This is a genomic window from Dickeya ananatis, assembly GCF_019464615.1.
In the GTDB taxonomy this organism is placed as follows: domain Bacteria; phylum Pseudomonadota; class Gammaproteobacteria; order Enterobacterales; family Enterobacteriaceae; genus Dickeya; species Dickeya oryzae.
The window spans coordinates 3,858,839-4,320,211 of the sequence record NZ_CP040816.1 but is presented as its reverse complement, the minus strand read 5'-3'; the positions used below and the strand labels follow the sequence as shown (position 1 = coordinate 4,320,211).

Sequence of the window (461,373 nt, the reverse complement as noted above, 5' to 3'; positions counted from 1 at the left end):
CCTGGTACATAGTGGTGTGAATGTCCGTCAAGGTCGGTAAAATGGCATGATTCACCGTAAAAACTGGCTACTGAAGCCCGATCATACTGTTCGATAAACTGGTGGTAGTACGCCTGCAACTGCGGCCAGTCGACGCATTTACGAATAAACGCGGAAGCCGCCCCGTAGGGCGGTTTCGCAATCAGCGGGTAGCCCACCCGCTCGGCTTCGCGCTGTAATTGCGCTTCATCGTGGCACAGCGCGTACGCCACCGACCGGACACCGGCCCGCTCCAGCGCCTGTCGCATCAGGAACTTGTTATTACACTGCTCCACCGCTTGTGCCGTGCTGTAAACCAGGCCATGACGCTGGCACAGCTCCGCCACCAGACACCCCATCTGCCCAAGCGGCGAGGCGTGCCCGGCATGGCACAAGACTGCCCGCACCTGATAACGCTCCGCCAGTTGTTGCAGCAGCGCATCCAGCGAAGCCACCGACAGCGTCGGCAGCCAGAACACGTCATCGCTGTCTGCTTCCAGCCGCTGTCGCTGCCGGTGACCGGTCCATGCCGCCGTCAGGCACAACAGCCCCCGACGGCGCGCTGCCGCAAAGTGCGGCTCACGGTAGGTATAGACCGGCACCGCGGTATCATTCACATCCACAAATAAGATGGCTTCGGGTTTCATACCTTTTTCTCCTTGTGTCACCACGTGATACCGTTTAACTGTCCTGCCAGCGACAAACATCGCCCTGCCAGTTGGTGAAACGGTAAAAGCGCTCGCCATTGATGTCTTCAAACTGCGGCATGTCTTGCGCACTGCTCAGCAATGGGACGGTGAACTTCCCTTTCGCATGGGGCAGCACATATTCCGGCAACGCAATATTGGATACCCGACGTTTCAACCGGTTCATGATGGCAATCGCATCGCGGATCGATGCTTTATATTCCGAGGCACCCGGAGAAAAAGGCATGAAATGATATAAATAATAGGGCTTCACCCCCATACGATATAATTCAATAAACAACTGCCTGAGCGTGTCTTCATTGTCATTGACACCACGCAGTAGCGGCATATTGGAAAACACAATCGGCACGACTTGCTGAATACGTTTTACCGCATCACGAAAGGTATCGCTTAATTCCAGCGGATGGCACACATGCACCCCAAAGGCATTGACGCGATGACGACGCAGAATATCCAGTAACGTGTCGGTAATACGATAAGGATTAAAGGTCAACGAGCGGGAATGAATACGGATCAACAGGGAATCACGGATATTACGGATTGCCCCCAGACATTCATCCAGTTTCGCGTCCGTCAGCATCATCGGATCGCCGCCACTGAGAATAACCTCCTCTACGCCTGGGGTATTACGGATATAATTCAACGAATCCTGAAAGGCTTTTCTTCCGGCATTTTCTTTTTCCGAATCGACCTTTAACGTCCGCAGTGCTTCAAAGCAGAACTGGCAGTAGGAATTACAGGTATTCACCATCCGCAGAATGACCCGATTGTCATATTTATGCTGACAAATCGGTGTTTTCATTTCATGCGACAGCTCCCAGTTTTCTGATTCACCGTCGTAACCGGTCGCGCCATCATCGAGCCAGAACGGCACCACCTGGCGCCACAACGGGTTGTCGACAATATTCTTATACCCGGCTTCTTTTATCAGGTTGGCATAATACGGCGTGATCTGCATCTTACGACTGGCAAGATTATGGATAATTCGCTGTGCGATTTCATCACTCCAGCCGCCACAGGCTGCCCGTAATGCCGGTTCATCACGAATGGCATTTTTCTGCTGCCAACGCCAGTCTGCCCACCCGGAACGCCCTTCTGCCGGGAATAACGCCAGTTCGGTTACCGATATATCCATATTGCCTCCGTGTTTACCGTATTTATAGAGATACAACACCACATCAGGCTGCGAACCATTATTTCCATCACAGAGAAAACCAACTTATAAATAACCGCATCATGTCAGTCTGCAATAAGCAAACGACTAACGTGAAACGATAAAAAGATCTTCTCTAAAAAGAAATAATGATATCAGACAGATGACACATCACCTTGATATCCTGGCTCCCTGTTGTACTCGTTACCGAAAAAACACCTGACGTTACAGGCAGTAAGAAATAAAACACCTTTCCAGAGATAAATGCTCAAACAGAAGCGTCACCGCCTCACGAAAATCATCATCTGGAATTAATTCAGTTTGAAATAATTTATTCTTTTGGGAAATTTATTTAAAAAAAACCATGCCATGACGGGTGATAAACACCATCATCGCGACACTTTCTCTGAAATAATCCTATTGTTATTATTCTTATAACAAAATGCGTTTTTTGCAAACCGCTAATTAACATTTTAATATCATTTTTCCCTATCGCCACAGTTTTCACCGCTGGCGTTGCAGCGGGACAACAGCACCATCGGGCTAAAATAGTCATACCGCTTTTCTCCCCATCCCGCGTATTCTGATGAAAACAGCATCATGAGAACCTGATAAAACCTGAGGAGAAACGCGTGGCGATAACCCTTCCTGAAGCACTGATTCCGGTGGATCCCCGTTTTGGCTGCGGCCCATCACTGATCCAGCTTGATGACCTGACGCGCCTGAAAGATAAAGGGCCACATTTGCTGGGCACCAGCCATCGCAAAGAACCGGTGCGCGCACTGTGCCGCGACATTCAGCAAGGCCTGCGGGATTACCTGTCGGTACCGGACGACTACAGCATCGTACTGGGTAACGGTGGGGCCACTGTACTATTCGATATGGTGGGCCTCGGGCTGGTCAGAAAGCGCATCGTCCACCACACCTGCGGTGAATTCTCGGAGAAGTGGTTTAAAGCCTCGCGCCGAATCCCGTGGATTGAGGCGGATAACGTCGCGGTGGAATACGGTCAGGCGAATTCCACCTTCGTGACACAAGGCGCTGACGTAGTAGCCTGTACGCTGAATGAAACCTCCACCGGGGTGATGAATACCCTGTTACCCGAGGTAGGGGAAGACTGTCTGTTGGCGATAGACGCGACCAGTGGTGCCGGGCAAATCGCCTGTGATCTCTCCCGTGTGGATGTCTTTTTCTTCTCGCCGCAAAAAGTATTCGCCAGCGAAGGCGGGCTGTTCGTGGCAATTCTGTCGCCGAAAGCCAAAGCGCGGATCGCCGAGGTAGCCGCTGATCCCAGCCGTTATATCCCGGCGTTCGCCGACTGGCGGCTGGCGCTGAGCAACAGCGAGCAGCAGCAGACTTACAACACGCCTGCGGTGGTGACCTTGTTCCTGTTCGCTGAACAGGTGAAGCGCATGAATACGCTGGGTTTCGCCGACGTGGAGCGTCAGGCGGCGGAGAAAGCCGAGCTGCTGTATCAGTGGGCCGCCGAACGGGATTATCTGTCCGCCTACGTGGCCGACCCGGCAGCCCGCTCCACCACCGTTGCGACCATCGACCTGGCCGATACGATTTCAGCTGACAAGCTGACCCGTTATCTGGACGAGCAAGGGCTGGCGCACGGTATCGAAGGTTATCGGGCGCTGGGGCGCAACCAGTTACGCATCGCGTTATTCCACAACATCGCCTTTGACGACCTGAAAACGCTGACCGCGCTGATCGATTTTCTGGTCGCCAGCGGCGAATTCGCCGCCTGATATCATACCGTCGCTTTAACCGGCAACGCGGTTTTGTGAATCAACCGCCGCAACGAAAACGAGGACTGCACATCACGCAGTCCTTCGATTTTAATCAGTTTCTTTTGCAGGAATTTCTCAAAATCTGACAAGCTGGCGGCCACTACCCGCAGCATAAAATCATGGCTGCCGGACATCAAATGGCACTCCATCACCTCGTCAAAGGTGGCGATCTGCTGCTCAAACTTGCGAAAGGTCGCTTCCGCTTTGGGCTCCAACGTCAATGAAATGTACGCATTCACCGGAAATCCGGCTTTTTCCTGATCCAACAGCGTGACATACCGGTCGATCATCCCGGCCTCTTCCAACTGTTTGAGCCGCCGGGTGCAGGGTGTGGCCGACAGGCACACCCGTTCGGCCAACTCTGTGGTTTTTAGCCGTGCGTCCTGTTGTAGCTCATTCAATATCTGCGCATCGATACGGTCGATCTTCATGAGTGATAATCTCTATTCATGTCATGCATATGAGTGATAATCCCTAATCTAATCGATAAATGGCTTTTCTTTTAGTTAAAAGTCACTCCACGATCAATGTTAATTTTAACGCCAATACTGAATTTTCAGTCATAAAATACGCAGATATATGCATTTCTTATGGCTAAATCGGACGACCAGATGTTGATAAGGGTGATACCGTGCTGAAAGACTCTGTTGCGCTACCCAAGACAGCGGATACCGGACAGGTGTCGGGGCTGGCCCATACCCTGAAAGACGATGTGTACGGCCTGATTCTGGGGGTGATGTTTATTGCGTTCGGTCTGAATCTGCTGAAACTGTCAGGCATGATCACCGGTGGGATTGCCGGTATCGCCCTGCTGCTCTCCTACGTTGTCCCGCTGTCGATCGGCGTGCTGTTTATCCTGACTAATATCCCGTTCATGATTTTCTGCTACTTCAGTATGGGGCGCGCGTTTACGCTGAAAACACTGATCGTCAACATTGCCTTGAGTCTCGCCACCCAGGCGGTCCCCGGGCTGTTGACCATCAACTATGTGCATCCGCTGTTTTCCGCGCTGGTAGGTGGTACCTTCCTCGGTATGGGGATTCTTTCGCTGGCTCGCCACAACGCCTCGGTCGGTGGTACCGGTGTGGTCACGCTCTGGCTCTATAAACGCTTCAATATCAATGCCGGCAAAAGCCAGATGTTGCTGGACATGCTAGTATTCGCCATCTCCCTATTCACCATGCCCGTTTCTTTGCTGTTGTGGTCGGCGCTCAGCGCACTGGCAATGAACGCCATGCTGATGAACTGGCATAAACCGGGGCGTTATCAGGGTGGGTAAACACAACATCCCCAGCCTGCTCCCCGCGTATTTCACGGCAGGCGCAAAGAGTAGTGCACCAATTAGTTGATTGTTTATATAACGCTCGCTTTTAAGGTTTTCTCATGGTCAGCGTTAATGTTCATTGCCCGATTGTCAGTCTGCTCAGGTTTATCGCCATGGTCAGAACCTAAAGATCGTGACAAATTTCGCTGCCGTGACTACCACCGCGTGTTTCTGCTCACTTATACCTACGAAGCACGCAAGCTCGGTGTCAAAGAGCAGATCACCGAAATGGCTTTCAACGGCGCAGGCTACTTTTTCTTCCAGCACTTTCAGGCGTTTTTTTGAAATTCAATTCTCAAGGTTATGACGCAACCAGATTGAACGGACGCCGCTTCCTGAGATAAAAACGCCTTGTTTACGTAACTCGTTACTGGTCTGGTGTTGACCGTGAAACGAAAATACCGCAGCATAAACAACAGCCTGCCTGGTAGCAGGCATCGGTACGGTTCTTAAGATTAGGTGCGCGGCGACTACGATTTATCAGCGCATCCACACCGCCCTCATCAGCCAGTTCACGATAGCGATAAAACGTATCCCGTGGAACGCCCATGATTTTGCAAGCTTTCGACACGTTACTGAGTTTTTTAGCCAGATTGAGTAAACTGACTTTGTGTTTAATGACAGGATTGTTAGCATGAAGCATGCGAGTTACCTATTGTTTTGTATAAGTATTAGGCCCCCATATCAAAACCGGTAACTATCAACCTTTCAAGGCCATGTGTCAGCTCTGGTCGCGACTCATACAATTTAGGCGTGCTCGTAGGTAATAGCAGAAAAGATTCTATATAGGTAGGTGTAGTCCTGTATTACGCCATACACATTTGCTTCTATCCAGTCCGATGGGGATATATTGCCCCACTCGATGTAATATCCATTAATAGCAGCAAGATAATCGAATAGTACCCGTTGAGTTCGACCATTGCCTTCCCGAAACGGGTGCAACATATTGAACTCTGCGTAGTGCTTAGCCATGCCATTGCAAAAACAATCCTTATCCAACCCCCTCAACCAATTGTCTGACTCAAGATCTGCGAATAACTGGCTAGCGTTACTATCGATCATGCTCGGATAACAAAAAGGAGTCTTTCCCTTTATAATCATAATTGTCCGTATTTGCCCTGCCCAATCATAAAGATCATCAAACAGGTGCTTATGGATTCCCTGCATAGTTGCCAACGAGTATGGAGGGTGTACTAACCGCAGTGTTCTTGAATTGGCTTCAGTAACAGCAGCTTCTAGCATCTCGAGTTCAAGAGGATCGCGTATGTTATGCTTGTTGATCAGTACGTTTGTTTCTGGATAGCAGTAGGGATCGCCACTTTCGGTTAGGTATTTATCCATGCTTTTTTATTCCATATTTTAACAGCATCTTAAGATGCTGTTCTTTTCGTTCTTGTGTTTCAGAAAGGTCGATGCCTTCGAGAGAAGACGAGCCTATAAAGCTGTTTATTTTGGCTTGATTGAAGCGTTTCTCTGCAAGATCAACGTCCACACTACACAATGTAACCAATAGAGAAACCCGCTGCTGAAGTTCCGCCCATGATCTTGCTCGTAGAGGCACGCCAAGCACTGATCTCAACTTGTATTTTGTTGCGATAAATCCGCCCTGACGTTGGTTCAAGATGCTCGGTAACTTGTCATGGCCGCCTATAAGTTTCACCAGAGTTTGCTTTAGCTCCAGCAATGATGAAGATTTAACATCCAAACCTGTGACTTTACGCATCGCTGAGGTAAATTTCTTCGGCGATATTGAGGGAAGAGCTTTGTCAACAGGGCGGTTCTCAAGCAGGATCATGAACGAATCCTTGACGTATTGTTCCAACCCCTCTTTTGATGTCGGTTGCGAATTCTGTTTGAGCTTCATTATGACCTCTTTTAGCGGTCGTACCCGCTGCGTAATGTGCTCATCTTAGTACGGCCGTGCGGCTTACTGTATTCGCCGTCGATGATCTCAACTTCCAAATTATCAATACAAGGTGCGATGCGATTCTCAATGAAATCAGTAATCGAACTGTTTCCCGCTGCTTTACGTTCGAAGGCATAATCTTCCACCAGGGTACCACGAGGGGCACGAACCTTAACCACTACTTCTTCTTTTTCCAATACTTTAGCCTCAAACTCTGCAACAGAAATCTTCCCCATAATAATCTCCCTTAAAATATATCGATATTAATTCGAACTTAATATGAACTTAATATCGACTTATTTCAAGTGCGGTTGTTTAAAATGTTTTGGGCATAAACGTTGTAGAAAAGGCAGTGTATCGATTAGTCAACAGAGTCAGTTCAAAGAAGGCGGCTTTGATGTAGCCCCCTGAAAGAGGGCACAACATCTTTATTCGCCACTCTTTAGCCTTCTTTTCGAATGCATTACGAGGAAAAAAACCTCACAATCTATCTGAATCATCCAAGTGTAAGGTGAAACATTTACGCATGGGCTTTCTTCAGGCTAGAGCCTCACAGGAACAATCACCACCTCCCGAGGAGGTGGTTTAAAGCTGACAATAAATAAAGGCCAGACGATGCTCTGGCCTTTCGGTTTTCTACAGTAGATGGGTTTTCGGCATTAACGCATGGTCACAAACTCTTCCGCCGCCGTTGGGTGAATCGCCACGGTGTTGTCGAAGTCTTGTTTGGTCGCGCCCATCTTCACCGCCACCGCGAAGCCTTGCAGGATTTCATCCATCCCGAAGCCAATACCGTGCACGCCGACGATTTTCTCTTCCGGCCCCACGCACACCAGTTTCATGCGGCATGGCTGGCGATGCTGCGTCACCGCAGTGTACATGGCGGTAAAAGCCGATTTGTAGACTTTCACCTGTTCATCGCCGTACTGCTCGCGCGCCTGCGGCTCGGTCAGCCCGACAGTGCCGATAGGCGGGTGGCTGAATACCACGGTCGGGATATTGCTGTAATCCAGATGCTCGTCCGGCTTGTTGTTAAACAAGCGCTCAGACAAACGACGCCCTGCCGCCACCGCCACTGGCGTCAGCTCAACGGCACCGGTGTTGTCGCCCACCGCGTAAATGCCCGGCACGTTGGTGTTCTGGAATTTATCCACCACGATGTAGCCTTTGCTGTTGAGTGCGACACCTGCCGCTTCCAGGTTTACCTTATCGTTCGCCGGTTCACGACCAATCGCCCAAATCAGGCAATCCACGGTTTGCTCGTACCCGCTTTCCAGTTGCAGCGTCAGGCTACCGTCGGCGTTTTTCACCACCGCTTTCGGGATGGACTCAGTGTGCAGCGCCGGGCCTTCGGTGTTCATCACTTCGACCAGTGTTTCCACTATCAGCGGGTCAAACTGGCGCAGCGGCGCGTGCTTGCGCACAAACAAGTGCACGTCAGAACCAAGCGCGTTCAGCACGCCAGCGATTTCCACCGCGATGTACCCGGCCCCCACCACCGCCACCCGCTGTGGCAGCGCGTTTAACTCAAAGAAACCATCGGAATCAATGCCGTATTCCGCCCCGGGGATGTTCGGGCGCGTCGGGCGACCGCCAGTGGCGATCAGGATATGATCAGCGGTGATACGCTCGCCGTTCACTTCCACCGTTTTCGCATCCACAAAACGGGCAAACCCCTGAATCACGTCGACCTGGTTTTTCCCCAGTACATTGTTGTAGGACTGGTGGATACGGTCGATGTAGGCGCTGCGATTTTTCAGCAACGTATCCCAGTTGAACCGATTGACGGTGACATCAAAGCCATAGTCCGGCCCATAGTGGTGAATGGCTTCGGCAATCTGCGCCGCATGCCACATGACTTTCTTCGGCACGCACCCGACGTTGACGCAGGTGCCGCCCAGATGTTTGGCTTCAATCAGCGCACATTTCTTTCCGTACATAGCCGCACGGTTGATGGAGGCAATACCACCGCTGCCGCCACCAATGGCGAGATAGTCATAATGTCTGGTCATCAGGGCTCCACGCTTGCTTTCGATAAACGTTCGATAAAAGTAAATAGACCGTATCCCGCCGCCACGTCTGTTCTGGCACCCATGGCGCGATACTACTCACAATGTCATGCTGGCACCAACAAGGCCACGCCAGCGAAAGAGGTAACACCAACGGGAAGTGTAACGCCAGCAATCGTTATCCGGCAAAGACAGAAAGCGGGATTGTATGAAGAAATGCACAACGGTTCGCAACGGTTTTGGAAATCGGTGCAATAGGTAAAATGACACAATATGAAAAAATAGTTTAATTTTCGGAGTGTTGCATGAAACTGATTTTTCTCGGTACCAGCGCGGGTGTGCCGACTAAAGAGCGCAACGTCACCAGTATCGCGCTCGACTTGCACGGTATTCGCCCGGCGTTCTGGCTATTTGACTGCGGTGAAGGTACTCAGCACCAGATTTTGCACACCCCAATCAAACCCGGCAAGCTGGAGAAAATTTTTATCACCCATCTGCACGGCGACCACCTGTTCGGGTTGCCCGGTTTGCTGTGTTCTCGCTCCATGGCGGGTATCGATACACCGCTGACGCTCTACGGCCCGGCTGGGTTGAAAACCTTCATTGAAACGGCGCTGACGCAAAGCGGTTCCTGGCTGACGTATCCGTTGGAGGTGGTGGAAGTGGTTCCCGGTACGGTATTCGAGGACGCTCAGTTACGCGTGACGGCGCATGAACTGTCGCACACGCTGTATTGCCTCGGATACCGCATTGAGGAGCGCCCCAAACCGGGCGTGCTGGATGTGGAAAAACTGGCGGCACAGGGCATCAAACCCGGTGCTTATTTCCAGCAGTTAAAACGCGGGGAAACAGTCACTCTCGATAACGGGCAGGTACTGAACGGCTGGGATTACCTCAGCCCCAGTTTGCCGGGTAAATCGCTGGCGATTCTCGGCGATACCCGCCCAACGCAGGAAGCACTCAAGCTGGCTGCGGGGGTCGATGTCATGGTGCACGAAGCCACAGTGGAAGGATCAATGGCGGAGCGCGCTAACGCACGCGGTCACTCCACCACCCTGCAAACCGCCGCCACGGCGCGAGACGCTGGCGCGAAGCGGTTGATCATCACCCATTTCAGCGCCCGCTATGGTCTGGCAGATCTGGAACGGTTACGTCAGGAATGCCAGACGCTGTTTGCAGCCACCGAGGTCGCCACTGACCTGGCGACGTTTGAGGTGTAACCTGGTACAACAGGGGGTAACCGCGGCAGGGAGTAGCAGCGGGTAGATTGGACGCTTACTCCGGCACCACCCACTCAACAAGCGTGTGGCCGGTACCGGCAGGCACCAACGCCTGATGCAGCCACGGCAGCACGCTTTTCATCTGGGATTCCAGTTTCCACGGCGGATTAATGACAATCATGCCGGAGGCGGTCATACCGTGGCGATCGCTATCTGGCAACACCGCCAGTTCGATTTGCAGAATACGGCGAATACCGGTGTCTTCCAGATCTTTGAGCAAACGTTTGATGTGCTGACGCAGCACTACCGGATACCACAGCGCATACACGCCAGTGGCAAAGCGGCGATAGCCTTCCTGAATCCCTTTCACCACCGCCTGATAATCGGTTTTCAGTTCGTAAGGCGGGTCGATCAAAATCAACCCTCGACGCGACAGCGGCGGTAACTGGGCTTTCAGTTGCTGGTAGCCGTCTTCACGCACCACTCGCGCCCGGTCGTCACGCAGAAACTCCTGACGCAGCAATGGAAAGTCGGTCGGATGCAGTTCAGTAAGATGAATTTTATCCTGCTCGCGCAGCAACTGGCGGGCAATCAGTGGCGAACCGGGGTAGTAACGCAGCTTGTCACCGGAATTATAAGAACGGACCACCTGCATGTACGGCTCCAATTCCGCCGGAATATCATTCCGCTGCCAGATACGGCCAATGCCGTCGAGGTACTCGCCAGTGCGCTCGGCATGTTCGCTCTGTAACTGATAACGGCCCGCGCCGGAATGCGTATCCAGATACAGGAACGGTTTGTCCTTCTCTTTCAGCGCATTAATGATCAGGCTCTGGACAGTGTGCTTCAGCACATCGGCATGATTGCCGGCATGAAAACTGTGGCGATAACTCAGCATAACGTATGGATTTCCGGTCAATGAGGGCGCGTTTGCCGCTAATCGCCATAGTATACCCTAAATAATTCGAGTTGCAGGCAGGCGGCGACGCAGCGAATCCCCTGGAGCTTACACAAGTAAGTGACTGGGGTGAGCGAGGAAAGCCAACACACCTGCAACTTGAAGTATGACGGGTATATAAACGGTTAGCGCCACAAAATACCCCCACAATCACCGCTATCCACCTCGGGGGAGTACAATAACTCACCTTTTTCAACGCACCTTTTACGTTATATAATATTTTATATATCGCATGTTCTGGAAACCACGCTTATGAAAAACCACTTTGGCGACGGTATTCTGGCGGGGCTACACGCCAGTACACCGCAATCGATGAATGATATCCGCCACCATTGCGATGATTATCGCCGTGGCTACGTCTGCGGTTATGCACACCAGCGTGCGTCATTGCGAGGCCGACAACAAGCCGCGTTTGAAGCCGGGCAACTGTGCCGCCGTTACGGGCTGATACGCGATATCGTGGCGGAGTTTTTTACCGATGTCAGTAACCCGTCGCTGATAGCCTGGTTTTACGCCGGTTACGATCACCCCTCCTGAGCGTCGGCATCACCGCTAACCATCGCTTTTTACCGTCGGCCTTGGCCTGTTGTGCGCCCTGCCATTGATTTTCCCCTCATTACCCCTCATGTTAAGTCATCATCAATAGATTTCAGGACTGTGCCATGACCAATCCATTACTTTCCTCCTTTATCCTGCCGCCGTTCTCCCAGATCCAGATTGAACACATCCTCCCCGCCGTACAAGCCGCACTGAACGATTGTCGCCAGACAGTCGAGCGCGTGGTGGCGCAGCCGGGGCCGTTCACCTGGGATAACCTGTGTCAGCCGCTGGCGGAAAGTGATGACAGACTGGGGCGCATTTTCTCCCCGGTCAGCCACCTGAATTCGGTGAAAAACAGCCCGGAATTGCGTAGCGCCTATGAACAATGCCTGCCGCTGCTGTCTGAATACGGCACCTGGGTGGGCCAGCATGCCGGGTTGTACCGCGCCTACCGCGAGCTGCGTGACGGCGAACATTACGCCAGCCTGAGCATCGCGCAGAAAAAAGCGGTGGATAACGCCCTGCGTGACTTCGAATTGTCCGGGATTGCCCTGCCGCCGGAACAGCAAAAACGCTACGGCGACATCGCCTCCCGCTTGTCCGAACTGGGGTCGCAGTTCAGCAACAACGTACTAGACGCCACCATGGGCTGGACCAAGCTGATAACGGATGTCAGCGAGCTGGAAGGTCTGCCGGAAAGCGCGCTGGCCGCAGCCAAAGCGCTGGCACAAGCGAAAGAACAACAGGGCTGGCTGCTGACGCTGGATATCCCAAGCTACCTGCCGGTCATGACGTACTGCGCTAATCAGGCGCTGCGTGAAGAGATGTACCGCGCCTATGTGACCCGTGCGTCAGAACAAGGCCCGAACGCCGGTAAGTGGGATAACAGCGAGGTGATGGCCGAAACGCTGGCGCTGCGTCATGAACTGGCGCAACTGCTAGGCTTTGCCAGCTTTGCTGACAAATCACTGGCCACCAAAATGGCAGAAAATCCACAGCAGGTGCTGGATTTCCTGACCGATTTGGCTAAACGCGCCCGCCCGCAAGGGGAACAGGAGCTGGCACAGCTGCGCGCGTTCGCCAAAGCACAGTTTGGCGTTGATGAGCTGAACCCGTGGGACATCAGCTATTATGCCGAACAGCAAAAACAACACCTGTATTCCATCAGCGACGAACAGCTACGCCCGTACTTCCCTGAACCGCGCGTATTGGAAGGGTTGTTCGAAGTTGTGAAACGTATTTATGGCATCACCGCCAAAGAGCGCCAGGACGTCGATGTTTGGCATCCGGAAGTGCGCTTCTTCGACCTGTTTGCCGAAGACGGTGAATTGCTGGGGAGCTTCTACCTCGATCTGTACGCCCGCGAACACAAACGCGGCGGTGCCTGGATGGACGATTGCGTCGGCCGTCTGCGCAAAGCCAACGGCGAGCTGCAAAAGCCGGTGGCGTACCTGACCTGTAACTTTAACCGTCCGATCGACGGCAAACCCGCGCTGTTTACCCACGACGAAGTCACCACGTTGTTCCACGAATTCGGCCATGGGCTGCACCATATGCTGACCCGTATCGATACCGCTGGCGTCTCCGGCATCAACGGTGTGCCGTGGGATGCCGTCGAACTGCCGAGCCAGTTTATGGAAAACTGGTGCTGGGAGCCGGATGCGCTGGCGTTTATCTCCGGTCATTACGAGACGGGCGAACCGCTGCCGCAGGACATGCTGGACAAAATGCTGGCAGCGAAAAACTATCAGGCAGCGCTGTTCATCCTGCGTCAGTTGGAGTTCGGCCTGTTCGACTTCCGTCTGCACGCCGGTTACAACCCAGCCACCGGTGCTCGCGTGCTGGAAACGCTGGCAGAGGTGAAAGCGCAGGTTTCCGTGGTGAAAAGCCCGGAATGGAATCGCTTCCCGCACTCATTCAGCCACATCTTCGCCGGTGGCTACGCCGCCGGGTACTACAGCTACCTGTGGGCCGATGTGCTGGCGGCAGACGCGTTCTCCCGTTTTGAAGAAGAGGGCATCTTCAACCGCGACACCGGCCTGTCATTCCTGGAAAACATCTTGTCTCGCGGCGGCTCCGAAGCGCCGATGGAACTGTTCAAACGCTTCCGTGGCCGTGAACCGCAACTGGATGCGATGCTGAAACACTACGGCATTCAGGGATGAAAATTGCGTTACTGACCGAAGCCGGTGCCAACCCCGAGGCACTGGCTACCCTGGCACAACGCTGGGGTCTGGAAAATGACACCGACGCCATGCTGGCGTTGGTGCTCACCCCCGAGCGACTGGAACTGCGCAAATGCGATGAACCGAAGCTCGGTGCCATCTGTGTGGATTTCGTTTCCGGCGCGATGGCGCATCGCCGCCGCTTTGGCGGCGGGCGTGGAGAGGCCGTCGCCAAAGCTGTCGGCATCAAAAAAGACTATTTGCCCGATGTGGTGGACGCGACCGCGGGCCTGGGGCGTGATGCCTTTGTGCTGGCGGCTCTCGGTTGCCGGGTGCGCATGGTGGAGCGCCACCCGGTGGTGGCAGCGTTGCTCGATGATGGCCTGCAACGCGGTTATCAGGACCCGGAGATCGGTGGCTGGCTGCAACAGCGCCTGACGCTGCTACACGCCTCCAGCATTGACGCGTTGTCTGCTATTACCCCACCACCGGACGTGGTCTATCTTGACCCGATGTTTCCCCACCGCCAGAAAAGCGCGCTGGTGAAAAAGGAGATGCGGGTGTTTCAGTCGCTGGTGGGTGCTGACAACGACGCCGACGCCTTGCTGGAACCGGCACGCCGCCTGGCAAAAAAGCGGGTCGTGGTCAAACGCCCGGATTACGCGCCACCGCTGGCAGCAGTACCGGCCCAGTCAGCGCTGGAAACCAAAAGCCACCGGTTCGATTTTTACCTGCCCATCACCCAGTAAATCTTGCGTACTGACTGCGGATGCGAGCAGATGCAGTCAGCGACCTTTTTCTGTCTTTCTGTGGCTTTTGACTGGCTTTTTCCCCTTCTCAGCACTGTCACCTCGGTCACGTTGTCGGTATAAAGATAGACGACTAACTGTTGTGGCGATATGTTAACCTTATTGCTGAATCTGCCTTGCGCACCTGCGTAACCAATCGATAAAAATAATCATGACAATAAAAAAGCTACCACTACTGGCACAAGTCTCCGCCGCTCACTGGGTAAGTCATTTCCACATGATGGTGTTACCGGCGCTGATGCCGCTGATTTCCGCACAGCGTGGCATCAGTTACGTGGAAATTGGGGTGGCGCTCGGCGTATTCAACGTTGTCTCCGCACTGGTGCAAACGCCGATTGGCTTTGCGGTTGACCGTATCGGCCCGCGTCGCACGCTGATAGCCGGGCTGACGTTGGGCAGTCTGTGTTTCTTGTCGCTCGGCGTCTTTACCAGCTACAGCTGGATGCTCATCGCCATGGCGCTGGCTGGGCTTGCCAACGCGGTATATCACCCCTCGGATTACGCCCTGCTATCACGTGGCATTGCCGAAAACCGCATGGGTCGCGCCTTCTCGGTGCATACTTTTTCCGGTTTTCTCGGCACAGCCGTCGCGCCAGCCATTTTGCTGACTGTTGCCGCCCTCACCCGTATCGAGTTCGCGCTGATCTTATCCGGCTTGCTCGGGCTGCTGACCGTACCGATGTTGCTCGGCGAACAAGAGGCATTGCCTGCCGCCAGCGCGCACGACAAAAAGACCTCTGCGCCAAAGGTCGCGGTATTTACCCTGCCCATCCTGTCGCTGCTGGTGCTGTTTATGCTGCTCAACCTGAGCACCAACTCGATTCAAAACTTCTCGGTGACCGCACTGGTGAACGGCTACGGCATGCCGCTGACCGAAGCCAACCTGGCGCTGACGGCGTTTTTGTTTACCAGCGCGTTTGGCGTATTGGCAGGCGGCTCACTGGCGGATAAAACCCGGCATCACGGGCTAGTCGCCACCGGTTCGCTGGTGGTCACGGCGGTGCTGGTCGCCATCGTCGCGGCGTCTACCCTGCCGTCGCTGGCGACCACGCTGATTCTGGGTGTGGCAGGCTTTCTCTCCGGCATGATCGCCCCATCGCGGGATATGCTGGTTCGCGCGGCATCACCGGCCGGTGCTGAAGGCCGGGTCTTCGGCGTAGTCACCACCGGCTTTAATATCGGCGGTGCCGGTGGCCCGGTGGTCTTCGGCTGGTTTCTGGACCAAGGTCATCCGTCCGCCATTTTCTGGTCGGCCGTTATCTTTATGGTGATGACCGCCGTGATGGCGTTGGCACAGGAGTGGTACAGTACAAGGCGACGGGCGCTGGCCGCATAAAGTATGTACAGCGTTAAAAAGCAGAAACCCGCGTCAAACGCGGGTTTCTGTGAGACTTACGCCAGAAGAATGGCTATCTATCAAATATCAATATTCGCTGCTTTCAGGGCGTTTTCTTCGATAAAGGCGCGGCGCGGTTCAACGGCGTCACCCATCAGGGTGGTGAACAGCTCGTCGGCGGCGATGGCGTCTTTTACCGTCACACGCAGCATACGGCGGCTTTCCGGGTCCATGGTGGTTTCCCACAACTGTTCCGGGTTCATCTCACCCAGACCTTTATAACGCTGAATAGCCAGGCCACGGCGCGACTCTTTCACCAGCCAGTCCAACGCCTGCTCGAAGCTGGCGACCGGCTGTTTACGCTCGCCACGCTCAACAAACGCGTCTTCTTCGATGAGACCACGCAGTTTCTCACCCAGTCCATTGATTTTGCGATACTCATTGCCCTGAACAAACGCCAGGTCCAGCGCGTAATCAGAATCCACGCCGTGGGTACGCACACGCAACACCGGTTCGTGGCGTTCGTTGGCATGACGCAGAATGAAGCTGTACGTGCTGCCGTGCTGCTCTTTTTCATTGAGGAACTGGATCAGCGCTTCCATCCATGACTGAGCGTCGGCCTGCGAACTCAACATGGCTTCCGTCAGCGACGGTTGATAAATCAACGCATTAAGCAGCGCACGAGGGTAACGACGCTCCATGCGATCGATCAACTTCTGCACGCTGTAGTGCTCCGCCACCAGTTTTTCCAGCGGCTCACCCGCCATTGCCGGGGCATGGGCGTTGGTGTGCAACGCGGCACCGTCCAGCGCCAGCATAATCTGGTACTGGTCCATCGCGTCGTCATCTTTGATGTACTGTTCCTGCTTGCCTTTCTTCACCTTGTACAGCGGTGGCTGGGCGATAAACACATGGCCACGCTCGATGATTTCCGGCATCTGACGATAGAAGAAGGTCAGCAGCAGCGTACGAATATGAGAACCGTCGACATCCGCATCGGTCATGATGATGATGTTGTGGTAGCGCAGTTTGTCCGGATTGTACTCGTCGCGACCAATACCACAACCCAGTGCGGTGATAAGCGTCGCCACCTCCTGCGAAGACAGCATCTTATCGAAACGCGCTTTTTCCACGTTCAGAATCTTACCTTTCAACGGCAGAATGGCCTGATTCTTACGGTTACGACCCTGCTTGGCGGAACCGCCTGCGGAGTCACCCTCCACCAGGTACAGTTCAGACAACGCCGGGTCACGCTCCTGACAGTCCGCCAGTTTGCCCGGCAGACCAGCCAGATCCAGCGCACCTTTACGACGGGTCATCTCACGGGCTTTACGTGCGGCTTCACGGGCGCGGGCGGCGTCGATGATTTTGCCAACCACGATTTTGGCGTCGCTGGGGTTTTCCATCAGGTAGTCCACCAGACGGTCGTTCATCAGCGATTCCACCGCTGATTTCACCTCTGAAGACACCAGCTTATCTTTGGTCTGGGAAGAGAATTTCGGATCCGGCACCTTCACCGATACCACTGCAATCAGCCCTTCGCGCGCGTCATCGCCGGTGGCGCTGACTTTGGCTTTCTTGCTGTAGCCTTCCTTGTCCATGTAGTTATTCAGCGTACGGGTCATGGCAGCACGGAAGCCTGCCAGATGGGTACCGCCGTCACGCTGCGGAATGTTGTTGGTAAAACAGTAAATATTTTCCTGGAAACCGTCGTTCCACTGCATGGCGATTTCCACGCCGATACCGTCTTTTTCAGCGCTGAAATAGAACACCTGCGGGTGAATGGGCGTCTTGTTACGGTTCAGGTACTCCACAAACGCCTTGATGCCGCCTTCGTAGTGGAAATGGTCGGCTTTGTTCGCTTCGCGCTCATCGCGCAGGCGGATAGACACGCCAGAGTTGAGGAACGACAATTCACGCAGGCGCTTAGCCAGAATGTCGTATTCAAACTCGACCACATTGGTGAAGGTTTCCAGACTCGGCCAGAAACGCACCGTGGTGCCGGTGGTGTCAGCATCACCGGTTACGCTCAGCGGTGCCTGCGGTTCACCATGACGGTATTCCTGACGATGAATTTTGCCTTCACGGCGGATAACCAGCTCCAGCTTCTCGGACAGGGCATTCACCACCGATACCCCTACCCCGTGCAAACCGCCGGATACTTTATAGGAGTTATCGTCGAACTTGCCGCCCGCATGCAGCACGGTCATGATGACTTCAGCAGCGGACACACCCTCTTCTTCGTGGATGCCCGTCGGAATACCACGGCCGTCATCCTGCACCGATACCGAGTTATCCGCATGAATAGTAACGACAATATCTTTACAATAGCCTGCGAGCGCTTCGTCGATAGCGTTGTCCACCACCTCGAATACCATGTGATGCAGACCGGTTCCGTCATCCGTATCACCGATATACATCCCCGGGCGTTTACGGACCGCATCCAGCCCTTTTAATACCTTGATACTTGAGGAGTCATAAGAATTCGACATCAACGTTTCTCGCTCATTTAGTCCTGTGATTGAACGGTTATTTTACCCTGTTCCACGCGGAACATCTTGCCATTTTCGCCCACCATGTCGCTAATCTGCTCAGCGGTGATGGCGCTGACGAACACCTGCGCCTGTGTTGCCTTCAACCGTTCGGCCAACAGGCGACGGCGGGTGCTGTCCAGCTCGGAGGCGAAGTCGTCGATCAGGTACAGACATTTCAGTCCGTTTTGCCGGGTCAGGAACTCGCCCTGAGCCAGCCGAAGTGCGCACATCAGCAGCTTGAGCTGACCGCGCGATAGCATATCCTCCACCGCCACGCCGCCTGCGCGGATACGAAAATCGGCCTTGTGCGGCCCCAGCGCGGTGTAGCCTAGCTGCCTGTCGCGCTCGAAATGGCGCTCCAGCAGTTCAGCGTAGTCGCTCTCTTTATCCCAGCCACGCTGGAAAGAAAAACTTAAGGAAAACTCAGGCAGAAACTGAGCGCAGGTGGACGCGATATCCGCAGCGATAGCGGCGCTATACTCAGCACGCCACTGGCTGATGCCTTCGGCCAGCGGCACCAGCTCGCGGTCCCAGGCGCGCAGTTGCCCGTAGTGACTGACCTGGCGCAACGCCGCGTTACGCTGACGCAACAGCCTTTTCAGATTACTCCAGGCGCTGAAAAAACCGGGTTCGTTGTGAAAACAGCCCCAGTCCAGAAAAGCACGGCGGTATTTAGGGCCGCCGTTCAGTAGGGTGAAACCTTCCGGGGTGATAAGCTGGATAGGCAGCAGTTGCGCCAGCTCAGCCACTTTGTGGCCGTCACTGCCGTCGATACGCACCGTGCTATCGCCGTCGCGGTTTTTACTCAACCCGACAGCGCGCTCACGCTCCTGCCCTTCGATACGGCCATGCAGAATGAATTCTGCCTGCTCATGACGAATGACCCTCGCCGCCTGAATACTGCGAAACGCCCGGCCATGCCCTAGCGTGTAAATGGCTTCCAGCACACTGGTCTTGCCGCTGCCATTCGCACCCACCAGAAAATTAAAGCCGGGAATCAGTGCCAGATCGGCCGATTCGATATTGCGGAAATCGCGGATAAGAAGACGGGTCAGCGCCATATCACAACCATTTTGCCAGATTTGTTGCCCATATCAGACCGTGTCGCGCCCTTACCGATAACAAAACCCACCACAACGCCGATAACAACACGCCGCACCCAATGGCGCGGCGTGTGACGGCAGGCAGGCGCACAGAGGATTCACAGACGCATCGGCATGACCACGTAAGCCGCCGCTTGGCTGGCTGCATCCTCAAGCTGGACACTGGATACCGAATCCGTCAGCAGCATGCGCACCTCTTCGCACTTCAGTGCATTGAGCACATCCAGCACGTAGCTGACGTTAAAGCCGATTTCCATCTCCGTACCACCGTATTCCACATCCAGAATTTCTTCCGCCTCTTCCTGTTCCGGGTTATTGGCGGTAATACGCAACTGGTTCTGGTTGAGGTACAAGCGTACGCCGCGGAATTTCTCGTTCGACAAAATGGCCGCACGGGAAAACGCCTGACGCAGTAGATCGCAACTGGCCTCCAGCGTTTTGTCCGGGTTTTTCGGTAACACGCGGCGATAATCTGGGAAACGGCCATCCACCAGCTTGGAGGTAAAGATAAAATCGCCGACATGGGCGCGAATATTATTGCTGCCAATCTGTAGCTGTAACGGTGTGTCGCCGCCATCCAGCAGACGCACCAGTTCCATCACACCTTTACGCGGCACGATAACCGAATGCGACGGCAGAGACTGACCAACCGGCATGGCGCAAACCGCCAGACGGTGACCATCGGTTGCAACAGTACGCAACTCCTCGCCACCGGTTTCAAACAACATACCGTTGAGGTAGTAACGGACATCCTGATGCGCCATCGAGAACTGGGTGGCTTCAATCAGGCGTTTTAGCGTCGCCTGCGGCAAGGTAAATTCCACCTCGCTCTGCCAGTCGTCCAGGTTGGGGAAATCCGCCGCTGGCAGTGTGGACAGGGAGAAACGGCTACGCCCGGAACGCACCAGCATCCGATCGCCTTCCAGCGTGACGGAAATCTCCGCCCCATCCGGCAGGCCACGGCAAATATCGAATAACTTGCGCGCCGGTACGGTGGTAGCGCCCGGTTCATGGGGCTGCGTCAGCGCCAGATGCGCCACCATCTCCATTTCCAGATCGGTACCGGTCAACGATAACCGGCCTTCGCTGACCTGCAACAACAGGTTGCCCAGAATCGGCAACGTCGGTCGCCCGCCCAGCGGGCTGCTGACCTGTTGCAACGGTTTTAACAGATGCTCACGCTCAACGATAAATTTCATGATGTTATGACGATAAGGTTCGGATTAAATTGGAAAAATCTTCTTTGATGTCGTGACTTTCTTCGCGCAGCTGCTCTATTTTGCGGCAGGCATGCAGCACAGTGGTATGGTCACGGCCACCGAACGCGTCGCCGATCTCCGGCAGGCTATGGTTGGTCAGTTCCTTGGCCAGCGCCATCGCCATCTGACGCGGACGGGCCACCGAACGTGAACGCCGCTTAGACAACAGGTCGGCCACTTTAATCTTATAGTACTCCGCCACCGTCTTCTGAATATTGTCGATGGTGACCAGTTTTTCCTGTAACGCCAGCAGGTCGCGCAGCGCCTCACGTACAAAATCGATAGTGATCGAACGGCCGGTAAAATTGGCGTTAGCGATGACACGATTCAGTGCACCTTCCAGCTCACGCACATTAGAACGCAGGCGTTTAGCGATAAAAAACGCCACTTCGCCGGGCAGACGGATATCATTCTCGTCCGCTTTCTTCATCAGGATCGCCACACGTGTTTCCAGCTCCGGCGGTTCGATAGCTACGGTCAACCCCCAGCCAAAGCGGGACTTGAGGCGATCTTCCACCCCATTGATCTCTTTGGGGTAACGATCCGACGTCAGGATGATCTGTTGATTGCCTTCCAGCAACGCATTAAATGTGTGGAAAAACTCTTCCTGCGAGCGCTCTTTATTGGCAAAAAATTGAATGTCATCGATCAGCAGTGCGTCCACAGAACGGTAGTAGCGTTTGAACTCTTCAATCGCGTTGTTCTGCAGTGCCTTCACCATATCCTGCACAAAACGCTCGGAATGCATATACACCACCTTGGCATTCGGCTTACGCGCCATGATGCCATTACCCACCGCGTGCAGTAGATGGGTTTTACCCAGACCAGTACCGCCATACAGAAACAGTGGGTTATACGCGCCACCAGGATTATCCGCCACCTGGCGCGCCGCCGCGCGGGCCAACTGGTTGGATTTACCTTCCACGAAATTATCGAAGGTATGCTTGGGGTTCACGTTGGAACGATAGGTGTGTTCAGCCGGTGCCGATGGGGTTTCCCAACTCGGGCGCACTGGTGACGCCGCACGCGTCTGGGGAACCGCTACGGTAGCATTATGGTTGCCGACGGGGACGGCAACCGGCGCGGCAGGCTTACTGCCGACTTCGAAACGTAGCAACGGCGCATCCATGCCGCAGAAATCATTCAACAATCCATTGATATTATTGATGTATTTATCGCGCACCCAATCCAACACAAAGCGGTTCGGGGCGTAAAGCGCCAGAGTGTTGTCACTCAGTTCCGCCTGCAACGGGCGTATCCACATACTGAATTCTGTGGCAGGTAACTCATCCTGCAAACGGGCAAGACACTGCTGCCAAAGCGAAAGTGACACGGCGGACTCCACTCGAACAAGGTCAATCAAGAAAAGGAACAGACGTTAGTTATGTAACTCATGATTTTTCAGGCACCCGGCTGCGCATGGACACGACTACGCCGGGGTGCGCCGCGCATAAGGCGGCTTTACCGTGACGATCCCGATCCAGAGATCGCTAGCGGGACGGCGGATCATAACCTAAACCACGAAAGAGATCTCCCCTTTCTACACAGTTTCGATCCTTTTTATCCACAGGCTCTTCTTATAGTCTGTGTCAAATTCCGCTTTTATTACGGGATACCCATAAGGTTACCCACAACCTGCCCCGGATCCCTTGCGGGTAGTAAGCATAGACGTAATCGACTCGATCAGCGGTGACGCGGATCATGATCCCGCAGACAGGATCGCTGAGGGATCCTTGCGCTTTATCGCAGAGTCCGTATAATTCGCGGCCTGCGCGTAGCGCCTGTTTTCTGTGCTGAGCAGCTCATTTTATGTGCTGAACAAACAGAAAATCCGGGACCACCGGGAAGTTTCAGGCGGGTAAAACGCGGATGTTAATTGACTCGGGGCTGTACAATTATTACAATCCCGCCTCTTTATTATGCGATAGAGGCGTCGGTCACTTTTCACGCCGAGTAGCCAAACGCGTTTACTGTGAAGTCTTAAATCAAGTTTAGGTAGAAATCGCCATGAAACGCACTTTCCAACCGTCCGTATTGAAGCGTAACCGTAGCCACGGTTTCCGTGCTCGTATGGCCACTAAAAATGGTCGTCAGGTTCTGGCCCGCCGTCGTGCGAAAGGCCGTGCTCGTCTGACTGTTTCCAAGTAATAAAAGCTAACCCTTCGAGTGGTTACGCTCGCTTTTCCCAGGGAGTTACGTCTGTTAACTCCCAGCCATTTCTCTTTCGTCTTCCAGCAGCCTCAACGGGCCGGCACGCCGCAGATTACCATCCTCGGTCGCCCGAATACGCTGGGACACCCTCGTATTGGCCTCACCGTCGCAAAAAAGCACGTCAGACGGGCTCATGAACGTAATCGTATCAAGCGCCTGACACGTGAAAGTTTTCGTTTGCGTCAACACGAGCTGCCCGCGATGGATTTTGTCGTCATCGCTAAAAAAGGGGTGTCTGAACTGGATAACCGTACGCTAACGGAAGCGTTGGAAAAATTATGGCGCCGTCACTGTCGTTTGGCTCACGCCTGCTGATCGGCCTGATACGCGGGTATCAACGCTTTATCAGTCCGCTACTTGGACCGCACTGCCGCTTTCAGCCGTCGTGCTCCCAATATGGCATTGAAGCAATACGCCGGTTCGGCATGATAAAAGGCTGTTGGTTGACGCTCAAACGCGTATTAAAATGCCACCCTTTGAACCCTGGTGGTGATGATCCCGTACCGCCAAAACCCGACAATAACAGAGAACATTAACGATGGATTCGCAACGCAATCTTCTTGTCATCGCTCTGCTATTCGTGACGTTCATGATCTGGCAGCAGTGGGAAACGGACAAAAATCCACCCGCGGCCACCCAGACCACGCAACAGGCGAATGGCGCTGTAGGCGATGCAGCCAACCAGGGCGTACCAGCCAGCGGTCAGGGTAAACTGATCACCGTGAAAACCGACGTGTTGTCGCTGAACATCAACACTCGCGGCGGTGACATTGAAGAAGCCGACCTGCTGGCTTACCCGGCAGAACTGGGCTCCAACCAGCCGTTCAAACTGCTGGAAACCACCCCGGCCTTCACTTACCAAGCACAAAGCGGCCTGACTGGTAAAAACGGCCCGGACAACCCGGCTAACGGTTCACGTCCGCTGTATACCGCCTCGGCGGATCGCTTTGAGCTGGCCGCAGGCCAGAACGAACTGCGTATTCCGTTGACCTATACCGATGCTAACGGTGTCAGCTTCACCAAAACCTTCGTGTTAAAACGTGGTGAGTACGCGCTGAACGTGGAATACAGTGTCAACAACACCAGTGCACAGCCGCTGGAACTGACGCTGTTCGGCCAGTTGAAGCAATCTATCGATTTGCCGTCACACCGCGACACCGGCAGCAATAACTTTGCTCTGCACACTTACCGTGGCGCAGCGTTCTCTTCCAGCGACGATAAATATCGCAAATACAGCTTTAGCGATATGAAAGAGAACCTGAACATCAACACACAGGGTGGCTGGGTTGCGATGCTGCAACAGTATTTCGCTACCGCCTGGGTGCCAAACGCTGCCGCGAGCAATACGTTTTACAGCGCCAACCTTGGCAATGGCTTAGCCGCTATCGGCTTTAAGTCGCCTTCTGTTGTTGTACAGCCGGGTAGCCAGCAGAACCTGAACGCCACCTTGTGGGTTGGCCCGGAAATTCAGGACAAAATGGCCGCCGTTGCACCGCATCTGGACCTGACCGTAGATTACGGTTGGTTGTGGTTCATCTCCCAACCGCTGTTTAAGCTGCTGAAATTCCTGCACGGCTTCATCGGCAACTGGGGCTTCTCCATCATTGCCATCACCTTTATCGTGCGCGGCATCATGTACCCGCTGACCAAAGCGCAGTACACCTCGATGGCGAAAATGCGCATGCTGCAACCAAAATTGCAGGCAATGCGTGAGCGTATCGGTGACGATAAACAGCGTATGAGTCAGGAAATGATGGCGCTGTACAAGGCAGAGAAAGTGAACCCGCTGGGTGGTTGCTTCCCGCTGGTCATCCAGATGCCTATCTTCCTGGCGTTGTACTACATGCTGATGGGCTCGGTGGAACTGCGTCACGCGCCGTTCGCACTGTGGATTCATGACCTCTCGGCGCAGGACCCGTACTACGTGCTGCCGATCCTGATGGGTCTGACCATGTTCTTCATTCAGAAGATGTCGCCGACCACGGTCACCGATCCGATGCAGCAGAAGATCATGACCTACATGCCGGTTATCTTCACTGTGTTCTTCCTGTGGTTCCCGTCAGGTCTGGTACTGTACTATATCGTCAGCAACCTGGTGACCATCGCCCAGCAGCAGTTGATTTACCGAGGGCTGGAAAAACGCGGGCTGCACAGCCGCGAGAAAAAGTAACCGGTTGATTGCCCAATCAATCTCATTATGAGGCGGTCACTGACCGCCTCATTTTTTTACCGTAAGACAACCCCGTAACCGTGCCTGAAAACAGGCGAAAAGGCAGAGAGAACACCATGAGCCATACCGACACCATCGTTGCCCAAGCCACCCCGCCGGGACGCGGCGGCGTAGGTATTCTGCGCATCTCCGGCCGCCAAGCCTCAGCGGTAGCACAAGCCGTACTGGGTAAGCTGCCTAAACCACGTTACGCCGATTACCTGCCTTTCCATGACGTCGATGGCAGCGTGCTCGATCAAGGCATTGCCCTGTGGTTCCCCGGCCCGAACTCCTTTACAGGTGAAGACGTGCTGGAATTACAAGGTCACGGTGGCCCGGTGATCCTCGACCTGCTGCTCAAGCGCGTCGTGGCACTGCCGGATGTGCGCATCGCCCGCCCCGGCGAATTCTCCGAACGGGCGTTTTTAAACGACAAACTGGATCTGGCGCAAGCCGAAGCGATTGCCGACCTGATCGACGCCAGTTCTGAGCAGGCGGCCCGTTCCGCCGTCAACTCGCTGCAAGGTGTCTTCTCCTCCCGCGTTCATCAACTGGTGGAAGCACTCACTCACCTTCGAATCTATGTGGAAGCAGCGATTGATTTCCCCGATGAGGAGATCGATTTTCTCTCCGACGGCAAAATCGAGGCCATGCTCAATGCAGTAATAAGCGATCTGGAAGGTGTTCGTGGCGAAGCGCGGCAGGGCAGCCTGTTACGTGAAGGGATGAAAGTGGTGATTGCTGGCCGACCCAACGCCGGTAAATCCAGCCTGCTGAATGCGCTGGCCGGGCGTGATGCCGCTATCGTCACCGATATCGCCGGTACCACGCGCGATGTGCTGCGTGAGCATATTCACATCGATGGTATGCCGCTGCATATCATTGATACAGCCGGGCTGCGCGAAGCCAGCGACGAAGTAGAACGTATCGGTATTGAACGAGCGTGGCAGGAAATCGAACAGGCCGACCGGGTACTGTTTATGGTGGATGGCACCACCACCGACGCGGTAGAACCAGCGGCTATCTGGCCAGAATTTATGGCAAGACTACCAAGCCGATTGCCGATCACCGTCGTGCGTAACAAAGCAGATGTCACCGGCGAGCCGCTAGGTATTGAAGAGGTAAATACTTACTCACTTATCCGCCTTTCCGCCCGAACGGGTGACGGTGTAGACCTGCTGCGTGACCACCTCAAACAAAGCATGGGATTTACCAGCAACACCGAAGGGGGCTTCCTGGCCCGCCGTCGTCACTTGCAGGCGCTGGAACAAGCAGCGCAGCATCTGCAGCAAGGCCACGAACAACTGGTCAGTGCCTACGCCGGTGAACTGCTGGCCGAAGAACTTCGACTGGCACAGCAGGCGTTAAGTGAAATCACCGGTGAATTCACCTCCGACGATCTGCTGGGGCGAATTTTTTCCAGTTTTTGTATTGGGAAGTGACATAGACGTACTCCCACCCAAAAACGTCCGGCGCCACTCGCCGGGCGTGACGTTAAACTGGCGGCGGAAGTGCTGACGCAGTGACGCTGCGGTGCCGAAGCCAACCTGTTCGGCGATAGCCTCGATCGACAACGTGGTGGATTCCAGCAATGTCTGGCTTTGTTGCAGACGCTCGGCCATCAGCCATTCACCGACCGACATCCCGGTAGCCTTGTGAAACTGTCGGGTGAACGTGCGACGGCTCATTAGCGTCCGGCGCGCCAGGTCGTCGAGATGATAAGAATGGTCGAGGCGGCTTCTCAGGTAATCCAGTAGCGCGTTGATTCTGGCGTCCTGCGTCGATGTCGGCATCGGCCGCTCGATGAACTGTGCCTGACCGCCTTCACGATGCGGGGGGATCACCATTCTTCTGGCGATTTTATTGGCGATGACACTACCGTGGTACTTTCTGACCACATGCAGGCAACAATCCAGACCAGCGGCCGTCCCTGCCGAAGTGATAAGCCGCTCGTCTTCCACGTATAACGCCTGTGTATCCAGCCGTACATCCGGAAAGCGCTGCTGAAAATCCTGCGCGAACTCCCAGTGTGTCGCGGCGTTACGCTGCGTAAGCAGCCCGGCCCAGGCCAGTACATAGGTGCCCAGACACAGCCCAACCAACAGACTGCCACGCGCATAGGCCTCGGCTAACGCCTCCAGCAACGCCGGATTCGGTGTTTCCTGTGGGTTACGCCAGTAAGGCACCACCACGATATCAGCTTGCGCCAACGTATCCAGCCCGAACGGGGTATCAATCTGCAACCCTTGTGCGGAACGCAACACCCCCTCTTCACCGGCGCAAAGACGCAACCTGAATAACGGTTGTCCCGGCAGTACATCGCCGAAAATCATACAGGGCACCGATAAATGAAACGGGCTGAACTGATCACTGGCGACCACTGCGACCGACGGAATAGGCTTACTCATATTACGTTCCTCCTGCGTTGTCACTGCCCGTTTTGTATACCGGCTACAGCATACAGGACTCGCCATCGGCCGGAATCAATACCCGATGCGACACGCCATGTTGCTGCACAAAATCCGCCAGAGCCGCACGACTCAACGCCGAATGGTTAACCGCCTCCATATGGCTGGCGATGAGGGTCGCATTCGGTGCGTGCTGCGCTACGCTCAGTACATCCTGCTGGTTCATGATGATTGACCCCAGGCCGACAATTTGTGCATCGCCGCAGTTGAGCACAATCACTTCCGGCACATAGTGATGCAAATTTTCCGCCACGTCCGCATTCCAGACGGTATCGCCCGCCAGATACAGCGTTTTTTCCTGTGGATGACGCAGCACGACGCCACACACCTGACCCAGCCTCTCGCCCAGTTTTTCCATAATGGCATCACTGCCATGCTGACCCGGTGTTTTACTCAGCGTGATATCGCCAAAAGTACTCTGCTCGCTCAGCAGCCGGACATCGCCAAATCCAGTGGCCCGAATCAGGCTTTGATCGTGCTCATGCTGGGTAAATATCGGTAATGATTTCGGCAGCCGAGCGGCGGCGACATCATCCCAGTGATCAAGATGCGTGTGGGTAACAATCACCGCATCCACACCGGCAAATAGCACCTCCAGCGTGACTGGCAAGTCTACCAGGGGGTTACGCAACTGACTGTTCAGCGTCCCCTCGAAACCGGGATAAGCGCCTTTGTCAGCCAGCATCGGATCGATGAGAAACGTTTTACCGGCGAAGCCAATTTTGAGCGTCGCATTTCTGATCTGGGTAATGTTCATAGCGGTATTCCTCTTTTTAAGACATACATGGCGGACTACCGTCATTCTGCTTAAAAAACCACATCACCAGTAGTGGCCCAAAGGTCATTTATCGCTACATTTGGGCCAATTCATTATTTTTCATTACACCGGAGCGCATTCACTCACTATCGATGCGATAATTAATAATTATTAATAAATGAAACTACTTCGAATTTATTTACTGTGCTTTTAATAAGAAAAAATTGTTATCCTTGAATGAATAAGGGCGCTATTATCCACTCTGACAAGCACGTCGCCGATTTATGTTAACCGTCTCCTTTATGGACAAAGGAAATAGTATGACTAATTTATTAGCCAACCCGCTCAATTTAAATGGATTTGCTTTTATCGAATTTGTCACCGATGACCCGGAAGCACTGTCGACATTATTCGTTTCTCTCGGGTTTACCTGTGTTGCACACCATCGTCACCGCGCTATTTCGCTGTTTCGACAAAATAATATCAACTTCCTTGTTAATAATACCGCTACCGGTTTTCCGCGAACCTTTTTGCAGGAACACGGTGCAGGGGCCTGCGGTATGGGGTTCTACGTCAAAGATGCACACCAGGCGTATGAACAAGCGCTGTTGTCCGGTGCCAGACCCGCAGAACAGGCCGCCAACCCAGGCGAAATTCAGGTACCGGCTATTGAGGGAATTGGTGGTTCAAAAATCTACTTCATCGAGAAATATCATTCGGATATCGATATCTTCGATATCGAATTTTCATTTATTCCCGGTGTGGAAAAAAATCCGAAAGGATTCGGGCTACACACCATTGACCACCTGACTAACAATGTCTATCAGGGAAGAATGAATTACTGGTCTGAATTCTATAGCCGGATATTTAATTTCCAACAAATTCGTTATTTTGATATTGCAGGCGAATACACCGGTTTGCACTCAAAAGCCATGGTCGCACCAGACGGAAAAATTCGTATTCCGCTGAATGAAGAAGCCGAAGGCAGCAATGGGCAAATCCAGGAATTCCTGCGTCGGTTTAATGGCGAAGGTATCCAGCATATCGCCATGCAAACCGATGATATTCTGACGACACTCGATCAGTTGCGTCAGGCGGGATTACCGCTGATGACCGCGCCGTCCGAAACCTATTACCAGATGCTGGAAGAGCGCCTGCCTGGCCATGACCGGGATACCGCTGCCCTGCAAAAACGCGGTATTTTGCTTGATGGCAACACCCATAATGGGCAGAAGAAACTACTGTTGCAGATTTTCTCGGAAACCCTCATCGGCCCTCTGTTTTTTGAATTCATAGAGCGGGATGGTGACGAGGGCTTTGGCGAAGGTAACTTCAAAGCGCTGTTTGAATCCATGGAGCGCGACCAACTGGCGCGCGGTGAAATCAAAGTGACGACAGAAGCAGTCTAATCCCTGCTTTTATCAGGCGCGGCCTTGCATGAGCAACACAAGGCCGCCACAGTCTGAATATCGATCGTCTGCCAGCGGCATTAGCGATTAGCGCAACGGATACTCCAGGCTATTCCTGTGCCACCTGTTTCAGACTGTCACCTTCCAGCCGGTAGCGGATCCACTCGTTTTGTGGGGCAGCGCCCAGACTGTCGTAGAAATCGATGGCGGGCTGATTCCAGTCCAGCACACTCCATTCCAGCCGCCCGCAGCCGCGTTCAACCGCCAGACGCGCAATGTATTTCAACAACGCTTTACCCGCGCCGTAGCCACGATAATGTGGCGAGACATACAAATCTTCCAGATAAATACCGTTGCGCCCAAGCCAGGTGGAGTAACTACTGAAGAACACCGCAAACCCTATTGGCTCGCCGTTCCATTCGCAGATCAGTGCCTCGGTAGACGTGCCTTCACCAAACAGCGTTTGCTCTATTTCCTGCTGATTGGTCTTCACCTCATGCAGCGCTTTCTCGTACTCTGCCAGTTCACGAATAAAATTCAGGATGGTGGCGGAATCCTGCTGCACCGCCCAACGGATATGTAAGGTCATAAGAAGATCCCAGTGAATCAAAGTGGAAACGATAACCGGGAAGTGAGAAACGGGAAAGAGAAAACGCCACCTTCCCGCATCGTCATATCAGTAAGACATCAGGACTCATCGTCCAGACGCGAGGCTTGTCGGCTGCACACCAGCCATACACCGACAATAATTAGCGCAATAGCCAGCAGCTTGCCGGTACTAAACGTATCAGGGAAGATGGGCATCGCCACCGCCAGTCCCCATACCAGCACATAGCTGAGGCTCAGCAGCGGGTAAGCCCGGCTTAGCGGCAAAAAACGTAAGGCGTTAAACCAGCTCAGCATTGAGAATGCATACGCCGCCAACCCCAACAGCACCGCCGTAGCCGCGATCGGTAATACCAGCATGGCGAACATAAACGGCAACGGTTCCGTCAATGAGGGAAGCTGAGACATTCCCCATTTCATCGACAGCTGTGCCGCACTCACCAGCAACACGCTCAACAACGCCCATCCATAGCCTTTCACGCGCTCCCTCCCATCAAGATGACACCGATAACAATCAGCGCGATGCCTGCCCACTGCCGCAGGCTGATGGCTTCCCGCCATAGCCAACGCGCGGCCAGTGCAACCAGAATGAAATTCAGGCTCAGCATCGGATACGCCACGCTCACCGCCACACGTTGCAGCACTGCCAGCCACAGCAGCATTGCCAGCCCCAGCAACAGCAGGCTTACTCCCATCCATAACAGAATATGGGCACGACGTGAACGGCCACCGCTCTGCCAGCTGGCGGCCTGTTTTTGGCTAAGCTGACCGGCGCAGGTCAACAAACTAACCAGCAAAATCAGCAGATAATTGATCATTGCTGGCGATACCACAATAAGGCAATACGCCCTTTACGGTCAGTGTAATCCGCAGGTGGTAAGCCGGTGATCGGATCAGTTGCCGAAGAGAATATCAACACCAACGAGACATTACCTTCATGGCGATGCGCCGCCAGCCAGTCGGCAAATTCGCTGGCAGACACCATGCGATCCGCGCTGTCTGGATACGACAAGCCATATTCCAGCTCACCTTGATTATCGTACATCAGAATATCGCTGCGCTTTTGTTCCCAGGCCGCCGCCGACGCGATGCCCACACTGTTGGCCAGAATGTAACGACTCTCTGCCAGGTGAGAGGCCACCTCCGGTGCACGCAGGAACCACTGCGGATGTTTACTCTCTACCACTCGCTGCGGGATCGCCATGCCAACCAGCAACGCAATACCCAGCGGGCAGACCGCCGCCCAATGCCAGCGCGTCGCCGCCTGACGCGACGTCCACCAACCAATCAAACCCCAGAACAAAAACGCTACAACGCCCAACGCCACCTTGGCGCCTTCCTGAGGTTGATAGAGCGGACGATGCGACAGCCCCCACGGGGCCAGTACCAGTACAACAATCAACGCACACAGCACACCAAACGCCAGATTGATCCAGCCGTTGACGGTGAGCATCTTCGGGCTAAGCAGCGTGGTGGCACGTCGGGCCATCAGAATCGCCAGTGGTGCGAAACAAGGCAGAATGTAAGTCGGCAGTTTTCCTTTGGCGATGCTGAAAAACAGGAATGGCATCACCACCCAGCCTAACAGGTAAAACGCACCACTCTGCTGACGCCGCTCGCGCCACCCCTGTAGCAATGACGACGGCAGCAAAGCCAGCCACGGCAATACCCCCGCAACCAACACTGGCAGGTAGTACCAGAACGGCGCTTTATGCTGGGCATTCTTAGAATCGGCGAAGCGCTGAATGTGCTCAATCCAGAAGAAGTAGTGCCAGAAATCCGGCTCCTGGCGCGCGATAGCCAGCGCCCACGGTAGCGACACCACTACCGCACTGATAATCGCCAGCGGGCCATACAGCAGCACCTCTTTCCAGCGCCGCTCCAGCGTCACCCACGGCAGCACGGCAATCACCGGCACCGCCAACGCCAGAAAGCCCTTGGTCATGAAGCCCATGCCGCACACTACGCCCAGTAGCAGGTAACCACCGATTTTACTGCTGCGAGTAGTGGCCTGCGCGGCTCCCCAGAAACTGCACATCGCCGCCGCCAGCCACAAGGTGACGATAGGGTCGAGCACCGCATAGGTACCGATGCCATACACCAAAAAACAGCTCAGGTAGATAGCCATCGCCAACAGCGAGGTACGCCGCTGCTGCCACAACCGCTGCGTCAGCCAGTAAATCAGTCCTGCCGTCAGCAAGATGGAAAACACCGAACCGGCACGCACACCGGCGTTATTATCTCCCAGCAGCCACTGGCCGATGTTATTCACCCAGTAACCGGCGATCGGTTTTTCAAAATAGCGAATACCCAGAAAATGTGGGGCAATCCAGTTGCCGCCCGCCAGCATTTCCCGGCTGATCTCCGCATAACGGGTTTCATCCGGTTGCCATAACAGACGGCCATTGAGGGGAATAAAGTAGTAGAGCAGTAACAACGCCAGCCATAGCGTTGTTTGACGTGCGTATTTCATCAGGCCGCCTCCACGGTCTGCTGACATCCCAACCAGCCATCGCGTCCGGCGAGAGAACCCCGCACCACGCGTCCGACCGGCAACGTAGTGGTATCATCCGGCAGCAATTCACTGAGCGGACAAAAGCGAATGCCCTCCTGCTCCGCCAGAGCCAGCAACTCGCTGAACTGATCGCTCATCACAATACCCTCCACTTCGGCATGGATGGTATAGACCGGTGTACCCTGATCCTGATGGATTTTATCCAGAATATAGCGGTTGAAATCAGCGGCATTGGTTTCCCGGCCAACCGCTTCATCCCAGGTCGGCAACGTGACCGGAATCTGTACCGTACCGGTGCTGCCGTCGTTAAGTAACGGGCGGAACGGCGCGGTACCGCGACAATCGCTATTGTAGCGAAAGCCAAACCGCTGTTTGGCTTCGACGGCGGTTTGATCCGCACGCCAGCCTGCCACCGCGGAGCAGATGACCGGTTCGCCGGTAATCGACTGCAACGCGTCGTAGGCAAGCTTGATCTGTTGTTCCATTTTGGCCTGATCCCACACCCCGGCCCAGGTTTGCCAGGCGAAGTGATCCCAGGCGTGCAACCCAACTTCATGTTGCCGGGACGCGGCAACAATCGGGTCCGGCAGACCACGGCCGATCACCCGACCCGGCCAGGCGGTGCCCGCCAGCAGGATATCCCAGCCATACAGCGATGCTGCGCGCGAGCGCAGCATCTTCCACAAAAATACCGGGCGGATCAGGCGCCAGAGATGGCGCCCCATGTTGTCGGGACCGACACTGAAGAAAAAGCTGGCCCGAACGCCATAGACGTCCAGCAACTCCAGCAAGCGGGGGACCCCCACCCGCGTGCCGCGCCAGGTATCAACGTCGATCCGTAACCCTACTTTTCTCATTCGCCGTCCTGACTGAATTGACCGGTTTCAACAGTCTGGAGGAAGAAGTCCAGCGTTTCAGCCACGGTTTTTTCCATCTCGATAGTCGGCTGCCAATGCAACAGGCGCTTGGCGTTGCGGATGCTGGGCTTACGATGCTCCACATCCTGATAGCCTTTACCGTAGTAGCTGCTGCTTTCTACTTCGCGGAAACCGGCGAACGGCGGGAACTGGTTACGCAGCGGATGCTTCTCGAAGCTCTCCAGCAGCATTTCCGCCAGCTGGCGAATGCTCGCTTCGTTTTCCGGGTTACCGATGTTGATGATCTGACCATCACACACGCCGTCTTTATTCTCGATGATGCGGAACAGTGCTTCGATACCGTCTTTGATGTCGGTAAAGCAGCGTTTCTGACGACCACCATCAACCAGCTTGATAGGCGAGCCTTCCACCAGGTTCAGGATCAACTGGGTGATAGCACGGGAACTGCCGATACGCGCAGCATTCAGGTTATCCAGACGCGGCCCCATCCAGTTAAACGGACGGAACAGGGTGAAACGCAGCCCTTCTTTTTCGCCGTAAGCCCAGATAACGCGGTCCAACAGCTGTTTAGATACAGAGTAAATCCAACGCTGTTTGTTGATAGGCCCGACGATCAGGTTAGAGTTGTCTTCGTCGAATACCGGATCGGTACACATGCCGTACACTTCAGAAGTGGACGGGAAAATGATGCGTTTTTTGTACTTCACGCAATCACGAATGGTTTTCAGGTTTTCTTCGAAATCCAGCTCGAACACACGCAGCGGGTTGCGGGTATATTCGATAGGCGTGGCAATCGCCACCAGCGGCAGCACCACGTCGCATTTCTTGATGTGGTATTCGATCCACTCTGAGTGGATGCTGATGTCCCCTTCCACGAAGTGGAAGCGCGGGTTATCGAGGAAACGCTCGATAGCATCGGAGCTGATGTCCAGACCGAACACTTCGTAGTTATCTTCCTGCAACAGACGCTCGGTCAGGTGGTTACCGATAAAGCCATTCACCCCGAGGATCAGCACACGGGTACGACGCTTCACACTCACCACCGGCGAGTTGTTGAGGATAGCGCCGGTCACCAGACCCAGGCTTTGGGCCAGTTGCGCGCCTTGCAGATAAATACCGTTATCCCCCTGACCGGTCACGATCTCCAACGCGTCGTTACCGCAAGCAACCACCAGCGGTGACGTGCTCAGCACGGTGCCCGGTTTGGCAGCGGCAAAGTCAGTACGCACTTTCGCCTGCCAGATAATGAACTTGGTAGTACCGACAAAGCTAAATGCGCCCGGCCACGGCTCGGTCACCGCACGTACCAGGTTGTACAGCGCACGTGCCGGTTTCTGCCATTCAATGCGGCCATCTTCCGGAGTACGGCGGCCCACATAGGTAGCCTGGCTTTCATCCTGTGGAATATCATTCGCTTTACCTGCCGCTATAGCTGGCAGGTGGTCTTTCAGCAACTGGCTGGCGACGTCACGCAGCTTATGATGCAGACTCAGCGCGGTATCGCTCTCGTCGATAGCCACACGCTGTTGCGCCACGATATTACCGGCATCGGCACGCGCGACCATACGGTGCAGGGTGACGCCGGTTTCAGTTTCACCGTTAACCAGCGCCCAGTTCAGCGGTGCCCGGCCACGATAACGCGGCAGCAGCGAACCATGCAGGTTGTACGCACCATGGGCTGCGCTTTGCAAAATAGCGTCGCTCAGCAGGTGGCGATAGTAGAAGGAGAAAATCACGTCCGGCGACATCGCAGCGATGCGCTCCACCCACAGCGGGTGGTTGACGTCTTCCGGTGCGAATACCGGGATACCCAGTTCCGCTGCGGTACGGGCTACCGATCCAAAAAACTGATTTTCTGCGGGATTATCCGCATGAGTAAATACCGCTTCTACGGTATAACCCGCTGCCACCAACGCGCGGAGTCCCACGCAGCCAAAATCATGATAGGCAAAAACAACTGCTTTCATTCTTCATTGTCCTGTTCAGAAAATCGTGGATCATTGCCAACAATACGTTGAATAAAATAGCGGGGACGCGCGCGAACATCGTTGTAGATTCGTCCGATATATTCCCCAAGTAGCCCCATGCCGACGAACTGGGCGCCGATAAAGGAAAACAGGACGGCAAACAGTGTGAACACACCGTCCGCTGCCCAGGCTGCGCCGAAAAACAGACGCATCAGAATCAACAACAGCGCCAGCGTGAAACCGGAAATCGCAATGACGCTGCCCACAACGCTCAACAAGCGCAGCGGCGTCGTTGTCAGGCAGGTCACCAGGTCGTACATCAGGTTAATCAGTTTCATGAAGCTGTATTTGGAATCACCAAATTCACGCTCAGAATGGCGCACCAGAATTTCAGTCGTGCGACGGGCGAAAGTATTAGCGAGAATTGGGATAAACGTACTGCGCTCATGGCAGTGCAGCATCGCGTCGATGATATGGCGGCGATAGGCACGCAACATACAGCCATAGTCGTTCATCGCCTTGCCGGTAGTACGCTGAATCAGGTGGTTGATCATGCGTGACGCGGTTTTGCGAAACCAACTGTCCTGACGATTCTCACGGATGGTGCCCACCACGTCATACCCTTGCTCCGCCGTGCTCACCAGTCGGGGAATTTCCTCCGGCGGGTTTTGCAAGTCAGCATCCAGCGTGATGATAAGATCGCCCGATACATGGCTGAACCCCGCCATGATCGCCGAATGTTGGCCGTAGTTACGATTGAGTATCACCGCCACCACATGGCTGCCCGGTGCCTGCGCGGCTTCGGTCAGCATTGCGGCAGAATTGTCACTACTGCCGTCGTCTACCAGCAGGATTTCATAATCCTGACTCAATTGCTCACAGGCGGTGGTAGTACGACGAATCAGTTCCGGTAAGCTTTCCTGCTCGTTGAAAACCGGGATCACCACCGAGACTTTATTAATTGCTTCCATGTCTGACATCAGTGTTTCCCCGCCAGTTCAGTTAACGCCTCTACCACCCTGTCCACATCCTCGTCATGCATATCCGGGAACAACGGCAGGGAGCAGATACGCGCTGAGTTCCAGTCGGTATTCGGCAGATGCAGGTTGGTGAAACGCTCACGGTAATATTTCTGAGTATGTGCGGCGCGGAAATGCAGGCCGGTGCCGATATTACGCTCTTTTAACGCCTGCATCAGGCCGTCGCGATCGATACCGCAACGCGCTTCATCTACCCGAATAATAAACAGGTGCCAGGCGTGCTGATGCGGCCATGACGGCAGTGACAGCGGCTGGAATGGCAATGACGCCAATTTTTGCAGATAACGCTGGGCCAGCGCTTCGCGGCGGGCATTATTAGCAGCCAGTTTGTTCAGTTGTACCAGCGCAATCGCCGCACTGATATCCGGCAGGTTGTATTTGAAGCCCGGCGACACCACTTCCGCCTGCGGCGCACGCCCCTGCACCATGCGATCAAAGGCGTCGACCGCCAGACCGTGGAACTTGAGGCTACGAATACGGTTGGCCAGTTCGTCGTCGTCCGTTACCACCAAACCGCCTTCAGCGCAGGTCATATTTTTGATGGCATGGAAAGAGAAAATCGCCGTACCTTCGCCGCCAACGTGATGACCACGGTAGTAAGTGCCAGCCGCATGGGCCGCATCTTCAATTACCGGAATACCGTGGCGACGGCCGATGTCTCGAATCGCGTCGATATCGGCCGGCGCACCAGCATAGTGAACCGGGATAATGGCTTTGGTTCGGGGAGTAATGGCCGCTTCAATCGCTTGTGGTGTCACCATCAGATTGTCGCGATCCACATCCACCATGACCGGTTCAGCACCGAGCAGTACGATCATATTCAGGGTGGAAACCCAGGTCAGCGACGGTGTAATAACCTCATCGCCCGCGCCGATCCCCAGCGCCATCAGGGTGACATGCATGCCCCCCGTCGCAGAACTCACGGAAATGGCGTGTTTCGCGCCGGTCAGTGCAGCAAACTGTTGTTCCAGTTCCTGATTTTTAGGGCCAGTGGTAATCCATCCGGAACGAAGAACCTGCTCGACTGCGGCAAGCTCTTCCTCACCTAACGCGGGGCGTGAGAAAGGTAGAAAATCAGCCATGTAAAAATTCACTCTCAGGTTAAATCGATGATTGTTGGTATGGCGAGATAATATTTTAAACGCTCTGGTAACACCGCCGTCCCGCCATCAGAATCGGAGCTGGGGATAAATACGTCAGGGGAAACCACTCCTTAGGTCCTTGCGCAGCATAAGTAGAAAAGCAATTAGTGACAGACATATGACTATCAACAATATCACCTGTCTGACAATTAGCAGACGAGCATAACGCAGATTTCTTAGTTGAGTATTAAGACGCTTTTTTTCAGGCGATGTTCAACCCGCAAACCACAATTCACGGTGCAAACGCTATTCGCAAAACAAATCCACTCTATGGGAGGATAACAAGCCATGCTTAAACCCATCGTCAATAAAAATAGAGTTCAATGATGATAGCCACGCATATAAGCACACGAAATATAATATTTTTTCGTGATAAACATCACGCAGACATCAAAACAAGACAATAATTACGCTTTCTTGCAATATTATTAATGCCCATCGAAATAGAAATAAATCTTATTTATACCGATTGCTTATCTTGCTATGAAATTTACTGTACTGCGCAATGCATTGCGGAATAGTAAACAGATATAGCACGTTACTTTCACTTCAGCCGCGACCACTCTCTCGCTTTTTCCTCATATCCTTTAATTATCATAAACAAAGCATAGCCAGATTTTATGATATGACAACCGTTCAGGAAGAAACGTCATCGCAACAGACAGGATAAACGCTATCGGTACGATACCGACGCGTCTGCTACTCTTTTTCTTCTTACGCTTCTTCTGTTACTGGCAGCGCTTCTGTTACTACACTGTTGCTGCAAAGCCCGCCGGTTTTACATCCTCTTATCTTGTCAGGAGATATTTCCATCTTTTTTGATAACTGCATGAAAGTTTTTGGTTATTTTTACCTCACTTTATCTGTTCTATATCAAGATTTACGCCGATCCGAGCCGTTAGGATAAACGTCATTAACTGAGGGGATCGTTATTTTTTCTCCTGACGAGACAGGTACCAGGCCCCTTCCAGAATCACTTTTTCAGTGACCCGCTCAGACTGGTTTCGTCTCTTTTCTTCTGCCCCGGCAGACAATGCCGACGTCATACAGCCTGTCATCACAACAGACATCCCGCATCGATTAAGTTAGTAAATGCTTACTTAATTCGATAAGAGTTCGCCTGAAAATGTGAGCGGGTCATACGCACACCCATGCTGTACATGTCGGGAGAGGATATGAATCAGTTTGTTATCGCAAATGCGAAGGATTGTATCGGCTGCAATGCCTGCGAGATTGCCTGCGTGATTTCCCACAATCACGGGCGTTATCCGGAAAACAGGGAAGATTTCCACCCCCGAATCAGGGTTTATCATCAGGGTGATCAACACACAGCGGTAACCTGCCGCCACTGTGAGGACTCACCTTGTGCCAGGGTATGCCCTACACAAGCGCTGGTCAGAAAACAAGACGGTATTCAACTGATCGCCGAAAAGTGCATTGGTTGCAAAACCTGTGTACTGGCGTGTCCGTTTGGTGCCATCACCGTCGAAAATCAGGCGGGGGGTGCCAGCGCGCATAAATGCGATCTCTGCATCGGTCGCCCGGAAGGGCAAGCATGTGTAGAAGCCTGTCCCACACAAGCGCTTCATCTTGTAAGTGAACACTCACTTAAAGAGCAGCGTCGGGAAAAGCAATTGCGTATGGCGCAAACCGGTATCCCCGGCTCACCGCGGGCTATTCCCACCTTTGCCGCCACGGCGTGCCGTCCGCTGGACAAACGGAAGCACTGGCCACGCCGGGATGCGGTCAAAAAACCGCTGGAAGAACGGGTCGCCACGTTTAACGAAATCTATCATGGCTTCAACGCAGAACACGCTCACGATCAAGCCAGCCGCTGCCTGCATTGTGGTCAGCACGCCATCTGCGAATGGACTTGCCCACTGCACAATAACATTCCCGCACTACTGCAACTGGTGCAGGAAGGACGCATTCTCGATGCCGCCGAGTTGTCACACCGTACCAGCAGCTTGCCGGAAATCTGCGGTCGGGTCTGCCCACAGGACAGGTTATGCGAAGGTGCCTGTACATTGGGCCGGGGTTATGGCGCTGTCACTGTTGGTAATATCGAGCGTTATATCACTGATACCGCGATGAGCATGGGCTGGCAGCCAGACCTAAGCCAGGTTCCCCCCACCGGCAAACGCGCGGCCATTATCGGTGCCGGACCGGCCGGACTGGCTTGCGCCGACGTACTGGCACGCCACGGCGTACAAGCGGTGGTTTTTGACAGGCATCCTGAAATTGGCGGGTTACTCACCTTCGGTATTCCGGCTTTCAAACTGGATAAATCGGTGTTGGCACGGCGTCGGGAAATATTCAGCGCAATGGGGATCGAATTCCGCCTGAATACCGAAGTCGGCACCGATATCAGTATGACGCAGTTACTGGCGGAATTTGACACGCTGTTCCTTGGCGTCGGCACCTACCGCTCCATGAAAGCGGGTCTGGAAAATGAGGAAGCCCCCGGCGTCTATGACGCACTACCGTTCCTGATAGCCAATACCAAGCATGTGATGGAATTACCGGCATTACCCAATGAGCCTTATGTATCAATGCAAGGTAAGCGGGTGTTGGTACTGGGCGGCGGCGACACCGCGATGGACTGCCTGCGCACGTCGATTCGTCAGGGAGCGACCTCCGTTACCTGCGCCTATCGGCGTGATGAAGCCAACATGCCGGGCTCACGTAAAGAGGTGAAAAACGCCCGTGAAGAAGGCGTGGAATTTATCTTCAATGTTCAGCCACTCAAGATTTACCTGAACGATGATGGGGCAGTTTGCGGTGTCGGCCTGATTCGTACCGAAATGGGCGAACCGGACGCCAGTGGTCGCCGTCGGCCCAAACCCGTGCCAGGCTCTGAATTCGTGCAACCTGCGGATGCGGTGATCACTGCATTTGGGTTCCAGACACATAGCATGCCGTGGCTACAACATGCCCATATCTCGCTGGACCGCTGGGGCCATATCACGACAACGCCTGTTGATGACAGATACCCCCGCCAGACCAGCCATCGGCAGGTATTCGCTGGCGGTGACGCGGTACGGGGGGCTGATTTGGTGGTCACCGCTATCGCGGATGGCCGTAAGGCTGCACAAGGTATGCTGCGAGTGATGGGGCTGGAGAGTCAGGACATGTCACTGCCGGTCAGTACGATGGCGCAACAGGAGAATCGGTTATGAATCAGTTTGTGATCGCAGACGCCGCCAAATGTATTGGTTGTCGTACCTGCGAGATTGCCTGTGCCGTCGCCCACGCCGGTGGCAACCAACAAAAATTGAATAAATCGCATTTTTTTCCGCGCCTTAAAGTAATAAAAAATGCTAACGTGAGTACACCAGTACTGTGCCATCAGTGTGAAAACGCCCCCTGCGCCAGCGTTTGTCCGCACGATGCGCTGGTGCGGCATCAAGACAGTATTCAGGTAATTTCATCGCGGTGTATTGGCTGTAAAAGTTGCGTAATCGCCTGTCCGTTCGGCGCCATCGATGTGGTGACGCCCGCATTCGACGGCGAGACATCTGCCCCCTCGCTATCAGGCAGTGAAGTTCATAAATGCGACCTGTGTATCGGCGTTGCCGATAGCCCGTCCTGTGTGCGTGTGTGCCCAACATCGGCATTAACACTGGTAACACCGCAGGCACTGGCCGAGCGGGTTTATGAAAAGCAGCAATGCTCCGCATGGAATCACGCAGATATCCGTCTGCGCTGAAGTCTTTATTTGCCCGTGATGCCAGGATGCGTTCACGGGCATGCCGCACTGTATTGACATGATGTGATGTCAGTCCGATTTTGTTTCAAGCAAAATAAAATCAGTTTTAATAAAAAGTGCTTTTTGACGTATTCTGCTCAAACAAGGATAATTATCGCCGATTTCTCCGTCAGTTTTTCTTTGGCACGGATATTTGTCTGACCATTTGCGTCGGAAATAAACTTCACTGAGCAGTTATTCTACTAAAAATTATCAGGTTTTTTTCGTTGGCATCATGGAGTGAATATGACCTGTCATTTCGTCAGGTGGGCAAGCACGGAAGCGTTACCCGATCTGCAACGGTTATCGGATGACCTGATTTCATCCACGCATAGCTTTTCAGTGAAGCGCCGCGAGCGTTATCTGAAGAGCCGCGCGCTGTTGGCAGAAATGATGTTTTATTTTTTCGGTTATCCAGTACTTCCACCTTTAATGGTCTCGCCTAATGGCAGACCCTGTTTTGTCGATCCGCATCTCCCCGACTTCAGCCTTGGCTACGCAGGAAATACCATCGCAATCCTGCTTAGCGAAGAAGGTAAAGTGGGAATGGATGTGGAAATTGTCCGCGTCTGGAGTCGTGAAACGCCACCCCACCTGCAAACACAAACCCATGCAGAAAAAGCCTGGATTGACGCTCAGATAGATCCGTTGGAAGCCGCTACCCAGCTGTGCACCATCCGTCAGTCGGTACTGAAAATTCCCTGCTTCAATATCGGAGGGCCAGAATCGCTCAAATTGCATCCCGCCTCGGGTCGCCTGCGCTCCCGGCATATTCCGGATGTGGAAGTGATAAGCGACATCGATGATTATCTGGCCTGGGCTTGCGCCCATACCCCGCGTCTTGATCGGTTGGTGATGTGGAATTACACCTCGGCTTATGGCATGCGCAAATCCGGTGAAATCATCCAGCAACAGCGTCAGTCGCGGCGCTATATCAAACTCAGCAGCCACGCGACGGAAAACGCGTCCGCGCAGTATGTGATGTAACAGGCAAGGCAAGCGCAGGAAAACATTCCAGTAACGACATCATCAATAGCGAGCCGGGTTACCCCGGCTCACCGATGATTAGTGGGCGTCGATAAACACGATCTTCAGCAGGAACAACACCGCAACCACAATCACACACGGGCTGATGTCGCGCCAGCGACCCGTTGCCGCTTTCATCACCGCGTAGGAAATAAAGCCCAACGCGATACCTTCTGTGATCGAGAAGGAGAACGGCATCATCACGGCGGTCACAAACGCGGGTACGGCTTCGGTCAAATCGTCCCAGTTAACGCGGGCCAGGCTGGACGTCATCAGCACACCAACATAAATCAGCGCACCCGCAGCCGCATAGGCCGGTACCATCCCTGCCAGCGGCGACAGGAACATCACCAACAGGAACAATATCCCCACCACGATGGCCGTCAGGCCGGTACGGCCACCGATGGAAACACCGGAAGAGCTTTCGATGTAGGCAGTCACGGACGACGTACCGATAAATGACCCTACCACCGAACTGATACTGTCGACATACAGCGCCTGTTTCATCTGCGGGAATTTACCGCGAGCATCCACCAGGCCTGCTTTGTCGGTCACGCCAATCAGCGTGCCGGAAGAGTCAAACAGGTTCACCAGCATGAAAGAGAAAATCACCCCGGACAGACCGATATTCAGCGACCCGGCCAAATCAACCTGCCCGACGACATTGCTGACGCTCGGCGGCATGGAAAATACGCCGGTGAATTTCACATCTCCCAACAACGCGCCCAGCAGCGTGGTGACCGCGATGGAGATCAACACCGCCGCATGAATATTACGCGACGCCAGCACCACGATAATGAAAAAGCCCAGCACACCCAACAGCACGCTATGCGAAGTCAGCTTGCCGACCGACACCAGCGTTTCCGGGTTCGGCACAATAATCCCGGCGTTTTTCAGGCCAATCATGGCGATAAACAGACCAATACCGCTGGCAATACCCAAGCGCAAACTGAGCGGAATATTGGCGATCATCCAATAGCGAACCTGGAATACCGTCAACAACAGGAACCCTACCGAGCCCCAGAAGATAGCGCCCATCGCAACCTGCCACGGCAGGCCCATGGTGCCGACCACAACGAACGCGAAAAAGGCGTTCAGGCCCATGGCAGGTGCCAGCGCAACCGGCAGATTGGCCAGCAATCCCATGAAAATACTACCAAAAGCAGCGATAAGACAGGTGGTAACAAACACCGCTTTGGTGTCCATCCCTGCCGCGCCCAGAATCTGCGGGTTAACGAAAACGATATACACCATCGTCAGGAAAGTCGTGAACCCGGCAATGGTTTCAGTACGAACGGTGGTGCCGTGTTGCTTCAATTTGAACACGCGCTCCAGCAGCCCTTGCTCAGCAACGGAACCAGACTGAGATTTATCCATGATAAATGACCCAAAGAGAAGAAAGGAAAGATAATCGCCCGGTATCCTATACCAAAATACGGAGCAGTTAATGCACCCGTCAGCTTTTTTTTCCCAACGATAACTATTTTCTATATCTCCTGCCTGTTCGCTGCGTTTTCCCTTTACTTCCTGACGGGAAAACGTTTGTCCGCTACAGAAGTCACACCCCGTAACCGGCTTATTTTCGCAACCATCGCATTATCCAGTCAGTCAGGTAAAGTGGGGGTTTTGGTCCCCTGATAAGGAACGCCCATGTCCCAGATTGAATGCGTATTTTTCGACTGTGACGGTACGTTGGTCGACAGCGAAGTCATCTGCTGCCAGGCCTACGTCAATATCTTTATTCCCCATGGCGTACAGCTACCGCTGGATGAGGTCATCAAAACCTTTAAAGGAATGAAGCTCTACGACATTATCGACTGCATCAGTGAACGTTTTGGTCTGACGGTTTGTGTGGAAGACATGGAGCGTCATTTCCGTCAGGAGGTCGCGCGGCTTTTCGATCTTTCGCTACAACCGATCCCTGGCGTGAAAGAGGTGCTGACAGCGCTTCGGACGCCGAAAGCGATCGTCTCCAATGGTCCGGTCAGCAAAATGCAGCATTCCCTCGGGTTAACCGGCTTGTTGCCGTTTTTTGGCGAGCATCTGTACAGTGGCTACGATATCGGTAAATGGAAGCCGGACCCGGCGTTATTGCATCACGCCGCACAACAGATGGGGGTAACGGTGGAAAACTGCATTCTGGTGGAGGATTCCGTCTCCGGCACACAGGCTGGCATCGCCGCCGGTATACCGGTGTTCTACTACTGTGCTGACGAGCATAACGCGCCTATCCATCACCCGTTGGTGACGATGTTTCACGACATGGCCCAGCTACCCACGCTGTGGCAGGACAAGGGATGGGCGTTGACGACGACTCCCTAACGCTACCACGCCCTGCCTGATGCGTCAGGCCACTTCACGCAATGGGGATTCAGGTATGCCAGTTGCCCGCCGTCGCCACACTCGCCAGCGACGGGCAGGTTTCGGCCCGGCATGAAAACGCCGGCTGACCCCCTGCGCCAACAAATCCAATGACAGACAAAAAATAAAATAGACCAGCGCGATAAACAGAAACACTTCTGTCGGGTAAACCATACTGCGGTTATTCACTTGCGTTGCCAGAAACGTCAGCTCACCGACACCGACAATGTAAGCCAGCGATGTGTCTTTAATCAGGGAAATCCACTGATTGATGAACGACGGCACCATCATGCGCAGTGCCTGCGGCAATACGATATGCCACAGTGTTTGCCAGCGCCCTAACCCGAGCGACATCCCCGCCTGCCACTGACCCAGGCCTATCGCCATGATGCCCGCTTTCACGCCATGTGCCAGATAAGCCGACGCGATCAGCGCCAGCGCGCACACCACCGTTGTGATTTCGGGAATATCGACGCCAAACACGATAGGCAACAGAAAGTAAGTCCAAAAAATCAGCATGATCACCGGAATCGCCCGGAAAAAACCCAACACCACAGCCAATAGCCCGCCAGCCCAGCCGCGCAACATCGCCAGCGCGACCCCCAGCACCGTTCCCAGTATTGCCGAGGTCAGTCCGGCCATCAGGCTAAGCACCAACGTCAACGCCGCTCCCCCCAACGGGCCATCGGGATAGGTGCCCCACATTAGGTAACTAAAATTGTCGCGAATGATTGAAAAATCCATCTCAATGCCCCCTGACTGGCTGCCGATGTTGACGCCACTGTCCCCAACCTTCCATCAGGGCAATCACCGCGATATAAAGCACCGTGGCAACGCCAAACGCCTGAAAGGTGCGCAGCGTTTCCGTTTCCACCTGCCGGGAGGCGTAAGACAGCTCGGCCACACCGATGGCCATCGCTAGCGATGAGTTTTTGACAACGTTCATATACTGACCGAGTAACGGTGGCAGAGCGATACGCAGCGCCTGTGGCAACACCACATAGCGCATCGCCTGCCAGCCGGTTAGCCCTAACGCGCAGGCGGCATACTTCTGACCGCGCGCCACACCAGCGATACCGGCACGCACCTCTTCAGCGATAAACGCCGCAGAATACAGCGTCAGGCCAAACAACCCGGCCAGGAACTCAAACGACGGCATATTCAGCCCAACCAGAGCAAGCACATGCGGGCGGTTAAGCCATTGCATTACTCCCTCTGGCAGCAACTGGGCCGCACCGAAATACCAGAAAAACAATTGCACCAGCAGCGGGGTATTACGAAACAACGCGCAATACGCTATCACCGGCCAGCGTAGCCACCGCGTACGGCTGTCACGCGCGGCGGCCAGTATCAGCCCTGACAGTGTTGCCAGCACCACAGTCGCCGCCGCAATACCCAGCGTGACCTGAAACCCCTGCCACAGCCATTGCAGATACTGAGGTGCCAGCAGCGTGTCAGCCAGCCATTGTTGGAAAGATTGAGCAGTTATCATCAGCAAGAAGGCCTCTGGGAGAAGACCAGAGGCGAGCCATCATCAGGTAAGAAATCCGTAATATCACCGCCGGACAGCGAAGGCTGTCACCACGCACTGAATGTCGCAACGAACTTAAGCCTTGGGCTGTTGTTCCAGCGGTGCAATCTTGAAGTCACCGCGCGGCTGGGCAGACGGCGTTTGCGGCCCAAACCAACGGTTATAAATCTTCACAGCGTCGCCCTGTTTTTCCAGATTCAGCAGGATATCGTTAACTTTCTGCGTCAGACGATCTTCACCCTTCGGCAAGCCGATACCTTGATACTCTTTGGTGATGCTAAACGGAGAAATTTCAAAATCGGCTTTCTGCACCGGTGCCAGGTTGCCCAGCAGACCAACCAGTTTGGCGTCATCCTGCGTGATAGCCTGCACGTTGCCGTTACGCAGTGCGGCGAACGCCAGCGGGGTATCGTCGTAAGAAATCACTTTTGCCGTCGGGTAATGTTCACGCAGGGTGATTTCCTGCACGGTGCCTTTATCCGCGCCAATGCGCAGGTTTTTAAGGTCATCCGGCGTTTTCAGCACGCCTTTGCGGGCGATGAATTTCTGCCCGGTCGCAAAGTAGGGCACACTGAAATTGACTTGTTTAGCGCGCTCATCAGTGATGGTGAAGTTGGCGGCAATCAGGTCGACTTTTTTCGAGGTCAGCAGCGGAATGCGGTTAGCCGGGTTGGTGGCGCGCAGTTCCACCTTGACGCCGAGCGCGTTACCGATGGCTTGTGCGACGTCGACATCGTAACCCACCAGTTTTTTACTCTGCGGGTCGACATAACCAAACGGTGGATTGCTGTCGAATACCGCGACTTTCACGACACCGGCTTTCTGAATGTCATCCAGCTTGTCAGCCTGCGCGTTACCCGCCAGAGAAACCAAACCCGCCAGAAGAGAAAATGCCAAAAGAGATTTTTTCATTTTTTATCCGCCTGTAGCCGTTATTTATAAAGAATGATGAGTGGATAACCACTTGTTAATTCAATAAATGCAGGCTAACAGCGGCTAGAGTGCGCCGGAAATAATATAAACACCCATAATATGAACTTATGTTATATCCGCTCAGTGGCAACCCCCGCTGACAGCAACGGCGACATGGCGTTACTCATGACAACGCCCCGAAAACGGGGCGTTGTGTATGCATCAGAAACCAACCGGGCTTATTCCGATTGGTGATTTTCCGGTTTGTCGGCATCGTTCTGTGCCAGCATTTTTTCCAGTGCGTCGCCACCCAGATGACGAAAATCCTGGCCTTTGACGAAGTAGAAAATGAACTCGCAAATGTTCTGGCAACGGTCACCGATACGCTCGATGGAACGGGCGCAGAACAAGGCGGTCAGTACGCTGGGAATGGTACGGGAGTCTTCCATCATGTGGGTCATTAGCTGACGCACAATGCCTTCGTACTCTTTATCCACCTTCTTGTCTTCCATATAGATGCGTTTGGCTTCATCCAGATCCATACGAGCAAACGCGTCCAGCACATCGTGCAGCATCTGCACAGTGTGGTTCCCCAGCGACTCCAGGCTCACCAGCAGCGGTTGATGCTGATGAGAGAACTTCTCCAGCGCGGTGCGGCAGATTTTATCCGCCACATCGCCGATGCGTTCCAGCTCGGAGATCGTCTTGATGATCGCCATGACCAGACGCAAGTCACTGGCCGTCGGCTGGCGCTTGGCGATGATACGCACGCACGCCTCGTCGATAGCCACTTCCATCATGTTCACTTTGGCGTCACCTTCAATGACGCGCTGCGCCAGTTCCGCGTCCCGGTTATGCATCGCGGTAATGGCGTCGGTCAGTTGCTGTTCCACCAGCCCGCCCATGGTCATCACCTGGGTGCGAATGCTTTCCAGCTCGGCATTAAACTGACCGGAAATATGTTTATTTAGATTGAGATTGTCCATGATACTCCCGTAATCAACCGTAACGACCGGTGATGTAATCTTCGGTCTGTTTCTGCCGTGGCGCGGTAAACAGAGTATCGGTATCACTGAACTCAATCAGCTCGCCCAGATACATAAACGCCGTATGGTCGGAACAACGCGCTGCCTGTTGCATGTTATGCGTCACGATCACCACGGTATAGTCTTTCTTTAATTCAGAAATCAGCTCTTCGATGCGGCCGGTAGAGATCGGATCCAGCGCCGAACAGGGTTCATCCAGCAGCAGAACGTCTGGACGAATGGCAATGCCGCGGGCGATACACAAACGCTGCTGTTGACCGCCGGACAAGCTGTAACCGCTCTGGTGCAACTTATCCTTGGTTTCCTGCCACAGTGCCGCTTTGGTCAGCGCCCACTGAACACGCTCGTCCATCTCTGCACGCGACAGCTTTTCAAACAGCTTCACCCCAAAGGCAATATTGTCGTAAATAGACATCGGAAACGGCGTCGGCTTCTGGAACACCATCCCCACCTTGGCGCGAAGCAACGCGATATCCTGGCTATCGGTCAGAATATTGTTGCCATCCAGCAGAATATCGCCTTCGGCACGCTGCTCAGGATAGAGCTGATACATTTTATTCAGGGTACGCAGCAAGGTAGATTTACCGCACCCCGACGGCCCGATAAAAGCCGTCACCTGATTTTTGGCAATATCCAGCGTGATGTTTTTCAGCGCATGAAATTTTCCATAATAGAAGTTCAGATTGCGCACCTGGATTTTGCTGGCGGATGTCTCTGTGACCATACTCATCAAGACTTCTCTCTTCTGGCGAACGCCGCCTGTGCGACGCCCGGATATTCATTTAATGTTGCGTTATTAAGGTGTCTTTTTAGCGCGCTGTTAATGTGATTTTTTGGCGAACAGTACACGCGCCAGAATGTTCAGCAGCAGCACACACAGGGTAATCAGCAATACCCCGGCCCACGCCAGCCCTTGCCACTCTTTAAACGGACTCATCGCAAATTTAAAGATGGTGACCGGTAGGTTGGCGATCGGCTGCATCAGATCCGTACTCCAGAACTGGTTCGACAACGAGGTAAACAGCAGCGGTGCGGTTTCCCCGGCGATACGCGCTACCGCCAGCAACACCCCGGTGATGATGCCGGATACCGACGCTTTCAGGGTAATGGCCGAGATCATCTTCCATTTCGGCGTCCCCAGTGCGTAAGCCGCTTCACGCAGACTATCCGGCACCAGTTTCAGCATGTTTTCAGTGGTACGGATAACGATAGGCACCTGCAACAGCGCCAGCGCAATCACCCCGGCCCAGCCGGAGAAGTGTTCCATTTTGGCCACCACCAGCGTGTAGACGAACAGCCCCACCACAATCGACGGTGCTGACAGCAGGATGTCGTTAATAAAGCGAATCACTTCCGCGATCAGCGACTTGCGGCCGTACTCCGCCAGGTAGACGCCCGCCAGAATCCCCAGCGGCGTGCCAAACAATGTTGACCACAGAATTAACAGCCCACTGCCGACAATCGCGTTGGCCAAACCACCACCCGCCGTATTCGGCGGCGGCGTCATTTCGGTAAACAGCGACAGCGACATGCCGTCAATGCCTTTAGTCACGGTGGACATCAGGATCCACACCAGCCAGAACAAGCCAAACGCCATGGTCAGCATCGACAAAAACAGCGCGACGCGGTTTTTCTGGCGGCGCCAGGCCTGCATCTTGCGGCGGGTTTCCATCGTGTCAGAACGGTTTTCAATACCAATGCTTGCCATTAGCGTGCTCCTTCGTTTTTAGCCAGACGCATAATCATCAGCTTCGAACAGGCCAGCACGATAAACGTAATCACAAACAGGATCAGGCCCAGCTCCATCAACGCGGCGGTATGCAACCCGGTATCCGCTTCGGCAAATTCGTTAGCCAGCGCAGAGGTGATACTGTTGCCCGGCATATAAAGCGAGAAACTATCAAACTGGTACGTGTTGCCGATGATAAACGTCACCGCCATGGTTTCGCCCAACGCACGGCCCAGCCCCAGCATCACGCCGCCAATCACGCCGTTTTTGGTAAACGGCAGCACGATGTGCCAGATAACTTCCCAGGTGGTACAACCGATGCCATACGCCGACTCTTTCATCATCACCGGCGTTTGCTCGAACACATCGCGCATCACCGCGGCAATGTAGGGGATTATCATGATAGCCAGAATCACCCCGGCGGCCAGAATACCGATACCGAATGCCGGACCGGAAAACAGCGTGCCGACCAGCGGAATACTGGAGAGCACATTGCCCACCGGTTGTTGGAAATATTTAGCAAACAGCGGGGCGAACACGAACAACCCCCACATGCCGTAAACGATACTGGGGATAGCGGCCAGCAATTCGATTGCCACGCCCAGCGGACGTTTCAGCCAACCTGGCGCCAGTTCTGTCAGGAACAACGCGATACCGAAACTGATGGGGATGGCGATAATCAGCGCGATCAGCGAGGTCACGATGGTGCCGTAAATCGGTACCAGCGCGCCAAATTGTCCGGCGGGCGCATCCCACTCTTTGGTCCACAGAAAGGAGAAACCAAACGTTTTGATGCTTGGCCATGAGGCAAAAATCAGGGAAACGATAATTCCGCCCAGCAGCAGCAACGTCAACAGGGCCGCCAGTCTGACCAGCGCCCCGAACAGTATGTCGCCCTGTTTTCCCGGAGGTGTAATAGTTGGCTTTTGCTCAGCCATACGTCTCTCTTCTTTCAGATAACTACGTCTTTGCGATAATTGGGGGAGCCCCCAACCAATGTCAGAGGTGGATACCCCGCTTCCGGTTTATCCACCTCTCGATACTCACACAACCAATCCTGCTAAGCGCAATCAGTACAGCGCTTTATCACTGCTGTCTTTCACCTGGCTTTTCCAGGCAGCGCGAATTTGAGCAACCACTTCATTCGGCAGGGTAGCGTAGTCCAGTGCTTTCGCCTGTGCGCCACCTTTGTTGTAAGCCCAGTCAAAGAACTTCAGCACTTCTTTGCCCTGCTCAGGCTTATCCTGCTTCTTGTACATCAGGATGAACGTGGTGGTGGTAATAGGCCACACGTTGTCGCCTTTCTGGTTGGTCAGGTCCTGAGCAAAAGACTTGCTCCAGTCAGCGCCTTTAGCCGCGTTGCTGAAAGACACTTCCGTCGGGGTGACCGCTTTGCCATCAGCAGAAATCAGTTTGGTGTAGGTCAGGTTATTCTGTTTGGCGTAAGCGTACTCAACGTAGCCGATAGACCCCGGCAGACGCTGAACAAACGCAGCGATACCGTCGTTACCTTTACCACCCAGACCGGTCGGCCAGTTAACGGTATTGCCCGCACCCACCTTCTCTTTCCACTCGCTGTTCACTTTCGCCAGATAGCTGGTGAACACATAAGACGTACCAGAACCGTCGGCACGACGTACCACAGCGATATCCTGATCCGGCAGTTTCACGCCCGGGTTCAGTTTGGCGATGGCTTCGTCATTCCATTTTTTGATCTTGCCCAGGTAGATGTCGCCCAGCGTTTTGCCATCCAGCGTCAGTTCACCGGATTTCACGCCCGGCAGATTCACCGCCAGTACCACACCGCCGATAACGGTCGGGAACTGAATCAAACCTTCCTGGGTCAGTTTGGCATCTTCCAGCGGGGCATCTGACGCACCGAAATCAACGGTTTTAGCCAGAATCTGCTTCACGCCACCGGAAGAACCGATACCCTGATAGTTAACCTTGTTACCGGTTTCTTTTTCGTAAGAGTCAGCCCACTTTGTGTAAACCGGGGCAGGGAAAGTGCCACCAGCACCGGTAATATTTGCTGCGGCAAACGCAGAAACCGCGGTCAGAGAAAAACTTGCTGCAACAATACTGGCAATAGTGGTACGCATGAGTTTCATAATCCCTCCTGTGGGATGCCTAAACGTGTAGACCCGGAGCTATTGTTTAATCAGAGTGTAGTTTGCTGGTGGAGAAAATAGGTCAATTCAGTGACAGTAAAATGTACGCAATATGACAGTTATGTGACAGGCGAGTCGGATTCAGCGAATCATACGGGGGTAGCTCTCAATAAAAGCAGGTCGACGCAACATTAATACACATTGATAATTAAAGAAAAATTACACATTAACCCGTTTATCGCCCTCTCCGTCCACGCTCTTTTTACAGCATTCCCCGAAACCAGAAAATGACGCCGTGTCATAAACAAGAACAGCACACCACACGTAATCGTTGTGTTATCTGCCTTCAGTTTACGCCGCCTGTATCACCGATTTATGTCATCGACTGATTTTTGTTTCTTCCAGGTCACGATCTCACTAGCGATAAAAAAACCTGTTCTATACTCAGGTATGTAACTGAAAAAACACGCTCTCACGTCAGGACTCCACTCACCGACAGGATGTTTTCACGCTTTTATCACCGAACCTAATAGTCGCGTTTTTCTGTTCTGGCACCAGGAAACAATGCACTGATTTTATTTATATTTACAGGAACAGTGACAATGAAAAAATATAACGCCGACGAGCAGCGCGTCGCGAAAATCAATGAGTATCATTTGCTTGACTTAGGCTTACAGCAATCGTTTCAAAACCAGGTCATTTTATTTACACGAATACTGAATTTTCCCGCTGCCTTTATTTCGATTATCGACCAGGATAAGCAGTGGCTGATTTTCAGCGAAGGTATCAATATTGAATGTACCGATCGGGATCTGGCGTTTTGCAACACGGTGATTAGCAGCGCTACCACCGTGTTTGTGCCAGATACCCTGACGAATAACCTGTTTTGCCAACATCCATTCGTTACCGGAGCCCCGCATATCCGCAGCTACTTTGGTATTCCTCTGGTGCTCGACGAGGTTGTAGTCGGCTCGCTGGCCGCTATTGACTATCAGCCGCGCATCGTTGATGAGACGACGCGCGAGACCGCCGCTTTCGTTGCCAGCACGACCGAATTCCTGTTTAAGTTGCAGAATGCACGGTTACACCAGGAGCAGGAAATCCAACTGCTGAATAACTCATCCGTGGTACTCGTCAACTGGCAGCAGGACAATATGCTGCACATTTCCTATATCTCGCCCAACGCGCCGCATGTGCTGGGTGTCAGCAAAGAAGAAATCCGCCACCACTGCGCGATGATGGAAAGCTATGTCCACCCTGATGATTACGAGAATCTGTTGTTTACACTGGATAACCATAAAAAAGGGGTGGCCAATCTGGAATGTGAATACCGCTTTTTGTCGCCAGGGGGAAAAACTTTGTGGATTCGACAGCTTTCCACCGCCAATTACCACCACAACGGCAAACTAAGCCATGTTCAGGCATTGCTGATCGATAACTCTCACCAGAAATACCTGCAAAAACTGCTGGTGGATACCAATAACCAGATGCGACTGGTGCTGGAGTCATCCAGCCTTGGCACCTGGGACTGGGATTTAGGACGGCGCACCATTCACGTTAATAAACAATGGTGTGAAATAATGGGGATAACACAAGACCAGTTCGACTCCTCACTGGACTACTGGCAGCAACTAATGCATCCACTGGACCGGGAGAAAATGGTACTCGCGGCAGAAGCCTGCGCCACCGGCCAGGCTACGCTAATCAATGAACAATACCGGATGCGCCATAGTAAAGGCGATTGGGTATGGATTGAAACCTACGGCAAAGTGGTGGAATACAACGAAAAAGGCAAACCGATTCGGGTTGCCGGTACCCATCGTGATATCACGGAAAAGAAAAACAAAGAATTGCAGGAAGAGGCGGATAAACGCCTGCTGGAATTGATTAACCGCGCGCAAAAGATCTTTCTGGAAAAAACGGATATTCAGGAGGCCTGCATGTCCATCTTTGACGACCTGCTCTCTATTTCGGCGTCAGAGTTTGGTTTCATCGGCCAGGTCAGAGAGCATGAAAATAAGAAAGTGCTGCACATCGTCGCCATTTCCAACGTCAGTTGGAACGGCGACAGCAAAAATTCTTACGACACGTTCCTGCAAAACAAATTGCAGTTCACCAGCCTGGATAACCTGTTCGGGCATGTGGTAACCACCGGCAAACCGCTGATTACCAATACGCCGCGCGCGCACTCCGCCTCACGCGGCGTGCCGAAAGGCCATCCCATCCTGCGTCAATTTATGGGATTACCCATCTATTTTCGTAATGAAGTGGTCGGCATGATCGGATTGGGTAACCGCTTTGATGGCTACAATGAACAGCAATTACGCTTTCTCAGCCCGTTCGTGGATACACTGGGCTCACTGTTCTACGCGCTTGAAACCCAGCGCGCAAGAGAAGAGCTGGAAGCCAAACTGCTGGAAATGGCGAATACAGACCCGCTGACCGGTATCCACAACCGACGTGCTTACATTCTGGAAGCGGAAAAGTGCTACCGTAACCACGAGAAAAACACCGCGCTGGCGATTATCGATATCGACTTCTTCAAAAAGGTTAATGATCAGTACGGTCACCACGTCGGTGACGTGGCGATCTGTCGCCTGGCAGAAATCATTACCAGTAAACTACGTACTGATGACTTTGTTGCGCGGTTGGGTGGCGAAGAATTCGGCCTGATTATGCATCACGCCAATCCCGATAATGTGGATGCCATTATGAACGGCATTCGTATCGAGGTGGAAAATACCCTGTTCACCGTCGACGGTTATTCTTTCCATTTTACTATCAGTATCGGTGCCACCTTTATCAAGCACCGCCATGTTCAAAACCTGAAAGACAACTTTGAAAGCGATATGAAACGGGCCGATGATGCCCTGTACGAAGCGAAGAACGCAGGCCGCAATCGGGTGGTGTGGAAATAAAACGCACACCTTACCGATGCATGATGTCAATAAGGCTCCCGATGGGAGCCTTATTCTTCGTGATTTTCTTGTAATAGCGGGTTATGACGGCCAGCGCCGGAAAATCAACGACGTATTGATACCGCCAAAGGCAAAGTTATTGGATTGAATGTATTCCACGTCAAGTTGCCGGGGTTCACCGATAATGTAATCCAGCACGCCGCAGTCCTCAGCAGGTTGACGTAGATTCAAGGTCGGAGCGAACCATCCGGCGCGCATCATCTCAATCGACATCCAGGCTTCCAGCGATCCGCACGCACCTAGCGTGTGTCCGAAATAGCTCTTTAGCGAGGAAATCGGCGTCGTATCGCCAAAAATCGCCGCTGTTGCCTGACTTTCCGCGACATCACCGCGATCGGTCGCGGTGCCATGGGCGTTGATATACCCGATATCGGCAGGTGTTAATCCCGCCACCCGCAACGCCCCCTCAATACAAACCTGCATCGTTTCTCGTTGCGGTTGAGTAATATGCGCCGCATCACAGTTGGTGTAAAAACCGACCAGCTCGGCGTAGATGGTGGCGCCACGTGCCTGTGCATGTTCCAGTTCTTCCAGAATCAGCGTTCCAGCACCTTCACCGATGACCAAACCATCGCGAGCGGTATCAAAAGGCGCAGGCGTCGTTTCTGGTGCATCATTACGCTGGCTGGTAGCAAACAACGTATCGAAAACCGCCGCCTCTGATGGACACAGCTCCTCGGCACCCCCAGCCACCATCACAGTCTGATAACCATGTCGGATTGCCTCCCAGGCATAACCTATCGCCTGACTGCCCGATGTACAGGCACTGGAGGTGGGGATAACCCGGCCACGCAAACCAAAAAACAGACCGGCATTAACGGCCGTCGTATGTGGCATCATCTGCACATACGTGGTGCCGGTAATATTGTTGGTATGCTTTTCCGTCAGCATGGTGGCGAACTCGCTGACCGGACCGGTACTACCGGTAGATGAACCATAGGCAATGCCGGTTTCGCCATTGGTGAGTACCGGATGACCCAGCAAGCCTGCCTGCTCCAGCGCCAGCTCCGTCGCACGGGTCGCCATCAGCGAAACCCGCCCCATCGAGCGGATCCGCTTGCGGGTATAGTGCTCCGGCAGTCGAAAGTCTTCCACTGGCGCACCCAGCAAGGTATTAAGGCCGTCATAAACCTGCCACTCCGGCATCTTGCGCACGGCATTGCGACCAGCAAGCAATCCACTGGCAACCTGCTCCCAGTTGTCGCCAAACGCGGTGATCCCGCCCATCCCTGTCACAACCACACGACGCATCACAGCATGCCTCCATTGATTGAAATCACCTGACGGGTCACATACCCAGCAATGTCAGACATCAAATAACTCGCCAGCCCGGCCACTTCTTCAACCTGCCCCATTCGCTTCATCGGGATGATTTTCAGCGCTTCATCAATCACGATGGGTTCCAGTTGCGTCATGCCGGTTTCAATTAACCCTGGCGCGATGCAGTTCACGGTGATCTTCCGTTTCGCCAGCTCTATCGCCAACGCTTTAGTCGCGCCGATGATCCCGGCTTTGGCGGCACTGTAATTAACCTGACCACGGTTACCCATCATGCCGGAAACCGAAGACAACGTAATAATTCGTCCCCCCTGGCGCAGACCAATCATCGGCATAACGCAGGGGTGGATCACGTTGTAAAAACTGTCCAGATTGGTATGAATCACGCTGTCCCACGCCTGTCCATCCAGCGCAGGAAACGCGCCATCACGAGTAATACCGGCATTACTGACCACGCCATAGTAGGCACCATGTTGCTCAATATCGGATTCGATCACCACACGACACTGTTCCCGATCGGCGATATCAAACTGCATGCAGCGGCCTTGTCCCCCCAACCGGGTCAGCTGTTCCACTGTCTCTTCGGCGCCGTTTCGGTCGCTGTGATAATGCACGACAACCAGAAAACCATCCTGCGCCAGTCGCAATGCAATAGCGCGGCCAATCCCCTTACTGGCCCCCGTGACTAATACCGAACGCGTCATCAATCGTTTCCCTGCTCTAATAATCTTTGTAATTCAGTCTCATCCGGCTGATAGGTGTTTACCCTGCCGGATGCGAAGACGTCACCTGCAATGAGAATGTCGCCATCAAAACTGCCGATCTTATCATCACGCATTAGCAGCGTGACGTTGACTTCCAGCAGGGCTCCCGCTGGAAAAGCATCCTGCTGGCTACGGTAACCGCGCCCCCCCAGCAACATACCTGGCCGGGGTTTTTCATCCTGGTGCTGGCGATGATGCCAGCCCGCCCACACACCCACCGTCTGGGCAATAATTTCAATGCCAAACCAGGCAGGCAAATTGCCCTCGGCATTAAGAAACGGCCCCAGTATGCCGTCACGGCTAACCCGAACCCGGCAGCAGGCACTGTTCTGATCAACCCGTACCACTTCATCCACCATGACCATAGGAGAGTGATGGGGCAAATAGTGGTGGGGCGAATAATAGTCGGCGCTATGATAGCCACTCTGATAGTCACTCATTCGAGAGTCATTCCTCGGTTTTCCCCAGAATCAGGCAGGCGTTATTGCCCCCGAACGCAAAAGAATTAGACAGGATCACCGGCCGTATCAATGGTGCCGGTACCGTGAGCAAACCACAGGCTGGCAGTGTGTCATCCGGCTCACAGTCTGAAAAATCCTGTGGTGGCAACGGCAAATCACGCGTCAGTAATAGCCAGCATAACGCGGCTTCACCAATCCCTGCCGCCCCCAGCATGTGCCCGGTCAGATGCTTCGTTGAACTGCACGGCACCGTTTCGCCGAAAATCTGGTGGATCACCGCAGACTCTATTTGATCGTTAAGCCGCGTCGCCGTTCCATGCAGGTTGATGTACCCCAGTTCGTGCGGTGCCAATCCCGCCTGCTCCAATGCCATGATAATGGCACGTTTCGCTCCGGCACCTTCCGGGTGCGGCGCAGACATGTGATGGGCATCGGACGATTCACCGATCCCCAACACCGCAACCGCCGCCGGTTCCCGACCGATGACCATCAACGCCGCCCCTTCACCAATCGAGATGCCGTCACGCTGACGGCTAAAAGGGGTGCAACGACGGGCCGACAGCGACTCCAGGCTATCAAAACCATTAACCGGCATGCGGCTAAGCGTATCCGCGCCACCCACTATCGCCACATCCGCCAGACCAGCTTCAATCAGCCGTTTTCCACTGATAATCGCCCGCACACTCGATGAGCAGGCGGTAGAAAGGGTATATGCCGGACCGGTTGTTCCCAGATAAGCCGCCAGAAAACGTGAAGGGTCACCCAGCTCCTGCTGCGCATAGTGGTAGGTGGACAATCCATCGCTGACAAAACGATCGGCCTCATCCAGCCCAGAGGTACTGGTACCCATGATAATCGCCACGCGATCGGCACCAAATCGCGCAATAGCCTCATCGACCTGTGGGCGAATCTGCTCCAGCGCTGCCAGCAGTAGCTGATTGTTGCGGCTGTTATGTACGGCAAGAGATGGCGGTATCGTCGGGAGCGTCGCCAATACATTCCCCGTCCAACAGGTTTTCCCCTGCAACAACCAGCGATCGTCAGGCCGCATTCCCGGTGCACGCCCCGCCATCAGATTACCGACGATATCATCGGCATCATCACCCAGTGCATTGAGCAAACCCACAGAATGGATATAAATCATACTAACTATCCAAATATTGAATAACGATGTGGTAGCCGAAGGCGAGGTGTTTCACACTGATGGGCTCCCGCTGGTTATTACGCTGCTGATAACGAATCTCGACAACCAAATCACCGTGGTTATCACGCAGCTGGCGCGTATCGCCGTCATCTTTTAACGTCCAGCCGGTCGGCAACTGTTTCTGCCAGGCCGATAATGGCCAGTGACTGAGCATGATATCTGCCAGCACCTGACTGGCGGGCGGTAATTCGGGCAGCACCAGCGACTGTTCGGTATGAACGCCAGTGGCGTCATAGGTGATGCGGAACAAACGAATCCCCAGCGATGACAGGCCCGCCAGTGACAACTGACGTTGATCCGCATGCAACAGCACCAGTAAAGACTGTTGTTTTCCTTTATACGTGCCCGTCAACAGTTGCTGTTGTTCCACCGTCGGCGAGATGCCCGGTGCGGGAAGCGTGACTTTAACGCCGGGTTTAAGCCACGCCTGAGGTCGAGGATCGGACGGCTTACCTGCACAGGCACTCAGTAACATCATCACCACCGCCATCAGGATCAGATTGGCAGATACTCTCATTTTCGTTTCCCTTTTGAATCCGGCAACGCCAGCGGCGCCAGTAAAAAAGCAATAAAAATACCGGCACACAACACAATGCCAAAACTACTGATGGCCTGAGTGCTGCTGAACACCAGCATACCCAGCGTCAATAAGGTGGTGCACATCGCCAGCGTGACTGCCAGCAACGATGTCATGGGTGTAGCGCGCGGATTACCAAAGAACAGCGTGTAATTGATGCCGATACCCAATACCAGCACCAACGCCAGCAGTGAAAACAGATTGAAGGGATGCCCGCTGAACGACAGCACCGCCACGCTCCCCAGCAACGACAACACCGACGGCACCACACTCAACAAACCGCGACGTATTCCCAGTCGCAGCACATAGCTCAACGCGATCACACCAACAGCAACCGCCAGCAATGCGCCAAGGATCATACGATACAGGCCAAATAACTGATCAAATGTGCCTTTACGATCGATCCACACCACCCCCGGTATCTCCTGCGACAAGGCTTCCAGTCTGCTACTGTCTTTTACGCCGTTCACCGGCACCAATACGCCGCTCACGCCATTTGGCAACGTCAGCCACAACAACCGCCAGCCTTCACTGAGCGGACTGTTAAGCCAGTCTTGCGGCGTTACCGTCATCGGGCGGATATCCGGTTCACCCAGACTAACGCCAGCCTCACGCAGGCGGGCCATCACCACGGGCGCGGCAGCGGCGATCAGTTGCGTATCCTGTTGCTGGCGCTGCAGTGCATTGAGCGGCAACAGACGATAAGACGCGAAATCATGGTGTTGCTGTGCCGCATCCAGAGCAGGTGCCAGTTGTGCCAGCCGCTGTAACGTCTGTTCCGGCGAGTCGCCATACACCATAAACCAGGTCTGGTCGGCCTGTTGCCCGGTCAGCGCGCTGATTTGGCGCTCCTGTTGTACCAGCGACGGCGGCAGCGATTGCAGCTGTGTGATGTCGTCATTCACATCAATACGCCACACACCAATCACACCAACGACCACAACCAAGAGCGGAATCCCTCGACGCACCCACGCATTACGACGCCAGGCCGCCAGCCATCGTCCCATCAGCACCATCGCTGGTATCGGGCGCACCGGTAAGCCGCGCACCAAAAAGGGATACCAGACCATCACCGTCAGGCATGATGCGGTTAATCCAGATGCGGCAAACACCGATAACTGCCGCAAGCCAGGAAACGGTGCCAGTACAATAATCAGATAAGCCACGACCGTGGTCCCCAACGCCAGCAGCAAGGCCGGCAAGACCTTTCTCAGGCTATCGAGCGGCGATACCGCACCGCCATGTACCATACGCTCGGTCAGGTAATACAGGGTGTAATCGGCAGAAATACCTACGATGCTGAGGCTCATCACCAGCGTCATCACATGGATTTCGCCAAACAGCAGCAACGTGCAGACGGTTCCAGCCAGCGCGCCTATCGATACCGACAACGCACATAACACTAACGGCCTGACTGAGCGGAACGCGAAAAACACCAGCAGCAACACCCCTGCGACAGTGGCGCTACCCAGTGTGGAGACATCGTGTCGGGCCTGCTGGCTGGCGTAATCGCTAAACAATAATGTACTGCGGGTCAACACCTGTGACTGTGGAAACGCCGCACGCAGCTCGCCCTGCAACCGGTCCAGTTTCTCCACCAGTTGGTGCCCGGCCGTCATATCAAACGCACTGCCGCCCGCCAGTTCGCCATGCAGGAAATACCAGGTACGCCCGTCCTTATCTTTGACCGTCAGCCACCCCTGCGCCAACACCATCTGACTGGCCTGCTGTTGCAACGCCAGTTGCGATCCTCTCACCAGCAACAAGGGGTCGTGCGTCAGCTCCAGGCTGCTAACACCGGCAAAAGCGGAATACAGCTGCGATAACACCCAGTCAGCCTGAGCATCACCGCCCCGCTGCAAACGCTGGCGGGTAGCGTTATCTATCAACCCGTTACGATGTTCAAACGCAAAGCGTCCCCACGCCTGTTGCTGCTGTGCGTCAACCGGCCCATTGACCTGTTTTAATTCAGGCAACGAACGTAATTGCTGTAACCAACGTTCGGCTACCGCCGGATTCGCCTGATCACCCGCTGTTACCAGCCATACCATTTGCTGATCAAGACGTTGCATAAACCCTTGCTGAAGCGCAGGCGGTGCCTTACCCATCGACTGCCCCGGCAGCAGGGCCAGTACGCTGCTGTTAATTCTTGCCTGCGGCCATAGCAACGTCAGCGCCAGCAACAACGCGATGATAATAACGCCCCAGGTTATCGCCGCACGGCGATGCCAGTCAGAAAACGAATCGCTTTTGCTCGTCATCACTTAACGCCTGAGGGGTGATACGCTGATTGCTCAGCACAATGCGGGTCATATCCCCTTGACGATCGTTGATCACAATCTCATCGAGAAAGGCTTGTCCGTTCAGGGTAATAGCATTAAACAGCTTATCGAGCGGGGACACTTTCGGGGTCAAAACCAGACGCCAGCGCTGTTGACCAAGATCGCTAAAATCGATCTTGAAGTTTTGCTCCAGCACCTGGCGATCAGCCTGAAACAGCGCCCGTAACAGGTGGTTGAACTGGAACATCTGCGGCTGACTTTCTGCGGTGATAATTTGAGGCGGCTGACCATTCATTACCTGCACCATGCGTTGGTCATCTAACACCAGCGTCATCGCAAAAGGTGTGGCCTGATGCCACCACAACCCTTTCTGGCGGGCAATCAGCATCGCGCCGCTTGATTTAAGCGGCTGCGCCATGCCGCTGATTTGCCGTAGCTGGGTAAAGTCGGCACGCACTACCGGCTGGCTACTAAAGCGTTGCTGCAACTCATCGAGTGTCACGGCCCGCGCCGTCAGGCTCAGGAGCATCATCATTGCCAGCAAGACGACGGGTTGTATTATTTTTACGCAGAAAGTCTTCTCGACGTTCGTTTTCATATCGTCACTCCCAGACGATCCAACAAAATTTTCGGCGAAACAAAACTCAGGGTTTTGCTGCCCTCTTCCACCGCCACCTGAATGGTGTAGCCAGTGGTAGTACGCTGCCCGCTTTGCACATCGAAAATCTGGTAGGCGATACGCAGGCGATTCTCCACTTCTTCAATCGTCGCTCGTACACGAATTCGCTGCTCATAGGTCAGCACCGAACGGTATTTCACCCGCGTATCCACCACCGGCCAGACGAAACCGGACGCTTTCATTTCCCGATAGCCGTAATTGAATTTCCCCAGTAACGCTTCCCGCGCCACTTCGAAAAAGCGGAAGTAATTGCCGTGCCAGACCACGCCCATCGGGTCACAGTCATGAAAAGAGACGACCAGCTCGACCTCATGGCTAAGATTGAGATCCGTTAACGCACTCATGTGTTTTCCCCATCAGTCGGCGTGTCATCCGACAACTGCCAGAAATCAAAAAAATTAAACCAGTCCAGCGGCGCTTTTAGTGCGTGGTGTTCCAGCCGTTCGGCGTAGCGATCCACCACGTGCTGCAAAGCGCTCTGACGCTGAGCTCGCGGCAACAAAATAGGGTCGGCGAACGGTTCGCAATAAACACGTAATTGGCCATGCTCACGGATAGCGAACATCAGTAGTACCGGGCAACGCAACGCTGCCGCCAGTACAAACGGCCCTTGTGGAAACGGCGCGGGTCGCCCCAAAAACGAACTCCAGATCACCCGCCGTCCGCCGCCACGCTGCCGATTTACCGCCGTACGGTCACCAACTATCGCCACCCACTCACCGGCATCCAGCTTCTGTTGCAACAACATCGCGGTATCCGGGCCGATATCGCTGACCGGAATCAGGTTAACACCGGCTTCAGGCGTTACGGCTTCCTGAATCTGCCGAAAACGCTGGGCATTGTCGGTAAACACCAACGCATTGATGACCAGACCGCTGACCTGACGGGCCAGACCACGGCACACCTCGATATCACCGAGATGAGAAGCCAGAATCAACTGTCCGCGCGCACGTCCCTGATTGATAGTCTCACGCGCACCGGGAGCGAAATCGATATCCCGCCCCCACTGCAAATCGCCGCGCCAGCTGGCGATTTTATCGATCATGGCATGACCAAAACGCAGAAAATGGTGATAGCTGGTTAACGGACGCGGCAAGCTAACCTGTTGCTGGCGGGCATACAAACGCACCGCCCGTAGCCAATCCTGCGAGGCTTTGCGCTGCGGGCCGCCAGTCAACCAATAAAATGCGATCACCGGCCACAACAGCAGGGTAAATGCCCGGCGGCCAAACCCTCGGTAAACCTGCAACATGAAACGCATTCCGAGCATACCTTTGCGTTCATTGATAGCGGCCCAGTGCGGTTCACGACGACGTTTGAGTAATGAGGGAATGCGCGGCAACATGCCGAAAAACAAACGGGTATGCATCCAGGAAATACGCAGGTTGTCACGCAATGCATCGAAATGGGAAATCCCGTTTTCGGGGTAAACCACCCGAGTCGGGACAAAGCGGCTGAAGGTGCCGTTCCAGTACAGACGCACCATCACTTCGGTATCGAAATCCATACGACGACCGATCGCCTGCGTTGTAGATAACGCCAGTGTCGGCGCGATAGGGTAAACCCGGAACCCGCACATACTGTCTTTGAGCGACAACGAGAGCGTTTCGATCCAGACCCAGACATGGGTGACATAGCGGCCGTACAGCCGTGAACGTGGTACCGACGCATCGTACAGCGGCCGCCCGGAGATCAGGCAATCCGGCCAGGCGCGCGCTTGGGCCAGCATACGCGGCGTATCTTCGATGTGATGCTGACCATCCGCGTCAACCTGCAATGCATGGCTGTAACCGGCGTGCGCCGCCATCGCCAATCCGTGCATGACGGCCGCGCCTTTACCGCTGTTCTGTGCTAATCGAAACAGCCTGACATTGGCGAATTCATCCGTCAGGCGTGACAGTACCTGCTGTGTTGCGTCATCACTGCCATCATCGACAATCAGTACCGGTAACTCAAACGGTGCCAGCCGCGTCAAAACGCTACGCATCGTCGCGCCATGGTTATAGCAAGGGATCACCACGCAGGGCGAAAAGGCCTGGGTCATCGACATAATCGAATTTTCCCGCTGCTGGCGGCCTGGCTGGTTTCAGTCGCCGCCTGCCCAGTCGCTATAATGTGGTAGCTGAAGGTCAGTTGCTGTTTTTCTTCCAGCCAGTTCAGCGTCAGACGCAGGGTTTTACCCGGCAGAACCGGATGTTGGAACTTGATGTTTTCCACCGAGAGAAACCGCCAGCCAGGTGCCAGTGTCTCCCGGCCGTAATGCAACGCCCAGTCAAGCTGCGCCACACCCGGCAACAATGGTTGCTGTGGGAAATGACCATCGAACCAGAATAGGTTCGCGTCAATATACAGCAGCAATTCCGCCTGTGATGCAGAGCAGACGCGTGAAAGCTCAACCGGCAGCATGGAACAGCTCCTGAATCTGTGGCCAGGCGCGTTTGCTCTGACTGTTAACAGGGATAGCGTCGACAATACGCCAGAAACGCGGCATCGCTACCGGCTCCAGCCATTTGTGCAACTCATGACGCCACTGGCGTTTTAAGGCTGGCAATACACTTGAGGTCGTCGGCGATTTCAGCACCAGCACCACCCCAATACCGCTTCGGTCTTGTCGGGTCACCTGCAAGGCCACCGCATCGTCAATTTCCGGTAGCGATAGCAGTCGGCGTTCAATCTCACTGAGCGAAATACGTTTGTCTTCAATCTTCACGATACGATCGTGGCGTCCGCACAGTTGGAAACAGCCTTGCTCGTCAAAAGCGAGCTTATCATCCAACACCACGCCTTCCGGCTGTGGGATCAGCGCGGAATGAATCCGCCAGCTACCGTCGCGGCCCTTCTTAAGCGACACGCCAGAAAACGGTTGCCAGACGCTCTGTTCATCTTGCCGGGAGCGCCAGCCCACGACCCCCGTTTCCGTACTGCCGTAAATTTCATCCACCGCGTTTCCCAGCCACTGCTGTGCAGATTGCGCACACGGCCACGGCAGAACGCCACCGGCCGACACAATCAATTCGCAGTGAGGCGCCTGAAGGGAATGGTCAATACGGCGCAAAAACGCCGGACTGCTGATAAAAGCGTAACGCCGCGCCGATGAGTGTGCCGACAGTTGCTCGCTATACAGTACCTGACGGCTATCAAAACTCAGCCCCAGCGACATCGGCAACCAGATACGGAATGTCAGCCCGTACATATGCTGGTGGGTCACCGACGCCATGATATGGCAGTCACGCAAACGCTCACCCCATAGTCGGGCCAGCCAGCGCGCTTCTTCATCCATACAGCGTATCGGTTTATGTATCTGCCGGGGTTTACCGGTGGAGCCGGAAGTAAACAATATCAGGCAGGCGTCGTCAGAAATGGGCGGCAGCATAATGTCATGGTGACAGGCATCATCATGCAACACATCATCGGTTGAAAGATAAAAGCAATGGCAGGACAGCGCCATGCGACAGTCTGTCAGTAATCCGTCAAATTCATCACACTGTTCACGCAGTACGGATTCCCGGCAATGGCCATAAATGACCGGCGTTTTCCCCGCATGCAGCGCGGCTAACAGCGCCACCGTGAACAGGTAGCTGTCTTCAAAACATAACGCCCAGCGTGATTCATCGCATGACATCAGTTGCCGACACAGCGATACCACCTGCTGACGCATCATCGTCAGCGTAAAGTTCTGCTTACCGTTTGTCGCAACAATGCGCGCGATAGACGTGATAGACATGCCGTCGCTGATTAACCAGTCACTCAGTGACCGGGTTGTCACATTATTCATTCCGTCACACTATTTTCTTTCATCATCCTGTTTGTCGGCCATCGCGTTCAAACAGACTTCCTCAACCGCTGACGTACCAGCCATTCGCCACCCATTAATAACCCCATCAATAAGTAGCTGATCATGCCGTTCCAGGCGGTCCACCACACCATGTTTCCCGACAGACAGGTCAGTAACGCTATCATGCCGTTGCAAACAAAAAACAGGCACCAGACTTGTGTCACACGCCGCGTATAAGCAATGGCCCGGGCAGGCAACTCCGGCTCCCGTAAACGGGCAATACGCTCAATAAACGGCATGCGGCTAAATAACGAACCGAAAAACAGCGTCAGCATGACAACATTCACCGCCACCGGATACCACATCAGCCATTGCCGATCGCGCAACCACAGGCTGGCAAGACACAACGCCGCACCTGCCGCTGCCAGTAATAGCCCGGTTTGGCGGTATAACCCTTGGCTGCTCTTGAGCATCAACAAGCGAGCCAGAAAAACCAGCGCCAGCAGCGGTAATAACCAACGATGATCGGGATGCGTAATACTGAACCACACCAAAAACGGCCAGCTCAGCGTCATTACGCTGACCAATACGCCGGTTATGCGATATAACAGGCGTCCTCTGGTCTCACTTGTCTTCATGGCCCATCAATTGTTCGATAGCGTTAACAACATCCTGCACGGTACGAACCGATTTAAAGGTTTCTGGTGAAATCTTGCGGCCAATCCGTTTTTGCAGGTGTACCACCATATCCACAGCATCAATGCTGTCTAATTCCAGGTCTTCATACAGCCGTGATTCCAGCGTGATGTCGTCTTCGTCGAGCTCAAACAGCTTTACCAGCAGTGTTTTGATTTCGTTATAAATTTCATTTTTGTCCATGATAAACCCACCATTTTTTCAATCAGGCGCCAGCCTGACGCTGAGACATAATGAATGACGCCAGCGTCGCGACGGAAAAGAAGTGCTGCCGCATTTCTTCGCTTTCGGCTGAAAGCACTACGCCATAGCGGTTTTTCACTGCCAGACCGAGCTCAAGTGCATCGATCGAATCCAGACCCAGCCCTTCACCAAACAAAGGCGCTTCGGTTTCAATTTCATCGACACTGACCTCTTCAAGGTTCAGGGCATCGATAATCATCTGTTTGATTTCAAGGAAAAGATCTTCCATAACTCATACCTGTTTTCTGATTTATTTTGCTTATCAAAGCGTTAGAGACTGCTGCAAAAAACGATTCAGACGGCGTGCCGCCAGCGGCAGCTCATCTTCCCCGGTAATAAAAGTCTGACTACTGATGCGCTCACGCACCCGAATGGTGAAACAGGGTTTTTCCGGCGGGATGTGATACCAGCGGCTCTGTTTTCCCAATGTCTGCTGGCTACAGAAAATGTGTACAATCCGTAAATCGCAGCCGCAACGAACAGCGATATTGGCGGCACCACGTTGCAGTACGACGGGTTGCTGATAACGGGTACGGGTTCCCTCGGGAAAAATCATGATCACATCTCCCCGATTAATCCGCTGGTGACAATGGGGTAATAACGTTTCGGACTGGCTGTTAACCAGATAATCCGCCGCCCGGATAACACCGCGGAAAAACATGTTCTGACGTAATTCCGCTTTCACCAGGCAATCAACATCCGGCATCACAGAGGCCAGCAGGACGTAGTCAATCAACGTCGGGTGGTTGGCCACCACCAGACAGCCGCGATCACGGCGCAGTGTTTCAATATCGTCAATGTGATAATCCAGCACACCGAGCGCACGAGCACTACGCAGGAAGCAACGGAAACTAAAGGCAATACTGTGACGCGCCCATGTCCGGCGTTTGGCTTCATCACGCTGAATCAGCAGCAGTAAATTGAACCAGACTGTCGACAGCAACAAACCACCCAGGCTAAATAACCCAAAGCAACACCCGGTCATCACCAGCCGCCAGCACCAGTTCAGGCGCGACGAACGATTCATGGACAATGAAGATTCAGACATGATGCGCTACCGTCCATTGCCAACGGTGGCGTTCGCCATCCACCGAAAATGCGGGAATGTCTGACAACAAACCGTGCAGGAATTGCAAACTTTGTGGTAACTCAGACTCCGAAGCGACGTCAGATCTCGGCCGTGCCTCGCACATCAGATCAGCACCGGGTGCCAGCAACAACGCAACGGCATAGGGATAGCGCGGCATCCGACTGGAAACCTGAGTGTGGTAAAACTCGGGGATAACACCATCAAAATCTACCAGCAACACACGGGAATACCCTGCCGACTGCAAGGCCGCCACTTCCACCAACCCTTGCTGGAAAGAGTCCATCCCCGCAGAAACCGACGTTGATACCAGCGGCATCTGGGCCGCAATGGTCAGGCTACCCACGGCCGCATTATGAACCGACATGGCAAAATCCGTAGGGGACAGGCTTTCCTGCCGGGATAACGCCAGCAAAATACGCAGGTTACGTTCCAGTTCACCGTGACGACTGGTAAAGACAATCGCCTCAATGTCACTCTGACGCCGCAGCAATGCCAGCCCGTTGTTAACCGCCATCCGACTGCCGCTGTTAAGCCGACGCGCCGTCATCATCGGTAACTGGTCACATTTCGCCAGTGGCTGAGCGGCGTCAATCAGCGCAGGTTGCGCGGCCCATTGTCGCCATGCCGACAGATCGCCAAACCCTGGTGCGCTGGCTTGCCAGTCGAGGAGTGTAAAAGCCAATCTCATACCCGTGTATTCCGAATCATTGTGTTAAAACACGCGGACTATTCCCTGCACCCTGCGAATGACCACATAACGCCTTATTTTTTCTTACAAACCAGCAAGGTATGGCCAATACCCAATCCATCAACCTGCTGTTCGATATCAAGCCCCGCTTCCTGTAATAACGGCAAAAACCGGCTTGCCGCATAAAACCGACTATAACCATTAGCCAGACAGGTAAAATACAGCGACGCCATATTCAGACTGAATGCTCCCGCTTCCCACGGCTGGCGATCCCAAAATATTTCCAGGATGCAAATTCGAGCATCTGCCTTCATCGCTCGCACGATTCGCGTCAGAATCTGAACGATCTGCTCCTCACTAAAGCAATCCAGAAACTGGCTCATCCACCAGATATCCGCGTCTGTGGGCAACGGGTCATCAGAAAGCATATCAACGGCAAGGCCGGAAATTCTGTCCGCTTTCCCCGCCAGCTCAACAGAACGGGTGGATAAGGCAATTTGCTCAGGTAAATCCAGGATGGTAATGCGTACATCCTGATCGTAATCGTGGCAACACATTGCCCATTTTCCCGTATTTCCACCAACGTCATAAAGCTGTACGGGCTTGTGCTGAAATACATGGGGTAATACCGCAGTAAATGCGGCATCGGAATAAAAATGGTCGAAGGCAAACCAGCTTTCTTTCACTTTTTGAGGTAATTGGCTAAGTGCTGGATAAATTGTCGACCAGTGACCAAAAACCTGTAAGCCAACCGGTTTTTTCTGCCTCAAAGATTCATCAAGATGAAACATGGCCTGATAGCAGACGTCCTGCGTAAAGTCCATGTTGATGCGTGTCATTCTGTCGTGGATAAGATAATGACCGGTTTTGGCGATAAAATAGCGAGCGTCTTTCCTAACCAGCATCCGCCCACTCAGACCGGCATCTAACAGAATTTCTACCGCGTAACGGTCTAAATCCGTCACGGCAACAATATCATCAAGCTCTGCGCCGTTATTGCCGCACTCATCCAGAAATCCTAAAATACCGTGATCCCGAAGATTAACCGCAGCCTGAAACAAAATAGGTGCAAATGCGATGCGTTGCGCTTCTGTTATTGCCTCCAGCGCACTGGCATTATCCTGATCATATCCGTGAAACACGATGAATTCCCTGAGAAAAATAAATTCTAATGTAGAAAAAAATCAGAGCCGAATAATCAAAGGTATTCGGCTCTTATAATTATTTGATTTGCTGTGAAGCCAGTTTTAATTGAATTTCGTGGTCCAGATTATTTACCCAACGGTTATACGTTTTATGAATTTTCCCGTCGTCAGCTTTCAGGTTATAGCTGTTAACATAATTGATGGTATAGCTGGTCGGTGTGTAATTAATACGAATATCCGCCGAATGACCGCGGTCATCAATGCGACCGTTAATGACGCCAGGAGCAACCGGTGTCATCACCCATTTGCGCTGCAAACCAGCCTGCAGAATAGCAACTCTTACCTGATCAGACGTGTAATTCCCGGCAATTGGCGTCGTGGTATTCATCACCGGTGCAGTACGCGCACAGCCCGCTAATGCCAGAACACAAACCATACTTGCTAAAAAATGCTGCTTTTTCATAGAGTCCCTGTCAATAAAATCAACAATTACGCTGCCTTAAAAGCTCAAGGATCAGCTTCCGATACGACCTAAAAGGTGCGCATCATTGAAGCTATCTTACACAAAACAGGCACAAATTGACAAAATTTATCAGAAAACTAACTGATTAATGTCTCAAAAATAAGCTTCCAAAAATGAGAAAAGGTGGCCTGTTGCCAGACCACCTTTTGTTGGTTTCACATCCTGAAAATGACGGCTTCCGCCATCAAGCCAGAGGTGAAAAAGCTCAGATACGGGGAAAAACTGACGCTATCGTCACTCCACCGTCACCGATTTCGCCAGGTTGCGCGGCTGGTCTACGTCGGTGCCTTTAATTAAGGCAACATGGTAAGACAGCAATTGCAACGGCACGGTGTAGAAGATCGGCGCAATCACTTCTTCTACATGCGGCAACTGGATAATCTTCATCATGTCGCTATCGGAGGTGAACCCAGCCTGTTCGTCAGCAAACACGTAAAGTTCTCCACCACGTGCACGCACTTCTTCGATGTTGGATTTCAGTTTTTCCAACAGGTCGTTGTTGGGTGCGACCACGACGACCGGCATATCGGCATCGATCAACGCCAGCGGCCCGTGTTTCAGTTCACCTGCGGCATAAGCTTCCGCATGGATGTAGGAAATTTCCTTGAGTTTGAGCGCCCCTTCCATCGCAATCGGGTACTGGTCGCCGCGGCCCAGGAACAACGCATGATGCTTATCGGAGAAACCTTCCGCCAGCGATTCGATCAGCTTGTCTTGCGACAGCATCTGTTCGATGCGCGCCGGTAATGCCTGCAACGCATGCACGATATCCTGCTCTATACGGGCTTCCATACCACGCAGGCGACCGATGCGCGCCACCAGCATCAGCAACACCGTCAATTGTGTCGTGAATGCCTTGGTGGATGCCACGCCAATTTCGGTACCAGCACGGGTCATCAGCGCCAGATCCGATTCACGCACCAGCGACGAACCCGCTACGTTACAAATCGCCAACGACCCCAGATACCCCAGTTCTTTCGACAAACGCAATGCCGCCAGCGTATCGGCAGTTTCACCGGATTGGGACAGGGTAATCATCAGGCTATTGGGGCGGACCGCCGGTTTGCGATAGCGGAATTCTGAAGCAATTTCCACATCACACGGAATCCCCGCCAGCGACTCAAACCAGTAACGCGACACCATACCGGAGTTATAAGACGTACCGCAGGCAATAATCTGAATATGTTGAACCTGTGCCAGCAGCGCATCCGCTTGCGGGCCTAATTCAGATAGGTTGATCTCGCCGTGACTAAAACGCCCTTCCAGGGTGTTTTTGATAGCCATCGGCTGCTCGTAGATCTCTTTTTGCATGTAGTGACGGTACGCGCCTTTATCGCCAGCATCGTACTGTACCTTTGATTCAATTTCTTCGCGCTGAACGTCCTGCCCCTGGCGATTGACAATGCGCACGGTACGACGCGTGACTTCGGCGATGTCACCTTCTTCCAGGAAGATGAAGCGACGAGTTACCGGCAACAATGCCAACTGATCGGAAGCAATAAAGTTTTCACCGACACCTCGGCCAATCACCAGCGGGCTACCAGAGCGTGCAGCAACCAGCACGCTGGGGTCACGGCTATCCATCAGGACCATGCCATACGCACCGCGCAGTTGTGGGATCACGCGCTGTACGATATCCAGCAACGAACCACCGTTCTGCTGCTGTTCCCAGTGCACCAGATGTGCCACCACTTCCGTATCCGTTTCGGAAACAAAATGATAGCCACGGGATACCAGTAACTCGCGCAGCGGCTCATGGTTTTCAATGATACCGTTGTGCACCACAATAATGTCGCCAGACACATGCGGGTGAGCATTCTGCTCAGACGGTTCACCGTGGGTCGCCCAACGGGTGTGGGCAATGCCGGTTCCGCCCAACAGCGGATGCTCTTCCGCCGCCTGAGCCAGCACCTGCACTTTACCCAGACGGCGCAGGCGGGACACCGTTCCTTCACTATTCACCACCGCCAGACCGGCAGAGTCATAACCACGGTACTCGAGGCGGCGTAGCCCCTCCAGCAGGATCTCAGCAATATCTCGTTGCGCAACAGCGCCTACAATTCCACACATCGGTTGTATTCCTGTAAACGTGACATATTGTGTCACCACGATGTCTTTAGACCTGATTGTTCCGGTTTTTTCCGGGTTCCCCGAGCCTTGTAGAGAGTGGGGATTTTTATGTTTTGCCCTGAACTCCCCTAGGGAACACAGGGCAAAACCGTCTTATTTCAAGACGTATTTCCCCCTCGAATCGGCACGCCTTCATGTGCCTGCGCAAAAAACCGAATCCGAGGGAGTAAGACTCTTATTTTTTCTTCACCGGGCGTTTCCAGCCGCTGATATGGGTTTGCTTAACACGGCCAATAACCAGCTCATTTTCCCCCACCTCACGGGTGACGGTAGTTCCAGCCCCAATAGTCGCGCCGTTAGCCACCTTAACAGGCGCTATCAGTTGACTATCCGAGCCGACAAACACATCATCGCCAATCACCGTCTGGTGCTTGTTAGCGCCATCGTAGTTACAGGTAATCACACCCGCGCCAATATTCACGCCAGAGCCAATTTCCGCGTCGCCGAGATACGTCAGATGACCGGCTTTCGACCCTTTGCCAAGACGCGCTTTTTTCAATTCGACGAAATTACCGACATGCGCTTCTTCTTCCAGCACCGCACCGGGACGCAGACGGGCGAACGGTCCAACAGTACAACGCGCTTGCAACACCGCATTTTCCACCACGGTGTACGGGCTGAGTTCGCAATCATCACCGATTTCACTGTTTTTGATTACACAGCCCGCGCCAATTTTCACCCGATTACCCAGCGTCACCCGGCCTTCCAGAATGACATTGGTGTCGATAGTCACATCACGCCCGTGTACCAGTTCGCCACGTAAATCAAAACGAGCCGGATCCAGCAGCATGACCCCCGCCAGCAACAACTGCTCCGCCTGTTCGCGCTGGTAAGTGCGCTCCAGCGTTGCCAGTTGCAGACGGTTATTGATGCCTTCCACTTCACTCAGACGCGACGGCTGTACCGCCACCACCCGCTGCCCTTCCTGCGACGCCATGGCGATGATATCGGTAAGATAATATTCACCCTGTACATTGTGATTATTGAGCTGGCTTAACCAACGCTTCAAATCACGGCCGCCCGCCACCAAAATACCGGTGTTGATTTCCGTAATGGTACGTTGCTGCTCGGTGGCATCTTTATGTTCCACAATCCCCACCACTTCGCCGTTCTCGCGCACAATACGGCCATAACCGGTAGGGTCAGCCAGATTAACGGTCAGCAAGCCAATCCCGCCTTGCGGTTTGGCGGCGGCCAGGCGCTGCAACGTTGCAGGAGAAATTAGCGGCACATCGCCGTACAGAATCAGAATGTCTTCGTTATCGTCAAACCCATCAGCCGCTTGCTGCACCGCATGGCCCGTTCCCAACTGCTCGGCTTGCAATACCCAATTCAGCGACGTTTCCGTCAGCGTTTCTCGAATCAGGTCAGCACCGTGTCCGTAAACCAGATGAATACACCGGGCACCAACACCCTTCGCCGCATCGATCACATGCTGAACAATCGGTTTACCCGCCAGAGGGTGAAGCACTTTGGGAAGATCGGAATACATGCGGGTTCCCTTGCCGGCGGCAAGGATAACCACGCTCATTGCACTGTTTGACATAGGCATCCTGACTAAAAACTGAATGGTGTCCGATTGAGTACGGACGAACGAAAGTAAACCCGTTATTACGCCGGATTACTACATATTTTTCAGCGAAAAATACGTCCCCACGCCTACTCCAGGCTGAAAAAACGTATTAACGTGAGTTTACTCAACCCGGCAGGATTTAGGTAATGCGAAACGTACCCACCCTCAACGTCTCCTGCAATAACCAGAGTCTGTACATGGAATAACAACGAGCGACCGTTTCACCGAACCGGGACACACACGACAAAATGAAACCAATTGTTTCATTAAGTGAATTTCATCGTTCAGTTTGTGAAGCAACAAAAGAAACAGCGTTTCATTTTTTGAGATAATGTGTCGCTCAAAACAAATAATGATGGGGAAAATATGAAATACGCTACTTCGGGGCTACTCTCTGTCGCCCTTAATTCGCTTTTGCTTCTGGGTTCCCACACCGCCTTTGCCACCACTCAGGATGCCGCACCGGTGTGGCACAGCATCGCGTTTGGTCAGTCTACCGATGTAAACTTCGCCACCAACGTATTGCCGGGAAAAGTAGGCGTTAACGACGTTATCATCAACGGTAAAAAGCTGACCATTAATGATAAAGCCAGTCTGGCTTCTCCGATTACTATCGAAAGTCGGGGAGGGAAAATCGCCAACACCCATGACGGCCTGACCTTTTTCTATACGCAATTGCCTGCCAACGTGAATTTCACATTGCAATCTGACGTCACCGTCGACCAGTTCGGCCCGGAAAACGACGCCAAACCCAATGCCCAGGAAGGGGCCGGTCTGTTAGTTCGCGATATTCTTGGCGTCCCCCGGCAGGAACCATTGAAAGAAGGGTATGAAGAGTTTCCGGCGGCATCGAACATGGTGATGAACGCCATCATGACGCAGGACAAAAAATCGAAAACCGATGTAAAAATGCAGCTCATTAGCCGCGATGGCGTGACACAACCCTGGGGTAATACCAACGCAGAAATTACCCGTACCAGTTATCAGGAAAAAATTAACCTGGAGCAGACCCCGACATTTCGTTTGAAACTGGAACGCACCAACGATGGCTTCATCACCTCTTATGCGCCCAAGGGCAGCGACCAGTGGGTCAGTAAAACCATAAAAGGGGCGGATCTCGTTACCCAACAAGATAAAAACCACTACTACGTGGGATTCTTCGCCTCCCGTAATGCGAAAATAACCATCAGTAACGCCAGTCTGACCACCAGTCCAGCCAACACGATACCTTCCGCGCCATTCAAAGCTGAAACCACGGCCCCGTTGTTGCAAGTCACCTCCTCATCGCTTGCTATCGGTGATACCTATCCGGTACAGGCGCGGGTGAATTACAACGGAACGATTGAAGTATTCCAAAATGGCAAATCGCTGAGTAAACCGCAGCATGTTCGCGCCGGGGATTATTTCTCTCTGACAACCAGGCTGACGCAGCCAAAATCAGACTTCAAACTGGTCTACATTCCTGAAGAAGGTGAAGACAAAACCGCAAAAGACACGTCGTTCAGCGTAGAAAAAATCACGCTGGCCGACGCCAAAAATCTGTATGTCTCCCCGGAAGGTAAAGCTGGCAACAACGGCAGCAAAAACGCACCATTGGATATAAAAACAGCCATTAATGCATTACCTGCTGGTGGCACAGTATGGCTGATGGATGGCGATTACAGCGCGACCGTTATCCCGGTCAGTGCCAGCGGTAATGCCAGAGGCATTAAAACGCTGATGCCAGCAGACAAAAAAGTGGTTTTCCACGGCCTGCAACTCAACGCCAGCTACTGGAAAATCAAAGGGATCGAAATCACCGAGAAGAGTTTCCGCATTGAAGGCAGCCACAACCAGATTGAACGGGTACTGGCACACCACTGCGATAATACCGGTATTCAGGTTTCATCCAGCGATAACGTAGGTCGTCCGTTATGGGCCAGTTATAACCTGATCCTGAATTCAGAATCCCACAGTAATCAGGACCCGAGTAAAAAAGACGCTGATGGTTTCGCAATAAAAATGCGGGTTGGCGAGGGTAACGTCATTCGCGGTGCCTTCTCCCATGACAACGTTGATGATGGCTTCGATCTGTTCAACAAAATTGAGGATGGCCCGAATGGCGCGGTATTGATCGAGAACTCCGTCTCGCTCAACAACACCAGCAATGGCTTCAAGCTGGGTGGTGAAGGCCAGCCTGTCGCGCATCAGGTGAAAAATAGCATAGCTATCGGTAACCACATGGACGGTTTTAGCGACAACTTTAACCCCGGCGCACTGCAGGTCACCAACAATATCGCGCTGGATAACGTGCGCTTTAACTTTATCTTCCGGCCAAGTCCTTACTATGGCCCGGAAAAACAAGGTATTTTCAAAAACAATATCTCACTGCGCACCCACCCTGGCAAATATGATGACGCCGTTGTCGGCAGGGTAGATGCCAGCAACTATTTCATCAAGAATAACCATTCGCTCAACAGCGAAGGAAAAGAGATCACGACGGCGAATTACAAATCCGTCGCGATACCGGCGGTATTCAGCCGTGATGAAAAAGGCAATTTGCAGTTGGGTGATTTCCTGAAAAAGAAATAACCACCTAACTGGTGAAAGCAGAGAGGCGGAACCGTCCAACATCCCTCTCTCTGTTCCCCGACATAAAAAAAGCCAGCTGGAATCAGCTGGCTTTTTTACATCTGCATGATAGTTACATCAGCATCTGTTACATCGCTTTTTTGGTCAGCTCAATGACGCGCAGTTTGGCGATGGCTTTTGCCAAATCAGCAGAGGCCTGAGCATAATCCACATCACCGTGTGAATTGCGAATATGCTCTTCCGCTCTACGCTTCGCTTCCAGCGCACGCGCTTCATCAAGATCCTGCCCACGAATGGCGGTATCGGACAGCACGGTCACCATGTTCGGTTGTACCTCAAGGATACCGCCGGACAGGTAGATATACTCTTCTTCGCCGTGCTGTTTAACAATGCGCACCATACCAGGCTTAATGGCCGTGAGCAGGGGGGCGTGGCCAGGATAGATTCCCAGTTCGCCTTCGCTACCGGTCACCTGGATTTTCTGCACCAGACCGGAAAACATTGCCTGTTCCGCACTAACGACATCCAGATGGTAAGTCATAGCAGCCATATCACCCTCCTATCAAGGCGTTACAGTTTCTTGGCTTTTTCCACTACTTCATCAATGGAACCAACCATGTAGAACGCCTGTTCCGGCAGGTGGTCGTATTCGCCTTCCATAATGCCTTTGAAGCCACGGATGGTGTCTTTCAGAGACACGTATTTACCCGGAGAACCGGTAAATACTTCAGCTACGAAGAACGGCTGAGACAGGAAGCGCTGGATCTTACGTGCACGGGATACCACCAGCTTGTCTTCTTCAGACAGCTCGTCCATACCCAGAATCGCGATGATATCCTTCAGTTCCTGATAACGCTGCAGAATAGACTGCACGCCACGCGCCACATCGTAGTGCTCCTGACCCACGATCAGCGGATCCAGCTGACGGCTGGTGGAATCCAGCGGGTCAACGGCCGGGTAGATACCCAGAGAGGCGATCTGGCGGCTCAGTGTTACTGTCGAGTCCAGGTGCGCAAAGGTGGTTGCCGGTGACGGGTCAGTCAAGTCATCCGCAGGCACGTAAACAGCCTGAATAGAGGTGATTGAACCGGTCTTGGTGGAGGTAATACGCTCCTGCAACACACCCATTTCTTCTGCCAGCGTCGGCTGGTAGCCCACCGCGGACGGCATACGACCCAGCAGTGCGGATACTTCCGTCCCCGCCAGGGTATAACGGTAGATGTTATCCACGAACAGCAGAACGTCACGACCTTCGTCACGGAATTTTTCCGCCATGGTCAGACCGGTCAGCGCCACACGCAGACGGCTACCCGGCGGCTCGTTCATCTGTCCATACACCAGCGATACTTTGTCGATAACGTTGGAGTCGGTCATTTCGTGGTAGAAGTCGTTACCTTCACGGGTACGTTCGCCCACGCCCGCAAACACAGAGTAACCGGAGTGCTCAATCGCGATATTACGAATCAGCTCCATCATGTTTACGGTTTTACCTACACCCGCACCACCGAACAGACCGACTTTACCGCCTTTAGCGAACGGACAAATCAGGTCGATAACCTTGATACCGGTTTCCAGCAGTTCCTGGGAGTTGGACAGTTCTTCGTACGTCGGAGCTGCACGGTGAATTGCCCAGCGCTCTTCTTCGCCAATCGGTCCTTTCATGTCGACCGGCTGACCCAGTACGTTCATGATACGACCCAGCGTCGCTTTACCAACCGGTACTTCGATCGGGTGCGCCAGGTTGGTGACTTTCAAACCACGGCGCAGGCCGTCGGAAGAACCCATTGCAATACAACGAACCAGGCCGCCACCTAACTGCTGCTGCACTTCCAGCACCAGTTTCTCAGCCCCGTTCTCTACCTCAATCGCGTCGTACACATTCGGTACGGCGTCCTGAGGGAACTCGACGTCCACCACGGCGCCGATTACCTGGATAATCTTTCCAGTAGCCATCTTGAATCCTCTACGTAATTCGACAATACGTAATTCGTAAAACCTGATTTAAACCGCGGAGGCTCCCGATACGATTTCGGTGAGTTCCTGAGTGATGCTTGCCTGACGAGCCTTGTTGTAAACCAACTGCAGCTCTTTGATCAGGTTGCCGCCGTTATCTGTTGCGGCTTTCATCGCTACCATTCGCGCGGCCTGTTCACTGGCCAGGTTTTCTACGACGCCCTGATAAACCTGAGACTCCACATAGCGGCGCAACAGGGTATCCAGTAGCGACTTAGGATCGGGTTCATACAGGTAATCCCAGGATTTCTTCGTCAGCTCGCCTTCTTCTGCCGGGGGCAATGGCAACAGCTGAACAACTTGTGGAACCTGAGACATGGTATTGATGAACTTGTTGCTCACCACGTACAGTTTGTCCAGACGACCTTCGTCGTAGGCCTGCAGCATGACTTTCACCGGCCCGATCAGTTCGGACAGCGAAGGGTTATCCCCCATGCCGGTAACCTGAGCAACAATGTTTGCGCCTACAGAACCGAAGAAAGAAACACCTTTGGAACCAATCATCGCCAGATCAACCTCGGCGCCTTTTTCGTTCCAGGCTTTCATATCACCCAGCAGCTTCTTGAACAGGTTAATGTTCAGGCCGCCGCACAGGCCACGGTCGGTAGACACCACCAGATACCCGACACGCTTAACGTCACGCTCTTCCAGGTACGGGTGTTTATATTCCAGATTCCCTAACGCAAGGTGACCAATCACTTTGCGTATGGTTTCCGCATAAGGACGGCTGGCCGCCATACGATCCTGCGATTTACGCATTTTGGAAGCGGCGACCATTTCCATCGCTTTGGTGATCTTCTGCGTGTTCTGGACGCTTCCGATCTTACTACGTATCTCTTTTGCGCCGGCCATCTTAGCTTCTCCTCAATGCCTAGCGGCCTGCCGTTAAGGCAGGCCACGGGGCGTTACCAGGACTGGGTTGCCTTAAAGGTATCGAGGATGCCTTTGAATTTACCCTCGATCTCATCGTTATAAGCACCAGTCTGGTCGATCTGCTGCAGAAGCTCGCCGTGCTCACGGCTGGCATAAGCCAGCAGTGCGGCTTCGAAGCTGCCGACTTTCGCCAGTTCAACGTCTTCCAGATAACCACGTTCTGCCGCGAACAGCACCAGAGACTGCTGCGCAACTGACATCGGCGCATACTGTTTCTGCTTCAGCAATTCGGTCACTTTCTGACCATGGCTCAGCTGTTTACGGGTTGCATCGTCCAGATCAGAGGCAAACTGGGAGAACGCTGCCAGCTCGCGGTACTGTGCCAGCGCGGTACGAATACCACCGGACAGTTTCTTCATGATCTTGGTCTGTGCAGCACCACCCACACGGGATACGGAAATCCCTGGGTTAACCGCCGGACGAATACCAGAGTTGAACAGGTTGGATTCCAGGAAGATCTGACCATCGGTAATCGAGATAACGTTGGTCGGAACGAACGCGGACACGTCGCCAGCCTGTGTTTCGATGATCGGCAGAGCAGTCAAAGAACCGGTTTGTCCTTTCACTTCACCTTTAGTGAAGGCTTCCACGTACTCGGCGTTAACACGCGCAGCACGCTCCAGCAGACGGGAGTGCAGATAGAATACGTCACCCGGATACGCTTCACGACCTGGCGGACGACGAAGCAACAGGGAAATCTGACGATAAGCGACAGCCTGTTTAGACAGGTCATCATAAATGATCAGCGCATCTTCACCGCGGTCACGGAAGTATTCGCCCATGGCGCAACCGGCATACGGTGCCAGGTATTGCAACGCAGCAGATTCAGACGCTGTTGCCACCACAACAATAGTGTTGGCCAATGCACCGTGCTCTTCCAGTTTACGCACCACGTTAGCAATGGTGGACGCTTTCTGGCCGATAGCGACATAAATACATTTGATGCCGGAATCACGCTGGTTGATGATGGCATCAATCGCCAGCGCGGTTTTACCGGTCTGACGGTCGCCGATGATAAGCTCACGCTGACCACGACCGATTGGAATCATGGCGTCCACAGACTTGTAACCGGTCTGAACCGGCTGATCAACGGACTGGCGATCGATAACACCCGGCGCAATGGTTTCTACGGCAGAGAAACCATCATGTTCCAGCGGGCCTTTACCGTCGATGGGTGCCCCCAGCGTGTTGACCACACGGCCTAACAGGCCACGGCCAACCGGCACTTCCAGAATACGGCCGGTGCATTTAACCTTCATGCCTTCAGCCAGATCCGCGTACGGACCCATGACTACCGCACCAACGGAGTCACGCTCCAGGTTCAGTGCGATCGCGTAACGGTTGCCCGGCAGGGAAATCATTTCACCCTGCATCACATCAGCCAGACCGTGTATGCGAATGATCCCGTCACTGACGGAAACAATCGTACCTTCGTTATGAGCTTCGCTCACAACGTTGAACTGAGCAATCCGCTGCTTGATCAGTTCACTGATTTCGGTGGAATTCAGTTGCATGCTCCAGTCCCCTTAAGACTGCAAGACGTCTGCCAGACGTTCCAGACGACCGCGAATACTGCCGTCTATCACCATATCGCCCGCGCGAATTACCACGCCGGCCATAACAGACTTATCAATTTTGCAATTCAGCTTCACTTTACGTGACAGACGTTGTTCCATTGCAGCAGTTATCCCTGATAACTGCTGCTCGCTCAACGTGGCGGCGGAAATGACCTCGACATCCACGGTCGATTCCAGCTCCGCACGCAATTGAACAAACTGTTCCAGTACCTCAGGCAGCACTGGCAAACGTCCGTTTTCAGCCATCACCCTGATCAGGTTCTGGCCTGCTTCATCCAGTTGTTCACCACACACGGTAATGAATGTCTGCGCCATGGTCTGGGGAGCGATAGCTCCGGCCAGCATGCCGGCAATATGTTCATTACGCGCAACTTCGGCAGCGAACGCCAGCATCTGCTGCCAGCGATCAAGCGCCTGGTGTTCAACGGCAAAGTCAAAAGCTGCTTTGGCGTAGGGGCGAGCTACCGTGACAAATTCAGACATCAGCCCCTCCCTCCTTACAGTTCAGCGACCAGTTTATCAACGATGTCGCTGTTGGCAGCTTCATCCACGGAACGTTCAATAATTTTCTCGGCACCAGCAATAGCCAGAATGGCAACCTGCTTACGCAACTCTTCACGGGCACGTTTGCGTTCGGCTTCGATTTCAGCCTGCGCCTGCGCCACGATTTTGTTGCGTTCCGCTTCCGCTTCCACTTTAGCTTCGTCCAGAATCAAAGCACGCTGTTTGTTTGCCTGCTCGATGATCACCTGAGCTTCCGCTTTGGCTTTCTTCAGTTGGTCGGTCGCATTGGCCTGCGCTAAGTTCAGATCTTTTTTGGCACGTTCAGCAGAAGCAAGACCGTCAGCAATTTCTTTCTGACGCTTTTCGATGGCTGCCATAATCGGCGGCCATACATACTTCATGCAGAACCAGACAAACAGGACGAACGCAATGGCCTGGCCGAGGATTGTTGCGTTAAGATTCACAGCACAATGCCTCTTTCATGAGTTAAATGAGTCGATGTCTTTAACCTGACAAGCTTACGCCTGCTTAGGCCACCGCAAACATCACGTACAGACCCAGACCTACCGCGATCATCGGGATAGCATCCACCAGACCCATAACGATAAAGAACTGTGTACGCAGCAGAGGGATCAGGTCAGGCTGGCGGGCAGCACCTTCCAAGAACTTACCACCCAGAATGCCGATACCGATTGCAGCACCGATTGCCGCCAGGCCCATCATCACAGCGGCAGCCATGTACAGCAGATCCATACTCAGGTTTTCCATGACAGTCTCCAGTTTGTTTCAGTTAAAACGTTGTAGTGTTGTGAAAAATTAATGCTCTTCAGATGCCATCGAAAGATAAACAACCGTCAGAACCATAAAGATAAAAGCCTGCAGCGTAATAATCAGAATGTGGAAAATGGCCCAAGGCACATTCAGAATCCACTGTGACCACCACGGCAACAAGCCTGCAATAAGGATGAAAATCAACTCACCCGCATACATGTTTCCAAACAGTCGCAAACCAAGAGATACCGGTTTGGACAGCAGGCTCACCCCTTCAAGAATCAGGTTGATGGGAATAAACACAGGGTGATTGAACGGCTGCATGGTCAGTTCTTTAACGAAACCGCCCACACCTTTCATCTTGATGCTGTAGAACAGAATCAGAATGAATACGCCCAGCGCCATGGACAGCGTAACGTTTACGTCAGCGGAAGGTACCACACGCAGATAAGCATGGGCAGGGTCATGACCGAGAGCGCTATAGATATGCGCCCAGATTTGCGGTAACAAATCGATAGGCAACAGATCCATCAGGTTCATCAGGAAGACCCAAACGAAAACGGTCAACGCCAATGGTGCGATAAGTTTGCTCTTCCCGTGGAACATGTCGCGAACACTGCCATCGACAAATCCCACAACCAGTTCGACCGCCGTTTGAAGTTTACCCGGTACGCCACTGGTCGCGGTCCTGGCAACCTTATGGAAGATAGCCAGAAAGAGTACGCCGAGGACCACGGAGAAAAACATCGAGTCGACGTTAATCGACCAGAATCCCGAGCCCACCTGCAAATGGGTCAGGTGGTGACCGATATACTCTTGCGGAGTAGATGCAGACATGATGTCTCTTACCCTTTTGTTGTTAACTACGGTAACGGTTAATTACAGCCGGTGCCACGATCTGCGTGATCAGCACCACTAAGTACGTCAGGCCAAGCGGAAAAAAAACCGCATGAAACACACCTAACGCCACCACCAATAGCACGATGGTGAAGAGCATTTTCAGCGCTTCTCCAACGGCAAACGACCAGGCTACCCGACCTTCCGGTGGCTTGTCTGCCTGATGCCGTACGGCAAACAGTATAAACACCATGCTCGGCAGCCAGGCTGCCAGCCCTCCAGCCAGTGCGGAAGCACCCGCTCTAAAGCCACCTGCGCAAAACGCAGCACCGGCAACAAAAATCACCGCCAACTGCAATAACAGCGATAACCGGGCGAGTTTCCCACTGTAAAGGGATACAGACATGATGATTCTCCGTACCTTTTCAGAGGTATGCTGAATGACCGTATAAAACTGCCTTTGCAGTACCGAGTCAAGCAGCGAAAAACGAGCAAATTATACGGGTCATCCATGCGAATTCAATCGATAAGTAGCAAAAAGGTGAACGATTATTTAAATTTATTTCCGAAGCCTTATTTTCACTAACTATCCCCAAAGATGATTAGAGAAACCCAATACATCTGACGTCAGCAATATGTGATATTTCTCACATAAAATTAAACTAAGGCTTTTACATCTGAATTGATTTTTTTTTGTCCTCAGTAAAAAAAGCCAGATATATTTTTTAATTTCAATACGTTAAAAACCAAGCACTCACAAAATCACCCGAATACTGCTACAAAACCATCTATTGACAAGCTGGATATTTTTTTCTCATGTTTTTAACACAATGGGACCGTCAATCCCCTTACCGAATCATACAAATAGTTTGCTGATATGCCTCTTTCATCCCCTCAACCGGAGAAGTTATACCACCGAGTTGTAAAATTACGGTGAACGAAAAAGTGATAAAGGTCATTATTTCACTTTGAGCTATCAGTATGAAAAGTTTACAACTATTCATGATTTCTTTGATAAATGACAAAATTAATTGGGCTTTAGCACCACCAGATGCCGCTCCCCGTCAAGCTCAGGAACCGACAGAGGAACGACCTTATCAACCGTGACACCTTGCGGCAATAATCCCATTTCTTCATGCGGAACAGTGCCTTTGAGAGCATAAAATCGGCCCTGTGGACGGGACGGCAGGTGATGACACCAGTTGACCATGTCTTGCAATGACGCAAAGGCACGACTAATCACACCATCAAACGCGGGTTCGGCAGGAAAATCCTCAACCCGACTCTGTACCGGTTCAATATTGTTCAGACCCAGCTCATGTTGCACCTGACGCAAAAAACGCACTCGTTTTCCCAGACTATCCAGCAGGACAAAATGCGCATCAGGGCGAGCAATAGCCAGCGGCACGCCTGGCAACCCCGGGCCGGTACCCACATCGATAAAACGATTTCCGCACAGGTGTGGTTCCACCACCAGACTGTCCATGATATGCCGGACCAGCATCTGTTCCGGCTCACGAACCGATGTCAGGTTATAGGCTTTGTTCCATTTGTGGAGTAACGCTATATACTGAAGCAACTGGTTTTTTTGCTGATCGGTCAGCGCCATTCCAGCACGCTGCAGCAGGCTGTTGAGTTTCTCTAGCACGAATAAATCCTGTTGTCGGTTAAGGCAACATGGCCGCGATAAGCGGCCATGCGTCAACGTAAGCGAACAGCGGTCTTTGTCAGGCGCTGCGGCGCAGCATACCTTGTTTTTTCAGCCAGACCAGTAGAATTGAGATAGCGGCAGGGGTGATGCCGGAAATACGCGATGCCTGACCAATCGACCCCGGTTTGTGATCGTTGAGTTTAGCGATCACTTCGTTCGACAAGCCACTGACCTGACGATAGTCCAGATCCGCAGGCAGCAATGTGTTCTCGTTGCGCAGTTGCTTTTCGATCTCATCCTGCTGGCGAGCAATATACCCTTCGTATTTGACCTGAATTTCCACCTGCTCAGTCGCCTGAACATCAGGCAAAGCTGGGGCAAACATCGGCAGCGCTGTCAGCTGTGCATAATCCATTTCAGGGCGTCGTAGCAGCTCTTCACCGTTGGCTTCACGCGATAAGGGCGATTTTAACAGGAGGTTGATCTGCTCTACGCCTTCGGTGTTCGGGTGAACCAGAATATCGCGCAGACGCTGGCGTTCTTTCTCTATATTTTCCAGTTTCTCATTAAAACGCGCCCAACGTTCATCATCGACCATCCCCAATTCGCGGCCAATGGCAGTCAAACGCAGGTCAGCATTATCTTCACGCAGCATCAGGCGGTATTCAGCGCGAGAGGTAAACATACGGTAAGGCTCTTTCGTTCCCAACGTGCACAGATCATCCACCAGTACGCCGATGTAAGCTTGATCACGGCGCGGCGTCCAGCCTTCCTGATCAAACGCCAGACGAGCCGCGTTTAGCCCTGCCAGCATCCCCTGAGCCGCCGCCTCTTCATAGCCGGTGGTACCGTTGATCTGACCTGCGAAAAACAGATTGTGGATAAACTTACTTTCCAGCGTGGGTTTTAAATCACGCGGGTCGAAATAGTCATACTCAATGGCATAACCGGGGCGGACGATACGTGCATTTTGCATACCGTCCATCGAACGGACGATCTGCCACTGTACGTCGAACGGCAAACTGGTTGAGATACCGTTCGGGTAAATTTCGTTACTGGTTAGCCCTTCCGGTTCCAGGAAAATCTGGTGTGCATTGCGATCGGCAAACCGCATCACTTTGTCTTCAATCGAGGGGCAATAACGAGGACCGATCCCTTCAATGACCCCTGCGTACATCGGGCTGCGATCCAGATTGTTACGGATCACGTCATGAGTACTCTCATTGGTATGGGTGATGTAACACGGCATCTGTGCCGGATGCTCACTGGCGTTCCCCAGGAAGGAAAACACCGGCATGGGGTCATCACCATGTTGTGGCGTCAGTACACTAAAATCGATAGTTCGGGCGTCAATACGCGGCGGTGTACCGGTTTTCAGACGACCGACACGCAGGGGAAGTTCGCGTAAACGGTGGGACAGTGCGATCGAAGGCGGATCGCCTGCTCGCCCGCCGCTGTAGTTATCCAGCCCGATGTGGATCTTGCCGTCCAGGAAAGTCCCCACCGTTAGTACCACCGCTTTAGCACGGAATTTCAGCCCCATTTGGGTTACCGCACCAACGACCTGATCATTTTCGACAATCAGATCCTCAACCGCCTGTTGGAACAGGGTTAGATTCGGCTGATTCTCCAGCGCGGTACGCACGGCCTGACGATACAGTACTCGGTCAGCCTGAGCACGTGTGGCGCGCACAGCCGGGCCTTTACTGGAGTTTAGTATCCTAAACTGAATACCACCACGATCGATCGCACGTGCCATCAGGCCACCCATCGCATCGATCTCTTTTACCAGATGCCCTTTCCCAATACCGCCGATCGCCGGGTTACAGGACATTTGCCCTAGCGTATCAATGTTGTGTGTCAGTAAAAGGGTTTGACGTCCCATTCGGGCAGAAGCCATCGCGGCTTCAGTACCCGCATGACCGCCACCGATCACGATGACGTCAAAAGGATCCGGATAAAACATGGTGCTACACCTCGCGTGGTTGCGAATGATCGTTACTTGCCCTGGGGTGGGGGATTCTACTTAAGTTTGTGCCGCCGACCAAGTCTGTTGGATCGGCGGGTAATTAAAGAAAGATCTTTTTTATTTAAAGATCTCTTTATTAGATCTCTTATTAGGATCCCCATGTGCTGTGGATAAGCCTGGATCCCAAAAGAAGATCAATAGGTTATTGCCGATCATTAGCTGTGAATGATCGGTGATCCCAGTCTGTATTAGCTGGGATCTGAAAGGGTAATTATGCACAGCTCAAAAAAGCATCTGTAGTTGTTATCTGGATAACTACGGGTTTTACCCGGCATTTCAAGCTATTTATCCACAGCAGCTAATGAAAAAAATAATTTTATTTGAGTAATTTTATCCATGATCTCAACCAGACCTCAGCCGGATCTTCCGGAATGTCATGCTGGGTAATGTCGATCTTCAGCATATCGCCGATCCTATGCGCTCCCAGATCCTGTAATAGCTGATCCAGTTTTACGATCGCGCCACAGAAGGTATCGTACTCGCTGCTACCGATGCCGATTGCCCCGTAACGGACAGCGGATAAATCAGGGCGTTTTTCCTGCAGGTCTTCATAAAAAGGCTGCAGGTTATCGGGTAGATCGCCAGCGCCGTGGGTGGAGGTGACCACCAGCCACACATTTTCAGGCGTAACCTCATCCCATTCCGGGCCATGCAGTAGCGTGGTGGTGAAATTATCCTGTTGCAGCAATGATTCCAGGTGCTCGGTAACGTACTCTGCGCTACCCAGTGTGCTGCCGCTAATGAGGGTAATGTCTGACATGCGTGATCCCGCCTGATTGAATGACGGCACATTGTACGCTGTGATCTTGGTGGGATCTACCTGTGGATAATAGGGGGATAGTAAAAAAGCATCAGGGCACGATGGTACGCATAATGGGGTTCTGCAACGAGATCAGCGTTTCGGTGGATTGGATTTCATCAATTGTCTGAATCTTGTTGATAAGTACATGTTGCAAGGCGTCGATAGAGCGGCACATGACCTTAATGAAGATGCTGTAATGCCCGGTGGTGTAATACGCCTCGACCACTTCTTCCAGATTGTTGAGTTTCTCCAGCGCGGACGGATAGTCCTTGGCACTTTTCAGGATGATACCGATAAAACAGCAGACGTCGTAACCCAGTTGCTTAGGGTTCACGTCCAGCCGTGTTCCCATGATGATGCCAGCCTGTTTCATCTTTTCCACCCTGACATGGATAGTGCCGGGGCTAACCGAAAACTGTTTCGCCAGTTCGGCATAGGGCGTGCGGGCATTATCCATCAGGGCGTTGAGGATGCCGCGATCGAGTTCGTCTATCGAGTATGTGTCTGCTGCCATAATGCTGCTCCGTAAAGGGCTGTCTGAAGCGTTTTACTGATTATTGCTGAATGAATCAACGACCAAAACGGCTGCTCGTTCAGGGAAGATACGCTACAAGAGGGATATCAGGATGAGGTATCAGACTTTTTCGTGCTGAAAGCGGCGTAACAGGCGGCTTTTCAGCCCGGTATCAAAGCGCCAGATATGATCAAAGATACGCAGAATGCCAGGTTTGCCATGTGCAGACATGGCGACAGCGTGAAAGCGGTGCTGCAGCCGATGCTGGCGGCGTTTGACTTCGTTGACCAGTTCGTCTGGCAGACGCTGGGCAATAAAGTCTGAAATGATGACGGCGTCGGCATCCTGCCAGGAGGCGGTGTCCATTTTTTCCAGCAGCGACGATAGGCAGCTTGCCAGATCAGTACCGCCCCGGAAGGTCTGGCTGAGAAAACGTATCGCTTCTTCCAGTCCGTTTTCTGAGGTCAGGTCATAACTGACGATGCCGGTTGAAAACAGCATAATGTAACAGCGGCGGTTTTCCGCCAGAGCAATCCGCATCAGCGCCAGACAGAAGGCTTTAGCGCAACGTTCGTTAAATCCGCCCATCGAACCGGAAGTATCCACACAAACGATAAACGGCCCTCGCGGTTGTTGCTCGTTGTGCTGATGAACGACCGGCCGCTCAAGCGTTTTTTCCCGCCAGCTCTCACCTTGTAGCCGGTACGTCAGTAAACGGTGTTCGGCCAGACGGCGGTAAAATTCAAACTCCAGCTCATGGGTCCCGAGGGTGGAAAGTTCGGTGGGCAGTAGCCGCAGAATGTCATCGCTCTGGTGGATGCCGCTAACTTGTTCCGGTGCAAACGCCGGTTCACGCACCATCACCTGAAAGGATTCTTTCGGTGCCTGATGGCTAAGAACCGATTTTGTCTCCCGGCTACGGCCCAGGCGCTCCGCCAGACGCTGCAGTTCCGGCTGTTTTTGCAAAAATGCCCCGGTCTCCAGTAACGCATTGAAGGGTTGTTTCATGCGTTTACTGGCGCTGAGATCCCACAGCCTGCCTGCGGCCGTGTCGTTTTCAGCCAGAATGGGTTCCAGCGCCCCACTTATCGTCAGGCGCTTTTGGATCTCGTCCAGTAACTGATCCCGCTCCTGTTCCATGATCTGATGGTGCAGATTCATCGTTTGCAGCGTCAGGCTAAGGCGCCAGCGCTGCATAAACAGGCTGTGCTGACTGGCGCTGATGCGGCGTTCTGAGGAGGGTGAGGCGGAACTGATCAGCTTTTCTGCCTGATTAAGGAAAGGAGAATCCACATGATGCAAGGTAGACATGATGTCTGGCAGAGTAGATTGAAAGGCATGCTCGCTGACTAACTGGGTCTGCTGATAACAGGTGAATTCTTTTTCCAGTTCGGGAGGCGCCTGGGTACTGCGTAGCCGTTGCCGGAGGTTCTCTTTCCACTCCGGTAAGTCACGCATGATGGCATTTTTCAGACGCGGATACTTGTCGAAGAACATCACCAGCTGAGGCGTTGCCATCAGGGCTACAATCACGTCATCCAGCAGATCGTTTTCATCGATGGATAACAGCATCTCCAGGGATTCCAGCGTCAGCATGATCGTTACTCCCGTTGTGACTGTACTATTTGTTCATCGACCTGTTGAAGGCTTTCTTCAATCCTGGCAAGCCATTCTTTCGGGACAAACAAGCAAGGCTGGTGACGCTCGAACAATCGGCGTTGTTCACGTAACTGGATTTTCAACGCTTCATATTCTTTAACTATCTCTTCCGGCAGATCGCCTTTTATCACGCCGGGCAGCGATAACACCGTGCTTTGTAAACTGATATCGCGAATGATCAGATGCTGGCGTTCATCCACTTCCATATCGAGATGCTGGCTAAAGCCGACGCCGTTGAGCTTCCCACGTATTTCGCCTCCCTTTTGCAGCCAGCTCGCCAGCACTTCCCGGTCGATAACCACATGGGTGACGGTATAGTCGTGCAGCAGCAGTGGTTTTTGTAGCATCAGCGTTATTTCGGCGGCGGTCAGGCTTTCAGGTAACGAGTGATGGGGTTTCCGGCCGAAAAAGTTGACCTGGCGTTCAACCTTGAATGCCTGCTGTTCACTTTGTTCCTGCTGATATTGCTGGCGTTTCACATTCAATTGCTGCAATCGGAACAGTAATGTCCGCTGTTGGTAGGCCTGTTCGCCCATCAATTGCTGTAATTGCTGTTCCACCAAGTTGTGGGTATCCAGGTCGTGCCATAGGCAGTCTTTGAGAAGGATCAGATCAACCGGGGTAATCGCTTCCCGTCCGCTAAAGAAGGCACAGGCCTGAAGCAGTCGTATGGCCTTCTTCCAGCGACGATCGGAAACATACGGCGAACCTTCCTGAGTATCCAGACGCTGGCGCAGTTGATAAATCAGTTCGAAGCAATTTTCTGGTAACGGTATATGCTCGATATGAGATTGCCACTGTTGGTACTCTTCATCGCTGACGCTCAGTGCCGGGCTGATAAGGTTATCCTGCTCTGCGGGTGACGCGGTGAGCATGGCGCGGAAGTTGTGTTTATCCTGCACCCGGTCAAGCCAGAGGCGAATCAGCATACGGTCATACAAGGCTTCCAGGCTGCTGTCGGCTTCAGGCAGTTCGTTGGAGGCCGTGACCAGTAGCCGCATCGGGATGGGTTCTTCGCTATTGCCGTTGCGAAAGCGCCGCTCGTTGATGGCGGTCAGCAGGGTATTCAGGATTGCAGGACCGGCTTTCCAGATTTCATCCAGAAAGACAATTTCAGCTTCTGGCAGGTAACCGGTTGTCAGGCGCTGATAGCGCCCTTCGTCTTTCAGTGCCTGAATGGAGAGTGGGCCGAAGACCTCTTCTGGCGTTGAAAAACGCGTCATCAGGTATTCAAAGGCGCGCGCGTGTCTGAATGCGTATTTCAGGCGACGTGCAATCAGGCTCTTGGCAATCCCTGGCGGCCCCAACAGGAAGACGCTCTCGCCGCTGAGCGCTGCCAGCAGGCAAAGTCGGATGGCGTGTTGCCGTTCGTAAAGACCGTGTTCGAGAGCATGGCTCAGGCGAGAGATACGGTCGGCCAGCGCTGTGGGTTGCATCATAATAGATCCGTCATTGCGGTAAATGCCGTCAAGAGCGTGTAATAAACGTCAGAAAGACTACGTTTTCTTCATTAGCTATACATTAATTATTGTCACCATTGCTGGTGTTAAGCAACAGAGGTGCCAGCCCCGAACAGAACCAAGGTAGTATTAAAGAATGGGCTTTTAACGTGATTTGTGCATACTGTGCGTTTTCGGGCTACTCCAACCAGAATAAGGCCCGATTTGTTAATGAATTGATAACAGAAGACAAGGTTTATGAATTCAGAACATAAACGTTCACTTCCAGCGGTTACGCTGGCTGCCATCGGTGTAGTGTATGGCGACATCGGCACCAGCCCGCTCTATACGCTCAGGGAGTGTCTTTCCGGGCAGTTTGGTTTCGGGGTTGAACCTGATTCCGTCTTTGGCTTTCTCTCACTGATATTCTGGCTGCTGGTGCTAGTGGTATCCCTTAAGTACCTCAGCTATGTCATGCGTGCGGATAACGCCGGTGAAGGTGGGATCCTGACGCTGATGTCGCTGGCCGGACGCAATACGTCTGACAAGATGACCGCCGTCGTGGTGATCATGGGGTTGATCGGCGGCAGCTTCTTCTATGGTGAGGTGGTGATTACCCCCGCGATTTCCGTGATGTCGGCGATCGAAGGGCTGGATATCGTTGCGCCGTCGCTGGATACCTATATCGTGCCTATTTCGATAGTGGTACTGACACTATTGTTTATGATTCAAAAGCACGGTACGGGTCGGGTCGGTAGCCTGTTTGCGCCGATCATGATGCTGTGGTTTTTGTCGCTCGGTGTGTTGGGGGCTCGCAGCATTATCGCCAATCCAGAGGTATTGCAGGCACTCAATCCCCAATGGGCAATTAACTTTTTCATTCAATATAAATCGGTGTCCTTCTTTGCGCTGGGGGCGGTAGTACTGGCGATCACTGGGGTTGAGGCGCTGTATGCCGATATGGGCCACTTCGGCAAGCTGCCGATTCGTATCGCCTGGTTTTCAGCGGTTTTGCCGTCGCTGGTGCTCAACTACTTTGGCCAGGGCGCGCTGTTGCTGAAAAATCCAGAGGCTATCAAAAACCCGTTCTTCCTGCTGGCGCCGGATTGGGCGCTGATTCCGCTGTTGGTGCTGGCTACGCTCGCCACCATCATCGCTTCTCAGGCGGTCATTTCTGGGGTGTTCTCGCTGACCCGTCAGGCGGTTCGTCTGGGGTATCTGCCACCGATGCGCATCGTGCATACGTCAGATATGGAGTCTGGACAGATTTATATCCCGTTTATCAATTGGTTGCTGTATGTGGCGGTGGTAATCGTTATTATCAGCTTTGAACATTCCAGCAATCTGGCCGCCGCCTATGGGATTGCGGTGACCGGCACGATGGTGCTGACCAGCATCCTGTCCTGTACGGTGGCGCTGAAAAATTGGCACTGGTATCGCTATTTGGTCTGGTTGCTGCTGGTGGCTCTGCTGGCTATCGACTTGCCGATGTTCCTGGCCAACGTGGTGAAGATTATTTCTGGTGGCTGGTTGCCGCTGGCGCTGGGGATGGTGATGTTTATCATCATGACGACCTGGAAAAGCGAGCGTTTTCGGCTATTACGCCGTATCCATGAGCATGGTAATTCGCTGGATGCGATGATCGCGTCGCTGGAGAAGAACCCGCCAGTGCGTGTAACAGGAACGGCTGTCTATCTGTCGCGTGCTACCCATGTTATTCCGTTTGCTTTGCTGCACAATCTTAAACACAACAAGGTATTGCACGAGCGCGTGGTGCTGCTGACCATGAGAACGGAAGACGCGCCTTATGTGCACAACGCCCGGCGTGTTTCGGTGGAGCAACTTTCCCCCACCTTCTGGCGTGTGGTCGCCAGCTATGGCTGGCGTGAAACGCCGAATGTAGAAGAGGTATTCCATCGTTGCTGGCAGGATGGATTGACCTGCCAGATGATGGAAACTACGTTCTTTTTGTCGAATGAATCGCTGATGATGGGGGCTCGACCCTGGTATCTGCGTGTTCGCGGTAAGTTGTTCATGATGCTGAGCCGCAATGCGCTGCGCGCAGCGGATCAATTCGAAATACCACCGAACCGGTTGATTGAATTGGGAATTCAGGTAGAAATCTGATTCCGGGCGAGCGGATAAATAAGCGGGTGAGGTTTAACAGGATCTCACCCGCTGTGGTATTGGGGGCGTCTTCTTCCCGCCTACTGTTATCTTGTCGCCATCTCCTCTAAAACCCTCCGGCTTTGTCTGGCAATGCTCTGCTGCGTCTTTTTTATTGGTTTTAATAACTTAAAATCTTCCTTTTATTACGCCAACGAAACGTTTCGATAACGATCACATTTTCATAAGATAATCGTTGCCTTCTCCGGTTCTTTTTCTACACTTGCTCTATAAGCGAAACGTTTCGCTCCCAGGATAAACAACATGAAAAAAGGTGTGTTACTTCATTCCGATATCTCGTCGGTGATTTCCCAACTGGGACATACCGATCAGATTGTCATTGCTGACGCCGGTTTACCGATTCCAGCGACGACGGCCCGCATCGACCTGGCTTTGACCCATAACGTTCCTGGCTTCTTGCAGGTGCTGGACGTGGTGACGGCGGAAATGCAGGTGGAAGCGGCGATTTTGGCTCAGGAAATCATTGAGAAAAACACCACACTCCATGAAGCGTTATTAAAACAGTTAGCACAACTTGAACAACACCAGGGAAATACCATTTCACTGCATTACGTCAGCCACGAAGAGTTTAAAAAACAAAGTGGTCAGAGCCGGGCCATTATTCGTACAGGGGAATGTTCTCCTTATGCGAATGTGATCCTTTGTGCTGGCGTCACCTTCTGAGGTAGCGATGCAACCTTTACTGCAATTGCAAGGCATCACCAAAACGTTCCCCGGCGTTAAGGCGCTGTCCGGCGCGGCATTGAATGTCTATCCGGGCAAAGTCATGGCGCTGGTGGGAGAAAACGGTGCCGGCAAGTCCACCATGATGAAAGTGCTGACGGGCATTTATCGTCGGGATGCCGGTAGTATCCAGTTTTTGGGCAAGGATGTGGATTTCAGTGGTCCCAAAGCCTCTCAGGAAGCAGGGATCGGCATTATCCATCAGGAACTGAACCTGATTCCCCAATTAACCATTGCGGAAAATATTTTCCTCGGCCGTGAATTTACCAACCGTCTGGGGCGTATTGACTGGAAGCGCATGTATGACGAGGCGGATAAACTGCTCAAGCGTTTGAACCTGCGTTATGACAGCCGCCGCCTGGTGGGGGAATTGTCGATTGGCGATCAACAGATGGTTGAAATCGCCAAGGTGCTGAGCTTTGAGTCTCGGGTCATCATTATGGATGAACCTACCGATGCGCTGACGGATACTGAAACCGCCTCGCTGTTTAGTGTTATCCGGGAATTGCAGGCCCAGGGCTGCGGCATTGTCTATATCTCCCATCGACTCAAAGAGATTTTCGAAATCTGCGACGATGTGACCGTGTTCCGTGATGGCCAGTTTATCGGCGAGCGTGCAGTGAGTGAATTACAGGAAGATTCGCTGATTGAAATGATGGTGGGACGTAAGCTGGAAGATCAGTACCCCCGTTTGAATCAGGCGCCTGGTGACGTGCGTTTGCAAGTCAGCGAATTGTCCGGGCCGGGGGTGAATAACGTGAGCTTCACCCTGCGCAAAGGCGAGATTCTCGGGGTGGCCGGGCTAATGGGGGCCGGTCGCACCGAACTGATGAAAGTGTTGTATGGTGCGTTGCCACGTACCCACGGCAGCGTCTCCTTAGACGGGGAGAACATCGTGGTGCGCAGTCCACAGGACGGCCTGGCCAGCGGCATTGTGTATATTTCCGAAGACCGTAAGCGAGACGGGCTGGTGCTCGGCATGTCGGTAAAAGAAAACATGTCCCTGACGGCACTGCGTTATTTCAGTAACGCAGCGGGTTCGCTGCGGCATGGCGATGAGCAGCAGGCGGTGGGCGATTTCATCCGCATGTTCAATATTCGCACTCCGTCCATGTCCCAGCCGATCGGGTTATTGTCCGGCGGTAATCAGCAGAAAGTGGCGATCGCCCGCGGGTTGATGACCCGTCCCAAAGTGCTGATTCTGGATGAGCCGACCCGTGGCGTCGATGTGGGGGCAAAAAAAGAAATCTATCAGTTAATCAACCAGTTCAAGCAAGAAGGGTTAAGCATCATTCTGGTATCGTCGGAAATGCCCGAAGTGCTCGGGATGAGCGATCGCATTATTGTCATGCACGAAGGGCACCTGAGCGGTGAGTTCCCGATTGAACAGGCTACACAGGAAGCGCTGATGGCTGCGGCCGTTGGTAAGCAATACGGCGTAAAGCAGGAGTAAATCAGATATGAGTTCTCAAACTATCACAGCAAAGCGCTGGCTCAGCAAAGAGTGGCTGATGGAGCAAAAATCATTGATCGCCCTGCTGATTCTTATCGCTGTGGTGTCTTCAATGAGTCCCAACTTTTTTACCCTGAACAACCTGTTCAACATCCTGCAGCAAACCTCGGTAAACGCCATTATGGCGGTGGGAATGACACTGGTTATCCTCACCTCCGGTATCGATTTGTCGGTAGGGTCGTTGCTGGCGCTGACAGGGGCGGTTGCTGCGTCTATCGTCGGGCTTGAGATCAATGCGTTGGTGGCGGTATTCGCGGCGCTGGCGCTGGGTGCGGTCATCGGTGCGGGAACGGGGATTATCATTGCCAAAGGGCGAGTACAGGCCTTTATTGCTACGCTAGTGATGATGTTGCTGCTACGTGGCGTCACGATGGTCTACACCAACGGCAGTCCTGTCAATACTGGTTTTTCTGATGCGGCGGATGCGTTGGGGTGGTTCGGCATCGGACGTCCTCTGGGAGTACCTACGCCAATCTGGATTATGGCAGTGGTATTTCTGGCAACCTGGTACATGCTGCACCATACCCGCATTGGTCGCTATATCTATGCGTTGGGCGGTAATGAAGCGGCAACCCGTCTTTCCGGGATCAGCGTTGATAGAGTCAAAATCGTTGTTTATTCGTTGTGCGGTTTGTTGTCGGCATTGGCGGGCATTATTGAAGTTGCCCGTCTGTCTTCAGCACAGCCAACGGCAGGGACGGGGTATGAACTGGATGCCATTGCGGCGGTAGTGCTGGGTGGTACAAGTTTGTCAGGTGGTAAAGGACGCGTGGTGGGAACGTTAATCGGTGCCTTGATTCTGGGGTTCCTGAATAACGGGCTTAACCTGTTAGGGGTTTCTTCTTACTACCAGATGATCGTCAAGGCGGTGGTTATTCTGCTGGCGGTTTTGGTAGATAACAAAGGCAGTAAATAACTTTTCATTCACACAGGAATTGAAATATGAACTTGAAGAAGATTGCTACTCTGGTTTCCGCTGTCGCGCTGAGTGCAACGGTCAGTGCCAATGCACTGGCAAAGGATACCATTGCTCTTGTTGTTTCCACGCTGAATAACCCGTTCTTTGTGTCGTTGAAAGATGGCGCCCAAAAAGAAGCGGACAAACTGGGCTACAACCTGGTCGTGCTTGATTCCCAGAACAACCCAGCCAAAGAACTTTCCAACGTGCAGGATTTGACTGTCCGCGGCACCAAGCTGTTGCTGATCAACCCGACGGATTCCAACGCGGTGGGTAATGCGGTGAAACTGGCTAATCAGGCCAAAATTCCGGTTATCACGCTGGACCGTGTCGCTGCCAGCGGTGAAGTCGTTAGCCACGTTGCTTCCGATAACGCCTTCGGCGGTAAAGTTGCCGGCGATTTCATCGCTAAAAAACTGGGTGAAGGTGCCAAAGTTATTCAACTGGAAGGTCTGGCGGGTACGTCTGCTGCTCGCGAACGTGGCGCTGGTTTCATGAAGTCTGCCGAGAAAAACAAATTTAATATGCTGGCAAGCCAGCCTGCGGATTTCGACCGTACCAAAGGTCTGAATGTGATGCAAAACCTGCTGACCGCTCACCCGGATGTTCAGGCTGTCTTCGCCCAGAATGACGAAATGGCACTGGGTGCTCTGCGCGCTCTGCAGACCGCGGGTCGTGACAATGTACTAGTCGTTGGTTTCGATGGTACCGCTGATGGCTTGAAAGCGGTAGAAAGCGGCAAGATGGCGGCTACCGTGGCTCAGCGTCCTGATCAGATCGGTGTCATCGGCGTGGAAACGGCTGACAAGGTGCTGAAAGGCGAAAAAGTACAGCAGATCATCCCTGTCGACCTGAAACTGGTTACTAAGTAATAACATCATCAAAACGTAATACCGCACGTGCAGTACGGCGCCACCCCTGGTGGGTGGCGCGTAATCAACATCGGGGTTCATGTTAATGAAATCAGGCAAGCTGGTAGTCTTGGGAAGTATCAATGCGGATCATATTTTGAATCTGGCTCAGTTTCCCCGCCCAGGTGAGACGGTGATCGGTAAACAATATGGTGTGGCATTTGGCGGTAAAGGCGCGAACCAGGCGGTGGCTGCCGGGCGTAGTGGCGCAGATATCGAATTTATCGCTTGTGTCGGCGCTGACGATATCGGCGAACGTATTCGCCAGCAACTCATCAAGGACCGAATTGATGTTTCCGCCGTTGAAGCGATTCCCGGCCAGACTACCGGGGTGGCATTGATTTTCGTTAACGGTGAAGCTGAAAACATGATTGGTATTCATGCGGGGGCTAATGCAGCCGTAACGCCTGATTACCTGCATCGCTATCAGCAGAAAATTACTGATGCCTCCGCGCTGTTGATGCAACTGGAGTCGCCGCTGGAAACAGTGATAGCAGCTGCTCGCCTGGCGCATGACAGTGGCACTAAAGTTATCCTCAACCCGGCTCCAGCTTGTTCTCTGCCTGACGAGTTATTGTCATTGGTGGATATGATCACGCCGAATGAGACGGAAGCGCAGATCCTGACCGGGGTGAGCGTAGAAACCGAAGAAGATGCACAACGTGCCGCACAGGTACTGCATGATAAAGGGATCTCAACAGTATTGATTACCCTTGGCAGCCGTGGAGTCTGGTTAAGCGAACAAGGGCAAGGTCAGCGTATTCCCGGTTTCCGGGTCAACGCGGTTGATACCATTGCGGCGGGCGATACCTTCAATGGCGCGTTGGTGACGGCTTTGCTGGAGTCACGTCCTATGGATGCGGCGGTTAAGTTTGCTCATGCGGCGGCGGCTATCGCGGTAACTCGCCATGGCGCTCAGCCTTCTGTTCCCTGGCGTGAAGAGATTGATGCCTTCCTGAATGCACAGGAGTAATCCTTGGCGACAATGAAAGACGTGGCCCGTCTGGCTGGGGTATCCACATCAACGGTTTCTCATGTCATCAACGATAACCGCTATGTCAGCGATGCCATTCGCGAGCGGGTAATGAAAGCGGTGGAACAACTGAACTACGCGCCGTCTGCGCTGGCGCGTAGTCTCAAAATCAACCAGACTCGTACCATTGGTATGTTGCTGACGGCAAGTAGCAACCCGTTTTATGCAGAAGTCGTACGTGGTGTGGAACGTTGTTGCTACGAACGAGGCTACAGCCTGATTCTTTGCAACACCGAAGGTGATCACCACCGTCTGAGCCGCAGTCTGGAGACGTTGCTGCAAAAGCGGGTGGATGGGCTGTTGCTGATGTGCACTGAGAGCTATCTGCCTTCACCGGATATTATTCGTCGCTATCCTTCTATTCCTGTGGTGATGATGGACTGGGCACCGTTTGAAGGCAGCAGCGATATCATCAAAGATAATTCGCTGCAAGGCGGCGAAATGGCGACTCACTACCTGATTTCTCAGGGCTATCGCAAAATTGCCTGTATTGCAGGTCCGCAAGATAAAACCACCGCCCACAATCGTCTGGAAGGTTATCGTAAAGCGATGCACCAGTCGGGCTTGTCGATTCCTGTGGGTTACGAGGTGATCGGGGACTTTGAGTTTGAAGCTGGTTTTCGCGCCATGCAGCAGTTACTGGCGCTACCGGAGCGCCCTGATGCTGTCTTTACCAGTAATGATGCGATGGCGGTAGGCGTTTATCGTGCCTTATATGAGGCGGGGTTATCCATTCCTGATGATATGGCTGTGGTGGGTTACGACGATATTGAACTGGCTCGTTATCTATCGCCGCCCTTGACGACGATACATCAGCCTAAAGGTGAGCTCGGTGAACTTGCCATTGATACGCTTCTCCACCGGTTGGAGCACCCGGATGCAGAACATAATGTATTGGTGCTGACACCCGAGTTAATCGTGCGTAGCTCTGTCGGTAAAATCCACGCTTAACTAACCTTTCTCCTTTCTTTCTGGCGTTTATGCCGCAGAAAAGCGGCATATTGGCCAATTCCCACTCGCTTTGCCTGAAAACCATCCAGTTGATAATTATTTTGTATTTATCGCTTGTCAGGCCGGAATAACTCCCTATAATGCGCCTCCACTGACACGGCAACAGCGGCAACGCAGCGCGGTGTCAGGAAGCGGAAACGAAAATAATCGTTGACACTTCATGAGGAAAGCGTAGTATACGCCACCTCGCGACAGCAGGCTCAGGCCGGTCGCACTGCTCTTTAACAATCAATCAGACAATCTGTGTGGGCACTCGCAGGACACTTCACTAAAAATATTTAGTGAAAGTCTTGAAGAGTGACAACAGTTAATTCATTACGAATAAACAGTAAATTCTTTGAGCACCGTTTTCTTCGGAAAACACATCAAACTTTAAATTGAAGAGTTTGATCATGGCTCAGATTGAACGCTGGCGGCAGGCCTAACACATGCAAGTCGAGCGGCAGCGGGGGGAAGCTTGCTTCCCCGCCGGCGAGCGGCGGACGGGTGAGTAATGTCTGGGAAACTGCCTGATGGAGGGGGATAACTACTGGAAACGGTAGCTAATACCGCATAACGTCGCAAGACCAAAGAGGGGGACCTTCGGGCCTCTTGCCATCGGATGTGCCCAGATGGGATTAGCTAGTAGGTGGGGTAAAGGCTCACCTAGGCGACGATCCCTAGCTGGTCTGAGAGGATGACCAGCCACACTGGAACTGAGACACGGTCCAGACTCCTACGGGAGGCAGCAGTGGGGAATATTGCACAATGGGGGAAACCCTGATGCAGCCATGCCGCGTGTGTGAAGAAGGCCTTCGGGTTGTAAAGCACTTTCAGCGGGGAGGAAGGGGGTAAGGTTAATACCTTTACCCATTGACGTTACCCGCAGAAGAAGCACCGGCTAACTCCGTGCCAGCAGCCGCGGTAATACGGAGGGTGCAAGCGTTAATCGGAATGACTGGGCGTAAAGCGCACGCAGGCGGTCTGTTAAGTTGGATGTGAAATCCCCGGGCTTAACCTGGGAACTGCATTCAAAACTGACAGGCTAGAGTCTCGTAGAGGGGGGTAGAATTCCAGGTGTAGCGGTGAAATGCGTAGAGATCTGGAGGAATACCGGTGGCGAAGGCGGCCCCCTGGACGAAGACTGACGCTCAGGTGCGAAAGCGTGGGGAGCAAACAGGATTAGATACCCTGGTAGTCCACGCTGTAAACGATGTCGATTTGGAGGTTGTGGTCTTGAACCGTGGCTTCCGGAGCTAACGCGTTAAATCGACCGCCTGGGGAGTACGGCCGCAAGGTTAAAACTCAAATGAATTGACGGGGGCCCGCACAAGCGGTGGAGCATGTGGTTTAATTCGATGCAACGCGAAGAACCTTACCTACTCTTGACATCCAGCGAACCTTGTAGAGATACGAGGGTGCCTTCGGGAGCGCTGAGACAGGTGCTGCATGGCTGTCGTCAGCTCGTGTTGTGAAATGTTGGGTTAAGTCCCGCAACGAGCGCAACCCTTATCCTTTGTTGCCAGCACTTCGGGTGGGAACTCAAGGGAGACTGCCGGTGATAAACCGGAGGAAGGTGGGGATGACGTCAAGTCATCATGGCCCTTACGAGTAGGGCTACACACGTGCTACAATGGCGTATACAAAGAGAAGCGACCTCGCGAGAGCAAGCGGACCTCATAAAGTACGTCGTAGTCCGGATTGGAGTCTGCAACTCGACTCCATGAAGTCGGAATCGCTAGTAATCGTAGATCAGAATGCTACGGTGAATACGTTCCCGGGCCTTGTACACACCGCCCGTCACACCATGGGAGTGGGTTGCAAAAGAAGTAGGTAGCTTAACCTTCGGGAGGGCGCTTACCACTTTGTGATTCATGACTGGGGTGAAGTCGTAACAAGGTAACCGTAGGGGAACCTGCGGTTGGATCACCTCCTTACCGAGTAGAAGTGCCTGCGTGGTGTCCACACAGATTGTCTGATGATAAGAAAGAGTCAAAAGCGTCTTGCGAAGCTGACAAGTGATGTCCCCTTCGTCTAGAGGCCCAGGACACCGCCCTTTCACGGCGGTAACAGGGGTTCGAATCCCCTAGGGGACGCCAGTATGACTGACAGTGGGTGAAAGGCACGGTCAACGCTAACCTAAAACTGATTAGAGATAGTCAGGTTTATGTTATCTGCTCTTTAACAATCCGGAACAAGCTGAAAAATTGAAACGACAGCATGTGAATGAGAATTCATGTGTTGTTCGAGTCTCTCAAAATACTCGCATCCCGAGACACTTTCGGGTTGTGAGGTTAAGCGACTAAGCGTACACGGTGGATGCCTAGGCAGTCAGAGGCGATGAAGGGCGTGCTAATCTGCGAAAAGCGTCGGCAAGGTGATATGAACCGTTATACCCGACGATACCCGAATGGGGAAACCCAGTGTGACTTGTCACACTATCATTAACTGAATCCATAGGTTAATGAGGCGAACCGGGGGAACTGAAACATCTCAGTACCCCGAGGAAAAGAAATCAACCGAGATTCCCCCAGTAGCGGCGAGCGAACGGGGAGGAGCCCAGAACCTGAATCGGCTTGTGTGTCAGTGGAAGCGTCTGGAAAGGCGCACGGTACAGGGTGACAGTCCCGTACACGAAGATGCACAGGTCGTGAGTTCGATGAGTAGGGCGGGACACGTGGTATCCTGTCTGAACATGGGGGGACCATCCTCCAAGGCTAAATACTCCTGACTGACCGATAGTGAACCAGTACCGTGAGGGAAAGGCGAAAAGAACCCCGGCGAGGGGAGTGAAATAGAACCTGAAACCGTGTACGTACAAGCAGTGGGAGCACCTTTTAGGTGTGACTGCGTACCTTTTGTATAATGGGTCAGCGACTTATATTCTGTAGCAAGGTTAACCGAATAGGGGAGCCGCAGGGAAACCGAGTCTTAACTGGGCGTCTAGTTGCAGGGTATAGACCCGAAACCCGGTGATCTAGCCATGGGCAGGTTGAAGGTTGGGTAACACTAACTGGAGGACCGAACCGACTAATGTTGAAAAATTAGCGGATGACTTGTGGCTGGGGGTGAAAGGCCAATCAAACCGGGAGATAGCTGGTTCTCCCCGAAAGCTATTTAGGTAGCGCCTCGTGAACTCATCTTCGGGGGTAGAGCACTGTTTCGGCTAGGGGGCCATCCCGGCTTACCAACCCGATGCAAACTGCGAATACCGAAGAATGTTATCACGGGAGACACACGGCGGGTGCTAACGTCCGTCGTGAAGAGGGAAACAACCCAGACCGCCAGCTAAGGTCCCAAAGTCATGGTTAAGTGGGAAACGATGTGGGAAGGCCCAGACAGCCAGGATGTTGGCTTAGAAGCAGCCATCATTTAAAGAAAGCGTAATAGCTCACTGGTCGAGTCGGCCTGCGCGGAAGATGTAACGGGGCTAAAACCATGCACCGAAGCTGCGGCAGCGACACTATGTGTTGTTGGGTAGGGGAGCGTTCTGTAAGCCGGTGAAGGTGGCCTGTGAGGGCTGCTGGAGGTATCAGAAGTGCGAATGCTGACATAAGTAACGATAATGCGGGTGAAAAACCCGCACGCCGGAAGACCAAGGGTTCCTGTCCAACGTTAATCGGGGCAGGGTGAGTCGACCCCTAAGGCGAGGCTGAAAAGCGTAGTCGATGGGAAACAGGTTAATATTCCTGTACTTGGTGTTACTGCGAAGGGGGGACGGAGAAGGCTATGTCATCCGGGCGACGGTTGTCCCGGTTTAAGCGTGCAGGTGGGTGGACCAGGCAAATCCGGTCTGCTGTCAACACTGAGGCGTGATGACGAGGCACTACGGTGCTGAAGTGACAGATGCCCTGCTTCCAGGAAAAGCCTCTAAGCATCAGGTAACATTGAATCGTACCCCAAACCGACACAGGTGGTCAGGTAGAGAATACTCAGGCGCTTGAGAGAACTCGGGTGAAGGAACTAGGCAAAATGGTGCCGTAACTTCGGGAGAAGGCACGCTCCTGTTGGTGAAGTCCCTTGCGGATGGAGCTGACGGGAGTCGCAGATACCAGCTGGCTGCAACTGTTTAATAAAAACACAGCACTGTGCAAACACGAAAGTGGACGTATACGGTGTGACGCCTGCCCGGTGCCGGAAGGTTAATTGATGGGGTTATCCGTAAGGAGAAGCTCTTGATCGAAGCCCCGGTAAACGGCGGCCGTAACTATAACGGTCCTAAGGTAGCGAAATTCCTTGTCGGGTAAGTTCCGACCTGCACGAATGGCGTAATGATGGCCAGGCTGTCTCCACCCGAGACTCAGTGAAATTGAACTCGCTGTGAAGATGCAGTGTACCCGCGGCAAGACGGAAAGACCCCGTGAACCTTTACTATAGCTTGACACTGAACCTTGAGCCTTGATGTGTAGGATAGGTGGGAGGCTTTGAAGTGTGGACGCCAGTCTGCATGGAGCCAACCTTGAAATACCACCCTTTAATGTTTGATGTTCTAACCTGGGCCCGTCATCCGGGCCGGGGACAGTGTCTGGTGGGTAGTTTGACTGGGGCGGTCTCCTCCCAAAGAGTAACGGAGGAGCACGAAGGTTAGCTAATCCTGGTCGGACATCAGGAGGTTAGTGCAAAGGCATAAGCTAGCTTGACTGCGAGAGTGACGGCTCGAGCAGGTGCGAAAGCAGGTCTTAGTGATCCGGTGGTTCTGAATGGAAGGGCCATCGCTCAACGGATAAAAGGTACTCCGGGGATAACAGGCTGATACCGCCCAAGAGTTCATATCGACGGCGGTGTTTGGCACCTCGATGTCGGCTCATCACATCCTGGGGCTGAAGTAGGTCCCAAGGGTATGGCTGTTCGCCATTTAAAGTGGTACGCGAGCTGGGTTTAGAACGTCGTGAGACAGTTCGGTCCCTATCTGCCGTGGGCGTTGGAAGATTGAGGGGGGTTGCTCCTAGTACGAGAGGACCGGAGTGAACGCACCGCTGGTGTTCGGGTTGTCATGCCAATGGCACTGCCCGGTAGCTACGTGCGGAAGAGATAACCGCTGAAAGCATCTAAGCGGGAAACTTGCCCCGAGATGAGTCTTCCCTGGGAACTTGATTCCCCGGAAGGGACGTTCGAGACGAGGACGTTGATAGGCTGGGTGTGTAAGCGTAGTGATACGTTGAGCTAACCAGTACTAATGACCCGAGAGGCTTAACCTTACAACACCGAAGGTGTTTTGGTGAGAGAGACGGAATTTTTAGCTTGTTCGAGGATTGGATGGCGTGGTGTAGCGATGCACGGCGACATGAAAGGTTAGGACGTTGAAAGACGTCAAAAGAATTTGCCTGGCGGCGAGAGCGCGGTGGTCCCACCTGACCCCATGCCGAACTCAGAAGTGAAACGCCGTAGCGCCGATGGTAGTGTGGGGTCTCCCCATGCGAGAGTAGGGAACTGCCAGGCATCAAACAGAGAACCCCCGGTTAGCGCCGGGGTTTTTTTATGTGCGCAACCCGGGCGGCTGCGTTAATCTTCCGGGTAATCATCTCTGCTACCCTACCTCAATTAGTCAGATACCTTTCTTTTGGCGCAGCCAATCCCGGATAAATACTGCTACCTGTGGTGGCTGGTTCAGATCCAGACAAGGCCTGAAAAGCGTTAATGGTACATCGCTGGCGATAGCCAGTGTGTGGTCATCAATCTCCATCACTTCATTATTTCCAGACTTATGGCGGTAAAGCAGGATTTTATCGACAGACTCATGCTTGAAGCCTTCTACCAGAATCAAATCCAGCGTTGAACTATCCATTCTGCTGGCCAGAAAAAACAAGTCAGGTTCTTGTTGTTCTGGTGTCTCCGTCATCAATGCCCAGCGGGTATGACTGGCAACCAGTGTTTGGTCGGCACCGGCTTTGCGCAGTTCATAGCTGTCTTTACCGGGTTTATCGATGTCCATATCGTGATGAGTGTGTTTGATGATACCCACCCGGATCCCCATGGCGTTCAATAGGGGGATAAGTTGTTTTAGTAGTGTGGTTTTACCCGTACCACTGTGAGCGGCAATAGCCAAAAGCGGGATATCAGTCATGCGTATTCCTCTGCCAGTGAGCGAGATCCTCTGGTGTATTGAGATTACGGAATGATAAAGGCTGATCGGCAAAAGAAACGGCTTTTGCCGCAACTTGTTCCAGAAATAACATCAGTTTTCGGTCACCGTGATTCAGATAACGTTCCAGCTTTTCGGTCAGGGATGTGTGGATCAACAAGAGTGTCGGGTGCTCGCGTTCTCCATCGGTAGCATAGGCGGCATAATGATTGTCATTGGATTGATGGTCACAGGATTGCCGCAATCGTGAGACTAAATCGCAGGGTAATGCCGGTACATCACAAGGGGCGAATACCACCCATTCTGTGTTGGCGATACTTAGGCCGGTAAAAATACCTGCCAAAGGGCCGGAAAAATCACGATTAATATCGCCGATCACCGGATAACCGCTTTGCTGATAACAAGCCTGATGCCGATTGGCGTTAATGAGCAGGGTATCAACCTGTGGTTTCAGACGAGCCAGAACATGTTGATAGAGTGGCTTACCTTCCAGCTTAATCAATCCCTTGTCATTTCCGCCCATGCGGGATGACTGACCCCCAGCCAGAATCACACCTGTTATCATCGTATTGGTATCCGTAATGATTTAATGCGTTATTGTCGGAAAACTATGGCGTAAGGCCAAGACCTTTCCCCATACTAGATAAACAATCATCAATATTTGAGGTCATGATAATGAAGTGCCATCGTGTAAATGAATTGATTGAGTTACTGCATCCAGCCTGGCAAAAAGAGCCTGATTTGAATTTGGTGCAATTTTTACAAAAACTTGCACAGGAAGCCGGGTTTGAGGGGGCGCTTAGTGATTTGACTGATGATATCCTTATTTATCATCTTAAGTTACGTGACGCAGATAGCACACAGCCTATCCCCGGCTTGCAGAAGGATTATGAAGAAGATTTCAAAACCGCATTACTGCGTGCCCGCGGCGTTATTAAGGATTAACGGCCAGAATTTGATGCCATGGAGCTATGCTTACCATGCATGATGCCGTATTCAATTTTCATACACTGTCGCCGGATGTCATCATGGACGCACTCTGGTCTGTGGGTATCCGCGTTGACTCCGGCCTGACAGCGCTTAACAGCTATGAAAATCGGGTTTACCAGTTTAGCGATGAAGATCGTAAGCGTTATGTGGTGAAGTTTTATCGGCCACAACGTTGGGATGCTGCCCAGATTAATGAAGAGCATCGCTTTGCGGCCGAGTTGTCTGATGATGAAGTGCCGGTGGTTGCCCCGCTGGCCTTACAGGGCAATACGTTGCATGCGCATGATGGTTTCTGGTTTGCTGTGTTCCCAAGCGTTGGTGGGCGTCAGTATGAAATGGACAATGATAACCAGTTGGAGGAGGTCGGGCGCTATCTGGGCCGAATCCATCAGACTGGTAGTCGAAATCTGTTCTCAACGCGCCCTACTATCGGGTTGCAGGAATACCTTGATGACCCACTGCTCACATTAACGGATAGCGCTCTGATAGCTGATGCGCAGAAAGCGCCCTTTCTGGCCGCGACAACCCGGCTTATCGAGGAAGTGAAATTACACTGGCATACCCACTGGCAAGCCAGGCGCCTGCATGGTGACTGCCATCCCGGGAATATTCTTTGGCGCGACGGTCCATTGTTTGTCGATCTGGATGATGCGCGTAATGGCCCGGCTGTTCAGGATCTGTGGATGTTGCTGCATGGTGAGCGTCAGGAGCAGCGTATTCAATTGGATATTTTGCTGGATGCCTACAGCGAATTTGCTTCTTTTGATGAGTCAGAATTGGCGCTAATTGAGCCGCTACGCGCCATGCGTATGGTCTATTATCTGGCCTGGGTGACCCGTCGCTGGCATGACCCGGCTTTTCCCCGCAGTTTTCCGTGGATGCAAGATGCTGATTTTTGGGCAAAGCAGACCGCTATTTTTACTGAACAGGTCAGGCTGTTGCAGGAACCACCGTTGCAGCTGGCACCGATGTATTGACAATTATGGAGATAACCTTGATATGAAGAAAATATGGCTTGCGCTGGTTGGTGTGGTGTTGGCGTTCAGTGCGTCAGCTGCTGATTTTTCCGATGGTAAACAGTTCACTACCCTGGATAAACCGGTTCCCCAATCCCCTCAGGTGCTGGAATTCTTCTCGTTCTACTGCCCACACTGCTACCAGTTTGCTCAGGTTTACCACATTCCTGAGGCTATCCAGAAAGCCTTACCGGCCGACGCTAAGTTGACCAAATATCATGTCGATTTCCTGGGCCCATTGGGTAAAGAGTTGACCCAGGCCTGGGCGGTTGCGATTGCGCTGGGTGTGGAAGACAAAGTCAGCCCGTTGATGTTTGATGCTGTTCAGAAAACTCAGACGGTAAAAACGACAGAAGATATTCGTCAGGTCTTTGTGGCCGCGGGTGTAAAAGCTGAAGACTATGACAGTGCGTTGAATAGCTTCGTGGTGAAATCATTGGTCGCACAACAGGAAAAAGCGGCTGCCGATTTGCAACTGCGTGGCGTACCGGCGGTATTTGTTAACGGTAAATACATGGTGAAAAGCGACGGGCTTGATACCAGTTCTATGGACAGCTATGTCAAACAGTATGCTGATGTAGTGAAATTCCTGCTCTCTCAGAAATAAGCTTTCCGCTTTATCCATACGCCATATGCCTTAGCGCATATGGCGTTTTTATTTCCGTCTACTGCTAACGTCTGGACATTTCTGCTTACTGCCGGACATGGTGGTTTCATATCTATCCACATTAATAACAACGCTTTGATATAACTATAATGTCAATGATTTTTTATTAACGTATTGATTGATAATGAAATACATATAACAAACAATTCTGGTGATATCACTGTTAATTATCTTTCAATTTCTATGCACAAAGTTATCCACAGAATTTTTGCGAGACGTTGTGCAAAAAGCGTAATGAACGATCGTTAATATTCGTCTCTGACTGCCAGCTATGGCATCCTTACCCCATGGCAGAAAACAACGATCACGAAATATCATGGTTCAAATAGCAGAAAACCCCCTCATTCTGGTTGACGGTTCATCGTACCTTTACCGCGCTTACCACGCCTTTCCTCCCTTGACCAACGCTGCTGGCGAGCCGACCGGGGCGATGTACGGGGTGCTCAATATGCTGCGTAGTTTGTTGCAGCAGTATCATCCCAGCCATGTGGCGGTGGTGTTTGATGCGAAGGGAAAGACATTTCGTGATGATTTGTTTGAACACTACAAATCTCATCGCCCGCCGATGCCGGATGATCTGCGTGCGCAGATTGAACCATTGCATCGTATGGTGAAAGCGATGGGGTTGCCGCTACTTTCTGTTTCCGGTGTTGAGGCTGACGATGTGATTGGGACACTGGCACAGCAGGCGGAACGTGCCGGTAAACCAGTGTTGATCAGCACTGGCGATAAAGATATGGCCCAACTGGTGACGCCGCAGATCACCCTGATCAACACCATGAATAACACTATTCTGGGGCCGGATGAGGTGTGTGCCAAATATGGTATCCCTCCCTCTCTGATTATCGATTTTCTGGCGCTGATGGGGGATTCCTCCGACAACATTCCCGGTGTGCCTGGTGTGGGTGAAAAAACTGCGCAGGCATTACTGCAAGGTGTGGGTGGGCTGGATGCGCTCTATGGCAATCTGGATAGGATTGCGGGCCTGACCTTCCGTGGTGCTAAAACCATGGCAGCGAAACTCGAGCAGCATAAAGACGTGGCTTATCTTTCTTACCAACTGGCGACGATTAAAACCGATGTTAAGCTGGAGCTCGGTTGCGAACAACTGACGGTGAATGAGCCGGATGTAACGGAACTGCGAGAGTTATTCGCCCGTTATGAATTCAAACGCTGGCTGGCAGATGTGGAAGATGGCAAATGGTTGCAGGGTGGCAAAAAGAGTCCGGCTGCGGTGCCGTTTGTGAAACCAGACGCTGAAGATGCACCTAAAGAGGCGTCCAGCGTATTGTCTCAGGATGGTTATGTGACCATTCTGGATGAGTCATCCTTGCAGGACTGGATTGCCAGAATCAACGCTGCTGGTCTGTTTTCGTTTGATACCGAAACCGATGGCCTCGATACGCTAACGGCTAATCTGGTAGGTATCTCCCTGGCTATTAAACCCGGTGAAGCCGCTTACCTGCCATTAGGCCATGATTATCTCGATGCGCCGACACAGTTGGATAGAGATACCGTGTTAGCGCGATTAAAACCACTGCTGGAAAATGAAGCTATAGGTAAGATCGGGCAAAACCTGAAGTTCGATAAAGGCGTGATGGCTCGTTACGGTATTGATCTGCGCGGTATTGTATTTGATACCATGCTGGAGTCCTACGTGCTTGATAGTGTGGCGGGTCGGCATGATATGGATAGCCTGTCAGAGCGCTATCTACAGCATAAGACCATCACCTTTGAAGAGATCGCTGGTAAGGGAAAGAACCAGTTAACTTTCAATCAGATCCCACTGGAGCAGGCGGCGGTTTATGCCGCGGAAGATGCTGACGTGACGTTGCGTTTGCATGAAACGTTATGGGCGAAGCTGGAGCCGCAACAGGATCTGTGCAAGGTATTCAAGAATATCGATATGCCGCTGGTCCCAGTGTTGTCTCGTATGGAACGCACCGGGGTACTGATCGATACTACGATTCTGGCTGAGCACTCGCAGGAGCTGACGCAACGTCTGGCGGGACTGGAAGTTCAGGCCCATGAGCTGGCGGGTGAGGCTTTCAATTTGGCTTCGCCTAAACAATTAGGTGCCATTCTGTACGATAAGATGCAGTTGCCGGTTATTAAGAAAACGCCGAAAGGCGCGCCTTCGACCAATGAAGAAGTGCTGGCTGAGCTAGCGCTGGATCATCCGCTACCGAAGTTGATTTTAGAACATCGAGAGTTGGCTAAACTGAAATCGACTTACACGGATAAGTTGCCGCAGATGATTAACCCGTTGACTAAACGGGTTCATACCTCCTATCACCAGGCGGTAACGGCTACGGGGCGTCTGTCCTCCAGTGATCCTAACTTGCAAAACATTCCTGTGCGTAATGAAGAAGGGCGCCGTATTCGTCAGGCGTTCATTGCTCCGCAAGGATACCAAATTCTGGCGGCTGACTACTCGCAGATAGAGCTACGCATTATGGCGCATCTGTCACGGGATGCCGGATTACTGAAGGCGTTTTCCGATGGTCTGGATATTCACCGTGCTACGGCTGCCGAAGTATTCGGTTTGCCGCTTGATAAAGTGACGACGGAACAGCGCCGCAGTGCCAAAGCTATCAACTTTGGCCTGATTTACGGTATGAGTGCTTTTGGCTTGTCCCGCCAGTTGGGCATTGCGCGTAATGAAGCGCAGAAATACATGAATCTCTATTTTGAGCGCTATCCAGGGGTACAGGAATACATGGAGCGCACTCGCCAGCAGGCGGCAGAGCAAGGGTATGTCTCCACGCTGGATGGTCGGCGTCTCTACCTGCCGGATATTCACTCCCGTAATGCCATGAGCCGTAAAGCCGCAGAGCGGGCTGCCATCAACGCACCGATGCAGGGCACCGCCGCAGACATCATTAAAAAAGCGATGATTGCCATTGATGACTGGTTGCAGCAGGAAAAACCATTGGCAACGATGCTGATGCAGGTACACGATGAATTGGTGTTTGAAGTGCACCACTCTGTACTGGATGAGGTCAGTGCGAAGATTCGTAACCTGATGGAAGGCTGCATGCAGTTGGATGTGCCATTACAGGTGGATATCGGTACCGGCAGTAACTGGGATCAGGCCCATTAATGTCTTCGGTGAAAAAACGGGGCTGACGCATTCGTGATTTATCGGGCGTTTAGCTGTAAATGCCGACAGAAATAGCGCCTTCCTTTCTCTGTTGGTTTTTTCGACTGGGGTATGGGTGATTCTGTAATTAAGCTACATGATTGTGTGACCTGGTTTGGGTTTGTTTAATTCATCGCCATTTTTTATGAAATTAAACAACAAAAAATGCTTTTTTCCAGAAAAGAAATGGAGTAGAGTTAAACACGTAGGGTACAGAGGTAAGATGTTCTATCTTTCAGACCTTTTACTTCACGTAATCGGATTTGGCTGAATGTTAGCCGCCCCGGTCAGGTTTCTGACCGGGGCGTTTTTTATTGTTCTGATAATAAATTTTCGGGATAACCAACGCTTATGCTACCGGCAAAAAAATTTGCCGGTAGTGGTGTGGACAAGGATGGCATTTCAGAAAGCTCACCCGTTCTTGATGGAGACGTTACTGCTCAGACTCGGCAAGAGAGGATTCATCGGCGGGGGGTAATGTGCTGAACCAGTTATCTAATTTCTGACGTAATTTATCTACACCGGTTTTTTTCAGCGAAGAAAACGCCTCAACCTGAATATCTCCCATAAAGGGCAACACGGCTTCCCGCACTATGTTTAACTGGGATTTCCGGGCTCCCTGCGCCAGTTTGTCCGCTTTAGTCAGTAACACCAGTACTGGTAACCCGGCATCAACGGCCCATTCCAACATCTGCTGGTCCAGATCTTTGAGCGGATGACGGATATCCATTAATACCACCAGCCCTTTCAGACAGTTACGCTTTTGCAGATACTCGCCAAGCGCTCTCTGCCATTTGCGTTTCATTTCTTCTGGTACTTCAGCATAGCCATAACCAGGCAAGTCGACCAGACGTACTCCCTCAGCGACTTCAAACAGGTTGATGAGCTGAGTACGACCAGGCGTTTTACTGATACGGGCCAGGCTCTTTTGGTTGGTCAGCGTGTTGAGGGCGCTGGATTTTCCCGCATTGGAGCGGCCGGCAAACGCGACTTCAATACCGCTGTCGGCAGGAAGATGACGAATGTCCGGCGCGCTGGTGACAAAATGGGTCACATGATAGTTGTATTGCTGGGTCACAGTGTGCGTCTCTGTCTGGATCACGGTTTTATATAGCTGATTATACCTGTAACGGATGAGAAAGGCGGCGTTTATCTGTTTTGTACGGGGTGTTAGCGCGGTAACAGACTGAAAAAATAAAACCGGTACAGAGCGCCTGGAGCACTTTTTTATTGGTATGCTTTCTGCTAGATTCCGCCGCAATTCTCCCTATATTTGCTCATCCGAATCTGAGATTGACGCTATGAAACAACCATCACAAGGGGCGGGACGCAAAGCTCCTGCTCCAAAGGCCAAAAGAAAAAGTCGCGAGCAGTTGGATCTTGAAGCTCGCGAGCGCAAACGTCAGAAAAAACACCGTGGTCATGCTGCAGGCAGCCGTGCGCAGCCGTCCGGCGGACAGCAGCACAATGCCTCCTCTGGTCAAGGCAAAGACCCGCGTATTGGCAGTAAAAAACCGGTATCGCTACTGCCGGAAAGCGCTGTTGCGCCGACAAAACCGGTAGCTACGCCGAAAGAGAAACCGGTTCGCCTGTCGCCACAGGAAGAACTGGACATGCTGGAAAATGATCCGCGTCTTGATGACCTGCTGGACAGACTCGAGAAAGGTGAAACGCTGCCAGCTAAAGAACAGTCCTGGCTGGATGAAACGCTGGATCGCATTGATATTCTGATGGAACAGCTGGGAATTAGCCTGGATGATGATGACGAAGATGAACAGCAGGAAGAAGATATGCTGCAACTGCTTCGTCGTGGTAATCCGAAAGACGGTTATTAATGTTAAAAGCGCTGTTTCTGCTCATAACCCTATTGGTTCTGTGTTTTTTGGGTGGCCTGTTGGTTAAACTGTGGTGTCTGTCGAAACGGAAAGGCAGATTACAGCGTGCCGTATTGGCCGGGCAGCATCGGTTGCCCCGGCGTCGTACGGCGAGGACCGGTTACAGGAAGGAGTGAGCTCTATGCCCGAACAGACTATCGACTGGGATTTATCCCTGATCCAGAAATATAACTATTCGGGGCCACGCTACACTTCCTACCCTACCGCGCTGGAATTCAGCGACAGCTATGACGACGTGGCGTTTGCCGAGGCGGTGGCCCGTTATCCCCACCGCCCGTTATCGCTGTATCTGCATATCCCGTTTTGTCACCGCCTGTGCTACTTCTGTGGTTGCAATAAACTGGTAACCCGGCAACTGCATAAAGCTGATGAATATCTCGATCGGCTGGCGCTGGAAATTCATCAACGCGCACCGTTATTTGCCAACCGCACGGTCACCCAAATGCATTGGGGCGGCGGAACGCCCACGTTCCTGAATAAAGCACAGATTAGTCGGCTGATGGCGCTGCTTCGCCAGCATTTCCATTTTTCTGAGCACGCCGAAATGTCGCTGGAAGTGGATCCGCGTGAAATTGAACTGGATGTGCTCGATCATTTGCGCGCCGAAGGATTCAACCGCCTTAGCATGGGCGTGCAGGATTTCAATAAAGAGGTGCAACGGCTGGTTAACCGCGAGCAGGATGAAGCGTTCATTTTTGCGCTGATTGAGCGGGCTAAGACGTTAGGATTTACCTCGACCAATATCGACCTGATTTATGGTCTGCCGAAACAAACGCCGGACAGTTTTGCTTTTACTTTACAGCGGGTAGCCGAGTTACGTCCGGATCGTCTGAGCGTATTTAATTATGCCCATTTACCCAGTTTGTTTGCCGCACAGCGAAAAATTAAAGAGGCGGATCTGCCGGATGCGGAACAAAAACTGGCCATTTTGCAGCAGACCATTCAAAGCCTGACGGCAGCGGGTTATCAGTTCATCGGTATGGATCATTTCGCCCGGCCAGATGATGAGCTGGCGGTAGCGCAGCGCGAAGGCAAATTGCACCGTAATTTCCAGGGGTATACCACACAAGGCGATACCGATTTGCTGGGGTTGGGCGTGTCTGCCATCAGTATGATTGGCGACAGTTATGCGCAGAACCAAAAAGAATTGAAGCTGTACTACGCAGATGTTGAACAACGTGGTCATGCATTGTGGCGCGGATTATCCCTGACTCGCGATGATTGTATTCGCCGTGATGTCATTAAAGCGTTGATTTGTCATTTTCAACTGGAGTTTGTGGCGATTGAGCAGGCCTATGGCCTGTCATTTGGCGATTACTTCCGTGAGGACCTGGCATTGCTGGCACCGATGGTCCAGGATGGTCTGGTGGAGATTCAGGCCGACGGTATTCGGGTGACGGCGAAAGGACGGCTGCTTATTCGTAATATTTGTATGTGCTTTGATGTGTATTTCCGCAATAAAATGCGTGAGCGCCAATTTTCCCGAGTCATTTAATTCCACCGGGTAATTCCTGCGGGAATCGAAATGTGTTGGCCACCGAATCTGGCATGACCTCGTTATGGCTCGTTATGGCAGATGGGCAGTGGTTAGGGATAAAAGAAAAGAGCCAGTCGTATGACTGGCTCTTTTCTTATTATGTCAGCGTGTGTTAGCTGAAGAAATTGATCAGTGCTGCGCACAACACGGCTGCAATCGCAGTTTGCGATGATGGACCCATCGCACTACTGATCTCAGCGCCGTGCGTTACGGCAGAAAAAATGGATTCCAGCATGGTTACCCTCTCCAGTCAGCGACATGATCATACTGCTGGCGCGGCGCAAGTAAAGTACAAAATATATCCATGATGACGTAAATTGCAGATGTGTGGATTTCATAACGCAACCCATCCGTGGGCGCTGTTCCTTGTGATGAACGGTAACAGGAAAACGGCAGAGTGCCGTTATTCCATGCCCAGTTCCTTGAGCTTACGCGTCAGCGTGTTTCGCCCCCAGCCCAGCAGTCTTGCTGCTTCCTGTTTATGCCCTTGCGTATGGCGTAACGCGGTTGTCAGTAGTGTGCGTTCCATTTCCGGTTGCGCTTCGGCCAACAGGTTTTGATGACCGGAACGCAGCGCACGGTCGGCCCACTGTGCCAGCAGCGTCGCCCAGCTATCGGGCATGACATGTACGGTGGCGTCTGGCGCTGTTGTTTCAAACAGCTCCGGCGGCAGATCCTGAATCAGCACTTCCTGTCCCGCGGCCATCACTGTCAGCCACCGGCAGGTATTTTCAAGCTGGCGCACGTTACCCGGCCAGGGTAAACGGGTGAGCGCCGCTTCAGTTTCCGGATGCAGGTTTTTCGGTTCGACACCCAGTTCTTTAGCTGTTGCCTGCAGGAAGTAGCGCGCCAGACGTGGAATATCTTCCCGACGTTCACGCAGCGGCGGTAAATGAACACGAATCACGTTCAAACGATGGAACAAGTCTTCGCGAAATTTGCCTTCCTGAACCCGCAATTCCAGATTTTGATGCGTGGCGGCGATAATGCGCACATCCACTTTCACGGCTGCATAGCCGCCGACACGATAAAACTGACCGTCGGCCAATACGCGCAGCAGGCGGGTTTGCACATCCAGCGGCATGTCGCCGATTTCATCAAGGAACAGTGTTCCGCCATCTGCCTGCTCAAAACGCCCTTGCCGAATTTGGTTCGCGCCGGTAAACGCGCCTTTTTCATGGCCGAACAGTTCTGATTCGATCAAATCCTTAGGGATTGCCGCCATATTCAGCGCAATAAAAGGTGCTTTGGCGCGTGGGCTGTGGCGGTGTAATGCATGGGCGACCAGCTCTTTACCGGTGCCTGACTCACCGTTGATCAGTACGCTTATTGAGGAGCGTGAGAGGCGGCCGATAATTCGAAACACATCCTGCATAGCCGGTGCTTCACCGATAATATCGGTGGTCGGCCCACTGATGGGCTGACTGCGTACCGGTTGCTGCTGTTCCAGGTAATGGCTGATGGCGCGTTCAACCAGCGCTACCGCTTCATCAATGTCGAACGGTTTGGGCAGATAATCGAAAGCCCCTTGCTGGTAAGCGCTAACCGCTGCGTCCAAATCGGAATGCGCGGTCATGATGATAACGGGCAGCATTGGGTGGCGCTGTTTGATTTGTTGCAGCAATGCCAGCCCGTCCATACCGGGCATACGGATATCGGATAGCAGGACATCCGGTGTTTGCGTGGTCAGCGCGTTTAACGCCTGGGTACCGTTATCAAAGGTTGCGCAGGTTAATCCCGCCCCGGTAAGCGCACGTTCAAGCACCCAACGGATGGAGCTATCGTCATCGACAATCCAGACTATCCCTCGTTGCATCGTGAACCTCACTGGCGAATGGGCAGATACACCGAGAATTCGGTATGACCTGGCCAACTGTTAAATTCAATTTTTCCGGAATGTTGATCGATAAGGTTACGGGCAATCGACAAACCCAACCCGGTGCCACCTTCACGACCACTCACCATGGGATAGAACAGCGTGTCTTGCAGATGGGCTGGCACGCCGGGGCCGTCGTCTTCGATATCAATACGGGCCACCAGACGGTAGCGCACGCCATGTAACGTCAACTGAAACGCGGTACGGGTGCGGATAGTGATGGTGCCGCCTTCCTCTCCCAGCGCCTGCATGGCGTTACGAGTAATGTTCAGCAATACCTGTTCAATCTGATCCGGGTCGTGCATCAATTCCGGCAGGCTGGGGTCGTAGTCGCGCACCAGCGTCACATTGTCGGCTTTTTCCATCGAGACTAACTGGAATACCCGTTCGGCGACCTGATGGATGCTTTGAGTGACATGCAACCCAGGCTGTTGCGGGCCGAGCAAGCGGTCTACCAGATTACGCAGGCGGTCTGCCTGTTCGATAATGACTTTGGTGTATTCCATCAGCGCCGGGTCCGGCAGGGCTTTGGACAGCAACTGTGCCGCGCCACGCAGGCCGCCAAGTGGGTTCTTGATTTCATGCGCCAGACCGCGTACCAGATCGCGTGCCGCCTGTTGCTGGGCATGTTGTAGCTGTTCCTGACTGAGACGGCGTTGGTTATCCATCGGCGCCATTTCCAACAGGATAAAATCGTGCTGAATGCGCTGAGCTGTCAGCGACATAATATGTGCCCGACCATCTACCACGATGGTGACTTCGTTATCAGTAAAACCTTGCCCAGAGTCGAGGCTTTCTCGCATCAGGTCGAGATTTAACGAAAAGTAACCGAGCAGCTCCGGCAGGGGCGTTCCAGACAGTTTACGTGAACTTTGAGCCAGAAGTTGTTGCGCCGCTGGGTTGGAGTAGTGAATAGCCAGATCTTTATCCAGCAACAAGATGCTGTTTATTAAAGAATTAAGGATCTGCCCAGCATCGGGCAGCGTGCCTGTTGCCATAACGCAGACTCCCGCACTATTTTAGTGCACACTATTCTCGATTGTAGTTTAAGTCGCAACGGTAATATGTCTTGTGGAGAAAAAAGCCCATCCGAAGATGGGCTGAAAAGTTTCCACGGCAACAAAAATAAACATAAATAAAAAAACAGCTATCTGACGGCAGTATGAACATCATTTTCTTCGTCCTGCCGTCAAGCGCGTAGGAGGTTACACGCTGTAGTACAGTTCGAACTCAACCGGGTGCGGCGTCATGCGAACGCGGTCGTTTTCAGCAGTACGCAGTTCGATGTAAGCATCGATAGCGTCGTCAGTGAATACGCCGCCACGGGTCAGGAACTCGCGGTCTGCGCTCAGCGCGTTCAACGCTTCTTCCAGAGAGCCTGCTACGGTTGGGATCTCTTTCGCTTCTTCCGGCGGCAGATCGTACAGGTTCTTGTCCATGGCATCGCCAGGGTGGATCTTGTTGATGATGCCGTCCAGACCTGCCATCAGCAGTGCAGCGAAGCACAGGTACGGGTTAGCAGCCGGGTCCGGGAAGCGCACTTCGATACGACGTGCTTTCGGGCTCGATACCACCGGAATACGGATGGAGGCAGAACGGTTACGGGCAGAGTAAGCCAGCATAACCGGCGCTTCGTAACCCGGGACCAGACGTTTGTAGGAGTTGGTGGTCGGGTTGGACAGCGCGTTGATTGCTTTAGCGTGTTTGATAACACCGCCGATGTAGTACAGCGCGGTTTCAGACAGGCCGCCGTATTTGTCGCCGGAGAACAGGTTAGTACCGTCTTTAGCCAGAGACATGTGGCAGTGCATACCGGAACCGTTATCGCCGAACATCGGTTTCGGCATGAAGGTTGCGGTTTTGCCGAAAGCGTGTGCCACGTTGTGTACGACGTATTTGTAGATCTGGATTTCGTCGGCTTTCTTGGTCATGGTGTTGAAGCGGGTAGCCACTTCGTTCTGACCAGCGGTCGCTACTTCGTGGTGATGTGCTTCAACTACCAGGCCCATCTGCTCCATGGTCAGACACATGGCGGAACGCAGGTCCTGCGCAGAGTCTACCGGCGGAACCGGGAAGTAACCGCCTTTCACAGCCGGACGGTGGCCTTTGTTGCCTTCTTCGTATTTTGTGCTGGAGTTCCAGGCACCTTCGATGTCGTCGATAGCAACGTGAGAACCGGAGATGCTGCTGCCGAAACGTACGTCGTCAAACAAGAAGAATTCCGGCTCTGGCCCGAACAGTACGGTATCAGCGATACCGGAAGAGCGCAGGAAGTCTTCAGCGCGTTTAGCGATGGAGCGCGGGTCGCGGTCATAACCCTGCATGGTGCCCGGTTCCAGAATGTCACAACGGATGATCAGAGTCGGTTCTTCGAAGAACGGATCCATAACCGCAGTAGTCGCGTCCGGCATTAACACCATGTCGGATTCGTTGATGCCTTTCCAGCCGCCAATCGAGGAACCATCAAACATTTTACCGTCTTCGAAGAAGTCAGCGTTAACCTGGTGGGCCGGAATAGTGACGTGCTGTTCTTTGCCTTTGGTATCCGTGAAGCGAAGGTCAACAAACTTCACTTCATGCTCATTCAGCATCGTCAAAACGTGTTCTACTGACATACTTGGTTCTCCCGATTGTGTCATTTATCGTCGTGGAACGAATATCGTTGTGGAATGATGTTGTTACCGTACAAAACATATAGCTAAAACTGTGCCAACTATTAAAGAATAGTTTGAAACAGCATTCCTGCTGGTTTTTTGTCTCCTCCTGAGCTGCACCAAGATAGTTAACTGCACCAAAACTGTGCACCATTTTGGTGTTATTGCACTTAATTGGTGCTCTGAGTTTGTGGGGTGCTGCTTTATTGCACCGTGAAAGGGATCACAGACCCGTAATTCGCAGGTTGTTTGTGGAAGATGATTGTGATCTTGTTCAGTCGCTCGATTAATACGTGTACAATAGCGCGCTATTTCTAAAATGCCTGAGGCAAAGCTGTGATCGAAAATTTGCGTAACATCGCTATTATTGCGCACGTTGACCATGGAAAAACAACCCTGGTTGATAAGTTGCTGCAACAGTCCGGTACGTTGGGTGAGCGTAATGACGCCACTGAACGTGTTATGGACTCCAATGATTTGGAAAAAGAGCGCGGAATTACCATCCTCGCTAAAAATACCGCCATCAACTGGAATGACTACCGCATCAATATCGTGGATACCCCAGGGCACGCCGACTTCGGCGGCGAGGTAGAACGCGTGATGTCCATGGTGGACTCTGTACTGCTGCTGGTAGACGCGATGGACGGCCCGATGCCGCAGACGCGTTTCGTGACCCAGAAAGCTTTTGCCTATGGCCTGAAGCCGATTGTTGTCATTAATAAGGTTGACCGTCCTGGCGCTCGTCCTGACTGGGTGGTTGATCAGGTGTTCGACCTGTTTGTTAATCTGGGGGCTACCGACGAGCAGTTGGACTTCCCGATTGTTTATGCGTCCGCGCTGAACGGCATCGCCGGTCTGGACCATAACGATATGGCCGAAGACATGACCCCGCTGTTTGAAGCCATCGTGAAACACGTTGAAGCGCCTAATGTCGACCTCGACGGTCCGTTCCAGATGCAGATCTCCCAGCTGGACTACAACAACTATGTTGGCGTTATCGGCATCGGCCGTATTAAACGCGGCGTGGTGAAACCGAACCAGCAGGTCAGCATCATCGACAGCGAAGGCAAAGTACGCAACGGTAAAGTGAGCCAGGTGCTGGGCCACCTGGGTTTGCAGCGTATTGAAAGTTCACTGGCAGAAGCGGGCGATATCATTGCTATCACCGGTCTGGGTGAACTGAACATTTCCGACACTATCTGCGATACGTCCTGCGTGGAAGCGCTGCCGGCGCTGTCGGTGGACGAACCGACCGTGACCATGTATTTCTGCGTTAACACCTCGCCGTTCTGCGGCAAGGAAGGCAAATACGTCACGTCACGTCAGATTCTGGATCGTCTGCGTAAAGAGCTGGTGCACAACGTGGCGCTGCGTGTGGAAGAAACCGAAGATCCGGATGCGTTCCGTGTATCTGGCCGTGGTGAACTGCACCTGTCCGTGTTGATCGAAAACATGCGTCGTGAAGGTTTCGAACTGGCGGTATCCCGTCCGAAAGTTATCTTCCGTACCATCGATGGCCGCCGTCAGGAGCCGTTCGAGCAGGTGACCGTGGATATCGAAGAGCAGCATCAGGGCTCGGTGATGGAAGCGCTGGGTCTGCGTAAAGGCGAAATGCGTGACATGATCCCGGACGGCAAAGGTCGCGTACGTCTGGATTACGTGATCCCAAGCCGTGGCTTGATCGGCTTTCGTACCGAGTTCATGACCATGACCTCCGGTACCGGTCTGCTGTACTCCACCTTCAGTCACTATGACGACATCCGTCCGGGTGAAATCGGCCAGCGTCAGAACGGTGTGTTGATCTCCAACGGCCAGGGTAAAGCAGTTGCTTATGCGCTGTTTAGCTTGCAGGAGCGCGGTAAGCTGTTCCTGGGTCACGGCGCTGAAGTGTACGAAGGCCAGATCATCGGTATTCATACTCGTTCTAACGACCTGACTGTTAACTGTCTGACCGGTAAGAAGCTGACCAACATGCGTGCTTCCGGTACTGACGAAGCTACCGTACTGGTACCGCCGGTGAAAATGTCGCTGGAGCAGGCGCTGGAGTTCATTGATGACGATGAACTGGTTGAAGTGACGCCGACCTCGATTCGTCTGCGTAAACGTCACCTGACGGAAAACGATCGTCGTCGTGCTAACCGCTCTGCCAAAGAAGAATAATTCACTATTTTAGTGATACATCAGGCGGAATGCGGTACCTGACCGCGCTGCCTTGCGATAAGGCCCCTTTATGGGGCCTTTGTTTTTTCAGACCGTTGTCCCCTGCGCTTGCGTCTGGCCTGCCTCCTTCATAACCTTATTATGATCCTGCTTATCCTCCCTATTCAGCACGGATTTTTCTCGCTACAGTGAAAACCCTACTGGCCTGTCTGGAGGACTCATGCTGTATATCTTTGATTTAGGTAACGTCGTAATCGATATCGACTTCAATCGTGTTCTGGGGGTGTGGAGCAATCTGAGCGGTGCACCGCTGGCGACCCTGCGTAAGCGTTTTGAGTTGGGACACACCGTTGAGCTGCACGAACGTGGTGAAATCAGCGATGAAGAATTTGCGTCGCGGCTGTGCCATGAGTTGGGGATGTCACTCAGTTTTGAGCAGTTTTCGACCGGTTGGCAGGCAATTTTCATCGGTGTGCGCAAAGATGTGATCGACATCATGCATCGGTTGCGGCAGGAAGGCCATCGCGTGGTAATACTCTCCAATACCAATCGCTTGCACTGTCAATTCTGGCCGGGCGAATACCCCGAAGTACAGCAAGCCGCCGACAGGATTTATTTGTCTCAGGATATCGGTATGCGAAAACCAGAAGCGGCGATTTACCATCATGTGTTGCGCGAAGAGGGATTTGCAGCCAGTGACGCACTCTTTTTTGATGACAATGCTGCCAATGTAGACGCGGCAAATGCACTGGGTATCCGTTCTATTCTGGTCAGTGATCGGCAGGTGGTGCCGGATTTTTTTGCCAGCCAGGTTTTTAAGCGGGAGTCGTAAGGCCGTTATGATCGCATTAATTCAGCGAGTCTCCGCCGCCAGTGTGGCGGTAGAAGGAGCGATAGTCGGGGAGATAAACCACGGGCTGTTGGTTTTACTGGGTGTAGAGCAGGGCGATGATGAACAAAAGGCAACCCGTTTATGTGAAAAGGTGATCGGCTATCGGATTTTCAGTGATGATAACGGCAAGATGAATGTGAATGTTCAGCAAGCTGGTGGCAGTGTGCTGGTGGTGTCGCAGTTTACGCTGGCGGCGGATACGCAAAAAGGAATGCGCCCCAGTTTTTCCCGTGGTGCCGCACCGGCAGAGGCTGATCGCCTGTATCAGTATTTTGTCGGTCAATGCCGTGAGCATGGCCTGACGACGGAAACCGGTCGTTTTGCCGCAGACATGCAGGTTTCTCTGGTGAACGACGGGCCTGTGACGTTTTGGCTGCAGGTATAGTTTAGCGACAGGTCTGGCCTGGTTGCCGGGTTAAGCAGCGATATTACGCTGCGAGCTGCAATATGAGTATGCGTTGAGAAGGGGCGGTTATGTACTACCTGAGAGTACCGGAAAGCGCTGAAGAGCTGGACGCTTATTACCAGTTTCGCTGGGAAATGTTGCGTAAACCGCTACATCAGCCACTTGGCTCCGAACGGGATGCCTATGATGCGCTGGCGCACCATCAAACCATTGTCGATGGGCAAGGTCATTTGGTGGCGGTTGGTCGTCTCTCGATCAATGCTGAAAATGAAGCATCGATACGATTCCTGGCGGTTCATCCGGATGTTCAGCGTAAAGGGCTTGGAACCCTGATGGCGATGGCGCTGGAGTCGGTGGCGCGTCAGGAAGGCGTAAAGCGGGTGGTATGTAGCGCCCGTGAGGATGCAATGGCGTTTTTTTCCCGCCTTGGCTTTGTGAATCAGGGGGAAATTACCACGCCGATGACCACACCGGTGCGTCATTTTCTGATGATTAAGCCGGTGGCAACGCTGGATGACATTCTGCATCGCCCAGACTGGTGTGGTCAGCTACAGCAGGCATGGTACAACCATATCCCGTTGAGTGAAAAAATGGGTGTACGCATCAGCCAGTACACCGGTCAGAAATTTATTACCACGATGCCGGAAACGGGGAACCAGAATCCGCACCATACGCTGTTTGCCGGTAGCATGTTCTCACTGGCGACCCTGACCGGGTGGGGGCTTATTTGGTTGCTGCTGCGCGAACGGCAACTTGGCGGCACCATTATTCTGGCGGATGCGCATATTCGCTACAGCACACCGGTAACCGGGCGTCCCAGCGCAGTGGCGGATTTAGGATCGCTGAGTGGTGATTTGGACAGGCTGGCTCGTGGCCGTAAAGCACGGGTTCAGTTACAGGTAGAACTGTTCGGCAATGATAAAAAAGGTGCCGTATTTGATGGTACCTACATTGTGTTGCCGCCAGATCAGAATGAATCGCTGGAGCAAGGCGGCTCCGCCATTCGTTAATGTAACGTCGGCGATAAGCGATGACGACGAATATGAAACAGCCACCATGACGGTGGCTGTTTGTGTTTATGCGCCTTGGTGTTTACTGTGTGACAGGCGCTGTTGGTGTCGAGGCCGGTTCGGAGGCGACCGGGGCGGCGGCAGGCGCACTGTCTGCCACTGTGCCCTGATGCATTGCCTGATTGATGGGGTGTCCGGCGCTGTCTATACCTTGCAGCGTACCGCTGAGTGTTGGTTTAAGCGGGCTTGCCGCTTCCAGTCGACCATTCAGATGTAACTGCAGATTGGTGTTGCCGGTGGGGGCGTTGGTGGGTGTTGGCCAGCCCCAGCGCGTCAGAATATCAAATGCGACGGCTTTGCCGTTCAGGTCCAGCGTAAATGTTCGGGCTGGCTGCTGCGCGATCACTGCTTTGGCTTCCAGTAAGCCGGTTTGGGTAAACGCGCTCAGGTCCGTTAACGTGATTTGGTTGTCGTTAGCGTTTAACGCCAGTGAGGGACGACGAACATCCACCTTGTTGAAGGTGGCGTCACTGGCATTCAGGCTCAACGTGCCTTGCCACACGCCCCACTGATGGTTACGTGCCAGTAGCAGATTATTGCCGAAGCCATCCAGGGCGGTGAGCTGGAACGGGAACGCGGGGTTAATATCAATCAGCAGGTTGTGGTTCGCGCTGAATTTCCGTAGTTCCACTTCTGACAGCCAGTCAGGTAGTGTTTGTTGCCAGCGTTGGCGCCAGTCCTCCGGTAGTGTGTATTCCATGCCTGCCACCACCAGCTCATCCAGCGTCAGTCGTTGATTGTTGCGCTGCCAGTTGCCGCTGGTGCGTAGCAGGCCGCCTTCCCAACGGGTGGAAAACTGTTTGATGTTTACACCCTGTTTTGACAAATCCAGACTGACGATCGGGTCAACCAGATGCATGTTGCCATTGACGATATCGGTGGCGTTGAATGACAACGAGCCGTCGTCACTCTGCCAGCTGTTTTGCCGGAATGTCACATTCTGCAGAGTGACGTCCAGATCGGTAAATGCCCAGTTTTGCCCTTCGATGCGGGCATCAATCAGGTCAAAACGATTAACGGTGACGGCAGGCAGACGAGTGACGGGCTGCCAGAAATCCGCCATCGACTGTCGGGTTTGCAACCGGACATTGCTCAGTCGCAGATTATTGACCAGCCAACTGCCGTCCGCAGCTCGGGAAGCATTTCCCGTCAGTTCCCCTCGCGCCACGTCGGCACCGAAATTCTCTAGCGTCAGTTGCTGGTTGGCAAACTGCCCTTGTACCAAGACCTTGCTGGCTGGCAGATCATTGAGCAGCAAAGAGTGGGCGCTAAGCTGGAAAGCGGCTTTCTTACCCAAAAGGTAGCCGGGCTCCGGCTGCCACGGGGTTATCCCTCCGGTGACCTGCTCACCTTTCAGACGCCAGTCGCCATCTTGCGCATGCAGCGCCATGGTTTTCAATTGCAGAACGTCGGCTTCAATCGGCAAAGTGACATCGGTCTGTCCCAGATTGAGGGTTCCGCCTTCCAGCACCAGACTAGAAAAATGACGTGGGTCGGTAATCTGGCGTACGCTGAACCCCACAGTGACACGTTGCGCGACCAGTGTTACCGGTTGGTTTTTGTGGCCGAAACTGACGTCCAGCAATTGAATACTGCCGGGCGAAGACCACTCATGCGCCATCTTTCTGAATGACACGTGGTATTCGGTACGTTGATTAACCCACTGACTGATATGCCTGGCTCCCCATTCAGTCTGGGCCAGGACATACAGCACCACCACAGCCAGTAGCGCCAGTAACAGCAGTGTGAGAAGAAGTTTCCCGATAAATTTCATTGCTTAAGTCCGCGCCATTCGCAAGGGATGATCGTGTTATGCCGTAATTATCCAGTCATCTCAATAGGTAACTTATTACAGACAATAAATAAGGGCCGATGTTATACCCGTCATACTTCAAGTTACAGGTGCGTTGGCTGCGTTCAGTCACCCGAATCACTTACCTGAGTAAGCTCATCGGGATTCCTTCCCTTGCCGCGTTACAAGGCTCAATGAGCCTTGCCCTGAAGGGCCAACGCGTTGCGTTGTTCAAAACGCAACACGTTTTGTCCTGAAACTCGAATTATTTAGGGTATACCGCCATCGGCCCTTATTATCACGTAAGAGGAAAAATTTCTGGAAGCGCGCGTTACTCTTTTTCGTGAGGGAACACCAGATTCAACACGATTGCTGTGATACCGCCCGCAGCAATGCCTGATGACAGCAGGGTTTTCAACCAGTCTGGTGCGAACTGCAAAATCAATGGCTGCTGGGAGACACCCAAGCCAACAGCCAGCGACAGCGCGATAATCATAATAGCGCGACGATTAAGCGGCTCGCGGGAGACAATTCGTACCCCAGACGCGGCGATAGTACCGAACATGACGATAGTTGCGCCGCCCAGTACCGGCTCGGGAATATGCTGCACAAAACCGCTCACCGCCGGGAACAGGCCTAGTACGATCAGCATCAATGCCACAACGAAACCGACATAGCGACTGGCAACCCCGGTCAGTTGAATCACGCCATTGTTCTGCCCAAAGCAGGAGTTGGGGAAGGTATTGAACACGGCAGACAGGCAAGAGTTCAGGCCGTTAGCCAGTACGCCGCCCTTCAGGCGCTTCATGTAGAGCGGGCCGCTGACCGGCTGCTCGGAGACGTCGGAAGTGGCGGTGATATCACCGATGGTTTCCAGCGAGGTCACCATGAATACCAGCATCAGCGGGATCAACAGATTCCAGTCAAAACCAAGGCCATAGTACAACGGGGTGGGGACGTTAATCAGCGAGTGGCTGGATGTGCCAGTGCTTTCCGGCAGCATACCCATTAGCCAGGCTGCCAGATAGCCGACAGCCATTGCGATAACCAGTGATGCCACGCGCAAATAAGGGTTACGCTGGCGGTTCAGGATGATAATCACCACCAGAACGATGGCTGCCAGCAGCAGGTTCTTCGGTGCCCCAAACGTGTGGTTACTCATGGCAGCAAAACCACCGCCGATTGATGTCAGGCCAACCTGAATCAGCGACAGGCCGATGATCATCACGACGATACCGGAAACCAGCGGTGTAATAATGCGGCGAGCCAGGTGCAAAACGCGTGACAGCAGAATTTCGGTGCAAGAGGCTACCATCAGCGTGCCGAAGAGCGCCGCCATCATCGTCGGTACATCCGCGCCACCGTTTTTCAGCGCCATACCGCCCATAATCAGCGGGGTAACAAAGTTGAAGCTGGTCCCCTGAATGGACAACAAGCCGGAGCCGACCGGTCCCCAGGTTTTGATTTGCAAAATAGAAGCCAGACCGGAAGCGAACAGCGACATGCTGATGATGTGCTGCGTATCTTGCGCTGGCAGGCCCAACGCCTGACAAATCAGTAACGCCGGGGTGATGACCGCAACAAACATCGCCAACAGGTGCTGGCAGGCGGCGAATAACGTCTGCGGTAAAGGAGGCCGGTCCTCCAGACGGTAAATCAGCTCGCTGTTTGCCGGGGTAACGGCGTCAGTCTGGGGTAGCTCGGTGGTGGAAAGACTCATGATAGCGGGGCGCTCCTGAACGGCAAAAAACGCATTTTAATCATCTGCCCTGTAAAAGCAATCGATTGCGGGATGGGATTTACTTATCGCCGGGAATCATCGCCGCAAACAGATAAACTCAACTGGGGCACAATCCTTTTATTAAGGATAGGGGTAACAACAACGGGATGAGGGCAACGCAATAAAAACGCTTTCTACGTTATCAGGCGTTGGTATAACGGGTGCGTTCTGGCAGCCAGCGCTCGATCAGTGCTCTGGCATGTTCCGGGTAGTGCTCATGGATATGGCGCGAGACTCGTTGGACTTGCGGAATCAGTGCCTGATCGCGCAGTAAATCTGCCACTTTGAAAGCGGCGTTACCGGTCTGACGGGTGCCGAGCAGTTCGCCGGGCCCGCGAATTTCCAGATCGCGCTGGGCGATGACGAAGCCATCGTTGCTGTCGCGCAGAACCTGAAGCCGCATTTGCGCGGTTTTACTCAGTGGTGATTTGTACAGTAACACGCAGTGGGAGGCGATGGCCCCACGGCCGACGCGGCCACGTAATTGATGCAATTGCGCCAGCCCCAGTCGCTCCGGGTTTTCGATAATCATCAGGCTGGCGTTCGGCACATCTACACCCACCTCAATCACGGTCGTAGCAACCAACAAATGCAGTTGATTGGCTTTGAATGCCTCCATGACGGCCTGTTTTTCTTTTGCTTTCATCCGGCCATGCACCAGACCAACCGTGAGGTCAGGTAACGCGGCTTTTAGCTCCTGGCAGGTCGCTTCAGCCGCTTGCGCTTCCAATAGTTCGGATTCTTCAATCAGGGTACAAACCCAGTATGCCTGCCGCCCCTCTTGCAGACAGGCATGGCGTACCCGCTCAATGATGTCGGCGCGGCGAGTGTCGGGAATGGCGACGGTGGTTACCGGTGTGCGGCCCGGTGGCAGCTCATCGATGACCGAGGTATCCAGGTCGGCATAAGCGGTCATCGCCAGTGTGCGGGGAATCGGTGTGGCAGTCATGATCAACTGGTGAGGGTGGAAGCCCTGCTCTTCGCCTTTTTCCCACAACGCCAGCCGCTGATGCACACCAAATCGGTGCTGTTCGTCGATAATCACCAACGCCAGACCGCTGAACTGAACCTGTTGCTGAAAAATAGCATGGGTGCCGATCACCATGGAAACCTGTCCGCTGGCGATAGCCTCCTGCTGGGCCTGCCGCGCTTTACCCTTTTGCTTGCCTGCGAGCCAGCCCACTTCAATACCCAGTGGCTCAAACCAGCGACGGAAGTTGGTGGCATGTTGCTCAGCCAGCAATTCCGTTGGGGCCATCAACGCCACCTGTTTGCCGTGAGCGATGGCCCGCAACGCCGCCAACGCCGCGACCAGTGTTTTACCGGAGCCGACATCGCCCTGCACCAGACGCATCATCGGAAATGGCTGATTCATATCCTGTTCGATTTCTGCCACGACCCGTTGTTGCGCGCCGGTAGGGCTGAACGGCAGCGCGGCCAGCAGTTGTTGCTTCAGGTCGTCTTTGGTATCCAGCGCCAGCGCCCGGTGGCGTTGTGCACCCGCGCGCACCGCCAGCATACTCAGGTGGTGCGCCAACAGCTCTTCCATGACCAGACGTTGTTGTGCCGGGTGTTTCCCTTGCTCCAATTCCGCCAGCTTTACATCCGGTGGTGGGCGGTGCAGGGTGCGTAACGCATCTGGCAGGCTGATCAATCCGTGGCGCATTTCCTGGGGCAGAAGTTCGTCAATCGGATGGGTATCCAGCAATTTCAGCGCCTGGTCGGTCAGCTTACGCAGCGTCGCCTGCCGCACACCCTCGGTCGTGGGGTAAACCGGCGTCAGCGTTTCCTGCAGCTCGACCGTCGTGCTTTCGCCCTGCACCCGGTATTCAGGATGGATCATCTCGCCGCCCAGTTTGCCGCGTCGTACTTCCCCATAGGCCAGCACGCGTTGGCCCGGCGACAGGCTGTTTTTCATGGCTGCGTTGAAATTAAAGAAGCGTAGCGTGAGCATGCCGCTGCCATCGCTGATTTGGCAGGTCAGCATTCGGCGTCGGCCGAAGGTGATATCGCTGCGTAGCACATCGCCTTCTACCGTAGCGTACATGCCGGGCAACAGATCGTTAATGTGGTAAAGGTGGGTGCGGTCTTCGTAGCGAAGTGGCAGATGCAGCAGTAGATCCTGCACCGTTTCCAGACCAAGACGGGCCAGTTTTTCCGCCTGGCTGGCCCCGACGCCGGCAAGGGTGCTCAACGGCTGGGTATGCAGCAGGCGGCTATCCATTATTGCTCCGTAGATTGCATCGCCGCCCACCAGGGCGCATCGGCAATCACCTGGCCGGTCTGGTCAATATGTGGGCGCGGCAGCCCTTTGCGTTTGGCGACGCGGGCCAGTACCGGGTAACCCCCTTCAAACAGCAGGCGTTGTTGCTCTTCCTCATCCAAAGGGCTGTCTTCGCGCTGGTACATCCCTGCCAACTGACGCTGGCGTTGCGCTTCATACAGAATCAGGGCGGAAGCCACCGACACGTTCAGCGACTGCACCATACCGATCATCGGAATAATGATGTCCTGATCAGCGAGAGCCAACGCCTCGCCAGAGATACCGGTCTTTTCCTGTCCGAGCAGGATGCAGGTCGGGCGGGTGTAATCCACATCGCGGAAGTCGACCGCGTCGGCGGACAGGTTGGTCGCCAGAATTTGCATCCCCTGCGTTTTCAAATGGCGGGCAGCGTCCTGAATCGTACGGTGGGTTTTGACTTGAACCCAACTGTTGCTGCCTGCCGCGGTAGACACCAGGGTTTTCATGCGACTGGTGGGCCACACGGCATGCACCTGATGTACGCCAACGGCATCGGCGGTACGGATAACGGCGGATACGTTGTGAGGCTTGTGCACCTGCTCCATGCACACGGTCAGATCAGGCTGACGGTTGTTAAGCATCTCGCGGATACGCGTATAACGTTCTGGGGTCATAACTGGCTAATTTCGGTTACGGTTGACTTTAATCACGTCCGGCATCACGCGGATCTTGCGCATAATATTCGCAAGATGGATACGGTCGCGTGTGGTGAGGCGGATAAAGGCGCTGTACACCCGGCCATCTCGTTCTTCGGTGTTGATACTCTGAATATTGGAGTTCGATGCGCTGATCGCCGCCGTCAGGTTAGCCAATGCCCCCTGATGGTTGAACATGTCGACCTTGATTTCGGTCATGAAATCTTGCTCGGTTACTTCATCCCACTCTACCGCCATGAATTTCTCAGGCTCTTTCTGGTAGCCACGGATGTTGCGGCAGGATTCATGATGAATCACCAGCCCTTTGCCGGGGCTGACATGCGCGATAATGGGGTCGCCAGGGATGGGACGACAGCACTTAGCGAAGGTGATCAAGACGCCGTCGGCGCCCTTGATAGGCAGTTTGCGAATGCCGGTCGTACCGTTTTCAGCACGCTCTTCCAGTAGATTACGCGCTACCACCACGCTCATGGCGTTACCCAGACCGATTTCCGCCAGCAGATCATCCAGAGAAGCGAGCTTCATACGCTCCAGCTCTCGCTGAATGTTTTGCTCCGGAATGTCGGACAGTTTACGGCCGCTGCCCAATGCATGGTTAATCAGACGGCGCCCCAGGCTGACAGAGTCGTCACGCTTGAGGTTTTTCAGCATCTGACGAATCTTGGCACGCGCTTTGGAACTGACGACAAAGTTGAGCCAGGCAGCGTTTGGACGAGCGCCCGGCGCGGTGATGATTTCGATGGTTTGCCCGCTGGACAACGCCTGAGACAGCGGATAAGGCTGGCGGTCGACGCGAGCGCCGACGCAGGCGTGGCCGATATCGGTGTGTACCGCGTAAGCGAAGTCCACCGGTGTCGCGCCGGCAGGCAGCTCGACAATGCGGCCTTCTGGCGTGAACACGTAAATTTCGTCTGGGAACAGGTCAGATTTAACGCTTTCGATGAATTCGAAAGAGCTCCCGGCGCTTTGCTGTAGTTCCAGCAGGCTTTGCATCCAGCGTTGAGCGCGCACCTGTGCCGTGGTACTGCTGCTTTCGCCTTCTTTGTATGCCCAATGCGCGGCAACCCCCATTTCCGCCATCTGGTCCATGTCCTCGGTACGGATCTGGACTTCAACCGGTACGCCATGTGGCCCGATAAGGGAGGTATGGAGCGACTGATAGCCGTTCGCTTTAGGGATGGCGATATAATCTTTCACCCGGCCCGGGCGCGGTTTATATAAGCTGTGTACTTGCCCCAGCACGCGATAACAGGTATCGACTTCTCGCACGATCACCCGAAAGGCATATATATCCATAATGGAATGGAAGCGCTGTTCTTTCAGGTGCATCTTGCAATAAATGGAGTACAGATGCTTTTCGCGGCCGCTGACGCGACAACTGATACCCGCTTCTTTCAAACGCCCTTCAATTTCGGAGAGGATCTTTTGAATCATCTCCTTACGGTTGCCGCGGGCGGCTTTCACCACCTCTTTAATGACCCGATAGCGGTTGGGGTAGAGCGCTTCAAAACCCAGCTCTTCGAGTTCGGTTTTCAGATGATGAATACCGAGACGGTGCGCGAGCGGACTATAGATTTCCAGCGTTTCCCGGGCGATGCGTCGGCGTTTGTCCGGACGCAACGATCCCAGCGTTCGCATATTGTGGGTGCGGTCGGCCAGTTTGATCAGAATGACGCGGATATCCTGCACCATCGCCATGATCATTTTGCGGAAGTTTTCCGCCTGCGCCTCTTTCTTATCGCGGAATTTCAGCTTATCCAGCTTGGAGACGCCTTCCACCAGTTCAGCTACGCTTTTGCCGAACAGCTGTTCCATATCCTGGTAGGTGGCGGGCGTATCTTCGATGACATCATGCAACAAGGCGGCCATCAGCGTTTCATAGTCGAGACGCATTTCAGCCAAAATACAGGCTACTGCCACCGGATGCGTGATATAGGGCTCACCGCTGGAGCGTGTCTGGCCCTCGTGAGCGTCACGTGCAACGAGATAAGCCTGCTTGAGACGTTTTATCTGGTCTTCCGGCAGATAACGCTGAATCAGCAGATTGAGGCTTTCAAACAGATACAAGGGCGACTCACGACCGAATGCGAATTAACGACGACCTTCAGCGATAGCGGTAACCGCCTGAATTTCCGCTGCTTCCTGTTCCTGTTGTTCCTGGCGCTCACGGGTGTCCAGAATCTGACCGTTGATCAGGCCTTCTTCAATTTCGCGCAGGGCAATCACGGTGTACTTGTCGTTCTCTTCCGGAACCAGCGGCTCTTTGCCACCCACCTGGATCTGACGGGCGCGACGAGCGGCGACCAGCACCAGGTCAAAACGGTTACCAATTTTTTCTACAGCGTCCTGAACAGTTACGCGTGCCATAGTGTGTACTCCAGTGGGGAAATAAAATGACTGGGCATCATACTGAAAGTGCCGTCAGTCTGCCAATAGTTTGGTGATTAAAGCGTCATGTCGAACTTTCTGACGGCTCAGGCGCAGACGCTCAGCGCGAATAATGGTTTTCAGATCCAGTAATGCCAGATCGAAATCGTCATTCACAATAAGATAATCGTATTCGGCGTAGTGACTCATTTCTGCCACCGCCTGTTTCATCCGGCGGGCAATCACCTCTTCGCTGTCCTGGCCGCGCCCGCGCAGGCGACGTTCCAGTTCATCTTGCGAAGGCGGCAGAATGAAGATACTGCGGGCTTGCGGCATGCGTTCGCGAATCTGGCGTGCGCCCTGCCAGTCAATGTCCAGAAAAACGTCAACGCCGGTGGAGAGCACCTGCTCGATAGCGGCGCGAGACGTACCGTAATAATTGCCGAAAACCTCAGCGTATTCCAGAAAGTCATCCGCTGCGATCATCTGCTTGAATTCATCAGTCGGCACGAAGAAATAGTGTTCACCGTGAACTTCACCTGGGCGCATAGTGCGTGTGGTGTGCGAAATGGAAACCTGGGTGTCATAGAGCGGCTGTGTTTTCAACAGCGCCTGGATCAAACTGGATTTCCCTGCACCACTGGGGGCGGAAACAATATACAACGTGCCTTGAGCCATAGTGAATTCTGCGTCTGATAAAGATGGAAGAAGAGATGCAACCAGTTGCGCGTTTTTCCGCATTATACACGCCGCTGTGTAGGCCGTCGCGTGGTGAAACACAGCCTGATACTCCACCTGTTATCTGTCACCCCACCTTTTTTTACTTTGCGGGCGGCTTTCCTGTTTTTCTGCCGCTTGCTGCAACGTGCCCGATACTGTGCGGCTTGCTTCGCATCGACTGATTTTTACGCTCGTATTTTCTGATTGTTTGCGGATTAATGCCTGGGTTTTCGCTCAGGGAGGAAAAGCGATGCGATATCGATACGCGCTGGCGGTCATGTTGTGGCTTGCGACCAGTGGATTGGTCAAGGCAGAGCCTTGTCCGGCATGGTCTGCCGCACGGGCTGAACAGGAGGTAGCCCGGTTGGGGCAACAGCTGGCGCAGTGGGACAAAGCCTATTATGAACGAGGTCAGAGCCCGGTTGACGATCAGGTCTATGATCAACTGCGCCAAACGCTGGCGACCTGGCAGGTTTGCTTTCAGGCGGATGCCGACGGTTTTGCGGTTAGCCTGCCATCAAGTGGTAAACAACCACACCCGGTGGCGCATACCGGTCTGAAAAAACTGACTGAACCGGCGGAGCTGAAACAGTGGATAACTCAGCATCGTGACTTGTGGATACAACCTAAAATCGACGGTGTAGCAGTGACGCTGGTGTATGAACAAGGAAAATTGGTGAGCGCTATCAGTCGCGGCAATGGTCGTCAGGGGGAGGACTGGACGGATAAAGTGCGCCAGATGAATGCCGTGCCGCAGCAACTTTCCGGCATGTCTGGGCGTCTGGTATTGCAAGGGGAGCTGTATTTGTCAGTGACGGCGCACCGACAGCAGCAGACTGGCGGCATCAATGCGCGGGCTCAGGTCGCGGGTGAAATGCGACGAAAACAGCCGTCACCGTTGCTGTCTCGCATTCGCGTGTTCATCTGGGCCTGGCCTGACGGCCCGGCAGACATGCCGACGAGGCTTGTAGCATTACGGGAACTGGGATTTGGGCTAACAGCAGACTACACCCAGCCCATAGCTTCATTTGAAGAGGCGGCGCGATGGCGTGAACGCTGGTATCAAGCGCCGCTGCCGTTTGTAACCGATGGCGTGGTATTGCATCAGTCGCAGGAACCCGCCGGGCGTTACTGGCAGGATACGCCAGCTGAGTGGGCCGTAGCCTGGAAATACCCGTTGGTGAATCGGGTAACGGAAGTGACCGGTGTTGATATCGAGATCGGGCGTACTGGCAGAATGACGGTCGTGCTGCAGGTACAACCCATGATGCTGGATGACAAGAACGTGAGTCGGGTCAATCTCGGTTCGGTATCCCGCTGGCGGCAGTGGGATGTATTACCGGGTGATCGGGTCAGCATCAGTCTGGCAGGATTGGGGATTCCCCGGTTGGACGCGGTGGTGTGGCGCGGTGCGGTACGCGAGCCGATTAGCATCCCGGCGGCGTCATCTTTTGATGTATTCAGTTGCTTGCAATGGAGTAAAGCGTGCCAGCCACAATTTCTGGCCCGACTGGTGTGGATGAGCGGACGTAATGGGCTGTCGCTCAGCGGTATCAGTGAGGGCACCTGGCGACGGCTGATACAGCAGGGTAAGGTTGTCGATGTCGTTTCCTGGCTGGCGCTTGAGCCTGCGCAACTGGCGGCTGGCGGTGATGTTGATAAACAACATGTAGAGCGGATTTATCGTCAGTTCCAGCGGGCGCGTCGCCAGCCGTTGCGGCAGTGGTTGCTGGCGTTAGGGTTGCCGTTGCCATCCAGTGCCAGACAGGCGCTGGATGGCGTTTCGTTCGAACAATTACAGCAACGATCTGTCGCACAATGGCAGCAATTTTCGGGGATTGGCGTGCGGCGAGCGCAACGTATTCGGGATTTTCTGCACCACCCCGAGATAGTCCGTCAACTGACGTGGCTTAATGAGCAAGGCGTGAAATCATGACAGGAATAAGCGTGTTTAGGCGCGTAATACGGCGTTTGGCTGCCGGGTCGGACACTTTGTCATCAACCTGTCGGCTTTTATAAAAAAGCCTATGAAAAAGGATTGACGCTATAGTAGGGGAGCAGTAATATGCGCCCCGCATTCGGTGAGTGGCGCAGCCTGGTAGCGCACTTCGTTCGGGACGAAGGGGTCGGAGGTTCGAATCCTCTCTCACCGACCATTTTTAAAACGATAAAACCCGGTTATCGTTGACATGAAACTCGCATCTTACCGATAGCGAGTTTTTTTGTTTTTATCGTTTTCTAGTGGTGTTTTTTTCGCCGGTTCCTTCGCTTTTCAGACTGCACCATCCTGAATCTTATTGTAGACGCTATTTCTCTGTTGCTTTTGTGTGAAGGACGCCGTTTTTACCGCAGATGTCCTGTCTGTTATTTTCTTTAATTTTTTGTTTTTATTCTATTTATTATCGGTGGCAATGTATTTTTTCCGACTTTCACCTTTATTTACATTAAGGTGGCCAGCTCCCCCATTTCCTCGTGAAAATGTGAGCTGTTTTAATCTGGATGTATCAATAAAAGGTGAAAAAAACGACACGGGAGAACGCCAGCCGGTTCGGCAATGGCAAAAGTGGCTCGAAACCACCGTGTAGGGAGAACCTGAAGGGCGCGTTGTTGCTATCTCAACTGCGCCAGCGCCTTTTCGGCCTCTGCGCGACGCCCCTGGTCGGCAATTTCACGCCCCGGACGCGGCGCGACGGTCAGTGCGGTGGACAGGTATTGTCTGGCTTCGCTTTTGCGTCCGGCTTTCAGCAGAAAGTCGCCGTAAAAGAAGTTAGCGTCAATGCTGGTGGGGTTCATTTTCAAGGCGGTTTTGAGATATCGCTCCGCTTTTTTATCGTCACCAAACCCTAGCGGCCAGCCCGGCACCTGATAGTAAAGTACCCCGAGGATGGTGTAAGCCGCGCCATTGAGTGCCTGTGGATCGATAACAATGGCTTGTTCCAGCAGGCTTTTGGCTTGCCCGGCCAGATTGAGCGCTTCCATACCGTCTTTGATTCCCGCCCTGCTACTCTCCACCATTGCTGATGAGATCAGGTAATCCGCGCGGTTGGGGTAATTTTCCGCTAGCTCCTGCGCCTGCTGGCTGAGTGTGGCGAAACAGGCTTCTTTCATGCTCGCTGGTGTTCTGTACTGGCAGACTGACCATTGCCGGTGGATATCCATCGGCATATCGCCGGCATAGGTCATGCCGGTTGCCAGTAATCCGCTGAACAGTAGCACCATCGAACGCAGAGTCATGTACGATTTCCCTATTTTTTTGGCAATGTTATATAACGCTGGATAACGGCTAACTGGCGCCGGATGGCTTTATCCACCACGTTGGGCAACAGTGCATTTAGCGCCACAAACACTTTTTCAGGCCACCCCAGCCATTGGCGTAACGTTTCCCGCTCCAGCGCGTTAACCACGCGATCCGCTACCCAGTCAGGACGGTCGCTGCGATAGCCCAGTTCCTGAATTAGCCTGCTGGCGGTGGATGTATTGCCTTTGGTATCGACGGCCCTGGGAGCAAGGTGCAATACTTTAACGCCTTTTGATGACAGTTCGCGGTGCAGTGCCTCACTAAATCCGCGTAAAGCGAATTTGCTGGCGCAATAGACGCTGTATCCAGGGTAGCCGATACCATCCAGCGTGGAACCAATATTCATGATAATGCCGGGCGTGTTGATACAGCCGAGCAACGCATGGGTGAGCAGGATCGGTGCCTCGGTATTTAGCATGAGCTGTTGGCGAATCGTGTCGTGGCTTTGATCGTTAAACGAGCTAAACGTGGAGGTGTCGGTGTTGTTAATCAACACATCCAGCCTGGCGTTTTCCGGAAAACACTCCGCCAGCGCGTCGAGATCCTGTTCGTTACAAAGGTCTGCCAGCAAAATATTGTGATGACCGGCATCAGGCAGTCTGCGCTGTAATGACAGCAATGCCTGCTCGTTACGGCCCACCAAATATAACCTGGCACCTTTGGCGGCCAGCGCCAGCGCCAGTTCCTGACCCAGGTTGCTGCTGGCGCCAGTTAATAGAATGCGTTTATTGTCGAGTTTCATAGCTTAGTGCTCCGTGAGGCTGCGCAGCATATCGCCGTACAGCCGATAAACCACGTGAGCGGCGTGGATGATGGCGGCCTGATCGGCTGAGTCGTTAATGTTATCCATCAGTGTGGCAAAGCAAGGAAACGGCGTCTGATTCGTCGGAGCCCGTGATGGCGATTGACCGGTGGTGCTGGTCGTAATGTTGAGATTGAGACCTTCCAGTACGTGCATCAGACCGAAGATGCTCATGGGGTTGCCGCGCTGGATCTGATCGTAAAAGTAAGCGGCCATCAACTCGATCCACTCAGCGACCGCACGCTGACGCCAGGTATCCATTTCAACACCGCAGGCACGAATTTTACGGCGAAGCGACGCCTTGTAGCCATATTCGGCGTTGAGGTACGCCGTCAGTGCCTGACGGGCCCACTCCTGATGTTGGGGGACACGCCCGCTCGCGGCCATCAACAGTGGCACGGTATAACTGACGTGATGATAAATCTGCGTTAGAAAAGCAACGTACATCTCCCCGGTAATGGTCCCCTGACGGCAGGCGTGAATAACCGGCGCGGACATCATAAGTTGCTGCGAGGTAGAGGTAGCGGACTGTAGTTGTTGGTAAAAGCTCATGTCTTACTCCTGAATGGCGCGTTGACAGTCGTAAAGCGGCCGCTAAGGATGCGATGGTGTCATGCTAGCGGGGGAGCATTAAGAGAGACTTAAGACGATTAAAAAATCGTTTTACTCTCGGATTTGACGTCAAAATCTGCAGGCGATGCGGATATCCCAAAGAGAAGGCTGACATCCGCTATACTGAGCGGCCGATACGCAATGACAGAAATGACACAACGGAGAAAAAGCATGTCGACATCGCGCCGTGCGCATCAACTGGCGATTCTGGTGGTGATGACCAGCGCCTCGTTGGTGGGGCTGGTTCAGGGGTATTCCATCCCGCTGGTGACGTTGAAACTCACAGCGCTGGGATACGGTTCTGCACTGACCGGCATGATGTCCGCACTACCGGCGATAGGTGTGTTTGTCTCTTCGTGGGTAGCTGCACCGGTAGCGATGCGCCTGCCGGTTGGCCGGTTGCTGGCATTGTCGACGTGGGGTATGGGGATAAGCCTGACGTTGTCGTTTTATCTCGATAATGTCGCGCTGCTGGCGGTTCCCCGTTTTATGATGGGGTTTTGCTGCGGCCTGATTATCGTCATTGGCGAATCTTGGGTCAGTGGTCATACCGCCGAGCATCGCCGTGGGGTACTGGTCGGGCTGTACGCCACCGCGTTTACCGGTCTGCAACTGTTGGGGCCGTTGTTGATCTCCCTGACGGGGCTGGATGATCCGACCGGGTTGTTGCTGATTCTGGCACTGCATGGCGTATGCCTGCTGATGGTGCCCGGTGCGTCATTTTCCAGGCTGGCGCTGAGTGCGCATCGGCAACATAACCTGTTTTCTTTGTTGCTGGCCGCGCCTGCACTGGCGATGGCGGTGTTTGCCTTCGCTTTTTTTGACGGCGCAGTCCTGTCAATGCTGCCACTGTACGGCATGGCGCACGGTTACGAGGAGTCGCTGGCCGTGCTGCTGGTCACCGTGCTGTTTATCGGCGATGCCTTATTGCAGGTGCCACTGGGCTGGATATCCGACAAGCTGGGTACGGTACGGGTACACCTGGTCTGTGGCGGGATGTTCGTGCTGATGTTGGCGGGTTTGCCGTTTAGCTACGGTACCGGCTGGGTGTGGGCGAACGTTTTTTCGCTGGGTGCCGTAGCGGGCAGCATTTATACCTTGTCGCTGGTGCGGGCGGGTAAGTGGTTCAGCGGCGTCGATTTGGTGGCGATCAACGCGCTGTTCGGTGTGCTGTGGGGCGTTGGCAGCTTCAGTGGGCCGCTGGTGAGCGGTTCGCTGATGCAGTGGTACGGCCGTGATGGGCTTATCGCGATTCTGGTGTTACTGGGATTACTGTTTCTGGCGGCTAATGCCTTGCCGACTATCACGACGCGCTACGCCGACAGAACAGCGAATCAGGAAGTGGCGGAGTAGTGCTGGGGTAGTGAATCACCGGAGGAGAAAATGGATCGTCTGGTAACGCTGGAAACCTTTGTCTGTGTGTACGAGTGCGGGTCTTTTTCTGCGGCGTCGTGCCGTCTGGGTATCGGCCAGCCAGCCATCTCTAAAGCTATCATGCAGCTTGAGCAGCAACTGGCTGTCAAATTGTTGTTGCGTTCCACCCGTGGCCTGACGCCCACGGAAGCCGGGCAGCAGTTTTATCGCCAGGTCGCTCCGGCACTGCGGCAATTGCAGGAGGCGAAGGATGCCGTGCGTGGTGGCAACGGTGAACTGAGCGGCTATTTGCGGGTGTCGGCTCCGGTGACTTTTGCCCGCTTGCATGTCCTGCCTCATCTGCATGTGTTTTTGTCGCAGCATCCGAACCTGAAGGCTGACATCATTCTGGATGATCGTCCGGTGGATTTGATTGCTGAAGGTATTGATGTAGCGTTGCGAGTCGGTGACCTGAAAGACTCCGGATTGACCGCCCGAAAGATAGGGTCGGCACCGATGCGGTTGCTGGCAACACCGGCCTATTTCGCTGCTCACGGTACACCAACATCACCCGACGCATTGGAACACCATGATGCGGTTATCTACCTGCAAGCTGAAGAGCCGGGTTGTGTTTGCTTCCAGAAGGGTGACCGGCAGCATAGGGTGACGCTATCCGGACGTATCCGTACCACGGCGGCGGAAGGTGTGCGCGAAGCGGTGCTGGCGGGCAATGGGCTGACGGTAGCTTCGGCGTGGATGTTTGCGCCAGAGCTGGCGAACGGTACGGTAGTTACCGCGCTGACCGACTGGCATATCGGTGTGAGGGATGTGTGGGCGGTTTACCCCGGCGGCCGGTTAACCTCAGCCCGTGCTCAGGCATTTACCGAGTTTGTGGCCCGCCATTTATCCACGCCTGCCTGAGTTTTCCTTCAGTCATTCCATTCTGGAATAACTATTATGGCAGATGGCTGTCTTCTGCGGTGAAGTCGCTTTCCCTATTCTGAGCCTGCCCCCATGCCGTACCGCGTGATGTTGCCTGCGGCCTGAGGGGAAAATGACCGTCAGACAGGCAACCACGGAGATAACCATGAGCACATTATCGTACAGCGATGACACCGTAAGAACGGGGAAACCGCTGATTTTTGCGATGGCCGCCGCCGGCGGCGCGGCAGTCGCCAATATTTATTACAACCAGCCGATGCTTGGCCTTATCACCGCCAGTTTTCCTGGCAGCAGTGCGACATCCATGATCCCCACCGCCACTCAACTGGGTTACGCGTTGGGATTGCTGATGCTGGTACCGTTGGGGGATAAATTTGAGCGTCGGCGGCTGATCGTCTGGCAATTTTTACTGCTGGCATTGGCCTCGGTGCTGGCGGCGCTGGCACCATCGGCACCGGTGTTGCTGGCCGCGTCGGTATTGATTGGTGTGGGTGCGACGGTTGCTCAGCAGATTGTGCCGGTTGCCGCGACGATAGCGGGCGAAGGCCAGCGTGGGGCTGTGGTCGGTACGGTGATGAGCGGATTATTGAGCGGTATTTTGCTCAGCCGGACGCTGGCCGGGTTAGTGGCGGATGCCGCTGGCTGGCGCGCCATGTTCTGGCTGAGTGTACCGCTGGCGTTGGCCGGTGCGGTGCTAATGGGGCGCATGTTACCCGTGCTGCCGTCATCATCCGTATTGTCCTGGCGTGCATTGATGCGTTCGCTGCTGACGTTGTGGCGTGCAGAACCGATGTTGCGCCGTGCGACCTGGATTCAGGGCGCGCTGTTCGCATCGTTTAGCGCGTTCTGGAGCATTCTGGCGTTGTATCTTGCCAGCGGCAGCCATCCGCTGGGTGCGGCGGCGGCAGGTTTGTTTGGTGTCATCGGTGTGGCGGGTATTACGGCCGCCCCTGTGGCAGGGCGGCTGGCGGACAGTATCGGCAGTTGGCCGGTGATTCTGCTGGGGGCGTTGCTGACGTTGCTGGCATGGGGCGTTATCGGTTTGTGGGGAACGGTGGCGGGTCTGATTGTCGGCGTGGTGCTGCTGGACCTTGGGGTACAGAGCGCGTTGATTGCTCATCAACATGTGATTTATGGGCTTCAGCCTGCTGCGCGCGGTCGTATCAATACCTTGTTTATGGGCGGTATGTTTCTTGGCGGGGCGTTGGGGTCCAGTGGGGCGATGGCGGCCTGGCAGGCAGGCGGATGGTTACCGGTGACGTTGTTTGCTGGCGGGGTCGCGTTGTTGGCGCTGGTAGCCGCCAGCCGGCGTTAATCACGGGCGGGACCCGCCCGTGACGGCCATACAAGTACGACAATTTACCGGTACGACAGACAACTCGATACCGGTACGGCAACGCGACGTGTGGCGGGCTATTACGGTGTGTAGCGCACTGGCAGCAGCGCGGTACGGTCCACCGCGTCGTTAAGGCGCTTCATCACCGCGTCATACGGGCACAAGGTGCCGATATCGGTTTTCTGACAGTCAGGCATCGAGAACTCGCTGCGTAACGGCGGGTGGCTGTCATCCAGCGCAGTCAGCCCACGAATCTGATCCAGCGATTGTGCCTGGAAATAGATACGCACAACACGCTGACCAGACTGCTGATTGCGCCAGCGTTCGAAGATAAGGCTACCTGCGGGCGGGATATTGCCGCGCGGATAGTCGCCCATCTGCCAGGTAAAGCCCAGCATAGTACGCAGTTTGGCGATGTTGGTATCATGCGCCACGTACAGCAGCCATTTGGCATCCGGTGGGGCATCAGCCTGATGCTCGGTGTTGAGCGCCAGCGCTATCTGGTTCATCAGTACCGACGCACCTCGGCGTGCCACGTAGGGCAGATCGTTGGTGAAATCATAATTGGCGGTCAGAAGCGGCATCAGCGCTGCCACCTCTGCGGCGGTTTTAGCATGACCGAAGGCCACCTCACTGAGCGGATTATTGTTGCTGTAGGACAGCCGGATAGTCTCCGCGATGTTGGCCAGCACCTCTGGGCCGTGCAGAGAAATCCTCCCTTTTTTACTCTCTTTCACTTCCCAGGGCGTGCTGAACGCCGGGCAGGGTTTATCCGGCAGACAGACTGCCTGTTTCAGACGATCGATAGCCGGTTGCCATTGCGCCTGAATTTGTGCGGCGCTTTTGTCCTGCATCGCGTTTTGCAGGTCGGCTTTCACCTGTTGCTGATCGAGCTTCACGCCTGCCGCCTCGGCATGAAACAGCGGGTCGTTGTCTTCATCCTCAGGGCCTTGAACCGCCACACCGCAACCGGGGAACACGCCATCCATCAGCGCCATCGCGGTTTCTCGCGTGCGTTGTAGCGGACTGGCCCAGACGAACACATCGCCGGGAGCCGGACAAGCCTGACTCAGTAACCCATGCTGGCGCAGGTACTGCCCCTCGTAGTGCCCTTTTAACACCGCTGCCGCGTAGCCGTGGCCGGTCAGTTCGCCGTAATGGGTCAGCCAGCTTGGCCACTGGCGATCAGTGCCTTCCTGAATGGTTTTAACATTGCCTTGCGTCGGTGGACGGACACCGTGGCGACTGACCTCCACCACTTTTTCCAGCGTCCAGCCTGACGACGTGGTCTCTGCCTGCGCCCCCAGCCAGGGAAGTGCCGAGAGCAGCAGCCCGGCGATGATCTTGCGTGTGAATACCATAATGAGTCCTCAGGTACATGTCTTTTAGTCGCCACCAGAGTGACATGACGGCGGCAGTGGGAAACCTATTTTTCTATCTAATAAACAAGGATTTTCTTTCAATCTGTAAACAAAATTATTGCAGGAAAAATATCGCTGCCACTTTCGGGTAGGTCACGGTAATGAAAGAAAAAAAGAAAACGCCGATATGTGTCGAAAAACGTGGCATCACAGCGTCAGGCACATCGTGGTCAATGCCAGTCCCTGGCTGCCATACGGGGTCGTGGCCGTGGCATGAAAGCCGAGCGACTGATAACAGCGCAGCGCACTGTGATTATGGCTAAACACAGAGAGCGACACCGTGTGGGCCTGATAATGCTGTGCTGCCCGGTGGATAGCCGCCCGCAGCATTTCTTGTGCCAGCCCACGGCCGCGGCAGGCCGGGTCGATAAATACCCGGCACAGGCGGCTGTGGCCCGGTTCCACCTGATTGAGCTCGACGAACCCTACAATATCGCCCTGATGTTCGAACAGGTATGGCGCAAACTGGGGATGCGCCAGATGATCGGCAATCTGTGTAGCGGTAAGCGGAAATGAGTAGCTGGGGCCGCCCCACAGTAGATTCAGCTCGGCGCTGTCTATCCAGTGAATCAGCCGTGGGTAATCCGCCGGTGTAAAATCAATAAGAGGCATGAACGGAGTGTCCTTTGTGCTTGCTTACGGCATGATCGACTGTCGGCAGGCGGCGCCGGCCCGCAGGTAGTGTGCCATTTCGTCTTCCGGCACCATGCCGCCGCCAGTGGCCCAGATAACATGCGTGCCTTGCTGACAACGCTGTGGTGTGAGCGGGGTACGCTGGCGGTAGCCCTGATTTTCCTGCAACAGACGCAGAAAGCCTGGCGCGCCTGCCAGTGCCGATGGCTCCAGCAGAATCTGTTGCGTGTCGTGCATGGTATGCAGCAATGCCAGCATCTCGTCATCCGTCAGCGTGTAGTAACCATCGATGAGTCGTTGCATGGCTTTGCCGACAAAACCGGAAGGACGACCGACCGCCAGTCCGTCGGCGGCGGTATGGTTACTGATGCCGAAATCCTGCACCGCCAGCTTATCGTGCAAACCAGTGTAAACGCCCATTAGCATGCAGGGCGATTCGGTGGGCTCGGCAAAAATACAGTGTACGTGATCGCCAAACGCCAGCTTCAACCCAAAGCTGATACCGCCGGGTGCACCGCCGACGCCGCACGGCAGGTAAACGAAGAGCGGATGATCGATGTCCACTACCTGGCCTTGTGCGGCAAACTGTGCTTTTAGCCGCTCGCCAGCTACGGCATAGCCAAGAAACAGCGAGGTGGAGTTTTCATCGTCGATAAAGTGACACAGCGGGTCGGACTGGGCTTCCCGGCGGCCTTGCGCCACCGCCTGGCCGTAATCGCCATCGTATTCCACCACCCGCACACCGTGTGCGCGTAGCCGGTCTTTTTTCCACTGCCGGGCGTCGGCGGACATATGTACTGTGGTATCAAAACCCAGACGGGCGCTGGTGATGCCGATAGACATGCCCAGATTGCCGGTGGAACCGACAGCGACTTTATGGCGGCGGAAATACTGTTGGCAGTCGTCGTCCAGTAAGCGACGATAGTCATCGTCTTCGCGCAACAAACCGTGGCCCAACGCCAGTTGTTCCGCATGGAACAGAACCTCGTAAATACCGCCGCGGGCTTTAACAGACCCTGCGACCGGCAAATGACTGTCCAGCTTCAGCAATACCGACGGCGGCGTATCCAAACCAGCCTGTCGGGCGACCGCCGCCGCGAATGTCGGCACCGCCACCAGCTCGGACTCGATGATGCCGCCACTGGCTTGCAGTGCCGAAAAGGCGTGTTGCAGGAAGGGCGCGAACCGCTGTAACCGCTGACTGGCATCGGTCACGTCGGCGTGGGTGAGTGGCACATCACCCAACGCCTCATGTACGGATGCTGCTGCCGGGTTGAACCAACATACCGGCTGGCGACTCACCAGGGGGGCCAGTAGTGGAAAGTCATGGAACCATTGCTGCAACGTTTTACCGTGCAAGGCATCACCTGTCATCGTGGTCTCCTGTCTGCATCGTTTTTCCTACCCTGTTATTTATCATGCCTGCATTGACAGGGTTTTACCCGTCGGCATGGCGACTGAGAGGCTGTTTTTATTATTTCTTTTATAATCATATAGATAGATTTTCTGGCTCTCTATACAGAATTTTTATACCCGCACAAACGGCTTTTACGACAAATTTACCGTCTGGCTCGTAATCTGATGACGTGTCCCCGGGCGGGGCGGCGTCAACCAAAGGCGGGCTGAACGTCGTATCGGGGGCGAAATCATGGGCTTTGATACAGCTCAGATGCGCTGTGCGGCAGGTTCATTTCAGGGGGAGTGAGCCTGCCATAGCGTGTCTCCTAACGCAGAGGACGTCACCATGAACGTCAACAGACTGGTGGCAGGCACACTACTCATGCTGCTGCCATTATACGGGCTGGCTATCGCACCTTATCCGGCTGATGACAGCCACGCATTCACCGAGGCCCAGCGGGCGGAGATTCGTCGAATTGTGATGGAGTCTCTACTGGCGCACCCGGCCAATGGGACGGCAAACACGTCGGAGACGATGAGCGGCGGCTGTGTGCCATCACATCCGATAGCGGATAACGGCAAGCATAGTCCGTGCATCGACATGCGGTGGGTATGCCCGCCGCAGTAAGTCTGGCGGAAGAAATAGCGATCAGATAATGCTGAATTTGATTCAATAAAATTGATTGATATGCGCAAATAAACCCGATTTTAACGCTACGATAACAGGTCTATTATCACTTCTATCGAAAGCGAAGACGCTTTCAACAAGAAAGTTAACCGAATTCAACGTGAAGGATATAGACCATGAACGCTATCAAAAATATTGTTGCAGTTATCGCACTGGCTACCGTTTCTTTCGGCACCTTCGCCGCGACAGAAGTACAGCACGCTGCCAGCCAGTCCATCGCTACAGTCAGCGCCACCGCCAATACGCTGGATGGCCTGCAGACTCGACTGTCTCAAAAAGCCGATGCTGCCGGTGCCAAATCGTTCCGTATCATCACGGCTACTGGCAATAACAACCAGATGCGCGGTGTGGCTGAACTCTATAACTGATAACCGGTTTATCGTTATCACGCGCAACAATGGCCGCCCTCGGGCGGCTTTGTTGTTTTCAGTACTGGCTCAATGCCAGCGCAGCAGCACCGAATGCGGCGCTATGTTGTGTCGGTAACATGGAGAGGCGCACCGGCGGCAGCATGAGCGGTGCGTCATCGTCCGGCGCAGGTGTCTGCGCCATGACGGCGGCTTGCAAACCCACCATGAACGGGGTGGGCAAAGTCCCGCCCAGATAAAGGCTGGGTGGGTCGAGCAACGCGGTGACGGCATAGAGTAGCTGATACAGTTCGCCCGCCGCACGTTGGACCCAGCGCACTCCGGCAGGCGAGTCTGCCAGCGTCTGCCAGTTGGCATCGGTCGTCGTGGCGGGCAACGACTCGCCTGCCGCTTGCAGGTAATCATGCAGATCGTCAAACGACGGGCGTGATTGCGCGCGCGTACGCAGTGCGCCTATCTCACCGGCGTTACCCTGTCGGCCGCGGTGGAGTTCGCCATTGAAGATCAAAGCGCCGCCAATCCCTTTACCGATATACAGGTAAAAAAAACTGTCATCCGGGGCGGCGGAACCAAAATGCAGTTCGCCGATGGCAGCACAGTTGGCGTCGTTTTCCACCAACACCGGGCAGCCCAGCCGTTCACTCAATTGCCGGGCGATATCGACCCCGCGCCATGCTGCCAGACCGGGGGCTATCCACACAGGCATGGCTCCGCCGTCAAACCGGGCGGGTAGTGCCAGGCTGACAGCCAGCAGCCGTTCGCGTGCCTGTGGCATGGCATCAAGCTGGGTGTTAATCGCATTGGCCAGCGTATCCGCGACTGACGTCACCCGCCGAAAATCACCAAGCAGGGTGGTGTGTGCCACGGCTTGCCCGGCGTAATCCATCAGAATCAGGCAAATCAGGTCGTATTCCGCGTACACCCCCAGCACATAGCCCGCCTGAGCCGCTGGTCGCAGGTTGATTTGTGGCGGGCCACGCCGCCCCTGCGCCCGGTCGCTCTCTTCCAGCAGGCCAAGGTTGAGCATGTCTCTGGTCATCATACTGACAGCGGCGGTCGTCAGGCCGCTGGCGGCGGCCAGGGCGCTGCGTGACAGGCTGCCAGAGCGGCGCAGCAACCCCAGCAGTTTGCGGTGGGTGGTGGTGAGTTCTCGCTTTTCCATGGGTATCCGTTGTCCCGGTTCTGTCCGGTTTCCTTCATACGTCTGCAATATAATTAAGCTACTTAATTAATTCGTCAACCCCAATAACAGGATGGTACCCGTGCGTAAACTTGTCTCGTTATCCCTGACAGCGTTACTGGTGAGCGGGCTAATGGCCCACACGGCGGTAGCGGATGTTATCAAACTCAAGCTCTGGACCCTGAATGACAGAAACGCGCCGATGCGCACCGTCAATATCGAAGAGGCGGCGGCGGTGCTCAACCAGCAATTCGCCGATGCGGGTGTGGATCGCAAAATTGTTATCGATACCCATGCCAGCGCGGTACAAGGCTGGGACGATCTGGCGCTGGATACGCTGAAAGCCTTCGGTGTGAATCAGGGGCCGGATATTGTGCTGTTGCCGCACGAGTGGATTGGCGAGTTCGCCCGCAATGGTTACGCCATGCCGATGGAGGCGCAAATCAAAGCCAACCCGTGGGTGTACGCCGATATTCTGCCGGTATTGTGGGAGGCGATGAAGTATCAGGGCAAGGTGTACGGCATACCGCAGGATGCGGAAATCCGCATGTTTTTCTATAACAAGGATATGCTGCGCAAGATTGGCAAAGACGAGACGTTTATCGATAGCCTGCCCGCCCGTGTCGACAGCGGTGAATTCACGCTGGATGACCTGACGGCGCTGGCCAAAGAGGTGGTCGACCGTCAGGTAGCGCCAATCGGCATGTTGCATCGCCCGAATGTCGGTATCGACTACCTGATGGTGTTTGCCGCGTGCGGTGCCAGATTTATGGATGAGAAGACCGGCAAACTGCTATTTGCGAAAAAAGAAACGCAGGCAGCCCTCAGCTGGTATGCCCGCAATGTCGCAGCGGGTGTCACGCCGACCGATAACACCGCCATGAGCTGGGACGCTATCCAGACGGCGTTCAAGCAGGAAAAAGCCTTCCTGTTCCATCAAGGGATTTGGGCGATGGCCTGGCAAGTGAACGATAGCTTTGGCCCGGCGTGGCCTGCCGATAAAGCGGGATACACCCACAAGATTGGCTGGATTGCGGCTCCGGCGTTGGTGAAAGGCGGTAAACCCGCCAACCTGTCGCACCCTATCGCTTACGTGGTCAGCAACAAGAGCCAGTATAAGGATCTGGCGGCGCAGTTGGTGGCTATCGCCAGCCTGCCCTACTACAACAATCGCCATGACATCAGCTCCTATCACACCGCCATTAGCCACGCTCAGACCGCCATGCCGCAGTACACCGATAACTGGGCGCTGAGTGAAGCCGGCAAAATGATGAAAAACATTACCTTCGTGCCGAATCACGCCCGGTTTGGCGACTACAACCGCGTGCTGTTTAAAGGGTTGCAGGCGGTGGAAACCAAACGGATGACGCCAGCGCAGGCGGTGGACTTTATTGCCGACGAACTGGAAACCCAGTTGGGCAAGGATGTGGAAATCGTCGATAGCCTGCATTGATGGCAGGCGTCGTGGGCGCGTGTGTTATCCGCGTTGATGAACGAGGTGGTGTATGTCTGTGACGTTGTCGAACCGCACGGCTGGGGTACATCCGGCGCGCTGGCTAGCCCCGGCTATCTCGGTGCTGGCGGTGTTTTTTGTCGCGCCGATGCTGCTCAATGTGGTGATTGCGTTTAGCGATATGGGCAGCAATGTGCAGATAAGCGCCTTTGGTACCGACAACCTGATGCGGTTGCTGGTGTCGGACAAGCGCCTGCCCGCTATCTTGCTGACTACGCTGGTGTATGTGGTCAGTACGCTGCTGTTGTTCAACCTGGGGCTGGGGATTGTGCTGGCGATTGCCACCACGGCGGTGCCGCCTGCGCTGGGGGCATTGTTTCGCGGTATCTGGTTTTTGCCGCGTATTTCCCCCTCGGTGTTGTACGCGCTGTTGTGGATCTGGGCGGCAGACCCGTCGCCCCACAGCCTGATCAATCAGGTGGTGGTGGGGGTGTTCGGGTTGCCGCCACTCAACCTGCGTAATGACCATCCGATGGTGTTGATTGTGGTGGCTAACGGTCTGGTGGGCGCGTCTTTTGCCATGGTGATCCTCGCCTCCACTATTCGCGCTATTCCGGCTCACCTGTGGCATGCCGCACGTGTTGATGGTGCTGGCGAGTGGTCGGTGATTCGTCATGTGGTGCTGCCTGCGTTAAAAAGCCCGGTGTGCTTTATTGCGCTGTATCAGGCGCTGTCGCTGATGGTGACCTACGAGTACATCCTGCTGATTACCGGCGGCGGCCCGGTGTACGACACCACTACCTATGCACTTTATATCTACCGGCGGGCGTTCGAGTCCGGCGCTTATGGCTATGGCGCTATGCTGGCGCTGGGGTTGATGGTCTTCGGCGGGCTGCTGACGCTGTTGCAGTGGCGGATGATGAACATGCGTGCGCAGTTTTCTCCGCCACGTATTGAGGTGATGCGATGACGACGATGAACGCGGTTGACTGGGCGCGTCAGGCGGCGCGTTCGCGCTGGAATCGGGTGGGATTTCTGGCGAGCGTGGTGCTGTTTCTGACGCTGGTATCGATACCGATTGTGACGCCGTATCTGTGGTTGTTGGCTATCTCGTTTACCCATCGGGATGGTGGTAGTGAGTATCAGGTGCTGTGGCGATTACTGACGATTGCCGCGCTGGCCTACGCCTTGCTGCTAGCGATTGCCTGGCGGGCACGTACCGAACAGCATGCCCGCCGTTTGCGCTGGCTGGTTGGACTGGCGGCATTACTGGTGTGCGGCTTGTGGGTCGCCCCCGAACTGACGTTCCACAATTACCGTTTTTTATGGAACCCGGATGTGCAGGCCACCGGCGTACAGAGTGGTACGTTGCCGTCTGTCTGGACGGCGTTGGGCAACTCGCTGCTGTTTGCGACCGGCCATACGGTGTTGGTGACCTTACTGGCGGTACCTGCCGCCTATGCCTTATCCCGGCTTGGCTTTCGACGGCGCGAAGGGGTGCTGAAAGCCTTGTTATTGCTGCACGCTTTTCCGGTGATGGCGCTGACGGTGGCGATTTTTATTCAGCTCTACTGGATGGGGCTGCTCAACAGCCTGTGGGGGGTGATGCTGGTGATGTGCGCCCTTGAGCTGCCGTTCGCCATTTTCGTGATGAAGAATTTTTTCGACGGCGTGTCGTGGGATATCGAAATGAGCGCCATTACCGACGGTGCCAGTCGTTTTCAGGCATTCCGGCTGGTGGTGTTGCCACAGGTGACCGGCGGCATCATCGCTATCGCCACCTTTGCCTTTTTGCGCGGCTGGGAGGAGTACATTTTTGTGCGCACCCTGCTGATTGACAGTAGCAGGATGACCATGAGCCTGTACCTGTTCTGGGCATCGCAAGACAGTATGGGCGCAGATTCCGGGCTGATTGCCGCCGTTGGCGTCGTCTATATCCTGCCGGTACTGGCGTTGTACCTGTTAACCCAACAATACCTGACGCAGATGAGCGTCGGCGGAATTAAAGGCTGAATGATGGCAGAGATTGTGCTTGATGGTGTAACCAAAGCCTGGGGAGATACGCCGGTGTTACACCCGGTTAATCTGACGCTGGCTGATGGCGAGTTTGTGGCGATCCTCGGGCCGTCGGGGTGTGGTAAATCCACCACCTTATTTTTGCTGGCCGGGCTGTATGCGCCGACACAAGGACAGATTCTGTTCGACGGTCAGCGGGTAAATGGCGTCGATGCGCGTGATCGCAACGTTGGCGTGGTGTTCCAGTCTTACGCGCTCTACCCACATCTGAATGTATACGACAACATCGCGTTCCCGCTGCGTTTTAAACCCGACGAACGTGCCGGGCGTGACCAGCGGGTGCGGGAAGCGGCCGCGCTGGTGCAGGTATCGGAACTGCTGGATCGCAAACCGTCGGCACTGTCCGGTGGTCAGCAACAGCGGGTGGCGCTGGCACGGGCGCTGGTAAAACGGCCGTCGCTGCTATTACTGGATGAACCGCTATCCAACCTTGATGCCACCTTGCGTATGACAATGCGTACCGAATTGAAAGCGATTCATGCCCGTTCGCGCGCCACCACACTGATGGTCACCCATGACCAACTGGAGGCGATGACGCTCGCCAGCCGCATTATCTGTATGAATCAGGGGCGGGTGGAGCAAATCGGTACCCCGCAACAGCTCTATCGCCAGCCCGCTAATACCTTTGTCGCCAGCTTTATCGGCTCGCCGCCGATTTGTCTGCTGCCAGGGTACGCCAGTGGACATCAGTTGACGGTGGGTGAGGTCGGTTGGGAACTGTCATCGGCGTATCAGGGGGCATTGACGCTCGGTATCCGACCGGAAGACGTCACGCTGAAGCCTGCGGCTCCCGGGCTGTTGATGGGGCGTATCGAACACGTTGAACCGATGGGGCGGGAAATCCTCTACCGCCTGCACACGTCGCTTGGCCCCTTGCAGGCGTTGATAGCCGGTTCAATAGCGCAGTATGACGCGGGGATGTGCGTCGGGGTATCGCTGTCGGCAGACACGCTGCTGCTGTTTGGTGCCGACGGCAATCGTCTTGCTGATGTCGGCGTGGTGCTGCCCGCCGATGAATTTCCCGCCTGCCGGACGGCAGGTTAATCTCCCTCTCTTACCAACAGGTTGCCTCATGCTCATTGTCAGCTACAACATTCAATACGGTCTTGGCCGCGATGGCCGTTACGATCTGGCTCGCATTGCCGATGAAGTGCGCGGTGCGGATATCATCTGTATGCAGGAAGTGGAACGCTTCTGGCAACGCTCCGGTATGACGGACCAACCGGCGGAACTGGCCGCGTTGCTGGGCGAGTATCACTGGGTGTATGGCGCCAATCTGGATATGGATGCGAGTACTGTGGTCGCGGACGGCCGGGTCCTCAATCGCCGTCGCCAGTTTGGTATCCTGACGTTGTCGCGCAGGCCGATCCTTTCCAGCCGCAACTTTCCGTTGCCGAAATTCGGTACGCTCACCCAGCACTCGATTCAGCAAGGTGTGCTGGAAACGGTTGTCGACGCCGATGGCGGGGCGATCCGCGTTTATAACACCCATCTCAGTCACCTGTGTACCGAGACGCGCCTACCACAGGTAGACGCGATGTTGGGGATTTTTGCCCGCGCCCCGGATGAAGGCGGTGCCTGGTGCGGCGGCCATCCTGACCCGACTGCTGGCTGGACCGAAGGCCGCATGCCGGTGATGCCACAGGAGATGATCCTGATGGGCGATTTGAACTGCCTGCCGGACAGCGACGAATACCGCCATTTGGTAGGACCGGTGTCACCGCATCACGGTCGGTTGGTCCGTCATCGCGGGCTGATGGATGCCTGGGTTGCGGCAGGCCAGTTGGAGAGTAGCGGTTCTACCCACCCGAATGTCGGCGGCCGGATCGATCATTGCCTGCTGACGCCTTCACTGGGGCTGACGGTTCGCCGTTGCTGGGTCGATACGGAGAATCAGGGTTCCGATCACCACCCACTGTGGGTTGAACTGCAATAACCGCTAAGCCGGCCATCTGCCTGCTTTCCGCGCAGATGGCCGGCTGTGAAGGTGATTTTTTAATTCATAAAATTTGAATGGTATCTGCAAATAAACCCGATTTTAACGCCGGGATAACAGGTCTATTATCACTTCCATCGAAAGCGAAGATGCTTTCAAAAAGAAAGTTAACTGAATTCAACGTGAAGGATATTGACCATGAACGCTATCAAAAATATTGTTGCAGTTATCACTCTGGCTACCGTTTCTTTCGGCACCTTCGCCGCAACAGAAGTACAGTACTCTGCCAGCCAGTCAGTCGGTACCGTCAGTGCCAGCGCTAATACCCTGGACGGCCTGCAGGCTAACCTGGCTGAAAAAGCGAGCGCTGCCGGTGCCAAATCGTTCCGCATTATCTCCGCTACTGGCAGCGATAGCCAACTGCGCGGTGTGGCCGAACTATACAACTAATTCTATCGATATAAGCAACACCGATATTCGCTAACACCAGTATCACGCAACGCAATGGCCGCCTTCGGGCGGCTTTGTTGTTGGTGGAATACGCTGGGTTTTACCTCATTGATGTCGCTGATGCTAAGACAGGCGGTCATCAAAGCGAAGAACACGATTTCCCCGCAATACTATGGCAGAAATACCACGACAGAACACACCCGGTACCGTGCACCTGACACGTGACGCGTGACATATCACGGGTATCAAACCGGCATGAATACCCAGCCTATTACCAGCCTTTCCCCTGCTTTCTGAAAATACAGATTGAATATTTTGTCTTCCCGGTAGGACCAGAAAAAATCGGCCATCGTTGTGGCCTCAATGTACCGACCACACTTTGTGACGGCGGTTAAATTCGTTATTTCAAAATGAAATCCTCGGTTTTCACATTTAAATACGATGCGTTTTCCGTGTAATGAGAAACGTGATTTATATCACCCAGATAATCAACAACAAGAAAATAACATTTTTCAAATGACATTAAATATCAATGCATTGTGTGTGAAAACGCAGTCAGAGATATTTTTGGCATACGACGTGCATTTATAGGGGAGTAATTAATACTGGAGAGCGTTAAATGGCCTATAAGATTTTACTTCCTCAAGAAATCATGCAGGAAGGCAGAGAATATCTGGAGAGTCGTGGTTATGAGTTAATCACCGGTTCAGGTATGGAAGAAGACGATATTATTCGTGATATCCCGGATTGTGACGGCATTATTGTTCGTTTATCCAAGATGTCTGATCGCGTATTTGAGGCGGCGAAGAAATTAAAAGTGGTGGTACGTCATGGTGCGGGTTATGACACCGTGGATTTAGAATCTGCGAAACGCCATGGTGTTGTGGTATTAAATGCCCCACTTGCGAATAGTATGTCTGTGGCGGAACTGGCGATATTTTATATGCTGCACTGCTCGCGTAATTTCAAGCTGGTTGAAGAAAAAATGCTTGAAGATTATTACTGGGCAAAGCTTCGTACGCCGAAAATAGAACTGGATGGAAAAACGCTGGGTTTAATTGGCGTTGGCAATATTGGATCACGCGTAGCAATTAAAGCATTACATGGCTTTAATATGAAAGTCATTGCCTATGATCCGTATAAAAACCAAGATCAAGTCCCTGAAGGCGTTGAACTGACTGACGATTTCGACCGTATTTTTAAAGAAAGCGATTTTGTTTCTCTGCACTGTCCGACAACCGCAGAAACCATCGACTTTATTGGTGAAAAACAATTCTCAATGATGAAGCCGACAGCGTATTTCATCAATACGGCACGGGGCAAACTCGTGGATGAAAAGGCGTTGTATCACGCATTAAGCAGCAAGGTGATTGCTGGCGCGGGTGTTGATGTATTGAAGAAAGAACCCTTCGACCCGAACGACCCTATTTTCCAATTAAGCAATATTGTCATCGGCCCACATATTGGTGCAGCAACCAAAGAAGCGACGGATCGCGCGTCGCTGCATTCCGCCATCGGCATTGATGAAGTGCTGTCAGGTAAAAAACCATCCTGGCCGGTGCCGGGTTTTTAAGGAGAACGTCATGTCTATTGGTAATCGTGTTTTTACTCAACGTCCGGCGTTTGATGTTGAATTACTGAAACAGTATGAACAACTTCCGGCTGCAAATATCGCGGATACGATGAACCGAATTGCGGTACTGGGGAATGGCATTAAGCGCATATCCTCTCCTAAAAAGCCGATTATGGCGGGTTATGCCATTACGGTAAAAGCACGCGCTGGCGATAATTTAATGTTGCACGCCGCGCTGGATATGGCGACCGAAAATGATGTGATTGTGGTGTCAAATGAAGGCGACCGTTCGCGTGCTTTAATGGGCGAAATTATGGTGGCTTATGCCCATTACACCAAAAAAATCGCCGGTATTGTGCTGGATGGCCCAATCCGGGATATCGATTCCCTTTCAGCAATGGACTTTCCGCTCTATGCCACTGGCTCCAACCCGGCAGGCCCCTTTAAAGAAGGCCCCGGTGAAGTCAATACGCCGATTGCGGTCGGCGGCGTTGCAGTCTGTCCTGGCGACCTGATTGTTGGTGATGCAGATGGCGTTATTGTCGTCCCTTTGGGTGACGCCGCCGCATTACTGGAAAAAGCAAAGGAATATGCAAAATTTGATGCCAGCAAAGTCGAGGCCGCTAAGAGCGGCACAGCAAATCGCGCATGGGTGAAAAAATCATTAGACGAAAAAGGCGTTGAATTTATCGACGATGTTTACCGCTGATCTGATTAAATAATTACCAGCCACGTATATCAAAAATATACGTGGCCCTAAAGCAAAGGTAATATAAAATGCTTTATTTGAAACTCTTACCCATTATATTTTTCCCCGTTTTATTTTGGCTAATCCCACATCCGGTCGGTATCTCGGCCCAAACTTGGGAAATAGTTGGTATTTATCTGGCGATGTTGTGCGGGTTAGTACTGCGCCCGTTCACCGATTCCGTCGTCATGCTGATTATTCTGGGGATAGCCTCGCTATTTGTCGAACCCGGTCCGCTGTTTGCCGGTTTCGGTAGTCCAATGGTGTGGTTTATTATCGGCGCCTTTATTATTTGTAAGGCGTTTGTGATTACCGGTTTGGGCAAACGTATTGCTTATATGCTGCTTAAGCGTTATGGCAAAAATACCCTGACTCTCGGCTACCTGATGATGGTGACGGATACATTACTTGCACCAGCCACCGGGTCGAATATGTCCCGTTCAGGGGGGATTACCTACCCCATTTTCCGGAATATCGCAGAAGCACTCGGCTCAAGACCAGAAGAGGGCAGTCGCAAAATAGGCGCTTACCTCACGATCCTGATGTATGTGGTTTCCATGGGGACATCCATTCTGTTCCTGACCGGGATGGCGACGAACTCAATTACCGTTTCTCTCGCAAACGAAATAATGAAAGTGAATCTTGAGTGGATGCTGTGGTTCAAAGCGGCCATTGTACCCGCCGGACTGGTGCTGCTGCTTGCTCCCTGGATTCTCTATAAGCTTTATGCACCAGAATTAAAAACTATCGATAACGTTAATGAGATTGCTGAGCAGGGGCTTCGGGAACTCGGCCCGGTGAAGCGGGAAGAAAAATTGCTGATTGTTTTCTTCTTGCTGGGCATTGTGGGCTGGATGACCGGTTCCATCACGGGTATTGATTTTATTCCCGTGGGGTTGGCATTCCTGGCGTGTTTACTGTTGTTCCGTGTACTGAGCTGGGATGATGTAGTCAGCGAAAAGTCCGCCTGGCAAACCTTCGTCTGGTATGGTGCGTTTTATGGCTGTGCGGTTGCACTGTCAAAAGGCGGCTTTTATGTCTACCTGGTCGGCGTGATTAAAAGTTACCTTGATCTGTCCCAACTGAGTGAAATTAGCGCCCTTGGCGTGCTGGTATTTATTAGCCTCGCAGTGCGGTATTTCTTTGTATCGAATAGCGCCTTCGTCGTTTCCTTCTATCCGGTACTGTTTACTCTGGGGATGACCACGCAAGCACATCCCATGTATGTTGCGCTTTCTCTTGCTTTCTCGGCGGGGTATGGTGCGTTGCTGACGCATTATGGCAACGGTGCTGGTGTCTTCACATTCTCAAGCGGTTACGTACCACAAAAAACATTCTGGTTGCTGGGAACCATTATGGTACTGGTCAATGTTCTGGTCTTTTTCCTGATTGGAATTCCTTACTGGAAGCTCATCGGTATTTAATGCGGAGGATGGAAAGATGAAACTGGATATTCTGATTAAAAACGGACTGGTTGCTGATACCGATAATGATGATTACGTGAATCGCAATATTGGTATTATTGGTAACCGGATAGTCGATCTCAATCAAGCCGATATTTCTCAGGCGGAAACGGTGATTGATGCGGCGGGTTGTATTGTGGTACCGGGGCTGACGGATTTCCATTTGCATGTTTTCCATGGCGGGACAGCCATCGGTGTCAACCCTGATGTTATCTGCTTACCCAACGGTGTAACCAGTGTGGTGGATGCGGGAAGCAGTGGCTGGGTTAATTACCCGGTCTTTCGAAATAGCGTTATTAACACATCCATGGTGAAAATAAAAAGTTACCTGAATGTGGTTAATGTCGGTCTTTCAACACTGGGCGGTGGGGCTACCGGGTATCTTGAAAACACCAACCCCGCTAACTATAACGTAGAAAAAATTGCGCAAACGCTGGCAGAGAATAAAGAAAATATTCTGGGGCTGAAATTACGCTACAGTCAGGATATCGCTAAAGGAAAACATTACGCTAGCGACCCTTTCTTTGCGTCAGTTGCGTTAGCTCGGGAGCTGGATACCTCGATTTGTGTACATGTCACGGATTCGTTGTTGTCGGCAGACGAGCTGATTAATCATTTTCAAACCAACGACATCTATGCCCACTGTTTCCACGGAACGGGGAACGCCATTCTCGATGAAAACGGAGAGCTCTATCAAGGCATTAAAGCCGCGAAAGACCGAGGTGTGATTTTCGACTGCTCAAACGGCGTGGCGCATTTTGATTTTGATGTCGCTGGCAAAGCGATGGAGCAAGGTTTCTATCCCGATATCATCAGTACGGATTTAACACAGAGAAACAGTCTGCGTACCGACAAGGTATATAGCCTGCTTTTTGTCATGTCGAAATATCTCAACATGGGGATGTCGTTCTTTGATGTTATTCGTGCTGTCACGGTGACGCCAGCACGTCTGATGAACATGCAAGGCCGTATCGGGACATTACAACCTGGTGCATTTGCGGATATTGCTATCGTTAAGCTGTGCAAGCAGAAGGTCATATTTGAAGATACAAAAGGGAAGAAAATAGAGGGCGATCGTTATATTGATAACTGCGCAACCATATGTAATGGTCAGATTGTTTATCGTCGTTATAGATTCTAGCCCTCATTGATGTGTAGTATTTGCTGATGATGTAAATAGGCTCGGTGTACAGGGTGCACAGAGCCTTCATTTTATCCCACATCCAGATAAACAGTATGCAGAATAGCATGTGTGATATCTATCATTGATAAAAAATAGTTTAGCGATATAATTATTATTTATACCAATTGAATCAAGATGTGGTGGCGTATGAAAAGTAATGAGGTCGTTATTTTTTCAGTCTCAAAAACGATTACTCAACGAATTTCTAACGTGTTGCTCGAAAGAGAGTTAGATATTCCGTTATACGAATTAAATTATCTTGATGTGGTGGAAAAGGCGCTTGAACTTATTCAGTGGGGAACGAAGATAATTATTAGTCGTGGCGGGACTGCGGCATTGCTAAGAAGTAATGTGAATGTTCCCATTGTTGAGATAGCTCATGATTTTTATGGTATTTATCGCATCATTCAGGAAGCCAAAAATAAATCTCAGAAAATTGCTGCTGTAGGCTTTCCGCAATTCTGTAATGTTCTCAGACATTATCAGAATATGACTAATGAAGAATTCAAAATATGTCAGGTTTACAACCATTATGATATTGAAAGTGTGGTAAAAAGCCTTGCGGATAATGATTATCAGTTGGTCCTGGGTGGTCTTGCCGTTGCCGAGATGGCTAAAAAGTACAACCTGAATGTTGTGATGGGGGATACCGATAATGTCTCTATTGAGCAGGCGCTTAATGAGGCATTTAGCCTTTTAAAGTATATAAGTAAAGAAAATGAGAAGCTCTCTATGAGCTATTCAGCCCTGAACCAGTCTCGCGAAGCTATTATGTGTATCGATCAGACTGGAGAGGTGATTAGTATAAATGGCAAAGGGGTTGAGTTGTTTCAGTGCAATCCCGGTGATAAGATTTTTAAAAAAGACGCGTTTAAAGATATTTTTGGTAGCATAATCAATGAGGTTGATGTTAAAGATTTGGTGGTGGAAATTGATGGCGATATTATACATCTCACGATTAAACACTTCTCAAATAAACAAAATTTCTATAGTGTGATAACCGGATTCAAACAAGATAACTCGCTATGGGTTAATTTGCGGAACAATAAGCGGAGTAATCTTAAAGGGTTTGTGGCCACTTATTTTTTCTCCGATATCATAGGTAATTCAGAGGTTATTTCCAGGGTAATAGAAAAAGCAAAACTTTATGCACATCATGATTTACCTGTTAGCATTTTAGGTGACACGGGAACAGGTAAAGAATTATTTGCCCAGAGCATTCATAATGCCAGTGCCCGATGTGCGGAACCTTTTATTGCCATCAATTGCGCAGCAATTCCTGAAGGCATTCTTGAGAGTGAGCTGTTTGGTTATGCAGAGGGTGCATTTACCAATGCCAGGAAAGGGGGGAAGCCCGGTATATTTGAGATGGCGATGAATGGTACTGTTTTTATCGACGAAATTAGTGAGGCACCGCTATCCGTACAGGTAAAATTATTAAGGGTTTTGCAGGAAAAGAAATTTTCGCGCCTTGGCGGAGACTCGTTGATCGCCGCTGATTTTCGTTTGATCACTGCGAGTAATAAAGATCTGGGTGAGTTGGTGAAATCAGGGGGATTCAGGCAGGATTTATATTATAGAATTAATATACTTGAATTAAAATTGCCTGCATTACATGAAAGATCTGATGATGTCATGCTGATTATTCATGATATGTTATCCCGACAAGGGCGGAATGTTGTATTTACGGACGATGCCATAGATTTTATGCGTCACTATTCGTGGCCGGGAAATATTCGGGAGTTACAGGCGGTAATATATAGATTAATTGTTTTGATTAATGTCGATGTTGTTGATAAAAATAGTCTGATGAATATAAGTAAAATGACGTTTCCTGATGCTGATGGCTTGGCTGAAAGTATAGATAATGATGAGCGGTTTTTATTGAAAAAACAAGAAAAGACGCTTATTTCCCGTATCATAAAGAAAACCAATGGTGATCGGGTGGCAGCGTCCATGATTCTTGGTATTAGTCCAACGACCCTATGGCGGAAGATGAAAGAATATAAAATTAACGATTGAGGCTCAGGCTACTGCCCAGATGCTCAAATCAGGAGGGGCGAATTAACCCTAACCCATGACTCAATTACCCAATGCCTGCGCGCAGGCCCAGGCGGAGCTCCAGGCCCACTGGAAGTTATAGCCGCCAAGCCAGCCGGTGACGTCCACGACCTCGCCGATAAAATACAACCCCGGACATTTGCTGGCTTCCATCGTTTTTGACGACAACTCGCGGGTATCGACCCCGCCGAGCGTGACTTCCGCCGTGCGATAACCTTCGGTGCCGTTAGGCTGTACCCGCCATTGTTGTAGCGTCGCTTCCACCTCGGCCTGTTGCGACTTATTGAGCTGCTTTAAGGTGACATCCGGTAGCTGCCCCAATGCTTGCAGACATTCCACCAGTCGTTTCGGCAGCCATTGCGACAACGTATTTTTCAGGCTTTGGTTCGGGTGTGCCTGACGCTCGGCGTTCAGGCATTGCGCCAGATCATGCGTGGGCAACAGATTGATGGTGACGAATTCTCCCGGCTGCCAGTAGCTGGACAGTTGCAGAATGGCCGGGCCGGACAAGCCGCGGTGGGTAAACAGGATATTTTCGCGGAAGGTGGTACCGTTTGCGGCGCAGACCACCGCCGGTACCGACACGCCGGAGAGCGTTTGTAATTGCTCCAGGAGCGGCTTGTGCAGGGTAAACGGCACCAGTGCGGCGCGCGTCGGTAACACGTTGAGGCCAAATTGTGCCGCCAGTTGATAACCGAATGGTGTGGCCCCCAGACCGGGCATCGACAGCCCGCCGGTGGCGATAACCAGCGCACGCGCTTGTACCACACCGGTATTGAGCTTCACCTGGAACAGCGCGTTTTTTTCTACCGACAGCACCTCGCTGCGCAGGCGCAGCGTCACGTTACCGGCATCGCACTCTTTCATTAGCATATCGACGATGTGCTGCGCGGAATCGTCGCAGAACAACTGGCCGAGCGTTTTTTCGTGATACGCGATGCCGTGGCGGCTAACCAGACTGATGAAATCCCACTGGGTATAGCGGGCGAGGGCAGATTTACAGAAGTGCGGGTTGTGCGACAGGTAAGCCGCTGGTTCGGCGTACAGATTGGTAAAGTTGCAGCGTCCACCGCCGGACATCAGAATTTTGCGGCCCGGTTTTTTACCATTATCCACCAGCAGCACACGTAACCCTCTCTGGCCTGCCTGTGCCGCGCAAAATAGCCCGGCTGCTCCCGCGCCAATGATGATGACGTCAAACTGTTCCACATTGCTCTCCCGCTCTTGCGCCGGTGATATCCGGGGGGCCGATTATAGGGGATGTCTCTTCGTCGGTCATCTGCCTGCAGGCACCTGACGCCATGTGGTGACAGTGGGATGGTGTCGTTACCCGTAACAGAGTATGTGGAGGGGTGAAATCAATAATGCATTGATTTTAATTAGCTAAATCAAAGTCACCGGCAGAAGTGGCGTAATTTAAGTCAAAATAATGTCATATTTTGCTTTTCCCGTTTCAGCTTGTCACCGATAATGCGCCGCGTTCATGACCACTACATGGCCTAACACTTATGTTACATTTATTTGCCGGGCTTGATTTCCACACCGGTCTGATGCTGGTTCTCGCCTTGCTGTTTGTTCTGTTCTACGAAGCTATTAACGGCTTTCACGATACCGCCAACGCGGTAGCCACTGTTATCTATACCCGTGCGATGCGTGCCCAACTGGCGGTTGTCATGGCCGGTATTTTCAATTTCCTCGGGGTATTGCTGGGAGGGCTGAGTGTGGCGTATGCCATCGTCCACCTGCTGCCAACCGATTTGCTGCTGAACGTCAGTTCCACCCACGGGCTGGCGATGGTGTTTTCCATGCTGCTGGCGGCGATCATTTGGAACCTGGGGACCTGGTACTTTGGTTTACCGGCTTCCAGTTCCCACACCCTGATCGGTGCCATCATCGGTATTGGTTTAACCAATGCGCTGGTGAGCCACACCTCGGTGGTGGATGCACTCAATATTCCCAAAATGGTCAGTATTTTCCTGTCGCTGCTGGTATCACCGGTGGTTGGTATGATCATCGCCGGGTTGATGGTGTATCTGCTGCGTCGTTACTGGAGCGGTAATAAGAAGCGCCAGCGGATTCACCTGACGCCGGCTGAGCGTGAAAAACAAGATGGCAAACGTAAGCCACCGTTTTGGACCCGGACTGCGCTGATCCTGTCTGCGGTAGGGGTGAGTTTTTCTCACGGCGCTAACGACGGTCAAAAAGGCATTGGTCTTATCATGTTGGTGCTGATTGGCGTGGCACCCGCCGGGTTTGTGCTGAATATGAGTGCCTCCGGTTATGACATTAGCCGTACCCGCGACGCGGTGGCGAATCTGCAAACCTACTATCAGTCTCATCAGGCGACATTGGCTCATGTGATTGATTTGTCTCAGCCGGTCATTCCGGCACCGGAAAATGTGATCCCTTCTACCGGCAACAAACCGGATTTTCACTGCGATACCTCGCGTGCGTTGATCGCCGTCGACCGCGCACTGACGCTGCTGAATAATGTGAAGAGTTATGATGATCTGGCCGCAGACGATCGCGCCCGTGCTCGTCGCCTGCTGATGTGCATTTCCGATACCCTCGATCGCGTCGTCAAACTGCCGGAAACCTCGGCTGATGACAAACGTCTGCTCAACAACCTGCGCGGCGACCTGCTCTACACGGTCGAGTACGCACCCGTGTGGATTATTGTTGCGGTAGCGCTGGCGTTGTCGCTCGGTACCATGGTGGGCTGGAAGCGCGTGGCGGTCACTATCGGTGAGAAGATCGGTAAAAAAGGCATGACCTATGCGCAGGGTGTCTCGGCGCAGGTAACGGCCGCGGTGTCCATCGGTATCGCCAGTTATACCGGCATGCCGGTTTCCACCACACACGTGCTCTCGTCCGCGGTGGCGGGAACCATGATTGTTGATGGCGGCGGTGTGCAGGGGAAAACGGTGAAAAACATTATGCTGGCCTGGGTGTTTACCCTGCCGGTATCGATGTTGCTGTCCGGGGTTCTGTACTGGCTGGCATTGAAGGTTGTCTGACTGGTGGCGATATGCCACCACGGTATAACATCGTTATCGTTAAATCACATCGTTATCACCACCAAATAAGAAAGGCGGCCACCCGGTCGCCTTTCTGCTTTCAGTGTTGCGTTATTTAAGGGTTGATAGGGGTACACGACCGGTTGAGGCGTCCGCCACCGCTGTCGTAGTTCACCTCAGTGCCACATGATAAGGCCGATAAGGCTGACTACCACCAGCCCGCATAAGGCCGAGGTCAGCAGGAACTGACCGCGCACTCGTGCGCAGCGACGGATGAATTCCGGATCGTGATGGTCAAGATAACGTTGTGCGTAGATATAGCGAACCAGCCGTAATTGCTTGCTGGGCTGCCCGTGGGAGGTGAAAAAACCGCCTCCGTCCACATACTGGTACAGTAGCGGATCACAGTCTCTCAGAATCAGCAGCAGCACTCGCAACGAAGAATAATATCGCGCCATATTGATGACACAGACGACACATAAAGCCCAGAAAAGCGCAAATGTACTAATCATCATGCTTCCCTCCCGGATTATGACCCTCCAGATGCGGGTAGGCGTCGGGTCCTGCTGACGTCACATCTGTGGGTATTTATGCCACACGTTATTCACGCGATGTTATGGGGCTGCCAGACCATGGCGAGTTGCCCAGGTATTCTTCTTCACCTCGATATCCCTGTCTGGAAAAGAACCCGAAAAGTCCCCCTCCAATTTCATTGTAGAAGAGCCTGACGCTTTTTTTCCATACCTGATGCAAGGTTCCTGATAGCTAAAAACATCATGACTTCTTTTGATCTGGCGCTGTTTTCTCTGCCATAGACCTTGTTCTTTTCAGCTACACTTTACGCACGGGCGAGAGGCTTTCCCCTGCATACCTCAATTATTCGTGTTACAGGAACCACTACACCTGCAACGTGAAACATGACGGGTATAGCGTGAAGTATGACGGGTATAAAGAGTTATCGGCGCAAATGGGTGGTCACTTCAGGGGAAGTGGTTATCCGCCGTCGTAGAACCGTTACAAAATGTGTGGCGTTGTGATCCGTTGAACATAACCCGAAATTGAGGGGGTGTTATGCTCATGACTGCCATAGGTTGTCAGACTGGCAGGAGAAATATCTGCTGACCCATCAGTTAGTCATTAGGAAGGAGCTTAATCATGGCTTACAAACACATCCTTATTGCGGTTGACTTGTCACCGGAAAGTAAGGTGTTAGTGGAAAAAGCGGTCTCCATGGCGCGGCCGTATGATGCCAAAGTCTCTTTGATCCATGTTGACGTGAATTACTCCGATCTCTACACCGGGCTTATTGATGTCAATCTGGGCGACATGCAGCAACGCATTTCCGAAGAAACCCAGAATGCCCTGAAAGACCTGGCGGACGGTGCCGGTTATCCTATTTCGGAAACCCTGAGCGGCAGCGGTGATCTGGGTCAGGTGCTGGTCGACGCGATTCGCAAATATGATGTTGATCTGGTGTTGTGTGGTCATCATCAGGATTTCTGGAGCAAATTGATGTCGTCCGCGCGTCAGTTGATCAATACGGTACATATCGACATGCTGATTGTGCCGCTGCGTGATGAAGAGGTGTAAGCAGCACAAACGGTGCTGATGCGTGCAGATAGACGACGATAGACCAAACCAACGATAAGGGCATAGCGATGACTATGCCCTTATTTGTTATTGAGGAATGGCTACTATGTAAGCGTTATCCTGAGCCTAATGGATACGGAACACCTGCACCAGTTGCGCCAGTTGCCGAGCCTGATCTTCCAGAGAGGCCGCGGCCGCCGTCGCCTGTTGTACCAGTGCGGCGTTCTGTTGGGTGACGCCGTCCATTTCATGCACCGCCTGCGTTACCTGACTGATGCCGCGTGATTGTTCATCGGAGGCGGCGACAATCTCGCTCATGATATCGTTGACCGAGGTGACGGCGGCCAGCATGTCCCGCATGGTTTTCCCGGCATTTTCCACCATACTGACCCCATGACCGACCCGTTCGGCAGATTCACCGATCAGCGCCGTGATATCCTTGACGGCATCTGCGCTGCGTTGGGCCAGGCTGCGTACCTCGCCCGCCACTACCGCGAAACCACGACCCTGTTCGCCAGCGCGGGCGGCTTCTACCGCCGCATTGAGCGCCAGAATATTGGTCTGAAAGGCAATGCTGCTGATGATGGTGGTGATTTCGCTGATTTTCTTCGAACTGTCGTCAATGCTACCCATCACGCTCACCACCTGACCGACAATCTCATCACCGCGCTGGGCAATGTGCGCCGCGTTTTGTGTCAGCCGGGTAGCGCTGTGCGCGTTATCGGCGTTTTGCTTCACGGTGGCGGTGATTTGCTCCATGCTGGCGGCGGTTTCTTCCAGCGCCGCGGCCTGCTGTTCGGTGCGGGATGCCAGGTCGACGTTACCGGCTGAAATTTCTGCGGCACCGTGGCTGACCGATTCGCTGGTGGACATCAGTTGCTCCACAATATTGCGTAACTGCTGCTGCATTTCCGACATCGCATAGAAGATACTGCTGGTGTCTTTGGGCTGCACTGGAATGTGGAATGTCAGGTCACCTTGTGCCACCGCCAGGGCGATTCGCGCGGCCTCCGTCGGCTCACCGCCTATTGGGCGCAGCACCTTACGGGTGAAGATAACGCTAATCACCCCGGAGACAACCAGAATACTCAGTAGCGTCATGAACGCGCCGATGTAGCGTAACCGTACGGATTCCGCCATGACCACCTGTTCGGGTACCGTGACGCCCAACATCCATGGCGTGCCGGTATTGCCGATAGTAATCGGCAGGTAGGCATTCATCATCTCTTTCTGGGTGAAGGAGCTCACGCGGTTGGAAACAAACGGGGTTCCTGACTGGATGCTCTCCAGCAGTTTCGGGTCATCATCGAGCTTTTTGGTAATACGGCTGGCGTCCGGGTGGGCGATGTAGTTTCCACTGGAGGAAAACATCATGGCGTAACCAGCACCGCCAAACGGCTTAATGTCGTTGACCATGTTTTGCAGTGTGGCCAGCGAGAAGTCCGCGGTGACCGAACCGTAAAACTTACCGTTAATCATGATAGGCACCGCAATAGACGTGAGCAGAACATCAACCCCGTTATAGGGGTAGCTGTAAGGCTCCAGGATCACTTCCTTTTGTAACTTTCGCGGTAACAGGTAGTAATCGCCGCTGCCGGGGGTTTCGTAGTCGGTCAGGTTGTGCAACGCCACCTGACCGGCGTTATCGCGGTCCACATAGCGAACAAACCGGCCTTTCGGGTCTTGTTCCGGCTGGCTGGCGTACTGCTGATCCTTGCCATCAAATGCATTCGGCTCCCATGCCAGCGACATCGACAGTAAATCCGGATGGCTTTTGAGCGCATTTTCCAGCAGCCGTTCAGCAACCGCGCGGTCTGGCGCACCGGCTTCCCGCAGGCTAATGACACTCTGCACCAAATTCCGGGCGGCAAACAGGGCGACATCAAGCCGGTTTTGTACTGAGTAGGTGCTGGTATACGCCGTCTGCTCCAGTAGTTGTTGGGCGGTGGCTTTTTGCTGCTGGCCGGATTGCCACAGCAGGAAACCGATAGTCAGGATAAAACCGCAGATGATGATGAATACCGTGGCCATTAGGACCAGCGCTCGGGTAGATAACTTTCCCTTGCTGGCGGCAGGGAGCGAAGACAGAGGTGTCTGGGTATAGGAAGGATGGGAAAGCAGTTCAATGGACATGATAAAACTCCCCTGTGTGAAGCCATTCAAATGGATGAAAGAAAAATCAACAGCAGGTGAATGCGTGCGGTCTGAACGATGTCCGTATTGTGAACCACATCACGTTTATAGTATCGGCGTGCCCAAGCAGTCCTTTAATTCTCACACCATGCTTTGCCGCTGTTTTTCTGGCTTCGTCCGGTTAAATCGCGTTAGCATGCGGGCAATGAGGTTGATTATTGGGGATTATTCATGGCGATAAAACTGATTGCGATTGATATGGACGGCACGTTGCTGACGCCGGAAAACCATATTTCGCCTGCGGTAAAACAAGCGATTACGGCTGCCCGTGAAAAGGGTGTGTATGTAGCACTGGCGACCGGACGTCCGTTCATTGGTATCGAGCGCTATTTGCAACAACTGGCGTTGCAGCAGGACGGACATTACTGCATCACTAACAATGGCGCGTTAGTGCAGAGCACATTGACGGGTGAGTGCGTGGCACAAACGACGTTGAGCTTTGAGGATTATCTCTATTTTGAAGCGCTGTCACGCGAGCTGGGGGTGCATTTCCACGCGCTTGATTTCAATTATGTCTATACCGCCAACAAAGACATTAGCGCCTACACCGTGCATGAGTCTCACCTGACCAGCATGCCACTGAAATACCGTGCGGTAGAGGAAATGGACCGCAACCTGCGTTTTCCAAAAGTGATGATGATCGATGAGCCCGAGGTGCTGGATGCCGCTATTGCCCGTATTCCACCGCAGGATTTCGCACGTTATACCATCATGAAAAGCGCGGCGTTTTATCTGGAGATTCTGGATAAGCGCGTGAATAAAGGCGAAGGGGTCAAAATGCTGGCGCAGCACCTCGGCCTGGAGCGTGATGAAGTGATGGCGTTGGGCGATCAGGAAAACGATTTGGCGATGATCGAGTTTGCTGGTCTGGGTGTAGCGATGGGCAATGCGATTGATAGCGTCAAAGCGGTGAGCCAATTCGTTACCCGCTCTAATCGTGAAGATGGCGTGGCTTACGCGATTGAGAAGTTTGTGTTGAACGTTTGACCCCCGGCGCAGGCGGGCCAAACGAATATACCCGTCATACTTCAAGCTGCAGATGCGTTGGCTTTCTTACTCGGCCCATCAATGGGCCTCGCCCTACGGGCCGCAGCAAGCAGCGTTCAAATCGGCGAGTGCCGATTTGTCACTCACCCCAGTCACTTACTTGAGTAAGCTCCTGGGGATTCGCTGCGTCGCCGCGTTACAAGGCTCTTGGCGAGCCTTGCCCTGTCGGGCCAACGTACTACGTTGTTCAACACGCGAGCGTGTTGTCCTGCAACTCGAATTATTTAGGGTATAAGATGTGGAGTGTGCGGATCAGTCGTTAAAGAACGTCTGTTTGATAGCCAGCTCGACGCCGCGCACTTCCGCCAGCCCTTTCAGCCGCCCGATGGCAGAGTAACCGGGGTTGGTTTTCTTCTTCAGGTCATCCAGCATCTGGTGACCGTGGTCGGGGCGCATCGGGATGGAGCGGGTGTTGCCCTGCTGACGGCGACGGTATTCTTCCGCCAGAATGGCTTTCACGACCTTCACCATGTCCACGTCGCCATTCAGGTGGGCTGCTTCGTGGAAACTTTTCGGGTTGTCTTCACGGCAGGTAGCACGTAAATGGGTGAAATGGATGCGATCAGCGAAGGTTTCGATCATTTTCACCAGATCGTTGTCTGCCCGCACGCCGTAAGACCCGGTACACATGGTAAAGCCATTATGGATGCTGTCCACGGTCTCTTTCAGCCACTGCATGTCCTCAATGGTGGAGACGATGCGTGGCAGGCCGAGAATCGGACGCGGTGGATCGTCCGGGTGTACCGCGAGCACGATACCGGCTTCTTCCGCCACTGGCACGATTGCCCGCAGGAATTCCGCCATGTGCTCACGCAGTTTCGCTTTATCGATACCGTCGTACTGCGCCAGTTGGGCGCGGAACTGCTCTAGCGTATAACCTTCTTCAGCACCCGGCAGACCGGCGATAATATTGCGGGTCAGCTTGTCTTTGTCAGCGTCGGTCATGGCGGCGAAATACGCAGCAGCCTGACGTTGCTCTTCATCGGTATAGTCAGCAGCGGCACCGTCACGTTTTAGCAGGTGCAGCTCAAACGCCGCGAAAGCGGTGTGATCAAAACGCAGCGCCCGGGAGCCGTCCGGCAGCGGGTATTCCAGATCGGTACGGGTCCAGTCCAGCACTGGCATGAAGTTGTAGCACACGGTATCGATACCGCAGGCACCCAGATTGCGCAGCGACTGCTGGTAATTGGCGATATAACGCCGGTAGTCGCCGGCCTGGGTTTTGATGGATTCGTGCACCGGCACGCTTTCCACCACTGACCAGGTTAGCCCTTTTTCCGCCAGCAGCGCCTGACGTTGTTTAATCTCTTCAATGCTCCACACTTCCCCATTGGGGATGTGGTGCAGGGCGGTGACGATACCGGTCGCGCCCGCCTGGCGGGCATCATCCAGCGACACCGGATCGTTGGGGCCGTACCAGCGCCAGGTGTGTTCCATAATGTAGCTCCTTAAGCTATATACCCGGCATACTTCAAGTTGCAGATGCGTTGGCTTTCTTACTCGGCCCATCAATGGGCCTCGCCCTACGGGCCGCAGCAAGCAGCGTTCAAATCGGCGAGTGCCGATTTGTCACTCACCCCAGTCACTTACTGATGTAAGCTCCTGGGGATTCGCTGCGTCGCCGCGTTACAAGGCTCTTGGCGAGCCTTGCCCTGTCGGGCCAACGTACTACGTTGTTCAACACGCGAGCGTGTTGTCCTGCAACTCGAATTATTTTGGGTATAGATTGGGAAATAATGAATATTAGATGGTCGGTCTGGTGGCCTGACCGCCTGACCAGCTCACTATTCACCACCTGTAGTGAGATTTCTGTGATTTAGATCACGTAAACATCAGGCAGAGGGCTCGATGACACGCAAGCGTCAGACTGGGGCATTTAATTTTCTGACGTTTTGACGGCTATGGTAAGCTGCGGGCTATTGTTGGCATCACATCGGTTTACAGGACACGACTGACGGGGGATCCGGAGGGGATATGGTATTACCCACACTGAAAGTTGAGCGGTTGTATCGGCAGATTTCCACGCTGCTGATTAACTGCATCAGAAATGGTCAGTTTGCGGCCGGGCAATTGCTGCCTTCGGAGCGTGAGCTGGCGAAGCAACTGGGGGTGAGCCGATCGTCCATCCGTGAGGCGTTGATTGCGCTGGAGATTACCGGCTGGGTAGAAATCCGTACCGGCAATGGCGTTTACGTTAACGATCCGCTGCCGGAAGCGCCGTCCGCTGTGTTGCCAGAAGACGAGTTCAGCCTGCGGGCGTTTATTCAGGCCCGCCAGGTCTACGAGGCGATGATGGCGGAACTGGCGGCGGTACATGCCAGCGATGAACAACGCGCCGCGCTACAGGAAATCACCCGCGATTTGTCTCGCCTGCACATTAATGACGCGCAGTTTCTGCATGAAGACAAGCGTTTCCACCTGTTGGTGAGCGAAATGTCTGGCAATGAGGTGTTGCAGGACATGATGGAATACCTGTGGAATAAGCGCCAGAGTAGCCGATTTGTTCGGCTGGAAACGCTCTATGCCGACTCCGATTTCCCCCGCACCATGAATCAGGATCACGCCGATATCGCTGACGCGATCATTGCGCGCGACCCGGCCCGGGCGCGTACCAGCATGGAGCGTCATCTCCAGCATGTGTACGATCATCTCTTCAGCGGTGATAAGTAAGCGTTGAATGAAGTCAGTGTGTAAGGCGTTGAAAATAAAAAACCCCGGGGGGACACAGGCACCGGGGCTGAGGGATAATGATGAATTCGTGGTCAAGGATTATTTGTAGATAGTCGCATTGCCGTGCAGGGTATCGTCGCCGCCAGCGTAGGTAATGGTGTACGCAGACGCGCCGGCTGCGCTGGCTTTGTGCGCCAGTTTGGCTTGCAACGAGGTCAGGTCATTGGCGGTGGCGGACACCGCACCGATTTTTTCCAGCTGTTGAGCCTGTGCATAGCTGACGCTATGAGCGGCCGCGAAAGAACCAAAAGATACGGTGGCAAGGGCGGCGGCGATAGCGATGGTTTTGATGTTTTTCATGTTTCTTTCCTTCTTCGGTCATCTTGGTAAAGGCGTTTGCTCTTTCGATATAACGGAGAGGTTACGCCCTGTTAGCCTTCGTGAAAAACGGAGGTTGTTGACGCTATCTTTCTACTTTTTTGACCAACAATACAGTCAAATATTGTAAACAAACCGCTGATTTTCATTGTTTTTGTCATTCATTTCGTGGTTTTTTATGATATGCCAAGTTAATTTATCAAAGCGGGGAATCTGTGATGAATGAAGACAGGCAGATAACATTTGGGGCGTTTTCACATCAGCTGACCAACATCAATATCTGGTCATTTGATGGAAACTGGCTGATTTATGATGTCCGGCCGCATGGGTCTTCGTTTACCGGTTCGACGATTGAGCGCGTCAATGTGGAAACCCGCGAGTGCGAGGTGCTTTACCGTGCCGGGCAAGGCGCGCATGTTGGTGTTGCGACCGGCAGCCCGGTGCCGCCGCAACGCTACGTGTTTATCCACGGTCCGGAAAATCCCGATGCGTACTGGCAGTATGATTTTCACCATCGCCGTGGCGTGATGATAGCCGATGACGATCGCCCGCAGGCCACGACGCTGGATGCCTGTGTCTTGACGGCACCCTATCTGGCTGGTGCACTGCGCGGCGGCTCTCATGTGCATGTGTTCAGCCCGGACGGTACTCGCTTGAGTTTTACCTATAACGACCACGTGTTGCATGAGCGTGACCCGGCGTTGGACTTACGCAACGTCGGCGTAGCGGTACCGTTGTACCGGGTTGACGCGCCACACCGCCATCCACGTGAGCATGACGGTAGCCATTACTGTGTGCTGGTGAGTCATACCACGCCGCAGCCGCGTCCTGGTAGCGATGATATTAACCGCGCTTACGAAGAAGGTTGGGTCGGCAATACCGGTTATGTCCGCCCGGACGGTAGCCGCCAGCGCTGGGCGCTGGCGTTTATCGGCGATACGCTATCGGCGCACGGTGAAAAAGTGCCTGACGTGTTTCTTGTTGATTTACCGGAAAAACTGGACGACTACGCCCGCCCCGGCGAACGTCCGCTGGGTGGTACTGATGACACCTTGCCCGCGCCGCCAGCCGGTGTGTACCAGCGCCGACTCACCTTTACCGCCGACAGGCCGTACCCCGGTGTGGTTAATCAACCGCGCCACTGGTTACGCAGCTCGCCGGATGGCAGCCAAATCGCGTTTCTGATGAAAGACTGTCGTGGCATCGTGCAACTGTGGACGGTATCGCCGAACGGGGGAGAGCCGCGTCAGGTCACGCACAGCGACTGGCCGATACAGTCAGCATTCAGCTGGCATCCGACCGGTGACTCTCTGGCGTTTATTGCCGACAACAGCGTGATGCTGTGTGAGGTCGCCACCGGTCGGTTGATTCGCCAGACGGCACGCAGTGAAACGCCGCCCATAGGGGATGCGGTGGTGTTTTCACCGAATGGCGATCGCCTTGCCTACCTGCGGGACATTGACGGTTTCAGCCAGATTTTTGTGGTGACGGTCGCCCGTTAACCACCGGTTTTCCCTCAGGCGGCGCGTACCGGATGTCTGCGCCGCCCAGTGCTGACGCCGCGTCAGCACCTTCTCTGCGGTGTTCATCGCGAGGCAATTTTACTTGCCTGATAAAACTGTTTTCTTTCAAACGATTATTTTTTATTCACCGATCTGCCTCACAGTTCGCAACAAAAATCATTGTCATCTTCTCCATGCTTAAAATAAATTGCTAACTCGACTTAGCAAAGAGATTTCAGCATGAAAAACGATTGTTTTATCGGTGTGGATGTTGGGTCAGCCAGCGTCAGGGCTGGGGTATTTGACGGCAATGGCCAGCGTCTGGCGTTTGCGGTGCGGCCTATTGAACAGTTTCATCCCCGCACGCATGTGGTGGAGCAATCGTCGGCGGATATCTGGCAAGCGGTGGGTACCTGTGTGCGTGAAGCGCTCAGTGTGGCGGCGGTTGCACCTTCGCAGGTCCGTGCCATTGGTATCGACGCCACCTGCTCGCTGGTGGCGGTGGGCCAGCAAGGGCAGCCGGTATCGGTAGCGGAGCAGAATGACCCGCAGCGGGACATCATCATGTGGATGGATCACCGTGCCGCAACCGAAACCGCTGATATCAACGCCACTGGCGACGAGGCACTGCGCTATGTGGGTGGCGAAGTCAGTATCGAGATGGAATTGCCCAAAATCCTGTGGTTGAAGCGCCATTTCCCCGCACGTTACCAACAAACATGGCGTTTTTTCGATTTGGCGGACTATCTGGTATGGCGCGCGACTGGTGCGGATGTGGCCAGTGTCTGCACCCTGACGTGTAAGTGGAACTATCTGGCGCATGAAAATCGCTTTAGCGACAGTCTGTTGCAGGCGGTCGGGTTGGCTGACTTAGTGCAGAAAATCCCGCCACGCATCCTGCAACTGGGTGAGGCAGCCGGAACGCTGGCGGCTGACGTCGCGCGCGACTGGGGATTGCCGGAAAACGTGGTGGTCGCCGGTGGCATCATCGACGCGCACGCCGGTGGGCTGGCATTGGTGGGCAGTGAACCGCAGGGGAGTCTGGCCATCATCAGCGGGACGTCTAACTGCCATATGCTGGTCAGTCGTCAGCCGGTCGAGGTGCCCGGCGTATGGGGGCCGTACTGGGGAGCGATGCTGCCGCAGTGGTGGCTCAACGAAGGCGGGCAGAGCGCGGCAGGGGCGCTGGTGGAGTGGACCTTACATCAGCACGCCCAGTGGCCGACACTGCTCGCGCAGGCTGAACAACAGCAGCGTAGCCCGTATGCCGTATTGAATGAATGGGTGGCATCACTGGAACAGCGCGAGCCGTTACCGACCCGTCACCTGCATGTGCTGGCGGATCACCACGGTAATCGCTCGCCACGGGCGAACCCGGATGCGCGCGGCATGGTGATGGGGCTGACGCTGGAGCAAGGCCCGGACGCACTGGCCCGGCTTTATCTGGCGACGTTGCAGGCTATCGCCTACGGCACCCGGCACATTATCGAGACGTTGAATCAGGCCGGTCATCGTATTACCCGGCTGGTGATGTGCGGTGGGGCGACCAAAAACCCGCTGTGGCTGCGGGAATACGCCGCCATTACGGGGTGCGACATTCAACTGGCGAGTGAGGAGGATGCGGTCACGCTGGGGGCGGCGTTATTAGGGGCGGTGGCGTGCGGCGCGTATTCCTCGTTGCCACAAGCGGCACAGTCGCTGGTGCGTCCCGGTGCACTTATCCGCGCCGATCGAGGCCATCAACCGTTTCACGACGATAAATATCAGATTTATTTGCAGATGTATGACTACCAGCAGGCCGCACAGCAACAGATGCGCCGTCACTGATAGCCGAATTTTCTTCCGGCACCGTCCGGAGAGGACACCAGGAGTACATTATGTTGACACTGAATCTTCCCGTCTCACCCCGCTCGCTTTCCGTCGGCGAACGTGAGGTCTTGCTGGTTACCAATGCGGACTTGCGTGAATCCGCCAACCTGACCTGCTGGCCGACCCAACAAGAATTCGAAAGCCGCCTGCAGAGCGTGCTGGAACACCTGGGGTACCGCATGACGCGCGCCCATGCAGTAGACACCGCACGCGGGCATGGTTTTATCAGCAGCCAGCGGGAAGGCAGTGATGTTTTCGCCGCACTCGACCCGGATGCGCCAGTGATTGTGCTGCTGACCGCCTGGCAGTATTCCCACCATATCGCCCCATCGCTGGTGCATCACCGTGGTCCGGTGCTGTTGCTGGCCAACTTTGACGGCACCTGGCCGGGACTGGTGGGTATGTTGTGTATGGCGGGCTGTCTGACCAGCCTGGGGCGCAGTTATTCCCGTTTGTGGTCAGAAACCTTTGATGATGAGGCGTTCCATCAAGGGTTGGCGACCTGGCTGCGTGACGGTGCGGTGAGCCATAAGACCGGCTACCTGCGTCCGGTGGCCGCTTCTCACCCGGTGCTGGCGACCACCGCCGGACAGATTGGCCGCCAGGTCGGGGACTACATTTTGCGTCACAAGGCGATTATCGGGCTGTTCGATAGTTTCTGTATGGGGATGATCAACGGTGTATTCCCGCAACAGGCGATGATCCAGACCGGTATGCCGATCGAGTCGTTGTCCCAGTCGGCGTTGCTGGTGGAAATGGCGAAAGTGCCGCATAGCCTGCGGGAAAGCTGTCTGGCGTGGTATGAGCAGCGTGGGATGCGCTTTGAGTTCGGCGATGACGCCAGCCGTCAACTGACACGCGAACAGGTACTGGAGCAGTGCGCGATGATGATCGCGATGGCGCGCTTCGTGCAGCGCTTCGGGTTGTCGGCGGTTGGGGTGCAGTATCAGCAAGGGCTGAAGGACAGCTGCGCCGCGTCCGATTTCGCCGAAGGCGCGATCGGCAATGCGGAGCGTTTCCCGCTGCCGGATGAGCAGGGCGTACCGATTCGTCCTGATGTCGCCATCCCCTGCATCAATGAAGTGGACATGGGCAGCGCCATTCCGCAGGTCATGTTGTGGCACCTGTTGCACGGGCTGGGATTACCGGCAGAGACCACGCTGCACGATATTCGCTGGGGCAGTGAGTATCAGGGCGTTTTCTACTGGGATTTGGAAATTTCTGGCGCGGTGCCGTTCGCCCATCTTAAAGGCGGTATTGCTGGTGCTACCGGCTATCGTCAACCGCCGATGTTCTTCCCGTATGGCGGCTCCACGATTGCCGGTCAGGGTAAAGCGGGGCGTTTTGTCTGGGCGAGGGCGCACTACGAAGGAACGCAGGTTGTCATGCATATCGGTACCGGTACCGCGGTGGAACTGCCTGCGGACGAGTTCGAGCGCCGTCGCCGTGCGACCAACTACGAGTGGCCGCTGCTCAACGCGGTACTGGATGGCGTTACCCGTGATGACCTGATGGCGGGTCACCAGAGTAACCATTTGACGGTGGCGTATGTGGACGACGATAAACTCGCCGACGTACTGAAAGCCTTTGTTGCCCAGGCGCTGACGCAGCATATCCAGGTATGGGTAGCGGGCGAGGCCCATTCACTGCTGGCGGAGTAATATCATGACCAACGACAACCCTTCGATCAGTGATCAAAACAAGTACACCGGCATCTGGCCGGTGATGCTCACCCCGTTCGATGCGCGTGGCGAAATCGACTACGCATCGCTGGCGCGGTTGGTGGAGTGGTATCTGCAGGCGGGTGTACACGGTCTGTTCGCCGCCTGTCAGTCCAGCGAGATGTTTTTCTTAAGCGACGCAGAAACCCGCGAGCTGGTGCGCTTTATCGTCGCGCAGGTAGATGGCCGGGTACCGGTCGTGGCGTCAGGTCACACTGCCAGTGCCTTCAGTCAGCAGGTGGATCAACTCAACGGCGTGGCGGAAACCGGCGTCGACGGCGTGATCCTCATCAGTAACCGGCTGGCGCTGGCAGGCGAGCCCGATGAGCTGGCGCTGGCCCGGTTGCAGGCGCTGACGGCGCAACTGCCCGTGCAGGTGGATCTGGGGATTTACGAGTGTCCTTATCCTTACAAGCGGTTGCTGTCTGACGAGACCGTCGCCTGGTGCGCGCGCAGCGGGCGCTACACCTTTATCAAAGACACCTGTTGCGATTTACCAACGATTCGTCGGCGGTTGCAACTGGCGCAAGGTTCCCGCCTGCATCTGGCAAATGCCAATAGCCAAACACTGCTGCCATCGTTGCAGGCGGGGTGTCAGGCTTATAGCGGTGTGATGGCTAACTTCCATCCGCAGCTGTATGTGTGGCTGTTCGAGCACTGGCGGGAGCACCCGGAGGCGGCGGCGCATTTGGCGGACTACCTCGGTACGGCGGCGCTGGTGGAATTTCTCGATTATCCGGCCTGCGCCAAGTTCTATCAGCAACAATGTGGTACGTTCTCGACCCACGTTTGTCGGGTACGCAATAGTGCGGCTTACGACGAGAGTTTTTTCCCACAGGCTATCGAGAGCATGCTCCGGCTGGGCAATACGCTGGCGGCCGGACTCCCGGTATCGCCACGCTAACGCAAGGACATCCTGATGAGGCTGACAACGACAACACGGCAATGTGTCCTGCCCGAGGGGCACGACTATTTTGGCAACTGCCACGCCTCGACCGTGGTGGCGTTGCCGGGTGGGCGGTTACGGGTTGCCTGGTTTGCCGGTGAAAAAGAAGGCAGTGGCGATACCGCTATCTGGCTGGCGAGCCGCGAGCAGGGGCGCTGGTTACCGCCGGTTCGGGTGGCCTGGGAAGACGGGCTGGCGCACTGGAACCCGGTGCTGCATTGGCAGGCGGGCACGCTGTGGCTGTTCTACAAGGTGGGGGCTGACGTACACCACTGGCAGACGCGGGTACAGCTGTCCACGGATGAAGGTGCGAGCTGGTCCGCACCGCGCCCGCTGGTGCCCGGCGACAGCGTACCGCGCGGGCCGGTGAAGAATAAGCTGTTGGCGATGTCTAACGGCGAGTGGCTGGCTCCCGCGTCCGTCGAGGATGACCGCCACTGGGACGCGTTTGTCGATCTCAGCGCTGATCAAGGGCAGAGCTGGCAGAGCGCGCTTATCCCGTTGACCCATCGCCTACCCGGCGAGCATGGCCGTGAGGCCTTGTGGTCGGGGCTGGAGCAGGCGGCGCTGTGGGAAAACGACCTGACCCGTGTATTCCAGTGGGACGGTGTGATTCAACCGTCGGCATGGGAGTCGTCACCCGGGCGGGTACACGTACTGATGCGCAGTACCCGTGGCACGTTATACCGTAGCGATTCTGACGATTACGGCCGTCACTGGTGCGAGGCTTACGCTGTGGGTTTGCCAAACAATAATAGCGGCGTCGATCTGGTGCATCTGGGCGCTGGTCGTCTGGTGCTGGTCTACAACCCGGTGACCGGCAACTGGCATCGTCGCTACCCGTTAGCCGTGGCCTGTTCTACGGATAACGGTGAACACTGGCAGGACGCTCTCTGTCTTGAGCAGGAGCCCGGCGAGTTTTCTTATCCCGCCATTATTGCTGATGGCGATACGTTACATGTGACCTACACCTGGAATCGAAAAAATATCGTTTACTGCGCGCTGATATTCAGCGGGTAGTCGTTGTAGCACTCAAAAAAAACTGTACCCTACACCCCCCGCCAACCTCCGGGTTAGGCGGCGTCCGGATGGTTTTGCCTGAAGGGCGATAAAATCATAAAGCGAGGAACATCATGTCGATTTCCGTGGAATTATCCCAACACCAGGCGATGCACAACAAATCCAACATTCGTCGTGTGGTGATCTCCAGTTGGATTGGCAACACCATCGAGTTTTACGATTTCCTGCTCTACGGACTGGCGAGCGCACTGGTATTTGGCAAACTGTTCTTTCCCAATGTCAGCCCGGTAACGGCGATGCTGGCGTCGTTCGCCACCTTTGGCGTGGGGTTTATCGCCCGTCCGTTGGGTGGCATCTTTTTTGGCCATATGGGCGATACCCTGGGGCGTAAGCTAACGCTGCTGATTACCCTCGGTGGCATGGGGATGGCGACCTTTTTGATCGGCTGCCTGCCGACCTATCATCAGATCGGTGTCTGGGCGCCGATTTTGCTGGTGGTGCTGCGTTTTGTGCAGGGTTTTCTGGTTGGTGGCGAATGGGGCGGCGCAATGCTGATGGTGGTGGAAACCGCGCCTGCCAATCGTCGCGGCTTGTTAGGCTCTATCCCGCAGACGGGCGGTTTTTCCGGCCAACTACTGGCGACGGCAATATTCGCCATGGTCTCGACGCTGCCGGAAGATCAACTGATGTCTTGGGGCTGGCGTGTGCCGTTCATGCTGAGCGTGGCGCTGGTGCTGGTGGGGCTGTACATGCGCCGCAAGGTGGATGAAACCCCGGTGTTCCAACAGGTTCAGAAGCAGCAACAGCAGCAGGCGAATCAGCGTGATACCGCACCGCGTCAGAGCCCGGTGGTGGAGGTGCTGCGTAATCAGTGGCGCAGCGTCTGTTTGATCATGGTGTTGCGCTTCGCGGAAAGTGTGCCGTTCTTCCTGGCGACGGTGTTCGCCGTGTCCTACGCCACGGTGCAGTTAGGCGTGCCGAAGCAAACCATGCTCAACGTGATCATGGCGACCTGTGTGCTGGCGTTCCCGATGCACGCGTTGTTTGGCGCGCTGTCTGACCGGGTGGGCCGTCGTCCTATCTATATCTTCGGTGCATTGTGCGCGGCGGCAATGGCATTCCCGTTCTTCTATCTGCTGGAAAGTGGTTCTTTTGGGCTGATGGTGCTGGGGTATGTGTTGCTGATCAATATCGCTCATAACTCCATTAACGCGGTGCAACCGGCGTTCTTTACCGAACTGTTTGGCCCGAAAGTGCGCTACAGCGGCGCGTCTATCGGTGCGCAACTGGGGGCGATTGTGGCCGGTGGTTTTACTCCGTTTATCGCCAAGGGGCTGACGGCGATAGATAACGAGTCCTGGACGCTGGTGGCAACCTACGTCACGGTAGCAGCGCTGGTCGCGGCCTTCGCTGCCTGGAAAGCGCCGGAAACATCACGTCGGGATATGACCAAAGACGTGTGATTTATTGATCGCGGCCAGGGTAGGCCGCGCTTTAGCTGCGTCGAGTTAGTTATTCCGTTACACTGGTTATCTTTCAGTTCTCATAGGGATATTCTGTTTCATGGCGAAAACAGTTGAACAGATTGCCAGTGCCTTGAAGTTGTCCGTGACCACGGTACGCCTGGTACTCAATGGAAAAGCGGAACAGTATCGAATCAGTGCTAAAACCCAGCAACGCATCCACCAGTATGTGACGGAGTACGGTTATACCGTTAATCACGTCGCCCGCAGCCTGAAGCTGAATAAAACCGAAACGCTGGGGCTTATTGTTCCCCGTTTATCCAACCTGTTTTTCTCTACGCTGGCCGAAAAGCTCGAAACGCGCTGCCGTGAGGTGGGCTACCAACTGATGATCAGCTGTTCTTACAGTGACCCACAGTATGAAAACCGGCTGGTGGAGGCGCTGTTGCAGCGTAATGTCGACGGGCTGTTTGTGGTGCCCTCATCGCTACAGGCCGCGCAGCATCACGCGAAGGTGGTGAAAAAGCCGCTGGTACTGCTGGACCGCGATTTTGGTATCGAACAGTTGCCACTGGTAATGAGTGATAACCTGCAAGGCGGCGCGGCGCTGACTCAGGCGATGCTGGCTGCCCAGCCTGCCGCACCGCTGTTTTTTATGGCGGGTGACGTACAGCAACCGGCGATCCGCGATCGTCTGCGTGGTTATCACCAGTCTGTGCAGCAGGCGGGCCTGACGCCAGCGGTGCTGGAAGCCAGCCATAACCGCCGCGAGGACGGTATGTTGATGATGGAGCAGTTTTTGCGCCAACACGATGCGCCGCCACCCGCGTTTATCGCGTCGTCACTGCCGGTGCTGGAGGGGATGCTCAGTGTGGTTCGTGAACGCTATGGCTATATTCCGGCGCATATTAATATCGGCACCTTCGATGAACACGCCATGCTGGGGTTCTTGCCCAATACGCTGTGGTCGATGCGTCAGAATGAAGATGCGTGGTCAGAACAGGCGTTTACCGCGATGCAGCAGGCGTTAAACGGTGAGGTGCAACCGCATAAAGCGGTGATCCCCATGACGCTTATCCATCGCCGTCAGGCCGGGCATCACTGACCGGCGTTATTCGCCGACGCTGGCATCACCAGTAAAGGCGGAGGGGAACCCATCGGCTGGCGGCTCTCGTATTCTCCCAGACGATCGCGCGCGGAGGTGCTGTGGGTATCGCTGTGGGTGCGATAGAAGTCATAGGGTAACAGTAGCGTATCCAGCATGGCGGAGAAGGGGACATCAAGCGCCACCATCGGCATCATCGCCCAACTGGTGTCCTCATCTTTCAGCGTGGTCATGCTGGCTTTGGTGCCGGAATAGTATCCTTGCTCGCCGCCAGAGTGGGTCATCACGCTGGAGCAACCGCCGCACGTCGCCAGTATCCCGCCTGACAGCACGAACGACAATGAGGCATTTTTCAGAATGGTCATCATGTTACCTTGAGGTAAATCGTCCCGGTTACGTGGTTGACTGTACTTACATCGACCGCCATCGACCTGCATGTGCTTACATGTTTTAGCAAAATGTGCTCGTTGTCCAGTGTATGCGATTACATCAGGACCGGGTTAGAGAATAAGAAAAATTTTCCACCTGCCGTGTTGAAAAGCAGAGACAAATCACCATATCTCAATCAGAGCCGCAGACATACGCCGACAGGGTATGGCGCTGTGTTTCTGGAACACAGTGGCTGCGGTCAGGAGCCCGTCCGGATGGAGGGCCGTCGATATTGACCTCGCTGCATGTCAGGAGAGAGTTTATGCGTAATCCCGATTTTTCCCCGCTGTATCGCTCTGCTATTGGTTTTGACCGTCTGTTTAATCTGCTGGAAGCTGGCCAGAGCCAGGGGAATGGTGGATACCCTCCCTATAACGTTGAGCTGGTTGACGAAAACCTGTATCGCATCGCCATTGCCGTGGCTGGGTTTGCTGAAAGCGAACTGGAGATCACCGCGCACGATAACATGCTGATTGTCAAAGGTTCGCATAGTGGTGACGCCACCCCACGCAATTACCTCTATCAAGGTATTGCCGAACGCAATTTTGAGCGCAAATTCCAACTGGCCGAGCACATCCAGATTCATGGCGCCAGCCTGGAGAATGGCTTGCTGTTTATTGAGTTACAGCGGGTGATTCCAGAAACGCTCAAACCGCGTCGTATCGAAATCAAATAACCGCCATGGCCGCTGGCGTGTCACGCCACGGCGTTACGTGGATGACCGGGCGTGAGTGCTATCACCCCGAATCCTGATTTTTTCTCGTCCGCCGAACGGGGACGATCCGGTCATCGGCCGGAAACCATTATCTCGCTTCACAGAAGGAGTTATGAGTATGCGTAATTACGATTTATCCCCCCTGCTGCGTCAATGGATTGGCTTTGACAAGCTCGCCAGTTCTATGGGTAATCAGGACGCCGTGGAGTTCCCGCCGTACAATATCGAGAAAATCGACGATAACCATTACCGCATTACACTGGCGTTGGCCGGATTCCGCCAGTCTGAGCTGGATATTGAAGTGGAAGGCCAGCGTCTGACCGTGAAAGGCACGCCGACATTACCAGAGAAAAAAGTGCAGTATCTGCACCAAGGGCTGGTGTTCAAACCCTTCACGCTGAGTTTTACCCTGGCCGAACACCTGCATGTGTCACAGGCCCAGTTCCAGCATGGGTTGCTGCATATTGATCTGATCCGCGAGGTGCCGCAGGCATTGCAACCGCAGCGTATCGCTATTGGCCGACTGGTCCCCGCGCTCAATGAGAGTGCGCCTGACGATAAGGCTTAACGCTCTGTTCCTCCTGTTACCAACCGCTCGCGGTGTGTCCATGAGCGGTTTTTTAACATTTCGCGTCACGCTTCCCGCGCCTTCCTTCAAGGCTGGGAGTGGTTCGCTTTACGGTCGTTGAATAGTTTTCTTCATATATACCCTTCATACTTCAAGTTGCAGGTGTGTTGGCTGCTCTCGTTCACCCCAGTCACTTACTTGTGTAAGCTCCTGGGGATTCGCTCGATTGCCGCGTTACAAGGTTCTAACGAGCCTTGCCCTAAAGGGTCAACGCGTGGCGTTGTTCAACACGCCAGCGTGTTGTCCTGCAACTCGAATTATTTTGGGTATAGAAGGTGAATAGTGAATAACCCTTTAGAATTATTTTACTTCCTGAACGAATCAGGTGAAATAAACCAATAAATAATCACGGTGAAAAAGGAATATGGCGATAAATTGCTATTAACATTATCGTTAATAGCATGTTCAATAATTGTTATTATGCACAATAAAAGTAAATATTTATTTGTTTTTGAAAGGGTGTTTTTACTCTTAAAAGTAAATTATTAAACCTATTTAGTAATTAAAATAACAATGGTTTGTTCCGTTTTTAATAATACTATTTTCCTCGTTGATCACTTCACTTGATTTTGATGGGACGAGAAAAGCACCCTGTTCTTTATTGTTTTCTCGTCTTTTTTTTGCTGATGCTGTACCCGTTGTGTTTGTCAGACCGCACCCGTCACGAACGTGGTGATGGCATGACGAAAAAACCGCTATCTGCATTTATTTGCGCTTTTGCATTTATCTGGATTGTCAGATGGCGACATTAAGGGTGATGAAGAAATAAAATAACTCCTCCACTCATAACACGGGGCCTCCGGTAAACGTGGCTGATTTCGTTTTAATCTTGAGTGGTGTTAGTATGTCTGCAAATAACAGCAGGTTAGTGAAGCTTTTTATTATCCTTGGTATAGCCATTATATTTTGGTTTATTCCCGTCCCTGAAGGTGTGAATCCCCCAGCGTGGCATCTGTTGGCAATATTTGTTGCTACCGTTGTCGGTTTGATCCTTTCTCCCTATCCACTTGGCGCTATTGCCGTTTTTAGTATCACCGCCGTGTCGGCGCTCGGACTCCTGCCGGTCAAGGATGTGCTGGTTGGGTTTAGTGACCCGACTATCTGGATGATTGCCTGTGCATTTTTCATTTCGCGCAGCTTCATCAAGACGGGTTTCGGCCGTCGTATCGGCTTTCTGTTCATCAGTAAACTGGGTAACAGCAGCCTGGGGCTTGCATACGGTCTGGTGTTCACCGACCTGCTATTTTCCCCGGCGATGCCGTCAACCTCTGCCCGTTGCGGCGGTATTATCACCCCGCTGTTTCGTTCGATTGCTGAAGCCTACGGTTCGACGCCAGAACAGGGGACGCAGCGTCGTATTGGTGCGTTTCTGGTACAGACCATTTTCCAGTGCAACACTATTACATCGGCGATGTTCATGACGTCAATGGCCGGTAACCCGCTTATCAGCAAACTGGCGACCCAGTTCGGTGTTCACCTGACCTGGACCGAATGGGCTACTGCCACGCTGGTGCCGGGGCTACTGTCGTTAATCGTCATTCCGCTGGTGCTTTACCGTTTCTACCCGCCGGAACTGAAGAAAACGCCGGAAATGCGCGAGCTGGCTAAAGTCCGCCTGCAGGAAATGGGGCCGATGAGCCGCAACGAGTGGGTTGTGCTGTGTGTGTTCCTGGGACTGGTGGTGTTCTGGGTGCTGGGGGCGACGCTGAATATCGATGCGACCCTGACCGCGCTGGGCGGTTTGAGTGTGCTGTTGCTGACCCGAGCGTTAAGCTGGGAAGACGTCACCGGTGAGAAAGAAGCCTGGCATACCGTGGTGTGGTTCGCCGTTTTGATGATGCTGGCGACGCAGTTGAACAAGATGGGCTTGATAGCCTGGCTGGGCGGTATCGCCAGTCATGCGGTTGTTGGCATGCACTGGCTGCCAATGCTGGGGCTGTTGTTGCTGGTGTACTACTACAGCCATTATTTCATGGCCAGCGCGGTCGCGCACATCAGCGCTATGTACGCCATTTTCGTGTCTATCGCGATTGCCGCCGGTGCGCCGCCGGTATTAACGGTGCTGGCGTTTGCCGCGTTCAGTAACCTGTTTATGGCGACCACGCATTATTCTGGCGGCCCGGCACCGATCATGTTCGGCTGTGGTTACCTGCCGTTGGGCACCTGGTGGAAAATCGGCTTTCTGGTTGGACTGGTGGTGATTCCTATCTGGCTGGGTATCGGCAGCCTGTGGTGGAAAGTCTTGGGTATGTGGTAACCGGTTTTTGCCTGACGGTTTGATCCACCCGCCGCCTGTTAAGGGCGGCGGTTTTGTTATCAGCACGGGCAGAAAGGGCCTGAACAGGTTAAGATAACGGGATCGATGATGCGAATTCCGGAGCGAGAAATGAGTAAAAAAAAGACACCGCTGAAATTGGGTACCTCGGTCATCCTGATGGTGTCGGCGGTGATCGGCTCCGTCTTGCTGGTGGTGTATGCACTGCTGTTTTTTCGCATTACCGAACTCACTGAAGCACATCTCAAAGATAAGGCTTTTGCGGTTGCCCGCACCGTCGCCAATTCGCCGATCGTGGTGGACGAGCTTAAAGGTATCGGTGATCCGACGCTGGTGCAGCGCTTTTCCGAGAATGTAAAAAGCCGCAACCATCTGTTGTTTGTGATTGTTACCGATATGGGTGGTATTCGTCATTCCCACCCGGAGCCGGAACAAATTGGCCGTCACTTTATCGGCGATGATCTCTATCCGGCGTTGCTGGGGCTGGAGAATACGGCGGTGAATCGTGGGGTACTAGACCCGGCGCTGCGTGTGTTTACGCCGGTGTTTGATGAAAATAACCACCAGCTTGGTGTCGTGGCCGTTGGGATTTCACTGTCCAGCGTGCAGTCGGTCATCAACGAAAATCGCTGGATTATCCCCTGGACTATTCTGTTTGGTGCGCTGGTCGGTCTGCTGGGTACCTATTTCCTGGTGAAAACCCTTAAACGCATCATGCTGGGTTTTGAGCCGTTCGAAATTTCCAATCTGTTCGAGCAACGTAACGCGATGCTCAAACAAATCAAGGAAGGGGTGATCGCCGTCGATACCGACCTGCGCGTCACTATCATCAATGACGAAGCCAAACGGCTCTTCAGCCAGCACGGCTCCGGCGAAACGCTGGCTATCGGCAGTACCATTAGCCGCTGGCCAGCGCTGATGAACCTGGAAAAGGTACTGGCCTCTGGCGCGCCGCGCCAGGATGAGGAAATCAATTTCAACGGCAATTTGCTGCTCATCAACACCGTACCGGTGGTGGTGAAGGGCGATATTATCGGTGCGATTGCGACCTTCCGCGATAAAACGGAAGTCAGCCAGTTGCTGCAACGTCTGACCGGGATGTCCTATTACGCTGATGCCCTGCGTGCCCAGTCACATGAGTTCATGAACAAGCTGCATGTGATTCTCGGCATGTTGCATCTGAAATATTACCCGCAGCTGGAAGAATATATTTTAAAAACCGCCAATAATTATCAGGCGGAAATCGGTTCGATTATTCGAAAAGTAAAATCACCGGTGATTGCCGGGTTCCTGTTGGGTAAAATCAACCGGGCGCGGGATTTAGGTGTCACGCTATCCATCAGTGAAGATAGCCTGTTGCCGGATACCGACGATGCTCAGGCCACCAATGAATTGATTACCGTGCTGGGCAATCTGATCGAAAATGCGATGGACGCGTTATCTGGTCTGGACAATCGAGAAATTGCCGTGACATTTCATCATCAGGATGGGCAGTTGCACTGCACGGTTAGCGATGATGGGCCGGGTATTGCGCTGGATATTCAGCAGCGCATTTATCAGGAAGGCTTTTCCACCAAAGGCTCCGGGCGTGGTATCGGCTTGTATCTCACCCGACAGAGTCTTGAGAAAATCGGCGGGACTATCGATTTTGAATCCGAACCGGACGTTTACACCCAGTTTTTTGTGAATATCCCGTATCAAGCAAGGCAGTTTGACCATGATTAAGGCAATTTGACCATGATAAATGTACTGATCGTCGATGACGACGCCATGGTGGCGGAGTTGAATAAGTGTTATCTGAATCAGATTTCCGGGTTTAGCTGCTATGCGACAGTGCCGACGTTGCAGCAAGCGCGAAATCTGCTGATGCAGCCGGACTGCGAGATTGATCTGGTGCTGCTGGATATCTACATGCAGCAGGATAATGGTCTGGATTTACTGCCCACCATCCGTGAATTTAGTGAACACACGGATGTCATCATTATTTCGTCGGCCAGTGATGTCTATACCATCAAAAAAGCGCTGCACTATGGCGTGGTGGATTACCTGATCAAACCGTTCCAGTTTGCGCGTTTCGAGCAGGCGCTGACGGCTTATCGGGAAGAAGCCAATCTGCTCAAGCACCGTGAGTTTGTAGCGCAGTCAGATATCGATAACCTGATCCGTCGCACCAGTGGCACACCCGTGGTGGAACGCAAAAAATTACCGAAGGGATTGACCAGCCTGACATTGCGCACCGTCTGTGAGTGGATTGAAGGTAATCAAGGGACAGAGTTCTCCACCGAGATGTTAGCCAATGCCATCGGCATCTCGCGTGTATCCTGCCGTAAATATCTGATCTACCTGGCAGACACCGGTATTCTCGATACCAACATTCTCTACGGCTCCACCGGTCGCCCGGTTTATCTCTACCGATTGCTGCCGGAAAAGCAGGACGCCCTGCGTCAGTATTGCGAATAACGCCCAATAACATCAAACGACAAAGCCACGAACGGCGTGGCTTTTTTATTGGATGCATAAAACGAAAAAGGCCACGGAATCCGTGGCCTTGTGGTATGGAAATTAGTGGATTTGATTACACCAGCCAGCCCAACAGCAGGGTTGCCGCGATCACGGTAGAAGCACCGCCGATACGGGTGGCGATTTGCGCGAACGGCATCAGTGACATACGGTTGGAGGCCGACAGGATGGCGACGTCGCCGGTACCGCCCAGGCCACTGTGGCAACTGGTCACGATGGAGGCTTCAACCGGGTACATTTTCAGGTACGGTGCGATGAAGAAGCTAACCAGCGCCATTGAAAGCACCACCGAGCCACACACCACCACGTAACCGACGGAGAAGACCGCGACCACGCTTTCCAGCGGAACGTACAGCATACCGAGACCGATCATCAGCGGCCACACCAGTGAGCTGGACACGAATTTATAGAAGCTGTTGGCACCGGTTTCCATGCTGGAGGGGATAATACGGCCGTATTTGCACAATACCGCGATCAGGATCATCAGTACCGGACCGGGAATGTGCAGCACTTTTTCAAACAACCCACCCACGATGAAGAAGGTACAGATCAGCAGCAGGCCGCCACCCATCAGGTGGAAATCCACCGTCTTCGGTGTGTCTTTTATGGCAAATAACGCGTTATCCGCCTCGTTGCGTACCAGATTGCCATTACCGTTAAGGTCACTGCGCAATACACCGATACGAGCCAGCACACCGGCGCAAATGATGGCGAAAATGTTGCCGACCACAGCGGCCGGGGCCAGTTGGGCAACATACACATCCGGCGCGTGACCAAGGATAGCGGAATAGGCCAGTGACAGCGGCAGGATACCTTCACCGATACCGCCACCGATAATCGGCACGATGATGAAGAAGAAGGTGTGATAGAAGCTGTAGCCAAACAGTTTACCTACCAGCAAACCAGTAATGACGGCCGTAGCGGTACCCACCACCAGCGGAATGAACATGCGGATCATCCCTTGAATCAGGATAACGCGGTTCATACCCAGAATACTGCCGACAACCAGACTGGCGATAACAAAGTAAAGGAAATTGGCGTCTTTCATCAACAACTTGACGGTATCCAACGTATTGGCGTTGAACAGATGAAAATACACCAGAACTGACGGCACCATCAGGCAGAGAATAGCCGGGCCGCCGATTTCTTTCAGAACAGGAATACGCTGGCCGATATACGCCAACAGGAAGCCCATGGTCATGATCACCGCGAATCCGCCGATCATATTCTTAGGCAAATAGCTGGCATAAGACGCAATAAAAACAACAGCGGAAATGACCAGGAAGAGAATAAAAGGGACTGATCCGATGCGAGCTTTATTCAGGCTTTCCAGTATGCCTGATGGTGCGGTGGTAGCGAGCGTGTTATCGCTCATGATTTCAGTTTCAATATTTTTCATTATATTCACCCTGTTGTAGCGGCATTAGGACAGAGATAAGCAGTTTGCTCTGCAATACGTGGAAAATTTAGTCAGGGCGCAAAGCACGTAGTCATGTGCTGCACCATCCAAGACGGATGCGATGTTATTTTTATAGGAATATGGCAAGTAATCTAGCATGGAGAAATGTTAAAAATAATAGTCGTTCACTGCAAATATTAGGGAATTGTGAACCGCACAGCAATTCATTTTTAAGTAGCTTAATTAGCCATTTTGTAATTAAAATTAGTTTGTGAATATCGTGGGTGGGATATTTATATGGAAGGGTTGATTCAGTGTTATATAAAGTTAACACGCCAGCGACGGATGGAAAAATAATTTTTTAAAGTTATATAAATAAAGTATCCAACCCGCCTTTTCTCCAACCTCACGTGATATATCTGCCTGAGCTTGCCGCTATGCTGCTTGTCGTTATGTTATATAGTGTGAAGCGAATAACGCAGACCTTAGCGCCTATCCCTCCATAACTCTCCAGTGTGGTAACAAATAGTATTCGACCTTGCTCACGGTATCTCAGCGTTGGGGCATTCTACACTGCACGATGATCTACACTGTGTTATGGCGGGTGAAGTATAAGGAGGCGATGGGATGACGTGGCGATCACCCGTCAGCCTCTACCACGTTCTGTTACCGTGTTCGGTGCTTTTGCCGCTGTGTTATAAAGTTTTTTTATAATGCGCAAATAGTTGGCTAACGATCGTCAGGGATGATAGGAATACATCATCATCGAGGGGTTTTGTCAGTATTTTCACCTGACTTTAACCTTTTTAACACGCTTTATTGTGCAGTAATTCACCATTCGAGAGGATTTTCCTATGAGTTATTGTGTGGTGATAATTATCGAATGATGGCTATGATATGGTTTTCTCTGTTGAATTTTTGTTGTTTTGTGGGTTTTATCACCAACTTAGTGGTAAATTGAGCTAACTTTATACCCTGATGATTCCGTGATTTCTGTTTGTAAATCCTAACAGGTTATATTGACGCGATTGTGATCTGTTGACACATTGTGGGCGTCACAAGGAGGAGAACAGCAGAGGACCAGGAATCATTACGGTTGAATCGACAGGGCTGGTGGGGGTTTTCCTGCTTGTCCCGCACTGTTGTCTCTCCCTGTTTACTATTACATTGGTCTTTGGACACGCTCCTCAGGCTGAAGAAGAAAAGTACAGACCACCGCGATAAAAATCATCGCGATAACCCAAGTTGCGATAACCCTGTTGCAATCACAACAGTCGCGATGACAACAAACAGGTCTGGCTGACACACAACATCCACAATGGAGTTCATGTAATGGCTAAATCCCTGATGAAATCAAGGGTGCTGAAATTCGGCCTTGGTTTGCTGGCGCTGTCCGTTGCCGCCGGTGTACAGGCAAAAACCCTGGTATATTGCTCAGAAGGTTCTCCAGAAGGCTTTAACCCACAGCTGTTTACGTCTGGTACGACGTTTGATGCCAGCTCCATTCCTATCTACAACCGTCTGGTTGAGTTCAAGAGCGGTACTACCGAAATCGAGCCGGGGCTGGCCGAAAAATGGGACATCAGCGCCGACGGTAAAACTTACACCTTCCACCTGCGTAAAGACGTGAAGTGGCAGGACAGCAAAGATTTCAAACCGAGCCGTACGTTCAACGCTGACGACGTGCTGTTCTCCTTCCAGCGTCAGCTGGATGCCAACCACCCGTACCACAAAGTCTCCGGCGGCAGCTACGAGTACTTTGAAGGCATGGGGATGAATGACCTGATCAGCAAAATCGAGAAGGTGGATGACTATACCGTCCGCTTCCAATTGACCCACGCTGAAGCGCCGTTCCTGGCTGACCTGGCGATGGATTTTGCGTCCATTATGTCCGCTGAATACGGCGACAAGATGCTCAAAGCCGGTACACCGGAGAAAATCGACCTGGATCCGATCGGTACCGGTCCGTTCCAGTTGGTGCAGTACCAGAAAGACTCCCGCATTCTCTACAAGCGTTTTGACAGCTTCTGGGGCACCAAGCCGGGTATCGATCGTCTGGTATTCTCCATTACGCCGGATGCCTCCGTGCGTTACGCCAAGCTGCAGAAAGACGAATGTCAGGTGATGCCGTACCCGAACCCGGCCGACCTGGCTAGCATGAAGCAGGACAAGAACATTGAACTGCTGCAGAAACCGGGCCTGAACGTCGGTTATCTGTCGTTCAACGTTGAGAAAAAGCCGCTGGATAACGTGAAAGTACGTCAGGCGCTGACGTATGCGGTGAACAAGCAGGCTATCATCGACGCGGTATACCAGGGCGCGGGCCAGGCAGCGAAAAACCTGATTCCGCCGACTATGTGGGGCTATAACGACGACGTTAAAGACTACGCGTACGATCCGGCTAAAGCTAAAGCGCTGCTGAAAGAAGCCGGTCTGGAAAACGGCTTTGAGATAGATCTGTGGGCGATGCCGGTACAGCGTCCGTACAACCCGAACGCTCGTCGTATGGCTGAGATGATTCAGGCTGACTGGGCGAAAGTCGGTGTGAAAGCCAAGATCGTTACCTACGAGTGGGGCGAGTACCTCAAACGTGCCAAAGCGGGCGAACACCAGACCGTGCTGATGGGTTGGACTGGCGACAACGGGGATCCGGATAACTTCCTGGCGACGCTGTTTAGCTGCGATGCGGCGAAGAAAGGCTCTAACTACTCCAAGTGGTGTTACAAGCCGTTCGAAGACCTGATCCAGCCAGCTCGCGCGGTGTCCGATCAGGCCAAACGTATCGAACTGTACAAACAGGCTCAGGTTGTGATGCACGATCAGGCTCCGGCACTGATTGTGGCGCACTCCACCGTGTTTGAACCGATCCGTAAAAACGTGAAAGGCTACGTTATCGAGCCGCGCGGCGTACACAGCTTCAACCACGTATCAATAGACTAATTATCTCATCACGTCACACTTATGGGCGATGGCAGCGCTGTCGCCCCTGTTGTTTTTGAAATGCGTGTTTCTGGAGACGCGTGTTTCTGTAGGGAAACGGCAGGGTGCGCTCAACGCCCGTTTTAACGCAGTGAGCAATGTCAGGCTCGATGGTGAGCACCATCGAGTCCTTTATCTCTATACGAGAAAGCACAGAGAGTTCGGGATATGTTGCAGTTCATACTCCGTCGTTTGGGGCTGGTTATCCCAACGTTTATCGGTATTACCCTACTGACTTTCGCTTTCGTGCACCTGATCCCCGGCGACCCGGTAATGATCATGGCAGGAGAGCGCGGTATTTCCCCGGAGCGTCACGCGCAGTTGATGGCGGAGCTTGGCCTGGACAAGCCGCTCTGGGAGCAATACGTCCACTATATCTACGGCGTGCTGCACGGTGATTTGGGCATGTCCCTGAAAAGCCGCATCCCGGTCTGGGATGAATTCGTGCCGCGTTTCAAAGCTACGCTGGAACTGGGCACCTGCGCGATGATTTTCGCGGTGATCGTCGGTATTCCGGTAGGGGTTCTGGCGGCGGTCAAACGCGGTTCCGTGTTCGACCATACGGCTGTCAGTATCGCGCTGACCGGTTATTCCATGCCGATCTTCTGGTGGGGCATGATGCTTATCATGCTGGTGTCGGTGCATTTTAACCTGACGCCGGTATCCGGCCGGGTAGGCGACACCGTGTTCCTGGATGATTCCCTGCCGCTGACCGGTTTTATGCTGATCGATACCTTGATTTGGGGTGCGGAAGGCGACTTCAAAGACGCGGTGATGCACATGGTGCTGCCAGCCGTTGTGCTCGGTACCATTCCGCTGGCGGTCATTGTGCGTATGACGCGTTCAGCGATGCTGGAAGTGCTGGGTGAGGATTATATCCGTACCGCGCGCGCCAAGGGGCTAAGCCGTCTGCGGGTCATCGTGGTACATGCGTTGCGTAACGCGATGCTGCCAGTGGTGACGGTGATTGGCTTACAGGTAGGCACCATGCTGGCCGGGGCCATCCTCACAGAAACCATTTTCTCCTGGCCGGGGTTAGGCCGCTGGTTGATAGACGCGTTGCAGCGTCGTGACTACCCGGTGGTGCAAGGCGGGGTATTGCTGGTTGCTACCATGATCATTTTGGTGAACCTGCTGGTGGATGTGCTCTACGGCGTGGTGAACCCGCGCATTCGGCATAAGAAATAAGGGAGACGCGGGATGACTCACGTTACCGAATCCGCAGCGACGGCTGCGCCGAAGCCCATGACCCCGTTGCAGGAGTTCTGGCACTACTTTAAACGTAACAAAGGGGCTGTTGTCGGCCTGGTGTATATCATCCTGATGCTGGTGATAGCGATTGGTGCCAGCGTACTGGCCCCGCACGCACCGGCTGAACAGTTCCGCGACGCGCTGCTTAAACCGCCAGTTTGGCAGGAAGGCGGCAGCTGGCAGTACATTCTGGGAACTGACGATGTGGGCCGCGACGTGCTGTCGCGCCTGATGTACGGCGCGCGTCTGTCGCTGCTGGTGGGTTGTCTGGTGGTGGTGATGTCGCTTGTCCTCGGCATCATTTTCGGGCTGCTCGCCGGTTACTTTGGCGGTACGGTTGATGCGGCCATCATGCGTCTGGTGGATATCATGCTGGCGCTGCCGAGTCTGTTGCTGGCGCTGGTGCTGGTGGCCATTTTCGGCCCGTCTATCGTCAATGCGTCGCTGGCGCTGACCTTCGTGTCGCTACCGCACTATGTGCGTTTGACCCGTGCCGCTGTGCTGGTGGAAGTGCACCGCGATTACGTGACCGCCTCACGTGTGGCCGGCGCTGGTGCGCTGCGTCAGATGTTCGTCAACATTTTCCCTAACTGTCTGGCACCGTTGATCGTGCAGGCATCGATGGGTTTTTCCAACGCCATTCTTGATATGGCTGCGCTTGGGTTCCTCGGCATGGGCGCACAGCCGCCTACGCCAGAATGGGGCACCATGCTCTCCGACGTGCTGCAGTTTGCGCAGAGCGCCTGGTGGGTGGTGACGTTCCCCGGTCTGGCGATCCTGCTGACGGTATTGGCGTTTAACCTGATGGGGGACGGCCTGCGTGATGCTCTCGACCCCAAACTCAAGCAGTAACATGCAGTGATAGAGGTAGAGAGATGGCGTTACTCAATGTAGAGAAACTGTCGGTGCATTTTGGCGATGAGGGGCTGCCGTTTCGTGCGGTAGACCGCATCAGCTATCAGGTGGAACAGGGACAGGTGGTCGGCATCGTCGGCGAGTCCGGTTCCGGCAAATCCGTCAGTTCACTGGCGATCATGGGGTTGATTGATTTCCCCGGAAAAGTAATGGCTGACCGGCTGGAGTTTAACCAGCGTGATTTGCAGACGCTCTCCGACAAGGAGCGGCGTCAACTGGTGGGTGCGGAAGTGGCGATGATCTTCCAGGACCCGATGACCAGCCTTAACCCGTGTTACACCGTAGGCTACCAGATCATGGAAGCCATCAAGGTGCATCAGGGCGGCAACCGTAAAACCCGTCGTCAGCGGGCGATTGACCTGTTGAATCAGGTGGGTATTCCTGACCCGGAATCCCGGCTGGATGTCTATCCGCACCAGTTGTCGGGCGGGATGAGCCAGCGTGTGATGATTGCCATGGCGATTGCCTGTCGGCCGAAACTGCTGATCGCAGACGAACCGACGACCGCGCTGGATGTGACCATTCAGGCGCAGATCATCGAGCTGTTGCTGGAGTTGCAGCAGAAAGAGAACATGGCGCTGATCCTGATTACCCACGATCTGGCGTTAGTGGCGGAAGCGGCGCACCACATTATCGTGATGTACGCCGGGCAGGTGGTGGAATCCGGTAAAGCGGCGGATATTTTTCGCGCACCGCGTCACCCCTATACCCAGGCGCTGCTGCGTGCGTTGCCGGAATTCGCGGTCGACAAGTCTCGTCTGGCGTCGCTACCGGGCGTGGTTCCGGGCAAGTATGACCGACCGCAGGGCTGTCTGCTGAATCCGCGCTGTCCGTATGCCAGCGATCGTTGCCGCCAGGAAGAGCCTGAGATGCGGGATATCCCCGGTCGTCAGGTGAAATGTCACACACCGCTGGATGATGCGGGGAGGCCAACCGTATGAGCCAGACCATGAATGCTGCCGGGCAGCCGTACCTGCTCGAAGCGATTGATTTGAAAAAACACTACCCGGTGAAAAAAGGGCTGTTCGCGCCGGAGCGACTGGTGAAAGCGCTGGACGGTGTGTCCTTCACGCTGGAACGTGGCAAGACGCTGGCAGTGGTGGGCGAGTCTGGTTGCGGCAAGTCCACGCTGGGACGCCTGCTGACCATGATTGAAACGCCGTCGCATGGCGAGCTGTACTATCAGGGACAGGATTTGCTCAAGCCTGACCCGTCGGCGCAGAAGCTGCGTCGGCAGAAAATCCAGATCGTGTTCCAGAACCCTTATGCGTCGCTCAATCCGCGTAAAAAGGTCGGGCAGATCCTGGAAGAGCCGCTGGTGATCAACACCGAGCTCACCAAGGCGGAACGCCGTGAAAAAGCACTGGCGATGATGGCGAAAGTGGGCCTGAAAACCGAGCACTACGATCGCTATCCGCACATGTTTTCCGGCGGCCAGCGCCAGCGTATCGCTATCGCTCGCGGTCTGATGTTGGATCCGGACGTGGTGATTGCCGATGAACCGGTATCCGCACTGGATGTATCGGTGCGTGCGCAGGTGCTGAACCTGATGATGGATTTGCAGCAGGATCTGGGGCTGTCTTACGTGTTTATCTCACACGACCTGTCGGTGGTAGAACACATTGCTGACGAAGTGATGGTGATGTATCTGGGCCGTTGTGTCGAGAAAGGCAGCAAAGACGCGATTTTTAACAATCCGCGCCATCCGTACACCCAGGCGCTGTTGTCTGCAACGCCACGTCTCAACCCGGACGCCCGCCGTGAACGTATTAAACTGACCGGCGAGCTACCAAGCCCTCTGAACCCGCCGCCGGGCTGCGCCTTTAACGCGCGCTGCCAGCACCGTTTCGGCACCTGCACCCAGTTGCAACCGCAACTGAAACCGCACGGCGAGCAACTGGTCGCCTGTTTCGCGGTGGAACAGGAAGACAGTCAGGTTAGCTGACGTCTGTGGTGAGTAAAAACAGCCCCGACTAAAATCGGGGCTGTTTTACGATTGGCGAGCAGGCACGCTTTACTCCCTTAATTGCCGCCACTTGCTATCGATCTCCCGCTGAATGCTGGTAATCAATGGTGCCGGGAGGCTGAAATGGCTGGCTTCCCGATGAAAGTTTTTGGCGATGTCATAGAGCTCATCCGCTATGTTGAGAACCTCTTTAGCCTTTGATAAACCAGCCTGCCCCGCCAGTTGTTCCATTGCGCTTAAGGTAATGCGTGAGCCATGACCATTAAACGCCGTCATATGCTCTCTCTGTGGTGAAGGGCTGTAGACCACATCGTAAAATGGGGACAGTCGCCAGTGATCCTGATCGTCTGCCAGAAATGAAAAATTCTTAGCGTGATCGTCCTGGTTGACCAACAGGTAATTGAACAGAGCCCGACGCAGTAATTTTCTGGCTTCTTCCACGCCGCACAGCAGCCGTGTATAGCGATAGCATTCTGAGGCTCCAGATGGCTTTATTGCTATAATGGTAGCAATTAATGAGAAAAAATGATCTTTATTGCCACTATAGTAGCACTTTTTATTTGGTTATACCTTCGTGATCCTCATGGCGACGTGGTGGGGGCTCCTGCACCCAGCGCGCTAACAATTGAATGGCCTGATGGACGTCTTCGTTCCAGCCAAAACCAGCATTCAGACGCAGGCAGTGGTCGTAGCGTTGGTCGGTGGCGAAAATATGTCCCGGCGCGATGCCGATTCCCTCTTGCCGGGCGCGGGAAAACAGCTCGCGCGACGAGCAACAGCCTGGTGGCAGCGTCACCCAAATGGCGTAACCGCCTTGCGGCTGTGAAATTTGTGTACCGAACGGGAAGTAATGCTGCACCGCCTGACGCAGTCGCCCGACCTGAGCTGCGAGTTCGCGGCGCAGTTTGCGCAAGTGAGCGTCATAACCGCCGTTGCGCAATAGTTCAGCCAATGCCACCTGTGGCGTCAGTGACGTGCCCATGGTGGAGGTAAATTTGAGGGCGGCGAGCTTACGACGCCAGCGTGCGCTGCTGACCCAGCCGATACGAATGCCGGGGCCGACTGTTTTGGAAAAACCGTTGCAGAGCAGCACATTGGGGCTGAATGTACGTAACGGAAACGGCCGCTGCTCGCCAAAGGCGGTGTCGGCAAAGGTATCGTCTTCAATCAGTGCGATATCGTGGCAGTCCGCCGCTTCAGCGATGCGGCGCTTATAGCTATCCGGCAGGCTGGTGCCGAGCGGGTTGTTGATATTGGTCAGTGAGATGAACGCGCTGACCTGACGTTGACTGAACAGGGATTCCAGTTGCGCCACATCCACGTGCCCGCTGGCGTCCTGCCCGACTTCCACTACCCGCAATTCCAGATTGCGCAACATCTGCAACAGCACGAAATAGCAAGGCGATTGTACCGCCACCGCGTCACCGCTGCGGGTGACCGCCCGCAATGACAACGACAGCGCTTCAATGCAACCGTTGGTGATCAGGATATCCTCAGGATGTAGGTGGCAGCCGTAATCCAGTGCCCGGCGGGCAATTTCTTCTTTTAGCGGCTGGTAGCCGTTACCCTTGACGTCGTTACCTAGCATCATTGGATTGGTGTAGCTGGCCTGGCGGATGAGCCTGCCCATTTTTTTCAGCGGATAGAGTGCGTTATCGCCATTCGCCAGGTCGAGCCGCACCCGGCATTCAGTACCCACCAGCGACAGATGTAATTCGGTTTGTTCGTCGAGCACGGGCAGCGCGACGGGCTGTGGTGCACAGGCGATCGCATTGCGACCTGGGGCGGCGACAAAAAAGCCGGATTTGGGGCGCACGAGGGCGAAATGTTCGTCTTCCAGCGTTCGCAGGACTTTCATAGCGGTCGTGACGCTGATGCCATGTTGCTGCGCCAGTGACCGTACTGAGGGGAGCCGATGATGGATGGGCAACGTGCCGCTCTGGATAGCCTGAATAAAATGGTCGGCGATTTGACGGTAACGGGGCAGGTCTGGCATCGGGAAGTCCCTGGCGTCGACAGTGATGCTGACAGGTTACGTTGAAGTGTGGGTGACAGGCAAATTTGCCTGATAGCGACACCGGCCGCCCCGCAGGCCAACGGGACGGCTGGGTCATCATCAGGCATCGAGATAGGCAAAAGCGCGCAGGCGATGACCGTCCGGGTCTTGCACGGTAAAGGTATAGCCAAAATCCATGGTGGTCGGTGTTTGGATCACGGTGACTTCTTGTGCCGTCCAGCGAGCGTAACAGGCATCTACCGCTGCCTGATCCGGCAGACGAAAGGCCAGCTCGCTAGAAAAACCCGGCTGGGCAACGGTGGGCTCTACGGTGTGTTTTGACCACAGTCCTAAAACCAGATCGGTTTTCAGTGCAAACATCGCAAAGGTAGGCGATTGCTCTACCGGTGCCAGACTGAGTAACTGACTATAAAAACGGGCGCTACGGGCCGGGTTATCAACGTAGAAAAGAACGTAATGGGCATCTGTCATGGTGCTCTCCACTATCAGGGATACACGGGCTGTGTGGCGTATCATGGCGCACGACAACCCAGGTCAGGAAATCCGGCTGTGTGCCGTATTCGTACCTTACCCCACCCTGCTGACAATTTTTGTCAGCAGTCTTCGTTGGACAAGCGGATGCCTTGTTGCTCCCGCCATTGTTTGAATAAACGACGCCGTGATGTCGGATAGATGTCGGTTTCGACCGTAAAGGCGAGAATGCGATCGGTACGGAAATGGCGGAACGCCTGACGGGTTTCACACCAGGCACCAAGAACGCGAGCTTGCTCGAAATAACCCAGAACGAATGGCCAAATCAATCGGGTTGAGGTGTTGCCCTGGCCGTCCTGATAATGCAGGGTGACTTTGTGCTCGTCGCGTATTGCCTGGCGCAGTGGTTGCAGGTCAACGCTATCGCTTACTGACAGCGTCATCGGCGCCACCAGCAGGGTGGTGTTATCCAGCGTATCGCGCAACGCATTGGGCAGGATGGCGGCAATTTTCATCAGCGCGTTTCTGGCGCTCTCCTGTAAACGCGGGTCTGCCTGTCTGACGACCCAACGAGACCCCAGCACCAGCGCTTCAATCTCCTCTTCGGTAAACATCAGCGGTGGCAGGGTAAAACCCGGTTGCAGCACGTAACCGAGACCCGCTTCGCCGACAATCGGCGCGCCCTGCGATTGCAACGTGGCGATATCGCGATATAGCGTGCGCAGGCTGATCCCCAGTGTTTCTGCCAGTTGCGGGCCGGGAACGGCAAAACGATGGCTTCTTAGTAATTGAATCAGGGTGAGCAGGCGTTGAGCGCGGGACATGGCGCGATTTTCCTCTTAAACCGGGTGTGGCGATTGTAACCGGATACCGTGATTTTTCACCGGTACTCTGTATTACCTGTCATTGCGTATAACTGTGTCTGTCGGCTGTACCTGTTTGCCAGTAGCTTACTCACAGGTGTGACGTTTAAGGGCAGAGAAAAATGACAATAAAAGATCAGTTGCTGGCATTGTGCGTAGTAGTGGTATGGGGTGTGAATTTTGTGGTGATGAAGATTGGCTTACATGATATGCCACCGTTTTTGTTGGCCGGGTTGCGTTTTTTGCTGGTAGCGCTGCCGGCTATTTTACTGGTGCCACGCCCGGCGTTGCCGCTACGCTGGCTGGCTGCTTATGGTATGACCATCAGTTTCGGGCAGTTCGCATTTTTGTTTTGCGCCATAAAAATGGGGATGCCGGTTGGCATGGCGTCGTTGGTTATCCAGGCGCAGGCGTTTTTTACCCTGATGCTGGGGGCATGGTGGCTGGGTGAGCGCCTGCAATGGAATCACTGGCTGGGGATTTTGGTAGCGGCACTGGGCATGGTGGTATTGTCCGGGGGGCATGCCGCTAATGCCTCACTGCCGGGTATGACACTGACCACGTTGATGCTGACGCTGGCCGCGGCGGCGTCCTGGGCCTGTGGCAATCTCTGTAACAAGCAAATTATGCGTCGTTATCAGGTCAACGCTATGTCGCTGGTGGTCTGGAGTGCCTTGATTCCGGTGGGGCCGTTTCTGTTGTGTTCCTGGGTATTCGAAGGCGCGGACACCATCGTCGCAAGCCTGATAACGATGCGTTTGCCGACCATGCTGGCGCTGATGTATCTGTCGTTTATTTCTACGCTGATTGGGTATGCCATCTGGGGCAATTTGTTGTCGCGCTACGAGACCTGGCGGGTTGCACCGTTGTCGTTGTTGGTGCCGGTCGTCGGCATACTGAGTGCGTCGCTCTTACTGGGGGAAAGTCTGTCCGGCAGGCAACTGTCAGGGGCCGCGCTGGTTATGCTGGGATTACTGGTCAACGTATTTGGCGCACGGCTATGGCTGTTTCGATGGGTGCGACAGTCGTAACAAGGTGTCCTGCTGTATCACGGCATTCACACCGCACGGTTGCGCAAGACACGTATTGATGGGGTGATTATTTAATTTATTTTAACGATTTGGTTAATATTTAATCGTGGATTTCGGGTGGAGACTAGACTATCTTCTCGCAGTACATTTATTATACCGCCTTGAGGGAGTGGTTTCCGCTGTAATTAGCGTGAATTTAACTATCAAGACAGTGAACGTTTAGCTGATAGATTATGTTGCTTTAAACACGTTAGAGAATGAAAAGTTTACTTATAGGATATTTATTTATTTTTCTTGGGTAATTTACCTTCATCACAAATCTCGGTATAAGACTAATCTTAAAAGAGCGTTTTTTGCGCTGTTGTTCCGCGCTATTTAGCCGTCATCCTTTTCCAGGGAAATGTCAGTTAGATGAATAGTTATGATGATATGCAACGCTTTAAGGATAAAGCCCAGATAAAAGATATTAATTTCAGGGACATGTCCGGACAGGTATTGCAATCTGACACTGTTGTCTGGCCGATCATGAAACAACTGTTGCGCAATCAGGCGGATGACGATTCGCTGTCTGGTGCGCAAGCGGTGGGTGTGGCTCAACCTGTGCCCGCGAACCTGCACGCCTTGTCTGCGACCGTGCCGACATCGCCTCGTCGCGTGGTGCCTCCTTCTCCTCTGGTTCCTGATACGCCAGTGGATGACTCACGTTCGCTGCTGAGTGCTGTTGCTGCGTCATTGCCGCCTGCCGGGGTAGCGCCTGCGCCGCAGATACAACCACTGTCACCAATGCAACCACAGCAACCGGTGGTCACCGGGAGTAACGCGGTGTTGCAACCCGAAGCGGTACGCCCTCATCCGTTATCACCGGCACCTATGCTGTCTGTTCCTGTCACGGACGATGCATCAATGGCGACCGATACTGGCCGATTCCGCCAGTTATTCAATGTTCAACGTCATGATGAAACCCATTCGGGTTCCAAGACGATGTTATTAAAACCCTTGTTGGAGAAAATTGCGTTATGCCGTTAGTTTGTATCTGTTCTCCGAAAGGTGGCGTAGGTAAAACCACCATGGCGGCTAATCTGGCATATGCGCTGGCCCGTGGGGGTAGCAAAGTGCTGGCGATCGACTTCGATGTGCAAAATGCCTTGCGTCTGCATTTTGGCGTGCCGCTTGGCGACGAACGTGGTTATGTCGCTAAATCCGATGAAACGGCGGACTGGAGCCAGTCTATTCTGACCTCGGGCGATAATATTTTTGTGCTGCCTTACGGCAACGTCACCGAAGAGCAGCGACTGGCATTTGAGCACCGTCTGGCGAGTGACCCACTGTTTCTTAAACGTGGTCTTAGTTCGGTGATGAATTATCCGGGGCTGGTGATCGTAGCGGATTTTCCGCCGGGACCGAGCCCGGCCCTGAAGGCCATGACGGAACTGGCCGACCTGCATTTGGTGGTGATGATGGCGGATACGGCCTCTCTGTCGCTGATGCCACATGTTGAAGGCAACAAGCTGACAGGGCAGCCTCTCAACCACCGCAAAGGTTCTTACCTGCTGCTCAATCAGACGGATAACCGTCGTGCGGTCAGCAGTCAGGTCACCTCGTTTGTTCAGCAACGCATGGCGGACAAACTGATAGGCAGTGTGCACCGCGATGAAAGCGTGGCTGAAGCCAATGCGTCCCAACGCTCTATTTTTGATTTCAGCCCGGTGTCTGCCGCTGCATTTGATATTGAGCTGATTGGAAAGCGCGTTGCTGCGCTGCTGGATATTAGAATCGGCAATGGAGAAGTTCACGCCGATCTGCCAGCCTATCAGGCTGTTATGAACCACTAGTCGCCGGTTCCGGCTATATTTGTGAAGAAATTGATATTCTCCGGCCGGTTTTCCCGGCACAAGGTGTGTGCGCGCAAATATTTTCCATCAATTAAATATCAGGATAATCGATGAAAAAGATCCTGTTTTTAGCCGTGCTGTTGCTATTGTTACCGGTTGCGGCGGTGATTGTTATCACCCCAATGGATAGTGAAAAACAATATATTTTTGGTTTGATTAGTCTGGCATTAATGTTGTTGCTGGGCTTCAATAAAAGTCGGCAGGTGACGCTGATACTGATTATTTTGTCGGTACTCTCTTCGACGCGCTATATATATTGGCGCGCAACAGCAACCCTGCATTTCAATTCTGAAATCGAAGCTATTCTCGGTATTGGGCTGTTTATTGCCGAGTTCTATGTCTGGATTGTGTTGTTATTAGGCTTTCTCCAGACCGCCTGGCCGCTGGAGCGCGTCATTGAGCCGATGCCGGAGGACACTCAATTGTGGCCGACGGTGGATGTGTATATTCCTACCTATAACGAAAGCCTGGATGTGGTGCGTGATACGGTACTGGCGGCGCAGTGCATCGATTATCCGCGCGAGAAAGTGAAAATTTATCTGCTGGATGATGGTAAACGTAGTGAGTTCGCCGTGTTCGCCTCGCAGGCTGGCATCGGTTATATCACCCGCGATAACAACTCGCACGCCAAGGCCGGTAACCTTAACCACGCGCTCAAGCTGACCCAGGGTGAGCTGATTTGCGTATTTGACTGTGACCATGTCGCCAAGCGTATCTTCCTGCAAGCTACGGTGGGCCCCTTCCTGTCAGACCCGAAACTGGCCCTGTTGCAGACGCCGCACTACTTTTATTCGCCGGACCCGTTCGAACGTAACCTGCGCGCAGCGCGGGATATGCCAAACGAAGGCGCGTTGTTTTACGGGCCGGTGCAGCAAGGCAACGACCTCTGGAACGCCGCTTTTTTCTGCGGCTCCTGTGCGGTGATTCGTCGCTCGGCGTTGATGGAGATCGGTGGTTTTGCGGTGGAAACCGTAACGGAAGACGCGCATACCGCCATCAAGATGCAGCGTAAAGGCTGGAAGTCCGCGTTTTTGTCAATTCCGCTGGCAGCGGGACTGGCGACGGAACGACTGGTACTGCATGTGATTCAGCGTACCCGCTGGGCGCGCGGGATGACGCAGATTTTCCGGGTCGATAACCCGTTATTCGGGCGCGGACTGACCTTGCCGCAACGGTTGTGTTACCTCAACGCCATGCTGCATTTCCAGTTTGGTCTGCCGCGCGTGGTGTTCCTGACCGCGCCGCTGGCTTATCTGCTGTTTAATCTCAATATTATTCATGCCTCAGCGGCCATGATTTTCGCCTATGCGCTGCCACATCTGGTGGTATCGATGTATGTCAACTCGCGTATGAACGGGCGTTTTCGCTATAGCTTCTGGGGTGAAATTTATGAAACGGTGATGGCGTTCCATCTGGTTATCCCGACCATTGTTACCCTGTTTTCACCGACGCGCGGCAAGTTCAACGTAACTGATAAAGGCGGTTTGTTGGACGAAGGGTTTTTTGATTTCCGCATTGTGCGTCCGCATATCGTTGCGGCGGTGTTGCTGGTGGCAGGTGTGTGTGCTGGCATTACCCGCATCGTGGCACATGACTATTTCAACGTTGACCCTTATGTGATGTTGCTGAACGTCGGGTGGGCGCTGTTTAGCTTGCTGACCCTGCTGGCGGCGATAGCCGTAGCCCGGGAAACCAAGCAGGTGCGCAAGACCATCCGTATCGATGTGGATGTGCCGGCTATCATCCATTACGCCAGCGGTATTGCTTCGCGTACCACGACCATCAATCTATCGATGGGCGGGGTACAGCTTAAAGCGCCGGATCTGCGCCATAAAACCGATGAAATTGAAGCGGTGGAACTGTTGCTGCAATCCAGCGAAATTTGTCTGCCAGCGCAGTCGGTGGCGGCAGATGACGACATTATTCGCCTGCAATTTGACGATATTCCACTGGCCCAGCGTCGGGCGCTGGTGCGCGTGGTGCTGTCGCGTGCGGATGCCTGGATGAGTCAGCCCTGGCAGAAAGATCGTCCTTTGCGTTCTCTGTGGGCGGTAGTGTGCACCGTTTGCGCGTTCTTCTGGATGAGTGTGAGAGGCCGTAGCAGAAAAGCGGACCTGAAGAAGGAGGACGTTGCCGCATGATAACGCCACGTTTTATCAAAGCGCTGTTGCCTTTGTGTGTCGGCAGTGTGCTGGCGCTGTGTGGTCATGGTGTGCTGGCTGCCGGTGACGCCGCCGATGAGCCATTGCCCTCGATGCTGAGCCCTGGTGGCAATAGTCCGCAGCCGACGACGGCCGAACCGACGCCTGTGACGACGGTTGCGCCAACACCGGCACCGTTACCCGATATGCCGCCGGTAACCTCACCGACGGTATCGCCAGCGGCATCACCATTATCATCGGCAACATCGGTTATACCGGCGACGCCGTCCCCGGTCGTGCCAGAAACGACGTCGCCGCTGACAACGCCTTCCATGCTGTTGCCGACTCCAGTGGGCGATCCGGCGGCAGGTTATCAGCCATTGTCCAGTGATGTCTCCGTCGCGCAGATGGGGCAAGCACAGGGAATTACCCTGGCCGGGGGACAGGTACAGGCCGGGGTGATTTTTACCCTGCCGGGCGATCAGGTTGTGACTAACGCACGGTTGGATTTGGCGTTGCGGGTGTCGCCGGAACTGGCGGCGCTGAATACGTCGATGCAACTGATGTTAAACGGTCAGCCGCTGGGCACCGTGCCATTGAGTGCGGCTACGGGCGACAGCACGCTGTTTCAGTTGGATATTCCTGCCGCGATGGTGGTGTCCAGCAACAACCTGAGTTTTCGCATCAATGATGCCGATCGCTTGCTGTGTGAGCGCGATAGCGCGACCCGTTACAACCTGACCATTTTGCCGACGACGATGCTGCATCTGGAAGGTCAGCAACTGGATATCGGTACCCGGCTGGAGAATTTCCCGCGCCCGTTTATCGACCCGTTGCAGATGACGCCTGCCACAGTGACGATGGTGTTCCCGACCACGGTGAACCCTTCAGAGGTGAGTGCCGCCTCGCTGGTGGCCTCCTGGCTGGGGATGCGGATGGACGGCTACGGCGTGACGTTCCCGGTAATACGTGATGCGTTGCCCGAGAAAAGCGGCATCGTGTTCGGCCGCCCGGGGGATAAGGTCGGCACGCTGACGTTGCCGGAGGTAGCAGGCCCTACCTTGCAACTGATTGATAACCCAGTGAACCCGGTTTACAAACTGATGCTGGTGGTCGGTAAGGATGACGAGCAATTACGACAGGCGGCCTACCGTCTGGTGAGCCAGCCATTCACTGGTGATGCCTCAAGCCTGTCGGTCACGCCGCAGAAGATACCGTTTCGTCGTGCCTACGACGCGCCGCGCTGGATTAATACCGACCGACCGGTACGGTTGAGTGAATTGTTGCGCAACGATCAAAGTATGACGGTCAATGGGCTGTGGCATGAGGCACTGCGTATTAATTTCCGTGCCGCGCCGGACTTGTTCTTGTGGGATGGCGATACCATCCCGGTCACCGTTAATTACCGTTTCCCGTCAGAATCCTGGATTGACGAGAAACGCTCGTACCTGAATGTGATGCTCAACGGTACATTCTTGCGCAATCTGACGGTGAATAAGATTGGTGTACTGCAACAGCTATGGCGTGAGATGGGGGGAGACTCCCGTCAGGAGAGCTATACGCTTAAAGTGGATCCGTATTTGATTTATGGATACAACCAGTTCCAGCTCTATTTCAATATTCGGGCAAAGGATGACGCGCCGTGCAGTGTGTTGCTCAACAACAATATCAAGAGCCAGATTGCTGACAGTTCGTCTATCGACCTGAGTCGTACGCGCCATTTCACTATGTTGCCGAACCTCTCCTACTTCGTGGGAGTGGCATTCCCGTTTAGCCGTCAGGCGGATTATGCCCAGACTGTGATGCTGCTGCCGGAAAACCCGAGCAATGCTGAAATTGGTTTGCTGCTGGACCTGGCGGGTCGTGCCGGTGATGCCACCGGGGTAAGTCTTAATCACAACCGTGTGATGTTTGGGCTGCCGACCAATGCCGCCGATCGCCAGAAGCTGGAAAACAGTGACGTGCTGACCGTGACCACCTTGCAGCAGGCCGCGTTCAACCAAACCTTGCTGTCCGATTCACCGTACACCGTGAACCCTCACACCTTTGGCGTTAAGACGCCGAGTACGTGGGCCCATTTGCGTACGTTGATGACCGGTGACTGGGAGCGCACGCCGATCGATGCCGACCGTTATTTTTCGTCTAATCAGGCCTGGCGTGGCTTCCTGAGTTACCGCTCACCGTGGAGTTCCCGTCATGTGGTGGTGGTCGCGACCGGCAGCAGCGATGAGCAGCTATTGCGGTTATATGGCGACCTGAACTCACCCAACATTAACGCCGCAGTGCGGGGCGATACCGCCATTATTACCGACGAGAACGGCGTGCGCAGTTTTCGGGTAGGGCCGCAGTTCCCCAGCGGTGAAATGCCCTGGTACATGATGATTGTCTGGTACGCCAATCAGCACTCGGTGTATCTGGCGGTGATGGCGTTGCTGTTGGCAGCGGCGGTAGGGCTGAGCCTGGCATCGGTTCTCCGGCGTTTGGCGGAAAAAAGACTGTCGACCCGACGTGATGCGGGAACGGATAAAAAATAAGCGAGCCACGTATGAAAATAACGACCTTAACCGCCCGCATCCGTCAGTCACTGTCTCTTACCGGGGTGGTGGTCAGCGGCATGCTGTCGACTTGCGCACTGGCGGCACAGACCAATCCGGCGTTACAGGCGCTGTTTGATCAGGCGGATTACTGGCATCAACGTTCTCATGACGATCTTGCCCGTAGCGCGTTGCAGAAAATCCTGATGGTGGATGCCAACAACACCAAGGCGCTGTATTTGATGGCACTATACGCCCAGAACAGCGGCGACAGTGCTGAAGCCGCCAAATGGCGCGAACGTTTGAGCAAGGTATCGCCGCAGGACCCGCTATTGCAGTCGCTGGATAATGCCCGCCAGGCGGCGGCCATCCCGCAGTCGCAACTGGCGCTGGCGCGCCAACAGGCCCGCAGCGGTAATATCAGTGCGTCGTTGCAAACCTGGCGTAATCTGTTTAGCGGTAACCAGCCGCCTGCTGGCATCGCGGCTGAATACTATCTGACCATGGCGGGTGACCGGACATTACTGCCGCAGGCGATTGACCATTTGCGCGAGCTGACAGCGGCGCACCCGCAGGATACCAGCGCTGAGGTCGCGCTCGGCAAGGCACTGACCTATCAGGAGCCGACCCGCCGTGAGGGGTTGCAGATATTGAGCGGGCTGGCATCGGGCAGTACCGATGCGGATCAGGCGATGCGTCAGGCACTGTTGTGGCTGGGCCCGAAAGCCGAGGACGCGCCGCTCTATCAGCTCTATCAGCAGCGACATCCACAGGATACGGCGGTGATGGATTATTACCGCAAAAATGTGGGTGGAAACGAGAAAGACAAAGGCTTTACCGCGCTTAACAGCGGCGATCTTTCCAGTGCGCAAACGGCGTTCGGTCAGGTATTGCAGGCTAACCCGGAAGATGCAGACGCGCTGGCGGGGATGGGGTATGCGGCTCAGCGGCGCGGTGATTTTGCCGCCGCGGCGTCCTATCTGGAGAGGGCAGCCCGGCAGGGCGGTGAGAACAGCACACAGCGTCAGCAGCAGGCCGAGGATGCCCGTTTCTACGCTCAACTGGCGAATGCCCAGCAGGCAATGAAAAGTGGCGATACCGCGCAGGCGTTGAGCCTGAGCGAGCCGTTGGTGCAGGCGAGTGGTGATAAAGGGATGGCGGCGAAGCTGTTCCGGGCTGATGTGTTGCGCCGCACCAACAATTTTCCGCAAGCGGAGCGTCTGTACCGTGACATCCTGCAAACCGATGCGGATAACCGTAATGCCAAAGAAGGATTGTATTACGTGCTGCGCGAGCAGAACCGCACCGCTGAAGCCAATACCTTGTTTGCGGCGTTACCGGAGAGTGTGCGTCGCAGCATGGCGCCGCGTCCAGTCGCGACCAGCTCTCCGATTCGTAATGAAGCCAAACAGGCACTGGCGGTGGGTGATACAGCCAGGGCGATTGGCCTGTTGCAACAAGGGGTGCAGCGTTTTCCGAACGACGGCTGGTTGAGGCTCGATCTGGCGCGGATTTACCAGCAACAGGGCAATACCACTGCCGCCACCTCGTTAATGCAGCCTTTGTTCCGGGCCGGTGCCAGTGGGGACGACCTCTACGCGGCGGCGTTGTTCGCCAGCGAAAATAACGCCTGGCAACAGGCCAGCACGTTGCTGTCACGTATTCCGCCGCGCGATCAGAATGAAGAGAGCCGCAGTCTGGCGCGACGCGTTAATTTCAATTTGCAGATGGCGACCGCTCAGGTGTATCTGTCGCGGGGTGAGAACGCCGCGGCTGCCAACACCTTGCGGGCGTTGTCGGTGACACCGCCGGATAACCCGGCGGATGCCGGTAAACTGGCCCGGGCGCTCGCCGCGTCGGGCGACACTACCGCTGCTGTGGCGGTGGTACGCAGCAATATGCAGCGCGGTGTTCAGGGTAATGCGGGCGATTATGCGGATCAGGTTGGGGTACTGAATCAGGCAGGGCTGGGTGATGAAGCGCAGTCGTGGTTGAGCCGTCCTGAGCTGGTGGCGCGCAGCACGCCTGCGCAGTTGGATGAACTGCGCACCGGTTTTGTGGTGCGAGAAGCCGACCGTCTGCGGGAGAACCAGCAGTATGCGCAGGCGTATGACAAGCTGGCCCGTGCGTTGCAACGCGATCCGAAAAATACCGACCTGATGTTCGCGATGGCCCGGTTATATCAGTCCGGCAAAATGAATAAAGAGGCGGCAGACGTTTACGACTATCTGTTGGCGCACGATACGCCGACACAAGAAGCCCGTGTCGGTGCCATCAATGTGGCGCTGGAACGGCATGACGCGCAAAAGGCGCACGCACTGTCCACCGGGTTGCAGGGTGAACAGACACCGGAGCGGCTGTTATTGCTGGCCCGGGTGGCGGATGCCGAAGGCAACCGCGATCAGGCGTTGGCTTACCTGAAAACTGCCCGTGCCAAAGCCGTGGGGCTGGAAGGGGCCACGCCGGGCAAAACGCCCGCGATTGGTGGCCTGGCGATGGCGGATAATCCGTTCATTGATCGCTCGACACTTGCCACCACCCGCAAGGCCAGCAACCCTTCCGCGTATGGCGGTGTGATGCCATGGCAGCAACGTCCTGATGCTGCTGGCGGTGATACCGTGGTGGTTGCAGGCACGGCGACGCAACAGCCAACGGCAACACTCACCCAGATCAACACCATGATGGACGATCTGGAGCGGGATAGCGGTGGCTGGGTGCAGACCGGAGTGCAGATTCGTGGCCGCGATGGTGAGTCGGGTTTAAGTCGGTTAACCGAAGCCAAAGCGCCGTTGACCTGGTCGAGTGGCTCGTTTGGCGACTCTCGTATCAATTTTAACGTTACGCCGATGACACTAAGTGCGGGTTCGTCAAGCGGTGATGCGAACCGACGATTTGGGACAGGTGCTTTGGCTCAAGCACTCAATGCAGCTAATCAAACATTGGTCAATGAGTTGGGGGGGAATTTCAACCTTGCCTCTCTCTCATCTGCTCAGGTGCTAAATATTCTCCAAAATTCTACGAAGAAACCGAATATCGATCAGGTCACGGTGGATTCACAGGGTAAGCAAAATGCCTCTGGTGCAGAGCTGAATCTGGCGCTGATCGGTAAGAATTATAAAGTTGACCTGGGTAGTACGCCGTTGGGCCAGGAGCTGAATACTCTGGTCGGCGGGGTACAGTGGTCGCCTAAACTGACGGACTTCCTGACGCTGGTGGTGACGGGTGAACGTCGTGCAGTAACGGATAGCCTGTTGTCATATGTCGGTGCCAAGGATTCGCTGACTGGTAAACGCTGGGGACAGGTCACCAAAAACGGCGGCAATGTGCTGTTGAGCTACGATAACGGTGATGTCGGGTTCTATGGCGGCGGCGGCGCTTACAGTTACCTTGGTGACAATGTGAAGAGCAATACCGGCGTGATGGCGAATGCTGGTGCTTATATACGGCCCTTCCATGACCGCGATCGTGAGTTGAAAACCGGTATTAGTTTGAGCTGGATGAACTTTGCCAACAACCTGGGGTACTACAGTTTCGGTCAGGGGGGCTATTTCAGCCCGCAGGATTATGTCTCCGTGTCGTTCCCAGTGGAATGGAGCCAGAAATATGACGACCTGAGCGTCAGGGCGGGCGTGTCGGTGGGGTACCAGTCTTACTCGCGTGATCGGAGTGATTACTTCCCGAATAATCCAGACTGGCAAAGAGCCTTGGAAGGTGCCGAACTCCTGGGGCTGGCCAAAGAATCCCACTATGCGGGTGATAGCAAGAGCGGTATCGGCTACAACGTGCATGTTGGTGCGGATTATCGCGTCACCAAGGACGTGACCGTCGGTGGGCAGATGGGCTATGACACCTTTGGCAACTATAACGAAACCACGGCACAGCTCTATTTCCGCTACGGGCTCGGAGGTAAATAAGCATGAGTGACCTGCAACAGCATGCATTGAACTATTATCGCCAGCAGCAATTGCCGCCTGGCTGGGCAGATTTGTTCGGTGTGATCGTCAATGGGATGATGGATAGCGCCGGTGAGCAGGAAGGGCTGGCGTTTTTACGCCACATGGGCAGGCAATTGGCGGAACGTTATTCGTTGCCTGCGGCGGTTACCGTTGCCGACCTTGAACGGGAGATGAATCAGGTATTGTCCCTGTTTCACTGGGGATGTGTAGACCTGCGGCCGTATGAAAACCGGCTGGAAATTTATCATCTGTCATTGCCTGTTTTGGTGGGGGCAGCGGGTAGCACGCGATGGAGGATGTCAATGGCGGCAGTATTGCAAGGACTCTACAGCCATTGGCTATGTGAGCAGGGCGGAGCGGAATATGTCCCGCTGTCCTGTGAGGAAACCGACAATGGCTCGATTTTGCTGTTTCGTTATCAGCATTGAGCCGGGGGATAACATGATAAAGCCAATGTGGCGTGGTTGGGTATTGATAGCGATGATGTGGTTTAGCGTGTCGGCAACGGCAGCAACCGGTTGGGAAACCTACAAAAGCCACTTCATGACCCCAGATGGACGCATTCAGGATACGGGCAACAAGAACGTCAGTCATACCGAAGGCCAGGGATTTGCCATGTTGATGGCGGTGCACTATGGCGACCGTGCCGCATTCGATAGTCTGTGGAACTGGACGCAGAGCCACCTCAGGGATACGTCCAGCGGCTTGTTTTACTGGCGCTATGACCCATCAGCAGCCAATCCGGTCGTTGATAAAAACAACGCGTCGGATGGTGATGTACTGATTGCGTGGGCGCTGCTGAAGGCCGGGAACAGGTGGCAGGACAATAGCTATTTGCAAGCCTCGGACGCTATTCAGAAAGCGGTCATCAGTCATGAGATTATCCAGTTTGCTGGTCATACCGTGATGTTGCCCGGTGCCTATGGCTTCAATAAAAACAGTTATGTGGTCCTGAATCCCTCCTATTTCCTGTTCCCTGCCTGGCAAGATTTTGCTCGTCGCAGCCACCTACAGGTGTGGCGGCAACTGATTGACGATGGTTTATCGCTGATTGGTGAAATGCGCTTCGGTCAGGTTGGCTTACCGACGGACTGGGTGGCGTTGAACGCGGATGGCACGATGGCACCCGCCACGGCCTGGCCGTCGCGTTTCAGTTATGACGCTATCCGTGTGCCGTTATACCTGTACTGGTATGATGCCAAAACCACAGCACTGGTACCGTTCCAGTTGTACTGGCGTAATTATTCCCGTCTGGCAACACCCGCCTGGATTGATGTGCTGAGCAATAATACCGCGCCGTACTCGATGCAGGGCGGCTTACTGGCGGTTCGTGACCTGACGATGGGTAACCTTGACGCATTGAGTGATCAGCCAGGTGCCGCGGAAGATTACTACTCATCCAGCTTACGCCTGTTGGCGATGATGGCGGCACGTCACCAATAACGAGATTTTCCTACACATGGCGGGGTTCTCTCCTCGCCATACTCCTCTTCTCTCATCCCCCTTTGTCGGTTCGTGCTTCACGCTTTGTTAACCTGATTGTTACCCGTGATCCCATTCACAAAAAAATCTTATGAATCAGCGCAGAATAGTGCTGTGGCTCGGTTTTTCACGTGCCTGAAAGCGTGTGGGTTATGCGTGATGTTACCAGTAGATTAATGCAATGTTTTTGGGAAGGGTTTTGTTGAAGCGATTTAGCTCTTGTTTTTAACCGGACGTTCACAAACTAAAGTTATAAAAGTATTTTCTCTGTTATCGGGATGTTATTTTCCGACGCAAGCACAGGCGGCAATTTTATCGTTCTTTGTCCCCCGTGTCTTTTCCCATCAAAGGACGTCACACTATGAAAAAATCAATATTCAAAAGTCTCTACTTTCAGGTGCTTACAGCTATTACCATAGGGATATTGCTGGGTCATTTCTACCCGGCGCTGGGGCAGCAGATGCAGCCTCTGGGCGATGGATTCGTGAAATTAATCAAAATGGTGATCGCGCCAGTGATCTTTTGTACCGTCGTCACCGGGATTGCCGGGATGGAGAGTATGAAAGCGGTCGGACGCACCGGTGCGGCTGCGCTGCTCTATTTTGAGATTGTCAGTACATTGGCGCTGATTATCGGTCTGGTGGTGGTGAACGTATTGCAGCCTGGTGCGGGCATGAACGTCGATCCATCGTCGCTGAACGCCGCAGCGGTAGCGAACTATGCTACGGAAGCGGGTAAGCAAGGCGTGGTGCCGTTCCTGATGGATATTATTCCTTCCAGCGTCATTGGCGCGTTTGCCAGCGGTAACATCCTGCAGGTGTTGCTGTTTGCGGTCATGTTCGGTTTTGCTTTGCACCACCTGGGTGACAAAGGTGTGCTGATTTTCGACGTGATCGACAGTTTCTCCCGGGTCATTTTCGGCATCATCAATATGATCATGCGTCTGGCGCCGCTGGGGGCATTCGGTGCGATGGCCTTTACCATCGGTAAATATGGTGTGGGTACGCTGGTGCAACTGGGGCAGTTGATTATCTGCTTCTACATTACCTGTATCCTGTTCGTGGTACTGGTGCTGGGTACCATTGCCAGAGCCACCGGTTTCAGCATCTTCAAATTCATTCGCTACATTCGTGAAGAGCTGCTAATCGTACTGGGAACGTCGTCTTCCGAGTCCGCGCTGCCGCGTATGCTGGAGAAGATGGAAAAACTGGGTTGTAAGAAATCGGTGGTGGGTCTGGTTATCCCGACCGGCTACTCCTTCAACCTGGACGGCACCTCGATTTACCTGACCATGGCGGCGGTATTTATCGCCCAGGCAACCAACAGCCACATGGATATCTGGCATCAGATTACCCTGTTGGTGGTGTTACTGCTGTCGTCTAAAGGGGCGGCAGGCGTGACGGGTAGCGGCTTTATTGTGCTGGCGGCGACCATTTCTGCCGTAGGACATCTGCCGATTGCCGGTCTGGCGCTGATTCTGGGGATTGACCGCTTTATGTCCGAAGCCCGTGCGCTGACCAACCTGGTAGGCAACGGTGTAGCGACGGTAGTGGTTGCCAAGTGGTGTAAACAGCTGGATTCCAAACAGATGAGTGATGTGTTGTCCGGTCGTCAGGACGGCACGGCGGCACAATCCCGCCCATCCTGATAGTCAGATAGCGTAGTTCGGATTTTTTCCTGCCGGTTACCCACAGTTCGTTTCACGGACTGTGGGTAATTTTCATCCATTCTGTGTTAAATTTAGGCGCCACTAAATTTTTTACTCTTATTTTCACGTTGTTGAGTGACATAGACGAAAGCACGCTGTCTAACCTGATGGTACACTTCGCCTCTCGTTTTTTGTGGGGCGGCTATACCCGTCGTACTTCCAGTTGCAGGTGCGTTGGCTGCCCTCACTCACCCGGTTGCCGCGTTACAAGGCTCATATGAGCTTTTCCCTTGAAGGGCCCGCGTTTTGCGTTGTTCAAACGAGCGCGTTGTCCTGCAACTCGAACGATGTGGGTATGACACGTGAGGTGGCAGGACGATGTCGCCCGAATTCACAAAAACACACTGTATTGGTTAGTGATTAAAGTAGGGGTTCACATGCAGGGCACCAAATTTGGCCTTTTTGTTGGTGGAGTGTTGCTGGCGATGACAGTCGGCAACGTGCAGGCTGAAGCACTACAACCCGATCCCGCCTGGCAACAAGGCAAGCTGGATAACGGCTTTAGCTGGCAGCTTCTTGCAACACCCCAGCGTCCCAGTGACCGGATTGAACTACGGCTGATGATTAATACCGGTTCATTGACGGAGAATGCGCAACAGACGGGGTTTGCCCATTTTATTCCACGCCTGGCATTGTTGCCGCGCGATACCTTTTCTGCAGGTCAGTTGCCGTCCTTGTGGCAGCAATCTGAAAGCGAAACCCGGCCGTTGCCTCCAGCGACGACGTCGTATGATTTTACTTCGTACAACCTGAGTCTGCCGAATAACCGACCTGACCTGCTGAAAGACGCACTGAGCTGGCTGGCGGATACCGCAGGCCAGTTGCCGATTAATGATAAACGCATTGCATCAGCAATGAAGATGATTGACCCGGTAGCCACTGCGCCTGCCAATCCTCAGGACCCAAGCTGGCGCTATCGTTTGAAGGGATCGTCATTGCTGTCATACGCGCCAGGGCAGCCGCTGAAAGCAGCGGTAACGGCCGACCAACTGAGCAAATACTACAAAACCTGGTACACGCCGGATGCCATGACGTTGTACGTGGTGGGGAATGTTGACAGTCGTGCTATCGCAGAACAGATAGACAAGGCGTTTTCGCCGTTACAAGGGAAACGGGTGACGCCATCGCCGTTGCCGACGTTGTCTGCAATGCCGTCGACCCCGATAAGCCTGATGGATAGCACTGTGCGGCAGGATATTCTGTCGCTGGTGTGGGATATGCCCTGGCAACCCATTCGTGATTCAAAGGCGCTGGCTCGTTACTGGCATAGCGATTTGGCACGCGAGGCGCTGTTCTGGCACATGCAGCAGGCATTGACCAAAAGTCCGTTGAAAGACACTAATATCCGTTTTGACTGCAACGTGGTGTATGGCCGTGCCCAGTGTGCTATCCATCTGGATAATGTCACTGGTGAATCGGCGCAGACCGGCGTGACATTCCTGAGCAAAGAACTGCTGGCGCTACGGGATAAAGGGTTGTCTCAGGCTGAGTTCGAAACGCTGATGGCGCGCAAGACAGAAGAGCTGGGTAAACTGTTCGCGACTTACGCCCGTGCCAGCACGGACATTCTGATGGATCAGCGCCTGCGTTCGCAGAAAAACGGGGTGGTGGATATCGCACCGGAGCAATATCAGAAACTGCGTCAGAACTATCTGGCGTCTGTTACCCTGGAGATGCTGAATCAGGAACTGCATCAACAACTGTCTCAGGAAGCGACGTTGATGATGCTGCAACCACAAGGTGAGCCCGAAGCCAACATGAAGGCGTTGCGGGAAACCTATATGAGCATCATGAAGCCGGACAATAACGCCGCGTCAGCCACGCCGGACGCTGCCAGAACATCGCAGGATGAAAATTCTGCGGTGCGCTAACATCCCGCTCGCTAACGCGCAGTATTGGTTGGGGTAGGTAGCGTTGGCGTTCCGCTTGCTGTCGGTTTGGTAACCGGCAGCAAGAGGGCAACTGTCGTTCGGTAGCGATAATCGTGGTTTTATAGCAATAGCTTGATAGCAATAACTCGATAGCAGTAAAAACGCCGCTTCAGCATGATACTGAACCGGCGTTTTTTGTTGCGTCAGCTATGGCGCTGCTCAGGCAGGCATGGCTTCCTGCGGGATAATCGCACCGCGATATTGAATAACGGTACTGGCGGTCAGATGGCCGCGTTTGGCGGCATCCTCGGCACTGCCACCATTGAGACGTACTGACAGGTAACCGGCGCTAAATGAGTCACCTGCGGCAGTGGTATCGACGACGCTCTCTTTTGGCAGTTTAATGGCCGGAATTTCCAGCAGCGATTCGCCCTGAATGGACACCAGACAGGCATCTGCGCCACGTTTTATCACCACTTCGGTCACGCCGGCGCCGTGGGTGCGCTTGAGCACCTCGTCTATCGGCATCTCACCCCACAACATATCTTCGTCATCCAGCGTCAGGAAGGCGATATCGGTGCAGGCCAGCATCGCGCTGTACGATTGGCGGGTTTCTTCCTTGCTTTGCCACAGGCGCGGGCGGTAGTTGTTGTCGAAAATCACTTTGCCGCCGTTGGCGCGGCACGCACGCAGCACGGTCAGCAGACGTTCGCGACTGTGCTGATTGAGGATAGCCAGGCTGATACCGCTCAGGTAGATGTAGTCGAATTTCGCCAGTTGCTGGCTGATGGCTTCGGCATCCGGGCTTTCCAGCCAGTAACGGGCAGCGGCATCGTTGCGCCAGTAGTAAAACGTACGCTCACCGGTAGCGTCGGTTTCGATGAAATACAGCCCCGGTAATTTGTTGTCCAGACGTTGGATCAGATCGGTTTTGACACCTTCCTGCTGCCAGGACGCCATCATTTCACTACTGAAGGAGTCGGTACCCAGTGCAGTGACGTAGTGCACACCGAGCGCGTCTGGTTTTACCTGACGGGAGATATAGACGGCGGTGTTGAGGGTATCGCCACCAAAGCCACGGTTAAGATCCGCGCCTTTTTGTGACAGTTCAATCATGCACTCGCCAATAATCGCAATGTTCTTCATCGTCATGACAGCTGGCCTGTAAAAAAGAGAAGGTGAACCCAATGGAAACTAGCGCCAGTCTCAACATTACACAGCGTAGAGTCAATAGCGATGAAACGATGTTTTATTTTTTCATGATGTGGATCGGGAAAACCGCTTGTAATCCCGATCCTTGCCGCAGAGTGAATGATTAATACATTGTGTTTCCTGTTATGACTGCTGCTGGCGACGCTCGGTAACGCTCTGCCCGCCAATACCCCAATTGTCAGTTTCCACTTCATCAATAATGACGACGGTGGTGGCTGGGTTTTTCCCCAGCGTATCGACCAGCAACTGCGTTACACCGGCAATCAGCTGTTTCTTTTGTTCGGCGCTGGCGCCGTCTTTGGTGATGCGAATATTAACGAAAGGCATGGGGTACTCCTGGTTATCAGCGTGGTACACGTCAGGCGTCGGGTAACGGTGCCTGACGGCTGGCATCGTTTTTCGGGGTTGCCGTGGCTATCCAGGCGGCGCAGAACAGCGTCAGGCGTGCAAAGAAGTAGAAAAACGTCATCAGGCCGATAACAGAACCAAACGCGGCACCGGAAGGCGAGGTCGCCAGTTTGGGTAACGCCACCGTCATGGCGAATTTCAACACTTCAAAGCCGATGGCTGCCATTAATGTGCCGCGCAGCAGCGGTGTGCGTCGGGGATTATGGCGCGGCAACACCCACAGTATCCACAAAAACAACAGATAGTTGGCGAAAATAGAGATGGATAACGCAATTAACGTCATTGCCGGTCGCAGCCATTCAATGCCGCCCAGACCCAACGCCCGCACAATGGTGGCCTGCGCGCTACCTGCGACCGAGGTGAGAAAGAGCGTGATCCCCAGCGCCAGCAGCAGGCCAATCAGTGACAGGAAGTCCCACAGATAGCGCAGATACAGTTTCTCTTCTTCATGAGGCTGGCGCTCCCACACATCACGTGACTGGGCGCGAATCGCTTCGCGCAGATTGCCTATCCAGTTAACGCCGGAATAAAGCGCTATCAGCAAACCGGTCAATCCGACAGTCGTGCGCTGGCGCACGGCGGTGTTAACGGTGTTTTTCAGGGTGCGGGCAAGGTTCGGGTCGCTGATGCTGTTGACGATACGGTTGATAAGCCCCGTCAGCAGATCGGGGTTGGAGGCCAACACAAACCCAACCGTGGCGAATGACACCATCAAAATGGGAATCAACGACAGGAATGAAAAGTAGGTGATTGCGGCACCAAACTGGTTACCCATTCGGTCGTTAAAGCGTTCTCCTGCACGGATAAGATGCGCGATAGCCGGTACCGACTGGATGTGATGGAGCCAGCGGGTCAGACGACCGGGTTGTTGATGGGGCGTCCCCTGTTCGGTCGATGACGTGTGAGGGGCGGGCTTCACAGGCATGCGGTTTCTCCTGGACGTAATACGCCTGCTGAGTATAACGCAGGCGTACTACTGTTATGTCAAAGTGGTGATCATGTAAACGTTAACCTGTAAAGAAGGTATATCGCCTGGATTGATGCTGAAAGACGAAAATGTCTTGTTTATACTCGGAATATTAACGTTGTCTGTCCGCCGCGATCGCCTGTCGACGCGACCCGAAAGCGAGCCTATCCGTCATGCCTGTTGCCACACCGCCTGTAGCGCCGAAGCCTTCTCCCGGTGGCTTACGTTTGAATTTACGCATTATGTCTGTGGTGATGTTTAATTTTGCCAGTTACCTGAATATTGGTTTGCCGCTGGCGGTATTGCCGGGGTATGTGCATGAACATCTCGGGTTTAGCGCATTCTGGGCCGGTTTGGTTATCAGCCTGCAGTATTTTTCTACCCTGCTCAGTCGTCCTCGTGCTGGCCGCCATGCCGATGAAAAAGGGCCGAAGCAGGTGGTGGTGTTTGGATTGACGGGGGTACTGCTAAGTGGCGTGTTCTATGCGCTGGCCTCCTGGAGCGACAGCTCACCGATGTTGGCACTGGTCTTACTGTGTGTGGGTCGCTTGATTCTCGGGGTAGGACAGAGCTTTGCCGGGACCGGTGCCACGCTGTGGGGCGTTGGTGTGGTCGGGTCGTTACACATTGGCCGGGTGATTTCGTGGAACGGTGTGGCGACTTACGGCGCGATGGCGATTGGCGCGCCGCTGGGGGTATGGATTTATCATCTGGGCGGATTGCGTTTGCTGGCGCTGGTGATTGTGGTGGTAGCCGGTACGGCGATTTTACTGGCGCTGCCGCGTCCGGCGGTCACGGTCACGCCGGGTAAGAAACTACCGTTTCGTGAGGTACTGGGTAAGGTCTGGTTGTACGGTGTGATTTTGTCGTTGGCGTCCGCGGGATTTGGCGTGATTTCGACGTTTATCACGCTGTTTTACGCCAGCCATCAGTGGCAGGGGGCCGCGCTGACCCTGAGTGTGTTCAGTTGTGCTTTTGTTGGTACACGGCTGTTGTTCCCCAATGTGATTAGCCGTTTTGGCGGTCTGCGCGTGGCGCTGGTCTGTTTTGTGGTGGAAGGTACCGGTCTGCTGCTGGTGTGGCTGGCGTCTTACCCACTGATGGCGGAAGTGGGCGCGTTTTTCGCTGGTGCCGGGTTTTCACTGGTATTCCCGGCGTTGGGCGTGGTGGCCGTCAAAGCGGTATCTGCGCAGAATCAGGGCAGCGCGCTGGCGACATATACCATCTTTCTTGATCTATCACTGGGGGTGGCAGGACCGGCGGCGGGCGTCATGATGGCCTATACCTCTATCGATGCTATCTATCTGGCAGCGGCGGTACTGGCGTTGATGGGGTTGTTGCTGACGGCGCGATTGTCGTTGCGCGCGGGGCAGGAAGGTCGCGTGGGGTGAAGCATATTCCCGCCGTCAGCCGTTGTCGGCGCGGCGGGATAATCGAGAAGACGACGAATCAGTTCAGTTTCAGCGTGCTGATTATCTTGCCTGCGTCCGCCTGCGCCTGAGGCAAGTTATCTGCTGGCAGAGTGATTTGCAGCGTCAACAAGCGACTGTCTACTTTAGCCAGTACGATGGACGAGAACGCTTTCTGTCCATTGCTGGTCATGACACTGTCTAATTGTTGAATCTGGTGGCCGTTGATCTCAGTCGTTTTGTTGCCCAGTACCTGAAGGCTGGCGTCGCGGTTACGTTGCTGCTGTTCCAACCGTTGACCTAATGCCGGCAGATCCAGCGGCGTGTCATCACCGACAATCACGATGATGGCTTTCTGGCCGCTCTGATCCGCATAGACGTGCATGTTGTTGTTCTGATTGCCCAGTTTACCACTTTGGTCGCTCACGCCGTCTGGCAGGGTAAAGTTCAGTTTACCGGAGAGCAGAGACACATTCTGCACGGTGGTTTTTTCTGCCGCCGGTTTAGCGGCTGGCGCGGTGGCTTTTTTATCACTGTTGCCGTCACAGGCAGCCAGTGTAGCGGCCAGCAGACCAATACCGATATATTTCGCTAAGTTTGGCATGGGTATCCTTTCTTTCATCACGAACAAAAACAGAAGTGGCGCTATGGCACCTGATTCGGGGCATAAAAACAAGCGTTTTGTTATTACGCTGGCTGTTATTACGCCCGAATCAGGCTGGGGCAGGCAATTTTCCGGTTATTCCGAAACCCCTTTCTGGGCGGAAAGTCCGTTTTAAATAAAGACGCGTATCAGGCGGCCTGATTCTGGAACGGCGAGCTCCCTGGCTGGCTCAGGCGGCGCAGCAACATGTTAAGCAGTACGCCGTACATCGGCAGGAAGAAGACCAGGTTGATGGCGATTTTGAAGAAATAATCCACCGTCGCGATTTCCATCCAGTGGGTCGCCATGAACGGGTCGGTACTGCGATAGAAGGCGATAAAAAAGAACGCGATCGTATCGCTCAGGTTACCAAATACCGCGGAAGCCGCTGGCGCTACCCACCAGGCTTTGAGCTGACGCAGGCGGTTGAAAACGTGTACGTCGAGAATCTGACCCAGCACATAAGCCATCAGGCTGGCGGCGGCGATACGTGCGACCATCGGGTTCACCTGACTCAGCGCGCTGAAGCCCTGCCATTCACCTTTATAAAACAGGGAAGAGACCAGATACGAGGCGATCAAGGCCGGTACCATCACGGTCAGAATAATGCGGCGGGCCAGCGGCGCACCGAAAATACGTACCGTCAGATCAGAAGCCAGAAAGATAAACGGGAAGGTAAAAGCGCCCCAGGTGGTGTGAAAGCCAAAAATCGTAATGGGTAACTGCACCAGATAGTTACTGGAAATAATAACCAGAACATGGAAGAGCGACAGCCAGCACAGTGCTGTCAGCCGCTGTTGTGCGGAGAACTGAAACATAATGTGACCTTTTTTTGGTTATTGGGGTGAGGGAACCCAGACTATTGCCTCGTCATACCCGCCATGCTTCAGGTTACCGTCGCGCTGATCGCCCTTGTTTCAACCGATGACTGGCTCAGATAAACCCCGGGCGAGACGTTCGGATTCTGTCGTGCGGTAACTTGCGTTATTTAGGGTATATGCGTCTTTTTAACGCTAACGTGTCGGCATCATACCGCGTTGTTGCGGCTTTGCAATGCTTAGTCAGCACATCATTTTTGTGCTTATAATTCATGTTTGGCAGGCGGCTTGCACCCCCTCGTGGGAAGCGTAAACTACGCTGCAATCACGATGCCGCATAACTACGCCGCACAGTATTCGATAAGCATAATGAGACACTGAATGACCGATATTTTCGCCAATCCAGACCACACACTGGACGCACAAGGACTGCGCTGTCCGGAGCCGGTGATGATGGTGCGCAAAACGGTGCGCCAGATGGAGAGCGGGCAAACGTTGTTGATCATCGCCGATGACCCGGCGACCACCCGCGATATTCCCGGTTTTTGCCGTTACATGGAGCATGAGTTGCTGGCGCAAACGACCGAGCAACTGCCGTATCGTTATCTGTTGCGTAAAGGTGCGTAACTCACACATCACTAAACGTGTCACTAAAGTGTGCCCCCCGGTTGGCCGGGAGGCCGTTGCTATCAGACGTAAAGCGAACGCACTATCAGGAAATGGCCGCCAAAGTAACAGATAGCCATTAATGCCTGATAGGCACGGAAGCTAACGCGAAAGTGATTCACCAGCCAGATGGCGTGGCCGATGAATAACAGCAGCGTGCCTGCCAGTAACGAGAAGTTGGCGGCGTTGCCCAGCGAAAAATAGTGCTCCCCTGCAACCCATGCCATGAAGGCGGTCACCAACACCAGCGCGGTGACCATCAGACGCTCGGCTTTCAGCCGTGACCACAGCAGTGCCAGGAGCAGTGCCGACAGCAGTATCAGCGCCAGTGGTAACGGCCAGAACAAGCCCAGCGAAGGCTGAACGGTGAAAAAGCTGATGGTGTAGAGCACATGCGCGGCCAGATAGGCGGCCAGCGCGAACCGTAGTTTCTCACCTGAAAGCTGTAACAGCGCGTCACCTATCAGGGTGGCGGCCAGCCCCAGCACAACCAGATAACCGGGGATACCGAGTTGTGGTGTCTGCCAGACCATCAGCATCATCAGCAGCAGGGTGAGCGGTTTAAACAACCAGCGCTGCCAGACTGGGCCACGATAGCTGGCATCGACATACAGCCAGCCGGAAAAAAATACGGCAATAAAAGACCAGAGCATAGGGTGTCCTTTAATCGGGTGAATAAGGCGCCGCCCCGTCGTGTCGCGAAAGTCGGCGAGTTCGCTTTTTATTGGCCTGCCCGGCAGTGTGGTCACGCCGATAGGTGTTGCCTGTCTGAGTTAACGTGTTGTCACCTAAGTATAGGTAGAACTTGATAATGGGCGGTGCACTCCACGGCCTCGACCGGTCTGCCGGTGGAGAGGCGTCAGGCTTCATGCTATGTTAGCAGCCAGTTTTTGTGACGGAATGATGATACCCGACAACCCGCCGGGGGAGACGAACTTTTAATGAGCAATGAACCCGTACTTTACCGTATCCAGTTCATGAATAATGGTAAGAACTATCAGCTGTATGTACGCGAGCTGGTGCAGAGCAATCTGTTCGGATTTATTGAAATTGCCGACTTCGTTTTCGATAACCAGTCTGCGGTACTGGTTGATCCCACCACGGAAAAACTGAAAACGGAGTTTGCCGGTGTGGGCCGCAGCTATATTCCGCTTCAGGCGGTTATCCGTATTGATGCGGTGACCGGGCGCGATCGTGATAGTGCGCGTATTTCAGACCTGGGCGATAACGTCACCCATTTCCCTTATTTGCCCGGTAAAAAACCCTAAGCTATCCGGTGGCGCCTGTTGCGCCACCGTTTCCCCGCGGATAGATGGTTTGCCGTTAGCGTTTTTTACGCGGCGGCACCGGTTGTTTGCGCTGCCAGTCCAGTAATTCGAATACCCCAAACAGAAAAATGCGCAACTGCAACAGCCCGCTGAGCGGCGGGGCGTCTTTGGGTTGACTGGCTTTGAGTAACAGAAATTGCACGCCGTGCATCAACAGCATGAATCCCATCGCCAGCACCATGAAAATATTCAGCGGGCGGGGAAAGGGATGAATCAGGTTCAGAATCAAGAATCCCCATATACCCAGCATCAGCAGTCGGCCAAAGTTAATCCAAATGCTCATTGTTGCCTCCAGGCGTTGCGTCAGATGCGTGACGGATATAAAGACGATAGGAAACCTGTCCTGCGGTTTTTTCCCGGTGTAGCGACCAGGTGGGCGGAATGGCCAGCATGCGGTTTTCCGCTTCGGTTTCGATATAGATCCAGGCTTCTTCCGCCAGCCAGTCACCGGTTTCCAACAGCCGCAGTGTGTCGTCTAACAGACCACGGCGAAACGGCGGGTCAAGAAACACCACATCGAAAGGAAGCGCCGACGACGGTTTAGCCAGCCATTGCAGCGTGTCGGTGTTCACCACCTCGGCGTTATCAGCACGCAGTAGTGCCAGGTTTTGCGTCAGTTGGCGTGCAACATTGCGCTCGGCTTCCAGCAGCGTGGCGTGGGCGGCGGCACGGGACAGTGCTTCCAGGCCCAACGCGCCGCTACCGGCAAAACAGTCCAGACAACGTGAATGTGCAATCACCGGCGCGAGCCAGTTGAACAGGGTCTCGCGTACGCGGTCAGTGGTAGGGCGTAAACCGGGGCTGTCCGGCACGGGGAGTTTTCTGCCGCGCCATTGCCCGCCGATGATGCGGATTTGGCCGGGTGCGGATGTCGCTTGATGTTTTGCCATAACCTGTATTTTGCTGAAAAGGGTACCGACAGCTGCCCGTCGGATTTTGTGAGGCGTTATTTTAACGGTGGCAGCCGGTGTAGCAAATGTAAAGATGCAGTTAATGGGAGGAAACGCGGAAAAATCCCCCAAATTCGTAGATTTGTCGGTTGTTTGACACACCTGGTTACGGAGATTGTCACTCTCCCCGGTGGTCCGGCGCGTGTTGCTGGCGTCGGGAAAGTGTTAAACTCGTTGTTTTATTGACTTCATTGGTTATTGATCAGCCGCACTGGGTGGCAGGAGCGCAATTACACGATGGCGAAAGAGAAAAAGCGCGGATTTTTTTCCTGGCTGGGATTAGGGCGTCAGGACGAAGAGAAAACCGAACAATCGCAACCGGTGCCGGAAGCGACACAGACCGCAGATCAGACTGCGGATGACGCAACGCCTGCGGCGGTGGCATCGGCACAGAATATCAGTGAAACCGTACCCGAACAGCCGGTACAAGACGGGATGACAGCCGAAACGGCGCAAACGCCGTTGTCAGATGCGCAACCGTTGGGCACGGCAGTAGAAGCATCAACCGTAGCGCCTGAACAACCGGGCATGACGCTGGCAGCTGATACGCCAGACGCTGGCGTAGAAGATGTGCCCGATGTCGAGGCAGTAGACGACACCGAAACGCCAGATGACGTGCAAGTCGAGGAGCCTGCGGAACCCGAGCACGATACGGTGGCAGCGATGGCGGCTCCGGTCGTGTCGCAAGAGCAGGAGCGCCCGACCAAAGAAGGCTTTTTTGCCCGCCTTAAACGCAGCTTGATCAAGACCCGTGAGAATCTGGGTTCAGGATTTGTCGGTCTGTTTCGCGGTAAGAAAATTGATGACGATCTGTTTGATGAGCTGGAAGAACAACTGCTTATCGCCGATGTCGGAGTGGAAACCACCCGCAAAATTATCGCCCGTCTGACCGAACATGCCAGCCGCAAGCAACTGAAAGATGCCGAAGCGCTGATCGCGTTGCTGAAAGCGGAAATGAGCGAGATTCTGGCGAAGGTGGACATGCCGCTGGCTATCGACAGCAAGACGCCATTCGTCATTTTGATGGTCGGCGTTAACGGGGTGGGGAAAACCACCACTATCGGCAAGCTGGCGCGTCAGTATCAGGCGCAAGGTAAATCGGTGATGCTGGCGGCGGGCGATACGTTCCGCGCGGCGGCAGTAGAGCAGTTGCAGGTGTGGGGCCAGCGTAACAATGTACCCGTCGTGGCGCAGCACACCGGTGCGGATTCCGCCTCGGTGATTTTCGATGCGTTGCAGGCCGCCAAAGCGCGTGGCGTCGATGTGCTGATTGCTGATACCGCCGGTCGTTTGCAAAACAAATCGCACCTGATGGAAGAATTGAAGAAGATTGTGCGCGTGATGAAGAAGCTGGATGAAGACGCGCCGCACGAAGTGATGCTGACGCTGGATGCCAGCACCGGTCAGAACGCGGTCAGCCAGGCCAAACTGTTTAATGAGGCGGTTGGGCTCAGTGGCATCACGTTGACTAAACTGGATGGCACCGCCAAGGGCGGCGTGATCTTCGCTATCGCCGATCAATTCGGCATTCCTATCCGCTACATCGGGGTGGGAGAAAGTATCGATGATTTAAGGCCGTTCAAGGCGGATGATTTTATTGAAGCCTTGTTTGCCCGTGAGGATTAAAACGGATGATTCGGTTTGAGCAGGTCAGTAAGGCGTACCTCGGTGGTCGCCAGGCGTTGCAGGGGGTGGATTTTCATATCCGCCCGGCTGAAATGGTATTTCTGACCGGTCACTCTGGTGCGGGGAAAAGTACCCTGCTGAAGCTGATTTGCGGGATTGAGCGCCCCAGCGCGGGCCACATCCTGTTTGGTGGTCACGATATCAGCCGCCTGAAAAAACGTGAGGTGCCGTTTTTGCGTCGGCAAATCGGTATGATCTTTCAGGATCATCATTTGCTGATGGATCGCACGGTGTATGAAAACGTCGCTATGCCGCTGATTATCTCCGGTGCCAGCGCCGAGGATATCCGTCGCCGTGTGTCGGCGGCGCTGGATAAGGTCGGGCTGCTCGACAAGGCGCGCAGCTACCCGATTCAGCTCTCCGGCGGTGAACAACAGCGAGTCGGCATTGCCCGAGCGGTGGTGAATAAGCCTGCCGTACTGCTGGCGGACGAACCGACCGGCAACCTGGATGACGCGCTCTCCGAAGGCATTCTGCGCTTGTTTGAAGAGTTTAACCGCGTGGGCGTCACCGTGTTGATGGCAACGCATGATACCGGGCTTATCGCCCGTCGCCATTATCGGGTACTGACGCTGGCGCAAGGTCGCATGCTGGGAGGTCACGATGGCGAATAATACCCGCATGCAGCGAACCGCCAACAACACCAAATCCAAGTCCCGTTCTTTGCAAGGTGGCTGGCAGGAACAGTGGCGGTACGCCTGGGCTAACACCCTGCGCGATATGCTGCGTCAGCCGTTGGCTACGTTATTAACCATCATGGTGATCGCCATTTCACTGACACTGCCCAGCATCTGTTATCTGGTGTGGAAAAACGTCAGTCAGGCGGCGTCACAGTGGTATCCCACACCGCAATTGACGGTGTATCTGGACAAGTCGCTGGATGACAACGCCGCCGAAGCGGTGATTGGCAAAATCAAGGCGGAAGATGGCGTAGATAAGGTCAACTACCTGTCACGCAATGAAGCGATGGGCGAGTTCCGTAACTGGTCCGGTTTTGGCGGCGCGCTGGATATGCTGGAGGAAAATCCACTGCCGGCGGTGGCCATTGTCTCGCCGAAGCTGGGCTTCCAGTCTAACCAGACACTCACGACCTTGCGTGATCGTATCGCCGCTACTCAAGGGGTGGATGAAGTGCGCATGGATGACAGCTGGTTCTCCCGTCTGGTGGCCTTGACCGGGCTGGTGGGTCAGGTGGCAGCGACGATAGGCATTCTGATGGTGGTGGCGGTCTTTTTGGTGATCGGCAACAGTGTGCGGCTCAGTATTTTCAGTCGTCGTGAAACCATCAATGTGATGAAGCTTATCGGTGCGACGGACGGTTTTATCCTGCGGCCGTTCCTGCATGGCGGTGCGCTGCTGGGGTTTTGCGGCGCGGTATTGTCGTTAATCCTGTCGCAGGCGCTGGTCTGGAAGTTGTCAGGGGCGGCGGCACAGGTGGCGGCGGTATTCGGCACCACCTTCATGGTACGCGGGTTGGGCTGGGATGAAGCGCTACTGCTGATTCTGGTCGCAGCGATGATTGGCTGGCTGGCGGCCTGGCTGGCAACGGTACAACATTTACGCCGTTTTACACCGCAATAACCTGTATCGACGTCCAGCCTGATGGTTTTCTGGTATACTCTTCCCCCGAAGTGCGTGACGCCCGGCGGGGGAAGTGTGTAACTAAGATCGTGAGTTTGTGCCTTCCTTTCTTCGCTGTTCGCCAGCCTGTCTTTCACCGCGCTTCCATCTTGATATGAAAAATAAGATGGTTAAAAATGGTGGAACTTGTGCAGTTCGTCACACTCTAAACCGGTGGTAAGCCCTAAATAGTGTTTAGGCGCAGCAAATCGATTTTTTAGGCACAGAAAGTGCAGCAATTACCGGTATGCTATCCGAAGATGTGCAACGTTATGAATGATTAATGAGAGGGGTGGAATGACCAAAGATATGCAAACTTTCGCCTTAGTTCCCCAGGGCAGTCTGGAAGGGTACATCCGTGCCGCCAATGCCTATCCGATGCTGACGGCAGACGAAGAGCGGGCGCTGGCTGAACGACTGCATTATCACGGGGATCTGGACGCCGCCAAGCAGTTGATTCTTTCGCACCTGCGTTTTGTTATTCATGTTGCCCGTAATTATTCAGGGTATGGCCTGCCACAGGCGGACCTGATTCAGGAAGGCAACATCGGCCTGATGAAGGCGGTACGTCGCTTTAACCCGGATGTAGGTGTTCGTCTGGTGTCGTTTGCCGTGCACTGGATCAAGGCTGAAATTCACGAGTATGTCTTGCGCAACTGGCGTATCGTCAAAGTGGCGACCACCAAAGCGCAGCGTAAGCTGTTTTTCAACCTGCGTAAGACCAAGCAGCGTTTAGGCTGGTTCAATCAGGACGAGGTGGAACTGGTCGCGCGCGAGCTGGGTGTGACCAGCAAAGACGTCCGTGAAATGGAATCGCGTATGGCGGCGCAGGATATGACCTTTGATCCGTCGCCGGAAGATGATGCGCAGCCGGGCCAGCCGATGGCACCGATGCTTTACCTGCAGGATAAGTCTTCCGACTTTGCCGATGGCATCGAAGAGGACAACTGGGAAACCCATGCGGCAGACAAGTTGACCTATGCGCTGGAAGGGCTCGATGAGCGCAGCCAGCATATTATCCGTGCCCGCTGGCTGGACGATGATAACAAGTCCACGTTGCAGGAGCTGGCGGATCATTATGGTGTGTCTGCTGAGCGTGTGCGTCAGCTAGAAAAGAACGCTATGAAGAAACTGCGGGCGGCTATCGAAGCGTAACGCCGTGCTATTCGCAGACGATTCAACGTCAAACGACCGGGACAGCTCAGGCTTCCCGGTCGTTTTGTTTTATACCCGTCTTCCTGCAACCCGGGTTCTTTAGGGTATACACGGCAGGCTTTTCATCACTGGCACGCCACTACTTTCCTTCCTTGTTCACTTCCCTTCCTGATTAACAATATATTCCCAGCCGCCGGATACCGGATAGAAACCGCAGGATTGCATAAACTTATCCATCACGGCTTCACTGACCAGGGCATGGTCGGCGGCGTCCAGCCACCACTCTTTCACGTCAGGGCAGGCTTTTAGTACTTCTTCGAGCAGATACTTGCCGACACCATGACGCCGGGTGGAGGTTCTGACTTGTAGGTCGGTTAACTCTGCGCTGTCGCTGTTTGTATCGATTTCGACAATCACCCCAGCCAGCAGGTGGCCGTTAAAACGAGCGGCAAACAGGCGGTGATCATGGTTCAGGTCGCGCTCCAGTGCGTCGAAATTCTGGTGTGGCCAAATGAAAGCCAGGTCATGCCTGTCCTGTTCGCTGATTTTTGTGAGGCGTTCAACCGAGAGTCTCATACGCGGGTACTCCTGTTGATTCTTAAGAATATTGTAGTGATTCTGTAGGAAAAAGGTTGTGTAACTTTTTCTGTACGGTTAACAGGGAAAAAGGTTTTCCCGCCATTAATTTTTCGAGTAATTAATTATTCTTTGGTGTTAAAACCAGCATAACTGACTATTTATGAAGCCAAACTCGAATTTTAAAGATGGTATTTTATGCTGTTTACGCCGTGTTTTACTGAGAATCACAGTTGATTTGCAGCATAAAACTCCTGTTTAATATTATGAATAATAAAGCCTTATTACAAACTATTGCTTATAGTAGAGTCTAACTCATTATTCCGTATGAAAAAGTGCGGAAAATAACGGTTAACGACAATAATTATAGCAATATCCAAAAATGACAGATGGGGTAAAACGGATGAAATTAAGCAAAGGTAACGCATTACTGGTGGGGTGCCTGGCAGCAGCAATGAGCCATGCGGTAAACGCGGCGGATATCAAAGTCGCGATCGTCGGTGCCATGTCTGGCCCGGTAGCGCAGTACGGTGATATGGAGTTTACCGGTGCGCGTCAGGCTATTGCCGACATTAATGCCAAGGGCGGCGTGAACGGTAACAAACTGGTGGGTGTGGAATTCGATGACGCGTGCGACCCGAAACAGGCCGTTGCTGTCGCCAACAAGGTGATTAACGAAGGTATTCACTATGTGATTGGTCACCTGTGTTCGTCGTCCACTCAGCCTGCATCTGACATTTACGAAGATGAAGGCGTGCTGATGATTACACCGGCCGCGACTGCGCCTGACCTGACCACCCGTGGCTACAAGCTGATCATGCGTACCACCGGTCTGGATTCCGATCAGGGGCCGACCGCCGCGAAATATATTCTGGAGCACGTTAAACCGCAGCGTATCGCTGTGGTGCACGACAAACAGCAGTATGGCGAAGGCCTGGCTCGTGCCGTGCAGGATAGCCTGAAAAAAGCCAATGCGAATGTCGTACTGTTCGAAGGGATCACCGCCGGGGATAAAGACTTCTCCACGCTGGTGGCGCGCTTGAAGAAAGAGAACGTCGATTTTGTCTACTTTGGCGGTTACTACCCGGAAATGGGGCAGATTTTACGCCAGGCTCGTGCGGCTGGCCTGACGACCAAGTTTATGGGCCCGGAAGGCGTGGGTAACTCGTCGCTGTCCAATATTGCGGGCGAAGCCTCTCAAGGTATGTTGGTCACCTTGCCTAAGCGTTATGACCAGGTGCCGACCAACCAGCCGATCGTTGACGCGCTGAAAGCTAAGAAACTGGATCCGACCGGTCCGTTCGTGTGGACGACCTATGCCGCGTTGCAGTCACTGAGTACGGCGATGCAGCGTACTGGCAGCACCGAGCCTGCCAAGCTGGCCGCTGACCTGAAAGCCAAGTCGGTAGATACAGTGATGGGCCCGCTGAGCTGGGACGAAAAAGGCGACCTGAAAGGGTTTGAATTTGGCGTATTCGAGTGGCACGCAGACGGTACTTCCTCTCCGGCGAAGTAATTAACCGAACCCGTATTACTCCCAATACCGATGCCCCCTCAGCCGTCAGGCTGCGGGGGCAATGTCTAAGGTTAAGGTATGTCCGAGCAGTTCCTCTATTTCTTTCAGCAGATGTTCAACGGCGTGACGTTGGGCAGCACCTATGCGCTGATTGCCATTGGCTACACCATGGTTTACGGCATTATCGGCATGATTAACTTCGCCCACGGCGAGGTGTACATGATCGGTAGTTATGTTTCTTTTATCGTGATTGCGGCGTTGATGATGATGGGCATCGACGCTGGCTGGCTATTGATTGGCGTCGCGTTTATCGCGGCGGTGGTGATCTCCAGTGCCTACGGCTGGAGTATCGAGCGTGTGGCTTATAAGCCGGTGCGCAATTCCAAACGTCTGATTGCACTGATTTCCGCCATCGGTATGTCGATTTTCCTGCAGAACTACGTCAGTTTGATGCAGGGGTCGCGTGACGTGGCGCTGCCGAGCCTGATCCAGGGCCAGTGGGTGTTGGGTGAAAGCAACGGCTTTGCCGCGACGCTCTCTGCGATGCAGCTGACTATCTGGGTCGTCACTTTTCTGGCGATGCTGGCACTGACGCTGTTTATCCGCTACTCCCGCATGGGGCGCGCTTGCCGTGCCTGTGCAGAAGACCTGAAAATGGCGAGCCTGCTCGGTATCAGTACTGACCGTGTTATCTCGCTGACTTTCGTTATCGGTGCCGCGATGGCGGCGGTGGCCGGGGTGCTATTGGGCCAGTTCTATGGCGTGATTAACCCCTATATCGGCTTTATGGCGGGTATGAAAGCGTTTACCGCCGCCGTGCTGGGCGGTATCGGCAGTATTCCAGGGGCGATGATCGGTGGCCTGATTCTCGGCATTGCCGAGTCGCTGACATCTGCCTACCTCAGTACCGAATATAAAGATGTGGTCTCCTTTGCGCTGTTGATCGTGGTGCTGCTGGTGATGCCGACCGGGATTCTGGGCCGTCCGGAGGTGGAGAAGGTATGAAACTGCACACGCTGGTTAATGCCGTGGTATCGGCGCTGGTACTGCTGGTACTGGCGACATTCCTGATGGGGATGCAACTGAGTCTCGATGGAACCCGTCTGGTGGTGCACGGCGCGGAAAAAGTACGCTGGATGTGGATTATCGCTGCCTGCGCGCTGGTGTTCCTGTTTCAATTACTGCGTCCTGCCCTGGCGCAAGGGGCGAAGAAAGTCTCTGGCCCCGGTTTTGTGCTGCCGAGCTTTGACGGCAGTACGCCACGGCAAAAACTGCTGGCGCTGGCGTTGGTTATCGCCGCCGTCGTCTGGCCGTTCGTGGTGTCGCGCGGGACGGTGGATATCGCCACGCTGACCATGATTTACATCATTTTGGGCCTCGGCCTGAACGTGGTGGTGGGGTTGTCTGGTCTGTTGGTGCTGGGTTACGGCGGTTTCTACGCCATCGGTGCTTACACCTACGCGCTGCTGAGCCATTATTATGGCCTCGGTTTCTGGCAGTGCCTGCCGCTGGCAGGGCTGACGGCAGCGTTGTCCGGTTTCCTGCTCGGGTTCCCGGTACTGCGCTTGCGCGGTGACTATCTGGCGATCGTCACCCTCGGGTTTGGCGAGATTGTGCGTATTCTGCTGCTCAACAATACCGGTTTTACCGGTGGGCCGAACGGCATCAGCCAGATTCCGAAGCCGACGCTCTTCGGTCTGGAGTTTAACCGTACTCCGCAAGGCGGTTGGGATACGTTCCATCACTTTTTTGGCCTGCGCTACGACCCTAGCGACCGCATCATCTTCCTGTACATGGTGGCGTTGTTGCTGGTGGTGTTGACGTTGTTTGTCATTAACCGCTTGTTGCGCATGCCGCTGGGTCGTGCCTGGGAAGCGCTGCGTGAAGATGAAATTGCCTGCCGTTCGCTGGGGCTGAGTCCCACCAAAATCAAACTGACGGCGTTTACCATCAGTGCGGCATTTGCGGGTTTCGCCGGGACGCTGTTTGCTGCTCGTCAGGGCTTTGTCAGCCCGGAATCCTTCACCTTTGTGGAGTCGGCGTTTGTGCTGGCAATCGTGGTGCTGGGCGGGATGGGCTCGCAGTTTGCGGTGATTCTGGCGGCCATCCTGCTGGTGGTATCGCGTGAGCTGATGCGTGACCTGAATGAGTACAGCATGTTGGTGCTGGGTGCGCTGATGGTACTGATGATGATTTGGCGGCCACAAGGGCTGTTACCGATGAAGCGTCCGCAGATAAAGCTGCAGGTTGGTAAGGTTGAGAAGAAGGAAGAGCAGGCATGAGCACGCAGCCATTATTGTCGGTCCGGGGCCTGATGATGCGCTTCGGCGGCCTGCTGGCGGTCAACAACGTCGAGCTGGATTTGCATCAGGGCGAAATAGTGTCGTTGATAGGTCCCAACGGTGCCGGTAAAACCACGGTATTCAACTGCCTGACCGGTTTCTATCGCCCGACTGGCGGCACCATTGTGCTGCGGGACCAGCATCTGGAAGGCTTGCCGGGACAGCAAATAGCCCGTATGGGGGTGGTGCGTACTTTCCAGCATGTGCGTCTTTTTCGCGAAATGACCGTGATTGAGAACCTGCTGGTCGCCCAACATCAGCACCTCAAAAGCGGGGTGTTCGCTGGTCTGTTAAAGACACCGGCGTTTCGCCGTGCCGAAGCGGATGCCCAGCAGCGTGCCGCCGTCTGGCTGGAGCGCGTGGGTTTGCTCGAACTGGCGAACCGTCAGGCGGGAAATCTGGCGTATGGCCAGCAGCGCAGGCTGGAGATCGCCCGCTGCATGGTGACCCGCCCGGAACTGCTGATGCTGGATGAACCGGCCGCCGGTCTGAACCCGAAAGAAACGGAAGAGCTTAACGAGCTGATTATCGACCTGCGCGGCAATCATCAGGTTTCCGTGCTGTTGATTGAGCATGATATGAAGCTGGTGATGGGGATTTCTGACCGGATTTACGTGGTGAATCAGGGGACGCCGCTGGCAAACGGTACCCCGGCTGAAATTCGTAACAACCCGGATGTTATCCGTGCATATCTGGGTGAAGGATAAAACGTTATGTTGTCATTGAATCAGGTTTCTGCGCACTACGGCAAAATTCAGGCGTTGCATCAGGTCAGCCTGCATATCAATCAGGGTGAGATCGTGACGCTGATTGGCGCCAACGGTGCGGGTAAAACCACCCTGTTGGGCACACTGTGCGGTGAGCCGCGTGCCTCGCAAGGGTCTATCGTGTTCGACGGCAAAGACATTACCGACTGGCAGACGGCGCGCATTATGCGTGAAGCCATCGCTATCGTGCCGGAAGGCCGTCGGGTGTTTTCCCGCATGACGGTAGAAGAGAATCTGGCGATGGGCGGGTTCTTCGCCAGCCGTGAACAGTATCAGGAGCGCATTGCGCGTGTGTATGACCTGTTCCCTCGGTTGTTTGAGCGTCGTGCTCAGCGTGCCGGGACCATGTCCGGCGGTGAACAGCAAATGTTGGCTATCGGCCGTGCGCTGATGAGCCAGCCGCGTTTGTTGTTGCTGGACGAGCCCTCGTTGGGGCTGGCACCGATCATCATTTTGCAGATTTTCGACACCATCCAGCAGTTGCGCGAAGAAGGCATGACCATCTTCCTGGTGGAGCAGAATGCCAATCAGGCACTGCGTTTGGCGGACCGCGGCTATGTGCTGGAAAACGGACGTGTGGTGTTGGAAGACACCGGTGATGCTTTGTTAGCTAACGAAGCCGTGCGTTCTGCCTACCTTGGTGGTTAAATTACTGCTCACGTGAGACACCTCATCGGGCCGGGTTTTACCGGCCCGTTTTTCTACCATCTTTTTAAAAAAATAAGAGAGATTTAACATGTCAACGGATGGGTTACTGGCGCAGCGCATGGCGCGCCTGAAAAGCTCCGCGATTCGTGAATTGCTCAAGCACAGCAAAATGGACGGCGTGATTTCGTTGGCGGGCGGCATTCCTTCTGATGCGTTATTTGATTTCCAGGGACTGAATGAAGCAACTCAAAGGGCGATTACCGAGCAGCCAAAATCGGCGTTTCAGTATGGCCTGACCGAAGGCAGCCCGTTGTTGCGTGAGCGTATCGCTGAGCTGTGTGCGCTGCGTGGCGTACAAACGCAGGCACAGGACATTGTGGTGACGGCTGGTTCCCAGCAGGCGCTGGATCTGGTGATGCGTGCCACCGCCAACCCGCAGGATATCTTTGTGGTGGAGCGCCCGACCTATCTGGCGGCACTGCAAACGCTGCAACTGGCAGAAGCGCAGGTGATGTCGGTATCGTCTGACGAAAACGGCATGGTGGTGGATGAGCTGGCAGCACTGCTGGAAACCACGCGTATCAAAGGCGTCTATCTGGTGCCGAACTTTGGTAACCCGAGCGGCGTTACCTTGAGTGAAGCGCGTCGCCGTCAACTGGTGGCGCTGGCTGCCCGTCACGATTTCCTGATCGTAGAAGACGACCCGTATGGTGAGTTGCGTTTCACCGAGGAACGCCATGCCACGATTTACCAGTTGGCGAAAGAAGCCGGTCATGCCGACCGCGTGGTGTATACGTCATCGTTTTCCAAAGTTCTGGCACCGGGGCTGCGTTTAGGCTGGGCGATTCTGCCGGAATGGCTGCTGCATAACGTGGCGATCATCAAACAGGCCGCCGACCTGCACGCCAGTTCGTTGTCCCAGACTATTGTGGAGTTCTATCTGGGAAGTGGGCGCTTACCTGCACAGATTGATACCATTCGTCAGGCTTATCGTCGCAAGGGCGAACTGTTGTCTGAATTGATGGCGCATGAACTGGGCGATGTGATGAGCTTCAACCAGCCGAAAGGCGGCATGTTCCTGTGGGCGCGTTTCCGTCAGCCGTTTGATACCACCGCCTGGCTGCAGAAAACGCTGGAGCAAGGCGTGGTGTTCGTGCCCGGAGAGTTCTTCTTTGCCGATAAACCGGACCAGTCCACGCTGCGTTTGTCGTTCGCTACGGCGACCGAAGAGCAGATGCATGAGGCGGTGGCGCGCCTGCGCCGTGCGCTGTAAGCATCGTGTAACCGCTGCCGTTTCGGCAGCGGTTGTTTAGACGGCGCAAGGTACCGGGCGCTGCACCCGACTTTCATCGGCGGGTTGCGACGTTGCGATACGGTTCGTCAACCGGCCAATCCCGCTGATTTCCACTTCCACCACATCACCTTCGCGCATAAACAGCGGCGGTGTGCGTTTCTTGCCGACACCGCCCGGTGAACCGGTGATAATCACATCGCCGGGTGACAACGGGGTAAAGCGGGAAATGTACTCAATGAGTTCAGCGACGGAACGTACCATATTGCCGGTGTGGTCATGCTGTACACGGTTGCCGTTTAGGTAGGTACTGATGCCAAGCTGTTGTGGATCACCAATCTCATCGGCAGTCACCAGCCAGGGGCCGAAACCGCCGGTGTGACGCCAGTTTTTACCGGAGGTGAACCAGGTGTACTGCATGTCGCGTACTGAGCCATCCATAAAGCAACTGTAACCTGCCACCACCGATAACGCGTTTTCCCGACGGATGTTGTCTGCGGGTTTACCGATGATCACCGCCAGTTCGCCTTCGTAATCAAATTCATTGGTAGATTGTGGTTTGAGCAAGGGCTGTTGATGGCCGCTTAGTGTGTCGGCAAAGCGGATAAACAGTGTGGGCGCATCAATGGTTTGTTCAAATTCGATGCGCTTTTCCATGTAATTCATGCCCACGCACAGGATTTTTGACGGCTGCTCGATGACCGGTAAATAGGTGACCTCATCAAGCTGAAAATCAGCCTCGGCGTAGTGAGGGAGGTCTGTCAGCGCATTGGCTCGCAGCAATGCCGCCAGATCGCTAAAGGGTAGTCGGTGACCAAGGTCGATAAGCCCGTTGTCGTTCACCATACCGAAGGTTTTCACACCGTTTTCCGGATTGATAAAACTCGCCAGTTTCATACGTGTATTCCGTTGTTAATACTGGGGTGACGCGCTTAGGTTTGTTGCCCGTCGCCCCGGTGTGGGACGTTATTTGATAAAGCGGATCTGTTCGTTGATGTCGGCAATGACCGGCACCTTGCGCTCGTTATAGGTCACCTTGTTTTTCTCAAACAGGTTGTTGCCGCGCGTGTCGATGGAGATGATCAACGGGCCGAAGACCTTCACCCGGTTAACCCACAGCGTTTCCGGCATCCCCAGATCGCGCCACTGGGCGTCTTCGATTTCCTCGACACAGGTGGCTGCCAGCACCGCGCAACCGCCAGGGAACACCGCGTGTACCGCCTTGAATTGCTGGCAACCGGCTTCGGTATTCGGCCCCATGCCGCCTTTGCCGATAATCAGTTTCACGCCGGTTTGCTCGATAAATTCTTTTTCGAATTTCTCCATGCGCATACTGGTGGTTGGACCGATGGAGATCATGTCGAAGCTGCCGTCCTCTTTTTCCACCACGATCGGGCCTGCATGGAGGATGGCTCCACCGTTGAGGTCAACGGGCAACTGACGCCCCAGCTCAATCAACCGGCGGTGTGCCACATCACGGCAGGTGACCAGGGTGCCCGTCAGGTACACCACATCGCCAATGTTCAGGTCCGCCAAATCTTCATCTTTGATAGGCGTGGTCAGGATTTTTTTCATAATACGGCACCTTCGTGAGACAGGATTTCATAGGATAAGTCGGCATTGAAACGAATAGCGCCGCGACGGTGTGCCCAGCAGCCAGTAGAAACGGCCACCCCGATGGTGGACGGGTGACGGGCGGAGGACTCAATGTTGACCCCCATTACCGATGACGCACCACCCAGTCCCTGAGGCCCCAGCCCCACCTGATTCAGGCCGTCTTCGAGCAGTTTTTCCATTTTGGCGGCATCGGCGTTCGGGTGTGAGGAGTCAACCGGGCGCAGAATGGCTTTCTTCGATAGCCGTGCAGCGGTTTCCACCGAGGTAGAAACACCCACCCCAACCAGTAACGGCGGGCAGGCATTCACGCCATAAGAGGTAATCACGTCAAACACAAACTGATTTACGCCCTCGTAACCCTGACCCGGCATCAACACTTTGGCGGCACCTGGTAGTGAGCAACCGCCACCGGCCATATACACGTCGATAGTGCAGTGGTCGTCATCAGGGATAATTTCCCAATCCAGCCAGGGGATGCGAGAGCCGGTGTTGGTGCCGGTGTTTTTCTCGACAAAGGTTTCTACCGCATTATGGCGCAGTGGCGCTTTCTTGGTGGCTTCCAGTGTGGCCTGCTGTAATACGTGCTCCAGGTCGCCGATAAGCGGGAAGCGTGCGCCAACAGTAATAAAGTACTGAATGACACCGGTGTCCTGACAGCAGGGGCGATCCAACTCGTCCGCCCGTTTCTGGTTTTCAAACATCGAGTCGTAGACAACTTTTGCCAGCGGGCTGTCTTCTTTTGCGCGCAGCTCGTCGAGTTTTTTGATGACATCGGTCGGGAGCCGTTTGCCGACATAGCCGGTAAAACGGGTCATGACATCAATCAATTCCGATATGGATTCAGTATTCACAATAACCTCCGGGTGTAAAAGCCTGCTGGGGCAGGCTGCTAAAAATGTGGTGGTGGCGTGATGGCATCAGGCCAGCGACGTTTTCATGACCCTACGTTTGCGGTTCACTTCAATCAGCAACGTGAGCAGTGCTGAGAGCAGCAGCAAACCGGCAATGGCATACAGCGCGAGTGAGAAATCGCCGGTTTTTTCTTTTAGCCAGCCGATGACGGCCGGGCCGAAAAAACCGCCTAAATTGCCGATCGAGTTAATCGCGGCCAGCCCGGCGGCGGCTGCCGGGCCGGACAAAAACAGTGACGGGATGCTCCACAACGGTGGTTTGCAGGAGTAAATGCCGATGCTCGCCAATACCAATGCCAGCATGGCAAGACCCAGTGAATGCACGGAACCGGCCAGCACGAAACCGAGGCTTGCCAGCACACAGGCGCTGACCACATGCCAGGTACGTTCGCGGGTGGCATCTGAATGTCTGGCCCAGAAAATCATGGTGACGACCGCAATCGCTGCCGGAATGGCATTAATAAAGCCGATTTGCAGCGTGCTTAAACCGAAGGATTTAATAAATTGAGGTGACCAGATATTTAATGAATACAATCCGGCGGAGGTACCGAAATAAACCAGCGCCAGCGTTAAGACGCGAATATCCGTCAACCCTTTCAGTGCGCTGGTTTTGGTTTCACCACTTCTGGTGGCTTTTTCTTCTTGCAGTGTGGTGGTCAGCCATTGTGTTTGTTCCTGATTTAACCAGGTGTTTTTTTCCGGTTTATCATTCAGATAAAAGAAAGTGAAAATTCCAAGCAAAATAGCGGCTACGGAATCTATTAAAAACATGAACTGCCAGCCGGTTAACCCCATTACGCCGTGAAAACTGAGAATAGTGCCTGCCAGCGGCGACCCCAACATGGAGGAGATAGGTGCTGCGGCCATGAAAAAGGCAATCACCTGAGCGCGGCGTTTGGATGGGAACCAGGTGCTAAGGTAAAGAATAATGCCAGAGAAAAACCCCGCTTCTGCCACGCCGAGGAAAAAACGCAGAATATAAAAGCCGGTTACGGTTTTTACCGATATCATGCACGCCGCGACAAGTCCCCAACTGATCATGATACGTGCCAGCCAGATACGCGGGCCCACTTTTTGCAGAATGATATTCGAGGGTACATCAGTAAAAAAATAACCAATAAAAAACATACCCGCACCGATACCAAATACGGTTGAGGAAAATCCCAGGTCTTGATTCATGGTAAGTGCGGCAAAGCCAATGTTAATGCGATCAAAGAAAGCAATGAAATAAGCGAACATCACAAATGGCACTATTCGCCAGGTTATTTTTTTGAGAGTTTCTCGCTCAATGTCTTTTTTCATTTCGCGTTCCAGATTAGTAAAAATGATAAGAATAAATAACGTCTGGCAAGACGATGGCTGTTATATGGAAAAGCCGTGTCACTATGCAGTCAGGGGCGTGGTTGATCATCCATTCGCATTTATATAAATAATTCGTATAATTCAGCGATAGATATGTTGTGACATGATAAAAATGATCAAGATCAATATTTATTGATTCTTATTGTGATGTGTTTCGCTATTTTTACTGATATTAAAAAAATAGCATCACCGAATAGTTGAAAACTGATATCCCATTTCTGTGATAAAGATCAGCTATAACACAATAAGCTCCCGCTTGCGTGTTGTTCATAAAAAAACAGCGTTATGATTTATTCAAATTTTTCACATATACCCCAAATAATTCGAGTTGCAGGACAACACGCAGGCGTGTTGAACAACGCAACGCGTTGGCCCTTTAGGGCAAGGCTCATTAGAGCCTTGTAACACGGCAACCGAGTGAATCCCCAGGAGCTTACTCAAGTAAGTGACTGGGGTGAACGAGGGCAGCCAACGCACCTGCAACTCGAAGGATGACGGGTATAATCGCCAGAGGAAGAGCATGGAACTTAACCAACTGCGCTGTTTTATTGCGGTGGCTGAAACGCTACATTTCGGTCATGCCGCCCAGCGGCTGGATATGTTGCCTTCCGCGCTAGGGCGTCATATTCGTTTACTGGAGGAATGCCTGGGGACCAGGCTGTTTATTCGCTCGACACGCAGTGTGGCGTTGACGCAGGACGGGCAAACGCTGCTGGAAGAAAGCAGAAAGCTGGTGGCAGATGCTGACGCACTGGCGCTCCGCTTTCGCTCTCAGGGTCGTGCTATCGCCAGTGTTTTACGCATTGGGGCGATTGATAGTGCTGCCATTGGCTTGATTCCACATCTGTTGCACTTCTTTCGTCAGGAGTATCCACAGGTGGATGTGCAGATTCATGAGGATAAGTCCTCCCGTCTGTTACCCAGGCTGAAAACCGGGAGTCTGGATCTGATTTTTATTCGCCCACCGGAACGCTGGGCACCCTGGCTAACCATGCGTTTTTTACTGAATGAGAATGTCGTACTGGCTATTGAGGAACACCATGAATTGGTTGGGCATCAGGATGTCGGGATTCATGATCTCGCGACCTTGCCGTTGATTGTGCCTGACAGGCGTGCGCGACCTCATAGCCATGATGTGACCATGAATCTATTTAGTGAAGCACGGCTCAAGCCGAATGTGGTGCAAAAAGCTAATGAAAAACAGACCATTATCAATATGGTTGCGGCGGGTGTCGGGGGAGCTATCATGCCGCGTTGGGTATCCCGTATGTCGGTGCCGAATGTTCGGTTTATTCCCATACGGCATCAGGGGACTTCAGCAGGTCAAGGGTTGCCGCTGGCGGTTGCCTGGGTGAGTACCGGAAGTGATCCGGTTCGTGATGGTATGATTGGGATTTTAGAGCGTGAACTGCCGCAGATTGAGCAGCATTTCTGATAGAACACCCGGTTGGCGGTATTCCTGTCATCTCTCATCTTTGGCTGGATAGGATAAGACCGGTTACACCACGGAGGGAACGTGTCACACGTCCCCTCCGTATAGGTATTACTGCTATGTATTACTGTGTGCATCACGGTATCAATGCATAATCAGACGGTGTTCGATGGGGGTATCGGCAATAGTGACTGGGTCGTTCATGTCCAGCCGTTTGCGTGAAATAGTCTCTTCCACCACAAACACTTTGATCACGTCCACCAGATGGGCCGCCTGATGATTCAGGCTATCGGTCGCGGTGGCTGATTCCTCTACCAGTGCCGCATTTTGGTGGGTGACCTGATCCAACTGCGCCACAGCCGTGTTGATTTGTGAGATCCCCAGTTGCTGTTCACTGGTCGAAATACCTATCTCACTGATCAGTTCAGCAACCTGTTTGGTCTGTTGCAGGATATCGCTCATGGTGCTACCTGCATGGTTGACCAGGTCAGCCCCGGTTTCGATTTTTTGTACACTCTCCGTAATCAGGGTTTTAATGTCGTGTGCCGCGCTGGCGGCATGCTGTGCCAGCGAGCGAACTTCACTGGCGACCACGGCGAACCCTTTCCCTTCTTCCCCGGCGCGGGCGGCTTCTACCCCGGCATTAAGCGCCAGGATATTGGTCTGGAAAGCAATGCTGTCGATAAGCTGGATAATATCAACAATCTTCTGGGAACTGCTGTTGATGTCGTTCATCACGCTGATGACATTGTTGACTACGTCATTGCCTTTATCGGCGGTACTGTTGGCGTTGTTGGCAAGCTCAGTCACGTGATGGACGATTTCTACGTTATGGCTAACCGCGTTGCTGATTTGCTCCATGGACGCGGCGGTTTGTTGCAGGCTGGCGGCCTGTTCTTCGGTACGCTGGCTGAGATCGTTGGTTCCGCTGGCGATTTCGCTGGTTCCCATCGCGATCGCATAGCTACTCTGGCGCACCTGATCGACGATGTGGCTCAGGCTGCGGCGCATCACCTCAAGGGCGGCCAATAAACTGTGATTATCGTTTTCCTGTAGCGGTATCGCCAGTGACAGGTTGCCTTGTGCGATTTGCCGGGCAATACGAGCGGCCTCCGCCGGTTCACCCCCGAGGGTGCTTTTGACATGATGGGTAATTAACCAGGAGATCAGCACACCGATGAATAGCGAAACGATCGCCAGAATGAACATGGTATTACCGGCATTGTCTGCCAGATTTTCAGCGCTATCTGCCAGGTCGGTGGTGGCAGTTTTCTGATAGGAGACGATCTCATCAATGGCCGCAATCAGTTTCTCCTGCGCAGGTTGCATTTCGTTGAGGATGACATTGCGGGCTTCCTCATTACGATTAGATTGCGCCAATGCAACGGCCTTGCTCAATGCGGCGACAGCATCTGGGCGGACATCAGCCAGATGAGCTATCAAGCGTTGACCCGTTGAATCACTGGGCATCGATTTTAATTTAGTGATGATCACCCCATTTTTTTCTACGCTTTCATCAACTTTCTTTTTCTCCTGGCCCATTTTGGTGACATCGGTCAGCATAGCCATATTGCGCACGGAATTGGTTGCGACGATCATATTATCCTTATAGGATTGTATGAGTAGCAATTTAACGATACGGTTTTGGGAAAGTAACTGAATATCTGAGCTTAATTCTCGTAACTGCGTTTTACCGAATGTAGCGACGAGAAATCCGATAATAATAACGACAGCAAAACCTGCGCCAATCATCGTATTGAGTTTCATGTGTTTTAATTTGTCCATATTTCCGTGCCTGTGTGTCAATGTCTTCGTTCACATGGGTGATGCAAAGAGCGGGTGCCAGAAAATAAGGAATATCATCACCTTGTCATGATGACTGGCCGACTGATATACCTGCCATAGTGTCGTGCAACTGCATTTTTACATTGATATTCAATGTGCATCCCATTGCTGGAAAATAAAAATACTAAGCCTTCTCATTTCATTGGGTTGGCTCAGATATCTTATTATTTTGTATAAGGTTATCTGTACGGCGTATTTTCAAGAAAATATCGCAGCACGGTTTTATCCAGCAAAGATCTATTATCTGGTGTCGGGCTATAACACCGTCGGCAGGTGTATAGAAAGAAAATTGAACAGCATGTCGTTGGTTGATGCCAGTCCGGCAGATGATGTCTTCCGTGGTAATACTCACTAGGCCGACACTATCAATATGGAAGCAAAATGGGAGTTTGTCTATAAAGGGTAATGTTTATTTTTTTATTAAACTTCATTGGTGTGATTATTTTTATATTGAGCCATTTTATTGCGAATGAATTAGGCATAATTGATTGTTATTAATACCGTCTTTTTTCGCCTTCCCATCACGTCGATGGTCATATCGCTGTATATACCCAAAATAATTCGAGTTGCGGGACAACACGCTCGCGTGTTGAACAACGCCATGCGTTGGCCCTTTAGGGCATGGCTCGTTAGAGCCTTGTAACGCGGCAAGAGAGCGACAAATTCGTTGGGAACGAATTTGACCAGCCAACGGCTGGCCTCTGGTGAGAGACTGGATGCCTCTCATTTCATCCCGATGAGAGCTTACACTGGTAAGTGATTCGGGTGAACGACAAATCGGCATACGCCGATTTGAACGCTGCTCGCAGCGGCCCGAAGGGCGAGGCCCGTTTATGGGCCGAGTAACGCAGCCAACACACCTGCAACTTGAAGTATGACGGGTATAGCGGGGTAATGAGAAACGCTTTTACCTGACGACGGTATGGTGGTGAAGACGTACATGGCCTAAAGACTGTGGGCGTGGTGCCGTTATGTTTCAATATATGTCAGAAAAACGTGGCTGATGGGGTGAGATGACACCTCATGCTTCATTTTTGCTGATGAATGATGACCGGCGCTGCATAGGACTTCGAATGACCTCTCCACTTTCTTTCAACCGTTCTGCTACAGGTACATCCGCGCAGAATGTCAGGACCGATAGTAACGCCAGTACGGCGCAAACCAGCACGGAAACCGAGACATCTCGCGAGCAGCCATCGTTGACGTCTGTGATGGTGCAATTCAGCGACGAGGTTCGTAAACGTATTGATGCCGCCATGCGGGTCAATATGAGCAAGCTCAACAGTGCCGACCAGGATCTGGCGCGCGGGCATATTGAACAAATCAAACGGCGCATCCAGATGCTGAAGATGATGTTGCTGTCGCTGGCCGGCCAGTCGGTGCCCCCTGGCGTACTGCGAGAAATTCGCCAGTTGGCCGCAGAGCTGGGACAGGCGGCGAAAACATTGAGCGGAGGCAGCGGTGGGGCGGCTACCGGCACGGCGGGAGGGGAAAATCAGTCTGGCGTGGCAGCAGAAAGCGGTGGTGGTGCATTGTCCGCAGCTACAGCAGCAACCACCTCCACCGCTGGTGACAGTGCCTCTGCTGAATCGGAGGCTCTGGGAACAGGGGAGCACGCCGCTGGCGTACCATCGACGGCAAAAAGTGGTGAGGGTGATACTTCTGCGCAGGAAGCGAAGCAATGGCAGGACGTAGCCGCCGCGTTTATCGAGCGGAATGCCGGTTCGACGCAGCGGCGGACGGATGCGAAGTCGGTACAGGATGCCGTCCGCGAGCTGAAGTCGTTACTCTCGATGGTGAAAAATGCGAGCAAAAACGGCGACAAAGAAGCCCAGAAGCAGATTCAGGCTATAAATCAATATATTGCCGATATCGAGAAGACGGTGCAGTCGATGAATATGACGGGAGGTACAGACATCAGCGTCGATCTGTCTGTCGGCCCGGCGGGTAATGTCTCGATTGATGTGCAGGTTTGAGCGTCACACGCCAGCATGATTCGGGGAGTAGGACCATTCTCCTTCTCCCCGAATAGGTGGTTAACCGCTGCTGATGCCGTGGTTATCGTGACTGGTCGAGCCATCATGACATTGCAGGATATACCAGACAGTGTGAGGATTGCCTGAGAGGGAGGGAAACGGCTTTGCTGTACCCCGAAATTTGTTTATTCAACGAAGCCCATCAGGACCATTAACACATTAAGTTTATTTATAAAAAATTAATGTTCTTACATTTTAATTATGATATAAATTTATTCCTTCGGATAATCGAACTGGAATGCTTTTTCATAAGGAGATGATATGAATACTATTGAATCATCCGTCGGTCTTCGTGGCACGAATAGAAGAAATGATGTCATTCTTGTACAAGAAATATTGAAGAAAAATGGATTCCCGCATTTACGAGTAGATGGTATATGTGGGAGGAATACCAAAAGAGCAATTATTGAATACCAGCAGAAATTTCATTTACTTCCCGATGGAATGATAAATCCGGGAGGTAAAACAATAGAAAGTCTAACATCGACCTCGAATACAGAATCTTTACCTACCCCTCATGGCTCTACTGCGACAAACCCTAATGGTGAAAGAAAAAGAGCATCCCTTATGTCGCCAAGTTTCCAATGCATTAATTTGATGAAGCAATATGAAGTACTAAAAACAAAACCTTATGACGATCAAACAGGAAGAGATACTGAATATTGGAAAGTAGGAGCAACAATAGGCTACGGGCATTTAATTCGTGAAAGTGAGTTTGAGAAGTATAAACAAGGAATAGACTTTTCAGATGCAGATATATTATTTAACCAAGATATTAGAAGATTCATCGCCGCAGTTAGAGATTTCGTTAAAGTAGATGTCACCCAAAATGAATTTGATGCATTGGTTATGTTCTCTTTTAATATTGGAACTAAAGACAGTCAGCATCAAAGAGGACTGTATTATTCAACTGTTCTGAAAATAATTAATGGTGAATCATCAGAGAACATAGATAATGCATGGATGAGATATACTATATCTCAAGGGCATCAAATGCGAGGGTTAATTAACAGGAGAAGAAGCGAATTAAATGTATATCATAAAGGTATTTATATAAAACTATGAAAAATAAAATTATATCTATAGTGTTAGCGATTATTACATTCAGTACGCTAGCTCAAGAGCAAAACTCTCTACATCCTTTTTTCAGGGGGGAGATATATGATATTTACTTATCCTACGGAAAATGCTCTCAGAATGATATTGAATGTGACGACATAACATACCATTCAATTAATAAAAAAAACAAAAGTGAATTAAATATAAAAGGTAAGACATTAAATGTTGGGCCATCAAAAGACTTCAGAGGATATATATTTATAAATGGTTCATACACCTATACACTCACCCCCTCGCCAGAAGAGGAGAATTATGATGAAAGCATATGGTTCCTTGATGTCTATAAAAAAACAGACAAAGGTGACAAACCTATTTTAAGAGAAAAAGGGCGAAGGCTTGACTAGTAAATAGGGAAGAAAATTATAAGAGCCTAATTTTATAGGCTCTTATCAAAACACAATATAATATTATTATACCAGCAACACTCCAATTTATAGCACTCTGGCTTTACTCGTTTGCCATAATTACTTGCCTGAGTAACCTCTTTGGAGGTTTGCGTATTGCCTTCTTTCTACATATACAATATATCACGACAAGATTAACTATCACTCCATATGCTATATCCTGATGTACCTGCAGTTTTATGGTTCCATGCAATAGTTTTATACTTGAGCATAACGACCTCATAGGGTAAAGAACCATTATCATTTAATGAGTGAGGGTAACTCGCTGATACCTCTACAATTCTAGCATCGGTAAGCTTTAACTCATAAAAAACCTCTAATTGCCCTGCTTGATTTGTTCTATAAAAGAAAAAATTAGCAGTGAGCGACTCATTTGATGTTACAGAAACACCAAGTAAAGGTGACGACTTATCTATTGGCTTAATCAACTGTATAGGATGATGAGCAACATTCTCCTCTCGGGTTATCGTATGATTTAACCCCAACACCTGTATTTGATTTTCATGCCCTTGCTGATAACGATTGCCAATAGAGTCTAATGTTGAACACCCTGAAGAAATTAGCCCTTGCTGATCACCTTCTAGCGTAAGATAAATTACATGAGACATTGATTACCATCCTTGTGTAAATAATATTAATAATGCAGATGGATAATACATTAAAAAAATTCAACAAAGAAATTAAATGAGCATCTCAAAAATAGCGCTAATGTGGATAATCATGATCTTATTTTTTAAACCCAAGAATCTTCCATGCACGTAACAGATTGAAATTTAATGGTTTAAATAGATATCGCTCACGGTTTAACAGGAGTAAACCCCGTGGGTATAAAGGGGGAAGTGGCGTTTATTTTCCACTTCCCCAAGGCCTCATCAGTAAGGCCGGTAGAGAGGTTAGTGTGGCGTCAGCGCCAGCCGCAAATCGCTACGGGGGCGGTACGCGACCTGTTCATGTGATGATGTTCAGTCACGATGAACGCATTCACCAACTGTACCAGATGGCTGGCCTGGGTATTCAGGCTGTCGGCGGCGTTGGCGGACTGTTCCACCAGTGCGGCGTTTTGCTGAGTGACCTGATCGAGCTGGCTGACAGCCTGATGAATCTGGCCGATGCCGGATTCCTGCTCACCGGTGGTGACCCCAATCTCATTAATTAATTCAGCAACATGACGTGCCTGGGAGACGATCTCCCCCATCGTGACACCGGCATGGCTGACACGATGAGAGCCACTTTCTACTTTCTCCATACTTTCGGTGATCAGTGCCTTGATTTCCCGGGCGGCGGACGCGGAACGCTGCGCCAGTGAGCGCACTTCTCCGGCAACTACCGCAAAGCCACGGCCTTGCTCACCAGCGCGGGCGGCTTCCACCGCGGCGTTTAGCGCCAGGATGTTGGTCTGGAAGGCAATACTGTCGATGACGCTGATAATGTCGCCAATTTTTTGTGAGCTGCTGGTGATCTCTTGCATGGTACAAATCACGTCGCTCACCACCTCACTGCCTTTGGCGGCCGTCTGGCTGGCGGCGGTTGCCAGCAGGGCGGCTTCGCGCACGGTTTCGCCGTTTTGATGAATCGTCTGGCTCATCTGCTCCATCGACGCGGCGGTTTGTTGCAGGCTGGCGGCTTGCTCTTCGGTACGCTGGCTGAGGTCTGCGTTGCCGATGGCGATTTGTTGCGACCCGATGGCGATAGATTCGCTGCTCTGTCGCACCTGACTGACGATGTGACTGAGGTTGTCGCGCATGGTATGCATGGCGGCCAGCAGGCTGTACTGGTCGTTGGCGTGTAACTGCACCTCTACCGCCAGGTTGCCTTGTGCCACCTGTTGGGCGATATGTGAGGCATAGGCTGGCTCACCGCCCAGTTGCCCTTTCACCTGACGGGTAATCAACCAGGCTACCAGCGCACCCAACAGCGCACTGATGGCGGTGACTATCAACAACAGACTACCGGCGTCGCGGGCATCCGCCATGAAATGCTGGGACATCTCGACCGTGTCATTCTTGTGTTCCGTTATCATGGTATCCATCACGTTGAACAGTGTGGCCTGGGTGCTCAGTAGCTCACCCAGAATTAACGTGTGGGCCTGTTCTTGCTGGCCGTTCATGCTCAGTTCCATGACTTTTCGTACCGCATTGGAATAAGGCGGACGTGCCTGATTGAGCTGCGCCAGCAATTCACGTGACTTTTTCAGCTTCAGTTTTTCATCCAGCAACCTGAGCAGGCTGTTATTCCGTTCGATAAGTGTGTCGAGGCGGCGCTTTTCCTGCGCGAGAAGTGTGGTGTCGGTTTGTATTGCGCTTTCCCGAATGATTCGGGCGGCGGCATTGAAGTTATCTTTAATTTCCTGCATAGCAATCAGGTTATTCAGGCGGATATTGGACAGGTAATCCAGATTATTGCCCACATGAATCAACTGGCTGCGCCCGAAAATGGCCACGGTAAAACCGATCAGAATGACCAGTATAAAACCGGATCCGAGCATAGTGCCGAGCTTCATATTTTTTAGTATCTGCATCGTGTGCCTTATTTTATTTTGGTGTTGCCGTCATGCATGAATCTGCATCCCTGGAATGAAACAAAAGCGCGTATACCCGTCATACTTCCGGTGGCAGGCGTGTTGTCCTGCCATTCGAGTGATGTGGGGTATCGGTGGTAAAGACGGTAGATGTAACTTCACCGGCGAAACAACCTGTAGCGAATTGATTTCAACTTGTTATCGTTGAGTTGCGAAATGATTTTTTAATTAATTAACTTTTTAACAAAATCCATGCGCTGCTTTAACCGACATGACAGGTAGCGTGCAGGTGAAATAAAGGCAGGTGATTGATAGGGCGATAGAAATCGCTTTTGCTCACGGTTTAACAGGAGTAAACCCAGCGGGCATAAAGGGGGAAGTGGCGTTTATTTTCCACTTCCCCCAGGGCCTCATCAGTCAGACAGGTGATCTGGCTAGGTTAGTGTGGCGTCAGCGCCAGCCGCAAATCGCTACGGGGGCGATACGCGACCTGTTCATGTGGCTGATGATGTTCAGTCACGACGAACACATTCATCAATTGCACCAGATGGCGGGCCTGGTCGCTCAGGCTTTCAGCGGCGCTGGCCGATTCTTCCACCAGTGCGGCGTTTTGCTGAGTCACCTGATCGAGCTGGTTGACCGCCTGATTAATCTGACTGATGCCGGATTCCTGTTCAGTGGTCGTCACACCGATCTCTTTGATTAATTGGGCGACGCGGTGTGCCTGCGTCACGATATCATCCATGGTTGTCCCGGCGCTGCCGACCAGTTGGGCACCGCTTTCTACCTGCTCCATGCTTTCGGTAATCAATTCCTTGATTTCCCGGGCGGCGGAGGCAGAGCGTTGCGCCAGCGAGCGCACCTCACCGGCCACAACCGCAAAGCCACGGCCTTGCTCACCGGCACGCGCCGCTTCCACCGCAGCGTTCAGCGCCAGGATGTTGGTCTGGAAGGCGATGCTGTCGATGACACTGATGATATCGCCGATTTTGCGCGAGCTGGCGCTGATGCCATCCATCGTGCGGATAACATTGCCTACCACGTCACTGCCCTTAGCAGCGGTATCGCTGGCATGCGCCGCGAGCTGGGCTGCCTCTCGCACCGTTTCACCATTCTGGCGGATGGTCTGGCTAATTTGCTCCATGGAGGCGGCAGTTTGTTGCAGGCTGGCGGCCTGCTCTTCGGTGCGACTGCTCAGGTCGGTATTGCCCATGGCGATTTGCTGAGAACCGGTGGCAATCGATTCGCTGCTCTGGCGTACCTGACTGACGATATGGCTGAGGCTGTCACGCATCGTGCGCATGGCCGCCAGCAGGCTGTGCTGGTCGTCGGCTTTGAGCATCACATTCACCGACAGATCGCCTTGCGCCACCTGTTGGGCGATGTGTGAGGCATAAGCGGGTTCGCCCCCCAGTTGCCCTTTAATACGGCGGGTAATCAGCCAGGCAATCAGGCTACCGATGAGGGTAATCAATACCGCCAGCGAGAGCATGATGACACCGGCGTTGACAGCCTGAGATTGCGAATTGTCCGCTGTCACGGCGGTGGCGTTTTTTTGGTAAGCCAGCATGGTGTCGATGACCTTAAAGAGCGAATCCTGAGCACGGCGTACATCAGTGATAATCAGCTCTCTGGCTTCGTCGTCTTTATTCGCCAGCCCTTTGTCGAGAGCTTTCTTGAGCGCTTCCTCATAAATCGGGCGGTTTTGGTCAAGCTGCGCAATCAACGCTTTCTGTTCAGGGGTGGTCGCGGCGTTACGGAGTGTTGCGATAATCTCGTCATTTCTGGGGACCATATTATCAAGGCGTTGTTTTTCTACCGCCATTTGTTGTGGTTCAGAGAGCAAGACGATATTCCTGATGACCCGGGCAGCAATATTCAAGTTGTCTTTGTATTCCTGTATCAACAGTAAATTGGTGATGCGCTTTTTGGATAATGTCTGAATATCTGTGCCGAGCTGGCGTAATTGCAGTTGACCATAAATCGCCACCAGAAAACCGATGACGATAACCATCGTGAACCCAATACCTAACATAGATCCTAATTTCATGTCTTTAAAAAAACGCATAACGTCACCTTTTTATATAAGCTGTATTTTATCCCTGATATATATCCGAATTATTTCGGGTATAAATGTTGGCTTCCGTAGCGTATTTCAGGCAATAACAAGACCGCTGGCGAAATAGTGTCGTCAGGGAAATGCTGTCCTGCGGGTGAGAATTAAACCGTTAATGTGCTAATCTATTAGCAGCTCTAATTTAAATCAAGGCATGTACGACATTGTGCATTCAGGTATTTAACCGCCTGAAAATGAGTGCTCTTCCTGAACGAATTGCAGTATGTAGGGTTTTTTTACGTTTGTCGATAAATGTAATAAAAATTTTTATTATTGTTTACTCAATAGTTATTGATGTAATTAGATTCATTTTATTAATGAAAGTTACACAATGTATTTTTAAATAAAAACATATTTTTTGCAATGGTATTGCCGTAGGAAGCGTATTTGGCGTGCTAATCCCAGCAAAATAAACGCGCGTTAATACACATACGCTGTCAGATGGCGTCCGTCCCTTAGGGCAGGGGCACAAAAAAACCGCCACGGTGACGTGGCGGTTGGAGGAAGGTGTTGCGGTTCGTCGTGTTGTCGGGCTTAGAACTGTTCCCAGTCGTGGTTATTGTTTCTGCTCGCCAGCGCGGGTTTCAGGGCCGGTTTAAGTGCGGCTGGCTTTTTTAACGCCGGTGCAGTCTGCGGCTGACGACGCGGCGACGTAGATGGTGACGGTGCAACTGAGGCGTGCGCAATGTTAAACACACTCATCAATTCCACCAGCTTCGCGGCCTGTTCGCTCAGGCTTTCAGCGGCACTGGTCGATTCTTCCACCAGCGCGGCGTTTTGCTGGGTGACGCTATCCAACTGGGTGATGGCCTGATTGATTTGCGAGATACCGGATTCCTGTTCCTGCGTGGTGACGCCGATTTCGCTAATCAGTTCCGCCACATGCTGCGCCTGAGTCACAATATCCGTCATTGTTTCACCGGCATGCGACACCAGTTGAGAGCCGCTTTCCACTTTTTCCATGCTGGTGGTGATGAGTTCTTTAATTTCACGGGCGGCAGACGCTGAACGTTGTGCCAGTGAGCGAACTTCCCCAGCGACCACCGCAAAACCGCGTCCTTGTTCACCGGCACGGGCAGCTTCTACCGCGGCATTGAGCGCCAGGATGTTAGTTTGGAAGGCGATGCCGTCAATCACGGTAATGATGTCGCCAATCTTACGGGAACTGGTGCTGATGTCGCCCATGGTGGCGATAACATCGCGTACCACATCGTTACCTTTGGTCGCCGTCTGGCTGGCAGCACTGGCAAGCTGGGCGGCTTCGCGCACGGTGTCGCCATTCTGGCGGATAGTCTGGCTAATCTGCTCCATCGAGGCAGCGGTTTCTTGCACGCTGGCGGCCTGCTCTTCGGTACGGCGGCTCAGGTCGTTGCTGCCGATAGCGATTTCACTGGAGCCGGTGGAAATCGATGCGCTGCTGTCGTGTACCTGATGGACGATATCACTCAGTCTGGCACGCATGTCTCCCATGGCAGCCAGCAGGCTGGTGGTATCGCCGGTTTGCAGTTCGACGTTGATGGCCAGGTTGCCGCTGGCAATCTGACGAGCGATATCAGAGGCATACGCCGGTTCGCCACCCAGCAGCTTTTTGATACGGCGGGTAATCGACCAGGCGATCGCGATACCCAGTACCGTCGAGATGGCGGTGAGTGCCAGCATCAGCATACCGGCGGTACGTGCCGCGTCGCTGGCATCGTCAGCCGATTTACGGGTGTCGCTTTTCTGGTAGCTCACCATATCGTTGATGGCTTTGAAGTAATTTTCCTGCGCCGGTTTGACTTCATTGATGATGACAGCTTTGGCTTCATCCATCTTGTTATTCAGGGTGAGTGCAAGGGCTTTTTGCGTGGCCGCGAGGCTGATCGGCCGAACCTGATTGATGCCATCAAACAGCGATCTTTCTTTGGGGCTGACGGACAGTTCGCCGATGCGTTTGATCACCTCGCTGTTTCGCGCGATGGTTTTGTTAATTTGCTGCTTATACTGCTCCACCTGATCCGGTGCGGTGAATAACGTCAACTCGCGTACCACAATCGCGATGCTGTTCAGGTTATCTTTCAGTTCCTGAACCAGCAGTAATCCTTCCAGTTGGTCGCTGGCCAGGGTATTGATGGTGTTGCCTTGCTGGCGCAATTGCAACTGCCCATAGCCAGAGACGAAAAAGCTGATGACCAGTACGATGGCAAAACCTGTGCCCAGCATAGTGGCAAGTTTCATATTCTTCAGAATGCTCATGGTGTATCCCCCGAATGTTGTTTTTAATCACGACAAACCGGTGCGTGTTACCCGTCATTCTTCATGTTGCAGCGTTATTTTCTGCCTTGCCGCAATATGAATTATTACGGGCATAAGAAAGAACGAATACCAAAGTCGCCAGGTTACTTGTGATGTCGAGGGTTAATCTAATCGACGAGCCTTTGTTATATCTTAAGATGTGAAATAAATTTTATTAATTGTGAATTTATTTTTTTAATCATTAACAATCAGTATGTTACGTTTGTTTTTTTATTTTCTTTGGTGGCTAAAAATAATAATAGTCATGTGCGTTACTTTATATCGGGTGACGACATTTAAATCTGAGAGAATAGTTTTCAATAAAATGCGTATTATTGCTGGTATACGACAGCGGTTGATAATGGCCCCAGTTATTAATAGCCCCGGTTATTAAGAATGATGTCAGGCATGGCGGGTGTAAGGGGTATAAACCGGTATCGTGAACCCAAACGGCGTATTGACGGTAATCCGTTGACGGGATAAAGAATGAGCCGCCACGTTGCCGTGGCGGTCTCGGGAGAAAAGGTGCTTAGAACTGTTCCCAGTTGCTGTTGCTGCCGGTGTCGTTCGCCAGTGCCAGTCTGGACGGCGCTAACTTATGCGGTGGTATTCCCGATTTCTGCAATGAAGGAGGCTGCTGATGACCAAAGGTATTCTGAATTGTGAAGATACTCATCAGTTCCACCAGTTTTGCTGCCTGCTCACTCAGGCTATCGGCCGCACTAGCTGACTCTTCTACCAGAGAGGCGTTCTGCTGGGTGACCTGATCGAGCTGGTTGACCGCATCGTTAATTTGCGAGATGCCGGATTCCTGTTCATGCGTGGTCACACCGATTTCGCCGATCAAATCCGCGACGTGACGTGCCTGCTTCACCAGCTCGTCGATGGTGGAACCGGCTTCGCTGACCAGTACCGAGCCTACTTCCACTTTTTCGACGCTGGTGGTAATCAGTTCCTTGATCTCTTTGGCAGCGGAAGCAGAACGCTGCGCCAGGTTTCTGACTTCACCGGCAACGACGGCAAAGCCGCGCCCTTGTTCACCGGCACGGGCCGCTTCCACCGCCGCGTTGAGGGCCAGAATATTGGTCTGGAAAGCAATGCCATCAATGACGCTAATAATGTCGCCAATTTTGTGCGAGCTGTGGGAGATCTCTTCCATGGTGCGAACGATGTTACTGACGGCCTCGCCGCCCTTGGCGGCGGTTGAGCTGGCGGATTGCGCCAGTGTGGTCGCCGTACGTACGGTATCGCCGTTCTGGCGGATGGTCTGGCTCATCTGCTCCATTGAGGCGGCTGTCTGTTGCAGGCTGGCGGCCTGCTCTTCGGTACGCTGGCTCAGGTCGGTGCTGCCAGCAGCGATTTCGCTGGCACCGGTGGCGATAGATTCACTGCTCTGGCGTACCTGGGTCACGATCTGCCCCAGTCTCTCCCGCATGTCGTTCATGGCGGCTAACACGCTATTGCTATCGCCTGAGCGCAGTTCAACTTGAAAAGCCAGATTGCCGTCGGAGATTTTCTGCGCTGCGGCGGCGGCTTCGGCCGGTTCGCCACCCAACTGGCCTTTTACCGTACGGGTGATAAGCCAGGCGGTCAGCGCACCGAGTACGGCGGCGCCCAGCGCCAGCGCCAGCATGAGTGAACCATCGGAACGGGCATCACGCATCGAGCTTTCGACCACATTCATGGTGACTTTCTTTTGAAAGTCGAGCATGTTGTCCAACGCCTTGAACACGCCGTTTTGGGCGGTTTGCATGTCGTTAAGGATCAGGTCACGCGCCTGAGTGCGTTGTTCCTGCTGGGTGGACATCCCCAGTGCGACGGCTTTATTAAAGGCTTGCAGATAAGCCGGACGCGCCAGCGTCAGTTGGTTGAGCTGGTCACGCGTTTCCGGCGTATCCAGCCGTTCGGAAAGTTGTTTAAGGACCTCGGTGTTACGCGCGATCTGCCGGTCTATCTGCTGCTTTTCAGCCGCGATACGCTCGGGGTCGTCACTGAGCGCGATATTGCGTACCAGACGGGAATTGGTATCGAAGCCGGTTTTGGCTTCCTGAATCAACATCATATTGGTGAGGGTCGTGGAGGAGAGGTGATCAATGTCATCACCGAGTCCCACCAGTTGGGTTCGGCCGAAGGTCGCGACCAGCAAACCGATTACGATGACCAGAGCGAATCCGGCACTCAGCATGGTGCCCAGCTTCATTTTTTTTAGCGCGTTCATAGATGTCCTTAACGTCGTGTATTCCATGTATTATTTTTACCTCGTCCAAGAGGTTAAATAGTTCTAAATGTGTATCATTCAGGTTGATTCTATTTCATATGAATATTTCTGTGAGCTAGCCGGCAATTCTCCTGTTTATTACATGTATTCTATGAATAGATAAGATGATGTTTTATAAGAGCCAGTAACATGGATCGTTGAAATCAATGAGTAACGTAAAAATAGCCTTAAATAAAATTAGCCATAGATGTGCTGGTTAATAAGAGTAAGGAATATAGTTTGATTTGTCGAATGTAAAGTGCGAAAGGTCAAATAAAACACCACCTGATAAGTTCAGATGGTGTTTTTACAATTTTGGTCGTACTTTTACAGTTTTACGTTAAAGAAAGGGAAGAGCGCAGAAGTAAGAAATGATGCCTATCAAATAATAAACCACAGCATCTGAATAATGATGAAACCCACCAGACCCATCACCGTGGTCAGTACCGTCCAGGTTTTCAGACCGTCGGCGACCGACAGCCCCAGATAGCGGGTTACCACCCAAAAACCGGCGTCATTGACGTGGGACAAGCCCAGCCCACCAAAACAGGCGGACAGCGTGACCAGCACCAACTGCATGTGACTCATGCCACTGACCGCCTGACTCAGTAAACCACTGGTGGTGATGATGGCGACGGTGGCGGAGCCTTGCGAGGCCCGCAGCGCCAACGAGATGATAAAGGCGGCTGGAATGATGGGCAGATGAATGGCGGTCAGGGATTCGGCCAGCGCTTTGCCGACGCCGGATTCCACCAGTACCTTACCGAAGGCACCGCCAGCGCCAGCGACCATGATCACCGCGGCGGAGGTAGGAATGGCGGCGCTCATCACATCACTGATTTTGTCTTTCGACCAGCCGCGACGCAGTGCCAGAAAATAGGTCGCCAGTGCCAGAGCAATCAACAGGGCAACTGCCGGTGTGCCCGCCAGTACCATTGCTTTACGCAGCAGGTTGTCGGCAGGCAGGATGGCAGCGGCAATGGTGCCCAGCAGAATAATACCGATAGGGATAACGATCAGGCTGGCTATCAGGCCAGCGCCAGGGACCGCTGGATGGCCGGGCAATGTGCTGGGTTTCGGTAATGTGCTGGATTCCGGTTTGGATAACTGCATCTGTTCCAGCACCTCGATCGACAACGCATAGTGGCGACGGTTCATGCTACGAGCGGTAAAGTAGCCGACAATACTGGCCGGAATAGCGATGGCGATACCGACTATCATCAGCCAGCCAATGTCGGCACCCAGCATGGCACCCGCCGCCGCCGCGCCCGGGTGGGTCGGTAGCGCGACATGTACTGCCAGCATCACCCCTGCCATTGGCAGGCCGAATTTTAGCGGCGAAACATGGGCGACTTTACTGAACCCGTAAATAATGGGGACCACGATAATAAACCCGACCTCAAAAAACACCGGGATACCCAGAATAAAGGCGGCCATGGTCAGCGCGGCCACGGTGTGTTTGGGGCCAAGGCTGCGGGTAAAGCGCTGAGCGAGTGATTCTGCGCCGTTGGAGGCTTCGATCATGCCTCCCAGCATGGCACCAAGACCAATGATGATAGTGATGGAGCCCAGTAAACCGCCCATGCCGCCGGTGATGGCTTTCATGATGTTATCTACCGGAATACCGGTAGCGAGTGCCACCATGAAACTGACAACCAGCAGCGCGACAAAAGGATGAACTTTGGCCTTGATGACCATCAGCAGCAGAATCAGGACGCCAGCGATGGCGATGGTAAGCAACAGCGCGGTAGACATAGGTTATCCTCGCAATGGGGAAAGCGGTTATTTATATCGTTATGCGTTATATACCCGTCATACTTTAAGTTGCAGGTGTGTTGGCTGCGTTCGTTCACCCGAATCACTTACTTAAGTAAGCTCATCGGGATTCACTCTCTTGCCGCCGTCCTGCAACTCAAATTATTTAGGGTATCAATAAGGGTGTCCCACGAATATCTGGCGGCAATATGTTTGCGTCATTTTTCATAAAAAATGCATCGCAGAAATTACTATGCCGCCATTACTTCTTCAGGAAGCGTATTTTGAAATTTATCCCTGGTGGCAAGGCCACGGTGATAATTAATTCTGTTATTTCATTCGACTATGACAATAGATAAGGTTTTATCCAGGCCAATCCAGCTTCGGTATTGCCACGTGGATTATATTCACACCCAATCCAGCCGGAATAACCCATTTTGTCTAATTCATCGAAAATGAATGGATAGTTTATTTCCCCTTCATCAGGTTCATGACGACCCGGTACCGCCGCAATTTGAATATGACCATAGCGCCCTTTCATTTCGCGCAAAATATGTGTCAGGTTACCGTCAACAATTTGTGCGTGATACAGATCGACCTGCACCATCACGTTGCTGCGCTCTATACAGTTGACCATGTCCAGCGTCTGATATTGGCTGGCGAGGAGATAGCGTGGTTTGAGACCAGGATTTAACGCTTCCAACATCACGGTGATGCCGTAGGGCGCAAACAGATCGGCGGCGTAGCGAATATTGTCGATGTAGGTTTGTTGGCAGCGCTGAATATCGGCATGTTCGGGTATTACGCTTGCCATAATATGCACCGACGGACACTGCAGTACGATGGCGTATTCCAGCGCGAGCTGAATATCACGACGGGCGTCATCTACCCGGTCAGGCAGCGCGGTAACTCCCCATTCTCCGTCGGCGACGTTGCCTGGTGCGGTATTAAATAATACCTGTTGCAGTCCATGCTGCTTTAATTTCTCCGCCAGCAGGTCGGCGGGATATTCATAGGGAAACAGAAATTCAACAGCATTGAACCCGGCCTGTGCGGCAGCCTGAAAGCGGTCCAGAAAAGGCAGTTCGGTAAATAGCGTAGAAAGATTGGCGGCAAATTTCGGCATGATTAACTCCGTAATTCGGCAATTTCTTCATCCGTCAGATAACGGATGCGTCGATCACCAAGAATAAAAATCAGTCTGGCGGTTTCTTCCAGCTCTTCCATATTGTCTGCTGCGGCACGCAGGTCTTTGCCGGTAACAACCGGCCCGTGGTTGGCCAGCAGAAACGCCCGGTAATGCGGAGCTAGGCGGGCGAGGTCTTCCCCCAGCCGGGCATCGCCAGGGCGATAATAGGGCACCAGCGGGACAGGGCCTACCCGCATCACGACATACGGTGTAAACGGTCGGATCACATCCTGCGTATTCAGTCCTTCCAGACAAGATAACGCAGTGAGGTAAGCACTATGCAAGTGGACCACAGCGCGGCAGTCGGGATTATTCAGATACAGTGCCCGGTGAAAGCTCACCTCTTTAGACGGTTTGTCACCCGATAACCATTTGCCGTTCAGGCTGACTTTGGATAAGCGCTCAGCCTGTAATTCTCCCAGACACGAGCCGGTGGGGGTGGCGAGCAGGTTGCCGTCTTCCAGCAGCAGCGACAGATTACCGGCCGAACCGGTGGCATAGCCGCGCTGAAAGAATGATGTACCCAGCCGCACCATGTCTTCGCGGGCCCGTTGTTCGCTTAAGGTGATATGTTCACTTAAGGTGATATGTTCGCTCATGCACTCAGTTCCTATTGTTAACACGTTGAGGGTGACGAGGGATGCTGGGCGCGGGCAAAAAAGTTTTCATCGCCGAAGTTGCCAGACTTGAGCGCCAGCGACAGTGGGTGATCCACCGAGGTTACCCACGGCACGCCGGGCGAAATTGTAGGGCCGATATGGAAGGCGCGAATGCCAAGCGTTTGTACGACGATGCTGGAGGTTTCGCCGCCCGCGATGATAAAGCGGCGGAAACCCGCAGCCTGCAAGTGTGCCGCTACGCTGGCAAACAGGCTCTCCACCGCGCGGCTGCTGGCGGCGGCACCATATTGTTGTTGAATAGCACTCAGCGCCTGTGGTTCAGCGGTAGCGAACAGCAGGGGGGCCAATGTGTCATCCCGATGGGCGATCGCCCAATCGGCGAGTTCACGGGCGTAACGTTGCAACCCGGCTTCGCTTGCCAGACAGCGCGCGACATCCACCGCCTGACTGGCCGCCTGCTGGCGATAGCACGCCACCTGTTGGTTGGTCATCACCGAGCAGGAGCCGGAAAGCACCACGGCCGGGCCGGGTTGCGGCTCGCCCGCCTCTGTCGCCGGGCATGAGTCGGCGCCTGCCCAGACGCGCGCCAGGCCTATCGCCATCCCGGAACCACCGGTGACCAGCTTCATCGTTTGCAGCGCCTCGCCCTGCGTCAGCAAATGCTGTTCGTTTAGGGTGTCTAACACCGCGTAGCGGCAGCCTTGTTCACGCAGTTGCGTCAGTTGCTGTTGCACCGCCATGCTGCCTTGCTCCATCACACGATAAGGCACCAGTCCGCAACGTCCGCACGCCTGGCGTTCCATCAGCTGTAGCAGGCTGCTGTCGGTCATTGGCGTTACCGGGTGATGGCGCATACCGGAATCGGATAACAACTGATCCATCACAAACAGGTGCCCCTGATACACGGTGCGACCGTTGACTGGTAGCGCCGGGGAAATCACCGTCATCGATTCGCCCAGCGCGTCCAGTAGCGCGTCGGTCACCGGGCCGATATTACCGTTTGCCGTGCTGTCGAAGGTGGAGCAGTACTTGAAGTAAAACTGCTGACAATGCTGTGCCTGTAACCATGACAGTGCGCTCAGGGAGTCGTCGATAGCTTGCTGCACCGGACAGGATCGTGACTTGAGGCTGATGACCACCGCCTGAGCCTGCACCTGATAATCCGCCGTCGGTACGCCGTTGAGTTGTACCGTCGACAGGCCGTTTTGCACCAGAAAGCTGGCGATGTCGGTGGCACCGGTAAAATCATCTGCGATGACGCCCAGGGTAATCATGCGTCCTCCTGTGGTTGTGACAATCCTTGTTGTGGCAATCGTTGTTGTGGCAGTTCGATACCACTGAAAATCTTGATCACCGCGCTGTCGTCTTCTTTGCCGAAACCGGCGTTGCTGGCGGCGGTGAACATGTTGAACGCGGTGGAGGCCAGCGGTAACGGGAAGTGCAACGATTTGGCCGTGTCGGTAACCAGGCCCAGATCCTTGACGAAGATATCGACGGCAGATTTTGGCGTGTAGTCACCCTCTACCACATGTTTCATACGGTTTTCGAACATCCAGGAATTACCCGCTGCGTGGGTCACCACGTCATACATCACTGACAGCGGGATGCCGGCGCGGGCGGCCAACGCCATCGCTTCGGCACCGGCGGCGATATGTACGCCCGCCAGCAACTGGTGGATGATTTTTACTGTCGCGCCGAGGCCAATCTCTTCTCCGATGCGGTACACCTTACCCGCGACGGCATTCAGCACCGGTTCGAGTTTCTCAAACGCTTCGTGGCTGCCGGATGCCATTACCGTCATATCCCCGGCAGCGGCTTTGAGAGCACCGCCAGACACCGGCGCATCCAGCATCAGTAATTGGTGTTCCGCCAGTCGTTCGGCAATGCGTTTGGCATCCTGTGCTGAAATGGTGGAGGACACCATGACCGCGGTGCCCGGTTTTAGCTGTGCGGCGACATTGGCCTCGCCAAACAGAATGCTGTTGACCTGTGCGGCGTTGACCACCAGTAACACGACCGCATCGAGCTGTGCGGCAAAGTGGTCGATCCTGCTGTCGGCTTGTTCTGCGCCTTCCTGACGCAGCCGCTCTAGCGCGTGCGGGTTGATGTCTACGCCGTAGGTGGTCAATCCGGCGCGGATACAGGAGACGGCGGCACCGAATCCCATGGAGCCGAGGCCGATCACGGCGACAGCATACTGTGCGGGGGTCTGTGGGTTCATAGGGCTTTCTCTGTTAATTTTAGTGATATTTTGTTGTGATGTGTTAAATGTAGGCGCTTGTTATCGACAATGCGGTGATTTGTATCACACAAATTAACATCGATGGGGAAGACGACGTGAATCGGGTGACGGGGCATGAGGCGGCTATATTGGCGAATGTTGTGCTCTATTGCGGGTTGATGTCGGTGAGCGCATAGTTTGCGACGTGAATTTATGATAATTATCGCGCTCGGCACAGGGTGAAATCACAATAGTTATCACAGCAATTAACAGGAGTGGGGAGTGATACCGGTAGAACGCCATCAAAAGATTTTGTCACTGATTACTGAACGTGGTGTGGTCAGCATCAGTGAGCTGACGGAAATGCTGGGCGTATCGCATATGACAGTGCGGCGGGACGTACAAAAGCTGGAACAGGATGGATTGTTGCTCAGTGTGTCTGGCGGGGTACGTTCGCCGGAGCGGTTGGCGATGGAACCCTCTCATCAGGATAAGTCAGTGATGTTCAGCCAGCAGAAAGAGGCGATTGGTCGGCTGGCGGCACAGCAGATCCCGCACAACAGTTGCATTTACCTTGATGCGGGTACCACCACGCTGTCGCTGGCGCGCCAGTTGGCAGAGCGGGATGATTTACTGATTGTGACCAATGATTTCGCTATCGCCGCGTTGCTGATCGAATCCAGCCAGTGCCGCATGATCCACACCGGCGGCACCCTGTGCCGGGAAAACCGCTCCTGTGTTGGCGAGGGGGCGGCGCTGGCTCTGCGTAACTTGATGATTGATATTGCTTTCGTTTCTGCTTCCTCGTGGAGCCTGCGCGGCTTATCTACCCCTAACGAAGACAAGGTATCGGTGAAACGAGCAATTATCGAGGCCAGCAGTAAACGCATCCTGCTCAGTGACGCCTCCAAATATGGCCGTATCGCGACCTGGATTGCGACGCCGATAACGGTATTCGACAGCATCATTACTGATAACGGGCTACCCGTCGCCGCCAGAGACGCACTGGGGAAGATGGGGGTAACGGTGATGGTGGCCGGGTGAGACTGACTAATGGTGTGTTAACTGGCCGGCGTGATTAGGCATCGCCGTTATTCTTCAGGTCGCAGAAGTGCTGGCGGCGGCTCACGTTTTGCGGTGTCGTTTTTTGTGCTCAAGAGAGAGGGGATCATACCGACTATGGCTGACGGCTACGGTTATGATTCTCAACAACGTACTGATTAAAAAATCAAATTCGGTTACTGACCTTTCAATCTTCCCCGTTTCCTTTCCGCCAATGCAATCGTATGCACCTGTCATGGCGTTGTCATATTGAGGTTATTTTTCTGTCATCTGAGCGTGTCATGTTACCTGCCGAATATAAAACGCGCTTTTTCGCTCATGGCGCTAACAACGAATCAGTACTTACAGCAGTACTCACCATGATCTCAGGAGACAGCATGTTTCAGCACGCTATCCGTAAAACTGCCGCCGTCGTCATTATGGCATTAGCCGCCAGCGTACAGGCGCAGGCCGCTACCGAAGTCCAGTTCTGGCATTCAATGGAAGGGGAACTGGGCAAGACCGTTAATTCTCTGGCTGACCGCTTCAACCAGACACACAGCGACGTCAAAATCGTTCCGGTGTACAAAGGCAACTACGAGCAGAGCCTGGCAGCGGGTATCGCCGCGTTTCGTAGCGGTAACGCCCCGGCTATCCTGCAGGTGTATGAAGTTGGTACGGCGACCATGATGGCCAGCAAGGCTATCAAGCCGGTCTACCAGGTCTTCAAAGACGCGGGTGTGCCGTTTGATGAGAGCATTTTCGTGCCGACCGTTTCCGGTTACTACTCTGATGCCAAAACCGGTCACCTGCTGTCCCAGCCGTTTAACAGCTCGACGCCGGTGCTGTATTACAACAAAGACGCCTTCAAAAAAGCCGGTCTGGACCCAGAGCAGCCGCCGAAAACCTGGCAGCAGATGGCTGATTACACCGCCAAGCTGCGCGCGGCAGGTATGAAGTGCGGTTACGCCAGCGGCTGGCAGGGCTGGATTCAGATTGAAAACTTCAGCGCCTGGCACGGCCTGCCGATCGCCACCAAAAACAATGGCTTCGACGGCCTTGATGCGGTGCTGGAGTTCAATAAGCCGATTCAGGTCAAGCATATTCAAATGCTGGAAGACATGAACAAGAAAGGCGACTTCACCTACTACGGCCGTAAAGACGAGCCGACCGAGAAGTTCTATAACGGTGATTGCGCGATGACCACCGCGTCATCCGGCTCGCTGGCGAATATTCGTCAGTACGCCAAATTTAACTACGGTGTGGCGATGATGCCGTATGACGCCGATGTGAAAGGCGCGCCGCAGAACGCCATTATCGGTGGTGCCAGCCTGTGGGTGATGAGCGGCAAAGACGCGGCGACCTATAAAGGCGTGGCGGAATTCATGCAGTTCCTGTCTACACCGGAAATCGCCGCCGAGTGGCACCAGAAGACCGGCTATCTGCCGATCACCACCGCCGCTTACGAGCTGACCAAAAAGCAGGGTTTCTATGACAAGAACCCCGGTGCTGATATCGCCACCCGTCAGATGCTGAACAAAGACCCGCTGCCGTTTACCAAAGGGCTGCGTCTGGGCAACATGCCGCAGATTCGCACCATCGTCGACGAAGAGCTGGAAAGCGTCTGGACTGGCAAGAAAACCCCGCAGCAGGCGCTGGATGCCGCTGTGGAACGCGGCAACGTACTGCTGCGTCGCTTCGAACAGGCGAACAAGTAACCGCATTCCGGGCCGAAGGGATTCGGCCACCCCTGTCTTTTCCTGAGCATCCCGTTTTTTGAGAGCCTTGTACATGAGTGCTTCCCGTCCTGTTTTTGGCCGCAGCTTGTTGCCTTACCTGCTGGTGCTGCCGCAACTGGCCATCACGGTGGTTTTTTTCCTCTGGCCAGCCGGGCAGGCGCTCTGGTATTCGGTGCAGAGCGTTGACCCGTTCGGCCTGTCTAGCCAGTTTGTCGGGCTGGAGAACTTCATTAATCTGTTCCACGACAGCTATTACCTTGGCTCGTTTTACACCACGCTGCTGTTCAGCTTTCTGGTGGCGGCTTCAGGGCTGGTGTTGTCGTTGTTTCTGGCCGCATTGGTGGATTACACCCTGCGTTTTAGCCGCCTATACCAGACGTTGCTGATTCTGCCTTATGCGGTTGCGCCCGCGGTGGCGGCCGTATTGTGGATGTTTTTGTTCAACCCCGGTCTGGGGCTGATTACCTGGTTATTGCACCAGTTGGGCTATGACTGGAACCACGCGCAGTACAGTGGTCAGGCGATGTTTCTGGTGGTGCTGGCGTCGGTCTGGAAGCAAATCAGCTACAACTTTCTGTTTTTCCTCGCGGCGTTACAGTCCATCCCCCGTTCGCTGATTGAAGCTGCGGCGATTGATGGTGCCGGGCCGGTACGCCGTTTCTTCAATCTGGTGCTGCCGTTGATTTCACCGGTGAGCTTTTTCCTGTTGGTGGTCAACCTGACCTACGCCTTCTTCGATACCTTCCCGGTTATCGATGCCGCGACTGGCGGCGGGCCGGTACAGGCGACCACCACGTTAATCTACAAGATTTACCGTGAAGGGTTTGCCGGTCTTGATCTCTCCAGTTCGGCGGCGCAGTCGGTGGTGCTGATGCTGGTGGTGACCGTGTTGACGGTTATCCAGTTCCGCTTTGTCGAGCGTAAGGTGAATTATCAATGAGCCATTCTGCCATGACCGCAAGCCGGATGATTGAGAACCGTCGCGGGCTGGATGTCTTCAGCCACGCCATGCTGGTCGTCGCCATTGTGGTGGTGCTGTTCCCGCTGTATGTCGCGTTTATCGCTGCCACCATGAGTCAGGAACAAATGTCACAGGTGCCGATGTCGCTGCTCCCCGGCGGTCACCTGTGGGAAAACATGGTGTATATCTGGCAGCACGGTGTGGGTGACAACAACAGCGCGCCATTCGGCCTGATGCTGTTTAACAGCTTTGTGATGGCGCTGACGATCACCGTCGGCAAAATCAGCGTCTCGATGCTGTCGGCCTACGCCATTGTCTATTTCCGTTTTCCGTGCCGTAACCTGTTCTTCTGGATGATTTTTTCCACCCTGATGTTGCCGGTGGAAGTGCGTATTTTCCCGACGGTGGAGGTGATTTCTCACCTGAATATGACCAACAGTTATGTCGGGTTGACTCTGCCGGTGATGGCGTCAGCCACCGCCACGTTTCTGTTTCGTCAGTTCTTTATGACGCTGCCGGACGAACTGCTGGAGGCGGCGCGTATCGACGGTGCCAGCCCCATGCGCTTTTTCTTCGACATGGTGTTGCCGTTGTCTAAAACCAATCTGGCGGCGCTGTTTGTCATCACCTTTATCTATGGCTGGAACCAGTATCTGTGGCCGCTGTTGATCATCAATGACCCTCGTTTGGGTACGGCGGTCGCCGGTATCCAGAGCATGATCGCCACCGGCGATACCGCTACCCCCTGGCATCAGGTGATGGCGGCGATGCTGATGACGATGTTACCGCCGCTGTTGGTGGTCTTGCTGATGCAACGCTGGTTTGTTCGCGGTCTGGTTGATAGTGAGAAATAAAACCCTATGGCATGCTTAAAACTTCAGGCCGTCACCAAATCCTACGACGGCAAAAATCAGGTGATTCGACCGATTGATCTCGACGTGGCGGACGGCGAATTTGTGGTGATGGTGGGGCCGTCCGGCTGCGGTAAATCGACCCTGCTGCGCATGGTCGCCGGGCTGGAACAGACCACCAGCGGCGATATTTATATCGGCGATGAGCGCGTGACGGATAAAGAACCCAAAGATCGCGGTATTGCGATGGTGTTCCAGAATTACGCGCTCTATCCGCATATGAGTGTGTTCGACAACATGGCCTACGGCCTGAAAATCCGGGGTTTTGGTAAAGAACAGATTCGCCAGCGGGTGGATGAAGCGGCGCGCATTCTGGAATTGCAGCCGTTGTTGCAACGCAAACCGCGCGAGCTGTCTGGCGGCCAGCGCCAGCGCGTGGCGATGGGGCGCGCCATTGTGCGCGAACCGTCGGTATTCCTGTTCGATGAGCCGTTGTCCAACCTTGATGCCAAGCTGCGTGTGCAGATGCGTCTTGAACTGCAACAACTGCACAAGCGACTAAAAACCACCAGCTTGTATGTCACCCACGATCAGGTGGAGGCGATGACGCTGGCCCATCGTGTGATTGTGATGAATAAAGGCGTGGCGGAGCAGATCGGCGCACCGGCAGAGATTTACCGCAAACCGGCATCGCTGTTCGTCGCCAGTTTTATCGGCTCGCCTGCGATGAATTTGTGGGCCGGGCAGGTGAGTGCCGACGGTAGCCGGGTCGAGCTGTCGGCGGATTTTTCGCTGCCGTTGCCGGTGGCGAAACCGCAATGGCAAGGGCGCGCGGTGACGCTGGGCATGCGCCCGGAGCACATTGTGCAGTCCACCGCCGAGGCCGGTGGCGTACCACTGGTGGTGGACACGCTGGAATTGCTGGGTGCGGATAATCTGGCGCACGGCAAATGGGCGGGGCAGAATATTGTGGTGCGCCTGTCGCACGAGCATTGTCCGACGGTGGGAGAAACCCTGTGGCTTACTCTGCCGACGGTATCCTGGCATATATTTGATTCGCAAAGCGGATTACGGATGGAAGCATGACCCCGAACTGGCTTTATCCTGCTATCGTCGCCCACCGTGGCGGCGGTTCTCTGGCACCGGAAAACACACTGGCGGCGATTGATGTCGGCGCGCAGCATGGTCACAAGATGATCGAGTTCGACGCCAAGCTGTCGCAGGACGGGCACATCTTCTTGTTGCACGACGACACGCTGGAGCGCACCAGCAACGGTTGGGGCGTGGCGGGTGAACTGCCGTGGGACAAACTGGTCGGGCTGGACGCCGGTAGCTGGTACAGCAGCCAGTTTCACGGCGAACGCTTGCCGTTGCTGTCTGAAGTGGCGAAACGCTGCGAGCAGTACGGCATGGCGGCCAATATCGAGATCAAACCGACTACCGGCTGCGAGGAGCAGACCGGTCGCGTGGTGGCGCTGGCCGCTCGCGAGTTGTGGCGCAACCACCCTGTTGCGCCGCTGCTGTCGTCGTTTTCGGTCGAAGCGCTGACCGCCGCACAGCAGGCCGTGCCGGAGTTACCGCGTGGTCTGCTGCTGGATGAATGGGAGGAGGACTGGCGTAATCTGACGACACGGTTAGGCTGCGTTTCGATTCACCTCAACCACCGTCTGCTTGATGAAGCGCGCGTCAGACAGTTGAAAGACGCCGGGCTGCGTATTCTGGTGTATACCGTCAATCAACCTGATCGAGCTCGCACCCTGTTGCAGTGGGGCGTTGACTGTATCTGCACCGACCGGATAGATTTGATTGGACCGCAATTTAATTAACGTCGGCGGGTATCGTCTGTCCTGACAGCGTATGACGCCGACCCATAAATCGGCGTGTTTCGTCAGGCGTTTCCTGTATGACCTCGGGCCGTTTAGCCCGCTCCCCGGTAAGGCGTCATGCCTTACCGTCGTGACCCGCCATCAGCCTTCGCCTGGGGAGCAACGCCTTGTTAAGGAAGGGCGATGCCCACGTTTATTATTTCTCTTTGGCACCAGATTTTTCTTTCTCTACCGCTGTTTGTACTGATTGCGCTGGGGTATGCCTTGATCCGTTTCGGCCACTGGTCGTCCACGGTGACCGATGCGCTGAGTAAATTCGTCTTTTCCGTGGCGCTACCCGCCATGCTGTTTCGCATGATGTGCGACTTTTCCAAACGACCCTCGGTGGATGCCCGGTTGCTCATTGCCTTCTTTGGCAGTTGCCTGCTGGTATTCATTCTGGGGAGGGTGGTTGCCAGTCGGGTATTCCGGCTGGATGGCGTTTCCGGCTCGGTGTTTTCGCTCAGCGGTATTTTCTCCAACAACGTGATGCTTGGCCTGCCCATCGCCACCCTGATGCTGGGGCCACAAGCGGTTCCGTCTGTGGCGCTGGTGCTGGTGTTCAATGGTTTGATTTTATGGACACTGGTGACGGTGTCGGTGGAGTGGGCGCGTAACGGTTCGCTGTCGATGCAGGGGTTTACCAAAACGGCGCTCGGCGTACTGAAAAACCCGCTGATCATCGGCATTTTGTCCGGCACGTTTTACAGCCTCACCGGTTTGCCGCTACCGGATGTGGTGGACAAGCCAATAGGCATGCTAGGGCAAATCGCCGTCCCGTTGTCGCTGATCGCGCTGGGGATGGGGCTGGCGGAATACCGCATCCGTGACGGTTGGCAAATCAGCGTGGCTATCTGCCTTATCAAACTGGTGGTACAGCCGCTGGTGGTGTGGGGGCTGGCGCTGGCATTAGGACTGCCGGAGATGGAAACCCGTGTGGTGGTGCTGCTGGGGTCAATGGCGGTGGGCGTGAATATCTACCTGATGTCCCGGCAGTTCAATGTATTGGGTGGCCCGGTTGCCGCCAGCCTGCTGATGTCGACCGCGCTGGCAGGGGTGACCACGCCGTTGATCCTGACGCTGATGGGCGTGCGGGTTTAACACAGGCTCAGGCGCCTGCTCCCGTCAATGCCCGTCATGCGATTTGGACGGGCACTGACGCGTATTCGGTGATCGCAGCGATATCAGTAGCTGCGGTTGGTATTGCCGGGGGCGGATTGCTGAATGCGCTGGCGATTCTGCTCCAGTTGCTGTTGCAGTTGTTGCTGTTGTTCGCGGCTGCGTTGCTGAATTTCCTGATTGAGCTGCTGCTGCTGGAATTGTTGGCTTTGTTGCATCTCCTGTAGCAACCGCTTCTGGCTGCTGATGCCGTTTTCAAACTGCTGTTGCTGGGGTGAGATAGTTTGTGTAGCGGCCTGAGCCAGCAACGGCAGGCTCAACAGCCACATCAGGGAAGGCAGTATTCTCATAGCTCCTCCGGGGGAAACGACGGCCTTATCAGGTTCTATTCTAGCGGTTAATGCAAGCCGCGTCTGGTTTTCGCCGACAGACAGGACGATGTGCCACACAGGTCGTTGCTGGGGTATCGACAGGGAATAGACTATACTGACGCCCACCTTTTTTCGTGCCTGACTTTATCATGTTTCATATTGCACTCTATGAGCCGCAGATTGCACCCAACACCGGCAATATTATCCGTCTGGCGGCTAACAACGGTTGTTCGTTGCACCTGATCGAACCCTTAGGTTTTGATTTCGAGGAAAAAAAGCTGCGTCGTGCCGGGCTGGACTATCACGACCTGGCGAATGTCAGCCGTCACCGTAACTATCAGGATTTTTTGCAGGCAGTGGCAGGGCAGCGGATTTTCGCCTGTACCACCAAAGGCAGCCGTCCTTACGATGAGCCTGACTATCAGCCGGGTGATGTGCTGTTGTTTGGCTCGGAAACTGCCGGTCTGCCGGATGAAATTCGCAATGGTTTCGCACCGGAAAACCGCATCCGTATTCCGATGGAACCCAATTGCCGTAGCCTGAATTTGTCCAATTCGGTGGCGATCATCAGTTACGAAGCCTGGCGTCAGAATGGGTTTGGTGGCCGCTGCTGACCGGCCCTTTACCGCTGTGACGGCGTGGATATTGGGTTCCGTAACGGCTGGCAAGCGTTGTGTGGTGGCGGGTCTTGCACAGTGGCAGACGAAAGTCGGGTTAACGCTGTTGCAGGATAGGGGTACGACGCGCGGGTGTCGGGTTAAGCAGGAACACCACTTCGCCCCGGTAGAAGGGCGATGAGGCCAGCCGCCGCTGCCACTGTTCATCCCACTTCCCGTGTTGTACCAGCCCGAGCCGGAACGGCAAGGTCAGGCGCAACAGCGCAGGCAGATACGCGGTGTAATTCTCCACCGTGTGCCGCCCCTGATAGGTTTGCACCACCATTTCATCGACCACCCCGTTGAGGCGATTGAGTTGCCGAACGTCACCGGTTTTGGCCCAATCCAGCAGCCCGGTAACGCTCAACCGGCAACCGGGCGGCAATTGCTGGCGCAACACCTGTAAAAATTCAACGTAATGGGATAGATGGTAGCTTTTGGCGTCGAAATCAAGCTGGATGCCATCAAGGTGATTACCGGCGGCGGCCCAACGCTGTCGAAGGTGCAACAGGCGTTGCCATTCCGATTGACTCAGCCGCAATTCAGACACCCTAAACGACAACCACAGGTGTTTGACCGGTAGCTTGCTGACCGGGATCCCCTGGCGCAGAAAAACGGTTTTGCCGTTCCGGCGGGCGATTTCCCCCTGATGCAGGTAAAGCGTATCGGCCTGAGCGAGCACCGGTTGCGGCTGCACCGCCGCCCATAACCAGAACGCGTGATAACGCGTGGCGTCAACGGTGGCTCCGTAGGCGGTGATACTCAGGCACAGCAGGCTTGTCAGCACAACAGTACAACGGACTACCAGTAGTATTTGAGCTGTCGCGCCCATTGGCTACCTTTAAACTCGGTTTTGAGCTGTCGGAACCACGCTTTGCGGGTTTCCTTGCTGATATCCTGCGAACCGCAGTCGTTATAACCGCTGGGCGCGTAGCAATAAATCGCGCGGTAGAGCGCATAGCTCTTGTCTTCCGCTGGGGCTTTCGCGTCGGCAATCACTTGCATGTAGTTATCCAGACGGTTGAACTCCTGACCGGGATAATAATCGGTGGCATCCGTCAGGCCGTTGAGCATGTTGCTTTCACCCCAATCGAACCCTACGCCGTTACCAGTACGCAGGAAGAATTCGCCCATGCAGTTGAGTGCGTGGGCGTCGTTGGCGTTATGGTTCAGGGCTGTGACCGTTTCCTGCAAGGTAGGGCATTCATACCCGTCTTCGGTATCGCTGCCGTCCCAGCTAAACAGCGTCAGATCTTCTTCATTCCAGCTCATGTTCTCTGTGCTTTTCAGCGGTGCGATGACTTTCAGCAACTCGCTGTCTTTCAGGAAACCGGCGTAATCGCGGTGGGTGAGCTGTTTGGTGAGCAGTGTGTGCAGGGCGATGGCCCGCTCTTCCGGTGTCTGTTGCGGGCCGGTCTGTCGGTGCAGCAGATCGGCATCGGCGCTGACTTTCAGAATGGCAGAACGAAAACGCAGGTTTTTGACCGGGCTTTCGGGGGTGAAGACCCGCTCAGGATGGCCGCTATCCACCAGTGTTTGTGCCAGTGCCAGTTGCAGATACTGCTGCTGGGTGTAGGTGGTTTTCAACGTCAGCAGGTGACGCCAGTGTGCTTCCGCGTCATCCCACTGTTTCTGGCGTTGCATCGCCAGCCCGCGCAGCACCTGGCTGCTAAAGGCGGTCACATCAGAGATATCCTTGGTGGTGGTCATCGGCAGGGTTTTGAGCACCGCCACGTCGTCCCGCAATTGGTAATACTGAAACGCCGCCTGCAGGTAGTGAAACGCGTCCTGCATCCCGGCTTTTTCAAACAGCGATTGCTGACGGGTGATTTCTTCCTGCGTCAGGGCGGGTAAGGTCATCCAACCGTCGGGGCTGCGCAGGCGTTTGATGTCCTGCACCAGCATCAGAATGGGGGTATCGGCAGAGGACACAAAACGACTGTCTTCCAGCAGCTTATTGTCAATTTCGTTGCCGATGGTTTGCAGTTGCTCCACGCTGGTGGCCGATGCCAGCGCTTTGCTAAAACGCTGGGCCAGCGCAACGGTATCACCGCTGATCCATTCGGCTCGGCGGTACAGACCTTCTGCGGAGTCGGCGTATTTCCCTTTTGGGTACTGTTTCAGGTAGTCATCGATGCGTTGCACCGCCTGTTTCCCGGCCGCCTTATCCATTTTGCGTGGATCGAACATGTTGTATTCGTCCTGCGCGTCTTTCATCGCCTGATTAATCGACACCCGAATCAGCATATAGCGTGCGGTTTCTGCCACCCACGGCTGGTCGGCTGGCAACAGCTGTTGGAAGCCCTTGTCCGCCTGATCCAATTGCCCGTCATAAAATGCAGTGGCGCTGATGAGGTAGCGTCGTAACTCGCCAGCGTGGCCTGTTTCTGGCACATCGGCCAGATCGGTTGTTGCGTTATCCAGGATGTAATCGCTGGATAACATCCTCGTTCTGACCAGGGCTAACTGGGTACGCTGGGCGTCGCTCAGCGACTTATCCGCCAGCAGCAGGTCGAAAAAACGCTCAAGTGTGGTGAGGTCGTTGGATATCCAGCGGCCATCCAGGTCGACGGGGGTCAGATCGCGCAGTTTGTCCAACTCGGTATCGGGGAAATGCAACTGAACGGCTTTTTGCAGCAGTGACGCGTTCTCGTCGTTGGCTTTATCATCCGAAGGCGCGCCGGGATCGGCCTGAGTGTCGGCGTCGGTACTGTCGTCATTGTCTTCGGTGGCGTCGAGCCCCATCACGCGGTACGCGGTGAACGGGTCGACGCGGGAACGGGTTTGATCCGGCTCCGGCTGCGGGATAGGCAGCGGAATATGGTTATGGCTGCTTTGCAGCAGCATGAGATTGGTACGGGTGTCGTTATCCGGCAAAAGGTAAGGAAGTGCGGGCATACCGCAATCAGCGTCGGAAAAACCGCATACACCATCACCGGAGGCATACGCTGACATTGGTACCAGAGTGGCAATGAATCCAGCCAATAAGGCTAATCCTTTCATGTCCTTTTCCTGTGCAGGGTGTCAGGCAACATCAAGAACGTATCCATCAAACATGTGTAGGTTCATGCATGACTGAAGGGACAAACAGCATGGCCAGCGGGCAGTCTGGTTTGTTGGCAAGTCAGGGCCCGTGGCACTGGTCTACACTCTACCCGACCACAGGAAAAACTCAATTGGTTGACGGTCTGGATGTGACAACGGGCGCGCTACACCGCGCCCGAAAACCGTCCACATCCGATGCGGCGCTCCTGCCCTTGATGTGCCTGAGATGGCCTTGATACGGTCTTCTCACGGACAACGACATTCTTATGGACAATGGCATTCACACTGGCAACCGCATTCACTCTGACAACAATGCCGACAACGTCCTAACGCTGGTAGAGCGGTAACCAGAGTGTGAGCTGTAAACCACCCAGCGGGCTTTCGTCAGCTTTGGCCCAGCCACGATGTTGGGTCAGTGCCGTTTCGACGATAGCCAGTCCCAGACCAGTACCGCCAGACTCCCGGTCACGGGCTTCGTCAGTACGATAGAACGGGCGGAAAATCTGTTCCCGGTCTTCCGGGCTGACACCCGGGCCATCGTCACCGACGACAATGGTCACGCCCTGAGCGTCGACCGAGAACGACACAGCGATGCGGCTGTGCGAATAGCGCAACGCGTTACGCACCACATTCTCCAGTGTGCTGTCGAGGGCGGTAGGGTTGCCGAACAACGGCCATGGGCCCGGTGGTGATAACACCTCCAGGGTTTTGCCCATCTGTTCGGCTTCAAAGCGGGCGTCGTCCAGCACATCATTCCACAGCTCATCTGCCTGCAGTTCTTCGCGTGACAGTTCATTCTTATGCTGGTTGCGGGAGAGCACCAGCAAGTCGTTGATCATACCGTCGAGACGCTGGGTTTCGGTTTCGATACGGTTGAGTTCATTGCCTTCACCCTGACGGCGGCGTAATAGCGCGGTCGCCAGTTGCAGCCGGGTCAACGGTGTGCGCAACTCATGGGAGATATCGGATAACAGGCGTTGTTGTGCGGTAACCATGCGCTCCAGTGCGCTGACCATCTGGTTAAAGCTGGCTCCGGTCGCCCGGAATTCCTGCGGGCCAGACTCCAGTTCCGGGTGCTGCTTCAGGTTGCCGCGCGCCACGTCATCGGCCGCGTTTTTTAGTTTGCGTGCCGGTTTCGCCAGACTCCAGGCTAGCCACAACAACAATGGCGAGCTGGTGAGCATGGTGACTATCAGCAACAACAACGGGCGGTCAAACAACAGGTTGATAAAATCGGATTGTGGGCTGCTGGCGGGACGCAGCATGTACATCAGGTAGCTGTCTTCGCCATCGCGTACAGCGAACGGCCCCAGTAACTCCAGCCGACCGTATTTTTTCTTTTGCGGGAAATCCGCACTGTCGGACTGGCCGATGAAATTGCGCACTATCTGCATTTCATTACGCTGAGCACCGATCACACGCCCTTCACTGGTGACCAGCAGCAGGCGCTGACCCGGCGGCGCCCACTTTTCGATCACGCGAAACAAGCGACGCCACCACAGCAAATCATTGGCGGGATCGCTCGCCAGCTCGGCTTCGATGTGCTGCTCCAGCATCAACCCCTGCCGCTGTTCGTTTTCCAGCAGCGGGGTCAGTTGCCGTGAGTCCAGTTTCGGTAGCATCAGCACCAACATCAGCACCAGTGCCAGCGTCAGCCAGAAAATAGCGAAAATACGGGCGGTGAGGCTGTTTATCATACGATGGCGGCCTGAATCATGCGGTAGACACCATCAGATAACCTCTGCCACGCAGGGTTTTAAACCAGGGTAGCCCATCTTTTCGCTCCGGCAGCTTACGCCGCAGGTTGGAGATATGCATGTCGATGGCGCGATCGAACGGCGTCAGGCGCTTACCCAGTACTTCCTGACTGAGATGCTCACGCGAGACGACCTGTCCCAGACGTTGTGCCAGCAGGTAGAGCAGGGTGAATTCCGTACCGGTCAGGTCCAGCACTTCGTTATCGAAGCTGGCTTCCTGACGACCGGGGTTAAGCCGCAGCGCGTCCACTTCGATAGTGGGGGCACTGGCTTCGCCGGCCTGTTGTTGATCGGTCCAGTTAGAACGACGCAGGATGGCGCGGATACGGGCGACCAGCTCCCGGTCATTAAACGGTTTCGGCAGGTAATCGTCTGCGCCCAATTCCAGGCCGAGAACACGGTCCAATTCGCTGCCGCGGGCGGTAAGCATGATTACCGGCGTCTGGTAGCGTTGGCGCACTTCTTTCAGTGTGTCGATGCCGTTTTTCTTCGGCATCATGATATCCAGCAATAACAGGTCAACCGAGTCATCCAGCACGCTTAACGCCTGTTCGCCGTCATGGGCGACAACGACGTTAAAGCCTTCCATTTCGAGCAATTCCCGTAACAGGGATGTCAGTTCGCGATCGTCATCAACCAACAGGATTTTATTCATGATTTACCTACCTCCACGGGCAAAATACGCCATAGATCGCCGCTATTCCATGACTTTACTTAGTTTTACATCGTCTGACGCATGTTTGCAGCAAGGCAATTAGACTAAGCCCATCGATTAGCCAAACAGTACACGGCACACTTTACGCAAACATAAGCTGTACGTGAACACATGTAGGTGAACACAGAGGAGTCATGAGATGCGGGGCACCATCATCACGTTATCTTTTACTTCACTGCTGATGCTGGTCACCGGCACTGTGATGGCGATCGAGCATCATTCTTCTGTCGACAGTGATGCCTCTGCCGAAAGCAATGCCCCACAAGTGGGGAACTGTTATCGGGATGACTCTGCCACGAAACGTGAAGAGAGTCAGCAAGGCATGTTCGATGGTGTGAGGCTGACGGAACATCAGCGTCAGCAAATGCGTGACCTGATGCGGCAAGTGCGCCACGAACAGCCTGCTTACGAGGCGAACGATGTGGAAATCATGCATCGGTTGGTCACGGCAGAAAAATTTGATGCCCCGGCGGTGCAGGCGCAGGTCGCCAAAATGGTACAGGCACAGATTGCGCGTCAGGTAGAAATCGCCCGGGTGAGCAATCAGATGTACAACATGCTGACGGCGGAGCAAAAAGCGGTGTTAAACCAGAAACATGAGCAGGCGATGCAGGCCGTGCGCCAGCAGATGCCGGCCTCCGACTCGAGCAACCAGAATTTGCAACTGTCCCGTCAGGGGCAGGATGAGAACCCTGAGCAGTGATAGTTTTGAGTAATGAATGATAGTACCGAGTAGTGCGTGTTTTTCCGAGTAGTGAGAGTAGTGCCGAGAGTAGTGTGTGTTAAAGAAGTAACCTGTTTTCCTTGCCATAGACACCATCCCTGTCTTTTTCCCCGCCTTGATGGCGGGGTTTTTTTTGGGGCGCATTTATAACCAATTAACTCTTCTGCCTTTAACTAACACAGGCTAATACATCGATTACCAATAGCGCGGCTGGGGCCTAATTGTGACGCCATTTTTGGGTGATGGGATTACGGATGTTGTTTTCTGCCAGGGTAAAGGTGCCGTTCTGTTGTGCGATAGCTTCTCCCGTGTCGACAATCGCATTTTGTATAAAGTATTTTTCCTTATCCCCATTAATAAAGGTTAACTGGTGAAAGGCGGTCTTTTTTCCCCAATCTTCAGAAGGCAATGAGATATATCTGATGGTGTATGTTTGATCTTGAAAATTTCCCTGTATAACGTAGACGCCATAATGCTCTTCACCCTGAGAAATTATTTTATAAATACCATTGTCATAATAAAATATTTCCGCATCTGGAAAGGGTTTCTGTTCATAGAGTTTACGGTAATGTAGCGTTTGCTTGTAAGTCGGCGCACCAAAGCCAACTTCGAGTTTTTGTTCATTATTATCGGTGGTTAACGAACTTGCCTGGCTGGAACTGACGGCCATCAGCCCCAGAAAAAGAAATGAAAAATTCATCTTCATGACCTATCTCCTTAACGTTGTTTCATGATTCCTCTGAAAAATAATATGCATGCTGGTTGAGGTGACTACCCGCCTGTCGATTCTCTGGAGGAATGATATTTCTGTCATGCCAATGATGTTACTAATTATCACCCGCTTCCCCGTTATTTATGGCGATAAAAAAAATGCGATAAGATTGGTTGTGCTGTCGCTGTTCCAACCCTAATCAGGCGTGTTTTTGCTGGACTGTCAGCATAATGCCCGGTACTGCCACAACGGGCTTAAATCGCTTGAAAAAGCGCATGTCGACAGGTGTGGCGGTATTTGCTCCATGCCTGAGCATGGGTCCCTTTATCGCTAATTCTGATGAGACATATTATGAGCACGAAATATACGGCTCTGCTTACCCAGGTGGGAGCCGCCAGGCTGGCTAATGCCATCGCGCAGGGAAAACAACTGGCGATCGCACGGATGGGCGTAGGCGATGGCGGTGGTATATTACCCACGCCCGATCCCTCCCAGACTGCGCTGTTGAATGAAAAACGCCGCGCTGCGATTAATTCGTTGAGTATCGACCCCACTAATGCGAACCAGATTATTGTCGAACAGGTGATCCCGGAAAATGAAGGGGGATTCTGGCTGCGGGAAATTGGTTTGTACGATGACGATGATAATTTGATTGCGGTAGCTAACTGCCCGGAAACCTATAAGCCGCAGTTACAGGAAGGTTCTGGCCGTGTACAGACGGTACGTATGATTCTGGCTGTCAGCCAGGTTGATGCTGTGTCATTGAAAATTGACCCGGCGGTGGTGTTGGCGAGTCGGCAATATGTCGACGACAAGACATTATCTTCGCAGACGTATACCGATACGAAAGTAACGGAAGTTAAATCCTATACCGACAATGGATTAGCCGCACATATTGCTGCAGTGAATCCACACAAGCAGTATGCGCCGATTGAAAGCCCGGTATTTACCGGTAATCCCACAGCACCGACACCACCTTTATTTGATGCGGATAGCAGTATTGCGACTACAGCGTTTGTGCATTCAGCGATCGGTAATCTTTCTGGTGTGCGGCAAATCACGTCGGCCGGGAATATTGTTGTGGATGATGCCGGGCGGTTTGTGATGTTAGATGGTACGCCAGGAACGGTATTTTTACCGAGTGCCCTTGCTGTTCCAGCAGGGACGACGTTACATATTTCCTCAAGACAATCAGGATGGGTTATCAGTTCGTCAAATAACCAACCTATTGATACGACGTATTCACTCATTACATCGTTCAGAATGGGTCAGGCTGAAAATGTGGTGCTGGTGTCGAACGGTATCAATAGTTGGACGATGGCTGGTGGGGTGGTACAGATGCGTTATGCTGAATCCCTCCGTTGCCTGCCTGCAACGAATGGTTATCAGGTTTTACCGTCAGGTGTCATTTTCCAGTGGGGAATGCTGGCGATGTCACCCAGTGTTGCCAATGTTTATAAAACACAGTCGTTTGCATTTCCGATAGCATTCCCGAATGCGCTGTTTTCTATATCTGGTGCCATCAGGACCGGGATTTCCGCTGAGGCGTTTGTTAATTCGTCGTTTGAGGGAGCATCTAATGTGGGGGCAACCTGGTATTACTCATCAGGTTTGCCGGTTTCTGGCTGCATCATCAGTTATCTGGCTGTAGGATTTTAATTATGCGTTATTTCTCCCCTTCAACTCGTGGTTTTTATCTTTCAGATATTCATGGTAGCTCTATGCCGTCAGATGTGGTTGAAATCAGTGATGATGATTATCAGACATTGCTGGCCAGACAGGCGGCTGGATATATTATCCAGTTTGATACGTTATCCGGTAAGCCGGTTGCGGTACCAATCCCTGAGCCATCTGCTGATGAGTTAGCTAAGGTGGCAATAGCCACTGCCGGGAAAGAATTACAGGAGCGTCGTTCGGTGGCAACATCGCGGATTACGGAGTTAATGTATGCTGATGAGCTGGGTATGGCTACTGATATAGAAAAAAGTGCATTACCCGAGTGGAAACGATATTTGGTATTACTCAGTCGCATTGACACCACTACTGCACCAGATATCGACTGGCCGGAGTTACCGAAGAAATAAATTTAACGCCAGTATTTAAAATATAGCGGATTGCATTTATTTTTCAGATATTCTCTAGATTGGAGTGGGCTTCTAAATTACATCGTTATTTCTTTGATTTGGAATGTTTACTCTTTTCTATTTTCCCGCCTTAATGGCGGGTTTATTTTTATCAGTACTGTTGTGCCATGGTAGATACAACCCCCGTCGGACGATTTACCCCCTATCTCTTTGCATAATGTTGTCAGAGGCAACAACAACATGAAATGGCTTGCAAAAGCAGGTGGTGATTCTTGCTGTGCATTATGGCGATACAACGTGACTGTTTAAGGTAACCCGGAAGGAAAATGGTATGGCGGCAAAATATATAGCATTGCTCACTCAGGTGGGTGCGGCGAAACTGGCGAATGCCACGGCATTAGGGAAAATACTGAATATTACCCATATGGGGGTGGGGGATGGCGGGGGTAACCCGACAACACCTAATCTGACTCAGACGGCATTAATTAATGAAAAACGTCGGGCGGAATTAACGACTCTGAATGTGGACCCCGCTAATCCAAACCAGATTATTGCCGAGCAGATAATTCCAGAGAATGAAGGGGGATTCTGGCTGCGGGAAATCGGGTTATACGATGCGGATGGGGATTTGATCGCGGTTGCCAACTGCCCGGAAACCTATAAACCACAGATGCAGGAAGGCTCTGGTCGCGTACAAACGGTGCGTATGATTCTGGCTGTCAGCCAGACTGATGCAGTGTCATTGAAAATTGACCCAGCGGTGGTGTTGGCGAGTCGGCAATATGTTGATGGGCAGGCGATTCAGGTCAAGGTTTACGTCGATAACCAACTTGCGACCCACATTGCCGCTGTAAATCCGCACAAGCAGTATGCGCCGATTGAAAGCCCTGCGCTGACGGGGGTACCGACTGCACCAACGATAAATTCCGGGAATAATTCCTCTCAGTTAGCCACAACCGCATTTGTGCATAATGCGCTCGCTGATAATGCATTCGCACTCGATTTTACCGGCATCGTAACGAACTGGGACGTGCCATGGGATGCCAAAAGTGGGTTTTACAAGGTAGATCTAGGGACGTATTCAGAGGCTGTTCTCCACTTCCACGGTTCTTCGTCCAGTTGTACTGCGCTTCAGCTTGCCGCGCATTATGGTAACCGAGGGCTGAGTTATCGGACATCACGCGATAACAAGGGTTTTGAGAATGACTGGGAGCAGATTTATACCACCGGATTCAAGCCGTCACCTGCGGATATTGGGGCTATTTCTGTATCTGAGCTAACTGGCATACCACTGCCCTGGCCGCAGCCTATGGCACCCACTGGCTGGCTTAAATGTAACGGTCAATCGTTCGATAAAAACCTATATCCCAAGTTGGCACAGGTTTATCCATCAGGCTTGTTGCCCGATTTACGTGGAGAGTTTATTCGTGGCTGGGATGATGGGCGCGGGGTAGATAGCAACAGAAGCCTGCTTTCACTGCAGGGCGATGCAATTAGAAATATCACAGGTTTTGTTAGTGGTGCTTTTGTTGGATTTGATGGATTCCAGGGGGCATTTTTTGATACTGGCTCACGATTTGCGAATACCGCTGCATCAACGGGGCGCGCAAATCTGAACGATGATTTTGCGTTTGATGCCTCAAGAGTTGTACCTACAGCTAATGAAAATCGCCCTCGCAACATCGCCTTTAACTACATTGTGAGAGCGGCATAATAGGCGAAAGATATTTTGTTGATGAAGTAAATATCTTCTGAGAATAAAAATATGTTGAATATTCTATTCAGTATGTACTGACTGAATATTTCACTCTCCCCCTACCCGCCTTAATGGCGGGTTTATTTTTATCTGCAATGTTGTGCCATGGCGGATACAACGCCTGTCAGACGATTTGCCAGCCGTCTCTTTGCATAATGTTGTCAGAGGCAACAACAAAATGAAATGGCTTGCAAAAGCAGACGGCGGTCTTCGCGGTACGGATTGCGATGCCATATGACGGATTAAGCTGACCTGAAAGGAAAATGGTATGACGGTGAAATACATGACATTGCTCACCCAGGTGGGAAGGGCGAAACTGGCGAATGCCGCGGCATTAGGAAAAATGCTGAATATTACCCACATGGGGATAGGCGATGGGGGCGGTAACCCGACAACGCCTGACCCGGCACAGACGGCATTAATTAATGAAAAACGCCGGGCGGTATTGAATGCCCTGAGAGTGGATCCCAATAACCCAAACCAGATTATTGCCGAACAGGTGATCCCGGAGAATGAGGGGGGGTTCTGGCTGCGCGAAATCGGGTTATATGATGCGGATGGGGATTTGATCGCAGTCGCCAACTGCCCGGACACCTATAAACCGCAGTTGCAGGAAGGCTCGGGTCGCGTGCAAACCGTGCGTATGATTCTGGTGGTCAGCAATGCCAGTTCCGTCACCCTGAAAGTGGACCCGTCGGTGGTGCTGGCAACCCGTCAGTCGGTTGATGACAAAGCGATTGAGGTGAAAGCTTACGCCGATGGGCTGATGACCAGCCATGTGAGTGAGGCGAATCCACACAAGCAGTATGCACCCATTGAAAGCCCGGCATTGACGGGGATTCCCACCGCGCCGACCGCAGTGGCAGGAGCGACCACAACACAACTGGCAACGACGGCATTTGTGGCAGGGGCGGTGAATGCGCTGTCAGATAAAACCGACAACAACATCAAACTAAAACTGGATATTAATGACATCGTGGGTATTCCACTACCCTGGCCGCAGGCTAACGTGCCTTCGGGCTGGCTCAAATGCAACGGTCAGGTGTTTGATAAAAACGTGTATCCACGGCTGGCACAGGTCTACCCATCGGGAGTATTACCGGACTTGCGTGGTGAGTTTATTCGTGGCTGGGATGATGGTCGTGGTATAGATGCGGGACGAGCCCTTTTATCTGCACAAACAGGTTCGCTGATCGTTGGCGATATTGGTAATAATATTAATATGGCTACGTTAAATAATGTTATTGATGCGGTCACGAAATCGAATGTAGGTTGGGATATTGCAGATTTGACAGCAAGCCAATATCCATCAATCCGGGTTAATATCGTTGGTGGTGCATTAACTGCAACAAATCCGTATCCATATTGTGGTGTTTCTCGCCCCCGGAATATCGCTTTTAGTTATATCGTGATGGCGGCGTAATATCCCATGGGACGGTTTTTCCGACTGATTTTTTCTTTATTTAATATATTTGATGTTGGTTTTTTTATTTATGGACGTATAGGACTGGATTTATCATTTCTGTTGTGCCATAGCAGAAACAACGCCATCAACAGGTAATTATTTTAGCGTCTTTGCATAATGGTTGTGAGAACGCAGAACGAACATTCGACTCTGGTATTACGGCAATATTTTTGCTGCTGACTCTATTTTAAATTTATTCAGACGAGATAAACGATGGGAACCAAATATTTTACGATTCTCACCCATATCGGTGAGGCGAAATTAGCGCAGGCAATCTCAACCGGAAAACCACTGGAAATTACCCAGATGGGGGTGGGGGATGGCGGTGGCGTATTACAGGCACCGGACCCGACGCAGACATCACTGGTGAATGAAAAGCGCCGGGCGGCGATCAATTCCCTGAGTGTGGACCCGGATAACCCCGGTCAGGTTATTGCCGAGCAGGTAATCCCTGAAAATGAAGGGGGGTTCTGGCTGCGTGAAATAGGGCTTTATGATGCGGCCGGTAATCTGATTGCGGTGGCAAACTGCCCGGAAACCTATAAACCGGAACTGAAGGAAGGGTCGGGCCGGATTCAGACCGTGCGCATGATTCTGATCGTCAGCCGTACTGATGCCATCACCCTAAAATTTGACCCGACGGTGGCGCTGGCGACACGGCGTTATGCCGACACACTGCTGGCCGGGCATCTTGCTGAGCCTAACCCGCATTCGCAGTACCTGCTGATCAGTGAGTTTGTGGGGATCCCACAACCCTGGCCGCAGGCGACCGCCCCGGCAGGCTGGCTGAAATGTAACGGCCAGTCGTTTGATAAAAGCGTTTATCCCCGGCTGGCGCAGGTCTACCCGTCGGGTGTGCTGCCGGATTTGCGCGGCGAATTTATTCGTGGCTGGGATGATGGGAGGGGAGTGGATAATGGAAGGGAGGTATTAAGTTATCAAGATGCTTTAGTTGCAGGGCATGTCCATCCGCTAGCCAGATTGTGGTCATCGTCGGATGAAACTAACGATTCCACAAGGCACTTAGGGGTATCAAAAAACATATTTAACGTATCAGCGAAAAATGCGGGTAATGGGGTTCTTGAAAATGTCGATACTGGATTGGGAATTGTGATCGGTTATGGGGCTGGTGGTAGTTTGACTTCGACAAGCTCGATAAAAAGCAATACATCATCAATGGATAATAGGCCTCGCAACATCGCCTTTAACTACATCGTGAGGGCGGCGTAATGACGATATCGACGCAGGACGTGCGCGCAGTGCTGGCGGCAGACGGGCTGGCTACTCAGGCAGGCTGGTTGCGGGTGTACCACGTGGATGTGCTCACCCGTGAGTACGATGGTTACAGTGACGAATACCTGATGGCCGGTACCGGGATTCCCGCCCATAGCTACGCCGATGAGCCGCCGCAGCCAGAGGTGGAAGGGCAGGCGCTGCGGCGCTCGGCTGACGGCCTGCAGTGGGAATGGGTGCCTGATTTACGTGGGCAGACCGCTTACGACACGCAGACCCGTCAGCCACAGGTGGTGAGTGAGTTGGGTGCGTTGCCCGCAAACCTCACCCTGCTGCTGCCTGCCAGTGCCTTTGACCGTTGGGAGGGGGCGCAATGGGTAACGGATACGGCGGCCTATCAGGCAAGCCTGGCGCAATCGGCCCGACAGGAGTATGACGCCCGTCGCCAGATAGCACATGACCGCATTCGCGAGCTGACCTATGCGCAGGAACTGGACATCGCCACCGAGCAGGAAACCGAGGCGCTTAAAAGCTGGAAAATCTATCTGGTGCAGTTAAGTCGTGTCGATTTGAGTCATACACCGGACATCGACTGGCCGACTCCACCATCACACTGATGAGACGCTACACCCGTTCGGAATAACGCGGCGTTGTTATTCCGAACGGGTTGTTTTTTGCTACCCCCATTCCAATGCGTTATCCCTCCTGGGTCTTATCGCGCGTTCCTGTTACCGACCCTGTAGTGATGAGGTTGTTGTGCCATCGCTGCCACATCCGTATGAACGGGTGATTTAACGGGCCATCAGCATAATGGTTGTCAGACGGCAGACAGGACAGTGCACGCTTGCCGTGTGCTGATTCTCCCCGACGACTGCCTGACCTTTTCCTTTACATTCATGCTGATGAGAGAAACGATGGGAACGAAATACTTTACCTTGCTCACCCAGGTGGGTGAGAAAAAGCTGGCGGCGGCGATAGCCGCAGGAAAAGCGCTGGAGCTGGCCCAAATGGGCGTGGGGGATGGCAACGGTGTACTCCCCACCCCCGATCCGCTGCAAACCAAATTGGTCAATGAAAAGCGACGTGGGGTGATCAACTCGCTAACGGTTGACCCGGACAACACCAATCAGATGATTGCCGAGCAAGTGATCCCGGAAAATGAAGGGGGATTCTGGCTGCGTGAAATCGGGTTGTACGATGTTGATGGTGACTTGATTGCGCTCGGTAACTGCCCGGAAACCTATAAACCGGAACTGAAGGAAGGATCGGGCCGGGTGCAGACGGTGCGCATGATCCTGATTGTCAGCCGTACCGATGCAATAACGCTGAAATTTGATCCAACGGTGGCGCTGGCGACACGGCGCTATGCCGATACCTTGCTGGCTGATCATGTCGCTGCCGTTAACCCGCATAAGCAGTATGCGCCGATTGAAAGCCCGGCATTTACCGGTACACCTGCGGCACCGACCGCCGTAGCAGGAACGAGTACGACACAACTGGCAACCACGGCGTTTGTTGCTGCCGGGCTATCAGGGAAAATGGATAAAAATCAGAACGGTGCTGATATTCAGGACCCGACTCAATTTGTCAAAAACCTGGGCTTAGAAAATCGTTTTGCAGGCCGCATTCTGCGCATAAAAAAAATCACCTCAAGCCAGAATTATCAATGGCCTGATGATGTGTCTGCTATTGATGTCACCATCTGTGGTGCAGGTGGCGGTGGCGGTGCGGCGGCGGCGTCCCCACAAAATTATCACTCGGCAGGTTCCGGCGGTGGTGCGGGCGGCTGGGCACGATCTTTTTACCGTAAAGGTGATATTCCGGCGTTGATCTATCTGGAGGTCGGTGCCGGCGGTATGGGGGGTGTAGATGCGAGAAATGAGCCGGGGTCTGGCGGCGCGACAAAATTTGGAACGTTAATGACGGCGAGCGGGGGATCGAGGGGGGCTAACGGTATCGCAGCCGCAATCGGTATGTCACTTCTGATGGGTAATGGCGGTGGTGGAACTGGGGTTGGTGGGAATCTTGTCGCGGGTTTTGGCGGCTCAGGGACACCTGCGATTTTTTTCAGTAGCGGTCATGAATCCGGTGCGGGCGGCGATTCTGTTTTTTCATTCGGTGCCCCACCGCTAACGTCGAATAGTTCGATTGCAGGGATCGATGGTATCGATGGTTCTGGTGGTAGTGGTGGGTATGAGATGCCAGGTGAGCCTGCTACTAAAGGCGGTAATGGTGGTAATGGCGTCATTATGATTGTGGAGTATTCAGCATGAGTAAAATATACGCGGTAATCGAAAACGGCGTGGTGATTAATACTGTGGTCTGGGATAGCGATGTTGGGGCTGACTGGAAGCCGCAGAATGGCGCACTAATCGATATTTCATCAGAACGTGTCGGTGTCGGTTATCTGTATTCTGACGGTGTATTTACGCCACCTGAAAAAAGCCGGGATGAATATATTGCGGACGCTACGCTACGAAAAACGCAGCTATTGTCAGAAGCACAAAAAACGATAGCAAACTGGCAGACCGATCTTCTGCTGGGCGTGATTTCTGATGATGATAAAAGCCGTTTAGTGCGCTGGCGCGAGTACATGAAACAGGTCGATGCCATTGATGCGCAGAGCGCACCCGATATCACCTGGCCTGCTACTCCTGTGGCGTAACCGGACAAGCTCTGCCCGGCCACAGCATTTCAACCAACTGTTCCGGGTAGACCTTATCCTGTGTAGCGAGGAGTTCATCGCGGCTCCACCAGTGATGGTCTCGCATCACTTCCTGTTCATGCGCTGTCCAGTTGCCAGTGTGGAGAGTACTGTCGGTGATAGGGATGACAAAAAACCGTTCATCGGCAATCACGGTGTCTCCGTCAGGCATCGCCATGGTAAAGGTACGCGTAGCGATACACGGGCCGGGATCCTGACGACGGATACCGGTCTCCTCCCACAGCTCTCGTACCGCCGCCTGCTCAAACGTTTCTCCGTTTTCTACCGCCCCGCCAGGTGTTGCCCAATAACGCTGTCCGGCAAGGGCATCCTGAGTATGATGGAACAGGAATAGCAATACCCGTTGTTCAGGGTTGAGAATCAGCAGGCGTGAAGCTGGTCGCCGTTTCATACGATTTCCCGATGTCTATCTGGTCGTCACTATTTTCCCCATTGCCAGACGTGATGTCCATGCCTGCCGCGAAAAAGCGAGCCATGGCGCGGCTTGCGTGGCGTGTCAGGTGGCTGTCGGGTTGGTGTCAGGTTACTGTCGTGGTGTTTTTCACGGCGCTAACGCAGGCTTGCATCGGGTTTTCATTCAACAGGAGTCCATCATGAACACGATCAAATCACAGCGCCTTGCCCGTGCCTGGTCTCAGGAACAACTGGCCGAACTGTCGGCGTTGAGCGTCAGAACCATTCAGCGGATTGAAAACGGAGAACGTGCCAGTCTGGAAACGCTCAGCGCCATTGCTGCAGCGTTTGGCGTCAATGTGACGACGTTGATGCCAGAAGACAGTGAGCAGGCGGCGAGTGGCGACTCGCTGGCGTTACGCATTTCGCAGGCCAGAACACAGGTTGAGCAGGAAAGCCGTTTCTGGCGCAGTCTGTTGCTGTTTGTGCCGGTGAATATTGTGCTGGTGGTCATCAATCTGTGGGTCAACCCGCAAACGTATTGGTTTATATGGCCGCTGCTGGCATGGGGCGGCGCGCTGCTGGTTCGGTCGGCACGGATTTTCTGGCTGCGGGATCGCTGGTCACGCTGGGAGCAGGAACGGTTGCAGAAAATTCTGCGCAAGCCCTGAGCCGGCGAAAGTCTGGCGGCACGGAGAGCCACCGCAGGCAGGCTCTCCGTGCGTCGCCATGGCGCGCTGTATTATGTCGGTGGGTTGTTATTCCCCGGAAAAGCACGGGTTACCCCAATCCTGACATAAAGTGTCACGGTTTTTCCCTGCTGGAATTCGGTATACTGGCTCCCTCGCTTGAATGGAATAGTGTATGAATTCTCATTACGCACGACTGGTGACGACCGCGGCTTTTCTGGCTACCGGTATGGCGTTATCGCTATTTGGCATGAAGGTGTATGCCTGGTGGTACACCGGTTCGGTCAGCTTGCTGGCATCACTGGTGGATTCGCTGGTGGATATCGCGGCGTCGCTGGTTAACCTGCTAGTCGTGCGTTATTCGCTGCAACCCGCTGATATGGAACATACGTTCGGGCATGGCAAAGCCGAGTCGCTGGCCGCGCTGGCGCAGAGTATGTTCATTGCTGGCTCGGCGCTATTTCTGTTGTTGACGGGCGCTCAGCATCTGATGAACCCACAGCCGCTACAAGGGGCTGAACTGGGTATGTGGGTGACCGTGATTGCGCTGGTGGCGACGGGCTTGCTGGTGAGCTTCCAGCGTTGGGTTATTCGCAGAACGCATAGTCAGGCGGTACGGGCAGACATGCTGCATTACCAGTCTGATGTCCTGATGAATGGCGCCATTTTGCTGTCGTTGGCACTAAGCTGGAAAGGTATCAACTGGGCCGATGCGGTCTTCGCGTTAGGGATTGGTATCTATATTCTGAGCAGCGCGCTGCGCATGGCCTACGATGCGATTCAGGTACTGCTGGACAGAGCCCTGCCCGATGACGAGCGACAGGAAATCGTCAATATCGTGTCTTCATGGCCGGGGGTGAGTGGTGCGCATCAGTTGCGAACCCGCCGTTCTGGCCCGACCCGCTTTATCCAGTTGCATCTTGAAATGGCGGATAACCTGCCGCTGGTGGAGTCACACCAGATTGCGGACGAGCTGGAGCAGGCATTGCTCAAACGCTTCCCCGGTTCAGACGTTATCATTCATCAGGATCCTGTCTCGGTGGTGCCGCTGGAACAGCGTGGGCGCTGGGAACTGTAACGGGTCGGGTTTTATCCGGGCCATGATGTGTTGTAAAAATGTGATCTACGATAGATTTTTCGTGGACGAAGAGACTGACCTGAATCAATTCAGCTGGGTGTATTTGTTATACTATGTTGATAAAACGGTTAGGCTTTGTCTTGTGAGCCTTGAGATAGAAGAATCTGCGAATTTACATCTACAAATCCAGAGGTTGTCATGATTAAAAAAATCGGAGTACTGACGAGCGGTGGCGATGCGCCGGGGATGAATGCGGCCATTCGTGGTGTGGTGCGTGCCGCGTTAGCGGAAAACCTGGAAGTATACGGTATTTATGACGGCTATCTGGGCTTGTATGAAGATCGCATGGTGCAGCTGGACCGCTATAGCGTGTCTGACGTGATCAACCGCGGCGGCACGTTCCTCGGGTCTGCCCGTTTCCCGGCGTTCCGTGAGGAAGCGGTGCGTCAGGTGTGCGTGGAAAACATGAAAAAGCATGATCTGGACGCACTGGTGGTGATCGGAGGTGACGGTTCCTACATGGGGGCTAAACGTTTGACCGAGATGGGCTTCCCCTGCATCGGCCTGCCGGGCACCATCGACAATGACGTAGCCGGTACCGACTACACCATCGGGTATTTCACCGCGCTGGAAACCGTGGTGGAAGCGATTGACCGCCTGCGTGATACCTCGTCTTCCCACCAGCGTATTTCCATCGTGGAAGTGATGGGACGCCACTGTGGCGACCTGACGCTGGCCGCAGCGATTGCCGGTGGCTGTGAATTCATCGTGCTGCCGGAAGTTGACTTCAAAAAAGAAGACCTGGTGGAAGAGATTAAAGCCGGTATCGCCAAAGGGAAGAAACACGCCATCGTCGCAATTACCGAACTGGTGTGTGATGTGGATGAGCTGGCACACTATATTGAAACGGAAACCGGACGCGAAACCCGCGCCACGGTGTTGGGCCACATCCAGCGTGGTGGTTCACCGGTGGCGTATGACCGCATCCTGGCTTCCCGCATGGGGGCCTACTCCATTGAACTGTTGCAGCAAGGCTATGGCGGCCGTTGCGTCGGGATCCAGAATGAAAAACTGGTCCATCATGATATTATCGACGCCATCGAGAACATGAAGCGCCCGTTCAAAGGCGACTGGCTGAATACCGCCAAGAAACTGTTCTGATGTGCACCCGGCGTGGCCGGGTTGAGCAAGCAAATCCCGCTCTTTTGGGCGGGATTTCTTATTGGGAAACGGAAAACGGCGACGGCCCGATGAACGAGGTGTATGCCAGCGGTGGGTAACGGGGAAATGCAGGTGCATCCTCACCGTCATGATTCGCTGGCATAATGTCGATGCCTTGCGGCGTTCACCGGGCGTCGGGTGAGTTGTTGATCTACACTTTTTACCCGTCTCATGCTATTCCCACGCACTGGTGGCGCAGGCATGAGCACCCATACAGAAATTATTGAGGTTTTCGCATGACAAAAGTTACCGTTGCCGCCACGCAGATGGCCTGCACCTGGGATTTGCCAAAAAATATCGCAAACGCCGAAAGGCTGGTGCGTCAGGCTCATGCGCAGGGAGCGCAAATCATTCTGATTCAGGAACTGTTTGCCGCGCCTTATTTCTGCATCGACCAGAGTCCGGAGCATTACGCGCTGGCGCAGGAATTGGAAACCAGCCCGCTTATCAAACACTTTTCCGCGCTGGCGGCCGAGCTGGAAGTGGTGCTGCCACTGAGTTTCTTCGAGCGTGCTAATAACGCCTACTACAACTCGCTGGTCATGATTGACGCTGACGGTAGCGTACTGGACGTGTATCGCAAAACCCATATTCCTAATGGCCCGGCCTATCAGGAAAAACAGTTCTTCATTCCGGGCGACACCGGGTTCAAAGTGTGGCAAACCCGCTACGCCAAAGTGGGCGTGGGCATCTGCTGGGATCAGTGGTTCCCGGAAACGGCCCGTTGCCTGGCACTTAAAGGGGCCGAGCTGATTTTCTACCCGACCGCCATCGGTTCTGAACCGGCGTATCCGGATATCGACAGCCAGCCGCACTGGACCCGTGTACAGCAGGGCCATGCTGCCGCCAACCTGATCCCGGTGATCGCGTCTAACCGTATCGGCACCGAAGCCAGTAAATACCTCGACGGTCTGGAAATGACGTTCTATGGCTCGTCGTTCATTGCCGATCAAACCGGTGCGCTGGTCGCGCAGGCCAACAAGACCGACGAAACAGTGCTGGTGCATGAGTTCGATCTGGAAGCGATTGCTGCGCAACGTGCTGCCTGGGGCTTGTTCCGTGACCGCCGTCCGGACATGTATGGTGTTATCGGCACTTCTGACGGCAAGACCTGGAGATAAGTGATGTCTGAGCTGACCACGCCGTTGCAAGACGGCTTCGCCATGCCAGCGGAATGGGCGCCGCACGACGCGGTGTGGATGTTGTGGCCGTACCGCCGCGACAACTGGCGCATGCAGGGCGACGAGATTCCCGCCCAGCGTACTTTTGCTGCCGTTGCTGCGGCTATTTCGCAAACCACGCCGGTTGTGATGGGCGTGCCGCGTGACCAGATGGCGCTGGCTAAAAGCGTGATGCCGGCTGGCGTGACGCTGGTGGAAATGGAAAGCGATGACGCCTGGGTACGTGACACCGGGCCTACCGTGGTGTTGAACGCGGCCGGTGAGCGTCGTGGCGTCGACTGGCAATTCAACGCCTGGGGTGGCGCGCTGGGTGGCCTGTATGAAGACTGGAGCCGTGACGAGAACGTGGCAGCGCAGGTGCTGGCCTATCACGGCGATGCGCGCTATGTTGCCCCGCTGATTCTGGAAGGTGGCTCGATCCACACCGATGGCGAAGGCACGTTGCTGACTACTGCCGAGTGCCTGTTAAACCCGAACCGTAATCCGCATCTGAGCAAAGCGCAGATTGAGCAGCACCTGCGGGATTATCTCGGTGTGTCGGCTTTTATCTGGCTGGATGAAGGCGTCTATAACGACGAAACCGATGGCCATATCGACAACATGTGCTGTTTTATCCGCCCCGGCGAAGTGGCGCTGCACTGGACGGACGATGAAACCGACCCGCAGTATGCCCGCTCTCAGGCGGCGTATCAGGTGTTGTCCCAGACGAAGGATGCACAGGGCCGGTCGCTAAAAATTTGGAAACTACCGGCACCCGGCCCGCTGTACGCGACTCCGGAAGAAGCGGCGGGCGTGACCGAGGGTAATGCTATCGAGCGTAACGCCGGGTCACGGCTGGCAGGGTCGTACGTCAATTTCCTGATCAGCAACAAGCAGGTGATTTATCCGCTGTTGGATGAACGTACTGACGGCGAGGCACATGCGCTGTTGCAACAGATGTTCCCCGACTACCTGATAAGTGGTGTTCCGGCGCGCGAGATCTTGCTGGGTGGCGGCAATATCCACTGTATTACTCAGCAGATCCCGGCGGTACGCCGCTAAGCCTGCTGCGGCCCCCCATCCACGGGGGGCCTGACTCTTCCGCGTTCTTTCTTAAAATATTCTTAATGCTAATCAATAGCTGCTTATAAAAAATCCAACTAAGCAACCTGTTTTGTTCTCTTACCCGTTTCTGTAAACTCCGCATCGTAAATTATTGTATGTTTCTTTACAGTTTTTTGACGAAACGGATAGCTATGCTCATTGATCTTCAGGGAAGAAGGCGCAATTACGCCTGTTTTAAGCAATTCCCCTTATTTCTTAAATTTTACTTTTTATTTTCAGTTTCTTATTGTTTTTCGGCGTCTGCTGCGGAACCCAGCACCCCGCTGGAACAGCAATCCATTAGCCAGCAAGAACGATTGCGTGCTCAGGAGAAAAAGCTGGCACCGGTAACACCGGATGTCCGGTTTCAGACCTCGCTGGAAGAGGTATCTGGCGACGGGTTTCCTGGTGAGCAGCCCTGCTTTGATATTGACCGGGTTGAACTGGATGGGCTGGCCTCCTTTCCTTCATGGCTACCGCTACAGCGTCTGGCAGATACAGGCCGTGGGCAGTGCCTTGGGGTAAAGGGCATCAACCTGCTGATGAGCCGGTTACAGAACCGGCTGGTTGAGTATGGCTATGTGACATCGCGTGTCCTGGCACCCGCGCAGGATCTCAAAAGCGGTACCCTCAAACTGGCGTTGGTGGCGGGGACGATTCGCCACGTGGTACTGACGCCGGGGAGCGATAGTTATGTGCAGCTCTATAGCGCACTGCCTGCGCACGAAGGTAACCTGCTGAATCTGCGTGATATCGAGCAAGGGCTGGAAAATATGCAGCGCTTGCCGACGGTAAAAGCCGACATGCAGATTGTCCCCGGTGAGCAGCCGGGTGAGAGTGATGTCGATATCAGTTGGAAACAGTCCCGCCATTGGCGTGTGGCGACCTCGCTGGATGACTCGGGTACGCGCAGTACCGGCCGTTATCAGGGCGGGATGACGCTGTTTCTGGATAACCCGCTATCGCTCAGTGACATGTTCTATGTGTCTGCAACCCACGATCTGCAATGGCGTAGCGCCCAATCCAGCCAAAACTATACCGCGCACTATTCGGTGCCGTGGGGCTATTGGCTGGCGGGTATTACCACCAGCGGGTACGACTACCACCAGACGATCGCCGGTATTAATCAGGAATATAAATACAGCGGTCGCAGCCAGAATCTTAACGCCAGCCTGCGGCGGGTTATTCATCGCAATGCCACGCAGAAAACATCGGTCAGCTACGAGCTGCTCACCCGCCAGACACGAAATTACATCAACGACACCGAAGTGGAAGTGCAGCGGCGTAACAGTGCCGCCTGGCGTCTTGGTTTACAGCATCGTCACTATATCGGGCAATCCACGCTGGATATGGCGGTCAGCTACCAGCGCGGCACCCGCTGGTTCGGCGCATTACCGGCACCGGAAGAAGCGTTTGATGAAGGCACCGAGTTGTCGAAGATTTTGCAGTGGTCATCGCAACTGGAGGTGCCTTTCCATCTGTTGGCGCAACCTTTCACCTATAACCTGCAATACCAGCAACAGCACAGTCTGACCCGGCTGACCCCCCAGGAGCAATTTGCCATCGGCAACCGCTGGACGGTGCGCGGATTTGACGGCGAACGCACCCTGAATGCCGATGATGGCTGGCTGGTTCGCAATGAACTGGTGTGGACGACACCGTTGCCGGGGCAGTCACTCTATCTCGGCGTGGATTATGGCGCAGTGGATGGCGGCGGCAGCGATACCTTGCTGGGACGTCATCTGGCCGGGGGCGTGCTGGGCTGGCGCGGCGCGGTTAAGAGCATTAACTATGACCTGTTCGCCGGTATTCCGCTCTCTAAACCCGATGGATTCAACACCAGCCCGGTAACAGTCGGATTTACCCTCAACTGGCAGTATTAGGACCTGGCAAGGATGCAGATTGACCATTTTGACGTTCAGTCGCCAGCGTTGATTGGCGGCGAAAGCAGCGAAGCGGAAATACTGGGGGCCGCCGTGTGGCTCTGGATGCATTCGCCGCTGCACCGTGACGCGCCTTTACAGGCGTTATCGACATTACTGTTGCCGATTATCAAGCACCAGCAATACGTGGTGGTGAGTCAGCAGCAACAGCCGATTTTCTTTATGAGCTGGGCATGGCTGAATGCCGAGGCTGAACGGCGTTACCTCACCCAGCCCTCTATTCTGATGCCGCAGGACGACTGGGCCTGTGGCGATCGCATGTGGATTATCGATTGGATCGCGCCCTTCGGCCATTCTCGCGCCATGCGCCATCTGGTCTGCCGCACCTTATTGCCGGATTACTGCTTCCGCTCGCTTGACCATCAGGGTGCCAGACGTGGCAAACGCGTCTTCGTGCACCATGGCGATCAGGTATCACGTCAGTCACGCGATCACTGGCTGCAACAACACCCTTTAGCTGAACCGCTTCCCGAGATTTACATTCGATAAGGATATCTTGCTGTGAACAAATTGCTCTACCGGATCATTTTCAACAAAAGCCGCGGTATGTTGATGGTTGTGGCGGATATTGCCCGATCAGGACAAGGTGGTGGCGGCCGTTCCTCACGACCCGGTACCCTTTTGCCGCATCAGTGGGCTCGTCTTTCTCCGTTGGGTTTTGCACTGCTGACCGCGCTTGGTTGTGTGTCCGTGGTGGCACCCGCTCAGGCGGGGATTGTGGCGGACGCGGGTGCGCCAGCTAACCAGCAACCGGTGATCATCAACACCGCCAACGGGGTGCCGCAGGTTAATATCCAGACGCCCAGCGCAGGCGGCGTATCCCGCAATACCTACAGCCAGTTTGATGTGGATGGCAAAGGTGCCATCCTCAATAACTCGCGGGAACGTATCCAGACGCAGCAGGGTGGCTGGGTTGAACGTAACCCCTATCTGGCGCAGGGTGAGGCCAAAGTCATCCTTAATGAGGTGAATTCCAGCAACCCCAGCCGCCTGGGTGGGTATGTGGAGGTAGCTGGCACCCGGGCGCAGGTGATTATCGCGAACCCGGCGGGCATCACCTGTGATGGCTGCGGTTTTATTAATGCTAATCGGGCGACGCTCACCACTGGTCGGGCGCAGATGCAGGACGGCAATCTGACCGGTTATGACGTGCGACAAGGTGAAATCATTATTCAGGGCGGTGGGCTGGACAGCCGCACCCAGGATTACACCGATATCATCGCCCGTTCTGTGAAAGTGAACGCCGGTATCTGGGCTAACGATTTGCGGGTCACCACCGGTAGCAATCAGGTCAGCGCCGCCCATGACAACATTCAGGCGACCCGTGACGGCAGCGCCTCACCTCAACTGGCGCTGGATGCCTCGCAACTGGGCGGGATGTACGCCGGGAAAATCCGCCTGATTGGCACCGAGAAAGGGGTTGGCGTGAGAAACGCCGGGAATATCGGTGCCTCGGCAGGCAGTGTGACGCTGACGGCTGACGGGCGTATCGAAAATAGCGGCACAATCAACGCCAGTCAGGATATCCAACTGACTTCACGTCAGGATATCAGTAATCAGGGCAAGGTATACGCCAGCGGCGAAACGTCCGTCACGGCAGGCGGCCAGCTTGGCAACAGTGGCGTTATCGCCGCCGCCAGCCACACCCGCATCAAAGGCGGTACGATAAACAATAGCCAGTCGGGGGCGATCGCCGGTGGTATGAGTGCCGACGGCATATTGTCTGGCAGCGGCACGCTAACGCTAGACGCAGATGGCAACCTGACGGGCAGCGGCAAACACCTGGCGGCAGGTCAACTGACTGTGACCGGTAGCGATGTGGATCTGGGCGGTAGCCAGACTTATGGCAAACAGGTGGCAATCACGGCCAGACAAGGCAGTGTCTCAGTCAGCGGTGCCAATATTCAGTCGGACACCCTGTTGTCACTGAATGCGCCGGTCAGCATCAACAACGACGGCGGCACATTGCAGGCGGATACCCTGAACCTGAGTACCGACCGGTTATCCAACCGCAAAGGGAATCTCATCCAAACCGGTAGCCAGAGCCTGACACTGAATCATCGCGGTGGTATCGACAACCGTGGTGGGCAGATTATCAGCAACGGGCAGGATCTGACGTTGCAAACCCAGCAGCTCAACAATCAGCAAGGCAGCATTCAGCATGTGGGCTCGGGTCATTTCACGCTGACGGCCGATCAACTGGATAACCGACAAGGAACGCTCAGCACGGTTTCCGGCGATGCCCTGATCACCAGCCAACAGCAGTTGCTTAATGACGGCGGCAAACTGGGGGCGGGTAAGCGCCTGCAGATACAGGCGAACGGCATGAGCAATGCCGCTGGTCTGGTGCGGGCGAATGTGCTGGATGTCGACTTGCAGCAAGGCGGTTTGATTAACACTCAGGGAACGTTGCTCAGCCAGGGCGCGTTCACCTTAAACAGCGGTGATGTGGATAACCGCAACGGTTTGCTGGTGAGCGGCGCGGATGCCGCGCTCACGCTGGGCGCACTGGATAATCAGGGCGGACGGATTGGCGCGACCGGCATGCTGACGATGGATACCCTGCAAGTACAGAACGATACCGGGTTGATACAAAGCGGTGGTCTGCTGTCGTTAAACACCAACGGCGAGTCGTTGAGCAACGGTGCCAGTGGCAGCCAGGGCGGCATCACCAGTCAGTCGGACATCCAACTGCGTACCGGGGTGTTCAGTAACCTCGGTGGTGCGGTGATAGCCAACCGCAACCTGACGTTAAACAGCGGTAGCCTCAATAACCAGCAGGGGCAACTGGCTGCACTGGGTGCCTTGCAGGCGAGCACGGCTGATGTCAGCAATCAGGGCGGTAAAATTCAGGCGGGTACGTCGCTGAGTTGGGATACCCGCCCCTTGCGCAGCGCGGCCCGGCAGTTCATGACCCTGTTGGCGGCAGCACCGGCGGCAAACAATGTCATCCTCAATGCCGGTGGGCAGATCCAGTCCGGCGGTGACCTGACGTTGGCCGGTTCATCGCTCGATAACTCACAGGGCGGGTCTATCATCACCAACGGGAACCTGACGGTGACCGCGGATGGCGGCATCAGCAACCAGAGCGGTACCCTGCAGGCGGTGGGTAACCTGACGCTGGATGCAGTGCAGGCGGTTATCGATAACACCCTGGGGCTGATTCATGCCGGGCAGCAGGCCACATTGCTGGCCGGGTCCGTACTGAATCAGGGCACACGTAACCAGAATGGGATTCTGGGTAACAACGTCAGTGTGACCGCCGGTCAGTTGCAGAACGGCAACGGCGCGGTCACTGCCAGCCGAGATCTGGCGCTCACCCTCAGCGGCGCGCTGGATAACAGCAACGGCATGCTATCCAGTCAGGGCAGCAGTGAGATTCAGGCCGATACCCTGCTGAACACCAATGGCGATATACAGGCGCAACAACAACTGACGCTGACGGCCAATCAGTTAAGCGGCGATGGCCGCCTGCTGTCGTTAGGCAACATGCAGGTGTCGCTCACACAGGACTTCATCAACACCGGCAGCGTGCGCGCCAGTAATGCGCTGACCTTCCAGACCAACGGGCTGCTGCGTAATGCGACACTGATGCAGGCCGGGTCAACACTGCAACTGGGTGCGGCGAATCTGGAAAACCTGAATGGAGCCGAGATCAGCGCTACCACCACCCGGCTCAGTGCCGGTCAGACGCTGACCAACTACGGGCTGGTGGATGGCAGCAGCACGCTGCTCACCGCCTCCACGCTCAATAACCTGTCGACCGGCCGCCTCTTCGGTGATGCGCTGGCGCTACAGGCCGGGACTATCAATAACCTCAACCAGAATGGTGTGGCACCGGTGATTGCCGCCCGCCAACGGCTGGATCTCGGTATGTGGGCGCTAAATAACAACGAGCACGCCTTGATTTACAGCAGCGGGGCGATGGCGATAGGCGGCGCGCTGGATAGCCAGAACCATGCGACCGGTCAGGGGGGCGTTATCAATAACGTCAGTGCGACGATTGAAGCCGCAGGCGACATGGTGCTGAATGTCGGCACGCTCAATAACATCAATAACCATTTTGCCACCACGATCGTGCCGGTGTCGGATGAGCAGGTGCAGCTGTACCGGATGGACGGGTCGACTACCATGTACACCCCAGACCAGATCAGTATCGGCAATGACGAAGTTGACCATCTAGATACGCCGGACGGCAGCAGTGAAGAGTTTATCCGTTACGATTTCACCCGGCATACTGAAGAGTCGCGCATCATCCAAAGCGACCCCGGCCAGATACTGTCGGGCGGTAATCTGCTGATTACTTCCGGTATGGTGCTGAACGACAAGAGCCGCATCATTGCCGGTTCCGGCCTGGGGATCAACGCCGGACAACTGAATAACGTGGAAGTCCCCGGCGAACGGCATATCACTGAAAACGGCACCGCCACCAGTTTCTGGCGTATTCGTCACAAAGGGCGTGACGAACAAGGGCAAGATAGCGCGGCGTATACCCCGCCGGAGCAGATCCAGTCGATCACCTTGCAGCCGGGGGCGATACAATCGTTCACGGCGGCGGCCAGCAACCGTGGCTTACAGGGGCGCAGCGATAGCAGCGTAAACGGCAGCGTAGCGGGCGCAACCGGTGTGAATGCCGCCGTGTTGCAGGCGCTGCCCAATCAACCGGTGACATTGCCATCCGGCCAGGTTTTCGAAGTAACGTCGGGTACCGCGCCGGAAAGTGGTAAACCTGCGGCTATCATCAGGCTGGTGGGGCCGGACATCCGGCTACCGGATAACAGCCTGTTTCATACCAACCCGGACCGTAACGCCAGTTATCTGGTGGAAACCGACCCGCGCTTCACCAACCAGAAGACCTGGCTGAGTTCAGACTACATGCTGAGTGCGCTCACTGGCGACCCGACCAGCGTCCACAAGCGTCTTGGGGATGGGTTCTACGAACAGCGACTGGTACGTGAGCAGATCGTCTCGTTAACCGGGCAGCGTTACCTTAACGGTTACAGCAACGATGACACCCAGTTCAAGGCGCTGATGGATGCCGGTATTGCGTTTGGCAAGCAATACGGGCTGACGCCGGGGGTGGCGCTGACAGCGGAACAGATGCGGTTACTGACCAGCGACATGGTGTGGATGGTCAACCAGACGGTAACGTTGCCGGACGGCACCACCCAGACGGTGCTGGTGCCACAGGTTTACGCCCGACTGAAAGAGGGTGATCTGGACGGCAGCGGTGCGCTGCTGGCCGGGCGCACGGCGGATATTCGTGTTGACGGCGATATCAACAACAGCGGCCGTATTCAGGCGGCAGGCAACGCCACCCTGTTGGCAGAGAACCTCAACAACACCGGTGGGCTGATCCACGCCAATGATCTGGCGTTGCAGGCCCGCACCGATATTACCAGCATCGGTGGGCTGATTTCGGGCAACGACAGCCTGACGGCGCAGGCGGGACGGGATATCACCCTCACGACGACGACCCGCAGTGCCACCAGTGCCGACGGCAATTTCAGCCGTACCGCGCTGGACCGGGTGGCCGGCCTGTATGTGCAAAACGATGCCGGGAAACTGGTATTGCAGGCCGGGCGTGACGTTAACCTGACGGCGGCGCAGCTGACCAACGGCGGCGAGAACAGTACCACCACGGTGGCAGCCGGGCGGGATATCAACCTGAAAACGGTCACTACCGCCAGCCGGGATAATATCGTCTGGAACGGCGATAATCGGGTCACACAAAGCGCCAGCCACGAGCAGGGCAGCGAAGTAAACGCCAAAGGCGATATCCACATGAGCGCGGGCCGCGACCTGACGGCGACGGCCGCCTCGATGAGCGCGGGCAACGGTCTGATGCTGGCGGCGGGCAACAACCTGACTGTCCAGCAGGGAACGGATACCGCCACGCTGGATGAGCGGCACAAGACCACCGGCAGCAACGGCTTTGCCTCTAAGATAACCACGGTACGGCAGGATACGGTAGACCGGCAGACGGCGGCGGCGAGCGTGCTGAGTGGCAATACGGTGGCACTGGCGGCAGGCCATGACCTGACGATATCGGGCAGCGATGTGGCAGGCACCGGCGATGTGAGCCTGTCGGCGGGCAATACCCTGACGGTAACGGCAGCCCAGGAGCGGGATGCACAGACGCACCTGCGTGAGGAGACACACGCCGGGCTGATGGGCAGCGGCGGTATCGGGTTTACGATAGGCAGCACCAGCCAGAAGACCACCACGGCGGAGAGCGCGCAGCAGCATCGCGGCAGTACGGTAGGCAGCAGCACGGGGTCGCTGACGCTGAACGCGGGCGGGTCGCTGGGTGTGGCAGGCAGCGAGCTGATAGCGGGTGAAGACGTGACGCTGAAAGGGCGTGACGTGAGCGTGGTGTCGCTGGAGAATCGACAGGACAGGAAGGAAACGCGGGAGCAGAAACAGAGCGGTCTGACGATTGCGCTGAGCGGTAGCGTGGGCGGCGCGCTGAACACGGCGGTGGAAACGGCGCAGTCCTCGCGTGAGACGCAGGACGGCCGGGTGAAGGCACTGCAGCAGACGAAGGCGGCGCTGAGCGTGGCCCAGGGGGTGCAGGCGGCGCGGCTGGCGCAGGCGCAGTCGGAAGGGGCAGGTGGTCAACAGGGCGGCCAGACGGTGGGTGTCAGCGTGTCGTACGGCAGCCAGTCGTCGAAATCGGTGCAGGAGCAGACGCAGACCACGGCGCAGGGCAGCAGCGTGACGGCGGGTCGCAACCTGTCGGTGACGGCGACGGACGGTGACGTCACGGTGGCGGGCAGCACCCTGAAGGCGGGTCAGGACCTGCTGCTGGATGCGTCGCGGGATATCCAACTGCTGTCGTCGGCCAACACGCAGCACACCGAGGGGAGCAACCAGAGTCAGGGTGGCAGTATCGGGGTGAGCGTCGGGGTGAGTGCTTCGGGCAGCTTCGGGCTGAGCGTGAGTGCGAGCGTGAACGCGGCGAAGGGCAGCCAGCACGGCGACGGGGTGACGCACACGGAAGCGCTGCTGGAAGCAGGGCGGGCGGCGGTGCTGCACAGCGGTCGTGACACCACGCTGCAGGGCGCGCAGGTCAGTGCGGAGACGATAACCGCGCAGGTGGGGCGTGACCTGCTGATACGCAGCGAGCAGGACAGCGACCATTACGACAGCAAACAGCAGAGCATGAGCGCCGGGGTGACGATACCGATTTACGGCGGGGGTGGCGGCGCGAGCTTCAGCTTCAGCCGTGACAGGGTGAACAGCAACTTCGACAGCGTGCAGGAGCAGTCGGGGCTGTTTGCGGGCCGGGGCGGATTTGACGTGACGGTGGGGAACCATACGCAACTGGACGGCGGGGCGATAGCGTCGACGGCGGAGGCGGATAAGAACCGGCTGGATACGGGGACGCTGGGGTTCAGCAATATCGACAACCACGCGGAGTACAGCGCGTCGCACAGCGGGGGTGGATTTGGTACCGGCGGCCCGATAGGGATGCAGATGCTGAGCAACCTGGGCGGGCTGGCACTGGCGGGGGCGAACCAGAGCGGCTCCTCATCAGGGACGACCTATGCGGCGGTGAGCGACGGCACGCTGATAATCCGTGACAGGGCCGGTCAGCAGCAGGATGTGAGCGGGCTGAGCCGGGATACGGCGGGGGCGAACAGCGGGTCGCTGAACCCGATATTCGACAAGGAGAAGGTCGAGAGCCGGATGCAGCAGGCGCAGCTGATGTCGGACATCGGTGCGCAGGCGCTGGATATCGCCTCGACGGAAGGGGCGATAGCGGCGACGAAGGCGGCGAACACGAAGGTGGCCGAGGCGACGGAGGCAGTGCGCCGGGCGAAGGGCAGCGAGCTGGCGCAGGCGAGCCCGAACAAAGCGATAACGCAGGATGACATAACGCAGGCGCTGTTCCAGTCGTACTACGATGAGGCGATGCGGACATCGCCGTACGGGACGGGCGGTGCGGTACGTCAGGGCATTCAGGCGGTGACGGCGGCGCTGCAGGGCGTACTGGCGGGGAACATGGCCCAGGCGCTGACCGGGGCGGCGGCACCGTATCTGGCGGAAGCCATCCACCGGGCGACGACGGATGCGGCGGGCAACACGGACGTGGCGGCGAACACGCTGGCGCACGCGTTGCTGGGTGCGGTGGTAGCGCAGGCGAGCGGGAATAACGCACTGGCGGGGGCGGCAGGTGAAGCGGGCGGTGAACTGGCGGCCCGTGCCCTGATGGACGCGCTGTACCCGGGCAAGAAACCGTCGGAGCTGAACGAAGAGCAGAAGCAGTACATCAGCACGCTGGCGACGATAGCGGGCGGTCTGGCGGCAGGCGTGGTGGGGAATACCGGCGCGGACGCGGTGCAGGGGGCACAGTCGGCGCAGGTGGCGGTGGAGAATAACTATCTGAGCAGCACGGAGAAGAGCCTTCAGACGTATCTCAACCACAAAGAGAACCTGACCGAGCAGGAAAAACAGGAGCGTGATGCGCTGAATCGTAAGGATCTGGAAACCGATCTGGCCGTCATGCAGGCCTGTCATGGCGGAACAGGTGACTGCCAGACAGAAAGGGCAAAAGCGAAAGAGGCGTTGGATACCTACATCAATCTGTCGTACCAGAACCCCAAAGAGGCACAGGCTGGTTATCAGCAAATTCAGACATTGCTGAACTCCACAGACCCGAATGCAAAAGATGTCTTTAACGTGTTGGAAGGCTATACCCAGGCGTTTATGCGCTTCGGGTATACAGAAGATGAAGCCAAAGCACGGGCCGGGGTTTATGTCGGTTCAGTGTACACAGCAGGTGGCATAAGTGCTGTTGTTGCATCAGGGGCACTGGCGAAGCAGTTTGGGGAAGATATAGCTCAGGTAGAAAAACCGTCTGATGTTGTTAAAACTGAATCGATGGCTGCTAATGCTGACAAGGGAAGTGCTAATACAGCCAAAAACACACCTGAAACACAAGCAAGCGTTGATAAAAAATTAGCTACCTATCTATTGGAAAAAGAGCACCCTGTTGGAGGCAGTAAAGCTGAATGGTTCGATAGTGCGCTTGGATTTAATAAGGAAAATTCGAGTGAGCTTGCAAAACAGATTGTCTTTGATCCTAAAACAGCGATTAAAACATCGGATACGCAATTCGGTACTAAATATGACCAAGTAATACCAATAACTGGTACTAATGGTAGAACTATTAACGTTAAATTTGGTTGGATAGAGAACAATGATGGTGTTGTCAGATTAGTTACCGCTATTCCGGCTAAAAAATAATCATATGTTGGTATTATTGTATGATCAGAGAATATGATGTTGTTGAGGCTAAAAAAGACTTGTCTGACACGGTGCTAAAAGGATGTAAAGGCGCTGTTGTCATGATTTATCAAGAGCCTACGTTAGGTTATGAAGTGGAATTCATTGACAATAAAGGTGATACATTGGATGTATTAACTGTTTATCCTGATGATATTGGGTTATTAGGGTAAAAACATATTTTACTACTTACAACGATCCCGGCCTCCGCGCCGGGATCGTCGTTTTTATCGGTTATATCCTAATCTCCGCCTCAATCACCAGCCGCCCGCGCTCCACGGTGACGATAACGGGCTGGCCGGTGTTAAAACCGAGGTCTTCCAACCAGCGGCCCTTCAGCGTGAGTTGCGGCGGCGGGTTACCCCGGCTGCCGTTAGGGACGTAACCGACGGTGTAATGCCGTTGGGGTTGTTTTACTTCAGTTGCGCGGGGTTCTGACTTAGAATCGCGTCCAGCCATAGTAACTACCTCTATTAGTTGCCTGTGGTGAGCGGGTTGCCGGTGTTGGTCGCACCGCCAACCCGCGTTAAATGTCAGTATCAATCATCCTTGCCGGTTTCGGGTAAAACGGCTGGCATCGTGCCTGAGGATCAGCGCTTCAAGTAGCACTCTCGCCACTTCTTTCTCTTCAGGCGAGAACTGGCTCACGGCTTCAAATTGCAAACGCAGCTCATCATCGGGACTCCGTTCGGTGTCATCAAAAACCAGCGTATCTGCACTGACGGAAAGCGAGCGTGACAACCTGCGGATAACGTCCAGTGTGGGTTGTACTGCACCCGTTTCATAGCGCCGAATCATGGTGACATGGCACCCTACTTTCTCTGCCAGCATTGCCTGAGTCAGCTGTTTTGTTTTACGCAGGTCAGCCAGACGTTTACCAAAATCCATAACCATCATTTACCAGAATTAAGAGTGTTAGCATCTTACTCTCTTATCTTCTGACACGTAAACACAGCACTAATAATACCATATATACATTTAAATAAAATCATATACGGTATTTTTGTGCTGAGATCAGTACCGACTAGGGCACCGGCGATGTGAGCCTGTCGGCGGGCAATACCCTGACGGTAACGGCAGCCCAGGAGCGGGATGCACAGACGCACCTGCGTGAGGAGACACACGCCGGGCTGATGGGCAGCGGCGGTATCGGGTTTACGATAGGCAGCACCAGCCAGAAGACCACCACGGCGGAGAGCGCGCAGCAACATCGCGGCAGTACGGTAGGCAGCAGCACGGGGTCGCTGACGCTGAACGCGGGCGGGTCGCTGGGCGTGGCAGGCAGCGAGCTGATAGCGGGTGAAGACGTGACGCTGAAAGGGCGTGACGTGAGCGTGGTGTCGCTGGAGAATCGACAGGACAGGAAGGAAACGCGGGAGCAGAAGCAGAGCGGTCTGACGATTGCGCTGAGCGGTAGCGTGGGCGGTGCGCTGAACACGGCGGTGGAAACGGCGCAGTCCTCGCGTGAGACGCAGGACGGCCGGGTGAAGGCACTGCAGCAGACGAAGGCGGCGCTGAGCGTGGCCCAGGGGGTGCAGGCGGCGCGGCTGGCGCAGGCGCAGTCGGAAGGGGCTGGCGGTCAACAGGGCGGCCAGACGGTGGGTGTCAGCGTGTCGTACGGCAGCCAGTCGTCGAAATCGGTGCAGGAGCAGACGCAGACCACGGCGCAGGGCAGCAGCGTGACGGCGGGTCGCAACCTGTCGGTGACGGCGACGGACGGTGACGTCACGGTGGCCGGCAGCACCCTGAAGGCGGGTCAGGACCTGCTGCTGGATGCGTCGCGGGATATCCGGCTGCTGTCGTCGGCGAACACGCAGCACACCGAGGGGAGCAACCAGAGTCAGGGCGGCAGCATCGGGGTGAGCGTCGGGGTGAGTGCCTCGGGCAGCTTCGGGCTGAGCGTGAGTGCGAGCGTGAACGCGGCGAAGGGCAGCCAGCACGGCGACGGGGTGACACACACGGAAGCGCTGCTGGAAGCAGGGCGGGCGGCGGTGCTGCACAGCGGTCGTGACACCACGCTGCAGGGCGCGCAGGTCAGTGCGGAGACGATAAAGGCGCAGGTGGGGCGTGACCTGCTGATACGCAGCGAGCAGGACAGCGACCATTACGACAGCAAGCAGCAGAGCATGAGCGCCGGGGTGACGATACCGATTTACGGCGGGGGTGGCGGCGCGAGCTTCAGCTTCAGCCGTGACAAGGTGAACAGCAACTTCGACAGCGTACAGGAGCAATCGGGGCTGTTTGCGGGCCGGGGCGGATTTGACGTGACGGTGGGGAACCACACGCAACTGGATGGCGGGGCGATAGCGTCGACGGCGGAGGCGGATAAGAACCGGCTGGATACGGGGACGCTGGGGTTCAGCAATATCGACAACCACGCAGAGTACAGCGCGTCGCACAGCGGGGGCGGATTTGGCACCGGCGGCCCGATAGGGATGCAGATGCTGAGCAACCTGGGCGGGCTGGCACTGGCGGGGGCGAACCAGAGCGGCTCCTCATCAGGGACGACCTATGCGGCGGTGAGCGACGGCACGCTGATAATCCGTGACAGGGCGGGTCAGCAGCAGGACGTGAGCGGGCTGAGCCGGGATACGGCGGGGGCGAACAGCGGGGCGCTGAACCCGATATTCGACAGGGAGAAGGTCGAGAGCCGGATGCAGCAGGCGCAGCTGATGTCGGATATCGGTGCGCAGGCGCTGGATATCGCCTCGACGGAAGGGGCGATAGCGGCGACGAAGGCGGCGAACACGAAGGTGGCCGAGGCGACGGAGGCAGTGCGCCGGGCGAAGGGTACCGAGCTGGCGCAGGCGAGCCCGAACAAAGCGATAACGCAGGATGACATAACGCAGGCGCTGTTCCAGTCGTACTACGATGAGGCGATGCGGACATCGCCGTACGGAACGGGCGGTGCGGTACGTCAGGGCATTCAGGCGGTGACGGCGGCGCTGCAGGGCGTACTGGCGGGGAACATGGCCCAGGCGCTGACGGGGGCGGCAGCGCCGTATCTGGCCGAAGCCATCCACCGGGCGACGACGGATGCGGCGGGCAACACGGACGTGGCGGCGAACACGCTGGCGCACGCGTTGCTGGGCGCAGTGGTAGCACAGGCGAGCGGGAATAACGCACTGGCGGGGGCGGCAGGTGAAGCGGGCGGTGAACTGGCGGCCCGCGCCCTGATGGACGCGCTGTACCCGGGCAAGAAACCGTCGGAGCTGAACGAAGAGCAGAAGCAGTACATCAGCACGCTGGCGACGATAGCGGGCGGTCTGGCGGCAGGTGTGGTGGGGAATACCGGCGCGGATGCAGTGCAGGGCGCACAGTCGGCGCAGGTGGCGGTGGAGAATAACTCGCTGGGTGATATTGCACAGGCGCAGTCTGAGGGCAAGACGCTGGAGCAGAAGGCCAGAGAGTACGTCAAGGCTGAGAATGAGCGCTACAAGAAGGAAAACTGTGCCGGATTAAGCGCGGAAGCCTGCTCGGTGAAGATGTACGACGAGCGGCGTGAAGCGCTGAAAGAAGCCCTTGCGGCAGGGGCGGATTTTGTGCCGGTGATTGGTACAATTAAGAGTGCTGCTGAGGCACAGTCAGCACTGGATTATCTCAGCGTGGCTGCTTCCCTGATACCAGGAGAACGCGTTGCAGCGGGTGTTCTAAAAGCAGCAGAAAAAGCGTTGGCTAAAGGTGATTTGGCTGAGGCTTCGAAATTCATCAATAAAGCCAGTGATGAAATTAAGGTCAAATGGGTTGATGAAAATGCCAGCATGAGTCAACGTGCACGTAACTATAACGATTCTGCTTCTGGTGCCCGTTCAAATATAGAAACGAAGAAAGGTCAGGCTCCTAGCATTGAGAGGGTTGATGCTGACGGAAAGGCTAAACCGGTTAGATTCGATGGTGTTGATGGCAATGTGATGGTTGACCGAAAAATATCTGTTGTTACGACGGAAAAGGCGAAAAATCAAGCATTACGGCAGTCTGAAGCACTTAAAAATAATGGTATGACTGGTCGGTGGGAAGTTCCCAATCAGGCTCAAGCTAATCGGGCTCAGAAAATATTTGATGAGCTAGGTATTAAAAATATTGAGGTGAAAATAGTTCATGAATAAATATGTTAGGCTTGTGAAAGTGATCGCTGATTTAGCAATATTCTTAGAGTTTACTGACGATGATCATCTAGATCCTGATATAGCGGTTGACGCGATGGAGCAGATGGCTGCTGAACTTCAGCTCCTCGGTGAAAAAGAAAAAAATGAATTGGTTAATATATTTAAAGATATCTCATCTCAATATGAAGGTGATGAATGCGAATATGTAAAGGAGCTACCTGAATCTTTAGGACTTGTTTAGCAAAAATCCCAGCCCCTAAAAACAGGCTGGGATTTTTATATCTGTCATTCAGCCATAATGTGTATCAGCGTGCTCAACGGTTGCTTGAAATTATTCAGCAACCAGACAACACCGTCCTGTCAGGGCTACGCGCTGATACTCCGGTACTCAAACAAATACCTCCGAATATGACTGGGGTGAAAGGGGAGGACTCGGCGAGAGTCAACCAGCCGGGGTAATGCTTGACCCAGTTGACGGCGTCCGGGTCAAACGGTGCAATTGCACCGTCCTCTATCAGGTTTAAAACAGAATGAAAAATGTCGGAATACTTGCAGCGATGACACTGGCCGAAGTCGGTCCAGTGTCTGATGTTAAAGGATTTTTTAATCTGATAGTCTCTTTATTGGAAGGAGACATTAGAGGTAGTAAATACCCCTGGGTAACAGAGAAACTTTATCGTAGATCTTTATCTTATGATGATCTCTGTAAAGTTAAGAGTGAATTAGATTATATAAAACATGATCTGTCATGTATTTTAACCAATAATGTTGATTGGTTATCTTTTGGAATAGATAAACATAATTCTCGATTGGATTTTGGAGGGGGGGATTTATCTGTTGTTTTTAAACGTTTTTTTAAAGCCTTTGATGAAGCGTTAGAATGTACTGAAGTTTATTCTCAGGGTTTTAATGAATATATACCTGTAAGAGTGGGGTTTACCGATGCACCGTATTATATTGATGACATTAATAGAGCATCAGAGCAATACGATTCATTAGGCCCAAATGATCTGCCTTTCTGGTTACGTTAAAATAAAAAATCTTGGCCCACAGCGGTTGGGATTTTTATCTGTCACTCAGCTACAGGAGGGCTCATGATTAGTTGTCCGTGCTCAACGACCACGGTAAGCGGTGTACCTGTCGCGAACCCCGCCTCTTCTAGCCAGTAGTTACCCTTCAGGTTAAGGCTGGGGCATCGGCTGTAATATATGGTCGTATCACCGTGATCCGCATAACGGATGCTGATTTTGTAGCGATAACCAGCGAGCATGAGTCGGCGGCCTGCGCGAAGAATCCGTGGCTGGAGGGTGTACAGGTACGCCACCACCGCCAGAAGATGATTCTAAGCAGCAAGATACTGACAAGTCGGTTCAAAACCTGAATCAAAAGCAAGAGAGTGCTATTTGGAAGATTGATAACGCCATAAAAAATGGATTAAAAGACCATGATATTGCTGGGACTATCAAGGATATGGATTGAAATCCTGTTCCTAAAAAGAATGGGGAGAGTTGGGATCATATGCAGGAAATGCAAAATACCCTCAGAGGGTTAAGGAATAACGTTGATACTTTGAAAAACGTTAATAATCCTAATGCACAAGCTGCATATGGTAGGGCTACAGAAGCCATCAATAAAATTGAGTCAGCTTTGAAAGGGCATGGGATATGATTACTTTTCGTAAACTGATCGATGATATTAATAAAGAGCAAGAATCAGACCAACAATCTCCACTTGAGGTATGGTTTGAAAGTGTCCTTGATGTGCCCATTGATAGTTTAGCTGTGGAAGATCTTTGTCGTGCTATTCGTCAGAAGATATGCATCGAACAGTTGATGCCAAGAGTGCTGGCTGTTTTGACAGAGGATCCGTTGGCCGGTGAATATTATGATGGCGAGCTTATATCTTCTCTATCGACACTAGGGAACGATGATCTGAAAAACCAAAAAGATGTGTTTTTTGAAATAATAAAAATTATAAATCAAATTGATGTGTCGGATCTTGATAGTGAGCTGAAAAGTGACATTTTAAAGATTAAGAAAATAAACCCATAACTGGAATCCCAGTCTTCGCGCGCCGAGATCGTTTTTACCGCTAATAATTTGGGTGCCTCCTAAATCACCAGTTGCGAGCTCAAGGATGACGATAGAAAGATCCGAGATGATGAATCCTTTGGGGAAATATCAAGAATGGGCTAACCATGTTGTTGGCGAGAGACTTTCAGAAGTGAGAGGGGTGATCTATTTTTTTGAAAATCCTGACTTTGAACATCCTCAGCAATTACAGTTTATTTTTTCCAATACTGAGAGCATAACCAGTTTCAGGTGCAGTAAGGATGGTTCAACCCTAGAGGTAACAGACTTTCCTGCTCAGGGAAATGATCTTGGGGAATATGGCAAAGAAGTAATTATGGATGTTTCAAATTCAAGGTTGTTTGTTGATTATATTGGAAAATCTCTATTGAAAGTATATTCGATATCTTCTTCGATAGAGGATGCCTATATAGGCATCAAGCTGGTTTTTGAAAGTGGTTTGAGTTTGATTGTTGTAAATATTGGTGATGAACTAAATATTAGTGACTCTTTATCATCATCATATGAACACGATGAAGGTATTAAATATGAAGAGTTATAAATGATACTGATCCCGGCCCCTGAGCCGGGATCGCCGTTTTTAGCAGTTAGATCCTAAGTTCCGCCTCAATCACCAGCCGCCCGCGCTCCACGGTGACGATAACGGGTTGTCCGGTGTTAAAACCGAGATCTTCCAGCCAGCGGCCCTTCAGCGTGAGTTGCGGCGGCGGGTTGCCCCGGCTGCCGTTAGGGACGTAACCGACGGTGTAATGCCGTTGGGGTTGTTTTACTTCAGTTGCGCGGGGTTCTGACTTAGAATCGCGTCCAGCCATGATTAACTACCTCAGATAGTTGGTTGTGGTGAGCGGTATGAACGGGTTGCCGCCCGTTTATGCCGCGTTAGATTACTCTTCTTTCGCTGCCTTCCTTGTTGTGTCCCAGCGGCGGGTCTGGTATCGGATAATCAGACTTTCCAGAACGTCCCTGATAACCGCCTGTTCGCTTTCCGGCAACTGTCCTATGGCTTCAAACAGTAAGGAAAAAGAATCTTCTGGTCCACGTTCATATTCATCAAAAATCAAATAGTCTGTACTGACATGAAGCGTAGTCGCAATTTTCTTTAATGCCTCAACCGATGGCATTGCCTGTCCGCTTTCGTATTTCTTCCAACTGTTAACATGCAGGCCGACAGCATCGGCCATTGCCTGTTGAGACAGGTCAAGAGCCTTGCGTAGAGCATGTAATCGAGCAGGTAAAGACATAGCTAGTCAAACACATGTATGGATGCAGTAACCGTAACGTTACCCTTCATAAAACTATACGTCAATAACACTTTACTATGTATTTAAAATAAACATGATGGTGTTCTATCTGTGTGGCAGGCAGCGAGCTGATAGCGGGTGAAGACGTAACGCTGAAAGGGCTGTATTGGAGCGTATTGGTCAGAACTCGAAAAATACGCCAGACCTAAGCACGAAAGAGCCTAACTCTGCTTACTATCAGCAATTGATAAAAAATGCGGAGAATATTTCGACAGCAAAACCGGGGCAACAATTTACAGAGCCAAGAGATTTGAATGAGCGGCTTCTCTGGGATCAAGTTAAAGCCAGTCCATCTACAGGGGAACAGTTGCGTAACATGAATAATGATCCTCGTTTCTCTCCGGGTACGGGATTCCAGAAAATGCAGGTAACTCATGAGCTACCTGATGGCACGAATATAACAGTCCATTATCAATATAATGTAAATACTGGCAAGGTTTATGATATGAAGATTACGACTCCGAAAAGATCTGAAATCCAACCGGGTCCTTCACTTACTGGTAAGGATAAATAGATATGAAAATAAAAAAGCATAAATCAGATAAACTCATTGAAGTTTTTGGGATTTATTGGATTGGTGAGAATACTTATTTTTATGGTTTCTCTAACGGATATGATGGTTTGTTGGCCTATAACGCTAAAGATGTCGAAATTCTTGAGTCATCACTATCTGGTGATTTTATCTTTTTCAATGATGGTGTTTTTTATAGACCACTGATAGAAGAAAAAATACTTGATGATTTAGTTGAAGCAGATCCCAGCGCGTATAGTCGTTTCCTTGAGATCCTGCAAGCAGATGGGCGACTAGGGTCCAATTAATATTCCACTTAACGATCCCGGCTCTTAACAGGCCGGGATTTTTTTATCTGCTGCGCAGACCCTAATGCACCGCAATCCACCACCACCCCTGAGCGTAAGTGGCGGGGTTGTCTGAAAGTGCTTCATCGCCGGACGGCACCACCCAGACGGTGCTGGTGCCACAGGTTTACGCCCGACTGAAAGAGGGTGATCTGGACGGCAGCGGTGCGCTGCTGGCCGGGCGCACGGCAGATATTCGTGTTGACGGCGATATCAACAACAGCGGCCGTATTCAGGCGGCAGGCAACGCCACCCTGTTGGCAGAGAACCTCAACAACACCGGTGGGCTGATCCACGCCAATGATCTGGCGTTGCAGGCCCGCACCGATATTACCAGCATCGGTGGGCTGATTTCGGGCAACGACAGCCTGACGGCGCAGGCGGGACGGGATATCACCCTCACGACGACGACCCGCAGTGCCACCAGTGCCGACGGCAATTTCAGCCGTACCGCGCTGGACCGGGTGGCCGGTCTGTATGTGCAAAACGATGCCGGGAAACTGGTATTGCAGGCCGGGCGTGACGTTAACCTGACGGCGGCGCAGCTGACCAACGGCGGTGAGAACAGCACCACCACGGTGGCGGCCGGGCGGGATATCAACCTGAAAACGGTCACCACCGCCAGCCGGGATAACATCGTCTGGAACGGCGATAATCGGGTCACACAAAGCGCCAGCCACGAGCAGGGCAGCGAAGTAAACGCCAAAGGCGATATCCACATGAGCGCGGGTCGCGACCTGACGGCGACGGCCGCCTCGATGAGCGCGGGCAACGGTCTGATGCTGGCGGCGGGCAACAACCTGACTGTCCAGCAGGGAACGGATACCGCCACGCTGGATGAGCGGCACAAGACCACCGGCAGCAATGGCTTTGCCTCCAGGATAACCACGGTACGGCAGGATACGGTAGACCGGCAGACGGCGGCGGCGAGCGTGCTGAGTGGCAATACGGTGGCACTGGCGGCAGGCCATGACCTGACGATATCGGGCAGCGATGTGGCAGGCACCGGCGATGTGAGCCTGTCGGCGGGCAATAGCCTGACGGTAACGGCAGCCCAGGAGCGGGATGCACAGACGCACCTGCGTGAGGAGACACACGCCGGGCTGATGGGCAGCGGCGGTATCGGGTTTACGATAGGCAGCACCAGCCAGAAGACCACCACGGCGGAGAGCGCGCAGCAACATCGCGGCAGTACGGTAGGCAGCAGCACGGGGTCGCTGACGCTGAACGCGGGCGGGTCGCTGGGTGTGGCAGGCAGCGAGCTGATAGCGGGTGAAGACGTGACGCTGAAAGGGCGTGACGTGAGCGTGGTGTCGCTGGAGAATCGACAGGACAGGAAGGAAACGCGGGAGCAGAAACAGAGCGGTCTGACGATTGCGCTGAGCGGTAGCGTGGGCGGCGCGCTGAACACGGCGGTGGAAACGGCGCAGTCCTCGCGTGAGACGCAGGACGGCCGGGTGAAGGCGCTGCAGCAGACGAAGGCGGCGCTGAGCGTGGCCCAGGGGGTGCAGGCGGCGCGGCTGGCGCAGGCACAGTCGGAAGGGGCAGGCGGTCAACAGGGCGGCCAGACGGTGGGTGTCAGCGTGTCGTACGGCAGCCAGTCGTCCAAATCGGTGCAGGAGCAGACGCAGACCACGGCGCAGGGCAGCAGCGTGACGGCGGGTCGCAACCTGTCGGTGACGGCGACGGACGGTGACGTCACGGTGGCGGGCAGCACCCTGAAGGCGGGTCAGGACCTGCTGCTGGATGCGTCGCGGGATATCCGGCTGCTGTCGTCGGCCAACACGCAGCATACCGAGGGGAGCAACCAGAGTCAGGGCGGCAGCATCGGGGTGAGCCTGGGGGTGAGTGCCTCGGGCAGCTTCGGACTGAGCGTGAGTGCGAGCGTGAACGTGGCGAAGGGCAGCCAGCACGGCGACGGGGTGACACACACGGAAGCGCTGCTGGAAGCAGGACGGGCGGCGGTGCTGCACAGCGGTCGTGACACCACGCTGCAGGGTGCGCAGGTCAGTGCGGAGACGATAAAGGCGCAGGTGGGGCGTGACCTGCTGATACGCAGCGAGCAGGACAGCGACCATTACGACAGCAAACAGCAGAGCATGAGCGCCGGGGTGACGATACCGATTTACGGCGGGGGTGGCGGCGCGAGCTTCAGCTTCAGCCGTGACAAGGTGAACAGCAACTTCGACAGCGTGCAGGAGCAGTCGGGGCTGTTTGCGGGCCGGGGCGGATTTGACGTGACGGTGGGCAATCATACGCAACTGGACGGCGGGGCGATAGCGTCGACGGCGGAGGCGGATAAGAACCGGCTGGATACGGGGACGCTGGGGTTCAGCAATATCGACAACCACGCAGAGTACAGCGCGTCGCACAGCGGGGGCGGATTTGGCACCGGCGGCCCGATAGGGATGCAGATGCTGAGCAACCTGGGCGGGCTGGCACTGGCGGGGGCGAACCAGAGCGGCTCCTCATCAGGGACGACCTATGCGGCGGTGAGCGACGGCACGCTGATAATCCGTGACAGGGCGGGTCAGCAGCAGGACGTAAGCGGGCTGAGCCGGGATACGGCGGGGGCGAACAGCGGGTCGCTGAACCCGATATTCGACAAAGAGAAGGTCGAGAGCCGGATGCAGCAGGCGCAACTGATGTCGGACATCGGTGCGCAGGCGCTGGATATCGCCTCGACGGAAGGGGCGATAGCGGCGACGAAGGCGGCGAACACGAAGGTGGCCGAGGCGACGGAGGCGGTGCGCCGGGCGAAGGGCAGCGAGCTGGCGCAGGCGAGCCCGAACAAAGCGATAACGCAGGATGACATAACGCAGGCGCTGTTCCAGTCGTACTACGATGAGGCGATGCGGACATCGCCGTACGGAACGGGCGGCGCGGTACGTCAGGGCATTCAGGCGGTGACGGCGGCGCTGCAGGGCGTACTGGCGGGGAACATGGCCCAGGCGCTGACCGGGGCGGCGGCACCGTATCTGGCCGAAGCCATCCACCGGGCGACGACGGATGCGGCGGGCAACACGGACGTGGCGGCGAACACGCTGGCGCACGCGTTGCTGGGTGCGGTGGTAGCACAGGCGAGCGGGAATAACGCACTGGCGGGGGCGGCAGGTGAAGCAGGCGGTGAACTGGCGGCCCGTGCCCTGATGGAAGCGCTGTACCCGGGCAAGAAACCGTCGGAGCTGAACGAAGAGCAGAAGCAGTACATCAGCACGCTGGCGACGATAGCGGGCGGTCTGGCGGCAGGTGTGGTGGGGAATACCGGCGCGGACGCGGTGCAGGGGGCGCAGTCGGCGCAGGTGGCGGCTGAAAATAACTTTCTGTTTGTTGTCCCGGCCGTTGTGGCTGCGGGAGAGGCTACGGCAGCGTGCTTTGTCACAGGGCCATGTGCGGCCGTTGTTGCCGGCGTAGCGACAGCGATCATTGGCAATGAAGTCATCAATGAAGCGAAGAAGGATGACGAAAACGCACCGTCGCATACGGAATTACCGATAGCGGATACAGATCCGACCGGAGGCAAACTGGAAAACCCGGCCCCGACGGAGAACACGGCCACCACGCTGACGACGCCGGATCAGTCGGATAAGAATGGAGCCAGCAATACCGGGAATATCGATGGCGCACCGTCTACGGCCGGAAACACTACCACGACGCCGATCCCGGATGGGCCGAGCCAGGATGATTTGGCTTATCTTAATAAGATCACTCAGGGGGAACATGCATCCATAAGGAATAAAGAAGGACGCCCGGTGGGCTCGGTAATCAATGATGTCCAGAAATCCAGGCCTGCAGATATACTGGTACAAGATGATGGACGCTGGGTTGTTCGGGGTAGTGGTGGAAATGTGCATATCATTGAATCAAATGGGGAGGTCGTAACTTCTTTCAAAAATAGTGATAAAAACACGACTCAGCGTTTGAATGATGGCCGCTGGAGTAGGCCAGATAGCAGTAAATTAGATGAGTTCAGAAGTAAGTTTTCTGACTACGTAAGGTGGTGATTATGGATGTTCTTAAGACTAATTATGTTCCTGGGGTAAATGTCACTTTATTCGATGTTCGCCTTTCTGAATCTGAAGTTGTGATTTTTTCAGACTGTCTAAACTATGTTTTAAAAAATTGCTCAGATGAGCAAGTAAACCAGTTAACTGAGTGTTCAAGTAGAGAAGAACTCTCTTGGTTCTTAGCCGATCTTTTGAATCTGATGAAATCAATGGAACACAACGAATATATACCTGATAGGTATAAAAATAGGGACTAATTAGTATAAATCCCGACCAGCATGATCTGGTTGGGATCTTATTATCCGATGCCACGCTCACCCCAAATGATCGTTCCCGTGCTTGTACCTGAACATCTAATGGCATGGCCTGTATATAGCGGAGGGAAAAAGTAATGTTGAATGATCGAATTACTTTTTGGTGGAGTGAAAAAAGCAACCTATTTATTCCTATTGGGGGAGAAATACGTAATACCCTGAGGGGAGACGTCTTGGGGTATGGTGCACGTGAAATAGCAGGATGGTTATCTAACGATATTCAGTATGGAATTAATTCTGTTGATATCTGGGTGAAGAATCTAACTGATTTATCCTCTGGAAAAAGTACTGATGGTAATTTCGGCATAGGCAATGCTCATTGGGTGATGGTGACCCAAGATAAAGTACTCATTGGCTGTGAATATGTTGAAGAGCAGCGTGTGCTTTTAACTATTGAGCAAACATTATATGTACTGGAGCAGTATAGAGCTTTTTTGGCGGGATCTTATACTAAGGATTATCCACCGGAATCTATAGATGTAGAATATTTTGCTGAAGGCTCCAATGCAGTTACACAGTATGAATCTTTAGAGGGTGCTTATTGCTTACCCTTCTAGTGAGTAATGATGTAATCCCAGTTTTCGCGACTGGGATTTTTATTAGTTTGAGATTTCTTTGTCACTCACGGTGACAATCATCGGCTGGCTGGTGTTAAAACCGAGATCGTCCAGCCAGCGGCCCTTCAGCGTGAGTTGCGGCGGTGGGTTGCCCGGCTACCGTTGGGGACAGTAACCGACAGTGTATGCTGTAAAAATAAGGTGTTAGCAATAAAGGACATGTATGGCTGCCAGAAAATGATGCCCATGATGCTGCATAATTGAGGGGATGTCGCTTCATCTTCTGACACGTTGCAAACTTGCCGGTCTTAGCACAATATACCATGGCTCTCTTCTCTGGGGGGCATATTCATTATCATTATTTTGAGGTGAACCATGGGGGCTTATTTTGGTATCGGTTACAGAGGATTAAGTAATATTGGTGGTAAGCAGAGATTAAGTGTGGTGTTAAATCGTTTAGCATCCGATGTATTGATAGCGTTGTTTGATGAAGTATTAAAGGAAAATTATCCTGTTATATATGATAAAATAATGGAGGTTCAGGTTCTTGATCAGATAAATTTCTACGATTTGAATGAGTCTGAATTTAATGAAACTATTAAAGTTATTAGAAACTACTTAGCGACTCGAAAGGAGAAAAATGAAGGGTTTTTATATCAAAATCGCATATGGGAAGAGGAAATAGAACCCCTCGCCCAGCAGGATGATCGCTATCAGAAGTAAAGTTATTTTTGTGCCTGAGCGGCGTTGGTGAGAGAAGGTGTTTCAGTAGCCGGACAGGAAGTATTTTGTGTCCACCAATAGTCTGCTGAATGTGTTCTCCGCAATAACCAGTTCAGAGGTTCAACGGAACTACATGTCAATAGAATGATTCCCCCTGTTATGGCTGTAAGTTATGTTTGTCTATGAATAGGCGATAATGTAGTGATAAAGATGACAAAGCAAGAGATATATAAGAAGATATTTGACCTTGTTTTACCTTATATAAGAAATGTTCAGTCACAGAATACTTGGGTAAGGGCAAGAGACAGGTCCTGTTATTTTGATGTTGAACTTATACATAACTTATCAAAAAGTATTCTGGATTTTGATTTTGTGGAGCATGACATTTGGTTTTTAAATAACCAAGCAAAGTACTATTTTGAAAAATGCAGTGATGATATATCCCCCAATTACACCCAGAATGTAGAGTACATTAAATTGTTATTTAAAATAGTTCCTGATGAGTTAAAATCAAGGTTGTCTTGGGATGGTCCATAATCGAATGTATATCTTGAATTAATAGGATGTTTCGATTTTATCGTGTGGATCTTTTTATTCATTTGAGAGCGCGTGGGAAATGAAGGATATTAACAAATCGCTAGAGGTTTTTGTTTTGTTGCCAACATCTATTGGATATGCCGTAGAATAAATGCTAAGTATGACTACTCATACTGATAGTATTTATTCCCCAAAGAATACATTTCTAATGTTCAGTTAATGTGAAATTTTTCTCATCTCTGATGGCTCTGTTCCTTGAGGGTTTTAAACTATGATTGGAACAGGTCCGGAGTTAGGGTAATAACATGTATTGATTTTTCGTAATGAGGTGAATTATGGGGGCAACTGTTTTTATCGGTTACCTAGAGAGAACGAGCTTACGTATTACTTTGAATAGGATCGCTTCAGATGCGTTAGAGGACTTATTAGATGATGCCCTTCAGGGCAACCATCCAATTATATATGAAAAGATAATGGAGGTTTTAGTTCTTGATCAGATTAATTTTACTGATCTGAAAAATGAAGAATTTATTCTTGCGGTAAAAGTTATTCGTGATTGTATAAAAAGGCGCACTGAACTAACAGAGTGGCAGTTATACCAAAAGCGCATATGGGAAGAGGAAATAGAACCCCTCGTCCAGCAAGATGAGCGCTATCTGCAATAGCGTTATTCGAAAAATCTCGTTCTCTTGGCTGGGAGCGCTAATTTTGGCGGCACAGAATCTCAGTGAGAGGAGAAGAGCAATGCATGTGCATAGATGAATAGTTATCAGCATGAGTATTTTACATAATGAAATGTATTAATTTAACAGGTTAGCTCCTGAAGAGTCTTAAAAATATTAATAGGGAGGTGTAATGTTGGTTAATGAGTATATTAAAGAGTTTCGCAAGCGTTCTTTCTTTATAGAGAATGAGTTGATTTGTGATATTCTTGTTATGTTCTTTCGAACATCGGAATCTGGCTGGATATCATTAAGTGTTAATGAAGGTATTGCTAAAATTTTACAGGAGAGTTTCGAGCCTTTTTTATTAGATGTTATGGATATCGATGATGAGTTTTTTTATCCAGTGAAGATTGTTCCTGAGTTGTCTGATTACATTGATAAGAAGATAGTTAATATATATGAATATAGAATTAAAAATGTTGAGCATGGGTGCGTTGGTCTTTATTTTGATTGTGGAGTAACCGGGTTTAGTCTTCTAGAAAAAGAGGGGTGTTTGTCTATTTTTTATGGTATATATGATGGCTTTGGGGAAGCAATTTATTTAAGGGATGCTGTTTTTAATAAAAATTCTTGAGTGTATTTCAATAATTAATTTATTTTTCGCAGGGAATTATTATTTTTTTTTGGTGTTCTTGGGAGAACGATTACGTCAGCGTGTTTTTTCATAGCGCGCTATGTGCGCCCGCTAACGCTGGTAGATTCTGAGTAAGGTCATGTTGATGCAGGAGAAAAAGAATGATGAATAATTTTGATGAAAATTGGAAGCCCGAGTTTGGAACTATTTACACATGGTTCGCAATGGATAAGTTTGGCAGGATTTCTGTAATGGTTAATAACTGTTTTGGTGATATTCCCAAGGCGGTTTTGCAGATGAGTAACGCTGAGTATATTTTGGATTCTTTAAATGAGTATATGTGGGAAGAGTCTGCGGGTTATTCTGAATATCCAGAGTCTAAAAATGGAAAGACAATATTGGATTTATATTCATACATAAGATTTGAATATGTCAAATGTCAAAATGACTTAGTTAAATGGGTTGAAGAACGTTCATTGCCAGAAATTGAATTGAGCGACTATAATCTTCCATCTAAGAAGGGCTTCTTTGTTTTTCATGGTGTTGAAGGAACAAATGAAGGCGAGGATTACCCAGTTGGATATGAGGGGAATACTGTTATGGGTGACTATTTCAGATTTCTAGTACCAACAATTTATGCTTCAATCAGCGATTTCCCAGAAGCTCTCCAGCGTGGTATTGTTGTATCTGACTCAATAGACTTCACAAATGCTAGAGTCATCGAGAATAAGGATATTAATAAATATTTTACGAGAAGGTATAAGCAGTAATCGAAAATAATGCACAAATTGGAATTACATAGTTTTTGCCTCTGGCAAACTGGTGGGATGTCAACTACCTTGTTGTGAACAGGCGCTATTCGGATGAAATTGTCTATTTCGGCGGCGAAGATATGTATTTCAGAATGGCTAAACATTGTGTGTCTTCAATCTGCCCGCCACAGAGCAGCGCGGGCAAAAGATGATGAGTAGTCGGTTATTCCTGAACAAACTGATAAGGAACGGTATCAGTTAACCAGACACCATTGTCAGCTTGATAAAATTTAAAGCCCTGTTCGTACATGTTAAGGGCTTTTATCGTTAGTACTATCGGTTTTCCATGACGTTGTCCTACCTGAATGGCCGTCTCTTCATCAGGCGAAAGATGTACATATTGACGTGATACAGGAATCAGACCTTGTTCCCGAATGGCTGATATAAAACGGGTGGCTGTTCCATGATATAATATCTCAGGAGGTATTTTCTCTTTGTAGGAAATATTAACCTGCTGTGTTGAGTGTCCCTGTACCGCCCGGATACGTAATCCATCGTCTGAAATTGTAAAGCGTCTTTTATCACTATTATCAACGATACTATGAATCAGGCTATTGTCGAGTATATAACCTTCTTTAACGGCACAAAGAATAAGATCGCTTATGACAGCCCATCCTTCTTTGTCCAAAGATAAACCGATAGCTTCAGGTTGATGGCGTAATATGTAACTTAAGAACTTACTGATGTCTGTGCTTTTTTGGCTCATGATAGTTATCTCAAATAAATCCCGGGGTTTAACCGACAGGGGATCCTATCTGCTGCTCAGGATCCTGTGTTCACGCCGGTAAGACAAACACCTCTACTACGCCGGTGTGTGGGGTGATGATGCTGAGATCTGTCAGATGTCACTACCGCCTGCGGGTGTTTTGGACGATGCTACGCCATGTAGCCGGGCATGATGTAAATGTATCACAAAATCATATGGTGAAGATATAGTATCAGGAATGCTTATCTTAGAAAAAGATACGTGTAATAGATAAATAGTGAGAACCAAATGTTTAACATTGATTATTTTAAGAAAAACATTGCACCAAAAATGAAAGGGTATACTTTCAAGTATAGCTATTATACCAATGGTGATTTTGGCGATCTGGAACGGGTTGAATTTGAAGGTAAAAATAGAATGGGTGGGATGGATTTTTGATCAAAAGGGTGGTTGGATGTCGATATATATGATATGGCTGTTGATGATCAATTAATGAATATATTGTTATCTCCGGAAGAGATTGAATTGCAGAAAAAGGCTGTGCGTGAATTCATGAGAATATTATCTGACGAAGTGTAATATTAGAGAGCTGTGAGATGATATAAAAATATCTATTTAATAAATCGCATCAATTTGATAGGTTTTTTGATTTGACATGTACTGCCATGGGAGATTATTAATATTATCCTCATTTTATGAGGATGAGTTATAATTTTAATTTTCCTGTCAGGAGTAACAGGTGATAACCTGTTCTCAGATCATGTCAATTTTAGAATAATGGGACATTTTTTAAAACGATATTGAAATGACCAAGAAAAATGAACTTATTTGAAGAGTGTAAAGCAGCACTTAGTGCTGATTTTAATGTGCTTGATGGACAAGCTCTGAAGGAAGCTATAGATAGCTTAAATGAATATCCCTTCTCAAGAGTGGGTGTGGTTTGGTCAGAAATGGAATTTTCAGACTATGAAAGTATTAATAGTCTGTTAAATGAAAATATTCTAATCAGTGATGATGTATTTGTTTTTGCAGATGACATTAGTATTCCTGTCTTTAGAACGAAATTAAGCTTAATTGCTGAAAATATTTATGATGTAACAGCCTTGTCACCCAAATTATTCATTTTTAATGATGAGGTAATATTGCAACCGTTGTTCCCAACCGAAAGGATCCGCTTAGGTATAAAGGCAAAGTTATAAAAACGACAACGGCCCACAAAGAAACGGGCCACAGGAGTACCGTGGCCCAAAGATGGCTTTATTACTTCAGGCCCATCGCGTTTTTCATGGTGTAGAACAGGTCGGTTTGGTCGGTCAGCCCCACGACGTTGGCGGCGTGCGGGCCGTAGGCGGCGATGCGCAACTGGGTGCCCGTGTGGCCTTGAGACTCCTCTTCCGAGTTACCGTAGCTGATGGTCATCACCGCATTATCTTTGGTGTTCAGCGCCTGCGTCAGGCCCGGTGCTTTGGCTCCGTTTTCGATAATCTGGCTGGAGTGGGCGTGGTCGGCGGTGACAATCACCAGCGTGTTGCCGTCACGACGGGCGAATTCCAGTGCTTTTTGGACCGCTTCGTCCAGGTCGACGGTTTCGCCGAATTGACCACATGGGTTGGCGGCGTGGTCCTGTTTGTCGATAGACGCCCCTTCAACTTGCAGGAAGAAACCGTTTTTATTCTTGCTCAATAACTGGATAGCTTTATCGGTCATTTGCGCCAGTGTCGGCACGGTGGCCGCGCGTTTGGCATTCGGCTCACAGGTTACAACCGGTTTGTCCAGGTTGCCGTGGTAGCTCGCTTGCGGCCCCTGCCAGCGCACCGGCATGTTGCCATCGGCGAATAGCCCCAGCACCGGCTTACTCTGCGTAGCGGCGGTAACGGCGTTCATGCCATCGAGATCCGTCACGATGTGGTAGCCCAGCGCTTCCGCCTGTTCTTTCAGGCTTTTCCCCTGATATTTACCCGCTTTGGCGAGTTCTTTAAAAGTGGCACCACCACCGCCAAGCGTGACATCAGCACGAGTGACCAGTAACTGTTCAGCAATGGAGCCGCGACCGCCGTTTTCCAGTGCGTTGGTCGGGCACTGCTGGCTGGTTTTTTCCGGGCCGTAACACTTGCGGGAGGTCACGTGGGACACCATGGCGGCCGGTGTGGCGTCTTCCAGTTCGGCGGTAGAGACGTTACCCGTCGCTTTGCCTGCCGCTTTAGCGATTTCAATCAGTGTCTTATGGTCTTTGCCATCCACATCAACGCCCAGTGCGCCGTTGTAGGTTTTGACACCGCTGGACCAGGCGGTGGCCGATGCCGCGGAATCGGTGACGTAGTCTGGTTTGCGGGTTTTCTTGTCCAGCGAGTAGTGGGTGTACTGGCCTGTCAGCGGCAGTGCATCGATACCTTTGAAGAAGCCACCAGCCCCCATCGCGTAGTTGCGTGCAGCCGTGATTTCTGAATCGCCCATGCCGTCGCCAATCAGCAGAATCACGTTTTTGGCGGTCTTCGCGTTGAGTGAGGCTTTCAGCATCTCCGTTTGATCGGCACTGAGGCGGCGGGCACCACCGGGTTGGGTGATGTCACCCTGCGCCTGGCGTTGGTAGTCGGCGCTGGCGGCCAGTGCGCTACCTGCTACCAGTGTCATCATCAGGGAAGAGAGCAGTGTTTTGCGAATAATAGCCTTACGAGTCATTTTCATTCACTCTTGGTTAAATTAAGTAACAAATAAACACGACTGGTAAAACCTAGGCGGGAAAAATGACAAAATAATGAATGCAGGCGGAGTCGGTGGGGAAAAAGAGATAAAAAAACGGCTCCAGACTGGAGCCGTTGTGTGGTGTTCGGGCAGGAATCAGGCCAGGCCTTTGGCTTCGGCCGCGGCTTTAACGATAACGGCGAACGCATCGGCTTTCAGTGAGGCACCGCCCACCAGCGCACCGTCGATGTCCGGCTGGGTGAACAGTTCGGCAGCGTTAGCCGCATTAACCGAGCCACCGTACTGGATGATGACCTGTTCAGCGACCGCCGCATCCTGTTTAGCGATGTGGTTACGGATGAATTTGTGCACTGCCTGTGCCTGTGCCGGCGTGGCGGATTTACCGGTGCCGATGGCCCATACCGGTTCGTAGGCAATGACGGTGTTTTCGAACGCTTTCGCGCCCAGCGTGTTCAGCACCGCGTCCAACTGACGTGCACAGACCGCTTCGGTCTGGCCCGCTTCGTTTTCAGCTTCGGTTTCACCGATGCACAGTACCGGAATCAGGCCGGTTTCTTTCAGTACGCCAAATTTTTTGGCGATGAACTCATCACTTTCATGGTGATAGGTACGACGCTCGGAGTGGCCGATGATGATGTATTTCGCGCCGATGTCTTTTAGCATCTCAGCGGATGTTTCACCGGTGAAGGCACCAGCAAGGTTGACGTCCACGTTCTGGGCACCCAGCACAATACGGCTGCCTGCCAGCTGGTGTTTCGCCTGATCCAGATAAATAGCTGGCGGCGCAATGGCTACGTCACAACCGGTGACGGCGCTCAGTTCTTTGCGCAGGCCGGCGATCAGTTCGTGAACCATGCTGGTGCTGCCGTTCAGCTTCCAGTTGCCCATGACTAAGGGATGTCGCATCTTGTTTCCTCCAGGCGAATTGCCAGTTAATCAATACATGGCTGCGTCAGGCAGCCACTCTGACGATGATACAGAACTGCCGATAGTATAGAGTCGAAATGGCGCGGTGGCTCTGTTTTTCGTGCCTAATTCTCGATGTGATCACGAATCAGATAGCGCTAGCTTAATCGGTTCAACAGCGAAGGTTAGCCCTTTTTCACCATGATCAGCCACAACATAGCGCAATGCGCCCTCTGTTTGCTGGTAAAAGCGCTGCCCTTTGCCTTTTTCCAGCAATGTCTCGATTTTTTTCAGGCTTTGTTCGTTGGTGAGCGATGGCATAAAAGTGCGTACCAGTGCTGCCATGTAACCGATGGCTTGTTTACGTCGCCCGCTTTGGTCAGTGTCTTTAGGTTTGGGAAGCCAGGTAATTTGCATGGTTTTAATCTTGCCGGTGCCTTTTTCCAACGCGGTGGATGAATACAGATGATCGTTGATACGGCTGGCTGCTCGCGTCAGGTTCGGTGAGTCGTCTCCGGTGTCGATGACCCGGTATTCACTAATCGGCAGTGACGGGTTACTCAGGTTATAGCGGGTACGAAATTGCACGATGTTCATGTCGAACGAGGGAGAACCCGGCAGCAGGTAAGGGGCGGCTGTCGGGGTTTGAGGCTGGAATAAGCCGTCACTTCTGGCGAAGGGTGTGCAGAGTAGGCCAGCAGACAGGCAACAAACAATCAGCAGGGCATTTTTCATCATTAGTGTATTCGTATCGTCACTCACTGTTGGCATGCTGTGTGATTAAAGCGGGATTCAGGATCAATTGTCAAAATGTGCGGTAAAAAACACAACCTGACTTAAGGTAAACTCATACCCGTAGAACCGTATTCGGGGATAAGAAGACATGACAATACAACAATGGTGTTTTTCGTTTCGTGGCCGCGTTGGTCGCCGGGATTTTTGGTTAGGGATGGTGATCGTGCTGGCGCTGATGGTGGGATTATTCGTGTTGGCCGGTACCGGTTGGCTGGATACCCAGAAGGCGGCGTTTGTACTGGTGATGCTATTGTGGCCGCTGACGGCGATACTGGTCAAAAGGCTGCATGATCGCAACCGAAGTGGCTGGTGGGCGTTATTGCTGGTGGTGGCCTGGATGCTGGGTAACGGCAATTGGTCGATGCTGCCATCGCTCGCGCAATGGGGCGTAGAGCGTTTCTTGCCGACGCTGATTACCGTGATGATGTTGCTTGATTGCGGCGCGTTTGTCGGCACGACAGGTGCGAACCGTTTCGGACCGGCAGCGGAACCGTTGCGGTTCCGCGCGTCCTGAGTGCCGCTTGTTTCTACCGTTTTGTGGTTACTCGACGGTCATCGGGATAGTCGGGATTACCAATAGTGCTCGCTGGTCATATGGCCGGGACGACGACGCAGGTGTTTGCTCATCTGCCGCGTCTCCTTGAGCAACTGCTGCGTGTCTCGCACCATCTGCGGGTTGCCGCATAGCATGACGTGGCTGGTAGCGGCATCCATCGGTAAGCCGACCGCCTCTTCCAGCGCACCGCTTTCAATCAGTGCCGGTACGCGGCCAGTGAGTGAGCCGGGCTGTTCCTCCCGGCTGACAATGGTCTGGATGCGTAACTTACCGTTGTAGCGCTGTTCCAGTTGTTGCATCAGTGGCAGATAGCTCAGGTCGCGAGCGAATCGAGCAGCGTGGACCAGCACGATGTTCTTGAACCGCTCCAGGTCGCGCCCTTCCTGCAAAATCGACAGATACGGGCCGATGGCGGTACCGGTTGCCAGCATCCACAAGGTATCGCAGTCCGGGATCTCCTCAAGTACGAAGAAACCAGCCGCTTCCTGGGTTACCAGCACCTCATCACCTGGCTGGCAACGGTGCAGATGCGGGCTGAGCTTGCCGTCCGGCACGTTAACCAGATAGAACTCCAGCAGCGTGTTGCTGGGTGCGTTGACGTAAGAATAGGCGCGCTGTACCCGCTCGCCATCCCGTTCCAGCGCCAGCTTGGCGAACTGCCCGGCGGTAAACGGCGCTATCGGCGCTTCCAGCCGCAGGCTGAATAAATTTTCCGTCCAGTGTTCAACCTGAATAACTTTACCGGTCACCCACTCTGCCATGGTTATCTGCTCCTGTTTTTGATCTCTCGGGTGTCACAGGGCTGTGTGCAGCCGAGCTTTACGATACGCGATCTATTAACAACAGTGAAACAATTCATGCTGAGCTGCGCATCCCCTGCCGTGATTACAGCAGAAAGTCGTGCAGCGCCTGATCTTTGCGGTCCAGGTAATGGGTGGAACTGATACGACGGATGGTTCGTGACTTGCCGCGGATCAGCAGCGTTTCGGTGGTGGCGATATTGCCTCGGCGTGAAATGCCGTCGAGCAAGTCACCTTTGGTGATGCCGGTAGCGGAAAATATCACGTTGTCGTTGCGCGCCATGTCACCCAGTGTCAGCACGTTGCCTGCTTCAATGCCCATTTCGCGGCAGCGTGCTAATTCCTGTTCGCCTAGGCGGCGGTTTTCCTCGTTATCTTCCTTCACCTGATGGCGGGCCAGCAGGCGCCCTTGCATGTCGCCATCCAGCGCACGGATCACCGCGGCAGAAATAACGCCTTCCGGCGCACCGCCGATGCCGTACAGTACATCCACTTCGCTTTCCGGCATGCAGGTCAGAATAGACGCGGCCACATCGCCATCAGGAATGGCAAAGACTTTTACCCCCAGCCGCTGCATATCTGCGATGACCTGATCGTGACGCGGTTTGGCCAGCGTGATGACGGTCAGCTCGCTCAGCGGTTTACCCAGCCGTTCGGCAACGCGCTTGAGGTTCTCTTCCAACGGTTGGTCAAGATTGATAGCGCCTTTAGCCTGCGGGCCGACAATCAGTTTTTCCATGTACATGTCAGGAGCATGCAGGAAGGCTCCCTGTTCGCCAACGGCCAATACCGCCAGAGCGTTAGCCTGCCCCATAGCGGTCATGCGGGTGCCTTCGATCGGGTCGACGGCGATGTCTACCGCGTCGCCGTTACCGGTGCCCACCTGTTCGCCGATATAAAGCATCGGGGCTTCGTCGATTTCACCTTCGCCGATGACAATCTTGCCGTTGATGTCGACCTGATTGAGCATGATGCGCATCGCCTGCACGGCTGCGTTATCAGCGGCGTTTTTGTCGCCGCGTCCCAGCCATTTGTAGCCGGCCAGCGCAGCGGCTTCGGTCACGCGGGAGAATTCGATGGCTAATTCACGTTTCATGGATACCAGTCCTGCACAGGGAATAAGGAATAAAAGAAGAGTCAGTCGGGGCGTTATGGTAACACAGGCGTGTTGGCGGGCGGGTGAGGGGGAGGGAAAGAAAAAGGGCGCGATAGCCGCGCCCGATCAAGGATAGTGGTGATTTTACTCGTCGTGTTCTTCCCACGCACGGGCGCGTTCCACCGCTTTTTGCCAGCCACGATAGCGGAAATTACGTTCCACGGTTTCGATGCTGGGGCGGAATTCGCGTTCAATGGTGGCTTTGCTCTTCACTTCGTCCAGATCGTTCCAGAAACCGGTAGCCAGACCCGCCAGGAAGGCGGCACCCAGCGCGGTAGATTCACGCACTTGCGGACGCTCAACACGCGTACCCAAAATGTCAGACTGGAACTGCATCAGGAAGTTGTTGGCGACGGCACCGCCATCTACCCGCAGCGCCTGCAAGCGGGTATCGGCATCAGCTTGCATGGCATCCAGCACGTCACGGGTCTGGTAAGCGATGGATTCCAGCGTAGCGCGGATAATGTGATTAGCATTGGCACCACGGGTCAGGCCGAAAATCGCGCCACGGGCGTACGGGTCCCAGTAAGGGGCACCCAGACCGGTAAACGCTGGTACGACATAGACGCCATTGGTGTCTTTCACTTTGGTGGCGAAGTATTCAGAGTCCATCGCGTCGCCAATCAGTTTCAGCTCGTCGCGCAGCCATTGGATAGAGGCACCACCGATAAATACTGCGCCTTCCAGCGCATAGTTCACTTCACCGCGTGGGCCGCAGGCAATGGTCGTCAACAGGCCGTGTTTGGAGCGAACCGCTTCTTTACCGGTATTCATTAGCAGGAAGCAGCCGGTACCGTAGGTGTTTTTCGCCATACCGGGCTGTACGCACAGTTGGCCGTACAATGCGGCTTGCTGGTCACCGGCGATACCGGCGATAGGAATACGGGTACCGCCTTTACCGCCAATATTGGTCTGGCCGTACACTTCAGAGGAAGGACGAACCTGCGGCAACATGGCACGCGGAATATCCAGCACGTCCAGCATGCGTTCGTCCCAGTCCAGCGAATGGATGTTGAACAGCATGGTACGCGAGGCGTTAGTGTAGTCGGTGACGTGGACGCGACCCTGGGTCATTTTCCAGATAAGCCAGGTATCGATGGTGCCGAACAGCAGCTCGCCGCGACGGGCACGTTCACGCGACCCTTCCACATGGTCGAGGATCCATTTCACTTTGGTGCCGGAGAAATATGGGTCAACCACCAGGCCGGTGTTGGCGCGGATGTACTCTTCCATGCCGTCTTTTTTCAGCTTTTCGCAGATATCTGCGGAGCGGCGGCACTGCCACACAATGGCGTTATAAATCGGTTTACCGGTCTCTTTTTCCCACACCACGGCGGTTTCACGCTGGTTGGTAATACCGATACCGGCCACTTCGTCGCTACTGATGCCCGCTTTTGCCAGCGCTTCCACCAGCGTGGAGCTTTGCGACGCCCAGATTTCCATCGGGTCGTGTTCTACCCAGCCCGCCTTGGGGTAAATCTGGGTGAATTCCCGCTGGGATACGCTGACGATGTTGGCGTCATGATCCAGCACAACAGCTCGTGAACTGGTTGTGCCCTGGTCGAGCGCGACGATGTATTTTTTTTCCTGGTTCATAAACGTAATCCTGTTAGCGGAGTAGGGTCAGACCTTACGAGTTTGGGCAGAGGCCGCCGTGTCGGTGTCGCTATCAATGGCGCAGACATCACAAGGCAAGTTACGGCCAATCAGGGTGCGATAGCCAAATGCGCCCAGACAGGCTCCGACGATCGGGGCGAAAATCGGTATCAGTATATAAGGGATGTCACGTCCGCCAGTCAGCGCGATTTTGCCCCAGCCAGCGAAGTAGGCAAACAATTTCGGACCGGCATCACGCGCCGGGTTCATGGCAAATCCGGTCAACGGGCCCATTGATGCGCCAATAACCGCGATCAGAATCCCTATTAACAGCGGTGCCAGCGGGCCACGCGGAATACCATTGCCGTCATCAGTCAGTGCCAGAATCAGACACATCAAAATGGCGGTGATAACGGTTTCCACCATGAAGGCCTGCATCACGGAAATGTGCGGGTTCGGATAGGTGGAGAAGACACCTGCCAGATCGAGGCTTTCCACACTACCACGCACAATATTGTGCGTTTGTTCGATGTTATCGAACAGGTTGTGATAGAGGCCATAGACCAATGCCGCCGAACAGAACGCGCCAGCGACCTGTGAAACGATATAAGGCAGGACTTTGCGGCCATCGAAGCAGGCAAACAGCCACAGGGCGATGGTGACCGCAGGGTTGAGGTGAGCACCGGAAATCGCGGCGGTCAGGTAGATCGCCATCGCGACGCCCAACCCCCAGATAATACTGATTTCCCATAGCCCCAGACTGGCTCCTGCCAGTTTCAGAGCCGCTACACAGCCAACGCCAAAGAAGATCAACAGGCCAGTACCGAGAAACTCGGCAACGCACTGGCCTTTAAGGGTAGAAATATCAGATTGACTCATAATGCTTGTTCCTGCTTGTAGGCTACAGCATGGTGGTTGACGCAGGCCTCTATGGGTCTGCGCGTTTCAGGCCTGTCTCGTTCATCTTTGGCGATTCGCGGTCAGGCTCTTTTTGTATTTCGGATGTGAATTTATCGTTAATGTTCGAAAACGAGAAATATCGAAATCAAAATGTGTGTGATGCGTCAAGAAAATGCGCGCATTCGCGTAATTGGACACAAAACTGTCATCCGGTCAGCGGATAGGTGTTAATCAGGGTGTTAAATTTATTAACATTAATACCGTTTAACAATATTTCGGGTGATTTTCAGTCTGTACTGATGGCGCGTGAGCGAAAAAGCAGGCAGAGTCGCTGTTTTACCGGTAGTGCGCTGGACACGCTTGATCCGGCTACATACAATTTGGCTGGCGTTTACGTCCGGCGTAGCCATAACAGATGTGCAGGCTGAGTGCGTAAGGCGGCATGAGATATCTGTTTGTGAAACCCGTGCCGGTGCATACCTGCTCGCGGGATACCGTGCGTGGCACACCTGTTCGTGATACATCTGCGTTAACCGGCTCAGGCCGTGCGATCAAAAGGGGTTAGAAGTTATGTCATTTGAAGTGTTTGAGAAGCTGGAAGCGAAAGTTCAGCAGGCGATTGACACGATCACGCTGTTGCAGATGGAAATCGAAGAGCTGAAAGAGAAGAACAATGCGTTGTCGCAGGAAGTGGAGAGCATGGCGGGTAACCGTGATGCATTAATGAGCGAGAACGAGCAACTCAAGCAGGAACAGTCGGTATGGCAGGAACGTCTGCGTGCGCTGCTGGGTAAAATGGAAGATGTTCAGTAACTGCCGATGTCACACAGACAACGGCGCACAGGGCGTCTGTGACGCCCTTGGCAACCTGGCCGGTTATTCCAGATCCAGCGGATCTTCAGACAGGATAATACCGGTGTTGTCAGCATAAAGGTGATCGCCCGAGAAGAACGTCACACCGCCGAAATTCACCCGAATATCCGTTTCACCGATGCCTTCGCTCGCTGCACCAGCCGGTGTCGCCGCCATCGCCTGAATGCCGATATCCAGCTCCGATAAATCGTCTACCTGGCGTACCGCGCCATAGACCACGATACCTTCCCATTCGTTTTGCGTGGCCAGACGGGCCAGTTCAGCGTCAACCAGCGCACGGCGTACAGAACCGCCGCCGTCGATCAGCAAGACGCGGCCACTGCCGTTTTCTTCCAGTATATCGAATAGCAGGCCGTTATCTTCAAAGCATTTTACTGTGACGATTTTGCCGCCGAATGAACTACGTCCACCAAAATTGGAGAAAAGAGGCTCAACGACATTGACCTCTTCATGATAGATATCACACAGTTCGGAAGTATCGTATTTCATAGGAGTCACGTTTGTTGCCGCTGGAGAGTGTGGGACTGAGTATATCCCTTTATGTTTGTTGTTGGCAAAATCATCAACAGCGGCTTTGACCCGCATCAGTAATCGGTTGTGATTTTGCCAACTGGAACAAACGTGTTGCCCGTTCCATCTTGACTGAATCTGGTTTAGCTCAGCAGTACGCCTACCGCGAACAACAAATTGGTGAGTAACGCGCCTTTCACGGTTTTTTCCAGCATCGGACGCATGCTGAATGCGGTGGTTTCGCGCATCACATAGCGGCCTTGTTTCACCAGTAACGGCAGCGCCAGAATAAACAGCCAGCCCGCCAGCGTATGCAGGTACAGCATCGCGAAGAGGGCCAGACAAACCGGTGCCGTCATCAGTAACATCATGTGGTAGCGGCGGGCTTTATAAGCACCGAGCCGTACCGCCAGCGTGTTTTTACCGTTTTCCCGATCGCTGTCGATATCGCGCAGATTGTTGATATTGAGCACCGCGACGGCCAGCAGGCCACAAGCGGTTGCTGGCAGGATAACGCTGCTATCGAAGTGGCCGGTTTGCAGGTAGTACGACCCGGCTACGCTAAGCCAGCCAAAGAAAATCAACACCGAGATATCACCCAACCCGATGTAACCGTAAGGTCGGTTGCCGACGGTGTAGGTAATCGCGGCCAGAATCGCCAGCAGGCCGAGCGCCAGGAATACCACGACATCCACCGGTTTTTCGCAGGCCAGTGCCACCAGCGCGCTACCGGACACCACGGTGAGCACCACGGTGATGAGCAGCGCCTTACGCAGTTCCGCCAACGTGATAGCCCCGGTCTGGATCCCGCGTAGCGGGCCGATACGGTCTTCCTTGTCGCTGCCTTTCACCGCATCGCCATAGTCGTTGGCCAGATTGGAGAGAATTTGCAACAGCCCGGCGGTAATCAACGTCAATAACGCCACGCCGGGTTTGAAATTGCTGTGCCAGCAGGCGATGACGGTGCCGGTAACGATGGAGGCAAAAGCCAGCGGCAGCGTCTTGGGACGCAGGCTGTCGAGCCAGGCTTGAGTTTTGCTGCTATGTGTCAATTCGGTCATGGTGTTAATTGGGTCATGGTATTAATGGGATCATGGTGTCTATGGGCCATGCTATCAGCCAGGTTGTGGCGCGTTAAGTGCAGGAATAATGCAGCCTGGTGACGGCATCAAAAACAACAGTGGGAGGCCAACGCCTCCCACTGTTTGGTCATCAGTGCGATCCGCGAACGGATTATAAGATAAATCGGCTCAGATCTTCATCTGCTACTAACTCATCCAGGTGACTGCGTACATAATCTGCATCGATCGTCACGGTTTGGCCGTTCATTTCGCTGGCGCCATAGGACACATCCTCGATCAAGCGCTCTAATACCGTATGCAGACGACGAGCGCCGATGTTTTCCGTACGCTCGTTAACCTGCCAGGCCGCTTCCGCGATACGGCGGATACCATCCGGCTGGAAGGTGATGTTAACGCCTTCGGTTTCCATCAGCGCCTGATACTGGCGGGTCAGCGAGGCGCTAGGTTCGGTCAGGATACGCTCGAAGTCTTCGGTGGTCAGCGCCTGCAACTCGACACGGATCGGCAGACGGCCCTGCAACTCGGGGATCAGGTCCGATGGGCTGGCAACCTGGAACGCGCCGGACGCGATGAACAGGATATGGTCAGTTTTTACCATGCCGTGCTTCGTGGACACCGTACAGCCTTCCACCAGCGGCAGCAGGTCGCGCTGGACGCCTTCGCGTGATACGTCCGGGCCGGAGGTATCACCCCGTTTGCAAATCTTGTCGATTTCATCGATGAAGACGATGCCGTGTTGCTCCACCGCTTCAATCGCCTGCTCCTTGAGTTCTTCCGGGTTAACCAGCTTGGCGGCTTCTTCTTCCACCAGCAGTTTGAAAGCCTCACGAATCTTGATCTTGCGGCTTTTTTGTTTCTGCCCTGCCAGATTCTGGAACATGGATTGCAACTGATTGGTCATCTCTTCCATGCCGGGAGGGGCCATGATTTCGACGCCAACCGGTGCGGCAGCCAGCTCGATTTCGATTTCTTTGTCGTCAAGCTGCCCTTCGCGCAGTTTCTTGCGAAATGCCTGACGAGCCGCGGACGGCTCATGGTGCTCTTCCGGCTGGCCCCAGTTGTTCTTGGCCGGGGGGATCAGCACGTCCAGAATGCGCTCTTCGGCCAGCTCTTCAGCGCGATAACGGTTTTTTTCTATTGACTGCTGACGCACCATTTTAATGGCAACGTCGGTCAGATCACGGATGATGGAATCCACTTCCTTGCCGACATAACCCACCTCGGTGAATTTGGTCGCTTCTACCTTGATAAAGGGCGCGTTAGCCAGCTTGGCGAGGCGACGGGCGATTTCCGTTTTCCCCACCCCGGTTGGGCCGATCATCAGGATATTTTTCGGGGTCACTTCATGGCGCAGGCTCTCTTCCAACTGCATGCGGCGCCAGCGGTTACGCAAGGCGATCGCGACGGCGCGCTTTGCTTTGTGCTGTCCGATGATGTAGCTATCAAGCTCGCTGACTATTTCGCGCGGGGTCATTTCAGACATAGTGGATCCTTACGCCTTGGAGGCTAATTCTTCAATCGTGTGGAACTGGTTGGTGTAGATACAGATATCACCCGCAATACCCAGTGATTTTTCGACAATCTCCCGGGCGCTTAATTCCGTGTTTTCCAGTAAAGCGCGTGCCGCCGCCTGCGCATAGGGGCCGCCGGATCCGATGGCGATCAGGTCGTTTTCCGGCTGAATCACATCGCCGTTACCGGTGATGATAAGCGACGCATTTTCGTCAGCGACGGCCAGCAGTGCTTCCAGACGACGCAGCATACGGTCAGTACGCCAGTCTTTAGCCAGTTCTACCGCCGCTTTAACCAGATGGCCCTGATGCAGTTCCAGCTTGCGCTCAAACAGTTCAAACAGGGTGAAGGCATCTGCGGTGCCGCCAGCAAACCCGGCGATAACCCGATCGTTATACAAACGACGTACTTTGCGTACATTGCCTTTCATTACGGTGTTGCCCAGGGTGGCTTGCCCGTCACCGCCAATCACCACCTGACCATTGCGACGCACACTTACAATTGTTGTCACGAGTTTATCCCCGTTACTGAGAAAAAGACCCCCGCGCGGACGCGGGGCGTATTGACGATAAACATGGGGGAGGGGAGTGGGGTTTTCAACCCCCGCTGGCTAACGGGATGCAGTTGGATTGCCCCATACCTTTGAGCTTTTGTGCCATTTTGTCGGCGATAGCGCGGCTGTTGTACGGACCGAGCATGATTCGGTGCCAGCCTCCGCTACTGGTGATACGACTTTCTACACCGGCAAACGCCAGCTCTGCGCGTACCGATTCTGCGGGTTCTGTGGTTTTGAACGATCCGCATTGCACCATCCAGCGCTGTTCTTTCTCAGGCTTGCTGTCTGGTTTGGTGTTGTCGGTTTTAGCCGTTTCTTTGGCCGCTGCCGGCGGTTCTGTTTTCGTCACCTCTTTACGGGATTCCGTACGGGGTTCCGTCTGTACCGGTTTCTGGGTTGTTTGCGTCGTCGTGGTGACGTTCGACGTTGCATGACGCGGCGTTGCCACCGGGGCGGCGGTCGTCGTGCGTGGTGTCATCGGTTGTATCGTGCCATTGGTATTGGTACCCGATACACCGGGCAACACGGTTTGCGTTCTGGGCGTGGTAAGAGAACGCGCGGGCATCTGGCTCTGATCGTTGTAAGGCACTTCCGTCAGCGTTGTCGGCTGGCGTTTCATGTCTGATTGCATCTGTTCGAGCAGTTGGCGCTGTTCATTGGTCAGTTGGCCTGTGGACTGGATTTCTCCCCCTGCTGATGGTTCGGTCGGCGAAGCCACGCCAATCTGACGGTTTTCCAGCTCTTTGATATAACGCCAGCGCTCTTCCGGTTTGGGCGGCAACCCATTGCCTTTGGTGCCCTGATGCGGCAGGACGGGCGATTCATCCGGCTTATTGTGGGCGATAAAATAGAGTCCACCGGCAAACGTGACCAGCACGGCAACGGCCAGCGCTATCATGGTTTTAGATGCGCCTGAGGACCCTCCTCGTTTCCGGCTGGATGTTTTTTTCCGGCGCGTTCCAGAACGCCCCCGGCTGACATAGTCTCGTTGTGCCACAATCGTTTCGTTGCTAAGAAAATAGGTAACAGGTCGCCATGTTACTGAACCCTAAAATGTTTGACCAGCACCGGAATTCTTAAAGCCTGTAACACGCAGCGGTGGAGCGGCAGTACTGTCGCGAATAATCAACTGGCTGGACATCAGCCGTGACCCGCGAGCCACCTTGTGTTGCTGCAACTGCGTCAGCAGCAACAGCGTCGCTTCACGACCAATATCGTAGCGCGGCTGAGAAACGGTAGTCAGCGCCGGAAAGCAGTGGCTGGCCTGGGCGATATCATCAAACCCGATAAGCGACAGGTCTCGTGGGATGTCCAGCCCCATTTTCCGCGCCTGGGTTAACGCACCCAGCGCCATCACGTCGCTATGGCAAAAAATCGCGCTGGGGGGAGTAGGGTGTGACATCAGCGTTGTCAGGCCGCGTGAGCCGGTATCGTAACTAAAATCTCCGTGTACGATGTATTGGTTGTCGATAACCAGTCCACAACGTCGTAGCGCCTGAATATAACCCTGCAGCCGATACTCGCTGAGCGGAATCTGCTGTGGGCCGGCAATACAGGCAATGCGTTGATGCCCCAACTGATGGAGATAACTGACGGCTTCAAACGCGGCGGTCAGGTTATCAATGTGTACCGTGGGCATATCCAGTTCGGGGGCGAATTCGTTTGCCATAACCATCGGCGGAAGATGACGGCGCTCATCTCTACCCGCATCAAACGGTAGTTGCGACCCCAATAACAGGATGCCGTCTATCTGACGGGTAGCGATCAGGTCCAGAAAGGTTTTTTCTGTCTGGCGCTGGTGCGCGCAATCGCCGATCAGGACCAGATAACCGCGTTCTGCGGCGGTTTCTTCAATGCCACGCAGCATTTCGCTGAAGAAGGGATCGCAGATATCAGGCACCAACGCCAGAATCGTTCTTGATTCATGTCGCTTGAGATTACGAGCAAGGTTTTGTGCAGAGTATCCCACCGCCAGCGCCGCCTGCTCTACCTTCTTGCGGGTCGAAGCCGAGACTTTCTCCGGGTTGGTCAGGGCGCGTGACACCGTTGCGGTGGAGACACCAGCCTTATCGGCCACGTCTTTCATGGTTGCGGGTGGGATGAATTTTTTCTGCTCCAACGCATTTCCTCCTTGCGTCAGCGTTTACTGGCGCCGTAGTCAGGGGGGCCGTTATGACAGGTCGGCCGCCGTTTTACAGAATGTCTGATCCGCCATGCGGCAAGCGCGGTTATGACATGCATGGCATCGATGGTGCGCCAACTGCCTGATCAGCATACTGCTTCCGCCATCACTCTTAACAGATTGCGTCCAGGATTTATCGAATAATTTACGCCTGCACCGTCTGGATTATCGGTTTTTCGGTATTGTTCGCAAAAACCATGACGGCGACTGGCACGGCTCAGGCCTGCGGCGCAGAATCGGCTCAACTGTCTGTCGGGTCGACATCCATGACCCATTTCACCTTACGGGCTTGCGGTAGGGTATCGATCAACACCATAGAGTGACGAATGATGCGTTGCAGCGTGGCGCGCGATGGGTGTTGCAACAGTAATTGCCAGCGAAAACGCCCGGCGCGCTTGGGCTGCAAGGCAGGCACTGGCCCCATCAGCCACAACGCGTCGTCGCGCAGCGGGCTGGCCTCCAGCAAATTGCGCAACTGCTGCAGGAACAGGCTGGCCTGCTGATTGTCATGATCGTCGGCCCGGAACAGGACATGGCTGGTAAACGGCGGCAGAAATACGCTTTGGCGTTCTTGTAGCGTCTGGCTGGCGAACGCATCGTAGCCCTGATGCAGTAGCGTCTGTAACAGCGGGTGCTCCGGGTGATGGGTCTGTAGCACGACTTCGCCGGCTTTACCGGCCCGCCCGGCCCGCCCGGATACCTGCGTGTAGAGCTGGGCGAAGCGCTCGGTGGCACGAAAGTCGGCGGAAAACAGCGAACCGTCGACATCCAGCAACGCGACCAGCGTAACGTCAGGAAAATGGTGTCCTTTGGCCAACATTTGGGTGCCGATCAGAATGCGGGCACCGCCCTGGCGGACCTGCGCCAGTTGTTGCTCCAGCGCACCTTTACGGCTGGTGGTATCGCGATCGATGCGGGTGATGGGCGTATCGGGAAACAACGCGGGTAGCGCCTGTTCCAGCTGCTCGGTACCCAGACCAACCGGCACCAGATGGGTGGAGCCACACTGCGGGCACTGCTGCGGCACCGGACGCTGGCTGTCACAGTGGTGGCAACGCATCATGCGCTGATGTTGGTGCAAGGTGTAATAGCTGTCGCAGCGCTGGCACTCGGCTATCCAGCCGCATTCATGGCACATCACCACTGGCGCGAAGCCACGGCGGTTAAGAAACAGAATAACCTGATTATCCTGTGCCAGATGATGTCGAACACGCTGGATTAACGGTTGCGACAAGCCGCTGGTTAGCGGTAGTCCTTTCAAATCCAGCAAGTGTTGCTGAGCCAGCCGGGCGTTGCCAGCGCGTTTGCTCAGCCGCAACTGGCGGTACTTGCCAATCTGTACGTTATAGAGCGTTTCCAGCGCGGGAGTGGCTGATCCCATCACGATGGGGATATCTTCCTGCCGGGCGCGAAACACCGCCAGGTCGCGCGCATGGTAACGCCAGCCTTCCTGTTGCTTATAAGAGCCGTCGTGCTCTTCGTCGATGATGATGAGCCCCAGTCGCGCAAAAGGGGTAAACAGAGCGGAACGCGTACCAATCACAATGGCGGATTCACCCTGTTTCGCCCGTAACCACACCGACAAACGCTCGCTGTCATTTAACCCAGAGTGCAGTGCTTCCACTGGGGCATGAAACCGATCGCGAAAACGGGCGATGGTTTGTGGTGTCAGGCCGATTTCCGGCACCAGCACCAGAGCCTGCTTACCCTGCGCCAGAATATTCTCCAGCACGCTGAGGTAAACCTCGGTTTTACCTGACCCGGTGATCCCCGCCAGTAACCAGGCGGCGAAGTGGTCATCTTCGCTGCGTATGGCTCCGACAGCGGTGGCTTGCTCCGTATTCAGGCGCAGACGTTCACCTGCCAGGCTGAAATGCTCCCGCCAGTCCTGCACTTGTGTTGGCTGCGCGCGCAGCTCGCTCAGCCCTTTTTCGCGCAACGCCTGCAATGCCGTTTCCGTCAGCGCGGTTTCCGCCACCTGATGGCGATAGAGCGGCCCTTGTAGCAGCGCGGCCAGCGCCTGCTGCTGTTTGGGCGCGCGTTTTAGCGCATTCAGCGGCGTGGCACGGCCTTGCTCGGTGGCAAACCACTGCCAGAGCGGGGCGCGATGTGCCGGTTTCCCTTGCCGCAGGAGTATCGGCAACGCATGGAATAACACTTCGCCAATCGGGTAGTGGTAATACTCTGCTGCCCACAGCAAGATGCGCCACAGGCTGTCGGGGAATAGCGGAGCGTCATCAAGTACCTCATGTAGCGGTTTGAGCTGTTCCGGCGGCAGTTCACTGCCCGCACCCAGCGCCACCACGATACCGATCATCTTACGGTTGCCGAAAGGAACGCTCACCCGCCTGCCTGGCTCCGGTGGCGTGACGCCAGCCGCCAGCCGGTAATCAAACGTGCGTGTCAGTGGCACCGGCAAAGCAACCTGAACAACAGGCGTGGTGTGTGCGTTCAAATGCGTCATGAAAGTCTTAGGTTATGCATCAGGGTTTGTCTGCCGTCACGGTACTGTGCGCGACGACGTTGTGCAATCTTGCCAGTACCTTGTTGAGGTAAGGCAGTGTGTTTGCGCGGATCCAATTGCATCGGGTGGTTAATTTCTGTATGATCCGCCGCCTTTATACCTCGTAGTATAAAGACTATTTCACTCAACTTCGTGTGGTGTCTGGCGGAACAGGGCCGGATAGCGACACGGCCTTAAACAGAGGTTTCCCATGAAAGAAGGTATTCACCCGAATTACGTTGAAATTACTGCAACTTGCTCTTGCGGTAACGTCATCAAAACCCGTTCTACCGTTGCTCACGACCTGAACCTGGACGTCTGTGGTGCTTGCCACCCGTTCTTCACCGGTAAACAGCGTGTGGTTGACACCGGCGGTCGTGTTGAGCGTTTCAACAAACGTTTCAGCATGCCAGGCACCAAAAAATAATTGGCTTCTGCGCTGGGGCAGACAATCGGTTAACCGGTTATTCTGCCAAAACAAAGGCACCTTCGGGTGCCTTTGTTGTTTCAGCGGTGCTTTCCTGTCTGCTTCACAGCCTGCTCAGTATTCCCACGTATCCGGGTCAATCCCCATTTCACGCATAATCGCTTTGGCGGCTTCAGGAATTTCATCGCCGCGCTCTTTACGCAAATCGTCATCATTGGGTAAGGGTTGGCCGGTAAAAGCGTGCAAGAACGCTTCACACAGTAACTCGCTATTGGTTGCGTGACGCAGGTTGTTGACCTGACGACGGGTACGCTCGTCTGTCAGTATCTTCAATACCTTCAAAGGGATAGATACGGTGATCTTCTTAACCTGCTCACTTTTCTTGCCGTGTTCAGCGTATGGGCTTACATATTCGCCATTCCACTCAGCCATGGGATACCTTAAATATTGATCGTGATAAAAACAGTCACTGGCACAAAACACCATAATTCTAACGATTATTGCAGGGATGCTCAATCTATACGCAAAGAAGTTTAGAAGTCCAGATGTATTGACGTCTATATTATCCGGGTTTACTCTCTAGCTTAACTTCTTCACCTCAGTCTTCCAGTCAGGAAAAGTACCGATGACGCGTAAACAGGCTACTATCGCAGTCCGCAGTGGGTTAAACAATGACGAGCAGTTCGGTTGCGTTGTTCCCCCGATTCACCTCTCCAGTACTTACAACTTCACCGGTTTTAATGAGCCCAGAGCGCATGACTATTCACGGCGTGGCAACCCGACCCGTGATGTTGTCCAGCGCGCGCTAGCGGAGCTGGAAGGCGGGGCGGGCGCGGTCATGACCAGCAGCGGTATGTCGGCTATCATGCTGGTTTGTACGGTATTCCTGAAGCCTGGCGATCTGTTGGTCGCGCCGCATGATTGCTACGGCGGCAGCTATCGTTTGTTTGATAGCCTGAGCAAACGCGGTGCTTTCAACGTGAAATTCGTCGATCAGGGCAATCTGGCTGAGCTTAATGCTGCCCTGGCGGAAAAACCGAAACTGGTGCTGGTTGAAAGCCCCAGCAATCCGCTTCTGCGCGTCGTGGATATCGCCGCTATCTGTCAGGCCGCTCGTGATGTTGGGGCGGTGAGCGTGGTGGATAACACCTTCCTGAGTCCGGCGTTGCAAAATCCGCTTAAACTGGGTGCGGATCTGGTGGTGCATTCCTGCACCAAATACCTTAACGGTCATTCGGATGTGGTGGCCGGGGCGGTGATTGCCCGCGACCCTGAGGTAGCGACGGAACTGGCCTGGTGGGCTAACAATATTGGTGTGACCGGCGCGGCGTTTGATAGCTACCTGTTGCTGCGCGGTATGCGTACGCTGTCCCCTCGTATGGCGATGGCGCAGAAGAATGCATTGCAAATTGTGGAGTATTTGCGGCATCAGCCACTGGTCAAGGCGTTGTATCATCCTTCTTTGCCCGGGAATGCCGGCCATGAGATTGCCTGTCGGCAGCAGTCCGGCTTTGGCGCGATGCTGAGTTTTGAGCTGGATGGCGATGAAGATACCCTGCGTCGTTTTCTGTCTGCGCTGGATCTCTTCACGCTGGCGGAGTCGCTGGGTGGCGTCGAGAGTCTGATTTCTCATGCCGCTACCATGACTCACGCAGGTATGGTACCGCAAGCGCGTGCCGCCGCCGGTATCTCGGAAACGTTATTGCGTATTTCTGTCGGCATTGAAGATGGTGACGATCTGGTCGCCTCTCTGGACAGAGCATTTCAGGCAGCAGCCAAGAGGTAACAATGAGTGCGTTAGGGATAGCAGCGGCCGTAAAAGGACGGCAACTGCATAAATTCGGCGGCAGCAGCCTGGCAGATGTGAAATGTTATCAGCGTGTCGCTGGCATCATGGCGAATTACAGCCAGGCTGGCGACTTGATGGTGGTCTCGGCAGCAGGCAGCACCACCAACCAGTTAATTAGCTGGTTGACCCTCAGCCAGTCGGACCGGATTTCCGCCCATCAGGTGCAGCAGTCGCTGCGCCGTTATCAAAGTGAACTGATTTCCGGTTTGCTGCCAGCTGAAACGGCGGCACCGCTGATTAATGAATTCATTCGCGATCTGGAACGCCTGGCGGCGTTGCTGGATAGCAAAATGACCGATGCCACCTATGCCGAGGTGGTGGGGCACGGTGAAATCTGGTCGGCACGGCTGATGGCGGCGGTGCTGAATCAGAAAAACCTGTCTGCGGACTGGCTGGATGCCCGAACCTTCCTGCGTACCGAACGGGCGGCACAGCCGCAGGTCGATGAAGGTCGCTCCTGGCCATTGTTGCAGCAATTACTGACCCAGCATGCCGGGCAGCGGCTGGTCATCACCGGTTTTATCAGTAGCAACGAGGCCGGTGAAACCGTGCTGCTGGGGCGCAACGGCAGTGACTATTCCGCTACGCAAATTGGCGCGCTGGCGGGTGTTGAGCGCGTGACTATCTGGAGTGACGTGGCCGGTGTGTACAGCGCTGACCCACGCAAAGTTAAAGATGCGTGTTTGCTGCCGCTGCTGCGGTTGGATGAAGCCAGCGAGCTGGCTCGTCTGGCCGCACCGGTACTGCATGCCCGTACCCTGCAGCCGGTTTCCGGTAGTGATATCGACCTGCAATTGCGTTGCAGCTACCAGCCAGAGCAGGGGTCGACCCGTATTGAGCGCGTTCTGGCTTCCGGCACCGGTGCCAAGATTGTCACCAGCCATGATGATGTGTGCCTGATTGAAATTGGCGTACCGGCGGATCACGACTTTGTCCGTATGTACAAAGACGTCGAGCAGCTGTTGCAGAAAGCGCAAATTCGGCCGCTGGCGCTGGGCGTACATCAGGACCGTAATCTGCTGCAATTGTGCTACACCTCGGAAGTGGTGCTCAGTGCCTGGCAAGTGCTGGAACAGGCGGCGTTGCCGGTATCGCTACACCTGCGTGAAGGGCTGGCGTTGGTCGCGTTGGTGGGCGCGGGTGTGTGTCGTAACCCGTTGCACAGCCACCGTTTCTACCAGCAACTGCGCGACCAGCCGATCGAGTTTGTCTGGCAGGCGGAAGACGATATCAGTCTGGTGGCGGTACTGCGTGTCGGGCCGACCGAGCATCTGGTTCGCGGTCTGCATCATTCGCTGTTTCGGGCGGAAAAGCGCATCGGCTTGGTATTGTTTGGCAAAGGCAACATCGGTTCTCGTTGGCTGGAGCTGTTCGCCCGTGAACAGAGTCTGATTTCGGCGCGTACCGGTTTTGAATTCACTCTGGCGGGGGTGGTGGACAGTTCCCGCAGCCTGCTGAATTACGAGGGGCTGGATGCCAGCCGCGTACTGGCTTTCTTTGGCGACGAAGCACAGGAACGTGATGATGACGAATTGTTCCTGTGGATGCGTGCTCACCCGTATGATGATCTGGTGGTGTTGGATGTCACCGCGAGCCAGTCGGTTGCCGACCTTTATCTGGATTTCGCCAGCTACGGTTTCCATGTGATTAGCGCCAATAAACTGGCGGGGGCGTCCGGTGGCGATAATTACCGTCAGATCCGTGATGCCTTTGCTAAAACCGGGCGTCACTGGTTGTATAACGCGACGGTTGGCGCTGGGTTGCCAGTAAACTATGCGGTGCGTGATTTGCGTGAAAGCGGTGACAGCATTCTGGCTATCAGCGGTATTTTCTCCGGCACGTTGTCATGGTTATTCCTGCAGTTTGATGGCACGGTACCGTTTACCGAACTGGTGGATCAAGCCTGGCAGCAGGGGTTGACCGAGCCGGATCCGCGCGTTGATCTTTCCGGGCAGGATGTGATGCGCAAGCTGGTGATCCTGGCGCGCGAAGCCGGTTATGAGATAGAGCCCAATCAGGTGCGGGTGGAATCACTGGTGCCTGCCGGGTGTGAGAATGTCTCCGTAGATCAGTTCTTTGAAGATGGCGAACCGCTGAATCAGCAGATGTTGCAGCGACTGGAAGCCGCTAATGAGATGGGACTGGTGCTGCGCTATGTCGCCCGTTTTGATAGTAACGGCAAAGCGCGTGTCGGCGTGGAAGCGGTGCGGGCGGATCATCCGCTGGCGGCGTTGTTGCCATGTGATAACGTATTTGCCATCGAAAGTCGCTGGTATCGTGACAACCCACTGGTGATCCGTGGCCCAGGCGCGGGCCGAGATGTGACCGCAGGGGCCATTCAGTCGGATCTCAACCGTCTGGCACAACTGCTGTGATTGGTCGGGCGCGACCCCGATAGCCTTACCCAACAAACCGAGAAGCCTGCAACCGCAGGCTTTTTTTATGCTATGAGTCTGCGCAGTGGCAAAGCGAGCGATTGTTGCCAATACTGAAAACGAATTCCTTATGTTTTATGTGTGTTTGTGGGCGTGTTTGATCTGTCGTGAAGACCGGCTGGCTTGCCGTGTGTGGTCATGAATTTTCTTCATGTTGTATGAGCAAACATCAGTATTCATCACGTTGAAAAGCGTTGACTCTTTAATCGGATTCGGTCATTTTCTATATAGACGTCTAAACGTATAGACGTTTGTAGAAAATAACAATGATAATGGCTAATCGAGGTAAGGATATGAGCTTTTTCCACGCGAACCATCAGGAAGCGCTGAACCAGAATCTGGCCGAATTACAGGGCCGGATTAACGTTTCCTTTGAGTTTTTCCCACCGCGTACCAGCGAGATGGAAGAAACGCTGTGGAGCTCGATTGACCGCCTCAGCAGTCTGAAACCTAAATTCGTGTCGGTCACTTACGGTGCCAATTCCGGTGAGCGTGACCGCACCCACAGCATTATCAAAGGCATCAAGGAACGTACCGGTCTGGAAGCAGCGCCACACCTGACCTGTATCGACGCCTCCCGTGACGAGCTGAAAGCCATCGCCCAGGATTACTGGCAAAGTGGTATCCGCCACATCGTTGCCCTGCGCGGCGACTTACCGTTGGGGGGAGGAAAACCGGATATGTATGCCGCTGATCTGGTGACTTTGCTTAAAGAGGTCGGTGATTTTGATATCTCGGTCGCGGCTTATCCTGAAGTACACCCGGAAGCGAAAAGCGCACAGGCAGACCTGATCAACCTAAAACGGAAGATTGATGCCGGTGCCAGCCGCGCTATCACGCAGTTCTTCTTTGATGTGGAAAGTTATCTGCGTTTTCGTGACCGTTGCGTGACGACGGGTATTGATGTGGAAATCGTCCCCGGTATTTTGCCTGTGTCGAACTTCAAACAGTTGCAGCGTTTCGCCACCATGACCAATGTACGGGTACCAAACTGGATGACGGCGATGTTTGAAGGGCTGGATAACGATCCGGAAACCCGCAAGATGGTGGGGGCTTCCATTGCGATGGATATGGTGAAAATCCTCAGCCGTGAAGGGGTGAAGGACTTCCATTTCTACACCCTGAACCGTGCCGAATTGAGTTACGCCATTTGTCATACGTTGGGTGTACGCCCGATAGCGTCTGCCTGACGTTTTTGCTGAACATGAACAAACGCCCGTCTGGAGAGCACCAGACGGGCGTTTGTGTTTTGGGTGCTAAGCGCATCGAATAAAAAAAGGGCGGGCCGAAGCCCGCCAAAGTTTCGTTGGCTTATAAAAATTATATCGTCAGGAAGGTTTCAAGTTCTTCGCTGCCGCCGATATGGCGACCACCGATAAACACCTGGGGTACGGTACTGCGCCCGGTCACGGCCCGCAGGCTTACTGTAGTCGCATCTTTACCCAACATGATTTCTTCATATTGAAGACCGCGATCCTGCAATAACTGCTTGGCCTTGGCGCAGAACGGACAGCCTGGTTTGGTGAACAGTGAAACAGACTCCTGAACCTTATAGTGTGGAGCGAGGTACTTCAGCATGGTGTCGGCGTCGGAAACTTCAAACGGGTCGCCCGGCTTGTTGGGTTCAACAAACATTTTCTCTACCACGCCGTGACGAACCAGCATGGAGTAGCGCCAGGAGCGGGGGCCAAAGCCCAGTTCCGCTTTTTCGACCAGCATGGACATGGCGCGGGTAAATTCGCCATTACCATCGGGAATAAAGGTAATATTTTCTGCGTTTTGATCCGCTTTCCAGGCGTTCATGACAAACGTGTCGTTCACGGATACACACAGAATGGCGTCAACGCCAAACTGCTTGAATACTTCAGCCAACTCGTTATAGCGTGGCAAATGACTGGAAGAGCAGGTGGGTGTAAAAGCCCCTGGTAAAGAGAAGACGACGACGGTCTTATTGTTAAAGAGTTCTTCGCTAGTCACATCAACCCATTGATCTCCCTGGCGAGTATGGAAAGTGACTGACGGAATTTTTTTGCCTTCTTGGCTTACAAACATATTGTCGTCTCTACTGGTCGAAAAGTTCTGTCTGGCTGAATCCATTGCTGATCAGGACTCGGTTCGTGAGGGATATTATTCATTATTAAATGTTGATAGGACTAATCGTTCATTGCTATCCTATCTATCGCTAGGGACTATCATGTTTAGGGGAATCAGGGCATGAATATTCGGGATTTAGAGTATCTGGTGGCGCTGGCGGAGCACCGCCATTTTCGACGCGCAGCAGATTCCTGCCATGTCAGCCAGCCCACACTCAGTGGTCAGATTCGTAAGTTGGAAGACGAACTGGGGGTGATGTTGCTGGAGAGAACCAGCCGCAAGGTGCTGTTTACTCAGGCGGGGTTGTTGCTGGTGGAACAAGCCAGAACAGTGCTGCGTGAAGTGAAGGTGCTAAAAGAAATGGCCAGCCAGCAGGGAGAAACCATGTCCGGCCCGCTGCATATCGGCTTGATCCCGACTGTCGGCCCCTATCTGTTGCCCCAGATTATCCCCATGTTGCACCGTACTTTCCCGAAGCTGGAAATGTATTTGCATGAAGCTCAGACACACCAATTGCTGGCCCAGCTCGACAGCGGCAAGCTGGATTGCGCTATTTTGGCGATGGTCAAAGAGTCGGAAGCCTTCATCGAAGTGCCGTTGTTTGATGAGCCGATGAAGCTGGCGATTTATCAGGATCACCCCTGGGCGAATCGTGAGCGAGTGGCGATGTCTGATTTGTCGGGTGAGAAGCTGCTGATGCTGGAAGACGGGCATTGCCTGCGCGATCAGGCGATGGGTTTCTGTTTTCAGGCCGGAGCGGATGAAGATACCCATTTTCGGGCGACCAGTCTGGAGACACTGCGTAACATGGTAGCGGCGGGCAGCGGTATTACGTTACTGCCCTCGCTGGCGGTGCCGCAGGAACGGATACGCGATGGCGTATGCTACCTGCCTTGTTACAAGCCGGAGCCCAAACGCACCATCGCGCTGGTGTACCGTCCGGGTTCGCCGCTGCGCGGTCGTTATGAACAACTGGCTGAGTCGGTGCGTGAGCACATGCAACTCCACATGGAGCAACTGGCGCAACAGTCTGCCTAATCAGCCTGTGGTCTGGCTCAGCATTTCCAGCCTGAGTAAAAACCGGTTATCAAAATAACCGGTTTAAGCCGTTTAACGCTGCGACCCGATAGGCTTCCGCCATCGTCGGGTAGTTAAAGGTGGTATTCACGAAGTACTCTATCGTGTTGCCTTCCCCCTTCTGTTCCATAATCGCCTGACCGATGTGAATGATTTCGGCCGCCCGCTCGCCAAAGCAGTGGATGCCGAGAATCTGCTTGGTATCGCGGTGGAACAGAATTTTCAGACTGCCGACATTCATGCCCACAATTTGTGCCCGCGCCAGGTGTTTGAACTGCGCACGACCCACTTCATACGGCACTTTCATCGCCGTCAGTTCCTGCTCGGTTTTACCGACGGAGCTGATCTCTGGAATGGTATAAATACCGGTAGGAATGTCCTCAATCAGGTGCGCGATAGCCTCGCCTTTGGTGATGGCTTGCGCCGCGATGCGGCCCTGATCATAGGCGGCCGATGCCAGACTGGGGTAGCCAATCACGTCACCCACGGCGTAGATATGAGCCTGAGCCGTCTGGTACATACTGTTGACCTTCAACTGACCACGACTGTCGGTTTCCAGCCCGATAGTGTCCAGCCCCAGGTTTTCGGTATTGCCGGTACGCCCGTTGGCATAAAGCAGGCAGTCTGCTTTCATTTTTTTGCCGGATTTCAGGTGAATGATGACGCCATCATCCAGCCCTTCAATACGCTCGAATTCCTCGTTATGACGAATTACGATGCCGCTATTCCAGAAATGGTAGGACAGGGCGTCGGACATCTCCTGGTCGAGAAACGCCAGCAGACGGTCACGGGTATTGACCAGGTCGACCTTGACGTTTAACCCCCTAAATATTGAGGCATATTCACAGCCGATGACCCCTGCACCATAGATGATCACATGCTTGGGTTCATAATCCAGATCGAGAATGGAATCACTGTCATAGATATGGGGATGATCGAAGTCCACGCCGACGGGATGATAAGGGCGTGAGCCGGTAGCGATAATAACATTCGCGGCGGTCAGCGTGTCGTGAGTGTCATCTGGATAATACACCGCGATGGTATGCGCATCGATAAACCGTGCTTCGCCGGAAAATATTTCGCAGTGATTGCGCTCGTAGAAGCCCTGACGCATACGGGTTTGCTGGCCAATGACGCTGTCAGCATGGCGCAAGATGTCGGAGAACGAGGAACTGATGACGCGGGCGTTGTCGCTATACAGAGGGTTTTGATTGAATTCGATGATACGGCTGACGGCATGTCGCAGGGATTTAGACGGGATGGTACCCCAGTGGGTACAGCCACCACCGACATTGTAATGCCGTTCTATCACGGCAACTTTCGCCCCTTGTTTGGCGAGCCCCATGGCCGCCCCCTCACCACCCGGACCTGAACCAATCACGATGGCATCGTAATCGTATTGCTGTTGTATGGACATGGTAGGAACCACCTGTTTTTATACAAGTTACTAACGCTATTGTAACATCGTCGGAATGATAACCCAATCATCCCTGATATTTGTATGGAAACCCAGGATCACATTTTTACTATGACAAACTTTGGCGCAGTATGTAGCAAGTAAAGTTGTTATAGTGCTGTCCTTGACGTAAGGAGAGCTGATGACTGCAGGCAGGATAATGGGTGTCAGAGCACAACAAAAAGAACGAACTCGCCGTTCCCTGATTGAGGCTGCTTTTAGCCAGTTAAGCGCTGAACGCAGTTTTGCCAGCCTGAGTTTGCGCGAGGTTGCTCGTGAAGCGGGCATTGCCCCAACGTCGTTTTATCGCCATTTTCGCGATGTCGATGAATTGGGGTTGACCATGGTGGATGAAAGCGGACTGATGCTACGTCAACTGATGCGGCAGGCTCGTCAACGCATTGTCAGAAGCGGTGGCAGTGTGATCAGAACGTCGGTCTCCACATTTATGGAGTTCATTGGCGACAATCCCAATGCGTTCCGGCTGCTACTGCGGGAACGCTCCGGTACGTCAGCCGCGTTCCGTGCCGCTGTGGCACGCGAAATTCAACATTTTATCGCTGAACTGGCCGACTATCTTGAAGTCGAAAATCATATTCCACGCAGCTTCGCCGAAGCACAGTCAGAAGCGATGGTGACTATCGTATTCAGCGCGGGTGCCGAAGCGCTGGATGTGGATCTTGAACAACGGCGTCAACTGGAAGAACGGTTAGTATTGCAGTTGCGCATGATTGCCAAAGGCGCCTATTACTGGTATCGCAAAGAGCAGGGTAAAGGTGTTTACCTACCCTGAGGGATAATCAGAGGACATGTCATGACAGAGCAGATAAATTCAGAGAAAAGTACGTTGGTGCTGGCGGTAGCCGCTGGTTTGTCCGCGAACGGTTCCTTTATCGCCGTGTTCAGTTCTATCGTGCCGTTTTCCATTTTTCCGTTGATAGCGCTGGTGCTGTCGGTTTATTGCCTGCATCAGCGTTATATGCATCATGCTATGCCAAAAGGCACACCACTCCTGGCGGCGAGCTGTTTTCTGTTCGGTTTGTTGCTTTACAGCGCCATTGTTCGAGCAGAATACCCGCAGATAGGTTCCAATTTTGTGCCGTCTATCCTTTGCGTTGTACTGGCGCTGTGGCTGGTCGTCAAACTGCGGGCTCGTAAGCCCGACAGTAATGACATCAATACGCCTTAACTCGCTTTACCTGCTGAGTTTCGCTTACTACAGGTCGTGTTACTGGCGTTTTTCCAGTAACACGCCACATTCCATGTGATGGGTATAAGGGAACTGGTCAAACAGCGCCAACTGGCTTATCTGGTGCGTTTGACTCAGTGTTTCCAGATTGGCACACAGGGTTTCCGGGTTGCAGGAAATATAGAGAATGCGTGGGTATGCCTGTACCAGTTTTACGGTCTCGTTATCCAGACCGCTGCGTGGTGGGTCGACAAAAATCGTTTCACAACGATAGCTCGTCAGGTCAATGCCTTGCAGACGATTAAACTGGCGCACCCCCGTCATGGCTTGGGTGAATTCTTCTGCCGCCATGCGAATAATCTGCACGTTATCAATCTGGTTAGCGGCAATATTATATTGCGCTGCCGCGACTGACGGTTTGGCTATCTCCGTTGCCAGCACCCGTTCGAAATTGCGTGCCAGCGCCAGTGAGAAATTGCCGTTGCCACAATACAACTCTAACAAATCGCCCGTCGCGCCTTGCGTGACGGATAACGCCCATTCCAGCATTTGAATATTCATCATGGCGTTAGGCTGGGTGAAGCTGTTTTCCACCTGACGATAAATCATCTGTCGGCCTGCGACCGGCAGACATTCATCCACGTAATCCCGGTCCAGACAAATTTTGGTTTTCGTTGCGCGACCAATTAGCTGTAGAGCAAAACCCTGTGCGCGTAGTCCATCGCACAAGAGACGAGCTTGTTGTTGCCACTCGGCATCCAGTGCTTTGTGGTACAGCAAGGATACGGCTATCTCGCCACTTAGCGTGGAGAGATAGTCAATCTGGAATAGTTTGCGCCGTAGCACCGGTTCGGCGCGTAGTGCGTTAAGCAGCACGGGCATCAGGCGGTTAATCAGCTCGCTGGCAGCCGGAAATTGATCGACCCTGATCCGTTGTTTGGTCTGCTGATCAAACATAATGTGGTAGAGATCATCGCCATCATGCCAGATCCGAAATTCTGCTCGCATCCGGTAGTGGCTGACCGGCGAACGAAATACAACCGGTGCCGGCGCATCGAATGGCGCCATCATGGCACCAAGACGCCCGGTTTTTTCTTCAAGCTGGGCGTCATATTGGTCGATGGGCAGAATCTCTGGCGTCATGATGGTCTCATCTGAAAAAGCGGCTGGAATAATGTTGCTACGTGACAGATAGCAGTCAGGGCGCGATTGTAGGGCATCCGGAGGGGATGTCCAGTCTTGCTGTACGGATTCGCTTATCTAAAAATGGAAGTCTAGACATCTACCTGCCCCGATCGTAGCATGAGCATCCGGTCTTGCCTCGCAAGTGAAAAGGGAATCCAGTGTGAGTCTGGAGCTGACGCGCAGCGGTAAGGGGAATGGGCAACGATAATATATGTAGACACTGTCCTGACGGATGGGAAGTCATCGTTGCCGTGCCAGTTGATGGCTGCACCCAAGCCCGAAGACCTGCCGGAATACGTCGCACTATTTCATGGTCATCGCGTGCTATCGATCGTGAGGATGCGGCATCCTGCCAATTCAGTTTGGATGCTTCTTAACATGCTTAATAAAAAAATAACGATGCTGGCGGCGACGGTAGCCACGGCTTTTTCCGGATGGGCGCAGGGTAGCGACAACACACAACAAGACAGCAATAGTGATGCAATGGTGGTGACCGCCAACCGTTTCCCCCAACCGATTTCCACCGTGTTGGCCCCCACGACGGTAGTGACGCGTGATGATATTGACCGCTGGCAGTCAAAAAGCCTGACCGACGTTATGCGACGGTTGCCGGGGGTAGATCTCTACCAGAGCGGTGGCTTAGGGCAACTGAGTGGGTTATTTATCCGTGGTGCGTCATCAAGCCATGTATTGGTATTGATTGATGGTGTGCGGCTGAATCAGGCTGGTGTCAGCGGTTCTTCTGATATCAGCCAAATCCCGATTTCCCTGGTTCAGAAAGTGGAATATATCCGTGGGCCGCGCTCAGCCGTTTATGGCTCGGATGCGATTGGCGGTGTGGTGAATATCATTACGACCCGCGAGAAAAAAGGTACAACGCTTTCCACGGGGATCGGCTCCAATGGTTATCAGTCTTATGACGCTTCCACCCAGCAGCAATTGGGCGCGAATACACTGGCAACCTTTGCCGGGAATTACACCTATACCAGAGGGTTTGATGTTGTCGCCAACCTGCCCGATTCGTTTGGAGACCCCGCCCAGCCTGATCGCGATGGTTTCATGAGCAAAACGGTATACGGAAATGTTGAACATCAGTTCAGTGAGAATGTCAGCGGGTTTGTTCGTGGATACGGCTTTGATAACCGGACGGCGTACGATGGGACACCATGGGATATGCGACAGCTTTACAGTCGCAGTTGGGATACCGGGTTGCGTTATCATCGAGATATATGGGCCTCTCAACTGATCACCAGTTACAGCCATAGTAAAGATTATAATTATGATCATACTGGTAACCCTTATAACGACTCCGCCACCTTAGACGATATCCAACAGTACAATGTTCAGTGGAACAGCAGTGTTCAGGTAGGAAAGGGTAATGTTGGTGCGGGCGTTGACTGGCAGAAGCAAACCACTGAGCCTGGCACAAACTTTATCGCTAATGGTTATGAGATCCGTAATACCGGTATTTATACCACTGCGTTACAGGCATTCGGCCCGGTAACTCTTGAAGGGGCACTACGCAGCGATGACAGTTCCCAGTTTGGTCAACATTCTACCTGGCAAAGCAGTGCCGCATGGGAATTCATTGATGGTTATCGTTTGCTGGCATCTTATGGAACGGGTTACAAGGCACCAACCATTGGCCAGCTTTACGGGTCATTCTCTGGAAATGCGAGTCTTAAGCCAGAAGAAAGTAAGCAGTGGGAAGGTGGTATTGAAGGTTTGACGGGGCCGGTGAACTGGCATGTGTCAGCATATCGTAATGATGTGGATAACTTAATCCAGAGCGGCAGTGCGCCAACTTTCGCGAATGTGAATGTCGGTCGTGCCCGCCTACAGGGCGTTGAAGCGACAGCATCATTTGATACCGGGTTTGTGTCACACAAATTGTCGTACGATTATTTGGACCCGCGTGATCTCGATACCAATCAAATATTGACCCGACGCGCCAGACAGCAATTTAAATATGATTTGGACTGGCAATTCAACGATCTGGACTGGACGGTAACTTATCACTATCTGGGTGAACGTTATGACCAGAACTTCAATACCACGCCGGCAGAGAGAGTGAAGCTGGCTGGGGTGAGTTTGTGGGATATCGCTGCATCATATCCTGTCACCTCACATCTGACAGTTCGTGCTAGAATAGCCAACCTGTTTGATAAGAATTATGAGACGGTATATGGCTACCGAACTGCAGGGCGAGAATACTATCTCACCGGAAGCTATAGTTTCTGATTTACCCAGCCGCCCGACGGTCCTGGTGTTTGATTCTGGGGTGGGCGGTTTGTCCGTTTATGATGAAGTTCGCAAATTGCTGCCGGACTTACATTATATTTATGCATTCGATAATGAGGCTTTTCCCTATGGGGAAAAGCCTGAGCAATTCATTATCGAGCGTGTGCTCTCTATTGTCGAAGCAGTAGAGAAGCAGCATCCATTATCTCTGGTGATTATTGCCTGTAATACTGCCAGCACGATTTCACTGCCCGCATTGCGCACACGTTTTGATTTCCCGGTCGTTGGGGTGGTCCCTGCGGTTAAACCTGCGGCAAAACTCACCCGAAACGGCGTGGTTGGCCTATTGGCAACCCGGGCGACGGTTCAGCGCTCTTACACTCATGAACTGATTTCACGTTTCGCCCATGACTGCCAGATTTTGCTATTGGGTTCTGCTGAGTTGGTTGAGTTTGCCGAGGCGAAATTACAAGGCGAATCGGTATCTGAGGATGCATTACGCAAAATTTTGCGTCCGTGGCTGAAATTGCCTGAGCCGCCGGATACGGTTGTATTAGGGTGCACGCATTTCCCGTTGTTGACCGAAGAGCTACAGCAGGTACTACCTGATGGTACACGGTTGGTTGATTCTGGCTCGGCAATTGCGCGTAGAACCGCATGGCTGATAGAGCATTTAGATAACCCTAAATGTTCAACGGAGAAAAACCTGGCTTATTGTTTGTCGATCACGCCTAAAGTGGCGGCGCTTTGGCCAGTTTTACGCCGTTATGGCTTTCATTCACTCGAAAAATTGCCATTAAACACAGTGGGTGAGTGAATATTGAGCGGTCGGGATTATTTTTGAAATTAGTGCTTGTCAGGCCGGAATAACTCCCTATAATGCGCCTCCACTGACACGGCAACGGCGAAACGCCAGCGCAGTTTCAGTAAGAAATCAGGCGCATATCGCTTGACTTCTTGTCGGGAAAGCATAATATATGCGACCCGCGGCCACGGTAAGTGGCGCTGCTCTTTAACAATCAATCAGACAATCTGTGTGGGCACTCGCAGGACACTTCACTAAAAATATTTAGTGAAAGTCTTGAAGAGTGACAACAGTTAATTCATTACGAATAAACAGTAAATTCTTTGAGCACCGTTTTCTTCGGAAAACACATCAAACTTTAAATTGAAGAGTTTGATCATGGCTCAGATTGAACGCTGGCGGCAGGCCTAACACATGCAAGTCGAGCGGCAGCGGGGGGAAGCTTGCTTCCCCGCCGGCGAGCGGCGGACGGGTGAGTAATGTCTGGGAAACTGCCTGATGGAGGGGGATAACTACTGGAAACGGTAGCTAATACCGCATAACGTCGCAAGACCAAAGAGGGGGACCTTCGGGCCTCTTGCCATCGGATGTGCCCAGATGGGATTAGCTAGTAGGTGGGGTAAAGGCTCACCTAGGCGACGATCCCTAGCTGGTCTGAGAGGATGACCAGCCACACTGGAACTGAGACACGGTCCAGACTCCTACGGGAGGCAGCAGTGGGGAATATTGCACAATGGGGGAAACCCTGATGCAGCCATGCCGCGTGTGTGAAGAAGGCCTTCGGGTTGTAAAGCACTTTCAGCGGGGAGGAAGGGGGTAAGGTTAATACCTTTACCCATTGACGTTACCCGCAGAAGAAGCACCGGCTAACTCCGTGCCAGCAGCCGCGGTAATACGGAGGGTGCAAGCGTTAATCGGAATGACTGGGCGTAAAGCGCACGCAGGCGGTCTGTTAAGTTGGATGTGAAATCCCCGGGCTTAACCTGGGAACTGCATTCAAAACTGACAGGCTAGAGTCTCGTAGAGGGGGGTAGAATTCCAGGTGTAGCGGTGAAATGCGTAGAGATCTGGAGGAATACCGGTGGCGAAGGCGGCCCCCTGGACGAAGACTGACGCTCAGGTGCGAAAGCGTGGGGAGCAAACAGGATTAGATACCCTGGTAGTCCACGCTGTAAACGATGTCGATTTGGAGGTTGTGGTCTTGAACCGTGGCTTCCGGAGCTAACGCGTTAAATCGACCGCCTGGGGAGTACGGCCGCAAGGTTAAAACTCAAATGAATTGACGGGGGCCCGCACAAGCGGTGGAGCATGTGGTTTAATTCGATGCAACGCGAAGAACCTTACCTACTCTTGACATCCAGCGAACCTTGTAGAGATACGAGGGTGCCTTCGGGAGCGCTGAGACAGGTGCTGCATGGCTGTCGTCAGCTCGTGTTGTGAAATGTTGGGTTAAGTCCCGCAACGAGCGCAACCCTTATCCTTTGTTGCCAGCACTTCGGGTGGGAACTCAAGGGAGACTGCCGGTGATAAACCGGAGGAAGGTGGGGATGACGTCAAGTCATCATGGCCCTTACGAGTAGGGCTACACACGTGCTACAATGGCGTATACAAAGAGAAGCGACCTCGCGAGAGCAAGCGGACCTCATAAAGTACGTCGTAGTCCGGATTGGAGTCTGCAACTCGACTCCATGAAGTCGGAATCGCTAGTAATCGTAGATCAGAATGCTACGGTGAATACGTTCCCGGGCCTTGTACACACCGCCCGTCACACCATGGGAGTGGGTTGCAAAAGAAGTAGGTAGCTTAACCTTCGGGAGGGCGCTTACCACTTTGTGATTCATGACTGGGGTGAAGTCGTAACAAGGTAACCGTAGGGGAACCTGCGGTTGGATCACCTCCTTACCGAGTAGAAGTGCCTGCGTGGTGTCCACACAGATTGTCTGATGATAAGAAAGAGTCAAAAGCGTCTTGCGAAGCTGACAAGTGATGTCCCCTTCGTCTAGAGGCCCAGGACACCGCCCTTTCACGGCGGTAACAGGGGTTCGAATCCCCTAGGGGACGCCAGTATGACTGACAGTGGGTGAAAGGCACGGTCAACGCTAACCTAAAACTGATTAGAGATAGTCAGGTTTATGTTATCTGCTCTTTAACAATCCGGAACAAGCTGAAAAATTGAAACGACAGCATGTGAATGAGAATTCATGTGTTGTTCGAGTCTCTCAAAATACTCGCATCCCGAGACACTTTCGGGTTGTGAGGTTAAGCGACTAAGCGTACACGGTGGATGCCTAGGCAGTCAGAGGCGATGAAGGGCGTGCTAATCTGCGAAAAGCGTCGGCAAGGTGATATGAACCGTTATACCCGACGATACCCGAATGGGGAAACCCAGTGTGACTTGTCACACTATCATTAACTGAATCCATAGGTTAATGAGGCGAACCGGGGGAACTGAAACATCTCAGTACCCCGAGGAAAAGAAATCAACCGAGATTCCCCCAGTAGCGGCGAGCGAACGGGGAGGAGCCCAGAACCTGAATCGGCTTGTGTGTCAGTGGAAGCGTCTGGAAAGGCGCACGGTACAGGGTGACAGTCCCGTACACGAAGATGCACAGGTCGTGAGTTCGATGAGTAGGGCGGGACACGTGGTATCCTGTCTGAACATGGGGGGACCATCCTCCAAGGCTAAATACTCCTGACTGACCGATAGTGAACCAGTACCGTGAGGGAAAGGCGAAAAGAACCCCGGCGAGGGGAGTGAAATAGAACCTGAAACCGTGTACGTACAAGCAGTGGGAGCACCTTTTAGGTGTGACTGCGTACCTTTTGTATAATGGGTCAGCGACTTATATTCTGTAGCAAGGTTAACCGAATAGGGGAGCCGCAGGGAAACCGAGTCTTAACTGGGCGTCTAGTTGCAGGGTATAGACCCGAAACCCGGTGATCTAGCCATGGGCAGGTTGAAGGTTGGGTAACACTAACTGGAGGACCGAACCGACTAATGTTGAAAAATTAGCGGATGACTTGTGGCTGGGGGTGAAAGGCCAATCAAACCGGGAGATAGCTGGTTCTCCCCGAAAGCTATTTAGGTAGCGCCTCGTGAACTCATCTTCGGGGGTAGAGCACTGTTTCGGCTAGGGGGCCATCCCGGCTTACCAACCCGATGCAAACTGCGAATACCGAAGAATGTTATCACGGGAGACACACGGCGGGTGCTAACGTCCGTCGTGAAGAGGGAAACAACCCAGACCGCCAGCTAAGGTCCCAAAGTCATGGTTAAGTGGGAAACGATGTGGGAAGGCCCAGACAGCCAGGATGTTGGCTTAGAAGCAGCCATCATTTAAAGAAAGCGTAATAGCTCACTGGTCGAGTCGGCCTGCGCGGAAGATGTAACGGGGCTAAAACCATGCACCGAAGCTGCGGCAGCGACACTATGTGTTGTTGGGTAGGGGAGCGTTCTGTAAGCCGGTGAAGGTGGCCTGTGAGGGCTGCTGGAGGTATCAGAAGTGCGAATGCTGACATAAGTAACGATAATGCGGGTGAAAAACCCGCACGCCGGAAGACCAAGGGTTCCTGTCCAACGTTAATCGGGGCAGGGTGAGTCGACCCCTAAGGCGAGGCTGAAAAGCGTAGTCGATGGGAAACAGGTTAATATTCCTGTACTTGGTGTTACTGCGAAGGGGGGACGGAGAAGGCTATGTCATCCGGGCGACGGTTGTCCCGGTTTAAGCGTGCAGGTGGGTGGACCAGGCAAATCCGGTCTGCTGTCAACACTGAGGCGTGATGACGAGGCACTACGGTGCTGAAGTGACAGATGCCCTGCTTCCAGGAAAAGCCTCTAAGCATCAGGTAACATTGAATCGTACCCCAAACCGACACAGGTGGTCAGGTAGAGAATACTCAGGCGCTTGAGAGAACTCGGGTGAAGGAACTAGGCAAAATGGTGCCGTAACTTCGGGAGAAGGCACGCTCCTGCTGGTGAAGTCCCTTGCGGATGGAGCTGACGGGAGTCGCAGATACCAGCTGGCTGCAACTGTTTAATAAAAACACAGCACTGTGCAAACACGAAAGTGGACGTATACGGTGTGACGCCTGCCCGGTGCCGGAAGGTTAATTGATGGGGTTATCCGTAAGGAGAAGCTCTTGATCGAAGCCCCGGTAAACGGCGGCCGTAACTATAACGGTCCTAAGGTAGCGAAATTCCTTGTCGGGTAAGTTCCGACCTGCACGAATGGCGTAATGATGGCCAGGCTGTCTCCACCCGAGACTCAGTGAAATTGAACTCGCTGTGAAGATGCAGTGTACCCGCGGCAAGACGGAAAGACCCCGTGAACCTTTACTATAGCTTGACACTGAACCTTGAGCCTTGATGTGTAGGATAGGTGGGAGGCTTTGAAGTGTGGACGCCAGTCTGCATGGAGCCAACCTTGAAATACCACCCTTTAATGTTTGATGTTCTAACCTGGGCCCGTCATCCGGGCCGGGGACAGTGTCTGGTGGGTAGTTTGACTGGGGCGGTCTCCTCCCAAAGAGTAACGGAGGAGCACGAAGGTTAGCTAATCCTGGTCGGACATCAGGAGGTTAGTGCAAAGGCATAAGCTAGCTTGACTGCGAGAGTGACGGCTCGAGCAGGTGCGAAAGCAGGTCTTAGTGATCCGGTGGTTCTGAATGGAAGGGCCATCGCTCAACGGATAAAAGGTACTCCGGGGATAACAGGCTGATACCGCCCAAGAGTTCATATCGACGGCGGTGTTTGGCACCTCGATGTCGGCTCATCACATCCTGGGGCTGAAGTAGGTCCCAAGGGTATGGCTGTTCGCCATTTAAAGTGGTACGCGAGCTGGGTTTAGAACGTCGTGAGACAGTTCGGTCCCTATCTGCCGTGGGCGTTGGAAGATTGAGGGGGGTTGCTCCTAGTACGAGAGGACCGGAGTGAACGCACCGCTGGTGTTCGGGTTGTCATGCCAATGGCACTGCCCGGTAGCTACGTGCGGAAGAGATAACCGCTGAAAGCATCTAAGCGGGAAACTTGCCCCGAGATGAGTCTTCCCTGGGAACTTGATTCCCCGGAAGGGACGTTCGAGACGAGGACGTTGATAGGCTGGGTGTGTAAGCGTAGTGATACGTTGAGCTAACCAGTACTAATGACCCGAGAGGCTTAACCTTACAACACCGAAGGTGTTTTGGTGAGAGAGACGGAATTTTTAGCTTGTTCGAGGATTGGATGGCGTGGTGTAGCGATGCACGGCGACATGAAAGGTTAGGACGTTGAAAGACGTCGAAAGAATTTGCCTGGCGGCGAGAGCGCGGTGGTCCCACCTGACCCCATGCCGAACTCAGAAGTGAAACGCCGTAGCGCCGATGGTAGTGTGGGGTCTCCCCATGCGAGAGTAGGGAACTGCCAGGCATCAAACAGAGAACCCCCGGTTAACGCCGGGGGTTTTTTTATGTGCGCAACCCGGGCGGCCGCGTTAATTCGCCGGGTAATCACTTCCGGCATCTAACGTTTTCGGCGCGATTTGCGAATAAAACATCCCTCAATAATGACTCAGGATCAGTTAGACTATGACTAACTGTTTACTGGGTATTTAGCGCCATGACGAGTTCTGCCATATCTCTCCAAGCATTCAATTCTTTCTCCCTATCGGCTTTTGCGACAGACATTGTCATTGTCGAAAATGCAACAGAACTGTTGTCTGAGTGGCAGCACGCTCGTCAGCATAGGTTGCCAACTCTGATATTGGGAGAAGGGAGCAATATACTCTTCCTTGGGGATTTTCACGGTATCGTCCTTATCAATCGGCTCAAGGGCATTGAGGTCGATGAGACCGAATCTGAATGGATGCTCCATGTAGGGGCTGGTGAGAACTGGCATCAGTTAGTGGAATATACGTTAACACATCAGATTGCTGGTTTAGAGAATCTTGCCTTAATTCCGGGATGTGTTGGGTCTGCTCCTATTCAGAATATTGGCGCTTACGGGGTGGATTTAAAACATGTCTGTGCCTATGTCGATGTACTGAATCTTAATACGGGTGAGGTGAGCCGACTTAATGCGCAGGAGTGCCGGTTTGGGTATCGCGATAGTATTTTTAAACATGAATATCAGAATGGGTTTGCCATTATTGCTGTAGGGTTGTGTCTATCCAAGCATTGGAAACCTATTCTGGAATATGGTGATCTGACCCGGCTTGATCCAACGACCGTGACGTCAAGAGATGTATTTGATGCTGTCTGCCAGATGAGGCGAAGTAAATTGCCCGACCCTAAAGTAATGGGGAATGCTGGAAGTTTCTTCAAAAATCCGGTTGTTCCTTCAGTAGTTGCTGAGCATATTTTGACTCATTATCCGAATGCACCTCATTACCCCCAACCAACGGGTGATGTAAAACTAGCGGCAGGCTGGTTGATCGATCAATGTGGGTTAAAAGGGTATCAGATAGGTCATGCTGCTGTGCATGATAAGCAAGCGCTTGTGCTGGTAAATAAAGGAGGTGCAAGCAGTGATGAGCTGATTGCGCTGGCACGCTATGTCAGGAATCAAGTTGCCGCAAAATTTGATGTGTGGCTTGAGCCCGAAGTGCGTTTTATTGCTGCACGAGGTGAAGTCGATGCGGTGGGGGCTTTGTCGTGAAAGATTATACCGTCCCGCTAAAGCTAATCTCTATTCTTTCTGATGGGGCGTTCTACTCGGGAGAATACCTCGGTGAACTGATGGGGATGAGTCGCGCAGCTATCAATAAACATATCCAGACCATTAGAGAGTGGGGGCTGGATGTATATACGGTAACTGGAAAAGGTTACGCATTTTCCTCTCCGATTCAGTTGCTTGATGCAGATGAGATCTGCTCAAAAATACCCGACGGTAATATTGCTGTTTTACCTGTTATTGATTCTACCAACCAATATCTTTTGGATCGTCTTGACTCAATATCATCAGGTGATGCGTGTATTGCCGAGTATCAGCAGGCTGGGCGAGGGCGGCGTGGGCGGCACTGGTTTTCTCCTTTTGGTAGTAACCTCTATTTATCCTTATATTGGCGCTTGGAACAAGGACCAGCCGCTGCAGTTGGTGTCAGTCTGGTGATTGGTATCGTTATGGCCGAGGTTCTGCACCAGTTGGGGGCTGAAGGGGTACGAGTAAAATGGCCTAATGATCTGTATCTGAATGATAGAAAGCTGGCTGGCATCCTCGTAGAGTTAAATGGCCGAACGGGCGATGCCGCACATCTGGTAATTGGTGCGGGCATTAATCTACGAATGAACTCATCGGGTTCAAATGTGATCAATCAAGGATGGATTAATTTGCAGGAGGCCGGAATCGATATTGACCGTAATAGTCTTGCTGTAAAACTTATCACAGAACTGCGTACAGCATTGGCGGTTTATGAACAACAAGGATTGGCCCCCTTTATTTCTCGATGGAGTTCACTGGATAATTTTTATAACCGTACAGTGAAGTTAATTGTCGGCAATCGTGAAATAGTTGGAGTTGATAAGGGTATTGATAACCTGGGCGCCCTGCTACTAGAGCAGGATGGTGAAATTCGGTCTTACATCGGTGGTGAAATTTCCTTGCGAGGATGGTAAATAATAGAGGGGGTTATTATAACCCCCTCTATTTTATTTTCTTAAACGAACACACTCGACGGCATGATTAGCGCTTTTTGTCATAATCAGACTGGCTCGCTCGCGCGTTGGTAATATATTCTGCTTTAAATTCAGCCCATTAATCTCTAACCACAACTGTGAGGCGATGTTAATGGCTTCTTCTTTCGTCAGCTTTGCATAATTGTGGAAGTAAGAATCCGGATTAGTAAAAGCACCTTCCCTGAATTTCAGAAAACGGTTGATATACCAACTCTTCAGAAGGTCTTCCGGTGCATCGACATAAATTGAGAAATCCACAAAGTCGGATACAAAAACACGATGAGGATCGTGAGGATAGTCCATTCCACTTTGTAATACATTTAGCCCTTCAAGGATCAAAATATCTGGCTGCTCTATAACTTTATTGCAGTCGGGAACAATATCGTAGGTCAAATGTGAATATGTCGGTGCCGTTACCCAAGGAACACCCGATTTTATTTCAGAGACGAATTTCACCAGACTATGCATGTCGTAAGACTGGGGGAATCCTTTTTTCTTCATCAGATTCTTTTGTTGCAACACTTTATTCGGATGAAGAAAGCCATCGGTAGTAATCAGCTCAACTTTACGATGTTCTGGCCAGCGGCTGAGTAATGCCTGTAGCACACGCGCCGTTGTACTTTTCCCTACGGCAACACTGCCAGCAATACCGATGATATAGGGAATTTTCTGCCCGTCGGTTCCCAGAAACTGTTCCAGTACTGCCTGGCGCCGTAAGTTGGAGCTGATGTAGAAATTCAGCAGACGAGACAACGGCAGATAAATCTCTGCAACCTCATCTAAAGACAGATCTTCGTTAATGCCCTTAAGTTTGATGATTTCATCTTCAGTCAGGGTCAATGGTACCGAATCTCGTAAATTAGCCCACTGCTGGCGATTGAATTGAAGATAAGGCGTGGCGAAAGATTGCGCTTTATTAGTCATAAATGTGTTTCTGCTTGACGCTACCGGTAAGGAAGGGAAACAGCCAGGTTTCAGTGCATGAAACTGAGACACCAGAAAGCTGGACAGGTAACAGCCACAGTATCCTTTCCTGATAATAATTTATCGTCCAGCAGGCAGGTTACCACCATGGGGGTTAGGAAAAGAAGCAAAAATCTGCATCGGCCCTGATACCTGTGATAAAGGCATCAGGATGAACAGTATAGAAGCATATGTGCTATACGGTGCAAGACCGGAAGATATTCTCATGCATGGCTATCGCGTCGGTTATGGGTTTGCGGTCGTGATGCAGTAAAAGTGACTAAATACCTAATCTCGTACTCCGGAGTGCCTAAAGAGGACTAATGTTGTTTTCAGGGATGAGTTGCGATGGTAAAAGAGCTGATGATAACAAGTGGCATATCATTGAACGAGTGTCCGGAAAACCACCTGTTCAGGCGGCTTTCAGTGTGTTTCCTGATGTTTATTTGCACGAATAACTAACAGTAATGTGAAACAGCATTCGATTTTGTGCAAAATCTAAGCGATAGCGCATTTTGGGCAATTTTTTTGTTGCATAGACCGGCCCCTCTGCCTAGAATGCGCAGCACTTGATGCCGGCTTAGCTCAGTAGGTAGAGCAACTGACTTGTAATCAGTAGGTCGCCAGTTCGATTCCGGCAGCCGGCACCATCAAGTACATACAATCAGGTGGGGTTCCCGAGCGGCCAAAGGGAGCAGACTGTAAATCTGCCGTCACAGACTTCGAAGGTTCGAATCCTTCCCCCACCACCAAATTCAGGTCGTAAAAGCGACTGAACCAATGTGATAAGTAACATACGCCACGTTGGGGAAGGTGAGAACCTTCAAGAAGGTTCGAGTCGAGCAACGCGAGACAACGTGCGTAGCGCGGCCCGAAGGGTGAGGAGCGAAGCGACGAATAATCCTTCCCCCACCACCAAATTCAATCCTGGTAACAGGATGCAGTCGATGCGGTAGTGATAAGAAAACCGAATCGAAAAAAGCAAGGTAACAATATAAATTGTACCTTGCTTTGATGTTATACAGAGAAATCAGGTAGCCGAGTTCCAGGATGCGGGCATCGTATAATGGCTATTACCTCAGCCTTCCAAGCTGATGATGTGGGTTCGATTCCCACTGCCCGCTCCAATTAGATGTGCTGATATAGCTCAGTTGGTAGAGCGCACCCTTGGTAAGGGTGAGGTCGGCAGTTCGAATCTGCCTATCAGCACCACTTCTTTATTTTCCTCCTGATTTTCTTTCTGTTAAAAGCTCAGCAAGTAATTGCTTGGTTGATGTGGTGATACCACCGATTTATCCGTGTCTTAGAGGGACAATCGATGTCTAAAGAAAAATTTGAACGTACAAAACCGCACGTTAACGTCGGTACTATCGGCCACGTTGACCATGGTAAAACAACGCTGACCGCTGCCATCACTACCGTTCTGGCAAAAACCTACGGTGGCCAGGCTCGTGCATTCGACCAGATCGACAACGCGCCGGAAGAAAAAGCGCGTGGTATCACCATCAACACCTCTCACGTTGAATACGATACCCCGACTCGTCACTACGCGCACGTTGACTGCCCGGGACACGCCGACTACGTGAAAAACATGATCACCGGTGCTGCCCAGATGGACGGCGCGATCCTGGTAGTTGCTGCGACTGACGGCCCGATGCCGCAGACTCGTGAGCACATCCTGCTGGGTCGTCAGGTAGGCGTTCCGTACATCATCGTGTTCCTGAACAAATGTGACATGGTTGATGACGAAGAGCTGCTGGAACTGGTTGAGATGGAAGTGCGTGAGCTGCTATCTCAGTACGACTTCCCGGGCGACGACACGCCGGTAATCCGCGGTTCCGCGCTGAAAGCGCTGGAAGGCGATGCCGAGTGGGAAGCGAAAATCATCGAACTGGCTGAAGCGCTGGACAGCTACATTCCGGAACCTGAGCGTGCGATTGACAAGCCGTTCCTGCTGCCGATCGAAGACGTATTCTCTATCTCCGGCCGTGGTACTGTAGTGACCGGTCGTGTAGAGCGCGGCATCATCAAAGTGGGTGAAGAAGTGGAAATCGTGGGTATCAAAGACACCACGAAAACCACCTGCACCGGCGTTGAAATGTTCCGTAAACTGCTGGACGAAGGCCGTGCGGGCGAGAACGTAGGTGTTCTGCTGCGTGGTACCAAACGTGATGAAGTTGAGCGTGGTCAGGTACTGGCTAAACCGGGCTCAATCAAGCCGCACACTCAGTTCGAATCTGAAGTGTACATCCTGAGCAAAGACGAAGGTGGCCGTCACACGCCGTTCTTCAAAGGCTACCGTCCGCAGTTCTACTTCCGTACCACTGACGTGACTGGCACCATCGAGCTGCCGGAAGGCGTGGAAATGGTTATGCCTGGCGACAACATCAAGATGGTCGTAAACCTGATCGCACCGATCGCGATGGACGACGGTCTGCGTTTCGCTATCCGTGAAGGTGGCCGTACTGTAGGCGCTGGCGTGGTTGCCAAAGTTATCGCTTAATTGCTGATAAAATTTGACGCAACATGCGGTAAAAGGGCATCATTTGATGCCCTTTTTCTACGCTGTCGTCGTAGAACCTATCTCATCAGCGATTGTGCAGTATAATCATTGGTGAGATGGGCTCTGTGTAAGCGGTGTGAGTCCCGGATAGCTTGAGGTTAGAACGCATCCGGTCTGGTTTGCCCTTACGGCAGGGCAAAATTATTTGTCTGAATCTAGTGACAGGTTGGTTTATGAGTGCGAATACCGAAGCTCAGGAGAGCGGGCGTGGTCTTGAGGCGCTGAAATGGCTGGTCGTTGCAGTATTACTGATCGCGGCAATTGTAGGTAACTATTACTACCGTGAATTCAGCTTGCCTTTGCGCGCGTTGGCTGTCGTTGTTTTAATTGCTGCTGCAGGCGGCGTGGCACTGCTGACGACAAAAGGCAAAGCAACAGTGTTGTTTGCGCGTGAAGCCCGGACCGAAGTTCGCAAGGTGATCTGGCCGACCCGACAGGAAACGTTGCATACCACTCTGATCGTTGCTGCAGTAACTGCCGTTATGTCGCTGATTTTATGGGGACTGGATGGCATTCTGGTGCGTCTGGTATCGTTCATTACTGGCCTGAGGTTCTAAGATGTCTGAAGCTCCAAAGAAACGTTGGTACGTCGTTCAGGCGTTTTCTGGCTTTGAAGGTCGCGTAGCGCAGTCTTTGCGTGAGCATATCAAACTCCATAGCATGGAAGACCACTTTGGCGAAGTCATGGTACCGACTGAGGAAGTGGTTGAGATTCGTGGTGGCCAGCGTCGTAAGAGCGAGCGTAAATTCTTCCCGGGCTATGTACTGGTGCAGATGGTGATGGACGATGCCAGCTGGCATTTAGTCCGCAGTGTGCCTCGTGTCATGGGATTCATCGGGGGGACCTCCGATCGTCCAGCACCGATCAGCGACAAAGAAGTCGACGCTATCATGAATCGTCTGCAACAGGTGGGCGACAAACCGCGGCCGAAGACGTTGTTCGAGCCGGGCGAAATGGTACGTGTCAACGATGGCCCGTTTGCCGATTTCAACGGTGTGGTGGAAGAAGTCGATTACGAGAAGAGCCGTCTGAAGGTTTCTGTATCTATCTTTGGTCGAGCAACCCCTGTTGAGTTGGATTTCAGCCAGGTGGAAAAAGGCTAATTATTGCCTGAATTCGATACTTGTATCCGGCGCGAAATTGACCTACAATTTCGCGCCTTTGTTTTATGCGTCTTTAAGACGTGTAACATGTTTATAAAACGCGGGGAGCTTCTTTGCGAAGCGCTATTACCCATTAGAGGAAAGTTAAATGGCCAAGAAAGTACAAGCCTATGTCAAGCTGCAGGTTGCAGCTGGTATGGCTAACCCGAGCCCGCCAGTCGGTCCGGCTCTGGGTCAGCAGGGTGTTAACATCATGGAATTCTGTAAGGCATTCAACGCCAAGACAGAAAGCCTGGAAAAGGGTCTGCCGATTCCGGTTGTTATCACTGTTTACGCCGACCGTTCCTTCACTTTCGTTACCAAAACTCCGCCGGCATCTGTACTGCTGAAAAAAGCAGCTGGCATTAAGTCTGGTTCCGGTAAGCCGAACAAAGACAAAGTAGGTAAAGTGACCCGTGCTCAGGTTCTGGAAATTGCCCAGACCAAAGCAGCGGACATGACGGGTGCCAGCGTGGAAGCCATGGCGCGTTCCATCGAAGGTACTGCTCGTTCCATGGGCCTGGTAGTGGAGGACTAAGAAATGGCTAAGCTGACCAAGCGCATGCGCGTGATCCGTGAAAAAGTTGATGTAACCAAACAGTATGACATCAACGAAGCCGTTGCCCTGCTCAAAGAGCTGGCCACTGCTAAATTTGTTGAAAGTGTTGACGTTGCCGTAAACCTGGGCATCGATGCACGTAAATCTGACCAGAACGTCCGTGGTGCAACTGTACTGCCGCACGGTACTGGCCGTACTGTTCGCGTTGCCGTATTTACCCAGGGTGCTAACGCTGAAGCGGCAAAAGCTGCTGGCGCTGACCTGGTTGGTATGGACGACCTGGCTGATCAGATCAAGAAAGGCGAGATGAACTTCGACGTGGTTATTGCTTCTCCAGATGCAATGCGCGTTGTTGGTCAACTGGGCCAGATCCTGGGGCCGCGTGGCCTGATGCCGAACCCGAAAGTGGGTACCGTAACACCGAACGTTGCTGAAGCAGTGAAAAACGCCAAAGCAGGTCAGGTTCGTTACCGTAACGACAAGAACGGTATCATCCACACCACCATCGGTAAGGTTGATTTCGACGCTGACAAACTGAAAGAAAACCTGGAATCTCTGCTGATTGCGCTGAAAAAAGCGAAACCGGCTCAGGCTAAAGGCGTGTACATCAAGAAAGTTAGCATCTCCACCACCATGGGTGCTGGTGTTGCCATCGATCAGAGCGGTCTGAACGCAGTCGCTAACTGATAGCTTTTGTTCCTCTTTACCCGGGCGAGGGATTTCTTTATAATCTTACGCCCGTTGTTCTGTAAATGAACAAGAGACGATTTTTTCGGTTGGAGCCTGGCCTATCCAGGCCTCCGTCCAAGACCGCAGGTGTTTCGTTAGAAACTTAATTTTCCTGCGTAGACGGTGACAGAGCCTAAAGAACATTTTTATTCTTTTTTAAAGAATAGTCCTGCTGGATTCTGCTCACCGTGTTTTAACGCCTGTCTACTAAGTTGGTGGCGGGTGAAGTGAGTTCCGGAAATTTTTTCCGGCTAAATCCAGGAGCAAAAGCTAATGGCATTAAATCTTCAAGACAAACAAGCGATTGTTGCTGAAGTCAGCGAAGTTGCCAAAGGCGCGCTGTCTGCGGTAGTTGCGGATTCCCGCGGCGTTACCGTAGATAAAATGACTGAACTGCGTAAAGCAGGTCGTGAAGCTGGCGTATACATGCGTGTTGTTCGTAACACCCTGCTGCGCCGCGTTGTTGAAGGCACTCAATTCGAATGCCTGAAAGACACGTTTGTTGGTCCGACCCTGATTGCATACTCGATGGAACACCCGGGCGCAGCTGCTCGTCTGTTCAAAGAGTTCGCGAAAGCGAATGCAAAATTTGAGGTCAAAGCTGCAGCCTTTGAAGGTGAGTTGATTCCGGCGGCTCAAATTGACCGTCTGGCTACTCTGCCGACTTACGAAGAAGCAATTGCACGCCTGATGGCGACCATGAAAGAAGCCTCTGCAGGCAAACTGGTCCGCACTCTGGCTGCTGTTCGCGATCAGAAAGAAGCCGCGTAATCGCGCTTTTCCTGTTATCGCATTTGCTAACGTATAAACTTTTTCTGATTGTTAGGAACAATTGTTATGTCTATCACTAAAGATCAAATCATTGAAGCAGTAGCCGCTATGTCTGTAATGGACGTTGTTGAGCTGATCTCTGCAATGGAAGAAAAATTCGGCGTTTCTGCTGCTGCCGCTGTTGCTGTAGCTGCTTCTGGCCCGGCTGAAGCTGCTGAAGAGAAAACTGAGTTCGACGTTATCCTGAAAGCTGTTGGCGCTAACAAAGTTGCTGTTATCAAAGCAGTACGTGGCGCAACTGGCCTGGGTCTGAAAGAAGCGAAAGACCTGGTTGAATCTGCTCCGGCTGCCCTGAAAGAAGGCGTGAGCAAAGATGACGCTGAAGCTCTGAAAAAATCTCTGGAAGAAGCTGGCGCTGAAGTTGAAGTTAAATAAGCCAACCCTTCCGGTTGCAGCCTGAGTCATCAGGCTGATGGCTGGTGACTTTTTGGTCACCAGCCTTTTTGCGCTGTAGGGTGCCGGTAGCGTTTCACACTGTTTGACTGCCGGTTTCCCATCAATGCTTGTTTCTATCGACGACTTAATATACTGCGCCAGAGCAGTCTGTTCTGTGTAAAGCGTAATGAAATGGTTTAAGAGTGATAGAAACAGGTATTGCGGAATGTGTTCCATATTCCGATCGACATAAATGGTGTTGCATGAACCGTCCTTATCAGGGCGGACAAAGTGGGTCGACTTGTCAGCGAGCTGAGGAACCCTATGGTTTACTCCTATACCGAGAAAAAACGTATTCGTAAGGATTTTGGGAAACGTCCACAAGTTTTGGATATCCCATATCTCCTTTCTATCCAGCTTGACTCGTTCCAGAAGTTCATCGAGCAAGATCCGGAAGGCCAGTACGGTCTGGAAGCTGCATTCCGTTCCGTATTCCCTATCTCAAGTTACAGCGGCAGCTCTGAACTGCAATATGTCAGCTACCGTCTGGGTGAGCCGGTTTTTGACGTTCAGGAATGTCAAATCCGTGGCGTTACCTACTCCGCGCCGCTGCGCGTAAAACTGCGTCTGGTGATCTACGAGCGCGAAGCGCCGGAAGGCACCGTTAAAGACATCAAAGAACAAGAAGTGTACATGGGCGAAATCCCGCTCATGACTGACAACGGTACCTTTGTTATCAATGGTACTGAGCGTGTTATCGTTTCTCAGTTACATCGTAGTCCTGGCGTCTTCTTTGACAGCGATAAGGGTAAAACCCATTCTTCCGGTAAGGTGCTGTATAACGCACGTATTATTCCTTACCGTGGTTCCTGGCTGGACTTTGAATTCGACCCGAAAGACAACCTGTTTGTCCGTATCGACCGCCGCCGTAAACTGCCGGCTACCATCATTCTGCGCGCATTGAATTACTCCACCGAAGAAATTCTGGACCTGTTCTTCGATAAAGTGGTGTATGAAATCCACAACAACAAGTTGCAGATGGAACTGGTGCCGGAACGCCTGCGTGGCGAAACCGCCTCGTTCGACATCGAAGCTGACGGTAAAGTCTACGTTGAGAAAGGCCGCCGTATCACTGCGCGCCATATCCGTCAGTTGGAAAAAGACGGTATCGAACGTATCGAAGTACCGGTTGAATACATCGCAGGCAAAGTGCTGGCGAAAGACTATGTAGATGAAAGCACCGGTGAAGTGATCGCTATGGCGAACATGGAGCTGTCGCTGGATCTGCTGGCTAAGCTGAGTCAGTCCGGTCACAAGCGTATTGAAACGCTGTTCACCAACGATCTGGATCACGGCCCGTACATGTCCGAGACCGTGCGTGTTGACCCAACCAACGATCGCCTGAGCGCGCTGGTTGAGATCTACCGCATGATGCGTCCTGGTGAGCCGCCGACACGCGAAGCTGCCGAAACGCTGTTCGAAAACCTGTTCTTCTCTGAAGATCGCTACGATCTGTCAGCGGTTGGCCGCATGAAATTCAACCGCTCTTTGCTGCGTGAGGAAATCGAAGGTTCCGGTATCCTGAGCAAAGAAGACATTATCGATGTGATGAAAAAGCTCATCGATATTCGTAACGGTAAAGGCGAAGTCGACGATATCGACCATCTGGGCAACCGTCGTATCCGTTCTGTCGGTGAGATGGCGGAAAACCAATTCCGCGTTGGTCTGGTGCGTGTTGAGCGTGCGGTGAAAGAGCGTCTGTCCTTGGGCGACCTGGATACGCTGATGCCGCAGGACATGATCAATGCCAAGCCGATTTCTGCGGCGGTGAAAGAGTTCTTCGGTTCCAGCCAGTTGTCTCAGTTTATGGACCAGAACAACCCGTTGTCTGAGATTACGCATAAACGCCGTATCTCCGCTCTCGGCCCAGGCGGTCTGACCCGTGAACGTGCTGGCTTCGAAGTACGTGACGTACACCCGACTCACTACGGTCGCGTATGTCCTATCGAAACGCCGGAAGGTCCGAACATCGGTCTTATCAACTCGCTGTCCGTGTATGCACAGACTAACGAGTATGGTTTCCTGGAAACACCGTACCGCCGTGTACGTGATGGCGTGGTCACTGACGAGATTCATTACCTGTCGGCGATCGAAGAAGGTAACTACGTTATTGCTCAGGCGAACACCAACCTGGATGACGAAGGCCACTTCATCGATGAACTGGTTACCTGCCGTAGCAAAGGCGAATCCAGCTTGTTCAGCCGTGATCAGGTTGACTACATGGACGTTTCCACCCAACAGGTGGTCTCCGTGGGTGCCTCACTGATCCCGTTCCTGGAACACGATGACGCCAACCGCGCCCTGATGGGTGCGAACATGCAACGTCAGGCGGTTCCGACCCTGCGTGCTGACAAGCCGCTGGTTGGTACCGGTATGGAACGTGCTGTTGCTGTTGACTCCGGTGTAACTGCGGTTGCTAAACGCGGTGGTACCGTGCAGTACGTCGATGCTTCTCGTATCGTTATCAAAGTTAACGAAGAAGAGATGTATCCGGGCGAAGCAGGTATCGATATCTACAACCTGACCAAATACACCCGTTCCAACCAGAACACCTGTATCAACCAGATGCCATGTGTGTCACTGGGTGAGCCGGTTGAGCGCGGCGACGTGTTGGCTGATGGCCCGTCTACCGACCTCGGTGAACTGGCGCTGGGTCAGAACATGCGCGTAGCGTTCATGCCGTGGAACGGTTACAACTTCGAAGACTCCATCCTCGTTTCCGAGCGTGTAGTACAGGAAGACCGTTTTACCACTATCCACATTCAGGAACTGGCGTGCGTGTCTCGTGACACCAAGCTGGGGCCAGAAGAGATCACTGCTGATATCCCGAACGTGGGTGAAGCGGCGCTCTCCAAGCTGGATGAATCCGGTATTGTTTACATCGGTGCTGAAGTCACCGGCGGCGATATCCTGGTCGGTAAAGTGACGCCGAAAGGCGAAACGCAGCTGACGCCGGAAGAGAAACTGTTGCGTGCGATCTTCGGTGAGAAGGCGTCTGACGTGAAAGACTCTTCTCTGCGTGTGCCGAACGGCGTTTCCGGTACGGTTATCGACGTACAAGTCTTTACCCGCGATGGCGTGGAAAAAGACAAACGTGCGCTGGAAATCGAAGAAATGCAGCTCAAGCAGGCCAAGAAAGACCTGACTGAAGAACTGCAGATTCTGGAAGCCGGTCTGTTTGCCCGTATCCATGATGTGCTGGTTGCCGGTGGCGTTGAAGCCGACAAACTGGACAAGCTGCCGCGCGAGCGTTGGCTGGAACTGGGTCTGACCGACGAAGAGAAGCAGAATCAGCTGGAGCAGTTGGCTGAGCAGTACGACGAGCTGAAACACGAATTCGAGAAGAAACTCGAAGCCAAACGTCGCAAGATCACCCAGGGTGATGATCTGGCACCTGGCGTGCTGAAGATCGTGAAGGTGTATCTGGCGGTTAAACGTCAAATCCAGCCGGGTGACAAGATGGCAGGTCGTCACGGTAACAAGGGTGTTATCTCCAAGATCAACCCGATCGAAGATATGCCTTACGACGAGAACGGCACGCCGGTCGACATCGTACTGAACCCGCTGGGCGTACCATCACGTATGAACATCGGTCAGATTCTGGAAACCCACCTGGGTATGGCAGCGAAAGGCATCGGCGACAAGATCAACGCCATGCTCAAGCAGCATCAGGAAGTGGCCAAACTGCGTGAGTTCATCCAGCGCGCTTATGACCTGGGTAACGATGTACGCCAGAAAGTTGACCTGAACACCTTCAGTGATGAAGAAGTTCTGCGTCTGGCGGAGAATCTGAAGAAAGGTATGCCGATCGCCACGCCGGTGTTCGACGGTGCCAAGGAAAACGAGATCAAAGAGTTGCTGAAACTCGGTGATCTGCCGACTTCCGGTCAGATTACGTTGTTCGACGGCCGTACTGGCGAGCAGTTTGAGCGTCCGGTTACCGTGGGCTACATGTACATGCTGAAACTGAACCACTTGGTTGATGACAAGATGCATGCCCGTTCAACCGGCTCTTACAGCCTGGTTACCCAGCAGCCGTTGGGTGGTAAGGCGCAGTTCGGTGGTCAGCGCTTCGGTGAGATGGAAGTGTGGGCGCTGGAAGCTTACGGCGCAGCCTATACCCTGCAGGAAATGCTGACGGTGAAATCCGATGACGTGAACGGCCGTACCAAGATGTACAAAAACATCGTGGATGGCGATCACCGGATGGAACCGGGTATGCCGGAGTCCTTCAACGTATTGTTGAAAGAAATCCGCTCCCTGGGTATCAACATCGAGCTGGAAGAAGAGTAATCCCAGCCCGATAGCGCTGCGAGCATTCGTTACAGGGGCACCTGAACCATGTTGTTAACAACAAGGTTCAGGTGCCTGACAGGTCTAACTCCGACAGGAGCCAATCCGTGAAAGACTTATTAAAGTTTCTGAAAGCGCAAACTAAAACCGAAGAGTTTGATGCGATCAAAATTGCTCTGGCCTCGCCAGACATGATCCGTTCCTGGTCTTTTGGTGAAGTAAAAAAGCCAGAAACCATTAACTACCGTACGTTCAAACCAGAACGTGACGGTCTGTTCTGCGCCCGTATCTTTGGGCCGGTAAAAGACTATGAGTGCCTGTGCGGTAAGTACAAGCGCCTGAAACACCGTGGCGTGATTTGTGAGAAGTGCGGCGTTGAAGTGACCCAGACTAAAGTGCGTCGTGAGCGCATGGGCCACATCGAGCTGGCGTCTCCGACCGCTCACATCTGGTTTTTGAAATCGCTGCCGTCCCGTATCGGTCTGCTGCTGGATATGCCGCTGCGTGATATCGAACGTGTCCTTTACTTCGAATCTTACGTGGTGATCGAAGGTGGGATGACCAATCTGGAACGCCGTCAGATCCTGACCGAAGAACAGTATCTGGATGCGCTGGAAGAGTTTGGTGACGAATTCGACGCCAAGATGGGTGCCGAGGCTATCCAGGCTCTGCTGAAAAACATGGATCTGGAGCAGGAATGTGAACAGCTGCGTGAAGAGCTGAACGAAACCAACTCCGAGACCAAACGTAAGAAACTGACCAAACGCATCAAGCTGCTGGAAGCGTTCGTACAGTCTGGCAACAAGCCGGAATGGATGATCCTGACCGTGCTGCCGGTGCTGCCGCCGGACCTGCGTCCGCTGGTACCGCTGGATGGCGGTCGTTTCGCGACTTCCGATCTGAACGATCTGTATCGCCGCGTGATCAACCGTAATAACCGTTTGAAACGTCTGCTGGATCTGGCTGCACCCGATATCATCGTACGTAACGAAAAACGTATGTTGCAGGAAGCGGTGGATGCGCTGTTGGATAACGGCCGTCGCGGTCGTGCCATCACCGGTTCTAACAAGCGTCCGCTGAAATCTTTGGCCGATATGATCAAAGGTAAGCAGGGTCGTTTCCGTCAGAACCTGCTCGGTAAGCGCGTGGACTACTCCGGTCGTTCCGTTATCACCGTAGGTCCGTACCTGCGTCTGCATCAGTGCGGTCTGCCGAAGAAAATGGCGCTGGAACTGTTCAAACCGTTCATCTACGGCAAGCTGGAACTGCGTGGTCTTGCTACCACCATCAAAGCTGCCAAGAAGATGGTAGAACGCGAAGAAGCGGTAGTATGGGATATCCTGGATGAAGTTATCCGCGAACACCCGGTACTGCTGAACCGTGCGCCGACTCTGCACCGTTTGGGTATTCAGGCGTTCGAACCGGTTCTGATCGAAGGTAAAGCGATTCAGTTGCACCCATTGGTGTGTGCGGCATATAACGCCGACTTCGACGGTGACCAGATGGCTGTTCACGTGCCGCTGACGCTGGAAGCCCAGCTCGAAGCGCGTGCGCTGATGATGTCCACCAACAACATTCTGTCGCCAGCGAACGGCGAGCCGATCATCGTTCCGTCTCAGGACGTGGTATTGGGTCTGTACTACATGACCCGTGACTGTGTTAACGCCAAAGGCGAAGGCATGGTGCTGACCGGTCCGAAAGAAGCAGAACGCATTTATCGTGCAGGTCTGGCTTCGCTGCATGCGCGTGTAAAAGTGCGTATTACTGAGCATCAGAAGAATGCACAGGGCGAGTGGACGCAGAAAACCAGCCTGATCGACACCACCGTAGGTCGTGCGATTCTGTGGATGATCGTGCCGAAAGGTCTGCCTTATTCCATCGTCAACCAGGCGTTAGGTAAGAAAGCAATCTCCAAGATGCTGAACACCTGCTACCGCGTGTTGGGTCTGAAACCGACGGTTATTTTTGCCGACCAGATCATGTACACCGGTTTTGCCTACGCGGCGCGTTCCGGTTCTTCCGTTGGTATCGACGATATGGTGATCCCAGCGAAGAAAGTGGAAATCATCAGCGAAGCGGAAGCCGAAGTTGCCGAGATTCAGGAGCAGTTCCAGTCCGGTCTGGTTACCGCGGGCGAACGCTACAACAAAGTTATCGACATTTGGGCTGCGGCGAACGAGCGTGTGGCCAAAGCGATGATGGAAAACCTCTCTACTGAAACCGTTATCAACCGTAACGGCGAAGAAGAGAAACAGGTGTCTTTCAACAGCATCTTTATGATGGCCGACTCCGGTGCGCGTGGTTCTGCGGCACAGATTCGTCAGCTGGCGGGGATGCGTGGTCTGATGGCGAAGCCGGATGGCTCCATCATCGAAACACCGATCACCGCGAACTTCCGTGAAGGTCTGAACGTACTCCAGTACTTCATCTCTACACACGGTGCGCGTAAAGGTCTGGCGGATACCGCACTGAAAACGGCGAACTCCGGTTACCTGACGCGTCGTCTGGTTGACGTAGCACAGGACCTGGTGGTGACCGAGGATGATTGCGGTACCCACGAAGGCATCATGATGACGCCGGTTATCGAAGGCGGCGACGTGAAAGAGCCGCTGCGTGAGCGCGTACTGGGCCGTGTGACGGCAGAAGACGTGCTGAAACCGGGCACTGCAGACATTCTGGTTCCGCGCAATACGTTGCTGAACGAGAAATGGTGTGACCTGCTGGAAGAAAACTCTGTTGATGCGTTGAAAGTACGCTCTGTTGTAGGTTGTGAAACCGACTTCGGCGTGTGTGCTAAGTGCTACGGTCGCGACCTGGCTCGTGGTCATATCATCAACAAGGGTGAGGCTATCGGGGTTATCGCGGCACAGTCCATCGGTGAACCGGGTACCCAGCTGACGATGCGTACATTCCACATCGGTGGTGCGGCATCGCGTGCGGCAGCAGAATCCAGCATTCAGGTGAAAAACAAAGGTAGCCTGAAACTGAGCAACGCCAAGTTCGTTATGAACAACGCCGGTAAGTTGGTGATTACGTCGCGTAACACTGAACTGAAGCTGATCGACGAATTCGGCCGTACCAAAGAAAGCTATAAAGTGCCTTACGGTGCGGTCATGGCGAAAGGGAACGGTGACGATGTCGCGGGCGGTGAAACCGTCGCGAACTGGGATCCGCACACCATGCCGGTTATCACCGAAGTGGGCGGTAGCATTCGCTTTACCGACATGATCGACGGCCAGACGATTACTCGTCAGACCGACGAACTGACCGGTCTGTCTTCTATCGTAGTTCTGGACAGTGCAGAACGTACCGGTGGCGGTAAAGATCTGCGTCCGGCACTGAGAATCGTTGACGCTAACGGTAATGACGTACTGATTCCGGGCACCGATATGCCGGCACAGTACTTCCTGCCGGGTAAAGCGATTGTCCAGTTGGAAGACGGTACACAGATCGGCGCGGGTGATACCCTGGCGCGTATTCCGCAGGAATCCGGCGGTACCAAGGATATTACCGGTGGTCTGCCGCGCGTTGCTGACTTGTTTGAAGCACGTCGTCCGAAAGAGCCTGCAATCCTGGCGGAAGTCAGCGGTGTGGTATCCTTCGGTAAAGAAACCAAAGGCAAACGTCGTCTGGTGATTACGCCGGTTGATGGCAGCGAACCGTACGAAGAGATGATTCCGAAGTGGCGTCAGCTCAACGTGTTCGAAGGTGAACGTGTGGAACGTGGTGACGTGATCTCCGATGGTCCAGAGTCTCCGCACGATATCCTGCGTCTGCGTGGCGTACATGCGGTAACCCGTTACATCACCAACGAAGTGCAGGAAGTTTACCGACTGCAGGGCGTTAAGATTAACGATAAACACATCGAAGTTATCGTTCGTCAGATGCTGCGTAAAGGCACCATCGTCAATCCGGGTAGCTCCGAGTTCCTGGAAGGCGAACAGGTGGAAATGTCGCGCATCAAGATCGCCAATCGTCAGTTGGAAGCGGACGGCAAGATTGCGGCAACGTATAGCCGTGACCTGCTGGGTATCACCAAAGCGTCTCTGGCTACCGAGTCCTTCATCTCCGCGGCATCGTTCCAGGAAACGACTCGCGTACTGACGGAAGCGGCGGTTGCGGGTAAACGTGATGAACTGCGTGGCCTGAAAGAAAACGTCATCGTGGGTCGACTGATCCCGGCCGGTACCGGTTATGCATACCATCAGGATCGTATGCGTCGCCGCCAGGCAGGTGAGCTGCCGGTTACACCGCAGGTGAGTGCTGAAGAAGCCTCTGCCAACCTGGCTGAGTTGCTGAACGCTGGTCTGGGTGGTAGCGACGACGAATAATCGTCACTTCCCCCGATAATAAAAAACCGTACCTTAGCGATAAGGTGCGGTTTTTTTTATATTCTTATTTCACACGGGAAGCTTTTATTCATGCACGTGATTGTTTAACAATAGCCTGATGTGACATTCACCCTACGGGCCGTCACAGGTGACGTTAAAAAACGCTTTCAGCGTTTTATGATTCGTTCCACCTGATGGCGGAACTCACCCTACGGGCCGTCACAAGTGACGTTAAAAAACGCTTTCAGCGTTTTATGATTCGTTCCACCCGATGGTGGAACTCACCCTACGGGCCGTCACAGGTGACGTTAAAAAACGCTTTCAGCGTTTTTTTGGATGCGGGGAAAGGACATAATTGCGTTATAACATCAGCATGGCAGTTTCATAAGGAATGTCCGATGCGATTTAACACAGCGCTTTCAGGCATCATTCTGGTTTTGTTGTCCGGCAGTGCATTTAGCGCTGGCGAGATGCCTTCCGGTTATCCGACTCCGGTGCAGAAGGTATTCCGGCACTGGCAGATAACGTGCAACAACCTGAATGATTGTGATATCAGGAATAATGACCCGTATCTTCGCGTGACGCTAAAGCGTGAAGCTGGCGCTCAGGGCAAAATCTCATTGGACTTCGATCTGGCTGACAAGCGTCAGGCTTTGTATCTGGATGGCGTCCGTTTCCCGCTGACGCAGCCTGCCTGGCAGACTGATGAGGAAGAGGGCGCGTACTATGTCCATACCGAACAACTGGATGTGATTCAGCAGTTTGTACTGGCTGCTAAAAACGCTAAGCGGTTGTCGTTGTCTGAACATGTCGGCAGTCAGAGTAATAATCAGGAAGAATCTATCTCGCTTAACGGTTTGAATGCGGCGTTATTACTGGCTGATGAACGACAAGGGCGTTTGAATAATCGCAGTGCGTTATTACAGGTCGGTACGGGTGATGTCTCGCTGGTTCCCCCGATACCGGTAGGGCAGGAAATTAGTCCAGCCTATACCCAACCTCCGCCACTGGCTAATGCCAAGGTGTTGATAAATGCTGTCATTAACGCGAAGAAGACGTTACTGGAGGAGGAAGACTGTGGGCTCAGTAAAGAGGCCCGCCAGCTCAGCGAGGCGGAACCGCTGACCAACGAACTGGCGCTGGTGATGCTCAACTGTGGTATGGGGGCCTACCAGTCCTCCAGCATGCTGTTTGTTACGCCACGCAATAACCCGCAAGCAGCGCAGTTGCTGGAATTGCCCCGGCCTATACGCACGGTGGAAAGCCGGGAAGAAAAAATCCGCTGGTTTACCGAAGTGGACTATGACCCGGAAAGCGGTATGTTGTATCACTCCGCGAAAGGGCGTGGTATCGCCGACTGCGGTGAAAGCGCGCAGTGGGTGTTTGACGGTAAAACGTTCCAGCTTGTGGCTTACAACTATCAGCCTGAATGTAACGGTGGGCAGCCAGGAGACTGGCCGTCCGTGTGGGCGATGCCGGGCTACCCAACCGAGTAGCCCGACACGATGTTGACAGCCAGCGTGGTTTTCTCTCCCCCCACGCTGGCCTGGAGGCGGCGGAACCGATGGTTGACTCCGGTTCCGGCTGTATCAGCCCGCGCACTGTAGCAACCATCCGCCTGGCCTGGCGACGGGCTGTCTGGTGATGTGCGTGGTGGTACGCAGGCTATCGTTCTCTCTTTGTATCCATTACCTTTTTCTGCGCGTAGCCTCGCATCGTCTGCCTTATTGCTACGTTGCTCCATTCACTATCGTTTATTGGTTGCTACCATAAATTGTCTACATCCCGGCGAGTTAGCCCGATGTCTTCCAGTTGATTGTTATCTAACCGGCGCAGTGCTTTTCTTGCTCGTCGCCGCTGCCGCCAGGCGCGCCAGCGCTGGCGGGTATGGTGAAGAAGAACATGCAGGCTGAGACGGGTATGTGGACGGCGTGGTGGCTGTGCCATAGATCAATCTCCGATGAGCTGTGTCGGAAATCAGTGTGCCGCCGGTGAGTGTTAGGATACAGATGCAGGAAATGACTATTCTGAAGATACAGAAGCGTGATTGCGTGATCTGAATGATTCTTTTTATGGTGATCTGTACCTGTTCCTCTTTTCCACTTCGTGGTTTAAAGAAGACAGATACAGATAGTGGGCTTGATGAAGAGGTGTATGGCTATTTGACTCGCAGACTCCTGGCACTAGAGATGCCGAATATCTTGTCGTGTCAGGCCGATATCCCGCAGGCGACTATCATCGAGTGCATTGAGTATCTTGCGGGTTTGGTGTCGTTGGTACTGGCTTTGTACCAGGCGATACAGGCGCTGCAATAGAGAGCGAGGAGTTGGATGCTGTGTCATGGTTGTTCTCCGTAAGCGATGGGAACATCATTATGGCAAGTGCATCTGTATGGTTTTATAGACAGAACTCGGGTTTGTTTTTAATACAGATGACGTCAAAGACGATCTGAATGGCGGTTTTGATGATTGTCTGTATGGCGATAGTGGGTACGGTATGAATAAGGGGAACGGTCGATGACGCGATATCAACTTTTGGCGACGTTACTAACACAGCGCATTGAGCAGGGGCTGTATCAGAGTGGCGAGCGTTTGCCATCCGTTCGTGCGCTGAGCCAGGAGCATGGTGTCAGCATCAGTACCGTACAGCAGGCTTATTATCTGCTGGAGCAGCAGCAGTTAATTGTACCGCTGCCCCGTTCCGGGTATTTCGTTCGCGCAGGGAAAACCCAACCACCGATACCCGCGATGAGCAAACCGGTGCAGCGCCCGGTTGAGGTAAAGAAATGGGGCGCGGTACTGGAGCTGGTCAACGCCAGGCTGGACCCAGAGACAGTCTCTTTAGGTAGTAGCGTACCCGATCTTACCCAGAGCACACTCAAACCGCTGTGGAAGCAATTGCAACGTATCGGGCAGAAACAACAGGTCTCCTCCTTTACCTACGATAATCTGGCCGGGGTACCGGTGCTGCGGGAGCAAATAGCCCGACTCATGGTTGATAGTGGTTGTCAGCTATCAGCTGACGATATTGTGGTGACCACAGGATGCACTGAGGCGCTGGCAGTAGCGGTGAGGGCGTTGGCTCATCCGGGGGATATCATCGCTGTGGAATCCCCGGTGTTTCACGGCATTTTGCAGATCTTGTGCGGGTTGGATATCAAGGTGATTGAGATCCCAACCGATTTCACATCTGGTATCAATCTGGAAGCGCTGGAGCTGGCGTTGGACCAGTGGCCAATCAAGGCAGTGATCACGGTACCGCATTGCAATAATCCGCTTGGATTCATCATGCCGTTACACCGCAAACGCGCGTTGCTGACGCTGGCGCAGCGCTACGATATCGCCATTATCGAGGATGATGTGTATGGCGAATTGGCTTACGAATACCCACGTCCGGCAACGCTGAAGTCGATGGATACTGAGGGCCGGGTCTTGTTGTGCAGTTCGTTTTCCAAGACGTTGGCACCGGGGTTGCGTGTGGGGTGGCTGGTGCCGGGGCGCTATCTCGACCGGGCTTTGCATATGAAATACACCAGCACCGGTTCTTCTGCGGTTTGTACGCAACTGGCGGTGGCGGAGTTTATCCGGCAGGGGCATTATCAGCCGCATATAAGGCGTATGCGCGGTATTTACCAGCGTAATCTGGAACGGTTTACCTGCTGGGTGCGCCGCTATTTTCCCGATACCATTTGTGTCAGTCGACCACAGGGCGGCTTCGTCTTATGGGTGGAAATGCCCGAGTCATTTGATGGCGTACAGCTCAGTCAGACACTGCGCAAAGATAAGATCCATGTTGCTGGTGGTGCGTTGTTTTCCGCATCCGGCAAATACCGTCATGGCTTACGCTTGAGCTTCGCTATGCCGATGACACCCCACATAGAGCAGATGATAGCGACGATCGGAGCGGCGGTTGAACAGACGCTGGTCAAGGGCGAAGGCGAGGCGACGGTGTAGCGGGCTGTGATTCAAATGCCGCTAAACCAGTTATACCCCTGATCTTCCCAGTAGCCGCCGGGGTTGGTATCGCTGACGAACAGTGCGGCGATATGTTTGGCGTTTTTGAAGCCAAGTTTAGTGGGAACGCGTAAACGTAGTGGGTAGCCGTAATCTGGCGGCAGTGTCTGATCGCCGAATTCCAGCGCCAGAATGGTTTGCGGATGCAGGGCTGTGGCCATATCGATGCTGGAATAGTAGCGGTCAGCGCATTTAAAGCCGACGTAACGGGCGTTCAGGTCAGCCCCGATATGTTGCAGAAACAGACGTAGCGGGATGCCACGCCACTGGCCGATGGCGCTCCAACCTTCAATACAGATAAGCCGCGTAATCTGCGTTTCCTGCGGCAGCTGGCGCAATTGTTCCAGCGTCCAGACTCCCTTTTTTTCGACCTTACCGCTGACCTCAAGGCGATAGCTGTCCAGATCGATATCCGGCACGTTATATTCCGGGTAGAACGCGTTGAAGGGAAACGGCTGGGTGACCTGATCGGGTCGGTAGCTGGGGGCCAGACGCTGCCCACTGAATAACCAGGCTTGTACCCGATCGTTCCAGCGCGACATCGCCCACAAGACTTTATCGATGCTGTCGCCATCTTGCATATTACAGCCACTCAGCATTGCTACCGCACCGAGCGTCAGCCCGGAGCGCAGCATCAGGCGGCGTTCGAGATTGACCAACTGCTTTTTCTGGCTCGGTTCCAGTATCAGCGTAGCGCGGCGCTGTGGTTTGTCACTCATGTTTGCCTCCGGTCAACATTGCCCACAGGGTGCGCGGTACGATAAGTACCATCAGGACGTGGATGACCACGAACAGCGCGATGCCGCTCATCGCCAGAAAGTGGACATAACGGGCGGTGGCGAAACCGCCTAACAGGTTAGTGAGCCAGGACAACTGAACCGGCTTCCAGATTGCCAGCCCAGACAGCACCAGCAGTATGCCGAGCGCGATGACGCCGAAATACATGAGTTTCTGGATGGTGTTGTACTGGTGGGACGTATGGCGTAAGCGTAGGGTGAGCGTCTGATGAATGTCATGCCAGAGCGCTCTGAGACTGAGCGGCAGCCAGCGCTGCCGCCAGTGGCCGCTGGCAAGACTCCACACCACATACAGTAAGCCATTACCCGCCCACAGCCACATAACCGCCAGATGCCAGCCAATAGCGCCGCCGAGCCAGCCGCCCAATGTCATCGTGGCTGGAAAATGAAAGTTGAATAACGGCGAGGCGTTATAAATTTCCCAGCCGCTCATAAACATACCTGTCATAGCCAGCAGGTTGAGCCAGTGGGCAAGCCTGACGGGCCAGGCGTGTATCGGGCGGCGGGATGGCGACATGGCGGACTCCGGTTACATGGGGGGAACAGTACCGTCTTTACCGGCAGAAATCGCTACGGCAATACGCTTGCCCTGATCGTCAAGCCGTGAGAACAGCACGATATGGGCGCCAGGTTTCAGCAGGCTGCGATCACCGGGGGCGATGCTGACGATAGGCACGTCGTCCGGTACTACCACGGTTTTCTGCCCGCCGTTATAGGTCACGGTCAGTGTGCGGCCGTTGCTGTTAACCAGCTTGCCGACGGTGCCGTTGGTCATGGTGCCGCTTTTCCCGTCAGCAGATTCCCACGGACGGAAGCCTTCACCGGTACCACGCAGGCTGGCATCGAAGACATGAACTTCCAGTGCTTTGAGCGTGCCATCAGGCTGAGGGATGGCCGCGGTGCCGATAAAGCTATCGGGTTTGATATCACCCGGTTCGGCTTTGCTGATGCTCATCACGCGGGTGTCAGCGGTCAACGTGGCATCGACTTTCTGCCCTTTGCGGTCAGTCAGTTGCAACTGCGTGTCCGATACCGCCGTAATGGTGCCGCGGATGGGTGATTGCGGTTTGGCAGGCGCGTCGGCGGCGCTGACTACGTGGCTACAAAGCAGTAAAGAAGAAAGCAATAGCCCGGCAAAACGATGTGTTGTCATGATGGATTTCCCCTGAGTTGGCGAGTGTCCATCATGGTGAGGCGTTCCGGTCGTCAGGATGACGATTTGATGACATTAATGTCATCAAGTCAGGGTACTGGAGTTGCTATGATAACGCCCAGGCAGCGGTTCCATCCGAAGGCGGGAGTAGAGGCAATGCGTATTCTGGTGGTTGAAGACGATGGCAGTACCGGCGATTACCTGAAAAAAGGACTCACCGAAGCAGGTTATGCCGTTGATCTGGCACGTAACGGTACCGACGGGTTGTTTAATGCGCTTGAGCACAGTTACGACGCCATCATTCTGGATGTGATGTTGCCGGGGCTTAACGGTTGGCAAATTATTGAGATGCTGCGTAAAAAAAGCGATGTACCGGTGCTGTTTCTGACGGCGCGCGACCAGTTACACGACCGTATCCACGGGTTGGAACTGGGGGCCGACGACTACCTGATCAAACCGTTTTCATTTACCGAGCTGGTGTTGCGTATTCGCACGTTGCTGCGCCGGGGTGTGGTTCGTGAAGCTGATCACTACGCCGTGGCGGACTTACGCCTCGATGTATTGCGGCGTAAGGCTACCCGGCAAGAGGTGGTGATCCCGCTCACCAATAAAGAGTTTATGCTGCTGCATCTGCTGGTGCGGCGCGAAGGTGAGGTGCTCTCGCGTACCTTGATTGCTTCGCAGGTCTGGGACATGAATTTTGATAGTGATACCAACGTGGTGGATGTGGCAGTGAAACGCTTACGCGCCAAGATAGACAAACCGTTCGATATCAAGCTTATTCACACGGTGCGTGGTATTGGCTATGTCTGCGAGCCGCGTTCATGAACCACTGGCTTCAGCGCTGGCGCGCCACCTCTTTGAAGACCCGTTGCAGCTTGCTGTTTGCGTTGGTTGCCGCGCTGGTGGTCAGCCTGGCGGGCAGCTACCTGTATAGCGCGCTGTGGCAGGAAATGTACCGGCGTAGTGATTTGCAGGTAACCGGGCGCGTTGACTATTACCGCCACCTGTTGGGGAAGAATTTTACGCTGCCGGTGTTGACCAGTAATACCGGCCTGTTTGAGAACATGCTGGGTAGCGAGCAGGATGTATTGCTGTTTTCACTACCGGGGCAAAAGCCGCTTATCAGCGTTAATCCGGCGCATATTTTACTGCCGCCATTAACGCCGGTGGCTGAGAACTCGCCGTTGCGGGTTTCCAGCGTGCAGGGTGGCGTTACCGCTGATGGCGTGCCGATGCGGGCGATCGCCGCCCAGGTTCGGCTCAATGACGGGCAATTGCTGCAGATTGCCGCCGCCCATGTGATGCTCAATGAGCAACGAATGCTGGAGCATTACCTCTGGCGGGTGGTGGGGGCGGTGGTAGCCGCGTTCATATTGATAGCTGCGTTGGGGTATCTGGTTTTGCGCCGTGGTCTCTCGCCATTATGGCGCATGGCGGCGCAGGCGTCGGTGATTGCGCCGAACACCTTATCCACCCGTGTCAGCGATGCCGATGCCCCTCAGGAAGTGCGGCAATTGATTCGTGCTTTTAACGCCATGTTGGATCGTCTCAACGAGGGTTATCAGCGATTGACCCAGTTTTCTGCCGACCTGGCGCATGAGATTCGCACGCCGATCGGTGCGCTGATGGGGCATTGTCAGGTCGCGCTGTACCAGCCGCGCAGTGTGGAAGAGTATGAAACGCTACTGTCGGACAATATTGCCGAACTGGAGCGCCTGTCGCGGATGGTAGAAAACATCCTGTTTCTGGCCCGCGCCAGCCATGAGCAACCGGTCCTTAACCGGGTGCCGGTTGAGGTGGAGGTCGAACTGCGCCGGGTAGCGGATTACTTTGATATGCTGGCGGACGAGCGCGGTATCGAACTACGCTATGAAGGGCAGGCGACATTGTTGGTCGATGCGCTATTGTTCCAGCGTGCACTGAGTAATCTGGTTGCCAACGCGGTACGGTATGCGCATGCGGATAGCCCGATAACGTTGAGTGCGAGCACATCGCCTGAAGGGAGTGTGATAGCGGTGACCAACCTCGGCCCTTTATTACCGTCGGAGCAGCTGGAGCGACTGTTTGACCGGTTTTATCGTGTGGATGCGACCCGCAGCGCGAGTAGTGACTCCAGTGGTTTGGGGTTGTCTATCGTTCGGGCCATCATGACCTTGCATGGTGGTGAGGTGATCGCCCGATGCGATCCTGTTAATCAAACCACCGGGCGGATCTGTTTTAGCCTGATCTTCCCGGCGGTTGATCGCATCGCCTAGATCGCCTGGAAAGGATCGCCGATGTTGCGGCGATCCTGGCGCGACGTCACTCCATCGCCGCTCTTCCCAGATAACCGTCCCAGTCTTTCCATACCGGCTGCAACCCAGCCTGCGCCAGCGCATCAGCCACGTCTTGCGGGCGGCGATTGTCGTGCGGGGTGAATTGCTCCAGCTCGGGGTGATCGTCGGCGTAGCCGCCCGGTTGGGTTTTGGAAAACGCGCTGACGTTGTTGATGGCAATCGGGATCATATGGTCGCGGAAGAACGGTGACTCGCGGGTGGAGAGCGACAGTTCCACATCGGGTGCCAGCAGTCGGAAGGCGCAGATAACCTGCATCAGCTGTGCCTCATCCATCAACGAGGCGGGTTCAATGCCGCCAGCACAAGGGCGCAGGCGAGGGAACGACACTGAGTAGCGGCTTTGCCAGTAAGTCTGCTGTAAATACAGCAGGTGCTCGGCCACCATATAGCAGTCGGTGCGCCAGCTATCCGACAGCCCAATGAGCGCCCCCAGCCCGATCTTGTCGATACCGGCGCGCCCCAGCCTGTCTGGTGTTGCCAGCCGCCAGGCGAAGTCTTGCTTGTGGCCGCGCAGGTGATGGTGGGCATAGGTCCTGGCGTGATAGGTTTCCTGATACACCATCACCCCATCCAACCCGAGGGTTTTCAGCTCAGCGTAATCTTCCTGCGATAGCGGCTGCACTTCCATCATCAGTGAACTGAATTGCGGGCGAATTAACGGCAACATCTGGCGAAAATAATCCATTCCTACTTTGCGCTGGTGTTCACCGGTCACCAGCAGCAGGTGGTCGAACCCCAGCGCCTTGATGGCCTCGCACTCACGCTGGATTTCCTGCTCGTTGAGTGTCTTGCGTTTGAGGTGGTTACTCATGGAGAAACCACAATAGGTGCAGTCGTTGGCGCACAGGTTGGAAAGATACAGCGGCACATAGAAACTGACAGTGTTGCCAAAACGCTGGCGCGTCAGTTGTTGTGCCCGCTGGGCCAGCGGTTCCAGCCAGCGACTGGCAGCAGGCGACAGCAACGCCATCATATCGTCGCGCGTGGGCCGATCAGCGCACAGCGCCCGCTCTACGTCAGCGTCGGTTTTGCTGTTGATGCGCAGGGTCAGGTCATGCCATTCCAGCTGTTGCCAGCGGTGTTCAAACGACGGTTGAGCGTGAGTGTCCATTACTCGGTGGCCTCCGTCTGGCGCAGAAAACCGGTCAGTGGGCTGGTGGCGCTGGCGAGGTGCTGGTGGCTGCCCAGACCAGCCTGATGGGCGATCGCCCCGGCGTTCACCGCCAGCCGGAAGGCGTGCGCCATCTGCACCGGGTCACGAGCCACGGCGATAGCGGTATTAACCAGTACCGCATCGGCACCGAGTTCGATGGCTTCTGCCGCATGGCTGGGAGCGCCAATGCCAGCATCCACAACCACCGGTACCCGCGCCTGTTCGACGATAATGCGCAGAAAGTCGCGTGTTTGCAGCCCTTGATTGGAGCCGATGGGAGCACCGAGCGGCATCACCGCGGCACAACCGACGTCTTCCAGACGCTTGCACAGCACCGGGTCGGCACCGCAGTAGGGCAGTACCACAAAGCCGTCTTTCACCAGTTGCTCCGCGGCTTTCAGTGTTTCCACCGGATCTGGCAACAGGTATTTCATGTCCGGGTGGATTTCCAGCTTCACCCAATGCGTGCCCAGCGCTTCACGCGCCAGTCGGGCGGCGAATACCGCTTCTTCAGCGGTTTTGGCTCCCGATGTATTGGGCAGCAGGTGTACGCCCAGCTCACGCAGCGGGGCCAGAATGGCATCGCTGCCGCCTTTCAAATCCACCCGTTTCATTGCCAGCGTGACCAGTTGCGAGCCGCTGGCGCGCAGCGCATCCTGCATCAGTTGTGCACCGGCAAACTTTCCGGTACCGGTTAATAACCGGGAAGTAAACGTTGTATCTGCAATCTTCAGCATCTCAACCTCCTGCGATTGCCTGAAACAATAAAATGTCATCACCATCCCGTACGGCAGAATGTGCCCAGGCATCACGCGGGATGATGGTGTGATTGATGGCCAGCGCCGTGCCGGGCTGTAAGCGGTTCAACTGCTCAAGCAGTTGCACGACGGTCAACTCGCTGTGCAGTTCGATAACCTCATCGTTGAGCCGGATCTTCATGCTTGCCCTCCGCATACCGGACAGGTTGCTGATCGCGCCAGTTGCAGCGTGGTCCATTGCTGCTGGCGTGCATCGAACAGACGCAATTTACCGTCTAGTGGTGAGGGTAATCCGCATAGCAGTTTGAGCGCTTCCAGTGCCTGCAAAGTGCCCATCACACCGACCACCGGGCCAAGTACACCGGCGGTGCGGCAGTTGCGTTGGGGTTCCGTCGCATCCGGGTAGAGGCAGGCGTAGCAGCCGTGCGGATAAGGGGGTGTCAGTACCAGCAACTGGCCGCTGAATCCTACCGCGCTGGCGCTAATCAGCGGCTTTTGTGCCGCGACGCAGGCGGCGTTGACCGCATGACGGGTAGTCATGTTGTCACAGCAGTCCAGCACCAGGTCGGCTTGCGCTACCGCGGTGGTCAGCGATTCGCCTTCAAGTCGGGTGGTCAGAGCGACGGTTTGCACCAGTGGGTTGATGGCTTCCAGCGCGTGGCGGGCCAGCACCGCTTTAGGGTGTGACAGGTCTGCGTTACGGTAGAGAATCTGCCGTTGCAGATTAGAGAGGTGTAGGGTGTCGTGGTCCGCCAGCAGCAGAGTGCCCACTCCCGCAGCCGCCAGATAGAGTGCTGCCGGTGAGCCCAGCCCACCCAGCCCAACCAGCAACACGCGGGAGGCCGCCAGTTTCTGCTGCCCTTCCTGGCCGATATCCTCCAGCAACAGCTGGCGGCTGTAGCGCATAAATGCCTGATCATCGAGCATGTTACGCCTCCCGTCCTTCTATCAATTGCAGCAACGTCGCGGTCGCGGCGCGCCAGTCAGCGGCCTGAGTGATGGCGCTGACCACGGCGATGCTACCGACCCCGGTTTCCAGCACGGCGGGTACCCGGTCAATGCTGATACCGCCGATAGCGACGGTGGGAAAGCGCCCGTTCAATGCATGAATATGACGGGCCAACTCCACCAGACCTTGCGGTGCTGATGGCATGGCTTTGGTTTGAGTCGGGAAAATATGGCCCAGTGCGATGTAGGACGGCGACAGGGCGACGGCGCGTGCCAGCTCAGCATCGTCATGGGTAGAGACACCCAGACGTAACCCGGCGGCGTGGATTGCCGCCAGATCGGCCGTATCAAGATCCTCCTGACCCAGGTGTACGCCGTATGCCTGATGCCTGACGGCCAGTTGCCAGTAATCGTTGATAAACAGCCGGGCCTGATACTGACGGCCAAGCGCAATCGCCCGGATGATGTCCGGCTCGGCCTGCTCCGCTGGCTGGTCTTTGATGCGTAGCTGGATAGTACGAACCCCCGCGTCCAGCAGGCGTTCAATCCATACCACGCTATCGACCACCGGATAAAGCCCCAGTCGGGCGTCAGTGGTGGGAAACGCGCGGTTCATCAGCGTTCCTCCTGCGGCAGGCTGGTAGCGGTGTGGTACAGCTCGCTACCGCGAGCGCGGAATTCGGCGGACATGTTTGCCATGCCGACGTCGATCGGTTGCGCTTCCTGACGGGCGGCGTAGTCACGTACTTCCTGTGTAATCTTCATCGAACAGAATTTCGGTCCGCACATCGAGCAGAAATGCGCGACTTTGCCAGATTCCTGCGGCAGGGTTTCATCGTGGTAGGCGCGAGCGGTTTCCGGATCCAGCGCCAGATTGAACTGGTCTTCCCAGCGGAATTCAAAGCGAGCCTTGGACATGGCGTTGTCGCGGATCTGCGCGCCGGGGTGCCCCTTCGCCAGATCGGCGGCGTGGGCCGCGATCTTATAGGCGATAAGCCCTTGTTTAACGTCGTTCTTATTCGGTAACCCCAGGTGTTCTTTCGGGGTGACGTAGCACAGCATGGCACAGCCGAACCAGCCGATCATCGCCGCGCCGATACCCGACGTGAAGTGGTCATAGCCCGGCGCGATATCCGTGGTGAGCGGGCCCAGCGTGTAGAACGGTGCTTCATGGCAGTGTTCCAGCTCTTCGGTCATGTTGCGGCGGATCATCTGCATCGGGACATGACCGGGGCCTTCGATCATCACCTGCACATCGTATTCCCAGGCGACCTTAGTCAGTTCCCCCAGTGTGTGCAGTTCGGCGAACTGCGCTTCGTCATTGGCATCCTGAATCGAGCCGGGGCGCAGGCCATCGCCCAATGACAGGGCGACGTCATAGGCGCTACAGATTTCGCAAATTTCGCGGAAATGCTGGTAGAGGAAGTTTTCCTGATGGTACGACAGGCACCATTTCGCCATGATGGAGCCGCCGCGTGACACAATGCCCGTCAGGCGTTTGGCGGTCATCGGGACATAGCGCAACAACACTCCTGCATGAATGGTGAAATAATCCACCCCCTGTTCCGCCTGTTCCAGCAAGGTGTCGCGGAACAGTTCCCAGGTGAGGTTTTCCGCGATGCCGTTGACCTTTTCCAGCGCCTGATAGATAGGCACTGTGCCGATCGGCACCGGGCTGTTGCGCAGGATCCACTCGCGGGTTTCATGAATATAGCGCCCGGTGGATAAGTCCATCACCGTGTCCGCACCCCAGCGTGTTGCCCACACCAGTTTCTCGACTTCTTCCTCAATCGAAGAGGTCACCGCGGAGTTGCCGATATTGGCGTTCACTTTCACCAGAAAATTACGGCCGATGACCATCGGTTCCGATTCCGGGTGATTAATGTTGGCGGGGATAATCGCACGCCCGGCCGCGACTTCCTGACGAACGAATTCCGGTGTGATGTCGTCCGGCAGCAATGCGCCGAAACTGTGGCCCGGATGCTGCTGGCGCAGAACCTCGCCGCGAATACGCTCACGTCCCATATTTTCGCGGATGGCGATGAATTCCATCTCTGGCGTGATGATCCCCTGACGAGCGTAATGCAACTGGGTGACGCGACGTCCCACTTTGGCGCGTCTGGGGTGCGGCAGGTGTTCAAAACGCAGGTGGTCAAGACCACTATCCGCCAGCCGTTGTTGGGTAAAGCCGGAGCTGACGTGTGATAAGGTTTCCGTGTCGTCGCGTTCGGCAATCCAGTCGGCCCGCAGTTTGCCAAGCCCACGGTGTACATCTGGGGTGATAGCAGGGTCGCCGTAGGGACCGGCGGTATCATAAACCGGCACCGCCTCGTTAGGTTCATAGCGCGGATTGTCGCGGCTACCGCCCACCAGCGTTGGGCTTAGCTGAATTTCCCGCATGGGTACGCGAATATCCGGACGTGAGCCGGTCAAATAAATCCGCTGTGAGTTTGGGAAGGTTGAGCCGCGCAGCGTATCAATAAACTGCTGCGCGGCAGCACGTTGTTCACGACGACCGGACGGTGTTTTTTCTCCAGAAGCCGTCAGCTCCGTGGACAGTTTGGATTCGGTAGACATAGCAAGTTCCTGTTCATTAAATGGGAAGATTGCTTGTCTGGAGTTCGGAGGGAGTAATCGCCGGATGCTGGCTGGCAACGGCAGAGGGCGTGTTGCCCAGACTGTTGCGCCCGTTCCCCTGAATGGTGTTGGGGGGCGATATCATTACTCTTGTTCCCTTCGCAGGTATTAACCTGATCAGGTTCCGCGGATCCCGAATTAACGGTCTCAGCCCACGCGCCATCAGGCGTGTTGGGCACTCCGACAAGATAGGGCCCCTTGCGGGGCGTAAAACTCGTGGTCAATTAAAACGATTAACCACTGCAAAACTACAGCTACTTTATGCGCTGTGCTGCGGTGGCGTCAATGAACGAATATCCGCCGTGTCTGGTATTCCTCTGGGGGATGTGCATTGCCAAGGCTTCACCCGCGCCGGATAATGCCTGACGGAATGTCGTCATGTTGACAAGGTCGATGAAAACACCAACGGGCTGCCTGACAGGCCAGCCTGATAATAAGCGGGGCGATAAAAGAGATGGAAGTGACGCTGAAAGGTGAAGAAAGCGGGTGGTGGGTGGTATATCACCGCCACCAGATCTGGCTGCCCCAGGGCGAGTTACCGAAAGGAACGGCAGCGCAGTGGCAGCTGCAACAGCGTTCTGCCCGTCAGGTTGGCGAATGGCTGGGAGAACCGGTATGGCTGGTGCTACAGGAGAAGGCGAGCGACATGGGGTCGGTACGTGAACTGCTGAGTCAGGATGCCGGGCTGTTCCAGTTGGCGGGCCGTGCGGTGCAACTGGCGGAATTCTACCGTTCGCACCGATTTTGCGGTTACTGCGGCCATGAAATGTCAGCCAGTACTACTGAACTGGCCTGCCTGTGTCACCACTGCAAAGAGCGTTACTATCCGCAAATCGCCCCTTGTGTGATTGTGGCTATCCGTCATCACGACAAAATTTTGCTGGCGCAGCATTTACGCCACAAAGGCAATATGTACACCACGTTGGCCGGTTTCGTTGAAGTAGGGGAAACGCTGGAACAGGCGGTGGCGCGGGAAGTGATGGAAGAGAGCAATGTCCGCGTCAAAAACCTGCGTTATGTCAGTTCACAGCCGTGGCCGTTCCCGCATTCGCTGATGATGGCGTTCATGGCCGATTATGACGGGGGAGAACTGAAGCATGACCCGTCTGAACTGCGGGATGCTAACTGGTTTCGTTATGACCGCTTGCCGGAATTGCCGCCACCGGGTACGGTAGCCCGGCGTTTGATTGAAGACACGGTCGTACTGTGCCGTGAGGTTGATCAGTGATCGGCCATTGTCAGCGACAATCATGCCTGCACGCAGGCGTTACAAGGAAAAGACCATGACTGATCTGAAAAATGATCGCTATTTGCGTGCGCTGTTGCGCCAGCCTGTGGATGTGACTCCGGTATGGATGATGCGTCAGGCAGGGCGTTACCTGCCTGAGTACCGTGCGACTCGCTCGCAAGCCGGTGATTTTATGTCGCTGTGCAAGAATGCCGAGCTTGCCTGTGAAGTGACGTTACAGCCGCTGCGGCGTTATAGCCTTGATGCCGCTATCCTGTTTTCCGATATTCTCACTGTACCGGATGCGATGGGGTTGGGGCTCTATTTTGAAGCGGGGGAAGGGCCGCGCTTTACCTCACCGGTGACCAGCCATGCCGACGTGAAAAAACTGCCGATACCGGACCCGGAACTTGAACTGGGTTACGTGATGAACGCGGTACGGACTATTCGTCGCAATCTGGCTGGCGCGGTACCGCTAATCGGTTTTTCCGGCAGTCCATGGACGCTGGCGACGTATATGGTTGAAGGCGGTAGCAGCAAAGCCTTTACCGTCATCAAAAAAATGATGTTTGCCGAGCCGCATACGCTGCATTTACTGCTGGATAAGCTGGCGGATAGCGTCACGCTTTACCTGAATGCCCAGATTCGAGCCGGGGCGCAGGCGGTGATGATTTTTGATACCTGGGGTGGCGCACTCAGTGGCCCGGCTTACCGTGAATTTTCGCTACACTACATGCATAAAATTGTCGATGGCTTGCAGCGTGAACATGATGGTCGTCGTGTACCGGTGACGTTGTTTACCAAAGGCGGTGGTCAGTGGCTGGAAGCGATGGCGGATACCGGTTGTGATGCGCTGGGGCTCGACTGGACGACGGATATTGCCGATGCACGGCGTCGTGTGGGAGACCGGGTTGCGCTACAGGGCAATATGGACCCGTCGATGTTGTATGCACCACCTGCCCGTATTGAGCAGGAGGTCGCCACCATTCTGGCGGGCTTCGGTTCTGGCAATGGTCATGTGTTTAACCTGGGGCATGGTATCCATCAGGATGTGCCGCCGGAGCATGCCGGTGTCTTCGTTGAAGCGGTACACCGTTTATCTGCACCGTATCATCAGGACATGGCCTGATGGATATACCGGCATTGCGCGCTGAGCAATGTGACAAAGCGGCGTTGGTGATTCGTCACGATGATGTGCCTTTTGAACAACCGACGTTGATTGCCGGTGCGGATGTCGGTTTCGAACAGGAAGGCGCGGTAACCCGTGCGGCGATAGCGGTACTGGCTTATCCGTTGCTACAACTGGTGGAATACCAGATTGCGCGCATTCCGACGGTGATGCCTTATATCCCCGGTTTTTTGTCGTTTCGTGAGTATCCGGCGTTGATGGCGGCATGGGAACAATTACAACACCGGCCGGATTTGCTGTTTGTCGATGGACACGGCGTGTCTCATCCTCGTCGCCTGGGGGTGGCCAGTCATTTCGGTTTGCTGGTCAACGTGCCGACGATCGGTGTTGCCAAGCGCCGATTGTGTGGGCAGTTTTCGCCGCTGGCAGACGCAGCAGGCAGCCGACAGCCGTTGCTGGATAAAAATGAACAGATCGGCTGGGTATGGCGTAGCAAGGTGCGCTGCAACCCGTTGTTTGTCTCCACCGGTCATCGTGTCGGTATGGACAGCGCGTTACAGTGGGTCATGCGCTGCATGAACGGGTATCGTCTGCCGGAGCCGACCCGCTGGGCGGATGCTGTGGCATCAAACCGTCCGGCGTTTCAACGCTGGCAACGTGAGGCCGGGCTGTAGGATAATGCCGGGCAGTAAACTTTAGGAATTCAGGTATATGGCAGTGTGGTGATTTTCGTTACACTGCCGCCCATTATTATTGAGATAAACAATGTTACGTAACCCGATCCATTTGCGTCTGGAAAAACTGGCAAGCTGGCAGCATGTCACCTTTATGGCTTGCCTTTGTGAACGTATGTACCCCAACTACTATGAGTTCTGCCAGCAGACCGGGTTTGGGGATGCACAACTCTACCGGCGCATACTGGATTTGGTATGGGAAACGCAGGTCGTTAAAGACGCTAAGGTCAATTTCGACAGCCAGTTAGAAAAACTGGAAGATGCCATCCCCGCGCCGGATGATTACGATATTTATGGCGTTTATCCGGCCATTGATGCTTGTGTGGCGCTGAGTGAATTACTGCATTCGCGTCTGAGTGGTGAAACGCTGGAACATGCGGTGACCATTAGCGAAACGTCGATTCGTACCGTAGCGATGCTGGAAATGACGCAAGCCGGTCGGGAAATGACCGATGAAGAGTTAAAGGACTTGCCCGCAGTTGAAGAAGAATGGGATATCCAGTGGGAGATTTTCCGCCTGCTGGCCGACTGCGAAGAACGCGATATTGAGCTGATAAAAGGACTGCGCGCCGACCTGCGTGAAGCTGGAGTCAGCAACATTGGGATAAATTTGTATCAATAACGCGATAAAACGTGATTTAAGGCCTGAAATGGCCTGTCTTTAGGCTTCACATCCGCACCCTGTCTGGTCTACATTTGGGGGGCGTAATAAAAGTGGCTGTCGGTGCGTGTATGCAGGAGAGTGCTGTTATGGCATTTCCGTCGCACTCGATGCTTAGCAAGCGATAAACACACTGTAAGGATAACTTATGAATAAGACTCAACTGATTGATGTAATTGCTGACAAAGCTGACCTTTCCAAGACCCAGGCTAAAGCTGCTCTGGAAGCTACCCTGGCAGCGATTACTGAGTCTCTGAAAGAAGGTGATGCAGTACAATTAGTTGGTTTTGGTACTTTCAAAGTCAATCATCGTAATGAGCGCACTGGCCGCAACCCGCAGACTGGTAAAGAAATCAAAATCGCTGCCGCTAATGTGCCCGCGTTTGTATCTGGTAAGGCATTGAAAGACGCTGTTAAATAAGCGCATGCTGATACAAGGTTTAAGCAGAGGGGCGATTTCGCCCCTTTTGCTTTTCTTCAGACGATATATTCGGGTGGTTGTTCCGGTGCTGGTGTGCTGGCTGACCGCCTGTAGTTCGCATTCGCCGACGCCTGCCGTGTTTGCCAGTGGTTATCTGGCTGATCGCGGTGTAGTCAGGTTATGGCGCAAGGACGACACGCAACAACATCTCACCACGCTGGTGACGGTATTCAGTTCGTTGCAAGGCAACGATGTCAAAACAACCCTGTATCGCTTCCAGCAGGGCGTATTGCGCGAGGTGCAGCAGACAGCCACTTCGCCGTCACAAGGAGAAGTCAGGCTGCGTTTTGATCAGTCTGGAAACGTGAGCTTTATGCAGCGCCAGTTGCCAGATCGCCGCGAATCTCTCTCGGAAGACGATATTGCGTTGTATCAGTTTGACGCCCGACGTTTGCTGGAGCTAAGCGATTCGCTGCGAACGGGTAAGGTGTCACTGATACAGGGCCGCTGGAAGGCAGGTCAGGTGACCACATGCGATGGAAAAGCGGTACGTCCCGATTTTGATCGCGCTTCACTGGCCTGGATTGCCCAACAAAACGAACATGCTGGTGGACCACTTGGCATCGCCTGGCTGGAGTCGCCGGAAGGTACGCAATTGTTGCAGGTAGCCGAAGCCGATTTTTGTCGCTGGGAGCCAACTGCTGAAACGTGGTAGTCAGGGAATGCTGGCCCCGGAAAGAGTGGGTGCATGAAGGCAAAAAATAAGGGGCCGCAGCCCCTTGTTAAAGCGGAATACTGGTGGTCAGGCTTTCTGTTCACGTGCGATGGCGCGATAGCCAATATCGCTGCGGCAGAAACTGCCTTCCCAATGGATGGGTTTAGCCAGTTCGTAAGCGCGTTGCTGCGCATCGGCAACGCTGTGGCCCAGTGCTGTTACGCACAACACGCGTCCGCCGTTAGTCACGACATCATCGCCATTAAGCCGGGTACCAGCGTGGAACACTTTTCCGTCGGTTGCTTCCTGGGTCGGCAGGCCGGAAATGACGTCACCGGTGCGGTAATCCCCTGGATAGCCGCCTGCAGCCAACACCACACCCAGTGATGGACGGGCATCCCAGTCAGAGGTTTTCTCATCCAGTTTGCCGTCGCACGCCGCCAGACAGAGTTCCACCAGATCGGATTTCAGACGCAGCATGATAGGCTGCGTTTCCGGGTCACCGAAACGGCAGTTGAATTCGATCACCTTCGGCTGACCATCTGGGGAGATCATCAGGCCAGCGTACAAGAATCCGGTATACACGTTGCCTTCGGCCGCCATGCCGCGCACGGTTGGCCAAATAATCTGATCCATGACCCGCTGGTGGACGTCATCTGTTACTACCGGTGCAGGTGAGTAAGCGCCCATGCCACCGGTGTTAGGACCGGAATCCTGGTCACCTACACGTTTGTGGTCCTGACTGGTCGCCATCGGCAGTACGTGTTCGCCATCCACCATGACGATGAAGCTGGCTTCTTCGCCATCAAGAAACTCTTCGACCACGATGCGGTGACCCGCATCGCCAAACGCGTTACCTGCCAACATATCGGTGGCCGCGTTTTCCGCTTCTTCCAGCGTCATAGCAACAATGACACCTTTGCCCGCGGCCAGACCGTCTGCTTTGATAACAATCGGCGCACCTTGGCGACGGATATACTCCAGCGCAGGTTCAATCTCGGTGAAATTTTGGTATTCCGCGGTTGGAATATGCTGGCGAGCCAGAAAGTCCTTGGTAAAGGCTTTGGAACCTTCCAACTGGGCTGCCGCCTGCGTTGGGCCGAAAATCTTCAGGCCCGCGGCGCGGAATGCGTCGACGACACCGATGACCAGCGGCGCTTCCGGGCCAACGATAGTCAGGCCAATCGCGTTCTGGCGAGCGAAATCCAGCAGTGCCGGGATGTCTGTCGCGGCAATATTTACGTTTTCCAGCGCGGGCTCCAGGGCAGTGCCCGCATTACCCGGCGCCACATAGACTTTATCAGCCAACGGAGACTGGGCCGCTTTCCAGGCCAGTGCGTGTTCGCGACCGCCATTACCAATAATCAAAATATTCATTGTTATAGCCCCGGATTAGTGACGGAAATGGCGCATGTCGGTAAACAGCATCGCAATGCCGTGCTCGTTAGCAGCAGCGATGACTTCGTCATCGCGAATGGAACCGCCAGGCTGAATCACACACGTGATACCAACGGCAGCAGCGGCATCGATACCATCACGGAACGGGAAGAATGCGTCGGATGCCATGACGGAACCCTTCACTTCCAACCCTTCGTCACTGGCTTTGATACCTGCGATTTTGGCCGAGTAAACGCGGCTCATTTGACCGGCACCGATACCGATAGTCATGTTATCGCGAGCATACACAATGGCGTTGGATTTAACGAATTTCGCCACTTTCCAGCAGAACAAGGCATCACGCAGTTCGGTCTGCGTCGGCTGGCGTTCGGTGACGACGCGCAGTTGAGCAGCGTCTACCATGCCTAAATCGCGATCCTGCACCAACAGGCCACCGTTGACGCGTTTGAAATCCAGACCGGAGACACGTTGCTGCCACTGGCCGCAGATCAGTACACGGACGTTTTGCTTGGCGGCAGTAACCTTCAGCGCAGCATCGCTGGCGGCAGGCGCAATAATCACTTCAACGAACTGACGACTGATAATGGCTTGTGCGGTGGCTTCATCCAATTCGCGGTTAAACGCGATGATCCCACCGAACGCCGATGTTGGGTCGGTTTTGTAGGCGCGCTCATAAGCGTCCAGAATCGAATCACCGATCGCCACGCCACAGGGGTTGGCATGCTTAACGATAACGCAGGCGGGTTCGGCGAATTCTTTCACGCATTCCAGCGCAGCATCGGTATCCGCGATGTTGTTGTAGGAAAGGGCTTTACCTTGTACTTGTTGCGCGGTAGCCACCGATGCCTCAGAGACATGCTCTTCTATATAGAAGGCGGCCTGCTGGTGGCTGTTTTCACCGTAACGCATATCCTGCTTTTTAATAAAGTTCAGGTTTAGCGTGCGAGGGAAACGACCAGCAGGCTGAGTGGTATCGCCATGATAGGCCGGAACCTTGCTGCCAAAATAGTTGGCGATCATGCTGTCATAAGCGGCGGTATGTTCGAATGCCTTGATAGCCAGATCAAAACGGGTTTCGTAAGTCAGAGAACCGTCGTTGGCATCCATCTCCTCGATGATTGCCGTGTAGTCGCTGCTTTTGACGACAATCGCCACGTCATTATGGTTCTTGGCGGCGGAGCGCACCATGGTCGGCCCGCCGATATCAATATTTTCCACGGCGTCTTCCAGCGTACAGTCGGCTTTAGCGACGGTCTGGGCAAACGGGTAGAGATTGACGACCACCATGTCGATTGGCTGGATATGATGCTGCGCCATAACGGCATCATCCTGGCCGCGACGGCCCAGAATACCGCCATGCACTTTGGGGTGCAGGGTTTTGACACGTCCGTCCATCATTTCTGGAAAACCCGTGTAATCGGAAACCTCTGTTACCGGCAGACCCGCGTTGGCCAGCAGACGCGCTGTACCCCCGGTAGAGAGCAGTTCAATGCCACGCTGTGACAAAGACTGGGCAAATTCAACGATACCGGCTTTATCAGATACGCTGAGCAAAGCACGACGGATAGGACGACGTTGTTGCATGATGGTTTGATCCCCTGACTAGGTTCTTACTTTAAAGAGCGTTACGTGAATCGTTACGTGAATAGTGACAGTCATATAAAAAAATACGGATTGGTCGCCAATATTCAGCTAACGCACCCACGAAATATGTGTCATTCATCAGGGGAGGAATTGTAGCGAAAACGTTTGCGTGATGCTCGCCAAATTTCAAAAAATGCCTGGGTTGTGGATAACTCTGTGCAAAATAAGGTATAAGCGGGGCTTTTGCTGTGGAATGCAGCGAACGCGCAATTTAATCAAAAATACCGGTTGCGGTCGGCGATGAACGCCCTATAATGCGACCCCACTGACACGGCAACAGCGGCAACAGCGGCAACAGCGGCAACAGCGGCAACAGCGGCAACAGCGGCAACAGCGGCAACAGCGGCAACAGCGGCAACAGCGGCAACAGCGGCAACAGCGGCAACAGCGGCAACAGCGGCAACAGCGGCAACAGCGGCGCGGTGTCAGGAAGCGGAAACGAAAATAATCGTTGACACTTCATGAGGAAAGCGTAGTATACGCCACCTCGCGACAGCAGGCTCAGGCCGGTCGCACTGCTCTTTAACAATCAATCAGACAATCTGTGTGGGCACTCGCAGGACACTTCACTAAAAATATTTAGTGAAAGTCTTGAAGAGTGACAACAGTTAATTCATTACGAATAAACAGTAAATTCTTTGAGCACCGTTTTCTTCGGAAAACACATCAAACTTTAAATTGAAGAGTTTGATCATGGCTCAGATTGAACGCTGGCGGCAGGCCTAACACATGCAAGTCGAGCGGCAGCGGGGGGAAGCTTGCTTCCCCGCCGGCGAGCGGCGGACGGGTGAGTAATGTCTGGGAAACTGCCTGATGGAGGGGGATAACTACTGGAAACGGTAGCTAATACCGCATAACGTCGCAAGACCAAAGAGGGGGACCTTCGGGCCTCTTGCCATCGGATGTGCCCAGATGGGATTAGCTAGTAGGTGGGGTAAAGGCTCACCTAGGCGACGATCCCTAGCTGGTCTGAGAGGATGACCAGCCACACTGGAACTGAGACACGGTCCAGACTCCTACGGGAGGCAGCAGTGGGGAATATTGCACAATGGGGGAAACCCTGATGCAGCCATGCCGCGTGTGTGAAGAAGGCCTTCGGGTTGTAAAGCACTTTCAGCGGGGAGGAAGGGGGTAAGGTTAATACCTTTACCCATTGACGTTACCCGCAGAAGAAGCACCGGCTAACTCCGTGCCAGCAGCCGCGGTAATACGGAGGGTGCAAGCGTTAATCGGAATGACTGGGCGTAAAGCGCACGCAGGCGGTCTGTTAAGTTGGATGTGAAATCCCCGGGCTTAACCTGGGAACTGCATTCAAAACTGACAGGCTAGAGTCTCGTAGAGGGGGGTAGAATTCCAGGTGTAGCGGTGAAATGCGTAGAGATCTGGAGGAATACCGGTGGCGAAGGCGGCCCCCTGGACGAAGACTGACGCTCAGGTGCGAAAGCGTGGGGAGCAAACAGGATTAGATACCCTGGTAGTCCACGCTGTAAACGATGTCGATTTGGAGGTTGTGGTCTTGAACCGTGGCTTCCGGAGCTAACGCGTTAAATCGACCGCCTGGGGAGTACGGCCGCAAGGTTAAAACTCAAATGAATTGACGGGGGCCCGCACAAGCGGTGGAGCATGTGGTTTAATTCGATGCAACGCGAAGAACCTTACCTACTCTTGACATCCACAGGATCCGGCAGAGATGCTGGAGTGCCTTCGGGAACTGTGAGACAGGTGCTGCATGGCTGTCGTCAGCTCGTGTTGTGAAATGTTGGGTTAAGTCCCGCAACGAGCGCAACCCTTATCCTTTGTTGCCAGCACTTCGGGTGGGAACTCAAGGGAGACTGCCGGTGATAAACCGGAGGAAGGTGGGGATGACGTCAAGTCATCATGGCCCTTACGAGTAGGGCTACACACGTGCTACAATGGCGTATACAAAGAGAAGCGACCTCGCGAGAGCAAGCGGACCTCATAAAGTACGTCGTAGTCCGGATTGGAGTCTGCAACTCGACTCCATGAAGTCGGAATCGCTAGTAATCGTAGATCAGAATGCTACGGTGAATACGTTCCCGGGCCTTGTACACACCGCCCGTCACACCATGGGAGTGGGTTGCAAAAGAAGTAGGTAGCTTAACCTTCGGGAGGGCGCTTACCACTTTGTGATTCATGACTGGGGTGAAGTCGTAACAAGGTAACCGTAGGGGAACCTGCGGTTGGATCACCTCCTTACCGAGTAGAAGTGCCTGCGTGGTGTCCACACAGATTGTCTGATGAAGAAGATGAGCAGTAAAACCTTATAGGCTTGTAGCTCAGGTGGTTAGAGCGCACCCCTGATAAGGGTGAGGTCGGTGGTTCAAGTCCACTCAGGCCTACCAGATTTCTCCTGATACTGCGTTGTGACATCACTCGCATATTGATGTATGCGTCGTTATTCCACGCCTTGTCTCAGAAGAAATGGCGGGTAAAGGTTTACGTGTTGCATTCTATGGGGCTATAGCTCAGCTGGGAGAGCGCCTGCTTTGCACGCAGGAGGTCTGCGGTTCGATCCCGCATAGCTCCACCATTTACGAATGACTTCAGAGTGTACTGGCAACAGTATGCTGCGAAGTATTCTGCTCTTTAACAATCCGGAACAAGCTGAAAAATTGAAACGACAGCATGTGAATGAGAATTCATGTGTTGTTCGAGTCTCTCAAAATACTCGCATCCCGAGACACTTTCGGGTTGTGAGGTTAAGCGACTAAGCGTACACGGTGGATGCCTAGGCAGTCAGAGGCGATGAAGGGCGTGCTAATCTGCGAAAAGCGTCGGCAAGGTGATATGAACCGTTATACCCGACGATACCCGAATGGGGAAACCCAGTGTGACTTGTCACACTATCATTAACTGAATCCATAGGTTAATGAGGCGAACCGGGGGAACTGAAACATCTCAGTACCCCGAGGAAAAGAAATCAACCGAGATTCCCCCAGTAGCGGCGAGCGAACGGGGAGGAGCCCAGAACCTGAATCGGCTTGTGTGTCAGTGGAAGCGTCTGGAAAGGCGCACGGTACAGGGTGACAGTCCCGTACACGAAGATGCACAGGTCGTGAGTTCGATGAGTAGGGCGGGACACGTGGTATCCTGTCTGAACATGGGGGGACCATCCTCCAAGGCTAAATACTCCTGACTGACCGATAGTGAACCAGTACCGTGAGGGAAAGGCGAAAAGAACCCCGGCGAGGGGAGTGAAATAGAACCTGAAACCGTGTACGTACAAGCAGTGGGAGCACCTTTTAGGTGTGACTGCGTACCTTTTGTATAATGGGTCAGCGACTTATATTCTGTAGCAAGGTTAACCGAATAGGGGAGCCGCAGGGAAACCGAGTCTTAACTGGGCGTCTAGTTGCAGGGTATAGACCCGAAACCCGGTGATCTAGCCATGGGCAGGTTGAAGGTTGGGTAACACTAACTGGAGGACCGAACCGACTAATGTTGAAAAATTAGCGGATGACTTGTGGCTGGGGGTGAAAGGCCAATCAAACCGGGAGATAGCTGGTTCTCCCCGAAAGCTATTTAGGTAGCGCCTCGTGAACTCATCTTCGGGGGTAGAGCACTGTTTCGGCTAGGGGGCCATCCCGGCTTACCAACCCGATGCAAACTGCGAATACCGAAGAATGTTATCACGGGAGACACACGGCGGGTGCTAACGTCCGTCGTGAAGAGGGAAACAACCCAGACCGCCAGCTAAGGTCCCAAAGTCATGGTTAAGTGGGAAACGATGTGGGAAGGCCCAGACAGCCAGGATGTTGGCTTAGAAGCAGCCATCATTTAAAGAAAGCGTAATAGCTCACTGGTCGAGTCGGCCTGCGCGGAAGATGTAACGGGGCTAAAACCATGCACCGAAGCTGCGGCAGCGACACTATGTGTTGTTGGGTAGGGGAGCGTTCTGTAAGCCGGTGAAGGTGGCCTGTGAGGGCTGCTGGAGGTATCAGAAGTGCGAATGCTGACATAAGTAACGATAATGCGGGTGAAAAACCCGCACGCCGGAAGACCAAGGGTTCCTGTCCAACGTTAATCGGGGCAGGGTGAGTCGACCCCTAAGGCGAGGCTGAAAAGCGTAGTCGATGGGAAACAGGTTAATATTCCTGTACTTGGTGTTACTGCGAAGGGGGGACGGAGAAGGCTATGTCATCCGGGCGACGGTTGTCCCGGTTTAAGCGTGCAGGTGGGTGGACCAGGCAAATCCGGTCTGCTGTCAACACTGAGGCGTGATGACGAGGCACTACGGTGCTGAAGTGACAGATGCCCTGCTTCCAGGAAAAGCCTCTAAGCATCAGGTAACATTGAATCGTACCCCAAACCGACACAGGTGGTCAGGTAGAGAATACTCAGGCGCTTGAGAGAACTCGGGTGAAGGAACTAGGCAAAATGGTGCCGTAACTTCGGGAGAAGGCACGCTCCTGTTGGTGAAGTCCCTTGCGGATGGAGCTGACGGGAGTCGCAGATACCAGCTGGCTGCAACTGTTTAATAAAAACACAGCACTGTGCAAACACGAAAGTGGACGTATACGGTGTGACGCCTGCCCGGTGCCGGAAGGTTAATTGATGGGGTTATCCGTAAGGAGAAGCTCTTGATCGAAGCCCCGGTAAACGGCGGCCGTAACTATAACGGTCCTAAGGTAGCGAAATTCCTTGTCGGGTAAGTTCCGACCTGCACGAATGGCGTAATGATGGCCAGGCTGTCTCCACCCGAGACTCAGTGAAATTGAACTCGCTGTGAAGATGCAGTGTACCCGCGGCAAGACGGAAAGACCCCGTGAACCTTTACTATAGCTTGACACTGAACCTTGAGCCTTGATGTGTAGGATAGGTGGGAGGCTTTGAAGTGTGGACGCCAGTCTGCATGGAGCCAACCTTGAAATACCACCCTTTAATGTTTGATGTTCTAACCTGGGCCCGTCATCCGGGCTGGGGACAGTGTCTGGTGGGTAGTTTGACTGGGGCGGTCTCCTCCCAAAGAGTAACGGAGGAGCACGAAGGTTAGCTAATCCTGGTCGGACATCAGGAGGTTAGTGCAAAGGCATAAGCTAGCTTGACTGCGAGAGTGACGGCTCGAGCAGGTGCGAAAGCAGGTCTTAGTGATCCGGTGGTTCTGAATGGAAGGGCCATCGCTCAACGGATAAAAGGTACTCCGGGGATAACAGGCTGATACCGCCCAAGAGTTCATATCGACGGCGGTGTTTGGCACCTCGATGTCGGCTCATCACATCCTGGGGCTGAAGTAGGTCCCAAGGGTATGGCTGTTCGCCATTTAAAGTGGTACGCGAGCTGGGTTTAGAACGTCGTGAGACAGTTCGGTCCCTATCTGCCGTGGGCGTTGGAAGATTGAGGGGGGTTGCTCCTAGTACGAGAGGACCGGAGTGAACGCACCGCTGGTGTTCGGGTTGTCATGCCAATGGCACTGCCCGGTAGCTACGTGCGGAAGAGATAACCGCTGAAAGCATCTAAGCGGGAAACTTGCCCCGAGATGAGTCTTCCCTGGGAACTTGATTCCCCGGAAGGGACGTTCGAGACGAGGACGTTGATAGGCTGGGTGTGTAAGCGTAGTGATACGTTGAGCTAACCAGTACTAATGACCCGAGAGGCTTAACCTTACAACACCGAAGGTGTTTTGGTGAGAGAGACGGAATTTTTAGCTTGTTCGAGGATTGGATGGCGTGGTGTAGCGATACACGGCGACATGAAGAATCAGGACGTTGAAAGACGTCAAAAGAATTTGCCTGGCGGCGAGAGCGCGGTGGTCCCACCTGACCCCATGCCGAACTCAGAAGTGAAACGCCGTAGCGCCGATGGTAGTGTGGGGTCTCCCCATGCGAGAGTAGGGAACTGCCAGGCATCAAACAGAGCGAAGGGCCCGGTCGAAAGACCGGGCCTTTTGTTTTTTGTGGTTTGCGGGGTAATGACCGGGCGGATGAATGACCGGTTGAGCAGGGTCAGCGCGCACAGCGCGCCCCGGCTAACACCGGGATTTTAATGGGTATCGTCCAGGTGGCAGCCTGAGACAGCTGGTCAGCCACTTCTGATACGGTGCCTTGATTACGCTGATTTATACGCGAGCCTCTTCACCCGCGCATCGGTTCCACCCTCGCTCTCATACCTCATCCGTTCTCCTCTATACAACCCTGCTGTTTTGTTCTGTGTGCATGAAAACATCTTCAGCGGACAGTGCTGTCAACCGAAGAGTATTTATCGCTGATTTTAATATGCAAAATGGGGACATAAAAAAGCCCGCACATCGTGGGCGGGCTGGGACGTTGTGTGACGTTGTGTATTGTGTAGACGGTGATCAGTGCAGGATTTGCGCCAGAAACGTTTGTGTGCGTTCTGAACGTGGGCTACCGAAGAAGATATCCGGCGGCGCTTGTTCAACGATCTCACCCTGATCCATAAAGATCACCCGGTTAGCTACCGTGCGAGCGAAGCCCATTTCATGGGTAACGCACAGCATAGTCATACCATCTTCTGCCAGACCTAGCATGGTATCCAGCACCTCTTTGACCATTTCCGGATCCAGTGCGGATGTCGGTTCATCAAACAGCATGATTTTCGGTTTCATACACAGTGAGCGGGCAATCGCAACGCGCTGTTGCTGGCCGCCGGAAAGCTGGCCCGGATATTTATGGGCATGGGCGGCGATACGAACACGCTCCAGGTAATGCATTGCCAATGCTTCCGCTTCTTTTTTCGGCATATTACGCACCCAGCACGGGGCCAATGTACAGTTTTGCAGAACTGTCAGATGCGGGAACAGGTTGAAGTGCTGGAATACCATGCCGACTTCTGTTCTGACTTTCTCAATATTACGGCTGTCATGGTTGAGTTCGATGCCGTCAACGACGATCCGACCTTGTTGGTGCTCTTCCAAATGGTTGATACAACGGATTGTAGTTGATTTGCCCGAGCCAGATGGCCCACATAACACGATACGCTCGCCTTGGCTGACCTGCAGGTTAATGTCTTTCAGTACATGGAACTGCCCATACCACTTGTTCACATTTTCCAGTGTAATCATGTGGTTGGATGAAGATGTCAATGTGTCCTGGTTCATGGATAACCTCAATGGGACTTATGTCCAGTATCAAAACGTTTTTCTAAATGCTGGCTATAGCGCGACATGCTAAAGCAGAAGATCCAATAGATAATGGCAGCAAAAACATAGCCTTCTGTGGACATCCCCAGCCAGGCCGGGTCAACAGTTGCTTGCTGAATACTGCTAAACAGGTCGAACAAACCGATGATGATTACCAGACTGGTGTCTTTGAACAGGGCGATAATGGTGTTGACCAGACCGGGGATCACCATCTTTAGCGCCTGGGGCAGAATGACCAATCCCTGCATACGCCAGTATCCCAGTGCCAGAGATTGCGCTGCTTCATATTGTCCTTTCGGGAGTGCCTGTAAGCCGCCACGTACCACTTCTGCGACATATGCCGACTGGAACAAAATTACCCCAACCAAGGCGCGCAGTAGTTTGTCGATGTTGGTGCCTTCCGTCAGGAACAAAGGCAGCATCACCGAGGACATGAACAGCACTGTGATCAGGGGAACGCCGCGCCAGAACTCGATGAAAATCACGCATAGCGCGCGCAGTACCGGCATGTTGGAACGGCGTCCCAGTGCCAGTAATATTCCCAGCGGTAACGCACCTGCGATGCCGATCGCTGCGATGATGATAGTCAGTGTCAGACCACCCCACTGACGGGTTTCCACCCGACTCAGGCCACCAAAGCCGCCGAACAGCAACCACCAGGCAAGTAGCGGATAGACTACGCACCAGATGGCGATATAACGGCCACGGCGTGGCAGATTACGCCAGAACATCGGCAGGATGCTGATCAACGCCAGTACCAGCGCAAAGTTAATGCGCCAGAGCTCTTCCCGTGGATAAAGCCCGTACATGAATTGCTCGAAACGGGCATGGACGAATACCCAGCAGGCACCATCACTGGTGCAGTCTGCACGGGTTGAACCGACCCAGTTGGCCTTGAAGATAGCCCAATTTAGTAACGGTGGGATCAGGGTCCACAGTAACCACAGGCAGACCAACGTCAACACGCTGTTGGTAACACTGGAGAACAGGTTCCGTCGTGCCCAGACGATGGCGTTGCTAATGGGCGTCGGATTGGATGGTGTGTGTGTTGTCATAGTCATCCTGTTCCTTTAACGCTCAATTAAGGCGATTTTCCGGTTATAGAGGTTCATCAGTAATGAGATCAGCAGACTGATAATCAGGTAGACCGACATGGTGATGGCAATGGTCTCAATGGCTTGCCCGGTCTGGTTCAGAACCGTACCGGCGAACAGCGACACCATATCCGGGTAGCCAATGGCAGCTGCCAGTGACGAGTTTTTCACGATGTTCAGATATTGACTGGTCAACGGCGGAATGATGACGCGCAGTGCCTGTGGCAGGATAACTTTGCGTAAGGTGACCGGTTTTGGCAGACCCAGCGACAGTGCCGCTTCATGCTGCCCGTGAGAAACAGACTGGATACCTGAGCGAATGATCTCGGCAATAAATGACGAGGTATATACCGATAACGCCAGCGCCAGCGCCGCCAGTTCCGGAATAAGCACCAGGCCACCGCTAAAGTTAAACCCTTTCAGGACCGGAAAATCCCAGTGCAGTGCCCGGCCAAAAACCAGATGAGAGAGACCCAGCAGTACCGCCAACATTGCGATAGGAATGGGCCAGTAACGGCGTTGCTGACCGGTTAGCTCATGGTAGCGTTTATTCCGACGATACAAGGCGATTGCACATCCCAGAGAGACGAGCAGCGCAAGCAAAGACGGGAGTGCGCCTGGGCCAAACCCCGCTGCTGGAATATACAGGCCGCGGTTGCTGAGAAAAAAGGTATCGAACGCGCTGACGGCCTGACGGGGGCCGGGCAGATTGCGTAATACCGCGAAATACCAAAAGAAGATCTGCAGTAACGGTGGGATGTTACGAAACGTTTCGATATAGATCGTTGAAAGTTTACGCAGCAGCCAGTTATCAGACAGACGTGCCAGACCGACGATAAACCCCAGCAGTGAGGCGCAGATAATACAGATGGCTGAAACCAGCAACGTATTAAGCAGGCCAATAACAAAAACGCGAGCATAGGTGTCGTCCTGATCGTAGTCAATCAGGTGCTGAACGATACCAAAGCCAGCGCTGTTATTTAAAAAGGCAAAACCTGATGTAATTCCACGCTGTGAGAGGTTAGTGACGGTATTGTGCAGCAGGTAAGCGGCGGTAACCACCACGATGATGACAGCAAGGATTTGATACAACCAGGCGCGCACCGCTGGATTAGTCAGTGATAAATCACCTTTCACGGTTGGGCGTTGCAGCATGTTGGAGCCTCAGTGACGGATAAAGCAAGGGCACGGCTGGTTCGCAGCACGTGCCCGTTTTTGCATCAAGAATTAGCGAACAGCAGGGGCGTACTGGATACCGCCTTTGTTCCACAGTTCGTTCAGGCCGCGCTTGATTTTCAGCTCACTGCCCTGACCTACGTTACGCTCGAACACTTCACCGTAGTTACCGACCTGCTTAACGATTTTATACGCCCAGTCATTTGGCAATTTCAGATCTTTACCGAAGTTACCTTCTTTACCCAACAGGTGTGCCATGTCCGGAGTGGTCGGCTTGGCGGCCATCTGATCGACGTTTTGAGAGGTCACACCCATCTCTTCGGCGTCCAGCATGGCAAACAGTGTCCAGCGAACAATGGCAAACCAGTCTTCGTCACCACGACGTACAACCGGTCCCAACGGTTCTTTGGAGATCACTTCCGGCAGCACGACGAAGTCGGCCGGTTTACCCAGTTTGATACGCAGGGCGTACAACTGAGACTGATCGGAAGCCAGCGTATCGCAACGGCCGGAGTCCAGTGCTTTGGCGCTTTCGTCAGAACGGTCAAAGGTCACCGGGGTGTACTTCATATTGTGGGTCTTGAAGTAGTCGGCTACGTTCAGCTCGGTGTCGGTACCGGCCTGGATACACACGGTGGCACCGTCCAGTTCTTTGGCGCTTTTCAGCCCGGCTTTGTTATGAGCGAGGAAGCCGATACCGTCGTAGTAGGTCACGCCGGTGAACAGCAGGCCCATGCTACCGTCACGGGATGAGGTCCAGGTGGTGTTACGGGACAGCACATCCACTTCGCCGGACTGCAGGGCTGTGAAGCGCTCTTTAGCTGTCAGTGGGGTGTATTTGACTTTGTTGGCATCACCAAAAATGGCAGCCGCGACGCCACGGCAGACGTCAACATCGATACCGGAGTATTTGCCGTTGGCATCGGCATACGAGAAACCAGGAAGTCCATCGCTGATACCACACTGTACGAAACCTTTCTTCTGAATGGCATCAAGCGTTGCGCCCGCGTGTGCCTGATTGATGAAGGCAAACAGTGAAGCGCTGGCTACCAGCGTGGACATAATCACTTTTTTCATAATCATCGTATGTGCCTAATGTAATTGTAATGTGCTTGTTGTGTTGTGGCGCAGTCATGGCCGCGCCTGCTCTGTCTGTCAGTGGGCCAGCATGATGAGCCGGACACCGTCATTAACAATAAGCAAAAACGGTGCCAGCTTGTCATGATGGTGAGATGGGCAGAAAACTAAATCCTATCCGTGGCGAATCGGGATAAATGGGTGGTATGGAGGGATAAAGCAAAGGCATAGGGTGCACCAAAATGGTGGAATTGTTCTCCTGTCGATCCAATTTGGTGCAACTTGTGTAAAAAACTGCGGTTAATGTGCTGCTGCTGCCTCAAGGAGAGCAATAGCCAACGGTGGCGTTATCTGTTTTAGTGCAGCACGTTCCGGCTGAAACAGGGTACCGACGAAAAAGGGATGATCGAGGATTTCGATGGCGCGAATATCGCCGTTGTCATCCACACCGGAAACCCGGATACCAGCTGCCGTGAACGCATCCCGAAACGCTTCATTAATGCCGTAGCGGCAACGATAGCCTTCGGTGATCGCCTCACGGCCGTAGGCGCGGGCGATGTGTGAATCAGACAACAGACGGATATCACCCTCTTTTTCCACCATTTCGCATTGTAACGGGGTAATTACCGATCGGCCTTCCAGGGTCACTTCCGCATTGTTGGCGTCGTGCCAGCCTAGCGCATGGCGGGCATATTCCAGCAAGGCGTACTGGCAACCGCCACAGGTGCCCAGAAAGGGGATAGGCGTTTCGCGGGCAAACCGAATGGCTTGCAGGATATTGTCGTCGTGACGGTATGGGCTGGCAGGAACGCACCAAATTGCATCGAAGGCATGAAGCTGGGCGGTCGACAACTGTTCACTGTCTATCCATTGGTAGTGCATCGTGAGATTCAACTGGCGGGCAGCGAGGGCAAGAGCAAGGGGTATAGCCTGATGAGCGGTGACGGCTGGGGTGTAGTCACCTATCAGCGCGATATTGACAGTCTGTTTCATGACATTCTCCGGCTGGTAAAAAAGAAGGCTACGGGAAACCGGGGAAAATGTCGAGTCTGGCTTGATGAGTGTGGCAGGCTGGACAGCCTGCCGAACGAGGATTAATGCACGACGTGACGCTGATAGTATTTTTCCAGTCGCGCCTGCAATTTACTCAGTACCGTACTGAACATCAGGTAGATGAGTGCGGCTTCGATATACAGGATGAGCGGTTCATAAGTGACCGAGACAATCCGTTGCGCTGCCAGAAACATTTCAGGCACCGTGATCACGGCAGCCAGTGAGGTATCCTTGACCAGTGAAATAAAGGTGTTAGCCAACGGTGGCAGCGATACGAATACCGACTGCGGCACAATCACCCAGCGAATAGCCTGTGCGCCGCTCATACCCAGCGAATAGGCCGCATTCCACTGACCTTTGGGTACGGAAAGAATCGCACCACGTACTATCTCTGAGCTGTAGGCACCCACGTTCAGGCTAAAGCCAATCAGCGCGGCCGGAAAGGCATCCAGCGTGATACCGGCATTGGGCAAGCCATAGAAAATCAGAAAGAGCTGGACCAGCAGCGGCGTGCCGCGAACCACCCACACATAAAAATCACAGATCTTTTTGAGCGGTGCGGCACCGTACAGGCGCAACAACGCCACCAATACGCCGATCATCAAACCGAGAATAAAGGAGAGAATCGCGAGAGGAACGGTGAAGGTCAGCCCGGCGGAAAGCAGACTCCAGAAGGAGTCTGCCATAAGTTGTAGCCATGATGGCATATCTACAATAACTCCGATATCAATGCATTATTTGGAAACGTCTTGTCCAAAGTATCGCACAGAAATCGTCTTATAGGTGCCGTCTGCTTTGATTTGATCCAATGCTTTGTTGAGTGCATCAACCAGTTGCGGCTGGTTTTTGCGTACCAGAATGGCGGATGGATCGCCGCTTTCTGCGGTGGCGACCACTTTCACATTGGCGTCAGGCTTGTGTTTTTTGAAGTCCAGGAACGACAGGTTATCGTTCAGGGTCGCTTCCGCTCGACCGCTCAGCACCAACTCTAGAGACTGGTTAAAGCCATCGGTCGGGACGATTTCTGCACCGTAGCTGGTGGCCAGTTTAGAATAGTTACTGGTCAGGCTTTGGGCTGATTTATGACCTTTCAGATCGTTGAACGATTTGATGCTGGTGTTATCACCCCGTACGATCAGCACGGATTTAGCATCAATGTACGGTTTGGAGAAGTCATATTTTACCTGGCGTTCTTTGGTGACACCCACCTGGTTGATGACGGCGTCATAACGTTTGGCGTCCACACCCGCGATAAGCCCATCCCAACGGCCTTCAACAAATTCTGCTTTTACGCCCAGTTTTTCTGCTACCGCACGGCCGACGTCTACGTCGAAACCCACTAACTTGCCGGAGGCATCGTGGTAAGTGTAAGGCGCGTAAGTGCCTTCCGTACCGAATTTAATCACACCGGCGGCTTTGATAGCGCTAAGGTCGTCCTGTGCCTGAGCCAGTACGCTGGTAACCAGTAAAGCGCCGGTAAGTAATGCTAAGCGAGATTTTTTCATCATTGTTCCTGCCAGATATGGCTGTTGCCGTTGCGAGTCAGAAATGCTGCGAATTTACGTGATGTCGTGATGTTTGCCAAGTCCATAAAGACATGGCTTATATCTGCTATGAATATAGTGAGTAGCAGTATTTTTTACCACAGCGTGTCACCGGTCGGTGTGACGGGCGGTCGTGATATACGGTGGTAACAATCGGTTGTCAGACTTGTTATTTCCCGCCATAGCCTGTTGCCTGAGGAGGAGCTATGAAGCTCAGACTTGCCAGCTATAACGTTGAAAACCTGTTTCATCGTACCGCGATTCTTAACCTGCCTGACCCCCAGCAAAGCAGTGAACTGCTTGAAAAAGTACGCCAGCTACAAACACTGCTGGAAAATGCTAACTATGACGATGCCTTGAAAGAGCGGGTTTTTACCCTGACCAGTAATCTCCAGCCTTATATCGACCTGCGTGTTGATGGCGGCTCGCTGGGTAGCTGGAAAAGTGAAGCTGGCAAGACCGGCTTTCGGATTAACAAAAGCTGCCGGGGACGCGGTGATTGGTTAGGCGAGCTGGTTTTTCGTTCCGAGGCGTTTAGCGACCAGCAGCGAAAAAATACCGGGTTGGTGATCAACGCGCTGAAGGCTGACATCCTGTGTGCGGCCGAAGTGGAAAATATGGCGGTGCTGCATGATTTCAACCAGCAGATTCTGGCAGACCAGGCCTTTGCTCAGTATGTCATGATAGATAGCCCGAATGATCCGCGCGGTATTGATGTAGCCTGCCTGACGCGCCACCGCATTACCCAACTACGCACCCACATTTTTGATACCAGCACGTCGTTTTCCCCGCTGTTTAGCCGTGATTGTCTGGAAGTGACGGTTGATGTTGGCCTGACGCAGCCGGTGCATGTGCTATGTAACCACTTCAAAAGCCAGAATGGGCGTAACGATGAGGAACGTGAACGGGCTGCCAGACGGCGGCACGCTCAGGCGGAGCGTGTGGCCGACATCGTGCGCGGATACAACCTGCAGCAAGAGTATGTGGTGGTGATGGGGGACTTAAACGAGGATAGCGCCAACCCCTGGCACAGCCTGGCACCGCTGTTTTCCGTGCCGGATTTGCACCCGGTGGTCGATCCCACTTTGCCGGAAACAGCACGCTATACCTATTACTTCTCCGGCGGTAAGCCTGGCGAGCGTTTGAACCAACTGGACTATATTTTCATTTCCACGCCGTTACATCAGGCAAAGGTCGACTGGGGCATTGAGCGGCGCGGTATCTATAACATCGACAAGATTGCCGCGAAAGAAGGGGCAGATCCGGTGACACCGTTCCCGACGGTCACCTCTTGGGATACCGCCGCCTCGGATCACGCCGCTATCTGGGTGGAATGTGATCTGAACTGAGCAGGATGAGTACTGCGAAACCAACAGGCCCGCTTTTTGGCAGGCCCGTTGTTTTTTGTCAGTGTTGTCTGTAGGTGTTCACTGTGTTTTCTCTGTCAGTAAGGCTGTCCGATGTTGATGATAGTGCTGATGGTATCGCCAAAGAATGTCAGTCGACTCAGGAAGATACCCAGCAGCGCAATCACGACCGTTGCGACGGAGACGGCTGTTTTTTGCCGCTGGCAGGATAAGCCGAATGCAATGATAAAACAGACTAACCCACACCAGAAAAATGGCGATGACCCCCATTGCTCTGATGTCATACGCATGATCGTTCCGCCGCTACGCCAGATTAACGGTGCGGCGATCAGCGCCAGAATCAGCAACGTTAATCCGTGACGCAGGGGCGAAATGGCCGACGTTTTATCCAGTAGCGGGAGGGCCGCCGCGCCCATCACCCAGGCTGTCAGCAAATATAAAATCATGGGGAGTCCATTGTTGATAGCGATCATCGCAGGTGCTGCATAGGTCAGCCCCTGCACAATCACCAGCACGATCCCCATTACGGCGGCCGCTATCACCGTCACCTGTTTTCCATCGGTCAACAGTGCCAGTGCGATAGTGGCGGCAAAGAGTATTGCCGCCAGAATTTCCCGGCTAAGCCATGAATGCTTGAGGTTGATAAAGGCGTTATAACCGTGCAACGGGTCTGCCAGATGGAAGGTCGCGCCAATCAATGACACGGCTAGCACCACGCCAGTGATGAACCAGGCTTTGCGTTGTGGCACCGCGTGATCGCACAGACGCCGCCAGGCCAGAAACAGCGACATGCCAACAGCGGTTTGGCTTAGTGATGTAAAGAAAACCAAAGGTAGCTCATAGTGTTCCATGATTATTCTCCAGCCTGTTTTGGCGTGCGAGGCATGATGAAACGCGTTCCAGGATTCAGGGATGGCATAACCGGGTAGCCCGGCGGGTATTGTACGGCGTTGGCGGGAACGGCCTGTTCATCCAGGTCTATCATGGTTAATGCGCCCACCGGACAGGCTTCAATGCAGGCTGTCTGTAACCCCACATCCAACCGCTCATAGCACATGCTGCATTTTTCGGCCTTATGGGTGACTTCGTTAAATTTAGGTGCCCCGTAGGGGCAGCTGCGCAGGCAGTTTTTGCAACCGATGCAGCGCGCCGGGTCGTGCACCACAATGCCGTCTTCACGTTTGGTATAGGCTTCGACCGGGCAGGCATCCAGACAGGCGGGATGCTCGCAGTGATTGCACGCCAGAGAATAAAAAGCCCTCTCTTCGTGCGGGTAGATGGATTTCCCCAGTGGGTAGACATAGCGCCAGAACAGATCCGGCTCTAACTGATTAAAACTTTTGCAGGCCATGGCGCAGCCACGGCACCCAATGCATTTTTCACTATCGACCAGGAATGCGCGTCTCATGCTCGGGTTCCTCCCATCACTCTGCTTTGCGCCGGTGCCGACGTTAAGGCGATATCAGCGAACTGACAGTGAATGGCGGAGCCCGGCGCACCCGTCTTCATTTTTCCCATATCTGATGAGGTATCATCGACGACGTTTTGTACGTTAAACGCTTGTTTGTTAAACCAGGCCTCGTACATCAGCAGCATGTCTTGCGGTACGTTGGTGGTCAGTCTGGCTCTGACGGTGACGTCGCCAATGCCATTAAAGACGCGTACCCAATCGAGTTCACGGATACCTTTTTGTTGCGCTGCTACCGGGTGGAGGTAGACAAAAGGTTCCGGGTAGAAGACTTGCATCCAGTCCAGATTGATGAACTGAGAATGCAGGCCGTATAGCGTGTGGGGGGTGAAGAGCTGGAACGGTAAATTTTTCTCTCTTCCCGGCCGGTACTCGGGCAGCAGGGTATGACCATTCTCCTTACACAATGCTGATGTAAACTCGTATTTGCCGGACGGCGTCTTGAACTTGCGATCATGCCAGGCTGCTGGGTGTGGAAGTTTGGCTTTGACCGGACCATCCAGCAACGTTTCCCATGACGAGATACCAAACAGCTTGTAGATGCTGTCGTTAAACTCTTTTGCCACCCATTCTTTGCCGTCAATATCCTGCGGGAAGGTGCAGGAGCCGGGAGATAACCGGTTCATGGTGCGCGAAAGCGCAGCGGCGATGTCCAGGTCGGATTTGCATTCGTACATCGGTTTAATCGCTGGCTGATTGAGAGTCAGCCAGTAGTGCCAATACGATACCGAGATATTCCACTCTTCCATCTGTGTGGTCGCCGGTAATACGATATCGGCCTGTTCCACAGTCTGATTGAAGAATTGATCTACGCAGACTACCATCTCCAGTTTATTGAAGGCTTTCAACATCTTATTATGGTCGAAATCTTGGGAGAGTGGGTTTTTGCAAGACACCCATAGCATGCGAATCGGCGGATCGTTGGTATCCAGTATCGATTGTGCGGTTTTATTGATATTCAGGCTGCGATCGGTATAGCTGGATGCTTCTTTAGCGCCGAAGTCGAACTCCCCTTTAGGCCCGCTCTGGCCAGTAAAACCGACAGAACCGGCGGGTTGTTTCTGCATCATGGCGTGGTAGTTGAACCCCCAGGTGTAGAGGTGGCCGTAGCGAGCACCTCCGCCCTCCAGACCGATGTTGCCGCTCATGGCGACCAGCGCGTCAATGGCTCGCACATTGGCGCCGCCATTGATGTGTCGCTGCATACCGTAGCCTATCCAGATTGTCGCGGGTTTGACGGCAGTAAATTCTTCTGCAAGCTGACGAATCGTTTGTGCGGGCAAGCCACATTGTTCAGATGCCCATTCAACTGTGACATTTTCCCGCAGGTATTGCGCAAACTCTGGGAACCCCAGCGAATATTGCGTGACAAATTCGTTATCAACCAGCCCGTTATCGAGCAGATGTCGTGCCATACCCAGCGCCAGTGCGCCGTCGGAAGCGGGGCGGATCCGTAAGTACAGATCTGCTTTGGCGGCGGTCTGGGTCAAAATGGGGTCGATGACCACCACTTTGGCTCCGCGCTCCCGCGCCTGATAGAGGTATTTCATACTGTGCAGGGAGCACCAGGCCGGGTTAGCACCCCAGACAATGATGTATTTGGATTTGGCCAAATCTTCAGGGTCGTTGCACCACATATCGCCCATGTCGTAGCTCTGGGCATCAATACCGGCGGGCCAGCACGGCGTACCGACAAAACGGGTGGTGTAGCCCAGCGAGGACATCATGCCTTCAACGCCATAGTTGAGGATGCCGAGGTTTCCTGAATATTTGGTGAGCGCCAGACCCAGTAATGACCCGTCTTTCTTTTTGATTTCCAGGATCTTGTTGGCGATTCGTTCCATCGCTTCGTCCCAGGAGATGCGACGCCATTTTCCTGAGCCGCGGCCATCCTGAATCATCGGGTATTTGATCCGGTCAGGGCTGTAGACGCGGCGAGGGTAGGTGAGCCCTTTAAGGCAAGGCATTCCGTGGGTGAAGGTAGACTCTTTTGCGCCGTCAATGTAGGCGATCACGCCATCTTTCACATAGGTTTTCAGGCTGCACGTGTCATAGCAGTTTCGCGGACATGAGTTCCGGAAAATCGTATAGCTGTTCGGGTTGTAAGGAATAGGCGCTTGCGCACGAGCCTGACGAGGCAGTAACAAGCTACCGGGTAAGCTGGCCGCAACACCAGTAATGGCGAGTGTTTTTATAAATCGCCGTCTGTCGGGGGAATTGGGGGTGTCACGCATGTGATGTTCTCCGTTGCAAATCGAAAAACCAAAGCGATAGCACGTCGACCACCGATGAAATCACCGGTGTTGGCGCATGGTTGTTGATGCGATCGATAAAACGCGGTAACCACTGTCCCAGATGGTCATGGGCCAGCCAGTACAGGGCGTCATGCTGTGCTGGTGTGGGATAGAGACAGGAAAAGAGCAGTAAACAGGCGTCAATCTCGTAAGCGATATGGTCGTCAGGAAGGCAGTTCTCCTGCGGTACCTCATACCCGAGTTGGTGGTACAGCTGACGGGCTTCCAGCGTACATTTCCCCATCACTTGCGGCTCTGCATGCAGATAAATACCGGCATAAGGTGGCGCTGGCAGCGTCATCGGGCCGACGAACAGGCGGTTAAAGTCATACTCGACTTCCAGCCAGTCATCCTGCGTCAGGTTAACGGGTAGCCTCACCCGGTGCTGACAGAGAGTGTGAAGGCGGGTACAGACCGAAGACAGCGAGCCAGATACCGGAAACGCAAAAAAATCACGCAGGCACATGCCGATTGATACCCACTCCTCACGGGAGAAAGGCGCAACCGGTATTGAAGATGGCACAGAAGGGTTCTCTTCGTTAAAGGAGGGGGTGTGCGCATTCATAACGGACGTTCTCATGTACTGATGAATAATCACACTATAGGACTATGTTGATCGTTTATTTTTTGATTAACCACATGGTTTGTACTGATATTTGTCGACGACGCGACAATAATCTGTTGATGCGATTGTGATCACAGTTTGCCGTTAGCGGGCGAAAAAAAGATGTGCGTTAAATAGTCCACCACGATTACAAGCTATCTGTGTGACGACAGGGGCGTTTTCTCATCGGCAGAGTGGAGAAAAGGGAATGACAAATCAGTACCGGGTGGAAGGTAAAACCGCATTGGTGACGGGTGGGGCCCGTGGCATTGGAAAAGCGATTGTTGAGCGATTGGCGGCGGAGGGTGCCGCTTTTATTGGTATTCATGATATTGACGATTCACACGCAGCGCAGGAAACAGCAGCAAGAGCGCGGGAACTGGGGGCGCAGGCGGTGGTGATACCCGCTGACTTCGCCGTTGATCCGAAGCAACAAAGCCGGGCGCTCTGGGCGCAATTCCACCAGGCACTTGAGCAGGCCGGGGGCGATGGCCTGGATATTCTGGTTAATAACGCTGGTATCTCCCCTCTGGCGACGGTGGAAGACACCTCAGATGATCTGTACGACAAGGTCATGGCGATTAACGTGACAGCCCCGTTTTTCTTGATCCAGTCGGCCGGGCCGTATCTGCGTTCCGGGGGGTGCATTATCAACATCTCTTCTGCACGTACCCGAATTGCGGCGGCCAACCGGGCGGTATATGCCGCGTCAAAAGGTGCCATTAATGTCCTGACCCTCTCGCTGGCACCGGAATACGGTACACGCCATATTACTGTTAATGCGATTGCACCCGGTGTGACGGAAACCGAGATGGTGAAAACGATGTTGGAGGATGCGGCCATTCGCCAGAAAGCAGAGCGTTATTCCGTTTTCTCACGTCTTGGTCAACCGCAGGACGTCGCGGCGGTGGCGGTGTTCCTCGCCTCGGCGGATGCCCGTTGGATAACAGGGCAGGTGTTGGATGCGTCAGGAGGCTCATGTCTGTAAACCGCAGGCTACGGCGTGATACCGTCAATAAAAAAGGCGCTTGCCGTGAGGGAAGCGCCTTTCTTCAGAGATGAACGGATGAGTATCAGTTCATGCCGTATTTTTTCAGTTTCTTACGCAGCGTACCGCGGTTGATACCCATCATCAAGGCAGCGCGGGTCTGGTTACCGCGGGTGTATTGCATCACCATGTCCAACAGCGGCTGTTCTACTTCAGCCAGTACCAGCTCATACAGGTCATTCACGTCCTGACCATTCAGTTGAGCGAAATAGTTCTTCAGTGCCTGTTTAACCGAGTCGCGCAGGGGTTTTTGGGTTACCTGAGCCTGAGAGTTTACAGTGGAAACGGTCAGTACGTCAGAATTCACGCGTTGTTCGAACATAGTTCTGTCAGCTCTTTTTCTGTTTACGCAAGATTTTCAAAATATGCCTTCAACGCCTCCAGCTGTTCGCTGGCGTCCTCTATGGCGTTGAATGTGCGCCTAAACTGGTCGTTTGGGGCGTGCTCCTGGAGATACCAGGACACGTGCTTACGTGCTATACGAAATCCCTTGCCTGGACCATAAAAGTCGTGCAATTCCCGTATATGCCCGATCAACAAGTGCTTGACCTCTGCCAGTGGCAGGGGCGGCAGCAACTCCCCTGTGTCCAGATAATGCTGGATTTCCCGAAAGATCCAGGGTCTTCCCTGAGCAGCTCGTCCTATCATCAGGGCATCAGCCCCGGTGTAATCAAGAACCGCTCTGGCTTTGCGCGGGTCAGTAATGTCGCCATTCGCAATAATGGGAATGGAAACACTCTGCTTAACTGTCCGAATGCTGTCGTATTCCGCCTCGCCATTGAACAGACACGCACGCGTGCGTCCATGAACGGTCAGCGCCTGAATACCACAATCTTCAGCCAATTTGGCAATCTCTACACAGTTACGGTGCTCTGGTGCCCAGCCGGTACGAATCTTCAACGTGACCGGTACATCGACGGCGTTTACCACCGCCGTCAGGATCTGCTTGACCAACGCTGGATACTGCAACAGCGCGGAACCCGCCATCTTGCGGTTGACCTTTTTGGCCGGGCATCCCATGTTGATGTCGATGATCTGCGCGCCGCTTTCGGCGTTGATTCTCGCCGCTTCCGCCATCTCATCCGGATCACCGCCGGCTATCTGTACTGCACGGATACCGGGCTCATCACTATGCACCATGCGCAAGCGCGATTTGTCCGAACGCCACACCTCCGGATTGGAAGAGAGCATCTCGGAAACCGTCATTCCAGCGCCCATCGCGTAACAGAGTGCCCGGAAAGGGCGATCGCTTACGCCCGCCATCGGGGCGGCAATCAAACGATTGGGAAGCTGAAATTGTCCAATGCGCATAGACAAAGAGTGACCATACTGTGCCTGCAAGGGCGCGTATATTACGCATTTTTTACGCGATAGGAAAGGCCAAACTTTGAGCAATTGAGCGGAACAGATCAAGGAAATGTTGCATTGCTACTGCGCTATTTTTATTTTTCCTTTATTAACAAAAGGTTATTTTTATTCCGCTGATTTTATGTACACGACGGAGAAATTAAACATCCGCCTGAATATGCTGTTTCACCGCATAGAAACAGTGATTGATGGCAAGGGGAGTCCGTTTGTCCAACGAAATATCCGTACGAATCACCTGACGCAACGGCGATGTTCCGTCAGGTGAATACAACGCGATTAGAGCGGTTTGCGGATACCGGTAATGCGGCACCACTCTTCTTTTTCTGCTACCGGGTCGAGCTGGAATTGCGCTTCATAGGCTTGCGCCACGCTCTGTGCCTGTGAGGCCAGAATGCCGGACAGACCGAGATGGCCGCCTGCTTTTGGCAACACGCTGATAAGCGGGGCCAGCTCGCGCAGCGGACCCGCCAGGATATTGGCGACGACCACATCGGCAGATAAGTCTTTGGGCTGATCTTTTGGCAGGTACAGCTCCAGCCGTTCAGACACGCCGTTACGCTGAGCGTTATCACGGCTGGCCTGAATGGCCTGCGGGTCGATATCGATGCCGATAGCATGCGCGGCACCGAGTTTTAACGCGGCGATGGCCAGAATACCGGAGCCGCAACCAAAATCGATGACGGTTTTGCCATCCAGATCCAGCCCGTCGAGCCATTGCAGGCACAACGACGTCGTGGGATGGGTGCCGGTACCGAATGCCAGACCGGGGTCCAGCATGACATTGACCGCATTTGGGTCCGGTACGTCACGCCAGCTTGGGCAAATCCACAGTCGCTTGCCGAACTGCATGGGATGAAAGTTTTCCATCCATTCCCGTTCCCAGTCTTTGTCTTCCAGTTGTTCGATTTTGTGCTGGAAACCGGCACCGAGCAGCGGCTCCTGCTCCAGTATGGCTACCACCTCGGCCATGTCGGTTTCGGCGTCGTACAGGCCGATAACGTCGGTATCGCCCCACAAACGGGTTTCACCCGGCAGGGGTTCAAACACCGGCGTGTCATGCGTGTCCTGAAACGTGACCGAGACGGCACCGCTTTCAGACAGCGCGTCGCCTAATTGCTCCGCATGTGCGCCGGAGGTATTAATTTTCAGTTGAATCCACGGCATAGCAGCCTCTGACCTCAAAGTGATGAAGATGCGGCAATCGCTGATGCGGGCTGACGCCCTACGCGGTTACCCAGAATAAACGCCACCAGGCTTAACAGCAGCGATGGCACAATCGGATGAAAGCCCGCCAGCTGGATATTGAAGCTGGCGAGCAGGGTATAGCTGATAGCCCCACTGAACATCGAACTCAGCGCGCCTGCGGCGTTAGCACGTTCCCAGTAGAGGCCCAGCACCAGCGGCCACAGGAACACGGCTTCCAGCCCGCCAAACGCCAGCAGGTTCAGCCAGATGATCATTTCCGGCGGTCGCCATGACGCCAGCAGTACCAGCAAGCCGAGCAGCAGGGTGGTCAGGCTGGATAGATGGCGGATATAACGCTCGTTGCTTATCTTCTGAGGATAGACGCTCAGGTAGAGATCTTTCACGATCGTGGCGGAAGCCTGGAGTAAATGCGCGTTAATGTTCGACATAATGGCTGCTGTCGGTGCGGCCAAAAAGATCCCGGCTGCCAGTGGCGGCAGCACGGTGAGCATCAGTTCCGGCAATACCTGATCCGGAATGGTCAGGTTAGGCAGGATAGCACGCCCCAGCGCACCAGCCAGATGCATCCCCAGCATCAGTACGCTGATGACCACCGTACCGATCAGGATACCGCGGTGTAGCGCCTTGCTATCGCGATAGGAAATGCAGCGCACGGCGGTATTGGGCAGGCCAATCACGCCAAAACACACCAGTATCCAGAACGAGGTCATGAACGGGGCGGACAGGATCTGGTTGCTGCCGTGCGGATCGACCAACGCCGGATTGATCTGCGCCAGTTTGCCGACGGCGGCGGGCAATCCGCCTGCGGCGTAGATCACGCCAGCCAGCAGCAACAGCGTGCCTATCAGCATCACGATGCCCTGTAACGCGTCATTCAGTACACTGGCGCGAAAGCCGCCGAACGCGGTGTAGAGCAGGATGGTAATGCCGAAAATCAACAGTCCGATGTTATAGGGTACATGCGCTACGGTTTCCAGCAACCGGGCACCGCCGATGAACTGCACCGCCATCGCGCCGATAAACGCCACCAGCAGGCTCAGGCTGGCAAACCAGACCAGTAAGCGGCTGCCGTAGCGGGCGTAGAGCATGTCATTCAGTGTGATGGCGTTATAGCGGCGGGCCAGAATCGCGAATTTCTTACCGAGAATGCTCAGTGACAACAGCATCGTCGGTACCTGAATCATCGACAACAGTACCCAGCCTAGCCCGTATTTATAGGCCGCGCCGGGGCCGCCGATAAACGAGCTGGCGCTGACATACGTGCCAATCAGCGTCATCGCCAATACGAAGCCGCCCATCGAACGGTTGCCGATAAAGTACTCGGTGAGAAAGTTACCCTGTTGGCGACGCCGCCAGGCATAAACGGACAGACCGAATACCAATAGCAGGTAAGCCATCAACGGCAGGATGACATCACTTTGCATCGTGATTCTCCAGTGATATGTCGCGGAAGATGACGCGTACCATCAGCCAGCACAGACCGATGAACAGTAGCGGCAGCAGCAGGCAGGCCAGCTCGAACCAGTGCGGCAGGCCCGTCAGGCCGGGATGGTTGTCGGGTAGATAGGCAAAGAGCACCCAGGCTACCAGATAGGCCAGCGTTAGCACCAGTGACCAACGGGCTTCGCGGTGAGCCTGCAAAAAGCGTTTATCCATGATTTCCCCCTAAATCCAGCAGGAATCAGTGTGTATAGATGACACAAAACAGGGGATTTTACGGCATGTTAGCCAATTGCCCAGCGAAAAATCGATGTATTGGTGCAGAACGCGGTGAGTTGAGGGGAAACAAAAACGGGCCGACGCAGGCCGACCCGTTTTATTGGTGCAGAGAATTACTGCAGACCGAGTTTCTTCTCCAGATAGTGGATGTTAGTCCCACCATGCTGGAAGTTTTCGTCGGACATGATGCGCATCTGTAATTCCACATTGGTTTTGATGCCATCGATGATCAGCTCAGCCAACGCATTCTTCATGCGGGAAATGGCGATGTCGCGGCTTTCACCGTAAGTGATCAGTTTGCCGATCATGGAATCGTAATGCGGCGGTACGGTATAGCCCGCATAAATGTGCGATTCCCAACGTACGCCAAAACCGCCCGGTGCGTGGAAACGGGTGATTTTACCTGGGCTTGGCATGAAGGTGTTCGGGTCTTCAGCGTTGATACGGCATTCCACCGCATGACCACGAACTTTCACTTCTTCCTGCTTGATGGACAGCGGCTGACCGGCAGCAATACGCAACTGCTCTTTGATCAGGTCCACACCGGTGATCATTTCGGTTACCGGGTGCTCTACCTGAATACGGGTGTTCATTTCAATGAAATAGAACTCGCCGTTTTCAAACAGGAACTCGAAGGTACCGGCACCGCGGTAGTTGATGTCGACGCACGCCTTGGCACAGCGTTCACCGATATAGCGACGCAGATCGGAGGTAATACCCGGTGCTGGCGCTTCTTCCACCACTTTCTGGTGACGACGCTGCATGGAACAGTCGCGCTCCGCCAGATAAATGGCGTTGCCCTGGCCGTCTGCCAGTACCTGGATTTCCACGTGACGCGGGTTTTCCAGGTATTTTTCCATGTAGACCATGTCGTTGTTGAACGCCGCTTTCGCTTCTGCGCGGGTCATCGCGATCGATTGTTCCAGCTCTTTTTCGCTACGCACGACGCGCATACCGCGACCGCCGCCGCCGCCAGAGGCTTTGATAATGACCGGATAACCGATGCGCTTACCGATAGCGCGGTTCTTATCCATGTCGTCACCCAGCGGGCCGTCAGAACCCGGTACACAGGGAACACCGGCTTTCTTCATGGCACTGATGGCAGACACTTTGTCACCCATCAGACGGATGGTGTCGGCACGCGGGCCGATGAAGATAAAACCGGAACGTTCAACCTGCTCAGCGAAGTCAGCGTTTTCAGACAGGAAACCGTAACCCGGGTGGATAGCCACTGCACCGGTGATTTCCGCCGCTGCGATGATCGCCGGAATATTCAGGTAGCTTTTTGTCGACGGAGCCGGACCGATACACACGGTTTCGTCCGCCAGCAATACGTGTTTCAGATCGCGGTCCGCAGTGGAATGCACGGCGACGGTTTTGATGCCCAGTTCTTTACAGGCACGCAAAATGCGCAACGCAATCTCACCACGGTTGGCGATGACAATTTTATCTAGCATGGTAAGCCTCGTTATTCGATGACAACCAATGGCTCGTCAAATTCAACCGGCTGGCCGCTTTCAACCAGAATGGCTTTCACCACACCCGCTTTGTCTGCTTCGATCTGGTTCATCATTTTCATGGCTTCAACGATGCACAGGGTATCGCCGACTTTGACCTGCTGGCCGACTTCCACGAACGGTTTCGCGTCCGGGCTCGGCGTACGGTAGAAGGTACCTACCATCGGTGAACGTACCACATGACCGCTGATGGCAGCGGGTGCGGCGGCTTCAGCAGCAGCGGCTGGCGCGGCTGCCGGAGCGGCCGCTGGTGCGAACTGCTGCGGCATCGGTGCGTAGGCCTGTTGCATCATCGGGTAGCTACCCGGTGCCGGAGCACGACTGATGCGTACCGACTCTTCACCTTCGGAGATTTCCAGTTCGGCGATGCCGGATTCTTCAACCAGTTCGATCAGTTTCTTGATTTTACGAATATCCATGAATGTGGTTCCGTACTCTTGTTAATTGGAAATGGTTAATTGGACGTTGACAGGCGTTTTACCGCTGTCTGTAAACCATAATGGTATCCATCTGCCCCCAGACCGCAGATCACCCCAGCTGACACATCAGACAGGTAAGAGTGATGACGGAAAGGTTCACGTGCGTGCACGTTAGTCAGGTGGATCTCGATAAACGGGATGGCGACCGCCAACAGAGCATCCCGTAGCGCCACACTGGTGTGGGTAAACGCTGCCGGGTTAATCAGAATGAAGTCAGTGTTTCCTCTGGCCTGATGGATACGGTCAATCAGCTCATGTTCCGCATTTGACTGCAGGTGGGAAAGCCGCACGTTCAGCGCTGCCGCATCTTGTTCCAGTCGGCTCACGATCTCCGCCAGCGTCGTATGACCGTATTTATCCGGCTCACGGGTTCCCAGCAGATTCAGGTTTGGACCGTTAAGGAGCAAAATGTGAAACTTGTCTGCCATTGTGCTGCTATCTCCCTCGATTGGCTCAGTGGCGCACAACATAACGCGAAGCTATCCGTTTGTCACCCTTTGCGGAGCGAAAATGTCCCTTTTCATCCGCACGGTTTGGACATTATAGCCATATCGTAGCAGTTAGCAGCCAAATACTGGTCTTATCTGCGGAGTTACCTGCGGCGCCATTGACAAAATTTTACGAAAATACGCGAAAAATACCGTCTTCTGCGTACAGATAGTGCTGATTAACGACGCCATCGACGCAACTTCTGGTAGCGAAAAAGCAGCAATATGAAGGCAACGGAAGCGTACATGATCGGTAATGGCGACAGCGATTTTACCGACCAAAGATAATGAACAGGAGCTAAGATCACGACCAGATAAATGAGATTGTGCAGCTTTTGCCAGCCTGATCCCAGTTTGCGCTGTGCTGACTGGGTGGAGGTCACGGTTAATGCCAGCAGTATCAGCCAACTTGCCATGCCGAGCATCAGGTAAGGACGCAGAAGAATCTCTTTTCCCAACAAATCGAGATGATTAACCCCCAGCTCCAGCAGCGCATAGCTGAGCAGATGCAGGCAGGCCCAGGCAAAACACCACAGCCCCAGTAGACGGCGGCAGCGGATCAGCAGCGGCTGTTTACCGTAGCGTGCCAGCGGCGTCACCATCAGTGTCGCCAGCAGCAGTTTCAGCGCCATTCTGCCGGTAAAATGCTGGATATCTTTTGCCGGATCGGCGCTGAACGCACCCTGATTAACGGCGAACACCAGCCAGAGTAGCGGCAGGAGCGCCGCCAGATGCAGTACGACTTTCAGGGCGATGATGTGTCGGGAGGTCAGACGCATACCGTCATGTTCCTATATAGAGATGAACGCCCGCAACGTGGCGGGAGTCATAGGTTGAGTCGATCAAAAGTTGGCCCGTAAATCCAGCCCCTGATACAGCGAGGCGACCTGATCGGCATAGCCGTTGAACAATAACGTCGGCTGACGCTGGACGTTCAGCAACCCACCGGCACCGATGACCCGTTCGCTGGCTTGCGACCAGCGAGGATGATCGACATTAGGGTTAACGTTGGCGTAAAACCCGTACTCATTAGGTGCCGCCAGATTCCAGGTTGAAGGCGGTTGTTGACGTGTGAGGCTGATATGCACGATGGACTTTATGTTCTTGAAGCCGTATTTCCACGGTGTGACCAGCCGTATCGGCGCGCCGTTTTGCGGTGGCAGCGTCTTGCCGTAAACACCAACGGCCAGGAAGGCCAGCGGGTGCATAGCTTCGTCTAAACGCAACCCTTCGACATACGGGTAATCGAGACCGCCCCCCATAAAGCTATCTTTTTGGCCAGGCATTTGTGCCGGGTCATACAGGGTTTGAAAGGCGACATAACGGGCATGACTGGTCGGTTCAGCCTGTTTTATCAATTGAGATAACTCAAACCCGACCCACGGGATCACCATCGACCAGGCTTCGACGCAGCGAAAGCGGTAGATGCGTTCTTCCAGCGGGAAACGGCGGCGAATATCGTCGATATCCAGCGTGATGGGTTTGGCGACTTCACCGTCGATCCGCACCGTCCATCCTTCGGTCTTGAGACCACCCGCGTTAGCGGCAGGGTCGGCTTTATCCAGACCGAATTCATAGAAATTGTTATAACCGGTGACTTTGTCTTCCGGCGTTAGCGCCAGATCAGGGTGCCATTGTGGCGGCTGGCTAAATGTCAGCGGCTTGCCGGGTGGGGCGGCAGGTGCGCGTTTTCCCTGGAACCAGTTGAGCAGGTCGGCGCGTGCGGCGGGCGACAGGCTCAGCGTGGCGGCGGTCAGCCCCAACGCCTTAAGAACGGTGCGGCGCTGATAGAACAGCGATTCTGGCGTCACGTCGGCGCCAGTCAGTTTGCGATGTCTGGACATGGTGAACTCCCGCTTTTGATTATTGGTGTCAGGCTGGGGATTCGCGTTAACGCTACGCCCTGCTGGTGAGTGATGGGCGTGGGAGCAGTATGCGGCGAAATAATGTGGCGGGGAATCGTTCTTTTTTAGCGGGCGGTATATTTTACCGGCTTTTACAAAATAGGAATAAAGACGGGCGAGAGATGGCCCGTCCCGAGGGTTTTCAGTGTGCGCTAGCGATGCGCACCAGCGTACGGCCGGTTACCCGGTTTTCCAATAGTGCGGCGGCGGTGGCGGGAACCTGCTCCAGCGAGATTTCCTGAGTCACCTGCTCGTAGAAAGAGGCGGGCAGCAGTGTCGCCAGACGACGCCAGGCTTCCTGACGACGTGCGCGTGGCGTCATCACCGAATCGACACCTTGCAGGCGTACGTTGCGCAGAATGAATGGCATCACCGTGGTGGGCAGTGAGACGCCTGCCGCCAGCCCGCAGGCGGCAACGGTGGCACCATAATGCATTTGGGCCAGCAGCGTCGCCAGTACCTGGTCGCCTGCAGTGTCGATAGCCCCCGCCCAACGCTGTTTTTCCAGTGGTCGACCGGTTGCGGCGAATTCTGCGCGGTCCAGTACCTGATGAGCACCAAGTTGTTGCAGATAGGCGCTATTGTCCGCCCGGCCGCTGATAGCCGTTACCTGATATCCCAATGCATGCAACAGTGCAACGGCGGTGCTACCGACGCCGCCGCTGGCACCGCTGACGACCACATCACCGCTCGCCGGGGTGACGCCCCCCTCTTCCAGTGCCATCACGCACAGCATCGCGGTAAACCCGGCGGTGCCGATGATCATCGCCTGACGCGGTGTCAGGCCCTGTGGCAATGGCACCAGCCAGTCAGACTTGACGCGGGTCTGTTCTGCCAGGCCACCCCAATGATTTTCACCCACGCCCCAACCGGTCAGTACCACAGACTGCCCGGCCTGAAAATCCGGATGAGCGCTATGGCGCACGGTGCCGGCAAAATCGATGCCCGGCACCATCGGGAACTGGCGAATGATTTTACCTTTGCCAGTAATCGCCAGCGCATCCTTATAATTGATGCTGGACCAATCGACGTCGACAGTGACATCGCCATCAGGTAATTGTGATGGTTCAATAGTGCTAACGTTGGCCACTGTCCGGCCATCTTGCTGCCCGAGCACGATTGCACGCATAAAAACTCTCCTTATCGGGGACAAAAATAGAGGTAAATCATTTAAGGACTATATTTGTAACGGGTAGTATGCGAACTGATAAATCGCAAACAACACACAAAGTCTCTCATGAAAGCACTTTTCAATTCATTGATACGGAGTTAGGCGCAGGGATGGGGTTGACTGCCAGAATATCAATAGTAATGACGCTGCTGACGACACTGGCCGTGGGTTTGGTGTTGGCCAGTAGCATTTTTAGTTTTGTGTGTTATAGCCAGCAACGGATGGATCATCAGCTCAGGGCCGTGGCGGCGAGTATTGATCAGGCTCTGTTGGTTCAGGCCCCCGATAATATCCAGTTCTGGTTGCCCGCGGTGATGAAGGCGGCTGGCATTGTGGAACTGGAACTGCGCGACGGCCATGAACGGCTCTACTGGCTACGGTTACCAGAGGTGGTGTCTGAAGGTGGGGAGCGGGCCTTGCTGTACCGTCACACCAGCTTATCGCTGTTGCACCACGCGGACGTAAAGGTCAACGTCACCTACGTTGATCCGTTATTTGGCATGCCACGCTATCTTAAATCCACGTTGTCGATTGTGCTGACGATACTGCTGATCGCGATAATCGTCTTTCATGGCGTGCGCTGGTTGCGACGGCAGATGGCTGGGCAAGAACAGCTGGAGGCGCGCGCCCGGCGGATTTTGGCCGGTGAACGCGATACCGTGATGCATGGCTCGGTGCATGAGTGGCCTGCAATGGCCAGCGGCGCGCTGGACCAATTGCTGCTGGATTTGGCGGAAGCGCGTGAGGCCCGTAGTCGGGTCGATACCCTGATTCGATCATTCGCGGCGCAGGATTCGCAAACCGGCTTGAATAACCGGTTATTTTTTGAAAATCAGCTCGCGACGCAACTGGACGACACGGAAGATGTCGGCACCCATGGTGTGGTGATGATGATCCGCCTGCCAGACTTTGACACCCTGCAGGAAACACACGGTTATGGCGGGGTGCTGGATGAGTATCGCAATACCCTGATTAACCTGTTGTCTACGTTTGTTTTACGCTACCCCGCCGCGCTGCTGGCGCGCTATTACCACAGCGATTTCACGGTACTGCTGCCGCATTGCAACCTGAAAGAAGCGGATAGCATCGCCAGCCAACTGGTGAAAGCCATCGATATCTTGCCGACGACCTCACTTATCGATCGGGAAGATATTTTACACATCGGCATTTCTGCCTATCACGGCGGGCAAAGTACCGAACAGGTAATGGAAAGTGTGGAGGACGCGACCCGTAACGCGGTATTACAAGGGGGGAATGGTTGGTGTGTATATGACCGACGGGTACCGGAAAAAGGCCGGGGTAGCGTGAGGTGGAGAACGCTGCTGGAACACACCTTGTTGCGTGGCGGGCCGCGTCTGTATCAAAAACCGGCGATTACCCGTGAAGGCGAGGTACACCACCGGGAAATGTTTAGCAGAATTTATGATGGCACCCAGGAATTGCTGGAGGCTGAGTACATGCCGCTGGTGCGTCAGCTTGGCCTAACCTCCGGTTATGACCGACAGTTGATCAGCCGGGTGATTGCCCTGACGGTCAGTTGGCAGGATTCGGTACTGGCTTTCCCCATTACGGTGGATTCGCTGTTGCAACGGCCGTTCCTGCGCTGGCTGCGCGAAACCTTACTCCAGTGTCCGAAAAAGCAACGTACGCGATTATTGTTTGAACTTGCCGAGGCGGATGTGTGTCAATATATCGGCCGTTTGCGTCCGATACTGGCGATGATAACGGGTCTGGGTTGCCGACTGGCGGTGACGCAGGCCGGGCTGACGCTGGTCAGCACCGCCTACATCAAGTCGTTACAGGTGGAGGTGATCAAGCTCCATCCGGGGTTGGTGCGTAGTCTGGATAAGCGGCCGGAGAATCAGCTGTTTGTCAGCAGCCTGACCGAAGCGTGCAAAGGCACAAACGCGCATGTGTTCGCCTCCGGTGTGCGTACGCGAGAGGAGTGGCAGACATTGCTGGATAAAGGCGTTTGCGGCGGACAGGGTGATCTGTTCGCGTTGTCGGAACCGGTGAGTAACACGCTGAAAAAATATTCACCACGCACGCATGTTTGATGTCAAAATCCGAATAAACTAGCGTAGAATGTCGGCGCCATAGCGTCGCTGACCGGTTTGCTGAACGGGCTGGCACGCACGAAAATGTTAGATTTTATGTCGGTGGTTCGTGCAATTTTCGGGGGCAGCTCGCGAGAACCCCAGTCGCTGCCAGAAGGATCGCTGTTCTGCAGGCATTCATTATCATGGCAATTTACGTAAACATCATTTTTTCACCGTAGCAGAGCCGGTTAGCGCCTTGTCGCTGCTGCGTGTGGTTGGTACAGTAAGCGGATTTCATTTCCGCCCCCAGCTTGCAGGATTATCCTTTAGTTATGTTTAAGAAATTTCGTGGCATGTTTTCCAACGACTTGTCCATCGACCTGGGTACCGCCAATACCCTGATTTATGTAAAAGGACAAGGCATTGTACTGAACGAGCCTTCCGTGGTGGCTATTCGCCAGGATCGTGCCGGTTCTCCTAAAAGCGTGGCCGCCGTTGGTCATGAAGCCAAACAAATGTTGGGCCGTACACCGGGTAATATTGCAGCCATTCGTCCGATGAAAGACGGCGTGATCGCCGATTTCTTCGTTACCGAAAAAATGCTGCAGCATTTCATCAAGCAGGTGCACAGCAACAGCTTTATGCGCCCGAGCCCGCGTGTGCTGGTGTGTGTGCCGGTAGGTGCAACCCAGGTTGAACGTCGTGCTATCCGCGAATCCGCTCAGGGCGCTGGCGCCCGTGAAGTGTTCCTGATCGAGGAACCGATGGCGGCTGCAATCGGTGCAGGTTTGCCGGTATCTGAAGCAACCGGTTCTATGGTGGTGGATATCGGTGGTGGTACGACCGAAGTCGCGGTGATCTCCCTGAATGGCGTGGTGTACTCCTCCTCTGTACGTATCGGCGGTGACCGTTTCGATGAAGCCATCATCAACTATGTACGCCGTAACTACGGCTCGTTGATCGGTGAAGCTACCGCTGAACGTATTAAGCATGAAATCGGTTCTGCCTATCCGGGCGACGAAGTGCGCGAAATCGAAGTGCGCGGTCGTAACCTGGCGGAAGGCGTACCGCGCGGTTTCAACCTCAACTCCAATGAAATTCTGGAAGCGTTGCAGGAACCGCTGACCGGTATCGTTAGCGCCGTCATGGTGGCACTGGAGCAATGCCCGCCGGAACTGGCGTCCGATATTTCTGAGCGCGGTATGGTGTTGACCGGCGGTGGCGCGTTGCTGCGCAACCTCGATCGCCTGCTGATGGAAGAAACCGGCATTCCGGTCGTGGTGGCGGAAGACCCGTTGACCTGCGTTGCGCGCGGCGGTGGTAAAGCGTTGGAAATGATCGACATGCATGGCGGCGATTTGTTCAGCGAAGAATAAACCGGCCAGAATAAATAAGGGGGACCTATCGCATGGATGAAAATCTGTTGGATTCATCCCGCGTGGTAGCCCCCTTTTTATTGTCGAGGAATACGCAATTTTATGAAGCCGATTTTTAGCCGGGGCCCCTCCCTGCAACTGCGCCTTTTTCTTACTGTCATTACCGCAATTGTGATTATCTTTGCTGACAGTCGGCTCGGTACGTTTGTCAAAATCAGAACGTACATGGACACTGCCGTCAGCCCCTTCTATTTTCTGGCTAATGGCCCGCGTGCCATGCTGGATAAACTGTCTGCCGATCTGACCTCCCGCGAGCAACTGGAGCGTGAAAACACAGCGCTGCGCCAGGAATTGTTGCTGAAAAACAGCGATCTGCTGTTGATGGGGCAATTCCGTCAGGAAAATGCCCGCTTGCGTGAACTGCTGGGCTCCCCGCTGCGTCAGGAAGAGCAGAAGATGGTCACGCAGGTGCTCTCCTCGGGTACCGATCCTTACAGTGATCAAGTGGTGATCGACAAAGGGAATGTCAACGGTGTGTACGAAGGGCAGCCAGTCATCAGTGATAAAGGTGTGGTGGGTCAAGTTGTCGCAGTAGGGCAATTTACCAGCCGCGTACTGCTGATTTGCGACGCCTCTCATGCGCTGCCGATTCAGGTGCTGCGCAACGATATCCGCGTTATCGCCGCCGGTAATGGCTGCAACGAAGATTTGCAACTGGAACACCTGCCCAACAATACCGACATCCGGGTGGGCGATGTCCTGGTCACCTCCGGTTTGGGAGGTCGTTTTCCGGAAGGGTACCCGGTCGCCGTGGTCTCATCCGTGAAAGTGGATACTCAGCGTGCTTATACGGTGATTCAGGCACACCCTACTGCTGAATTGCAGCGTTTGCGTTACCTGTTGCTGATGTGGGGCGTAGACAGCAATTCCCGTGCTGCGTTGCCGCCAGATGAGGTGCATCAGGTGGCGAATGAGCGTCTGATGCAGATGATGCCGCATGTACTGCCATCGCCGGAAGAAATGGGGCCGCCTGCGCCGCCGTCAGCCAATACGCCAGCGCCTGATTTTGTCGGCCCGCCCGCACCGCCTGCGAAAGCTGCTCCAGCGAAAGCGTCACCGACGAGATCCTCATCCGTGAAAACGAATGGTAATGCTCCATCTAAACCGACGAGTCAGGCGCCGCCGCCGCAGGGAACGACGCCTGCGCCCGCTACGTCGGGAGGAAACCGATGAGTAGCTATCATCGTCAAGGTTACTGGATTATCTGGCTCTCTTTTCTGGTCGCGATGGTCTTGCAGATTATGCCCTGGCCGGACGATCTTTATATGTACCGTCCTTCCTGGTTGACGCTGGTGTTGATTTACTGGGTGATGGCGTTGCCGCACCGGGTCAACGTCGGAACCGGGTTTGTTCTGGGTATTGTAACCGACCTGATTCTCGGTTCTACGCTGGGGGTTCGGGCATTGGGGCTTAGCATCGTCGCCTATCTGGTGGCGTTCAAATTCCAGTTGTTCCGTAACATGGCGTTATGGCAGCAGGCGTTGATCGTTATGCTGCTGTCGCTGGTGCTGGATTTAGTGGTGTTTTGGGCTGAGTTCCTGGTGATCAATGTCTCTTTACGACCGGAAATTTTCTGGAATAGTGTGGTCGACGGGGTGTTGTGGCCGTGGCTGTTCCTGCTGATGCGCAAGATTCGTCGCCAGTTTGCTATTCAATAACCAGAAAATAATAAGAGAAATGTGATGATCGATCTGTATCTGGCTTCTGCGTCGCCCCGCCGTCGAGAGTTGCTAACCCTGCTGGAGTTGTCGTTCGATATCGTGAAGACTGATGTCGCTGAGCAACGTCAGCCCGGTGAGGCGCCGGAACAGTATGTCAGCCGTCTGGCGCACGACAAGGCGTCGGCTGGCGTCGCGGCGGCACCGCTGGATTTACCGGTGCTGGGTGCGGATACGATTGTGGTGCTAAACGGTCAGGTGCTGGAAAAACCTCGGGATGAAGACGATGCCGCTCGCATTCTGCGATCGTTGTCGGGTCAGCGTCATCAGGTGATGACGGCGCTGACGCTGGCAGACCGCAGTGAGAGCGTATCGGCGCGTGTCGTCACCGAGGTGCAATTCCGCACGCTTACCGATGACGAGATCAGACGCTATATCGCCAGTGGCGAACCGATGGATAAAGCGGGCGCTTACGGTATTCAGGGAAAAGGCGGATGTTTCGTTAAATCGATTTTCGGGAGTTACCACGCCGTGGTAGGGTTGCCATTGGTGGAAACGCTTGAATTGTTCACACATTTTTCTGCACAGCGTAAAGAACGAGGAACCCATGACCGCTGAATTGCTGGTAAATATTACCCCTTCAGAAACGCGTGTTGCCTATATTGACGGCGGCATCTTGCAGGAAATCCATATTGAACGTGAAGCCCGGCGCGGGATTGTCGGCAATATTTATAAAGGTCGCGTTAGCCGTGTGTTGCCGGGGATGCAGGCTGCCTTCGTCGATATCGGTCTGGATAAGGCGGCGTTTCTGCATGCGTCCGATATCATGCCGCATACCGAATGCGTAGCGGGCGACGAGCAGAAAAACTTTCATGTACGCGATATCGCCGAGCTGGTGCGTCAGGGGCAGGATTTAATGGTTCAGGTGGTGAAAGACCCGCTTGGCACCAAAGGCGCGCGCCTGACCACCGATATCACGTTGCCGTCGCGTTATCTGGTTTTCATGCCGGGTGCTTCGCATGTCGGCGTCTCTCAGCGTATTGAAAGTGAAGCTGAGCGCGAACGCCTGAAAAAGACGGTGGCCGATTACTGCGACGAGCAAGGCGGTTTTATTATCCGTACCGCTGCTGAAGGCGTGGGTGAAGAAGAACTGGCACAGGACGCGGCGTTCCTCAAGCGCCTGTGGACCAAGGTGATGGAGCGTAAAAAACGCAACCAGACCAAGTGTAAATTATATGGCGAACTGGCGCTGGCACACCGTATTTTGCGGGATTTTGCCGGTGCATCGCTGGATCGCATCCGCGTTGATTCGAAGCTGACGTACGATTCCCTGCTGGAATTCACCGCGGAATACATTCCGGAAATGACCAGCAAGCTGGAGCACTACAGCGGCAAACAGCCAATTTTCGACCTGTACGACGTCGAAAACGAGATTCAGCGGGCGCTGGATCGCAAAGTGGAACTGAAATCCGGTGGCTACCTGATTATCGACCAGACGGAAGCGATGACCACCATCGACATCAACACCGGTGCGTTTGTAGGTCACCGCAATCTGGACGAAACCATTTTTAACACCAATATCGAAGCGACGCAGGCGATCGCTCGTCAGCTTCGGCTGCGCAATCTGGGTGGCATTATCATCATCGATTTCATCGATATGGCGAATGAAGATCACCGCCGCCGCGTACTGCATTCGCTGGAGCAGGCACTCAGCAAGGATCGGGTCAAAACCGGTATCAGCGGCTTCTCTCAATTGGGACTGGTGGAGATGACGCGCAAGCGCACCCGTGAGAGCATAGAACATGTGTTATGCAGCGAGTGTCCAACCTGCCACGGTCGTGGGTCGGTCAAAACCGTGGAAACCGTGTGCTATGAAATCATGCGCGAAATCGTGCGTGTGCATCATGCCTATGACTCTGATCGTTTCCTGGTCTACGCTTCACCTGCGGTGGGCGAGGCACTGAAAAGCGACGAATCACATGCGCTGGCGGAAGTGGAAATTTTCGTCGGTAAGCAGGTTAAGGTTCAGATAGAACCCCTGTACAGTCAGGAACAGTTTGATGTGGTCATGATGTAACGTCATGCCGCCCGTCGCCGGATACCGGTTGCGGGTTTTCTCTGTGACGGTTTTCGCTCGTCGCCGGTGATGAATAATGAGGAGACAGGTGTGAGGCGACTGCCCGGCATAAAGCGATTGCCTGGAATAGTAGCAGCGACGGGGGCCGTTCTGGTTGTGCTGGCCGCGTTGCTGGTCAGCGGCCTGAGAATGGTGCTGCCGACGTTGGATACTTTCCGGCCACAGATCGTGGCCTGGGCACAGTCTGCCACTGGTTTGCCGATGGAAGTGGATAGCCTCAGCGGCAGTTGGGAAACCTTTGGGCCGACGCTGGATATTACTAACCTGCGTATTCATCATCCCGATGCCGAGTGGCAATCCGAACGCATTTCAGTGGCGCTGGATGTCTGGCAGTCATTGCTGCATTTGAAGTGGAAATTCCGCGATCTTACGTTTTATCACCTGCAACTCGACCTCAAAAAACCGATCGACCCTGAGAGACAGCGCACCCGTAGCTGGGAGCCGGATCAACTTGGCTCACTGTTTCTGCGCCAGTTCGATCACTTCGATCTACGCAATAGCCGCATCCGCTTTCTGACTCCGTCGGGCACTCAGGCTGAGTTACAAATCCCCCAATTGACCTGGCTGAACGGTAAAAACCGACACCGTGCGGAAGGGCAGATTAGTTTATCGAGTTTCAATGGCCAACACGGTGTGGTGCAGGTCCGCATGGATTTGCGTGATGAACAAGGCTGGCTGAATAACGGCGTGGTGTATTTGCAAGCTGATAACATCGATATGAAACCGTGGCTGGGCCGTTGGATCCGTAGTAACACCGGTCTGGAGAGTGCCAGGTTCAGTCTGGCTGCCTGGTTGCAGGTGCGAGAAGGCGATGTCTACGGCGGCGATCTACTGCTCAATCAGGGGGATGCCAGTTGGCGCGATGGCGACACATTGCATCAGTTAGGGGTTAACGGCCTGGCATTGCACGTCAGTCGTTACCAGAGCGGCTGGCAGTTGGATGTACCGTCGTTGAATCTGTCCACGGATGGTGTCGCGTGGCCGAAAGGGCAACTGTCTGCGCTGTGGCTGCCAGAAGATAACCAACTGCTGGGGCCTGATCGTTCCGCTGAATTGCGTATTCGTGGTCGTCATCTGGCGCTGGAGCGGCTGGGGCCGTTGCTGCCGCTGCTTAGTACCACCACGCCGGAGTTAAAAACCCGCTGGCAGGCGTTGCAACCGCAAGGGCAACTGACCACGCTGGCGTTGGATATTCCGTTACAACAGCCGGAGCAAACCCGTTTTCAGGTGAGCTGGCAGGATGTCGGTTGGAAAAACTGGCAATTGTTGCCAGGTGCGAATCATGTCTCTGGTGACGCGCTCGGGAGTCTGGCGCGCGGGCGGACGCAGGTGAGCCTGACGCAGAGCACGTTGCCGTATCAGGACATGTTCCGTGCACCGCTGGATATCCAGCAGGCGAACGCCACGCTGGACTGGCGTAATGATGCACAAGGCTGGGAATTGTGGGGGCAGGGGCTGGATGTGCGCTCCCATTCGCTGTGGGCCAATGGGGATTTCCATTACCGTCACCCGGCTCAGGGGGAACCCCGGCTGGATATTCTTGCCGGGATCCGGCTTGGTGATGCGGCTGACGCCTGGCGCTACTACCCCGAGCTTTTTATGGGCAAAAACCTGGTGGATTACCTGACCGGTGCTATCAAATCAGGTCAGGTGGACAACGCCACACTGGTATTCGCGGGGAATCCGGCGCAGTTTCCGTTCGAGCATCAGGAAGGGCAATTTCAGGTTTGGGTGCCGCTTGAGAAATCACGCTTTGAGTTTCAGCCCGGCTGGCCTGCGCTGGATAACCTGAATATCACACTGAATTTCCTTAACAACGGCTTGTGGATGCAGGCACCGCAGATAAAGCTGGGCGATGCCGACGGGCGTAACATCAACGCCATCATTCCGGATTACAGCAAAGAGAAGCTGTTGATCGACGGCGATATCAGCGGAAGCGGTAAAGAAGTGAGCGATTACTTCGCTCAAACACCTATGAAGGACTCGATTGGCAGTGCGCTGACGCAAATTCAGATTGGCGGAGAGGTTCAGGGGAACCTGCATCTGGATATTCCGCTCAATGGTGGGCAGGTAAAAGCCAGTGGTGATGTTGCGTTAAATAATAACCCGCTGTTTATCAAGCCATTGGATGTCTCTCTCCAGTCAGTCAGCGGGCGGTTCCACTACGATAACGGTAATCTTGCCAGCCAGACGTTGCAGGCGCGCTGGCTTGATCAGCCGCTCACGTTCAACTTTTCGACCCAGGAGCAGGAAAAGGCGTTTCTGGTGAATGTTGGGTTACAGGGCAGTTGGGCGTTGTCCCGCCTGCCGGGGCTGCCCAAACCGGTAGCCGCGTCGTTAGACGGCAATACCGGCTGGCAGGGCACCGTACAGGTCACACTGCCACGTCGCGGCCCTGCCAGTTATGACGTTGCCGTGCAGGGCGATCTCAAGGAAGTAAGTAGCCACTTACCGTCGCCCTTGAATAAAGCGGGAGGCAGCGCACTGGGGCTCCAGGTGAACGCCAAAGGGGATGAACGTGGTTTCTCGCTTGGCGGTACCTTGGGGAAAAAACAGTCTTTCAACAGCCAGTGGTTGCTTAAAGATAGCAAAGTCATGCTAGTGCGAGCCGCCTGGCAGGAAGGCGCGAAACCGCCTTCGCTGCCGGACGATTCATCGCTGACATTGGTATTGCCACCGCTGGATGGCGAGCGCTGGCTGGCGCTGCTGCCCGGCGTGCGCAACGCAGCTAGCACGCAGGCCGGGGTCAGCCGTTTCCAGTGGCCGGAGCGGGTAGTGCTGACGACGCCGGAATTGAAGGTACTGGGCCAGCAGTGGCATGACCTGATGTTTACCAGTCGTACCCAGAACGGCGGCCGTGAAATCACCGCCACCGGTAGGGAGATTGACGGCCGATTGCTGATTCCCGCTGCCGGACAGTGGCGCAGCGATGTGCGCTATCTGTATTACAACCCGCAATGGCAGGGGGACGATGCCACCAACCCAGCCGCGCTGGCGGAGAAAAAATCACCGCTCAACGATCCCAGTATTCGCTTTGAAGACTTACCGGCACTGCAATTTGAGTGCCGTGAATGCTGGCTGATGGGGCAGAATATCGGGCAGGTGAGAGGCGCATTACAACCGGAACCCAACAAGCTGGTGCTGACCAATGGGCTGGTTGATAACGGCAAAGCCAAATTAACGCTGGATGGCAGCTGGCAGGAAAGCGGCGAAGGTACCCGCACGGCGATAAAAGGGCAGTTGTCTGGCAACAGCCTGAGTGACAACGCCGACTGGCTGGGGCTGGCAACACCGTTGCGTGCAGGGGCATTCAAAATCGACTATGACCTGTACTGGCGCGGCTCGCCGTGGGCACCGCATATCCCGAGCCTGAGCGGTATTTTGAAAACCGATATCGGCAAGGGTGAGATTGTTAACGTCGGTACCGGTCAGGCCGGGCAATTATTACGTCTGGTGAGTTTCGATGCGCTGCTGCGTAAGCTACAGTTTGATTTCAGCGATACGTTCGGTAAAGGGTTTTACTTTGATTCGGTTCGCAGCACGGCGTGGATAAAAGATGGCGTGCTACACACCGATAATCTGCTGGTGGACGGCCTCGAAGCGGATATCGCCATGAAAGGTGATGTTGACCTGGTGAAGCGTGATATTTCGATGGAGGCGGTGGTGGCACCGGAAATTTCCGCTACTGTCGGTGTGGCCACGGCCTTTGCGGTGAACCCGGTTATCGGGGCGGCGGTCTTTGCCGCCAGTAAAGTGCTGGGGCCGCTGTGGAGTAAAATTTCCCTGATTCGTTACCACATTTCCGGTAGTGTGGATCAACCGAAGATTCAGGAAGTAGTGCGTGAACCGCAAAAAGCCAACGCCGCCGGTGCGGCAGGCCAGTAACGGCGGTCTGGTTATCTGATGACATTGACAATAAGAGTGACATTCTATGAGTCTGACATTTGTCAGTGAGCAATTACTCACGGCCAATAAACTGAGCCATCAGGATTTACAGTCCATTCTGGGCACGTTGAGTGAGCGGCGTCTTGATTACGCCGATCTGTATTTTCAGTCGAGCTACCACGAATCCTGGGTGCTGGAAGACCGTATCATCAAGGACGGCTCCTGGCATATCGATCAAGGGGTAGGGATCCGCGCTATCAGCGGGGAAAAGACCGGTTTTGCCTACGCCGATCAGATAACGCTCAATGCGTTGCAGCAAAGCGCGCAGGCGGCGCGCAGTATTGTGCGTGAGCAGGGCAACGGCACGGTGAAAACGCTGGGTGAGGTGCCGCATCGTGGTTTGTACCCGCAGGCCAATCCACTGGATAGTCTGAGTCGTGAAGAGAAGATTGCCCTGTTGCAACGTGTTGACGCCACCGCCCGAGCAGCCGATTCGCGCGTGCAGGAAGTCACTGCCAGTTTAACCGGCGTGTATGAACTGGTGTTGGTGGCCGCTACCGACGGCACGCTGGCGGCGGATGTCCGTCCGTTGGTACGCTTATCCGTCAGTGTGTTGGTGGAAGAGGATGGCCGCCGTGAACGTGGTTCGAGCGGTGGTGGCGCACGTACGGGTTACGATTATTTCTGGCAGCAGGCCGATGGCGAAGCGCGGGCGGAAGCCTGGGCTAAAGAAGCGGTGCGTATGGCGCTGGTGAATTTGTCGGCGGCCGCGGCACCTGCCGGGTCGATGCCGGTTGTGCTGGGCGCAGGCTGGCCGGGCGTGTTGTTGCACGAAGCTGTCGGGCACGGTCTGGAAGGCGATTTTAACCGTCGTGGTACCTCGGTGTTCAGCGGTCAGGTCGGCAAACTGGTGGCGTCTGAGCTGTGTACGGTGGTGGATGATGGCACGCTGGAAGGGCGTCGCGGTTCACTGGCGATGGATGATGAGGGCGTTCCCGGTCAATACAATGTGCTGATCGAGAATGGCATTCTCAAAGGCTACATGCAGGATAAACTGAATGCCCGTCTGATGGGCGTCGCACCGACCGGCAACGGCCGCCGCGAGTCTTATGCGCACCTGCCGATGCCAAGGATGACCAACACCTACATGCTGGCAGGTCAATCGACCCCCGAGGAGATCATCGCCAGCGTGGAATATGGTCTGTATGCGCCGAACTTTGGCGGTGGTCAGGTGGATATCACCTCCGGTAAATTTGTGTTCTCCACGTCTGAAGCGTATTTGATTGAGAAGGGACGCGTTACCACGCCGGTGAAAGGGGCGACGTTAATTGGCTCTGGCATTGAGGCCATGCAGCAGATCTCGATGGTCGGCAACGATTTGGCGCTGGATAGAGGCGTCGGGGTGTGCGGCAAAGAAGGGCAAAGCCTGCCGGTGGGCGTCGGCCAGCCAACGTTGAAGCTGGATAGCATCACGGTAGGCGGTACCGCCTGAGTGAAGCGATGCAACTAGACGTGATGCAACTAGAAGTTATGCAACTAAGAGTATGAATGCAGGCCGCCTTTGCGCGGCCTGCGTTATTTCTGCGGTAACCCGGTTTGCGGGTGCTCCTGTCGGTATCCCTGATAAATCAGCGCCACCTTGTTGAAGTACTCGGTCAGGTAGTTGATGCACACCTGTACTTTTAACGGCAGATTGTCGCGGCGGGTATAAAGCGCGTATACCGGGCGTGGATCGGAGTGGTAGCGCGAAAAGAGGATCTCTATCTCTCCACGTTTGATCTCTTCAAATACCCACATTAGCGGCACATAAGCGATGCCAGCGCCGTTTTTCACCCAGCGAATCAACGTAACCGGATCATTGGTGACGAAGCGCCCTTGCGGCGTCAGCCGGGTGGTGATGCCCTCCGGGGCGATCAGTTCGAATTCGCTGTCCGGGCGGACGCTGTATTCGAGCCAGGACGCGTTGCTCACATCACCGGGCTTTTCTGGCGCGGCATGCTGCGCCAGGTAGCTTTTGGCGGCGCAAACCACCATCGGCATCGAACCAAGGCGAGTGCTGTACAGGCTGGAATCCTGCAACGCACCAACCCGAATAACGATATCCAGCCCATCGGCAATCAGGTCCGGTGCCGGAATGCCACATACCAGATTAACCGATAATCCGGGGTACTCCTTGAGCATTTCTGTGGTCATCGTGGCCAGTACGTTTTGCGCCATGGTGGAGGAACTGCCGATGCGTAAGGTACCGATTGGCGTGTTATTGAACGCGTATAACTGCTCATGGACTTCCTGTGCTTCGTGCAGCATACGTCGGCAGCCGTGATAATAGATCCTACCCGCTTCTGTCAGCCCGATGCTACGGGTGCTGCGATTGAGCAGTTTCACCTGTAGCTCATCTTCCAGCCGGGTCACCGTCTGACTGACGGCGGAGACGCTCATCGCCAGTTGGCGTGCAGCGGCGGTGAACGAGCCGAACTCCACCACTTTGGCGAACACTGACATACTCTTTAATCGTTCCATTGTTAACCCTGGCTTAAAAGTGATTTAGATCACGCTGCGTAGATAACACAATAATAACGTTTCATAATATAGCTTGTCTGGCTACAACGCGTGGCCTCGATTACCCGTCTTCACTGCTTTGGTTGTTTCAAAGGGTTAAAAACGCTGATGTAGCATGGTAAGCGATACCCATTACATCAGAACCCACCATCGCGATTATTCAGTTAATGCTCGGTCTTTATTCGTCGGCAATCCTGTTGGCGGAAACGGACATTCATTCTGTTTTCACCGCCTCCTCGTTGTTTCGCCAGAGGGGGGAGAGCAGCAGACGCGGTAAGGGGGATATGGGGAATAGAAGGAAAAGAGGATGAATTCACTCCCGGTTATGGTGCTGTTTGGTTTGTCGTTTCCACCGGTATTTTTTGTACTGCTGGTGGCGCTGGCGTTATTTTTTGTCTGCATCCGGTTGCTGCATCCCACGGGGATTTATGACCTGGTGTGGCACCCGGCTTTGTTTAATACCGCACTGTTTATCTGCCTGTTCTATCTGCTGTTCCGTTTCGGTCTTTGAGGTTGTTGTGAAAACATCTGTTGTGAAAGTGATGATCAAAAAATTCAGTCGCATGGCAATAACACTGTTACTGGTGTTGTTGGCAGCGGTAGCACTGGTGCGCGTATGGTCGTTTTACACCGAATCCCCCTGGACGCGTGACGCCCGTTTTAGTGCCGATGTCGTCGCGATAGCCCCCGATGTCAGCGGTCTGCTGACCGAGGTAAAAGTGCAGGATAACCAGCCGGTGAAACAAGGCGATGTGTTGTTCGTTATCGATCAACCACGTTACCAGCAGGCGCTGGAAGAGGCTCAGGCTGATGTGGGCTATTATCAGGCGCTGGTCGATGAGAAAAAACGAGAGTCGGCGCGCCGTTTACACCTCGGCGTGCAGGCGATGTCGCGTGAGGAAATAGAACAATCCGGCAATGCGTTGCAGACCACGCAGCACCAACTGGCGAAGGCACAGGCTGAACTGGAACAGGCGAAACTTGATTTGGCGCGCACGGTGGTGAGAGCCCCGTCGGATGGCTGGGTCACCAATTTACATGTGCATGCCGGTGAATTCATTACCCGTGGTTCTACGGCGGTGGCGCTGGTGAAGAAAGATTCGTTCTATCTGCTGGCCTACATGGAAGAAACCAAACTGGCGGGTGTACGCCCCGGTTATCGGGTGGAAATCACGCCGCTGGGCAGCAACCAGATTTTGTTCGGCTCGGTGGACAGCATAGCGGCGGGGGTCACCAACAGCAGCAGTTCCTCTGATAGCAAAGGTCTGGCGACGGTGGACTCCAATCTGGAATGGGTACGGCTGGCGCAACGGGTACCGGTAAAAATTCGCCTCGATCAGCAATGGGGCGACCTGTATCCGGCTGGAACCACCGCCACTGTGGTGGTGACCGGTGAACATACCCGCAACACCACGCCGATGTCGCCGCTGCTGCAACTGCTACACCGCCTGCGTGAGTTTGGCTAAGCGAGTCTTCTTATGATCAACAGACCCGCGTTTTTGCGCTTGCGGTTTGCGTTCAAACTCAGCACCGCCATCGTATTGTCGCTGGTGCTGGGTTTTCACCTGCAACTGGAAACCCCGCGCTGGGCGGCATTGACCGCTGCCATTGTGGCGGCCGGTCCGGCTTTTGTGGCTGGCGGAGACCCGTTTTCTGGTGCCATTCGTCACCGTGGCATGCTCAGGGTGATCGGCACGTTTATCGGCTGTATTGGGGCATTGGTGATTATCATCGCCACTGTTCGGGCTCCCGCATTGATGCTGCTGTTGTGCTGCTTGTGGGCCGGTGTTTGTGTATGGATTTCGTCGCTGGTAAAAGTAGAGAACGCTTATGTGTTTGCGCTGGCGGGATACACGACGCTGATTATTGTCGTGACCAGCCAGAGCGAGCCGTTGCGTATTTTGCAATTTGCGGTGGAACGATGTAGCGAAATCGTGCTGGGTATCGTTTGTGCCATTCTGGCTGACCTGCTGTTTTCGCCCCGATCGATCAAACAGGAGATCGACCGTGCGGTGGAAGAGCTGTTGGTGGGACAATACCACTTGCTGCAACGTTGCGTGAATGGCATATCAAAAGAGGAACTGGACGTCGTCTGGAATGGTCTGGTGCGTAAAACGCATGCCATCAACGGGATGCGTAGTGTACTGATGATGGAGTCGTCACGCTGGCAGGGTGCCAGCCGCCGTATAACCACGCTGTTGACCCAATCCTGGGTCATGATTACCCAGGCGTGCGAAACCCGCCTGACGCAGCAAGACCGCCCAGATGCCGTCAAAGGGGCGATCGCCGTGATGCTGGAACAACCGGCAGAGACCCCCGCCGACGTACAGCGGCGTTTACGGCAGTTACGCCACCTGGCAGCGGCGCACAGCCGCAGTCTGCCGCCAACACTGGTGAGCTGGCTGGGGGCGGCGGCACGCTACCAATTATTGGCGAAAGGCGTGAAAACTAACGTACGCATCAGCCAGAGTGAAGCGGCATTACTGGAGGCTGATATCCCGGTCAAGGCCAGTTCGGCGGAAACCCACCATGCCATGATCAACGGCGTGCGTACGACGGTCGCCACAGGACTTGGATGCTTGTTCTGGTTGTGGACCGGCTGGACATCAGGCAGCGTTTGTATGGTGATGCTGGCGGTAGTGACCTCGCTGGCGATGCGCTTACCCAATCCACTGGTGGCGGCGAAAGACTTTCTGATCGGTACGCTGGTGGCACTGCCGCTAGGCGCGCTGATGTTCATGCTGGTACTGCCGTCTACCCAGCAAAGCCTGCTATTACTGTGTCTGAGCCTCGGTGGTGTCGCGTTTGTGATAGGCATTGAGGTACAGAAACGACGTTTGGGGTCGTTGGGGGCGTTGGCCAGTACCATCAACATTATGGTACTCAGCAACCCGATGCAGTTCAATCTGTCCCAGTTTCTGGATAATGCGATTGGTCAGGTGATTGGCTGTATTCTGGCATTGAGCGTTATCCTGCTTATTCGTGACAATACCCGCGAGCAAACGGGCCGTACACTGCTTAACCGGTTCGTGTTTGGTGCAGTATCGGCGTTGTCGACCCGTCCGGCACGGCGTCAGGAGAACCACCTGCCCGCGCTGTACCAACACCTGTTTTTGTTGCTCAACCTGTTTCCCGGTGAAATCGGCAAATATCGTCTGGCGCTGTCGCTTATCATGATGCACCAGCGCCTGCGGACGTTGGTGCTGCCGGTTAGCCCGACGCTGTCCGCTTTTCACCGTCAGATGAGAGCGACGGCCGAGCAGGTCATCGGCGCGACTCGCGATCGTAGCCTGCATTTTTCCCGACTACTGGCACAAATGGATGAGTATCAGCAACTGTTACGCGACCATCAGGTGTCGGATGAGGCGATTGAGGCGGTTGGCCGGCTCACCGTGTTGTTGCATCGCCATCAACATGCGCTCGGCGACTAAACCGCATTACAGTGGATGGTAACCTTGCCACTGCGGTAGCGAAACCTGCCCGGCAGGGTTCGCGGATAGGTGGATATACCAGCGGTCCAGCAGCGTGAGCGGCAGGCAGTCGTCTACATCGCGCAGGTCGTCCTTGTGCTGCTGGAGTACATCGGTCAGTAGTGCCGCTTTGGCCCGTTGTCTAGCCTGCTCCGCGTTCGTTGCGACAAACAGCCCGAACTGATGCACTTCCGCCGGGTTGTGTGGTAGATAACCCCCCATATTGATGAACCAGAGTTTTTCTCTGCCCTGAAACGGCTGGCGGCTGAGCGTGATATCATAGCCGTCTGCCCAATGGCAGGGGGTATAGCTATCGACGTGGATCTGGTTCTTATCGCCGAACCAGTTGGCTTTTAAGAGGGGAAACCCATCTTGTGGGTGTTCCACCGCGGCGAACTGGATGTCATGCAATTCGATATTCGCACCCTGGGCGCGCCCGCCCACGTAATACATAAATAGCGTTGTCATGTGCCGTGGTTCCTCCTGGTTTGGGTCTGCTATTTTCGCTGTATTACTGATTGTGTAACAAAACGGTTGAATTAACCGCTTGTAAAATAAATTGATATCAACGGAAAACAGGATAATGACACTGCATCTTTGGCTGGTTTACCTCGGTGTGATCACCGTGTTGATTGCGGTTCCGGGGCCATCGGCCTTGCTCAGTATGACGCATGGTTTGCGCTACGGGCAACGACGTGCGTTGGCGACTATATTGGGCGGCGCGACCGGGTCACTGTTGTTAATGACCGCGTCGGCACTGGGGTTAGGGGCGGTGCTGGCCGCATCGGCGACGGCGTTTCTGGTACTAAAAGTCGTGGGGGCGCTCTACCTGATTTGGCTCGGTATTTCCGCCTGGCGGACGCAGGAAAACACCCTGACGCCTTCCTCTGAGGTAGAAGAGAGTGCACCAGGGGCGCTGGGGTTGTATCGACGTGGTTTTATGGTGGGCGTCAGTAATCCCAAAGACATCCTGTTTTTTGCCGCACTGTTTCCCAATTTTGTCGACACGGGTGCGCCGCAGGCGATGCAGTTTGCATTGCTGGCGTTGACCTGGGCGGTGCTGGATTGCAGCATCATGTTTACTTACGCCTGTATGGGGAGCCGTGTCTCCACGCTGTTTGCTCACCCACGACGCTTGCGGTTGTTTAACCGTGCGACCGGCACCCTGTTTATTTTTGCAGGTTCCGCACTGGTGGCATCAACCAAATAATTCCTCTACCCGGTGTCGGTGAGGCTGTTTGTCGGCAGTCTCACCGAGGCCGGTCTGAAATCACTCCGCTTCTGCCAGTTCGCGTAGATACTGGAAAATCTGCCGGGCTGATTTGGGGGGCTTGTTGGCCGCTTTTTCCTTTTGGGCGTTACGCACCAGCGAGCGCAGTTGCTGGCGGTCAGCCTGCGGGTAAAGCGCAAGGATGTCGGGAACTGCGCCATCACCTTCGGCTATCAACCTGTCGCGCAATTGCTCCAGCTTGTGGAACAGCGACACCTGCTGGTTATGGCGGTTACGCAGCTTGTCCAGTGCGGTCTGAATCGGCTCCGGGTCGCGGGCGCGCAGCATTTTGCCAATCAACTGCAACTGGCGGCGGCGGCCTTCTTTGGTGATGCGCTGCGCCAGCTCAATCGCGGCGCGCAGATCGTCATCCAGTGGAATGCGTTCCAGCGCGTTTTTACCCAGTTCGACCAATTCGGCACCCAGTGCTTTAAGGGCTTCGGCATCGCGTTTAATCTCGCTTTTGCTGACCCAGATTATCTCTTCGTCTTCATCGTCCTGGCTGGCGTCAGGAATCTCGTCCTGCCAGTCTTCGGGATGTTTGTTCATGGTAGCTCCCCAATAAAAGAGGCTGATCCTATCAGGTTATGGGCTTTGTGCGAAATTGTCCGCCGATCCTGTTAGACTCAATCACAGGTTACCTCATGGTAAAACTGAGGTCAGGTAACGAATAGCAGGCGGACGGCATTCGTTGCATCATAGATTATCTGAATGTTTTCTTACTCATTATGGCAAATCGATGACAATAATCACTCAGGTTGCAGAACAGCGTAAAGTGCTGGAACAGGCGGTATCACAGGCGCTGGAACTGGCCCGTGCCGGTTCTGATGCGGCGGAAGTTGCCGTCACGAAAACAACCGGTATCAGCGTCAGCTCCCGGTATGGTGAAGTTGAAAACGTCGAATTCAACAGCGATGGCGCGCTTGGCATTACCGTCTACTATCAGCAGCGTAAAGGCAGTGCATCATCCACAGATATGAGTCCGGACGCTATCGCACGCACGGTGCAGGCGGCGCTGGATATTGCTCGTTATACCTCGGTTGACCCTTTTGCCGGCCCTGCAGACAAGGAACTGCTGGCGTTTGACGCGCCAGACCTGGATTTATTCCACCCCGCGGAACTGGATGCCGATCGCGGTATCGAACTGGCCGCCGCCGCCGAGCAGGCGGCGCTGAAAGCCGATAAACGCATCACCAATACCGAAGGCGGCAGCTTCAACAGTCACTACGGTATCAAGGTATTCGGTAACAGCCACGGTATGCTGCAGAGCTACTGCTCCAGTCGCCATTCCATGTCGGTTAGCGTCATTGCCGAGCACAACGGCGATATGGAGCGCGATTACGCTTACACCATCGGTCGTGCGCTGGGCGACTTGCAATCCCCGGCATGGGTGGGGCAAGAGTGTGCGCGCCGTACACTGGCACGTCTGTCACCGCGTAAGCTGGCGACGATGCAGGCCCCGGTGATGTTCGCCGCCGAGGTGGCAACCGGTCTGTTCGGTCATTTAGTCGGTGCTATCAGCGGTGGCAACGTCTACCGGAAATCCACTTTCCTGTTGGATAGCCTGGGCAAACAGATTTTGCCGGAATGGCTGACTATTCAGGAGTTGCCGCATTTGCGCAAAGGGCTGGCCTCCACGCCGTTTGACAGCGAGGGCGTGCGTACCGAACAGCGGGATATAGTCAAAGACGGCGTGCTGCAAACCTGGTTGCTGACGACCTATGCGGGTCGGAAGTTGGGCATGAAGAGCACCGGCCATGCGGGTGGCATTCATAACTGGCACATTGCCGGACGTGGGCTGGATTTTGACGGCATGCTCAAGGAACTGGGTACCGGCCTGCTGGTCACCAGCTTGATGGGGCAAGGGGTCAGCGCGGTAACCGGGGATTATTCCCGCGGTGCTTCCGGTTTCTGGGTAGAAAACGGCGAAATTCAGTACCCGGTGAGTGAAATCACGATTGCCGGTAACCTGAAAGATATGCTGCGTAATATGGTGACCATCGGGGATGATATCGAAACGCGCAGCAACATCCAGTGCGGTTCGGTGTTACTGCCGTCGATGAAGATTGCCGGGGTATAACGGCTGGCTTTACTGATCGGCTGCCCGATGTCAGGGCAGCCGTTTGGCAGATAACCGCCAGATTAGCGGTGGTACTCACCTGCTGCTTCCGGCTGGTAGAGCAGTTCAATCACTTCAATACGCGTTTCTTCGCCGTTAGGCAGCGGCCACGCAATGCTGTTGCCGACATGCATGCCGAGCAGTGCCGCCCCCAACGGTGCCATGACCGAAATTTGTTCCCGGCTGTCCTTCAGGCTGGCCGGATAGACCAGCGTGCGGATATGTTCTTCTGCGGTGAGTAGATCGCGGAACCGGACTCTGCTGTTCATGGTGACGACATCAGCGGGCATCTCGACCGGCTGAACAATGTCCGCCCGATCCAGTTCCTCGCTCAGAGCCTGCGCAACCTCTGTATCGGCAAAAGCGGGTTGTTCCAGCAGCGCATCCAGGCGTTCGGCATCCAGCTCGCTAATCGTCAGGTGCGGTTTGTCCATATGTTTCTCCAGTTTTTGCAATAGCAGATAACAACACCCCCGCCGTGAAGGGCAGGGGCATAAATGGGTATAAGTTAATCCGATGGTATCAGGGATGCAGGGAACTTACCGCATAAAAACGTACCGCATAAACAGGAATCGACAGGGATCACAGATGGCGACTTGCGCCATCGGAGGGGACAGCAGCAGATTAATCTTCGTCAAACCCGGCTTCAAACAGCTGAATGACCGCGGCCAGCGCTTGCTCTTCATCCGGTCCGGTGACTTCCACTTCGATATGGCGGCCTTTGGCTGAATCCAACATCAGCATGGCAATGACGCTACTGGCATCAGCTTCGGTGCCGCTTTCGTTGCGTAGTAACACCTCAGCATCAAAACTTTGCACCAGCTCGAACAGTTTCATGGCCGGTCGCGCGTGCATCCCTAAGCGGTTTTTCACTTCAACAGTTTGCCTGACGGTCATGATTTACGTTTTTCCAGCGTTCGGTGGCGTGATTGCACATTCTTGCCACGGGAGCGAAAGTAGTCCGCCAGTTGTTCTGCGATGTAGACGGAGCGGTGTTTACCGCCAGTACAACCGATAGCGACGGTAAGATAGCTGCGATTGTTGGTTTCCAGCATCGGCAGCCACAGTTCCAGGTAGCTGCGGGTCTGATAAATAAAATTGTGGACTTCAGTGTGCCGGTCAAGAAATGCCGCCACCGGTTTATCCAGACCTGTCATCGGACGCAATTTGGGATCCCAGTGCGGGTTTGGCAGAAAACGCACGTCAAACACGTAGTCGGCATCAATCGGAATACCATGTTTGTAGCCGAACGACTCAAATACCATTGTCAGTTCACGCTCGCGCTTGCCGAGCAAACGGGTACGCAACATTTCCGCCAGTTCATGTACCGACATTTCCGACGTATCGATGATAAGGTCGGCACGGGAGCGCAGCGGCTCCAGCAGGTCATTTTCTTCGTCGATAGCGCTTTCCAGCGACAGGTTTTTGCTGGAAAGAGGATGCAGACGGCGGGTGTCGCTGTAACGCCGAATCAGCGTGTTGCGATCAGCATCCAGAAACAGCAGTTGAGGCGAAAAACTCTGTGGCAGACGTGTCAGGGCATGTTCCAGCACTTCCGGCGTTTCCGGCAGGTTACGCACGTCAATGCTGACAGCGGCGGAAATATTCCGTTCCGCCAGCGTCTGCGCCAGCTCGGGCAACAGCACTACCGGCAGGTTATCTACACAATAGAAACCCATGTCTTCCAGCGCGCGCAAAGCTACGGATTTTCCCGAGCCTGAGCGACCACTGACAATCATCAGCACCATCTGACGACTCCCCCCTGGCAGCGGGATGGTGAATGTCCACCGCCACAGTTAGCTAACTTCGTTTTCCCGGCCAGGCCGGCATCTGTCAGGCTTACACCTGAGCCATTCATACGTTGGATAACGTCCGAAGCCTGCCGTCAGGGCTGGTCGGGCAGATCATCCGCTTCGATCATGATCTGATAGAGCTCTTCATCGCTTTGGGCAGCGCGCAGGCGCTTACACACGGTTTTATCCGCCAGTCGTTTGGCGACAAGCGATAGCGTATGCAAATGGGTTTTACATTGTTCAGTAGGAACCAGCAAGGCAAAAAGCAGATCGACCGGCTGGTTATCGATGGCATCAAACGCTATCGGTTGTTCCAGCTGGATAAAGACGCCGACTGCACCGAGCGTATTGTCGTCCTCCAGCTTGCCGTGCGGAATGGCGATACCATTGCCGATTCCGGTACTGCCCATGCGCTCCCGGGTCAGAATGGCTTCAAATACCATCTGCGGCGGCAAATTGAGCTGTCTGGCGGCCAGTTCACTGATAATTTCCAGCGCGCGCTTTTTGCTCTGACAGTGGACGGCGCTACGCGTGCACTCCTTACGGAGGACGGTGCTAAGTTGCATAACGGGCTCGTTGTTCATGATGCGTTCACTTAACGACACGGTTGCCTTCGGTTACCAGCCTGCCATAGAGCAAGCAGGCTGGTTGCTGTCCCTGCACCTGAAACGGCAACATCAGTGCTGTTTCAGTTTATCCTTATGTTTGTTTAACTGTCTTGCCAGCTTGTCGATCAGCAGATCGATGGCGGCATACATATCACCCGCTTCCGATGTGGCATGCAGTTCACCTCCGTTGACATGGATCGTGGCATCTGCAATGTGCAGGATCTTTTCCACTTTCAGTACCACGTACACCTGATTGATACGATCAAAGTATTGCTCAAGTTTGGCGAATTTTGAGGTCACGAATTCGCGCATAGCATCCGTGATTTCGACGTGGTGTCCGGTAATGTTAAGCTGCATATCGTCTTCCTTCTCATGTAGGGGTCAAACCAGCTGTTTACGTTGGTTTGACGGCGGGATAGATAAAGACTCTCGATACTTGGCGACAGTACGGCGGGCCACAATGATTCCCTGTTCGGAAAGCAGAGTAGTCAGCTTGCTGTCGCTCAGCGGTTTAGCGGGATTTTCCGCTGCAATAAGTTTTTTTACCAGCGCACGGATAGCGGTGGATGAGGCCTCGCCGCCGTTGTCGGTATTAACGTGGCTGGAAAAGAAATACTTCAGCTCAAAAATACCTCGCGGACTGTGCAGAAATTTCTGGGTCGTCACGCGGGAAATGGTGGACTCATGCATATCCACAGCCTGGGCGATATCCGCCAGCACCATGGGTTTCATACATTCTTCACCGTGTTCGAAGAACGCCTGTTGTTGCTCCACAATACAGCGGGTGACTTTCAGCAGGGTATCGTTACGGCTTTCCAGACTCTTGATCAGCCAGCGCGCTTCCTGCAAATGACTGCGAATGAACTGCCCGTCGCTGTCGTTACGCGCACTGTTGCCAAGAGCGGCATACTGTTGGTTGATTTGCAGTCGTGGCACGCTGTCGGTGTTGAGTTCTACCGTCCAGTGCCCCTGTACCTTGCGCACCAGGACGTCTGGTATGACATACTCGGATTCGCCGGTATTGATAGACTGCCCGGGGCGCGGATCCAGTGACTGAATCAGCGCCAACGCTTCTTTCAATACGTCTTCTTTGAGGCGACTGGTACGGATCAGGGTGCGGAAATCATGGTTGGCGAGCAAATCGAGATAGTCGCTGACAATCAGCCTGGCTTCGCTCAGGCGGGGAATGTCGCTGTTGAACTGCGATAGCTGTACCAGCAGGCATTCGCGCAAATCGCGGGCAGCCACGCCGACAGGGTCAAAACGTTGCACACGTTTGAGCACCGCCTCCACTTCTTCCAGCGTCACCTCTTCATTGCCGATGCTCTCACGGATGTCATCCAGCGATACCGTCAGGTAACCGGTGTTGTCCACCGCGTCGACGATGGACGTAGCGATAGCGGCATCGGTATCGGAAAACGGCGTCAGTTCCACCTGCCACATCAGGTAATCCTGCAGTGTCTGCGTGGTTTCACCCTGATAGACTGGTAATTCCTCATCACGGTAGTCAGTGCTGGTGCCAGAGGGCGTACCGGCGGTGTAGATTTCGTCCCAGGCGGCGTCGAGCGGTAACTCGTCGGGCATCTCTTTTTGTTCCAGCGCCTCGCGGGTGTCCAGCGTTTCGCTGTCACTGATTTCCTGAGTCTCTACTTCGTCATGAATATCGGCCTGCTCCAGCAACGGGTTGCTTTCCAGCGCCTGTTGGATTTCCTGCTGGAGTTCAAGCGTGGACAACTGCAGCAGGCGGATGGCCTGCTGTAACTGCGGTGTCATAGCCAGTTGCTGGCTGAGCCTGAGTTGCAAACCTTGCTTCATAACGCGCGTTAACTTCCTTTTGAATTATCAACCTAAAACATGACGTTATCAGAGTCGGAAGCCTTCGCCCAGATAGACTCGTTTTACCTGCTCATTCGCCAGTATATCCATCGGGGAGCCGTGGGCAATAAGCTGGCCCTGACTCACGATATAGGCACGTTCACAGACATCGAGCGTTTCACGGACATTATGGTCGGTAATCAGTACGCCTAACCCACTATCGCGCAAATGCTCAATGATTTTCTTGATGTCGAGAACCGAAATCGGATCTACCCCCGCAAAGGGTTCGTCCAGCAGGATGAATTTGGGGTTGGCAGCCAGCGCCCGGGCGATTTCCACCCGACGGCGTTCGCCACCGGACAACGATTGTCCCAGACTATCGCGCAGGTGAACAATATGAAACTCTTCCATCAGTTCGTTGGCGCGATCCTGCTGTTGCTCGCGGGTCAGATCTTTTCTGATCTCCAGTACCGCCATCAGGTTGTCGTAGACGCTCAGTCGTCGGAAAATCGAGGCTTCCTGCGGCAGGTAACCAATACCGCGGCGGGCGCGATCGTGCAGCGGCAGCAGGCTGATGTCCTCGTCGTCGATTACGATACGGCCTTCGTCGCGTGGGACGATACCGACAACCATATAGAAGGTGGTTGTCTTTCCGGCCCCATTAGGGCCGAGCAGCCCAACGATTTCGCCGGAATTGACATTCAGGCTGACGTTTTCCACCACTTTGCGGCCTTTATACGCCTTGGCCAGATTTTCGGCGATTAGTGTTGCCATGGGTTAGCGCGTTACTCACTGTTGTTTGGTGGGCTTGCCGGTGTTGCTGCCGGGCTTGGCGCCATTTTGCGCGCCTTTGTCCTGCAATTGTGTCGGGACCAGCACGGTAGTGACTCGTTTGCCTTTGTCGCTGAACGCTTCCATCTGCTGTTGCTGTACCAGATAGGTGATGCGGTCGCCCTTGACGTTGCTGTCCAACTGTTCCAGATAAGCATTGCCGGTCAACGTGACCAGTTGCTTGTCCATTTCATAGCGTATTTTCTGTGCATGACCTTTAACGGGTTTACCGTTGTCCTGCATTTGGTAGAAGGTCGCCGGATTGCCGTAGCCTTCGATAATTTCGTGGCCTTGCTGGCCGTTAGGACGGGTTACGACGACTTTGTCGGCCTGTGCTTTTATCGACCCTTGCGTGACGATAACGTTGCCGGTAAACGTCACTACATTGCCTTGCATATCCAGCGCCTGCTGATCGGACGTAATGTGGATCGGCTGCTCGGTATCTCCGGTGAGTGCCAGTGCCGGAATACTGACGGCAAAAAGCGAGCTGGCGATCAGGATGCTGTGTAATACATTAATTTTTTGGTTGGATTTCATAATAGGATTTTACCTTATCGATCAACTCAGCGGTTTTGCTGCGCAGGTTTCCGCGCATTTTCAGTCCGTTAGAGGTAAAGCTGGCACCGTACAGGGTGACCTCATCATCTGACGTCACGTCCTGCGTAACCAGATTAATCTGCGCATTGTCCGTTTTAATCCGCTTTAACTGCGAATCGTCGGTCAGGCTGGTGACCTCGACGTGACCGTACAGATACAGCATGCGATCTTTTGTCAGCTTGGCGCGATCCGCGCGCACCGACCAGGTCGCGATAGCCTGTTCATTGAACATGGTCGCTACCGGTTGAGTAAACCAGCTGACTTGTTCGGTGTTATAGTGCTCTGCTTTCTCGGCTACCAGCCTGTAACTCAGTTTCCCGGTCGGGTCATACACCATCGTGGTGTTTTGCTGCATGGTGTAGGCCGGGTCATTATTTTGTACTTCAGTCGGCCCGCTTCCTTCCCGTCGGGTCGTCAAATTTAACCCGATAAGCACCAGCGCAATCAATGCCAGCAACAACGTCAGCCAGCGTTTCGTTTTACTCATATCGACAGCCCTTTGGCAAAGTCCAGTTTACCCTGTGCCAGCAGAATAAGATCGCAAATCTCTCGTACTGCGCCACGGCCGCCGCCGATACGCGTGACGTAATGCGCTCGGGGTAGCAACAGTGGGTGGGCGTCCGCTACGGCAACGCTTAACCCTACCTCGGCCATCACCGGCCAGTCGATCAGATCGTCGCCGATATAAGCCACCTGGCTGGCAGTGAGCGACAGTGTATCCAACAGCTCGTGGAAGGCCAAAATCTTATCTGATTGTCCCTGATATAAGTGGCGTATTCCCAATGTCTGGCAGCGGTCGATGAGTAACTGCGATGAGCGGCCGGTGATAATCGCCACGTCGATATCCGACGTCAGCAGGCAGCGAATGCCATAACCGTCGCGGACATGAAAGGTTTTCAGCTCTTCGCCCTGATTTCCCATGTAAATCAGGCCATCAGACAGGACACCGTCGACATCGCAGATTAACAGACGTATATCACGGGCACGCTGCATCACCAGGGTATCGACAGGCCCGTAACAGGTATCGGTTTGCGACCGGGTTTCACTCATTCACTCGTATCCTTGGTTTTTCATTCTCTGCGGCGTGCGCGCGTCAGGTTTATACCACACCTGCGCGCAGCATATCGTGCATGTGGACGATCCCCAGCAGGCGATCGCCCTCTGCGACCAGCAGCGAGGTAATATGGCGGGACTGCATCAGATTCAGGGCATCCACCGCCAGTGTGTGTGGCGTCACCCGAATACCACCGCGTGTCATCACATCGGCGATGCCGGCGCTGTTGAGGTCGATATTCATATCGAACACCCGGCGCAGGTCACCGTCGGTAAAAATGCCTTCGATGCGATCATCCGGACCGCAAATGACCGTCATCCCCAGATTCTTACGGGTAATCTCCAGCAGGGCGTCGCGCAGCGAGGCGTCTTGACCGACACGGGGGATCTCGTCGCCAGTGTGCATGATATCGTTGATTCGCAACAGCAGTTTGCGACCGAGTGCGCCGCCGGGGTGCGACAACGCAAAGTCTTCAGCCGTAAAGCCGCGCGCTTTCAATAGCGCCACTGCCAGCGCATCGCCCATCACCAGTGCCGCGGTGGTGCTGGAGGTCGGTGCCAGGCCCAGCGGGCAGGCTTCCTGGGATACGTGGACGCAAAGATGGATGTCGGCGGCTTTCGCCATGGTGCTTTCCGGGTTACCGGTCATGCAGATAAGACACACTTGCAGGCGTTTTAACACCGGGATGAGCGCCAGAATCTCATGAGATTCACCCGAGTTGGAAATGGCGATCACAATATCTTGCGCGGTGATCATCCCCAAATCACCGTGGCTGGCTTCACCGGGGTGAACAAAGAAAGCCGGTGTGCCAGTACTGGCGAAGGTCGCGGCCATCTTGCAACCGATATGACCGGATTTCCCCATGCCCATCACCACGACTTTACCGTGGCAGTAAAACATTTTCTCGCAAGCACGGGAGAAATTGTCGTCAATGTACTGATCCAACTGCGCGAGGCTGTCGCGCTCGATGGATAAAACCTGCCGACCCGCACTCTGGAAGTCGAAACCCGGTTGTAACTCGAAATGTGACATGTAAAACATCCTGCGTTGCCAATGCGCTGGCTATGAGAACAAGAACAGCACCGAAAGGTACGCGATGAACGCACACAACAACAATGCGCCAGCGCCCTGGCCGATGCGCCGTTTCTGGCGGAGACAGAGAACCGTCAGGAGCGCGCTGACACCCAGCATCACCCAGTAATCGCGTGTAAACGCGAGCGGATTTACCGCGCCAGGGGACAAGAGAGCGGGCACGCCCAGCACTATCACGATATTAAAGATATTCGAACCAATCAGGTTACCGAGCGCGATGTCGTCTTCTTTTTTTAATGTGCCGACGATAGCAGTCGCCAATTCCGGCAGGCTGGTGCCGACGGCCAACACGGTGAGCCCAATGGTCAGTTCGCTGATATTAAAGTAATTAGCGATAACTGTGGCGTTATCGATCACAATACGCGCCGACATCGGCAGAATAATCAGGCCGAGTAGCAACCATAACAACGCCACGGTTTGGTTGTTCTCTCTGGGCAACTCAGCCATTTGTTCGCGTGTCAGGCTGTCGTCACCGCGACGCTGAGCGGCGTGGGCCATACGTAGCATCAACAGGATACAACCGCAGGCTGTCAGCAGCAGGATCACGCCGTCCAGGCGGCTGAGGAAACTGTCATGCAGCAGAACACCACACAGCAGCGTGACCACCAGCATCGGTGGGAGTTCCTGACGCAGCAGCGTGGAATGCAACGTCAGCGGGCGGATTAGCACGGCGCTGCCGAGGATCAACAGGATGTTGGCGATATTCGACCCTAATACGTTGCCTACCGCCATGTCGGTCTGATGGTTGAGCGCGGCGGTAACCGAGACCATCAATTCGGGCAGCGAGGTTCCCATGCCTACTATCGTCATGCCGATAATCATCGGCGGTACACCCAATGTGCGCGCCAGTACCGCCGCGCCATACACCACTCGGTCGGCGCCATAAACCAATAACACTAAACCAACAATTAACAGTACTGTCGCAAAAAGCATGCAGCGTCCTTTATTCAGGTATAATCACCGGTTTATTGGCGCACAAACCAGTATTTCTGGACGAATAATAAGCAAAACCGCCATTTTTCCTCGTTGGCGCTAATTCTGACTGCGCAGGGCGAAAAAGTAAAACCAATGGCAATTTTGGTCACGACCTCGTGTCCTGATTCTGTAACAGTGAAGAGTAAGCGTAACACTCTGAAAAGCGATTTCAGGGCGTAACGGTGCAAAAATGTGAAAACGGGCGGCCACTATGGGTTACCGTTGAGGAATAGACCATGAACCACGAAAATCTGGTAGAAATTCGCGGGCTCAGTTTCCGGCGAGGCAGCAGGCCGATCTTTTCGGATGTCTCGCTGAATGTGCCAAAGCAAAAAATTACGGCCATCATGGGGCCGTCCGGTATCGGTAAAACCACGCTGTTGCGGTTGATTGGCGGTCAACTGCAACCAGACAGCGGCGAAATCTGGTTCGACGGGGAAAATATTCCGACGCTTTCCCGTTCTCGTTTGTATGAAACGCGTAAGAAAATGAGCATGTTGTTTCAGTCCGGCGCGTTATTTACCGACCTGAATGTGTTTGACAATGTGGCCTGGCCGCTACGGGAGCATACGCAACTGCCTGAACCGTTGCTGCAGAGCACGGTGATGATGAAGCTGGAAGCGGTGGGATTACGCGGCGCGGCGCAACTAATGCCGTCAGAGCTGTCTGGCGGTATGGCAAGGCGTGCAGCACTGGCGCGTGCAATTGCGCTGGACCCGCAAATGATTATGTTTGATGAGCCTTTTGTTGGTCAGGACCCGATCACCATGGGGGTGTTGGTGAAGCTTATTGATGAGCTAAATCACGCGCTGGGCGTGACCTGTATCGTGGTGTCTCACGATGTGCCGGAAGTATTGAGTATCGCCGATCATGCCTACATTATTGCTGATCAGCGCGTCGTGGCACAGGGCACACCGGCTGAATTGCAGCAGAATGGCGATCCGCGTGTCAGGCAGTTTCTCGATGGCATTGCCGATGGCCCGGTACCGTTCCGCTATCCGGCGGGCGATTACCAACGTGGGCTGTTAGGTTTGGGGAGTAAGTAATTCATGCTAGTACAGGCATTAGCGTCGCTGGGACGTGTTGGCATTCAGGTTTGCGCCTCTTTCGGGCGTGCCGGGCTGATGTTGTTCAATGCGCTGGTGGGCAAGCCGGAACCGGCCAGACAGTGGCCGCTGTTGCATAAGCAACTCTATAACGTTGGTGTGCAATCATTGCTGATCATTATGGTCTCCGGTTTGTTTATCGGCATGGTATTGGGTCTTCAAGGCTATCTGGTCCTGACCACCTACAGTGCGGAAGCTAGCCTGGGCATGATGGTGGCGCTGTCATTGTTGCGTGAGCTGGGGCCGGTGGTGACGGCGTTGTTGTTCGCCGGGCGTGCCGGTTCTGCCCTGACGGCGGAAATCGGACTGATGAAGGCGACCGAGCAGTTATCCAGTATGGAAATGATGGCGGTAGACCCGTTGCGCCGTGTCGTCGCGCCGCGTTTTTGGGCCGGGGTGATTTCCATGCCTTTGCTGACGGTGATTTTTGTCGCCGTTGGTATTTGGGGGGGCGCACTGGTTGGCGTGGACTGGAAAGGGATCGACAGCGGTTTTTTCTGGTCGGCGATGCAAAACGCGGTGGAATGGCAGAAAGACCTACTTAACTGTGTGATTAAGAGCCTGGTGTTTGCCATTACCGTTACCTGGATTGCGCTGTTTAACGGTTATGACGCGATTCCGACGTCAGAAGGCATCAGCCGCGCGACGACCCGCACGGTGGTGCACTCGTCGCTGGCGGTACTGGGATTGGATTTTGTGCTGACGGCACTGATGTTTGGGAAATAAGTCGATGCAAACAAAGAAACATGAAATAGGGGTTGGCGTGTTCATGCTGATCGCACTGTGCGCCATCATCTTTTTATGCCTGAAGGTGGCGGACCTGAAATCGCTCGGGCAACAGCAGACTTACCGTTTGTATGCCACGTTCGACAATATTGGCGGCCTCAAGGTGCGTTCGCCGGTAAAAGTCGGCGGTGTGGTGATTGGTCGTGTTGTGGACATTTCGCTGGATACCAAGACCTATTTGCCGCGGGTGGCGATGGATATTGATAAGCGCTACAACCACATTCCGGATACCAGTTCGCTGGCGGTTCGTACCTCCGGTCTGCTGGGGGAACAGTACCTGGCGTTGAATATTGGTTTTGAAGACGAGGACATGGGTACCTCGATTCTGCAGGACGGCGGGACAATTCAGGATACCAAGCCTGCGATGGTTCTGGAGGATCTTATCGGTCAATTCCTATATAAGA

At 53.7% G+C, this 461,373-nt stretch carries 405 protein-coding genes, 9 tRNA genes, 9 rRNA genes, 1 other RNA gene, 4 pseudogenes and 2 riboswitches (2 of these 430 only partly in view); of the genes and pseudogenes, 216 read left to right on the top strand and 212 right to left on the bottom strand.

Features of this window, described 5'->3' with window-relative positions:
- The 3 genes from FGI04_RS19280 to FGI04_RS19270 all read right to left on the bottom strand — a co-directional run.
- On the bottom strand, positions 1-665 hold the 5' end (the start) of the coding sequence (locus FGI04_RS19280; RefSeq protein ID WP_342699126.1) for an ATP-grasp domain-containing protein. 742 nt of this gene lie to the left of the window's left edge; the window shows 665 of its 1,407 coding nt (coding positions 1-665); the start codon lies at positions 663-665; the stop codon falls past the left edge of the window.
- Positions 666-699: 34 nt separating this feature from the next.
- Positions 700-1,860, bottom strand: coding sequence for a KamA family radical SAM protein (locus tag FGI04_RS19275; RefSeq protein WP_342699127.1), 1,161 nt, complete (start codon positions 1,858-1,860; stop codon positions 700-702).
- A gap of 497 nt (positions 1,861-2,357) precedes the next feature.
- Entirely contained in the window at positions 2,358-2,480 is a 123-nt protein-coding gene (locus FGI04_RS19270) for a hypothetical protein (protein ID WP_407274885.1), read from the bottom strand.
- A 30-nt stretch (positions 2,481-2,510) separates the two neighbouring features.
- On the opposite strand from FGI04_RS19270, the gene FGI04_RS19265 reads away from it, so the two are divergent.
- Positions 2,511-3,632: an aminotransferase class V-fold PLP-dependent enzyme gene (locus FGI04_RS19265; protein ID WP_407322105.1), complete on the top strand. Its 1,122-nt coding sequence runs from the start codon at positions 2,511-2,513 to the stop codon at positions 3,630-3,632.
- Positions 3,633-3,634: 2 nt separating this feature from the next.
- On the opposite strand, the gene FGI04_RS19260 is transcribed toward FGI04_RS19265, so the two are convergent.
- Complete coding sequence (locus FGI04_RS19260; RefSeq protein ID WP_038906608.1) at positions 3,635-4,105, bottom strand: Lrp/AsnC family transcriptional regulator; 471 nt, start codon at positions 4,103-4,105, stop codon at positions 3,635-3,637.
- A 200-nt stretch (positions 4,106-4,305) separates the two neighbouring features.
- Between FGI04_RS19260 and FGI04_RS19255 the strand changes: the two genes are divergently transcribed.
- Both FGI04_RS19255 and FGI04_RS19250 read left to right on the top strand, forming a co-directional pair.
- On the top strand, positions 4,306-4,953 hold the full coding sequence (locus FGI04_RS19255; protein WP_342699130.1) for a YitT family protein: 648 nt from the start codon (positions 4,306-4,308) through the stop codon (positions 4,951-4,953).
- A gap of 104 nt (positions 4,954-5,057) precedes the next feature.
- Positions 5,058-5,247 (top strand): annotated as a pseudogene (locus FGI04_RS19250) (IS1 family transposase); the annotation flags it as partial.
- A gap of 42 nt (positions 5,248-5,289) precedes the next feature.
- Here the strand turns inward: FGI04_RS19250 and FGI04_RS19245 are convergent.
- From FGI04_RS19245 to gorA, 5 genes and pseudogenes are all read right to left on the bottom strand, one after another.
- Positions 5,290-5,641 (bottom strand): annotated as a pseudogene (locus FGI04_RS19245) (helix-turn-helix domain-containing protein); the annotation flags it as partial.
- A 104-nt stretch (positions 5,642-5,745) separates the two neighbouring features.
- Positions 5,746-6,339 carry a Fic/DOC family protein gene (locus tag FGI04_RS19240; RefSeq protein ID WP_342699131.1) on the bottom strand — a complete coding sequence of 198 codons (594 nt, stop codon included), beginning with the start codon at positions 6,337-6,339 and terminating at the stop codon, positions 5,746-5,748.
- On the bottom strand, positions 6,332-6,862 hold the full coding sequence (locus FGI04_RS19235; protein ID WP_342699132.1) for a hypothetical protein: 531 nt from the start codon (positions 6,860-6,862) through the stop codon (positions 6,332-6,334). The genes FGI04_RS19240 and FGI04_RS19235 overlap by 8 nt, the downstream gene beginning before the upstream one ends.
- An 11-nt stretch (positions 6,863-6,873) precedes the next feature.
- On the bottom strand, positions 6,874-7,140 hold the full coding sequence (locus tag FGI04_RS19230) for a hypothetical protein (protein ID WP_226092784.1): 267 nt from the start codon (positions 7,138-7,140) through the stop codon (positions 6,874-6,876).
- 423 nt (positions 7,141-7,563) lie between these two features.
- Complete coding sequence (gorA, locus tag FGI04_RS19225) at positions 7,564-8,916, bottom strand: glutathione-disulfide reductase (protein ID WP_110371564.1); 1,353 nt, start codon at positions 8,914-8,916, stop codon at positions 7,564-7,566.
- Positions 8,917-9,218: 302 nt separating this feature from the next.
- Here gorA and rnz point away from each other — a divergent pair, with 302 nt between their 5' ends.
- Complete coding sequence (rnz, locus tag FGI04_RS19220) at positions 9,219-10,133, top strand: ribonuclease Z (RefSeq protein ID WP_407337122.1); 915 nt, start codon at positions 9,219-9,221, stop codon at positions 10,131-10,133.
- A gap of 55 nt (positions 10,134-10,188) precedes the next feature.
- Here rnz and FGI04_RS19215 read toward each other — a convergent pair whose 3' ends face one another.
- Complete coding sequence (locus FGI04_RS19215; protein ID WP_342699135.1) at positions 10,189-11,031, bottom strand: 23S rRNA (adenine(2030)-N(6))-methyltransferase RlmJ; 843 nt, start codon at positions 11,029-11,031, stop codon at positions 10,189-10,191.
- Between the two features lie 312 nt (positions 11,032-11,343).
- On the opposite strand from FGI04_RS19215, the gene FGI04_RS19210 reads away from it, so the two are divergent.
- The 4 genes from FGI04_RS19210 to FGI04_RS19195 all read left to right on the top strand — a co-directional run bounded on the left by FGI04_RS19210 (position 11,344) and on the right by FGI04_RS19195 (position 15,941).
- A complete protein-coding gene (locus FGI04_RS19210; RefSeq protein WP_226511516.1) occupies positions 11,344-11,628 on the top strand; it encodes a DUF2623 family protein in 285 nt (94 codons plus the stop codon).
- Positions 11,629-11,753: 125 nt separating this feature from the next.
- Complete coding sequence (gene prlC / locus FGI04_RS19205; RefSeq protein WP_342699136.1) at positions 11,754-13,796, top strand: oligopeptidase A; 2,043 nt, start codon at positions 11,754-11,756, stop codon at positions 13,794-13,796.
- Positions 13,793-14,545 carry a 16S rRNA (guanine(1516)-N(2))-methyltransferase RsmJ gene (gene rsmJ / locus FGI04_RS19200; RefSeq protein WP_342699137.1) on the top strand — a complete coding sequence of 251 codons (753 nt, stop codon included), beginning with the start codon at positions 13,793-13,795 and terminating at the stop codon, positions 14,543-14,545. The genes prlC and rsmJ overlap by 4 nt, the downstream gene beginning before the upstream one ends.
- Positions 14,546-14,756: 211 nt before the next feature.
- On the top strand, positions 14,757-15,941 hold the full coding sequence (locus FGI04_RS19195) for an MFS transporter (protein ID WP_407337121.1): 1,185 nt from the start codon (positions 14,757-14,759) through the stop codon (positions 15,939-15,941).
- An 80-nt stretch (positions 15,942-16,021) separates the two neighbouring features.
- On the opposite strand, the gene gyrB is transcribed toward FGI04_RS19195, so the two are convergent.
- From gyrB to dnaA, 4 genes are all read right to left on the bottom strand, one after another.
- Entirely contained in the window at positions 16,022-18,433 is a 2,412-nt protein-coding gene (gene gyrB / locus FGI04_RS19190; protein ID WP_342699139.1) for a DNA topoisomerase (ATP-hydrolyzing) subunit B, read from the bottom strand.
- A gap of 17 nt (positions 18,434-18,450) precedes the next feature.
- Complete coding sequence (gene recF, locus FGI04_RS19185; protein ID WP_016941621.1) at positions 18,451-19,536, bottom strand: DNA replication/repair protein RecF; 1,086 nt, start codon at positions 19,534-19,536, stop codon at positions 18,451-18,453.
- Positions 19,537-19,676: 140 nt separating this feature from the next.
- Positions 19,677-20,777 carry a DNA polymerase III subunit beta gene (gene dnaN, locus FGI04_RS19180; RefSeq protein WP_012882754.1) on the bottom strand — a complete coding sequence of 367 codons (1,101 nt, stop codon included), beginning with the start codon at positions 20,775-20,777 and terminating at the stop codon, positions 19,677-19,679.
- Positions 20,778-20,781: 4 nt separating this feature from the next.
- Positions 20,782-22,182, bottom strand: coding sequence for a chromosomal replication initiator protein DnaA (dnaA, locus tag FGI04_RS19175; protein WP_248589732.1), 1,401 nt, complete (start codon positions 22,180-22,182; stop codon positions 20,782-20,784).
- 662 nt (positions 22,183-22,844) lie between these two features.
- On the opposite strand from dnaA, the gene rpmH reads away from it, so the two are divergent.
- The 5 genes from rpmH to mnmE all read left to right on the top strand — a co-directional run bounded on the left by rpmH (position 22,845) and on the right by mnmE (position 26,699).
- Positions 22,845-22,985 (top strand): 50S ribosomal protein L34, encoded by a 141-nt coding sequence (gene rpmH, locus FGI04_RS19170; RefSeq protein WP_000831330.1) that lies wholly within the window; start codon positions 22,845-22,847, stop codon positions 22,983-22,985.
- 18 nt (positions 22,986-23,003) lie between these two features.
- Positions 23,004-23,363, top strand: coding sequence for a ribonuclease P protein component (gene rnpA / locus FGI04_RS19165; RefSeq protein ID WP_012886808.1), 360 nt, complete (start codon positions 23,004-23,006; stop codon positions 23,361-23,363).
- Positions 23,327-23,584 carry a membrane protein insertion efficiency factor YidD gene (yidD, locus tag FGI04_RS19160; RefSeq protein ID WP_012886807.1) on the top strand — a complete coding sequence of 86 codons (258 nt, stop codon included), beginning with the start codon at positions 23,327-23,329 and terminating at the stop codon, positions 23,582-23,584. The genes rnpA and yidD overlap by 37 nt, the downstream gene beginning before the upstream one ends.
- Positions 23,585-23,586: 2 nt before the next feature.
- Entirely contained in the window at positions 23,587-25,218 is a 1,632-nt protein-coding gene (gene yidC, locus FGI04_RS19155; protein ID WP_016941623.1) for a membrane protein insertase YidC, read from the top strand.
- 116 nt (positions 25,219-25,334) lie between these two features.
- Positions 25,335-26,699, top strand: coding sequence for a tRNA uridine-5-carboxymethylaminomethyl(34) synthesis GTPase MnmE (mnmE, locus tag FGI04_RS19150; protein WP_407274287.1), 1,365 nt, complete (start codon positions 25,335-25,337; stop codon positions 26,697-26,699).
- Here mnmE and FGI04_RS19145 read toward each other — a convergent pair.
- Positions 26,622-27,665 (bottom strand): GlxA family transcriptional regulator, encoded by a 1,044-nt coding sequence (locus tag FGI04_RS19145; RefSeq protein WP_407337120.1) that lies wholly within the window; start codon positions 27,663-27,665, stop codon positions 26,622-26,624. The genes mnmE and FGI04_RS19145 overlap by 78 nt on opposite strands.
- Before the next feature lie 43 nt (positions 27,666-27,708).
- Positions 27,709-28,482, bottom strand: coding sequence for an MBL fold metallo-hydrolase (locus tag FGI04_RS19140; RefSeq protein WP_342699142.1), 774 nt, complete (start codon positions 28,480-28,482; stop codon positions 27,709-27,711).
- 320 nt (positions 28,483-28,802) lie between these two features.
- On the opposite strand from FGI04_RS19140, the gene hppD reads away from it, so the two are divergent.
- Positions 28,803-29,891, top strand: a complete 1,089-nt coding sequence (gene hppD, locus FGI04_RS19135; RefSeq protein ID WP_407322117.1) for a 4-hydroxyphenylpyruvate dioxygenase — start codon at positions 28,803-28,805, stop codon at positions 29,889-29,891.
- 109 nt (positions 29,892-30,000) lie between these two features.
- Here hppD and FGI04_RS19130 read toward each other — a convergent pair whose 3' ends face one another.
- From FGI04_RS19130 to FGI04_RS19085, 10 genes are all read right to left on the bottom strand, one after another.
- Positions 30,001-30,480 (bottom strand): GNAT family N-acetyltransferase, encoded by a 480-nt coding sequence (locus tag FGI04_RS19130; RefSeq protein ID WP_153508482.1) that lies wholly within the window; start codon positions 30,478-30,480, stop codon positions 30,001-30,003.
- Positions 30,481-30,578: 98 nt separating this feature from the next.
- Positions 30,579-30,977, bottom strand: coding sequence for a 4-amino-4-deoxy-L-arabinose-phosphoundecaprenol flippase subunit ArnF (gene arnF / locus FGI04_RS19125; protein WP_342699145.1), 399 nt, complete (start codon positions 30,975-30,977; stop codon positions 30,579-30,581).
- Complete coding sequence (gene arnE, locus FGI04_RS19120) at positions 30,974-31,315, bottom strand: 4-amino-4-deoxy-L-arabinose-phosphoundecaprenol flippase subunit ArnE (protein WP_038906138.1); 342 nt, start codon at positions 31,313-31,315, stop codon at positions 30,974-30,976. Before arnE ends, arnF begins: the two co-directional genes overlap by 4 nt.
- Positions 31,312-32,970, bottom strand: a complete 1,659-nt coding sequence (gene arnT / locus FGI04_RS19115) for a lipid IV(A) 4-amino-4-deoxy-L-arabinosyltransferase (protein WP_407274290.1) — start codon at positions 32,968-32,970, stop codon at positions 31,312-31,314. Before arnT ends, arnE begins: the two co-directional genes overlap by 4 nt.
- Positions 32,970-33,869 (bottom strand): 4-deoxy-4-formamido-L-arabinose-phosphoundecaprenol deformylase, encoded by a 900-nt coding sequence (gene arnD, locus FGI04_RS19110; protein WP_012886792.1) that lies wholly within the window; start codon positions 33,867-33,869, stop codon positions 32,970-32,972. The genes arnT and arnD overlap by 1 nt, the downstream gene beginning before the upstream one ends.
- Complete coding sequence (arnA, locus tag FGI04_RS19105) at positions 33,866-35,857, bottom strand: bifunctional UDP-4-amino-4-deoxy-L-arabinose formyltransferase/UDP-glucuronic acid oxidase ArnA (RefSeq protein ID WP_407274291.1); 1,992 nt, start codon at positions 35,855-35,857, stop codon at positions 33,866-33,868. The genes arnD and arnA overlap by 4 nt, the downstream gene beginning before the upstream one ends.
- Positions 35,854-36,837 (bottom strand): undecaprenyl-phosphate 4-deoxy-4-formamido-L-arabinose transferase, encoded by a 984-nt coding sequence (gene arnC / locus FGI04_RS19100; RefSeq protein ID WP_248588705.1) that lies wholly within the window; start codon positions 36,835-36,837, stop codon positions 35,854-35,856. The genes arnA and arnC overlap by 4 nt, the downstream gene beginning before the upstream one ends.
- Positions 36,837-37,979 carry a UDP-4-amino-4-deoxy-L-arabinose aminotransferase gene (arnB, locus tag FGI04_RS19095; protein WP_012886789.1) on the bottom strand — a complete coding sequence of 381 codons (1,143 nt, stop codon included), beginning with the start codon at positions 37,977-37,979 and terminating at the stop codon, positions 36,837-36,839. The genes arnC and arnB overlap by 1 nt, the downstream gene beginning before the upstream one ends.
- A gap of 114 nt (positions 37,980-38,093) precedes the next feature.
- Entirely contained in the window at positions 38,094-38,177 is an 84-nt protein-coding gene (locus FGI04_RS19090; protein WP_407274704.1) for a Hok/Gef family protein, read from the bottom strand.
- Positions 38,178-38,968: 791 nt separating this feature from the next.
- Complete coding sequence (locus FGI04_RS19085) at positions 38,969-39,100, bottom strand: hypothetical protein (RefSeq protein WP_258235588.1); 132 nt, start codon at positions 39,098-39,100, stop codon at positions 38,969-38,971.
- Positions 39,101-39,214: 114 nt separating this feature from the next.
- Between FGI04_RS19085 and aegA the strand changes: the two genes are divergently transcribed.
- The 3 genes from aegA (at position 39,215) to FGI04_RS19070 (ending at position 42,774) form a co-directional block, all read left to right on the top strand.
- Positions 39,215-41,218, top strand: coding sequence for a formate-dependent uric acid utilization protein AegA (aegA, locus tag FGI04_RS19080; protein ID WP_407274877.1), 2,004 nt, complete (start codon positions 39,215-39,217; stop codon positions 41,216-41,218).
- Positions 41,215-41,748: a 4Fe-4S dicluster domain-containing protein gene (locus FGI04_RS19075; RefSeq protein ID WP_012886787.1), complete on the top strand. Its 534-nt coding sequence runs from the start codon at positions 41,215-41,217 to the stop codon at positions 41,746-41,748. The genes aegA and FGI04_RS19075 overlap by 4 nt, the downstream gene beginning before the upstream one ends.
- Before the next feature lie 285 nt (positions 41,749-42,033).
- Positions 42,034-42,774 carry a 4'-phosphopantetheinyl transferase family protein gene (locus FGI04_RS19070; RefSeq protein WP_342699149.1) on the top strand — a complete coding sequence of 247 codons (741 nt, stop codon included), beginning with the start codon at positions 42,034-42,036 and terminating at the stop codon, positions 42,772-42,774.
- A 78-nt stretch (positions 42,775-42,852) separates the two neighbouring features.
- On the opposite strand, the gene FGI04_RS19065 is transcribed toward FGI04_RS19070, so the two are convergent.
- Positions 42,853-44,190 carry an NCS2 family permease gene (locus FGI04_RS19065; protein ID WP_038926759.1) on the bottom strand — a complete coding sequence of 446 codons (1,338 nt, stop codon included), beginning with the start codon at positions 44,188-44,190 and terminating at the stop codon, positions 42,853-42,855.
- Between the two features lie 273 nt (positions 44,191-44,463).
- Between FGI04_RS19065 and yieH the strand changes: the two genes are divergently transcribed.
- Positions 44,464-45,135, top strand: a complete 672-nt coding sequence (gene yieH, locus FGI04_RS19060; RefSeq protein WP_407274292.1) for a 6-phosphogluconate phosphatase — start codon at positions 44,464-44,466, stop codon at positions 45,133-45,135.
- Between the two features lie 24 nt (positions 45,136-45,159).
- Here yieH and FGI04_RS19055 read toward each other — a convergent pair whose 3' ends face one another.
- The 8 genes from FGI04_RS19055 to pstS all read right to left on the bottom strand — a co-directional run bounded on the left by FGI04_RS19055 (position 45,160) and on the right by pstS (position 52,503).
- Entirely contained in the window at positions 45,160-45,918 is a 759-nt protein-coding gene (locus tag FGI04_RS19055) for an amino acid ABC transporter permease (protein ID WP_342699152.1), read from the bottom strand.
- 1 nt (position 45,919) lies between these two features.
- Positions 45,920-46,666, bottom strand: a complete 747-nt coding sequence (locus FGI04_RS19050; protein WP_342699153.1) for an amino acid ABC transporter permease — start codon at positions 46,664-46,666, stop codon at positions 45,920-45,922.
- Positions 46,667-46,780: 114 nt separating this feature from the next.
- A complete protein-coding gene (locus FGI04_RS19045; protein WP_342699154.1) occupies positions 46,781-47,617 on the bottom strand; it encodes an ABC transporter substrate-binding protein in 837 nt (278 codons plus the stop codon).
- A 239-nt stretch (positions 47,618-47,856) separates the two neighbouring features.
- Positions 47,857-48,603, bottom strand: a complete 747-nt coding sequence (phoU, locus tag FGI04_RS19040; RefSeq protein ID WP_342699155.1) for a phosphate signaling complex protein PhoU — start codon at positions 48,601-48,603, stop codon at positions 47,857-47,859.
- Positions 48,604-48,616: 13 nt separating this feature from the next.
- Positions 48,617-49,393 (bottom strand): phosphate ABC transporter ATP-binding protein PstB, encoded by a 777-nt coding sequence (pstB, locus tag FGI04_RS19035; protein ID WP_012886779.1) that lies wholly within the window; start codon positions 49,391-49,393, stop codon positions 48,617-48,619.
- A gap of 90 nt (positions 49,394-49,483) precedes the next feature.
- Positions 49,484-50,371: a phosphate ABC transporter permease PstA gene (gene pstA / locus FGI04_RS19030; protein WP_210194301.1), complete on the bottom strand. Its 888-nt coding sequence runs from the start codon at positions 50,369-50,371 to the stop codon at positions 49,484-49,486.
- Positions 50,371-51,330: a phosphate ABC transporter permease PstC gene (pstC, locus tag FGI04_RS19025; protein ID WP_016941645.1), complete on the bottom strand. Its 960-nt coding sequence runs from the start codon at positions 51,328-51,330 to the stop codon at positions 50,371-50,373. The genes pstA and pstC overlap by 1 nt, the downstream gene beginning before the upstream one ends.
- Before the next feature lie 132 nt (positions 51,331-51,462).
- A complete protein-coding gene (gene pstS / locus FGI04_RS19020) occupies positions 51,463-52,503 on the bottom strand; it encodes a phosphate ABC transporter substrate-binding protein PstS (RefSeq protein ID WP_342699156.1) in 1,041 nt (346 codons plus the stop codon).
- 602 nt (positions 52,504-53,105) lie between these two features.
- Here pstS and FGI04_RS19015 point away from each other — a divergent pair.
- Positions 53,106-55,421: a sensor domain-containing diguanylate cyclase gene (locus tag FGI04_RS19015; RefSeq protein WP_407274293.1), complete on the top strand. Its 2,316-nt coding sequence runs from the start codon at positions 53,106-53,108 to the stop codon at positions 55,419-55,421.
- An 81-nt stretch (positions 55,422-55,502) separates the two neighbouring features.
- On the opposite strand, the gene FGI04_RS19010 is transcribed toward FGI04_RS19015, so the two are convergent.
- The 20 genes from FGI04_RS19010 to glmU form a co-directional block, all read right to left on the bottom strand.
- Positions 55,503-56,732, bottom strand: coding sequence for a beta-ketoacyl-ACP synthase (locus FGI04_RS19010; RefSeq protein ID WP_342699158.1), 1,230 nt, complete (start codon positions 56,730-56,732; stop codon positions 55,503-55,505).
- Positions 56,732-57,463, bottom strand: a complete 732-nt coding sequence (locus FGI04_RS19005; RefSeq protein ID WP_342699159.1) for a 3-ketoacyl-ACP reductase FabG2 — start codon at positions 57,461-57,463, stop codon at positions 56,732-56,734. Before FGI04_RS19005 ends, FGI04_RS19010 begins: the two co-directional genes overlap by 1 nt.
- Entirely contained in the window at positions 57,463-57,963 is a 501-nt protein-coding gene (locus FGI04_RS19000) for a hotdog family protein (RefSeq protein WP_038906118.1), read from the bottom strand. Before FGI04_RS19000 ends, FGI04_RS19005 begins: the two co-directional genes overlap by 1 nt.
- Positions 57,964-57,970: 7 nt before the next feature.
- Entirely contained in the window at positions 57,971-59,128 is a 1,158-nt protein-coding gene (locus tag FGI04_RS18995; RefSeq protein ID WP_407274294.1) for a beta-ketoacyl-[acyl-carrier-protein] synthase family protein, read from the bottom strand.
- 1 nt (position 59,129) lies between these two features.
- Positions 59,130-59,705 (bottom strand): ApeN family LolB-like membrane protein, encoded by a 576-nt coding sequence (locus tag FGI04_RS18990; protein WP_407274295.1) that lies wholly within the window; start codon positions 59,703-59,705, stop codon positions 59,130-59,132.
- Positions 59,702-62,026: an ApeM family transporter gene (locus FGI04_RS18985; RefSeq protein ID WP_407274296.1), complete on the bottom strand. Its 2,325-nt coding sequence runs from the start codon at positions 62,024-62,026 to the stop codon at positions 59,702-59,704. Before FGI04_RS18985 ends, FGI04_RS18990 begins: the two co-directional genes overlap by 4 nt.
- Positions 61,998-62,582, bottom strand: coding sequence for an ApeL family LolA-like protein (locus tag FGI04_RS18980; RefSeq protein WP_373565222.1), 585 nt, complete (start codon positions 62,580-62,582; stop codon positions 61,998-62,000). Before FGI04_RS18980 ends, FGI04_RS18985 begins: the two co-directional genes overlap by 29 nt.
- Before the next feature lie 59 nt (positions 62,583-62,641).
- On the bottom strand, positions 62,642-63,070 hold the full coding sequence (locus FGI04_RS18975) for an acyl-CoA thioesterase (protein WP_342699163.1): 429 nt from the start codon (positions 63,068-63,070) through the stop codon (positions 62,642-62,644).
- A complete protein-coding gene (locus FGI04_RS18970; RefSeq protein WP_407274297.1) occupies positions 63,067-64,776 on the bottom strand; it encodes a glycosyltransferase family 2 protein in 1,710 nt (569 codons plus the stop codon). Before FGI04_RS18970 ends, FGI04_RS18975 begins: the two co-directional genes overlap by 4 nt.
- Positions 64,767-65,132, bottom strand: a complete 366-nt coding sequence (locus FGI04_RS18965) for a 3-hydroxyacyl-ACP dehydratase FabZ family protein (protein ID WP_407274298.1) — start codon at positions 65,130-65,132, stop codon at positions 64,767-64,769. Before FGI04_RS18965 ends, FGI04_RS18970 begins: the two co-directional genes overlap by 10 nt.
- Positions 65,119-66,501, bottom strand: coding sequence for an AMP-binding protein (locus FGI04_RS18960; protein WP_407274299.1), 1,383 nt, complete (start codon positions 66,499-66,501; stop codon positions 65,119-65,121). The genes FGI04_RS18965 and FGI04_RS18960 overlap by 14 nt, the downstream gene beginning before the upstream one ends.
- 47 nt (positions 66,502-66,548) lie before the next feature.
- On the bottom strand, positions 66,549-67,139 hold the full coding sequence (locus tag FGI04_RS18955) for a COG4648 family protein (RefSeq protein WP_342699167.1): 591 nt from the start codon (positions 67,137-67,139) through the stop codon (positions 66,549-66,551).
- Positions 67,126-67,380 (bottom strand): acyl carrier protein, encoded by a 255-nt coding sequence (locus tag FGI04_RS18950; protein WP_012886762.1) that lies wholly within the window; start codon positions 67,378-67,380, stop codon positions 67,126-67,128. Before FGI04_RS18950 ends, FGI04_RS18955 begins: the two co-directional genes overlap by 14 nt.
- Positions 67,381-67,402: 22 nt before the next feature.
- Positions 67,403-67,669: an ApeE family acyl carrier protein gene (locus FGI04_RS18945; protein WP_012886761.1), complete on the bottom strand. Its 267-nt coding sequence runs from the start codon at positions 67,667-67,669 to the stop codon at positions 67,403-67,405.
- Between the two features lie 33 nt (positions 67,670-67,702).
- Complete coding sequence (locus FGI04_RS18940; protein WP_342699168.1) at positions 67,703-68,488, bottom strand: lysophospholipid acyltransferase family protein; 786 nt, start codon at positions 68,486-68,488, stop codon at positions 67,703-67,705.
- Positions 68,481-69,218 (bottom strand): beta-ketoacyl synthase chain length factor, encoded by a 738-nt coding sequence (locus tag FGI04_RS18935; protein ID WP_342699169.1) that lies wholly within the window; start codon positions 69,216-69,218, stop codon positions 68,481-68,483. Before FGI04_RS18935 ends, FGI04_RS18940 begins: the two co-directional genes overlap by 8 nt.
- A 74-nt stretch (positions 69,219-69,292) precedes the next feature.
- Positions 69,293-70,360 (bottom strand): methyltransferase, encoded by a 1,068-nt coding sequence (locus tag FGI04_RS18930; RefSeq protein WP_407274300.1) that lies wholly within the window; start codon positions 70,358-70,360, stop codon positions 69,293-69,295.
- A gap of 79 nt (positions 70,361-70,439) precedes the next feature.
- A complete protein-coding gene (locus FGI04_RS18925) occupies positions 70,440-70,826 on the bottom strand; it encodes an ApeA family protein (RefSeq protein WP_342699171.1) in 387 nt (128 codons plus the stop codon).
- Between the two features lie 294 nt (positions 70,827-71,120).
- On the bottom strand, positions 71,121-72,956 hold the full coding sequence (glmS, locus tag FGI04_RS18920) for a glutamine--fructose-6-phosphate transaminase (isomerizing) (RefSeq protein WP_038906107.1): 1,836 nt from the start codon (positions 72,954-72,956) through the stop codon (positions 71,121-71,123).
- A gap of 235 nt (positions 72,957-73,191) precedes the next feature.
- Positions 73,192-74,562 carry a bifunctional UDP-N-acetylglucosamine diphosphorylase/glucosamine-1-phosphate N-acetyltransferase GlmU gene (glmU, locus tag FGI04_RS18915; protein WP_407274301.1) on the bottom strand — a complete coding sequence of 457 codons (1,371 nt, stop codon included), beginning with the start codon at positions 74,560-74,562 and terminating at the stop codon, positions 73,192-73,194.
- Positions 74,563-74,955: 393 nt separating this feature from the next.
- Here glmU and pelX point away from each other — a divergent pair, with 393 nt between their 5' ends.
- Positions 74,956-77,160 (top strand): pectate disaccharide-lyase PelX, encoded by a 2,205-nt coding sequence (gene pelX / locus FGI04_RS18910; RefSeq protein WP_407274302.1) that lies wholly within the window; start codon positions 74,956-74,958, stop codon positions 77,158-77,160.
- A 127-nt stretch (positions 77,161-77,287) separates the two neighbouring features.
- On the opposite strand, the gene FGI04_RS18905 is transcribed toward pelX, so the two are convergent.
- The 15 genes from FGI04_RS18905 to ravA form a co-directional block, all read right to left on the bottom strand.
- On the bottom strand, positions 77,288-77,701 hold the full coding sequence (locus tag FGI04_RS18905) for a F0F1 ATP synthase subunit epsilon (protein ID WP_026357867.1): 414 nt from the start codon (positions 77,699-77,701) through the stop codon (positions 77,288-77,290).
- Between the two features lie 29 nt (positions 77,702-77,730).
- Entirely contained in the window at positions 77,731-79,113 is a 1,383-nt protein-coding gene (gene atpD, locus FGI04_RS18900) for a F0F1 ATP synthase subunit beta (RefSeq protein ID WP_168366797.1), read from the bottom strand.
- A gap of 48 nt (positions 79,114-79,161) precedes the next feature.
- Positions 79,162-80,025 carry a F0F1 ATP synthase subunit gamma gene (gene atpG, locus FGI04_RS18895; protein ID WP_016941652.1) on the bottom strand — a complete coding sequence of 288 codons (864 nt, stop codon included), beginning with the start codon at positions 80,023-80,025 and terminating at the stop codon, positions 79,162-79,164.
- Positions 80,026-80,078: 53 nt separating this feature from the next.
- Entirely contained in the window at positions 80,079-81,620 is a 1,542-nt protein-coding gene (gene atpA, locus FGI04_RS18890) for a F0F1 ATP synthase subunit alpha (protein ID WP_342699174.1), read from the bottom strand.
- 12 nt (positions 81,621-81,632) lie between these two features.
- Positions 81,633-82,166: a F0F1 ATP synthase subunit delta gene (gene atpH / locus FGI04_RS18885; RefSeq protein WP_012886749.1), complete on the bottom strand. Its 534-nt coding sequence runs from the start codon at positions 82,164-82,166 to the stop codon at positions 81,633-81,635.
- A 14-nt stretch (positions 82,167-82,180) separates the two neighbouring features.
- The gene (atpF, locus tag FGI04_RS18880) at positions 82,181-82,651 is read right to left on the bottom strand and encodes a F0F1 ATP synthase subunit B (RefSeq protein WP_012886748.1); all 471 of its coding nucleotides are present in this window, start codon (positions 82,649-82,651) and stop codon (positions 82,181-82,183) included.
- A 64-nt stretch (positions 82,652-82,715) separates the two neighbouring features.
- Positions 82,716-82,955, bottom strand: a complete 240-nt coding sequence (gene atpE, locus FGI04_RS18875) for a F0F1 ATP synthase subunit C (RefSeq protein ID WP_004093904.1) — start codon at positions 82,953-82,955, stop codon at positions 82,716-82,718.
- Positions 82,956-83,003: 48 nt separating this feature from the next.
- Positions 83,004-83,795, bottom strand: coding sequence for a F0F1 ATP synthase subunit A (gene atpB, locus FGI04_RS18870; RefSeq protein ID WP_016941654.1), 792 nt, complete (start codon positions 83,793-83,795; stop codon positions 83,004-83,006).
- Positions 83,796-83,817: 22 nt separating this feature from the next.
- Positions 83,818-84,201: a F0F1 ATP synthase subunit I gene (gene atpI / locus FGI04_RS18865; protein WP_407274303.1), complete on the bottom strand. Its 384-nt coding sequence runs from the start codon at positions 84,199-84,201 to the stop codon at positions 83,818-83,820.
- A gap of 621 nt (positions 84,202-84,822) precedes the next feature.
- Positions 84,823-85,443, bottom strand: a complete 621-nt coding sequence (rsmG, locus tag FGI04_RS18860) for a 16S rRNA (guanine(527)-N(7))-methyltransferase RsmG (RefSeq protein WP_342699175.1) — start codon at positions 85,441-85,443, stop codon at positions 84,823-84,825.
- 79 nt (positions 85,444-85,522) lie between these two features.
- Positions 85,523-87,412: a tRNA uridine-5-carboxymethylaminomethyl(34) synthesis enzyme MnmG gene (gene mnmG / locus FGI04_RS18855; protein WP_407337119.1), complete on the bottom strand. Its 1,890-nt coding sequence runs from the start codon at positions 87,410-87,412 to the stop codon at positions 85,523-85,525.
- Between the two features lie 379 nt (positions 87,413-87,791).
- Positions 87,792-88,235: an FMN-binding protein MioC gene (gene mioC, locus FGI04_RS18850; RefSeq protein ID WP_407274304.1), complete on the bottom strand. Its 444-nt coding sequence runs from the start codon at positions 88,233-88,235 to the stop codon at positions 87,792-87,794.
- Positions 88,236-88,326: 91 nt separating this feature from the next.
- Positions 88,327-88,791: a transcriptional regulator AsnC gene (gene asnC, locus FGI04_RS18845; RefSeq protein ID WP_407274305.1), complete on the bottom strand. Its 465-nt coding sequence runs from the start codon at positions 88,789-88,791 to the stop codon at positions 88,327-88,329.
- 120 nt (positions 88,792-88,911) lie between these two features.
- Positions 88,912-90,387, bottom strand: coding sequence for an ATPase RavA stimulator ViaA (viaA, locus tag FGI04_RS18840; protein ID WP_342699179.1), 1,476 nt, complete (start codon positions 90,385-90,387; stop codon positions 88,912-88,914).
- Between the two features lie 5 nt (positions 90,388-90,392).
- Entirely contained in the window at positions 90,393-91,889 is a 1,497-nt protein-coding gene (gene ravA, locus FGI04_RS18835; RefSeq protein ID WP_407274306.1) for an ATPase RavA, read from the bottom strand.
- A 258-nt stretch (positions 91,890-92,147) separates the two neighbouring features.
- On the opposite strand from ravA, the gene kup reads away from it, so the two are divergent.
- The 11 genes from kup to rrf (FGI04_RS18780) all read left to right on the top strand — a co-directional run bounded on the left by kup (position 92,148) and on the right by rrf (FGI04_RS18780) (position 105,643).
- A complete protein-coding gene (gene kup / locus FGI04_RS18830) occupies positions 92,148-94,016 on the top strand; it encodes a low affinity potassium transporter Kup (protein ID WP_342699181.1) in 1,869 nt (622 codons plus the stop codon).
- A 303-nt stretch (positions 94,017-94,319) separates the two neighbouring features.
- Positions 94,320-94,739, top strand: a complete 420-nt coding sequence (gene rbsD, locus FGI04_RS18825; RefSeq protein ID WP_016941663.1) for a D-ribose pyranase — start codon at positions 94,320-94,322, stop codon at positions 94,737-94,739.
- 7 nt (positions 94,740-94,746) lie between these two features.
- Complete coding sequence (gene rbsA / locus FGI04_RS18820) at positions 94,747-96,252, top strand: ribose ABC transporter ATP-binding protein RbsA (protein ID WP_407337118.1); 1,506 nt, start codon at positions 94,747-94,749, stop codon at positions 96,250-96,252.
- Positions 96,253-96,259: 7 nt separating this feature from the next.
- A complete protein-coding gene (rbsC, locus tag FGI04_RS18815) occupies positions 96,260-97,228 on the top strand; it encodes a ribose ABC transporter permease (protein ID WP_012886736.1) in 969 nt (322 codons plus the stop codon).
- 26 nt (positions 97,229-97,254) lie between these two features.
- Entirely contained in the window at positions 97,255-98,142 is an 888-nt protein-coding gene (gene rbsB, locus FGI04_RS18810) for a ribose ABC transporter substrate-binding protein RbsB (RefSeq protein WP_407274308.1), read from the top strand.
- 85 nt (positions 98,143-98,227) lie between these two features.
- The gene (rbsK, locus tag FGI04_RS18805) at positions 98,228-99,154 is read left to right on the top strand and encodes a ribokinase (RefSeq protein WP_407337117.1); all 927 of its coding nucleotides are present in this window, start codon (positions 98,228-98,230) and stop codon (positions 99,152-99,154) included.
- A gap of 3 nt (positions 99,155-99,157) precedes the next feature.
- A complete protein-coding gene (rbsR, locus tag FGI04_RS18800) occupies positions 99,158-100,165 on the top strand; it encodes a ribose operon transcriptional repressor RbsR (RefSeq protein WP_253001557.1) in 1,008 nt (335 codons plus the stop codon).
- 434 nt (positions 100,166-100,599) lie between these two features.
- A 16S ribosomal RNA gene (locus FGI04_RS18795) occupies positions 100,600-102,141 on the top strand.
- Between the two features lie 86 nt (positions 102,142-102,227).
- Positions 102,228-102,303, top strand: a tRNA-Glu gene (locus FGI04_RS18790).
- A gap of 193 nt (positions 102,304-102,496) precedes the next feature.
- Positions 102,497-105,402 (top strand): 23S ribosomal RNA (locus tag FGI04_RS18785).
- Positions 105,403-105,527: 125 nt separating this feature from the next.
- Positions 105,528-105,643, top strand: a 5S ribosomal RNA gene (rrf, locus tag FGI04_RS18780).
- The 16S, 23S and 5S rRNA genes sit together here with 1 tRNA gene alongside, the layout of an rRNA operon.
- 106 nt (positions 105,644-105,749) lie before the next feature.
- Here the strand turns inward: rrf (FGI04_RS18780) and mobB are convergent.
- Together mobB and mobA are read right to left on the bottom strand one after the other, a co-directional pair.
- Positions 105,750-106,268, bottom strand: coding sequence for a molybdopterin-guanine dinucleotide biosynthesis protein MobB (mobB, locus tag FGI04_RS18775; RefSeq protein ID WP_407337116.1), 519 nt, complete (start codon positions 106,266-106,268; stop codon positions 105,750-105,752).
- The gene (gene mobA, locus FGI04_RS18770) at positions 106,261-106,851 is read right to left on the bottom strand and encodes a molybdenum cofactor guanylyltransferase MobA (protein WP_407337115.1); all 591 of its coding nucleotides are present in this window, start codon (positions 106,849-106,851) and stop codon (positions 106,261-106,263) included. Before mobA ends, mobB begins: the two co-directional genes overlap by 8 nt.
- 110 nt (positions 106,852-106,961) lie before the next feature.
- Here mobA and FGI04_RS18765 point away from each other — a divergent pair, with 110 nt between their 5' ends.
- The 5 genes from FGI04_RS18765 to spfP all read left to right on the top strand — a co-directional run bounded on the left by FGI04_RS18765 (position 106,962) and on the right by spfP (position 112,372).
- A complete protein-coding gene (locus FGI04_RS18765; RefSeq protein ID WP_012886730.1) occupies positions 106,962-107,231 on the top strand; it encodes a YihD family protein in 270 nt (89 codons plus the stop codon).
- Positions 107,232-107,266: 35 nt separating this feature from the next.
- The gene (locus FGI04_RS18760; RefSeq protein WP_342699747.1) at positions 107,267-108,253 is read left to right on the top strand and encodes a serine/threonine protein kinase; all 987 of its coding nucleotides are present in this window, start codon (positions 107,267-107,269) and stop codon (positions 108,251-108,253) included.
- A gap of 22 nt (positions 108,254-108,275) precedes the next feature.
- Positions 108,276-108,899: a thiol:disulfide interchange protein DsbA gene (gene dsbA, locus FGI04_RS18755; RefSeq protein WP_342699738.1), complete on the top strand. Its 624-nt coding sequence runs from the start codon at positions 108,276-108,278 to the stop codon at positions 108,897-108,899.
- Positions 108,900-109,275: 376 nt separating this feature from the next.
- Positions 109,276-112,062: a DNA polymerase I gene (polA, locus tag FGI04_RS18750; RefSeq protein WP_407337114.1), complete on the top strand. Its 2,787-nt coding sequence runs from the start codon at positions 109,276-109,278 to the stop codon at positions 112,060-112,062.
- Between the two features lie 262 nt (positions 112,063-112,324).
- Positions 112,325-112,372 carry a small protein SpfP gene (spfP, locus tag FGI04_RS21405; protein ID WP_071892919.1) on the top strand — a complete coding sequence of 16 codons (48 nt, stop codon included), beginning with the start codon at positions 112,325-112,327 and terminating at the stop codon, positions 112,370-112,372.
- Positions 112,373-112,534: 162 nt separating this feature from the next.
- Here the strand turns inward: spfP and yihA are convergent, their stop codons facing one another.
- The gene (gene yihA / locus FGI04_RS18745) at positions 112,535-113,179 is read right to left on the bottom strand and encodes a ribosome biogenesis GTP-binding protein YihA/YsxC (protein WP_407337113.1); all 645 of its coding nucleotides are present in this window, start codon (positions 113,177-113,179) and stop codon (positions 112,535-112,537) included.
- Between the two features lie 223 nt (positions 113,180-113,402).
- Between yihA and yihI the strand changes: the two genes are divergently transcribed.
- Complete coding sequence (yihI, locus tag FGI04_RS18740) at positions 113,403-113,936, top strand: Der GTPase-activating protein YihI (protein ID WP_342699735.1); 534 nt, start codon at positions 113,403-113,405, stop codon at positions 113,934-113,936.
- 181 nt (positions 113,937-114,117) lie between these two features.
- On the top strand, positions 114,118-115,491 hold the full coding sequence (gene hemN, locus FGI04_RS18735; protein ID WP_407337112.1) for an oxygen-independent coproporphyrinogen III oxidase: 1,374 nt from the start codon (positions 114,118-114,120) through the stop codon (positions 115,489-115,491).
- Between the two features lie 154 nt (positions 115,492-115,645).
- Here the strand turns inward: hemN and FGI04_RS18730 are convergent, their stop codons facing one another.
- From FGI04_RS18730 to glnA, 4 genes are all read right to left on the bottom strand, one after another.
- Positions 115,646-115,768: a YshB family small membrane protein gene (locus FGI04_RS18730; protein WP_012886722.1), complete on the bottom strand. Its 123-nt coding sequence runs from the start codon at positions 115,766-115,768 to the stop codon at positions 115,646-115,648.
- A gap of 168 nt (positions 115,769-115,936) precedes the next feature.
- On the bottom strand, positions 115,937-117,349 hold the full coding sequence (gene glnG / locus FGI04_RS18725; protein ID WP_012886721.1) for a nitrogen regulation protein NR(I): 1,413 nt from the start codon (positions 117,347-117,349) through the stop codon (positions 115,937-115,939).
- A gap of 8 nt (positions 117,350-117,357) precedes the next feature.
- Positions 117,358-118,407 (bottom strand): nitrogen regulation protein NR(II), encoded by a 1,050-nt coding sequence (gene glnL / locus FGI04_RS18720; protein ID WP_033568900.1) that lies wholly within the window; start codon positions 118,405-118,407, stop codon positions 117,358-117,360.
- Between the two features lie 207 nt (positions 118,408-118,614).
- Positions 118,615-120,024, bottom strand: coding sequence for a glutamate--ammonia ligase (gene glnA, locus FGI04_RS18715; protein WP_038906082.1), 1,410 nt, complete (start codon positions 120,022-120,024; stop codon positions 118,615-118,617).
- 375 nt (positions 120,025-120,399) lie between these two features.
- On the opposite strand from glnA, the gene typA reads away from it, so the two are divergent.
- From typA to fabY, 4 genes are all read left to right on the top strand, one after another.
- Positions 120,400-122,223 (top strand): ribosome-dependent GTPase TypA, encoded by a 1,824-nt coding sequence (typA, locus tag FGI04_RS18710; protein ID WP_407337111.1) that lies wholly within the window; start codon positions 120,400-120,402, stop codon positions 122,221-122,223.
- A 220-nt stretch (positions 122,224-122,443) separates the two neighbouring features.
- The gene (gene yihX, locus FGI04_RS18705; protein WP_407274317.1) at positions 122,444-123,055 is read left to right on the top strand and encodes a glucose-1-phosphatase; all 612 of its coding nucleotides are present in this window, start codon (positions 122,444-122,446) and stop codon (positions 123,053-123,055) included.
- A 7-nt stretch (positions 123,056-123,062) separates the two neighbouring features.
- Positions 123,063-123,500: a D-aminoacyl-tRNA deacylase gene (dtd, locus tag FGI04_RS18700; protein ID WP_342699731.1), complete on the top strand. Its 438-nt coding sequence runs from the start codon at positions 123,063-123,065 to the stop codon at positions 123,498-123,500.
- Between the two features lie 89 nt (positions 123,501-123,589).
- Entirely contained in the window at positions 123,590-124,531 is a 942-nt protein-coding gene (gene fabY / locus FGI04_RS18695; protein ID WP_038909375.1) for a fatty acid biosynthesis protein FabY, read from the top strand.
- A gap of 82 nt (positions 124,532-124,613) precedes the next feature.
- Here fabY and FGI04_RS18690 read toward each other — a convergent pair whose 3' ends face one another.
- The 7 genes from FGI04_RS18690 to gmk all read right to left on the bottom strand — a co-directional run bounded on the left by FGI04_RS18690 (position 124,614) and on the right by gmk (position 134,166).
- On the bottom strand, positions 124,614-126,365 hold the full coding sequence (locus tag FGI04_RS18690; RefSeq protein ID WP_407337110.1) for an AsmA family protein: 1,752 nt from the start codon (positions 126,363-126,365) through the stop codon (positions 124,614-124,616).
- 349 nt (positions 126,366-126,714) lie between these two features.
- Positions 126,715-128,103 carry a nucleobase:cation symporter-2 family protein gene (locus tag FGI04_RS18685; protein WP_012886712.1) on the bottom strand — a complete coding sequence of 463 codons (1,389 nt, stop codon included), beginning with the start codon at positions 128,101-128,103 and terminating at the stop codon, positions 126,715-126,717.
- A 202-nt stretch (positions 128,104-128,305) separates the two neighbouring features.
- Positions 128,306-130,387: an ATP-dependent DNA helicase RecG gene (recG, locus tag FGI04_RS18680; RefSeq protein WP_342699728.1), complete on the bottom strand. Its 2,082-nt coding sequence runs from the start codon at positions 130,385-130,387 to the stop codon at positions 128,306-128,308.
- Positions 130,387-131,079, bottom strand: coding sequence for a tRNA (guanosine(18)-2'-O)-methyltransferase TrmH (gene trmH, locus FGI04_RS18675; RefSeq protein ID WP_012886710.1), 693 nt, complete (start codon positions 131,077-131,079; stop codon positions 130,387-130,389). The genes recG and trmH overlap by 1 nt, the downstream gene beginning before the upstream one ends.
- 6 nt (positions 131,080-131,085) lie before the next feature.
- Positions 131,086-133,188, bottom strand: coding sequence for a bifunctional GTP diphosphokinase/guanosine-3',5'-bis pyrophosphate 3'-pyrophosphohydrolase (gene spoT / locus FGI04_RS18670; RefSeq protein ID WP_016942718.1), 2,103 nt, complete (start codon positions 133,186-133,188; stop codon positions 131,086-131,088).
- A 24-nt stretch (positions 133,189-133,212) separates the two neighbouring features.
- Positions 133,213-133,488 carry a DNA-directed RNA polymerase subunit omega gene (gene rpoZ, locus FGI04_RS18665; RefSeq protein ID WP_013315745.1) on the bottom strand — a complete coding sequence of 92 codons (276 nt, stop codon included), beginning with the start codon at positions 133,486-133,488 and terminating at the stop codon, positions 133,213-133,215.
- Positions 133,489-133,542: 54 nt separating this feature from the next.
- Entirely contained in the window at positions 133,543-134,166 is a 624-nt protein-coding gene (gene gmk / locus FGI04_RS18660; protein ID WP_342699727.1) for a guanylate kinase, read from the bottom strand.
- A 292-nt stretch (positions 134,167-134,458) separates the two neighbouring features.
- On the opposite strand from gmk, the gene ligB reads away from it, so the two are divergent.
- Positions 134,459-136,144, top strand: coding sequence for an NAD-dependent DNA ligase LigB (ligB, locus tag FGI04_RS18655; protein WP_407274322.1), 1,686 nt, complete (start codon positions 134,459-134,461; stop codon positions 136,142-136,144).
- A 143-nt stretch (positions 136,145-136,287) separates the two neighbouring features.
- Positions 136,288-136,364, top strand: a tRNA-Pro gene (locus FGI04_RS18650).
- Between the two features lie 454 nt (positions 136,365-136,818).
- On the opposite strand, the gene FGI04_RS18645 is transcribed toward FGI04_RS18650, so the two are convergent.
- The 3 genes from FGI04_RS18645 to FGI04_RS18635 are packed head-to-tail and all read right to left on the bottom strand — an operon-like array spanning position 136,819 to position 138,860.
- Positions 136,819-137,442: a tetratricopeptide repeat protein gene (locus FGI04_RS18645; RefSeq protein WP_342699725.1), complete on the bottom strand. Its 624-nt coding sequence runs from the start codon at positions 137,440-137,442 to the stop codon at positions 136,819-136,821.
- A gap of 11 nt (positions 137,443-137,453) precedes the next feature.
- Positions 137,454-138,248 (bottom strand): SDR family oxidoreductase, encoded by a 795-nt coding sequence (locus tag FGI04_RS18640; protein WP_407322031.1) that lies wholly within the window; start codon positions 138,246-138,248, stop codon positions 137,454-137,456.
- Between the two features lie 3 nt (positions 138,249-138,251).
- Positions 138,252-138,860: an iron-containing redox enzyme family protein gene (locus FGI04_RS18635; protein WP_407322030.1), complete on the bottom strand. Its 609-nt coding sequence runs from the start codon at positions 138,858-138,860 to the stop codon at positions 138,252-138,254.
- 231 nt (positions 138,861-139,091) lie between these two features.
- On the opposite strand from FGI04_RS18635, the gene FGI04_RS18630 reads away from it, so the two are divergent.
- From FGI04_RS18630 to FGI04_RS18620, 3 genes are all read left to right on the top strand, one after another.
- Complete coding sequence (locus tag FGI04_RS18630) at positions 139,092-140,273, top strand: MFS transporter (RefSeq protein WP_407337108.1); 1,182 nt, start codon at positions 139,092-139,094, stop codon at positions 140,271-140,273.
- 30 nt (positions 140,274-140,303) lie between these two features.
- On the top strand, positions 140,304-141,194 hold the full coding sequence (locus FGI04_RS18625) for a LysR family transcriptional regulator (RefSeq protein ID WP_342699722.1): 891 nt from the start codon (positions 140,304-140,306) through the stop codon (positions 141,192-141,194).
- Positions 141,195-141,360: 166 nt separating this feature from the next.
- The gene (locus FGI04_RS18620; protein WP_342699721.1) at positions 141,361-142,530 is read left to right on the top strand and encodes an MFS transporter; all 1,170 of its coding nucleotides are present in this window, start codon (positions 141,361-141,363) and stop codon (positions 142,528-142,530) included.
- A 101-nt stretch (positions 142,531-142,631) separates the two neighbouring features.
- Here the strand turns inward: FGI04_RS18620 and FGI04_RS18615 are convergent, their stop codons facing one another.
- From FGI04_RS18615 to dsdA, 3 genes are all read right to left on the bottom strand, one after another.
- Positions 142,632-143,912 carry a histidine-type phosphatase gene (locus FGI04_RS18615; RefSeq protein ID WP_407337107.1) on the bottom strand — a complete coding sequence of 427 codons (1,281 nt, stop codon included), beginning with the start codon at positions 143,910-143,912 and terminating at the stop codon, positions 142,632-142,634.
- A 207-nt stretch (positions 143,913-144,119) separates the two neighbouring features.
- Complete coding sequence (locus FGI04_RS18610) at positions 144,120-144,584, bottom strand: GNAT family N-acetyltransferase (RefSeq protein ID WP_342699719.1); 465 nt, start codon at positions 144,582-144,584, stop codon at positions 144,120-144,122.
- 24 nt (positions 144,585-144,608) lie between these two features.
- Positions 144,609-145,979, bottom strand: coding sequence for a D-serine ammonia-lyase (gene dsdA / locus FGI04_RS18605; RefSeq protein WP_407337106.1), 1,371 nt, complete (start codon positions 145,977-145,979; stop codon positions 144,609-144,611).
- A gap of 370 nt (positions 145,980-146,349) precedes the next feature.
- Between dsdA and FGI04_RS18600 the strand changes: the two genes are divergently transcribed.
- Both FGI04_RS18600 and FGI04_RS18595 read left to right on the top strand, forming a co-directional pair.
- Complete coding sequence (locus FGI04_RS18600; RefSeq protein WP_407337105.1) at positions 146,350-146,631, top strand: hypothetical protein; 282 nt, start codon at positions 146,350-146,352, stop codon at positions 146,629-146,631.
- A gap of 176 nt (positions 146,632-146,807) precedes the next feature.
- Positions 146,808-147,059, top strand: a complete 252-nt coding sequence (locus FGI04_RS18595; protein WP_168366763.1) for a YdgH/BhsA/McbA family protein — start codon at positions 146,808-146,810, stop codon at positions 147,057-147,059.
- A gap of 58 nt (positions 147,060-147,117) precedes the next feature.
- Here the strand turns inward: FGI04_RS18595 and FGI04_RS18590 are convergent, their stop codons facing one another.
- Complete coding sequence (locus FGI04_RS18590) at positions 147,118-148,221, bottom strand: ROK family transcriptional regulator (RefSeq protein ID WP_407337104.1); 1,104 nt, start codon at positions 148,219-148,221, stop codon at positions 147,118-147,120.
- Between the two features lie 100 nt (positions 148,222-148,321).
- Here FGI04_RS18590 and FGI04_RS18585 point away from each other — a divergent pair, with 100 nt between their 5' ends.
- The 11 genes from FGI04_RS18585 to FGI04_RS18535 all read left to right on the top strand — a co-directional run bounded on the left by FGI04_RS18585 (position 148,322) and on the right by FGI04_RS18535 (position 161,143).
- Positions 148,322-149,692 carry an ABC transporter substrate-binding protein gene (locus FGI04_RS18585; protein WP_342699714.1) on the top strand — a complete coding sequence of 457 codons (1,371 nt, stop codon included), beginning with the start codon at positions 148,322-148,324 and terminating at the stop codon, positions 149,690-149,692.
- A 52-nt stretch (positions 149,693-149,744) separates the two neighbouring features.
- Positions 149,745-150,662: a carbohydrate ABC transporter permease gene (locus FGI04_RS18580; RefSeq protein WP_038906062.1), complete on the top strand. Its 918-nt coding sequence runs from the start codon at positions 149,745-149,747 to the stop codon at positions 150,660-150,662.
- On the top strand, positions 150,659-151,705 hold the full coding sequence (locus FGI04_RS18575; RefSeq protein WP_023641089.1) for a carbohydrate ABC transporter permease: 1,047 nt from the start codon (positions 150,659-150,661) through the stop codon (positions 151,703-151,705). The genes FGI04_RS18580 and FGI04_RS18575 overlap by 4 nt, the downstream gene beginning before the upstream one ends.
- Before the next feature lie 3 nt (positions 151,706-151,708).
- The gene (locus tag FGI04_RS18570; RefSeq protein ID WP_342699746.1) at positions 151,709-152,812 is read left to right on the top strand and encodes an ABC transporter ATP-binding protein; all 1,104 of its coding nucleotides are present in this window, start codon (positions 151,709-151,711) and stop codon (positions 152,810-152,812) included.
- Positions 152,813-152,840: 28 nt separating this feature from the next.
- On the top strand, positions 152,841-153,704 hold the full coding sequence (locus tag FGI04_RS18565; protein ID WP_342699713.1) for an endonuclease/exonuclease/phosphatase family protein: 864 nt from the start codon (positions 152,841-152,843) through the stop codon (positions 153,702-153,704).
- A 198-nt stretch (positions 153,705-153,902) separates the two neighbouring features.
- Complete coding sequence (locus FGI04_RS18560; RefSeq protein ID WP_210173951.1) at positions 153,903-154,154, top strand: YdgH/BhsA/McbA family protein; 252 nt, start codon at positions 153,903-153,905, stop codon at positions 154,152-154,154.
- Positions 154,155-154,773: 619 nt separating this feature from the next.
- Complete coding sequence (locus tag FGI04_RS18555) at positions 154,774-155,727, top strand: hydroxyacid dehydrogenase (protein WP_023641085.1); 954 nt, start codon at positions 154,774-154,776, stop codon at positions 155,725-155,727.
- A gap of 10 nt (positions 155,728-155,737) precedes the next feature.
- On the top strand, positions 155,738-156,436 hold the full coding sequence (locus FGI04_RS18550; protein ID WP_342699712.1) for an RraA family protein: 699 nt from the start codon (positions 155,738-155,740) through the stop codon (positions 156,434-156,436).
- A gap of 68 nt (positions 156,437-156,504) precedes the next feature.
- Entirely contained in the window at positions 156,505-157,899 is a 1,395-nt protein-coding gene (locus tag FGI04_RS18545) for a DASS family sodium-coupled anion symporter (RefSeq protein ID WP_342699711.1), read from the top strand.
- 16 nt (positions 157,900-157,915) lie between these two features.
- Complete coding sequence (locus tag FGI04_RS18540) at positions 157,916-159,079, top strand: metallo-dependent hydrolase (RefSeq protein ID WP_342699710.1); 1,164 nt, start codon at positions 157,916-157,918, stop codon at positions 159,077-159,079.
- Between the two features lie 189 nt (positions 159,080-159,268).
- Complete coding sequence (locus tag FGI04_RS18535; protein WP_407337103.1) at positions 159,269-161,143, top strand: sigma 54-interacting transcriptional regulator; 1,875 nt, start codon at positions 159,269-159,271, stop codon at positions 161,141-161,143.
- A gap of 60 nt (positions 161,144-161,203) precedes the next feature.
- Here the strand turns inward: FGI04_RS18535 and FGI04_RS18530 are convergent, their stop codons facing one another.
- Entirely contained in the window at positions 161,204-162,391 is a 1,188-nt protein-coding gene (locus tag FGI04_RS18530; protein WP_342699708.1) for a BaiN/RdsA family NAD(P)/FAD-dependent oxidoreductase, read from the bottom strand.
- A gap of 299 nt (positions 162,392-162,690) precedes the next feature.
- On the opposite strand from FGI04_RS18530, the gene pitA reads away from it, so the two are divergent.
- Positions 162,691-164,199 carry an inorganic phosphate transporter PitA gene (gene pitA, locus FGI04_RS18525; RefSeq protein WP_407274874.1) on the top strand — a complete coding sequence of 503 codons (1,509 nt, stop codon included), beginning with the start codon at positions 162,691-162,693 and terminating at the stop codon, positions 164,197-164,199.
- A 176-nt stretch (positions 164,200-164,375) separates the two neighbouring features.
- Here pitA and uspB read toward each other — a convergent pair whose 3' ends face one another.
- Positions 164,376-164,711 carry a universal stress protein UspB gene (uspB, locus tag FGI04_RS18520; RefSeq protein WP_023641072.1) on the bottom strand — a complete coding sequence of 112 codons (336 nt, stop codon included), beginning with the start codon at positions 164,709-164,711 and terminating at the stop codon, positions 164,376-164,378.
- Positions 164,712-165,354: 643 nt separating this feature from the next.
- Between uspB and uspA the strand changes: the two genes are divergently transcribed.
- The gene (gene uspA, locus FGI04_RS18515; protein WP_012886684.1) at positions 165,355-165,789 is read left to right on the top strand and encodes a universal stress protein UspA; all 435 of its coding nucleotides are present in this window, start codon (positions 165,355-165,357) and stop codon (positions 165,787-165,789) included.
- A 126-nt stretch (positions 165,790-165,915) separates the two neighbouring features.
- Here uspA and FGI04_RS18510 read toward each other — a convergent pair whose 3' ends face one another.
- A complete protein-coding gene (locus FGI04_RS18510) occupies positions 165,916-167,922 on the bottom strand; it encodes a methyl-accepting chemotaxis protein (RefSeq protein ID WP_407337102.1) in 2,007 nt (668 codons plus the stop codon).
- Between the two features lie 231 nt (positions 167,923-168,153).
- Here FGI04_RS18510 and yidA point away from each other — a divergent pair, with 231 nt between their 5' ends.
- Positions 168,154-168,969: a sugar-phosphatase gene (gene yidA, locus FGI04_RS18505; RefSeq protein WP_038906056.1), complete on the top strand. Its 816-nt coding sequence runs from the start codon at positions 168,154-168,156 to the stop codon at positions 168,967-168,969.
- Positions 168,970-169,281: 312 nt separating this feature from the next.
- Here yidA and uxuA read toward each other — a convergent pair whose 3' ends face one another.
- Positions 169,282-170,466, bottom strand: coding sequence for a mannonate dehydratase (gene uxuA, locus FGI04_RS18500; protein WP_342699705.1), 1,185 nt, complete (start codon positions 170,464-170,466; stop codon positions 169,282-169,284).
- A gap of 537 nt (positions 170,467-171,003) precedes the next feature.
- Between uxuA and FGI04_RS18495 the strand changes: the two genes are divergently transcribed.
- Positions 171,004-171,699 (top strand): FadR/GntR family transcriptional regulator, encoded by a 696-nt coding sequence (locus FGI04_RS18495; protein ID WP_342699704.1) that lies wholly within the window; start codon positions 171,004-171,006, stop codon positions 171,697-171,699.
- 99 nt (positions 171,700-171,798) lie between these two features.
- On the opposite strand, the gene bhsA is transcribed toward FGI04_RS18495, so the two are convergent.
- Positions 171,799-172,059: a multiple stress resistance protein BhsA gene (bhsA, locus tag FGI04_RS18490; protein WP_342699703.1), complete on the bottom strand. Its 261-nt coding sequence runs from the start codon at positions 172,057-172,059 to the stop codon at positions 171,799-171,801.
- Between the two features lie 236 nt (positions 172,060-172,295).
- Between bhsA and FGI04_RS18485 the strand changes: the two genes are divergently transcribed.
- The 7 genes from FGI04_RS18485 to FGI04_RS18455 all read left to right on the top strand — a co-directional run bounded on the left by FGI04_RS18485 (position 172,296) and on the right by FGI04_RS18455 (position 181,703).
- Entirely contained in the window at positions 172,296-173,579 is a 1,284-nt protein-coding gene (locus tag FGI04_RS18485) for a YidR family protein (protein WP_407337101.1), read from the top strand.
- 240 nt (positions 173,580-173,819) lie between these two features.
- Positions 173,820-175,406, top strand: coding sequence for an FGGY-family carbohydrate kinase (locus FGI04_RS18480; protein ID WP_407337100.1), 1,587 nt, complete (start codon positions 173,820-173,822; stop codon positions 175,404-175,406).
- A 50-nt stretch (positions 175,407-175,456) separates the two neighbouring features.
- On the top strand, positions 175,457-177,109 hold the full coding sequence (locus tag FGI04_RS18475) for a signal transduction protein (RefSeq protein WP_342699700.1): 1,653 nt from the start codon (positions 175,457-175,459) through the stop codon (positions 177,107-177,109).
- A gap of 4 nt (positions 177,110-177,113) precedes the next feature.
- Positions 177,114-178,073 (top strand): dihydrodipicolinate synthase family protein, encoded by a 960-nt coding sequence (locus FGI04_RS18470; RefSeq protein WP_342699699.1) that lies wholly within the window; start codon positions 177,114-177,116, stop codon positions 178,071-178,073.
- A gap of 15 nt (positions 178,074-178,088) precedes the next feature.
- Positions 178,089-179,135, top strand: coding sequence for a sialidase family protein (locus FGI04_RS18465; protein WP_407337099.1), 1,047 nt, complete (start codon positions 178,089-178,091; stop codon positions 179,133-179,135).
- A gap of 113 nt (positions 179,136-179,248) precedes the next feature.
- Positions 179,249-180,598 carry an MFS transporter gene (locus FGI04_RS18460; RefSeq protein WP_342699697.1) on the top strand — a complete coding sequence of 450 codons (1,350 nt, stop codon included), beginning with the start codon at positions 179,249-179,251 and terminating at the stop codon, positions 180,596-180,598.
- A 100-nt stretch (positions 180,599-180,698) separates the two neighbouring features.
- Positions 180,699-181,703, top strand: a complete 1,005-nt coding sequence (locus tag FGI04_RS18455) for a LacI family DNA-binding transcriptional regulator (RefSeq protein WP_407322012.1) — start codon at positions 180,699-180,701, stop codon at positions 181,701-181,703.
- Here the strand turns inward: FGI04_RS18455 and FGI04_RS18450 are convergent.
- On the bottom strand, positions 181,697-182,071 hold the full coding sequence (locus FGI04_RS18450; protein WP_342699696.1) for a YceK/YidQ family lipoprotein: 375 nt from the start codon (positions 182,069-182,071) through the stop codon (positions 181,697-181,699). The two genes, FGI04_RS18455 and FGI04_RS18450, sit on opposite strands and share 7 nt — an antisense overlap.
- 323 nt (positions 182,072-182,394) lie before the next feature.
- On the opposite strand from FGI04_RS18450, the gene ibpA reads away from it, so the two are divergent.
- The 5 genes from ibpA (at position 182,395) to dcuR (ending at position 188,210) form a co-directional block, all read left to right on the top strand.
- The gene (ibpA, locus tag FGI04_RS18445; RefSeq protein WP_407337098.1) at positions 182,395-182,808 is read left to right on the top strand and encodes a small heat shock chaperone IbpA; all 414 of its coding nucleotides are present in this window, start codon (positions 182,395-182,397) and stop codon (positions 182,806-182,808) included.
- Between the two features lie 157 nt (positions 182,809-182,965).
- Complete coding sequence (gene ibpB / locus FGI04_RS18440; protein WP_407337097.1) at positions 182,966-183,415, top strand: small heat shock chaperone IbpB; 450 nt, start codon at positions 182,966-182,968, stop codon at positions 183,413-183,415.
- Between the two features lie 904 nt (positions 183,416-184,319).
- Positions 184,320-185,732 carry an anion permease gene (locus tag FGI04_RS18435; protein WP_342699693.1) on the top strand — a complete coding sequence of 471 codons (1,413 nt, stop codon included), beginning with the start codon at positions 184,320-184,322 and terminating at the stop codon, positions 185,730-185,732.
- 129 nt (positions 185,733-185,861) lie between these two features.
- Positions 185,862-187,475, top strand: coding sequence for a sensor histidine kinase (locus FGI04_RS18430; RefSeq protein WP_342699692.1), 1,614 nt, complete (start codon positions 185,862-185,864; stop codon positions 187,473-187,475).
- 12 nt (positions 187,476-187,487) lie between these two features.
- Entirely contained in the window at positions 187,488-188,210 is a 723-nt protein-coding gene (dcuR, locus tag FGI04_RS18425) for a two-component system response regulator DcuR (RefSeq protein ID WP_016942756.1), read from the top strand.
- Positions 188,211-188,325: 115 nt separating this feature from the next.
- On the opposite strand, the gene FGI04_RS18420 is transcribed toward dcuR, so the two are convergent.
- On the bottom strand, positions 188,326-189,669 hold the full coding sequence (locus FGI04_RS18420) for a 2-hydroxycarboxylate transporter family protein (protein ID WP_342699691.1): 1,344 nt from the start codon (positions 189,667-189,669) through the stop codon (positions 188,326-188,328).
- A 1,332-nt stretch (positions 189,670-191,001) separates the two neighbouring features.
- Here FGI04_RS18420 and dppA point away from each other — a divergent pair.
- The 5 genes from dppA to dppF all read left to right on the top strand — a co-directional run bounded on the left by dppA (position 191,002) and on the right by dppF (position 196,759).
- Entirely contained in the window at positions 191,002-192,609 is a 1,608-nt protein-coding gene (gene dppA, locus FGI04_RS18415) for a dipeptide ABC transporter periplasmic-binding protein DppA (RefSeq protein ID WP_342699690.1), read from the top strand.
- A 207-nt stretch (positions 192,610-192,816) separates the two neighbouring features.
- Positions 192,817-193,836: a dipeptide ABC transporter permease DppB gene (gene dppB / locus FGI04_RS18410; protein WP_012886663.1), complete on the top strand. Its 1,020-nt coding sequence runs from the start codon at positions 192,817-192,819 to the stop codon at positions 193,834-193,836.
- A 12-nt stretch (positions 193,837-193,848) separates the two neighbouring features.
- Positions 193,849-194,751, top strand: coding sequence for a dipeptide ABC transporter permease DppC (gene dppC, locus FGI04_RS18405; RefSeq protein ID WP_210176923.1), 903 nt, complete (start codon positions 193,849-193,851; stop codon positions 194,749-194,751).
- Positions 194,752-194,774: 23 nt separating this feature from the next.
- Positions 194,775-195,755: a dipeptide ABC transporter ATP-binding protein gene (dppD, locus tag FGI04_RS18400; RefSeq protein WP_407274336.1), complete on the top strand. Its 981-nt coding sequence runs from the start codon at positions 194,775-194,777 to the stop codon at positions 195,753-195,755.
- Positions 195,756-195,763: 8 nt separating this feature from the next.
- Positions 195,764-196,759 (top strand): dipeptide ABC transporter ATP-binding subunit DppF, encoded by a 996-nt coding sequence (gene dppF / locus FGI04_RS18395; RefSeq protein WP_407274706.1) that lies wholly within the window; start codon positions 195,764-195,766, stop codon positions 196,757-196,759.
- Between the two features lie 69 nt (positions 196,760-196,828).
- On the opposite strand, the gene FGI04_RS18390 is transcribed toward dppF, so the two are convergent.
- From FGI04_RS18390 to FGI04_RS18375, 4 genes are all read right to left on the bottom strand, one after another.
- Positions 196,829-197,221: a HipA domain-containing protein gene (locus FGI04_RS18390; RefSeq protein WP_407337094.1), complete on the bottom strand. Its 393-nt coding sequence runs from the start codon at positions 197,219-197,221 to the stop codon at positions 196,829-196,831.
- Between the two features lie 115 nt (positions 197,222-197,336).
- Entirely contained in the window at positions 197,337-198,776 is a 1,440-nt protein-coding gene (locus FGI04_RS18385) for an aminotransferase-like domain-containing protein (protein WP_342699686.1), read from the bottom strand.
- Between the two features lie 120 nt (positions 198,777-198,896).
- A complete protein-coding gene (locus FGI04_RS18380) occupies positions 198,897-199,268 on the bottom strand; it encodes a VOC family protein (protein WP_342699685.1) in 372 nt (123 codons plus the stop codon).
- Between the two features lie 122 nt (positions 199,269-199,390).
- On the bottom strand, positions 199,391-200,092 hold the full coding sequence (locus tag FGI04_RS18375; protein WP_342699684.1) for a helix-turn-helix transcriptional regulator: 702 nt from the start codon (positions 200,090-200,092) through the stop codon (positions 199,391-199,393).
- A 161-nt stretch (positions 200,093-200,253) separates the two neighbouring features.
- On the opposite strand from FGI04_RS18375, the gene FGI04_RS18370 reads away from it, so the two are divergent.
- The 10 genes from FGI04_RS18370 (at position 200,254) to FGI04_RS18325 (ending at position 216,746) form a co-directional block, all read left to right on the top strand.
- Positions 200,254-201,162: an EamA family transporter gene (locus FGI04_RS18370; RefSeq protein WP_342699683.1), complete on the top strand. Its 909-nt coding sequence runs from the start codon at positions 200,254-200,256 to the stop codon at positions 201,160-201,162.
- Positions 201,163-201,573: 411 nt separating this feature from the next.
- On the top strand, positions 201,574-202,188 hold the full coding sequence (gene bcsO / locus FGI04_RS18365; RefSeq protein ID WP_407322011.1) for a cellulose biosynthesis protein BcsO: 615 nt from the start codon (positions 201,574-201,576) through the stop codon (positions 202,186-202,188).
- The gene (gene bcsQ, locus FGI04_RS18360; protein ID WP_342699681.1) at positions 202,179-202,994 is read left to right on the top strand and encodes a cellulose biosynthesis protein BcsQ; all 816 of its coding nucleotides are present in this window, start codon (positions 202,179-202,181) and stop codon (positions 202,992-202,994) included. The genes bcsO and bcsQ overlap by 10 nt, the downstream gene beginning before the upstream one ends.
- Positions 202,995-203,104: 110 nt before the next feature.
- Positions 203,105-205,195: a UDP-forming cellulose synthase catalytic subunit gene (gene bcsA, locus FGI04_RS18355; protein ID WP_407274339.1), complete on the top strand. Its 2,091-nt coding sequence runs from the start codon at positions 203,105-203,107 to the stop codon at positions 205,193-205,195.
- Positions 205,192-207,729 (top strand): cellulose biosynthesis cyclic di-GMP-binding regulatory protein BcsB, encoded by a 2,538-nt coding sequence (bcsB, locus tag FGI04_RS18350; RefSeq protein WP_407337093.1) that lies wholly within the window; start codon positions 205,192-205,194, stop codon positions 207,727-207,729. Before bcsA ends, bcsB begins: the two co-directional genes overlap by 4 nt.
- Before the next feature lie 11 nt (positions 207,730-207,740).
- Complete coding sequence (locus FGI04_RS18345) at positions 207,741-211,643, top strand: cellulose biosynthesis protein BcsC (protein ID WP_407322009.1); 3,903 nt, start codon at positions 207,741-207,743, stop codon at positions 211,641-211,643.
- Positions 211,644-211,645: 2 nt separating this feature from the next.
- Entirely contained in the window at positions 211,646-212,113 is a 468-nt protein-coding gene (gene bcsD, locus FGI04_RS18340; protein ID WP_023641045.1) for a cellulose biosynthesis protein BcsD, read from the top strand.
- Positions 212,114-212,126: 13 nt separating this feature from the next.
- Positions 212,127-213,128: a glycosyl hydrolase family 8 gene (locus FGI04_RS18335; protein ID WP_407337092.1), complete on the top strand. Its 1,002-nt coding sequence runs from the start codon at positions 212,127-212,129 to the stop codon at positions 213,126-213,128.
- A gap of 400 nt (positions 213,129-213,528) precedes the next feature.
- The gene (locus tag FGI04_RS18330) at positions 213,529-214,815 is read left to right on the top strand and encodes a dicarboxylate/amino acid:cation symporter (RefSeq protein ID WP_168366734.1); all 1,287 of its coding nucleotides are present in this window, start codon (positions 213,529-213,531) and stop codon (positions 214,813-214,815) included.
- A gap of 437 nt (positions 214,816-215,252) precedes the next feature.
- Positions 215,253-216,746 carry a M16 family metallopeptidase gene (locus tag FGI04_RS18325; RefSeq protein ID WP_342699677.1) on the top strand — a complete coding sequence of 498 codons (1,494 nt, stop codon included), beginning with the start codon at positions 215,253-215,255 and terminating at the stop codon, positions 216,744-216,746.
- A 219-nt stretch (positions 216,747-216,965) separates the two neighbouring features.
- On the opposite strand, the gene kdgK is transcribed toward FGI04_RS18325, so the two are convergent.
- The 3 genes from kdgK to yhjD all read right to left on the bottom strand — a co-directional run bounded on the left by kdgK (position 216,966) and on the right by yhjD (position 219,291).
- The gene (kdgK, locus tag FGI04_RS18320) at positions 216,966-217,898 is read right to left on the bottom strand and encodes a 2-dehydro-3-deoxygluconokinase (RefSeq protein WP_342699676.1); all 933 of its coding nucleotides are present in this window, start codon (positions 217,896-217,898) and stop codon (positions 216,966-216,968) included.
- A 183-nt stretch (positions 217,899-218,081) separates the two neighbouring features.
- A complete protein-coding gene (locus tag FGI04_RS18315; RefSeq protein ID WP_012886647.1) occupies positions 218,082-218,285 on the bottom strand; it encodes a 2-hydroxymuconate tautomerase family protein in 204 nt (67 codons plus the stop codon).
- Between the two features lie 31 nt (positions 218,286-218,316).
- Positions 218,317-219,291 (bottom strand): inner membrane protein YhjD, encoded by a 975-nt coding sequence (yhjD, locus tag FGI04_RS18310; RefSeq protein WP_342699675.1) that lies wholly within the window; start codon positions 219,289-219,291, stop codon positions 218,317-218,319.
- 215 nt (positions 219,292-219,506) lie between these two features.
- Between yhjD and FGI04_RS18305 the strand changes: the two genes are divergently transcribed.
- Complete coding sequence (locus tag FGI04_RS18305) at positions 219,507-220,724, top strand: MFS transporter (RefSeq protein ID WP_342699674.1); 1,218 nt, start codon at positions 219,507-219,509, stop codon at positions 220,722-220,724.
- A gap of 58 nt (positions 220,725-220,782) precedes the next feature.
- Here FGI04_RS18305 and FGI04_RS18300 read toward each other — a convergent pair whose 3' ends face one another.
- Positions 220,783-221,346, bottom strand: coding sequence for a DcrB family lipoprotein (locus FGI04_RS18300; protein ID WP_342699673.1), 564 nt, complete (start codon positions 221,344-221,346; stop codon positions 220,783-220,785).
- A 188-nt stretch (positions 221,347-221,534) separates the two neighbouring features.
- Positions 221,535-222,203: a 7-cyano-7-deazaguanine/7-aminomethyl-7-deazaguanine transporter gene (locus FGI04_RS18295; protein ID WP_038906027.1), complete on the bottom strand. Its 669-nt coding sequence runs from the start codon at positions 222,201-222,203 to the stop codon at positions 221,535-221,537.
- Positions 222,204-222,584: 381 nt separating this feature from the next.
- Here FGI04_RS18295 and tusA point away from each other — a divergent pair, with 381 nt between their 5' ends.
- Positions 222,585-222,830, top strand: a complete 246-nt coding sequence (tusA, locus tag FGI04_RS18290) for a sulfurtransferase TusA (protein ID WP_342699672.1) — start codon at positions 222,585-222,587, stop codon at positions 222,828-222,830.
- 62 nt (positions 222,831-222,892) lie between these two features.
- On the opposite strand, the gene FGI04_RS18285 is transcribed toward tusA, so the two are convergent.
- Entirely contained in the window at positions 222,893-223,522 is a 630-nt protein-coding gene (locus FGI04_RS18285; protein WP_407274344.1) for a lysoplasmalogenase, read from the bottom strand.
- 288 nt (positions 223,523-223,810) lie between these two features.
- Here FGI04_RS18285 and FGI04_RS18280 point away from each other — a divergent pair, with 288 nt between their 5' ends.
- Positions 223,811-224,137 carry a DUF1820 family protein gene (locus FGI04_RS18280; RefSeq protein ID WP_019845362.1) on the top strand — a complete coding sequence of 109 codons (327 nt, stop codon included), beginning with the start codon at positions 223,811-223,813 and terminating at the stop codon, positions 224,135-224,137.
- A gap of 55 nt (positions 224,138-224,192) precedes the next feature.
- Here FGI04_RS18280 and FGI04_RS18275 read toward each other — a convergent pair whose 3' ends face one another.
- Together FGI04_RS18275 and rsmD are read right to left on the bottom strand one after the other, a co-directional pair.
- Positions 224,193-224,474, bottom strand: coding sequence for a DUF1145 family protein (locus tag FGI04_RS18275; protein ID WP_342699745.1), 282 nt, complete (start codon positions 224,472-224,474; stop codon positions 224,193-224,195).
- Complete coding sequence (gene rsmD / locus FGI04_RS18270; RefSeq protein WP_342699670.1) at positions 224,464-225,087, bottom strand: 16S rRNA (guanine(966)-N(2))-methyltransferase; 624 nt, start codon at positions 225,085-225,087, stop codon at positions 224,464-224,466. Before rsmD ends, FGI04_RS18275 begins: the two co-directional genes overlap by 11 nt.
- A 297-nt stretch (positions 225,088-225,384) precedes the next feature.
- Between rsmD and ftsY the strand changes: the two genes are divergently transcribed.
- The 4 genes from ftsY to rpoH all read left to right on the top strand — a co-directional run bounded on the left by ftsY (position 225,385) and on the right by rpoH (position 229,608).
- The gene (ftsY, locus tag FGI04_RS18265; protein ID WP_407337091.1) at positions 225,385-226,773 is read left to right on the top strand and encodes a signal recognition particle-docking protein FtsY; all 1,389 of its coding nucleotides are present in this window, start codon (positions 225,385-225,387) and stop codon (positions 226,771-226,773) included.
- Positions 226,774-226,778: 5 nt separating this feature from the next.
- Positions 226,779-227,447: a cell division ATP-binding protein FtsE gene (gene ftsE, locus FGI04_RS18260; protein WP_012886636.1), complete on the top strand. Its 669-nt coding sequence runs from the start codon at positions 226,779-226,781 to the stop codon at positions 227,445-227,447.
- Positions 227,437-228,414, top strand: coding sequence for a permease-like cell division protein FtsX (gene ftsX / locus FGI04_RS18255; protein WP_342699667.1), 978 nt, complete (start codon positions 227,437-227,439; stop codon positions 228,412-228,414). The genes ftsE and ftsX overlap by 11 nt, the downstream gene beginning before the upstream one ends.
- A 336-nt stretch (positions 228,415-228,750) precedes the next feature.
- Entirely contained in the window at positions 228,751-229,608 is an 858-nt protein-coding gene (rpoH, locus tag FGI04_RS18250) for an RNA polymerase sigma factor RpoH (RefSeq protein ID WP_012886634.1), read from the top strand.
- Between the two features lie 156 nt (positions 229,609-229,764).
- On the opposite strand, the gene panM is transcribed toward rpoH, so the two are convergent.
- The gene (panM, locus tag FGI04_RS18245) at positions 229,765-230,184 is read right to left on the bottom strand and encodes an aspartate 1-decarboxylase autocleavage activator PanM (protein WP_342699666.1); all 420 of its coding nucleotides are present in this window, start codon (positions 230,182-230,184) and stop codon (positions 229,765-229,767) included.
- A gap of 403 nt (positions 230,185-230,587) precedes the next feature.
- Here panM and FGI04_RS18240 point away from each other — a divergent pair, with 403 nt between their 5' ends.
- From FGI04_RS18240 to FGI04_RS18215, 6 genes are all read left to right on the top strand, one after another.
- Complete coding sequence (locus FGI04_RS18240) at positions 230,588-231,700, top strand: branched-chain amino acid ABC transporter substrate-binding protein (protein ID WP_153508945.1); 1,113 nt, start codon at positions 230,588-230,590, stop codon at positions 231,698-231,700.
- Between the two features lie 78 nt (positions 231,701-231,778).
- Positions 231,779-232,705 carry a high-affinity branched-chain amino acid ABC transporter permease LivH gene (gene livH, locus FGI04_RS18235; RefSeq protein WP_012886631.1) on the top strand — a complete coding sequence of 309 codons (927 nt, stop codon included), beginning with the start codon at positions 231,779-231,781 and terminating at the stop codon, positions 232,703-232,705.
- A complete protein-coding gene (locus tag FGI04_RS18230) occupies positions 232,702-233,982 on the top strand; it encodes a high-affinity branched-chain amino acid ABC transporter permease LivM (protein WP_038906021.1) in 1,281 nt (426 codons plus the stop codon). Before livH ends, FGI04_RS18230 begins: the two co-directional genes overlap by 4 nt.
- Complete coding sequence (gene livG / locus FGI04_RS18225) at positions 233,979-234,749, top strand: high-affinity branched-chain amino acid ABC transporter ATP-binding protein LivG (protein WP_012886629.1); 771 nt, start codon at positions 233,979-233,981, stop codon at positions 234,747-234,749. Before FGI04_RS18230 ends, livG begins: the two co-directional genes overlap by 4 nt.
- Before the next feature lie 6 nt (positions 234,750-234,755).
- Entirely contained in the window at positions 234,756-235,457 is a 702-nt protein-coding gene (gene livF / locus FGI04_RS18220; protein WP_016942790.1) for a high-affinity branched-chain amino acid ABC transporter ATP-binding protein LivF, read from the top strand.
- 88 nt (positions 235,458-235,545) lie between these two features.
- A complete protein-coding gene (locus FGI04_RS18215; protein ID WP_407274346.1) occupies positions 235,546-236,730 on the top strand; it encodes an aminotransferase-like domain-containing protein in 1,185 nt (394 codons plus the stop codon).
- A gap of 36 nt (positions 236,731-236,766) precedes the next feature.
- Here FGI04_RS18215 and FGI04_RS18210 read toward each other — a convergent pair whose 3' ends face one another.
- The 4 genes from FGI04_RS18210 to FGI04_RS18195 all read right to left on the bottom strand — a co-directional run bounded on the left by FGI04_RS18210 (position 236,767) and on the right by FGI04_RS18195 (position 240,578).
- The gene (locus tag FGI04_RS18210) at positions 236,767-237,645 is read right to left on the bottom strand and encodes a fumarylacetoacetate hydrolase family protein (RefSeq protein ID WP_407337090.1); all 879 of its coding nucleotides are present in this window, start codon (positions 237,643-237,645) and stop codon (positions 236,767-236,769) included.
- 69 nt (positions 237,646-237,714) lie between these two features.
- Positions 237,715-238,323, bottom strand: a complete 609-nt coding sequence (ttdB, locus tag FGI04_RS18205; protein ID WP_407337089.1) for a L(+)-tartrate dehydratase subunit beta — start codon at positions 238,321-238,323, stop codon at positions 237,715-237,717.
- A complete protein-coding gene (ttdA, locus tag FGI04_RS18200; RefSeq protein WP_407337363.1) occupies positions 238,320-239,180 on the bottom strand; it encodes a L(+)-tartrate dehydratase subunit alpha in 861 nt (286 codons plus the stop codon). Before ttdA ends, ttdB begins: the two co-directional genes overlap by 4 nt.
- Positions 239,181-239,282: 102 nt before the next feature.
- Positions 239,283-240,578 (bottom strand): MFS transporter, encoded by a 1,296-nt coding sequence (locus FGI04_RS18195; protein ID WP_407337088.1) that lies wholly within the window; start codon positions 240,576-240,578, stop codon positions 239,283-239,285.
- 580 nt (positions 240,579-241,158) lie between these two features.
- Between FGI04_RS18195 and FGI04_RS18190 the strand changes: the two genes are divergently transcribed.
- Positions 241,159-242,073 carry a LysR family transcriptional regulator gene (locus FGI04_RS18190; protein ID WP_248588627.1) on the top strand — a complete coding sequence of 305 codons (915 nt, stop codon included), beginning with the start codon at positions 241,159-241,161 and terminating at the stop codon, positions 242,071-242,073.
- A 141-nt stretch (positions 242,074-242,214) separates the two neighbouring features.
- On the opposite strand, the gene FGI04_RS18185 is transcribed toward FGI04_RS18190, so the two are convergent.
- Positions 242,215-243,855, bottom strand: coding sequence for a methyl-accepting chemotaxis protein (locus FGI04_RS18185; RefSeq protein WP_342699661.1), 1,641 nt, complete (start codon positions 243,853-243,855; stop codon positions 242,215-242,217).
- Between the two features lie 1,133 nt (positions 243,856-244,988).
- Here FGI04_RS18185 and FGI04_RS18180 point away from each other — a divergent pair.
- From FGI04_RS18180 to FGI04_RS18170, 3 genes are all read left to right on the top strand, one after another.
- Positions 244,989-245,891 carry a cell envelope biogenesis protein TolA gene (locus FGI04_RS18180; protein ID WP_407337087.1) on the top strand — a complete coding sequence of 301 codons (903 nt, stop codon included), beginning with the start codon at positions 244,989-244,991 and terminating at the stop codon, positions 245,889-245,891.
- 321 nt (positions 245,892-246,212) lie between these two features.
- Positions 246,213-247,016, top strand: a complete 804-nt coding sequence (locus tag FGI04_RS18175) for a glycoside hydrolase family protein (RefSeq protein ID WP_407337086.1) — start codon at positions 246,213-246,215, stop codon at positions 247,014-247,016.
- A complete protein-coding gene (locus FGI04_RS18170; protein WP_407322002.1) occupies positions 247,013-247,414 on the top strand; it encodes a hypothetical protein in 402 nt (133 codons plus the stop codon). The genes FGI04_RS18175 and FGI04_RS18170 overlap by 4 nt, the downstream gene beginning before the upstream one ends.
- Positions 247,415-247,608: 194 nt before the next feature.
- Here FGI04_RS18170 and FGI04_RS18165 read toward each other — a convergent pair whose 3' ends face one another.
- The 10 genes from FGI04_RS18165 to ltnD all read right to left on the bottom strand — a co-directional run bounded on the left by FGI04_RS18165 (position 247,609) and on the right by ltnD (position 262,424).
- Positions 247,609-248,082 (bottom strand): Hcp family type VI secretion system effector, encoded by a 474-nt coding sequence (locus tag FGI04_RS18165; protein WP_015848341.1) that lies wholly within the window; start codon positions 248,080-248,082, stop codon positions 247,609-247,611.
- Between the two features lie 296 nt (positions 248,083-248,378).
- A complete protein-coding gene (locus FGI04_RS18160; RefSeq protein ID WP_407337085.1) occupies positions 248,379-249,992 on the bottom strand; it encodes a methyl-accepting chemotaxis protein in 1,614 nt (537 codons plus the stop codon).
- 439 nt (positions 249,993-250,431) lie between these two features.
- Entirely contained in the window at positions 250,432-252,060 is a 1,629-nt protein-coding gene (locus FGI04_RS18155) for a methyl-accepting chemotaxis protein (RefSeq protein ID WP_342699658.1), read from the bottom strand.
- A gap of 582 nt (positions 252,061-252,642) precedes the next feature.
- Positions 252,643-254,343 carry a methyl-accepting chemotaxis protein gene (locus tag FGI04_RS18150; RefSeq protein ID WP_342699657.1) on the bottom strand — a complete coding sequence of 567 codons (1,701 nt, stop codon included), beginning with the start codon at positions 254,341-254,343 and terminating at the stop codon, positions 252,643-252,645.
- Between the two features lie 568 nt (positions 254,344-254,911).
- Positions 254,912-256,600, bottom strand: coding sequence for a methyl-accepting chemotaxis protein (locus FGI04_RS18145; protein ID WP_407337084.1), 1,689 nt, complete (start codon positions 256,598-256,600; stop codon positions 254,912-254,914).
- 420 nt (positions 256,601-257,020) lie between these two features.
- Positions 257,021-258,394, bottom strand: coding sequence for a GntP family transporter (locus FGI04_RS18140; protein WP_342699655.1), 1,374 nt, complete (start codon positions 258,392-258,394; stop codon positions 257,021-257,023).
- 343 nt (positions 258,395-258,737) lie between these two features.
- Entirely contained in the window at positions 258,738-259,520 is a 783-nt protein-coding gene (otnI, locus tag FGI04_RS18135; protein WP_407337083.1) for a 2-oxo-tetronate isomerase, read from the bottom strand.
- A gap of 2 nt (positions 259,521-259,522) precedes the next feature.
- Complete coding sequence (gene otnC, locus FGI04_RS18130) at positions 259,523-260,182, bottom strand: 3-oxo-tetronate 4-phosphate decarboxylase (RefSeq protein WP_407337082.1); 660 nt, start codon at positions 260,180-260,182, stop codon at positions 259,523-259,525.
- Between the two features lie 17 nt (positions 260,183-260,199).
- Complete coding sequence (gene otnK, locus FGI04_RS18125; RefSeq protein WP_407340052.1) at positions 260,200-261,477, bottom strand: 3-oxo-tetronate kinase; 1,278 nt, start codon at positions 261,475-261,477, stop codon at positions 260,200-260,202.
- Positions 261,474-262,424, bottom strand: coding sequence for an L-threonate dehydrogenase (gene ltnD / locus FGI04_RS18120; RefSeq protein WP_407337078.1), 951 nt, complete (start codon positions 262,422-262,424; stop codon positions 261,474-261,476). Before ltnD ends, otnK begins: the two co-directional genes overlap by 4 nt.
- Before the next feature lie 282 nt (positions 262,425-262,706).
- Between ltnD and ygbI the strand changes: the two genes are divergently transcribed.
- The 7 genes from ygbI (at position 262,707) to FGI04_RS18085 (ending at position 269,982) form a co-directional block, all read left to right on the top strand.
- Entirely contained in the window at positions 262,707-263,468 is a 762-nt protein-coding gene (gene ygbI, locus FGI04_RS18115) for a DNA-binding transcriptional repressor YgbI (RefSeq protein WP_342699650.1), read from the top strand.
- A gap of 395 nt (positions 263,469-263,863) precedes the next feature.
- Positions 263,864-265,183 (top strand): sn-glycerol-3-phosphate ABC transporter substrate-binding protein UgpB, encoded by a 1,320-nt coding sequence (ugpB, locus tag FGI04_RS18110; protein WP_226511596.1) that lies wholly within the window; start codon positions 263,864-263,866, stop codon positions 265,181-265,183.
- A gap of 73 nt (positions 265,184-265,256) precedes the next feature.
- Positions 265,257-266,144, top strand: a complete 888-nt coding sequence (gene ugpA, locus FGI04_RS18105) for a sn-glycerol-3-phosphate ABC transporter permease UgpA (protein WP_016942805.1) — start codon at positions 265,257-265,259, stop codon at positions 266,142-266,144.
- A gap of 26 nt (positions 266,145-266,170) precedes the next feature.
- Positions 266,171-267,019 (top strand): sn-glycerol-3-phosphate ABC transporter permease UgpE, encoded by an 849-nt coding sequence (gene ugpE, locus FGI04_RS18100; protein ID WP_023641019.1) that lies wholly within the window; start codon positions 266,171-266,173, stop codon positions 267,017-267,019.
- Between the two features lie 6 nt (positions 267,020-267,025).
- Positions 267,026-268,102 carry a sn-glycerol-3-phosphate import ATP-binding protein UgpC gene (locus FGI04_RS18095; RefSeq protein WP_342699649.1) on the top strand — a complete coding sequence of 359 codons (1,077 nt, stop codon included), beginning with the start codon at positions 267,026-267,028 and terminating at the stop codon, positions 268,100-268,102.
- On the top strand, positions 268,099-268,842 hold the full coding sequence (gene ugpQ, locus FGI04_RS18090; RefSeq protein WP_407274358.1) for a glycerophosphodiester phosphodiesterase: 744 nt from the start codon (positions 268,099-268,101) through the stop codon (positions 268,840-268,842). Before FGI04_RS18095 ends, ugpQ begins: the two co-directional genes overlap by 4 nt.
- Positions 268,843-269,025: 183 nt before the next feature.
- The gene (locus FGI04_RS18085; RefSeq protein ID WP_342699647.1) at positions 269,026-269,982 is read left to right on the top strand and encodes an AEC family transporter; all 957 of its coding nucleotides are present in this window, start codon (positions 269,026-269,028) and stop codon (positions 269,980-269,982) included.
- Positions 269,983-270,065: 83 nt separating this feature from the next.
- Here the strand turns inward: FGI04_RS18085 and FGI04_RS18080 are convergent, their stop codons facing one another.
- Positions 270,066-270,350, bottom strand: coding sequence for a DUF2756 domain-containing protein (locus tag FGI04_RS18080; RefSeq protein WP_038906000.1), 285 nt, complete (start codon positions 270,348-270,350; stop codon positions 270,066-270,068).
- Between the two features lie 170 nt (positions 270,351-270,520).
- Here FGI04_RS18080 and FGI04_RS18075 point away from each other — a divergent pair, with 170 nt between their 5' ends.
- Complete coding sequence (locus FGI04_RS18075; RefSeq protein WP_407337077.1) at positions 270,521-270,985, top strand: tRNA (cytidine(34)-2'-O)-methyltransferase; 465 nt, start codon at positions 270,521-270,523, stop codon at positions 270,983-270,985.
- Between the two features lie 100 nt (positions 270,986-271,085).
- Here the strand turns inward: FGI04_RS18075 and FGI04_RS18070 are convergent, their stop codons facing one another.
- The 4 genes from FGI04_RS18070 to cpxR form a co-directional block, all read right to left on the bottom strand.
- Entirely contained in the window at positions 271,086-271,859 is a 774-nt protein-coding gene (locus tag FGI04_RS18070) for a DUF3142 domain-containing protein (protein WP_342699646.1), read from the bottom strand.
- A complete protein-coding gene (locus FGI04_RS18065; RefSeq protein WP_407337076.1) occupies positions 271,829-274,030 on the bottom strand; it encodes a PA5441 family protein in 2,202 nt (733 codons plus the stop codon). The genes FGI04_RS18070 and FGI04_RS18065 overlap by 31 nt, the downstream gene beginning before the upstream one ends.
- 368 nt (positions 274,031-274,398) lie before the next feature.
- A complete protein-coding gene (gene cpxA, locus FGI04_RS18060) occupies positions 274,399-275,769 on the bottom strand; it encodes an envelope stress sensor histidine kinase CpxA (protein WP_342699644.1) in 1,371 nt (456 codons plus the stop codon).
- A gap of 16 nt (positions 275,770-275,785) precedes the next feature.
- A complete protein-coding gene (cpxR, locus tag FGI04_RS18055) occupies positions 275,786-276,484 on the bottom strand; it encodes an envelope stress response regulator transcription factor CpxR (protein ID WP_015848325.1) in 699 nt (232 codons plus the stop codon).
- 199 nt (positions 276,485-276,683) lie between these two features.
- Here cpxR and cpxP point away from each other — a divergent pair, with 199 nt between their 5' ends.
- Positions 276,684-277,247, top strand: coding sequence for a cell-envelope stress modulator CpxP (gene cpxP / locus FGI04_RS18050; protein WP_407321995.1), 564 nt, complete (start codon positions 276,684-276,686; stop codon positions 277,245-277,247).
- Positions 277,248-277,485: 238 nt separating this feature from the next.
- On the opposite strand, the gene FGI04_RS18045 is transcribed toward cpxP, so the two are convergent.
- Positions 277,486-277,974: a hypothetical protein gene (locus FGI04_RS18045; protein WP_342699642.1), complete on the bottom strand. Its 489-nt coding sequence runs from the start codon at positions 277,972-277,974 to the stop codon at positions 277,486-277,488.
- A gap of 357 nt (positions 277,975-278,331) precedes the next feature.
- Between FGI04_RS18045 and FGI04_RS18040 the strand changes: the two genes are divergently transcribed.
- The 8 genes from FGI04_RS18040 (at position 278,332) to FGI04_RS18005 (ending at position 287,183) form a co-directional block, all read left to right on the top strand.
- The gene (locus FGI04_RS18040) at positions 278,332-279,639 is read left to right on the top strand and encodes a phage tail protein (RefSeq protein ID WP_407337075.1); all 1,308 of its coding nucleotides are present in this window, start codon (positions 278,332-278,334) and stop codon (positions 279,637-279,639) included.
- Between the two features lie 2 nt (positions 279,640-279,641).
- Positions 279,642-280,064, top strand: a complete 423-nt coding sequence (locus FGI04_RS18035; RefSeq protein WP_342699640.1) for a tail fiber assembly protein — start codon at positions 279,642-279,644, stop codon at positions 280,062-280,064.
- 331 nt (positions 280,065-280,395) lie between these two features.
- The gene (locus FGI04_RS18030; RefSeq protein WP_407337073.1) at positions 280,396-281,778 is read left to right on the top strand and encodes a phage tail-collar fiber domain-containing protein; all 1,383 of its coding nucleotides are present in this window, start codon (positions 280,396-280,398) and stop codon (positions 281,776-281,778) included.
- 310 nt (positions 281,779-282,088) lie between these two features.
- On the top strand, positions 282,089-283,243 hold the full coding sequence (locus FGI04_RS18025) for a phage tail protein (RefSeq protein ID WP_407337072.1): 1,155 nt from the start codon (positions 282,089-282,091) through the stop codon (positions 283,241-283,243).
- A 255-nt stretch (positions 283,244-283,498) separates the two neighbouring features.
- Positions 283,499-284,515, top strand: a complete 1,017-nt coding sequence (locus tag FGI04_RS18020) for a phage tail-collar fiber domain-containing protein (protein ID WP_407340054.1) — start codon at positions 283,499-283,501, stop codon at positions 284,513-284,515.
- Positions 284,515-285,135, top strand: a complete 621-nt coding sequence (locus FGI04_RS18015) for a tail fiber assembly protein (RefSeq protein ID WP_342699636.1) — start codon at positions 284,515-284,517, stop codon at positions 285,133-285,135. The genes FGI04_RS18020 and FGI04_RS18015 overlap by 1 nt, the downstream gene beginning before the upstream one ends.
- Positions 285,136-285,432: 297 nt before the next feature.
- A complete protein-coding gene (locus tag FGI04_RS18010) occupies positions 285,433-286,791 on the top strand; it encodes a phage tail protein (protein WP_342699635.1) in 1,359 nt (452 codons plus the stop codon).
- Complete coding sequence (locus FGI04_RS18005; protein ID WP_342699634.1) at positions 286,788-287,183, top strand: tail fiber assembly protein; 396 nt, start codon at positions 286,788-286,790, stop codon at positions 287,181-287,183. Before FGI04_RS18010 ends, FGI04_RS18005 begins: the two co-directional genes overlap by 4 nt.
- Here the strand turns inward: FGI04_RS18005 and FGI04_RS18000 are convergent.
- Positions 287,167-287,634 (bottom strand): NUDIX hydrolase, encoded by a 468-nt coding sequence (locus tag FGI04_RS18000; RefSeq protein ID WP_407337070.1) that lies wholly within the window; start codon positions 287,632-287,634, stop codon positions 287,167-287,169. The genes FGI04_RS18005 and FGI04_RS18000 overlap by 17 nt on opposite strands.
- Positions 287,635-287,836: 202 nt before the next feature.
- Here FGI04_RS18000 and FGI04_RS17995 point away from each other — a divergent pair, with 202 nt between their 5' ends.
- The 9 genes from FGI04_RS17995 (at position 287,837) to FGI04_RS17955 (ending at position 304,295) form a co-directional block, all read left to right on the top strand.
- Positions 287,837-288,307 carry a type II toxin-antitoxin system RelB family anti-toxin gene (locus FGI04_RS17995; RefSeq protein ID WP_038905986.1) on the top strand — a complete coding sequence of 157 codons (471 nt, stop codon included), beginning with the start codon at positions 287,837-287,839 and terminating at the stop codon, positions 288,305-288,307.
- A gap of 193 nt (positions 288,308-288,500) precedes the next feature.
- Entirely contained in the window at positions 288,501-289,403 is a 903-nt protein-coding gene (gene fieF, locus FGI04_RS17990) for a CDF family cation-efflux transporter FieF (RefSeq protein ID WP_407321989.1), read from the top strand.
- A 198-nt stretch (positions 289,404-289,601) separates the two neighbouring features.
- Entirely contained in the window at positions 289,602-290,564 is a 963-nt protein-coding gene (gene pfkA / locus FGI04_RS17985) for a 6-phosphofructokinase (protein ID WP_168366696.1), read from the top strand.
- 296 nt (positions 290,565-290,860) lie between these two features.
- Entirely contained in the window at positions 290,861-291,745 is an 885-nt protein-coding gene (gene aguB, locus FGI04_RS17980; RefSeq protein ID WP_016942829.1) for an N-carbamoylputrescine amidase, read from the top strand.
- 3 nt (positions 291,746-291,748) lie between these two features.
- Positions 291,749-292,846 carry an agmatine deiminase gene (gene aguA, locus FGI04_RS17975; protein ID WP_407321986.1) on the top strand — a complete coding sequence of 366 codons (1,098 nt, stop codon included), beginning with the start codon at positions 291,749-291,751 and terminating at the stop codon, positions 292,844-292,846.
- Positions 292,847-293,040: 194 nt separating this feature from the next.
- On the top strand, positions 293,041-294,771 hold the full coding sequence (locus FGI04_RS17970) for a ShlB/FhaC/HecB family hemolysin secretion/activation protein (protein ID WP_407337069.1): 1,731 nt from the start codon (positions 293,041-293,043) through the stop codon (positions 294,769-294,771).
- Positions 294,772-294,783: 12 nt separating this feature from the next.
- The gene (locus FGI04_RS17965) at positions 294,784-295,320 is read left to right on the top strand and encodes a toxin-activating lysine-acyltransferase (RefSeq protein WP_342699627.1); all 537 of its coding nucleotides are present in this window, start codon (positions 294,784-294,786) and stop codon (positions 295,318-295,320) included.
- A gap of 12 nt (positions 295,321-295,332) precedes the next feature.
- A complete protein-coding gene (locus FGI04_RS17960; protein ID WP_407337068.1) occupies positions 295,333-304,083 on the top strand; it encodes a two-partner secretion domain-containing protein in 8,751 nt (2,916 codons plus the stop codon).
- Between the two features lie 20 nt (positions 304,084-304,103).
- A complete protein-coding gene (locus FGI04_RS17955) occupies positions 304,104-304,295 on the top strand; it encodes a DUF4926 domain-containing protein (protein WP_038911233.1) in 192 nt (63 codons plus the stop codon).
- Positions 304,296-304,356: 61 nt separating this feature from the next.
- Here FGI04_RS17955 and FGI04_RS17950 read toward each other — a convergent pair whose 3' ends face one another.
- Positions 304,357-304,581, bottom strand: a complete 225-nt coding sequence (locus FGI04_RS17950; RefSeq protein WP_407337067.1) for a SymE family type I addiction module toxin — start codon at positions 304,579-304,581, stop codon at positions 304,357-304,359.
- Between the two features lie 84 nt (positions 304,582-304,665).
- Positions 304,666-305,010, bottom strand: coding sequence for a helix-turn-helix domain-containing protein (locus FGI04_RS17945; RefSeq protein WP_219952106.1), 345 nt, complete (start codon positions 305,008-305,010; stop codon positions 304,666-304,668).
- A gap of 152 nt (positions 305,011-305,162) precedes the next feature.
- Here FGI04_RS17945 and FGI04_RS17940 point away from each other — a divergent pair, with 152 nt between their 5' ends.
- The 3 genes from FGI04_RS17940 to FGI04_RS17930 all read left to right on the top strand — a co-directional run bounded on the left by FGI04_RS17940 (position 305,163) and on the right by FGI04_RS17930 (position 309,259).
- A complete protein-coding gene (locus tag FGI04_RS17940; RefSeq protein ID WP_407337066.1) occupies positions 305,163-308,228 on the top strand; it encodes a hemagglutinin repeat-containing protein in 3,066 nt (1,021 codons plus the stop codon).
- On the top strand, positions 308,221-308,469 hold the full coding sequence (locus FGI04_RS17935; protein ID WP_407337064.1) for a hypothetical protein: 249 nt from the start codon (positions 308,221-308,223) through the stop codon (positions 308,467-308,469). The genes FGI04_RS17940 and FGI04_RS17935 overlap by 8 nt, the downstream gene beginning before the upstream one ends.
- A gap of 289 nt (positions 308,470-308,758) precedes the next feature.
- Positions 308,759-309,259, top strand: a complete 501-nt coding sequence (locus FGI04_RS17930; protein WP_407337063.1) for an Imm70 family immunity protein — start codon at positions 308,759-308,761, stop codon at positions 309,257-309,259.
- A 41-nt stretch (positions 309,260-309,300) separates the two neighbouring features.
- Here FGI04_RS17930 and FGI04_RS17925 read toward each other — a convergent pair whose 3' ends face one another.
- Positions 309,301-309,498: a SymE family type I addiction module toxin gene (locus FGI04_RS17925; protein WP_407337062.1), complete on the bottom strand. Its 198-nt coding sequence runs from the start codon at positions 309,496-309,498 to the stop codon at positions 309,301-309,303.
- 29 nt (positions 309,499-309,527) lie between these two features.
- On the opposite strand from FGI04_RS17925, the pseudogene FGI04_RS17920 reads away from it, so the two are divergent.
- The 3 genes and pseudogenes from FGI04_RS17920 to FGI04_RS17910 form a co-directional block, all read left to right on the top strand.
- A pseudogene (locus FGI04_RS17920) lies at positions 309,528-309,896 on the top strand (polymorphic toxin type 28 domain-containing protein); the annotation flags it as partial.
- Entirely contained in the window at positions 309,893-310,279 is a 387-nt protein-coding gene (locus FGI04_RS17915) for a contact-dependent growth inhibition system immunity protein (protein WP_407337061.1), read from the top strand. The pseudogene FGI04_RS17920 and the gene FGI04_RS17915, both read left to right, overlap by 4 nt.
- A gap of 106 nt (positions 310,280-310,385) precedes the next feature.
- The gene (locus FGI04_RS17910) at positions 310,386-310,859 is read left to right on the top strand and encodes a hypothetical protein (RefSeq protein WP_407337060.1); all 474 of its coding nucleotides are present in this window, start codon (positions 310,386-310,388) and stop codon (positions 310,857-310,859) included.
- A gap of 46 nt (positions 310,860-310,905) precedes the next feature.
- Here the strand turns inward: FGI04_RS17910 and FGI04_RS17905 are convergent, their stop codons facing one another.
- Positions 310,906-311,130, bottom strand: a complete 225-nt coding sequence (locus FGI04_RS17905) for a SymE family type I addiction module toxin (RefSeq protein ID WP_407337059.1) — start codon at positions 311,128-311,130, stop codon at positions 310,906-310,908.
- A 72-nt stretch (positions 311,131-311,202) separates the two neighbouring features.
- On the bottom strand, positions 311,203-311,559 hold the full coding sequence (locus FGI04_RS17900; protein WP_407337058.1) for a helix-turn-helix domain-containing protein: 357 nt from the start codon (positions 311,557-311,559) through the stop codon (positions 311,203-311,205).
- Positions 311,560-311,725: 166 nt separating this feature from the next.
- Between FGI04_RS17900 and FGI04_RS17895 the strand changes: the two genes are divergently transcribed.
- The 5 genes from FGI04_RS17895 to FGI04_RS17875 all read left to right on the top strand — a co-directional run bounded on the left by FGI04_RS17895 (position 311,726) and on the right by FGI04_RS17875 (position 317,355).
- Positions 311,726-312,133, top strand: coding sequence for a hypothetical protein (locus FGI04_RS17895; protein ID WP_407337057.1), 408 nt, complete (start codon positions 311,726-311,728; stop codon positions 312,131-312,133).
- A 2-nt stretch (positions 312,134-312,135) separates the two neighbouring features.
- Complete coding sequence (locus FGI04_RS17890) at positions 312,136-312,438, top strand: hypothetical protein (protein WP_407337056.1); 303 nt, start codon at positions 312,136-312,138, stop codon at positions 312,436-312,438.
- Between the two features lie 98 nt (positions 312,439-312,536).
- Positions 312,537-316,481, top strand: coding sequence for a hemagglutinin repeat-containing protein (locus FGI04_RS17885; protein WP_407337055.1), 3,945 nt, complete (start codon positions 312,537-312,539; stop codon positions 316,479-316,481).
- 2 nt (positions 316,482-316,483) lie between these two features.
- Positions 316,484-316,741 carry a hypothetical protein gene (locus FGI04_RS17880; protein ID WP_407337054.1) on the top strand — a complete coding sequence of 86 codons (258 nt, stop codon included), beginning with the start codon at positions 316,484-316,486 and terminating at the stop codon, positions 316,739-316,741.
- 134 nt (positions 316,742-316,875) lie between these two features.
- Positions 316,876-317,355 (top strand): hypothetical protein, encoded by a 480-nt coding sequence (locus FGI04_RS17875; protein ID WP_407337053.1) that lies wholly within the window; start codon positions 316,876-316,878, stop codon positions 317,353-317,355.
- A gap of 42 nt (positions 317,356-317,397) precedes the next feature.
- Here the strand turns inward: FGI04_RS17875 and FGI04_RS17870 are convergent.
- A pseudogene (locus FGI04_RS17870) lies at positions 317,398-317,490 on the bottom strand (SymE family type I addiction module toxin); the annotation flags it as partial.
- 240 nt (positions 317,491-317,730) lie between these two features.
- On the opposite strand from FGI04_RS17870, the gene FGI04_RS17865 reads away from it, so the two are divergent.
- From FGI04_RS17865 to FGI04_RS17845, 5 genes are all read left to right on the top strand, one after another.
- Positions 317,731-318,078, top strand: a complete 348-nt coding sequence (locus tag FGI04_RS17865; protein WP_407337052.1) for a hypothetical protein — start codon at positions 317,731-317,733, stop codon at positions 318,076-318,078.
- A 210-nt stretch (positions 318,079-318,288) separates the two neighbouring features.
- Complete coding sequence (locus FGI04_RS17860; protein ID WP_407337051.1) at positions 318,289-318,615, top strand: zinc ABC transporter substrate-binding protein; 327 nt, start codon at positions 318,289-318,291, stop codon at positions 318,613-318,615.
- 335 nt (positions 318,616-318,950) lie between these two features.
- On the top strand, positions 318,951-319,280 hold the full coding sequence (locus tag FGI04_RS17855; protein ID WP_407337050.1) for a hypothetical protein: 330 nt from the start codon (positions 318,951-318,953) through the stop codon (positions 319,278-319,280).
- Positions 319,281-319,470: 190 nt separating this feature from the next.
- Positions 319,471-319,914, top strand: coding sequence for a hypothetical protein (locus tag FGI04_RS17850; protein ID WP_407337049.1), 444 nt, complete (start codon positions 319,471-319,473; stop codon positions 319,912-319,914).
- 161 nt (positions 319,915-320,075) lie between these two features.
- Positions 320,076-320,684 carry a hypothetical protein gene (locus tag FGI04_RS17845; RefSeq protein WP_407337048.1) on the top strand — a complete coding sequence of 203 codons (609 nt, stop codon included), beginning with the start codon at positions 320,076-320,078 and terminating at the stop codon, positions 320,682-320,684.
- 205 nt (positions 320,685-320,889) lie between these two features.
- Here FGI04_RS17845 and FGI04_RS17840 read toward each other — a convergent pair whose 3' ends face one another.
- A complete protein-coding gene (locus FGI04_RS17840; RefSeq protein ID WP_407340058.1) occupies positions 320,890-321,432 on the bottom strand; it encodes an RNA 2'-phosphotransferase in 543 nt (180 codons plus the stop codon).
- A 288-nt stretch (positions 321,433-321,720) separates the two neighbouring features.
- Here FGI04_RS17840 and FGI04_RS17835 point away from each other — a divergent pair, with 288 nt between their 5' ends.
- Positions 321,721-321,870 (top strand): hypothetical protein, encoded by a 150-nt coding sequence (locus FGI04_RS17835; protein ID WP_407337047.1) that lies wholly within the window; start codon positions 321,721-321,723, stop codon positions 321,868-321,870.
- Positions 321,871-322,250: 380 nt separating this feature from the next.
- Positions 322,251-322,631 (top strand): CDI toxin immunity protein, encoded by a 381-nt coding sequence (locus tag FGI04_RS17830; RefSeq protein ID WP_407337046.1) that lies wholly within the window; start codon positions 322,251-322,253, stop codon positions 322,629-322,631.
- Between the two features lie 61 nt (positions 322,632-322,692).
- Here the strand turns inward: FGI04_RS17830 and phoA are convergent, their stop codons facing one another.
- The 3 genes from phoA to FGI04_RS17815 all read right to left on the bottom strand — a co-directional run bounded on the left by phoA (position 322,693) and on the right by FGI04_RS17815 (position 325,776).
- Entirely contained in the window at positions 322,693-324,117 is a 1,425-nt protein-coding gene (gene phoA / locus FGI04_RS17825; RefSeq protein WP_019846434.1) for an alkaline phosphatase, read from the bottom strand.
- Between the two features lie 153 nt (positions 324,118-324,270).
- Positions 324,271-325,041: a triose-phosphate isomerase gene (gene tpiA, locus FGI04_RS17820; protein ID WP_016942832.1), complete on the bottom strand. Its 771-nt coding sequence runs from the start codon at positions 325,039-325,041 to the stop codon at positions 324,271-324,273.
- Between the two features lie 141 nt (positions 325,042-325,182).
- The gene (locus FGI04_RS17815; protein ID WP_407274708.1) at positions 325,183-325,776 is read right to left on the bottom strand and encodes a DUF1454 family protein; all 594 of its coding nucleotides are present in this window, start codon (positions 325,774-325,776) and stop codon (positions 325,183-325,185) included.
- A 148-nt stretch (positions 325,777-325,924) separates the two neighbouring features.
- On the opposite strand from FGI04_RS17815, the gene FGI04_RS17810 reads away from it, so the two are divergent.
- On the top strand, positions 325,925-326,350 hold the full coding sequence (locus FGI04_RS17810) for a DUF805 domain-containing protein (protein WP_038905972.1): 426 nt from the start codon (positions 325,925-325,927) through the stop codon (positions 326,348-326,350).
- 56 nt (positions 326,351-326,406) lie between these two features.
- Here the strand turns inward: FGI04_RS17810 and fpr are convergent, their stop codons facing one another.
- The 4 genes from fpr to FGI04_RS17790 form a co-directional block, all read right to left on the bottom strand.
- Positions 326,407-327,153, bottom strand: a complete 747-nt coding sequence (gene fpr / locus FGI04_RS17805) for a ferredoxin--NADP(+) reductase (protein WP_210175818.1) — start codon at positions 327,151-327,153, stop codon at positions 326,407-326,409.
- A 124-nt stretch (positions 327,154-327,277) separates the two neighbouring features.
- Positions 327,278-328,288 (bottom strand): class II fructose-bisphosphatase, encoded by a 1,011-nt coding sequence (gene glpX, locus FGI04_RS17800; protein WP_016942836.1) that lies wholly within the window; start codon positions 328,286-328,288, stop codon positions 327,278-327,280.
- A 144-nt stretch (positions 328,289-328,432) separates the two neighbouring features.
- Positions 328,433-329,944: a glycerol kinase GlpK gene (glpK, locus tag FGI04_RS17795; protein ID WP_016942837.1), complete on the bottom strand. Its 1,512-nt coding sequence runs from the start codon at positions 329,942-329,944 to the stop codon at positions 328,433-328,435.
- Between the two features lie 27 nt (positions 329,945-329,971).
- A complete protein-coding gene (locus FGI04_RS17790; protein WP_407321960.1) occupies positions 329,972-330,823 on the bottom strand; it encodes an MIP/aquaporin family protein in 852 nt (283 codons plus the stop codon).
- A gap of 591 nt (positions 330,824-331,414) precedes the next feature.
- Between FGI04_RS17790 and zapB the strand changes: the two genes are divergently transcribed.
- Complete coding sequence (gene zapB, locus FGI04_RS17785) at positions 331,415-331,657, top strand: cell division protein ZapB (protein ID WP_016942839.1); 243 nt, start codon at positions 331,415-331,417, stop codon at positions 331,655-331,657.
- A 63-nt stretch (positions 331,658-331,720) separates the two neighbouring features.
- Here the strand turns inward: zapB and rraA are convergent, their stop codons facing one another.
- The 7 genes from rraA to priA form a co-directional block, all read right to left on the bottom strand.
- Positions 331,721-332,206, bottom strand: a complete 486-nt coding sequence (gene rraA, locus FGI04_RS17780) for a ribonuclease E activity regulator RraA (protein WP_342699617.1) — start codon at positions 332,204-332,206, stop codon at positions 331,721-331,723.
- A 164-nt stretch (positions 332,207-332,370) separates the two neighbouring features.
- Positions 332,371-333,288 (bottom strand): 1,4-dihydroxy-2-naphthoate polyprenyltransferase, encoded by a 918-nt coding sequence (locus tag FGI04_RS17775; protein WP_342699616.1) that lies wholly within the window; start codon positions 333,286-333,288, stop codon positions 332,371-332,373.
- A gap of 172 nt (positions 333,289-333,460) precedes the next feature.
- The gene (gene hslU, locus FGI04_RS17770) at positions 333,461-334,792 is read right to left on the bottom strand and encodes an ATP-dependent protease ATPase subunit HslU (protein ID WP_038909275.1); all 1,332 of its coding nucleotides are present in this window, start codon (positions 334,790-334,792) and stop codon (positions 333,461-333,463) included.
- A 9-nt stretch (positions 334,793-334,801) separates the two neighbouring features.
- Positions 334,802-335,332 (bottom strand): ATP-dependent protease subunit HslV, encoded by a 531-nt coding sequence (gene hslV / locus FGI04_RS17765; RefSeq protein ID WP_012767897.1) that lies wholly within the window; start codon positions 335,330-335,332, stop codon positions 334,802-334,804.
- 85 nt (positions 335,333-335,417) lie between these two features.
- Positions 335,418-336,374 carry a cell division protein FtsN gene (gene ftsN / locus FGI04_RS17760; protein WP_342699615.1) on the bottom strand — a complete coding sequence of 319 codons (957 nt, stop codon included), beginning with the start codon at positions 336,372-336,374 and terminating at the stop codon, positions 335,418-335,420.
- A gap of 51 nt (positions 336,375-336,425) precedes the next feature.
- Positions 336,426-337,496: a DNA-binding transcriptional regulator CytR gene (gene cytR / locus FGI04_RS17755; protein WP_407321956.1), complete on the bottom strand. Its 1,071-nt coding sequence runs from the start codon at positions 337,494-337,496 to the stop codon at positions 336,426-336,428.
- A 304-nt stretch (positions 337,497-337,800) separates the two neighbouring features.
- On the bottom strand, positions 337,801-340,023 hold the full coding sequence (priA, locus tag FGI04_RS17750; protein ID WP_210175822.1) for a primosomal protein N': 2,223 nt from the start codon (positions 340,021-340,023) through the stop codon (positions 337,801-337,803).
- Between the two features lie 250 nt (positions 340,024-340,273).
- On the opposite strand from priA, the gene rpmE reads away from it, so the two are divergent.
- On the top strand, positions 340,274-340,489 hold the full coding sequence (gene rpmE, locus FGI04_RS17745) for a 50S ribosomal protein L31 (RefSeq protein WP_016942846.1): 216 nt from the start codon (positions 340,274-340,276) through the stop codon (positions 340,487-340,489).
- 114 nt (positions 340,490-340,603) lie between these two features.
- Here rpmE and metJ read toward each other — a convergent pair whose 3' ends face one another.
- Entirely contained in the window at positions 340,604-340,921 is a 318-nt protein-coding gene (gene metJ / locus FGI04_RS17740) for a met regulon transcriptional regulator MetJ (RefSeq protein WP_012767902.1), read from the bottom strand.
- A 193-nt stretch (positions 340,922-341,114) separates the two neighbouring features.
- On the opposite strand from metJ, the gene metB reads away from it, so the two are divergent.
- From metB to metF, 3 genes are all read left to right on the top strand, one after another.
- Positions 341,115-342,275, top strand: coding sequence for a cystathionine gamma-synthase (metB, locus tag FGI04_RS17735; protein WP_407337045.1), 1,161 nt, complete (start codon positions 341,115-341,117; stop codon positions 342,273-342,275).
- A 2-nt stretch (positions 342,276-342,277) separates the two neighbouring features.
- The gene (locus tag FGI04_RS17730) at positions 342,278-344,713 is read left to right on the top strand and encodes a bifunctional aspartate kinase/homoserine dehydrogenase II (RefSeq protein ID WP_407337044.1); all 2,436 of its coding nucleotides are present in this window, start codon (positions 342,278-342,280) and stop codon (positions 344,711-344,713) included.
- A gap of 353 nt (positions 344,714-345,066) precedes the next feature.
- On the top strand, positions 345,067-345,963 hold the full coding sequence (gene metF / locus FGI04_RS17725) for a methylenetetrahydrofolate reductase (protein ID WP_407274388.1): 897 nt from the start codon (positions 345,067-345,069) through the stop codon (positions 345,961-345,963).
- A gap of 130 nt (positions 345,964-346,093) precedes the next feature.
- Here metF and FGI04_RS17720 read toward each other — a convergent pair whose 3' ends face one another.
- Positions 346,094-346,825: a glutathione peroxidase gene (locus tag FGI04_RS17720; protein WP_038905959.1), complete on the bottom strand. Its 732-nt coding sequence runs from the start codon at positions 346,823-346,825 to the stop codon at positions 346,094-346,096.
- A gap of 162 nt (positions 346,826-346,987) precedes the next feature.
- Between FGI04_RS17720 and oxyR the strand changes: the two genes are divergently transcribed.
- Positions 346,988-347,905, top strand: a complete 918-nt coding sequence (oxyR, locus tag FGI04_RS17715) for a DNA-binding transcriptional regulator OxyR (RefSeq protein ID WP_019846448.1) — start codon at positions 346,988-346,990, stop codon at positions 347,903-347,905.
- A gap of 49 nt (positions 347,906-347,954) precedes the next feature.
- Here oxyR and sthA read toward each other — a convergent pair whose 3' ends face one another.
- Positions 347,955-349,355, bottom strand: a complete 1,401-nt coding sequence (gene sthA, locus FGI04_RS17710; protein ID WP_342699741.1) for a Si-specific NAD(P)(+) transhydrogenase — start codon at positions 349,353-349,355, stop codon at positions 347,955-347,957.
- A 205-nt stretch (positions 349,356-349,560) separates the two neighbouring features.
- Here sthA and fabR point away from each other — a divergent pair, with 205 nt between their 5' ends.
- Positions 349,561-350,193 (top strand): HTH-type transcriptional repressor FabR, encoded by a 633-nt coding sequence (fabR, locus tag FGI04_RS17705; RefSeq protein WP_016942852.1) that lies wholly within the window; start codon positions 349,561-349,563, stop codon positions 350,191-350,193.
- A 21-nt stretch (positions 350,194-350,214) separates the two neighbouring features.
- Positions 350,215-350,589, top strand: coding sequence for a YijD family membrane protein (locus FGI04_RS17700; RefSeq protein ID WP_342699611.1), 375 nt, complete (start codon positions 350,215-350,217; stop codon positions 350,587-350,589).
- Positions 350,590-350,628: 39 nt separating this feature from the next.
- Here the strand turns inward: FGI04_RS17700 and trmA are convergent, their stop codons facing one another.
- Positions 350,629-351,732 carry a tRNA (uridine(54)-C5)-methyltransferase TrmA gene (gene trmA, locus FGI04_RS17695; RefSeq protein WP_023640990.1) on the bottom strand — a complete coding sequence of 368 codons (1,104 nt, stop codon included), beginning with the start codon at positions 351,730-351,732 and terminating at the stop codon, positions 350,629-350,631.
- Positions 351,733-351,885: 153 nt separating this feature from the next.
- Positions 351,886-352,081: riboswitch (cobalamin riboswitch) on the top strand.
- A gap of 71 nt (positions 352,082-352,152) precedes the next feature.
- Here trmA and btuB point away from each other — a divergent pair.
- The 8 genes from btuB (at position 352,153) to birA (ending at position 362,407) form a co-directional block, all read left to right on the top strand.
- Positions 352,153-354,015: a TonB-dependent vitamin B12 receptor BtuB gene (gene btuB, locus FGI04_RS17690; RefSeq protein WP_407340149.1), complete on the top strand. Its 1,863-nt coding sequence runs from the start codon at positions 352,153-352,155 to the stop codon at positions 354,013-354,015.
- On the top strand, positions 353,960-354,832 hold the full coding sequence (gene murI / locus FGI04_RS17685; protein ID WP_407337043.1) for a glutamate racemase: 873 nt from the start codon (positions 353,960-353,962) through the stop codon (positions 354,830-354,832). The genes btuB and murI overlap by 56 nt, the downstream gene beginning before the upstream one ends.
- 348 nt (positions 354,833-355,180) lie before the next feature.
- A 16S ribosomal RNA gene (locus FGI04_RS17680) occupies positions 355,181-356,722 on the top strand.
- Positions 356,723-356,808: 86 nt separating this feature from the next.
- A tRNA-Glu gene (locus tag FGI04_RS17675) sits at positions 356,809-356,884 on the top strand.
- A gap of 193 nt (positions 356,885-357,077) precedes the next feature.
- Positions 357,078-359,983, top strand: a 23S ribosomal RNA gene (locus FGI04_RS17670).
- A gap of 125 nt (positions 359,984-360,108) precedes the next feature.
- Positions 360,109-360,224 (top strand): 5S ribosomal RNA (gene rrf, locus FGI04_RS17665).
- A gap of 189 nt (positions 360,225-360,413) precedes the next feature.
- A complete protein-coding gene (murB, locus tag FGI04_RS17660) occupies positions 360,414-361,451 on the top strand; it encodes a UDP-N-acetylmuramate dehydrogenase (protein WP_342700697.1) in 1,038 nt (345 codons plus the stop codon).
- Positions 361,448-362,407, top strand: a complete 960-nt coding sequence (birA, locus tag FGI04_RS17655) for a bifunctional biotin--[acetyl-CoA-carboxylase] ligase/biotin operon repressor BirA (RefSeq protein WP_407337042.1) — start codon at positions 361,448-361,450, stop codon at positions 362,405-362,407. The genes murB and birA overlap by 4 nt, the downstream gene beginning before the upstream one ends.
- 33 nt (positions 362,408-362,440) lie before the next feature.
- Here birA and coaA read toward each other — a convergent pair whose 3' ends face one another.
- Positions 362,441-363,391: a type I pantothenate kinase gene (gene coaA / locus FGI04_RS17650; RefSeq protein ID WP_016943962.1), complete on the bottom strand. Its 951-nt coding sequence runs from the start codon at positions 363,389-363,391 to the stop codon at positions 362,441-362,443.
- A gap of 613 nt (positions 363,392-364,004) precedes the next feature.
- Between coaA and FGI04_RS17645 the strand changes: the two genes are divergently transcribed.
- The 15 genes from FGI04_RS17645 (at position 364,005) to FGI04_RS17575 (ending at position 379,810) form a co-directional block, all read left to right on the top strand.
- Positions 364,005-364,080 (top strand) — tRNA-Thr (locus tag FGI04_RS17645).
- 17 nt (positions 364,081-364,097) lie between these two features.
- A tRNA-Tyr gene (locus FGI04_RS17640) sits at positions 364,098-364,182 on the top strand.
- Positions 364,183-364,223: 41 nt separating this feature from the next.
- Positions 364,224-364,348, top strand: a non-coding RNA gene (locus tag FGI04_RS17635) — RtT sRNA.
- 134 nt (positions 364,349-364,482) lie between these two features.
- Positions 364,483-364,557: transfer RNA gene (locus tag FGI04_RS17630), tRNA-Gly, on the top strand.
- A gap of 9 nt (positions 364,558-364,566) precedes the next feature.
- Positions 364,567-364,642, top strand: a tRNA-Thr gene (locus FGI04_RS17625).
- Positions 364,643-364,748: 106 nt separating this feature from the next.
- Entirely contained in the window at positions 364,749-365,933 is a 1,185-nt protein-coding gene (gene tuf / locus FGI04_RS17620; protein WP_012882957.1) for an elongation factor Tu, read from the top strand.
- A 233-nt stretch (positions 365,934-366,166) separates the two neighbouring features.
- Positions 366,167-366,550, top strand: coding sequence for a preprotein translocase subunit SecE (gene secE / locus FGI04_RS17615; RefSeq protein ID WP_013315920.1), 384 nt, complete (start codon positions 366,167-366,169; stop codon positions 366,548-366,550).
- Position 366,551: 1 nt separating this feature from the next.
- Complete coding sequence (gene nusG, locus FGI04_RS17610; protein ID WP_012882959.1) at positions 366,552-367,097, top strand: transcription termination/antitermination protein NusG; 546 nt, start codon at positions 366,552-366,554, stop codon at positions 367,095-367,097.
- Positions 367,098-367,245: 148 nt separating this feature from the next.
- On the top strand, positions 367,246-367,674 hold the full coding sequence (rplK, locus tag FGI04_RS17605) for a 50S ribosomal protein L11 (RefSeq protein WP_016943875.1): 429 nt from the start codon (positions 367,246-367,248) through the stop codon (positions 367,672-367,674).
- 3 nt (positions 367,675-367,677) lie between these two features.
- On the top strand, positions 367,678-368,382 hold the full coding sequence (gene rplA / locus FGI04_RS17600; RefSeq protein ID WP_016943874.1) for a 50S ribosomal protein L1: 705 nt from the start codon (positions 367,678-367,680) through the stop codon (positions 368,380-368,382).
- Positions 368,383-368,697: 315 nt separating this feature from the next.
- A complete protein-coding gene (gene rplJ, locus FGI04_RS17595; RefSeq protein ID WP_012882962.1) occupies positions 368,698-369,195 on the top strand; it encodes a 50S ribosomal protein L10 in 498 nt (165 codons plus the stop codon).
- Positions 369,196-369,261: 66 nt separating this feature from the next.
- Positions 369,262-369,630, top strand: coding sequence for a 50S ribosomal protein L7/L12 (rplL, locus tag FGI04_RS17590; RefSeq protein ID WP_016943873.1), 369 nt, complete (start codon positions 369,262-369,264; stop codon positions 369,628-369,630).
- A gap of 324 nt (positions 369,631-369,954) precedes the next feature.
- A complete protein-coding gene (gene rpoB / locus FGI04_RS17585) occupies positions 369,955-373,983 on the top strand; it encodes a DNA-directed RNA polymerase subunit beta (RefSeq protein ID WP_038903028.1) in 4,029 nt (1,342 codons plus the stop codon).
- Between the two features lie 107 nt (positions 373,984-374,090).
- Positions 374,091-378,314 carry a DNA-directed RNA polymerase subunit beta' gene (rpoC, locus tag FGI04_RS17580; protein ID WP_016943871.1) on the top strand — a complete coding sequence of 1,408 codons (4,224 nt, stop codon included), beginning with the start codon at positions 374,091-374,093 and terminating at the stop codon, positions 378,312-378,314.
- 398 nt (positions 378,315-378,712) lie between these two features.
- Positions 378,713-379,810, top strand: a complete 1,098-nt coding sequence (locus FGI04_RS17575) for a DUF1176 domain-containing protein (RefSeq protein WP_016943870.1) — start codon at positions 378,713-378,715, stop codon at positions 379,808-379,810.
- Here the strand turns inward: FGI04_RS17575 and FGI04_RS17570 are convergent.
- From FGI04_RS17570 to FGI04_RS17560, 3 genes are all read right to left on the bottom strand, one after another.
- Positions 379,795-380,058: a hypothetical protein gene (locus FGI04_RS17570; protein WP_342700695.1), complete on the bottom strand. Its 264-nt coding sequence runs from the start codon at positions 380,056-380,058 to the stop codon at positions 379,795-379,797. The two genes, FGI04_RS17575 and FGI04_RS17570, sit on opposite strands and share 16 nt — an antisense overlap.
- Before the next feature lie 20 nt (positions 380,059-380,078).
- The gene (locus FGI04_RS17565; protein ID WP_342700694.1) at positions 380,079-380,261 is read right to left on the bottom strand and encodes a YjiS-like domain-containing protein; all 183 of its coding nucleotides are present in this window, start codon (positions 380,259-380,261) and stop codon (positions 380,079-380,081) included.
- A 236-nt stretch (positions 380,262-380,497) separates the two neighbouring features.
- Positions 380,498-380,656, bottom strand: a complete 159-nt coding sequence (locus tag FGI04_RS17560) for a DUF1127 domain-containing protein (protein ID WP_342700693.1) — start codon at positions 380,654-380,656, stop codon at positions 380,498-380,500.
- Positions 380,657-380,830: 174 nt separating this feature from the next.
- Here FGI04_RS17560 and FGI04_RS17555 point away from each other — a divergent pair, with 174 nt between their 5' ends.
- Positions 380,831-382,267, top strand: coding sequence for an aminotransferase-like domain-containing protein (locus FGI04_RS17555; protein ID WP_407274862.1), 1,437 nt, complete (start codon positions 380,831-380,833; stop codon positions 382,265-382,267).
- Positions 382,268-382,278: 11 nt separating this feature from the next.
- Here FGI04_RS17555 and FGI04_RS17550 read toward each other — a convergent pair whose 3' ends face one another.
- The 3 genes from FGI04_RS17550 to FGI04_RS17540 are packed head-to-tail and all read right to left on the bottom strand — an operon-like array spanning position 382,279 to position 384,277.
- Positions 382,279-383,046: a molybdopterin-dependent oxidoreductase gene (locus tag FGI04_RS17550; RefSeq protein WP_342700691.1), complete on the bottom strand. Its 768-nt coding sequence runs from the start codon at positions 383,044-383,046 to the stop codon at positions 382,279-382,281.
- Complete coding sequence (locus FGI04_RS17545) at positions 383,039-383,641, bottom strand: cytochrome b/b6 domain-containing protein (protein WP_407322137.1); 603 nt, start codon at positions 383,639-383,641, stop codon at positions 383,039-383,041. Before FGI04_RS17545 ends, FGI04_RS17550 begins: the two co-directional genes overlap by 8 nt.
- Positions 383,642-383,653: 12 nt before the next feature.
- Positions 383,654-384,277, bottom strand: a complete 624-nt coding sequence (locus tag FGI04_RS17540; protein WP_407274395.1) for a hypothetical protein — start codon at positions 384,275-384,277, stop codon at positions 383,654-383,656.
- A gap of 156 nt (positions 384,278-384,433) precedes the next feature.
- Between FGI04_RS17540 and FGI04_RS17535 the strand changes: the two genes are divergently transcribed.
- Both FGI04_RS17535 and FGI04_RS17530 read left to right on the top strand, forming a co-directional pair.
- The gene (locus FGI04_RS17535) at positions 384,434-385,105 is read left to right on the top strand and encodes a heavy metal response regulator transcription factor (protein ID WP_012882973.1); all 672 of its coding nucleotides are present in this window, start codon (positions 384,434-384,436) and stop codon (positions 385,103-385,105) included.
- Positions 385,102-386,535, top strand: coding sequence for a heavy metal sensor histidine kinase (locus tag FGI04_RS17530; protein WP_342700688.1), 1,434 nt, complete (start codon positions 385,102-385,104; stop codon positions 386,533-386,535). The genes FGI04_RS17535 and FGI04_RS17530 overlap by 4 nt, the downstream gene beginning before the upstream one ends.
- Positions 386,536-386,581: 46 nt before the next feature.
- Here the strand turns inward: FGI04_RS17530 and thiH are convergent, their stop codons facing one another.
- The 7 genes from thiH to FGI04_RS17495 all read right to left on the bottom strand — a co-directional run bounded on the left by thiH (position 386,582) and on the right by FGI04_RS17495 (position 392,197).
- A complete protein-coding gene (thiH, locus tag FGI04_RS17525; protein ID WP_253001644.1) occupies positions 386,582-387,727 on the bottom strand; it encodes a 2-iminoacetate synthase ThiH in 1,146 nt (381 codons plus the stop codon).
- Positions 387,727-388,506 (bottom strand): thiazole synthase, encoded by a 780-nt coding sequence (locus FGI04_RS17520; RefSeq protein WP_407274397.1) that lies wholly within the window; start codon positions 388,504-388,506, stop codon positions 387,727-387,729. Before FGI04_RS17520 ends, thiH begins: the two co-directional genes overlap by 1 nt.
- A gap of 1 nt (position 388,507) precedes the next feature.
- Entirely contained in the window at positions 388,508-388,708 is a 201-nt protein-coding gene (gene thiS, locus FGI04_RS17515) for a sulfur carrier protein ThiS (RefSeq protein WP_407337041.1), read from the bottom strand.
- Complete coding sequence (locus tag FGI04_RS17510) at positions 388,705-389,454, bottom strand: HesA/MoeB/ThiF family protein (RefSeq protein ID WP_342700685.1); 750 nt, start codon at positions 389,452-389,454, stop codon at positions 388,705-388,707. The genes thiS and FGI04_RS17510 overlap by 4 nt, the downstream gene beginning before the upstream one ends.
- 1 nt (position 389,455) lies before the next feature.
- Entirely contained in the window at positions 389,456-390,091 is a 636-nt protein-coding gene (thiE, locus tag FGI04_RS17505) for a thiamine phosphate synthase (protein WP_407322141.1), read from the bottom strand.
- The gene (gene thiC, locus FGI04_RS17500) at positions 390,091-392,052 is read right to left on the bottom strand and encodes a phosphomethylpyrimidine synthase ThiC (protein WP_407337040.1); all 1,962 of its coding nucleotides are present in this window, start codon (positions 392,050-392,052) and stop codon (positions 390,091-390,093) included. Before thiC ends, thiE begins: the two co-directional genes overlap by 1 nt.
- Positions 392,053-392,068: 16 nt before the next feature.
- On the bottom strand, positions 392,069-392,197 hold the full coding sequence (locus tag FGI04_RS17495; protein ID WP_282597469.1) for a hypothetical protein: 129 nt from the start codon (positions 392,195-392,197) through the stop codon (positions 392,069-392,071).
- Positions 392,190-392,305, bottom strand: a riboswitch (TPP riboswitch). (Overlaps the previous gene by 8 nt.)
- Before the next feature lie 261 nt (positions 392,306-392,566).
- Between FGI04_RS17495 and nudC the strand changes: the two genes are divergently transcribed.
- The 6 genes from nudC to FGI04_RS17465 all read left to right on the top strand — a co-directional run bounded on the left by nudC (position 392,567) and on the right by FGI04_RS17465 (position 397,000).
- Positions 392,567-393,340: an NAD(+) diphosphatase gene (nudC, locus tag FGI04_RS17490; protein WP_342700682.1), complete on the top strand. Its 774-nt coding sequence runs from the start codon at positions 392,567-392,569 to the stop codon at positions 393,338-393,340.
- Between the two features lie 55 nt (positions 393,341-393,395).
- Positions 393,396-394,469: a uroporphyrinogen decarboxylase gene (gene hemE, locus FGI04_RS17485; RefSeq protein WP_168364719.1), complete on the top strand. Its 1,074-nt coding sequence runs from the start codon at positions 393,396-393,398 to the stop codon at positions 394,467-394,469.
- A complete protein-coding gene (nfi, locus tag FGI04_RS17480) occupies positions 394,469-395,143 on the top strand; it encodes a deoxyribonuclease V (RefSeq protein ID WP_342700681.1) in 675 nt (224 codons plus the stop codon). The genes hemE and nfi overlap by 1 nt, the downstream gene beginning before the upstream one ends.
- A gap of 91 nt (positions 395,144-395,234) precedes the next feature.
- Entirely contained in the window at positions 395,235-395,825 is a 591-nt protein-coding gene (locus FGI04_RS17475) for a YjaG family protein (RefSeq protein ID WP_342700680.1), read from the top strand.
- A gap of 187 nt (positions 395,826-396,012) precedes the next feature.
- Positions 396,013-396,285 (top strand): nucleoid-associated protein HU-alpha, encoded by a 273-nt coding sequence (gene hupA / locus FGI04_RS17470; RefSeq protein ID WP_012882985.1) that lies wholly within the window; start codon positions 396,013-396,015, stop codon positions 396,283-396,285.
- 4 nt (positions 396,286-396,289) lie between these two features.
- The gene (locus tag FGI04_RS17465) at positions 396,290-397,000 is read left to right on the top strand and encodes a DUF1481 domain-containing protein (RefSeq protein ID WP_342700679.1); all 711 of its coding nucleotides are present in this window, start codon (positions 396,290-396,292) and stop codon (positions 396,998-397,000) included.
- A gap of 87 nt (positions 397,001-397,087) precedes the next feature.
- Here the strand turns inward: FGI04_RS17465 and purD are convergent, their stop codons facing one another.
- From purD to FGI04_RS17450, 3 genes are all read right to left on the bottom strand, one after another.
- On the bottom strand, positions 397,088-398,377 hold the full coding sequence (purD, locus tag FGI04_RS17460; RefSeq protein ID WP_342700678.1) for a phosphoribosylamine--glycine ligase: 1,290 nt from the start codon (positions 398,375-398,377) through the stop codon (positions 397,088-397,090).
- Positions 398,378-398,392: 15 nt separating this feature from the next.
- The gene (gene purH / locus FGI04_RS17455) at positions 398,393-399,982 is read right to left on the bottom strand and encodes a bifunctional phosphoribosylaminoimidazolecarboxamide formyltransferase/IMP cyclohydrolase (protein WP_038906764.1); all 1,590 of its coding nucleotides are present in this window, start codon (positions 399,980-399,982) and stop codon (positions 398,393-398,395) included.
- 271 nt (positions 399,983-400,253) lie between these two features.
- A complete protein-coding gene (locus FGI04_RS17450) occupies positions 400,254-400,505 on the bottom strand; it encodes a hypothetical protein (protein WP_434964871.1) in 252 nt (83 codons plus the stop codon).
- Between the two features lie 212 nt (positions 400,506-400,717).
- On the opposite strand from FGI04_RS17450, the gene FGI04_RS17445 reads away from it, so the two are divergent.
- From FGI04_RS17445 to rrf (FGI04_RS17425), 5 genes are all read left to right on the top strand, one after another.
- Positions 400,718-402,259, top strand: a 16S ribosomal RNA gene (locus FGI04_RS17445).
- A gap of 69 nt (positions 402,260-402,328) precedes the next feature.
- A tRNA-Ile gene (locus FGI04_RS17440) sits at positions 402,329-402,405 on the top strand.
- A 112-nt stretch (positions 402,406-402,517) separates the two neighbouring features.
- Positions 402,518-402,593, top strand: a tRNA-Ala gene (locus tag FGI04_RS17435).
- 167 nt (positions 402,594-402,760) lie between these two features.
- Positions 402,761-405,666 (top strand): 23S ribosomal RNA (locus FGI04_RS17430).
- Positions 405,667-405,791: 125 nt separating this feature from the next.
- Positions 405,792-405,907 (top strand): 5S ribosomal RNA (rrf, locus tag FGI04_RS17425).
- 451 nt (positions 405,908-406,358) lie between these two features.
- On the opposite strand, the gene FGI04_RS17420 is transcribed toward rrf (FGI04_RS17425), so the two are convergent.
- The 7 genes from FGI04_RS17420 to FGI04_RS17390 all read right to left on the bottom strand — a co-directional run bounded on the left by FGI04_RS17420 (position 406,359) and on the right by FGI04_RS17390 (position 413,067).
- On the bottom strand, positions 406,359-407,120 hold the full coding sequence (locus tag FGI04_RS17420; protein ID WP_012882989.1) for an amino acid ABC transporter ATP-binding protein: 762 nt from the start codon (positions 407,118-407,120) through the stop codon (positions 406,359-406,361).
- Positions 407,121-407,128: 8 nt separating this feature from the next.
- Positions 407,129-408,223 carry an amino acid ABC transporter permease gene (locus FGI04_RS17415; protein WP_407274402.1) on the bottom strand — a complete coding sequence of 365 codons (1,095 nt, stop codon included), beginning with the start codon at positions 408,221-408,223 and terminating at the stop codon, positions 407,129-407,131.
- A gap of 9 nt (positions 408,224-408,232) precedes the next feature.
- Positions 408,233-409,411, bottom strand: a complete 1,179-nt coding sequence (locus FGI04_RS17410) for an amino acid ABC transporter permease (RefSeq protein WP_342699004.1) — start codon at positions 409,409-409,411, stop codon at positions 408,233-408,235.
- A gap of 72 nt (positions 409,412-409,483) precedes the next feature.
- Complete coding sequence (locus FGI04_RS17405) at positions 409,484-410,509, bottom strand: amino acid ABC transporter substrate-binding protein (protein ID WP_023638688.1); 1,026 nt, start codon at positions 410,507-410,509, stop codon at positions 409,484-409,486.
- A 300-nt stretch (positions 410,510-410,809) separates the two neighbouring features.
- Positions 410,810-411,502, bottom strand: coding sequence for a CTP synthase C-terminal region-related (seleno)protein (locus FGI04_RS17400; protein WP_342699003.1), 693 nt, complete (start codon positions 411,500-411,502; stop codon positions 410,810-410,812).
- Between the two features lie 101 nt (positions 411,503-411,603).
- Positions 411,604-412,269, bottom strand: a complete 666-nt coding sequence (locus FGI04_RS17395) for an amino acid ABC transporter permease (RefSeq protein WP_342699002.1) — start codon at positions 412,267-412,269, stop codon at positions 411,604-411,606.
- A 27-nt stretch (positions 412,270-412,296) separates the two neighbouring features.
- Positions 412,297-413,067, bottom strand: coding sequence for an amino acid ABC transporter substrate-binding protein (locus FGI04_RS17390; protein ID WP_023638691.1), 771 nt, complete (start codon positions 413,065-413,067; stop codon positions 412,297-412,299).
- 245 nt (positions 413,068-413,312) lie between these two features.
- Here FGI04_RS17390 and FGI04_RS17385 point away from each other — a divergent pair, with 245 nt between their 5' ends.
- Positions 413,313-414,455, top strand: coding sequence for an endonuclease/exonuclease/phosphatase family protein (locus FGI04_RS17385; protein ID WP_342699000.1), 1,143 nt, complete (start codon positions 413,313-413,315; stop codon positions 414,453-414,455).
- Between the two features lie 95 nt (positions 414,456-414,550).
- On the opposite strand, the gene FGI04_RS17380 is transcribed toward FGI04_RS17385, so the two are convergent.
- Genes FGI04_RS17380 through FGI04_RS17365 form a run of 4 tightly spaced genes read right to left on the bottom strand, consistent with a single transcriptional unit; the run spans position 414,551 to position 418,800 of the window.
- Entirely contained in the window at positions 414,551-415,324 is a 774-nt protein-coding gene (locus tag FGI04_RS17380; protein ID WP_342698999.1) for a dimethyl sulfoxide reductase anchor subunit family protein, read from the bottom strand.
- A gap of 2 nt (positions 415,325-415,326) precedes the next feature.
- Positions 415,327-415,881, bottom strand: a complete 555-nt coding sequence (locus FGI04_RS17375) for a 4Fe-4S dicluster domain-containing protein (RefSeq protein ID WP_342698998.1) — start codon at positions 415,879-415,881, stop codon at positions 415,327-415,329.
- Positions 415,878-418,175, bottom strand: coding sequence for a molybdopterin-dependent oxidoreductase (locus FGI04_RS17370; protein WP_407337037.1), 2,298 nt, complete (start codon positions 418,173-418,175; stop codon positions 415,878-415,880). The genes FGI04_RS17375 and FGI04_RS17370 overlap by 4 nt, the downstream gene beginning before the upstream one ends.
- Entirely contained in the window at positions 418,168-418,800 is a 633-nt protein-coding gene (locus tag FGI04_RS17365) for a TorD/DmsD family molecular chaperone (RefSeq protein WP_407337036.1), read from the bottom strand. Before FGI04_RS17365 ends, FGI04_RS17370 begins: the two co-directional genes overlap by 8 nt.
- Positions 418,801-419,047: 247 nt before the next feature.
- On the opposite strand from FGI04_RS17365, the gene FGI04_RS17360 reads away from it, so the two are divergent.
- Positions 419,048-419,827, top strand: coding sequence for an SDR family NAD(P)-dependent oxidoreductase (locus tag FGI04_RS17360; protein ID WP_342698995.1), 780 nt, complete (start codon positions 419,048-419,050; stop codon positions 419,825-419,827).
- A gap of 85 nt (positions 419,828-419,912) precedes the next feature.
- On the opposite strand, the gene fis is transcribed toward FGI04_RS17360, so the two are convergent.
- The 11 genes from fis to acuI form a co-directional block, all read right to left on the bottom strand.
- Positions 419,913-420,209: a DNA-binding transcriptional regulator Fis gene (fis, locus tag FGI04_RS17355; protein WP_012883002.1), complete on the bottom strand. Its 297-nt coding sequence runs from the start codon at positions 420,207-420,209 to the stop codon at positions 419,913-419,915.
- Positions 420,210-420,232: 23 nt separating this feature from the next.
- Positions 420,233-421,198, bottom strand: coding sequence for a tRNA dihydrouridine synthase DusB (gene dusB, locus FGI04_RS17350; protein ID WP_038906775.1), 966 nt, complete (start codon positions 421,196-421,198; stop codon positions 420,233-420,235).
- A 333-nt stretch (positions 421,199-421,531) separates the two neighbouring features.
- Positions 421,532-422,419, bottom strand: coding sequence for a 50S ribosomal protein L11 methyltransferase (prmA, locus tag FGI04_RS17345; RefSeq protein WP_407337035.1), 888 nt, complete (start codon positions 422,417-422,419; stop codon positions 421,532-421,534).
- Between the two features lie 14 nt (positions 422,420-422,433).
- Positions 422,434-423,885, bottom strand: coding sequence for a sodium/pantothenate symporter (gene panF, locus FGI04_RS17340; RefSeq protein WP_407337034.1), 1,452 nt, complete (start codon positions 423,883-423,885; stop codon positions 422,434-422,436).
- Positions 423,875-424,117, bottom strand: coding sequence for a YhdT family protein (locus tag FGI04_RS17335; RefSeq protein WP_016943127.1), 243 nt, complete (start codon positions 424,115-424,117; stop codon positions 423,875-423,877). The genes panF and FGI04_RS17335 overlap by 11 nt, the downstream gene beginning before the upstream one ends.
- A 176-nt stretch (positions 424,118-424,293) precedes the next feature.
- Positions 424,294-425,637: an acetyl-CoA carboxylase biotin carboxylase subunit gene (accC, locus tag FGI04_RS17330; protein ID WP_012883007.1), complete on the bottom strand. Its 1,344-nt coding sequence runs from the start codon at positions 425,635-425,637 to the stop codon at positions 424,294-424,296.
- An 11-nt stretch (positions 425,638-425,648) separates the two neighbouring features.
- Entirely contained in the window at positions 425,649-426,116 is a 468-nt protein-coding gene (accB, locus tag FGI04_RS17325) for an acetyl-CoA carboxylase biotin carboxyl carrier protein (protein ID WP_016943126.1), read from the bottom strand.
- A 35-nt stretch (positions 426,117-426,151) separates the two neighbouring features.
- Positions 426,152-426,604 carry a type II 3-dehydroquinate dehydratase gene (gene aroQ, locus FGI04_RS17320; protein ID WP_168364732.1) on the bottom strand — a complete coding sequence of 151 codons (453 nt, stop codon included), beginning with the start codon at positions 426,602-426,604 and terminating at the stop codon, positions 426,152-426,154.
- A gap of 239 nt (positions 426,605-426,843) precedes the next feature.
- Positions 426,844-427,443: a protein-methionine-sulfoxide reductase heme-binding subunit MsrQ gene (gene msrQ, locus FGI04_RS17315; RefSeq protein WP_342698992.1), complete on the bottom strand. Its 600-nt coding sequence runs from the start codon at positions 427,441-427,443 to the stop codon at positions 426,844-426,846.
- 63 nt (positions 427,444-427,506) lie between these two features.
- A complete protein-coding gene (msrP, locus tag FGI04_RS17310) occupies positions 427,507-428,508 on the bottom strand; it encodes a protein-methionine-sulfoxide reductase catalytic subunit MsrP (protein ID WP_407274409.1) in 1,002 nt (333 codons plus the stop codon).
- Between the two features lie 202 nt (positions 428,509-428,710).
- The gene (gene acuI / locus FGI04_RS17305; RefSeq protein WP_407322146.1) at positions 428,711-429,697 is read right to left on the bottom strand and encodes an acrylyl-CoA reductase (NADPH); all 987 of its coding nucleotides are present in this window, start codon (positions 429,695-429,697) and stop codon (positions 428,711-428,713) included.
- 152 nt (positions 429,698-429,849) lie between these two features.
- Between acuI and csrD the strand changes: the two genes are divergently transcribed.
- The 8 genes from csrD (at position 429,850) to tldD (ending at position 442,386) form a co-directional block, all read left to right on the top strand.
- Positions 429,850-431,796 (top strand): RNase E specificity factor CsrD, encoded by a 1,947-nt coding sequence (gene csrD / locus FGI04_RS17300; RefSeq protein ID WP_342699019.1) that lies wholly within the window; start codon positions 429,850-429,852, stop codon positions 431,794-431,796.
- A 314-nt stretch (positions 431,797-432,110) separates the two neighbouring features.
- Entirely contained in the window at positions 432,111-433,154 is a 1,044-nt protein-coding gene (gene mreB / locus FGI04_RS17295; protein ID WP_012883014.1) for a rod shape-determining protein MreB, read from the top strand.
- A 102-nt stretch (positions 433,155-433,256) separates the two neighbouring features.
- Positions 433,257-434,387 carry a rod shape-determining protein MreC gene (gene mreC, locus FGI04_RS17290; protein WP_342698990.1) on the top strand — a complete coding sequence of 377 codons (1,131 nt, stop codon included), beginning with the start codon at positions 433,257-433,259 and terminating at the stop codon, positions 434,385-434,387.
- Positions 434,384-434,872: a rod shape-determining protein MreD gene (mreD, locus tag FGI04_RS17285; RefSeq protein ID WP_434964870.1), complete on the top strand. Its 489-nt coding sequence runs from the start codon at positions 434,384-434,386 to the stop codon at positions 434,870-434,872. Before mreC ends, mreD begins: the two co-directional genes overlap by 4 nt.
- A 24-nt stretch (positions 434,873-434,896) precedes the next feature.
- Positions 434,897-435,490 carry a Maf family protein gene (locus FGI04_RS17280; RefSeq protein WP_342698989.1) on the top strand — a complete coding sequence of 198 codons (594 nt, stop codon included), beginning with the start codon at positions 434,897-434,899 and terminating at the stop codon, positions 435,488-435,490.
- Positions 435,480-436,949: a ribonuclease G gene (gene rng / locus FGI04_RS17275; RefSeq protein WP_342698988.1), complete on the top strand. Its 1,470-nt coding sequence runs from the start codon at positions 435,480-435,482 to the stop codon at positions 436,947-436,949. Before FGI04_RS17280 ends, rng begins: the two co-directional genes overlap by 11 nt.
- Before the next feature lie 108 nt (positions 436,950-437,057).
- Positions 437,058-440,894 (top strand): AsmA2 domain-containing protein YhdP, encoded by a 3,837-nt coding sequence (gene yhdP, locus FGI04_RS17270; protein ID WP_407337359.1) that lies wholly within the window; start codon positions 437,058-437,060, stop codon positions 440,892-440,894.
- Between the two features lie 46 nt (positions 440,895-440,940).
- Positions 440,941-442,386 carry a metalloprotease TldD gene (tldD, locus tag FGI04_RS17265; protein ID WP_342698987.1) on the top strand — a complete coding sequence of 482 codons (1,446 nt, stop codon included), beginning with the start codon at positions 440,941-440,943 and terminating at the stop codon, positions 442,384-442,386.
- Between the two features lie 83 nt (positions 442,387-442,469).
- On the opposite strand, the gene aaeR is transcribed toward tldD, so the two are convergent.
- The gene (aaeR, locus tag FGI04_RS17260) at positions 442,470-443,414 is read right to left on the bottom strand and encodes an HTH-type transcriptional activator AaeR (protein ID WP_407274411.1); all 945 of its coding nucleotides are present in this window, start codon (positions 443,412-443,414) and stop codon (positions 442,470-442,472) included.
- A 346-nt stretch (positions 443,415-443,760) separates the two neighbouring features.
- On the opposite strand from aaeR, the gene aaeX reads away from it, so the two are divergent.
- From aaeX to aaeB, 3 genes are read left to right on the top strand one after another with little or no spacing between them, the layout of a single operon-like run.
- A complete protein-coding gene (aaeX, locus tag FGI04_RS17255; protein WP_342698985.1) occupies positions 443,761-443,964 on the top strand; it encodes a p-hydroxybenzoic acid efflux pump operon protein AaeX in 204 nt (67 codons plus the stop codon).
- A gap of 31 nt (positions 443,965-443,995) precedes the next feature.
- Entirely contained in the window at positions 443,996-444,919 is a 924-nt protein-coding gene (gene aaeA, locus FGI04_RS17250; protein WP_407337358.1) for a p-hydroxybenzoic acid efflux pump subunit AaeA, read from the top strand.
- A gap of 12 nt (positions 444,920-444,931) precedes the next feature.
- Positions 444,932-446,884: a p-hydroxybenzoic acid efflux pump subunit AaeB gene (aaeB, locus tag FGI04_RS17245; RefSeq protein ID WP_407274412.1), complete on the top strand. Its 1,953-nt coding sequence runs from the start codon at positions 444,932-444,934 to the stop codon at positions 446,882-446,884.
- Between the two features lie 6 nt (positions 446,885-446,890).
- Here the strand turns inward: aaeB and FGI04_RS17240 are convergent, their stop codons facing one another.
- Positions 446,891-447,391 carry a DUF1543 domain-containing protein gene (locus FGI04_RS17240; protein ID WP_407274413.1) on the bottom strand — a complete coding sequence of 167 codons (501 nt, stop codon included), beginning with the start codon at positions 447,389-447,391 and terminating at the stop codon, positions 446,891-446,893.
- A gap of 115 nt (positions 447,392-447,506) precedes the next feature.
- Between FGI04_RS17240 and FGI04_RS17235 the strand changes: the two genes are divergently transcribed.
- A complete protein-coding gene (locus FGI04_RS17235) occupies positions 447,507-448,133 on the top strand; it encodes a LysE family translocator (protein WP_407274414.1) in 627 nt (208 codons plus the stop codon).
- 60 nt (positions 448,134-448,193) lie between these two features.
- Here FGI04_RS17235 and yjgA read toward each other — a convergent pair whose 3' ends face one another.
- The gene (yjgA, locus tag FGI04_RS17230) at positions 448,194-448,742 is read right to left on the bottom strand and encodes a ribosome biogenesis factor YjgA (protein WP_016943110.1); all 549 of its coding nucleotides are present in this window, start codon (positions 448,740-448,742) and stop codon (positions 448,194-448,196) included.
- Between the two features lie 190 nt (positions 448,743-448,932).
- Here yjgA and pmbA point away from each other — a divergent pair, with 190 nt between their 5' ends.
- A complete protein-coding gene (gene pmbA / locus FGI04_RS17225; protein ID WP_029456542.1) occupies positions 448,933-450,273 on the top strand; it encodes a metalloprotease PmbA in 1,341 nt (446 codons plus the stop codon).
- A gap of 62 nt (positions 450,274-450,335) precedes the next feature.
- Here the strand turns inward: pmbA and rnk are convergent, their stop codons facing one another.
- The 12 genes from rnk to FGI04_RS17165 all read right to left on the bottom strand — a co-directional run bounded on the left by rnk (position 450,336) and on the right by FGI04_RS17165 (position 459,035).
- Entirely contained in the window at positions 450,336-450,746 is a 411-nt protein-coding gene (gene rnk / locus FGI04_RS17220; RefSeq protein ID WP_016943108.1) for a nucleoside diphosphate kinase regulator, read from the bottom strand.
- 190 nt (positions 450,747-450,936) lie between these two features.
- Entirely contained in the window at positions 450,937-451,209 is a 273-nt protein-coding gene (gene npr / locus FGI04_RS17215; protein ID WP_015848125.1) for a PTS phosphocarrier protein NPr, read from the bottom strand.
- On the bottom strand, positions 451,206-452,060 hold the full coding sequence (gene rapZ, locus FGI04_RS17210; RefSeq protein WP_012883031.1) for an RNase adapter RapZ: 855 nt from the start codon (positions 452,058-452,060) through the stop codon (positions 451,206-451,208). The genes npr and rapZ overlap by 4 nt, the downstream gene beginning before the upstream one ends.
- Before the next feature lie 137 nt (positions 452,061-452,197).
- On the bottom strand, positions 452,198-452,689 hold the full coding sequence (ptsN, locus tag FGI04_RS17205) for a PTS IIA-like nitrogen regulatory protein PtsN (protein WP_016943107.1): 492 nt from the start codon (positions 452,687-452,689) through the stop codon (positions 452,198-452,200).
- A 93-nt stretch (positions 452,690-452,782) separates the two neighbouring features.
- On the bottom strand, positions 452,783-453,070 hold the full coding sequence (hpf, locus tag FGI04_RS17200; protein WP_016943105.1) for a ribosome hibernation promoting factor: 288 nt from the start codon (positions 453,068-453,070) through the stop codon (positions 452,783-452,785).
- A gap of 24 nt (positions 453,071-453,094) precedes the next feature.
- Positions 453,095-454,528 (bottom strand): RNA polymerase factor sigma-54, encoded by a 1,434-nt coding sequence (gene rpoN / locus FGI04_RS17195; protein ID WP_342698980.1) that lies wholly within the window; start codon positions 454,526-454,528, stop codon positions 453,095-453,097.
- A gap of 48 nt (positions 454,529-454,576) precedes the next feature.
- The gene (gene lptB, locus FGI04_RS17190; RefSeq protein WP_012883035.1) at positions 454,577-455,302 is read right to left on the bottom strand and encodes an LPS export ABC transporter ATP-binding protein; all 726 of its coding nucleotides are present in this window, start codon (positions 455,300-455,302) and stop codon (positions 454,577-454,579) included.
- Positions 455,303-455,317: 15 nt separating this feature from the next.
- Positions 455,318-455,896: a lipopolysaccharide ABC transporter substrate-binding protein LptA gene (gene lptA, locus FGI04_RS17185; protein ID WP_012883036.1), complete on the bottom strand. Its 579-nt coding sequence runs from the start codon at positions 455,894-455,896 to the stop codon at positions 455,318-455,320.
- Positions 455,874-456,443 (bottom strand): LPS export ABC transporter periplasmic protein LptC, encoded by a 570-nt coding sequence (gene lptC / locus FGI04_RS17180; protein ID WP_012883037.1) that lies wholly within the window; start codon positions 456,441-456,443, stop codon positions 455,874-455,876. Before lptC ends, lptA begins: the two co-directional genes overlap by 23 nt.
- Positions 456,440-457,006 carry a 3-deoxy-manno-octulosonate-8-phosphatase KdsC gene (kdsC, locus tag FGI04_RS17175; protein ID WP_407322149.1) on the bottom strand — a complete coding sequence of 189 codons (567 nt, stop codon included), beginning with the start codon at positions 457,004-457,006 and terminating at the stop codon, positions 456,440-456,442. Before kdsC ends, lptC begins: the two co-directional genes overlap by 4 nt.
- A 49-nt stretch (positions 457,007-457,055) precedes the next feature.
- Positions 457,056-458,042 (bottom strand): arabinose-5-phosphate isomerase KdsD, encoded by a 987-nt coding sequence (gene kdsD / locus FGI04_RS17170; RefSeq protein WP_038903077.1) that lies wholly within the window; start codon positions 458,040-458,042, stop codon positions 457,056-457,058.
- A 30-nt stretch (positions 458,043-458,072) separates the two neighbouring features.
- Positions 458,073-459,035, bottom strand: a complete 963-nt coding sequence (locus FGI04_RS17165; protein ID WP_038903080.1) for a calcium/sodium antiporter — start codon at positions 459,033-459,035, stop codon at positions 458,073-458,075.
- 278 nt (positions 459,036-459,313) lie between these two features.
- Between FGI04_RS17165 and mlaF the strand changes: the two genes are divergently transcribed.
- The 3 genes in view from mlaF to mlaD are tightly spaced (at most 4 nt apart) and all read left to right on the top strand, a layout consistent with a single transcriptional unit that may run on beyond the window.
- A complete protein-coding gene (gene mlaF / locus FGI04_RS17160) occupies positions 459,314-460,123 on the top strand; it encodes a phospholipid ABC transporter ATP-binding protein MlaF (protein ID WP_168364746.1) in 810 nt (269 codons plus the stop codon).
- Positions 460,124-460,126: 3 nt separating this feature from the next.
- Positions 460,127-460,909, top strand: coding sequence for a lipid asymmetry maintenance ABC transporter permease subunit MlaE (gene mlaE, locus FGI04_RS17155; RefSeq protein ID WP_168364747.1), 783 nt, complete (start codon positions 460,127-460,129; stop codon positions 460,907-460,909).
- 4 nt (positions 460,910-460,913) lie between these two features.
- A protein-coding gene (mlaD, locus tag FGI04_RS17150) for an outer membrane lipid asymmetry maintenance protein MlaD (protein WP_168364748.1) crosses the window boundary here: on the top strand, positions 460,914-461,373 show its 5' portion. 140 nt of this gene lie beyond the right edge of the window; only the first 460 of its 600 coding nucleotides appear in the window; its start codon is at positions 460,914-460,916; its stop codon lies off the right edge, out of view.

Excerpts from the sequence above, each read along its gene's own strand:
- FGI04_RS17280 (WP_342698989.1), top strand. The coding sequence starts at position 434,897 with ATGATCGATCTGTATCTGGCTTCTGCGTCGCCCCGCCGTCGAGAGTTG.
- FGI04_RS17775 (WP_342699616.1), bottom strand. The coding sequence starts at position 333,288 with ATGACCGAATTGACACATAGCAGCAAAACTCAAGCCTGGCTCGACAGC.
- FGI04_RS18045 (WP_342699642.1), bottom strand. The coding sequence starts at position 277,974 with ATGAAGATGAATTTTTCATTTCTTTTTCTGGGGCTGATGGCCGTCAGT.
- FGI04_RS19230 (WP_226092784.1), bottom strand. The coding sequence starts at position 7,140 with ATGGGGAAGATTTCTGTTGCAGAGTTTGAGGCTAAAGTATTGGAAAAA.
- FGI04_RS17240 (WP_407274413.1), bottom strand. The coding sequence starts at position 447,391 with ATGACAACGCTATTTATGTATTACGTGGGCGGGCGCGCCCAGGGTGCG.
- FGI04_RS18465 (WP_407337099.1), top strand. The coding sequence starts at position 178,089 with ATGAGGCTGACAACGACAACACGGCAATGTGTCCTGCCCGAGGGGCAC.
- prlC (WP_342699136.1), top strand. The coding sequence starts at position 11,754 with ATGACCAATCCATTACTTTCCTCCTTTATCCTGCCGCCGTTCTCCCAG.
- FGI04_RS18620 (WP_342699721.1), top strand. The coding sequence starts at position 141,361 with ATGAGCACATTATCGTACAGCGATGACACCGTAAGAACGGGGAAACCG.
- FGI04_RS17945 (WP_219952106.1), bottom strand. The coding sequence starts at position 305,010 with ATGGATTTTGGTAAACGTCTGGCTGACCTGCGTAAAACAAAACAGCTG.
- FGI04_RS17955 (WP_038911233.1), top strand. The coding sequence starts at position 304,104 with ATGATCAGAGAATATGATGTTGTTGAGGCTAAAAAAGACTTGTCTGAC.
- nfi (WP_342700681.1), top strand. The coding sequence starts at position 394,469 with ATGGATATACCGGCATTGCGCGCTGAGCAATGTGACAAAGCGGCGTTG.
- lptB (WP_012883035.1), bottom strand. The coding sequence starts at position 455,302 with ATGGCAACACTAATCGCCGAAAATCTGGCCAAGGCGTATAAAGGCCGC.
- FGI04_RS17410 (WP_342699004.1), bottom strand. The coding sequence starts at position 409,411 with ATGCTGCAACGCCCAACCGTGAAAGGTGATTTATCACTGACTAATCCA.
- cpxA (WP_342699644.1), bottom strand. The coding sequence starts at position 275,769 with ATGATAAACAGCCTCACCGCCCGTATTTTCGCTATTTTCTGGCTGACG.
- FGI04_RS17935 (WP_407337064.1), top strand. The coding sequence starts at position 308,221 with ATGAATAAATATGTTAGGCTTGTGAAAGTGATCGCTGATTTAGCAATA.
- metF (WP_407274388.1), top strand. The coding sequence starts at position 345,067 with ATGAGCTTTTTCCACGCGAACCATCAGGAAGCGCTGAACCAGAATCTG.
- FGI04_RS17830 (WP_407337046.1), top strand. The coding sequence starts at position 322,251 with ATGAACTTATTTGAAGAGTGTAAAGCAGCACTTAGTGCTGATTTTAAT.
- rpoN (WP_342698980.1), bottom strand. The coding sequence starts at position 454,528 with ATGAAGCAAGGTTTGCAACTCAGGCTCAGCCAGCAACTGGCTATGACA.
- FGI04_RS18185 (WP_342699661.1), bottom strand. The coding sequence starts at position 243,855 with ATGGACAAATTAAAACACATGAAACTCAATACGATGATTGGCGCAGGT.
- FGI04_RS18190 (WP_248588627.1), top strand. The coding sequence starts at position 241,159 with ATGGAACTTAACCAACTGCGCTGTTTTATTGCGGTGGCTGAAACGCTA.
- FGI04_RS18330 (WP_168366734.1), top strand. The coding sequence starts at position 213,529 with ATGAAAAAATCAATATTCAAAAGTCTCTACTTTCAGGTGCTTACAGCT.
- metJ (WP_012767902.1), bottom strand. The coding sequence starts at position 340,921 with ATGGCTGAGTGGAATGGCGAATATGTAAGCCCATACGCTGAACACGGC.
- FGI04_RS18300 (WP_342699673.1), bottom strand. The coding sequence starts at position 221,346 with ATGCCAAACTTAGCGAAATATATCGGTATTGGTCTGCTGGCCGCTACA.
- FGI04_RS17810 (WP_038905972.1), top strand. The coding sequence starts at position 325,925 with ATGACAATACAACAATGGTGTTTTTCGTTTCGTGGCCGCGTTGGTCGC.
- FGI04_RS17880 (WP_407337054.1), top strand. The coding sequence starts at position 316,484 with ATGGATGTTCTTAAGACTAATTATGTTCCTGGGGTAAATGTCACTTTA.
- FGI04_RS19000 (WP_038906118.1), bottom strand. The coding sequence starts at position 57,963 with ATGAGTGACTATCAGAGTGGCTATCATAGCGCCGACTATTATTCGCCC.
- aaeR (WP_407274411.1), bottom strand. The coding sequence starts at position 443,414 with ATGGAACGATTAAAGAGTATGTCAGTGTTCGCCAAAGTGGTGGAGTTC.
- ibpB (WP_407337097.1), top strand. The coding sequence starts at position 182,966 with ATGCGTAATTACGATTTATCCCCCCTGCTGCGTCAATGGATTGGCTTT.
- FGI04_RS18570 (WP_342699746.1), top strand. The coding sequence starts at position 151,709 with ATGGCAGAGATTGTGCTTGATGGTGTAACCAAAGCCTGGGGAGATACG.
- FGI04_RS19070 (WP_342699149.1), top strand. The coding sequence starts at position 42,034 with ATGACCTGTCATTTCGTCAGGTGGGCAAGCACGGAAGCGTTACCCGAT.
- accC (WP_012883007.1), bottom strand. The coding sequence starts at position 425,637 with ATGCTAGATAAAATTGTCATCGCCAACCGTGGTGAGATTGCGTTGCGC.
- FGI04_RS18430 (WP_342699692.1), top strand. The coding sequence starts at position 185,862 with ATGAGTAAAAAAAAGACACCGCTGAAATTGGGTACCTCGGTCATCCTG.
- rsmD (WP_342699670.1), bottom strand. The coding sequence starts at position 225,087 with ATGGCAAAACATCAAGCGACATCCGCACCCGGCCAAATCCGCATCATC.
- thiE (WP_407322141.1), bottom strand. The coding sequence starts at position 390,091 with ATGAACCGCGCGTTTCCCACCACTGACGCCCGACTGGGGCTTTATCCG.
- FGI04_RS18555 (WP_023641085.1), top strand. The coding sequence starts at position 154,774 with ATGGCCTATAAGATTTTACTTCCTCAAGAAATCATGCAGGAAGGCAGA.
- FGI04_RS17835 (WP_407337047.1), top strand. The coding sequence starts at position 321,721 with ATGTTTAACATTGATTATTTTAAGAAAAACATTGCACCAAAAATGAAA.
- priA (WP_210175822.1), bottom strand. The coding sequence starts at position 340,023 with ATGACGCATTTGAACGCACACACCACGCCTGTTGTTCAGGTTGCTTTG.
- FGI04_RS19010 (WP_342699158.1), bottom strand. The coding sequence starts at position 56,732 with ATGCGTCGTGTGGTTGTGACAGGGATGGGCGGGATCACCGCGTTTGGC.
- FGI04_RS17970 (WP_407337069.1), top strand. The coding sequence starts at position 293,041 with ATGCTCATTGATCTTCAGGGAAGAAGGCGCAATTACGCCTGTTTTAAG.
- tusA (WP_342699672.1), top strand. The coding sequence starts at position 222,585 with ATGACCGATATTTTCGCCAATCCAGACCACACACTGGACGCACAAGGA.
- FGI04_RS17535 (WP_012882973.1), top strand. The coding sequence starts at position 384,434 with ATGCGTATTCTGGTGGTTGAAGACGATGGCAGTACCGGCGATTACCTG.
- FGI04_RS17165 (WP_038903080.1), bottom strand. The coding sequence starts at position 459,035 with ATGCTTTTTGCGACAGTACTGTTAATTGTTGGTTTAGTGTTATTGGTT.
- mreD (WP_434964870.1), top strand. The coding sequence starts at position 434,384 with ATGAGTAGCTATCATCGTCAAGGTTACTGGATTATCTGGCTCTCTTTT.
- FGI04_RS18625 (WP_342699722.1), top strand. The coding sequence starts at position 140,304 with ATGGATCGTCTGGTAACGCTGGAAACCTTTGTCTGTGTGTACGAGTGC.
- FGI04_RS18305 (WP_342699674.1), top strand. The coding sequence starts at position 219,507 with ATGCCTGTTGCCACACCGCCTGTAGCGCCGAAGCCTTCTCCCGGTGGC.
- phoU (WP_342699155.1), bottom strand. The coding sequence starts at position 48,603 with ATGGACAATCTCAATCTAAATAAACATATTTCCGGTCAGTTTAATGCC.
- pmbA (WP_029456542.1), top strand. The coding sequence starts at position 448,933 with ATGACAATAATCACTCAGGTTGCAGAACAGCGTAAAGTGCTGGAACAG.
- FGI04_RS17850 (WP_407337049.1), top strand. The coding sequence starts at position 319,471 with ATGTTGGTTAATGAGTATATTAAAGAGTTTCGCAAGCGTTCTTTCTTT.
- FGI04_RS17545 (WP_407322137.1), bottom strand. The coding sequence starts at position 383,641 with ATGTCGCCATCCCGCCGCCCGATACACGCCTGGCCCGTCAGGCTTGCC.
- pstA (WP_210194301.1), bottom strand. The coding sequence starts at position 50,371 with ATGGCAAGCATTGGTATTGAAAACCGTTCTGACACGATGGAAACCCGC.
- FGI04_RS18095 (WP_342699649.1), top strand. The coding sequence starts at position 267,026 with ATGGCATGCTTAAAACTTCAGGCCGTCACCAAATCCTACGACGGCAAA.
- cpxR (WP_015848325.1), bottom strand. The coding sequence starts at position 276,484 with ATGAATAAAATCCTGTTGGTTGATGACGATCGCGAACTGACATCCCTG.
- FGI04_RS17385 (WP_342699000.1), top strand. The coding sequence starts at position 413,313 with ATGAAGCTCAGACTTGCCAGCTATAACGTTGAAAACCTGTTTCATCGT.
- FGI04_RS17365 (WP_407337036.1), bottom strand. The coding sequence starts at position 418,800 with ATGAATGCGCACACCCCCTCCTTTAACGAAGAGAACCCTTCTGTGCCA.
- FGI04_RS17720 (WP_038905959.1), bottom strand. The coding sequence starts at position 346,825 with ATGTTTGTAAGCCAAGAAGGCAAAAAAATTCCGTCAGTCACTTTCCAT.
- pstC (WP_016941645.1), bottom strand. The coding sequence starts at position 51,330 with ATGGCTGAGCAAAAGCCAACTATTACACCTCCGGGAAAACAGGGCGAC.
- hpf (WP_016943105.1), bottom strand. The coding sequence starts at position 453,070 with ATGCAGCTTAACATTACCGGACACCACGTCGAAATCACGGATGCTATG.
- dnaN (WP_012882754.1), bottom strand. The coding sequence starts at position 20,777 with ATGAAATTTATCGTTGAGCGTGAGCATCTGTTAAAACCGTTGCAACAG.
- dppC (WP_210176923.1), top strand. The coding sequence starts at position 193,849 with ATGACTCACGTTACCGAATCCGCAGCGACGGCTGCGCCGAAGCCCATG.
- FGI04_RS17395 (WP_342699002.1), bottom strand. The coding sequence starts at position 412,269 with ATGCCATCATGGCTACAACTTATGGCAGACTCCTTCTGGAGTCTGCTT.
- FGI04_RS17530 (WP_342700688.1), top strand. The coding sequence starts at position 385,102 with ATGAACCACTGGCTTCAGCGCTGGCGCGCCACCTCTTTGAAGACCCGT.
- FGI04_RS17910 (WP_407337060.1), top strand. The coding sequence starts at position 310,386 with ATGATGAATCCTTTGGGGAAATATCAAGAATGGGCTAACCATGTTGTT.
- FGI04_RS17450 (WP_434964871.1), bottom strand. The coding sequence starts at position 400,505 with ATGAAGTGTCAACGATTATTTTCGTTTCCGCTTCCTGACACCGCGCCG.
- atpH (WP_012886749.1), bottom strand. The coding sequence starts at position 82,166 with ATGTCTGAATTTGTCACGGTAGCTCGCCCCTACGCCAAAGCAGCTTTT.
- rplA (WP_016943874.1), top strand. The coding sequence starts at position 367,678 with ATGGCTAAGCTGACCAAGCGCATGCGCGTGATCCGTGAAAAAGTTGAT.
- mnmG (WP_407337119.1), bottom strand. The coding sequence starts at position 87,412 with ATGTTTTATCCGGATCCTTTTGACGTCATCGTGATCGGTGGCGGTCAT.
- FGI04_RS18975 (WP_342699163.1), bottom strand. The coding sequence starts at position 63,070 with ATGAGTGCGTTAACGGATCTCAATCTTAGCCATGAGGTCGAGCTGGTC.
- FGI04_RS18545 (WP_342699711.1), top strand. The coding sequence starts at position 156,505 with ATGCTTTATTTGAAACTCTTACCCATTATATTTTTCCCCGTTTTATTT.
- FGI04_RS19215 (WP_342699135.1), bottom strand. The coding sequence starts at position 11,031 with ATGCTGAGTTATCGCCACAGTTTTCATGCCGGCAATCATGCCGATGTG.
- FGI04_RS19260 (WP_038906608.1), bottom strand. The coding sequence starts at position 4,105 with ATGAAGATCGACCGTATCGATGCGCAGATATTGAATGAGCTACAACAG.
- metB (WP_407337045.1), top strand. The coding sequence starts at position 341,115 with ATGACGCGTAAACAGGCTACTATCGCAGTCCGCAGTGGGTTAAACAAT.
- yidA (WP_038906056.1), top strand. The coding sequence starts at position 168,154 with ATGGCGATAAAACTGATTGCGATTGATATGGACGGCACGTTGCTGACG.
- FGI04_RS17865 (WP_407337052.1), top strand. The coding sequence starts at position 317,731 with ATGGGGGCTTATTTTGGTATCGGTTACAGAGGATTAAGTAATATTGGT.
- glpX (WP_016942836.1), bottom strand. The coding sequence starts at position 328,288 with ATGAAACGTGAATTAGCCATCGAATTCTCCCGCGTGACCGAAGCCGCT.
- FGI04_RS18070 (WP_342699646.1), bottom strand. The coding sequence starts at position 271,859 with ATGGGCGCGACAGCTCAAATACTACTGGTAGTCCGTTGTACTGTTGTG.
- ugpA (WP_016942805.1), top strand. The coding sequence starts at position 265,257 with ATGAGTGCTTCCCGTCCTGTTTTTGGCCGCAGCTTGTTGCCTTACCTG.
- arnA (WP_407274291.1), bottom strand. The coding sequence starts at position 35,857 with ATGAAAGCAGTTGTTTTTGCCTATCATGATTTTGGCTGCGTGGGACTC.
- FGI04_RS18240 (WP_153508945.1), top strand. The coding sequence starts at position 230,588 with ATGAAATTAAGCAAAGGTAACGCATTACTGGTGGGGTGCCTGGCAGCA.
- mreC (WP_342698990.1), top strand. The coding sequence starts at position 433,257 with ATGAAGCCGATTTTTAGCCGGGGCCCCTCCCTGCAACTGCGCCTTTTT.
- ligB (WP_407274322.1), top strand. The coding sequence starts at position 134,459 with ATGCGATATCGATACGCGCTGGCGGTCATGTTGTGGCTTGCGACCAGT.
- FGI04_RS18285 (WP_407274344.1), bottom strand. The coding sequence starts at position 223,522 with ATGCTCTGGTCTTTTATTGCCGTATTTTTTTCCGGCTGGCTGTATGTC.
- FGI04_RS18065 (WP_407337076.1), bottom strand. The coding sequence starts at position 274,030 with ATGAAAGGATTAGCCTTATTGGCTGGATTCATTGCCACTCTGGTACCA.
- FGI04_RS18985 (WP_407274296.1), bottom strand. The coding sequence starts at position 62,026 with ATGACGAGCAAAAGCGATTCGTTTTCTGACTGGCATCGCCGTGCGGCG.
- asnC (WP_407274305.1), bottom strand. The coding sequence starts at position 88,791 with ATGGCAGCAGACACATACTCGATAGACGAACTCGATCGCGGCATCCTC.
- glmS (WP_038906107.1), bottom strand. The coding sequence starts at position 72,956 with ATGTGTGGAATTGTAGGCGCTGTTGCGCAACGAGATATTGCTGAGATC.
- FGI04_RS17815 (WP_407274708.1), bottom strand. The coding sequence starts at position 325,776 with ATGAAAAATGCCCTGCTGATTGTTTGTTGCCTGTCTGCTGGCCTACTC.
- yjgA (WP_016943110.1), bottom strand. The coding sequence starts at position 448,742 with ATGAACAAACATCCCGAAGACTGGCAGGACGAGATTCCTGACGCCAGC.
- mobA (WP_407337115.1), bottom strand. The coding sequence starts at position 106,851 with ATGATAACAGGTGTGATTCTGGCTGGGGGTCAGTCATCCCGCATGGGC.
- FGI04_RS17730 (WP_407337044.1), top strand. The coding sequence starts at position 342,278 with ATGAGTGCGTTAGGGATAGCAGCGGCCGTAAAAGGACGGCAACTGCAT.
- FGI04_RS17875 (WP_407337053.1), top strand. The coding sequence starts at position 316,876 with ATGTTGAATGATCGAATTACTTTTTGGTGGAGTGAAAAAAGCAACCTA.
- FGI04_RS18590 (WP_407337104.1), bottom strand. The coding sequence starts at position 148,221 with ATGGAAAAGCGAGAACTCACCACCACCCACCGCAAACTGCTGGGGTTG.
- FGI04_RS17540 (WP_407274395.1), bottom strand. The coding sequence starts at position 384,277 with ATGACAACACATCGTTTTGCCGGGCTATTGCTTTCTTCTTTACTGCTT.
- uspB (WP_023641072.1), bottom strand. The coding sequence starts at position 164,711 with ATGATTAGTACATTTGCGCTTTTCTGGGCTTTATGTGTCGTCTGTGTC.
- FGI04_RS18450 (WP_342699696.1), bottom strand. The coding sequence starts at position 182,071 with ATGATGACCATTCTGAAAAATGCCTCATTGTCGTTCGTGCTGTCAGGC.
- panF (WP_407337034.1), bottom strand. The coding sequence starts at position 423,885 with ATGCAAAGTGATGTCATCCTGCCGTTGATGGCTTACCTGCTATTGGTA.
- panM (WP_342699666.1), bottom strand. The coding sequence starts at position 230,184 with ATGAGACTCTCGGTTGAACGCCTCACAAAAATCAGCGAACAGGACAGG.
- tldD (WP_342698987.1), top strand. The coding sequence starts at position 440,941 with ATGAGTCTGACATTTGTCAGTGAGCAATTACTCACGGCCAATAAACTG.
- FGI04_RS18630 (WP_407337108.1), top strand. The coding sequence starts at position 139,092 with ATGTCGACATCGCGCCGTGCGCATCAACTGGCGATTCTGGTGGTGATG.
- FGI04_RS17855 (WP_407337050.1), top strand. The coding sequence starts at position 318,951 with ATGGGGGCAACTGTTTTTATCGGTTACCTAGAGAGAACGAGCTTACGT.
- FGI04_RS19050 (WP_342699153.1), bottom strand. The coding sequence starts at position 46,666 with ATGATAACTGCTCAATCTTTCCAACAATGGCTGGCTGACACGCTGCTG.
- atpB (WP_016941654.1), bottom strand. The coding sequence starts at position 83,795 with ATGTCTGCATCTACTCCGCAAGAGTATATCGGTCACCACCTGACCCAT.
- FGI04_RS18550 (WP_342699712.1), top strand. The coding sequence starts at position 155,738 with ATGTCTATTGGTAATCGTGTTTTTACTCAACGTCCGGCGTTTGATGTT.
- uxuA (WP_342699705.1), bottom strand. The coding sequence starts at position 170,466 with ATGGAACACACCTGGCGCTGGTACGGCCCCAACGATCCGGTGTCGCTG.
- yidD (WP_012886807.1), top strand. The coding sequence starts at position 23,327 with ATGGCGCCGTCACTGTCGTTTGGCTCACGCCTGCTGATCGGCCTGATA.
- FGI04_RS18635 (WP_407322030.1), bottom strand. The coding sequence starts at position 138,860 with ATGAGCTTTTACCAACAACTACAGTCCGCTACCTCTACCTCGCAGCAA.
- arnE (WP_038906138.1), bottom strand. The coding sequence starts at position 31,315 with ATGATCAATTATCTGCTGATTTTGCTGGTTAGTTTGTTGACCTGCGCC.
- FGI04_RS18565 (WP_342699713.1), top strand. The coding sequence starts at position 152,841 with ATGCTCATTGTCAGCTACAACATTCAATACGGTCTTGGCCGCGATGGC.
- ptsN (WP_016943107.1), bottom strand. The coding sequence starts at position 452,689 with ATGAACAACGAGCCCGTTATGCAACTTAGCACCGTCCTCCGTAAGGAG.
- fpr (WP_210175818.1), bottom strand. The coding sequence starts at position 327,153 with ATGGCAGAGTGGGTGACCGGTAAAGTTATTCAGGTTGAACACTGGACG.
- pstB (WP_012886779.1), bottom strand. The coding sequence starts at position 49,393 with ATGAGTATGGTCACAGAGACATCCGCCAGCAAAATCCAGGTGCGCAAT.
- FGI04_RS19270 (WP_407274885.1), bottom strand. The coding sequence starts at position 2,480 with ATGATGCTGTTTTCATCAGAATACGCGGGATGGGGAGAAAAGCGGTAT.
- pstS (WP_342699156.1), bottom strand. The coding sequence starts at position 52,503 with ATGAAACTCATGCGTACCACTATTGCCAGTATTGTTGCAGCAAGTTTT.
- FGI04_RS18575 (WP_023641089.1), top strand. The coding sequence starts at position 150,659 with ATGACGACGATGAACGCGGTTGACTGGGCGCGTCAGGCGGCGCGTTCG.
- dusB (WP_038906775.1), bottom strand. The coding sequence starts at position 421,198 with ATGCGCATTGGACAATTTCAGCTTCCCAATCGTTTGATTGCCGCCCCG.
- FGI04_RS17560 (WP_342700693.1), bottom strand. The coding sequence starts at position 380,656 with ATGACACAGCATCCAACTCCTCGCTCTCTATTGCAGCGCCTGTATCGC.
- livH (WP_012886631.1), top strand. The coding sequence starts at position 231,779 with ATGTCCGAGCAGTTCCTCTATTTCTTTCAGCAGATGTTCAACGGCGTG.
- livF (WP_016942790.1), top strand. The coding sequence starts at position 234,756 with ATGTTGTCATTGAATCAGGTTTCTGCGCACTACGGCAAAATTCAGGCG.
- FGI04_RS18480 (WP_407337100.1), top strand. The coding sequence starts at position 173,820 with ATGAAAAACGATTGTTTTATCGGTGTGGATGTTGGGTCAGCCAGCGTC.
- FGI04_RS19240 (WP_342699131.1), bottom strand. The coding sequence starts at position 6,339 with ATGGATAAATACCTAACCGAAAGTGGCGATCCCTACTGCTATCCAGAA.
- FGI04_RS18160 (WP_407337085.1), bottom strand. The coding sequence starts at position 249,992 with ATGCAGATACTAAAAAATATGAAGCTCGGCACTATGCTCGGATCCGGT.
- mobB (WP_407337116.1), bottom strand. The coding sequence starts at position 106,268 with ATGACTGATATCCCGCTTTTGGCTATTGCCGCTCACAGTGGTACGGGT.
- FGI04_RS18485 (WP_407337101.1), top strand. The coding sequence starts at position 172,296 with ATGAATGAAGACAGGCAGATAACATTTGGGGCGTTTTCACATCAGCTG.
- rbsK (WP_407337117.1), top strand. The coding sequence starts at position 98,228 with ATGAAATCAGGCAAGCTGGTAGTCTTGGGAAGTATCAATGCGGATCAT.
- FGI04_RS18030 (WP_407337073.1), top strand. The coding sequence starts at position 280,396 with ATGGCGGCAAAATATATAGCATTGCTCACTCAGGTGGGTGCGGCGAAA.
- FGI04_RS18535 (WP_407337103.1), top strand. The coding sequence starts at position 159,269 with ATGAAAAGTAATGAGGTCGTTATTTTTTCAGTCTCAAAAACGATTACT.
- atpD (WP_168366797.1), bottom strand. The coding sequence starts at position 79,113 with ATGGCTACTGGAAAGATTATCCAGGTAATCGGCGCCGTGGTGGACGTC.
- yieH (WP_407274292.1), top strand. The coding sequence starts at position 44,464 with ATGTCCCAGATTGAATGCGTATTTTTCGACTGTGACGGTACGTTGGTC.
- viaA (WP_342699179.1), bottom strand. The coding sequence starts at position 90,387 with ATGCTGACGCTGGAATCCCTGGAGATGCTGTTATCCATCGATGAAAAC.
- FGI04_RS17915 (WP_407337061.1), top strand. The coding sequence starts at position 309,893 with ATGATTACTTTTCGTAAACTGATCGATGATATTAATAAAGAGCAAGAA.
- otnI (WP_407337083.1), bottom strand. The coding sequence starts at position 259,520 with ATGCCGAAATTTGCCGCCAATCTTTCTACGCTATTTACCGAACTGCCT.
- cpxP (WP_407321995.1), top strand. The coding sequence starts at position 276,684 with ATGCGGGGCACCATCATCACGTTATCTTTTACTTCACTGCTGATGCTG.
- FGI04_RS17925 (WP_407337062.1), bottom strand. The coding sequence starts at position 309,498 with ATGCTCGCTGGTTATCGCTACAAAATCAGCATCCGTTATGCGGATCAC.
- bcsQ (WP_342699681.1), top strand. The coding sequence starts at position 202,179 with ATGCCGTTAGTTTGTATCTGTTCTCCGAAAGGTGGCGTAGGTAAAACC.
- fieF (WP_407321989.1), top strand. The coding sequence starts at position 288,501 with ATGAATTCTCATTACGCACGACTGGTGACGACCGCGGCTTTTCTGGCT.
- FGI04_RS19045 (WP_342699154.1), bottom strand. The coding sequence starts at position 47,617 with ATGAAAAAATCTCTTTTGGCATTTTCTCTTCTGGCGGGTTTGGTTTCT.
- FGI04_RS18085 (WP_342699647.1), top strand. The coding sequence starts at position 269,026 with ATGCCCACGTTTATTATTTCTCTTTGGCACCAGATTTTTCTTTCTCTA.
- yihI (WP_342699735.1), top strand. The coding sequence starts at position 113,403 with ATGAAACAACCATCACAAGGGGCGGGACGCAAAGCTCCTGCTCCAAAG.
- atpG (WP_016941652.1), bottom strand. The coding sequence starts at position 80,025 with ATGGCCGGCGCAAAAGAGATACGTAGTAAGATCGGAAGCGTCCAGAAC.
- FGI04_RS18175 (WP_407337086.1), top strand. The coding sequence starts at position 246,213 with ATGAATACTATTGAATCATCCGTCGGTCTTCGTGGCACGAATAGAAGA.
- FGI04_RS18155 (WP_342699658.1), bottom strand. The coding sequence starts at position 252,060 with ATGCGTTTTTTTAAAGACATGAAATTAGGATCTATGTTAGGTATTGGG.
- hppD (WP_407322117.1), top strand. The coding sequence starts at position 28,803 with ATGACTAATTTATTAGCCAACCCGCTCAATTTAAATGGATTTGCTTTT.
- glnG (WP_012886721.1), bottom strand. The coding sequence starts at position 117,349 with ATGCAACGAGGGATAGTCTGGATTGTCGATGACGATAGCTCCATCCGT.
- npr (WP_015848125.1), bottom strand. The coding sequence starts at position 451,209 with ATGACCGTCAGGCAAACTGTTGAAGTGAAAAACCGCTTAGGGATGCAC.
- FGI04_RS18615 (WP_407337107.1), bottom strand. The coding sequence starts at position 143,912 with ATGGTATTCACACGCAAGATCATCGCCGGGCTGCTGCTCTCGGCACTT.
- FGI04_RS17965 (WP_342699627.1), top strand. The coding sequence starts at position 294,784 with ATGCAGATTGACCATTTTGACGTTCAGTCGCCAGCGTTGATTGGCGGC.
- ibpA (WP_407337098.1), top strand. The coding sequence starts at position 182,395 with ATGCGTAATCCCGATTTTTCCCCGCTGTATCGCTCTGCTATTGGTTTT.
- FGI04_RS18280 (WP_019845362.1), top strand. The coding sequence starts at position 223,811 with ATGAGCAATGAACCCGTACTTTACCGTATCCAGTTCATGAATAATGGT.
- ravA (WP_407274306.1), bottom strand. The coding sequence starts at position 91,889 with ATGATGCAACCCACAGCGCTGGCCGACCGTATCTCTCGCCTGAGCCAT.
- FGI04_RS17575 (WP_016943870.1), top strand. The coding sequence starts at position 378,713 with ATGCGATTTAACACAGCGCTTTCAGGCATCATTCTGGTTTTGTTGTCC.
- FGI04_RS19145 (WP_407337120.1), bottom strand. The coding sequence starts at position 27,665 with ATGAGTAAGCCTATTCCGTCGGTCGCAGTGGTCGCCAGTGATCAGTTC.
- thiS (WP_407337041.1), bottom strand. The coding sequence starts at position 388,708 with ATGAAGATCCGGCTCAACGATGAGGTTATCGAACTGCACAGCGAGTTG.
- pfkA (WP_168366696.1), top strand. The coding sequence starts at position 289,602 with ATGATTAAAAAAATCGGAGTACTGACGAGCGGTGGCGATGCGCCGGGG.
- FGI04_RS17890 (WP_407337056.1), top strand. The coding sequence starts at position 312,136 with ATGAAAATAAAAAAGCATAAATCAGATAAACTCATTGAAGTTTTTGGG.
- arnT (WP_407274290.1), bottom strand. The coding sequence starts at position 32,970 with ATGAAATACGCACGTCAAACAACGCTATGGCTGGCGTTGTTACTGCTC.
- FGI04_RS18170 (WP_407322002.1), top strand. The coding sequence starts at position 247,013 with ATGAAAAATAAAATTATATCTATAGTGTTAGCGATTATTACATTCAGT.
- FGI04_RS18015 (WP_342699636.1), top strand. The coding sequence starts at position 284,515 with ATGACGATATCGACGCAGGACGTGCGCGCAGTGCTGGCGGCAGACGGG.
- livG (WP_012886629.1), top strand. The coding sequence starts at position 233,979 with ATGAGCACGCAGCCATTATTGTCGGTCCGGGGCCTGATGATGCGCTTC.
- rnk (WP_016943108.1), bottom strand. The coding sequence starts at position 450,746 with ATGGACAAACCGCACCTGACGATTAGCGAGCTGGATGCCGAACGCCTG.
- btuB (WP_407340149.1), top strand. The coding sequence starts at position 352,153 with ATGCTTAATAAAAAAATAACGATGCTGGCGGCGACGGTAGCCACGGCT.
- aaeX (WP_342698985.1), top strand. The coding sequence starts at position 443,761 with ATGAATTCACTCCCGGTTATGGTGCTGTTTGGTTTGTCGTTTCCACCG.
- FGI04_RS18455 (WP_407322012.1), top strand. The coding sequence starts at position 180,699 with ATGGCGAAAACAGTTGAACAGATTGCCAGTGCCTTGAAGTTGTCCGTG.
- aguA (WP_407321986.1), top strand. The coding sequence starts at position 291,749 with ATGTCTGAGCTGACCACGCCGTTGCAAGACGGCTTCGCCATGCCAGCG.
- dcuR (WP_016942756.1), top strand. The coding sequence starts at position 187,488 with ATGATAAATGTACTGATCGTCGATGACGACGCCATGGTGGCGGAGTTG.
- FGI04_RS18295 (WP_038906027.1), bottom strand. The coding sequence starts at position 222,203 with ATGTTTCAGTTCTCCGCACAACAGCGGCTGACAGCACTGTGCTGGCTG.
- ftsE (WP_012886636.1), top strand. The coding sequence starts at position 226,779 with ATGATTCGGTTTGAGCAGGTCAGTAAGGCGTACCTCGGTGGTCGCCAG.
- FGI04_RS18385 (WP_342699686.1), bottom strand. The coding sequence starts at position 198,776 with ATGCCAGACCTGCCCCGTTACCGTCAAATCGCCGACCATTTTATTCAG.
- rapZ (WP_012883031.1), bottom strand. The coding sequence starts at position 452,060 with ATGGTGCTGATGATTGTCAGTGGTCGCTCAGGCTCGGGAAAATCCGTA.
- FGI04_RS17475 (WP_342700680.1), top strand. The coding sequence starts at position 395,235 with ATGTTACGTAACCCGATCCATTTGCGTCTGGAAAAACTGGCAAGCTGG.
- dppD (WP_407274336.1), top strand. The coding sequence starts at position 194,775 with ATGGCGTTACTCAATGTAGAGAAACTGTCGGTGCATTTTGGCGATGAG.
- kdsC (WP_407322149.1), bottom strand. The coding sequence starts at position 457,006 with ATGAGTGAAACCCGGTCGCAAACCGATACCTGTTACGGGCCTGTCGAT.
- FGI04_RS18075 (WP_407337077.1), top strand. The coding sequence starts at position 270,521 with ATGTTTCATATTGCACTCTATGAGCCGCAGATTGCACCCAACACCGGC.
- phoA (WP_019846434.1), bottom strand. The coding sequence starts at position 324,117 with ATGAAAATGACTCGTAAGGCTATTATTCGCAAAACACTGCTCTCTTCC.
- FGI04_RS18730 (WP_012886722.1), bottom strand. The coding sequence starts at position 115,768 with ATGCTGGAATCCATTTTTTCTGCCGTAACGCACGGCGCTGAGATCAGT.
- lptC (WP_012883037.1), bottom strand. The coding sequence starts at position 456,443 with ATGAGTAAAACGAAACGCTGGCTGACGTTGTTGCTGGCATTGATTGCG.
- lptA (WP_012883036.1), bottom strand. The coding sequence starts at position 455,896 with ATGAAATCCAACCAAAAAATTAATGTATTACACAGCATCCTGATCGCC.
- FGI04_RS17950 (WP_407337067.1), bottom strand. The coding sequence starts at position 304,581 with ATGGCTGGACGCGATTCTAAGTCAGAACCCCGCGCAACTGAAGTAAAA.
- FGI04_RS19075 (WP_012886787.1), top strand. The coding sequence starts at position 41,215 with ATGAATCAGTTTGTGATCGCAGACGCCGCCAAATGTATTGGTTGTCGT.
- ltnD (WP_407337078.1), bottom strand. The coding sequence starts at position 262,424 with ATGAACCCACAGACCCCCGCACAGTATGCTGTCGCCGTGATCGGCCTC.
- aaeB (WP_407274412.1), top strand. The coding sequence starts at position 444,932 with ATGATCAACAGACCCGCGTTTTTGCGCTTGCGGTTTGCGTTCAAACTC.
- mlaF (WP_168364746.1), top strand. The coding sequence starts at position 459,314 with ATGAACCACGAAAATCTGGTAGAAATTCGCGGGCTCAGTTTCCGGCGA.
- bhsA (WP_342699703.1), bottom strand. The coding sequence starts at position 172,059 with ATGAAAAACATCAAAACCATCGCTATCGCCGCCGCCCTTGCCACCGTA.
- hslU (WP_038909275.1), bottom strand. The coding sequence starts at position 334,792 with ATGTCTGAAATGACCCCGCGCGAAATAGTCAGCGAGCTTGATAGCTAC.
- FGI04_RS18950 (WP_012886762.1), bottom strand. The coding sequence starts at position 67,380 with ATGGACAAAAATGAAATTTATAACGAAATCAAAACACTGCTGGTAAAG.
- FGI04_RS19055 (WP_342699152.1), bottom strand. The coding sequence starts at position 45,918 with ATGGATTTTTCAATCATTCGCGACAATTTTAGTTACCTAATGTGGGGC.
- FGI04_RS17420 (WP_012882989.1), bottom strand. The coding sequence starts at position 407,120 with ATGAACCAGGACACATTGACATCTTCATCCAACCACATGATTACACTG.
- thiH (WP_253001644.1), bottom strand. The coding sequence starts at position 387,727 with ATGGACACTCACGCTCAACCGTCGTTTGAACACCGCTGGCAACAGCTG.
- FGI04_RS18510 (WP_407337102.1), bottom strand. The coding sequence starts at position 167,922 with ATGTCCATTGAACTGCTTTCCCATCCTTCCTATACCCAGACACCTCTG.
- glmU (WP_407274301.1), bottom strand. The coding sequence starts at position 74,562 with ATGTCAAACAGTGCAATGAGCGTGGTTATCCTTGCCGCCGGCAAGGGA.
- FGI04_RS18435 (WP_342699693.1), top strand. The coding sequence starts at position 184,320 with ATGTCTGCAAATAACAGCAGGTTAGTGAAGCTTTTTATTATCCTTGGT.
- FGI04_RS18195 (WP_407337088.1), bottom strand. The coding sequence starts at position 240,578 with ATGAAAAAAGACATTGAGCGAGAAACTCTCAAAAAAATAACCTGGCGA.
- FGI04_RS17995 (WP_038905986.1), top strand. The coding sequence starts at position 287,837 with ATGAACACGATCAAATCACAGCGCCTTGCCCGTGCCTGGTCTCAGGAA.
- rpoH (WP_012886634.1), top strand. The coding sequence starts at position 228,751 with ATGACCAAAGATATGCAAACTTTCGCCTTAGTTCCCCAGGGCAGTCTG.
- accB (WP_016943126.1), bottom strand. The coding sequence starts at position 426,116 with ATGGATATTCGTAAAATCAAGAAACTGATCGAACTGGTTGAAGAATCC.
- FGI04_RS18230 (WP_038906021.1), top strand. The coding sequence starts at position 232,702 with ATGAAACTGCACACGCTGGTTAATGCCGTGGTATCGGCGCTGGTACTG.
- glnL (WP_033568900.1), bottom strand. The coding sequence starts at position 118,407 with ATGGCAACAGGCACGCTGCCCGATGCTGGGCAGATCCTTAATTCTTTA.
- FGI04_RS18990 (WP_407274295.1), bottom strand. The coding sequence starts at position 59,705 with ATGAGAGTATCTGCCAATCTGATCCTGATGGCGGTGGTGATGATGTTA.
- rpmH (WP_000831330.1), top strand. The coding sequence starts at position 22,845 with ATGAAACGCACTTTCCAACCGTCCGTATTGAAGCGTAACCGTAGCCAC.
- rbsC (WP_012886736.1), top strand. The coding sequence starts at position 96,260 with ATGAGTTCTCAAACTATCACAGCAAAGCGCTGGCTCAGCAAAGAGTGG.
- atpE (WP_004093904.1), bottom strand. The coding sequence starts at position 82,955 with ATGGAAAACCTGAGTATGGATCTGCTGTACATGGCTGCCGCTGTGATG.
- pelX (WP_407274302.1), top strand. The coding sequence starts at position 74,956 with ATGAAATACGCTACTTCGGGGCTACTCTCTGTCGCCCTTAATTCGCTT.
- bcsB (WP_407337093.1), top strand. The coding sequence starts at position 205,192 with ATGATAACGCCACGTTTTATCAAAGCGCTGTTGCCTTTGTGTGTCGGC.
- purD (WP_342700678.1), bottom strand. The coding sequence starts at position 398,377 with ATGAATATTTTGATTATTGGTAATGGCGGTCGCGAACACGCACTGGCC.
- ugpQ (WP_407274358.1), top strand. The coding sequence starts at position 268,099 with ATGACCCCGAACTGGCTTTATCCTGCTATCGTCGCCCACCGTGGCGGC.
- FGI04_RS18540 (WP_342699710.1), top strand. The coding sequence starts at position 157,916 with ATGAAACTGGATATTCTGATTAAAAACGGACTGGTTGCTGATACCGAT.
- FGI04_RS19130 (WP_153508482.1), bottom strand. The coding sequence starts at position 30,480 with ATGACCTTACATATCCGTTGGGCGGTGCAGCAGGATTCCGCCACCATC.
- FGI04_RS17335 (WP_016943127.1), bottom strand. The coding sequence starts at position 424,117 with ATGGATAAACGCTTTTTGCAGGCTCACCGCGAAGCCCGTTGGTCACTG.
- kup (WP_342699181.1), top strand. The coding sequence starts at position 92,148 with ATGAATTCAGAACATAAACGTTCACTTCCAGCGGTTACGCTGGCTGCC.
- FGI04_RS17550 (WP_342700691.1), bottom strand. The coding sequence starts at position 383,046 with ATGAGTGACAAACCACAGCGCCGCGCTACGCTGATACTGGAACCGAGC.
- aroQ (WP_168364732.1), bottom strand. The coding sequence starts at position 426,604 with ATGGCAGACAAGTTTCACATTTTGCTCCTTAACGGTCCAAACCTGAAT.
- FGI04_RS18215 (WP_407274346.1), top strand. The coding sequence starts at position 235,546 with ATGTCAACGGATGGGTTACTGGCGCAGCGCATGGCGCGCCTGAAAAGC.
- kdsD (WP_038903077.1), bottom strand. The coding sequence starts at position 458,042 with ATGTCACATTTCGAGTTACAACCGGGTTTCGACTTCCAGAGTGCGGGT.
- FGI04_RS19015 (WP_407274293.1), top strand. The coding sequence starts at position 53,106 with ATGAAAAAATATAACGCCGACGAGCAGCGCGTCGCGAAAATCAATGAG.
- mlaE (WP_168364747.1), top strand. The coding sequence starts at position 460,127 with ATGCTAGTACAGGCATTAGCGTCGCTGGGACGTGTTGGCATTCAGGTT.
- gmk (WP_342699727.1), bottom strand. The coding sequence starts at position 134,166 with ATGGCTCAAGGCACGTTGTATATTGTTTCCGCCCCCAGTGGTGCAGGG.
- FGI04_RS18935 (WP_342699169.1), bottom strand. The coding sequence starts at position 69,218 with ATGAGATTGGCTTTTACACTCCTCGACTGGCAAGCCAGCGCACCAGGG.
- trmA (WP_023640990.1), bottom strand. The coding sequence starts at position 351,732 with ATGACGCCAGAGATTCTGCCCATCGACCAATATGACGCCCAGCTTGAA.
- FGI04_RS18335 (WP_407337092.1), top strand. The coding sequence starts at position 212,127 with ATGATAAAGCCAATGTGGCGTGGTTGGGTATTGATAGCGATGATGTGG.
- FGI04_RS18000 (WP_407337070.1), bottom strand. The coding sequence starts at position 287,634 with ATGAAACGGCGACCAGCTTCACGCCTGCTGATTCTCAACCCTGAACAA.
- FGI04_RS18345 (WP_407322009.1), top strand. The coding sequence starts at position 207,741 with ATGAAAATAACGACCTTAACCGCCCGCATCCGTCAGTCACTGTCTCTT.
- FGI04_RS17700 (WP_342699611.1), top strand. The coding sequence starts at position 350,215 with ATGACAGAGCAGATAAATTCAGAGAAAAGTACGTTGGTGCTGGCGGTA.
- FGI04_RS17905 (WP_407337059.1), bottom strand. The coding sequence starts at position 311,130 with ATGGCTGGACGCGATTCTAAGTCAGAACCCCGCGCAACTGAAGTAAAA.
- FGI04_RS18760 (WP_342699747.1), top strand. The coding sequence starts at position 107,267 with ATGCATGATGCCGTATTCAATTTTCATACACTGTCGCCGGATGTCATC.
- FGI04_RS18180 (WP_407337087.1), top strand. The coding sequence starts at position 244,989 with ATGACCTCTCCACTTTCTTTCAACCGTTCTGCTACAGGTACATCCGCG.
- purH (WP_038906764.1), bottom strand. The coding sequence starts at position 399,982 with ATGCAACAACGTCGTCCTATCCGTCGTGCTTTGCTCAGCGTATCTGAT.
- FGI04_RS17375 (WP_342698998.1), bottom strand. The coding sequence starts at position 415,881 with ATGAGACGCGCATTCCTGGTCGATAGTGAAAAATGCATTGGGTGCCGT.
- ugpE (WP_023641019.1), top strand. The coding sequence starts at position 266,171 with ATGATTGAGAACCGTCGCGGGCTGGATGTCTTCAGCCACGCCATGCTG.
- FGI04_RS17415 (WP_407274402.1), bottom strand. The coding sequence starts at position 408,223 with ATGACTATGACAACACACACACCATCCAATCCGACGCCCATTAGCAAC.
- FGI04_RS18370 (WP_342699683.1), top strand. The coding sequence starts at position 200,254 with ATGACAATAAAAGATCAGTTGCTGGCATTGTGCGTAGTAGTGGTATGG.
- zapB (WP_016942839.1), top strand. The coding sequence starts at position 331,415 with ATGTCATTTGAAGTGTTTGAGAAGCTGGAAGCGAAAGTTCAGCAGGCG.
- FGI04_RS18025 (WP_407337072.1), top strand. The coding sequence starts at position 282,089 with ATGACGGTGAAATACATGACATTGCTCACCCAGGTGGGAAGGGCGAAA.
- FGI04_RS17400 (WP_342699003.1), bottom strand. The coding sequence starts at position 411,502 with ATGAAACAGACTGTCAATATCGCGCTGATAGGTGACTACACCCCAGCC.
- thiC (WP_407337040.1), bottom strand. The coding sequence starts at position 392,052 with ATGTCTACCGAATCCAAACTGTCCACGGAGCTGACGGCTTCTGGAGAA.
- prmA (WP_407337035.1), bottom strand. The coding sequence starts at position 422,419 with ATGCCGTGGATTCAACTGAAAATTAATACCTCCGGCGCACATGCGGAG.
- gyrB (WP_342699139.1), bottom strand. The coding sequence starts at position 18,433 with ATGTCGAATTCTTATGACTCCTCAAGTATCAAGGTATTAAAAGGGCTG.
- murI (WP_407337043.1), top strand. The coding sequence starts at position 353,960 with ATGGCTACCGAACTGCAGGGCGAGAATACTATCTCACCGGAAGCTATA.
- FGI04_RS18905 (WP_026357867.1), bottom strand. The coding sequence starts at position 77,701 with ATGACTTACCATCTGGATGTCGTTAGTGCGGAACAGGCAATGTTTTCC.
- FGI04_RS17845 (WP_407337048.1), top strand. The coding sequence starts at position 320,076 with ATGATGAATAATTTTGATGAAAATTGGAAGCCCGAGTTTGGAACTATT.
- msrQ (WP_342698992.1), bottom strand. The coding sequence starts at position 427,443 with ATGCGTCTGACCTCCCGACACATCATCGCCCTGAAAGTCGTACTGCAT.
- yhjD (WP_342699675.1), bottom strand. The coding sequence starts at position 219,291 with ATGCCTGTGAAGCCCGCCCCTCACACGTCATCGACCGAACAGGGGACG.
- hupA (WP_012882985.1), top strand. The coding sequence starts at position 396,013 with ATGAATAAGACTCAACTGATTGATGTAATTGCTGACAAAGCTGACCTT.
- FGI04_RS18970 (WP_407274297.1), bottom strand. The coding sequence starts at position 64,776 with ATGTCGATGACCCAGGCCTTTTCGCCCTGCGTGGTGATCCCTTGCTAT.
- csrD (WP_342699019.1), top strand. The coding sequence starts at position 429,850 with ATGGGGTTGACTGCCAGAATATCAATAGTAATGACGCTGCTGACGACA.
- dppB (WP_012886663.1), top strand. The coding sequence starts at position 192,817 with ATGTTGCAGTTCATACTCCGTCGTTTGGGGCTGGTTATCCCAACGTTT.
- FGI04_RS18420 (WP_342699691.1), bottom strand. The coding sequence starts at position 189,669 with ATGAAAAATATTGAAACTGAAATCATGAGCGATAACACGCTCGCTACC.
- FGI04_RS17360 (WP_342698995.1), top strand. The coding sequence starts at position 419,048 with ATGACAAATCAGTACCGGGTGGAAGGTAAAACCGCATTGGTGACGGGT.
- oxyR (WP_019846448.1), top strand. The coding sequence starts at position 346,988 with ATGAATATTCGGGATTTAGAGTATCTGGTGGCGCTGGCGGAGCACCGC.
- secE (WP_013315920.1), top strand. The coding sequence starts at position 366,167 with ATGAGTGCGAATACCGAAGCTCAGGAGAGCGGGCGTGGTCTTGAGGCG.
- FGI04_RS18150 (WP_342699657.1), bottom strand. The coding sequence starts at position 254,343 with ATGAGCATTCTGAAGAATATGAAACTTGCCACTATGCTGGGCACAGGT.
- rng (WP_342698988.1), top strand. The coding sequence starts at position 435,480 with ATGACCGCTGAATTGCTGGTAAATATTACCCCTTCAGAAACGCGTGTT.
- FGI04_RS18580 (WP_038906062.1), top strand. The coding sequence starts at position 149,745 with ATGTCTGTGACGTTGTCGAACCGCACGGCTGGGGTACATCCGGCGCGC.
- glpK (WP_016942837.1), bottom strand. The coding sequence starts at position 329,944 with ATGAACCAGGAAAAAAAATACATCGTCGCGCTCGACCAGGGCACAACC.
- yidC (WP_016941623.1), top strand. The coding sequence starts at position 23,587 with ATGGATTCGCAACGCAATCTTCTTGTCATCGCTCTGCTATTCGTGACG.
- FGI04_RS18995 (WP_407274294.1), bottom strand. The coding sequence starts at position 59,128 with ATGATTTATATCCATTCTGTGGGTTTGCTCAATGCACTGGGTGATGAT.
- FGI04_RS18560 (WP_210173951.1), top strand. The coding sequence starts at position 153,903 with ATGAACGCTATCAAAAATATTGTTGCAGTTATCACTCTGGCTACCGTT.
- FGI04_RS18325 (WP_342699677.1), top strand. The coding sequence starts at position 215,253 with ATGCAGGGCACCAAATTTGGCCTTTTTGTTGGTGGAGTGTTGCTGGCG.
- FGI04_RS17510 (WP_342700685.1), bottom strand. The coding sequence starts at position 389,454 with ATGCTCGATGATCAGGCATTTATGCGCTACAGCCGCCAGCTGTTGCTG.
- rbsA (WP_407337118.1), top strand. The coding sequence starts at position 94,747 with ATGCAACCTTTACTGCAATTGCAAGGCATCACCAAAACGTTCCCCGGC.
- ttdA (WP_407337363.1), bottom strand. The coding sequence starts at position 239,180 with ATGACCCGTTTTACCGGCTATGTCGGCAAACGGCTCCCGACCGATGTC.
- acuI (WP_407322146.1), bottom strand. The coding sequence starts at position 429,697 with ATGCGTGCAATCGTGCTCGGGCAGCAAGATGGCCGGACAGTGGCCAAC.
- FGI04_RS18960 (WP_407274299.1), bottom strand. The coding sequence starts at position 66,501 with ATGAATAATGTGACAACCCGGTCACTGAGTGACTGGTTAATCAGCGAC.
- FGI04_RS17495 (WP_282597469.1), bottom strand. The coding sequence starts at position 392,197 with ATGATATCGCCCCCCAACACCATTCAGGGGAACGGGCGCAACAGTCTG.
- uspA (WP_012886684.1), top strand. The coding sequence starts at position 165,355 with ATGGCTTACAAACACATCCTTATTGCGGTTGACTTGTCACCGGAAAGT.
- bcsD (WP_023641045.1), top strand. The coding sequence starts at position 211,646 with ATGAGTGACCTGCAACAGCATGCATTGAACTATTATCGCCAGCAGCAA.
- pitA (WP_407274874.1), top strand. The coding sequence starts at position 162,691 with ATGTTACATTTATTTGCCGGGCTTGATTTCCACACCGGTCTGATGCTG.
- rpoB (WP_038903028.1), top strand. The coding sequence starts at position 369,955 with ATGGTTTACTCCTATACCGAGAAAAAACGTATTCGTAAGGATTTTGGG.
- FGI04_RS18035 (WP_342699640.1), top strand. The coding sequence starts at position 279,642 with ATGCGTTATTTCTCCCCTTCAACTCGTGGTTTTTATCTTTCAGATATT.
- FGI04_RS17235 (WP_407274414.1), top strand. The coding sequence starts at position 447,507 with ATGACACTGCATCTTTGGCTGGTTTACCTCGGTGTGATCACCGTGTTG.
- FGI04_RS18080 (WP_038906000.1), bottom strand. The coding sequence starts at position 270,350 with ATGAGAATACTGCCTTCCCTGATGTGGCTGTTGAGCCTGCCGTTGCTG.
- glnA (WP_038906082.1), bottom strand. The coding sequence starts at position 120,024 with ATGTCAGTAGAACACGTTTTGACGATGCTGAATGAGCATGAAGTGAAG.
- FGI04_RS18945 (WP_012886761.1), bottom strand. The coding sequence starts at position 67,669 with ATGGAAGATCTTTTCCTTGAAATCAAACAGATGATTATCGATGCCCTG.
- fabY (WP_038909375.1), top strand. The coding sequence starts at position 123,590 with ATGTACTACCTGAGAGTACCGGAAAGCGCTGAAGAGCTGGACGCTTAT.
- aegA (WP_407274877.1), top strand. The coding sequence starts at position 39,215 with ATGAATCAGTTTGTTATCGCAAATGCGAAGGATTGTATCGGCTGCAAT.
- rraA (WP_342699617.1), bottom strand. The coding sequence starts at position 332,206 with ATGAAATACGATACTTCCGAACTGTGTGATATCTATCATGAAGAGGTC.
- murB (WP_342700697.1), top strand. The coding sequence starts at position 360,414 with ATGACGAGTTCTGCCATATCTCTCCAAGCATTCAATTCTTTCTCCCTA.
- rbsB (WP_407274308.1), top strand. The coding sequence starts at position 97,255 with ATGAACTTGAAGAAGATTGCTACTCTGGTTTCCGCTGTCGCGCTGAGT.
- FGI04_RS19140 (WP_342699142.1), bottom strand. The coding sequence starts at position 28,482 with ATGAACATTACCCAGATCAGAAATGCGACGCTCAAAATTGGCTTCGCC.
- FGI04_RS18460 (WP_342699697.1), top strand. The coding sequence starts at position 179,249 with ATGTCGATTTCCGTGGAATTATCCCAACACCAGGCGATGCACAACAAA.
- tpiA (WP_016942832.1), bottom strand. The coding sequence starts at position 325,041 with ATGCGACATCCCTTAGTCATGGGCAACTGGAAGCTGAACGGCAGCACC.
- dppF (WP_407274706.1), top strand. The coding sequence starts at position 195,764 with ATGAATGCTGCCGGGCAGCCGTACCTGCTCGAAGCGATTGATTTGAAA.
- mioC (WP_407274304.1), bottom strand. The coding sequence starts at position 88,235 with ATGTCAGACATTACCCTCATTAGCGGCAGCACACTGGGTAGCGCAGAG.
- recG (WP_342699728.1), bottom strand. The coding sequence starts at position 130,387 with ATGGATAGCCGCCTGCTGCATACCCAGCCGTTGAGCACCCTTGCCGGC.
- FGI04_RS18210 (WP_407337090.1), bottom strand. The coding sequence starts at position 237,645 with ATGAAACTGGCGAGTTTTATCAATCCGGAAAACGGTGTGAAAACCTTC.
- arnD (WP_012886792.1), bottom strand. The coding sequence starts at position 33,869 with ATGAGAAAAGTAGGGTTACGGATCGACGTTGATACCTGGCGCGGCACG.
- FGI04_RS17390 (WP_023638691.1), bottom strand. The coding sequence starts at position 413,067 with ATGAAAAAATCTCGCTTAGCATTACTTACCGGCGCTTTACTGGTTACC.
- FGI04_RS17840 (WP_407340058.1), bottom strand. The coding sequence starts at position 321,432 with ATGAGCCAAAAAAGCACAGACATCAGTAAGTTCTTAAGTTACATATTA.
- hemE (WP_168364719.1), top strand. The coding sequence starts at position 393,396 with ATGACTGATCTGAAAAATGATCGCTATTTGCGTGCGCTGTTGCGCCAG.
- rsmJ (WP_342699137.1), top strand. The coding sequence starts at position 13,793 with ATGAAAATTGCGTTACTGACCGAAGCCGGTGCCAACCCCGAGGCACTG.
- FGI04_RS18315 (WP_012886647.1), bottom strand. The coding sequence starts at position 218,285 with ATGCCTTTCGTTAATATTCGCATCACCAAAGACGGCGCCAGCGCCGAA.
- arnB (WP_012886789.1), bottom strand. The coding sequence starts at position 37,979 with ATGGCTGATTTTCTACCTTTCTCACGCCCCGCGTTAGGTGAGGAAGAG.
- FGI04_RS19275 (WP_342699127.1), bottom strand. The coding sequence starts at position 1,860 with ATGGATATATCGGTAACCGAACTGGCGTTATTCCCGGCAGAAGGGCGT.
- rnz (WP_407337122.1), top strand. The coding sequence starts at position 9,219 with ATGAAACTGATTTTTCTCGGTACCAGCGCGGGTGTGCCGACTAAAGAG.
- fis (WP_012883002.1), bottom strand. The coding sequence starts at position 420,209 with ATGTTCGAACAACGCGTGAATTCTGACGTACTGACCGTTTCCACTGTA.
- FGI04_RS18495 (WP_342699704.1), top strand. The coding sequence starts at position 171,004 with ATGGTATTACCCACACTGAAAGTTGAGCGGTTGTATCGGCAGATTTCC.
- rbsD (WP_016941663.1), top strand. The coding sequence starts at position 94,320 with ATGAAAAAAGGTGTGTTACTTCATTCCGATATCTCGTCGGTGATTTCC.
- ttdB (WP_407337089.1), bottom strand. The coding sequence starts at position 238,323 with ATGAAAAAAATCCTGACCACGCCTATCAAAGATGAAGATTTGGCGGAC.
- FGI04_RS18640 (WP_407322031.1), bottom strand. The coding sequence starts at position 138,248 with ATGAAACTCGACAATAAACGCATTCTATTAACTGGCGCCAGCAGCAAC.
- FGI04_RS18980 (WP_373565222.1), bottom strand. The coding sequence starts at position 62,582 with ATGATGATGCTCCTGAGCCTGACGGCGCGGGCCGTGACACTCGATGAG.
- FGI04_RS17570 (WP_342700695.1), bottom strand. The coding sequence starts at position 380,058 with ATGGAGCAACGTAGCAATAAGGCAGACGATGCGAGGCTACGCGCAGAA.
- dsdA (WP_407337106.1), bottom strand. The coding sequence starts at position 145,979 with ATGACAGGTGATGCCTTGCACGGTAAAACGTTGCAGCAATGGTTCCAT.
- msrP (WP_407274409.1), bottom strand. The coding sequence starts at position 428,508 with ATGTCCAGACATCGCAAACTGACTGGCGCCGACGTGACGCCAGAATCG.
- atpA (WP_342699174.1), bottom strand. The coding sequence starts at position 81,620 with ATGCAACTGAATTCCACCGAAATCAGTGAACTGATCAAGCAGCGGATT.
- nudC (WP_342700682.1), top strand. The coding sequence starts at position 392,567 with ATGGAAGTGACGCTGAAAGGTGAAGAAAGCGGGTGGTGGGTGGTATAT.
- trmH (WP_012886710.1), bottom strand. The coding sequence starts at position 131,079 with ATGACCCCAGAACGTTATACGCGTATCCGCGAGATGCTTAACAACCGT.
- aaeA (WP_407337358.1), top strand. The coding sequence starts at position 443,996 with ATGATCAAAAAATTCAGTCGCATGGCAATAACACTGTTACTGGTGTTG.
- hemN (WP_407337112.1), top strand. The coding sequence starts at position 114,118 with ATGCCCGAACAGACTATCGACTGGGATTTATCCCTGATCCAGAAATAT.
- fabR (WP_016942852.1), top strand. The coding sequence starts at position 349,561 with ATGGGTGTCAGAGCACAACAAAAAGAACGAACTCGCCGTTCCCTGATT.
- FGI04_RS18145 (WP_407337084.1), bottom strand. The coding sequence starts at position 256,600 with ATGAACGCGCTAAAAAAAATGAAGCTGGGCACCATGCTGAGTGCCGGA.
- dtd (WP_342699731.1), top strand. The coding sequence starts at position 123,063 with ATGATCGCATTAATTCAGCGAGTCTCCGCCGCCAGTGTGGCGGTAGAA.
- FGI04_RS19235 (WP_342699132.1), bottom strand. The coding sequence starts at position 6,862 with ATGAAGCTCAAACAGAATTCGCAACCGACATCAAAAGAGGGGTTGGAA.
- FGI04_RS18010 (WP_342699635.1), top strand. The coding sequence starts at position 285,433 with ATGGGAACGAAATACTTTACCTTGCTCACCCAGGTGGGTGAGAAAAAG.
- FGI04_RS18600 (WP_407337105.1), top strand. The coding sequence starts at position 146,350 with ATGAACGTCAACAGACTGGTGGCAGGCACACTACTCATGCTGCTGCCA.
- otnK (WP_407340052.1), bottom strand. The coding sequence starts at position 261,477 with ATGATTACCCTGGGCGTCATCGCAGATGATTTTACCGGTGCCACCGAC.
- rpmE (WP_016942846.1), top strand. The coding sequence starts at position 340,274 with ATGAAAGAAGGTATTCACCCGAATTACGTTGAAATTACTGCAACTTGC.
- FGI04_RS18765 (WP_012886730.1), top strand. The coding sequence starts at position 106,962 with ATGAAGTGCCATCGTGTAAATGAATTGATTGAGTTACTGCATCCAGCC.
- FGI04_RS19005 (WP_342699159.1), bottom strand. The coding sequence starts at position 57,463 with ATGACGCGTTCGGTATTAGTCACGGGGGCCAGTAAGGGGATTGGCCGC.
- FGI04_RS18610 (WP_342699719.1), bottom strand. The coding sequence starts at position 144,584 with ATGCCTCTTATTGATTTTACACCGGCGGATTACCCACGGCTGATTCAC.
- FGI04_RS19195 (WP_407337121.1), top strand. The coding sequence starts at position 14,757 with ATGACAATAAAAAAGCTACCACTACTGGCACAAGTCTCCGCCGCTCAC.
- rplK (WP_016943875.1), top strand. The coding sequence starts at position 367,246 with ATGGCCAAGAAAGTACAAGCCTATGTCAAGCTGCAGGTTGCAGCTGGT.
- dsbA (WP_342699738.1), top strand. The coding sequence starts at position 108,276 with ATGAAGAAAATATGGCTTGCGCTGGTTGGTGTGGTGTTGGCGTTCAGT.
- aguB (WP_016942829.1), top strand. The coding sequence starts at position 290,861 with ATGACAAAAGTTACCGTTGCCGCCACGCAGATGGCCTGCACCTGGGAT.
- FGI04_RS18475 (WP_342699700.1), top strand. The coding sequence starts at position 175,457 with ATGTTGACACTGAATCTTCCCGTCTCACCCCGCTCGCTTTCCGTCGGC.
- yihX (WP_407274317.1), top strand. The coding sequence starts at position 122,444 with ATGCTGTATATCTTTGATTTAGGTAACGTCGTAATCGATATCGACTTC.
- FGI04_RS17520 (WP_407274397.1), bottom strand. The coding sequence starts at position 388,506 with ATGCTGAAGATTGCAGATACAACGTTTACTTCCCGGTTATTAACCGGT.
- FGI04_RS17465 (WP_342700679.1), top strand. The coding sequence starts at position 396,290 with ATGCTGATACAAGGTTTAAGCAGAGGGGCGATTTCGCCCCTTTTGCTT.
- FGI04_RS18375 (WP_342699684.1), bottom strand. The coding sequence starts at position 200,092 with ATGTCCCGCGCTCAACGCCTGCTCACCCTGATTCAATTACTAAGAAGC.
- atpI (WP_407274303.1), bottom strand. The coding sequence starts at position 84,201 with ATGTCTGTATCCCTTTACAGTGGGAAACTCGCCCGGTTATCGCTGTTA.
- FGI04_RS18690 (WP_407337110.1), bottom strand. The coding sequence starts at position 126,365 with ATGAAATTTATCGGGAAACTTCTTCTCACACTGCTGTTACTGGCGCTA.
- FGI04_RS18645 (WP_342699725.1), bottom strand. The coding sequence starts at position 137,442 with ATGACTCTGCGTTCGATGGTGCTACTGTTCAGCGGATTACTGGCAACC.
- FGI04_RS17565 (WP_342700694.1), bottom strand. The coding sequence starts at position 380,261 with ATGGCACAGCCACCACGCCGTCCACATACCCGTCTCAGCCTGCATGTT.
- FGI04_RS18685 (WP_012886712.1), bottom strand. The coding sequence starts at position 128,103 with ATGAGTCTTTCCACCACCGAGCTACCCCAGACTGACGCCGTTACCCCG.
- FGI04_RS18020 (WP_407340054.1), top strand. The coding sequence starts at position 283,499 with ATGGGAACCAAATATTTTACGATTCTCACCCATATCGGTGAGGCGAAA.
- FGI04_RS17405 (WP_023638688.1), bottom strand. The coding sequence starts at position 410,509 with ATGAAAAAAGTGATTATGTCCACGCTGGTAGCCAGCGCTTCACTGTTT.
- kdgK (WP_342699676.1), bottom strand. The coding sequence starts at position 217,898 with ATGACGATGAAGAACATTGCGATTATTGGCGAGTGCATGATTGAACTG.
- FGI04_RS18040 (WP_407337075.1), top strand. The coding sequence starts at position 278,332 with ATGAGCACGAAATATACGGCTCTGCTTACCCAGGTGGGAGCCGCCAGG.
- FGI04_RS18925 (WP_342699171.1), bottom strand. The coding sequence starts at position 70,826 with ATGAAAAAGCAGCATTTTTTAGCAAGTATGGTTTGTGTTCTGGCATTA.
- FGI04_RS19210 (WP_226511516.1), top strand. The coding sequence starts at position 11,344 with ATGAAAAACCACTTTGGCGACGGTATTCTGGCGGGGCTACACGCCAGT.
- mnmE (WP_407274287.1), top strand. The coding sequence starts at position 25,335 with ATGAGCCATACCGACACCATCGTTGCCCAAGCCACCCCGCCGGGACGC.
- FGI04_RS17380 (WP_342698999.1), bottom strand. The coding sequence starts at position 415,324 with ATGGAACACTATGAGCTACCTTTGGTTTTCTTTACATCACTAAGCCAA.
- otnC (WP_407337082.1), bottom strand. The coding sequence starts at position 260,182 with ATGAGCGAACATATCACCTTAAGTGAACATATCACCTTAAGCGAACAA.
- FGI04_RS19065 (WP_038926759.1), bottom strand. The coding sequence starts at position 44,190 with ATGGATAAATCTCAGTCTGGTTCCGTTGCTGAGCAAGGGCTGCTGGAG.
- nusG (WP_012882959.1), top strand. The coding sequence starts at position 366,552 with ATGTCTGAAGCTCCAAAGAAACGTTGGTACGTCGTTCAGGCGTTTTCT.
- gorA (WP_110371564.1), bottom strand. The coding sequence starts at position 8,916 with ATGACCAGACATTATGACTATCTCGCCATTGGTGGCGGCAGCGGTGGT.
- polA (WP_407337114.1), top strand. The coding sequence starts at position 109,276 with ATGGTTCAAATAGCAGAAAACCCCCTCATTCTGGTTGACGGTTCATCG.
- FGI04_RS18470 (WP_342699699.1), top strand. The coding sequence starts at position 177,114 with ATGACCAACGACAACCCTTCGATCAGTGATCAAAACAAGTACACCGGC.
- bcsA (WP_407274339.1), top strand. The coding sequence starts at position 203,105 with ATGAAAAAGATCCTGTTTTTAGCCGTGCTGTTGCTATTGTTACCGGTT.
- FGI04_RS18140 (WP_342699655.1), bottom strand. The coding sequence starts at position 258,394 with ATGTCTACCGCGCTGTTGCTTACCATCGCCATCGCTGGCGTCCTGATT.
- mreB (WP_012883014.1), top strand. The coding sequence starts at position 432,111 with ATGTTTAAGAAATTTCGTGGCATGTTTTCCAACGACTTGTCCATCGAC.
- ugpB (WP_226511596.1), top strand. The coding sequence starts at position 263,864 with ATGTTTCAGCACGCTATCCGTAAAACTGCCGCCGTCGTCATTATGGCA.
- rpoZ (WP_013315745.1), bottom strand. The coding sequence starts at position 133,488 with ATGGCACGCGTAACTGTTCAGGACGCTGTAGAAAAAATTGGTAACCGT.
- FGI04_RS18165 (WP_015848341.1), bottom strand. The coding sequence starts at position 248,082 with ATGTCTCATGTAATTTATCTTACGCTAGAAGGTGATCAGCAAGGGCTA.
- FGI04_RS18965 (WP_407274298.1), bottom strand. The coding sequence starts at position 65,132 with ATGCTGCCGGTTGAGCTTTCACGCGTCTGCTCTGCATCACAGGCGGAA.
- rplJ (WP_012882962.1), top strand. The coding sequence starts at position 368,698 with ATGGCATTAAATCTTCAAGACAAACAAGCGATTGTTGCTGAAGTCAGC.
- FGI04_RS18005 (WP_342699634.1), top strand. The coding sequence starts at position 286,788 with ATGAGTAAAATATACGCGGTAATCGAAAACGGCGTGGTGATTAATACT.
- recF (WP_016941621.1), bottom strand. The coding sequence starts at position 19,536 with ATGGCGCTGACCCGTCTTCTTATCCGCGATTTCCGCAATATCGAATCG.
- FGI04_RS17900 (WP_407337058.1), bottom strand. The coding sequence starts at position 311,559 with ATGTCTTTACCTGCTCGATTACATGCTCTACGCAAGGCTCTTGACCTG.
- FGI04_RS18380 (WP_342699685.1), bottom strand. The coding sequence starts at position 199,268 with ATGACAGATGCCCATTACGTTCTTTTCTACGTTGATAACCCGGCCCGT.
- ftsX (WP_342699667.1), top strand. The coding sequence starts at position 227,437 with ATGGCGAATAATACCCGCATGCAGCGAACCGCCAACAACACCAAATCC.
- tuf (WP_012882957.1), top strand. The coding sequence starts at position 364,749 with ATGTCTAAAGAAAAATTTGAACGTACAAAACCGCACGTTAACGTCGGT.
- FGI04_RS17370 (WP_407337037.1), bottom strand. The coding sequence starts at position 418,175 with ATGCGTGACACCCCCAATTCCCCCGACAGACGGCGATTTATAAAAACA.
- FGI04_RS17860 (WP_407337051.1), top strand. The coding sequence starts at position 318,289 with ATGACAAAGCAAGAGATATATAAGAAGATATTTGACCTTGTTTTACCT.
- ftsY (WP_407337091.1), top strand. The coding sequence starts at position 225,385 with ATGGCGAAAGAGAAAAAGCGCGGATTTTTTTCCTGGCTGGGATTAGGG.
- FGI04_RS18955 (WP_342699167.1), bottom strand. The coding sequence starts at position 67,139 with ATGAAGACAAGTGAGACCAGAGGACGCCTGTTATATCGCATAACCGGC.
- FGI04_RS18940 (WP_342699168.1), bottom strand. The coding sequence starts at position 68,488 with ATGTCTGAATCTTCATTGTCCATGAATCGTTCGTCGCGCCTGAACTGG.
- rplL (WP_016943873.1), top strand. The coding sequence starts at position 369,262 with ATGTCTATCACTAAAGATCAAATCATTGAAGCAGTAGCCGCTATGTCT.
- FGI04_RS17555 (WP_407274862.1), top strand. The coding sequence starts at position 380,831 with ATGACGCGATATCAACTTTTGGCGACGTTACTAACACAGCGCATTGAG.
- FGI04_RS17790 (WP_407321960.1), bottom strand. The coding sequence starts at position 330,823 with ATGAGTCAATCTGATATTTCTACCCTTAAAGGCCAGTGCGTTGCCGAG.
- bcsO (WP_407322011.1), top strand. The coding sequence starts at position 201,574 with ATGAATAGTTATGATGATATGCAACGCTTTAAGGATAAAGCCCAGATA.
- FGI04_RS17930 (WP_407337063.1), top strand. The coding sequence starts at position 308,759 with ATGAAAAATGTCGGAATACTTGCAGCGATGACACTGGCCGAAGTCGGT.
- dppA (WP_342699690.1), top strand. The coding sequence starts at position 191,002 with ATGGCTAAATCCCTGATGAAATCAAGGGTGCTGAAATTCGGCCTTGGT.
- FGI04_RS18595 (WP_168366763.1), top strand. The coding sequence starts at position 146,808 with ATGAACGCTATCAAAAATATTGTTGCAGTTATCGCACTGGCTACCGTT.
- arnC (WP_248588705.1), bottom strand. The coding sequence starts at position 36,837 with ATGTCAGACATGGAAGCAATTAATAAAGTCTCGGTGGTGATCCCGGTT.
- coaA (WP_016943962.1), bottom strand. The coding sequence starts at position 363,391 with ATGACTAATAAAGCGCAATCTTTCGCCACGCCTTATCTTCAATTCAAT.